Genomic DNA, 421,833 nt, shown 5'->3' with positions numbered 1-421,833 from the left:
AGATTCGACTCTCTGTCTTGTTTGAGTGTAAATCACTCAAAACTGAATATCGTTTCAATGAATGTGTAGGTTTCCGATTTTCCTTAGAAAGGAGGTGATCCAGCCGCAGGTTCTCCTACGGCTACCTTGTTACGACTTCACCCTAATCATCTGTCCCACCTTAGACGGCTGGCTCCCGAAGGTTACCCCACCGGCTTTGGGTGTTACAAACTCTCATGGTGTGACGGGCGGTGTGTACAAGACCCGGGAACGTATTCACCGCGGCGTGCTGATCCGCGATTACTAGCGATTCCGACTTCATGTAGGCGAGTTGCAGCCTACAATCCGAAGAGACGTACTTTAAGAGATTAGCTCACCCTCGCGGGTTGGCAACTCGTTGTATACGCCATTGTAGCACGTGTGTAGCCCAGGTCATAAGGGGCATGATGATTTGACGTCATCCCCACCTTCCTCCGGTTTGTCACCGGCAGTCTCACTAGAGTGCCCAACTGAATGCTGGCAACTAGTAATAAGGGTTGCGCTCGTTGCGGGACTTAACCCAACATCTCACGACACGAGCTGACGACAACCATGCACCACCTGTCACCTTGTCCCCGAAGGGAACGCTCCATCTCTGGAGTTGTCAAGGGATGTCAAGACCTGGTAAGGTTCTTCGCGTTGCTTCGAATTAAACCACATGCTCCACCGCTTGTGCGGGTCCCCGTCAATTCCTTTGAGTTTCAACCTTGCGGTCGTACTCCCCAGGCGGAGTGCTTAATGCGTTAGCTGCGGCACTTAAGGGCGGAAACCCTCAAACACCTAGCACTCATCGTTTACGGTGTGGACTACCAGGGTATCTAATCCTGTTTGCTACCCACACTTTCGAGCCTCAACGTCAGTTACAGTCCAGAAAGCCGCCTTCGCCACTGGTGTTCTTCCATATATCTACGCATTTCACCGCTACACATGGAGTTCCACTTTCCTCTACTGCACTCAAGTCATCCAGTTTCCAAAGCAATTCCTCAGTTGAGCTGAGGGCTTTCACTTCAGACTTAAATAACCGTCTGCGCTCGCTTTACGCCCAATAAATCCGGATAACGCTTGGAACATACGTATTACCGCGGCTGCTGGCACGTATTTAGCCATTCCTTTCTGGTAAGATACCGTCACACATTGAACAGTTACTCTCAATGTCATTCTTCTCTTACAACAGTGTTTTACGAGCCGAAACCCTTCATCACACACGCGGCGTTGCTCCATCAGGCTTTCGCCCATTGTGGAAGATTCCCTACTGCTGCCTCCCGTAGGAGTATGGGCCGTGTCTCAGTCCCATTGTGGCCGATCAGTCTCTCAACTCGGCTATGCATCATCGCCTTGGTAAGCCATTACCTTACCAACTAGCTAATGCACCGCGGGACCATCTCTTAGTGATAGCAGAACCATCTTTCAAATAACAACCATGCGGTTGTCATTGTTATACGGTATTAGCATCTGTTTCCAAATGTTATCCCCTGCTAAGAGGTAGGTTTCCCACGTGTTACTCACCCGTTCGCCACTCTTTGCAATGTCCATCGTCATATCTGAGCAAGCTCTTCAAATCAGTTGAACCACAAAGCGTTCGACTTGCATGTATTAGGCACGCCGCCAGCGTTCATCCTGAGCCAGGATCAAACTCTCAATTTGAAGTTTGAGTATAACTCAATTTTGTTGTTTAACAGAAGTTAAACGAATTTACTAGCGAATTGACTTCGCAAATGTTTTTGCATCAAGAACTAGCTTGATGACCCTACACATTTGTTTCATCGAAACGATATTCAGTTTTCAATGACCTACGTCGTTGCCTCATCAGACAACTTATACATCTTAACAGTTGATGAAACGAATGTCAACAACTTATTTAAAGATAATTTTTTTGAAGCGTGTCACACGGATAACTCGTACCCCGTAACAACTTAATCTATATTACAGATACGGTTACCAATTGTCAACACTTTCTTCAAACTTTGTTGCATTTAATTTGTACAAAAAAGAGCAATGCCCAAATCTAGGCATCGCTCCTTAATTTTAATCGTTATTAACGCATCGTTGGGAACAACAAAACGTCACGAATCGTATCCGTATCAGTCAACAACATAACCAAACGATCGATTCCGATTCCCAATCCACCAGTAGGTGGCATACCGTATTCCAAAGCCTCGATAAAGTCTTCGTCAATACCTTCCGCCTCATCGTTACCAGCGGCACGTTCTGCAGCTTGGGCTTCAAAACGCTCGCGTTGGTCAATTGGGTCGTTCAATTCAGTAAAGGCATTACCATATTCAGCACCGACGATGAACAATTCGAAGCGATCCGTAAAGCGGTCGTCTTCTTCGTTCTTCTTGGCCAATGGTGATACATCCACTGGGTGTCCGTAAACAAATGTAGGTTGGATCAACGTATCCTCAACAAACGTCTCGAAGAACTCGTTGATGATGTGACCAACACCCCAGTATTGTTCATACTTAACACCCTTTTCGTCAGCGATAGCACGTGCTTCTTCCAACGTCATTGGTTGCCAGAAGTCAACGCCAGTCTCTTCCTTAATCAAATCAACCATGTGCTTACGAGCAAATGGCTTTGACAAGTCGATATCGTGACCTTGGTACGTAATCTTCAAGTCATCAGTAACAGCAGCTGCAGCAGCCTTGATGATGTTCTCAGTCTCTACCATGACATCTTCAAAGTTCCAGTAAGCAGCATACGTTTCGATAACTGTGAATTCTGGGTTGTGCTTAGGGTCCATTCCTTCATTACGGAAGACACGACCAATTTCGTAAACACGCTCCATGCCACCAACGATCAAACGCTTCAAGTGCAACTCCAATGCGATACGCATGTACAAGTCAATATCCAAAGCGTTGTGGTGCGTAATGAACGGACGAGCTGATGCACCACCAGCTTCGTTTTGAAGCATTGGCGTTTCAACTTCAATAAAGCCTTCGCCATCCAAGTAGCGACGAACGGCCGTAATGATCTTTGAACGCTTAACAAAGCGATCGAATAAATCGTCGTTAGCAATCAAGTCCAAGTAACGTTGACGGTACTTCGTCTCCACGTCAGTCAAACCGTGGTACTTGTCTGGCAATGGACGCAAAGCCTTTGACAAGTGTGTAATTGACGTCACGTTGATTGACAATTCTCCAGCACGCGTCTTCATAACCGTACCAGTGAACCCTAGGATGTCTCCCAAGTCGGCCTTCTTCAACAACTCGTATTGCTCTTCACCAACAACTGGCTTTTGCACAAAGACTTGGACACGTCCTGAACGGTCCTTAATATCCGCAAAGCTAATCTTTCCTGAACGACGCTTCGTCATCATACGACCAGCGATTGTTACTTCGATTGCTTGCTCTTCCAAATCTTCTGCAGTTGCGTTGTCATACAACTCGTGCAATTCTGCAGCCGTGTGTGAACGCTCAAAGCGGTGTCCGAATGGATCCATACCAGCTTCGCGCATTTCAGCCATCTTGTCACGGCGTGCGATCATTTGGTCATTCAATGACACTTCTTGGTCAGCCATTATGTTGCCTCTTTTTCTTTCAATAATTTGTGTTGGTATTTCTACCACAGATACTTATTAGTTTGCCAATATTGGCCACTTTTTGCAAGTGCCTCGCCCAAAATTACAATCCTTCAGCATCCTTAGCTGCAATAATACCTGCCAACTCTGCCTCATCGAATTGAATCTTCTTACCTGTAAAGCGATCAACCACTTCGACACCGTGATCTTCATCCAACATTTCTTGCAAATCCTTCATGGGCAAAGTAGCCAACATGCGCTCATATTCGCGCTTTGAAATTTCAGGGTAAAGAGAAACTTCCGTCGTTGTCAATTGCTTAACGTTATCCTTACCAAACAAGTTAGCCAACAAATCCATTGGCGCGTGACCTTCAAGCAATTGTGATGAGATAGCTGGCACATGGGCCAACTTCTCTTCCAAAGCCGTAATATCCTCATCAGCTGCATCTGGCAATGCTGAAATCATGAACCCACCAGCGGCTGCAACTGTACCATCAGGATCAACCAAAACTGAAACCGCAACGGCAGAAGGAATTTGTTCTGACTTAGCCATGTAGTAAGTCAAATCATCCCCAATTTCACCAGTTACCAATTGCACTTGACCCGTAAATGGCTCACCTTCACCGAAGTCCTTGGTCACTGACAAGAATCCGTTGTTACCAACAGCACCGGCAACATCTTGTTGGCCCATTGCCGTCAATGGCAATTCAACAGTTGGGTTGGTCACGTAACCGCGCACCTCACCTTGTGCTGACGCTTCAACAACAATCTTACCCACTGGGCCGTTACCGTCCATGACAACTGCCAAGCGTTCTTCACCCTTCAAGACAGCGTTTGAAACCATCAAAGAACCCAACAATGCACGACCAAGAACCGTCGTACCCAATTGCGATGCTTCGTGGAACGTTGCAACTTCACGCATCATTTCCGTTGCGTCGATGGCAATCGCACGGAAGTTTCCGTCAGTCGTCACCGCACGTACAAGTGTATCTGTCATCTTTTCATGCCTCTTATTTTTCGTATATTTCTGTCTACCAGTTTAACACATTCACCATATAGAAAAGAGACGTGAACGATTACTCATTCACGTCTCTAACGTTCATTATTCTTGATCAAGCTTGCGTGGTTGCAAAACTTCAACCTTAACGGCTGGTTGTGCATCCTCGTCGGCCGTCAACTTACTGTTGGCAGCTTCCTTAGCTTCATCATATGACATTGGCGTTTCAACATTCTTTTCAACCTTGGTCGTCTCTGGCATCTTACCAGTTTCGAACAAGCTCAAGATTTGCTTCTCATCCAACGTCTCGTACTCCAACAAAGCCTTCGCAATTGCTTCGTGCTTGTCCTTGTACTCTTCGATGATTTCGTGTGCCTTGTTGTAACCTTCGGTCGTAATACGACGAACTTCTTCGTCGATCAAACGAGCTGTCTCATCAGAGTAGGCAGCCGACTCACCGTATGAACGACCCAAGAATGGTTGACCACCGTTCTCAAGTTGTACCATACCAAGCTTGTCTGACATACCATATTCCGTAACCATTGAGCGGGCAATGTTAGTTGCTTGCTCAAAGTCGTTTGAGGCACCTGATGATTGTTGGTCGAAGATAATTTCTTCGGCCGCACGTCCACCCATCAAACCAGCGATTTGGTCCATGGCGTCCGTCTTGTTCATCAACATTTGGTCTTCACGTGGCAACATGATTGCATATCCGCCGGCGCGTCCACGTGGCACAATCGTTACCTTGTGGACAACACGCGCTTCATTCAATACCAAACCAACGATAGCGTGACCAGCTTCGTGGTAAGCAACCGTTTCGCGTTCCTTAGCAGAAACAACACGGTCCTTCTTGGCTGGTCCCGCGATAACACGGTCCTCAGCTTCATCCACGTCCTTAGCGTAAATCGTATCGTGGTTTTGACGAGCAGCCAACAATGCCGCTTCGTTCAACAAGTTTTCCAAGTCGGCTCCGACGAAACCAGGTGTTTGCTTGGCAATTTCCTTCAAGTCCACGTCATCAGCCAATGGCTTGTTCTTAGCGTGGACTTGCAAGATTGCCTCACGACCCTTAACGTCAGGACGACCAACCAAAATCTTACGGTCGAAACGACCTGGACGAAGCAAAGCTGGGTCCAAGACATCTGAACGGTTAGTAGCGGCCATCACAATGACACCTTCACTACCTGAGAAACCGTCCATTTCAACCAACATTTGGTTCAACGTTTGCTCACGCTCATCGTGACCACCGCCCATGCCGGCACCACGTTGGCGACCAACCGCATCAATTTCATCGATAAAGATGATTGATGGGGCAGCCTTCTTTGCGTTATCAAACAAATCACGGACACGGCTGGCACCGACACCGACAAACATCTCCACAAAGTCAGAACCTGAGATTGAGAAGAATGGTACGCCAGCTTCACCGGCAACGGCACGGGCCAACAATGTCTTACCTGTTCCTGGAGGTCCCTCAAGAAGAACACCAGATGGGATACGTGCACCCAACTTCAAGAACTTCTTAGGATCCTTCAAGAACTCAACAACTTCGACCAATTCTTGCTTTTCTTCTTCAGCACCAGCAACGTCCGCAAAGCGAACCTTGTTCTCTGAAGGATCAGCTGGCTTAGCCTTTGACTTGCCAAAGCCCATCATGTTACCACGACCGCCTTGTCCGCCTTGGCTCATGCCACCCATCATCAAGTAGAACACACCGACCAACAACAAGATTGGCAAGAATGAAATGGCCATGTTACCCCAGAAGTTTGAAGCTTCTGGCTTTGTTGTGATTTCAGTCTTCGTCTTATCCGCAGCCTTTTGCAAACTCTCCATAATTGGATCGTTGCTAATGACTTGGGTTTCGAATCCTGTCACCTTATTTGAAGCACCACCAACAAGTGAGACAAGAGAATCATCCTTTGAACTCTTATCCGTTTGTGCCTTACGATACTCACCCTTAACGTCGTAAACACCCGCGCCAGGTTGAATCGTGATGGTTTTAATCTTCTTGTCGCGCAATTCCGTCATGAATGTCGACGTAGAGATAGTCTTCGTACTAGTCGTTTGAGAAGGACCGGCTACCCAGTAAATCAAACCCATAATACCGAGGACTACGATTACGTAGAACAAACTATTCCGGACAAAATTGCCGTTTCGTTGATTCTTCATCTATTCCTCCTACAGATAGTTACTACTACCTTCGTTGCATCATTATTATGTTTCCGAGACAGAAATTAGTGCTCAGGCGTGATGTTGATCGTATCAACCTTGTCCGCGTGGGCAGGATCATAAACTTCACGCTTCAAGACACCAACATATGGCAAGTTACGGTACAGTTGCTTGTAATCCAAGCCGTACCCAACTACGAACGCCTTTGGAACATCAAAGCCGATGTAATCAACCGTCGCTTCAACAACGCGACCTTCCTTCTTATCAAGTAAGCTGGCAACCTTAACTGACTTTGCACCACGTTCCATCAACAAGTCGATCATAAACTTCAATGAGCGACCAGTGTCCACGATGTCTTCCATAATGATGATATCGCGGCCTGAAATATCAGTTTGCAAATCAGTGACCATTTGCACTTCACCTGATGAAGCAACGCCACCGTTATAACTAGAAACGTCGATAAATTCAACTTCAGCGTATTGCATGTGACGCATAACATCGACCGTCCAAAGTACGGCACCCTTCAAAACTGACAAAATGATTGGTGTACGTCCTTCGTAATCGGCAGCTAGTTGCTTACCAACACGCTCTGCTGCTTCGGCAATATCGGCTTCGCTATAAAGCACGCGCTCGATATCGTTATTCATGTCCCAATGGTTCATGTCTTTTCAATCTCCTAAATCTTAATTCCCCTATCGTTACATAGCATTAAGAATACCATGTTTAACAGTAAATGTTTAGTGCTACACATAAAAGAAATGTGAACGCTTTAATCTTTTCGTGAAAGCAATAAGTAGTTTTCGAAACGTTCCAACTGCAAGCCATTCCCAAGGTCAATGAAACCTCGGTTAACATTCGGATTGCGCATCAACTGAATCGCCTGTGTTAACTGACTATCTTTTACAGCGAAGACGTGTTTTTTAGTTAACCACGTCTGCAAAACCAGCAACAAAACGGCGTCATCAACGCGCCAATCTAACCGGCCGTCTTCCAAAGCCTTCACGTGCACATTAATCGACCCACTCGCCAGTTTCTGTAATGCCGCAAGTTGATCAGCGAACGCAATCACGTGGTCCTTGGTTTGTTCATTGATATCTTCCAACGCTGGCACAACAGTATGTCGCATGCGATTGCGCGCGAACGTTTCATCCACGTTCGTGTAATCTTCAACCCACTCAGTTAACGGTTCGTTGACTAGTTGCCCGAGCATTTCCTTATCCAGTTGCAGTACCGGACGAATCAAGTTGATGTCGCCTTGCAGCTGTTGCTTTTTAGCCATCCCCACCAACTGTGTCAAACGACTACCACGCGCCAGCTTATACAAAATCGTTTCAACCTGATCACCCTTATGGTGGGCCGTAACAATCGCATTCGCACCAACTTCACGCGCGATGGCAATCAACGCCTCGTAACGCTTTTCACGTGCTAACTCTTCAACCCCTGTCGTTGGTACCACGTCCCACGCAAGCTGGCGAATTGTCGCACTGGCCAAATTAGGTGTTTGCGCAAATACCCGTTCGACTAGCCCTTGTTCCGCGTCCGCGTCCGTACGCAATTGATGATTGATGTACGCCGCGCTCACCGTCGGTTGGATATCCGCCGGTAGCGAGCCATCCGTTAACCAACGCAAGACATGCAGTGAATCCTGACCACCTGAAACAGCTACCAACACATGGTCGCGGTTATCAAATAAGCCTTCTTCCCGAATCATTCGCGTTAAATTAGCACGTACAACTTTATCTTGCATGATTCTCTCCCGTTATTTAATACTTGCCATTATTATATCGCTAATCGAAAAATAAAAAGACAATCAGTTGCCCGATTGTCTTTATTCGTTGATTATTATTCACCCGGCAAGTTGAAGACAACTTCACCGTCTTTGCTGTACATGTACTTTTCACGAATCAGCTTTTCCAAATATGAATTATCGCCCAAGTCTTTTACTTCTTGTTTGAGGTTCGCATTGGTCTTGTTGGCCTTATCAAGGTTTGACTTTGCTGTCTCAAGGCTCTTAGCAGCCGTCTCATACTTTACGTACTGCGTATGGTAGTTGACCATTGCAAAAATCGTGACAACTACCATCACTGCAACTAGTACAACGCGTCGGCGCAAGTGCACAACTTGACTGTAACGCATCTTGCGCTCTTCAAGATTTAATTGGTTGGCGCTCTTGGCGTTCAGCGGCGTGATATTTGATTGTTTGTTAACTGCCATCATTCCGCTGACCTCCCCGAGATAATTTGAGCGGACACTCTAATATAGACCTACACCATTAACCAATTCTCCCATGCTCTTACTGTACAGTAGACACCGGATAATCTTAAGCAGGATTACCTTTCCTTAACTTTTTCGTATCAAAACCTAACGGATAGTTATCCACAAGCGCCTTTCACCACATTTTTACAACATTTCCTAAAAAAAGACGCCCTATTTAGGGCGTCTTTTCGTCTTACTTAATTTTCGTCGTTACTGAAATCTTGTTCGTATGATTCTGACACGATGCTGTACATGTGTTCTGCTTGTTCCTTACGAACAACTTCAGCCGTGCTCTCAACCTTAAGGACCGATGTCTTGTTTCCGAAGCGAATCGTCAACTCATCACCTGTCTTAACATCATTAGAAGACTTCGCTGTCTTGCCGTTGATATCGATACGACCTTGATCCGCGATTTCCTTAGCAACCGTACGGCGCTTAATGATACGTGAAACCTTCAAATACTTATCCAAACGCATTATTTTCTTCCTCGATTTATAAACTGATAAATTTGGCGTCCCTTAGGCAAGGCGTCCCACTCTGCTTCTTCTAGTAGCGCTGTCCACCACAACATTAAAACAAAGGCGATGGCGCCAACGCCTACACCGACAACTGTCGTTAAAACACTGGCCAGGCGTGTTGCACCAAATAAGCTATGCCCTAGTATATACGCAAGACGGGCCAAAATGCCAACTGCGAGCAAAATTGCAACCAATTTCCCCCACCATTTCTTTGGCACCCAACTTATCCACAGACTTTTAGGCAAGCGAGTGAGCGTAAATATTAAGAATGGCAGCAATGCACCAACCGTTGCCAACGACGCACCGGCGATACCTAAAATTGGTACCAACCAGATGTTAAGACCCGCTTTCACTAGCATGGTTAATAAGACAAACCATCCTAAGCCTCGCGTCTTATCAAAGCTCTGCAAAACGCTGGTTGAGACAACAATCAATGTCGCTGGCACGATGCTAATCGTGAACAGCGCCAGTGCGTCACTACCTGCCGGTGAACCAAACAACAATTGATTAACTGATGGCATAATGGCTACCAAACCGACCGTTGCCACACCCGAAAGCAAAATAGAAAGGCGCATCGTCAATTGGAAATCATTCCGCAATGCTTGTTCATCATGTCGAATCACGTGCTGACGTAGCGCAGGCAACAACGATGTCCCGAGTCCAGTCGCCAAGACCATCCCCAACTGAACTAACGGTTGGCCACGATCATAGACTCCTTTGGTGAATTCAGCTTGGTGCGCCGTTAACCCGGCGTCTTGCAACAATAACTTCGTTGAGAACGAATCGACCAACTGTAGCAAAACCAGCAAAGCCGCTAGCATCGCTATCAACCCGCCTTCACGCCACAAACGGCCGAACAAGTGACGCCAGCTTAATGCTTTCGACTGCTTAACCGTCTCATCAATTGGTAACGACCAAATGCGACGAAGTGACGTCGCTAGAAATAATGTTGCGGCCAATCCAGCAATCGTCGCCCCAAAAGTTGCCCATTCACCAATCCGATACACGGACCAGCTAGTATGTACACCCCACCAAGCAACACCAATAATAATCGCCACGCGTACAATTTGTTCAATGACTTGCGACATCGCAGTAGGCACCATATTCAATTGGCCTTGCGCATAGCCACGACCAATCGCCAAAAATGGCATAAACCAAAACATCCAAGCGACCGCGCACACAACTGGGTACAATTTCAAATCGCCACCCATCAACAATGACAACGGTGCCGCGCCACCGTACACAACCGTGAATAGTACGGCGCTAATACCCACTAACGACCAGAACAAACGGCGTGCCACCAGTTGTTGATGCATTTCATCCGGTTGTTCCGTGATGATTTTTGAAATAAACAACGGCCAGCCACTCAAGGCAAGCACCATGCCAATACCGTAGATTGGATAGACTTGCTGATAAACGTAGAAACCAGTATTACCAACTAGGTTTTGGAACGGCACGCGATACACTGCACTCAGCACCTTAGCAATTAAGCCTGACACCGCCAAAACACCGGCGCCAGCCATCAAATTCTGACTTGTTTTAGGCATCAGCAACTCCTTCTTCAGGAGCTAGCGTGTTAAATACCGTCAACAAACCAGTTAGCCATTCTTCAGCCGTTTGGTTTGGTTGAATTGGCACTTCAGCCTTAACTGGATCCGGCACAACCACCTGACCGCGTACCTTGGCCAGTGCCAACGCTTGGGTAAATTGTTGCGCCGTAAACTTTGAACGGGCATCGAACGTCACAACCAAAATGTTTTGACGCTTGAAGTCACGACGAATTGTTGCAATACCAACGCGGTCAGCTGCCGCCTTAAGACGTCCAACCAACAACAAACGCTGCGCAGCTTCTGGCAATTCACCAAAGCGATCCAACAAATCATCTTCAATTTCTTCGAACTCAGCTGATGTCTTAGCCTTACGAATACGTTGATACAAATCTATCTTTTGTGGGCCATCCGCCACATAGTCAGCCGGCAAGTACGCTTCAACTTGAACATCAAGTTCGGCATCGAACGTTTGCTTACGCTTACCTTGCTTTTCGGCAACTGCTTCATTCAACATTTGCGTGTACAAATCATATCCAACTGCGTTAATGAAGCCGTGTTGTGATTGACCCAGCAGGTCACCTGCACCACGAATCGACAAATCCCGCATTGCAATCTTAAAGCCCGAACCCAACTCTGTGAAATCACGAATGGCCGTCAAACGCTTTTCACTTTCTTCGTTCAACGAACGGGTTCCTGGATAGGTGAAGTAGGCATAGGCAATATTGTTTGAACGACCGACACGGCCACGCAACTGATAAAGTTGTGCCAAGCCCATGTGATCGGCGTTTTCAACAAATAGCGTATTAGCATTTGGAATATCCACACCTGTTTCGATAATGGTCGTCGTCACCAGTACGTCGTATTCACGGTTAATAAAATCAACCAGAATCCCTTCCATTTGCGCCTCAGTCATTTGACCGTGGATATAGCCAACCCGTGCATCCGGTACCAACGACTCAATCATCGCCGTGACTTGTTCGATATCTTCCACACGGTTGTGGAGATAATATGTTTGACCGCCACGTGCCATTTCTCGTTCAATCGCACTCGCCGTCACACGACCATTTTGCTCCATCACATACGTTTGAATTGGATAACGATTTGCAGGTGGCGTCTCAATGACAGACAAATCACGGACACCAACCATCGCCATGTTCAAAGTACGTGGGATTGGCGTGGCCGTTAGCGTCAAAACATCGACGTTCGTTTGCAACGCCTTCAAACGTTCCTTGTGCTTCACACCGAAGCGCTGTTCCTCATCGATAATCAAGAGTCCTAAATCACCAAACTCGATATCCTTAGACAAAATTCGGTGGGTGCCGACGACCACATCAATGGTGTGATTCTTCAACCCTTCCTTCGTTTCGTCCATTTGTTTCTTTGTTTGGAAACGTGACATGATGGCCACGTTAACACCAAATCCATCAAAACGACTCAACATTGATTCGTAGTGTTGTTGGGCCAAAATCGTCGTTGGCACCAACATCGCAACTTGCTTACCATCGTGCACCGCCTTAAAGGCTGCACGCAAAGCGACTTCTGTTTTACCAAAGCCAACATCCCCGACCAACAAACGGTCCATTGGCCGTGACTTTTCCATATCAGCCTTGATTTCCTTCGTTGAGCGAATTTGATCAGGCGTTTCAGGGTATGGGAAAGCATCTTCAAAGGCCCGAATGACATCATCATCGGGTGCGAAGGCATAACCTTGCTTCAATTCACGCTCGGCATATAGTTGGAGCAATTCATCCGCAATGTCTTCAACCTTCTTGGCTACCTTGGCCTTCGCCTTCTGCCATTCCGTGCCACCCAACTTATTAATCTTAGGGGCCTTCTCAGCCGCGCCAACATACTTTTGCACCAAATCCAATTGCGTGACTGGAATGAAAATCTTCGCATCCTTTTGGTACGCAATCGTGATGTAGTCTTGCTTAACGCCACGGTTTTCAATTGTCTGCATGCCTTCATAGACACCGACACCGTGGTTCACGTGAACCACATAGTCACCGGGCTTTAGTTCGTTATAGCTCTTAATACGTTCCGCGTTTGATAGCGTTTGGCGCTTCGGAGCCTTCTTGCGAACTTGCTGGAACAATTCACGTTCCGTCAACACAATCAACTTTTGCGCCGGCAATTCAAAACCAGCACTCAGTGGCATGGTCGTCACTTGGGTTCGGCCGGGCGCCAAAGCATCCGGCGCCACCTCATTGATTTTGATCCCAAAATCAGCCAACGTTTGCACCAACTTAGCTTGTCGCTCGGTTGTATTCGTCAAAAAGATAATCGTCTCGCCTGACTTCTGCCGCGCGCCACTTCACTCTTCAACATTGGCATTTGACCAAAGAACTGTTGTGCTGGACGGACCGTCAAATTCGTCAAACTTGTCTGACGCAATTGCCCAATTCCACGTTGCAATGGTGAGAACACCAAACTAGCTTGTTGCACATCACGCGCCAAATCAGCCAGTTGCCAGCCCAAATCAGGATCTGGCAAAACACGTTGCTCAGCCATCTCATCGGTCCACCAATTGTGGTTGTCCAACGTGATTTGATCCGCATTTTCCAATGCACGTGGGTAATCATCGAACACTGCAATACCATCAGCTGGCAAATAATCTAACAAACTCACCGCATCTGGATAAAGAATATGCAAATATTGACGAATTTCTGGTAGCAAACCACCTTGGCTCATCATCGACAACAACGGACTCATCGCTTCAGTCAAATGACGCTTATCAGCGCCGTCCAACTTGTCACGGGCTTCGGTCATTGCAACTTCCAAATTCGTCGTGGCTGTTGCCAAATCATCTGCGTCAATTACCAAATCTGTTGCGGGCAAAATTGTGATGCTGTCCAAATTTTCCAAACTACGTTGCGTTTCCGCGTCAAAGCTACGCAGTGAATCCAATGCCGTATCAAAGAAGTCCAAACGCACCGGATTGTCAGCATCCAACGGATAAATATCAACAATTGAACCACGCACAGCAAATTCACCTGGTTGTTCAACTGAACCGTTGCGCTGATAGCCCATCTGAACCAACTTCGCCTGTAGCTCAGCCAATTCATAATCATGGTCGAAATCAAGCGTAATCGCAGCATCCGCAAACGCCTTAACTGGTGGCAAGTATCGCATGACACCCGCAACGCCGGTTACAACGACTGCCTGCGGATCTGTTAGCAATAGGTGCAACGCTTGCACACGCGCCAATCGCGTATCCAATGATGTCACGGCCACTTCTGCAGATAACGTTTCCTCAGCTGGGAAAACCGCGACGTGTTCATCACCCAACATGGCGGCCAAATCTTCAGCTAATTGATCTGCGTGAAACTGACTGTCGCCAACCACGACCATTGGCCGTTGGGTTTCTTGTTGTAATGCCGCCAAATACACCGTGCGCGCGGTGCCGGAAATCCCGGTCATCAAATGACGGCCACCTTTTTTCAGCCCTGATGCGAGTTGTTGAAACTCAGCATCTTGCTGAAGTAGACCTGTAATTTCCATGCTGTACCTCTTAGTTAAACTTGTTCATCAATGTTGGCATGTCAGCCCCAGATGCGAACGCCTCAAAGATGTCGAGTGACTTATCAATACCACCAAGCATCTCAGGCTCTTCATCCTTACCAAACTTGCCCAAGACAAAGTCCACAACGGCCTTTTGTACGTGAGCAGGGTGTCCGATACCAAACTTCAAACGATTGAAAGCTTGCGTATCCAAGTGTTGCGCAATGCTCTTAATTCCATTGTGACCACCGGCTGAACCCTTTTGACGCAAGCGCAAACGACCAAGCTCCATGTCCATATCATCTTGTACAACCAACAAGTCGGCGATGTCCAAATCGTAGTAATCCATCAACGGACGAACCGCACGACCTAATCATTCATGTAAGTCGTTGGCTTCACCAACAAAACCTTCTCGCCATCAATACGCACATCAGCTACAAATGCATTGTGTGCGCCATCTTGCTTGAATGATGCACTGTACTTATCTGCCAACGCATCAACTGTCATAAAGCCAATGTTGTGACGCGTACGGTCGTATTCCTTACCAATATTTCCCAAACCAACAATCATCTTCATCAGTATCATCTCCTATTTGAAACGCGCGTTAAACGCACGAAAGGGGCAGAGCCGCGATGACCCTACCCTGTTAATGCCTTATTAATACTAATATTTTACCCTATTTCCCGGATTAGTGGGCAAAAAATACTGTTGAGATAATGTACAAAACAGCAATGTGCGTTGGGTAAAAGATGTAGAAGAACCACTTGTCTTTACGACCTTGCTTACCGTTGTACAACGCAAGCAAAGGTGTGGCAAAAATCATCATCCATTGGTAATCGCTAAAGCCGTGCATGGCTGATTGCCACAACAAGAACAAGCTAAAGATGACGAAAATCGTCAAGCCAATCCAACGCTTATCGCGGAAAATATGGAACACTAGTCCAAGTAAAATCCAACCAATACCACCTTCAACTGTCAACGCAGTTGGGATAACACTTGAACTCAAGATAATCAAAAACATGTTTTGGCTTGCTGATGCGACGTTCAATAATGATAACGCCAAAACTGGTCCAAACACCAAGAAAGCCAAGCCCAACAATCCCCATGCAAAGCGCTTAGGTTCTTGCTTAGGGTGCTTCAAACTATCCCAAGTCCACATAGCGATAATCGTCAAGAACAGCGTTCCGAAAATTGAATTAATCATCACCACGTGATCATTTGGCAAAACTTGTTGCAAGACCATAATCATCACATTGGTAATCCAGAAGCCAATCAACAGATTACGCAAATACCCAACACGACTGTGCGTGTAGTGGAACCCTTCCGCTGCCAAGAACAAGAAGATTGGCGCTACAATACGTCCCAACATATTCAACCAATCTGGTGCACCAACATAACTAAACATCTCGTGCGTGTGGTCAGCGACCATCAACACCATTCCAATCATTTTAAGTGTAAAACTCGTCAACCCATACTTCTCTTGTAACTTATCAAGCATCACAATCTCTCCGTATACCTTTATTTGAACAATACTATACATTATATAGTACGTGGTGACTAGGTTTTAGGCTTGTTTATTTTTTACGTTAAATAGAAATTTTCCAAAATATGTTTAGTTGTTTGTGTCGCCACTGGCGTGACGAGGCATGGTGGGCGGTCGGCCTGGCGGTGCTCCGTCCTGCAATATAAGCTGGTGGCAACGGGGTCCCGTTCTCACTAAGCCTCAGCGTGTTCCATCGCCTGTCGGCTCGAAATCCACTGCTGCTAAGTGATAACTGGTGCCCCTTTCCTTGCTTGGTCACCGGCTAATATCGCAGGATCTCCGCACCACCAGTCCAACCACCCACCATGCCAGCAACCAAGATATTCTCTATTAGTTTTGTTAGTCATCCCAGGTTCATTCAATGAAAGATAGCTGACCCTATCAATTTAACCGTGGATGTAACTCTCAGACAGACAAGTAATTCTCGGCTGCTGCAAATGCCTGGGGTAACTCTCGGAGCGATTTGAGCTGGGACAGAGAAGCCCTGCCCGACCGCCGCGTGTCTATCGGCCAAAAATCCAAGTTTCCAGTTTGGCCGATGCGACCGGCAAGGGAGCAACACGCGGTGCTCGTGGCAGGGCGTGTCCCAGCTCAAATCTTTGTCGGAGAGAGTTACTCCAGGCATTTGCTCGTGCGCTAGCACGACACTACGCACAAACACCAAAAAAGAGATGCAACGCTCAAAACGTCGCACCTCTTCTAATTATTGTTGCTTAATAATAGCTAACCCAGTCTTGCGACTAAATTGCATCATTTCGTGTTGCCCGTCCTTGTGGAAGGCGTAAATGAGTGTATCTGAATCAATGGCGTGGCATTCAAACCAATCCGCTGATTGCCACCACGTTGGTCGTGATTGTAGCAAACGTTGGAACTTATTGAAAATTTCACCGCGTGGCTCATCCCAAGGGAAGTAACCACGGTTTTCCGGATCCTTACCACCCGTCATCCCCATCTCGTCACCGTAGTAAACACACGGCACACCAGGCATCGTTAACCACAATTCCAAAGCACGCTTCAACTTTTCTTCGTCCTCACCCATTTCAGTGAACAAACGCTTTGTGTCGTGCGTTCCCATGTTCGTGAACGCCCCAAAAAAGGCATTCTTTGGGTAGTTAGACTCCAAAGTCATCAAAACGGTCGTAAAGACACGCGCGTCGATTTCTTCGAGCATGAAGTCAAGAATCAGGTTTCGCAAAGGATAGTGCATGGTTGCTTGCAAACCACCGCCAAGCAAGTATTGACGGCGTTGGTCGTACGCAACTTTGTTCGATGCGTCTTCCCAAACTTCTCCAATCAGTACTTGTTCTTTATTCATCTGATCACGAATGCCGGCAATGAAATCATCTGGTAGCTCATCGGCCACGTCTAAACGCCAACCATCGACACCAAATTTATTCCAGTGGTTAATGACCAATCCTCGTCACCATAAATAAACTTACGGTAACTGGCTTCACTTTTATTAATCACTGGTAAATCCTTCACACCCCACCATGAGTTATACTCATCCGGGAAATCCGTGAAATCAAACCAGTGATAATACTTTGATGATGGCCCTTGATAAGCACCCGGCTCCTTGAAGTGACCGTCTTTGTTGAAGTAACGCGAGTATTGTCCAACGTGGTTAAACACACCATCTAAAATAATGTGCATGCCACGCTTGTGTGCTTCATCTAACAAAAACTTGAAATCATCTTCGTCACCTAAGATAGGATCTAGCGCCAGATAGTCTGACGTATCATAACGGTGATTTGAATTAGCTTCAAAAATCGGGCTCAGATAAATAGCGTTACATCCCAATTCCAGGATGTAATCTAGCTTTTCTGCAATCCCTTGGAAATTACCGCCAAAGAATTCCCATCGGGCAATCTCACCTTGCTTGTCACGCACATAAAATGGCGTATCACGCTTATTTGCGTAAATAAACGAGTTCGGCTTCGGATTGTTGACGTGCATATCCTTGTTGCCGTTATTAAAACGATCAACGAAGATGTGATAGAAGCGCGCCTCCTGATACCATTCAGGCAACTCTTCCAGTTCGGCCATCACCGTAATTTGGAAGTCAGGAATTGATGCGTGATGCATACCGTAAACTTCAGCCGCGCCGCCCAAGTTATTTCCTTGCGCCGCTAACCAGTACTGGTTATAGCCATCAATTACTTCGAAACGATAGTAGAGCAAACCGGCATGAGCTGCTGAAATTTCAACAACCCAATTGTCCTCATCTTCTTCATGCAAATCGTACCAAGTGACCTTGCCAGTTTCATCATCATAGACACGCAGACGCACTTCTTCAGCATGACCTTGCGCATGCAACGTAATGGTTTCGCCAACAATAACTGCGCCAAACGGATCGCGGTTTGCGACCAAAAATGAATCAAACTCCATCGTGGTCACACCTTACTTGCTTTCTTGTTGTGCGAGCGCCTTGTGTGGAATATTCCAAATTTCATCAGCATACTCAGCAACTGTGTAGTCAGCTGAGAACTCACCACTTGCTGCAATATTTGCCAACGCCTTACGCGTCCAAGCCGTCTTGTTTTGGTAATCTTGACCCAAACGTGTTTGCGTCGCAACGTATGAGGCGTAGTCACCCAATACAAAGTACTCGTCGTTATCACGAATCAATAAATCAAACACCGCACGGCCTTCTTCTTCGATATTTGGAATCGTACCATCAATCAATGCATCCAAGACACGGTGCAAAACTGGGTTGTTGTCATAAATACCTTGGGCAGAATAATCGTGCTTCTCATAGTGTGAGTAAACCGTATCTGTATCCATACCGAAAGCGTAGGCATTTTCTTCACCAGCTGCGCGAATAATTTCAATGTTAGCCCCGTCCATCGTTGCCAATTGCAAGGCACCATTGGCCATCAACTTCATGTTTGATGTTCCAGATGCTTCCTTACCAGCTGTTGAAATCTGTTCAGACACATCAGCTGCCGGAATAATCAATTCAGCAAGTGATACCCCATAATTTGGAATAAAGACAACTTGCATCTTTTGATTAACCGCTGCATCGTTGTTGACCATGTTAGCAACCTCATTAATCACCTTAATGATTTGCTTTGCATAGTAATATGACGGCGCTGCCTTTGCGGCAAAGATGTGGACACGTGGCGCTACATAAGCATTCTTGTCATGCTTCAACGCCAAGTAATCCGTCAGAATACCAAGCAAGTGGAGCAATTGACGCTTGTAGGCGTGCAAACGCTTGATTTGCACATCAAATATGGCATCCGTGTTCAACTCCAAGCCCATGTTGCGCTTAACCCACTCGGCCAAACGCACCTTGTTCTCGTGCTTCACATCTTGCAACGCTGACAAGAATTCTTCATCCTTGGCAAACTTATTCAACTTAGTAATGTCCTTTGGTAACGAACGCCAACTCTCGCCAATCTTTGTATCAATCAAGGCTGACAAAGATTCGTTGGCTGCATGCATGTAACGACGGTGCGTAATACCATTCGTCTTGTTTGAGAACTTTTCAGGCCACAACGTGTAGAAATCATGCAACACCTTGTCCTTCAACAACTCACTGTGCAATGGTGCCACACCGTTAATGGCATGTGACCCAATCGCTGCCAAGCGGGCCATGTGAACTTGACCGTCTTGCAATGGTGACGTGCGCCAAGCGAAATCTTCCCCGTGTTCGCTAGCAACTGCCAAGCGGTGACGACGATCAATTTCTTGAATCAATTGAAACAAGCGTGGCAATTCAGCTTGGAAGAGGCCTTGTGACCAACGCTCCAATGCTTCAGCCAACAACGTGTGGTTCGTGTAACTAACCGTACGTGTCGTGATGCCCCATGCTTCTTCCCAACTCAAGCCATGTTCATCCAACAAGATACGCATCATCTCTGGAATCACAACCGTTGGGTGGGTGTCGTTAATGTGGATGGCTACTTGGAATGGCAATGAGTGTAGTGAATACCCGTCTGCCAAATGGTGCTTAATGATGTTTTGCACACCGGCTGAACTAAAGAAGTACTCTTGGCGCAAACGCAAGCGACGACCTTCTTCATTTGAGTCATCAGGATACAATTCGCCTGAAATACTTTCCAGAACGCTGCGTTCAGAAACCGAAACTTGCACACCTTCTGGCACCTCAGCAGACCATAGACGAAGTGTGTTAACGACATCATTGTTGGCCCCACTCATCCCCGTATCATAAGGCACCGCCAAAACATCAACACCGCCTTGGTATACCGGACGCAATCCATCTGGCGTTTCAGCCATGTAAACGCTACCGCCGTAGTGCACGACTTGTGCTTCACTGTCTTGGCGAACTTCCCAAATGTTGTCGTTCTTCAACCAATCATCTGGATATTCCACTTGGTAGCCATTCACAAAGGCTTGGCGGAACAAACCGTAACGGTAACGAATACCATTTCCATTTCCAGCAAGCTCGATACTTGGCATGGCATCCATAAAGTCTGACGCCAAACGGCCCAAACCACCATTACCCAAACCTTGATCAACTTCCGCTTCCAACAAGGCGTTGAAATCAACACCCAAGTCTTGCATCACTTCTTCTGCTTCCGTCAACAAACCTAGGTTCAGCAGGTTCGCACGCAAATAGCGACCTGGCAAAAATTCAATCGAGAAGTAGTACACCTGCTTTGCGCCGGTGTCACGGTAGTTTTCCTTCGTAAGACGCCACTTGCTAGCAATCAACTTCTTGGCCACCGTGGCCAAAGATTGATAGCGTTGCAAGTCCGTGGCATCTGCCAAACTGACTGCGAAAGTCCCCTCCAATTCGGCTAGAAAACTGTCTTTCAGCATAGTTACCTTATCGCTTTGTTGCATACACTCACCTCAATAATCTTTATAGTTGTTCATAGAGTTCGCGATAGGCGTTGGCTGATTGTGTCCAAGACACATCAACTGCCATCGCTTGTTCTTGCAAACTACGCCATGCTTCTGGCTTGTTCAAGAACGTTTGTTGCGCGTAATCCATCATCCAACCAAGGGTGCTAGCATCAAATTGCTTGAACCCGAATCCGGTTCCCTCTCCTGAAACCTCGTTATACGGCACCACTGTGTCACACAAGCCACCAACCTCGTGTACCAATGGCAACGTGCCATACAATTGCGCCATCATTTGTGAAATACCACATGGCTCAAATGCACTTGGCATTAGGAACATATCCGCTGCCGCATACATGCGTTGAGCCAAATGCACATCAAAATCAATGATGACACGTAATTGATCTGGGTAGTGCGCTGCCAAGTTCGTCAACTGGCCTTCCAGTTCGAATCCCTGTTCCTAAAATAACAACTTGCGCGTCGTGCGTTGCCAAGAAATATGGCAATGCTTCAGCTAGCAAATGCACACCCTTTTGTGGCGTCAAACGTGACACCATCACCATCAAAGGACCAGCTGCGTGTGGCAAACCAAATTCGTCTTGCAACGCGTGCTTGTCTTTTTCCTTACCACTCATATCAGTTGCATCATAATTAAATGGCAAATCTGGATCAGTGGCTGGGTTGTAACGTTCTGTATCAACCCCGTTTACGATCCCTGATAGCTTGCCTTCGTACATGCGCAAAATTGGATCAAGGTGCTCACCAAATTCAGGTGTCTTAATCTCTTCGGCATACGTTGGACTAACTGTGTTGATACGGTCAGCAAAGACCATCGCCGTCTTCAACCAATTGCTACCATCCCCAAAACGAGCCTCACCACTCGCGTACAAATTCCAATCCAAATCGAAGAACGTTTGCAACGTTTCTGGCGCATAAGCACCTTGGAATTGCATGTTGTGAAATCGTCAACAATGTCTTGATTTGTTGTAGCGGTTGTTGCCAGGCATAACGCGTCTTCAACAAGGCTGGAATCATTGCTGTGTGCCAGTCATTGGCGTGCAAGACATCCGGAATAAAATCGATTTCTTGCATCATTTCAATAACGGCAAGTTGGAAAAAGGCAAAACGTTCACCGTCATTCCAGTGTTCATAAAGCTTTTTGCCTGAGAAATATGATTTGTTATCGATGAAGTAATAGATAACACCGTTCAAGCGCATCGTCTTCACGCCAGCATATTCCTCGTGGTTGTTAATCCAGACCGTGAACCAACGCAAATCCATCAACTGGTCGCGGTACTTTTCTGGAAAAATTTCATGGTAGTAAGGCGCAACCACACGCACATCTTCACCTTGCGCATTTAGCGCATTAGGCAAAGCCCGGCCACATCCCCGAGGCCTCCCGTTTTGTAAAACGGCACTACTTCACTTGCAGCAAACAGTACTTTCATTAGACAGTCACCTGCTTCTTGGCTGCACGCACAACCGCTTCCTTACCAACAATAATTGGCATTTCCGGCGTACCATGCAACACAACACCAGGCTCAATTACGGCATCCTTGTCCATGATGACATATGACAAATCAGCTCCGGCACCAATCTTGCCACCTTGCAAAACAACTGAGTGGCGTACCTTTGCATCTTCTGCCACTTCAACCGTTCGGAAGACAACTGAATCTGAAACAGATCCAGCGAACGTCCCACCTGTTCCAAACAATGAACGGTGCACTTCCGCTGATGGCATGAAGTGTGCTGGTGCTTCGTTCTTTGACTTCGTGTGCACTGGACGTTCCATCAACAAACTACGGTAGTTGTCAAAATCCAACAATGCTTTGTTTGCTTCGAAGTAACTCTTCACATCATGCACTGGCAAATGTACACCTTCGTGCACAACCACGTTAGCACCAAAGTCGCTCATCAATTGACGCGTCAAACCTTGGACATTCTTACCCGTCGCATGTTCAATTTCACGATCAGCAGCAACTTGCAAAATGTTTAAATCAACAATGCTTGCTTGCAAATAGACCAACACTTGCTCTGCAGATGAACGACGCACATTTTCGGCTGGTTCAAGGTTGCGAGCCAATCCCTCATCAGTCAACGTCAACACTTGCATACCAGGCACCAAATCAGCGACGTCCATCCAACGCGCAACAACCGTAACTGGTTGTGCTTGCTCTTCGTGGTTCGCCACAATCGCCTTCAAGTCCAAGTTCGCCACTTCTGACGTTCCCAAGATGGCCGTGTATGGTGTCTTAGCATGATTAATAAAGCGACGGATGTCCTTTAATAAACCACGATCTGACTGAAATGTCATAAATAAACCACCGCCCAAGCGATCCATTTGCCATTCACGACCCGTACGAACGTGGTCCAAAATTGATTGGCAACGGTCTGGCATAGCCATCATTGTCTTTGTGACCCCAGCGTTACTTGCAGCTGATAGCGGAAAATCAACCAATCGGAACTTGCCACCGAATGGCACGCTTCCCAATGGACGATCAACCGTCAATTGCCCCAAAGTGTGGCAGTGCGCTTCATTCAAATCGAGAATGACACTTAATTGATTACGCATTCGACAATACCCCCTCATTTACTTGCGTCTCTGCATAATATTCATCGCAACCAACAACTGCGATATCGTCCGGCGTACCAACAATCACGGCGCCCGGCGCCACCACAGCACCTTCACCAACGATTGCGTATGACACAGCTGCGCCTGCGCCAATCTTCGCTCCTGGCATAATCACACTGTGATCAACCACGGCATGGTCTTCCACCGTCACACCAGTTGAAATCAAGCTGTGTGAGACACGCCCCGCAACGTACACGGCATCCACCATTAAACTATCGTGAATTTGAGCTTCTTGGGCTACGTACATTGGGTTTTGGTTCGTGCTGTGCGAGTAGATACGCCAAGCGCGGTCTGACAAATTCAACTCATTGTCGCGTTCCAACAACTCCATGTTTGCTTGCCACAATGATTGAATCGTCCCAACGTCGCGCCAGTAGTTACGGAAAGCAAAGGCGTAAACCTTCTCATCGTTTGCCAAGTAGGCCGGAATAACGTTCTTACCAAAGTCGACCATATCCTCGCCTTGCTCATACCCCTCTACCAAGTACTCGCGTAGCTTCTTCCAGTTGAAGACGTAAATTCCCATTGAAGCCAAGTTAGACTTTGGGTTAGCTGGCTTTTCTTCAAATTCCACAATCTTGTTGTCGTTATCCGTGTTCATGATACCGAAACGTGATGCTTCGTCCATTGGCACTGGCATAACTGACACCGTCAAATCAGCTCCCGTCTCCTTGTGTGCGTCAATCATGTCCGTGTAATCCATCTTGTAGATGTGGTCACCTGACAAAATCATCACGTATTCAGGGTCTTGGCGATCAATGTAACCAATGTTTTGGTAAATCGCGTGGGCCGTTCCCTCGAAGAACTTGTTTCCTTCACCGTCTGAGTATGGTTGCAAAATCGATACGCCACCATCCATCACATTTAGCCCCCAGTCTGAGCCGTTCCCAATGTGTTGGTTCAATTCGTATGGTTCGTATTGTGTGATTACACCAACTGATGTCACGTTTGAGTTCGCCAAGTTACTCAACGTAAAGTCAATAATGCGGTAGCGTCCGCCGAATGGCACTGCTGGCTTAGCCAAGTTCTTCGTCAACTTGCCTAGTCGTGTTCCTTGTCCCCCTGCGAGGATCAAAGCCGTTACTTTATCCTTCATTTTTCTTTCCCCGTGTTTGCTTCTTTTGCTTAATAATCAATGCCCCAGTCGCTGGCAAGATGACCGAAATTTCATAATGGTCACCAGCCAAGTAGGCTTCATGCTCTGTTGGAATGTGTTTCCAAGTACCACCGAAGTCACTATTTTCCGTATTCAAGAGCACCTCGTACTTACCGGCCTTAGGCACGATAACGCGGTAGTCTTTTTTTTGCACTGGCAATGTATTCATCGCCATGATAAGTGTGTCACTGGCCTTCTTCCCGCGACGCATAAACGCCATGGTGCCACGATACCCTTCGTCAGTTTGTGAGAAATCAACCCCTTCAGGTACAAAATCTTGCTCCCACAAAGCGTGTTGGTCACGATACAACTTATTCAGTTCCGCCGTTAAGTGTTGCATGCTACGGTTTAACCCGTCTTCTAGGTCGCGCCACTCCAACGGTTCTTCATCACGCCATTCCAAGAATTGGCCCCATTCACTACCCATGAAGCGCAACTTCTTGCCTGGATGCATCATCATCCAAACCATCATTGTGCGGAGGTTCGCGAATTGGTTGTAACGGTCACCGAACATCTTGTGCATCAAACTCTTCTTACCGTGAACAACTTCATCGTGTGATAGCGGCAACGTAAATTGCTCATCAAACGTATACATGAAGCTAAACGTTAAGTTGTTAAATGCACCTGGTCGATAAAGGTAATCCAGTTCAAAGAAATCAAGTGTGTCATGCATCCAGCCCATGTTCCACTTGAAGTCAAAGCCCAACCCGTCAGGTGACGTCACCCCAGGGTAGGCCGTGGCTTCTTCAGCGAACATCAATGCAGCTGGTACGCGATTATGAATAATCGCATTTAGCTTTTGCAAGAATGCAATGCCAGCATAGTCATAAGCTGTACCATCTTCGTTGCGCCAGTCTTCCTTACCAGCGTCCTGGTTGATGTAAATGATGTTTGAGACACCGTCCACGCGAAGACCATCAAAGTGGACATCCTCCAACCAGAACAAAGCGGCTGAAATCAAGAAGCTTTGCACTTGCGATTTACCCAAGTCAAAGTTCCAAGTTCCCCAACGCACATTTTCAGCAATCGTGCGGTCACCAGACTCAAACGTTGGCGTACCATCAAAGCGATATAGCGCGTCATAGTTCTTTATAAAATGCCCAGGCACAAAGTCCAAAATCACACCGATATTGGCTTTGTGCGCTTCATCAACGAAATATTGCAAATCCTGCAAGCGACCCATTCGTGACGTCGCCGCGAAGAAGCCGTAAGTTTGATAACCCCATGACATATCCAACAAGTGTTCCGTAATCGGCAACATCTCAATGTGGGTGTAGCCCATCTCCTTGACGTATGGAATCACTTGATCCGCAAGTTCGCGGTATGACATATATGATCCATCCATGTGCCGACGCCATGATTTCATGTGCATTTCGTAGATATTGACCGGTTGGTTCAACTTGTCGCGTCGACCTTGACGACCACGATATAAGCCATCGTGCCACTTGTATGAATCCGTGTTTACAATCGCTGCAACTCCTGGCTTCTTTTCGTATTCATGAGCGAATGGATCTGTGCGTAGCAACACTTCACCATCACGCGTCTTAATGGCGTATTTGTAATAGTCACCTTCATCCAATACGTCAGTCGTAACTTCCCAAACACCCGTCTCCTCTAACGGGGTCATAGCAAAGTCGTCGTGAATCGCCCAATCACAGTGTCCCGACACTAAGTGAATTTCTTCGGCGTGTGGCGCCCAAACACGGAATGTTAATTCCTGTCCGTTGCGCGTCACCCCCAAAAATTTATCTGCGCGATATGACTGACCAGTATTGAACAAGTATGCAGCTTGTAAACTTTCGTTCAGTACATGTGGTTTCAGCATAATCATGGTCCCTCTTTCTTTTCTCTGAAAAACTGTTCGTTTCAGAGATTGTCTTTTAATCATATGCTAGAGATATGAAATCCATATCTGAGAAAATATGTTGTTTTTTCACACTTCCGCTCGGACAATCGTCGAATTTGTTATTTTTTGAGCAAAGTTTTTGAAAATATTTTGAACACGCAAAAACGCCCGCTCAGCAAATTGGCCAAGCGGGCGTTTCTCAAAGTATTTAATTCGTAAGATTTTTTATATCTCGGTTTATGCTTCAGCAATATCTTGCATCATGCTGTAGTGACGACGGTGACTGACATAGTAAATCACCATAGCGATAATCGAAACAACAAAGATGCTAAATAGCACTTCAACTTGCGGCATTGCCGAGCCACCAATCATGATTGTCTCACGCAAACCATCAACTGTATAAGTCATTGGCAAGTATGGGTGCAACCACTCAAAGAAGGCATTAGACAATTGGATTGGGTACGTTCCAGCTGAACCACTCAATTGGAAGACCAATAGAACCATAGCAGCAAATGCACCAGCCTTATCGAACCACATGTAGATAGCCGTCACCAATGCGGCATCCATCAATGAAATCAATATCATAAAGCCATACGTTTGTAGTGGGTGAACTGGATCTAGTCCCAAAATACTAATACTCAAACCATACAAAACAGTTGCTGCCATTACGGCGATACCGAACAACATAACCATTTTTGATCCCATCCAGGCAGCCAAAGAACTAATCTTAGTACGTGGTGAAATCATATCCAGCATCAGGTTCAACGCCATCATACCAACGAACATCGCAACTGAGAACATGTATGGCACCATACCAGTTCCGTTGTTAGCAACGTGATCCTTTTCAGTTTGCTTTGCCGTTGCAGGTGCTGCAATTTGCTTAAACGTCTTGTTGGTTGCCTTGGTGTCGTTAACTTGCTTAGCTGCAGACCCCATTTTGTCAGCCAACGTTTGGTTACCAGCTTGTACCTTCGCCAATGCTGGGCTCAATTGCTCAGCGCCGGACGTCAATTGGTTAGCACCGCCATTAAGTTGACGAGCACCATCCGCCAATTGACCAGCCCCGCTGTTCAACTCGCTACGCTTGCTGTTTAGTGTATCAAGACCTGTCGTCAATTGACTTGACCCAGCCAACAATTGGCTAGCACCACTTGATAGGTCACCAGTTTTACTGTTCAACGTATTTAGACCATCACTCACTTGCGTTGATCCGTTCGTCAAAGCGCTGACACTGCTTGATAGCGTGCTCGTCTTACCCTTTAGCGTGTCCAAACCATCGCTTACCTGGGTTGAGCCGTTCGCTAACGCACTAACACCATCTGATAGGGCGCCAGTCTTACCGTTCAACGTGTTCAACCCGTCTGACAACTTATGCATGTTTTCATCTACAGTATTAATTGCCGTTGGTAGGGCCTTCATTTGCTCAAGTTGTGTGTTAACCTCATTCAAATCCGTGTTGTTGGCAGCCTCACCCAATTGCATGATTTGATTTCCGTGCGCATTATTAAACGTATTGATTTGCGCTGATAGGGTTGCAATATCCTTAACAATCGGTTGAATTTGCTTAGAAGTTTCGCTGTTAGCAACATCTGTCGTCAAAGATGCTGCAATCTTTGCCTTTTGTTCCGGTGTTACCTGTACACCAGCATCTGCAAATGCTTTATCAACATTCGCTGGCATTGCCGCTGCATCCTTTTCGCTTGCCTTGTTCAAATTATCCAAGTGCGTTTGGACCGTCTGCAACTGTGTTTGGAGTTGCTCTTGTGACGGCATATCCTTAGCGATATCTTGTAGCATCGCTACTTGATTTTGCAATGTCGTAATCTTGCCAGCAAAATCTTGATCCTTCAGTTGTTGATTCAATTGATCGACACCGTTTGTGAGTTGTTCACTACCAGTGGCTAATTGATTAACACCACTAGCTAGTGCTGGCACTTGGCTATTCAATTGTCCAAGACCGGCAGTTACTTGATTACTTCCGTTCGCTAATTGGTTAACGCCACCAGTCAAGGCTGGTACTTGACCATTCAATTGACCTAGACCGGCAGTTACTTGATTACTTCCGTTTGATAATTGTCCAACACCATTAACCAATGCTGGTACTTGACCGTTCAATTGACCTAGACCGGCCGTCAATCGCTGGCTACCTGCATCAGCTTGCGCCACACCGTCAACGTATTGTGACAAACCTTGCGTCAACGTTTGGGCACCATCATTGAACTGCAACGTACTTGCAGATAACGTCTGCAAGCCACTCGTCAATTGATCAGAACCTGACTTGATTTGGGTCGTACCATCGGCCAATTGCTTATTGGCGTCAGCGGCTGTACCCATCCCCTTGCCAACTTTCTTCATCTCAGCAAAAATCGTCTTGGCATAAGTCTTTGTGACTTGCTTTGAAATTTGTTGACTAATTTCTTTAGCACCCGATTTCTGACAACTTACCGGCGATGAAACTGTGACCTGAACTCGTTTCATAATCAAGCTTCATTTGCTTTGGATTCTTATCCAAGAGCGTCGTAGCGTCCTTAGAAAAGTCGCTTGGAATCGTGATGACTGTGTAGTACTTGCCATCCTTCAAGCCAGTCTTAGCTTCTTTTTCTGAAGGGAAATGGAAATCCATGTCCTTCGACTTGCGTAGCTCCTTTTCAAGGTCATCGCCGACTGCAAGCTTCTGTCCTTCATAATCGACTGACTTATCCTTATTAATAATGGCTACTGGCAAGTTCTTCACCTGGCCATATGGATCCCACAATGAGCTCAAAAAGGTTACCGCGTATATTGATGGTACGAAGAACAATACGACGATAACCAACATGAAGAACTTATGCGTCTTCAAATATTCCCATTCTGCTTTAAACACAGCGGCTACCTCCCTCTTTTGGGTTTCAACCCTTTTATTGAACAACCTGTTGAATAATTAATTTACTTGTATTATATTAAGTCTTATAAAAGGTGAGTACAATACACAGTTTTGAACAGTGTGTTCAATAAGTTGGAGGGGAACATGAAACAGGCAGAACGAAATGCGCAAACGCAGCAACTCATTAAAGAAGCTTTTATTCATCTAATTAATGAAAAAGGCTTTAACAGTTTAACTGTTTCAGACATCACGCGCGAAGCTGGCGTGAGCCGTGGTACCTTCTATGTCCACTACACCGATAAATTTGAACTGCTAACAAAAATTGAAGATGAGCTGATTGATAATATCGCCGCTGCTTTGACCGCTAACTTGGCCGAGCCACTTTCTAACCACACCCCCGAAGATTTCTCAGGTGCGCCTTATAAAGTCTTTAACCAAGCACTTGGGTACGTTAATCAAGAGCGCGAAACGATGCGCGCGTTACTTTCATCAAATGGTCATCCCCAATTCTTCAACCGCATCAAAGAATTGGTTGATCACCTATTTACTCGTCAACTAACGCAAAATCACGGTCGCTTTTCAAGTGAACTGCCCATCGATTACACCAAAGAAATTGCTCTCAACAGCATTCTAAATATCGTGCGCCACTGGCTTGATAAGGACGAACCTGAGTCACCCGAAGAATTGGCCGAAATCTTAATGAAGAGTCGTTTCATGGCCCCTCATGAATTAATTACATTCAACTGATTAATCAGTGTAAAACAAAAAACCAGCCACAATTGGCTGGTTTTTTGTTTTACAGATAATTTGATTTTGATAGGTCTTCCAACGACTCCAAGTGGAACCCCTTGCGTGATAGCACCTTGATAATCTTTGATAACATCCCTTCATTAACTGAGTCCGGCAACGTAAATAAAATACGCACCGTACGTGGGTTGTTATCAGGATTTAACGTCATTGATGATGAAATTTGCGTGTAACGCGTAATAATCTTAGCAGCCTTTTCTAGGCTACCACGTTCACCATCCGTCACAAGCGTCAACGTGTATCGTCCATCATCCGTTTGCCATGAGTCAGACATCAATTTCATCATACGACTGTGCGTCATAATTCCCATGAAATGATTATCCTTATCCAAAACAGAGATGAATGGCAAATCACGAAGCGTAAAGAACATCTCGAAGAACGTCGCTTCAACGCCAACGAACTTCGTCATGTTACGCATGTAAGTTGTTACGGGCAAATTCATATCTCCGCCATCAACTTGGTGTCGGTAGATGTGCATCTTATAGATCGCACCGCGGAACAATTGACCACTCTCATCCAAGATTGGAATTGCACGGAAATTTGAGTTATTAAAGATGTCCAAGGCATCTTGCAACGTCGCATTTTCGCTGACCGTCGTCAATACGTCACGGGACTTAATTAAAGTTGCTAGCATTTGTGCCGACTCCCACTTTCTAGTTTCTAATCTAATTATAATAACACGATTACAGTACCACCGCACCTTTTTGTGGAAAGTATCACGAATTCTTCTAAAATAATGAGAATCACCTTTGAACTGGAAGTTAGTAAGGTATGAGTGGTGTGTGTCCTCCCTCGCGGTCGGAGTGCCTGGCCCCTTCTAGGGCACGCTAACACGTCCAGACCATGACCTGCAGGGAGCGGAGTCCACGCCGTTGGCGCGTACGCCTTTACCTCCCGTGGCTCTAAGCGGGAAACCCGCTAAGAACCCACACCTGCGGGTCAAGGTCTGCACGTGTCTATACGCGTGGCGGGGCCAAGCACAGCAGCCAAGCAATACTCTGATTGTGTAATTTGCATCCACCGTAATACAACAAGGTGAACCGTTCACCCATTTAGTTTGCGGTCGATGATCATCTTAGACAGACTAGAATATCTTGGTTGCTGGCATGGGGGCACGGGACTATCGGAGCGTTCAAATTGGGGCAACATGCCGCATGGCCGGCGCTATTCAGAGAAGCCCCTCAGGACCAGAAGGATTAGGGGAAATTATTTGCCCCGCTGAATGGCGTCCGCGCCATTCGGTTGCCCCAATTTGAACTTTGTCGGAGATAGTCCCGTGCCCCCATGCCTCGACGCAAAGCGTCGACACACACCACCAACTAAAAAAGACAGCACCAAATCGGTACTGTCTTCCAATCTATTACAACTTTTCAGCTGGCTCCAATGTGAACCCATGCCATGGTTGAATCAACGATAACAATGCCATGTCCTCGGGGTGGATGTGACCAACCACGTTGATGCGGCCGTCGTTTGGCAAATCGCGTAGCGCAATCTGCAACTCACCCTTGTATTGTCCATAGTCATTGTTGTCGATAATGACATCCCCACGCGTTACATCAACGGTGTTGAACGCTGGGAAATCCTCAGCCTTGTACTTCACACGCGTTTGCGTTGAACGTAGCACGTAGTCTGAACGATCACCACGATACATTTGTGGTTGATCATACAACACTTGCTTTGAAACCCTAGATACCAACGGCTCCTCCACAACACGTAGCCCAACCATTGTGCGGTTGAACGCCTCTGCCGCAGCTTGTAAGTCAGCATCATCCGCAAACGCGTCAGCAATCAATACATCATCCACCAATCCATTAAAGCGCAACTCTTGCACTTGCGTTGCGATTGGCAAGTTACGATGATCTTCCATTGAAACCAAGCCATCGCTCACTGGCCATGGACCAAATGAGCCGCTTGGTGCGTTAACAAACGCCGCTGTGCGTAGGCCGTAGCGACGGTATTGCATTGACGTTTCTGCAAAGTAGTCACGTCCCAATCCCGTAAAGCGTTGTGGATAGAAATTATGTGAACCAATCAAGTTATCACGGTTAACACCAAAATCCATAATCAAATCGATGTAATGTTGGCCACGTGACATATTCAACTCAATCTTCAACCCGTATGGATTATGCGTCATTTGCGCTTCTTCAGCACCCGTGAAACCCAAATCCAAACGAAGTCCCCAGGCACCCATTTCAGAAAATAGGCGCAAATCCGTGTAGCTTGTTCCTAGCTGTTCAAACAATTCCGGATTGATGTCCAAAATCGTCTTCATCCCCAATTCGTTTCCGCGCATAATGACTTGCTTGTATTGATCCAACAAATCCGTCATGTCTGGCGTCAACTCTAACAGTGATGTGAAAATGCGGGTATAACCGTAGCTTGCCGCCTTTTCGATGTACGCAATGTTATCCGTCACGCTCGCACGTGATGGATACACTGAAATACCTAATTCCCCCATTGATTAGGCCTCCGTTACCTTCTCTTGAAATGCCACTTCTTCTGGCGTTTCATCTGCAACTTGTTGCCCTTCAAGCACTTGACGTTGACGGTCAACCAACTTGAAGAATGGGATGTATAGCAACGTATCAAGTACGAACAAAACAATTTGCAAAACCGCACCTGAGATGTGTGAACCAGTAGCCAAGATCCAGAAATGATTGGTGGCATCGTCCAAGGAATCACGACACCAACTGTTGCGTGAACAATCCCCGTTGCCATCGTAACATATGCGATGATGGCATTGATAACTGGTACGAAAATAAATGGAATCAACAAGTAGACATTCAAAACAACGGGCGTTCCGAACATCGTTGTCTCGTTAATGTTGAACAAACCAGGTGGCGTGATCAACTTAGCCAACGTCTTAAATTCCTTACTCTTAGCCGTCAAAATCATGGCTGCAACCAAACCAATCGTTGCCCCACCACCACCAAGGTAAACGAACAAATCCATAAATGGTTGCGTTACGATGTGTGGCATCGTTGCGTCCGCGTTTTGTGAGTAAACCTTAGCATTTTCGGCCATCAATCCTAGCCAGATTGGTGACATGATAGCACCGGTAACGTTACCACCGTGCACACCGATGAACCAGAACAATGACGTCACGATTGAAACAACAATCGCACCGGCCAACGAACCACCAAAGGCTGACAATGGACCACCCAATACCAATTGCAAGATACCGTGGATTGATTCCATCGGCGTCGCAGCCAAACCGGCGTAGATACCACCCCAGAGCAATACAATAACCGCTCCTGGAATCAAGGCTGCAAATGAATTTGCAACAGCCGGTGGCACACCATCAGGCATCTTAATACGAATATCCTTCTTCATGAACCAAGCGAAGATGACCGTTGAAACCAAGGCAATCAAGATTGAGGCAAACAATCCTGCGGCTCCCATGTAAGTCAACGGGAAGCCTTCCCCGGCCTTAGCCATAATCGTTGGCGTTGAGATGACGTAACCAGACAAGGCAATAATACCTGCTGATACACCATCAACCTTCAATTCTTGTGCGTAACGGTAAGCAATACCAAATACCGCTACCAACCCCATCAAACCAAACGTTCCGTTGGTAATCTTAACCAACCAGTCAAACGTTCCGTTATCAATTAACCAAGTCTTGAACGAATCAATTGAGAACCCGTTGGCAATCAACATCGTCAAAGACCCTACAATAACCAATGGCATCGCATACGCAATTCCATCACGAACGGCATTCAATGCCTTGTTGGCAGCCAATTTCGAGCCAACGGGCATCAAATAACGTTCTAGCAACTCTGTCACTTTTTTCATGGTGACTTCCCCCTTTTCCTTTATGCGCCCATTTTATCGAATGAAAACGGATACAAAAGGAATAAATTGTGAATATGCCTAGACATACAAAAGGCTCTGATGTCAAGACTCCGGACCTCTTTTTAGAGCCCGCTAGGGCTCGTACCACGAAAATTTTTCAAAATGACCTGATTTCGTACAGATTTTGGGTCATTTTTTAATGGGGTCCAGGGGTTTTGCCCCTGTGCCTGCCGGAGGCTATGGAGTTACGGTGGTCTAGTTTGGATTTTGTTGAATTTCACAAGTCTGAGGGTATAGCAAATAAGCACTTGTCAGAGTGATTTTTGGACTTCACAAAGTCAGTGCTTGTAAACGCCGGTGTATAGGCAAATTTGTATAATCGCGTTTATGTCATCTAGAAATTGGTCTAGGCGGCATCACGGAGTGATATACGATTGTTGTTATACCAGTTGACGTACCATCCAACAGCGGCTTGCACATCAGCGATACTCTCGAAATCCTGTTGGTAGATCAGCTCCCTCTTGAGTAACGAGTGAAAACTTTCGATGCGGGCATTATCGTAAGGGTGCCCTTTACGGGAGTAAGAGTGCCTAATACCTATGGACTCCAGTGTATTTTCAAACAATTCGCTGGTATACTGGCTTCCCATATCGCTATGCACATACAGTGGTTTTTCACCTCGTCTTAGCGCCTTAACGATTACTGAGGTTGCTAGTTGAGCTGTCATCGTATCTGCGATTCGATACGACAGCACCTTACGGTCTTCCGGATCATATGCACTAGCCATGTAAACCCATGTCTTATCGGTCAACTGGATATACGTAATGTCAGTTGTAATTACGCCACTTAGGTCATCCAGATTGATAATGAGATTTGGCATCTGATCTTTGTCATTGACTGTTGTAGGCTTGTTATATCGCTTTTGCATACGCGATTTCAAGCCAGCTTCACTCATCAATTGCCATACAAAGCGGTCGCTGATTGCTAGTTTGAATAAGTCGCGCATGGTTTTAGCAATTCGTCGATAACCATAAATGCCTTTATTGGCTGTGTAAATTGATTCGACGGCAATTCTCAATTTGTTGTGTTGTATTTCTTGTGCGCTCGGCTCCCAATGGATCCAGTCAGAGTAAGTGGACATTGGAATTTTCAAAGCACTCAGAACGCGTGTGATGCGGTGCCCCTGTACCAAATTTTTGTGGATAATTGGTAAAACAACACTTCTACCGCGCAAAACTAATGTTTTGCCAGCAACACCGCCGCACGTTTTAAAATTTCGAGCTCTTCTTTCAAAATTGCGTTTTCCTTACGCAACTTCTTCAATTCATCAGCTGATATTGATTCGCCATTCACTTCTACAGGCGCATATTTTTTGACCCAATTCCGAATTGAATTGGCTGAAGGACCGTATTCCTTGGATAATTCATCGGGCCGACGGCCCGCTTTAACCATCTCCACGATGGACTTTTTAAAGTCCTCTTCATAACGTGTAACCATAAATAAAAATACTCCTATGATGATATTTTACCAAACTAGAAAAACTAGTCCGGAATCTCATCATAAGAGCAAAAACAGCTAGCCAAATGGCTAGCTGTCTTGAAAAATTATTTTCCTGTCTTCGTCTTTGTGAAACCAAAGAGCCATACCAAACTCAAGCCAGCAAATACCGTGCTGAACCAGAACAAATGTCCCAACCCAACAGCTGTCTGATGGGCAATCGCTGCTGGCGTTGCACTAGTCGTCTTAATAAACAAAGCTGCAATCGCAGTTCCAACCGCACCCGCAAATTGCTGAATCGTGTTGAAAATGGCATTAACGTCACCTGACACCTCGCGTGGCACTTCGGCAACACCGGCCGTCATTGACGTATTGAATGCCAAGTTACGCCCTAACGTGAACAAGGCGTACATCACTGTCAAACCAATTGACGTAATTGATGGTGCCATGATTGAAAAGATAACCATGACCACGAAGAAACTAATTGAACCAATCGTCAACGGCTTGGTTGCACCAGCGCGGTCATAAAATGCGCCGTACATTGGTGATGAGATTGATCCCAACAATGATCCTGGCATCAACACTGCACCAGCGATCATCGTCGTTGCACCCAACGTCAATTGGGCATATTGCGGAATCGCGAAGTTCACAGCCAGGTTAATCGCTTGTGACGTTGCGTAAATTAGCAACGCAAAGACCATTCCCTTGCTCTTGAACACCGAAAGATTCAACAACTTCTTCGTTGACTTGCCGGCAATGCGAACGAAAATCACCATCGCTACAACGGCAATTACTGCCAATACAATAATCGTAGCTGAGATTTTTCCAGACTCCAACTCACCAAGCGCCAACAAAGCCGTCGTCAATGACACACCCAAAACAATAAATTGCCACCAATCAAAGCTAGCGTCTTCAGCCTGGTGTTCACTTGGCAACGTACGCCATCCCAACACCAAACTAATCAACATAATTGGCAATACAATGACGAAAATCGCACGCCAACCGAGCCAATAGGTCACCAAACCACCATAAACCGGTCCAAGAGCGGGCGCTAGTGACAAAATCAAACCACCAAAGCCCATGTACTTGCCGAGTTGCATCGGTGGGATGCTCATCAAAATAACGTTAAATACCAGCGGCAAAGCAATTCCGGTTCCAACCGCCATGACAAGTCGTCCAACCAACAAAGGCCAGAAGCTTGGGGCAAAAATGGAAATAATATCACCGATAACAAATGAAATCATACCCCAAATAAAAATCTTGCGTGGACTCATCACAGCCTTTAGATAAGCTGAGGTCGTCATCATCAACGCCACAATCAATAAATACGCCGTTGTTAGCCATTGCACCGTTCCCATTGGCACATTAAATTGCTTAATCAAATCCGGGAACGTCACGTTCATCGACGTTTCCGTCAAAATACCGACAAACCCTAGAATCGCGGTCGCAACAATTGACCAAACGACTCGTGGTGAAACTTTTTCTGTCATTTTCTCACTCCTTTTTTGAACACTTGTACTATTGAAGCACAAAAATAAATTCTTCGTAAGTAAAATTTTTCTAAAGGCACTTGGCTAACAAAAAAGCCCGGAACACTGGGCTCCGAGCAATAACCTCTTAGCGGCTTACGACAATTGTTTCGCCAGCTTGTAGGGCATTCATATTAATCGATGGGTTCATTTGTTGCAACTCAGCCACCGTTAAGCCATGCTGCTTAGCGATTGAATAAGCTGTTGTCCCTTGAGGCACTGTCAATTGCGTCGCAGCACTCGTCGATGAACTCTCAGCTTCACTTGCTGCTTCTGCCTCGCTTGATGCAGCTGGTTCACTTGCCACTTCGGCTGAATCAGCGACAACTGTTGATTCAGCTGAAGACGCCACCTCCTCATCTGTCGTATCAACAGAGTCGTTTGGTGTTGTACCTGCTTCATCAATAGAACTTTCTGAACTCGTTGTGGCTGTCTTCGTTGTTTCGTTATGTGAACCACCACTCACACGATCCAAAACAATTGGTGAATAGAAGCCGATAACAAACAAAACAATATATCCCAAAATAACGAGTAGCCAAAACTTGTATTGTTGCGGTTGCTTTGTTTCCATGGTGTTCATTTCCTAACTTAAGTTGATTATTTATTTTAGATTATCACTTAACCTCTGCAAAAAACATAAGTGACTGTTTGCAACAATATTTTTTTAAACACTGTGGCGATTCTGTGAACGTACAAAAAGGGACGACACATCACCGTATCGTCCCTTCTGATTTGAATTACTTAGCTGAACGGCGGAATGCCAACAACTCGTGTGAGATTTCAGCAGTTGCACCGTAAACTTGCTTGTAGATAGCGTGGATTTCTGCGTAACGTGCAGCGCGATCTGCATCTGGCAAGTATTCCTTGTCAAATGAGTTCCATGCAGCAGCTGCATCTTGCACAGAGTCGAACCAACCCAAACCAGTAGCGGCCAAGATTGCGGCACCCATTCCAGGTCCTTGCTCGTTCTTCAATGAAACAACCTTCTTGTTGAAGATGTCAGCTTGAATTTGCAACCACAATGGTGACTTAGCACCACCACCGATGGCAACAACAGTATCGAAGTCAGTACCAGCTTCTTCGTAGATATCAAAGATGTCCTTGAATGAGAAGATAATTCCTTCCAAAACTGAACGAACGAAGTCAGACTTCTTGTGCGTTCCGTCAATACCCGTCCATGAAGCACGGATGTCACCGTCAGCGTATGGTGTACGCTCACCTACCAAGTATGGCGTGAACAACAAACCGTTAGCCCCGACCGTTGACTTACCAGCTGATTCAACCATTGCCGTGAAGTCTTCATCAGCAGCAAACGTCTTCTTGAACCATGACAAAGCGTATCCAGCAGCCAAAGTAACACCCATTGAGTAGAACTTGCCAGGGATAGCGTGGTTGAAGAAGTGAACCTTACCCTTGTAGTCAGCATCTGCGTTGTCTTCGTACTTCAAAACAACACCTGACGTACCGATTGATGACATCACCATGTTAGGTTGCAAGATTGCAGATCCGATGGCACCAGCAGCGTTGTCGGCTGCACCACCAAATACCTTAGTCTCCGTCGTCAAACCTGAGAAGGCAGCGTACTTTGGTGAGATAGTTCCAGCAAATTCTGGTCCTTCGATAATCTCAGGGAAGAATTCTGGCTTCAAACCAAAGGCTTCTTGAACTTCCTTTGACCAAGTGCGGTTAGCAACGTCCATTGCAACCGTACCAGCGGCGTCAGAAATTTCCATAGCCAACTTACCAGTCATACGGTAACGCACGTAATCCTTAGGCGTTACGAATGAAGAAGCTTGTGAGAAGATTTCTGGCTCGTTTTCCTTAACCCACAAGATCTTTGGCAAAGTAAATCCTTCCAAAGCCTTGTTACGCGTGATATCGATGAATTCTTGACCCATCTTCTCAGCGATTTCCTTAGTTTGTGGCGTAGTACGCGTGTCGTTCCACAAGATTGCTGGACGCAAAACTTGGTTGTTGTCATCCAACAAAACCAAACCGTGCATTTGACCTGAGTATGAAATACCAGCAATGTCTTCAGGCTTGATGCCGTCATCCAAAATCAAACGTACGATGGCTACAGTCGTACCGTTAACCCAATCTTCTGGGTTTTGCTCGCTGTATCCTGGCTTTGGTTGTGATAGTGGGTAATCATATGATTGTTGTGCAACGATGTTTCCTTGACGATCAACAGCTGAGATCTTAACTGATGACGTTCCTAGGTCAACACCCAATACGACTTCGCTCATGTTTATGTCCTCTTTCTTTGTTATGTATACAACGAGGGCTGGGCTAATTTAATGGCCCAGCCCTCGTCGCCGTAGGGATTGGCCCTACTGTTATGTTTGTTGCAATGTGAGCGTGAGATAGGCACTCACATCGCTTTTGTTGAGATTATTTTTGAGATTTTTTGAGATTGAGAGATGCTATATCGACCATTATTTCAAAAGGAGTCGACATGGCGGCGCTAATTCTGCATTAGCGTAAGCCTTTTCTTACCAGGAACCTATTCGGTTGGGATTACTTTGAGAAAGTTGAACCCAAAACTGAGTAGATGTAGTTGTTCAACGTAGCCTTGATAGCTTCCAAACGTCCTGATTGGATCGTTGAGAAGATCTCGTCGTTCGTCTTGTTCAAGATGTAAGCTTCGAAGTCAGCGAATGAAGCCTTGTCGTTTTCGAAGTCAGCACCGATACCTGAATCGAATGATGAGTAACGCTCCTTGTAGATGTTCTCCAAGAAGTTGTCTTCGATCATCTTCATAGCAACACGGAACCCAGCAGCGTAAACGTCCATACCGGCCATGTGTGCGTAGAACAAGTCATCCATCTTGAATGAAGCACGGCGAACCTTTGAGTCAAAGTTCAAACCACCAGTTGGCAATCCACCGTTCTTGATGAACTCGTACATAACCAAAGTAGCTTCGTAGATGTCGTTAGGGAATTCGTCGATATCCCAACCAGTTTGCTTGTCACCCATGTTGGCGTCCAATGAACCCAACATACCAGCTTCACGTGCAAAACGTGCTTCGTGCTCGTAAGTGTGACCAGCCAAGTAAGCGTGGTTACCTTCCAAGTTCAACTTGAAGTCGTTTTCCAAACCGTACGTCTTCAAGAAGGCGATAGTAGTTTGTACGTCAGTGTCGTATTGGTGAGCAGTTGGCTCCTTTGGCTTAGGCTCCAACAAGAATTGACCAGTGTAGCCAATTTCGTTAGCGTACAACTTAGCCAACTTGAAGAACTTAGCGATGTGGTCCAACTCACGCTTCGTGTCAGTGTTCAACAATGACTCGTAACCTTCACGACCACCCCAGAATACGTATGATTTCTGAGTTCAAACGCTTAGCGATTTCCAATGAGTGCTTAACTTGTGCTGCTGCGTAAGCAAATACGTCAGCAAATGGCGTAGTAGCTCCACCAGCCATGAAACGCTTGTTAGTGAACAATGATGACGTGTTCCACAACAACTTCTTGCCAGTTTCCTTCATCTTTTCTTCGATGCGGTCAACAACGGCGTCCAAGTTAGCGTTCGTCTCTGCCAAAGTGTTACCTTCAGGAGCCAAGTCACGATCGTGGAATGCGAAGTATTCAACACCCAACTTGTCCATGAACTCGAACATGTAGTCAACCTTAGCGATTGCGTGGTCCAAGTCAGTCATGTCGTCAACACCGTTAACGTCCCATGGACGCTCGGCAGTACCTTCACCAAATGGGTCAACCATGCGTTGGTCCATCGTGTGCCAGTAAGCAACTGAGAACTTCATCCAGTCCTTCATCGTCTTAGTCTCACCGTTGATAGTGAAAACCTCTTCTGGGTTGTAGAAGTTGTATCCCTTTGATGCTTCAAAGTTCAATCCCTTTGCTCCGCCGATAAATTCTACCTTAGGAAAGTCGAACAATTCTGACATTATGTCATCCTCCAAAATTCTTAAATCATCTGTTTTAATCATCAAAGCCGGTTGGCTTTGGTTAGTTGGTTTAAGCAATCAACTAACTTACGAGATTTATTATAGGGTACCCATTAACATAATGCAAGCGTTTGTATGTGATTTCTTTCGCAAATTGTTCAAAAACATAACAAAAACGCCTAAACAAAGGCGTTTAGGCGTTTAAAATTATAAAAACTCTAATTTTTGAATACGCTTTCATATGCGTATTTGTGCACTTATTACAACCAATTAGACTCGGCCGCATCTTCTTCTTCAAGTGCAAAGTTCAACTCGTATCCCATCATATCGAGCAAAGAACGCGTTACCATGGCAACACCACCAGAAAGCGTCGCACGATTAACCGACTTCTTAGCAAAGTACAACGGCGTGGCCGACTCAGGTTCAATCTTGTGGTATGTCTCCAATAGATAATCGAGCAGCTCTGGCGTCCCCGCAATGAAACGTGAGTGGACAAACACCGCTTCCGGCGCTGCGTACTGTGCTAAGTTATAGATTGTTCGACAGATTGCATGAACCCATTCATCAATCAATGATTTCGCATCTGCATCGCCACCCATGTATAGGGAAAGAAAATCTTCTCGTGTGATTTCCTCTTGTCCTTTTAACACTCCCAAGCGACTAAGCATCGCATCTTCTGAATACAAATCTTCGATATGAATTGTGCTATCAAACTCACCCTTGGCAAGTTGATCATTGTTTAAGACAACTTGGCGTCCAATTTCTCCTGCTTCACCATGTAGTCCACGGAATAAGCGGCCGTTTTGAATAACTCCGGCTCCAATACCGTTATGAATGTTCACGACCGTAAAGTTTTGGAATGTTTCCGCCGCATCGTAGTCATGATAATCACGCAAGTAAACGGCAGCCAAGTTGGCTTCGTTTTCTAATATAACTGGTACATGAAGCGCCTCTTCCAAATCCTTGGCCATGTCTTCATTTACCAATTCAGTATGGAACGGTGTATAGCGCACCTTGTTATCCTCGACAACACCATGGATGGCAACCCCAATTCCGATTAAGCCATGATCCGTTTGCATATCACCTAACTGCGCAACGTATGAAAGCATCGCACGCTTGTAATCGGCATAACGCATGCCAAAAACCGTCATTTGTCCACGTGAGATAACTTCACCCGTAATACGGGCCACCAAGTAACGCAGGTGATTACGCCCTAGGTCAAATGAAACAATGTAACCATAATGGCGATTGAAACGAATCAACTTTGGCTTACGTCCACCAGCTTTTGAAACGGTTCCTTCACCTAATTCTTCTATATAACCATCTGCTTCGACATCGCGATAAATTGTCGTGACTGTCGATTTATGTAAAGCAATCTGTTCTGCAATTTCGCTACGTGATGTTTGTTGCGCATTAAATAGCGCTTGCAACATCAGTTTACGGTTCGTGTCGCGCATCGCATCTTGGTCTACTTTCGAAACCATTCTTTCTCCTTCTGCAACTTAAAACCCACTTCGAGTTATTCAAGATAAAACCTATTTATACCATATAGATACGTTTTAATCGTCGTTATTTTTTTATTTTGTCTAAATTATTATACAGGTTTTTACAACCCCTCAATGAAACACCCTTTATTTTAATTGAAAAAAGTGGCTAATCTGGCAATACTTTTTGACAAATCTAAACACCCAGCCAAATTTATCGGACAACTAAACGAAAAACAGGTATAAGCCGTTGAAGACCTATACCTGTTTTGATCATCCAGTTACGTTTTACCGCAGCTGCTTAAATTGTCATGAATTACAACTCTGAATCAATGATGTTTGCGCGACGTGCGTCAAGCTTCTCGTTGTTTTCCTTAACTGCCATTTCAGTCAATGGGTAACGAGCCATAACGAACATTGCAACCAAAGCAAGCACGATAGGAATCCATACCATGGCAACGTTGATACCTTGTTGTGCGGCAGCAGTTTGCACCGTTGCACCTGACTTGTAACCGAAGACACCGATAACAGTCATAGCGAATGAAGCAATCGTAATACCAAACTTGAAGGCCAATCCCATGATGGCGTTGATTTGTCCAGCTTCACGCTTTCCAGTTACCAACTCACCGTGGTTAACAACTTCAGGAACCAAAGCCCACATGAATCCAGTAGCTGACGTGATACCGAATTGGTGGATGAAACGAGCAACGTAGGCCAATGCCAAGTTGTCGTGCATACCCTTCCAAGTCCATACCCACAACAACAACGTTCCAACGATGAACATTCCGAAGAAGAAGTAGAAGAATCCCTTCTTTCCGAATACGTTACGGAACTTTGGCCATAGAGCTGGGAAGAAGATACCAGGGATTGAAGCGATCAAACCGATAGCACCCATCCACTCTGAGTGACCCGTGTTAAATTGAACAAACAATGAGAACACAGTGTTTTGGAAGAACATCAACAAGAATGACAAGAAGAAGAACAATGCCAAGATTTGCAATGGCTTGTTTGCCTTAAATGACAACCACAAGTCAGCAACCTTAACGTCGTCTGAAGCTTCCTTAGTCGTCTTGATACGTTCCTTCGTTACGAAGTACGTGATAACCAAGGCTACGGCACCAATTGCACCGTAGATAGCCCAAGTGCGGAACCAAGCAGGTCCAGCTGAACGAGCCAAGTAGTCACCCATTTCCAACTTCAAACCGAACAATCCAGTGTCCTTCATTTCGCGGGCAGCAGGTGCAGCCATTTGAAGCAACATTGGGAACAACGTGTAAACCAACAAGTTGGCAATGTTAGCCAACATCATACGAGTTGACGTCAACTTGTCAATTTCGTCTGGGTCACGCGTCATTGAAGCGTTCAATGATCCGTAAGGAATGTTAACGAATGAGTAAATCACAGCCGTCAAAGCATATGAGATACCTGCCCACCAAGCGTTTTGGTAAGCCCATGACGCTGGGAAGAATTGCAAGGCAGCCATAATCATCAATGGCACACCGGCAATCATCAACCAAGGACGGTACTTGTCGCCACCCTTAAACATGTGCTTGTCAACGAACGTACCAATCAATGGATCAGTAACGGCGTTAAGCGCACGAACCAAAAGGAACAATGTCGTTCCCATAAATGCAGGAAGTGCGTTGATTTGTAGCATGTAAACAGCTAGGAAACCACCAACAGTTCCGAAAACCAAGTTTTGAGCAAAGTCACCAAGTCCGTATCCGACACGTTCTGCGGTCGTTAACTTGGCGTACTCGTTGTTTTTGACATCAGCAGCCATAAACTCTAACCCCTTCTTAATAAAAGACAAAATACCTTCAAAATGAAATCGCATTCATTTTTCAACAAGCTAACAATAACACAGTTAGTTTTCGTGCGCAACCAACTTAGGTAAAAATAGTTTTTCCGTTCACATATAACGTGTACCAAATAGGCACATCGCAACATAACGGGTTTTGAAAACGCTAACACATTAGTGATGTTTTTAACAATCTCTCTACTGGGATTCGGTAAGTAATCGGCTCCTGAAAACAAAACTTACCATTAAACTCGTGTCTATATCGTGGATAAAATGTTTTAATCCGTTTTCTAAGACTAATCGCCGTTTATAAGGCAATGGCATTATAATAGTTCTCATTATATAGGAAGAAAACCGAGAATCACTATTATTTTACTGTGGACAACCACCTGTAATGCACCCAGATCCAGAACTTGTGAAGTCCCGTGCAAATAGTTGGTTGTCTTAGAAAACTAACTGTGTTATATTATGACTACAAAGTAAATGGTAACGTTTTCACGGAGTTGTTCAGACCTTAACATTATGGTTAAAGTCCGCTGTCTAAAAGCCTTAATCAGTGATTGAAACTTTTAGACAGCGCATCTCACGAACTGCGTTGCTGCCCGACTCTCACACGTATCGGGACACATACACACTATATCTCACAAGGAGCATCTCACAATGCAAATTCAAAATCCTGTATTGCCTGGATTCAACTCAGATCCATCAATCATCCGTGTTGAAGACACGTACTACATTGCAACGTCAACTTTCGAATGGTTCCCTGGTGTCCGCATTCACGCATCAAAGGACATGGTTCACTGGAACTTGGTAACGAACGTTCTTGATACTGTTGAACTTTTGGACATGAAGGGTAACCCTTCATCAGGTGGTATCTGGGCCCCTGACTTGTCATACGCAGACGGCAAGTTCTGGTTGATCTACACTGACGTTAAGATCACTGACGGTGCCTTCAAGGATATGACGAACTACTTGACGACTGCCGAGAACATCGAAGGTCCTTGGTCAGCACCTATCCGTGTTAACGGAGTTGGTTTCGACGCTTCATTGTTCCACGATGAAGATGGTCGCAAGTACTTGGTACAACAAACTTGGGATCACCGTGAATACCACCACCCATTTGATGGTATTACGTTGACTGAATTTGATACTGATACGATGAAGTTGAAGCCAGAAACGGCTCGCACGATCTTCGAAGGAACTGACGTTAAGTTGGTTGAAGGTCCTCACTTGTACAAGATCAACGGTGAATACTACCTATTCGCTGCTGAAGGTGGAACTGTCTTCACTCACCAAGAAGTTGTTGCTCGTTCAAAGAGCTTGGATGAGAAGTCATTCGTTGTTGAGCCTGATGGTCCATTCTTGACGAACTTCGACACACCATACACTTACTTACAAAAGCAAGGTCACGGTGCTTTGGTCGACACACCAGGTGGTGAGTGGTACTACGCATCATTGACTGCTCGTCCATGGAACCACGAGACTGAGTCATCAACTGACCCACGTGGATGGTCAACTTTGGGACGTGAGACGTCAATCCAAAAGGTTGAATGGGACGAAGCTGGTTGGCCACGCGTTGTTGGTGGACACGGTGGACAAACGTTCGTTGAAGCTCCTAAGGACGCTATCTTGACTGAAGCCCCTGCTGACCACTCACAACACGATGAGTTTACTGACGCTAAGTTGGACATGAATTGGAACACGTTGCGTGTGCCATTCTCAGAAGAGTTCGGTTCAACTGGTGACGGTTCATTGAAGTTGATCGGTCGCGGATCATTGGTTAACTACCACGACTTGTCATTGATTGCTCGTCGTTGGCAAGCATTCTACTTCGATGCTGAAACTAAGGTTAAGTTCAACCCATTCTCATACCAATCAATGGCTGGTTTGACGAACTACTACAACCACTCACACTGGTCATGGATCTTCATTACGAAGAACGACGAAGGTCAAAGCGTAATCGAAGTTGCCGAGAACAAGGGTGGACAACGTAACGGAACTTACACGTCATACTTGAAGGACGATGCTATCGTAATCCCTGAAGGTACTGAATACGTATGGTTCAAGACGAAGGTTCGTAAGGAATCATACACGTACGAGTACTCATTCAACGGTACTGACTGGACTGAAGTACCAGTTGTATTGGACGCCGCAGTCTTGTCAGATGACTACGTTGTACAATCATACGGTGGATTCTTCACGGGTGCTTACGTTGGTTTGGCAGCTGTCGACTACTCAGGTTACGACACTACTGCTGAATTCGACTACTTCGACTACAAGGAACTTGGCGACAAGCAACTTGAAGACGGATCATACTCATGGGAAGCTTCAGAGTCACGCTTCGGCTAATATCTGAATAACCAAAACGCCTAACAGATTTTCTGTTAGGCGTTTTTTGCGTGCTTTTGGCCTTCATCAGACATATTTTGTGGCGCAATTCGCACACTTTTTGTGAAAAAAATAACAATCACTATTAACAATTCCTTTTAGTAAGCGTATAGTTGTTAATGTTGATTGAGTTGTTACCGTTTTCATAAATAGTGAAAAAAGTAACGTTAATCTAGAAATTATCTTTGGGAAAGCGAGTATGCAAATCATGCGTAAAATCTCACCTCGTTTAATTTATTTTTTTGGAGCCCTAGGTGGTCTCTTATTTGGTTATGACACTGGGGTTATCTCAGGTGCCATTCTCTACGTTCAACGCACCCTTGGCCTAAACGCCTTGGAAGAAGGAATCGTCGTCTCATCAGTTTTGCTTGGCGCTATGATTGGTGCCATGTCAATCGGCCCTCTGTCAGATCGCTTCGGTCGTAAGAAGATGGTCATGGTTGCAGCTTTGATTTTCTTCATTGGATCGCTAGGTTCAGCCTTTTCACCTGACTTTGGTGTTTTGGTTGCTAGCCGTGTCGTTCTTGGTGTTGCCGTTGGTGGTGCCTCAGCCCTTGTACCAACCTACTTAGCCGAAGTTGCGCCTGCTAAAATGCGCGGTTCACTAACCTCACTTAACCAGTTGATGGTTATGACGGGAATTTTGATGGCGTACTTGGTTAACCTTGGATTCTCTGGCCTAGCACATACCGTTTCATGGCGCTGGATGCTTGGGTTCGCTGCCCTACCATCAGCTATCCTATTCATCGGTGGTATTTTCTTGCCTGAGTCTCCTCGTTACCTAGGTCGTATTAAGAAATTCGATGAAGCGTTGCAAGTTTTGAACATGCTTCGCACGCCTGAAGAGGCTAAGGCTGAATTGGCTGAAATGGAAAACGCTAAAGACGTCAAGCTTGGCGGCTTCAAGGAATTGTTCTCAAAGTTCGTTCGTCCTGCCTTAATTATCGGTGTCGGTATGGCTATCTTCCAACAATTCATGGGTATCAATAGGGTTTTGTACTATGCCCCAACTATTTTTAAGACCATTGGCATGGGTGATAGCGCCTCACTAATGGGAACTGTTGGTCTTGGAACTGTCAACGTCTTGATCACTGCCTGGGCCGTTCGTGTGATGGAAACTCGTGGTCGCAAGGAGTGGCTATTAATCGGGGGCTTCGGTATGGCCGTTTCATTGATTGCGTTGTCTATCTTAACTAGCCTATCTGTTACAGGTATCATGTCATACGTCACAATTGTTGCGATGGCCTTCTACCTTATCTTCTTCTGTGCAACTTGGGGCCCAATTATGTGGACCATGATTGGTGAAGTCTTCCCATTGTCTGTCCGTGGTGTCGGAGTTGGTTTCTCATCATTGATTAACTGGGGGGCGAACCTGCTTGTATCGTTGATGTTCCCCGTTTTGTTGGAACACTTCTCAATGCCAATAATCTTCGGTGCTTTTGCCATTATGTGTGTGCTTGGGTCATTGTTCGTAAAGCACTTCGTTTTCGAAACACGTGGTCGTTCACTTGAAGAAATTGAGAGCATGCTTCACCAACGCGCTAAGGACTCTGCCACTGGTGCTGTCCCACACGGTGCGATGATTCAACACTAATTACTATCAATAAAACCGGTATCAGTACTAACTGATACCGGTTTATTTTGTTAAAATAAATACTATCAGTGTCGAAAGGAGTAACCGAGTTTGAAAAAAGCACTACATGCCATCTTCAATAACCGCTATGTCAAAACCATCATTGACGTTTCGATGCGTGTCGATATCGTAACGGCTAGTTCTTCGGTTGCTTACTTTGGACTATTGTCGATTTTCCCAGCGATTATCATCATTGCGACCCTGTTGCCTTACTTTGGGCTAACGATTACCACAGCCCTCAGTTACGTACAGTGGGCCGTGCCAAAATCCGTTTACGGGTTTGTACGACCAATCATTGAGTCGATTCTCGGACATAATGGTGTTGGCGTTTTGTCTGCATCAATTGTGATTACACTTTGGTCGCTCTCGCGTGTGGTCGCTTCAATCCGTACCGCTCAAAACGGCATCTACGGTGTGCAACCAAAGAATATCGCCATCATCGACCGCTTCATTTCAATGGCGTGGATGATTTTAGTGCTTGGCATTATGGGCGTCCTCATTTTGATTGCCTCGGTTGGCTCGAACGTTCTCGAAGCGTTGCCAATCAGCAGTCATATCGTGCGTCAAATTGAATCAGCCAAGTTGCCGGTTGTCGCGACTGGATTGTTTATCGGCGCTGCGCTCTTCAACTGGGTATTACCGGTCAAAAAGCCTCGTTTACAATGGGCCTTAACTGGTACCATCATTCAAGTTGCGCTCGTTTTGTGGTTAACGAAAATCTTTGGATGGTACGTGAACCTAGCTTCACAAGCCTACACATTTTACCAAGCACTTAGTTCGGCCATCATCGTGTTACTCTGGATTAATTTCATTGCCATGGCTGCCCTGATTGGTACAATTGTCACAGCAAGTTTAGAGGAACTTTTCCCTTCAAAACGTGATAAGAAAGCCATTTTGAAGCACTTGCACCGGAAAATTATCCGAAATAATGGAAAAAGTTAAGAGTTATTTATTGTATAATTCATTTTTGCGCGTTATTATAATATTTGTTAAAGAGGAAAACGTTTCCATTTAACATTTGAGACAGCAACTTACTCATATCGCCGAGTCTAATCAGCTCGGCACGTAGGTCTAACCAACCTACAACCTACTCCTTAAGAATACCTATTTACCATGGATTAACCACCTATGGTAACGATGCGCCTAACCAACGTATCGTTAGGAAAAAGAGTCGTCTTCGGACTAGACTCCGAAACCGCCTATGCCTAACCAACATAGGCGGTTTTGTTTTGCGCTTTTTTCCAGTAAAATCAAGACAAGACTAAAACACTTTGGGGACGTGCAAAACCATGAACACATACGAGCAACGCGTTCTACAGACCTGTGCGCAGGCTGGACGCATCCTATTAGAAAGCGGCGCGGAGACTCCTCGCATCGAAGAGACTGTTGAAATCATCGGTAAGACGGCCGGCGTCAACGTGTCTTGCTACGTCACGCTAACGGCAGTCTTTGTGTCACTTGCTGATCAACCAACTACTCAGCTCACCAAGACAAAACTCGGCAGTTTTAACCTGCAAAAGGTTGATGAAATTAACCAACTTTCACGTCAATTCGTTGCCGGCGACGTCGATTTTGACGATGTCACACAACAGGTTAACGCAATCGATGAATATGCAATTGATTTTAACTGGCCTACCAAGATTATCGGTGCTGGTTTAGTATCAGTTGCCCCCATGTTAGTTTTCAAGGCAACCTGGCCAGATTTAGCGCTTGCTTTCTTCGTCGGAATTGCCGGTTATCTAGTCGCCCAATACGTTGGCCGCAAAGCAACCGCGACGCCTTATGCCAAAGAAGTCGCCGGTGGCTTTACAATTTCGTTGTTGGCTTGGCTGTTAATCGCCGCTCACCTTGGCACAAACGCCGAGAACATCATCGTCAGTTCGGTTATGCCATTAGTGCCCGGTGTCGCGCTCACAAATTCACTGCGTGAGATTATGGCTGGCCATATGATTTCTGGTACAGTTCGCGCTTTGGATGCCTTATTAATCGCTGCTGCTATCGGTGGCGGTGTCGTCTTAGCCGCGACCCTCGTCCATTTTGGCACGTCATTATAGGAGGTAATCAATATGCAATTAATCATTCATTTTCTGATTAGCTTCGTTTCGACAGTCGGGTTCGGCATCATTACGAACATCCCCCGCCGTGCATTACCCGTCGCTGGTTTAACCGGTGCCCTTGCCTGGAGCGGGTACATCGCGTACGGCTATGCACAAGACAATGTCTTTATTGCCAATATGGTTGCGGCGATTATTATCGGTTTACTCGGAAACATCTTCGCCGTTAAATACCGCGTACCAGTCAACATGATTTACATCCCCAGCCTAGTGTCACTAGTTCCCGGCGGCACCATCTATTTGGCGATGAAGAACTTCTCACTTGGCCATTACGCCTTGGCACAAGAAGGCGTCATCACAACCCTGACAATCGCGGTCGCTTTGGCAGTTGGCTTCGTTCTATCTGAGGTCGTCGTCCGCCAAGTAAAACGTTATCGACAACACTAAAAAACGGCTTGGATTCAAAAATCCAAGCCGTTTTAATTTACCAGTTTAGTGCATCGTAAGCATGCCAGCTGTTCCCAAAGCCAAGACAACAATACCGACAACAATTCGGTAGTATCCAAAGACCTTGAAGTCATTGTTCTTGATGTAGTTCATCATCACCTTAATGGCAAAGTAAGCCACAATCCATGAAACGATGAATCCAACTGCCATAACACCAGCTTGTGCGCCCGTGAAGCTACCACCATCAAGAAGGTACTTACCAACCTTCAAGATTGTCACACCAAACATAACTGGAATACTCATAAAGAATGAGAACTCAGCAGCCACGAAACGTGACGCACCCAAGATCAAGGCACCCAAGATGGTCGCCCCTGAACGTGATGTTCCAGGCACGATTGAAAGCACTTGGAACAAACCAATGAACAAGGCCATCTTGAACGTCATTGTGTTCAAATCCGTCAACCAAGCATCCTTGTTAGCCAAGTAACGCTCAACGACAATGAACAAAATACCGTAGATGATCAACATTGATGCCACAACCCAAGCGTTCAACCAGTGTGCATCCATGTAATCGTTAAGCGCCAAACCAGCCACAACGGCAGGCAACACACCGACGATAACCTTGAACCACAAAGTCCACGTTTGCTTCTTTTCAATCGTAGACTTTGATGGCGCGAATGGGTTCAACTTGTGGAAGTACAATTGGATAACCGCGAAAATCGCCCCCAATTGAATTGCGTAGTCAAACATCGCTGTAAAACTCTTCGTCCAAACTGAACCACCTGGGATGTTCATCAATGATTTAGCAATAATAATGTGTCCTGTTGATGATACTGGCAAGAATTCAGTCAATCCTTCGACAATACCAATCACTAGAGACTTCAACAAATCAAGCATATGCTGCTCCTTATTTTTAAATATCAACAGTACTACTTTACCAAACCAACCTCAAATCGCCTAATTCCTTAGGGACTTCTTTAATGATTAATTGAAAATAGTATCACCATCGGTCGTCACAACGTTAAGACGATCGGTTGCTGATTCATCACGGCTGTAGCTACCAACAAAGCGGTTACCTTGAATCTTAATGTCACCATTATTAGATTGAATCTGCAAACCAGGCACTGGCATGTTCGTCACATCCAAATTACCTTCACGTAACGTCCAAGCATTTACGCCAGTCAATTGCGCGTTTTGGACGGTTAAATTACCAGAATTCAACTGCACAACTCCGTCATTCATCACAACATCCTTCAGTTGCATATCGGTATCAGATGCTGAAACAAACGCCTTACCAAGTGTTGCTTGCTTAGCTGAGAATTGTGAATCAGCGAGATTCATCGTCGTCTCAGGTGACTTCACACCACTAAGTGTTACCAATCCGTACGTGTTATTCAACGTCAAATTCTTCGTTTCAATATCATGTAACGATGCAGAACCGGAATAGTTACGAATGTGAATATACTTCATTGCCGTCTTCTTTGGCACATAAACCGTTAAAACGTGTTCAACGCGCTTGTTAAAGCCAACCCGATACTTATCTTTTTGTGTCCCAGTATAACGGATGTGCAACGCCCCGTCCTTGTTCGTAAGGCTAAGCTGCGTGGCATCCCCAACCGTTCCCTTCACACGATACTCATCCTTATCAGTCGCAACAACATGAACATCTAGTTCAACCGCTGTGGCGTCAATTGTCTTGATTGTATCGAATTTTTGATTGATTGCTTTCTCCTGCGGTAAGACAAAATGTCCGTCGCGCCAAACCAAGCTATTTTGGCCGCCATTGACGTAACCAATCACCGACAACATGATACCAAGAGCAGCGACGGCAAAACCGAGAATGATAATGCGTAACATCTTAGGCATGCTTCACACCTCCTTGTGGCTTACGCGTAAAGCGACGGCCGATATACTTGACGAAGTTCATCAAGGCACGGAATACCGTACGGACAACCACAAAGCCAATTGGCCAGGCAATGAATTGCAAGCCAATCCAAATCAAACCTAGGCCACCTTGGAATAAGGCTGTTTGCCAGCTTTGCCCAGCAATCGCAAGCGCACCAACAACTTGGAAAAGCCCCGTAAAGAGCAACCAAAGCAAAATAATAATCACTGCCACAGCTACCAAGACAACGCCGAACAAGCCCAACAAAATGGCAATAATGGCCGGAATCCAAACAACTGATGTCACCAGGCCAACAATAACCACCCACAACAGGTTTAGTTGACGCTGAATGCGTGACTTGAATTGCTTCGTGGCCGAACTACCTTCATCTGGCGCCTCTTGATCAGCCACATCATCATAGCGGATTGAATAATCCACCAAGACACGGCGGGCCAGTTGCTTAGGTGTCCCGAACTCAGCAATTAGCTTTTCACCACTAAGTCCCGCATCCGCCGCGTACTCACGATAAAACGCCAAAACATCATCTCGTTCATCTTCTGTCAGACCAAATAAATGTCCGCGCAGTTGTGTGAAGTAAATGTTATTCTCCATTGTCTCCCCTCTCCGCCATCATAATTTCATTAACATTGCCGCTGAATGTCCGCCACTCGTCCTGGATTCGCACCACTTCAGAGCGTCCTTCATCGGAAATTTTATAATATCGGCGATTACGCCCTTCAAAAGGTTCATCGTACGTCGTCACCCAGCCCTTAGACTTTAGACGGCGCAAGACTGGATACATCGTTGATTCAGAAACCGCAAAACGCTCTTGGACCTGTTTCGTCAACGCATAGCCATACAAATCTTCGTCAGAAAGCAACGCCAATACTAACCCATCCATTAAATCACTGGATAATTGCATCGCCATAATTCATTTTCCTTTACAATACTATAACTCATATAATATACTCTCAGTATAAGAAAGAATGCTAGCGTTGTAAAGGCAAACGCCGTACAACCAGTTCTAATAGCATTTAAGAGGGGTATCTATTATGGCAAAAAAGCAATTAACGAAGTCTCGTGATAAGGTCATCAGCGGTGTCATCGGTGGTTTCGCCGAGTTTTTCGGAATCGACGCGACATTGCTTCGCATTATTTTTGCAACCGTCGCTTTCTTCTTCTTCCCACTAGTTATTTTGTACATTGTTGCAGCTGTTGTGATGCCTGAACCATCAAGCCACAATCGCTACGAGTACCGTGACAACGATGATCGCAAGGACGTGACACCACACCGTTACGATGACGATATCTAATACAAAACAAAGCGCCGGCTAGGACGAAAATCCTAACCGGCGCTTTTTATATCTATCTTACCAACTAAACAAACCAACCATTGCAGCTGACATCAATGATACCAAGATACCTGAAACCAAGATCAATGGCACATTAGCCGCAATCAAATCAGCCTTTTCACGGTTAACCAAACTCTTGTATGATCCGATAATCATACCCAACGTACCAAAGTTTGCGAAACTCGTTACGAAGACCGTCAACACAGCACGAGCGTGAGCCGAAGCAAACATTCCCGTGTGGTGTAGCACGTCCTTTGACACTTCTCCCATGACAACGAATTCGTTCGTTACAAGCTTCGTTCCCATGTATTGCGCGATTTGGAAGGCATCGTTCACATTGAATCCTAACAACCAAGCAAATGGGAACATGATAACACCGAAGATATTCTCCAATGACAACCATGGCAACGTCGTCAATGACAACAAGTTATCAATCAATGCTGCCAATCCAACGAAGGCAATAACCGTTGCGACGATAATAACTGCGACCAAACCAGCACCTTGGATAGAATCACCCAAGAAAGCAAAGAACGGTTGGCGTTGCGTCTTACCGTTATCCAATGTTTCTTCGTGGTTCAACACCGCAATAACATCTTCCTCTTCCGGTACTTCAACCGGATTCAAAATCGTCGTCATCATAATTGCACTCAAAATGTTCAACGGAATTGCCGTCAAAACGTATTGACCAGGCATCATACCGACGTATGAACCAACAATCGCTGCCGTAACCGTACTCATTGACATCATGGCAACCGTCAAATTACGCTTCGCATTCATTTGTTGCAATTGTAGCTTAGAAACGGCCAACACTTCTGTCGTTCCCAAGAACATCATTTCAACTGAGAAAAATGATTCGAACTTTGGTTGACCTGTCAAAAATGACAAGCCACGTCCAACCCACTTAACCAACCATGGCAAAACACCAAGGTATGTCAAAATGTCAAACATCGGAATGATAACAATGATTGGCAACACAGCTGACGTGACAAAGTTCATTGAACCTGATGCTGGCTTTACCCAATCAGGTAACGCAAATGAAATTCCGTCAAAGGCTGCACTGGTCAACCATTGGAAACCGTTTGCTGCAGCCAAGACAGCGTCTCGACCAATCGTGAAACTCGTGAAGAACCAAGCCAACAATAATTGGATGATCAAGATTACACCAACTGAACGCCAGTGGATGTGCTTGCGATCACGAGAAAATAAATATGCCACCCCTAGGAATACAAAAATTCCAAGGATGTTCATTAACAATAGCATCGCTACTCTCCTTGAGGGGTATTTATGTAAAACAACTTAACAAGCTTAAGTGTATCAAAAGTAAGCGACTTGTTAAACGATTTACCCTTAATGTAAATTCAGTTAAACGTTTAACCTGCAATATCCACAAAAAAACACACCTACTTTTACAAGTAGATGCGTTCTGATAAACATTATTGCGCGTATGAATAGTAGTCGGCTCCGTAAGTTCCGGTACCATCATCTGTCGTGCTGCCATATTCTGAAGTCGTGTCAGATGTTTCAGAAGAACTGTTGTAAACATATGATGTCAACCCGTTAGCTGCAATCGTTGCTGAGCTAACTTCACCACCAAACATCGTACCAGTATCAGCTTCCTTCAAACCAAGTGACTTACGCAACACGTTTGTGACACGTTGCTTTTCGTCTGGTGTGATCAACTCAGAAGAACCTGAAGTCAAATCAACACTAACACCTTGTGCGTGATCAGTCTTAATTGTCTTAGCAGCACTGTTGTACTTTGAAGCAACCGTTAACATATCATCAAAGGTCAAATCAGTGTTCGTTGAATCAGAAATCGTGTTCAAGAACTTCGCGTTAATCAACTTAGTTGGGTTGCTCTTAGCTTTTTCAACAATAGCTTCAAGTACCAAACGTTGACGTTCTTGACGACCGTAGTCTCCACGTGGGTCATCGTAACGCATACGAGAGAAGGCCAACGCTGCTGCACCATTCATCTTGTGGTACGTGTGCGTCACACCATCTTCACCAGTGTGCGTGTATGTAGATGAGCCTTCTGTAAAGCTATATAGGTTACCTGGATCTTGGTGCGCCGTATCTGGGTTGTAATCAAACGTCAATGGTGACTCAACCTTGATACCGCCTAATTCATTAACAACCTTCTCTAGAGCACCCATGTTAACAAGGGCATAGAAGTCAATTGGCACATTCAACCAATCTTGAATCGTCTTAATCGTCGTCTTGGCTGATCCAAACTCATAAGCTGAATTCAACTTTTGAGGGAATTGGCTTTCAAATCCAACCGGGGCGATAACAGAGTCACGTGGCAATGACATGACCGTTACCTTTTCCTTCGTTGGGTTAACCGTTACCAACATCAATGAATCAGTACGACCCTTATCTGTTCGTCCCAACTCACCAGTATCAGTTCCCAATAGCAAAATTGAGAATGGCTTTCCATCTGCTAGAACTGCAGACACGTCACGTGACTTCTTAACACCCGCACTCTGAAAGGCGTTGTTAACCGCATTTTTCGTGTTGTTAAAAACCGTTCCAGCAACCGCTCCAACCCCAAGTACTAGGACTGCAATAACCGCTAAGATAATATTGCGAGCAACTTTAAATTTATGACCATCTTTCGGACGCTTAGGACCGCGGGGACCGCGAACTTTTTTTTGGTGACTATTCGCCAACCGTTCGGCCTCACGACGCGCTGTGCGTGATTGCGGCTCATTTTCCATGAGCGACTCCTCTCTTCAATCCAGTAGTGTTTAATACTGATTAATACCAATTTTTATAATTCTCAAGATATCGCAAAAACGGTATCTTTGACATTATACAAGCCTCCACCTTTAAAAAAGCTTATAGTAACTTATTTATTCTATACCAAAAAACAAGCATAGTCAGCACTTCTTACTAACTACGCTTGTTTCATAATCAAACATTAAACTGCAACTGGTGCCTTAATCGACTTGGCTGGCTTATAGTTTTCAACCTTAATATCATCCATCGTGTAATCAAAAATTGAAGTTACATCCGGATTCAACACAAGCGTTGGCAACTCAGCCATTTCACGCGAAAGTTGTTCAGTCACTTGGTCAACGTGGTTTGAGTAGATGTGCGCATCCCCAAACGTGTGCACGAACTCGCCCGCTTCAAGACCAGTTTGCGCGGCCACCATGTGCAACAACAATGAATACGACGCAATATTGAATGGCACACCCAAGAAGATGTCAGCTGAACGTTGGTAAAGCTGCAAACTCAGCTTGCCATCTGCCACGTAGAATTGGAACAACGTGTGGCACGGTGGCAACGCTTGTGATGGGACGTCTTCTGGGTTCCAGGCACTAACAATCAAGCGACGTGAATTTGGGTTCGTCTTAATTTGGTTCACCACATCATCGATTTGATCAATGAAGCCACCTTGTACCTTACGCCAGTGACGCCATTGCGCCCCGTAAACATCACCCAACTCGCCATACTTATCAGCAAAGGCGTCATCTGACAAAATGCGGTCAACAAATAGTTGGTGTTGCTCATCGTAAGCAGCCTTGAACTCATCATCTACTAGAGCACGGCGACCAAAATCAGTCATATCAGGCCCTGTGTACTCATCAGATTCAATCCAATTTTTAAATGCCCATTCATCCCAAATGTGATTGTTGTGCTCTAATAGGAAACGAATATTAGTATTACCTTGCAAGAACCAAAGCAATTCACTCTTAATCAAACCAAACGGCACGCGTTTCGTTGTTAGCAACGGAAAGCCTTCTGCCATATCAAAGTGTAATTGACGGCCAAATACCGAGCGTGTACCAGTCCCCGTGCGATCACCCTTCACATTACCCGTTTCCAACACTTCACGTGCCATATCCAAATATGCTTGTTCATTACGACTCATATCATTATCCCCTTAGTTGTTTTCAGTTACGTACTTATCAAAATTAATCATTGCAACATCCGCAGCAGTCAATGGCACTTGTTGCAGTGCAACACCCTTGGCTTGGATTAACGACGTCGCAAACTCATCGTTATTGTAGTTACGGATGTAGTTAATCTTCTTAATGCCCGCTTGTAACAAAAACTTCGTGCAGTGCACGCAAGGAAAATCTGTGACGTAAATCTCAGCACCTTCTGCCGCAATCCCCATTTTTGCTAGTTGCATCAAGGCGTTTTGCTCCGCGTGAACCGCGCGAATGCAGTGCCCATCAACAATCAAATCCCCAACTTCTGTACAGTGTGGTGTTCCCGTGACCGATCCATTATATCCACTCGCAATAATACGGCCATCTTTAACAACCACAGCGCCGACATGTAGTCGCGTACAAGTACTACGCGATGCCAACATGGCCGCTTGCATCATAAAGTACGCCGGCCAACCAATTCGTTCGTCTTTCATTACTCTTCCCCGTAGATTTATTTTTGTTATCACTATAATAACCGACAAAATCGAACGTTTCAAATCTTGATTTTTAAGTTCGTACGTGATTTTATTCTATTTTTACACGTTAGCCGAACACGGCATCATAAACAGATACCAAAAATCGGCAAGTTACGAATATTAATAAATGAAACCACCTCAAATGACCTTAAGCCCGAAAGTTAAAGTCAGAAACAAATCAATGTCATTTAGAAAATGGAATTTTTCACGCATCTAAACTCTCTCATTAAAAAGAGGTGCACAATATTATTTTCCGTTGTGAATTTACATTTTTTATGATAAAATTATAAATGATCTTAGCGCGTTTTAAAACGCGCTCGTTTACGCAGCGGTTTCATTTGTCGCTGGATGTGAGGATAGCCTCACGAAAGGAGTTCTTATGCCTGCAGCATTAGCAGAAATTAAGCAACAATTAGACGATCACCTTGGTGAGCCAATTACTTTGATTACTCACGAGAGCCGTCACCGTAACATCGAGCACGAAGCCGTTGTACGCGAGACGTTCCGTTCAGTATTCGTCCTAGACTTGAAGCAAGAAGGTAACGAGTTCGACCGTGCCTCATTCAGCTACACGGATATCTTGACGGATAACATCGAGATTACTTTCGCCTAACAAACAAGCCCCGATTCGCATCAGCGGATCGGGGCTTTTCTCTTACTCTTCGATTGTCATGTCATCATCCGTCGTTGGCGCAACACGAACAACTTCAAATTCATTAATATAAGCATCCTTGAAATCAAGGGCCGTAATTTCAAAATCAAGTACCTTGATAGTATCGCCTGCTGACGTATCTGAATGTTCATCCAAGAAGTATCCAGTCAGCGTCACCATGTCAGAATCATCAAATGGACGAATATCGACATGGAAGTAACGTTCAAAGTCATACAACGTCATCTTACCAGAGACCTTGTAGTGCATGTTACCAGCTTCATCAGTACCTAGCTTTTCAACCAGATCATCAGCAACCGCATCCATCTCATCACGAACTGAACCAAACAACTCTTCGTAGATGTCCTTATCAGTCACGATACCTGACGTTCCACCGTATTCATCCTTCACGATAACGATTGGCGTACGACGCGCAATCATCTTTTGCAAAACATCTTGAATTGGCATATTTTCAGGCACTGTTGGCATGTGACGGATAATCTTACGAACAGATAACGTGTCATCAATTTGGGCTTGGCGCATCAAATCATAATTGAAGACGTATCCCAAAATCTTATCCTTATCATTGTCAGCCACGACTGGGAAACGAGAGTGCTTCGTTTCAAAGTAGCGTTGCAAGGTATCGTGCACTGAATTGTGATATCAACGACATCCAATTGTGTACGGTCAATCATAATATCAACCGCTACCTTGTCATTCATTTCAAAGGCACGTTGCATAAAGACATAATCAGCATCATCAAGTTCACCACTGCGCGCGGCTGTACGTGACAAGCTTAGGATTTCGGCTTCTGAATAAACCTCATCCCCTTCATTAGCTGGTTTCATCCCCATCAAGTGCGTCACACCAGTCGCTGAAACGTTCAACAACCACACAAATGGATAGAAGATAACGTGGAAGAGACGCAATGGCGTTGCGACAAACAAAGCCACCTTCACTGGGAAGTCGATGGCCACGTTCTTTGGCACCAACTCCGTGAAGACCACTTCAACATACGTCAAGAAGACCAAGGCAATCACTGATGCAATGACACCAGCACTCGCCCCCGTCATTTCCTTCAAAAAGCCACCTTCAAGTAACAAGTGGGCAATTGTCTCTTCACCCATCCAACCAAGAATCAACCCAGCCAACGTAATACCAACTTGGGTCGTTGATAGATACTCGTTTAGGTTTTCAACCATGTGGATAGCTGTTGCAATTTGACGTGATGGCTTTTCACGTTCTTCTTGCAACTCAATCAAGGCACTTTTACGCACCTTAACCAAGGCAAATTCAGCTGCAACTAACGTCGCAAACAATAGGACTAGGATGATGACAATAATCGAAATTAATAACTCACCTTCACTCAATGTTTTTCCCTACTTTCTTTTAGTACAAATTCAATGACACCATTATAGCAAAAAACACCTGATATTTATCAGGTGTTCACTTGCGTATGATTAATGTTCGTCTTCTGAGTCTGATTCAGAATCTTCTTCAGGCAACGCCACAACTTCGAAATCATTGATGTAAGCATCCTTGAAATCCAATGCTGTAATTTCAAAGTTATTAATCTTGATAGCTTCACCAACCTCAAAGTTAGGGTGCTCATCAAGAACATAACCTGTCAACGTCGCCATTTCTGAATCCTCAAATGAACGGATTTCAGTCTTAAAGAATCGTTCGAAATCGTACAACGTCATCTTTCCAGAGACCTTGTAGTGCATGTTTCCTTCCTCATCTGATCCAAGCTTTTGAACCAAATCATCAGAAACATCATCGATTTCGTCACGCACCGTACCGAACAACTCTTCATAAACGTCCTTATCAGTAACAATACCTGACGTTCCACCATACTCGTCCTTAACAACAACGATTGGTGCACGGTGCTCAATCATTTCTTGCAAAACTTCCGTAATTGGCTGGTTTTCAGAAACGACTGGCAAATTACGCAAAACAGTTCGAACTGATGCATCCATACTCAAACGACCTTGGCGAACCAAATCATATGAGAAGACGTATCCCAAAATTTTGTCCTTGTCGTTGTCAGCAACCACTGGCATACGTGAGAACTTTTCTTCTAGGTACAAGTTCAATGCATCTCCGATTGTATCCGTCACATCCACAACTGTTAGTTGGGTACGGTCAATCATAATATCAACTGCAACCTTATCATTCATTGAGAAGGCACGCTTCATAAACGTTAAGTCTTCTTCGTCCAACTCACCAGCTTGAGCAGCATCCTCAGACAACGAAATAATTTCATTTTGTGAGTAGATGTCTTCATCTGGGTGAGCATTAAATCCAAGCACCTTCGTTACACCAGCAGCCGTACGGTCAAACAACCAAATCAATGGATAAAGTACGATGTGGAAGAACATAACTGGACGCACGATGAACAACAAGACCTTAACCGGTTGGTCGATGGCGATGTTCTTTGGCACCAAGTCAGTAAAGACAGCGTGGATAAATGTAAAGATCAAAATTGCGGCTACTGACGCAACACTGTGAGCAATTGCTGCTGGCAATAGATGTGATGAAATAATCAAGTCAGCAATAAACGCTTCACCCAACCAACCCAAAATCAATGATGTCAGCGTAATACCAACTTGCGCAGTTGATAGGTACTCTGTCATGTGGTTAGTCATGTTAATTGCGTGCGTTAGGTTTGATGATGGCTTGTTACGCGCTTCTTGTAGCGCACGCAACGCTGATGGACGCACCTTAACTAGTGAGTACTCAGTCAACGTGAACAAAACAGCCAAAAGCAAAATAACAACAATAACAACAATATTGATCATAATAGACGGACCGGAATCCATAATCGGTTTACCTCTTCTTTAATAAAAATATTTTAGTAATAAACATTATAACAGAATTAACCGTTATAAACACCCGCATCATATAATGCGTTATGCAATTCAATGAAATCGCTCCAATGACAACTTTTCAGCCCGCGTACGTGGATCCAAATCGATAGCTTCAAGTGCAGCGGTCAACTTAGCTTGCATGGCCTCACCCTTACCAAAGGCCGTCGTCAAATTGTTCCACAACGTCTTGCGACGCATCACAAAACCAATCTTGAACAACTCAAACAATTGCTTTTCATCACGCGGTTGAACCGCCAATGGCTCACGTGGCGTCAATGAAATAATCGCTGAATCAACATTAGGGTTTGGCACAAATGCTGTACGTGATACCGTAAAGGCCAACTTAGCGTTCATGCGGTATTGCACTGCCAACGTCAAAGAACCATAGTCCTTTGTACCTGTCTCAGCTGACAATCGATCAGCAACTTCCTTTTGCATCATCACGACAATGTTGTCGAAGTGAATGCCTGATTGCAACACTTGCATCAAAATTGGCGTCGTAATGTAGTAAGGCAAGTTGGCCACCAACTTCAATGATGCCGTTGTATCAGCAAATTGCTTGGCGAATTCTTTCTCCAAATCAACCTTCAAGATGTCGTTGTGCACAATTGTGACGTTATCGTATGGCGCCATCGTGTGGTCCAAAACTGGAATCAAACGATCATCGATTTCGAAGGCGACGACTTGCTTGGCTGCACGGGCTAGTTGCTCCGTCAACGCACCAATACCAGGTCCAATTTCAACAACGTTATCCGTATCCTTTACGTCACCGGCTGCGACGATATTCTTCAAAATATTGATATCCGTCAAGAAGTTTTGACCAAGTGACTTCTTGGTGTTGATACCAAATTGATTCATGATAGCTTGCGTGCGCACCGGCGTCGCAATATCAGGTACATCAGACATTTAATTCTCCTCATCCATCTCTTGTAAGATGGTCTTTAATTCTTCGTTTGTCACGCCAAACATGTTTAGTCGCTTCAGCAATTGCTTACCATTAACGTAGCCCAATCCAAGGCGTTCTGAGACATGTTCACGTCGTTGGGCAGCGTTTGCCCCAGCCATCAACCCATAGCGCACCAAATCACTACGGGTGATGTCTGACGTCATATCAACATCACTAGCCGTGTAAACCTTGCTAAGCGCCTGACGAATATCATCCGCCGTGGCGTATTCAATTCCTAAACTGTGATGCTTAATCTGGCGACCAGCTTCATCCTTCGTTAGAAATGCGTGCTTCGCATCAGGTACGACTGCCGTAATAAGCTTACGCAACCGCTCACCATTGAAATCCGGATCCGTAAACACAATTATGCCACGTGATTTCGCTGCGCGCTGAATCGCTTGTAGCGTCGCATCTGACAACGCTGAACCATTAGTCTCGATTGTATCCGCCTCGACAGCGTGACGCAAAACTTCGGTATCAGCCTTGCCTTCAACGACAATCACTTCTTGAATCTTCATTACTTATCCAAGTGCCACAAACGGTGTGCATTCGCCGTTGTGATGTCAGCCAACTCGTTATATGTCATGCCAAGTTGGTCGGCAATGTTTTGAATCGTGTAGCGGACGAACATTGGCTCGTTTTGCTTACCACGCATTGGTGTTGGTGCCAAATAAGGCGCATCCGTCTCAACTAGCAAACGGTCCAATGGTACTGACTTCAACGTCTCGTGCACATCCTTGGCATTCTTGAAGGTTGCAATTCCTGAGAATGAAATGTACATACCCAAATCTAAGAATTGCTTAGCCTCTTCTGCCGTTCCTGTAAATGAGTGCATCACGCCACCAAACTCAGCAACGTTAGCATCCTTTAGCACTTCATACGTGTCAGCCGTTGCCTCTCGCGTGTGAATCGTGACTGGCTTGTGGAATTCACGAGCCAAGTCCAATTGCGCCTTAAACACCGCTTTTTGGACGTCTGGCGTTGGGTTCTCTTCCCAGTAGTAATCCAAGCCCATTTCACCGATACCAACAACTGCTGGGTCGGCCAATTGTTCACGTAACGTTGCCATATCTTCTGGCTTAAAGTCACCACTCTCACCCGGTTGCCAACCAACGATGGCGTGAACACCTTCAAATTCGTGGGCGATTTCAATGGCACGTTGATTACCAACTGTGTCATATCCAACCACATTCATTTCAACGACACGATATTCACGTGCGCGGGCCCAGTAAGCTGCGACGTCATGCCAAAAAGCTTCGTCGTTCAAGTGCGTGTGTGTATCAAAGCTATCCGCTGGACGCTTTGTTGGATCATAAATTGCCATGATATCTCCTATTTCTAAACGTTTGTAATACTTACTATTTTATCAAAGAAAACCAGAGAATACGAATTAAGGCCTACAAAAAGAGGCCAGGATTTATTCCTGACCTCTCATTAATTAATCTTCTGCATCAGTTGCTAGTACAAGTGCCTGTGCTGACGTGACTTCGTTATACAATTCATTAATCAATGCTGAACTGAAACGGTCATTACGACGGCCCTCTTGCACGTAGGTCAACTCGGCACCTAACGCACCAAGCAACACTGCTTGCTCCTCAGCCGTTGAAACTTGCTGGTCACGAATACGATCACGTTCTTGCGCCGCAACATCACGCAAGGCGACCACGTAACGTGGATCTTCACCCTTTGCTTCAGCTTGCGCAATGAAATCAGTAACGGCCGGTTCACTAATCTCAGCAATTTCTGTAAACACCAAATCACGACTTGAGTGGTACTTTTGCACCGCTTCATCAGGGTTGAGGTAATTCATCTTCTTCACCGCATCAAACTTCTTTTGCATTAACAAAGTTTGTTCCAAATCATGTTGTTCATGCTCTGTTAAGCCGTGCCGTGCTGCCTTCCGTTGCAATCGATCAACACGATGTTGCATCTTCTGAGCAATTCGCTGCATCCGTTCTTCCGGCTTAACTCGACGAGAACGCACCAAACGTATGACAATGCGTTCTAAAATTTTGAACCACATACGCATGTTACTTGTACCGCGGGCCCAACGCGCATCCGCATTAGCTTTAACACGACGGTAGTAGACCATTGTTTCTCTTGATACCAATTCAGCATCAATCGCTGCATCGACAGCCTCATCGATAACACGTTGGATATCTGTTTGGGCACGTTGCCACATCTCGCGGTCCAATTGATCCGCACCATATCCCAGTTGATCCTGAAGTTGGCCAATCACATTTCGCTTAACTGAATTTGAAACATTAAGCGTCTCAACATACGACATACCAGCGTTAATCATCGCGATATGGGCTTCTGAATACTCGCTCATATCATAATCTGGCTTAATCTTTGGTAATACGCGTGGCAAAATCAATAACGGTGCCACCAAACTGACGATAATAACTGTCGCCGCAATCAGCAACAACATATCACGGTGCGGAAAGGCCTGACCATTATCAAGCGTCAACGGCAATGAGAATGCCATCGCCATCGTAACCGTTCCGTGGACCCCGCCCAAAGCAAAAATCCAAGCATCGCGGTTTTTATGATCTTGATCGACCATTGACGCCATCGGTGATTCCTGATGAACACGTTCAATCATAATGTGACGGAAAGCCGCCATGACGCCGTAGATAGCCAGACCAATACCGATATACCCTAACCATGTTGTTAACGGTGAGTGAATATAAGTCTTAAAGACGCGAACCAATGAAATACCAAGTAACACGAACACTAATCCATTTAGGAGTTGTGACACAATCGTCGTCAGCTGATTATTTAAGTTGTTTAATTGTGATGACATAAACTGCGTGTGGTGCTTTTCTTCATTAGAGATAATTCCCATCACCACCACAGCAATAATCCCTGATACGCCCGCATGTTCAGCTAGTCCGTAAACCAGAATAGGTGACAAGAAATAAATCATCACATGGGCAACCGTATCATCAAACTGCGCTCGCAATAAATGCTGACGGATATATAGCAACACCACGCCAGCAATCCCTCCGACAACAGCGCCACCAAGTGCAACGATTAGAAACTCCTCAAAACCATGGACGAATGAGAACGTTCCAGTGTTCATCCACAGCAATGCCAATTCCAACACAACTAGGCCAGTTGCATCGTTAAACAATGACTCTAAGTTCAACGCGCGTCCGATACCCTTTGGTACTTCAAGGCCATCTGTAACAGATTCTAGTGCCGTTGCATCCGTTGGCGTTACGATGGCAGCCAGCGCTAAGGCCATCGGCAATGCCCAGCCGATTGCCCAGTGACCAAACAACATCAGAACAACAACCGTCATAACGGCGATGATGCCAGCTAAGTTGATAATCGCTCGGAAATTCTTTGACACCAAACGTACATCAGTTCGTTGACCTTCATAGAATAGCAAAGGTGCAATAATTAGCATCATAAACCATTCCGGATCAAGTTCAACGACTGATTTACTAAGCATCGGAATCGTCGCCAAGATAATACCACCTAGAATCTGCCAGAATGCTTTGGGAATCCGCGGCATCGCTTGTGACAGTAAATTGGCGACAACAATTGTCAAAATCATCGGCACCAATGTATAAAAGATTGTCATACTATCTTTCCTATCTTTTTTTAATAGGTCTATTCTAACAAAAAGAGAGCAGTGTGACGTACACACTGCTCTCTTAATTTTTACTGATTAGCCCAGTTCTGAACCAGCTTCGATTTCATCTGGCAAAATCGTCAAGATAACGTTACCGTCCTTTTCAGCAGACAACAACATACCTTCTGACATTTCACCCATCATCTTACGTGGCTTCAAGTTAGCAACGAAGGCAACCTTCTTACCAACCAAACCAGCGTATTCTGGGTACCACTTCTTGATACCTGACAAAATCGTACGACCATCCTTAGTACCGTCGTTCAACTTGAAGCGCAACAACTTGTTTGACTTCTCAACTTCAGTTACTTCAACGATTTCAGCAACACGCATCTCAACCTTGTCAAAGTCATCAAATTCAATCAAGTCCTTTGTAGGGACTTCAATGTATGACTTCTCAGCTTCTTCAGCAGGCTTTGCGGCACCACCCGTCATTTCATCGCGGATGTAAGCCACTTCGGCGTCAACATCAACACGTGGGAAGATTGGCTCACCCTTTTCAACAACCTTACCACCCGTTGGTAGGTCTTCAAACTTCAAATCAGCAATTTGCAAGTTTGATTCTGCCAAACCAAGTTGGTGGAAGATTTGCTTAGGTGCACGCGTCAAAGCAGGTTGCAACAAGATAGCAGCAACACGCAATGCAGCAGCCAAGTGAGCCATTACAGAAGCCAACTTATCTGCTTGTGCTTCATCCTTAGCTAACGTCCATGGCGTCGTCTCATCAATGTACTTGTTAGCACGTGAGATCAACTTCCAAACTTCAGCCAACGCATCTGCCGTTCGCAAACCAGCCATGTTTTCGTTGTAAGCCTTGATAACATCGTTAGCCGTTTGAACCAAGTCAGCGTCGAATTCAGTCGCACCTGTGTTAAGGGCAGGAATGACACCACCTTCGTACTTGTTGATCATTGCAACAGTACGGTTCAACAAGTTACCCAAATCGTTAGCCAAGTCATAGTTCAACTTTGAAACGAAATCTTCAGGCGTAAAGATACCATCATTACCGTATGGCATTGCACGCAACAAGTAGTAACGAACAGCATCGATACCGTAACGATCAGCCAATGTGTCAGGGTACACAACGTTACCCTTAGACTTTGACATCTTACCATCACGCATCGTCAACCAACCGTGTCCCAACACTTGCTTAGGCAATGGCAAGCCCAAGGCGTGCAACATGATTGGCCAGTAAATCGTGTGGAAACGAACAATTTCCTTACCTACCAATTGCACGTTTGCTGGCCAGAACTTATCGAACAAAGTCGTATCGTCTGAACCGTATCCAAGTGCCGTAATGTAGTTTGACAAAGCGTCAATCCACACGTAAACAACGTGCTTAGGGTCAGATAGAACTGGTACACCCCACTTGAACGCCGTACGCGTTACGGCCAAGTCTTCAAGACCAGGCTTGATAAAGTTGTTAATCATCTCGTTCATACGAGACTCAGGTTGGATAAATTCTGGGTGTGACTTGTAGTAATCCAACAACCAGTCAGCATACTTTCCCATACGGAAGAAGTATGACTCTTCCTTAACCAACTCAACTTCGTGGCCAGATGGTGCCTTACCACCGATGACGTTGCCGTCTTCGTCGCGGTAAACTTCAGCCAATTGTGACTCAGTAAAGTACTCTTCGTCATCAACTGAGTACCAACCTTCGTATTCACCCTTGTAGATGTCATCTTGATCCAAGAATTGTTGGAAGATCTTTTGGATAGCCTTCTCGTGATACTCGTCCGTCGTACGGATGAACCCGTCGTTGGTAATATCCAAGTCTGCCCACAACTTCTTGATATCTGCAGCCATGCCGTCAACGTATTGTTGTGGCGTCATGTTTAGCTTTTCAGCCTTTTGCTCAATCTTCAAACCGTGTTCGTCAGTTCCCGTCAAGAAGTAAACATCTTCATTCAACAAACGGTGGTAACGCGCAGCCGCATCAGCCAACACTGTTGTGTACGTGTTACCGATGTGCAACTTACCAGATGGATAGTAAATTGGCGTCGTAATGTAGAATGTGTTCTTATCTGCCATTTTTCTTATACCTCCCGCCACTACGAATGGGTAGGGCGTCATTTTTTGATTGCGAGACCATCCCGCAATGTCTGTTGTTTATTATAACAAAGTTTAGGAAGCCCCGCTTAAGTTATATTGCGGACTTTAACCGCAACGTGCACAAAAAAAACCGTACCACTTCTGGTACGGTTTACGTTGCATCGCGACGTCCTATCCTCGCAGGAAGCGATCCTCCAACTACTTTCGGCGCTATTGAGCTTAACTTCTGTGTTCGGTATGGGAACAGGTGTGACCTCAATGCCATCATCACGACACGTTATTTAATTGAGAAAATATTAGCTCTCTCAAAACTGAATCATAATTTGTAAATCAAACTTCGTTTGAGCCTTACACCACGTTTTCAACTTGGTTAAGTCCTCGAACCATTAGTACTAGTCCGCTCCATGCGTCGCCGCACTTCCACTTCTAGCCTATCTACCTCATCATCTCTGAGGGGTCTTACTTCATAAAGAATGGGAAATCTCATCTCGAGGCGAGTTTCACACTTAGATGCTTTCAGCGTTTATCTCATCCGTACATAGCTACTCAGCGATGCTCCTGGCGGAACAACTGATACACCAGAGGTACGTCCACCCCGGTCCTCTCGTACTAAGGGCAGCTCCTCTCAAATTTCCTACGCCCGCGACGGATAGGGACCGAACTGTCTCACGACGTTCTGAACCCAGCTCGCGTACCGCTTTAATGGGCGAACAGCCCAACCCTTGGGACCGACTACAGCCCCAGGATGCGATGAGCCGACATCGAGGTGCCAAACCTCCCCGTCGATGTGGACTCTTGGGGGAGATAAGCCTGTTATCCCCAGGGTAGCTTTTGTCCGTTGAGCGATGGCCCTTCCATGCGGAACCACCGGATCACTAAGCCCTACTTTCGTACCTGCTCGACTGGTAAGTCTCACAGTCAAGCTCCCTTGTGCCTTTACACTCTGCGAATGATTTCCAACCATTCTGAGGGAACCTTTGGGCGCCTCCGTTACCTTTTAGGAGGCGACCGCCCCAGTCAAACTGCCTGCCAGACACTGTCTTCCACCACGCTTAGTGGTGCGAGTTAGAGTGGTCATACAACGAGGGTAGTATCCCAATGACGCCTCCACCGAAACTAGCGTCCCGGTATCTACGGCTCCTACCTATGCTGTACAAGCTGCACAAACACTCAATATCAAGCTACAGTAAAGCTCCATGGGGTCTTTCCGTCCTGTCGCGGGTAACCCGCATCTTCACGGGTATTTAAATTTCACCGAGTCTCTCGTTGAGACAGTGCCCAGATCGTTACGCCTTTCGTGCGGGTCGGAACTTACCCGACAAGGAATTTCGCTACCTTAGGACCGTTATAGTTACGGCCGCCGTTTACTGGGGCTTCAATTCGTACCTTCGCCGAAGCTAAGCACTCCTTTTAACCTTCCAGCACCGGGCAGGCGTCAGCCCCTATACGTCATCTTACGATTTTGCAGAAACCTGTGTTTTTGATAAACAGTCGCCTGGGCCTATTCACTGCGGCTCAGCTTTCGCTGAGCACCCCTTCTCCCGAAGTTACGGGGTCATTTTGCCGAGTTCCTTAACGAGAGTTCACTCGCTCACCTTAGGATGCTCTCCTCGACTACCTGTGTCGGTTTGCGGTACGGGCAGGTAAACACTAACTAGAAGCTTTTCTCGGCAGCGTGACATCACGGACTTCCCTACTTTATTTCGGTCCTCATCATAACTTGTCCTTAAAAGATAAAGCATTTAACTCGATCTAAGACTTATTATTTAACCCAGCATATCCAGCAGCTGGGATCCGTTAGCCTTCTGCGTCCCTCCATCGTTCAAACATGTTCACCTGGTACAGGAATCTCAACCTGTTATCCATCGACTACGCCTCTCGGCCTCGCCTTAGGTCCCGACTAACCCTGGGAGGACGAGCCTTCCCCAGGAAACCTTAGTCATACGGTGGACAGGATTCTCACCTGTCTTTCGCTACTCATACCGGCATTCTCACTTCTAAGCGCTCCACCAGTCCTCACGGTCTGACTTCATCGCCCTTAGAACGCTCTCCTATCGCGCCACTTACGTGGCACCCGTAGTTTCGGTGGTGTGTTTAGCCCCGGTACATTTTCGGCGCAGAATCACTCGACTAGTGAGCTATTACGCACTCTTTAAATGGTGGCTGCTTCTAAGCCAACATCCTAGTTGTCTATGCAACTCCACATCCTTTTCCACTTAACACACACTTAGGGACCTTAACTGACGATCTGGGCTGTTCCCCTTTCGACAATGGATCTTATCACTCACTGTCTGACTCCCGGACATACGTGATTGGCATTCGGAGTTTATCTTAATTTGGTAACCCGAGATGGGCCCCGCACCAAAACAGTGCTCTACCTCCAACACGCTACATTCCGAGGCTAGCCCTAAAGCTATTTCGGAGAGAACCAGCTATCTCCAAGTTCGATTGGAATTTCACCGCTACCCACACCTCATCCCAGCATTTTTCAACATGCACGGGTTCGGGCCTCCAGTGCGTTTTACCGCACCTTCACCCTGGACATGGGTAGGTCACCTGGTTTCGGGTCTACAACAACATACTAATTCGCCCATTTCAGACTCGCTTTCGCTACGGCTCCGGTCTTTCCACCTTAACCTTGCATGGTATCGTAACTCGCCGGTTCATTCTACAAAAGGCACGCTATCACCCATTAACGGGCTCTAACTTCTTGTAGGCACATGGTTTCAGGAACTTTTTCACTCCCCTTCCGGGGTGCTTTTCACCTTTCCCTCACGGTACTGGTTCACTATCGGTCACTAGGGAGTATTTAGCCTTGCGAGATGGTCCTCGCGGATTCCGACCGGATTTCACGTGTCCGGCCGTACTCAGGATCCTGCACGGGAGATTGCTTACTTTCGCATACGGGGCTATCACCCTGTCTCGCTCAGCTTCCCAGCTGATTCTGCTAATAAACAATTTTGTAACTCCACAATGGCAGTCCTACAACCCCAAAGTGCAAGCACTTTGGTTTGGGCTCTTCCGTTTTCGCTCGCCGCTACTGGCGGAATCGATTTTTCTTTCTATTCCTGTTGCTAATGAGATGTTTCAGTTCACAACGTCTACCTTCAACCTAACTATATATTCATTAGGTGATAACTTGCATAACAAGTTGGGTTCCCCCATTCGGAAATCTCCGGATCAAAGCTTACTTACAGCTCCCCGAAGCATATCGGTGTTAGTCCCGTCCTTCATCGGCTCCTAGTGCCAAGGCATCCACCATGCGCCCTTAATAACTTAACCTATCAACTGACGTTGATGATATAAGTTTGAGTATGTGGCTCAAAGGCCACAAGCGATTTTAAACTAATTTAAAAAACTCAAAAAATTACGCGGTGTATTTTTTCGGCTCAATTTATATTGAATTAACAATATTAAATGAATTTAAAAATTTACAATTATGATTCAGTTTTCAAAGATCTAATATTGAAACCCGTAGGTTTCAATGGAGAATATCGGGATCGAACCGATGACCCCCTGCTTGCAAAGCAGGTGCTCTCCCAGCTGAGCTAATTCCCCATTATATGGGACTGAGAGGACTCGAACCTCCGACCTCACCCTTATCAGGGGTGCGCTCTAACCAGCTGAGCTACAGTCCCATGAGATTCGACTCTCTGTCTTGTTTGAGTGTAAATCACTCAAAACTGAATATCGTTTCAATGAATGTGTAGGTTTCCGATTTTCCTTAGAAAGGAGGTGATCCAGCCGCAGGTTCTCCTACGGCTACCTTGTTACGACTTCACCCTAATCATCTGTCCCACCTTAGACGGCTGGCTCCCGAAGGTTACCCCACCGGCTTTGGGTGTTACAAACTCTCATGGTGTGACGGGCGGTGTGTACAAGACCCGGGAACGTATTCACCGCGGCGTGCTGATCCGCGATTACTAGCGATTCCGACTTCATGTAGGCGAGTTGCAGCCTACAATCCGAACTGAGACGTACTTTAAGAGATTAGCTCACCCTCGCGGGTTGGCAACTCGTTGTATACGCCATTGTAGCACGTGTGTAGCCCAGGTCATAAGGGGCATGATGATTTGACGTCATCCCCACCTTCCTCCGGTTTGTCACCGGCAGTCTCACTAGAGTGCCCAACTAAATGCTGGCAACTAGTAATAAGGGTTGCGCTCGTTGCGGGACTTAACCCAACATCTCACGACACGAGCTGACGACAACCATGCACCACCTGTCACCTTGTCCCCGAAGGGAACGCTCCATCTCTGGAGTTGTCAAGGGATGTCAAGACCTGGTAAGGTTCTTCGCGTTGCTTCGAATTAAACCACATGCTCCACCGCTTGTGCGGGTCCCCGTCAATTCCTTTGAGTTTCAACCTTGCGGTCGTACTCCCCAGGCGGAGTGCTTAATGCGTTAGCTGCGGCACTTAAGGGCGGAAACCCTCAAACACCTAGCACTCATCGTTTACGGTGTGGACTACCAGGGTATCTAATCCTGTTTGCTACCCACACTTTCGAGCCTCAACGTCAGTTACAGTCCAGAAAGCCGCCTTCGCCACTGGTGTTCTTCCATATATCTACGCATTTCACCGCTACACATGGAGTTCCACTTTCCTCTACTGCACTCAAGTCATCCAGTTTCCAAAGCAATTCCTCAGTTGAGCTGAGGGCTTTCACTTCAGACTTAAATAACCGTCTGCGCTCGCTTTACGCCCAATAAATCCGGATAACGCTTGGAACATACGTATTACCGCGGCTGCTGGCACGTATTTAGCCGTTCCTTTCTGGTAAGATACCGTCACACATTGAACAGTTACTCTCAATGTCATTCTTCTCTTACAACAGTGTTTTACGAGCCGAAACCCTTCATCACACACGCGGCGTTGCTCCATCAGGCTTTCGCCCATTGTGGAAGATTCCCTACTGCTGCCTCCCGTAGGAGTATGGGCCGTGTCTCAGTCCCATTGTGGCCGATCAGTCTCTCAACTCGGCTATGCATCATCGCCTTGGTAAGCCATTACCTTACCAACTAGCTAATGCACCGCGGGACCATCTCTTAGTGATAGCAGAACCATCTTTTAAATAACAACCATGCGGTTGTCATTGTTATACGGTATTAGCATCTGTTTCCAAATGTTATCCCCTGCTAAGAGGTAGGTTTCCCACGTGTTACTCACCCGTTCGCCACTCTTTGCAATGTCCATCGTCATATCTGAGCAAGCTCTTCAAATCAGTTGAACCACAAAGCGTTCGACTTGCATGTATTAGGCACGCCGCCAGCGTTCATCCTGAGCCAGGATCAAACTCTCAATTTGAAGTTTGAGTATAACTCAATTTTTGTTGTTTAACAGAAGTTAAACGAATTTACTAGCGAATTGACTTCGCAAATATTTTTGCATCAAGAACTAGCTTGATGACCCTACACATTTGTTTCATCGAAACGATATTCAGTTTTCAATGACCTACGTCGTTGCCTCATCAGACAACTTATATATCATAACAACCTTTCAAGCGAATGTCAATAACTTCTTTCAAAGAAGTTTGAATATCAATTAGCTATTCAAGTTAAATATGTTTTGCTGTTTCCCTGAAACAACTTAATCTATATTACATATGTTTATGCGATTCGTCAACACTTTCTTCAAACTTTGTTCATATAAAATAAAAACCGCAGTCAGAAACCCATTCTGACTGCGGTTTTACGTGATTTTAAATATGCAATTCATCAAAGAATGACGTAGCATCCCCAATAATCTGTTGCACTCGATCCGGGGCTGGAATGCGTTCCAAGTTAATTGCCAACACTGGAACGCCCGCCTTTGCGTACTGTAACAACCCAGCGAATGGGTAAACCACAAAGCTAGTGCCAACAATGACAATTAAGTCTGCCTGGTTAACCCACATGGCTGCTTCTTCCACATTAAATGGAATTTCGCCATACAACGTAATACCAGGTCGCAACAATGCCCCATCGGCTCGGCGCATATTCGCCATGTACTCAGCCAACGTTGCTTTCTTGCCATCAGTTACCGCATAAATATCATAAAGCGATCCATGAAATTCAATTGTCGCTTCACTTCCTGCCTTCTTATGAAGACCATCAACATTTTGCGTAATAATCTTGGCACGCCCCTGTTTAGTTAGCGCCGCCATTTTCTCGTGAATCACATTTGGCTTGGCCTCTGGAAAATACATATTGTCCATCATGAACTGATACATCTTCTCAGGTTCGTTAGCCAATGCATCCGTACTTAATAGGTATTCTGGACGCTCAACTACACCACTATCGTCATAGATGCCACCTTTTGAGCGATAATCTGGGATACCCGACGCGGTTGAAACACCGGCACCCGTTAGAAATACAATTTGCTTTGCATTATCAAATAAGTTTTGAATTTCTGGATTAACACTCATTTTATGGCACTCCTATCTATATTAATTACTGACGTACAACGAAAGGTTGACCGATTTGTTCTAGCACTTCACGGACCGGTGTTTGATACAACGCCTTAAAGAACTCAGGTTGGTTCTCATCTGGTGCAGAAATAACAAAACTGTTCTGTCCTTCTGACTTGCTCAAACCAACATAGGCTGACTTTTCCGTGTTACGGTCTGTCATCTCTGTGTGCTTAATATCGAATACTTGAGCCAATGGCAAACGCAATTGGCGTTCTGATAGCACTGGCGTCAACGTTGCGAATTCAAGCGCCTTCAATTCAGGCAAGTTCCAAGCAATCATTTGCGCATCAAAGCCCTTAAAGGCTGCGATTACTGCACGGTGCACCGTGAATGGATCCTTGATATCATCAACCTTCATCGTTGCAAAAATGTGGCCTGCAGCTTCCCATGCTTCTGGGAATGCATCTGCAAAGCTATCAGTGTAAATAGCCGTATCGATGTCAGTTGGCACAGCGTTCATGAAGACGCGCGCATCCAGCAACGTTAACAAACGTAGCGCTGCTTCTGAACGATCGTTGTTTGCTTCAGGCGTCAACGTTGACATAACCCCGTTTGCAAATGCCTTTACAACTGCCGCTGTCACCAAACCATGCTTGGCTTGTTCCTTATAGGTAATGGCACGCAAGGCTGGTTGGTAAAGATACGTTGACATAACCATCAATTGATCCGTCATATTAATGTCTTCTGACTTCAATTGGAAATAAACTTGTGGGTAACCACTCAACGTCAACATCATGTTCAACAATTCTTGCGTTGCTGAGAAGTCAGGTGCAGTTGCATCCGTTACTTCAACCATCAAACGCGTCCCCAACATATCCGTTGAAACTTGGTCGTGGGTCAACTTCCCCGTTGCTTCACCTGAACCGCGAAGGACCACTGAACCTGGGTAAACTTGATTCACTTGGTTTAGGAGCTTAACTGTATCTTCTGAAAATTGCATAATAATCTCTTTCTTATTCTTTATTTACTTTGACGTAATGTCGCCAACGCTTCACGGGCAACCGTTTCGTTAAATCGGCCGAGTTGTTGTAAACGCGCTGTTAGTGCTGGCACTTCTTCGGTCGTGGCACCAACCTGCAACGCTAATGACTTAGCCTGCAAGGCCATGTGCCCAGCTTGAATACCGGTTGTGACAAGGGCGCGTAATGCTGACAAGTTTTGTGCCAGTCCAACTGCAGCAACAATGCTTGTAAGTTCATTAACCGTTGGATTATCCATCAACGCATGATTTAGCTTAACCGCTGGCACAATCCCAATTGACCCACCAACCACGCCAAGCATCAATGGTAATGTTGTTTCACCTAACAACATATCGTCTTGTACCGTCCAGCTGGTTAGGCCATGATATTGCCCATTGTTGGCCGCATAGGCATGCAGGGCAGCGTTAACTGCTCTTGTATCATTACCACTTGCCAATACAGCTGCTTCTATCCCGTTAAGCAAGCCTTTATTTGATGTCACTGCGCGGTAAGGTGACAATTGTTCAACATGACTTGCAGCTGCGATTCTGCGGGCCACTTCCGTACCAGCCATCCCCTGCTTCGTTGCCAATGCCTCCACCGGCACAGCCACACGCGCCTTAACTAGGGCCTCAGTCGCGTAATTTGACAAAATCGCCATCAAAACCTGATAACCAGCAACCGTCAATTCCTTAGCAACGGCCTCAGACATCGTATTAACAACATTCGCTCCCATAGCTGCCTTAGGATCAACCAACACATTCACAATAGCTGTTTGCTCATCTAAAACTTCTACGGTTAGTGCCTTAGCACCACCGCCACGCTTTGCCATTGAAGGATGCGCATCATTTGCAGCTTGTAACAATGCTTGGTTATGACTTGCCACGTATTCTTGCAACGCATCCACGCTTGCCACATCCGTCAAAATGACCTGACCACGTAGCAAGCGACTTTGAATCGTCGTTTTAACACCTTCACCAGCGCGCATCATTCGCGCACCATTACTTGCAGCCGCAATGACACTTGGTTCCTCAGTACTCATTGGCACTGTTACTAATCGTCCATCAACTGGCAAATCTGGTAACAAGCCAGTCGGCACCCCAAAGTTATAAAGATAATTTTCAACCTGTTGTTCACCAACTGCATCGTACTGCGCTTCAATTAATGCTACTTGCTCAGCAGTCAATTGCTTATTTTCAATCGTTTTGTCTAGTCGTTCTCGCCAAGACAACTTATAAAAGCCGTGCCAATCCGCCATTATCTAAACGTTCCTTTTCTAATATCTCTTATAGTTTAACAGTTATTTTCCTTGTTTAAAGTAAAAAACGGTTTTGGCGTCGTCACCAAAACCGTTTCCATTATTCTTCAATCGTTTGTACGCGGTACTTCACCACGTTTTGATCATCTACCGTCGCAAATAAGCGTTGGGTTTGTTCTGCATCGAAGAATCCCAAATCAACTGCTGGAATACCATCAATTTCAGCTGTCCCTTGCACAGCTCGACTCATAACATCATGCAAAACCTTCCATGATTGCTCAAGCTCTTCCTTCTTCTTCACGGCAGCCTTCAACGTGTAACCTTCATCCAAGAAATTCTTGATTGTGGCTACCGCGACATATGTTTTGTAGTTATAAACACGCGCATCTTGCTCTCCATCACGACTAAGCGATGAGATAATGCCCTTGCTCTCCCAGTAGCGAAGTTGACGAGTCGAAACACCTGTCATCGTTGCCAACTCACCAATGCGAAACTGGAATACTTCAGACTTCAAAAAGTTCTTATGAAATTGTTGCTTTGATACAAACGTCATCGTCTCGTCCTCCTCTCATTTTGCCGTCTATTATTGTCAGGTTATTTAACATAAATGTCAAGGCACGCCGGCTGTTTGCTCTCAAAAAAAGACACCCAGAAATTTCTGGATGTCTTTGATACTTCGACTATTCAATTATGGGTTTGGCGTGTCATCCCCACCATCAGTCGAATCGCCACCGTCCGGGTTAACCTGCTTAATACGTGATGTATCTGACTTAGGTTCATCCTTTTCGGGCGCATCCGTCGTATAGAGTGACTGCGTCGTCTTATTATCGTTTTCCGTCCAAAGACTAGTTGAACCAACACCCTTTTGGTTTTCGAGGTTTTCTAGCTTGCCCAAACCATTGGCATAGTTGTACTTAGAAGCATCTACCTTAGAGAAGCCCTTTGGCGTGTAGAAACGCAACAAGTCTTTCTGGTTAATGTCATCAGAAATCGACAACTGCTTATTAACTTGCTTGCGCGCCGCTGCAACTTCCTTTTGAACTTGCTTTGATGGATCACTAATGACCTGTCCTGTCGTGTTGTCATAGATTGTATCGCCGATTACCGTGTACTTTGGTGTAATAAAGTCCTTATCACGGAAAGCTACGACCTGATCGCGCTTCGTACTCAACAAATCTTGTCCAAGTTGGACATAATTTTTCGTATCAACACCCAACAAGTGTAGCAGCGTTGGCATAACATCAATTTCACCACCGTATGTGTGGTTAATGCCACCACCTGTGTAGCCAGGAATGTTCACCATGAATGGTACACGTTGCATTTGCGCGTTATCGAAATCAGTCCAATTATCAGCGCTCTTGCCTAGTACAGAGGCCAAGGACTTGTTTTCAGAATTTGAGATACCGTAGTGGTCACCATACAACACAATAATTGACTTGTCATATAGTCCTGACTTCTTCAAGTAGTCATAGAACTCACCAATCGATTGGTCAAGATAGTGGTTCGTTTCAAAGTAACCATTCACCACATCAGAATCAGTCGTCGTTGTCACAAAGTTAGGATCCTTATCTTGTTCATCAAGACTGTATGGGAAGTGGTTTGTTACCGTAATGTACTTGGCGTAGAACGGTTGTTGCATGTGCTCCAAGTATGGAATTGAATCATAGAACAACAACTTGTCCTTCAACCCATAACCCATCGCCTTATCGCCAGACGTGTCATAGTAACTTGCATCGAAGAAGTATTGGTAACCCATGTTCTTATAAACATTACTACGGTTCCAGAAACTAGCATTGTTACCGTGGAATACCGCTGATGAGTAACCCTGCGTTTGACGTAGGATAGCTGGCATAGCTTGGAACGTTTGGTCATTACCTTGCGTTGCAAACAATGAGCCCTGTGGCAAACCAAATGTTGATGTCTCCAGCATATTTTCCGCATCTGATGTCTTTCCTTGACCAACTTGGTTAAAGAAATTATCAAACGCAATCGTTGAGTTTGAATTGTAAATCGCATTCAAGTTTGGCGTTACTTCCTGCCCATTGATTTTTAGATTCAATGAGAATTGTTGGAATGACTCCAAGTGAATGACAAACACATTCTTACCCTTTGCGATACCGGCATACTGTGGATTTGAATCCGCAAAGTGTCCCTTTACATAACTCAGCACATTATCAATATCAGACTTCTTAGCCGACTTACGCATTTCAGAAACACCATGTGTCTTAATCGCATCAACTGCGGTGTAAGCATCAATACCAAGATACTTAACCATCATGCTGCTATCGAATTGACGCGTAATTAGTTGTGGACGATCAGCTTCACCAAGCGTTAACGTCACCATGAAGGCGAAAATCGAAAATGTCGTCATCGCAAAACTCATGAACTTCGTCGTGCCCTCTTTTTGAATGCGCATCTTTTTAAAGATGAACAGCCCAATAATAATCGGCACATCAATCCAGAAGAAAATATCATGGATATTCGTTAGCGCAAATCCTGACGCACCCAGCCCTTGGTTAACCTTGTTGTAACCCAACATCGTGGCCACCGACATAAAGTCCGTAAACTCACGATAGTAAATGACGTTTAACTGAATCATCAGCACGTTGACTACATATAAAATCGTCGCAACTGGATAAAATAGTTTTGCTGATCGGAAGTAAAACGCTAACCCAATCAACAACGTTGATACGGTTAACGGATTAAGTAGCATCGTCACATACTGAACCGGCGACGCACCCGAATACAAGTGGAAATCCATGATATTGGCTAACTGTGTTTTAGCCCAAATCAATGCCACCAGCAGCAATACAAACCCCAAGCGGGTATTTAACCAGCTGAAACGGCCATAATGCCTCATATATTTCACTCTTTTCTTTTTATCGTTAGATTTTAAGTTTCAATCAGCCAAATTTAGACTGTATCTGCCCTATTATAGCGTAATTTTTAAGTTCATACCTTATAGTCTTCTGTTTAACATAATTTGCGCTAAAATAGTTTGAGTATTGTTGCACGAATTTACCCAGAGGTGATCAGTCCATGTCAAATGAACTCATTGTAAGTAAAGAATACGGTGCTGGTGCACTTAGCCGTGAAGCGCTTGCTATCCGTCAAACCGTTTTCGTCGGCGAGCAAGGTGTACCGCTCGAACTAGAGATTGACGACTTAGATGATTCTACAACCCACTACGTTGGATTTACCGAAAGTCGCGCAGTAACCACAGCGCGTGTCCTAGTAAATCAAGATGGTTCTAACTGGCACATTCAACGTGTCGCGACCCTATCTGATGCCCGCGGTCACGGTTACGCTGCGAAAATTATGCAAGAAATTATTGCGGATGCCAAAGAAGCTGGTGTTCACACCCTAGATTTGGGTGCCCAAGTTTCAGCGCTTGGCTTCTATGAAAAGCTCGGTTTCAAGGCTGAAGGCGATATTTTCCTAGATGCTGGCATTGAACACCGCAACATGGTTCTAAAACTTTCATAAAGCAGACAAAAGCACCGCAACGAGATTAATCGTTACGGTGCTTTTTTCATATTTAATTATTTACCTTCATTGATGTGTTGACGGTATGACAACACAGGAATTGAAAATTCACTGTATGAGCGACGGGCAATAAATGAATAGATTGGCCAGAAACGTTCATCAACCAAGAACTTTGCTGATTCAGTTGCTTGATTCCACAACGCCTCAGCAGCGTCATCGTCATCAGCCAATGACAATTCAACAACTTGTGCCATCTTCTTAACGAAGCCAAAGTATGTGCTCAAAGCTGGCAAACGATACTCACGCAAGAACATCAACGTGTTGCGAACTGTTTCATCATCCTTGTTTTCCAATGCCATAATCAACAATTGGAAGTGTAGCAACGCCACATTACGCACTTCAGCTGAAGAGAAGTTATCCAACTCCATCAAACCATATCCTTCAAGGCTAGCCATACGGCGTGCTTGATCAGACATTTGCTTTACGACAAGCTTTGCTGCGTTGTATGGCTCGTGGCGAATGATGTTTGCAAACATCAACATATCATTTGCCGTATAGAATTCACGTGATGAGAGCAACTTAACGATCGTTGGACGAACCATTTCAATCAAGCGATACTTCTCAACTTCATCAACCACTTGAGAGTTAATTGCACGTACCAAGTTAACTAGCAAACGGACATCGCGCGTCTCATCATACATTGAAAGCGTACGATAAACTGTGTCTTCCGTTGGCGTCATCGTAACAGAGTGCGCGTCCAAACCAAGTTCCTTAATTGCTGGATCCAACAATTCAGGATTATTCATATAGATGTGGAGCATCAATTCATCAAATGACACACCAATCGTCATCAACAAATTCACCAACGTCGTTGCACTGACTTTTCCATTACCTTGCAAGTAATCGTACAAGCGTGATCGTGAAATATCAACTGTCTTCAAAACAACCGGCACTGAAATGTTTCGTTCCTTAATGAAATAAATCATCGCGTCACGAATTGCATCTACCGGCACTCATTCTTACCCATATAAACCTCTTACTTATCGTTAACTTTTCTCATATAACCACCCATAAGTATACTCCTATACATAATGTAAGTGTGATATTATGCAAACTTCTTTGTCCCACAGATGATACATTCGGATTATAACTACGCGTCAACACCATACTATTTTAGTATTAATAACTACTATTTTATTATATTAATATGGTTAATAATAGCCTATAACTATAAATCAAAAATAAGAATTCCTAAATAGTAGACAGGTGTATATATACAAAAAGAGGCATCATACATAACGCTGTATGATACCTCTTACTTTTTACTCTTGTGAATCTAAATCGTCTTCAGCACGCGCAAGTAGCTCGGCTACTTCGGCTGGTTGTTCACCAGCAGCTGGTGCATCAGGTAAATCAGCGCCTGCTTGGTCAGCAACTGGTGCAGTTGCTACCCCATCTTGCGTCGCATCTTCTGATTCATCTTCGTGTTCAACCTTAGCGAAGGTTGCCACCACAGCATCATCATCCAAACGAATTACGCGCACACCTTGGGTTGCACGACCAGTTTCAGAAACTGAATCAACTGTGAATCGAATCATAACACCCTTGTTAGTCGTCAACATGATATCTTCTGATCCGTCAACAACTGCCAAACCTGCCAAAGGTCCGTTCTTTTCAGTGATTTGGGCTGTCTTAATACCCTTACCACCACGACCCTTGATTGGGTATTCAGAGACCGGTGTTTGCTTTCCGTATCCCTTTTCAGTGATAACCAAAACGTGGCCTTCGTCCTTCAAAACTTCAGCGCCGATAACAAAGTCATCGTCACGTAGCGTGATACCACGGACACCGGCAGCTGAACGGCCCATTGAACGAACGGCTTCAGCATTGAATGAAACAGCATAACCACCGTGCGTACCAATCAACAAGTTCTCAGTACCATCAGTAATCATAACGTTGATCAATTCATCATCGTCATTCAACGTAATCGCCTTCAAACCGTGAGTACGAATGTTACCAAAGTCAGATACTGGCGTCTTCTTAACACGTCCAAGGCGCGTCGTGAAGAACAAGTAATCCTTACTTTCAGCGGCATCCCCACGCACGTTGATAACTGTTTGAACACTCTCGCCAGCTTCAATTCCAAGCAAGTTAACCACTGGAATACCCTTAGCTGAACGGCCGTACTCAGGGATTTCGTATCCCTTCATCTTGTAGACCTTACCGGCGTTCGTGAAGAACAACAACGTATCGTGTGTTGATGTACCAATCAATTGATCGATAAAGTCATCATCGTTAACACCCATTCCTTGGACACCACGACCACCACGGTTTTGGGCACGGAATTCAGTTTGTGCCATACGCTTGATGTAACCACCACTCGTCAATGACACGATAATGTCTTCTTCTTCAATCAAATCTTCATCTTCAATGCTAGTCACGTCACCGATTTGCAATTCCGTACGACGCTCATCACCGTACTTTTCTTGAATCTCAAGCAGCTCAGTGTAAATGATTTCGTCGATTCGCTCAGGCTTAGCCAAGATATCCTTGTAGTCAGCAATCGCTGTCATCAAGCCTTGATACTCTTCTTCAATCTTGCCACGTTCCAAACCTGTCAAACGAACCAAACGCATGTCCAGATGGCTTGCGCTTGCTTATCTGACAATGCGTAATCAGACATCAAACGATTCTTCGCAATTTCTGATGTCTCTGAACCACGAATAATGCTGATAATCGCATCAATGTGATCCAACGCAATACGCAAACCTTCCAAGATGTGCGCACGTGCTTCAGCCTTACGCAATTCGAACTCCGTACGACGACGAACCACGATTTGTTGGTGCTCAAGATAAGCAACCAACATCGCCTTCAAGCCCAACAACTTTGGACGACCATCTTGAACGGCCAGCATGTTAAAGCTGAAACCAGTTTGCATCAACGTATTCTTGTACAAGTTGTTCAAAACAACTGAAGCTGAAACGTCACGACGGATATCGATTGCAATACGGTAACCTGTTTGGTCAGATTCATCGTTAACAGCGGTGATACCTTCGATACGCTTCTCACGTCCAAGTTCAGCAATTCGCTCAATCAACTTCGCCTTGTTAACCATGTATGGCAACTCAGTTACGATGATGCGTTCCTTACCAGACTTTTCCGTTTCAATTTCGACCTTCGCACGAACCGTTACGACACCTTTACCAGTCTCGTATGCCTTACGGATACCAGACTTTCCCATCACAATCGCACCAGTTGGGAAGTCAGGCCCTGGGACGGCTTCCATCAACTCAGCTGTTGTCACATCGGGATTCTTCATCAACATGTGGATGGCAGAAATCACTTCACCTAAATTGTGAGGTGGGATGTTCGTTGCCATACCAACGGCGATTCCGTTGGCTCCGTTAACTAGCAAGTTAGGGAAACGAGCTGGCAATACAACCGGCTCACGATCCGTACCATCATAGTTATCAGCAAAATCAATCGTATCCTTGTTGATATCACGAAGCATTTCTGTTGCAATCTTGCTCAAACGCGCTTCGGTATAACGCATGGCGGCAGCTGGGTCACCATCGACAGAACCAAAGTTTCCGTGACCATCAACTAGCATGTAGCGGTAACTAAAATCTTGCGCCATACGAACCATTGATTCGTAAATAGCAGAGTCACCGTGGGGGTGATACTTACCCATAACGTCACCGACGATACGAGCAGACTTCTTGTGTTGCTTATCAGGCGTCACACCCAATTCGTTCATTCCGTACAAGATACGGCGGTGAACCGGCTTCAATCCATCACGGACGTCAGGCAAAGCACGAGCCACGATAACTGACATCGCGTAGTCCAAGAATGACGTTCGCATTTGCTCGCCAAGCTTAGCGGGCTTAATGCGGCTGTTATTTTGTTCTTCTTCAGCCATTTTTGTTCCTTTCTAGTTGTTCAATGCTGTGGCTAACACAACATTAAACGTCCAATTCAGCGTACTGTGCGTTCTCTTCAATAAACTCACGTCGTGGCTCAACCTTGTCTCCCATCAACATTGAGAATACTTGGTCAGCATCAACGGCATCATCCATTTCAACACGCAACAAACGACGAACTGATGGGTCCATCGTTGTTTCCCACAATTGCTCCGCGTCCATTTCGCCAAGTCCCTTGTATCGTTGGATAACAGGCTTAGGTGACGCAGGCAACGTTGGCAACAATGCTTCCAACTCTTCATCAGAATCCAAGTATTGAACAAACTTACCTTGGCGTACTTGATATAGAGGTGGTTGCGCAATGTAGATGTATCCAGCATCCAACAATGGACGCATGTAACGATAGATCAACGTCAATAGCAACGTACGAATGTGCGCACCGTCGACATCGGCGTCGGTCATGATAATCAACTTGTGGTACTTAGCCTTCGTGACATCAAATTCGTTACCAAAACCAGTTCCCATGGCAGTAAATAGTGAACGGATTTCTTCGTTGGCCAAAATCTTGTCCAATGAAGCCTTTTCAACGTTCAAAATCTTTCCACGGATTGGCAAAATAGCTTGCGTCAAACGCTCACGACCTTGCTTTGCTGAACCACCGGCTGAGTCTCCCTCAACGATGAACAATTCAGAAATCTCAGGATCCTTTGATGTGTTATCCGCCAACTTACCTGGCAAATTAGCGATTTCCAAACCTGACTTCTTACGCGTTGCTTCACGCGCACGCTTGGCAGCCATACGAGCCTTACCAGCCAAGATACCCTTTTCAACAATTTGCTTAGCAACTGCTGGGTTTTCCATCATGAAGCGGTTGAATGTCTCTGAGAACATACGATCAACGGCCGTACGCGCATCTGAGTTACCCAATTTCGTCTTCGTTTGTCCCTCAAATTGTGGGTTAGGGTGCTTAACTGACACAATCGCTGTCAAACCCTCACGAACGTCATCCCCAGAAAGGGCATCATCATTTTCCTTCAATTGACCGTTCTTACGTGCATAATCATTGATTACACGCGTCAAAGCAGCCTTAAATCCAGTTTCGTGAGTTCCACCTTCGTACGTGTGGATGTTGTTCGTAAATGACAACATGTTGCTGTGGTAATCGTCCGTGTATTGGAGTGATACTTCAACTTCAATGCCATTTTCCATTCCCTCAACATAGATTGGATCATCAAAAATGACGTCCTTGTTCACGTTCAAGAAGCGAACATATTCCTTAATACCACCTTCGTAGTGGAATGACTCTGTTTCAGGTTCATCCGAACGGTTATCAGTGATTGAAATACGTAGTCCCTTGTTCAAAAAGGCCAATTCGCGGACACGATTCATCAAAATCTTGTAATCGTATGTCGTCGTCTCGCGGAAGATATCTGGATCTGGCAAGAAGTGCACAATTGTTCCACGTGAAACAGGTGCGTTATCAACTGGTGCACTGTGCATCGTCGTCTTAACGTGTCCACGTTCGAAGTCCATTGCGTAACCTTGACCATCACGGACAACCATAACGTCCAATTCAGTAGACAAAGCGTTAACAACAGACGCACCAACACCGTGCAATCCACCAGAAACCTTGTATCCGCCACCGCCGAACTTTCCGCCGGCGTGCAAGACAGTGAAGACAGTTTCCAAAGCAGGCTTCCCTGTCTTCTCTTGGATACGGGGATTCCACGACCGTTGTCAGTAACCGTAATTGAGTTGTCCTTTTCAATTGTCACCGTAATGTGATCAGCAAAACCTGCTAGTGCTTCATCAATTCCGTTGTCGACAATTTCCCACACCAAGTGGTGCAATCCTTGACTCGTCGTCGTTCCAATATACATACCTGGACGCTTACGAACGGCTTCCAATCCTTCCAAAACCTGGATTTGACTGGCATCGTAATCATCTGCGTCAGTATGCATTTGTGTTACATCTTCTTCAGCCATGAGTTCCTCCTTAAATACCACTAGTCTGCACTAGCTTCTTCCCCTAAACCATTTGTTTCAACCAGTTGCCCGGCTCGCACATTAAAGACCTTTGGTTCATTAATTAATTGACGGGCCACATCGCTTAGTGACGGCGTCGTAATAAAGGTTTGCACCTTATTTTGCATCGCCGTCAACAAATGCGTTTGGCGATTTGTGTCTAATTCTGATAGCACATCATCAAGCAACAAAATCGGGTATTCACCGGTTTCTTGCTTCATCAAATCAATTTCAGCCAATTTAACTGCCAACGCGGTTGTGCGTTGCTGTCCTTGTGAACCAAACGTCGCCACGTCATGACCATTTACGTCGAAACGTAAATCATCACGGTGTGGTCCTAGCATTGTGGTTCCCATCATGATTTCGCGTGATTGTAACCGCTCAAAACGCTTCATCATAGCTGACTTAACTGTTTGTTCGTCAACCAACTCTTCTTCAGATAGTTGTGACACATAAGCAATTGAAAGTGTTTCGCCACCCTGTGTAATATCTGCGTGAATTGGCGCAGCAGCTTTACCAAGCTCTTTAATGAGTGCTTGGCGACGCATGATTAGTTCACTAGCAAAATTAGTTAATTGCTCTGTTAAAACTTCCAGATACAAGACATCTTTGGCTTGCTTGGATTGCAATTGCTTCAAATACTGATTGCGTTGTTTCAACACAACTTTGTATTGATTGGCAATATATAGGTACTTTGGACTCATTTGACTGAATTCTCGGTCAATAAAATTGCGTCGCACGGTGGGTGCCCCTTTTACCAACGCCAAATCTTCTGGCGCGAATAAAATAACATTTAATTGACCAATATAAGTACCTAGCTTGGCTTGATCCAAGTGATTCATGCGCGCTTTCTTACCTTTACTAGTGAAAGCTAATGAAAGCGGCACTTTTCCGTACTGACGTTGTACAACTCCGGAAACCATTGCTTCTTTGCCTTCCCAACCGATCAACTCTTTATCAGAAGTTGTTCGGTGTGAACGTGCCAAAGCTAAAACATAAATTGCTTCAAGTAAGTTTGTCTTACCTTGTGCATTTGGTCCCAGGAATACATTTACACCAGGCGAAAATGTCACCTCTAAATCTTGATAATTCCGGAAATTATTCAGTTTTAGCTCAAGCAGTTCCATTAGTCTGCTTCAGCACCCATCCCGTTAATCACAAAGCGCTCACCAGATGGCACAGCCACGATATCGCCAGGGTACAACTTGCGACCGCGACGATCATCAGGCTCTTGATTAACAAGCACCGTGTTCTCACGTAGGTACCACTTAGCTTGTCCACCCGTTGAGATAATGCTTTCTTCCTTCAATAGTTGCCCTAGTGTAATAAAGGGCGTTTGAATATGCACTTCAGTAGCCAATTGCATTGTCCTTTCTGCTGAAAAAATTCAGCTGAGAAATGTCTCCATAAGTAAATTTATTATACGCTATTTTCTAGCATTATTCAATGTAATTCCGGCTTCAGAGGGCGTCTGAGCGGTTGAAGATAAAATCAAACAAAAAAGCCGAAAATCGCTGTTTTTTCGTTAAACGGCGATTTTCGGCTTTTTAAATCATTTTAGTAAGTACGCACTGGCGTAATTAGTTGAATGAAGTTTGTTTCATTGTTAGTTGGAACCAAAGTAAATGGATCCAAGGCTGTCTTAAAGCCAATTTGAATTTGTTCATCACCAAATGACTTCAACGCTTCGCGCATGTAGTCAGGGTTGAATGAAATCGTCAATTCATCACCGGCAGTTTCAGCAGCGAAAATTTGCTCTTCAACGCGACCAACTTCAGGTGAGTTAGAAGAAATCAATGACTTCTCATCACTAACCGTAAATTGGATAACGTTTGAGCGACCTTCGTGACTCAACAAAGCGGCACGTTCGATTGTTTGCAACAAGTCACGTGCGTTAATCGTCAAAGTCGTACGCTTCTCAGTTGGAATCAAACGTGAGGCATCTGGGTAATTCCCTTCCAACAAACGTGAGTAGAACGTTGTGTTTGCTCCCAATTGGAAAATAACTTGGTTTTCAGCCACGCGGACATCAACCGTTTCTACTTCATCAAGCATTGCTTGCAATTGGTTCAATGAAGGACCTGGCACGATGATATCAGCATCAACATCTGATTCGTTCAAAGCGACAGTACGTTGTGCCAAACGGTGACGATCAGTTGCAACAGCCGTCAAATTTCCGCCTGCCAAAATAAAGTGCACACCAGTCAAGATTGGTTGGCTAAGTTGCTTTGATACAGCAATAACCGTTTGACCAATAACTTCGTTCAACGTTTCTGATGGCAAAGTCAAATTGTTGCGAACTTCAATTTCTGGCAAATGTGGGTAGTTATTAGCATCTTGCCCATTAATATCAAATTCTGAATTTTCTGACGTAATCTTTGCTTGGAATCCAGTTGTGTTTGACAACGTGAATGTCTCACCTGGCAAACGCTTAACGATATTTGAGAAGAAGGCAGCTGGCAAAACCAATGCACCTGGTTCTTGGATTGTTAGTGATGCTTGATCATCTGTAACTGGAATCAAAGTTTCAATTGAGATATCCGTATCTGATCCAGTCAAGGTTAAACCGTTGTTATCGAGAACCAACTTAACACCCGTTAGGATTGGCATTGATGTACGAGATGAAATAGCACGGCTAACGTTATTCATAGCCTTGATGAAAACAGCTCGATTAATTGTAAATTGCATGATAATCTCCTCAAGCTTTTTTGCTCGGCATGCTGCGCATGCGTCGCCTTAATGACTGATTTATTTATAAACAAAAAGATAATAATAATAATAAGGGGTGTGTATACTGTGGAAAAGGTCAAACTAGACCATTACACCAAGGATTGGTCTATGTATACAAACCTGTGGAAAACTTTTAGACACTTCGTGAATTATTCACAATGGGTATGGATGCTAATTGCTCAATTCTTCACGAATTTGTTGAACTTGGCCAGCCAACACGGCATCATTTTCAATTGCATTCTCAATTTTTTCAGTTGAGTGCATAACTGTCGTGTGATCTTTACCACCAAAAGCACGGCCAATTTGTGGCAATGAGTCTTGGGTCAATTCACGTGCAATGTACATCGCAATTTGACGTGGCACCACAATTTCTTTATTACGCTTCTTACCATTCAAGTCTTGAACCGTGACATTAAAGAACTTAGCCACCGTTTCTTGAATGATTGGAATCGTAATCGCGCGTTGACGCTTGAAGTTCATGGTCTCCAAAATATCACGCGCTGTTTCAACCGTGACAGGCGCTGTTGCGAAACGCAACTTACCAGCAACTTGATTGAAAACACCTTCCAAATCACGGACGTTCGTATCAACAGCCGCTGCGATTTCATCAATCACATCATTAGGAATGTTGAGGTTTTCTTGTTCGGCCTTATTACGAAGGATTGCAACACGGGTTGGTAAATCAGGCTTCGTAATGTTTGCTGAATAACCTTGAGCAAAGCGTGTAACCAAACGCATCTCAAGACCAGGAATTTCCTTAGGCAACTTATCAGATGTTAGAACAATTTGGTGATTCTCACGCGTAATCGCATTAAACGTGTGGAAGAATTCTTCCTGAATCTTGTCCTTATCAGCTAAGAATTGAATATCGTCTACTAATAGAAGATCAGCTGAACGGTATTCTTGTTTGAATGCTTCAGTTGCATTCGCACCACGACGCAACGCATCCGTGAAGTCGTTGATAAAGTCCTCAGTCGTGATGAACTTTACCTTGGCACTTGGATTGCGCTCCAAAACTTTATTACCAATGGCTTGCATCAAGTGGGTCTTCCCCAAACCTACTCCTCCATATATAAGAAGTGGATTCCATTGTGTACCAGGATTGTCGGCCACGGCTTGCGCAACAGCGTAGGCTTCACCGTTTTCATCTGAAGACACAAACGTTTCGAATCGGAATTCTGGGTTCAAAATTGATTGTGTAACAAAGTCAGATGCTGAGATCTCAACATTTGATTGCGGTGCAGCAGCTGGCGCAGTTGGTGTTTCCTCAAACAATGAGGTTGGTTGTGGCTTTAGGAACGTAACAGATGGAATGACAAATGTTGGTGTGCCATTCAATTTGTTTGTCGCAATCATTGCTGCCTGAATGAATGCTTGATTATAAGAACTACTGGTATCTTGCCATTCTTCAGCAACCTGCTCGTGATTTGTAGCAAGTTGTAAAGTCAGCGTGTTGTTCTCATTTTCCATTACTGCAACGGGCGTTAAGGTTTCAACGTAGTTAGCATAGGAAAAAGTTTGTGCGATTGTGGCACGCAGTTCTTCTTTAATGGCGTTCCAAAGTTGGACAGGATCCATTTGGACGACCTCCTTAAATAACAAATAACGGTATCGGAATCTTTGGGTGGAAAGTTTTCCACAATACGTTCGTCAAAATTAATGAAATAATTAAGACGCAATTCGACAAATTCCATTTTAGCAGGTTGTGGATAAGTTTTCCACAAGTAATATTGCCTATGTATCAAGGGTTACCGCAATTTGCAATAACATTTTGTGATATTCACACCCTGTGGAAATCTAAATTTAGGTTATCAACTTGGTGTGAATTTTGAAAATGATGTTTCTGTGGAAATCTGTGGATAAACTAGCTAAAATTGAGTTATTCACAAGGATTTGTGTAAAAGCCAGTGCATACGAGGCAAGGTTTTCAGGAGTTTTCCACATATTCACAAGGGGGTGTTGGGTAAATTATACAACCATGTGGAGATTGTGGAAAAAATGTGGATATTGGGGAAAACTAAACTAACAGGCTGTTACATTGACGATTTTTATCAACATAACGCTCCGTTAGGTTTTGGAAAACTCGTACACGGTTTAAATTTAAATTTTTTAAAGAAATTGTTAAGCGCTTTAGAATTTGACGGCGGATCTGTGAATTTTAGATAAACTATTTGTAAGCTGCTTTTCTTAATAGTTATTAAAAATAAATAAAGTGCTTTAGAAAGCTTGCTAAGTAGATAGTTACGTGATAAACTGAAATACGAATTGTGGTTTGGCCTTGCCAACCGCAGGCCAAATCTAACTACGAATGGGAGGTGTATTCACATGAAGCGTACATACCAACCTAAGAAGCGTCACCGCGAGCGTGTACACGGCTTCCGTAAGCGCATGAGCACTAGCAACGGACGTAAGGTGCTAGCACGTCGCCGCCAAAAGGGCCGCAAGGTATTGTCAGCCTAATTAGGTCAGGCCTTCTATTAGGATTACTGATAACGATCGCGCGTGGTTCGGCCATTTTGGCTGAATCACGCGTTTTCTATTGTCTTCAAAAAAGTCTGGAGCAAACATATGCGTAAGAGTTACCGTGTTAAAAAGGAAGCTGATTTCCAATTAGTCTTCGATCAACATCACTCGGTCGCAAACAAAATGTTTATTGTTTACACGATGGAGCGTGAACAACCAACCCACTTCCGCCTAGGAATTTCTATTTCTAAGAAGGTTGGGTTGCGTGGTCATGAGCGTGTATGGGTTAAGCGTCGTATTCGTCAAAGCGTTTTGGAATTTAAGCCAAACTTGCGCCAAGACGTCGATATCCTAGTGATTGCCCGTCCATCAGCTCATGACCAAGACATGGCGATCATCAAGAAGAATTTGGAACACGTCTTCAAGTTGGCAAATCTGTTTGTCGATCAAGACGAAAACTAAAAACCACATATTATATGGAGAAAATCGATGCAGTCTGCTAAGAAAGTATTTTCAACGCGTTCTACAGTTACCGCAGCTATTGCTTTAATCATTATGATTATTGCTGGTGTGATGTTTAAGGGTTCGGTTTCAGGAACTGGTTTCTGGCATGGTGTTATCATCGCCAACTTCTCACGCTCAATTTTGGGTGTGTCAGCTTGGTTTGGTAATAATTATGGTTTGGGAATTATCGCCTTTACGATTTTGATTCGTCTTTTGATTTTGCCTTTGATGGTTTATCAAACGAAATCAATGCGTAAGATGCAAGAAGTTGCTCCTGCCTTGAAGGCTATTCAAGCCAAGTATCCAAATCGTGATACTGAGTCAATGGCTGCCATGCAAGCTGAGCAAAGCGCCCTATATAAGGAAGCTGGTGTAAATCCATTTGCTAGCTTCTTGCCTTTGATTGTTCAAATGCCAATTTTGATTGCCTTGTATACGGCTATTCGTACAACGAAGCAATTGGAAACGGGAACTTTCTTGTGGGCTCAACTTGGTCAACACGACCACTTGTTCATTTTGCCAATTTTAGCTGCCCTATTCACGTTTGCTTCATCATACCTTGTGATGATGGGACAACCTGAAAAGAACAGCATGACAACGTCAATGACGTACATTATGCCAATTATGATCTTCATTTTTGCCATTAATGTACCATCAGCCTTGTCATTGTACTGGGTGGTTTCAAATGCCTTCCAAGTTGCACAAACATGGACGATTCAAAACCCATTTGAAATTCGTCGTGAGCGTGAAGCTAAGAAGCGTGCCGAAAAGGATCGCGAACGTGCAATCCGTAAGGCAAAGCGTGGCCACAAGCGTTAACCATTAAAGACACCGCAATTATGCGGTGTCTTTTTTATTACCAGTGAATGAAACTTGAAAAAATCTGAACGTTTTGTAAAGGCGCTTGTTATTGGGACATTTTTTCCTGGTAGGTGTGCTAAACTTAGGGATAAGAAACATATATGATAGGAGAACACCCATGAAAGCATTTCGCGAGATTATGTCTTGGGTTATTCCGATTGCTATCGGATTAATTATTGCGCTCTTGATTAAGTCTTACTGGTTTACGTTGGTCCGTGTTGATGGAACTTCAATGGAGCCCAATTTGACTAACAACGAACGCGTATTTGTCTTGAAGCCAGACAAAGTTCACCGAGGGAGTGTCGTGGTATTTGATGCTTATGGTGAAGATCCAGAAGTTGATGGTCACAAGGATTACGTTAAGCGTGTAATTGGTATGCCTGGTGACACAGTTAGTGCTGTGAATGGTGTTATCAAGGTTAACGGCAAGGTTGTTGATCAAGATTTCATTCCTGAATCTGAGCAAACAGCAACGAATACGGTTAATAATGTTGGTAACTGGTCAAGTTTGACTGAACTTGGTGACCACATGGGGTGGCAACGTCAAAAGACGGTTAAGGTGCCAAAGGGACAATACTTCGTCCTTGGTGATCACCGTACAGTCTCAAATGACTCACGTTATTGGGGATTTGTCAGCGAAGACAAGGTTTTGGGTGTTGTGAAGGTGCCATTCTGGGGTAACGCAGAAAAGAAGGCCAACATTAACACACAATGGAAGACATTCTTTGAGAAGTAATGAAAAATGCGACTAGCAAAGTGCTAGTCGCATTTTTTTATGACGGTAAGATTAATGTTTGTTCATCCACGGACACGATTTTAAGTGGTGTTTGGAAAGCCACGGATAATTTTTCTGCATCAAGTAATGTAGGTGTCTCAGCAGTTGCTAATTCACCTGATTTATTAAGTAACCAGATATTATCGCTATATGCAAATGCCTGGTTCAAATCATGTAGCACCATAATCACCGTTAAGTGGCGTTCTTTTTGGACACGCTGCAACGTTTTTAGAAAGATTTGCTGGTATTGCAAATCTAAATAAGTGGTTGGCTCATCAAGAATCAGTAAATCAGGTGCTTGATGAAGTACAAAGGCCAGCCAAGCGAGTTGCTGTTGCCCGCCAGATAGCGTCAGCATGTTTTGATCAAGCAATTCTTCGAGTTTTAAATCCTTGATGATGTGTTCATCCAAGGATGGCTGTTTAATCGTTAATAAATCGCGTACAGTTAGCGGTTCAAACAACTCGTTTTTTTGTGCGAGCAACGCAATTTTCTTTGGCCGTTCCGTGATAGAACCGGCTGACGGCTTTAGGTCATCTGTTATTAATTGCAATAAAGTTGTTTTACCAGCACCGTTTGGACCAATTAATGTCGTAATTCGGTTGGCTGCAAGAGATGCCGAAACATCATTCAGAATATGTTTGTTATTACGATTGAATGAAACATGATTAAGTTTAAGCATGGCGACCACCTCGGACGAGCATTAGAACGAATAATGGACCACTAATTGCGAGCAAAACAGCGCTGGTCGACAATTCTTTCGGCGCTAAAACAGTTCGGGCGATGGTATCAGCATTTAATAATAGTAAGCTGCCCCACAAAGCGGTCGAACCGATTAGCTGTTGTGATTTCGCTTTTGGTGACATTAACCGGGCGATTTGTGGCAGGATTGCACCTAAGAAAAAGACGACGCCAATCAAGCTAGTCAGAGCACCAATCCAAATACCAATGGCGATTAAGACAAACCACATTGTGCGTGATTCATTGATTCCCAGCAGACGAACTTGCTGCGATGATAATGCAAAATATTTTAAATGATGCCAAACCAAGATTAATAAGATACTGCCGACTACCCCACTGATGACTAGTTGGATAACTTGAAACCAAGTTACAGTGCTGAGTGTAGGTAATGGTAGACCAAATCCTTCGCTGGCGATGCTTGTGCCGGCCTGAAAAGTCATCGCGGTTGCGATACCAATTAAAATGAGTTGTAAATTACCACGATTAGTCGGCATCACTAGACGCCAGCCAATCATGATTACGATACCAGCAAATGCCCCGACAATAACATTGTTGGCTAGCATGCTTGGAATTAAAACCAATGCGCCCGTTATGAAAAACTGACTACCGTTCATCATACCTAAAATCGAGGCATCGACAAACCGATTGCGTAAGACGAGTTGTAGTAGCAACCCGCTGGCGCCAATGATGGCACCACCAATAATGCTCACGATAATACGTGGTAGTCGGTAAGTCACGATGAGGTGCCATGCATCATTATTTGAAAAGACTGGTAGGCCAGTGCTACCAACCAGTAAGGCGATGATAACGCTGATGACTAGCAAACCAACTAGCACCCAATTATAAAGATGTTTCATAGTCGGCACCTCTAATTTCCTAACCAAGTTTTGATCTGATTGAATGCTTTTATTGCATTTAGATTAGCCGTCATACCAAAAATGGGTTCTTTGGCTTGATAGACATGCCCGTTTTTCACAGCATTAATGGTCTGCCAATTGTTTTGGGCAAACAAAGCATCAAAACTTTTGAAAACATTGTCAGGCATTGCATGCGCCATGGTAACAATGACATCGGGGTTTTCGGCCGCGATTTGTTCAGCATTCAAGTTTGTATACGCTGAGTCACCTGCACCAATAACATCCCCACCTGCTTTAGTAATTAAATCACCAACATAGCTGTGTTGGGTCCCAACCAAGAAAGACCCACCGGGCATGCCCATTAGGAGGGCGACTTTTGGTCGTGACGCCGGTTTAAATGGCGTAATCGTCAATTGTTTAACTAACTTGTTTGCTTCAGATTGCTTATTATATTGCTTCCCGACAGTTGTGATGCTGCTTTTTAACGTATCAAGTGTTGAAAAATCTAATGTCTGCGACGCGATGTGATCGCTGTCTAATTTTTGTTGGTAGTCATCAACTAATGCGCTATCTAAGTAGACCACGTCGGGTTTTAGTGACGACATTTTTTCGAGGTTGGGTGCAACGTGATTACCAACTTGAGGTAACTTGGCATAACGTTTTGGCAATGTTTGTTGCTCACCGGGCGTGGGCACCCCGACTAAGGGGATGGCTAATTGATCAAATACCTGCGCTTGCGCATTGGTGGTGACAATTATCCGTTTTGTTGGGGATGACGCTGTGTTAGTGTTTTTTTGCGTCGCTAACCAGATCCATCCACCGGTTATAATAACCAAAATAACAAATAGGATTCCTAACCCCGTTAATTGTTTTTTCGACATGATTTACTTCTTCTTTAGTAGATTTAGCGCAACTGCACCGGCAATTCCAATTACCAATCCGCCACCGATAATCGCTGCAATTGGCAAAGGTGTTTCACTAGCTACTGGCTTAGGTGTCGCAGATTTTTTAGCCGGTGTGGCTTTTTTATTTTCGCGTGAGCTAGTTGATGATGAGTTGCTACTTATTGTTGCTGATGATTTAGACTGGCTTGAAGCATCAGTTGAGCTTGTTGAAGCGACTGATGCAGCCGTTGTACTTGTTTCAGTCGCTGCGTTGGCCTCGCTTGGTGCAGTGGTGCTGCTTTGAGCGACAGATGACGCAGTAACAGTTGCTTTTTGTGGCGCAGGAACGGATGCGCTATCAATAACTAACCCAACTGTGTAGTTATGGTGATAGTTGATACTATCAACGTCAACTCGAATATTAGCATTATGACGTGCATCAAGATTGTTTGTCTGGAAGGTATACGTAATCGTTTGATTATTACCTGATTGGCTTTTTGAAACCGAAACACCTGAACCATCAACGCTAAGCATCTGAACAGGATAGTTACCTAAACTTGTATCAGTTGTAATCGTTGAGGTGACCGTATATCCGCTATCACTCGGTGTCACGGTTGCGGATCCCGCAAAATACGCAGCCGCATATGAAGTGTTTGATGATCCATTTTCCAGTATTTGCATAGGAACTGTGTAACTATTGGCCTGAGCAACTTGACTTGGTACAAAAATAGCAGTTAAACCAAAGGCTAGTGCTAACAATATATATTTAATCTTCATCATTAGTGCTTTCTCCAAACGTTCAAAGCAAGAGAGGCACCAACAAATCCAACCGCCGCAGTAATCGCAACGCCAGCTCCAATCATTGTTGCGCGTACAATTTTAGACTGCTTAGGTGCTGCGGCTGATTGACTAGGTTTTGAGGCAGAATTGGTCGTTTTGTTTTTAGCCACAGTTTGCTCTTTTGCCGGTGCTAATTTGATTTTTTTATCAGATGTCGGTGCTTGAGGCGTGGTAACTGTTTGTGGCGACGCAATTAGATGAGTCGTTGCCAAAGTAGTTGGTGCCATTGGTACTGATGAAGCAACAGTAGTGAATGCAACTGGTGCAGGATCAAAAGTCGTTGCTGTTGTTTCTGTTTCACGTGGAACAATCGCCGTATCTGAAATTTCATGTTGCGTTTGATCATTATTTTGGTTGTTGGCTGATGTTTCGCCAGACAATTGATCACCGATAACCAGACGAATGTCGTAGTTTTCGCTATAAACGAGTGGCGATGTAAATTGCACGTGAATGTTAGTCAAAATTGGTGACGTAATTTCAGATTCGCTTAGTGTTAGACGGAAAACGGATTGATAATACCCGTTTACCAGATTAGTGCTCATTAACTTAGCCGCATGCTTGGTATCGTTAAAACGAATTGGATTTTGTCCCATCATGGCTGGCGTGTGTGTCGTTAGATAAGCGTAGTACGTGCCATCAGCATTTTTGCTTAACTTAATCGTTGGTAGCATATATGTTGCGGCCATTGATTTTTCGTTTTTATCAGCTTGTAAAATGTTCAAGGCGTATGTTGAATCTTGTGCAACAACGTTTGAATTGTCAGGCGTTGAAGATGGCTTATCCCCTGCTGGCTTGTCAGGAGTTGTTGGTGTCGTTGGTTGTGAATCCGTCGGTGCATCGCTTAGGCGAACCGCATTTTCAACATCAAATACCATATCAGCCTTTGGTTGCTCAATGATGTTACCGTTCATTGAAATTGTCATGCTAGTTGCAACGGTTTTATTCAAGTCAGCCACTGGTAATGTCACCAACCAGTGAGTACCAGTGGCGGTTGCCTTAACACCGTTGAAGCGGTAATTAGACATCATTCCCATAATGGCAGCATTACTAGTTTCAATATCGATGGTCGCTTGGCCGTTTTTAACCGTGACGGTGGCTGGCGTCTTCAAGTAATTGTTCATACTTGAAGCGGTTGTTGTACCAGTCTTGTAGTTGGTTAATGGAACCGTGTAAACACCGTCCGTTAGTACTGATTGACTTGGTGTTTCTGGCTCTGGTTCCGGTTCGCTTGGGATTTCCGGTTGTGTAGGCGTGGTTGGCACTTCCGGTACGACTGGATCTGTCGGAGCTGACTCACCAGGTGCGTTGGTCATATCAAATGACAAAGTTGACTTATATCCCTTTGAAGGACTCATAGGCACGCCCGTGAATGAGTCGATTTTGGCAATGCCATCAGCATCTGGATTTAAATCTTTGGTTGGAATATCGAAAGTAATCGTTCGTTGTCCGTTAACTGGTTTGGTAATGTTGTCGAAAGTCAAATCAGAAATCATGCCAAGCATTGGCTGCTTAGATGCCTGGTAGCTGACTGTGACCTTAGATGTTAACCAACCAATTTCAGTTGAGAAAGTCTTATCAAACCATGACCCCATCCCGCCATCAGCCGATACCGGCAAATCAAAAGAACCGGTTGTGACAGCTGCACTAGGCAAAAGTGACGACATATCAAATGTTAGATTTGACTTGTAGCCTTTACTAGGACTCATAGGCACACTAGTGAAAGAGGCTAACGTCACTTTTGACCCTGATTCTGGCTTCAAATCATCAGTTGGGATGGTGAATGTAATAGCTTGTTGTCCGTTTACTTGTTGTGTAATGCCATCAAACGTCAGTTCTGGAATCATGGCCAACATGCCAGATACTGAATCCTTGAAAGAAATTGTGACGTCAGTTGTCGCTCCCTTAACTGCTAACTTAGCCGTTGCGTTAAAGAATTGATCCATACCGTCGCTAGCTTCCATGGGAACTTCCGCCGTGATAATTGCGTCGGCGGTTGTCTTGTTAGATGTGCTAGTAACTGCTGTTGTTTCGGCAGCGAATGTGACAGTTGCAACGCTGGTAATTGATGTTTTCAACAGCATGCCGCCCAAAACGGCTGTTGAAAACAATGAAGCAGTACGTGATAAGTTACTCATACTTGATATCGTTCTCCTAAAAAATAAAATAAATCCCCGAAATAATAGCGATTGAGAAAATTCACAGAAAGTTCACAATTTAACTTTTACCATTCTATGCAGATAGTAAGATTTAATGCAAGTTTAATTCCGAAGTTTAGGAATTGTGTGTGCAAGTGTTAAAATTAAAACATAAAATTATATTTGGGGAATGGTTATTAGGTATGAAACAAACATTTGCAGTCATTGGGTTGGGAAGATTTGGTGGTTCATTGCTTGAATCTTTAATTGCGGCCGATCAAGAAGTACTTGCGATTGATAACAATCCAGCTTTGGTTGAAAATTACATGGACGTCGCAACCCACGCCGTGATTGCTGATGCCCAAGACGAAGATGCCTTGCGTGACTTGGACTTACCTAGTTTTGATCACGTGATTGTTGCGATTGGACACAATCAACAAGCTTCAATTTTAACAACGATTTTGTTGAAGGACATGGGTGTGCGTCACGTGGTTGCAAAAGCCGAAAACAACTTACACGCGCGCGTGCTAGACAAGGTTGGTGCTGACCAAGTGGTACGACCTGAACACGAAATGGCGCAACGTTTGGCTGAACAAATCATGACACCGAACTTGATTAACTACATTGATTTGGGCGATAAGCATTCATTGGGTGAAATCAAGATTGCGAATTTAAAGTTTGCGAATAAAACAATTTCAGAATTGAATATTCGCAAGAACTACGGTTTGAATGTGATTGCGATTAAGTCGCAAGGGCGCGTTGTTGTGGCGCCAGAATCATCAGAGATGATTCAAATTGGTGACGTACTCACAGTGGTTGGTGAGAGCGTTGACGTGAAGCACTTTGAATCACTCGTTGAAAAGGTGAAGTAAGCCGGAATACTTGACTAATAAATAAGAAGTTATTATAGTTGAGATTATTAATTGTCGTCTTGATGAAGAAAGAGGTTCTCAGCTAAAGTTAACGACTTAAGAGAGCTCGCGGTTGGTGGAAGCGAGTGTGTTAACGTTGGGGATGGCGCTTTTGGAGAGATTTTCAATTGACCGTAATTAAGTTGCTCAGTCATAATCGATTGAGAATTAGGGTGGAACCGCGTTAATGAACGTCCCTATGTCAAATTTAATTTGGCATGGGGACTTTTTTTATACCCCATGCAGTGAGGGTTTATTATGGAAAATCAAAATGAGCAACGTGAATTGTCACGTGGTTTGAAGTCCCGGCACATTCAGATGATCGCCATTGGTGGTGCCATCGGAACGGGATTGTTCTTGGGATCAGGAACGGCAATCAAGGCCGCTGGTCCATCACTTATCTTGGCGTACATTATCACGGGTATCTTTGCTTACTTGATGATGCGAGCGGTTGGTGAACTATTGTTGTCAGATACTAAGATGCGATCATTTATTGATTTTGTTCGTGAATATCTTGGTGATAAATGGGAATTTGCCATCGGTTGGGCCTATTGGTTAAGTTGGGCAAGTTTGGCAATGGCGGACTTAACAGCAACTGGAATTTATCTACGTTACTGGTTCCCCTTCCTACCGCAATGGTTAACGCCACTAATTGTGGTCGTGGTCTTGGTAGCGTTGAACTTGGTGAATGTTCGTTGGTTCGGTGAATTGGAATCAGGGTTTGCATCGATTAAGGTCATTGCAATTATCGCGTTGATTGTTGCAGGTCTTGGCTTGATTGCAACTGGTTTCCACACTGGTGGTCACACAGCAAGCTTTGCTAACTTGGTTGACCATGGTGGCTTCTTCGCCACAGGTTTCTCAGGATTCTTGATGGCATTCCCAATGGTCATCTTTGCCTTTACAGGAATTGAAATGGTTGGTTTGACGGCTGGTGAAACGGAAAATCCAGAGCGTGATTTGCCAAAGGCAATCAACGCCGTTCCAGTTCGTGTTGGTTTGTTCTACGTTGGTGCGGTTGCAATTATTATGGCAATCTATCCTTGGAATGACATCAATACATCACAATCACCTTTCGTGCAAGTGTTTGCGGGTATGGGAATTAAGTTTGCCGCTGATTTGGTTAACTTTGTTGTGCTAACATCAGCCTTGTCAGCCGCAAACTCAGCAATCTTCTCAACATCACGTACGTTGTATGTGTTGGCAAAGAACAAGCAAGCACCACACTCATTGGCAAAGATTTCTAAGAACATGGTGCCGGTAACGGGTATGTTGGCATCATCAATCATCTTCTTGGCGGTTGTGTTGTTGAACTACTTCTTCCCATCACAAATCTTCGTTTTGATTACTGGTGTGGCAACAATTAGCTTTATCTTCGTTTGGATTTTGATTATGTTGGCGCACATCAAGTACAAGAAGACGACAGCATCAGAAACTAATCCATACAAGATGCCATTGTTCCCGGCAACGAGCTATTTGACGATTGCTTTCTTCTTGGCAGTTTTGGTTATCTTGGTTTTGAGTCCTGCAACGCAAGTGTCAGTTATCGCTACGATCATCTTCTTCATTTTGATGATTGGTGGATATACACTTTGGTCAAAGCATAAGCAACAAACATTGTAATAACAAAAATTGGCAGTTCGCAATTTGCGAGCTGCCAATTTTTTTGCTTATTTACGATCACCAACGGTAATCATTTGATTGTGCCACTTATCTTGTAGCAAGGCTTCCAAGTAGACAAGGGCAACTGTTTCACGTGAAACAGTTTGTGCAGGCGTCTTTTCGTGACTATCTGTGATAATCGCCTTTCCCGCCGCACCACCATGGAACATAACAGGACTAATGACTGTTGTGTCAAATGGTGAATTCATCAACATCTCACCTGCTTGGCGTTGCTGGCTGAAGTAACCGGGCATTGCTTTCCAAAGCTCACCTTCACGACCGGTGGTTTCTTGGTTCATGCCACCGGCACCCAACCACAAAATACGTTGAACGTCCGTGCCAGACTGGTCAATGGCATCCAAAAGTGCTTGGGCGTACGTTGGCATTGGTGATGATCCAACGAAGCTGACAATAATGTCAGCATCACGGACGGCCTCGACCAAACTTTCTGACTCATACATGTCACCAGGAAAGACTTGGTAACTGTTTTGTTGGTCACGCGTTAGGCCACGTGGGCGACGCGCTAACAATGTCAATTGCATATCGTTTGGCGCGACGTTTTCAAAGTTATCGATAAAATACTGTGCGACGTTTCCCGTTGCACCAAGTACTAGTACATTTGTCATTGTTACCACCTCATTTTCTTGTGCAAATAATAGCACAGAAAATTAAAATAGTGGTTGCAAAAGGGCTAGTCCAGAATGAGTTGGTAAGCCATGCGCTCACCGTGAGGAACGGGCATTTCAACCATGCCGCGATAATCGAAGCCAAGGTTAGTCATCACTTTTTGCATAATGACATTCTTAGGGTATGTATCCATGCGAATATCATTAAAGCCGTGTTCCAAAGAAATAACTAACAAATCTTGGAGGAATTGTTGAGCAAGTCCTTTACCGCGAATGGTACCGTCCATCCCCACGCGGTGAATAGTCATGTATTGCGAGGCATCCCCTAACCATGAACCGTCGATTTCTTCATAAGGTCCTTCTGGTCCAGGAATCAACTTGGCGATGCCAGATACCTTGCCCTCGTAAACTTGCACATAAGCAATACCTTCATTGATTGCTGTTTCAAATTCTGTTCGAGAAGGCCCATCTGCATGTTGCCATTGTGGTGAATCTTGCTCGGCCAAAAAGGCGATGGCATGGTCAATAATTGTGCTAATGGCGTCTAAGTCTGACAAACGCGCACGACGTGTATAAGTCGTCATAAGTCTTCTCCTCGGAATAAAAGGTTTGTTTCTTACATAATAGGCTATTCTAGCCGAAATATGATGTCGATTTGTTATCAAGATGACAACAGATTGGACAGCCAACTTGTTGTTGGTGTGGGGCTCAGTTAGAATTGATACTATCAAATGAAATTCATGAGGTTTCGACATGCAAAAACAACCAGGAGATTGGATCTTCCGTGCTGTTAAAGGTGCACTGATTGGATCTGGGTTTATTCTACCCGGTATTAGTGGTGGCGCATTAGCTGCTGTATTTGGATTATATGAGCGAATTATCAACTTCTTGGCGCACCCATTTAAGCGTCTGAAGGAAAATATTTTCTTTTTCTTGCCAGTTGGTATCGGTGCGATTTTAGGTATTTTCGCGCTATCATTTGCGATTAGTTTTGTTCTTGGTAAGCACGAAAGCGTTGCCCTTTGGTTCTTCGTGGGTGCAATCGTTGGGACGTTGCCGTCGTTGTGGCGTGACGCTGCCAAGGAAGGACGTACCAAAGTCGATGTGGCGATTATGATTGTGGCGTTTGTTGCGATGCTGGCCTTTTTGTTGTTTGGTGCCCCACTCTTTTCAGAAATTGAACCAAGTTTTGGGGCTTGGATTTTAGCGGGTGCCTTAATTGGTCTTGGGTTAATTGTGCCCGGTCTTAGCCCATCTAATTTCTTGATTTACTTGGGCCTATATAAAGGTATGAGTGATGGCATTAAGCATGGTGACTTAAGTGTTTTAGTGCCAATCTTAGTTGGATTGGTCGCCATCATTGCTTTGCTTTCAAAGTTCATGGCCTACATTTTCAAGGTTGCGTATGCAAAACTATTCCATGGTATTTTTGGAATCGTTTTAGCGTCAACAGTTATGATTGTGCCGAATGATTTTAACGACTTTACAATCGTTCACGTTATCATTTCAGTGTTATTGTTGGCACTTGGAACGTGGCTTGGTTGGTGGATGAGTCGTTTGGAAGATAAGATGAATACAAAATAAAGATAAAGCGGTCGCACGAGAATATGCGACCGCTTTTTTCAAAAAAGGTTAAGGAATTCGGACTTCAAGTTGGCACAACGGTAACTAGTTGCTAACGGTGCTACAATCACGTCACTTAATACTGATAGTGAATGAGGTAAGCAGTATGAATGTGACCATGCATTTAAATTTAGATACATTTGAATTTGAGCTGGCGGATAGTCAGGTAATCGACGAATTAGTGAGTAAAAAGAAACTGAAAGTCACGATGTTGGATCATTATGGTCGCTTGTACGAAGGTGACTTGGCAGAAGCTTTTTCATCTGATGATTTGACGACACGTGATTTAGTACCGGGCAACTTATACTACGACATCGAAGATAAGCGCCTCGTATTGCCATATGAATTGCTGAAGAAGATGGATAAACACTATGTACATTTGGCGGCTGCAGTTGATACAGAAGTATTTGTGACTTTTTTGAAGCAAGCAGATCAGGAAATAACGTTAAGCTGCAAACTTTAAAAGCAGGCGGACATCAAATCCGCCTGCTTTTTAAATAGCACGCAAAATAGCCATGCTGATAATACCGACTAAGACTGTCCACATTATCGATTTCGTGCGCCAAATTGTGAGTAATGTTGGAATCGTTGCGAAAACGGCTAGCCAATTAATGCCAGGGAGTTGCCCGGCTTTAATCACGACTAGATTTTCAAAAAATAAAGCTGTCATCAGGCTTAGTGGAATGAATGCTAAAAATGATTGTAGCCAATTTGGTAATTTACCAAAACGGACTAAAACAAATGGTGAGATACGAGGCAACCAGGTAACTAATCCGGCAGTAATCAGCACAATGACGTAATAACTTGTCATAAAAAACCTCCTGGGCGTTTGGCGTTCAAGTATGCGCTTAGTCCAGCAGCGACAATAGTAGCAATTAGAACGGCACTGGCACTGCCGAAAAATGGCGCCATGATTAGATAAATCAAAATTGTGCTACCAACAGTCGTGATGATTAAACGGCGAGTTGTGATGACTTTGGCGGTGTCGACTTGAAAATACCAAAGAGCTGCAAACATAGCAACTAGGGCAAAATCCAAACCGAATTGTTGCGGATTGGGAATAAATTGACCGAAAAAGGCCCCGACAAAGGTTGCAATAATCCATGCTAGATATGATGCGATATTTACACCGTGTTGCCAGCCAACTGTGATATTAGCGTTAGTGTGATTGCTAGCAAACACACCATAAGATTCGTCAGTTAGCAGGGAACCCATACCAATCGCAGAGGGTAAAGATTGGTGGCTAAATTTTTGAGCCACTGATAGTGACATCAATAAGTGACGTGCATTAACTAGAAATACTAAGGAAGTAATTGCAGATACCGGTGCCATGGAAGCAGTTAAACTGGTCATCAAAAATTGCGCGCTACCAGCATAAACAAAAATCGACATACCAACAATGAACCAAATCGGCAAATGTGCACTAACGCCCAGAATCCCAACTGTTAACCCAATGCTCAAATAACCCAGCATGGTTGGCGCAGCATCTAGTACGCCCCGTTTGAATGTGTAAGTTTCGTCCATAACCCCCACCCTACTTTCCAGATTGTAAAGATATGTGTCATTACAACATACTTATTAGCAAATCACTAGCGATAAATTTGTCGCAGCCGTTAAAAAACGGATTTAATAAGGCCCTTATTTAAGCTTGAACAAGTTTCGTCAAAAATTTCTTTAAGGCTTTCAAACTACGATTAAGTTATTGAATAGCAGAAAAGCATTTTTGAACTAGATGGAGGACCGCGTTATGTTTAGTTATAGTACATTGGATTATGCAAATTTTGTTTACGACCCAGCCATTGGCGATTTTGTTGCGACAACCAATGATGGCCAAGGTATGGATTTACGCCAGGTTGCATCAGCAGAAGAAACGGTGGCGTATCAGTTACCGGCGCCTGTTTATCACCAAGTTTCAATGTAGTTAATGACGGAATATTAAAAAAATAGACGAATCGCATTTTTACGATTCGTCTATTTTTATGGTCTAAGCACGAGAAAGCTCGTCTAAAGTTCTGCCCTGATCATCTATTAGCTGAAGCCAAGTGTTTGTACCGGCAAAATACAAAAAATGGCCAACTTCATTAGCGCTCTTCAAAACCACGTCTTTGGTAGTATGACCATTCGAAATGGCATCAGCGTGTTCTTCACGTAATGTTAAAGCGAATCGTTGCGCAAACCCAACCGATCCATCTTTATTTATTGGCATATCACTTTGCAGTGTGGCGCCAGCAGCGATAACCATTTCATCACGCTTGCGCCAAGTAACAGTGGCCTTTGCGCCGTTGTAGTCAATGAAGAATGGCACATCGGCAAAGGCTTGCTGAAAACGATGCTGCGCTTTTGCCGATTTTTTTGGACCGCCAGCGTTTGTAACCAAGCACGCCAGATGCTTTGCGATTCCGTCAGCTAAGTCGGTTGTACCAAGCAAATCAGGCAATGCGTTGGCTGTTTCTTCGGTTATTGTAATCGTGATTTTCTCAGGCATGAACGATTCCTCTAAATTACTTGTGATAAGGACTGTGGGCGTTAATCATAAATGCACGGTAAATTTGTTCAGTCAAAACCAGGCGCATCAATTGGTGTGGCAAAGTAAAACGACCAAAACTAATTTGCGTGTTGGCGCGTTGCAAAACTTCAGGGGCCAAACCAAGTGATCCACCGATGACGAAAGTGATGTCTGAATCACCACGAAGCGCCAACTTATCGATTTCAGCAGCAAGTTCTTCACTACTACGTTCGTTTCCCTTGATGGCCAAGGCGAAAACATATTCCTTATCCTTAATCTTTGATAGGATTCGTTCACCTTCTTTGCCCATAACTTGGTCCATTTGGGCCTGTGACAATTGTTCGGGTGCTTTTTCGTCAGGAACCTCGATTATTTCGAACTTTGCAAACTTTTGCAAACGTTTTGCGTATTCTGCAATACCATCTTTCAGGTATTTTTCTTTCAATTTTCCGACACCAATGATTTTAATATTCATCCGTCTTAAACCTTTCTTAAGAAATTTATTGATTTCATCATAGTTTTTAACAGTTGTGGATAACTGTTTAAACAAATTGCAATTACTACCTTTTCCACATGTTACTAACAGGTTGTGAATTGGCTACAAACGTTATTATATCAAAGATTTATAGGGTTTACGTGGATAGTTATCCACATTTATCCACAGATGGGCAAAAATCGTGTGGATAACTCTGGAAACGTTAGAAACTCGGCATTTGATCATAATTTTTCACAATTTAAGCCACAAAAAATTCTGGAGTAAAAACAGTTTTGCACACCCTATTTTTTCCTGAAAGAGTCGAATACAAAGTATGAAAAGGATGTAAGTTTGTAATATTCGGAAAACAGGATGATTTAACATTATTTACATTGAAATTGTGATATTTGCCGATAAAAGGCGTACATTTCGCCATGTGAATTCAGAAATCAGCTAAAATCACCGAATTTAATTAAGGTTAAACTTAACAACGGTTTAGAAATGCCTAGATTTGGGGGTATTGCATGTGACAATTAGTTTCGCACAGGTTTTCCACACTGACTTTTCCCCCGTAGGTAGTGGGTTTCATTGCACAAATGGTCATTTTATCCACAAGTTATCCACAGGTTGTGGGGAAAAGAGTGCGGTTATCCCCTATTTATCCACAAAATTCTGTGTAAAACCTTCATCCCGCATCCTGTATAATAAATCAAGTTGGGGGATACTTAATATTATGAAAAAACGATTCAGTGGTTTAACACCGCCACAAGTCTTAACGTTAGGTTTTTTGGCAATTATCTTTGCTGGCGCCTTGATTTTGACACTACCAATTTCACATCAAGAGGGTGTTCACATTAGTTTTATGGATGCGTTATTCACAGCTGTATCAGCAACTGCGATTACGGGACTGACAGTTGTGAATACGGCAACCACTTGGTCGTTGTTCGGTCAAATCATCCTATTGATTATGATTGAAATCGGGGCCCTTGGTTTTATGACGTTTGCGGTTTTGCTATTTGCAATTACCGGGCAACGCATGGATTTGAAAGCCCGTTTGATGGCGCAACAAGCGTTGAATCTGCGCAATTTAGCGGATGTTAAAAGCGTGTTGCGATATGTCTTCTCGCTATCTGCCATCATCCAAGTAATTGGTGCTGCATTGATGATGCCGGATTTTATTCCCCGTTTCGGTTGGACACACGGAATTTATTTGAGTATTGCATCATCAATTTCGGCCTTTGGTAATGCCGGATTTACATTTTTCGATGAACCGGTATTCTTCTTGCGCAATGATCCATACATCTTATTGGTTTGGATGTTGTTGATTTCAGCTGGATCGCTCGGATTCCTGGTTTGGCGCGATTTGCTCCTGTTCTACAAGCAGCGTCGGTTGAGTTTGCACACCCGTGTCGCATTACACGTCTCGGCATGGCTAACTGGACTTGGCTTCTTGTTCTTCCTGTTTACTGAGAAAGTATTGGCGCCATTAGCTAACACAACTTCAATTGGGCATCGTGTGATGGATACACTGTTCTTGGCGGTTGTCCCCAGAACGGCGGGGCTTGAAGTTGTGCCACTTAGTTCAATCTCGGCGGCCGGTTTGATGATTATCATGCTGCTAATGTTCGTCGGTGGAACGCCAGGATCAACCTCTGGTGGTATTAAAACGACCACGCTTGGTATTTTATGGTTGCAGTCAATGGCAGCTCTCAGAGGCCAAGAAACGGTTAATTTCGGTGGTCGTCGCTTTAGCCAAAAGATTGTGATTAAAGCAATGATGTTGGCCGTTATTTCCAGCGTATTCGTGGTTGGTGTGTCACTGTTGCTAACCATCACGGAAGCGATTCCTAAGGGCGAGGGTCTTGAATACATCGTCTTTGAAGTTATCTCAGCCTTTTCAACCACTGGTTTCTCGATGGGACTCACTCCTCACCTAACCGATTTTGGTAAGGTTGTCATCATGATTGTGATGTTCATCGGCCGTGTTGGTTTGTATACGGTTATGTTCTCGGTAATGAACATTCGTGAAAAGCCAACGAGTTTCCAATACCCAACTGAAGAAATCATTATTGGTTAAACATCAAGCACCGACAATATTTTGTCGGTGCTTTTTCTGTGCATTCTGGATACAATAGTCTTAAACATAGGAATTACTAACGGGGGAAATCATGACGAAGGTTGATTTGGTAGCAACGGACTTAGATGGGACGTTTTTGAGTGATACAAAAAGAATTAACGAGGACTTTTTTGACCAAATATTAAAGCGTCTCGAAGCGACTGGTGGGCACTTTGTGATTGCGAGTGGTCGTGATGAAGAGCAAATTCATAAGCAATTTAAGCGATTTGTTGGGCGTTATGATGTTGTGGCCGATAATGGTGCAGTCGTGCGAACAGCCAATGGTGAATTGTTAAACGTATCCGGTCTATCCGTAGCAGAGGTCGAAACGATGATGCAAGTTGTTGCTGATTTGCCGTTCGACCCACGCCAAGGTGCCCTATTCACTGGGCATGAGGCAGTTTACATGCTGCGTGATCAGGGTCGCTTGAACTTGGCCCATCAATCACTGGTTTTGATGATGTTTTCAAATGTTAAGATGATTGATTCGTTAGATGAGATTCATGAACCGATTTTGAAGGTGACGATTACGTATGCTGAGCATCAAATGATGGATTTTATCGCTGCTGCGCGTGAAGCGTTGGGCAATCGCGCCCACGTGACGACATCAGGTTATGGCTCGGTTGATATTGTGGCGCCGGATGTTAATAAAGCGAATGGATTGGCGTATGTTGCGAAGCATTATGGCCTTGATTTGGAGCAAAATTTAGTTGCCTTTGGTGATGGGTTGAATGATGCTGAAATGTTGGCAAAAGCGAAGCGTCCATTTGCGATGCCAAATGGTGATAAAACGTTAATTGCGACCTACCCTGTTGCGGATGCGGATAATAACCATGACGGAGTTTTAACGACTTTGGAAAATTTATTAAATAAACAATAAGACGACAATACGTTTCGATATGCAAAATTATGCATATCGAAACGTATTTTTGTATACAGGAATCGTTGTTTAGCTTGGCGTTCAAAAAGCGACTTTGTGAAGTTCACAAACCGGCAACATTGTTGATTTAAAATTTAAAGATGAAGTTAAATGTTTGTTCGCATCGGAATTCAAGGAGGAATAATCATGGCATATATGATATTTAAAGTTGGCGCACAACGGGTATCATGCACTGTATATGATGGTGAACAACCAAAAGAACGATCTGGATTCGATGTTTTAGGGGCTGATGAACAGATTGTTGCCAAGATGAAGCGATTAATTAAGTTGTATGGCGCCTTTTATACGTTGAAAAGTGTTGGTGTACTAACCGAAACCGGTGATTTTAAAGAAAAAACGCTGCAAAAGTTGCCGGTAACGGCAGGCAAATTGGCAGCTGAAGACACTGTAAAAAAACATCTGCGAAATGTATGATACAAACAACTAAACGTTATTTGTGAATAGCATCACAACAAAAGGTTTAGATTTTATAAAGGCGGTAGTGAATTGTTTCACAAAACAGTCGTATCAAGGGATAAGAGCGACAGAAAACAAAAAATCACCGTCAAAAATGACGGCGATTTAGCAATTATTTGAGATTATCCATTGCTTCGTTAAGCAATTTGTCTACCAGAATGTTACCTGCGCTGGTTGCGTGACCCTTCACCCAGATGAATGACAAACGATCCTTTACTTGTTGCACCAAATCATAGACTTGTTGCCAAGCAGTCAAGTTAGCGATTTCGCCGGAAGCTTTACGCCACCCCTTTGATTGCCAGTTGTACATCCAATCTGTAACAGTATCTAGGACGTACTTTGAGTCACTGACAATCGTGACTGGTTCGGAGACCTTGGCCATTTGCAAAAGCGCGTTAATTAGACCAAGGATTTCCATTTCGTTGTTCGTGCGCCCGTAAAATGCACCGCTATCTGAGAAGACGGGTGTCTGCATATCTGATCCACGGTAAATAGCAATCGCCCAGGCAGCTTTGTCAGTTGGGCGTACGTGTCCACCAGATACGTTACCAGTGTTACGACTACCACCATCTGTGAAGATGTAATAATATTCACTTTTTGCATCAAATTTACCATCGTAAGCAGTTTCGTATTTACGTGATAAATCACCCGAAGCGCCGGTTTGATCGTCAAACCATGCTTGTGCTTCAGCGCGCGTTGCAAAGCCCTTGTACTTTGGTGCTGGCTTTGTGTGGGTGTATTTTTGAACCTCAGACCATGGCTTGGTGTAGAGGCCCTCGAACTGGTTTCCGACAATTGCGTAGGTCTTCATTATTTCTCCCTAATTTTCGATTAATCTTATGTAATATCATAGCCTAAATTGCTATGTAACGGAATTATTAAACTATTTTTTATTCGAAGGGTAACCGGATGTTTAAGTATTATTTCACTTATGAACCATCGATCCCAACGGGCATTGGGTTTGGACAATTTTCATTGACCCATGGCACAATGCTTTTGCTAATGGCGGGCTTGATTTATTATCTTGTGCGTTATTATAGTGCATCAACTGATAATCGTCGTCGCCACGTACGCTGGGGGATTGCGATTGCCATTTGGACGATGGAATTATTTAAGGATTTCTATTTGGCTGTGACTGGCCAATGGGAACCGAGCTTGTTGCCGCTACATTTATGTGGCTTTGGGTTGATGATGATTGCGGTGGATGCTATCCATCCCAACAAAACGACCCGCGAAATTTTGTATAGTTTAACGATTTGGGGTGCCTTTGCGGCTGAAATTTTCCCAGATTGGGCGTACTATCCAATTATGAATCAATGGGCGTTGCAAAGTTTCTTGATTCACGCATTGTTGATTGCCTATCCAATGATGTTGATGGTGAGTGGCGAAATGGTGCCAAACTGGCGTGAATTATGGCGTCCGGTATTATTCTTGGTTGTTGTCGTACCGTTTGTCATTTGGGTGAATGGTCAATTGGGAACCAACTTTTTCTTCCTAAACGTCGCAGCGCCAGGATCGCCGTTGGAGCCTTTGCAACAAGCCTTTGGACATGGTGGTTTGTATATCACTGTGGTGCTCTCACTTTTGGCATTGCTGTGGGTCATCATGTACACGCCATGGGAAATTGCCAAGCGTCGTAAGTCGGCGGTGGCTGTCACAATTTAAGATAAAAGGAAAACAGGTGTGTGTTTCGCGAAAAATATTTTGCAAACAGATGCCTGTTTTTAATTAAAAATGAAAGTGGGCAAATATGACGTATACAGTCAAAGTGAGGGCAATTTTGGGAGATATCTCAAAGTTAAATCAGCATTACGATGTGATCGTCAATGCAGCGAATAAATATCTAATACCTGGCGGTGGAGTGGATGGTGCTTTAAATCGAGTGGCGGGTCCAGAACTTAAGCGAGCAATGGCGGATGCAAAAGAAAACAAGGATATTGAGACGGGGTCAGCAGTGGCAACGTTGGCATACAATTTGGATGCGGATTACGTTATTCATGCGGTGGGACCAAGATTTAACGATAACAGGCCTGAAGAATCAGAATATTTTTTAAAAAAAGCATATGAAGGCATAGCTCGGGAAGTTGAGCAAATCAGAAAGCAAAATTATCACGAGAATAAAATCCAGGTAGCTGTGCCGGTTTTAAGTGCGGGAATTTACCGATACCCACTTACATTGGCATTAAAACATGGCGTTGAAGCACTGATTAACAGTTCCAATTATGATATGGGTGGTTCTGATTTGGCGGTTTTGTATGATTTTGTCATTTTTGATGATGGTCGAAATCCAGAACAAGCAAGTTTGAATTTGGATATAGCCAATGACATTATCAGGAAAGTAATTGCTGAACATGGCGCTAAAAAATAAAAAACGGTAGAACACGAGGTTCTACCGTTTTTTGTGTCTACAATGGAATTTTTAAATCATACTCAGGGTTTACGAGCTTCGTTTTCTCAACGAAAATCATGTTCATCAACCAAGCTGAGATAACCGGGGCGATGATATACGCGCCAAGTAGTCTGACCCAAATATACGCGCTGTCAGAGGCTTGCAAGGCGGTTAGGGGACCAATTAGGCCAGATGCGCCAAAACCAGCTGAAAACGGCGTGCCTTTGATTGATAAGAGTGTTGCGACACCGCCAGCGATTCCGGCGGCAATCATGACCGGAACGAATAACAAGGGTTTACGCAACATATTGGCCATTTGAATTTTTGGCGAGCCAATAACGTGTGCAATTGTGCCACCGATTGGGTTAACTGAAGCACTCATCCAGGCTAATGTCAGCGCGCCAGCAACAATACCAGCATTCGCTGCACCAGATCCTACGCCAGCAATGCCAAGTGCAGTCGCGATACCGACTGATGAAATAGGTGAGACAATCAAGGCTGCAAACGCCAGCCCGAGGAATATCCCCATCGGTAAAGGCGAAAGATGGGTTGCCACCGCAACGACATTACCAATCGCATTTTGGATTCGAATCATCCAAGGCAGGGTCGCCAAGCCGATACCACCGCCAATCAACAAGGTGATGGTTGGTAAGAAGATAATTTTTAATTGACCAAGGCGAGGCTCCAATACCAACACCAATAATGCCGAAATAAAAGTAACCAGCATAATATTTAGGATTGCACCAGTTCCGGCGAGAGTATAGGTGTTGTTCGGGTTGATTGTCACAACCCCGGCCGAAACAACACTCGCTAGACCGATTGCCGCGGAAGCCAACGTACTAAGTCGAAGGAAATAACCGACGGCAAACGCGGCAATAATGGGCAACATGCTTTGTGAAACATTCGTCATCATAGTAATGAGGCGAACCCAAGGATGTTGGCCGAAAAGGAGTAAGACCTGGCTCGTTAAAGCAGGTGGCAACAGAGCGATGATAATGCCGAGGCTATTACCATTTAAGACGTTCAATGTGAAATCTTGCCAATTACGGCGCGGTGATACAAGCGTTTCAGGGTGCATCGTGGGCTTCTCCTATATAAGTATGATGAGCGCGAAAAAATTAAAACGCCGATTTGAAAGAACAAATCGGCGTTGATTTGTTGATACTAATCATACGGACAAACCGGTTAGTGTCAACTGTTGTTTAACTTTAATTTATGGTCTAAGTGGCAAAAAACAATTTTATCGGCATAACCAATGACGACTCCTTGGAAAAAGAATGAGACCAAGGTTCCGATGTTAACTGCTACAAGGTTACCAGTGAAGGCCCAAACAGCCATTGAGATGACCATTGGAATGGCGAAATTAACAATTTGCGCGACACCAGCATTCCCCTTGAAGAACATGAAACGGGTTAGGTTTGTTAAGTCGTCTAGGGGATGCAAAATAAATTGCAACCGTTGAGTAATTGAAACCCCACAACCGACTGAAACGATGGCGATCAAATCAATCAACAAGCGGGTTGGCATTGGTAAATCACCAATACCTTGCGCAGTGAAGAATGATGAGACAAAGCCAATGATGACGCTAAACGTCAAGACGAATAGCAAATTACCGATTACGCGTGGCCAATCAATACTCTTCAACAGAATGCAGCTGAGAATCGCGGCGATAAGTCCGTATGCAAACAAAAACACACTGATTGATAGGCCAGTTGCATTGGCCAAATTGTCTGCAGATGCCGTCCAGGGCGCGGATCCCATATTGGTGGCAACTGTTAAGCCGTTACCGACAGCGTTAAAGAGCAATCCGGCAATAAAATAAAGTCCTGTTTCACGACTGCTTAAATTGCGCAGCTGTCCGTTTTCGTTATACATCGTCATTTACCTCTGTTTTCATTCTAACAGTATGCTTTAACGAATAAAATAACTGTCAGGCCTTTTTGAATGGTTTATTAATGATGATATGTTACAATATTATTACAAATAAAGGGGTTATTATTAGGAGGACTTAATTATGGGTGCTTATGGGGCTTTTTGGCGTAACTATTTTAATTTTTCAGGACGCTCAACACGACTAGAGTTTTGGGTGCCATATATTCTAAATGTCATTATTTTATTTGTCCTAGCTTTGCTAGCTGGACCACAAAGCAGTCATTGGTGGACGGCACCGTTTGGAATCGCAACTTTTGTATTTGGACTGTTGATTATCATTCCGATGTACACCTTAATTGTGCGACGCGTGCGCGACACAGGTGTTAAGCATGTGGTTGTCTGGGGGGTGCTAGGTATCATTTTCAATATCGTTGCGTTCGTTTTTGGTTTCATTCCAACAAATCAATTTAAGTAACGTGAATGTTCGGAAAAATCAATGTAATGTTCGTGTTTAGAGGCCGTTTCCGGCCTCTTTTTATTTATTGTTTGCAAAACCTTTGTGTTAATCGTTTTAATGTGCGACAATAGTTAAGTTGTTTTTAGAAAAGTGAATACATTTTATAAGGAGTTTTGCTTCATGTTTGAACGCTACTTCAAGTTGTCTGAACTTGGGACGACGATGCGCACGGAATTTTTGGCCGGTGCGACAACGTTCGTTTCAATGGCCTACATTCTCTTCGTTAACCCATCTGTTTTGGGCGCTGCGGGGATGGATAAAGGGGCCGTGTTCACGGCAACTGGATTAATCGCAGCGATTGCAACCATCTTTATGGGTGCCGTTGCACGTTATCCTTTCGCCATTGCACCGGGACTTGGTGTGAACGCCTTCTTTGCTTACAGTGTGGTAATCGGAATGGGCGTTAAATGGCAAACGGCATTGGCAGGCGTATTCGTCGCCGGTGTCATCTTCTGGATTTTGACAGTTCTCCGCATTCGCGAAACGATTATCAACGCCATTCCAGCTGATTTGAAGGCTGCCATTGCGGGTGGTATCGGTTTGTTTATTGCCATGATCGGATTGGTCGACGGTGGGATTGTCGCGGCCAACAAGTCAACGATTATTGGTTGGGGTGATTGGAGCAATCCACAAGTAATGCTAACGATTTTTGGTGTCTTGGTTAGCTTTGCATTGTTCGCACGTAAGATTCCAGGCGCTATCTTCATTGGTATCGTGATTACGTCAATTGTTGGTTTGGTGACTGGTTTGATTCCTGCGCCATCTGGCATTGTAGCTGGTGTGCCAAGTTTGGCACCGACGTTTGGACAAGCTATCTTCGGATTGCACGATGTCTTTACGATGCAGATGATTCCAGTTATCCTAACGTTCTTGCTCGTGGCATTCTTTGACACGGCTGGTTCATTGGTCGGAATCGCTCGCTCTGGTGGGTTCTTGGTTAACAACGAATTGCCACGTGCGGGTAAGGCGTTGATGGCTGACTCAATTGGAATGTTAGGTGGTGCTTTGTTGGGAACGTCACCTACAACGGCTTTCGTTGAATCATCAACTGGAATTGCCGTTGGTGGTCGTTCAGGAATGACATCAGTGTTTACAGGATTCTTCTTCTTGTTGGCATTGTTCTTCTCACCATTATTGGTTGTTGTAACGTCTCACGTGACGGCGCCAGCTTTGATTGTAGTTGGTGTGTTGATGGCTGGAAATCTTGCTGCTGTTAACTGGGAAGATTTCCCAATTGCTGCTGCGTCATTCTTGACGGTTATTGGTATGCCATTGGCTTACTCAATTTCAGATGGAATTGCCATTGGGTTTATCGTGTACCCATTCTTGATGATCGTAACTGGTCGCGGGAAGAAGGTGCATCCAATTATGTATGCACTAGCAGTTGTCTTTATCGGCTTCGTTTACGTGCTACAAACTAATCACTAATAACACTGTTTCATGTGAAACAAAAATGGGCAGGGCTACCAATTTTGGTAACCTTGCCCATTTTTTTAGTGAGATTCTACGAATGCCTTAAAGTTTGGCATGACCGTATCCAACCAGTCGATTGTGCTTTCATCAGTGACGTCATCTGAGCCGCTCAACTTTTGGTGGCCGGCACCAACTAGCGTATCATTACCCATCAAAACGGGTGATTGTAAGGCGAACAAAATATCGCGTAAGTGCATTTGCGCATAAACCGTTCCCAAAAATCCAGGTGTGGTACCCATGATTAATGATGGCTTGTTGATCATAACCTTGTCGACACGTGACAACCAGTCGATGGCGTTTTTTAGGACACCTGGAATTGAGTGGTTGTATTCTGGTGTCAGCCAGATAACACCGTCAGCTTCTTTGACAGCTTGCTTGAATGCAACAACTTCTTGAGAAGGTGTTAGTTCATCATCCACACTGTAAAATGGCAAGTTATTGATAGAAAGAACGTCAATAGATAGGTCGTCAGAACCATAACGCTTGGCCAAAAAGTTAGCCAAGACACGGTTTAATGAGTTCTTGCTGTTACTACCAACGATTGCAACGTATTTCATAAATCTGTTCTCCTACGTTAAATTGAAAAATACTGTCTTCAAGTTTACAGCAGGAATGATGAAAACCAAAATGATAGCCATTATTCTGTGGGCGTTTGTTGATATGGAAACAAAACCCGCATATAATGAATTTGGTATAGGAGGGTTTTGCTATGGACCAACAACGCGTTTTCATTCAGAGTTATATGTCATTAATGAGTAAGTTAGTCGGCTTAAATCAATCGCAAATGAGCGAAAAGCTTGCTGATTATCGTCACCCGGAAGTGGAGACGGTCGAGTTCATTGCGAATCATCGGACGATGCGAACGTCACAAAGTTGGCGGAATATTCTGATATGACACGTGGTGCAATCACGAAGATTACGAACAAAATGATTGAAAAAGGGCTAGTCACTGATTATAAGAAGCCTGAAAACAAAAAGGAACGTTATTTTACACTGACCGACAAGGGGCACAAAGTGAATGAGATTCACGAATCACTGAATAACGAGTTTTTTAATCGGGACAAGCCGGTGTTCGATTCAGTGAGTTCAGCAGACCTTGAACGGATGATTGCGTTCGCCCAAACTTACAGCCAATATTTGGATGCTGAAATTGCAAAAACAAAAGAATAAACATGAAACTGCAACTGGTTTTAAACTGGTTGCAGTTTTTTAATCTCTTTGTTTTGTTGACAAGGAAACAAAAAGAAAATCCGAATAAATCGGTGCTTCTTATTCATAACAATTAAACGAGGTTTATTTACATGTTTCATTCAAAGACGATGCAAGCCGAACCGCTACCTGCTAATTTAGTTAGCATTGCATGGTTGCTAGTTCTTGGTGCGATGGCACCTATGCTGGATTCAACGATGGTGAATATCGCTGTTAATCAATTACAAATCGATTTAGGTACCAGCTTGGCGTTGATTCAATGGGCCGTTACTGGCTTTATTTTGGCGATGGGAGCTGCCGTACCATTTTCAAGTTGGCTGGTCGATCGCTTTTCCGGCAAGATGGTCTATTTCTGGTCAGAAATCGCATTTGGCGTTGCGTCACTGCTAGCTGGGCTATCGGGGAATGTTGAAATGCTAATTGTCCTACGCATTGTGCAAGGCTTTGCTGCTGGTATGATTATGCCAGTTATGTTCACGCTGTTAGTTGATTTATTTGGCGGTGACAAAATGGGTCGTGTGATGTCAATTATCGGTGTACCTATGACATTAGGTCCGATGGCTGGACCAATTATTGGTGGATTGATTATCCAATTGATTTCATGGCGCTGGATTTTCTTCATTAACGTACCGGTTGTGTTACTATCAGCCTTGATGCTATATAAGAAGGTGCCAGCGATTGCACCTAAAAATCCAACCGCCACGTTCGATGGTGTTGGTGTTGGGCTGTTGGTCACACTGTCAGTAACGTTTGTTTATGGTACGGTGCAAGCCAGTACGAAGGGATCGTTTAACAATCATCTAACGGTTGGCTTCGGTGCGATTACAGTCGTTATTTTAATCGGGTACCTGTTGTACGCTTGGCGTTATCCAAATAAGGCAGTGTTGCCACTTCGTCTTTTCAAGCACCGCAATTTTTCAGGTGCCATGCTAGGTAACCTACTAGCCGGCTTTATCACTAGTGGACCAATGATTTTGTTGCCACTCTTTTTCCAGGATGTTCGTGGCGAAAGCGTCATTATGGCCGCGGTATCACTCATTCCACAGAGTGTCGGCATGCTAGTTTCACGTGGAACAATTGGTAAGTTGATTGATACGTTTGGTGCTCGCTGGGTTGTCATTATGGGTACAGTACTTACTATTATTAGTACGTTGCCGTTTGTATTTTTTGATGCCCAGACGGCCTACTGGTTAATCGCTGTTGTGATGTTTGTTCGCGGTGTCGGTGGTGCAGCGGTAAAATCAGCCATTCAAGCCGATGCATATGTTGGCATCGAACGTTCTGATTCCGGTAAGGCATCATTGGGGTCTAATTTGTTTCAACAAGTTGGCTCAGCTTTCGGTTCAGCCGTCCTAGCCACGTTGGTTGCCGGTTTTGTAAGCACACATCATATTGTTCAAACAGCTCAATTGTTGGGTGCATACCAATATGCATTTGTTTGGGGCACGGTCTTTGTTATTTTGATGTTTGTCCCAGCGTTTATGCTAACTAATAAAATTAAGTAATTTTACTCCACAAAACTGTTCGCGTTCGCGTGAGCAGTTTTTAATTTAGGAGTATTAAATGACATTCAATGTAAGAGGTTGTATATTTAGTAAATAACGATTTTTTAGGGTGAAAAAATTATGGAGTGGATGATTGAGAAAAAGGATCGCCAAAAAGTAGAGTTATTACGCTACTTGGTTTCGCGTCCCGAGATTAAATTGCCACTAAAGATGGTCCAAGAATATTTTGGCTGGTCAAAGTATATGGTGCTGTCGACAATTCGTGGCTTGTTTGATGACATGCAGGAATTTTATGGTGAGGAACCATCGTTTTTTAAATTGTCAGCGGATGAAAAAATGATTGAATTGACGCAGAATCGCAATGTTGATTCGAATGTTTTCGCGTTGCAATACATGCGTCAGTCAATTCCGTGGCAGCTGATGCGTGAGACGTTTAATGAAACCATGCATTCATATGAAGATTTTGCGGTGCGTAATTTGACGACAGTGTCTTCAGCCCGTAACGGAAAGCTACAACTCGATGAATTCTTCGAGCAACATGGTATTAAAATTACGCAGGATTATACCTTGGCCGGGAATGAAGCTGAAATACGAGCAGTATACTTCCGCCTATTTGTAAAGTACTTTGCGGACCGTATTTTTCCATTTTCAGATGAAGAGTTGGCCCTATCAAATCAAGCGATTAAGGCAATCATCAAAATTATTTCACCTGACGAAACAAACATTCGTCAGAGTAAGCGAATTGCGTTGCGATTTTCGACCGCCATTTGGCTTGAGCGTTTGCAATTAGGTCATTTCGTGGAAGATGATGCAATTGATGATTTGTTGTTACCGAATGAACAACTAAACGAAAAGTCACAACGTCTCATTGCGTATTTTGAACAGCAAGTGAAGCTTCGTGTGCCGGACATTACTAATGAACAATTACATCGAGAAGCACGTTATGCGCTGATTGCGTTGTTTTCAATTGATGTCGGCTACGAAGTGGGACGGTATGAGAATTTGACGCCATCAGCAGCAGGGATGATTGAAGGATTTATTCGTTTGGTCGACCGTCATTATGACAGTTTCTTTGGCTATCAATTAACGGTGCGCGAACGGGATCTTCTTCGAGAAGTGTTCTTCGGCACGTTGATTGGGGCGGTAGTTAGTCCGACGAGTGACGATCGTCAAATGGTGGTGCGCTTTGATGCCGCATATGAGCAATTCCCATTGATGGCTGATTTTACGTTGAACCTGATTGATGATATCGCAGAGCGTCGTCACCTTGACGTGACGGCTGCACGAAATGCGTATTTTGAAATTTTGTATGTTGGTTTTGCGTCAGTGTTTGACATGCACCGTGTTTTCCCAAAGATTAAGGTCGCGATTGATATTAACTATCAATTTGGGCTTGAGGCTATTCTGACGGATATGTTGTTAGGATTACGTGCTATGAACGTCGAAGTGTCGGAATTCATTGATGATGATACCGATATTTTGATATCTGATATTAATCATGCGCAGATTCCGGAAGAGAATACGTTTATTTGGCCGACGATGCCAACATCACTAGACTTCGAGCAACTGCGTCGTCGTTTGAGTGAGATGAAGGTTGAAAAATTTGAAAAAGAGCGTGGTATCAAGTTGCGTTTCCCAGTAAATTAACGTTTTTTTTATTGTTAAAAAAAACAAAAAAATAACAAGCAAATCTCACGAGGAGCCTTTATCATAAACAGTGTAATAGAAATGATGTGCAAGAGAAAAGGGACGCTATATTATCTTTGCCAGTCATTCGAGCGTGCTCTTCTGCGGGAGCCAAACTTGTAACCGAACAATTAAAGTCAGTGACTTTTTGGGGTTTGTTCAATTTCAAGTGAATGATAATGGTGCCTATCTGCGAAGGCGATAATTGTGTGATCACAAGTGAATCTTCACAGATGATTTTGTTACGGGAAATATTTTGATATATTTCTACTCACTCAATACTCTCTCTAAAAAATAAAAACCAGGATGTCTGCGCATCCTGGTTTTTATTTTTATTACAGCAACTATCGGCTGAGATTATTTAGCACATCCAACACTGGTTGGAACGCTTCAAGAGTGTGGTAACGGTCACCGATTAACACACCGTCATAGCCAATGGCGCTGGCGATTGGTGAACCCACTTCATCCATGTGACCACCTAGAATCAATTGATAATCAATGGCTGGGTAATTACTCTTCATGAAAGCACGAATCGTATTGTGAACATCGCGAATTTCATCGATTGAATAAAGTGCTCGCCCCATTTCTGTAGAAGCTAATGATTTATACGCGATAATGATTGGCTTCGTGATTTTTTGATCCAAAAGCAGAATGTCGAGCTCTTCAGTGACCATTTCCAGGTTACTGTATTGACCGACTGAGATGATTGGCTTGATATCATTTTCCAAGGCATTTTCGAGACGCTTACGCACGATTAATAGGCCTTCATTAAGTGACTTTCGACGTTCCAAGTGACCGATGAAACTCGTTGTAATGCCAAGTGAACGCAACACGCTAGGCGAAATTTCGCCTACTGTACGCTCCTTAATTGTCAAATTCTGACTAATCACCTCGAAGTTGTTGTGATTATTTTCAACGGGTAGTGTTGGCGCGATTTTTAAGTCAACTTGAACTTCGGCATTATCTAAATCAGTTAGAAATTGCTTTTGAAGTTCAAAATCGACCAAGTTTTTAAAATTTAGAACAGCTAACATGTATTATTTATCCTCCCCCAAAGGTAACGTTGTTATACTTTTCGATTGATTACTTGCAGTATACCCCATATTTCTGATGAAAGAATGGCTGATAATCGAATAATGGAAACTGAGTCATGAAAAAGCCACGAAAACATGGTTTAATTTAATTCTGGGGGGAAGGCAATGAAGGTATATCACGTAAAATGGATTTTAAAGGGCCTATCAGTCATTGGTATCTTACTAACGATTTGGGCGGTTTTTAAACTTTATCAGATGGGCGCTTTTAGCAATTCAAAAGTCTTAATCGAATTGCTAAAAGGATATGGAATTTTGGCGCCAATTGTTTTTATTTTGATTCAGATTATCCAAGTGGTCATTCCAGTGTTACCTGGTGGTGTATCGTTAGCTGCCGGTGTGTTGATGTTCGGCCCTTGGTGGGGATTTTTGTACAATTATATTGGTATTGTATTGGGGTCCCTTGCGCTATTTGCGTTGGGACGACGATTCGGACACCGCATAATTGATATTTTTGTCAGCGAGGCGACTTTGGAAAAATACATGCATCGATTGGATTCAAAAGGCTGGCACATTACGTTTGCGCTACTTATTTTTGCGCCAGTCGCACCGGACGATGCATTGGTTCTCTTGACTAGTTTGACGAAAATGACTTGGCGTGAATTTACATTGATTATTTTGCTCGGAAAGCCACTTTCAATACTTGCGTATAGTTTGGGGATGCTTTACGGTGCTGATTGGCTAATGAATTTTGTTGGGAAGTAGCGTATTTGAGACATAATAATTGTAAAGATTGTTACGACGTTATTCCTAACTTTTTATGCGTTAATTACAAGTGAAGTTCGGCATTGCCCGCATAATAATAAACAGACGTTTGTCCTTGTACGACTTTAACTGATTGACCCCGCGGAACCTATGTTTCGCGGGGTTTTATGTTACATTTCAATGTTTGCTAAATCATTAAGATTTCTTGATAATAGATAAGTTGAGTTTTTCTATTTGGAGGAGATGACATCATGTCACATCACACACAAGCTGACCGTCAATTAACGACGGGGGGCTTGGCAGTTGCTATGGTTCCTGCGATGGTAATTTCCGCAGGCCTAACAGCACTTATGGCAGCGAAAGCATATGAAATGATTCGGCTAGCAAATGCGAACGGAAAAGTATTAGAAGAGAAAGCGAAGCAAGTAAATGATTAAGCGTGTATTAACGTATCTAAAAGATGACGTCATGTTCACGGTTAGTATGATACTTGCTGTTGGGACGTCTTTCTTTGTAACACCTGATTTTGGGGCTGTTAACTGGCATACTATTTTCAGTTTGATGTCGATGATGATTTGGGTTGGCTTTTTGGAACGAGCAGGCGTGTTGCACGCTGTGTCAGTTTGGCTGGTCAGCCGTAGTCACCATGCGCGAACGCTGATGACTTCTGTCACATTCCTATCGTTCTTCGGAGCGATGTTCCTATCAAACGATATTGCCATCTTGACGTTGATGCCAATTTATCTACGATTGGCTAAGGATCTTTCAATTCGATTGAAGGTTATCGGGTCAACGTTGGTTATCATGGCAGCTAACTCTGGGGCTATTTTATTCCCATTTGGTAAGTCACAAAACTTGTACATGTATGGGTTCTATCACGTCAGCGTTGGTCAATTCTTTAAGTGGTCAGTATCATTGACGTTGGCATCATTGGTTTTGATGTTCATCATTACGCGATTTGTGCGTGCGACGCCATTGGAAATCAAGTTGAAGCCGGCTGATAAGCTAAACCATGGCTCACTTGTATTCTTGGCCATTACTGGTCTTATCTTGGTTGCCACAATCTTTGGTTGGACGCCATTTAACGTTGTTGTGCCATTGATTCTGGTTGCGTTTTTCATTTACAACCGCTCAATGTTCAAGATGGTTGACTTTGGTTTGCTAGTTACGTTCTTTTTCTTCTTCATTGCGACAAATAATTTGGCGCACATCGAAGTTATCCGCGAACTAGTTAGCTCATTGTTTGACACCAAGTCACACGTTCTATTCGGCACGTTCTTCTTGAGCCAATTCATCTCAAACGTACCATCAACGATTTTGATTTCAACATTCACCGATCATGCGCGTGAATTGTTTATTGGATCAAACATTGGTGGATTGGGAACGGTTGTTGCTTCAATGGCCAATTTGATTGGATTCCGTGTGTTCCGTCAAATTGAACCAGACTCATCTAAGTCATTCATGAAGTTGTTCATGGTTGTGAACTTCGTCATGGCCGCAATTTTGCTGGTAATTTTTGGCATTTAATAATCAAAACGGCTGTTGCTCATTTTTTCGAGCAACAGCCGTTTTTTAATTATTCACTTCGAGCGGGCAATTCAATGCTGGCTTCTGACAATACGTGGCCGACGAGGTCTTTGCGGAGTTCGTTAAAGAAGTAGCCGGGGGCTAAATCGAGTGTTGTATCAACGGCGTAAACCGTTAACGTGTAATCGTGCGTTTGATCAGGTGGCATTGGTCCAATGTATGATTGTGTAATTTCAGGCTTACTGTGCTTGAAAATGCTGTACATTGAGTTCGTACCAGGGACAAATGACACGTCAGAGGTCGCTAGATTTTCTGGCACATCATCAACAGGAAGGTTTGCCACTGTCCAGTGAATCCATGGAAAGCCCCCAACTGGGATGGCGTCATAATCAATGAATGCAACCGCAAGTGTTTCAGTGCCAGCTGGCACGTCGCTAACGGCGATTGGAAAATTAACAACGGGATTATCTTCTAAACGATATTCCGCTGGTGCAAACTTGGCGTACTTATCAGGCAACAAGCCTTGATTATCAAGCGTTACGGATACTTTCATAAGGTGTTCCTCCAGATGCTTTTGCTGTCAGTTTACCACATTGAGCAATTTAAAGTGTTGACGACAAAATGGGATTCGTGTAATCTAAAGCCACATACAAATACGATAACTTATCAAGAGTTCGGTGAGTGATACCACACGATGACCCGACAGCAACCTACAGCGATGCAAGGTGCTCCACTGGTAACGGATAGGTGCTAATGATAACGGCACCTACTGGTTTTGTAGGTGTCGTTTTTGCTATGCAAAATATTTTTAGGACGGTAATCGTAATGCCAACGATTAAGACAGATACAATGCAAGAAGCTTCAACGGTAAGCTTGATGATGGATATGGAAGTAATTACGGGTAAGGGAATGTTCGGTTCGATGGCGCGTAGGCAACGAATCACGCAACTATGGAACCGTGCGAAGAATAACGATCCATTGGCACAAAAGTTTGTTGCCGATAATCCAACGATTTTTGACGTGATGAAGCCGAAGCAACCGATGATGACGCCAATTGAGAAAGCGGCTGTGTCGTTGGTGAATTTGGAGGAACGTATTCATGAGTTGGAGGCGACTATTAGCGAACAACGTGCATTTCTGCTGGGAATGTTTTCAGAAGAGGAATTGGATGCAGCCGTAAAACAATTACGTCTAAACGCTGTTTCACGTGGAACTAATTTTCCAAAGTTGCAGGACTAAATCAAACTGGTGTAAGCTTAGTCCACTAATACGAAAGCATGAGATGAGGTTTTGAGATGGACTTGACGTTTGATTTGGCACGCACAGCTTTGGTTGTGATTGATGTGCAAGATGGGATTGCGTTTTCGGGCGCAGCGACACCTAATACGCCGGAACAATTGGTGGCACGCAACAATGAGTTGGCGGCAGTTTTGAAGAATACGGCAGCTCAAATTGTGTTGGTGCGCGTTAAGAATGATGGTGCAGAAGGGTTTAATCCTATAACTGACGCACCATCCACACCGGCGCAACCAATGTCAGCTGAGGCAACGCGTTTATCATTGGACATTGCGACTGACGAAACAGCTGAAAATGTGATTGTTGTGAACAAGCACAATTGGGGTGCGTTTTACGGTACTGACTTGGATGTGCAATTGCGTCGTCGTGGCATCGACACCATCATTTTGACGGGAATTGCCACGTCAATTGGTGTTGATACAACGGCCCGTGAAGCAGCCCAACGTGGCTACAACCTCGTGTTTATCCCAGAAGCAATGACGGATCGCACGGAGCAAGGTCACAACGCTTCTGTCGATGTTATTTTCCCACGCCTAGGGAAAATTCGTACGGTAGCCGAAGTTAAGACGGCAATTGCCGAAGCAAAGTAAAGGGAGAGTCTGGACTTCACGTTCAGGCTTTTCTGTTTTTCGGACTAGTGTCTGGCTAATATGGGCAAATGGCGTTAATATGGCAACAATAATAAAAAGTAAGGAATGGTGAGAGACGTGATTGAATTTCGCAATATCTCGAAAATTTATCAAGGTAAGCCAGCGGTCTCGAACCTAACGTTGGATATTGCTGACGGTGAATTATTTGTCTTGGTTGGCCCAAGTGGTAGTGGGAAGACCACGTCAATGAAGATGATTAATCGTTTAGTTGAGCCAACTGATGGGGATACGTATGTGCGTGGTAAGCGCGCGATTGAGTATGACTTGGTTGAACTACGTCGAGGAATTGGGTATGTGCTCCAAAATTCAGCCTTGTTCCCTAATATGACGATTTTTCAAAATGCTGGTATTCAGTTAGAAGCGGCTGGGGTGTCGCTAGATCAGCGTAAGCAACGCGTCTACGAACTGCTAGATCGCGTTGGCTTGCCAGCGACGCAATATGCAGACCGTATGCCAAATGAGCTCTCGGGCGGAGAACAACAGCGGGTTGGGATTGTGCGTGCCTTGGCGACAAAGCCAGATATTATTTTGATGGATGAGCCGTTTAGCGCGTTGGATCCATTGTCACGTCGTTCGCTACAAGATTTGGTCTTGGAATTGCACGCAGATTTGCACACGACCATTCTCTTTGTGACGCACGATATGAGTGAAGCAACGCGCCTGGGTAACCGCATCGGTGTGATGTATGATGGCGTTTTGCAACAAGTTGGTACACCAACGGAGGTCACGACACACCCAGCAAATGAGCTGGTCGAAGCAATGTTTAGCGAGCGCCCAGCAACGATGATTTAAGCGATTTTGGATGCTGGATTTGGTGAACAAATCACTGAATTAAGTGACGAACCACAGCTGCAAGCAACCGATTATTTGGCTGAATTATCGAAGCAATTGGTCGATCATCCAGCCGTGGTGGTCAACGGGACAACCAAGTTGACGGTGCAAGATTTGTTGCAGTATTTGGCTGCGTTTTAAAGAAAGTAGAGTGTGGGGATGTTAGCAGATATGTTACACATGCTGACAACACAATCTGGCGATATATTGACGGCGTTGCGTGAACACGTACTGCTTTCTTTGTTAGCGATTGTGATTGCAGCAATCATTGCCCTGCCATTGGCTATCGGCTTGATGAATCATCGCCGTGCCGGTGAGTGGGTGCTTCAAATTGCCGGGGTCATTCAAACGATTCCGAGTTTGGCGATTCTAGGAGCGTTAATTCCGTTTGTGGGTATCGGAACGGTGCCGTCAGTCATTGCGTTGGTTTTGTATGCTATTATGCCAATTTTTCAAAACGCCTATGCTGGTTTGACTGGAATTGATCCAACGTTGTTAGAAGCAGCCGATGCGTTTGGATTATCGAAGCGTTTCAAGCTGTTCCGCGTGCAGTTACCATTGGCGATGCCGATGATTATGTCAGGTTTGCGTATTGCGATGGTGATGATTATCGGAACCGCAACCTTGGCAGCCTTGATTGGTGGCGGTGGCTTGGGAACCTTCATCATGTTGGGAATTCAAACTAATAACAATGCTGAATTGTTGTTGGGTGCCATCTTATCAGCCTTGCTGGCGTTGGTATTTTCTTGGGGTATTAAGTTGCTAAGTAAGTTGTCACTAAAGCGTATTGGCATTGTGATAGCAAGCTTGATTGTGATTTTTGGTGGGGTTGCCGGTTATCGTGCAATTGCTCAACCAGCCGGTACGATTACGATTGCTGGAAAATTGGGTGGTGAGCCTGAAATTTTGATTAACATGTACAAGGATTTGATCCAGCAGGATAATCCACGTTTGAAGGTGCAACTAAAGCCTAATTTTGGTGGGACAACCTTCTTGTATAAGGCGTTGAAGAGTGGTCAGGTTGATATTTATCCCGAGTTTACCGGAACGGTATTGCAATCATTGGTTAAGACAGATGGTCATATTCCACATGACCCTGTCACGGCTTATGAGCGTGGTAAGAAGTTGTTGAAGCAACAAGACAATCTGGACTACTTGCAACCAATGAAGTATCAAAACACGTATGCTTTGGCGGTTCGTAAGGCTGACGCTAAGAAGTATGGTTTGAAAACGACATCTGATTTGAAGAAGGTCGATGCCCAATTTGCAGCCGGCTTCGACCCAGATTTCGCTAAGTTGTCCGATGGTTATCCTGGTTTGCAAAAGGCATACGACTTGAACTTCAGTAAGGTCGTGACGATGGAATCAAGTTTACGTTACGAGGCGGTTGCCAATAAGCAGGTTGATGTGACGGATGCTTATACAACGGATCCGCAATTGAAGCAGGATGATTTGGTGTCATTGAAGGATGATAAGCAATTCTTCCCACCTTACCAAGGTGCACCGTTGGTTAACGATGCGACATTGCAGAAGTATCCAAGCATTAAAAAGAGCTTGAATAAGTTGGCGGGCAAGATTTCAGAAGATGATATGATTCAAATGAATTATGAAGTAACGGTTCAGCATAAAAAGGCTGGGGATGTTGCGCGTGATTATTTGAAGCAGCATGGCTTGATAGATTAAATGAAATAAGGTGCTCAAAATTTTGAGCACCTTATTTTTAGTTTACGTAGGGTAACAACGTGGCCAAATCTGTCGTCCTGTTGTCTGGTAATAAGAATTCAGTTGCCAAGTTATCTGGATTAATATTATAAAAGAATTGTCGGCAACGCCCGCATGGCGCATAAATTTTCCCGCTTTGATGGACTGCGACGCAACGAACAACGCGAGATTCATTATGCTGAATCATATCGGCGATTGCACCATGTTCCGCACAAAATCCCAAACTACTTGAGGAATCAATTGAAATACCAGTGTACACGTGACCGTCCTCTGTTTCTAATGCACATGCGACGGAGGCAACATAACAATTTGGCGTTAGTTCACGAGGATTCACTTTTTCTTTTGCTAAATTAGTTAGTTCTTCAAATGTCATTTTTGGTTCCAACTTTCTTTCTGTAAATCGTACCATAACTAAAATTAGAAAACGATGACAAAAGTTGTTGACAAATTAAAAGTATGAGCATATCATAATCAACATCGACAAAGACGAGATGTAGTAACGATTGAAAATTCCGCAGAGAGCTAGTGTTTGGTGAAAGCTAGTGATTGGCAAATCGTGAAAATGGTCTCTGAGTTAGTGCGTGACTGCGAGCAGGTTCTGTAAGTGGTTACCGGGTGCGCCCGTTATAGCGCCAACGTATTTCCGGCGGCTGTCGACTAGTCCAGCTTGAAGGCGTACGTGTAAGCTTATTTGGGTAACTAGATAAGAAAACTGGGTGGTAACACGAGTCATTTCGTCCCGGGGATTGTGTCATGAGACACGGTCCCCGGGTTTTTGTTTATTCGGCCAAATAAACAGCCATCAAAGATAGGTTAATAAATTGGGTTTAAACGGAGAGTAGAAATTATGAGCAAGAAGATTATTACAAGTGCAGTACTAGCATTGGCAGTGGCCGGCGCGGTTATCCCAGCGACATCAGTTGTGGCATCAGCAAAGGAATTGAAGACGGTGAAGGTGGGCATCAATTCACCATCTAAAACAGATCAGGCCGTTTGGAACATCGTTAAGAAGAATGGTGAGAAGCGCGGTATCAAGATTAAGTTGATTACCTTTACGGACTTCAACCAACCAAACGCGGCTTTGAAGCAAGGCAATATTGATGCGAATGCTTTCCAACACTATGCCTTCTTGTCAGATTGGAATAAAGCGCACAAGGCAGATTTGCAACCAGTTGGTGAGACGGTCTTGGGACCTGGTCGCTTGTACTCAGATAAGTACAAGTCAGTGAAGGATATTCCAGATGGTGGTACGATTGCCGTGGCCAACGACCCAACTAACGAGGCACGTGCCTTGTTCTTGTTGCAAGCAGCTGGCTTGATTAAGATTAAGGCAGGCGTTACAAGTCCAACGGTTCGTGATATCGTTTCAAGTTCTAAGAATTTGCACGTGAAGGAATTGGCAGCCGATCAAACGTTGGCTAGCTTGAATTCAGTTGATGCTGCCGTTATCTCAGCCACATTCGTTGAAGCCGCTGGTCGCAACCCGAACTCAGCCATCTACGTTTGGAACGCCAACAACAAGCAATCATACCAATGGGTGAACATCATCGCAGCGCGCCACGACGATGCTAAGAAGTGGTACATCAAGGCTTTGGTAAAGTCATACCAAACGAAGGAAGTTGGGCAATACATCAACGACCACAACAACGGTACGGAAATCGCAGCTTGGAAGGGTGCACCTAAGGCTACGGTTGTGACGGCCGATACGGCTAGCGATGCGTCATCTGCATCATCAAACTAATCAAAAAATCGAGGGGATTTGAATGGCAACAGCACTAGGAAACATCAGGGGAATCGCACGGCCAACAATTGTTGGTCAAGCGCTATATGCGACAGAAAGCGTTGCGGACGAAATTGGGAATCGCTATCAAACGAATTTGGTGGTTGTGAACGAGACGGATACGACCACGTTGGTAAATGACGCGACCGATTTGCAAGGCACGACACAGGCGATTTTCTATCAGCATGATGGTCAAATTTATCGTCGCACTAGTGATGGTGAAACGTTGCAATTAACGCATCAAAGTGATCACATCACGAGTTTTGCGCCAACACCTGATGGGGCGGGTGTTGTGTTTGCTGTTCAGGTTGAAACACAAGCATCGTTTAATGCCGTCAGCGAGCGACCAACGGTGCGTTATTATACGAAGCGTCATTATAAGGATGATGGGGTCGGATTTATCGATGAGCAACGTCGTTTTGAGATTTATCAAGCCACAGCTTCAGGGGTGACTCGTTTATTGGGCACGTTCTCATTGCCGGTTAAAGTTGCGGATGCGACTGATACGCAGGCGTTGGTTATTGTGCAAACGAATGATGAAGACGCCCATGAATATCGCTCTGAGTTGCGTACGATTGATTTTGAAGCGCAGACACAAGTAATCGTGCCAACGAACTTAGCGCAAGTTTATGAAGCAACAATTGCACCAGATGCAACGCAAATTTTGATTCTCGGTAATGATGATCAATATCCTAATCGACGCGCAGTGAGCCTGCATTATTATGATGGCCATCAAACACGATTGGTTTTTGATGACGAAGAATTGTTAGCAGAACCTAATTCCGATGTTATTGTACAGGGACAAGGACGCCATGTGCGTTGGTTGGATTCAGAAATGTACATCTTTGAAACTGGCTATCACGGACATACGCGTCTTTATCATGGAACGGTAGCTGGTGAGATTACGCGACTACTTGATGAGCCACAACTGCTAACTGATTTCGCGATTACTGATCGACGGTTAGTCATTGCGCAACAAGATACGAGCCACCCAAGCCGTTTGATTACAGTCGATTTAGACACGTATGCACAAACGGTGCGTTATGATGCCAATCCGACGTTGTCGTTTACGGCAGCCGACAAATTCACTTTTGCTAGTGAAGACGGTTCGAATGTGGATGGTTGGTTCTTGCCAGCTCATTCAGAGGAGCCAGCACCAGTTGTGCTATATGTTCACGGCGGTCCTCATGGTGCTTATGGGGAGGCATTCTTCTGGGAATTCCAACGCTTTGCGGAAGCGGGCTACAACGTTGTCTTTACGAATCCACATGGTTCAACGACGTACGGCCAAGCGTTTATCAATGCAGTAGTAAACCACTATGGTGAACAAGATTATCGTGATGTATTAGCGGGCTTAGACAGGGCTATTGAACGCTATGCTGATAAGATTGATGCTACCCGACAAATCATTATTGGTGGGTCATATGGTGGCTTTATGACGACTTGGGCAATCGGTCATACTGATCGATTCCAAGCGGCTGTTTCACAACGACCAGTAACAGAGTGGCTACATCTAACCGGTGCCAGTGACATTGGATATAACTTCGTCTTTGATGAAATGGGGGCAACGCCATATACGGAACCTGGCCGAGCAGAATTGATTAAGCGCTCGCCAATTACGTATGCCGGGTCAGTTAAAACGCCGTTGCTGATGATGCACGGTGAGTATGATTTGCGAACACCAATTGCACAAACAGAAATGTATTTCACAGCGGTGAAGACGTTGACGGACACACCAGTTGAAATGGTACGTTTCCCACAATCATGGCACGGTGTATCTCGTAACGGCTTACCGAACTTACGCGATGCGCGACTGACTGTCATGTTTGAATGGTTGGCCACGATTACTAAAGTAAGTGGATAAAATAAGCACAAAACAACGAGTTGGAAGTGAGGTGGCTCGTTGTTTTTTTGTGTTAGAAAGCGGTTTCATATATAGTAACCATAGAGGGAAGTACTATGACAATGCATGAAATGGTTAATAGGGAGTTCGTAGATTTGCCAATATCAACATTACACTATACACCGGATATGCCAATTAAGGTCGCTAATCACTGGCATGCTTCTGTAGAGGTTAATTATGTGGTTTCAGGCGAAATTAGTCATTTTGTGATGAACGGACAAACCTTTACAGTGCAAGCGGGCGATTTTATTGTGGTTAATCCAAATGTGAGCCATGAAATTTGGAGCCAAACTAATCGAATAGAAAGTATAACAATTTTTCTATTGCCTGAATTTTTCTCACAAAATAACATAACACTGGAAAATAGACATTTTTTTAGAACGCCATCCCGACATAATGACGAAGATGAAGGTGTCCTAAAAATGTTTTTAGGCGCCTTGGATAAGGTTTTCAAACTCGTAACTGGTGGTGATGAAGTTAGTTTAGTTGCATTGAAACGGGCCATTTTTACGCTCGCTGATATATTGATGACAGAGTGGAGTTACCCAGTACAGGGTAAGTTGCCTAATATGATTGATGTTAGTCAGCAAGTGCTAGATATTATGACGTACTTTGATAGTCGATTAACGGAAGCAGTGACACCTCATGATGCTGCTAAACAATTTCATATATCTGATAGTTACCTAGCTCGTTGCTTTAGAGAGACAGTTGGAGTTACACCAAATGAGTACATCCAATATCAAAGAATTCAATTAGCAGAGGTTTATTTAGCGGATACAAGTCAGTCGATTGCGCAGATTTCAATTAAGGCCGGTTTTTCCAGTGAGAAAAGTTTGCAACGAACGTTTAGAAAATATAATAATATGTCCCCGAGTGAGTACCGAAAGCTAGTTCAAAAATCGTCTTATAAATAACCAGTAAATGACTGGGAAGTTTGGTTTTAGTTTTTTAAAATGGGTTTATAAGTTTGAAGGGGGAAGCTATGAGGTCAGAAAAAGAACGTATGATTTCCGGTGAATTGTATTTGCCGGGAGATTTAGAATTAAGAGCACGGGCAAAATTTGCGCATGAGAAAACTTATAAATTTAATGAAACGCTTGATAAGCAAAAAGGGGAAAAAATATTAAGAGAGCTATTTTCGGAGTTTGGTGAGGGGAGTCATATTAGGCCACGATTGTCAGTGGATTATGGAGAAAATATCGTAATCGGGAAACGCTTTTTTGCGAATTATGACTTGATTATGTTAGATGTTGCCCCAATCACAATTGGAAATGATGTGATGTTTAGCCCACGTGTTAGTTTGTTAACGCCAACACATCCGATTGATGCGGTTGTTAGAAATACGGGATTGGAGTATGCATTGCCCATAATAATTGGCGATAATGTTTGGCTGGGTGGTGGTGTGACTGTTAATCCAGGAATCTCGATTGGTGATAATACTATAGTAGGATCGGGATCAGTTGTAACCCATGATTTACCTGGAAATGTCATTGCAGTTGGAAATCCAGCACGCGTTCTGCGAGAAATAACAGACCATGATCGGCAGATTTGGGAGGAGGAGCGTAGTAAGCATGGTATTTAAAGGGTTTGAGATATTCATGATTTGGGCATTTATTAGTTCGTTTATTTTATTTTTGGGTGTAACTGAGACATATGGATTACAGCTGTTATGGTTTGTCGAAGTGATGATAACGTTGGTGATGATTGGTGCATTTATTAAATTAGTAGTCAAAAAATAGACGATATTGGGGACGATTTATTATGATTAACAAACTAATTGCAACTGATTTGGATGGTACGTTTTGGACTGACGATAAAAGGTTTAATGAAGTCAAATTTGAAAATTTACTTGATCATTTAGAAGCAGTTGGCGGTCATTTTGTGGTTTCGACGGGTAATGATCGAGCTACGGTTGATCGCGTGATGAATAAGTTTATCGGACGATTTGATTATGTCGTTAATAATGGGGCGCAGATTATTACAAAGGAAAACCATACAGTCGGGCTACATAAAATTGGCCATGATTTAAGTGCTGAGATTTATCGAACGATTTTATCAATGGACGTGCAGCTGGAACACGGGATAGTTTTTGTAACTGATCGTGTAGGATATATGTTTTCGTCAGATAGAGGCCAAGGAAATTTAGCGTATATTATGGAGGACGAGTTTCCAGAATTGCAGTCAATTGATTCGGTAAAGGACATTAACGAAGAAATATTAAAAATTATTATTCGGGTGTCAGAGGGGGTTGCGGAGTCAGTGATGGACAACATTCAGGCATCGGTCAGGAATGCGGCCCATGTTACAACCTCGGGGTATGGGGCAATTGACATAGTGCCTGCCAACACGAATAAAGCGGTAGGCCTTGCTGAATTAGCAAAATATTATAATCTGTCATTGTCACAAGAACTAGTAGCGTTCGGTGATGGACGTAATGATTTGGAAATGCTCCAGGTTGCGGATACCGGATACGCCATGCCTAATGGTGATCAGGAATTAGTAAAGGTGTTTCCAACTGCCCATTCAGACAATAACCATGATGGCGTATTAGATACGTTGTTACTTAGATAGTTCCACGTGAAACAAAAAAAGACCGCATATGTGGTCTTTTTTTTGTTGGGATTCAGATTACAGGAAACATCCTACATGTCGTTGTACTCGGAGTACAAAAAGGAGCCAGTGTATTAACGTATGCTATCCGGTTCCGAGAAGTGAGGTAATCATGAAACACGACAGGTGAAGGGAATTGTTTTTTCAACTAAATCTGTATATAACGTATCAATCCACTTTGAGTTTGTTTGCGGTAAATCCATGAAATGAGGAGAATCACGCCCATTAATATGGTTACTGATTATTATGTTCAGTCGTTGTTTTACGATTCAACTGGCTCAACATGATGCGGGTACCAAGATTTTGAATACCGTCCAACTTCAAGTGATCACGGATACCATCGTTCATCTTATCTAGCATGGCTGCGAGTTGCGTCCATTCTTCTGGGCTTAGATAATCGAGGTATTCGGGGATGTAAAACAAACTCTTTTCAGCTTCGTGGCGACCCTTTTCGGTGAGCTGAATTAATTGAATACGACCATCAGTTGGGGACTTTGTCTTAGTGACAAAGTCCTTTTTAACTAGCTTAGCGACGAATTCAGCCGTAGATTGCACACTCATGTCCAAGCGCTCAGCGAGGTCCTTTTGAGAAATATTATCGCCTTCACTTAATGCAACCAGTACTTTATTTTGCCCACGGAAAACGGGCGAGTGACGTTCAACTTGTTCATCAGCCAAGTGCTGAAGTGATGTAAATTCAAATAGTTTTGCTGCTAATTGGTGTTTTTCGATCAAATCAGCCATGTGTCTTGCCATCCTTTAATTTTTCTACTAATGCCAGTATAACAGGGTTCGTGACGAATATGAACTAAAATACACAGGGTACCTGAACAAAATCGTTGACATATTAATCAGGGTACCTTATTATTATTTTCATCAGGTACCCTGATAATCAATTTTGAAAACAAGAAGGCAATATCATGAGTGAAGAGTATGCAGTTGAAATTGAAGGATTGACTAAGACGTTTGGCACGCAAACGGCGGTTGATAACGTGTCATTTAACATCAAGCGTGGTGAGGTGTTCGGTTTGCTTGGACCAAACGGAGCGGGTAAGACAACTACGCTGCGCATGATGACGACGTTGCTAAAGCCGACGTCAGGAACGATTCAAATTTTCGGTCACGATGTTAAGAAGGAACCGAAGGTGGTTCGTTCGTTGTTTGGTTTGACTGGTCAATACGCATCGGTTGATGAGGATATTTCTGCTCGCGAAAACTTGATGATTTTCTCACGCCTAAATGGCTTGTCACGACGCGAAGCCAAGGAACGTACGGAAGAATTATTGACCGAGTTTTCATTGGTAGCGTCAGCTGATAAGGCAATTTCGAATTTCTCAGGTGGTATGCGTCGCCGTTTGGATTTGGCAGTTAGCTTGATTTCACGCCCAGCGTTGATTTTCTTGGATGAACCAACAACCGGTCTTGATCCACGCACCCGTACGCAAATGTGGGATACCATTCGCGAGTTGGTCGCAGAAGGCTCAACAATCGTCCTAACGACACAATACTTGGAAGAGGCTGATGAATTAGCTGATCGCATCGCGTTGATTGACCACGGAAAGTTGGTCAGTCTCGGCACGCCAGCCGAGTTAAAGGCCCAAGTTGGGGGCGCAAAGCTACGTTTGGAAATGGCAGATGCACAACAAGCTGACCAGGCCAAGCAAATCGTAACTGATGCGTTGCACGAAGAAGTAAAGGTGGCCAATAACATTGTTACAGCGCCACTACGCGATACGAATCAGGTTGCGGGTATCTTGAGCCAACTAACTGTAGCGGGGCTCACAATGACGAATATGGCCGTTGAACAACCATCGATGGATGATGTGTTCTTTGCTTTGACGGTTGGAAAGAATTAAGGGAAATAAGAAGGTTAGAATCATGATGGATGTACAAGCACACAAGACAAATATTATTGCGAACACGGCTACGATGGCATACCGCAATTTGCTAAAGACGTTACACAACCCAGACAAGTTTTTGGATGTGATTGTGCAACCTGTGATGTTCATGTTGATGTTTGGTTACCTATTTGGTGGGGCGATTGCTGGTAACGTGCATGCTTATTTGCCAACGATTGTGCCAGGAATTCTTATGCAAGCGTTGATTTCAGCTGCATCAGGTTCTGGTACCCAAATTAGTGACGACATGAATTCAGGTATTTATGATCGTTTGAAGTCATTGCCAATCGCCCACATTGCACCATTGGCCGGACAACTATTCGCAGATATTTTGCGTTTGTTTATCGCTGCAATCGCGTCATTGACGACGGGATTCCTAATGGGATGGCGTCCAGCAGCCGGATTTGGTTGGGTAGTTGTCGTTGTGTTGTTAGATGTGTTCTTGGGCTGGGCTTTGAGCTGGGTGTTCGCTTTGTACGGTATGGTTGCCAAGAGCTCAACGATGGTCGAAAGCGTCTCATTGATTACGATGCTTTTGCTAACGTTCCTATCAAGCGCCTTCGTACCTGTTAAGACGTTGCCACATGCCATGCAAATTTTAGTAAACCTAAACCCAGTAACATATGTCATTAAGGCATCACGTGTCATGCTAAACCAAGGTATATGGTCAAACCAAGCTTGGATTGTGCTAGGCGCTGGTGTGTTGGTGGTTGCGATTTTCGCACCGCTAACTGTGTTGGTTTATAACCGCAAGAATTAATAATTAAAAGCCCTGCATCAAGGTTGTTTTTGAACCTTGATGCAGGGCTTTGCTGTTTATTTAAGGGTTACTCCCACTCTACAGTTGCAGGTGGCTTAGCCGTGATGTCGTAGACGACGCGGTTGATGTGGTCGACTTCATTTACGATGCGACGAGAAATTTCTTCCAAGATGTCCCATGGCAACTTTGCGAAGTCAGCCGTCATACCGTCGACTGACGTGATGGCACGGATGGCAATGGTGTAGTCGTACGTACGACCGTCTCCCATGACACCGACTGAACGAACGCCAGTCAATACCGTGAAGTATTGCCAAACTTCGCCGTCTAGGCCGTGCTTGGCGATTTCTTCACGCAAAATAGCGTCAGATTCGCGCACAATTTCAAGCTTGTCTTCAGTGACTTCGCCCAAAATACGGATTCCAAGACCAGGACCAGGGAATGGTTGGCGCCATACAAGTTCGTGTGGCATACCCAACTTTTCACCCAAAGCACGTACTTCATCCTTGAAGAGCGTGTTCAAAGGCTCAATCAATTGGAATTGCATGTCTTCAGGCAATCCGCCAACGTTGTGGTGTGACTTAATTGTTTGGGCAGTATCAGTTCCTGACTCGATAACGTCCGTGTACAACGTTCCTTGGGCCAAGAAGTCGATACCATCAAGCTTTGCAGCTTCTTCGTCAAAGACACGAATGAATTCGTTTCCGATAATCTTACGCTTTTGCTCAGGGTCAGTAACACCGGCAAGCTTAGATAGGAAACGTTCTTGGGCGTCGACCTTGATGATGTTCAAACCGAACTTACCGCCAAGTGATGCCATCACTTCATCAGCTTCATTCTTACGCAGCAAACCGTGATCAACGAAGATTGATGTCAATTGGTCACCGATGGCGCGTTGCAACAACACACCAACGACTGATGAATCAACACCACCAGAAAGTCCCAACAAGACCTTCTTGTCGCCAACTGTTTCGCGGATTTGCTTGATTTGTTCGTCGATGAAGTCATCCATTGACCAATTACGCTCAGCGCGAACGGCCTTGTCGACGAAGTTTTCCAAGATTTGCATCCCGTATTCAGTGTGTTGCACTTCAGCGTGGAATTGTACACCGTAGAAGTTGTGGTATGTGTCTTCCATTGCAGCGATAGGCGTGCTTTCTGACGTTGCAACCGCCTTGAAGCCATCAGGAACTTGTTCGACATAGTCTCCGTGTGACATCAAAACTGTTTGCGTCTCAGGCGTGTTGCCGAACAATAGCGCGCTATCATCCGTCACATCCATTTCAGTTTCGCCGTATTCAGCTAAATCGTTAGCTGGTGCAACCTTTCCCCCTGGCAAAACGTGTGCCATGAGTTGCATACCGTAGCAGACACCCAAAATAGGAATGTTCAAGTTGAACACCTCTGGGTCAATTGTGAAGGCGCCGTCTTCGTAAACCGAGTTTGGTCCGCCAGAGAAAATAAGTCCCTTAGGATTTAGTTCCTTAATCTCGGCTGCCGTCAAAGTGTGTGGCTTTAGTTCTGAGTACACACCCAATTCGCGAATACGTCGTGAAATGAGTTGGTTGTACTGTGATCCAAAGTCCAAAACAAGAATACTGTCGTGTGCTTGTGTGTTTCCCATGATGTCCCCCATTAATAAGTTGTTTCTAATTATACGTACTTGTCGATATTTATCAATGATAACTTTTGGGAATGTTCGTAATTTGTTCACATATTACAATGTTCTCATAATCATAGTTACTAAAAATAAGTTATTGACGAAAAATACTTATTTTAAAGGGTTCATACGTTGACAATCAGGTTAATCGTTTTTAATAATTCAAAACTGATGATTTTTGTAATGACTTAGCCCTTGCATTATCTTAAATAGACCTTTATAGTGGTAAAAATTAAATTTTTATATGGACTCTGAGTTGGCCAGTTTTGGCCGGCAAAACGAGTGGTCGGGTCGAGGGATTTTATACTTGGAGGTATTAGGAAAATGGTTTCACGTCGTAACTTAATTATTGGTGGAGTGGCACTTGTCGCGGTTGCAGGAATTGCATACGCAGCAACGTCAGGAAGCAACGGTGGTTCAAGCGATAAGTTCACTGCAGCAGTTGTTTCAGACACGAACGGTGTTAACGATAAGGGCTTCAACCAAAGCGCTTGGGAAGGTTTGGAGAAGTGGGGTAAGGAAAATGGCTTGGAAAAGGGCCAAAACGGATACAACTACTTCCAACCTAAGACAGTTGCGGATTACAACACGCAATTGACGCAAGCCGCAACGGCTAAGTACAACGTTGTCGCAGCAATTGGAAACACGTTTAAGGATTTAGTTCAAACGGTTTCAAAGAAGTACCCAGACACGAAGTTTGTCTTGGTTGACGAAATTGCTGGATCAAAGTACAAGAACGTTGCGTCAGTAATGTTCCGTTCAGAGCAATCATCATACTTGGTTGGTGTGGCTGCAGCTACGAAGGCTAAGACGATGGGCGACAACACGGTTGGGTTCGTTGGTGGTATGAAGAACCCGGTTATCGAGGCGTTCTTGGCTGGTTACCAAGCCGGCGTGAAGTCAGTTGACCCTAATATCAAGGTAGATGCAACGTATGCTGGTACGTTCTCAGACCCTGCCAAGGGACAAACGATTGCGAAGGCTAAGATTGCACAAGGTGAGCACATCATCTTCCAAGCCGCTGGTGGTGTTGGAAACGGTGTCTTCCAAGCTGCGAAGGATCAAGACGCAACGTTGGCTGCCGACTCTAAGGATAAGGTATGGGTTATCGGTGTCGACATGGATCAAACTGACATGGGTGCCTACAAGACAAAGGATGGTAAGGCTGATAACTTGACGTTGACATCATCATTGACTGGAATCGGTCGTGGTGTGCAATTGGTTACTGAAGCTGCCCAAAAGGATAAGTTCCCTGGTGGCAAGACGGTCTACTACGGTTTGAAGGAAAAGGGTGTTGGTGTTACGACTAACAACTTGAACGCAGACGAAAAGAAGGCTGTTGAAGATGCAAAGGCAAAGATTATTGCTGGCGACATCAAGGTTCCAGACACACCTGAAAACTAATGATAGCGAAAAGCTGTGATGAAATATTCATCACAGCTTTTTTTGTGCAATTATTCAATATGCAAAAATGAAACAACTTTAAAAAAATAGATATAGGGCCACTATCAATCTGACAAAACATTCAATAAAAATATTTTAAACCTCTATTTTGTATACAAATGTAATTTAAAAAACTAAAACACTAAAACACATGTGTTAAATAACATCCTTAATTCGCGTTTTTGGAATAAAAATACAAACAATGTTGCTTATTTTGAATAAATAGTTACAATTGATGAATAATCAAATATGCAAAAAGGGGAATATTTATGCAAGAAAAATTGGTTTTGGCTTACTCAGGTGGATTAGATACGTCGGTTGCTATTCCGTGGCTGAAGGAAAAGGGTTACGACGTAACAGCTGTCGTTTTGGATGTTGGACAACACGGTAAGGATTTGGACTTCATTAAGGAAAAAGCGCTTCTAGTAGGGGCTGAGAAGTCAATCTTGTTAGATACGAAGGCAGAGTTTGCCCAAGACTACGTTGTGCCGGTTATTCAAGGTAATTTGCAATATGAAGGTGAATATCCATTGGTATCGGCGTTGTCTCGTCCGTTGATTATTAAGAAGTTAGTTGAGATTGCACATGAAATTGGTGCTACTACGATTGCGCATGGATCGACGGGACACGGTAACGACCAAGTGCGTTTTGAAGCAGCGATTCATGCATTTGATCCGGAATTGAAAATCGAAGCGCCGATTCGAGATTTTCAATGGTCTCGTGAAGAAGAAATTGCTTACGCTGAGGCGCACAATGTGCCGATTCCTGTAGGTGAAGAATCACCATATTCCATTGATGAAAATATTTGGGGGCGTGCGATTGAAGCGGGGATTCTTTGAGAATCCTTGGCATGAGGCGCCGGAAGAAGCCTATACCTTGACTCAGTCGATTGAAAATGCTCCCGATGAACCAGAGTTTACGACACTTACCTTTGAAGCGGGTGTTCCTGTGGCTGTGGATGGTGAAATGATGCCACTACCGGCAATTATTAATCATGTGAATGACATTGCCGGTAAGCATGGGATTGGACGAATTGATCATATTGAGAACCGACTAGTTGGTATTAAGTCACGTGAAATTTATGAAGCGCCAGCCGCTAAAGTTATGATGACCGCACATAAGGATTTGGAAGACTTAACTTTGGAGAAAGATGTGGCCCACTTCAAACCCTTTGTTGAACAACAACTAGCTAATCTGGTTTACGACGCAAAATGGGTTTCACCACTCTTCGATGCGTTGCAGTCATTTGTTAAGCAAACACAACAGGTTGTTAATGGTGACGTGAAGATGAAGTTGTTCAAGGGAAATGCGATTGCGGTTGCCCGTCAGTCAGCAACTAATTCGCTGTATGACGAAGATTTGGCAACATATACAGCTAGCTCATCGTTCGATCAGGCATCTGCAGTTGGGTTTATCAAGCTGTGGACATTGGGAAATACTGTTTTCGAACAAGTAAATCACGTTCATTCAGAAACGGGGATGTCAAATGGTTGAAAAATTATGGGGTGGCCGTTTTACTGAATCGGGATCTAAACGGGCACAGAAATATGGTGCATCAATCAACGTCGATCAACAAATGATTCAAGAAGACATTCAGGCCTCGATTGCTCACGCATTGATGCTAGGCCGACAAGGCATTATTGATGATGCAGATGCACGACAAATTGTAGCTGGGTTGCATGAAATTTGGGCTGATTTTTCTGCTAATAAGGTCACACTAAAAGTTGCACATGAGGATGTGCATATGAACGTTGAAGTATTGTTAACCGAAAAGATTGGCGCAACGGCTGGCAAGCTACACACTGCCAGGTCACGTAATGATCAAGTAGCGACAGACTTTCATCTTTGGGTTGCTAAGCGTTTACCCGATGTTATTGGCGCAATCAAAAGGTTTCAAAAAACGTTGCTAAATCTAGCTGAAGTCCATGAAGCGACTTTGATGCCTGGATATACACATTTACAACATGCGCAGCCCGTTACATTTGGATATCATCTGCTGGCGTATGTTGGGATGTTACAGCGAGATGTTGAACGGTTTGAATTTAATATCAAGCATGCCAATCTATCACCGCTTGGAGCAGCTGCTTTGGCGGGGACAACATTCCCAATTGACCGTGAATCCGTTGCTGCTGCACTAGGATTTGATGCAATTTATCATAACGCGATGGATGCAGTTAGTGATCGTGACTTTGCCGTTGAATTTCTGCAATCAACGTCATTGCTAATGATGCATCTTTCACGTATGAGTGAGGAGATTATTTTATGGTCAAGTCATGAATTTAATTTTGTGACACTTAGTGATGCGTACGCAACGGGATCATCTATCATGCCACAAAAGAAGAATGCGGACTTTGCCGAATTAACTCGAGGCAAGACGGGGCGTGTTTACGGTGATTTGATTGGCTTGCTGACAGTTATGAAAGGGTTACCGTTAGCATACAACAAAGATATGCAAGAAGATAAGCGTGGTGTCTTTGAGGCGTATGACACATTGATGGATGCGCTATATATATTCAATGGAATGTTTGCGACGTTGACAGTTAATCAACAAACCATGACTGAGAGTACGCACGATGATTTTTCAAATGCGACTGAATTAGCAGATTATCTTGTTACGAAAGGGTTGCCGTTCCGAGATGCCCATGCCATCGTGGGACAGCTGGTTCTTTTGGGCATTCAAACTGGCGTAAACCTGCAGGAGATGTCATTGGCCGATTTACAACAAGCAAGTCATTTAATCGATTCAGATGTGTTTGATGTCTTGCGCCCTATGACGGCCGTTAATCGTCGAACATCGTTTGGTGGTACAGCCGTTAGTGAGGTGCACAACCAAATTAAGTATTATCAAGAGAAAGTAGAGGAAGGGTCATGAACGTAGCAATTGTCGGGGTAACCGGATACAGTGGCACCGTTTTATGGCGACTACTAAACCAGCACCCGAATATTCAGCGAGTAAACATATACACACAGCAGTCAGATTTGACAGCTGTATCTAAGCAATTTAATTGGGTGAGTGATCAATCGATAAATGTTTTTAAATTTGATATTGCTGATATTATGACCAACAATGATGCAGTATTTTTTGCGACACCCGCTGGTGTCACAGGTGGATACGCTGCGGAACTAATGAATAATGATTTCCCGGTAATTGACCTGTCTGGTGACTTGCGACTGAAAGACCCTGCTCAATACAAAAAGTGGTACCACCAAGAGCCAAATGTTTCACATGAAACATTGTCAAAGGTGACTTATGGGTTAACCGAATTTACGGCGGCGACAGCAACTTATATTGCAAATCCAGGTTGCTATGCAACCGCAACTCTGATGGGACTTGCGCCGTTGGTACAGGAACGATTGATTGATTTGAACTCGGTGATTGTTGATGCCAAGTCAGGCGTGACGGGATCTGGTAAGAAATTAAGTCGTGCCACGCATTTTGTTGACGTTGATGAAAACTTTGCAATGTATAAGGTTAATCAACATCAACATATTCCCGAAATCATGCAACAACTTAGGGAATGGGCACCCGATATGGGACCGATTCAATTTGCGACAGGATTATTACCCATTAAGCGTGGGCTGATGGCAACGATATACGCCAAAATTTCGGATGAGGTTAGTGATGTTGATGACGTTATAGCTTCGGCCTTTCGAGCGACTTACATGGATAAACCTTTTGTAAAGATTATGGATAATCAAATACCTGACTTACGTTTAATTGCCGGTAGTAATTTCACTGCAATTGGTTGGTCATACAATCCGGTAACTCGGGTGGTCACCGTCGTTAGCGTAATTGATAATTTGATGAAAGGAGCAGCTGGACAGGCTGTTCAAAACTTCAATAAATATTTTGGATTGTCTGAGACTGCGGGCTTAACGCAGTTGCCAGATTTTGTGTAGGAGGGAACGATGACATTTACTTGGCCGAAAAATTTTTATAGTGATGGTATTCACGGCCATTTGCGTCGTAACCCGAACAAGCCGGATATCGGATGGTTGGTATCAACAAAACCGGCTAACGTGGCTGGTGTTTTTACTCGTAATACATTCCCAGCCGCACCGGTGCAATTAGATCGAACGATTATTCGTTTGAATAAGCCAGTCCATGCGATTTTTGTAAATTCTGCGAATGCTAATGCGTTTACGGGAGATGTTGGTATGGACAACGCGCTGAAAACGCAAAAATTAGTCGCGGAACGGTTGCACTGCGACGAATCTGAAGTCTTAGTTGCATCAACGGGTATTATTGGTGAACAATTGCCGATGGATAAAATACAGGCAGGTATTAGTCGGTTAATAGAGAGTGACCCTATGAACCTAGCTAAGGCAATGCTAACGACTGATACCACAACTAAAACGGCCCAAGTAACGACCGAAAATTATCAAATTAGCGGTGTCGCAAAGGGGTCGGGGATGATTCATCCTAATATGGGAACGATGCTAGGTTTCGTTGCGACCGATGCCACCATCAATCAGCAATTATTACAACAGCTATTACGTGAGCTAGTAGATGTGACCTTTAATCAAATCACGGTAGATGGGGATACTTCTACAAATGACACGGTTTTGGTTTTGGCCAATGGGGATGATTGGTCAAAAGCAATCAAGGCTGGTACGGACGCCTATAAGTCTTTCAAAGCTAATTTGCAACAGGTGCTTAAGACATTAGCGATTGCAATTGCTAGTGACGGAGAAGGTGCCACCCGGCTAATTGACGTTCGAGTTACGGAAGCACGTAGTAAAGCTAGCGCGATGAAGGTTGCAAAAAGCGTCGTTGGATCAAACTTAGTTAAAACAGCCGTTTTTGGCGCCGATCCAAATTGGGGGCGTATTGTCGATGCGATTGGAAATGTTGGTGAAGTGTTTGATGCAAATACATTATCGATCAGCATTAACCAAGCGCCAATTATTTTGAATGGACAGGCGGTTGTGGATGACGGAACAGCTGCGCAAGTAATGCAGGAAAAAATAATCGTTGTAGCAATCTCATTAGGAATCGGACATGAACAAGGTCAGGCGTGGGGAAGTGATTTGACCTATGAGTACGTGCATATTAACGCGGCTTATCACACATAAAACATGAAAGTAATTAAAATTGGCGGCAACGCATTAAAAAATTTGAATATTCAAATCCTAAACCAGATGCAAGCCTGGTTAGCGATTGGGGAACCCGTCATATTGGTGCACGGTGCTGGTCCAATGGTAAATGAAGCGCTAACGCGGGCCAAGCTGCCCGTCAAAAAAATAGATGGGCTACGTTATACGGACCAACGGACGCTAGCGATAATGCAGGACGTTGTGCAGGTACAAGTATGGCCGATGCTACAGCACGTTTTAGGTCAGGCCCACATGGCGGCGAATCTGTTAACTGAGGGAGTTCAGGCTACCTTGAAAGCCGAGGGGGAGTACGGTCGCGTTGGGGAAATAAAAAGCGTTGCAATGGAGAGGGTTACGGGACAGTTATACGTCATTGGACCATTAGTTCCTGATGAACGAGGGGAGTTACTGAATGTCAACGCGGATGAGATTGCGTTAGCTATCGCCCGTCATTTTATGGCTGATAGTTTGTACTTTCTGACAGATGTAGATGGCGTTCTTAATAAACAACAGGAAGTGGTTTCTAATTTAACACCGATTGACGCTAGCAATTTAGTGCAACAACAAATTGTGACAGATGGAATGTTTGTCAAAATTCAAGCTGCGTTCGCGGCAATTAGAGCGGGTGTAACAGATATTCGATTGGGGAAAGATTTTGAAACGGGCACAAAACTAATTTTGGGAGAATAAGAATGAGTCATTTATTTAATACCTATGCACGCGCTGATTTGGTTTTGGTTGATGGCCACGATGCTTACGTTACCGATGATGCAGGCGATGACTATTTGGATTTTGGGGCTGGCATTGGCGTAATGAATCTTGGTTACCATCATCCGGTGATACAAGAAGCTGTGGAACAGCAACTCAAAGGTATTTGGCATACATCAAATCTATATGAAAGCCCGCTACAAGAAAAAGTAGCCCACTTACTAACTCAGGAAAATGATCAATTAGTTTTTTTCGCTAATTCAGGTGCTGAAGCAAATGAAGCTGCATTAAAACTAGCGCGTCGCTATACAGGAAAGCACAAAATCATGAACTTTTCGCAGGCGTTTCACGGGCGGACGTATGGGGCCTTGTCGTTGACCCCCGTAACGGCATATCAAGAAGGGTATGGTGTTGATCAAGATGTCGTGACACTGCCCTTTAATCAAGCGTTAGCCATTGAAGCGTTAGATGGTACTTTTGCCGCTGTGATTCTTGAGGTAGTACAGGGTGAAGGCGGAATTCATGTTGCCCAGAAGGAATGGCTTCATGAGCTTGTGGCAAAAGCAAATGAACTTGGTGTGCTGGTAATCATTGATGAAGTACAGTCAGGTATGGGCCGGACTGGATCGCTTTACGCCTATCAGCAATTTGGAATTACACCAGACATCGTGACGGTTGCTAAGGCGCTAGCAAACGGGCTGCCAGTGGGAGCAATGATTGGTCGGGCTGATTTAGGCCGTGCTTTTCAACCAGGGGCCCATGGGACAACTTTTGGCGGTAACCCAATTGTCATGGCGAGTGCTATTGCTGTGTTAGAAACGTTAACTCCCGAATTTTTAGCAACCGTTGCGCACAAAGGTGAGCTGATTCGTCATGAAATTGAGGAGCTTAGCGCAAATTTACCACAGGTGAAGATGGTTCGTGGCGCAGGGCTAATGATTGGGATTGAATTAAACGTGGATGTTAACGCAGTGCTGGTTAAGTTACGAGAAAAAAGGATTTTAGCACTGTCGGCGCAGGGAAACACGCTACGTTTACTACCAGTATTAACAATGGACCAGGCAACCTTACATGCGGGGATCATCACGATTTTAGAAACGATTGGAGAGTTCTAAATGCAGAACATATTTTACGGTCGCTCCTTCCTGGCTGAAAAGGATTTTACCGGGGCTGAACTATACACCTTAATTAAGTTGGCGGAGCATCTTAAGGAATTGAAAGCGCAACGAGTTCCGCATGAATATTTGAAGGGACGCAATATTGCGTTGCTATTTGAAAAAACTTCAACGCGAACGCGATCATCGTTTACGATTGCAGCCAATGATTTGGGCGCACATGCCGAGTTTTTAGGCAGTCATGATATTCAATTTGGAAAAAAGGAATCGTTGTCCGATACGGCTCGTGTATTAGGGTCAATGTTTGATGCAATTGAATATCGTGGGTATGAGCAACAGATGGTTGAAGCTTTGGCCGAAGAAAGTCAGGTTCCGGTATGGAACGGTCTAACTGATAGTTGGCATCCAACCCAAATGCTGGCAGATTTTATGACGATTGATGAAATTTTTGGACATTTAAAGGGTATCAAGTTGGCTTATTTGGGAGATGCCCGTAATAACGTTGCTAACTCATTGTTGGTAACCGGTGCTATGCTGGGCGTCGACATCACTTTGGTTGCCCCAAGTGCATTGCAACCGACTCAGGCGGTGCAAGCGTTAGCCCAGTCATTTGCTACTGAAACCGGGGCAGAACTGGTGATAACCGATGATGTTGATCAAGGCGTGAAAGGAGCACAGGTCTTATACACCGATGTTTGGGCGTCAATGGGAGAGGAAGCGGCATGGGCTGAACGCATTGCCTTGTTGCAACCATATCAAATTAATATGACGACTGTTATGAAAACCGGGCAAGCAGACACGATTGTTCTGCATGATTTACCAGCCTTTCATGACTTAGAAACGACCATGGCTCAGGCGGTGCATCAGCAGTTTGGTTTGACAGAGATGGAAATCACGCAAGATGTTTTCCAGGCGCCGTATGCGAAACAATTCCAGCAAGCTGAGAATCGCTTGCATACGATTAAAGCTGTAATGGCAGCGACTTTGGGGGAGCTCTTTTTACCGCAAACCATGGTGATTCAATAGCCCGTACAATTGAATGATTTAACTGAGTTCTGTGAGATTCAAATGGTTCAAGGGTGGAAAATGCCGTGATGTAATAGATGATAATGCCTCCCGTGCCTCAGCATTTGGGAGGCTATTTTATTAGGGGAAATGAAATGAAAAAAAGATATTTAATTTTGGAAAATGGCTCAGTTTATGAAGGAGAGGCTTTTGGTGCAGCTGGTGATGTTAGCGGTGATTTAGTGTTTACGACGGGGATGACTGGCTATCAGGAAACAATTACGGACCAATCCTATCTGGGACAGATGATTGTATTCACATACCCATTAATTGGTAATTATGGTGTTAATGACCTGGATTATGAGTCGCATCGACCAGCGGCAACGGCGATTATAACAGCGGACTTGGCTGAGCGACCAAGTAATTGGCGGTCGAAATGGTCTTTGCCGGAATGGGCTGAAATGATGGATCTGCCAGGTATTACCGGGGTTGATACACGGGCGCTAACGAAAGAATTACGACAGTTTGGTACGATGAAGGCTAATTTGGTTGATCAATTACCTGCTGATACAGGAGAGGCTTCAACGGTAATCACAACGGCGCCAAGACGGTATGAGCCAGGTGAAACACCGCGCACATACGATGCACCGGATAGCCATTTACATGTGGCACTAATTGATTTTGGTTTGAAAAATGCAATTATTCAATCGTTGAATCATCGTGGGGTGACGGTGTCTGTATTTTCACCGGCAACGACCGTGGCTGAAATATTAGCGTACCATCCCGATGGTGTTCTGTTATCAAATGGGCCGGGCAATCCAGTCGATTTTATGGACTTTATTCCAAAAGTTAAGCAGCTACAGGAAATGAAGCCTCTTTTTGGAATTTGTTTGGGTCACCAATTATTTGCGATTGCCAATGGCGCGAAAACCTATCAAATGAAATATGGACACCGTAGATTTAACCATGCAGTTCGTGAACTTGGCAGTAAACGGACTTATTTTACGTCGCAAAACCATGGCTATGCAGTGGATAAAAATAGTGTGGCAACTACTGATTTGGTGGTCACTTATGAAGATATTAATGACGGTAGCGTTGAAGGCGTGAAGTTGCCGGGGCGTGCTGCATTTTCTGTGCAATTTCACCCTGATGCGACACCAGGACCGCACGATGCGGCGTATTTGTTTGATGAGTTTGTGACAATGATGACTGAAGAAAAGATAGGGGTAGCACAATGACAAAGCGACATGATATTCATAAGATTCTGGTGATTGGATCTGGGCCGATTGTCATTGGTCAAGCCGCCGAATTTGATTATTCTGGTTCGCAAGCATCCCTAGCGCTGAAAGAAGAAGGATATGAAGTTATCCTGGTAAATTCAAATCCGGCGACGATTATGACTGATCAGGAAATGGCCGATCGTGTTTACATTGAACCGTTAACAGTGGCTTCACTGACTCAAATCATTCGACAAGAAACGCCAGATGCTATTTTACCTACTTTGGGAGGGCAGACGGGTTTGAACCTTGCCAAAGAACTATCAGAAAGTGGGGTGCTAACCGAGTCACAAATCGAGTTGTTGGGCACGAAATTAGCGGCGATTGAATCCGCAGAAGACCGTGAACTATTTCGTGATTTGATGGCTGATTTGGGCGAGCCAGTACCTGATTCTGTGATTGCTGAAGATATTAATGACGCGGTAAGTTTTGCTGAGCAACATGGGTATCCAGTAATTGTGCGGCCTGCGTATACGCTAGGTGGGTCAGGTGGTGGTATGGCCCAAACTCAGACTGAGTTGGTTGATATTACGACCCGGGGGCTTGAACTTTCGCCAGTTACACAGGTGTTGATTGAAGAGTCAATTGCGGGATATAAAGAAATTGAATTCGAGGTAATGCGTGATTTAGCTGATAACGCCTTGATTGTTGCATCGATGGAAAACTTTGACCCCGTTGGTATTCATACCGGCGACTCAATTGTGGTAGCACCTGTGCAAACACTATCGGACTATGATTATCAATTATTACGAGATGCTGCATTGAAGATTATTCGAGCGTTAGACATTGAAGGTGGGGTTAACATTCAAATGGCTTTGGCGCCCGATAGCGCCCATTATGACATTATTGAAGTTAATCCACGTGTTAGTCGGTCGTCGGCACTGGCGTCGAAGGCAACGGGATATCCAATTGCCAAAATGGCTGCCAAAATTGCCGTTGGATTAACCCTTGATGAAATTATTAATCCCGTAACAGGGACGACTTTGGCTGATGTTGAACCAGCTTTGGATTATGTAGTGGTAAAAATTCCGCGCTGGCCATTTGATAAATTTGGTCAGGCCGATCGGACATTGGGCACACAAATGAAAGCAACCGGGGAAGTGATGGCAATTGGACGAAACCTGGAGGAAGCCATACTAAAAGCGGTTAGGTCGTTAGAAATCGATGCGGTGGGGTTAGATGATATCACATTTGAAACATGGTCAACGCAATCGTTGTTGGATAATCTGTGGCCAGCGCGTGATGATCGGTTGTTTATGTTAGCAGCATTAATCCGGCGCGGCGTTGCCATGACAGAGCTACATGCCATCACGAAAATTGATTACTATTTCTTAGATAAATTGGCATCAATCATTAAAATTGAGCAGCAACTACACCAATCTCCGCAAGATATTGAGTTGTTGAGTTTCGCAAAGCGCCGTGGTTTTGCGGATGCAACCATTGCCAACATTTGGCAGATGACGCCTGATGATATCTGGACACTAAGAGCGGAACACAATATCAAGCCAGTTTATAAAATGGTAGATACCGTGGCTGGTGAATTTGATTCTTCAACCCCGTATTATTACGCAACTTATGGGAAGGAAAATGAGTCAACCGTCACGCAACGTCCATCCGTATTGGTAATTGGTTCTGGGCCAATTAGAATCGGACAAGGGGTGGAGTTTGATTACGCTACCGTGCATGCAGTTAAAGCGATTCAAGCCGCCGGGTACGAAGCGATTGTCATGAACTCTAATCCAGAAACTGTTTCGACGGACTTTTCGATTTCGGATAAGTTGTATTTCGAACCATTAACCTTCGAAGACGTGCGAGAAGTGGTGGCGTTAGAAAAACCGATTGGGATCGTTGTTCAGTTTGGGGGACAAACGGCTATTAATTTGGCAGATGACTTAAATCAACATGATATGCCAATCTTGGGTACGTCGGTGTTTGATTTGAATCGGGCCGAGGATCGCGAATTATTTAATCAATTGATTGCAAAGCTACAATTGCCACAACCGGCAGGTAAAACTGCTTCAACAGTTGTAGAAGCCTTGGAAGCCGCTGAGAAGGTTGGCTATCCAGTGTTGGTGCGCCCTAGTTATGTACTAGGGGGTCGTGCTATGGAAATTGTCACGAATGGGGATGAATTAGCGGATTATATGGCACGGGCAGTTGCCGTGTCCCATGATCATCCGGTGTTGATTGACCAGTATTTGGCTGGTTCAGAGGCCGAATTGGATGTTTTGAGTGATGGCGAAACTGTAGTTGTTCCCGGCATTATGGCGCATATTGAGCCGGCTGGTATTCATTCAGGTGATTCTATGAGTGTTTACCCGCCACAAAACTTGTCTGAGGAAATTCAACAACAGATGGTAAATGCAGCAATAGCCTTGGCGCGTGAGTTGCATGTTGTTGGTTTGCTTAATGTGCAGTTTGTGATTCAAGCGGGTATTGCCTATGTGATTGAGGTGAACCCTCGCGCTTCACGTACAGTACCGTTTATTTCTAAAGTGACTGGCGTTGCACTGGCGCAGTTAGCAACGCAGGTCATGTTAGGCGTTAAGTTGGCTGATTTGGGGTTTGAAACCGGAGTTCAGCCAGTACCAGAATTGGTGGCAGTGAAAGCGCCAGTCTTTTCTTTCGATAAATTGCCTGGAGTGTCAACGGATTTGGGTCCGGAAATGAAATCTACCGGCGAGGTGCTCGGAATTGCATCGACCTATGAACAGGCTATGGCCAAAGCTGCCATAGGGTCTGGGGCGGAGTCAATAGCTAAACCAGGATCAATTTTTCTACTGAATGACAAACGCGAACAAACGCTGATTGGTTAATAAAAAAGACTGGGACAGCAATTGCTGTCCCAGTCTTTTAGTGAAGACGAATTACCGTGGCATTAAACCGGCTGTCACGCTGGTTGCTTTCGCATCTTCGTATTCATGGTGATTAATTTTATCATTATCTAGCATCGCGGCCAGCACGATGTTGCGGCGCTTTTCAACCAGTTCTGGATTGCTGTACAGGTCGAAGTTTGATGGACTCTGACCCAAACCGGCGATGATGGCCGTTTGTGACAACGTCAATTGAGATAGTGGCTTACCGAAATAGTAGTAGGCAATTGTTTGCGCACCGTATTGGTAGTGGCCTTCGTAAATTTTATTGACATAGTATTCCAAAATTTGTGCTTTAGAATGCGTTTTGTTCAACTGAAGCGCCAGATAAATCTCTTGAATTTTGCGGGTTGGTGTTTGATCCGCCTTGCTAGTTGAGAAAACGGTCAACTTAACAAGTTGTTGGGTGATTGACGAACCGCCACGGGCAACGCCATCGCCAAAGCGGGTCTTGATGTTTGAAACAACCAAGTTGAATACCCCGCCTAGGCTGACACCGTTGTTCGTTTCGAACGTGCGATCTTCGGTTGAAATCAAAGCATTACGATAGTCGTCCGGAATGTTGTCATAGGTGACATAAACCTGATTGTCACCGGGGCTAGGATTCGCCTTGAGGGCTGATTCTGTAATCGTAGGCGCTTGATGAATGGCGTAACCAACATAAGCGCCAACCGCTAATAGCATGATGATAACGATGGTTCCCAGCCATTTCAGTATGTTTTTAACTGGATTGTGTCGTTGTCGACGTGTTTTGCGACTCGCCATCGGCAAATCCTCCGTAAGCATTATTTCTGATAGCATACGGGGAATTTTCTTTAAAAGCAATGGTCAGTTATTAGTGACTGGGTGTAAGTGTGACGGTTAGGTGGTTATCAGAATCCACGAAAGCGTCATAAGCTGCTGTGCCGTTATCACCCAAGAAGTGTTGGTTGTGATTATCCTTGGCTTCCAAAAAAGCGCCGATAAATGAAGGGTGCATCCAGTGCATACCGAACTCGAATCCTTGGAATGTGCCAGGGTAGCGACGATCATTCGCGTCAGCATCAAAACGAATTTCAGTAACGCCGTCTGCGTTATTCGTGATGTTCATTTGAAGTCCATCTTCATTGATAACTTCGGTAGTTCCAACTGGTAATGATGCGGGAATGGGGTACGTGATGGTACTCGTGTTGTTATATGCGGCTGCAAGTGTTTCATATTGTCCTAAAGTCATCATGATGGTGGCCTCCTTTGTTTTGTTGCCATCATTATCGTTCGTCCTTAACAACTTGTAAAAGAAAAAGGCACGAAATTTAGGTAGACTGGGCCTTAGGGGGGATTGAACAATGAAAAAATTCAAAAAAGGTATTGGATTCCCGAGTGTTGTACTGCTAGGTATTAATGGCGTCATCGGTGGTGGGCTGTTTTTGCTACCAAGTACGATGTACAAGCAGGGTGGCCAATACGTTTTATTGGCAATTGCTTTGGCCAGTATTTCAGCGACGTTAATCGCGATGCATTATGCCGTCATGTCATCACGAATTGATGAAGACGGCGGTGCGTGGGTGTACACCAAGCGCGCCTTTGGACATTACCCAGGATTTTTGGTGGGTTGGTTTGGCTGGCTGTTTGGGGTAATTACCATCAGTGCTGAAACGGCGGCCTTTTTAAAAACGTTAACAGGACTGGTACCGGCGGTTGGGACGCCGTTAGTCTACAATAGTTTGGCTATCGGCATTATGTTGCTGCTGGGAATTATGAATTACTTCGGTACAGGTATTGCGAGTCGCATAGATGATGCGTCCAGTTTGATAAAAATCGGGGTCATTTTGGCTGTGTTCATTGCAACGGTTGTGTGGTTGCTGCTGGGTAGCACATCGCAATTCTCAATCGCACAAGCGAAACCGGTGCATGATTTCTCAGGTGCCTTTGGAAATGCCTTCTATATGTTCACTGGTTTTTCACTGATTCCGATTGCGGCTAAAGAGATGAAGAATCCTGGCAAAATGTTGCCACGTGCGATTTTGACGGTGATGCTAGCCACGACGGCGATTTTTGTTTTGATGCAAGTCGTCGCAATGACAGTTTTGGGTGATCATCTGGCAGGCTCATCTTTGCCGGTTGCGGACATTTTTAATGTTATTTTGGGCCGTGTCGGCCGTACGATTATCATCACGGGGATGATGTTGTCGATTATCGGTGTTGCGATTGCAACATCATTTAATTCACCAATTGAGTTAGCCTCGATGGCCCGTGAACGTGGGTTCCTGCCACGTGAATTCTCACGTTTAAATCGCTACGGTGCACCAGTTGGCGCCATCTTGCTAACAATCGCTATCTCAGGTAGCTTGATTTTGAGCGGTAGTTATCTATTTTTGATTAAGCTGATTGTGCTGAGTGACTTTGTGCAATACTTGGGAACGATTTTCTCATCGATTAAGCTACGTGGTGATGCGACACTGCCAACTGGCTACAAGCTACCAGGCGGTAAATGGATGACTTATCTGACCATTGTGGTGGTCGCATATTTGTTTACAACCTTTGCGTTTACGACCGTTCTGGTCGGTATTGGCTTTGCGATATTAGGAACGATTATTTACAGTGTGGAACAACGACGCCACTAAAACGACGATCACTTATGACCAAAAAAATTTGGTCATAAGTGATTTTTTTAATGCCTACAAAATAACTTTCTTAAGTTTCCTAGTCAATTCTTATGGTAGTTAAAAATGGGTTAAGGGCGAGGTTTTGTAACGTGTTGTGAATAATGCACCGGTATCATAGAGAGTGGATATTTTGTAGGATTGTAGGCCTCTACGAATATAGGAGACATTAAATGATTAATAAACAAATTTTGACAGCAATGACAACTGCAGGAGTTGCAACGGTTGCCGTTGGTGTGAACGCATCAGCTGATACATACACGGTTAAGGCTGGTGATACGTTGACGAGCATTGCCAATGCAATGGGAACGACGGTTGAAAAGATTGCTAGTGATAACAACATTGAAGATGCAAACTTCATTTTGACGGGTGTGTCATTGACGGTTAATGGAGACGGAACGGTTACACCGGTACAAGCTGACGCAGATGCGACGGCAACGACGACCGCTGCTCCAGTTGGCGTAAATGGTTCATACACGGTGAAGAATGGTGATACGCTTTTCGCCATTGCACAAGCAAATAACATGACGTTGGCTGATTTGTTGGCAATTAACGGTTTGACGGCGACTGACACGATTTTTATCGGCCAAACGATTAATTTAGTTGCCCAAGCAGCGCCGGTTGCACCAGTTGTTGAAAGTGCTGCGCCAGTTGTGACGTCAGAGGCACCAGTGGTATCTGAAGCGCCTGTTGTGTCAGAAGCTCCAGCAGCCTCAGAGGCACCGGTAACATCAGATGTATCAGAAGTTGCGCCGGTTGCTGAAGAAGCGTCAGAGGCACCTGTCGTGGCAGCCCCAGCGTCAAACTACGTCGGTGCACCAACGCAAGCTGATTCATTTACGCAAACGACGGACTCAGGTGTCACAACGGCTTACCAAACGGCCGAAGTTGCGGCTGAAACGCCAGCGCCAGCAGCAACTGGTTCAGTTTATGATCAATTTATTGCAGCCGGCGGAACGGATGCCTTGTGGTCAAACATCGTTATGCCTGAATCAGGTGGAAACCCAGATATCGTTTCACCAAACGGTTACCGTGGTTTGGGTCAAACCAAGCAATCATGGGGAACTGGTTCAGTTTCAGAACAAACAGCCGGTATGGTTAACTACGCTGTGACACGTTACGGATCAATCGATAACGCTGTGTCATTCCGTGTTGCTAACGGTTGGTGGTAATATAAAATCTCATTTAGGGACTCGCATTTTGCGGGTCCCTTTTCAGTTGTCGCAAGGCCTTAACCGTTATGCGCGAGATTTATTTTAAAAAATATAAAAAATTCATCGTGGTGAAAAATTGAACAACCCCCTATATTGAAAGACATACCAAGAAAGATATGGAGGTAACAACATGTTGCGCAAAATATTAGTGGACAAGGAATATGCCGGAATATGAAGAAGGTGTTTGGATTTACTTTTGCAGTATTTGTCATGGGGAGTGTAGTTGTACTGTTCTTGTTTCACCGCACTGATAAGCAAGGCGCGTTGATGCGAGCGGAGGTTGAACATTGGACTAACATCACCACGCCTAATGTTCAGATGAATTATTTAGTTGCTTCTGGTATTGGGCGATTGATGGGTCGAGTTGATTATCGCGCCAGTAAGGAAATCTCGGGCCGGGTTATTCATTGGAAAAATCAGACCTATTTGTACAACGCTATGGGTCGAAATCAATTTAGGCAAAATAGTCAAAGCTACGTTGATGGTAGTTGGCGAGATAGTGAGAATGGCCAGCGGTTATTGCAGTTTAACGGGAAATCACAGGAGCGTTTTGTTAGAGCTGATTTTTCAAAATTTCATGATAACGATGTTGCGGAGCTTGCGGTGACATTTAAATATAAGTTGACCTATGACGAAATTAAACGGGGGATGCCTGGAAATGTGGCTGTTACTTGGCTGTGGTCAGGGATTGCCACTGGTGACGCAGAGTATGTAGGTGTTCCAATCGGAAAAGAAGATCCAACGGGTGACTATCGATATTATTTGAAGTCCTATAATCGTTTCGAATCGCAAATGTCGTGGCCAAATCCTGCGCCAAATTTGGCTTCAGCGAAATTCCCTGGCGTTGTTATTACGGGAAACATTGCAGATTTAAAGGCGCTAGAGACATCTGATAAGGTCGATAAGGTTTCATTAGGGGTAGTGATGTCCTCATCGGAGGGGTAAATTATCTAACTATTTCACAAGCTGGAACTCAGCAATTTACTTTCTAGAAGCGTATTATATCTATGACTTTTAGAGAGGTAAGTTGAATATGGAATCTTATGAATTGCAGCAACACACTAATGCAGTGCAGGATGCGGCTAATGCAACGCGTGAGCAAAATTGGCTTTTGCAGCAACAAGCGCAAGAGTTTGCAACGCAAAATGAGTTGAGCCAAAAAGACTTCGAACTCCGTCGCCAAGTGATGATGATTGAGCATCCAGAATTGCGCCCGATTATTGAGCAACAAATGCGTGAAGAAGCAGAAGCAATTGCTCGTCATAAGCGACATGATTTTATTGGCAGTTTAGTTGGTGTTGTTATCTTAGGGTTAATGATTGGATATGGGCTGCCTTGGTTGTTGAACAGTGGCTTAATTTAAAAACGAATGACCGATTAGTCGCGAAGGACTGACCGGTCATTTTCACTTCCTACATGTTAGAATAGAACTATCTTATAGAAAGAGTAGACGATAAGTCTTTGTAGAACGAAATGGCTGAAGAAAAGAAGCGTCGTCCTTACCAAGGTAAGGGTGGCAACAATCAAAATCGCGGCAAGTTTGTTCCACGTGGAACACGTGGACCTCGTCGTGATAATCGCAACCAACAAAACGTCGAAGTTAATGTTGGTGATAAGCTGTTGATTACCATCAAGCGATTGGGAATCAACGGTGAAGGAATTGGTTACTATAAGCGTAAGATTACGTTTATTCCAGGAGCTCTTCCTGATGAAGTCGTTGACGTTGTTGTAACGAACGTCACAGACAAGTTCATCGAAGCGCGTGTTCGTAAGATTAAGCAACGCTCACCAAAGCGTGTTGATCCAGTTGATAACCAAGAAGTTGGTGGCTTTGAATTGGATCACTTGTCTTACGATGGCCAACTAGAATTTAAGCAAGATGTGATTCGTCAGGCTTTGGAAAAGTACAAACCTGAAGGATATGAAAAGTTTGATTTGCGCCCAACGATTGGTATGGAAAACCCAGACGGTTACCGTAACAAGGCGCAATTCCCGGTTCGTGAAGTTGATGGTAAGTTGGCCGTGGGAATGTACAAGCGTAATTCTCACGACTTGGTTGATTTGCCAAAGGTTTCAACGCAACACCCAGCAACGTTGAAGGTTGTGCGTAAGGTGCGTGATATTTTGGCTGATATGGACATGCCAATTTATAACGAGCGCAAGAACTCAGGCATCGTTAAGACGTTGATCGCCCGTGTGTCAGAAACGACAGGTGATGTGCAATTGACGATTGTCACGAACGGCAAGTACTTGCCTAGTGCTGATGAATTGATTGCACGCATCAACAAGGAATTGCCTGAAGTCGTTTCTGTTCACCAGAACATCAACTCAGACAAGACGTCACTTGTTTGGGGTGAAGATACCAAGTTGTTGTGGGGTAGCGAATACATTACGGAGACAATTAACGGTAAGACGTTCAAGTTGTCACCACGTGCATTCTTGCAATTGAACCCACGTCAGACACAACGTTTGTACAACGAGGCTATCTCAGCCCTTGATTTGACGCAAGCCGATAAGTTGATTGACGCCTACTCAGGAGTTGGAACCATCGGTATTTCATTGGCTGATCATGCTGGTGAGGTGCGTGGTATGGATACGGTTCCTGACGCCATTGATGACGCTAATGAAAATGCGGCTGATAACGGTGTTAAGAATGCTGCCTACTATACAGGTGCAGCTGAAGATTTGATTCCACGCTGGGCAAACGAAGGCTGGGTGGCCGACGCTTTGGTTGTTGATCCGCCACGTACTGGTTTGGATGAAGAATTGCGTTGGACGATTTTGGAAACACAACCAGATAAGTTTGTGTATGTGTCATGTAATGCTTCAACGTTGGCCCGTGATTTGGTCGACTTGACGCGTGTTTATGATGTTGAATACATCCAATCAATTGATATGTTCCCACAAACTGCTCGTTGGGAAGGTATTGTTAAGTTTACGAAGAAGAGCAAGTAAGATAGAGGACGCGCAATTTATTTGTGCGTCCTTTTTTCAGTTGGGGAGAACTGTTTTTCATGGGTTGAAGCGATACAATGAAAGGTAACAGGGGAAACAAGCACGACAACTAGGGGGATGAAAATGACATTTTCGATTGAAGTCCGGGGTGCAAAAACTAATAATCTGAAAAATATTGATGTGGATATTCCACTGGGGCAAATAACCGGGATTACCGGGCGCAGTGGGTCTGGAAAGAGTTCACTGGCGATGGGGACGCTATACGGTGAGGGGATGCGTCGTTATTTGAATGCCTTGTCGACCTATACGCGACGCCGCATTACACAGGCGAATCGCGCTGATGTGACAAGTATTCATCATTTGCCATCAGCTTTGGCACTGCGCCAACGTCCACAGGTGCCAGACGTACGTTCAACAGTTGGGACGATGACGGAGAGCTTGAACGTGTTACGTTTGATGTTTTCACGTTTAGGGTCGATGGTGTGTCCGAATGGGCATCGCATTGGGCCAACATTGGCTGTTGCAATGGATGTTGATATGACGGGGATGGATTGCCCGGTTTGTGGCGTGCATTTCATGCCATATGGCGCCGAAGATTTCGCTTTTAACTCGGCTGGTGCATGCCCAACTTGCCAAGGAACGGGTGAGGTGCAAACCATTAATCCAGCTTTGCTAATCAATGAAGAGCTGACGATTCGCGATGGTGCGGTGAATTCATGGCGTACACCTGGACGAACGTTTATGCCATTGGTAGCTGAAGCAGCAGGCATCAACATTGATATCCCGTATAAAGATTTGTCAGATGATCAAAAGGATTTGGTTTTGCATGGTGACCGTGACGAATATGAAATTAATATTCCAAGCAAAAGCGGCAAGGTGTTCCACATGGATCATGCGGTGTTTGAAAATGCGACGAACGCTATTGAGGACAGCGTGAAGAGCAGTAAAAACGAGCGCACCATCAAACGCTTGAATCAGTTTTATACTTTCCAAACTTGCCCAACATGTCATGGGTCGCGTTTTAACCCGGCGTTGCTGACGCAGTTACTACGAGACAAGAACATCGCGGAGCTATCAGAGTACACTATCGAAGAACTGGCAGTATTTATTGCCGAATTGCCGGCGACATTGCCAGCCGAGATGCAAAAGATGGGACAAAAGCTTGTTGATGAGTTTTTGGAACTATTAGACGCACCAATTAAGCTCGGTTTGGACTATCTCACGTTGGCCCGTGCCGTAAGTACACTTTCAACGGGTGAACTACAACGTATTCAACTTGGACGTACGATTCGAAATGAAACGACGGGTGTGTTGTATGTGCTAGACGAGCCAACGGTTGGATTGCACCCAGCCAACGTCGCAGGCCTATTAACGATTTTCAAAACTCTTTTGGAGCAAGGTAATACGTTGGTCGTGGTTGATCACGATATGAGTGTCATTGGAGCGAGCGACCATATTATTGAAATTGGCCCAGGTTCGGGCGATTACGGTGGGACGGTGACGTTTACCGGAAGTGCGCGTGATGCAATGGCATCTAACGCATTGGTGGCCCCTTATCTAAACGGGACGGCTGACATTCAGACCAGAACATTGGCACCGCGTGAAACGTTGTTTGATGACGGCAGTATCGATATCGCGGTGACTGCCAAGAATAATTTGCATGACGTTAGGACACAGATTCCTAAGAACCGTTTAACGAGTGTTACGGGGATGAGTGGTGCCGGTAAGACAACGTTGATTCTCGATTTGTTGGTGCCGGGTATTCTAGCGCAAAACGACCAACAGCCACTACCTGATGGTGTGGCGTCACTTGATGCGGCAGGTGTTGCAAACGTGGTGATGGTTGATTCAGTGCCGGTTGGTAAGAATGCGCGTTCAACGGTTGCGACGTACACTAACATTTTGGATAATTTGCGCAAATTGTTCGCTAGCTTGCCGGATGCTAAGGAACATGGTTTCACCGCGAGTGATTTTTCATACAATGCAGCTGGTGCGTGTCCAACTTGTGGTGGCGTCGGGCACATCACGCTTGATGTGCAATATCTACCGGACGTGACGCAAGTCTGCCCAACCTGCCAAGGCTCACGTTATCGTTCTGATGTACTGGATGTAAAATGGCACGATCGATCAATCGCAGATTTGTTGGCCTTGTCTGTCACGGATGCACTTGAAGTGTTCAAGGATGAAAAGAAGATTCTAAAGACGCTCGAAACGTTGCAAGAGTTGGGCTTGGATTATCTGATTTTGGGTGAAAGTACGCCTGAATTATCAGGTGGTGAGGCACAACGACTAAAGTTGGTGTCACAAATTCACCAAAAGCAGGGTGCCAGCTTGTTTATCTTTGACGAACCGTCAGTTGGATTGCACCCGTTGGACATCGAGAACCTACTTCATGTGTTCGATTTGTTGCTGAAGCAAGGGGCGACAATCATTACCATCGAACACGATTTGGAAGTGATGGCTAACTCAGATTGGTTGATTGATTTGGGACCCGGTGGTGGTACGCACGGTGGTCAAATTGTTGGTACTGGGACACCAAGTGAACTAGCTGCGATACCAGAAAGCGTTACAGGTCAGTATTTGAAGGATTATTTGGCGCAATATCAACACGCATAATACTGTGGTCGTTAGTTTTGGACTGACGACCTTTTTGTTTTAATCATCAAAATAAATTAACAAGTTATTGATAAACTATAATCTGATATATTACTCGTAAATAGGAGGTGCAAGATGCGTTCATGGCGATCGCTTGTGTTGCCTGGTGGCGTGCTGTTGTTAGCATCAGTTGTGCTGGTGTTACCGCAGCTGATATCGAATATGCCGATTATTGGCATCGATGCGCTTTTCCACTTTAATCGGTTCTATGATATTGCGGAACAAATTAAACACGGGCAGTTTAACTACTTCATGTCAGAATATGGCTATCAACATTCCGGACGAATTGTCACACCGTTATATGGACCGTGGCTATCGTATTTGATGGGGTTTGCCCTCATGCTAATACCAAACTGGTTTTGGTTTGAAATTGTAACTGACATTGCTATCTTGCTTGTCGCTGGTGTGGGGATTTATCGACTAGGCCGTTATTTGAAATCTAGTCGCTATGCCAGTTTAGTGAGTGCAGTTATCTATATGGCGTTACCGCTAACGACAACTTGGCAAACGAGTCAATCGTTTACCGGCATCGGTGCCGCGCTACTGCCATATGTAGTGTATTACGGCATTGCAATGGCTAAACAGCCGACAACCTTTTCTTGGGTTGGCCTGGCGATATCGTTGGCGGTACTGACGCAAGCCCATTTATTCACGGCATTATTAGGTGTCTTGGTATTAGGTATTTTATTTGTGGTGACGGTGATTGGTAAAAATAAGGCGACGATTATTGCGCTGATGAAAAGGCTGATAAAAGCAGTTGTCCTGTATGGGTTACTAGTCGCTAATGTTTTAGTTGGTATGGCCGACGTGATGGGCAGTAACCAAATATTAACCCCGTATACACCACTGAATATTAGTCGGGAAGGGATGCGCATTACGTTATCACAGGCACCAACGCTTCGAAACTACAGTTGGATTGGGGTTATTGCGGTGATTGTCTTAATCATTGCGGTGATGGTTTATCGGAAGCTGGCCCGTGAATACCGCTTCTTATTTTGGCTGGCGGCTGTCTTTTTCAGTTTGTCATTGGCGGTGTTCCCGTGGAATGCGGTGCAACAGATTGCCCCAGCCCTGGTTGATACGATGCAATTCCCGTCGCGTTTGTCAGTTGTTAGCAACATTGCTTTGGTGCTACTGTTGCCGCGAATCCTGATGGTGCCGGATGTGAAAAGGCAACTAAATCGCCGGTTGCGGCTGGTAATTGTGATGGTTGCCGTTGTGGTGCCGGTGGCGATTTCCTCAAGTATTTTGGCGAAGAGCGCGCATCGTTTGCATACAGATGAGCTGGTCCACGTCACGAAGCACATGGTCTATAACGATAAAAAATCTAAAGCTGAAATTGCACGGGATTGGCGCTACGGTGATGTGCAGGTTGCGTTAGCAGATGTACAAAAAGCGACCCCTGATTATTTGGTGAATAATGGCTTGCAACCAGGTGATAACAGTTATGACATGTATATGCGTGAGGTTATTCAAAACCCACTAAAAGCGCAGGTGACACAAGGTAATAATGCACTCACGTATCGTTGGCATAGTGGAAATGAAAAGCAGACAACGGTGCCAGTCGCTGTCTATGCGCATTCAAAGGTCGTTTTGAATGGCCAGCAGGTGACGAACCCGAAAACGACACGTATTGGGACGTTACAGGTTCGACCACGGGTTGGTCAGAATAACGTGACGATTTCGTATGACGTGTCACCAGTTATTAAAATAATCGTTTTAGGCAACGCTGTACTTTGGGCGGGCCTCGTCATTTTCATGGCTGGTAAAACAATTTGGCGTAACGGCTATCAGATTAAGGTCTGATGGCCGTTTTTTGCGTGGTATACTTAGCGATAAGTTTCTATTTTTAGAGTAAGGGAAGTGTTTGTGTGAGTAAGCAGTGGTATGTGGGGATGGCTGCTGGTGGGGCCTTGTTCTGGGGTATCAATGGTATCTTGTCGAATATGTTATTCAATCGGATTGCGATTTCACCAGATTGGTTAACGACCGCTCGTTTGTTAATCTCAGGTGTTGCGTTGCTGTTGTATTCGTTGATTCGCCGGCAAAATGTTTTTACGATTTGGCGTCAACCGAAGAATGCAGTCTTGTTAGTATCGTTTGGGTTAGTTGGGGTGTATTTTGCCCAGTCAAATTTTGTACGAACGTTGTACTACGGTAACGCAGCGGTTGCGACGGTGTTGCAGTATATGGCACCGGCATTGATTGTTATTTTTCTAGCGCTATTTCGACACAGATGGCCACAACGACAAGAATTAATCGCAGTGATTCTGTCGTTGGTGGGAATCGTATTGTTGGTGACCAATGGTAATCTGGCCCAATTGCAGATTTCAGAGAAAACACTATTCTTTGGGATTTTGTCAGCGCTGGGATTGGTTGCGTACACGTTAATTCCAGGGTCTTTGTTGGCTGAGAATGATGCTATCGTCGTTGTTGGTTGGGGGATGTTTATGGGTGGTTTGGCCGCTAATTTCGTGGCGCCCCTTTATCACACAGCCTATCATTTTGATGCGATTGATCTGATATTGCTGTTCTTCATTGTGGTATTTGGGTCAATCGTTGCGTTTGTCTGGTATATTGCGAGTCTGCGTAAGGTGGCACCGGAAACAGTGGGGATGCTTGGCATGCTCGAGCCGTTAAGTGCAACTGTCTTATCAGCGATTGTGTTGGGTGTTTCGTTTCATGCGCTCCAAGTAGTGGGGATTGTCATGACACTTGGTGCAATTTTGATTATGAATGTCGTTAAGAAATGATGAAATGCTTGTGGGGCTAATACTCTGCAAGCATTTTTTTAACTGTGTAGCAATGTTTCTTCATGTTTTTAGAATACAAATCAAGTAGACTGGAGGGTAACAAGTAACGTTTTTAATCATGACAGTGACGTAATTAGTGGTGGGGGTAATGAAATGACTGTTTTAACATTTACAACAAGTAATAATCAGGGACGCTTACCGGAAGCACGTGAGATGGATGTGCCATATAGCGATGCGCTTTTTGATAAGAATCCAGCTGAGTATCAACATGATTTGGCGCGAGTTAGCGCTGTGATGGCTGGCTCGACGTACACGCGTGATAGCCAAGTTGCAGGACCGGGTTACGCGACTGAAAATTTGCGTGCATTGGGATTTAAGACAGAGTCACATGGCTATCATGTAGTTGATGATCCAAATAACGTGGCCTTCACGCTTGGCTATAAGCGTGTTGGGGCCAATAATCTGTTTGCGGTGATTATCCGTGGGACGCCGCAAAGCGCGGAATGGGCGGGTGACTTCATGATTGGTGATGAAGATGCACCAGGTATGGATAATATGATCTATATCGGCCAAAAGATTGCGGCGCAGCTACACGATTTCGTGATGCAATTCGACAATGTCGGTCAGAACAATATTTTTTGGGTAACCGGTCATTCCCGTGGTGGTAGTGCGACAGAAGTGGTTGGTAAGCTGCTAGTTGATGCTGGCGAAGAACGTGTTTTTGCTTATGCGTTCGCGCCAACGACGACATATAAGACAGTAGCTAATGTTGATTATGCAGTGAAGTATGAAGCGGTACATGCCATCATTAACCCGTTAGATACGGCGCCAACATTCCCACTAGTCCAGTGGGGCTTCACACACATTGGTCAGCAACATATGCTGCCAGTGTCAGCATTGCCTGAAGTTGCCAAGGAATATGAGCGCATTAATGGGGTGCCATTTAAGGGCGATGCCCAGCAAGATGCGGACATGTTGGAACGTGGTTTGCAACTATATTATGCGTTGGCATCAAGTGTGCATGACTTTTACCATGCGACGACACCTTGGTGGGACGGACAAACGATGACGCCATATCAATGGGTGCAGGATATGATGATGGCACCACAAGGGCTGGAAATCCCTGAGCGAACGGCTAATGTGATGGCATATGCAAAGACACATCCGGTGTATGCAAAGTTGTTCGAGCATATGGCGAATGGTGGCATGGCCTCATATGAGCACACGATCACCACATATATCAGTTTCATGGCCGTCTTACCAGATGATTGGGTTAAGTCATGATTGAATTAGCAGATATTATTTCAGTTATCCAAAATCCGATTGTCTTCATCCGACCAATCATGGACAATCCGTGGCTGGTGTATCCGGTGCTTTGGGCGATTGTGGCACTAGAAAGTTATTTCGTTCTCTTTGCGTGGATGCCAGCAGAGACGACCATGTTTCTGGCCGGTAGTTTGGCGGCCCATCCAGATATTCCAATCGAGCTGTGGTTGCTGTGGATTGGTTATCTGCCAATGGTGTATCTTGGTTGGCAGGCGAAGTATAAGCGTGGTCGCAAGCACAAAATTAAGAATGCCCGCATGGACGATACAGTCGCGTTCTTTAACAGTCATGCATCCCTAGCGATGCTATTTGGCCGGTATATTCCAGTGTTGGGTATTTTTATTCCAATTATCGCCGGCGAAAGTCAGTATGCAGCTAACCGCTTTAAAAACCAGAATATGTTGGGAACTTTAATTTGGGTGCTCGGATCAACTGTAATTGGCTTCTTTTTGGGCTCAGTGCCGTTTTTCCAACAACATTTTTCAATCTTGATTGTTGGCATCATTATTGTGCCGGCCGGTATTTATTACCTCGTCAACTTTGTGAATAGCTTTTTCCAGCATATGCGTGGATAACATGTTGCATTATCACGTTAACGTGGAATAATGGGTGGTGAAAAGAGGGCGAATCATATGGCAGAGAAAAATTACATCGCACGTATGCGCGAAAAAGTTGGTCATGAAGGCATGATTTTTAACACGGTATTCGGTGTGTTATGGCAGGCGGATCGTTCAGCAATCTTATTAGAGAAACGTTCTGATATTCAAAAAGGCTGGGGCTTTCCAGGTGGCTATATCGAATACGGTGAAACGCCACAGGAAGCGATTGTACGCGAATTCAAAGAAGAAACGGGACTTGATGTGCGCGTGAAGCGTTTGCTCGGTGTATCGTCTGAAATCGTCACTGAGAACCGTTGGGGTGATGCGCAAGAAACGATTGCAATGGGTTTTGAAGTTGAAGCGGTTGGTGGCACGCTGCGTGAAGATGGTGAGGAAACACTGGTTGTTTCATACGTACCGGTGATCCCTGAACCTAAGATGTTTGTGCCACAGGCGCAGAAGACCGTTCATCAAGTGATTAACGATAATGAGGCTTCCGAGGCTGTTTGGCTACGTGAAGACTAGACGAAAGTCGCACTCAGATGGGTGCGACTTTTTAATTACCAAATTAATTAGTTAGTTTGTGTTGACTTAACCTAACTAACGGTTTATACTTCTTTTTCGTTAGGTTTGATGTTATAAAACTAACTAATTAACTAATGACTATTTGAGGTAAAAATAAAATGACAGATGAAACACAAGACTTGATGGAATCGTTCAGCCGTTTGATGCACTCGCGCTTCTTTATGGCAGCGATGTCAATGAACATGCGTACTAAGCGCGGTAGTGATAAGGAATTGGGTCGTGGTCGTTTACGCTTGTTGGCTTTGTTGAACAAGGAAGATGGCTTAACGAATGCGGAAATCGCAGAAAAGTTGGATATTCGTCCTAGCTCAGTGAGCGCACAGGTGACGAGCTTGGTGGAGTCGGGGATGATTGAACGTCGTGCTTCTGAGAATGATGGCCGCGTTTCACTTATTTTCATTACAGATGCTGGTAAGGAGACACTGGCTGGTTTGCATAACGGTAATGACGAAATGAGTGAACGTGCTTTCTCAGTGCTAACTGAAGCCGAGCAGACGCAGTTGAAGGACATGTTGCGTCGCATCGCAGCCAATACTGAGGACATTGAAATGGATCCTGAGATGCTCCGCGATGCGTTTGGACCATTCGCCGAACGTTTCCAAAACATGGACTTCACTGACCGCCGTGAAATGCGCAAGGAGATGCACAAGATGCACCACGACTTGCACAAGGGCTTCAAGGGTTGGTTCTAACCGTCAAAAGATAAAAGATAAGAGATAAGAGGCAGAGAGATGGATCGTGGACAAAACGTTGAAACAGAAGCGTTTCAACGACCAGCAAAGTTTGATATGAAGGCATTTATGCGCTTGATTCGTCAAACAAAACCAGCCTACTGGCAACTAGGGCTGGGCCTAGGTTTGGGCGTTATTGCGACGGGCATTCAGTTGGCCGTGCCACATTTTGCGGGTGATTTGATTAACGGATTTGGTAAGTCGATTGATAAAACATTGCTCGTCAGTGTGATTGGCATGTTTATCTTGAGCGCGGTAATTAGCGCCTTATCAGGAACTGTTTTGGGAATCTTTGGCGAAAACGTGGTTAGTCGTTTGCGTAATACCTTGTGGGACAAACTAATTCGTTTGCGCGTCGCATATTTTGATGAAACCAAAGCGGGCGAAATGACGTCGCGTTTGATTAATGATTCAACGCAAATTAAAGACTTGCTGGCAAACTCATTTCCTCGTATGATTACGTCTTTGCTAACAGTGGTGGGTGCGTTGACGCTGATGGTCTTGAAGGACTGGCGCATGACGGCGATTATGGCATTGGCAATTCCATTGGTTATGTTGGTGATGTTGCCAGTGATGCGCCAATCACACAAGGTTGGTCGTGATCGTCAGAATTCATTGGCTGACTTTAATGGGGCAGCCGGTGAAACGCTAAGCGAAATTCGTTTGGTGAAGTCATCTAACGCGGAGCCATTTGAAACGGAAAAGGGCCACACAACGATCCAATCTTTGTACAAGATTGGCTTGCGTGAAGCTGTGTATGATTCTGTGGCCGGTCCATTGATGACGGCGGTTATGATGGGATTATTTGTTGGTGTATTGGCCTATGGTGCGCACCGTGTGTCACAAGGCACGATGACGATGGGAACGATGTTTTCATTCTTGATGTACCTATTCCAATTGCTGGGCCCATCAGCAACGTTGGGTCAATTCTTCTCAGATTTAGCTAAGGCTAGTGGTTCAACAGAACGTGTTCAAGCCTTGTTGGCAGAGCCTGAAGAAGATTTGACGTCTGGTGTCGAGGTTGATGTTGAAGGACAAACGTTGGCGATGAACCATGTTGATTTTGCCTATGATGACAGCAAGAACATCTTGAGCGACGTATCGTTTGAGGCCCAGCCAAATACAGTTGTGGCGTTCGCTGGACCGTCGGGTGGTGGTAAGTCAACCATCTTTAGTTTGCTTGAGCGTTACTACATGCCAACGGCCGGTGAAATCATGATTGGTAATCATGATGTGGCAGATGTGAATTTGGCTAATTGGCGTGAACAAATTGGGTTTGTTAGCCAGGATTTAGCGATTATGGCTGGGACCATCCGCCATAATTTGACGTATGGTCTAACGGGTGATTATTCAGATGATGATTTGTGGCGTGTGTTGGGACTAGCATTTGCTGAAAAGTTCGTGCGCGACATGCCAGCTGGCCTGGACACTGAAGTTGGCGAACGCGGTGTTAAGGTGTCTGGCGGACAACGTCAACGTTTGGCAATCGCGCGTGCGTTCTTGCGTGATCCAAAGATTTTGATGTTGGATGAAGCGACGGCAAGTTTGGATTCAGAATCTGAAGCAATGGTGCAAAAGGCTTTGGAATCTTTGATGAAGGGGCGTACGACGTTGGTGATTGCACACCGTTTGAGTACAATTGTAGACGCCGACAAGATTTACTTTATCGAACATGGGACGGTAAGTGGCGCTGGTACGCATAAGGAATTGGTTGCTAATCACGAGTTGTATCGTGAATACGTTGATACTCAATTCAATCAAGATTAATATGTTTTGGCAGGCGGGTGTAGATGATTACACCCGCTTTTTGTTTCATGTGGAACAAAATTAGTTAACTTAGGTATCTTTTATTGTGGACGACTTTTTCCTTTCACTCTTGAATAAAAGTAAGTAACGGTTATAATAAATACTCGTGTGAGATTTATATTTGTGAGAGGTTTGAATAATGCAAGAGATGAAGTATGTGATGTCAGCAAAGGCGTCAGCTATTGCCGCTATTGCAACGATTGTTGTGTTCGCAGCATTGATGTTGCTATTTAGCGCTGAGGGCAACGCCTCAACTTGGGAAGTTGAGTTAGACGTTGTTCTAGCCGTTGTTGCTTTGTTGGCCGTAGGCGTCGTTACTGTCGCTTTTGGTTTTAAGAAGTAATCATATATCAATATCGTTGGGTGGTTGGTGAGAGAGCCTCCTGATGAGCAAGAAATCATTCAATTGAATCATTCCTTACAGACAAAAACGCCTCTAACTTTTCAGTTAGGGGCGTTTTGTTATGCATAATTAGAAGTTTGTCTTGTCAGCGTCGTTGTGCGTACCAGCAACACCTTCAAGCTTGTCCAACGTTGCCATGTCTTCAGCAGACAACTCAAAGTCAAAGAGTTGACCGTTTTCAACGATACGCTCCTTGTGCATTGACTTTGGCAATGGCAAGAAGCCGTGTTGCAATGACCAGCGCAATGCAACTTGGGCAACTGACTTGTTGTACTTGTCGGCAACTTCTTGAATTGCAGCGACCGTCAACATCTTACCCGTTCCCAATGGTGAGTAAGCTTCAGTCAAAACGTTGTGCTCGTTGTTGAAGGCAACAATTTCGGCTTCCACGTCAGAAGGGTTAACGAACAATTGGTTAACCATAGGCGTAACCTTAGCCGTCTTCAACAATTCTTCGAAGTGGTGTACTTGGAAGTTTGAGATACCGATTGCACGGACCTTACCAGCCTCGTAGGCTTCTTCCATCGCACGCCAAGTCTCAGCGTTAGCTTCGGCCCAGTTTTCGCGGTTAGCCTTTGGGTTTGGCCAGTGGATCAAGTACAAGTCCAAGTACTCCAAGTCCAAACGCTTCAACGTGTCTTCCAAGGCTTGCTTAGCTGACTCGTATCCGTGCATGTCGTTCCACAACTTTGACGTTACGAAGATATCTTCGCGGGCAATGCCTAAATCCTTCAAAGCACGTCCAATTGATTCTTCGTTACCGTAAGCAGCGGCCGTATCGATGTGACGGTAGCCGGCAGCCAAAGCATCCAACGTGCTTTGGTAGGCCACATCACCATCAGGCGTTTGCCAAGTTCCGAATCCCACAACGGGAATCTTAACACCGTTTGAAAGCGTGTAAGTATCAGTCAATGATGAAATAGTCATTAAATTTCACACTCCTATTAAATTGATTAGGTGCATCGACGTGTAACGTTACTAAATAAAAATAAGTTACACAACTACTCCTTAATGATAACAAAAATATTGAGAAGTTTAAAAAATTAGGCACTTTTTTAAGGTTCGGCTATAATAAAGCAGACTAGGAATGTCGGAGGTTTTGACCTCCGACGTGACCAAGTCGCCCTTATCAGGTGCGTTGTTGGTCTTACGCCTGACTAAAGTCAGGGGTTTTAGACTAACAGCTACTGTGATAAACAACAGAACGGAGGTGAACGCCATGGCGAAAGTGACGACAGAGTCCATTTTTGATGCCGCACGAGCAGTTCTCGACGAAAAGGGTTTTGAAAAGTCACGATTAGCTGACGTTGCCCGAAAGTTGGATATTACGCCGGCGGCTTTGTACAAGCATTTTGCGAATAAAGAGGCGCTTTTTGAAGCGATGAATACGGCTTGGCTAGAGCAAGTTGATGGCCCGGTTTGGGAAGCGAATGTTCGCGCACCCGAAGAAGAGCGTGTCACAGCCTTGCACGATTGGTTGTGGTTGTTGGCATCACGTCGACGCGAAGGATTTAGCCGTGAGCCTGAAATGATGGCTTTTTACGAAGAACAATTGGCTAACCGAGATGTGTTGCTTGATCCACGTTTGCAGGATTTTGCGCTGGCCGTGGAAAACATCATGGCCTGGGATACATTCCGTAATCAGCGTGGCATGACCATCATGCAGACATTTACATATTTCTATCACCCATTTTTTGCTGACAAGTGGGATGACAATTTGTTTAAAACGCTTTTCGAAACAACGTGGCAAGAAATGTTGCCAGTTGTGGAGCAAGGAATTGTCTTAAATGAAGAAAATTGATTAATCAGCGTTGGTGCCGGGTGCATCAGCGCTTTTTGGTTTAAAATGTTCATTAGGTTTATTGTGGGGAGGATATGTATGACATCTTTAGAATTAAAAAAGGTTAATTATCTGGTAGATGGCCGGACGATTTTGAAAGACTTAAATTTGAAGCTTTCATCTGGCGACTGGGTGACGGTAGTGGGGCCGTCGGGAACGGGTAAAAGTACTCTATTAAAGATTATTGCCGGACTGCAAGATGCCACTGATGGTGATGTGTTGTTGGATGATATCGATACAGCGACTATGCCAATTGGGGTGGTGCGCCAACAAATCTCTTATGCGACGCAGTCAGCTCAACTCTTTGGTGAAACGGTACGTGACAACCTAGATTTTCCGTTTTTAGTGCGCCAAGAAACGGTGAATGAAGCCGCCCAACGTGACGGTTTGGTAAAGATGGGATTGCCCGAGACGTATCTTGATAAGGCGGTTTCTGAATTGTCAGGTGGTGAACGCCAACGCATTGGTGTGTTGCGTAATTTGCTATTTCCACCAAAGGTTTTGTTGCTAGATGAAATTTCAACCGGTTTGGACAGCGAAACGAAGCAAGCAATTTGGCGAGCCATTCACGCCTTGCATGACCGCGAAAAAAACATTGTCTTGTCAGTCACACACGATGAGCAAGAAATCGCTGAAGCGCAAACTGTGTTAACGTTGCACGAGGGTGAGGGGGTGTTGACGCATGAATAGTCAAATTAATGTTAGCAACTGGTCACTCGCCCTTGCGTTTGTGTTGGTCGTTATCTCATTGGGGATTAGTTATCGTCAGAAATTAGGGCTCGAAAAGGATACGATTATTTCGGTTGCTCGCGCGATTATCCAACTGATTATTGTTGGGTACCTATTGAAGTTTATCTTCAACTTGGATAACTGGTTGGTCACGATTGTGATGCAACTATTCATTGTTTATAACGCTGCTCGTAATGGAAAAAAGCGTAGTCAGGGAATTCCGGGCGCCTTCTATATCTCTTGGTGGGGATTGCTCCTATCAACGACAGTGACGATGAGTATCCTGGTTTTGACGGGTGTTCTGAAGTTTGAGCCTTACCAAATGATTCCAGTCACGGGTATGGTAGCCGGAAACTCAATGACAGCAGTTGGCTTGGTTTACCGTAGTTTGAATCAACAGTTCCGTGATCAACAAGGCCAAGTGTTTGAGCGTTTGGCCTTGGGTGGCTCGCCTAAGCTAGCTGCTAATAGCATTGTGCATGAGGCTATCCGTACTGGTATGCAACCAACAATTGATACGGTGCGTACGTATGGTTTGGTGTCATTGCCAGGTATGATGTCTGGTTTGATTATGGCGGGTGTTGATCCAATTCACGCCATTAAGTATCAAATCATGGTTGTGTTCATGTTGCTTTCAGCGACCGGTATTTCATCCGTATTTGCTAGTTTCATGGCCTACCGCAAGTTCTTTAATGAACGTTGGCAACTACAATTGCCAGTTAAAAAGTAAGAAAAAGACCTTCGAGAAAAAATCTCGAAGGTCTTTTGTTTCACGTGAAACACGTGGTTAATCTTCAAATTTGAATGCGTTTAGGAAGTGCTTGATACGGTCAGTTGGCTCGCTGAAGAACTCAGCTGGTGTACCATCAAACACAATTTCACCGTCTTCCAAGAACAACATGCGATCAGCGGCTTCACGTGCGAATTCCATGTTGTGTGTCACGATAATCATTGATTGGTCGTCCTTTGCCAAACCATTCAAGACACGCAAAACTTGTGCTTCCAATTCAGGGTCCAAGGCAGAAGTTGGCTCATCAAGCAAAAGATAGTCAGGTGACATCGCCAAAGCACGTGCGATAGCAACACGTTGCGTTTGACCACCAGATAGTTGGTAAGGGTAACGATCAGCCGTGTTATCCAAATTAACAGCTTGTAGCAATTCGTGCGCCTTTGCGATTGCTTCGGCTTTGTTTTGCTTCAAAACATGTACAGGAGCCTCAATAATGTTGCCTAAGATTGTTAGGTGATCGAACATACGTGGTTGTTGGAAAACCATGCCAGTCTTACGACGAACCCAAAGCAATGTTTCAGTTGTGATTGGTTGGCTCAAATCAATCGTACGATCGTCCAACGTGTACAAACCTGAATCAGGGTGCTCTAACAAGTTAAGTGAGCGAAGCAACGTTGACTTACCTGAACCAGAAGGTCCGACAATAACCGTCGTTTCATGTGGATTGAACGTCACGTTGATATCTTTTAGCGCGTGGTGTTCAGCGTATTGCTTATCAATGTGTTCTAACTTCAACATAATTAATTACCCTTGTACCTTTACGAAACGATCAGCCCATCGTTGGATGTAGCGTTGTGGAATAGACAAAATTGAGACGAATAGTGCGTAAATTGCAGCGACTAGCAAGTACATTTGCAATGGTTCGAAGTTGGCAGCGGCCAATTGTTGTGAGAGGTAGAACATCTCAACAATCGTGACAACAGATGCCAATGACGTATCCTTAACCAAAGAAATGAATGAGTTTGCCAACGTTGGAATTGAAATACGAGCAGCTTGTGGCAAGATGATACGCAAGAAAATTTGTGAATCAGTCATACCAAGGGCCGCACCAGCTTCGCGTTGTGTATCGGGAATTGATGAGATAGCCGCGCGGATTGCTTCTGAAGCATAGGCAGCCGTGTTCAATGACAATACCCAAATAGCAGCGGCCCAACCAGAAGGAGATAGCCAGCTAATGCCCAGCTTAGGCAATCCGTAGAAGACCACGAACAATTGGACCAACATTGGGGTTGAACGGAACAACCAAACGTAGAACCAAAGGACGAACTTCAAAATGCGCCAACCAATTGACTTGATACCCGTTGCGTGCGGTACGTATGAACGGAGCATCGCAACAATTGCCGCAATAATAACGGCGATGACAAATGAGATAAGTGCTAGAGGCACTGTGTACTTGATACCCGCCATAATCAATTGTGGGGCATACTTGGCAATAAATTCAAACATGAAGATTCCCTTTCTGAGGATGAGCGCAAAAAAGAGCGCGCCGACAGTTTCTGTGTGACACAGGAAAGGCCTAGCGCGCTCTTCTTAACGGTTCATCGGAATGATAAGTTCACCAAAACGACCTACCGCGAATAGCGCGCTAGGCTGATGCAAGCAACAGTAATTTGTGTGTTGATCGTCATCATGGTTAACTTTCCTTCCGTCTTTTTTAATTAGTCTTTGTTGTGTTTCATTTTAGAGACATCGCTAACTAAATGCAAGCGTTTTAGGATAAGAAATTCTCGGTGCTGAATTAAATAAAGATTAAAAAGGTATTTGACAACCATGGCAAAGTGGGTTTATGCTATGCAACATACTTTTTGAAAGGGCGTAAGATAATTATGCAAAAGCACAGCTTTAACGGGATTAAGCTAGTCGCAGCGGTATTTGCCGCAGGAACATTGTTGAGCGCCGGGGTGTGTAACCGCTAATGCGGATTCTACTAAGAACCTCGGCCTCCTTCACAAGGATCAACTAACTGTTGGTTTGGAAGGTACGTATGCACCATATTCATACCGTACTGATTTAGGTAAGCTAACAGGAATTGATGTGGATATGGCCAAGGAAATTGGTAAGAAGATGGGTGTTAAGGTCGTTTTCGTACCAACGAAGTGGGATTCACTGGTTGCGGGTTTGCAAGACCACAAATACGATATTATTTTGAATGATATGGCTGTGTCGCCAGCGCGTATGAAGGTATTCCGCTATGGAGCGAAGTACATTTATACTGGGGGAGTTGTCGTCACTAAGAAAGATTTAGGGATTAAGCAAGTTACTGATATTAAGGGCAAGAAGACTGCTCAATCAGCAATTGGTAACTATGTGAAGTACGCCGAGAAGCTAGGATCTACGAATGTTGCTGTGCCAGGATTTGCTGAAGCGGTTGCCACGGTTGAAAACGGGCATGCAGACGCAACTTTGAATGATGCAGCGGCCTGGGGAGTTTACAAGAAGGCGCACCCTGATACTGATTTGATTGCTATCCCTTCACCATCAAAGTACATGCCTGTAACTGGGGCAGCACCTATGATGAATAAGAAGTCCGTTGCCCTTGATAAGGCCGTTACAAAGGCTGAACATGAGCTTCGTAAGGATGGCGTGATGAAGAAAATTTCAGAAAAGTACTTGGATGCTGATTACAGCAATCCAGCCAAGTAAGATTTAGCATTTGCAATTTAGGGATCGTTTTGGTTATTATTTGAAAGTGACCAGAACGATTCCTTTTTCGTTTGCGCAAATAAAAAGACGCGCATATACTCACTCAACGGAATAAAAGTTGAGGAAGTTAACGATATGATTGTTTCGTCAGTTAATTATCGAAAGCGCTACTGGGTAATGCGTCTAAACGTTGCATTGACTGTAATGTTTGTGACGTTCAACTTGGGATCAACACTAATGATAAATACAGCTATGTAGGCGAGGGTATAGAAATGAACAAGATTATGAAGACGTCTGTTGCGTTGGTTGCAGCAGGTATGATTGGTGGCGTTGTTGCATCAGCAACGACTGTTTCAGCGGCATCATACAAGAGTGAATTGAAGACGAAGGGCAAGTTGACCGTTGGTTTGGAAGGGACATATGCACCATTCTCATACCGCAGCGACTCAGGTAAGTTGACGGGATTCGAAGTTGAATTGGTTAAGGCCGTTGCTAAGAAGATGAAGTTGAAGCCAGTGTTTGTTCAAACTAAGTTCGACTCATTGGTCGCTGGTTTGGATGCCAAGAAGTACGACGTTGTGTTTAACAACATGTCAATCACGCCAGAACGTAAGAAGGCTTACGCATTTGCGCAAGAATACTTGTTCACTGAGTCAGTGATGATCACGAAGAAGGGTTCAAAGATTAAGACATACAGCGACTTGAAGGGTAAGAAGGCGGCGCAAACGTCATCATCTGACTTCGGTCAAGCGGCTACTAAGGCTGGGGCAAAGATTGTATCAGCACCTGGTTTTGCAGAAGCTTTGGACTTGGTTGATTCAGGTAAGGCTGATGTCACGTTGAACTCACAAGACTCATGGGGCGTTTACAAGAAGGCCCACCCAAAGACGGACTTGCAAGCTAAGGTAACGAAGGCTTTGGGTGAGACGACCGCAGCGCCTATGCTCGACAAGAAGGATAAGAAGTTGGCCGCCGCAATCACAAAGGCAGAAAAGTCTTTGAAGAAGGATGGCACAATGAAGAAGTTGTCAGTGAAGTACTTCGGTTCTGATTTGACCACTGAGAAGAAGTAAAACGCTATAATAGTCCCATGGATAACCGTTATCCATGGGACTTTTTTGATAGGGGAAAGGCTATGGTAGAACCAAAAAGCATCGTTGTGACAGGTCGTGTTCAAGGGGTTGGTTTTCGCTATTTCACGAAAATTTTGGCCGATCGTTTGGGTGTTACAGGTGTGGTCTGGAATGCATCAGATGGCTCTGTTCGAATCGAAGCGCAGGGTGACGAGGTGGCGATGAAAGACTTCGTGAATGGTGTTAGTGTGTCACCGTCACCGTATGGTCGGGTTGATTCGGTTACGTCTGAGTCGATTGATGTATCGCCAGAACGACGAATGTTTAAGGCAGTTTAGAGACGTATACCAATCTGTATTTTGGGGTCGTGAATTGGCCGGTGCGTTACTTAAAATTTAGTGTTTCAGCTTGACGTTGATCCGCCACTTTTGTGGTTCGGATTGACGTCTTTTTTGTCGGTTTTTGGTGTGTGTTTGAGGTGCAATTTTTGATGTTTGTTGGGGCGGGTTTTTGGGATGCAGATTGCTTTTTTTGATGGGGATGAGGTGTGCTTTTTGAGACGAAGTGTTTCAAATGTTGGTGATTTTTGATGTTGGTTATTATCAAAATCCACCATCGTTATGATGGCCAATATGCAACCCAATGCATAAACAACATACACGATTTTGCATATAAATGCATACGGAATATACGTGTAAAAACGATGGCTTGGCGGTGTAAAAATATGAAAATCCTTTACATTTTTAACTGAACGCCTCGTTCAACAGCTGTAACATGTAACACGTGTAAACCCTGCCTTTAACGCCTTGGTTTGGCGAAATTGTATGATACAACATAAATGTTAAAGAGCGATTTCCCCTACCCTACCCCTGTGGATAACTCGGTATTTCTTGCTTACAGCGGGTACTTCGGGTAAGCTGAATTGTCGGAAAAACTTTTTGGAGGTTTTTGAGAATGACTTTGAAAACATGGTTGAAATTCGTTGAAATTCAATCTTTGGTAGCGAGTGTATTGCCATTGGTATTGGGTAACTTGTACGCGGCGATTACTTATCAACATATGAATGCGGTGCTAGCGATTGTGTTTGTAATCGTGGCATTTGCCTTGCAGATGGCAGTGAATGTTTGGAACAATTTGCAGGACTTTAAGTCAGCCACAAGTGAGGAATGGAAGAACGGTGTGAACAACATTGTTGGCTCGGGTGGCATCACACCTCGCCAAGGATGGACAACACTGATTGGGTTGGTGTTGATCGTTGCGGTTGGTGGCCTTTGGTTGGTGTCACAAACGGGTATACCATTGTTAGTGATGGGGCTGATTGGTTTCGTCGTTGCCTATTGGTATGCAGGGACACCATTGCCATTGTCACGTACGCCTTTTGGTGAACTGGCGTCTGGTTTGACGATGGGATATTTGATTTTCCTAAGTGCGACCTACGTAAACGTTGCGCCAACATTTACGACTGAATTGGTGTTACACGCAATTGTTGCATCAGCTATTTCTTGGTTCGCAATCGGCGATATTATGTTGGCGAATAACATCGGTGATTACGAAGAAGACCTGGCTGAGAATCGTCACACGTTGGTTTGGTACCTTGGTAAGGAACGTGCCGTTAAGGTGTTTGGTTGGATTTATTTGGCTGGGTACATCGTGTTGATTTTGGCGGTTATTTTGCGTATTTTGCCATGGCCAGCATTGATTGCGCTGGTCTCATTCCCAATCGTTATGAAGAACACGAAAGCCTTTCAAGCGAACCCGATTAAGCCAAACTTTCCGCAAGCAATTAAGAATGCGGTGGTCATTTCATTGACCTTGGCAATTGGCTTGGTTGTTGCGCTATTCATTTAATGTTTTGAACAATGCTAAAAAGCTGCCCGCTCAAATTTGAGAGCGGGCAGCTTTTTTGTTAATCCAATTCAACACCAGGGTTATCAATCAGCAACAAAGCAATCATGACAAAGATGATGTTTGAGTGGTTTGAATAAGCGATGTAGTAAGGCTGCCAATCACTGGCGAACTTACGCTTGTAGTGACGCAAACCTTCGAACGAATAAATCGCAGAACCAAATTGGAAAATGAGGTTGGCGATACGTTCGCGGATGAAACTGTGTTGGTATAAACCAACGTTAGCTAGCGGTGACATACCAAGGTTGAATGTTTGATAACCGGCATCGCGAGCATATTCGAAAGTCTTAACGAACAGCACGTCCATCGTACCATTTGGTGATTCCTTCGTGAAACGCATGAGATCAACGGTCATTTGATTTTCCGTGTGTGACGTAACCAAGGTTGCAAAGGCGACGATATGGCCGTCAGGAGCCTTTAAAACGCCAATGCCGTCACGTTGGAGGTAATGATCATCGAAGAACCCCAATGAATAACCTTTTTCCTCACGACCATTCAACCATTCGTTTGAAATAGCGCGTAACTCGTTCATTAGCACAGGGCTGAATGGTGGTTGCAGAACTTCGTATTCGAAGCCTGCCGCAGCAGCTTGATTAATTTCACTACGGATATTAGCGAACTTCTTACCAGCGGTCTTAAAGTTTACGGTATCAACGCGGGCTTCTTCGCCAAGCTTCATGAAGTTGTACCCGAACTCGTGGGCAATCATGGCGATTTGTTCTGATACCTCATAGAAAATTGGCATGTAACCAAGGCGGTCAGCTTCGGAAATGAAGGCGCTCATAGCGGCTTTGAAATCATCGGCGTTACCAAATGGATCGCTCATAACGGCGGCTTTGTTGTTGATGAGACGGAACTGAATGGCCACGGAATCTTCAGCACCTTCCTTAGGTTGGTAGTAGAAGAGACGCTTATCACCCAAGAAAATCAAATTCGTGTAGTGGTTATCGCCGATTGCGAGAACTTTTTCAACACGTTCTTCATCAAGCGCTTCACCGAGTAATTCGCGCTTACCTTGCAAGTAAGCGATGAAGCCCAATGAACCAAGGCTCACAGCCACGATTGTCAGGAAGCCAATAATCCACCAATGGAATGATGGCAACAACAAGAGGCATGTAGAACGTATGTGGAAGTGTGCTGACACAACTGGCAAGTTGGCTAGCCCGATTAATAGATAAGCGATAAACAAAATACTGTAAATGGCACCGTCAATTAGACGAGATTCCCAGCTGTACACCAATTGTTCACGCGTTAAACGTGGCTTGATGAATAATGTAGCTAGGAATAATGCGCCAACCAGAATAACTGGTGTGATGTAACTGCGTGAAATGAAGACGTAGATAAATGTGACGGCTAGCAAAATTAATGTTGGCACGTAGGCACGTTTTACTTTGCTAGCGATACCACGTCCAGCCATGATTAACATGAACCCTAAGAAGATGTTAGGCACCTGTGTTAGAAAGTTGCTCGTCCAAGGGCTAAAACGTTGTAAGAATGTAATTGATTCCAGTGTGCCAGGGAGTGCACCAACCAAAATCATCGTGATACCCATCAAGTAGAGCAATACGGCATCAACTTTTTGGATGATTGATCCGGCAATGGCTCTTGGCACACCACGGAATGATGCATTCAAATTAACTAAGGCGCTGCTGATGGCTGCAATTACAGCGATGATGCCGGGAATTGCGGTGTATGCCAAACGGTAGAACATAATCCATAGGAATGCGACCGCTGAGTCGATGCCAAGGTGTTGTAGTCCGAAGAAAATGAAGATATCGAATGTGCCGTAGCCGCCAGGCACTAATGTGATTAGGCCGATTACACGGGCGGCAATAAATAGTGGCACAAGTTCAAGTAGCGGCGTTGGTAGTTGCATAACCGCGCCGAATGCCAGGAATGCAACGGTGCTACCAAACCATTCAACCAACGAAGCGCCAACTGTCTGGACGAATTTGTGGGTTGTGACTGGGAATGCAAGTGATTTCCAATTGCGAATTGTGACGGCGACACCTATGAAAGGTAGCAAAATGCCAATCAACAAAATAAATGAGTAATCGGCAACAGGCGCTTTCGGCCAGAAAATAAGGGTCGCTACAAAGCTCAACAAGCTGGCGATGCCTAAACCGAATGTACCTTGCCACCAGTGTTGGCGGATTGTCGCTGATTCTTGAATGGAACGGCTGTTAAACACGCGACCGCGCAACCAGCTCATGACCACATCGCCAATGCCGAATGCATTGTTTAAGTTGGCGATGGTCCAACTTTCAAACCAAAACTTGCGGCCCTGAGGTGCGTTATCCGCATCGTTATCCCGGAAAATCTTTCGTAGCACCCAGTCTGATAAAACGCCGGTGCTTGCGCCGACTAAACCAATCAAAAAAATGCTGATAGTCAGGCTGATAGGTAACTCTGCCAGGATAGCGACAATACTCTCTGGCGGAATGTGTTTGATTAACGCCCCGAGTTCAAATAGCGCGACGAATGCGACGCCGATAATAAAAATTCGTCTGAAATTTAGAAAACTAGATTTCATGATTAATGCTCCTTAAGAAATTGACGCACGATGTTTGAAAAAACCAACGGCGAAAATTGAATGAATAAATGTGTTTTAAACGGTGCAATGTAAAGGGTGCCGTTTCCCAAAGCGTGCGCAATGTTTAGCGAGTGACGTCGCTTAATAAAGTCGAATTGGCCGACTAAAACAAGGGTGGGCGCCGTGACTGCCTGCAAATCTCGCTTGGAAATGCCTGGCGTTTTGAACATAAGACTGGTTTGCTGCCAACGTGCTTCGAAGAAGGGGTGGAGATGTCGCAACTTGCCCAATAACCATTCAATCCAGCTTGCAATTAGAATAATCGGCTTGGCTAAGCCATTAATGGTCAGATTAGGGGCGTTCAAAACTAATGCGTGAACGTGTGTCGGGTTATCCAGGGTGTAACGTAAAGCTAAGTTGGCCCCATCGCTATACCCCAAAATGCTCCACGTCGGGATGTTAACCGCGACCCGCAGCTCATCCAAATCTGATGCTAGCAGCTGGTAATTAAGTTGCGGTTGTGTATTGGTTGATAGGCCGTGACCGCGCGCATCTTGCGTAATGACATAGAAGTCATGCGCGAAGAGGGGGAGGTAGGCGTTGAAGTCTTGTTGCGATCCGTTGTTACCATGTAATAACAGCAAGGCTGGTTTTGTAGGCGAGCCGTATGTTTGATAATCGATTTGGCTACCATCTTTAGTATGCAATTTCATATAAAATGCCTCGATATGTTAATACTTATTATTTTACACAAAAAGCCTGTGGATAACTTGTGGAAAGTTTGTTCGCATGACAAATGTCACGCGCAACCAATCGTTAGGTTAAACTTAATTAACAAGTGAAGAAAATCACAACGCCCATAAACGGGCATTTGTCGCGTGTTTTGGTATAATAAAATGCATTAGGTTGCCAACTTTCAAGGTGGCAATCGCGGGGAATGTATCAAAAAACGAAAAGAGGTAGACGTGTGTTACAGCAATTGAAACAATCACGACTCTTGTATTGGACAGTGGAATTATTAGCCGTTGCCCTCCTGATTCTGGTTGTAACGCAGTTGAGTTTTATACTCGAACCGATTGGTAAATTTATCGGAGCGGTGTTTGTGCCGCTGATTGTATCAGGATTTTTCTATTACTTATTAAACCCGATTGTTGGGTTGCTTGAAAAAGTTCACGTTGGTAAGTTCCATTTGAAGCGTGGGCTTTCAATTGCGATTGTGATGGTGCTATTGATTGCATTGATCGTCGCAGCCGTGATGGCGTTGGTACCAGCGTTGGCGACGCAACTTGGCAAGCTGGTTGATAATGCACCAGGGCTGATTAAGACGGCGCAAAGTTGGATTTCTCAGCTAAGCGAAACGGACTGGGTGAAAGACATTGGCGTGAACGCTAATTTACAGGATTTACAAGCCCAAGTTCAAAAGTACGGTGAAACATTTATCTCGGGGACTGCAAGTAGTTTGAGTACGTTGATTGGGACGATTACCAGTGTAACAATCACGGCCGTTACCGTCCCGGTTATGACCATTTATATGTTGAATGACGGACAAAAATTGGTGCCGTTCCTACAGAAAATCTTTCCAGGCCGAAATGAGGGCCGTGTTGCTGAGATTTTGGGTCGTTTAAACAAGACGATTGCACAATACATTAGCGGACAAGCAATCGAGATGATTTTCGTTGGTGTAGCGACGACGATTGGCTACTTTATTATTGGTCAGAATTACGCACTACTACTTGGTATCTTTGCCGGTTTAACCAACCTGATTCCCTACGTCGGACCGTACATCGGTCTGGTACCCGCAATCTTTGTGGCGTTTACCCAAGACATTTGGCAAGTTGTTTGGGTTGTTGTAGTGGTGTTGATTGTGCAACAAATTGATAGTAACTTAATCTATCCACGTATCATGGGTGCATCGCTAAACATTCACCCATTGACGATTATTATCTTATTGTTGGCGGCTGGAAACATTGCTGGTATTGCCGGTATGATTTTAGCCGTGCCGTTCTATGCGGTTGTGCGAACGGTTATTGTTTACGCTTGGCAACTATGGCAAATTGAAAAACAACAACGGACAGAAGCCTAAAAAATGGCGCTACTTCTTATGAGGTAGCGCCATTTTTCTAGTTAACGTGGGTCACGTAGTAGTCAGCCCAGATACGCATCGCTTCATGGACGTCTTGCAATTGTTGCCCAACGTCAGTCAATGAATATTCAACGCGGGGTGGAACTTCCGGATAAACCTTGCGAGTCACAATTTTGTTTTCTTCCAGCCATTTTAAATTGCTAGTCAGCACTTTTTGCGTGATGCCCAGCTTCTTTTGCAATTCTCCGAAGCGGAGCGTCCCTTCCTCTAATAAGAGGTTAACGATGTCTGGACGCCAGCGATTACGGTGTAGTTCATTAAGAGTCACGAGCTTCTCGGCAATTTCTGGTGTCATGTCGATACTGAACGTCATCGGGTTGTCTCCTTATTTTTTCTGTGAAGTTAATGTATCACACAATAGTTTCTTTCGGGAAACTATGCCACTTTAAAGTGCCTACTTATGCAATTTATGCGTGTGCGATATATTATAGGCATAGACAAGAACGATTATGAAAAAGTACTTGGAGGTACAAAACTATGACCCATACAGATATTGCAAAAGCATTGGTTGGTACATTTGTTTCAGGTGATATTGCGGTTGCTGAGGCAAGTGCATTGCCTACCTACAAGCAACACAATTTGAACTTTGGGGATGGCCGCGATGCGTTTATTGGCGCGGTTAAGGGCTTGCAAGAAGCGCCTGTGAAGACTACGTTGGAGACCGTTCGTTCATTTGAAGATGGTGACTTTGTTGTTTTGCAAAACGTGGTGAACTTCGCCGGTTCAGGTGATCAAGTTGCCTTTGATGTTTTCCGCTTTGAAGGTGACAAGATTGCGGAACACTGGGATAACGTGACCAACGTTGTGGCACCAAACCCATCAGGTCACACGCAATTCGACGGTGAAACGGCTGTGACGGATTTGGACAAGACTGACGAAAACAAGCAATTGGTGTCAGATTTCGTCCGCGATGTTTTGCGTGGTGAAAATCCAGAAAAGCTACCAGAATACATTGCTGGTGAAGACTACATTCAACACAATACAGACATTGCTGATGGTTTGACGGGACTTACGACGGCCTTTGCCGCGATGGCTGAACAAGGCGTTGCTATGGTTTATGACAAGGTATTCAAGGTTTTGGGCCAAGGCAACTTTGTATTGGTGATGGGGGATGGTGAATTTGCCGGTAAGGCAGTGACATTCTACGACCTATTCCGTGTGGCTGATGGCAAGATTGCGGAACACTGGGACATCATTGAAGAAATCCCAGCTCGAGACAAGTGGGCTAACGACGACGGTAAGTTTTAAATAGTACAAAAAAGCTGGCAGTCATGAAGATTGCCAGCTTTTTAATTACCGTATTTTTGGATTGGATTGTATATGTTTTAAATAGACACGGTAATGTTTTTTTAGAACTTGTCAGCTGCCGTGAAACGACCGTGAATGTGAGTAGGTGCTTCCAACTCATCATACAAAGCCTTGGCCAACGTACCAGTCGTAACACGTGATTCTTCACGAGCGTTGAAAATCAAAGCATCATCTGACTTCAAGTAGGTTGGTGTTGCGGGACCTGGCATAAAGGCTTGTTGTGGTGAGATTGCCATCCAGGCAAAATCATCAACCGTTTGCAAGTACTTGTATTCGTTAGCTTGCTCGATTGCTGCTTCGATCCAAGGTGCTTGTCCACGCATCAAACCTAGACGATCAGCCATCACTGAACCATCAGGCATTTGCAAAGTTGAAGAACCAACAATGAAGACGACGATAGGGGCGTCAGTGCCAGCCAATTGGTCGTGTAGATATTCGGCGAAACGAACGTGGTCGCTAGCGCGAGTGAAGTTCGAAGCGACGATGATAACATCAAATTGTGTTAGGTCTTCGCGCGTCAATTCAAAGTTTTGACGTTCGAAAGAAGGGATTTCATTACCAAACATGCGCGTCACCTTGCCGGCTGAACGTGTGATTGCAGTAACTTGGTGCCTACGTTGGTAACCTTCGATAACAAAGGCAGAACCGGCCATTCCGGTTGCCCCGATAATTCCAATATTCATGTGCATACTCCAGTCTGTTTTTTCAAGCCTTATCATAGTCGCTTTTGTAAAAGCGGACAAATAAAAAGGGTCAAAAAAGATTTAGCTGTTAAAGTCGTCTCATTGATTTATAATGTTTTTTAAATACTGCAGAAGGATAGATGAGAAATATGGCAGAAAACCAGTTGGAAATCGGCAAGTTAGTTGCTGAAAATGATTTATATCACGAATTGCTGGGTGGTCGTTTCGGCATCGAAATCGAAGAGCATCGCGTCACGGAAGAAGGACGCTTGAGCCGTCGTGTTTATCCGGATACGTTAGGGCCACGTGCCACGCACCCATATTTGCAAACGGATTATAGTGAAACGCAATCAGAAATTGTTACTGAGCCAGCAACGTCATTTGAGATGGCGCGCGACTTGTTGTTGCAACTACAATGGGTTTTGCGCGATCACATGGCCGAAAACGAAACGATTTGGCCATTGAGTATGCCACCACGTTTAACACCTGACGATTTGCAGTGGGTTGATGAAACGTTTGATCGACCATGGATTAGTGAATATCGTGATTGGTTAACGGATAAATATGGATCAACCCACGAAATCATCACTGGACTTCATTTGAATTATTCATTGCCGGAAATGCTACTTGAAAAGTTGTTTGCGCTTAGTGATGAAACTGACTATGTGACGTATAAGAATTGCGTGTATTTTAAGTTGGCACAAGCAATTTCAGCTAATCGTTGGTTGTTTGTCTATTTGTTTGGCGCAACGCCGTTTAGTTTGAATTCGACTGATTTACGCCTGCCAGAACTTGATCATCCAGTACGTTCATTACGCACGAGTCAATTTGGTTTTGCGAACGATGCTAATATCCAAGTTGATTACGCGACAAACTTGGCGGACCATTTGGACCAAATCGATCAGCATATCCAGGCGGGTGATTTATATTCAAACCATGAATTCTATGGCACGGTTCGCTTTAAGGGACCGGAGACAAAAGAAGCGATGGCTACAGAAGGCGTGCATTACTTAGAATTGCGTATTTTGGATGCTGACCCATTTGATCCAGCGGGTATTTCTGAAAATGCGCTGAATATCATTCACTTGGTGATTATTTACTTGTTACTCCAAGATGAGGTGTATTCGGCGGATGATTTGGTGCACGCTAATGAGCTGGCGAATGAAATCGCAATGCAGTCACCGACAGATAAATTGCCTAATCAAAAAGAGGCAATGGCCTTAATGGGTGAAGTGTCAAAGCTTGCCGATCATTTTGGTATGCGCTTTAATGATGGTTTGTCACTGATTGCAGAACGTATCCTAACACCAAGCAAGACGCCAGCCGCTAAAATTGTGGCACTTGCTAAAACGCCAGATGAGCTACAGACATGGGCGACGAAGTTGGGAAATGAACGTGGTAATTTGTTCCACGTGAAACATGACGAACAGTTTGAGGACTTGTTTGGGCGTGGTGAATTGGCTGGCGTTGTAAGGCAGGCTTATGAATTAGGCGTTCGTGTTAAGGAACGCACCCGATATGCTGTGACATTATCTGTTGGCGACCACGTTGAAGTATTGAACGAGATTAAGGACCTGAAGGAATTGTTCCCAGAAATCTTACCGGCCTAATTTACTGACTAAAAGGAAGTAAAGTGTTACAATAGCTTTCGTGATATCGAGAGGACGGTCGAAACATTGGGCACTCTCGTCAAAATGAAGGAGGCAACTAATGGCAAAAGAACACCCTTTTGATTTTAAGAAGTGGGACGCCTTTTTGGCAGAAATTGAAGGCAAGGCAATTCCTTGGGTAATGGGGGCTGTCGCTGATGGACACCCACAATACGACGAACGCATGATTGAGCTTGCTAAGGCTTTTGAGTGGTCAGATTACTTTGATCGCAACTTCGATCGTACGTTGAAGCAAAAGGGCCACCAAGAGTTGCCCGAAGAAGAAGTGGACGAAATTTCACGCACTAGCTCAGACTTCCGTGACTTGCGCGCTGTGACATCTGTTGTCATCTACGGCGAGCGTCGCTTGGAAGGTATGTGGGCAGCTATGACTGAAAAGGGTATCTTGCGTCGCTTGTTGAAGCGTTTGAACGACATGACGCCAGACGACTTCCCAGGTCCAAACTACTAAAATCAATTAACGGCTAGGTTTGATGTGAATTTAAAGGCAGAAGATGCTGATAATCTGAAAATTTAATATTTAAACCTAATGTAGGCAGCTGAATTCACATTGTTGATGTCAGCTGCCTTTTAAGTATAGTTCATTGCGTAGAAAAATTATTTTAAATAAGATGAGCGCAAGTAGCATGGCTGAAGTTTGACTAATGGGTTTAGGGTATTGGTTGGACATTTAAGTGCGTATTTAAAGACCTTATCGCGTAAAATTACAATAATTGACCCTTTGTGAAAAAATGTATTTGTTACAAGATTGTATTGTTTGTTATATTTTTCTTGTTGGTAAAGTATTTATTGGAGGGGTTAATGATGTCTATAAACAATATACGTAGGTATGGTAGTGTTTTGGTTGCAACGCTTGGAGCTGGATTGCTTTTCATGAGTAATACTGCTGTTCACGCGGATAGTGCCGTAACTAACGTTGTTACTAAATCAGTAGAAAAAAATTACTGTTCACGATAATAGCTCTTATGGGTCGATTGATGATGAAATCGTCTTTAGTGGTAGGGCCTTAGAACAATATTTTGTGATTGAAGGTCATCAAATTAGGTTACACGTTGATGCAGATACGCTTGCTAAAGCTATGAATGTATCGACAAAAACAGCGCAATTAATGATTGATAATACAAATGAAATAAATAACAGCGTATCCATTACAAACGGTTTTGTAGGGGTATATATTAATTTAGGGCCAAAGGTTAGAGGAATGGGTAGCTGGGCGGCAGCTGCTTTTGCTACTGGATATGTCGGGTTTTATCTCAAGAATTTTGCGGTCAATCCATTAACGGCTGGAGTTGCTAGTGTAGTTAGTGCAGGAGCAGGAGCTGCTGTTAAGTATGCTGTGGAGCACGGAATCAAAAGAGTTCCTGTTGGAAAGAATATTCCAGGTATTAGCATGTCGTATGTTGTGCAAGTGCCTTAATAAAGGGAGATACAAATAACGGTGGATTATTTAATAACAACTATTTTATGGATGCTGACCGCCTTTGGTGGCTACTTTGTAGTTTGGAAAGACTGGCAAAAATTAAAAGATTTATATAAGTTCTTTATAATAGTTAATCTTGGACTATCTATGCTTAGCGTCGTGAATTATCTATTTTTGAGATAGAAAACTTCTGAAAAACGAAATGCCGTTCTTATGAAGGTATCAAGTCAGATAATAAATTAAATACCTTGGACCCTACTTAGGCAGCAGAATTCATGTTATTGAAATCTGCTGCCTTTTGCGTTTGGTAATAAGTGACAGTATATCGATATTCAGGACCGTGTTGATTGAAGTGTGTACGTAGTTGTTCAGTGGCAGAATCCTTCATGAACATATAAAATGCGACAGACAATGGAATAAATTATGCTTATTTGCATGCCACTAGCGCTTATCAGAACCACAATGGCAACCTAGCTGTTTTTGTTTGCGAAAAAAGAAATATTAGTTACCGCAAGTCGGCGAAATCTTGAAAAATGAGTGAATTCTTATATACTAGAAAGAGTGTTGCAACTTTGCGACTACGTTATTGAAAAAGAAAATTAAATAAAAAGTCAGAAAGAGAGTGTTAACTATGGCACAGCAAGAAGCTTCTAATCAGAAGCTAGAGCGTGGACTTTCAAGTCGCCACGTTGAGATGATTGCGCTTGGTGGAACAATCGGAACTGGACTGTTTTTGGGTGCCGGTCATTCAATTAGTACGGCAGGGCCAGCTATTCTGCTAATCTACATCATCACTGGATTGTTCATGTTCTGGATGATGCGCGCATTGGGAGAATTGTTGCTTACTGATCCTGATAAGCCAACTTTTGTCGGATTCGTTGAGAAGTACCTAGGCAAAAAGGCAGGCTTCGTCATCGGTTGGACGTACTGGATTGGCTGGATTACGATTGCGATGGCTGAATTAACGGCCGTTGGAACATATATGAAATTCTGGTTCCCATCAGTTCCAGTTTGGATTTGGGAAATCATTTTCTTGGCAGCCCTTTACGGTATTAACATCATTGCCGTTTCAGCCTTTGGTGAAACGGAATTCTGGTTCTCAATGATTAAAATCGTCGCTATCCTGGCGATGATTGTGACTGGAATCATTATGATTGTGATGCATACGAAGACGTCAGCCGGGGTCACGAGCCTATCAAACCTATGGCAACATGGCGTGGTGGCGCACCAAGGACATCAAATGTTGGCCGCGTTCCAAATGGTCTTCTTCGCCTTTTTGGGAATTGAGTTCGTTGGTATGACGGCTGCTGAAACCAAGGATCCGTTGAAGACGATTCCCAAGTCAATTAATTCAATTATTATCCGAATCTTGATTTTCTATGTTGGTGCATTGATTGCCATCATGAGTATTCAACCATGGACGAATTACAACGCAAACGAGTCACCATTCGTACAAGTGTTTGCCGGAATTGGTATTTCAGCCGCGGCTGGAATCATTAACTTTGTTGTATTGACGGCTGCTGCATCATCATTGAATAGTTCATTATTTACAACTGGGCGTATGCTTTTCTCATTGTCTAACGGAAAGGGCTACGCTGGTAAGTTGAACCGTCGTTACATTCCACGTAACGCCATTAATATTTCAACAATTTTGATTGCCTTGGCAGCCGTGGTGAACGTTTTGTTCCCATCAAACGCCTTTGATTTGGTGACATCAGTTGCCTCAGCTGCCTTTGTGGTTATCTACGGCGTGCTTGTGTTTGCGCACTTGCGTTACCGTCAATCAGATGACTTCAAAAACGGTGAACAACACTTCAAGATGCCAGGAGCGCCATTTACGGATTACCTAACGATGGCTTTCCTAGCCGGTATCTTCTTGATTTTGCTATTTACGAAGTCAACGATGCCAACAACGGTCTTGGCAATTATCTGGTTTATCATCATGATTGCCCTTAGTCGCCGAGTTAAAGAATAAAATAGTGTATGATAAAGGTGGATGCAGATATGCATTCACCTTTTTATTTTGTCTAGGAAAGTGAGCGAAACACATGGCAGAAAAGTTTATTGAGCGAGATTATCAAAAGGTCCCAGCTGAAACCGACTACATTAAGCAACAATGGCACGATGTTGCCTACATGGATGGCGACCGGCACAGCATGGATATTTACTTGCCAAACGATGGCCAAGGACCATTCCCTGTCATTGTTGATATTTACGGTGGTGGGCTAATTTTCGGTGATAAGAGTTCACACAAGCTAGAACCGGCTTTGCGTATGCTGGATAAGGGCTACGCTGTCGTGAGCGTGGATTACTCATTGATTTACCAAAAGGATTTCCCATTCCAAATTTACGAAATTAAGGCGGCACTACGATTTTTGCGTGCCCACGCTGATGAGTATCAATTGGATATGAATCGTGTGGCATTGATGGGTGAGTCTTCAGGGGCACACTTGGCTGTGATGACTGGTGTTTCAGCATCAGTTGATGCATTGCAAAACCCATTTATGGGTGATAACAACAATCAACCAGAGACGGTAAATGCCATTATCGCGATGTACGGACCATACGCTTTTGATCAATTTGTGCCACAATTTGAAGAGAGTGGTGTGACACCAAAGTACGCTGAAACAGGTACGGCGGAATCATTCGAGGGACAAATGTTTAACAAGCAAGCACCTAAGGATGTGCCACAACGCGTTAAGAACTACAACCCAGAAATGTACTTTAATGACCAAATGCCACCTATTTTGGCATTTGCAGGAACGGCCGATGCTGTGGTACCTTATCAACAGACAGTTAATATGATTGACGCGGCTCGTCAATTCGTTCCTGAAGAAAAGGCAGTGTTGCATTTGGTTGAAGGAACTGGACACGGACCTGCGTCATACATGACGCCAGAGTTCACCGATGAGAAGATTGCTTTCTTGGAGAAGTGGCTCTGATTTAGGGGGCAACCATGTTTGGTGCGTTTGGTAAGTCGTTTTTTAGGGCGACACCACAACAATTATTTGTACAACTAATTATTGATACGGTCTGGTTTTTGATTTTCCGACCAACTGACCCAACGATGAAATGGATTTTTATTGCCATTTTGCCAGCGGTTGATTTGCTATCAGCGGTGGTTAGTTTTTGGAATTACGTTAAAGAGAATCGACCACAAAATTAAAACGAGCGAATGTTTCATGTGGAACATTCGCTCGTTTTTTTGTTTGCCATTTAAGCAAATGTTTTGACCCAGCGACGCGATAACTGCGATACTGTAAGAAAAGCGAAGGAGATAAGGGGGATGCGTGGGTTAAAAGTCGATATCGAAAAATTCCGTAAGCAATTTCGGTTTGCGGATCTACAAACATTTATTAGCCGTGCTAACTTAAACATGGTTGGTCCGACTATCACGTACTACACATTACTGTCGCTGGTGCCAGTGCTGATGAGTGTAGGTGCGATTGCTGGACTTGTTGGCATCTCGTCGACTGAGTTGATTGCAACTTTAAAAACAAATCTACCTGCCAACATCATGTCGATTTTGGCACCAATTATTAAGTCGGTTCTAAGCGGTGGTGTTGGAATTTTGTCATTCTCAATTGTGACAACCGTTTGGGGAGCTAGTGCGGTATTGGCAGTCATTAGAAAAGCGTTCAATGGGGTGCACGATGTACCAGAACGTGTCAGTGGCATGCTGACGCGTGTATTTAGTTTTCTGTGGTTGATGGTTATCTTGATCACGGCTGGTGTTGTCATGGCTGCGACAGCGATTATGCCGGCGATTATCCAAGCAATTCCTGGCGACCTGCCTTGGTTGGATGAGTTGGCTAAGCAAAGTCGATTGTTTGCCTTGATCGGGTTGTGGTTGTTGATGTGTGTATTTAACGTTGCTTTGCCAGCTAAGCGTTTGCCATGGAAGGCAACGCTACTTGGTTCCGGCATCGAAGTCGTCATCTTGGTATTGCTGAACGCTGGGTTTAGCTGGTATGCGCAATTCGCAGTTAAGAGCGTGGGCTTCTACCAGTCATTAGGATCGCTATTGGTTTTGATGGTCTATCTAAATTTGGTTGGGACCATTATGGTTGTTGGTCAGATTTTAATAGCCTGGTTTAGCATCCTATTTGATCCCGAAGAAAAACAGCCAGCGACTGTACCGCTGGCTGCAAAAGGGGTGCCTGCAAAACGTCGTCCGGCTTTGGCTAAGCGACAAGTTGCTAAGCACTATCGTAAGCGTACAACCCGTTCAAGTTGATTGCTAATTAATGCGTTGGGATTTGTGCCCGGCTCGCCATTTGGCACCGGCAATCCCAACTTTGCATAATAAGTTTGCCATTCGGGCAAGATTGAATCGTCAGGCCCAAAGGTCATGGCGATTTTTTTGAATGGATTTTCGATAGCTGAGAAAGCTGTTTCAATAAATTCAGAGCAATAAAAACCAGGTTCACTGGCAATGAAAGACCAATTATAAGGTTGCCCTAAAAGCGTTTTGGCCTTGACGATTACTGAGTCGGAATCAAATGGTGCTTTCAAACGATACAAATCGACGCTTCCGGTTTGCGCCATCAGGAATGAATTGAGAGGTTGGCGAACGGAACCGAGGTCAGGGGAGGCGTGTAACACAAATACGGCATCAGCTGTTATTTCAACGATGCCGACGTGGGTGTAATTGAATGTTTCAGTATCAGGTTGGGTACTTTGGGCAATCATTTGTGAAAATTGCTCGGTCGTCGACCCAACAAAGAGCAAATCACCGTTTTGTAGTTCTGACATGGCAGCACCTCTAGTTTTCTAACTTTACAATAAAAGCCCGCACGCATGCGGGCTTTTATTATTATTTACTTTGCTTCGATTGCGACAGCATCTTCAGCCTTCTTGGCTTCCCATTGCTTGTCGAACTCGTCCAAAAGGGCACGAACTTCGTCAGTTGTGTTTGTGTCCATCAAAGCCACACGCAAATCTGAGGCGTAGGCAAAGCCACGAACATAAATCTTGAAGAAGCGCTTCAACTTTTGGAAGTGCATAGGACCGAACTCCGCCGTGAACTCATCGTAAAGGTCAAGTTGCAAACGCAACAAAGCCAACGTTTCGTCCAACGTGTGTTCAGTAGGCATGATTTCAAAGGCAAATGGGTTTTCGAAAACACCACGGCCAATCATGACACCGTCAACACCAGGGTGTTGACGAACAAGTTCCAAACCTTCTTCACGAGTCTTGATGTCACCGTTGATTTGCAACAACGTATCAGGTGCGATTTCATCACGCATCTTAACGATTTCATCAATGTACTCGTAGTGGGCTGGAACCTTTGACATTTCCTTACGCGTACGCAAGTGAACCGTCAAAACTTGAATGTCTTGTTGCAACAAGAATGGAATCCAAGTACGGAAAGTTTCAATGTCGTTAAAGCCCAAACGAGTTTTAACAGACACTGGCAAACCAGCTGTCTTAGCTGCGCCAATAACTTCCTTTGCTGAATCGTAGTGACGAATCAAATCTGATCCGCCTCCATTCTTGATAACCGTTGAATCCGGACAACCCATGTTCAAATCGATGGCGTTGTAGCCGCGGTCGCGCAATTCTAGTGATGACTTTTCGAAGTCTTCACCACGGTTTCCCCAAATTTGTACGACGGGCATCTTTTCGCTCTTATCAACGTGTAGACGACCTTGGACCGTAAACTTTGCCTTGGGGTGTGAAATACTGCGGGCGTTCGTAAACTCTGTGTAGTAAACGTCAGGCGCAGCTGCCTTCTCGACAACGCGACGGAAAACCGTATCCGTAACGGCTTCCATTGGTGCTAGTGAGAAGAATGGGGTCTTCTCAACACCAGGAACCTTGGGGTGATTTTGTGCTTCATCGACAACGCCTTGCCAGTAAGCTGACTTTGCTTTAACCATGTCTAAATCCTTTCTCTAAACATTTTTATTTTCATTTATGCGGCTCGATCTTCCGCAATCCAAACTGGGACATTTACAATATTAAAGGGTTTTACGGGTCCTTTCAAGGCGTTTACATATCCAAAGTAGATAATTCCGAAAAAATTAGTAGGCAGACCTGAATAAAGTCGGTAGACTAGAGTGATGGGGGAAAGATATTATGATTAAAATTCGACCAGCTACAATTGCTGATACAGGAGCAATTGTCCATTTAGAAATGACAATTATTGACCAGATGCAAATTCCGATGGTGGAAAAGCTTGGTCGTGACAATATTGAACAATTACTGCATGATAGTGCACTAGCTGATGACACGGCGCGTTATTCACACACGCATGCCACGGTTGCGGAAATGGGCGGCGCTATCGTTGGGGTGGCTTTTGGTTATCCAGCTAAGCAAGAACCTTATTTGGATGTATCTTTACAACGCCTTTTGGCTGACCGCTTTGGTGAGTTAGCGGAACTATTCCCCGATAAGGAAACGGTGGGACAAGAGTGGTATCTTGACTCAATTTCAGTGTCAGAGACGGCCCGCGGTAAGGGTGTGGGGACACAGTTATTGGCTGCTTTACCTGCTGTTGCGCAAGCGCAAGGTGAACAAGTCATCGGACTTAATGTGGATGATGGCAATCCGAAGGCACGTGCGTTGTATGAACGTGAAGGATTTCAACCGGTTAGCGAGCTCATGATTGGTGAGCATCATTACACACATATGCAACGTTCAGTGGAATAAACAGTTATCTTCTGTCGAATAGTAGTACACTAGGAAAAGTAGTTTATTCGAGGAGAGACGTATTATGGCAATTAAACGTAATATGGTGGCGGGAATTTTGCTGACTTTGGCAGTGTCTATTGTGGCAAAATTGCTATCACCATATTTGCCTTCGCTGGGTGGCGAAGCATTGGCGATGTTGATGGGAATCGTTCTGGGAAACACATTATTTGCACATGAACGCTGGAATGCTGGTGTGAAGTGGGCGGAGAAGTACCCAATCGAGATTGGAATTGCGGTGCTTGGACTAAACGTGACACTTAATAATATGGCAACATTGGGGTGGTCAGGTGTAATCTTCATCTTGCTCCAAATGACGGCCACGATTTTATTTGTCATGTGGATTGGTGGACGCGTCTTCAAGGTTGCGCCACAATCAGCGATGTTGATGGGGGCTGGAAACGCGGTCTGCGGATCAAGTGCCATCGCGTCAGTTGCGCCAGCGATTGGCGCAACTGACGATCAACGTCGTACGACAGTAGCAACTGTTTCGCTAGCCGGAGTTGTGTTGTTGTTTGTTTTGCCAGTTATCGGGCCAGAGTTATTGCACCATAACGACATGTTTGTTAGTGCATTGATTGGTGGAACGGTGCAATCAGTTGGACAAGTTTCAGGTACGGCTTCTTTGGTCGGTGGCGATGTAGTGACGTATGCGCCAATCTTCAAGATGCTGCGTGTGGTCTTGTTGTCAGCGGTTGTTATCTTGATGTCGCGCTATGCCACGAAAGCAACGCCGGTTGAAGGCGTTGCACCGACTTCAAAAGTTAAGGTACCTTGGTTTGTTTTGACATTTATTGTCCTAGTGGTTATCAACTCATTTGTGAGTTTGCCACACGTACTAACTGGCACAGCACATGAAGTTACAAGCTTCTTTGGTATTGTAAACTTGGCCGGAATTGGTCTTAATTTGAAATGGGCCACAATCAAGTCTTCAGGAGCAACGTTCCTAGGATATGGCCTGGTGACAATCATCTTCCAAGTTGTCCTAGCGCTTGGTTTGATTATGTTATTAATGCACTAAAAATAAGCGCCAACCCGCGTGGTTGGCGCTTTTTGCGTAAAAATGACTCTAATTTGTTTCATTCTGTGAACTTTTTGAATTTTCTATGTCTTGCGTCATAAACTTAGACTTGTAATAACAGAGAACACGTTAACAAGGGGGCAAGTTAATTATGGCAGGGACAGTTCACACACAAGCATTTATGATGTCATTCGGAAACATTTTGGTGAAGACAGGTGTTCGACCTGAAGTCGCCGGACAAGTTATCGCGAAGTTGCATGCATTGGAAGCACAAGCTGTGGCTTACCCTAGCAATCGTGCTTATCCAACGCCAACAATGTACAAGGTGAATGGCCAAACGCGTGGGACTGCTGCTCAAGGTTTGGTAATGTTGGCCAACATCGAAAACCGTTCATTTAACTTGTACAACATTTACGATGCAAACGCACATGAATTGCGTCAATTCGAGGCGATTGTTGGTTTGCTACACAACCACTTGCTTGAAGTTGGTGTAAAGCAAGTTTGGCACATGAACTCACCTGAATTCACGAAGCTAACAGCATTCGCCTATGAAAACGAAGTGCCCTATAAGGTGGCGGTTGAACACTATCTAATGGATAATGTGGCTGCGGTTGATACACAATATAACGGCGTGCCACTGTCATAATGAAAAAAATTCCGTCTCAACGTGAGACGGAATTTTTTCTTTATGGGGCTGGCACAATCTTGATGTGCAAGCCGTTAGCGTCGATTTTGTGGGTCACTTGAATGCCGTTGGCCGTGGCGACGGCTGGCTCATCTGGATTCTCGTGAACGGCCATGTAGGCATTGTAGAATTCTTGTGATGACCAGCTCATACCGTGTTCGAAGGCAACAAAGGCGCGACCTGCCTCGTCGTTATCAGCATCTTCAGAGTCGATAAAAATCATTGTTGCTTGATCGTCCTTAACGAGAACGGTCACTTGAACACCATCATAAACGTCAGTGACGCCGTGCTCGTCAAGTTGCAACTTGCGGTGGCTTTCCATGTTGAAATTGCGGCGTAGCTTATTGAATTTTGCTAAAGAGCGCATGAAAATAGTTCCTTTTCTTTACGTATTGTTAGTGATAACTTTACGCCTCCCCCTAATAAATGCAAGCATTCGGTTTCTTGACGGGGTATACTGTTAACATAGTGAACGATTGGGAGTAGGTTATGCTTTTTACAGAATTAAAAAATTACGTCGTTTTTGACTTGGAAATGAACGGCAGTAATCAGATTATCGAGATTGGTGCGTTGAAGGTAACGACTGGTCAAGATATCGAAAAATTTTCCGTGATTGTCAACAATCCGCCAATGGGGAGCGGGATGGCATCATTTAAGTTCATCTCACAATCAATGGGTGGTGATGATGGCTGGATTACATTGGAAATGATTCAAAACGGTTTGGCCGAAGAGCGCGCATTAACGCGCTTTATGAAGTTCGTTGGTGATTATCCAGTAGTTGGTCACGCAATTGTTGATGGGGATGTCCAATTAATCAAAGAAGGTCTTCGCTATAACGATTTGGGCAAGTGGAAGACGAACGGTAAGGTGTTTGATACGCAACAAATCCACCGTGCTTTGAACGGTAATCCAAATGACATTTCATTAGCTGGCTTGGCTGACGAATATGAAGTTGAAATTGGCACGCAAAAGCATCGTGCGCTGGCGGATTCACGCGCAACACTAGCGGTCTTTGCAGCCATGCAAAAAGTCTGGGCAAAGAAAAAAGACGAGATGAACATCGATGTGTTCATGGCTCTGATGTCATGGTGATATACGATTGTTGTTATACCAGTTGACGTACCATCCAACAGCGGCTTGCACATCAGCGATACTCTCGAAATCCTGTTGGTAGATCAGCTCCCTCTTGAGTAACGAGTGAAAACTTTCGATGCGGGCATTATCGTAAGGGTGCCCTTTACGGGAGTAAGAGTGCCTAATACCTATGGACTCCAGTGTATTTTCAAACAATTCGCTGGTATACTGGCTTCCCATATCGCTATGCACATACAGTGGTTTTTCACCTCGTCTTAGCGCCTTAACGATTACTGAGGTTGCTAGTTGAGCTGTCATCGTATCTGCGATTCGATACGACAGCACCTTACGGTCTTCCGGATCATATGCACTAGCCATGTAAACCCATGTCTTATCGGTCAACTGGATATACGTAATGTCAGTTGTAATTACGCCACTTAGGTCATCCAGATTGATAATGAGATTTGGCATCTGATCTTTGTCATTGACTGTTGTAGGCTTGTTATATCGCTTTTGCATACGCGATTTCAAGCCAGCTTCACTCATCAATTGCCATACAAAGCGGTCGCTGATTGCTAGTTTGAATAAGTCGCGCATGGTTTTAGCAATTCGTCGATAACCATAAATGCCTTTATTGGCTGTGTAAATTGATTCGACGGCAATTCTCAATTTGTTGTGTTGTATTTCTTGTGCGCTCGGCTCCCAATGGATCCAGTCAGAGTAAGTGGACATTGGAATTTTCAAAGCACTCAGAACGCGTGTGATGCGGTGCCCCTGTACCAAATTTTTGTGGATAATTGGTAAAACAACACTTCTACCGCGCAAAACTAATGTTTTGCCAGCAACACCGCCGCACGTTTTAAAATTTCGAGCTCTTCTTTCAAAATTGCGTTTTCCTTACGCAACTTCTTCAATTCATCAGCTGATATTGATTCGCCATTCACTTCTACAGGCGCATATTTTTTGACCCAATTCCGAATTGAATCGGCTGAAGGACCGTATTCCTTGGATAATTCATCGGGCCGACGGCCCGCTTTAACCATCTCCACGATGGACTTTTTAAAGTCCTCTTCATAACGTGTAACCATAAATAAAAATACTCCTATGATGATATTTTACCAAACTAGAAAAACTAGTCCGGAATCTCATCATAAGAGCACATCTCGTCTTTATTTTTTAGTAGGCTAGGTGCCCCTTATCAAGTGGCAAGATAAATGGGTTTTGGAATCCAGTTGTATCAACGAATCCGCCAAACTTAGCAACGCGCTTTGGATCTTGCAAAACCTTAATATCAGCAAGTGGGCTGGCATCGAACATAACGAAGTCGGCCATCTTACCAGGTACTAGCTCACCGTAATCGTCGCTGATTTGTAGCAAGTCGGCGGCATTGGTGAACAGGGCACGCAAAATTTGTTGGTTAGTTGCACCAGCAATTGACCACAATTCAGCTTCCAAAGCCGTATCGGCATAACCGTTCAATGGTGAACCGGCATCTGTTCCAAGCGCCAAATTAACGCCGTTCTTAGCTGCCTTACCGAAAGCTTCGAAGTGAGAATCAACCCACTTGTAGGCCTTATCGACCATCCATTGTGGCAACAATCCATCACCACGCTTGATGATAACGTATGGTGCAACCAATGTTGGTGTCAAATAAGTGCCGGTTGAAAGGAACAAGTCCAACGCTTCATCATCAATAACGAAGGCGTGCTCAACAGAATCAACACCGGCGCGCAAAGCTTCCTTAACGGTTTGCAACGCTTCGGCGTGAGCGGCGACCTTGATGCCACGACGGTGGGCAACATCGACACCAGCCGCCATTTCGGCTTCGGTCATTTGTGGCATATCAGGTTGTTCAAATTGATCAAAGGCGATACCACCAGAAGCCATGTACTTAATCGCATGGGCACCTTGTTCGATACGGCGTCGCACACCGGCGCGGAATTCTTCCGGACCGGTCAACGCTTCACCAATCTTTGAAGCGTGACCACCAATGGTTGAAAAGGCACGACCAGAAGCAACCACTCCGGTACCACGCCATTGACCGTTCAACGTCATCTTTTGGATACCAATATCAAAACTATTTGCTGTCGCAAGGACACGCGTGTAAGTGACACCAGAAGCCAACATTTCGTTCAAGTTGGCTTGGGCTTGCATAGCGATCTCAAATGGCTCACGAGATGTCTTAGGACCGTATGGGAACACCTTGTTGATGATATGAACGTGGGTATTGATCATACCGGGTGTCACGAACTTGTTTTCAAGATCGACAAGTTCTTGGCCTTCTGCAGGCGCAGTGCCAACTCCGGTAGATGTGATACGACCACTGGTCAAATCAACAGTGAACCATGAATTAGGAATAAATTTTTCTTGCGCAACATCATAGACTTGCGCATTATGATACGTGCGAATCGACATGAAACCACCTCATTTTTAGACTCAGTTTGGTTTAGTGCCAAACTACTTGATTTCTATTATAAACTTATTTTTTGTCGAAAAACGAGTATCCGGCTTGCAAAGTGTTTCGTTATAGTTACAAAAAGTCAGTGTGAATAAGTTGTTGACGAATTGTCAGGGATATCATATGCTTAGGGGGTCATTTAAAGGGGCCGTTGATTCAAATTGAATCGGCGTTAATCAAAGTCAAAGGAAATGAAATTCATGCAATTACTTATGTCATCAACGCAAGCGTTTTTCTACTTTACGTTTTTCGGTTAGTCATCCGAATCAATCGTAAAGTTATTTTGCGTTGAACACTCGGATGACGGTAAAGTATCCGAGTGTGTGAGACATCAGGCAACGAAACAGTTGATTTGTATGAAACTCATTTAGCACGCATCGGATACTGAATTAGTATCCGATGCGTGCTTTTTTAATTTACTGGGGCTTTTCGTCATTTGGGAAGAGGTGTTTATATGTCGTTATTAAAGCGGATGTTCCGCAAAGAATTATTGGAAACATATTTGAAGAGTGATGCACACTTTTCAAAGTCACTGACCGCTAAAGATTTAATTGGGTTAGGGATTGGGGCAGTTATTGGAACTGGTATTTTTATTTTGCCGGGTACGGTTGCTGCAACGACTGCTGGACCAGGCGTGATTTTTAGTTTCATTATCGCGGCTGTTGTCTCTGGTTTGGTTGCGATGGCGTATTCTGAAACCGCATCAGCAATGCCGGTAGCTGGATCAGCGTATTCATATGGAAATGTCATTTTTGGTGAAGTGATTGGTTGGATTCTTGGCTGGGCATTGATTTTGGAATATGCACTTGGTGTGGCTGCTGTTTCTACTGGCTGGTCAGCCTACTTTGCGAATTTGATGTCGCCATTCTTCAAGCTCCCAACCGCATTATCAGGAGCTTACAATCCGGCTGAAGGTACGGTCGTGAATATTGTGGCAGTGGTCATTGTATTGTTAATCGGGCTGCTTTTGCGTGGGGGAATGACTGAATCTAAGCGCGTTCAAAATGCGATGGTACTCCTTAAGATTGGTATTATTGTGCTGTTCATTGTCGTTGGCTTTTTCTTTATTAAAGCTGACAATTTGACGCCGCTGATTCCAAAGCGCATGGATGGGGCGTTTGGTATTCAAGGGGTCTTCGCAGGAACATCAATGGTGTTCTTCGCCTTTCTGGGGTTTGATGCTTTGTCAGCGACGGCAGCTGAGGTAAAAAATCCAAAGCGTGATATGCCGATTGGTATTATTGGGACGTTGATTGTTGCAGCGGTTTTGTATGGCTTGGTTGCGTTGGTTTTGACGGGAATGGTGCACTATTCAAAGTTGAACGTTGCAGATCCAGCTGCTTTTGCAATGCAACAAGTCGGCCAACATTGGGCAGCACTTATCATCACAATCGGGGCATTGATTGGGATGTTTACGATGATGGTGACGATGCTCTATGCTTCTTCACGTTTGATTTATGCCGTTGGCCGTGACGGATTGCTACCGGGTGGGCTAGGTAAGTTGAGTAAGCAGGGTGAACCAGAAAGGGCGCTTGGTATCGCAACAATTGTTGTAGCGTTCTTTGGTGGATTCGTACCGCTAGAAAAGCTCGTTGATTTGGTGAATATGGGCACATTATTGGCATTTATGGTCGTGTCATTGGGGATTTTGCCATTGCGTAAGCGAGCTGATGTGCGCCAAGACGGTTATAAGATGCCTGGTTATCCGGTGCTACCAATTTTATCGGCGTTATTTACGTTCTTCTTAATCACACAGTTGCACCTTGAAACGCTGGTTGCTGCACTGGTTTGGTTTGTGCTGGGGATTGTTTTGTATCTAACGTACGGTATGAAACATTCACGAATGAATTAAACAATTTGTTCCACGTGGAACACAACTATCATCATTGAAATGACTTCGGCCTAAATGCCGAGGTCATTTTTTGAATTGTGCACTTTTTCTCAAACTTATGATATAATAAACATATGAAATAAATAACATGTATCAAACGGGGAGAAAATGAAATGGAAGTACGACAGAAATTATTAGCGCGGGGTATTCAATTAGAAGTGATTTCGATGGCCTGGATGGCGATTGAATTTGTACTCGGGGTGTCTGCGGGGATTCACGCTGGGTCAATTTTACTAATTGCGTTTGGTCTTGATGCCTTTTTGGAAACAATCGCCGGTGGTATTTTAATTTGGCGTTTGCGCGCGGAATATAACGGTGCAGATGCGAAAACGGTGGCTCGTGTTGAACGCACGGCTAGTCGCTTGGTAAAGGGCATCTTGTTGTTGCTTTCAGGATATGTGTTGATTACTTCGGTTATGAATTTGATTAACCATGAAATGCCAGCGGAAAGCGGAATTGGGTTGGTCATTGCGATTATGTCAGTTATTTTGATGCCGATTATGACGACGATGAAGCGTCGTATCGGTGATCGTATTCAATCTGAAGCGTTGCGTGATGACGCGATGTGTAATGTCACGTGTGCTGTATTAGCTGCGCTTGTATTAGGTGGCATGGTGCTAACGGCCTTGTTTGGTCTATGGTGGGCAGATGCGGTTGCAGCAATCTTGTTTGCGATTTATGTGGGCCGTGAAGGTTTGGAATTGTTTGAAAAGTAAACAGTTAATATGTAATTAATAAGCTGGATGATATTGATTTGATGGTCAATGTCATCCGGCTTTTTTGTGCATCTATCTGAAAAATAACGACTCGTTAAAAAACGAAACTTGTGAAAGCGTTTTCAAACGAGTAGCGTAATAAATGTTGATAGGAAATTTTTGATTTGGAGGAATTATTGATATGTCGATATTGATTGCGTTGGTACCAGCGTTAGCGTGGGGGTCGGTAGGGATTGTGACCACCAAGGCTGGTGGGACGGCCGCCCAAGGAATCATGGGCATGACGATTGGGGCCATCTTACTTGGCTTCGGCACGTTGGCATTTTTCGTTATTCCGAATGCCGGCATGGATTATGCATTTAATTCACGTATTTGGTTGGTAGGATTTATCTCAGGATTAATCTGGGCAGTTGGTCAGGTTGGCCAATTGATTGGTTTTAAGAAGTTAGGGGTGTCGATCGGAAATCCGTTGTCGACATCTGGTCAAATTGTTGGAAATGCCTTGATGGCAGCTGCGGTGCTAGGTGAATGGCACACAGGGCGCATGTGGTTCTTTGGTTTGCTATCAATTGCGTTAGTAACTGGTGGGGCGCTTTTGACGACGGTGCGCGATAAAAATGCGCCGGTCGAAACCAATCCGGAACGTGATTTCAAAGGTGGTGTGACGGCAGTTATTGTTTCAACGCTAGCCTTTATGATGTACTTTGTTTTGCCAAACTTGTTGAATAAGTGGGGCTACATTTCAGATGCTATTCACAATCAAAATAATGGGTTGGATTACATGACGGCAATCGTTGCACCACAGTCAATTGGACAAATCCTGGGTGCATGGCTGATTGTGGCCTTCTACTTTAAGGAGACGCGTAACATCTTCAAGATTGGCACGGCGCGTCAAATTATCACGGGGTTAGTTTGGGCGCTTGGAAATGTCTTTATGTTTATCTCAACTGGAAATCCAGAGGTTGGGCAAGCCACAGCGACAACCCTTTCGCAAACGGGAATTATTGTCGGAACGTTCGGGGCGATTTTCATCCTTGGTGAACGCAAAACGCCCCGTCAAATGGGTTATATTTTCTTAGGAACGGTATTGGTAATTGTGGGGGCAATTTTGATTTCGAAGTTGTCAGTATTGTAAGTGTTTTAAATTAGGGGGATTAAAAATATGGCACTTTTGGGAGCTATTGAAGCAGGTGGTACAAAGTTTGTGGTTGCAGTGGCAGAACTGGAGAATTCTGATGTTGTCGTTGCACGTGAAAGTTTTCCAACCCTGGATGGCGCGGGGACGATTGCACAGGTGATTGATTTTTTTGATCGCTATGATGATATCGCAGCCATCGGGATTGCTGCGTTTGGACCAATTGATATCAATCCGGACAGTCGTACGTATGGATATGTCCTAGATACACCGAAGCGAGGTTGGTCGGGCTATGATTTTCTAGGTGCGATGAAGGCATGGCGTGATATTCCGTACTACTGGACGACAGATGTGAATGGCGCCGGCTGGGCTGAGTATGTGTCAGGTGCAGCGAAGGACGTTGAAAATGTCGTGTATCTGACGGTTGGAACGGGCGTTGGTGCCGGTATTATTCAACATGGGCACTTGTTAAGCGGTAATTCACACCCTGAAGCTGGGCACATTATGATGCGTAAGCACCCACAAGATAGTTATGTTGGTCACTGCCCATTCCACGGTGACAACTGCTTGGAAGGGCTAGCAGCTGGTCCGGCCATCGAAGACCGTTGGCAAGAATCAGCTAAGTCGTTGCCGGATGATCACTTGGCGTGGGAAATCGAAGCGTACTACTTGGCGCAAGCAGCCGTTACGTACACGGTTATTTTGCGCCCAGATCGCATTGTATTTGGTGGTGGAGTGCCTCACCGTGAAGTATTGTTACCAATGGTGCGTAAGTCATTCGCAGAACAGTTAGCAGATTACCTACCAGTTGATGACCTGGATAAGTACTTGGTGACGGTCGGAAACGGTGATAACGCCGGTATCCTAGGTTGCTTCTACTTGGCAAAGCAATTGGTTGAAGCTTAATTAATGAAAAACGCAGTGATTCGCGATTGAATCACTGCGTTTTTTTCACCCACCATAAATTTGCTAACGGTATACCGGTGCCACCGATAATGATGTCTGATTCAGTATAACCGGTGACTAAACCGGTTATAATCGGTGGCACCGCACCATCTGTATCTGAATAATTTTCTTGCACGGCTACTTCTTCGTGTCGGCCGAAAGCATCGAATATGATGGCAGTCATGTCAGCTAAGCTCATTTCTGGCATGCGTTTGCGATTTTGACGGGCAAATTCTAAGGCTTCCTTCTTTTTGACGTCCTCAGTGTGGTCAGACAGGTAGTAGCCTTGCCATTTCACCATGCCGCGATCTTGATAATCGTGGCTGAAAAAGTAGGCTGCCCGTTCGAACATGTCCTGTTCATCATCCATAGGCGTTTCCTCCGTTGTGACCACCAACCAAACCGATGCGGTTAAGCATTGTACCACCGGCAACGCTAGAGCTTTTAAAGACAGCGCCAACGCCGAATTTTTTGCGAATATCATCAATGACGGTATCGATGGTTCGTTGGCGTGTATTAATCACGACCGGGGTAAACAGGTCGATTTGCTCAACGCCTTCAGGAGCCAGTCGGCCGGCGCTGACGTAAACGTTGCGCACGACTTGTCCCTCATAATGTTGCCTAAAAATATCGCGGAGTGCATTAGTGATTGGCAAACTAAGATTAGTCGCATCAATTGTTAGTTGACCCCCAAAACCGTGCGTTTGATTCGTTTCTCGATATCCAAAGCCGATGCCAAGGCTAATCTGACTCGCGACCATGTGTTTGGCGCGCAGACGACTCGCGACTTGCTCGCCGATTTCACGAATCACAACTTCAATTTCGGTTGGATTGTCGTAGTCGCGAGGGAGAACTTGCCCGTTGCTAAATGAACTTTCCTTTGGTCGATATTTTTGTTTAATCAAACTACGATCGATTCCCCAAGCCAGTGCGTATAGTTCAACGCCTTTAACGCCGAATTTTTCTTTAAGACGGTAAGGGTTAGTTGCAGCCAAATCGCGCATTGAAAAAATCCCCAAGCGACGCAATTTTTTAGCGGTACGTGACCCTATACTCCAAACGTCATCAAGTTTTTCGATAGGCCATAAAACGTCGGGAATAGTTTCATAATGCCATTCACCAATTAAATCATCTGCATGCTTAGCGGTTAAATCAAGTGCCATCTTAGCCATTGCAGGGTTGTCACCAATGCCGACGGTTAGGTAGATGCCAGTTGCATCACGAACCTCTTGTTGAATGATGCGTGCGACTTCGTAATCGGTCAGGGTGCGATGATATTTGGACTCTAAATAACGCCAACTATCGGTCAAATCAAGCAACGATTCGTCGATTGAATAGATGTGTAAATCTTCTTCGGCGACAAACTTCCGATAAATGTCATTAATTTGTTTGTTTTTTTGAATATAGTAGTTCATACGAGGTTGCACAATGGCCAGGCGCGGATCGCGGGGCACATCACGCTGTCGCATAACGTTAGACACCCCGAGAACCTTTTTGGCCTGGGGCGAGGCAGCTAAGACAAGACCGCCATTTGTGTTTTCTTGTTGACTCATCACGACCAGGAGTGACTTGAGGGGATTGAGTCCTAAATCGACACTTTCAACGCTCGCGTAAAAGCTTTTTGAGTCGATAACCATCACGTGCCGGGCGGTTTCTTTTTGGTAGACATCGACCATCAGAATGACCTCTATTTATGTATATTAGGTTTATCCTAATGTTAGGATAAACCTAATATACACCCTTTAGAAAATCTTTGCAAATACGAAAACGCTTGATACAACTGTGTTTTTAACAAAAAATAGCACCAACCCGCATGGTTATGCGAGTTGGTGCTATTACTTTTAATGTCTAATTATTAACCAAAGATGTGGTAGGCGATGTTTTCGGCATCACGCAAGTTCTTGTCGTTAACACCTGAACGAGGTGCGAACGTCGTAAACCATGACCAACCTTCAGTGGGAACACCCCATACGTACAAGCCGTCGACTTCGTTATCGTTTTCATCGATAACAACCAACGTTTCCTTGTTCATGCGCGTACCACCGACAACATAAGTTGAGCCATCGGCCTTCGTGTATTCTGCAGCGCTCAAAACGCCACGATCACGCAAGTTAGCAACCAATGGGTTAACTGAGTTTGCCAATGAAACAGCGAACAAGCGGGCCTCAACTAGGTTGTTAACAGCCCATGAGTTACCACGGTTATCCGTTGCTAGGTAGTGATCGTCTTGGACAGAAACAGCCAAACCAGGGCCGGCAATCGTCAACACGCCGGCTTCGATCAAAGCACGCATTTGCTCAACACGTAGGACAGGAGGTCCAACGGAAATCAATGAGTTGAATGGGTTGAACTTTGAAAGGAACTTAGCATACTCATCAGCTGACAAGTAACCAGCATCCAAGTAGTGACGGATGATACCACGAACGTCACGCAACATATCGAAGGCACCAGCATATGGTGCATCGTTGTTACCTTGGTAAGCATCGTTGATGTCCCAAGTTAGGTAGTTCATCATGAAGTCGCTGTATTCAACTTCAGCAGGTACGTCGTTAACTGGGTTCAAAATACGTTCCCAATCCATGATGTACTCTTCGGAAACACCAAACTTACGGGCAGTTTCGTTCAAGTTGTCACTCTCGGCCAAAGCGTTCATAAACGTTTCAGCGTTAAATGGCCATGTCACACCCAAATCGTTAATCGTGTTTTGGTAGTGCTTGTACTCCAATTCCTTACGCAACAACGTAAAGAATTCATCGTAAGACACTTGACCGTTTGACTTTGCAGCCAAGGCGTCCAAGTTTTCGCTCGTAAAGAACTTTGGTTGGTAACCTTCAGCTTCAACCTTTTGGTTAACACCACGGGCGTGCATAGGCAATCCCTTGCGAGAACCGGCGATCATGTGTGGCTCCTTACCTGATGGCAAGTAGTACAAGACTCCGTTGTTATCACGAGAAAAACGGCCGCCACGGCTAATCGTCAACTTAGCGATGTAGTCGAAGAAGCTCAATCCCAAACCACGCAAAACAACCTTTTCGCGTGCTGGCACGGCATCCAAGTCGGCTTCAGATGGGTGTGTTGGCGCGACGTACAACAAGTCAGCGTTTTCATCTGCTGCGGCAGCGAAAACCTTTTGCTCGTCGTCCAAGTCGTTATCAACGTGACCCAAAGCCATAACAACATGATCAGCCTTAACTGATGAATTGTCTTCCAAAGTTACCGTGTAGTCATCACCATTCTTCACAACATCTGAAACAGACTTGCGCTCGTATGACAATGTCACGTTAGCTGGTACGTGGGCACCCAAGTGTTCAAAGAACCATTGTGAGTACACACCAAACAAGGCACGTGAAGTGAAACGGTTAGGGTTAATGCGCGTCAACTCGTCCAAGAAGTAGGCTTCGTTTTCGAAGTTGTGCATCTTAACGTATTCCTTACCGTAAGTTACAGCCCACTCGTAGAAGTTAGGTCCGTATAGGGCAGTAGATGCATGGTTAGGAACTGATGGATCTGTGAACAACGTCAATTGTTGTGTCACAGTGTTCATCAAAAATGTTGGATCTTGATCTGGATTCCAAACACGACCTCCAATGGGGAATGGGTCGTATAACGTAATGTCTACGGGGTCAGTCGTCTTCTTGGCGTGCGCCATCAAGCGCTCAACCAACGTCAAGTTTCGAGGACCAGCTCCGACCAATGCAATATTCATTAGTTCTCACTCTCTTCCTGCTTAAATGCTGCTAATTCTTCGGGTGAATAGATACCGATATCCTTCACATAGATGTTACCGGCACGCTTCAAGCCTTCGTTTTGTAGCAACCCTTGCTTTGGGTAGGCAAAAGTTACCGTTGCGGTGGCACGAATGGCAGAGCCAAGGATTTCTCCCGTTGTCGCGTGCAAACCAGAAGGCACATCAACTGAGATAACTGGAATGTTTGCGGCATTTACTCGTTTAATAATATCACCAAGTTTGCTTGGAACGGGCTTAGAAAGGCCAATTCCAAACAAAGCGTCGACGATAACCGTGTAATTACGGAAATCACGGACACGATTTTGCGTTTCAATGCCGTATCCGCGGGCAATCTTCAATTGGGTAGCCGTGTTAGCCGTTGCGCGATGCTCGTCGCCTAGAATAAGTAGGTCAACGTTGACGCCCTTTTGGGTCAACATACGAGCGATAGCCACGCCGTCACCACCGTTGTTACCCAAACCGGCGATGACGAGGACGTTAGCCAAGTCGAATGATCCGGCTGCAAGAACTTCAATCACAGACATTGCGGCGCGCTCCATCAAAACTAATGAGGGCACACCAATTTCTTCGATCGTGTAACGATCGAAGCGTTGCATGTCTTGTGCGGTTACTGCTTCAACCATGAAAAGTAACCTCCTTAATTTAATAGGTATAATAGCAAAAACGTCGTTTAGGACGTTCACAGTTTATTATATCGCAACTCACTGCTAAAATGTCTTTAGGAGCGTGTTTAGATTGACACAAAGTAAGTGAAGGAAAGAAGGACTATTCATAATGAATGAAGGATCAATCCCAGAAGATATGACGCAGGTGGCTGACCGTGTGGCCTTGATGGCAGCACGTGGCTTCCCAGTTAGTGAAGATGATGTTATCAAGGAGGCTCTAAAGCTAGGCTTCCAAGATATTATCGACGAGCGCATGGAAGGTAATTACTTTACGGTTCGTTGGGATGAGGATTTCCGCGCACTACAAGTATTCGGTATTGGTAACGCCTATGAAGGTGAAGCAAAGCCGGAAGATGACCAACCTAGCTATATCGACCAATTTAAGGCAAACGCAATGAATGTTTGGCTTGCACTAGACCGTGCGGCAAGTAAAATTATTGGTCGTTAAACTTAAAATTCTTTTAATGACAAACCTTAAAGCTGAATTTAAGACTAGTTGTGTTATATAGTAGGGACAGAAATTATTAACACTGTACGCTTGTCGTACAAATGTATATTAAGGGAGTTTTTTTATCATGGAAAACATGCGCAAGTATCTTGCTGAGTTCTTCGGAACGTTGATGTTGGTTGCCATGGGAACTGGCGTTGTTGTCTTCGTTGGAACTCAAACTGGTCCATTGCCAGTTGCTTTGGCCTTTGGTTTGGCTGTTGTAGCCGGAGCATACGCCTTTGGTTCAATCTCAGGTGGTCACTTTAACCCAGCCGTTTCATTTGCTGCAGCCATTAACGGTCGCATCTCATGGATGGACTTCTTGGGTTACGTTGTTTCACAAATCATCGGTGCCTTTGCAGGTTCAGCTGTTGTTTTGGGATTCATGAAGGCTTTCGGTGCTCCAGCAGCAACGATTAAGCAAGTTGGATTTGGTCAAACAAACTTTACGTCACCAATTTCATTCTTGTCAGCTTCATTGATTGAAGCATTCTTGACGTTCGTCTTTGTCTTGGTAATCTTGATGGTTACGGCTAAGAAGAACGCAGCTATCTCATCAGTTGCCCCATTGGTAATTGGTTTGACGTTGGCTGCTTTGATTATGCTTGGTTTGCAAGCAACTGGTGGTTCATTGAACCCTGCTCGTTCATTGGCACCTGCTGCCTTCCTTGCAATCTTCGGGTCATCAGCTGCGATTACTAACATTGGTGCTTACATCGTAGGTCCATTGGTTGGTGCCGCTTTGGCAGCCGTAGTTGCTAAGTTTGGTTTGGGTTCTGAAGAAGACTAATAATCAATCATTAAAATACGCATCGTCCAAGTGACGATGCGTATTTTTGTTTTCAGGACAAAAATAATGCCTTTATTTTGTACACTCGGTAGGAAAGAGGCTAAAATAAAATCAACAAATCAAGATTGGTCAAACCAAGGAGGGATTTCATCATGAAGGCAGTACAAATTAAGGAATTTGGGGACGTTGATGTACTTGAGGAAGTTGAAGTCGACACACCTAAGATTTTGAAGAAGCAAGTATTGGTTAAGAATCATGCAACTGCAATTGATCCTTATGACGTGAAGTTTGTGCAAGGGTTGATGGGTGAGGCTGACAAGCTACCATTGATTCCTGGCTCAAGTGTCGTAGGTGAAGTAATCGCAGTTGGTGAAGAAGTAACTGACTTCAAGGTTGGTGATCGCGTTGCTGCAACGCGTCACCACCAAACGTACGCTGAAGAAGTTCCGGTTGGCCAATCTGCAGTTGCTAAGGTGCCAGATGGCGTTGACGACGTTCACGCAGTTGCGGCCGTTGTCGGTGCAGCGACTGGGTACCAAATGATTACGGATGACTTGGATGTGCAACCTGGTCAAAAGGTTTTGATTCAAGGTGGTGCCGGTAGTGTTGGTTCTGTCGCCATCCAAGCCGCTTTGAACCGTGGTGCAATTGTTTACGCAACGGCTAAGCCAGCCGACTTTGACTATCTAAAGTCATTAGGTGATGTGACGCCAGTTGACTATCACACCGCTTATGAGAATGAGTTGTCAGACTTTGATGCTGTGTTGGATACAATCGGTGGGGATGTTGCTATTCAATCAGCTAAGGTGTTGAAGCAAGGTGGTAAGTTGCGTAACTTGACTGGTTTCGATGAAGAAGCCATCAGCAAGTTTGATATTGATGCAGCTCACACTTATCAAAACGGCAAGCGCCCCAACTTGGCAGCGTTGTTGGATGATATGGCTGCCGGTAAGATTGTTGTTAAGGTTGGCGATGTTAAGCCATTCTCAGTTGAAGCATTGCGCGAAGCACACGCAGCAGCTCGCCAAGCTTCATTGGCAGGTAAGACGGTATTTACCTTTTAATTAAAGATTAAAATCAGGCGATTGTTTCACGTGGAACAACCGCCTGCTGTTATTTATTGATAGAATAACTATCGGGGGATTTTCAACATGCTATTTACAGAACGCGATTATTATGAAGATGTTGTTGCGATGCTTAACGCACGCGGTGTTGAGTTGAAGGATATTGCAGAGTTGGTCTTGTTTGGTCAACGCGCCATTATTCCTGATTTGACGATGGATGATGCGATTGATTCAGTGCAACACGTTTTGCACAAGACCGAAGTGCAAGATGCGGTTATGACCGGTCTTGCTATCGATGATTTGGCAGAAGCAAAGCAATTGCCACAACCATTGCAAAGTCGTATCGACCGCGACCACGGAACATACGGCATTGATGAGCAACTAGTGATGTCAATTTTGGGTGTGTACGGCACGATTTCATGGACTAACTTTGGTTACCTTGATCGTATGAAGCCAGGTATCGTTGGGCGCTTGAATGACGAACAACACCGTGGTGGGCGCGTGAACACGTTTATTGATGATATTGTGTCAGCCATTGCAGCTGCAGCACAAGCGCGTATCGCGCACGATTAAAAAATAGGACGCACAGCCAAATGGTTGTGCGTCCTATTTTGCATAGTCAGAATTACATAATGCCGTTTGCCTTGGCTGCTTCGATCAAATCAAGCTCCTTGGCACTTTGAACAGGTGTTGGTGTACCGTCAACGTTAATTGACTCAATCCCCTTCTTTTCCAACAACTTCTTCAACTTATTCTTTTGTGACATAATTCCATTACCTCCTGCACATTAATTGCGCGTCAGGTGTTTGGCCCGGCGTGTATGTCTACGTTTATTAGTGTAGCGCTTTATCGTTGATTTGTTAAATCATGTGTTTAAACGCTTTGGGAAAGTTTACATGTTAATTTTTCTTGCATGGTGTATTCAAAAGGCGTAGCATGGTTTCTCGTAGTTTTGTCTCTCATATAGGGGAGAGATACATAAAGCAGACTGGGAATGTCGGAGTTTTTAGACCAACAGCTGCTGTGATAAAGATATCCGACCGATTGTTTCACATGAAACAATCAGATTGAGAAAAAATAGGATCAAAGGTGGGAAAATGAGTAGAGAGATAAAAGTCGCTTTATTGATGGCGGCTAGTTTGTTCATGGATGTCATGGACGGTACGATTGTCACGACCGCATTGCCGAAGATGGCACAGAACTTTAACGTGTCAGCTGCCACAATTAGTCTGCTGGTAAGTACATATATGATTGCAGTCGCTGTGTTTATTCCGTTGAGTGGTTGGATTGCGCAACGTTTGGGCAATAAGCGTATTTGGCTATTGGCGGTCGCTTTGTTTACGGTTAGTTCATTGGGTAGTGCCTTAGCGCCAAACTTCGCTGTGCTGTTAACGATGCGTGTGATTCAAGGGCTCGCTGGTGCTATGATGACGCCAACAGCGCGCTTGATTGTGTTGGAAAAGACGCCGGCTAATCAGTTGCTACGCATGATTAGTTATCTAGTGTGGCCATCGTTGGTTGCGCCAGCCTTGGCACCGGTAATCGGTGGTATGTTCGTCACATACTTCACGTGGCACTGGATTTTCTTGATTAATTTGCCAATTGGCATTGTCGCCTTTTTGATTGGGATGCATTTGTTGCCAAAGGATGAGGTTAAGCAAGCGCGTGCCTTTGATGTGCGTGGCTTCGTTGAGTTGGCCTTAGCATCAGTTGCTTTGCTAGCAGGGGCAGAAATGGTCGCTCGTACCGGTGCGGTTGTTTGGTACGGCTTGATTCTGGTAGTCATTGGTATCTTGTTGGGTGTGAATGTCTTCTTCCATTTGCGTAAGGCTGAGAATCCATTATTCTCAGTTGATGCCATGAAGGTACCGACGTTCCGTGTCTTCCAAACTGGTGGGACAATCTTCCAAGTTACGATTGCTAGTTTGCCATATGTTTTGACGGTATTGCTCCAAACGGTATTTGGCTGGACGGCTGCGCGTGCCGGATGGTATGTGCTGTTTATCTTCGTCGGTAATATTGGTATCAAGCCATTCACGAATCCGATCATTCGCAAGTTGGGATTCCGCGGTGCGCTGGTTGCCTCATTCTCAATGCTAGCTTTAAGTTCATTTGCCTTGGCATTGGTACGTCCAACATCACCAGCAGTTTGGATTATGTTGTTGGCATTGATTTCTGGTGTCGGCCGTTCATTGGCGTTTACGTCATATAACGGTTTGCAATTCACTGAGATTGCGCCGGAAGACCGTAACGGAGCCAATACGTTGACGGCTGTTACGCAAAGTATGGGACAAGGATTGGGTATTTCATTGATTACTGTGATTATCCACTTGTTCCAAACGCATTTCTCATTGCAGGGTGCGTACTCATGGGGCTTTGTTATCTTGGGTATATTCGCCATTATCCCGATGTTGGAGATTTTGACGTTGCCTAAGGATGCGGGTTCAGAAGCAATTCAATAGCAAAAAACTAGACCAATTGTCAGAAATGGTATACGCCAATTTGACGATTGGTCTATTTTGTTCCCTTTTTAATTCGTGCTGTTAATTAGCGGTGCTATAGTAATTTACATTGATTACTAGAACGAAAGAGAGAATTGGTACATGTCAATTATGTTTGCTTTGATTCCTGCAGTTTTGTGGGGTGCAATGGGGATTGTGAACGGCTGGGCTGGTGGTCGTGTCGCAAATCAAATTTTGGGTGGTGCACTTGGATCACTTGTATTTTCAATTGTAGTTGGCGTGTACGCATATATCGAAGCACCAACCACATCGGTTGTGTTCAGCATGGCGGGATTGACGTACGTTCTTTCAGGAATCGCCTGGGCAGCGGGAACGAGTTTCCAACTAGCGGCCTTTAAGAAGATGGGTGTTTCCCAAGCTTCAGGGTTGAACACCGCAGGACAAATTGCTGTGAATGCCTTGGTCGGTGCAGCTGTGTTTGGTGAATGGACTGGCGCACACCAATGGACAATCGGATTGTTGGCTATCGCTTCAGTTATCGTCGGTGTGTTCTTGATTTCAGGTAAGCCGTCTAACTTGAACAAAGATGGTGTTCGTCTGACAGCTATTTCAGTTTTCGCCTACATGATTTACTTTATGATTCCTAAGACGGTTGCCATTCTTGATTTGGTTCACGTCAACACAGGTACGTTGCACAACACAATGGCCTTGTCATTGCCAATTGCCATCGGACAAACAATCGGTGCGTTGGTCTTCGGTATCATCATCTTCAACGGTGGTAACTTGAGCTTGCCATTGTTGACGAAGGAAACGGCTAAGAATGGAATCGCCGGTGTGATGTGGGGAACTGGTGAAGTGATGATTCGTTTGGCAGTGTTAAATCCAGCGGTTGGACAAGCCAAGGCATCAACGTTGTCACAAATGGGAATCATTGTTTCAACGATGGGTGCCATCATCATCTTGAAGGAGCGCAAGACGAAGCGCCAAATCATCGGAATTGGAATCGGTGCAATCTTCGTTATGCTAGGTGGTATCTTGGTTACAATGGCCGGTTAATATGTGGGTTTTAATCCATCATTCGTGTGGTTGCGGGTGATGGATTTTTTGTGGTTTGTGTCCAGCACAAGATAATAGGTTGAGCTGTTCATTCATGCGTTTTACGAAGGATGACAATCCAAAACAGATTAGAATATCTCGATTGCTGGCATGGTGGGTGGTTGGGCTGGTGGTGCGGAGATCCTGCGATATTAGCCGGTGACCAAGCGAAGGAAGGAGCACCAGGAATCACTTAGCAGCAGTGGATTTAAAGCCGACAGGCGCCGGAACACACTGAGGCTTAGTGAGACCGGGACTCCGTCGCCACCAGCTTATATTGTAGGACGGAGCACCGCCAGCCCAACCGCCCACCATGCCTCGTCACGCCAGTGGCGACACACAACATTATTTAAATTCCAAAAACCGCAAAAATTAAAAATGTAAACAAAATGAGAAAAAGCTAGACAAACCCTATACCTAGATGATAAAGTTCTAACCATACTAAAAACGCCAAAAGGAGGGCAGACCTATGAATAACCGAATTAGCACAGCTATGATCATGACGACGTCCTCTGACTCAACCACCCGTTTGTGGTTGAGTAACTTTGACGTGCAATAATAATTGTATTTCACAAAGCCACTCAACCATGTTGGTACCCTTATACATAGACTGTATAGGTATACCAGGGGTTGGGTGGCTTTTTTGTATACTTAGGGGCTTAAGGAAAGATGAGGTAGGCATTATGGCAGGCAATGAACGACATTTGAAACGCTCAATGGGTGTTTGGACGGGTATTTCAATCGTTATCGGAACGGTTATTGGATCAGGCATTTTCTTCAAGCAAGGGCAAGTTTTGGAGACTGCTGGTAGCACAACGGGTGCTTTGTGGGCCTGGATTGCTGGTGGTGTGGTAACGTTGGCAGCCGGTTTGACGATTTCTGAAATCGGCGCACACATCCCACAAACGGGTGGTATCTACATATATATGGAAAAGCTTTATGGTAAGTTTTGGGGCTTCTTGACGGGTTGGACACAAGTTGTTGTCTATGCACCGGCCATCGTTGCCTCGATCTCAGCTTACTTTGCTTACTTGTTTGCGAACTTCTTCGGCTTGCCCGAGAGTAGTGTCGTATGGATTGGTTTGGCGGCGCTGATTTTGGTGACAGCGATGAACTCATTGGATAATCGCATTGCATCGATGTTCCAAGTTGCGACGACGAGTATTAAGTTGATTCCAATTGCCGTGTTGATGGTGTTTGGTTTGTTCTTCGGGAAGGCTGATGCGTTGGGTCAAACGGTTTCACAGTTGTCATCAACGGCAACGGGAAACTTTGGAATGGCTGTGTTGGCGACGCTGTTTGCGTACGACGGTTGGGCAACATTGACGAATTTGGGTGGTGAATTGAAGGACCCTCGACGTAACATTCCGCGTTCAATTATCTGGGGTGTCTTGATTGTCATGATTGCCTACGTTGGTGTGTCATACGGTGTTTACCGTGCGATGCCAGCTGATCAAATCGTGAAGTTGGGTAACAATGTTACGTTTGAAGTTGCTAAGTCGGCATTCGGCGAATTAGGTGGTCGTTTGTTGTCAGTTGGTATCTTGGTATCAATGGCTGGAACGTTAAATGGTAAGATGCTAGCATTTCCTCGAATGGTTTATGCAATGTCACATGATGGTGTCTTGCCTAAGTTCTTGGGAACGTTGAACAAGGCACAAGCGCCAGTTGGGGCGCTTTGGACGACGGCTGTATTGGCTGGCGCATTGATGTTCACGTCAAAGGCTGACTGGTTGTCAGATATGGCCGTGTTTGTTATCTGGTTGTTCTACACGGCAACGTTCTTTGGTATTTTCATCTTGCGTGCTCGTAATAAGAAGGCTGGTTTGGAGAAGGATCCGGAAGTATTTAGTGTACCGCTGTTCCCGTTCATCCCGTTGGTTGCCATCTTGGGTGCGTTGTTTATCTTGGTAAATACGTTGATTTCAAGTTTCACGATGGTTTTGATTTCATTTATCTTCGTGGGTGTTGGCGTACCGGTTTACCTCTACTATAAGAATAAGCAGTAATTTGAAAGGCAATTGTGATTTGTTCACGATTGCCTTTTTTCTATATGTATTGATTAGTGGGATGAAGTGGTTAATTAAAAATTTCATTTTTGACAAAAAACAGTGCCGACTAATTGTAAGTAATTTAGGTAATATCATCTTGTACTTAAGTTACAAATAAGATTTTTGAGGTGAGGAACTATGTCATACAAGTCAATTTTGGCTAGTGCTGCCGCTTTGGCAGCTGTAGTGGGAACTACTGGAATTGTTGCAAATGCTGATTCAACTTTGCCAGCAGCTACGAGCACAACTAAGAACGATGCAAAGGGATCTGTATCAGGTAACTCAGATGCCACGGTAAAGGTTCAAGAAGGATTCTTGACTTTGGATGCTGTGCCTGACATGAACTTCGGTTTGACGGCGCAATCAAAGACGGCAAACAAGAACTTGCCATTGATTAACAACCAAGGTTTGATTTCTGATGATGGAAATGATTTAGGACTTTTGAAGGTTACGGATTCACGTACATCAACATCAACTTCAGGGGCGGATGGTTCAACGACAACAACGACAATGCCTTGGCAATTGACGGCAACGTTGGGTGACTTTGCTAACGTTGACGGTACTGCCGTTGCAAACCTTTCTGACTGGGCAATCAACTTGAAGCAAACTTCAGGTGAGAACACGTCAGGTAAGATGCCAAGCTTGTACCAACCAAAGCTTGTTTCAGGTGACAAGACGCAACACCGTGTCATGCAATCAGCACAAGGTACGGGTTACGGAAGCACGAGTGTTTACTACAACAAGGCTAACACGGCATCATTGGACATGGGTGCTAACGTACCAGCCGGTCAATACGATGCGCCTATTACATGGACACTAAACGCAACGCCTAATGCTTCGGTAAACTAAAACTTCGCATCTTTTTAGGGACCCTGAATAAGGGTCCTTTTGTTTATTTAGGGGTGAAACTGATACAGAGGGAGAAAAATAACCATCATGACAATGACGTTTAAGCGTTTATTGAAGCCGCTATTTATGGTGTTAGCGATGTTGCTTGTGTTCCCGTTTAGTGCGGTAACCGCTCATGCAACCGGGACATCAGAAATAGCGATTGCGCCGGTATATCCAGAAAATCAAATTGCGCAGAACGGTATTTTTAATTTAAAGGTAACACCTGGTCAAAAAGAAACCATCAAACTTAAGATCGCTAATTTATCTAAGGAAGATCAAAAAGTAACGATTCAGCCAACGACATCATACACGGCTGATTTGGGCGTTTTGTCGATTGATCGTGTAAAAGCACCTAAAACGACTACGGCACCGGTGAAGTTCCGCAATATTGTTCGCAAGGCGGATCACAAAAAGACCGTCACGATTCCCGCTAACGAAATTGTGGAAGTGCCGTTTACGTTTACGACACCAAAGAAGCCGTTTGAAGGTGTTGTGGTAGGTGGTTTATTAGTAAAGTCAGCGACTGAAGAAAATCCGTTAACCCACAAAGGTGTGAGCGTAAAGAATAAGTTTGCTTACACGATGTCGGTTGTTTTGAAAGAAGAAGACAAAACAGCTGAGTCTGATTTGAAGTTGGGTGAAATTAAAGCCGGTCGTGTTGGCACAGATATTAAGGTGAAGTCGGTTTACAAGAATATCAAGCCAGCCATTATCAGTGATATGACGGTGAACGCCACGATTACGACTAAAGATGATGGCAAAGTGATGGGTAAGACGACGGAAACTGGGTTGAGCATGGCGCCAAATTCTAGTTTCAAGTTCACCAATAATTGGGGCAAGAAGACGATTAAGCCTGGAGACTATCACTACAAAGCCGAAGTACAAACAGCTGATGGACACCATTGGACGTTAGAGAAGGACTTTACGGTTGATATTGCAGATGCAGTTGTGATTAATGATCACTACAACCCATGGATTAAGTGGATTATCTTGGCCGTTATTTTGATTATTTTGATTTTGGCAATTTGGTACTACATCCACCGTAAAAAGAAGGCGGAACAGAATCAAGCAAGTTAAGTTTTAAAGGAGGAGGAATGATGCGTAAAAAAGTGGGGATGCTATTGTCAGGGATCCTATCACTAGCGCTGTTGGCGGCACCAGTTAATACGATGCATGCAGAAACGTATGGTCATTCAGATGCCGGTGTTGGTGTAAAAAATAAAACAGCTGATCAGAGTCAAACACAAAGCTCTGAAGATGATTTAAGCAACAGTAATCGACCAACTGTCATCGTTGAACAAACACAATTGCCAGAGACGAGCGCCATGATGAAGGGCGGCGTTTCGACGCTGGTTGTGATTTTAATTGGGTCAATGGGTTATGCCTGGTATTTGACTCGCGATAAAAAGCAAGAAAAATGACAGTAGCGATGAAGAAATGGGGGATTTTGAGCCTTAGCTGTTTATTGGGATTGTTACTGGGGGCTAATGTGTCGGCGACAACGCTGAAAGGTCAGGATTTAACCGTCACGCCTGTCATTAGCGAATCAGTGTCGCAGGCAAAGCCGAATATTTATAGTTTTCACTATGAAGCGGACCATGACTATACTGTTGAAGCTGATATCACGAATACGGGGACTGAAAAGCGCCGCTATCAAGCAGAGATAGAAGATGCCTATACAAATCAGAATGGGCAACTAGTATATCGTGATACCGACAAGCGTCAAGGTATTCGTAAGTTGACTGATAAACCAAAACAAACGGGGACCATCGCACCAAATGAAACGAAACATATCACGTTTCATTTAAAAACGGATCAAGAACCATTTGACGGGGTGAAGATTGGCGGTTTACGTGTGACAGAGTTAGCCCAGTCATCAAAGAATGATATTAAAAATAATATCTCACTCATTACTAGTATCGTGATGGCGACAAGTGAAACTGAAACGACGGCTGTAAGCGGTCTTGATGTCACCAATGTGGCTGATGTTTTCACGACAACTAAGCGAGGTTACGAATTTAAATTCGACAATGATACAGCGCAGTTGTTGACTGGGGTTCAGGCAACGTTGACGTTATATAACCACAACAAGAAAGTTGCTGAAAAGACGTTGCAGCCAATTACAATCGCGCCGAAGTCGCCATTTAAGCTGTTTTTGCCAGTAGATGGCCGTCCAGATGCGTTTACCAAAGCAACTGTGACGTTTAAAAAGGATGATCAAGAAAAAACGGTAGCGTTTAATAATATAAAACCATCGCCGGGTACGACGGATAAACCCGAAAAGCATAATTGGACGCCTTATTATTGGGGTGGCGGGCTGCTCGTGACTGGTATTGCTGGTGGTGAATATTACTTAGTGAAAAGGAGGAGCCGTGATGGAGCATAAACATGGCCGGCTGCGAACGATGGTGATGTTGGCTGCTGTGTTGCTGGGATTCATTGGTGTGCCGGTAGGACTAGCGCCGGGGCTAACGGATACGCAGTCTAACGATGTTAAGGCAGCAGGTGTTGTGCCGGCACCACCGTCATCAGGTCCGAACGTGGCTGGAAATTTTTATATCAATGGTTACACGCCGAAACAGGATGATCAGTATCGCAACATGCAAATCATTTCTGACGGGACAAAAAGTACCTATGAAACCATGTGGTATAAAAATCCCGTCAATATTAATAAGCCCTTTCAGACCAAGTTCTATATCTATATGGCAGGAGGTGCCGACGGACTAACGTTCACCTTGCAAGGTCAGGGGCCAACTGCGCTTGGTCAGAACGGTGAAAGTCTGGGTGTCTATGGAACGATTCGTAATAGCACTTACAGTGGTTATATTCGCAATGCCCTAAGTGTGGAATTTGACCCCTATCCCAACGCGGACTATAGTGATTCGCAAGTTGTTAATCAACTTGGGCGATCAGGTCACGTCGCATACGTCCATCCTGATGAGTATGGTAGTACTGGCTTCTTTGGTGGCGGTAAGAAGTATATGAAGCACTATTCGCCTTTTAAGGCTAATATGAATGATGCGAAATGGCACTCTGTTGTTATTACATGGACGCCGAACACATCGACTGGTCAAGGGACGATGAATACGACATTTGATGGCGCAAATGTGGGAGACCACACAGTCAAACTATCGCAATTTGGTAATGGTAATGTCTACTGGGGATTTAGTGGTTCAACTGGAGCTGAATCAATGATTGGAGCCGTTGCTTATACAGAAGTTATTCAGCAACCTAATTTAACGAAGCTGGTTCGCAATGTAACGGCTGGTGAGACTGAGTTTAAAGATAGTACAACGGCAAAAGTTGGTGATACGTTAGAGTATCAATTTGTGGTTAAAAATTCAAAGTTGAATGGACTTGGAAATACCTGGGAAGATGTTGAAATCAACGATGATTTACCAGATGGCATTACGACGTTGGATGGACAAAAACACATTCAACTATCGGTTGGTGATGTTCCGGTGGATGGTCGGGTAACGAAGACGGTTCAAACCAAGGTGACGGTGAATGAGGATGTTGCCTTGCGTAATACCGCTTTGGCAACCGGCTCAAATTACTACGTGTCACCGACGACTTTGTTATCAAATGATGCGATTGTGAATGTTCAGAAGCAGGAAAATGCAAATCCAGTTACGCTGACTATTCAAAATCAGTTGTTTAATACGACGTATCCGGATGATCACAATACGGCCAACACAACTATTAACAGTGTCTTGCCGGGTGATCAAGTTCGGTATGTGACGGATATTAAAAATACTGCTGAGGCATCATCAATGACGAATGGTGTTTATCGCTTCGAAGTGCCGGCGGGTACAGTGTTCAATCAGGTACAGCTAGGTGATAAGACGCTCACAGCTGGCACTGATTATACGGTGACGCACCAAGGTACCACTGATGTTGTGTTCGTAAATAATGTTAACTTTGTTGGTCCAGGAAGTCTTAAGTTTACCGCTGACGTGACAATTGGGGATGCTGGTGGTAAGCAACCTTCCTTTGACACGTTGCCGTTTGTATCGGGAAACAATCCGGACGGGACGAAATTTACGACTAACGGAACTAACATGACAATTAATTACACTGATAATATGCTCAAATTCACGCCGAAAAACATTGATTATGGTGCGCATCCGTTTGTGAATACAGACCAAGTATTCGATCGCACGGATGCGACGAATGCGCCAAATACAGTTGTTGATGTGAAAGACACCCGTCGTGACAAATCAGCGCTCAAGGTATTTGTTAGCCAAGATGCACCGTTCAAGATGATGGATAATATCAATGCCGTCTTACCATCGAAGTTACGTTACTATGAGAATGGTAACTTCACAACGTTGGAGAGTGATGGGGTACAGATTGGCCAAACAAACGCGGGGCAAGCATTGTCAGCAATTAGTTGGCAGAAAAATGACGGCCTGAGACTGTATGCTAACGGTAATAATTTCATGCCTGGTAGTTACCAGACCACGTTAACTTGGACAGTGGTTAACGGGTACTAAAAAAACAACGCCTTACATACGTAAGGCGTTGTTTTTTAGTTATTCAGCAACTCGCTGGTGCTTATTCGTAGCGAAGAAGAAAATTGATAGCAAAATCAAGAATCCGGCACCAATCATAACTGAGATACGCGTCTCAGGATTGATGAACATGAAGACAACGATTAGCAACAAGGCGAAGATGGCAAAGTAATTTGATAGTGGATAAAGTGGCATTTTGAATGGGTGATCCTTCAGCAGTTCTTTGTTTGAACGGCGGAATGACAATTCTGACCACAAAATAACGAACCAAGGCACCATACCAGGCAAAACACTTGAGCTATAAACAAGCACAAAGATGTTCGCCGTAGACTTACTGTAGATTGATAGCACTGTGTTCAAAATCAAACCAAGCAAGATACCACCTGAAATTCCCAAGATTGAAACGTAAGGTACTTGATGTGAAGACAACTTTTGGAAGATGCCTGATGTTTCGTTGTCACGAGACAACTTGTACAACATACGGCTTGAACTGTAGATACCAGAGTTAGCACCTGACATGGCAGCCGTCAAAACAACGAAGTTAATGATTCCTGCGGCACCAGCGATACCAACCTTTGAGAACGTCTCAACGAATGGTGAACCAACAGCGGCCAATTGGTTCCAAGGGTAAATCGTCACGATAACGAAAATGGCCCCGATGTAAAAAATCAAGATACGCCAAACAACCGACTTAACTGACTTAACGATGGCGTTACGTGGATCAGCCGCTTCACCAGCAGTGATACCAAGCACTTCGATTCCTTGATATGAACCCACGATAATTGAAAGTGAGAAGATGAATCCCTTTACACCGCCGGTGAAGAAACCACCGTGTGACCAGAGGTTTGAAAGACCGATAGCGTGCCAGTGGTTACCTAGACCTAGGAAGATAACCATCACACCGATGACAATCATCAAAATAATCGTCACCACCTTAATCATTGCGAAGTAGAACTCCATCGTACCGTATGCTTTAGCGGAAGCAAGGTTCGCCAGTGTCAACGTGGCGATGACCACGATGCCGGAAACCCAGCCGGGGAGGTTTGGCCACCAGTAATTCAAATACGTACTAACGGCAATGACTTCACTAATACCAACCACGATATATTGGAAGACGTTACTCCACTTGGTTAGGTAACCAGCCAACGGGTGAATATAATTAGTTGCATAATCGGCAAATGAACCGGTCGTTGGGTTAATGAAAATCATCTCACCCAAGGCGCGCATCACGAGGTAAAGAAGCAACCCGACGAATGCGTATGCTAGCAAAACTGAAGGTCCAGTCCACTTAATGGTAGAAGTCGATCCCATAAAGAGTCCGACTCCGATTGTGCCACCAAGGGCAATCATCTGCATTTGATTTGACGTCAGGGAGCGCTTAAGCTGCACTTCCTCTGGTTTTTTATCTGCCATATTCCTGTTCTCCTCTGTGTATACAAAAAGACCGTCCAACCGAACGCGCACCGCAATGGGGTGTCGAACTGGTTGGACGGTCTGTTAATATCGTTTGTTAACAGCACATTAAATATCCCAACCAGCAAAAATGGTGGTTGAGGTGGTGGTTGTCATACCAACAAGTTGATTTGCGTTAATGAAATCGTTCATCATGATGACGACCACCCTTTCTGTACTTAATAATTAGAAGTTTATCATTATTACTTTTAGTGTGCAAGCTAAAAAGGCGCGTAAAATTTCTCAGACGGTTAAACGTTTTTATGAAAAATATTTAATAAAAAGTCGGAAATATCCGAGAATTAGGCGTTTCTGGTGCCTAATTATGTTGACAGTAAACGGTTTTAAATGTAGAATAATCACATCATTTTTTAATTATTTAGAGTGCAATAATAGTGTTTTAGGTTATTAGTTTTAGTAGTGAAACGAGGAGTTTTTATGGAACAAAAGAGTTTGTTCTCGCGCATGGCGCGAAAGGAAGACCCGCAAAATTACGCTGACAAGGATGGTCATTTGAAGCCAGTCCTTGGCATGCGTGAGATGATTGCCATGGGTGTTGGAACTGTTGTTGGGGCTGGTATCTTTACAATGCCTGGAATCGTGGCTGCTGATTATGCAGGTCCTGCGGTTGTCTTGTCATTCGTAATCGCCGCTGTTATCGCTGGTTTGTCAGCGTTGGCATATTCAGAATTTGCTTCTGCAATGCCATTTGCCGGATCAATCTACTCATGGGCAAATGTTATTTACGGTGAGTTCGTTGGTTGGTTGTCAGGATGGGCTGTTTTGGCGGAGTACTTGATTGCCTTGGCGTTGATTTCAGCATCATGGTCATCTTATTTCCAAGGATTCTTATCAGGATTTGGGATTGCTCTTCCTAAGGCGCTAACGGCATCATTTAACGCTGGTAACGGTACTTGGTTCGACTTATTCGGTGCTTTGTCATTGTTGGTTGTTGGTCACTTGGTATCACGTGGTGTTAAGGGGGCAGCCAAGATCGAAAACTGGTTGGTTATCGGTAAGATTGCGGTTATCGTCTTGTTCATCGTTGTTGGTGCCACGGCAATTCAATTGCAAAACTGGTTGCCATTCGTACCAAAGCACGTACCTGGTACGAACTTTGGTGGTGTCCACGGTATCTTCATGGGTGCAGCACAAGTCTTCTTCGCTTACATCGGATTTGACACAATTGCAGCTAACTCAGCCGAAGTTAAGGATGCGCAACGCACGATGCCACGTGCCATTATTGGTACGTTGTTGATCGCAACGGCCTTGTTCGTTGGTGTTGCGGGTGTCTTGACTGGTATGTACAAGTACACGAAGTACGCAAACAACGCTGAGCCTGCTGCTTGGGCATTGCGTGAGTCAGGTCACTTGTTCACAGCTAACTTGCTTTCAGTGGTGGCCTTGGTCGGAATGTTCTCAGGTTTGATTGCCTTGATGATCGGTGGATCACGTTTGGTTTACTCATTCGGTCGTGATGGTTTGATGCCACAAGCATTCGCAAAGTTGGATTCACGTGGTTTGCCATTTAACGCGACGGTGGTTTTGACGGTCTTGGGTGTTATCTTGGGTGCTGTCTTCCCAGTTGGTATGTTGGCTAACTTGGTCTCAGCTGGTACGTTGATTGCCTTTATCGTTGCTTCAGTTGGTATTTTGAAGTTGCGTAAGCGTGAAGATATTGATCACTCAGGCTATAAGATGCCTTGGTACCCAGTATTGCCAATCATTTCAGCGCTTGCTTCATTAGGATTGTTCTTCTCATTGAACAAGGATGCGTTGATTTTGGCGCTTGGATGGGTTGTCATCGGAGCGATTGTTTATGTCTTGTACGGTGCTAAGCACAGTAACAAGGGTTAATGTAAGTTAAATAGAAGGGCGAGTCGCATAGTTGCGACTCGCCCTTTTTGCATGGCACTGATGTGAAAATAAATTGGGCGGACAGGATAACCTGTGCGATAATGAGTGAATAAATAAGTGAAGTAGGGGAGGGTAGGTCAATGAAAGACGTCCTTGTATTAACAACGGGTGGCACAATTGCGTCGACCAAAACAGAGAACGGATTGGCGCCAGGTCTCGATGCTGAAACGTTGATTGGTTATTTTGAACGACGCCCAGGTGTTAATCTATCGGTTGAAAGTGTCATGAGTAAGGACTCGACCAATATGCAACCGGAAGATTGGCTGGATTTAGCGACACGCATTCAACAACATCATGATAACTATGATGCCTTTATTATTACCCATGGTACAGATACGATGGGATATACGGCAGCAGGCCTCTCATACCTCCTCTATGGGTTTGATAAGCCTGTTGTGTTAACTGGGTCGCAAGTACCACTGGGAATGGTTGAGACGGACGCTGTGCGCAATTTGCACGATGCGTTAACTTTTGCCAGTCAAACAGACTTGCAGGGTGTTTATCTGGTCTTTAATGGCCTGGTAATGGCTGGGACGCGTGCAGTAAAGACGAAGTCAAAGAGCTATGATGCTTTTGAGAGTATCAACTACCCATATATTGCCAGTGTGTCCGAGGGTAACATGGTACCGTTGTATCAACCAGAGCCAGAAGAACCGGTGTTAACGCCAAGTATTTCATTGGATCCAAATGTGTTTGTGTTGAAAGCTTTTCCTGGATTGACGGCTGATATCTTCGATTATTTGGCTGCCCATGTTCATGGTGTTATCATTGAGAGTTTTGGAAATGGTGGGTTGCCGTTTGAGCGACGTAACCTAATTCCGGGTATCGAGAAGTTGATCGCAGCGGATATTCCGGTTATTATTACGACCCAAATTTTGGAAGAGGGTCAGGATATTTACCTCTATGAAGTGGGAAAGAAAGTGGCAGACGCTGGTGGGATTACGGCCGGTGATATGAACACAGAAGCAATTGTGGCGAAGTTAATGTGGGTGCTGGCTCAGACACGTGAGCTCGAGACAGTTAAAACGCTCATGCAAACGCCGATTGCGCATGACCTGGATTTTGTATAATACAATTAACGTTACAAAAACTGCCTGTTACAGGCGTTACAAGCAAAAGTGAGGGTGAAAATGGCTGATTTGAAGTATGATGTCCTTGAAAAATTTGGCGTTCTCTCAACGAGCAAAAGCGGTTGGGAAATGCAATTAAACTTTGTACAGTGGGGCGACAATACGCCGAAGTTTGACTTGCGTACATGGTCGCCTGACGGTAGCAAAATGGGTAAGGGTTTGACGTTGACCCACGATGAAATCGTGAAGTTGTATGAGGTGCTTGGTGAAGTGCTTGCAGTTGAAAACGGTGCCCAAGCACCAGTTAAACCTGAGGCGCCGGCTGATGATTATTTAGCCGAAATGTACTACGCTGATCAAGCTGAAGAGGCTGCGGAGGAAGCTGCCGAAGATGCAGAACGTCCAAAGTGGGGTCGCCTAAGCGATTTATAAAGTAGACTGGGAATGTCGGAGGTTTTTAGACCTACGACGTGACCAAGTCGCCCTTATCAGGTGCGTCTTTGGTCTTGCGCCTGACTGAAGTCAGGTGTTTTAGACCAACAGCTGCTGTGATAAAGCAGACTGGGTTTAGATCAACAGCTGCTGTGTTAATTGATTAACGGTATTAATGGTTAGGTATACGACTAATCGCACGTGGAATGAGTTTCCGCGTGCGTTTTTTGTTAGGGCTATTAATTAAGACGTTTTCGATGACAAAATTGCATAAAAGACGTGTCTTAAATGCCTTGATACCGGCGTTTGTCTCCTCTAAACTGAGCTTAACAGATCAAGGGGGATTTGAGATGCGATTATTGGTTGTGGACTTAGGGGAGTTACGTCAAGGGTATGTGGATTGGCAGATGTTTGTTGAGAATCTGCTAGATGCTGGTGTTGAGACACTTGTTTTATTGAATGCGACGCAGCATGCGTCGGCTGGTGCGCCGACTTTATTTGGCAACGGCGTGTTGCCGCGTGATGGTGTCACGCGTGTTTGGGCGGATAATCCAGTTTTGTTGGTTGATGAAGCGTTGCGTGAACAAGGTGAGTATTGGCATTGGGCATGGTCGAGGAGTGATCATCGAAATGCGACGGATTATGGTGTGGCAGTTATCCAGATGGGGTGGATTCGTCGTGTGTGGTGTCGTCCGTTTTCAAGTGGGAATGGGATTCATGTCTTTGATGTTGGCCGCCATGTTGTTGTGGTGCCGACCTTGAGTGGGCGAGGGGAGGTACCATCGGTTGAATTAATCGAAAACACGCATGATTATTTGCATGGTCAACTGAAACCGATGTTTATGCTACCGCCAGAACAGTGGTTGTATCGATTACGTGATTATGATTGGGTGCGTTGTGATGATTTAGCCCAACAGCGGGTGCAATCGATGGGTGATGAAATACCGGTTGTGGTGGATTACGATGCAGCGATTGTGTCGATTGAGCCGTGGCGGACGTTGCTTGATACACCGCTTAAAACGAGTTTGATAAATTCACTTGATTGAGGCTTTTTGCATAATGCAAATGATGTGTCAGCTGACTTTGTATAACGTTGGTATTGGATTGGGCTGTGGTCTGCCTCTGAATAGTTGTATAATGTAAGGAACAACTACGATTGAGGGTAATGACATGAATAAAGCGCCACAACGCGTGCAAGGAATCTTTGATGGCCTTGCACACGATTACGACAAGATGAACGACATTATTAGTTTGGGAACGCACCGTAGCTGGCGTACAAAGACGATGGCTGCAATTAATGTGCCAAAAAACGGCCAAATTCTCGATGTGGCAGCTGGGACGGGTGACTGGACAATCGCTTTGGCTAAGGAGCTCGGTGAAAAAGGTCATGTGACTGGTTTTGACTTGAGTTCAGAAATGTTGGCAGTCGCACGTGAAAAAGTTGTGGCAGCTGGTGTTAGTTACTGGGTGACGTTGACACAAGGTAATGCAATGGAGTTGCCGTATGAAGATGACACGTTTGATTTGGTGACGATCGGATTTGGTTTGCGTAACTTGCCTGATACAGCCAAGGGTTTGCAAGAATTGTACCGTGTCTTGAAGCCAGGTGGTGAGTTGGTTGTTTTGGAAACGTCTCAACCAGATAATCCTGTAATTAAGCCTTTCTGGAAGATGTACTTCAAGGGTGTGATGCCAATGATGGGTAAGGTGTTTGCTCACGATAAGGATTTATAATTATCTCGAAAAGACGACAGAAGAATTTATGTCGTTTAAGGCGTTGGCTGATTTGATGACCGATACTGGTTTCAAAACGGTTACCTACCAACGATTTAATTTTGGTGCAGCTGCGGCGCACTATGGTATTAAGTAAAAAACTCTTTTCTTCTATATAGAAGGGGAGGGGAGAGAAAAAAGACACGTTCCAAACGGAACGTTGAACTGAACCCCGTAAGTTGGAGTAAATCTAACTTACGGGGTTTTGTTATGTTTTCAAAGGAAGTACAACTTGAAGCAGTTAGTATGTATCTGAAAGGCGTGCCACCTAAGCAGATACGGAAGAAGTTTGGAATCAAAGGTGACGCCACCATTCTTAATTGGCTAACCAACATTAAGATGCTTGGGATCGAAGGTCTTAATAATCCAAGTCGAAGCAAGACAAACTATTCATACTCCTTTAAAATCAAGGTTATAAGATGGCGATTAGAACATCACGCTTCTCTACCTGTAGCAGCGAAGAAGTTCCGTATACGGACTCCTGCTCAAATTTGGCAGTGGGAACGCGCGTTGGAATCCGGTCGTCTAAAACCTGATAAACGAAGGCGGAACCAAACCATGAATAAGCAAGAACACGACAAGATTAAGAAGCTTGAAGAAGAGAACGAACTACTTCGCATCAAGGTGGCCTATCTGGAAAAACTAGAGGCCTTAGCACAGGAAAAGAAAAAATTACAAACCAAGACAAAGCGGTAGTAATCACTGTGCTAAGGCAAGAATTGAAGTGCAAATTAAAGTTGCTTCTTCAAGTAGCTGAGATGTCTAGCAGTAGTTATCACGATTCGTGCAAGCGTGCGTACAAGGAGTATCCACGTGAGTTGATCGATGCGATTACATCAATTCGTGACGATAACCCCGACTACGGTTATCGTCGTGTCACACAAGAACTTAGTAATCGTGACTTCAATACCAACCATAAGGTTGTGCTGAAAATCATGAAGATCAATGGGCTTCTCTGTACTGCTTTCAAACGTTTAACACGGAAGTACAATTCTTACGCTGGCACTGTTGGTCACATATCACCAAATCGTGTTAACCGTCGGTTCACAACGGACCGTCCATATCAGAAGGTTCTCACTGACGTCACGGAAGTTCGCTGGGGATCAGGCACAATGGCAGAACGTGCTTATTTCACTGCATATATCGACGTTTATAGTGGTGAAATTCTCACTTGGAATATCGATTTAAATCCAACCGTCGAGTTTGTCACACAGCCGTTAGATGAGCTGCTAGAAAACAGACCAGAGTTGAATTATCGAATGACAATTCACTCTGACCAAGGTTTCCAGTATCAAAATTATGAGTATGTATCACGGTTAAAGACTAACCGTGTGTTCCAAAGCATGAGTCGCAAAGCGACATGCCTAGATAACGCAATGGCTGAGAGTATCTTCCACATCTTGAAGGTAGGAACGGTACATAACAACCACTATCAAAGCTATGACGAATTAAAGTCCGCCATAACTAACTATGTCTATTACTACAACAACAAGCGGATAAAAACAAAACTGGCCGGAAAAACTCCGGTTCAATACCGAAATCTTTCCGACCAGTTATCTGCTTAAACTTCACTCCAATTTTTGGGGTTCAGTTCACGTGTCTTTTTTTGTTGTTAGTCCAAATTGTAATCGATGTCCGGTGTAACCGTAGCGCCTAATACATTTTTGAAATGCCAAAGTGCCCAGCGGTGCCCAGTTGGTGTGAAGCTTGCAACGCCATCTGCGTGAACGGTGATGTTGTAGTTCAAGTTGTACGCGTCGACTGCCGTGTGCAAAATGCAGATGTCGGTGTCGACACCTGTTAGATGAATGTCCTTGATGTCGCGTGAACGAAGGTAGTTATCCAAATCGGTATTAGCAAAACTGCTGTAACGATTTTTTGGATAAATCCAAACGTGATCATCGTCCTTGTGTTCAGCAACCCAATCCGCTAAGACGCCGTAGTATTCACGACCGGGTGTGTCGGCGACGTTGTGAGCTGGATAAAGTTTTGTTTCTGGGTGATAAGGATCGTTTGGTACGTGTAAATCGGTTGGCAAAATAACGGCATCGCCATTAGCCAAAAATTCATCAGCGAGCTCTACTAAACGTGGCGCGAGTGCTTGTGCTGACTCGCCGGCAGTTAGGGGTCCTTCTGGTGCAACGAAATCGTTTGTGTAATCAATAATCAACAAAGCCTTCATGGGAAATCTCCTTGGGTTTGACCTATAGCTACTGTGACAACGCAATCTCTTTCTTTGTTGGTTATTATACGTCTTTTGCTGCGAAATGCCTACTTGCGAACTGGAATGATCATCGCAGTGAATGTTGATGATGAGGTTAGCTTATTCGTTTCCATGACGTAGGTGTCGATACGCCAAGTTTGGATTTGGCGACCGGCGTGGATTGGTGTTGCGATGGCGCGCAACGTACCTTCGGTTGCTTGGGCGACGTGGTGCGTGTGGATGTCTAATCCAACGGGTACTTGCTTTGTGTTATCGAGTCCGATATTAGCGCCGAAGCTGCCGGCTGTTTCAGCGAGCAAGGCGTTCATGCCGCCGTGAACAATGCCGTATGGTTGCTTGATTTCATCGCGAATTGGCATGGTTAGAATAACTTCTTCGGCCGACATTTTTTCAACAGAAATGTTTAAATATTCAATTGCATTCATTTTGATTCGAAACCCCTATATATGGATGTATTTATTTTGTATATAATTATAACTTCAACTAGGGCGAACAAGAAATCGCACAAATGGTTAAAGTGTTAAATATAAGTTTAACGGGTCTTTGGCCAAATTAGTAGAAAAAAGCTATAATTTATTAAGCACATATTTGAGATAGAGAATATCGAAACCAGAAAGTGAGACTTAACATGACTGTAGAATGGACAGCGATTAAGGAATACTCAGAAATTTTGTTTGAGCGTTCAGATGCTGTAGCGAAGGTTACAATGAACAACCCTGCTCGTCACAACGCGTTTACGCCAGTGATGGTACAAGAGATGATTGATGCTTTCTCAATCGCCCGTGATGATGCGTCAATCGGCGTAATTATTTTGACAGGGGCTGGTGACAAGGCCTTTTCATCAGGTGGTGATCAATCAGTTCGAGGTAACGGTGGTTACGTTGGACCTGACCACATTGCTCGTTTGAACGTGTTGGACTTGCAACACTTGATTCGTATTATTCCAAAGCCAGTTATCGCGATGGTTAAGGGATGGGCCGTTGGTGGTGGAAACATCTTGCAATTGGTCGCTGATTTGACGATTGCTGCTGATAACGCCATGTTTGGTCAAACTGGTCCTAAGGTTGGTTCATTTGATGCAGGTTATGGTTCAGGGTACTTGGCCCGTGTTATCGGACACAAGCGTGCTAAGGAAGTGTGGTTCTTGACGAAGTTCTACACGGCTGACGAAGCTTACAGTATGAACTGGATTAACCGCGTTGTACCTTTGGCTGAAGTCGAAGATGCCACAATGGAGTGGGCTAACGAAATCTTGAAGAAGTCACCAACTGCTATTCGATTTATCAAGGCAGCGATGAACGCTGACACCGATGGTTTGGCTGGCTTGCAACAATTCGCTGGTGACGCCACGATGTTGTACTACACGACGGATGAAGGTAAGGAAGGAAAGAACGCGTTCCTAGAAAAGCGCGAACCAGACTTCTCACAATTCCCTAAGTTCCCTTAGAATGAAAAAACGAGCCCCACATCGCTGAAAGACTGATGTGGGGCTTTGTGTTGAAAGGACATGGCAATGGAAAATTGGCTAACGAAGCGTGCCATGCTGACGCCGGATCGGATGGCGGTGCGCTTTGAAAATACAACGCTAACTTTTGCTGAAATGCGTCAACGCGTTTTGACAATTGCTGGCCAAATCACGCAACACATTGATAATAATGAACGTATCGCTTTGATTACACCTAATAATCTAACAGGCTATTTGATGATTTTGGCGGTGCAACAACTTGATAAGACAGTTGTCTTACTAAATCGTCGACTTTCACCGCGTGAGATGACATTCCAATTGGATGACGCAGCAATTACGACTGTTATCCAAGATGATCGTTTCGAGGGCGAATTACCGGTCAAACAAGTTACTTTTGCTGAGGTTTTGGCAACGAACGCTGACGCCGTCGATCCAGTGGCGGATTTCGACCTGGATAAGGTGACGTCAATTATGTATACGTCAGGTACTACGGGTAACCCAAAGGGCGTTATGCAAACCTTTGGTAACCACTTCTATTCAGCGGTTGGTTCTGCTTTGAACCTGGGTTTAACGCCGGATGATGTCTGGCTAGCGGCAGTGCCGATTTTCCACATCAGCGGACTTTCAATCATGATGCGTTCATTGATTTATGGTATGGGTGTTAGCTTGTATGAACGATTTGATGTCGAAAAGATTAACGCCGAATTGATGACTGGCCAAGTAACGACGATTTCAGTGGTGCCGGTTATGCTTAAACAATTGTTGGCGCAACTATCTGAGGGTGCAAAGTATCATGAGCGTTTCCGCACGATGCTACTTGGTGGTGGTCCAACGGATTTAACAACCCTTGAAAAGGCAACCGCGGCCGGCATTGAAATTGTCCAATCATACGGTATGACGGAGACGGCTTCACAAGTGATTGCATTGGATGCTGCTAGTGCAACGAAGAAGTTGGGTTCAGCTGGTAAGCCGCTGTTCCCGGTAGAAGTTCGCATTCAAAAGGCGAAAGAGACGGATCAAGTTGGTCGCATTCAAATTAAGTCACCGACTTTGGCGGTTGGGTATTTGAATCGTCCTGATAAATATGCTGAATCATTTGTTGATGGCTGGTTCGATACTGGTGATATGGGCTGGTTGGATGACGATGGCTTTTTGTATGTTGAGGGTCGTGAGGGTGATATGATTTCGTCTGGTGGCGAAAATGTCTTCCCGGATGAAATTGAATCGGTTTATGGTGAAGCGACGGCGATTGACCAAATTTCAGTAGTTGGTATCCCAGATGAACGCTGGGGTGCTGTACCGGTAGCTTTTTTGTCATTCAAGCCAGGTGAGGCCATGGACTTTGCCAGTCTACGAACGTTTGGTCGTGATCGTTTAGCGCACTATAAGGTGCCAGCGCGATTCTTTGTGACGGATAAATTCCCTCGCACAGCGAGTGGTAAGATTTAGCGTCATAAATTGCGCAACCAATTGGACGAGGCGCAAGAAGTTAAATAGGAAAGAAACGAGTTGGTGTGATATTGGTATACACCAACTCGTTTTTTAGTATATGGCTTTTCCTTCTCCACTTACGTATAATAAGTGGAATAGTTTTAATCCGTTATACAGGAAAGAAGAGAAGGGGGTTTATGTATGTTTGGGGATAATGTTGGGCCGTATAAGCGCCCAGTTTTTGGTGTGAAGAAGCGCGTATTAGTGTCGGGCGCGACTTTGATGATGTTGGGGATGTCAGTTGATGTGAAGGCAGATGGTGTCGAAACTGAGTCAGCGATGGTTGTGGGAACTGCTGGCGAAACGACTGATGAAAATGGTAGTCGCGAGCCTAAAAACTGGGATTGGTCTACCGATGCGAGCGTTGCACAAACCGTTATGACGACGGTGGATGGCGCCGTGAACGCTGATGGTAAAGTGCTGCTAGCAGGAAGCAGTTTTGTGCAGCTGGTTGATGCGCGAATTGTTAATGGGTATGCGATTGGGCTGAAGATTGATAATACAAATGGGCAATATCAAACGGGTGATACGTTGTCGATACCGCTGTATGGCGAAATGGTCTCGGCAAGTGATCAGCATAAGCAAACATTTAATTTGGTGCAGGCTACCGGTGTTTTGCAAAATGACGGCGCAACGTTTGCGCGTTATGAGGTAACGGGGGGCGCGTTGAAGATTACCTTCACCACAACGCCGATTGGTGAGGTATCTTCACACCTAGCAATTACTGGATCAACTTCATCGCCGTTGCCGGAAGCCAAGATTTGGGCTGAAAAAACGGGTATGGCAAAAATTACGTTTGGGGATGCGACGGTTCAAGGGACGTTTGAATTTAAATCACGTTTCCAAGTGGATGCACCTGGTGTTGCAACCCAGCAACTGTTTACGAAGAGTGATCAAGTGAGTGTGGGAAGTTACTATCAAGATGATGGCTACATGAACGCTTTGTTGCGCGGGGATGCGGATATAACCGCTAAAATTCGTGAAACGGGCGCCTTTGCAACGGAAGATTTGATTCAATTGCAACACGTTCAAATTGAACAAGGAACTGTGTTGTCTGCCTCGTCATCGGCTGGCTACTCAACCTATTATGTTGTTGATAAAAATGCGGCCGGCAAATATCAAGCAACCGTTATTTCGGCAACTGTTTCCCAGATGAATACTGAATCCATTGATGCGCAAAACTTTATTGAATACGCTGAGGGTACATCTGATGAGGAAATTGTCCGTGACTTAGCGTCGGTTGGGCGTGGTGCGTATACGATTTATTTGAATGCCGATGGGACATATACAATGGCCTATAACATGGGAAACCCTTATGCAGATTGGGGTGTCGATAATTTCGGTGATCAAACATTTGGCGAATTCTTGTTAAGCCGTGACGCCGATGGCACGTTGACGGCGACTGATTTGAAGGCGCTGGATGACAATATTGCTCGGGCTGGCGGGTCAAATCCATCCGAAGGAACTGGGTCGCACGGCCATCAATTCTACATTCATTTTGCTGATAACACAGCGGTTAATGCAGTGACGAGTGTGTTGAAAACCTATAATGCAACTGGTGAATTGTTGAATACGACCAAAATTGCCCGCGCGGCCACAACACCGGATGTCGTTGATATTAAGGGGCAAGCGCGTTTGCGTGTGTTCCACATTGACGAAGCTGGCCATGAACTGGCTACAACTGAAGTGAAGATTGCAAATCCAGGCACGCCGTATGAAACGTCGGCCAAAGAAATAGAAGATTATCATCTATTGCGTGTGACAGATAATGCAACCGGTGTTTACGGCAAGGCGAACGAGACAACGTCGGTCGTGTATGTGTACGTAGCATCGCCGGTTGATGATCCAGATTATATTTTCGAAGAAGATGTTGAAGATCCAGACGATCCTGACGTGCCTTTGGAAGATGAACCTGAAGTGCCAACAGAGCCGACAGTAGATGAACCAAATGTGCCAGGACAACCAGGAGTTACGACGCCAGAAGACCCAATGGTTGATGTGCCAACGCCAGAAGTGGATACGCCACCAACGGAAACACCGGAGGAAGATGTCATCACGCCAAATGATAACCCAACGCCACCAGCGGTTGAACCACAAATTGACACACCAACACAAAATCCAGAACCGGAATTACCTGTGAAGGACCGTGTGTTAGTTCCGACAGAGACGCCTAAGTCGGTCGTAAATCGCAAGGTGGCGCCGATTATTACAGCGCAAACACCCGTTGTTGAACCGGTGACCTTGGAGAAGGTGGCTGAAATTGCATCGCCAAGGTTGGCTGAAAAGGGTGCGGTTGAATTGCCGAAAACAGCGGCTGAACGTTCTGGTAATACTTGGCTAAAGTGGGCCGGATTAAGTGGTATGGCCTTCTTGGGGATGCTAATTATTCGTCGCAAAAAGTAATCGCCTTTTGTGCTTGAATTTCTAAAATGAGGGTCTATAATAATAGTCAATCTAGGAAAGGGGGTGATACGTTTTGTCAGATTATAGCAATCAAACGATTCGTATCGCCCTTGTATAGGAAACAAGGGCGATACGTAATTGTATTTAGCCCGGTAGGCAACTACCGGACGGCCATGCAGATTGCAATTTGAGATGTATGGTCGGAAGACACCAGGCGGCGAACTTGGTGTCTTTTTTTATGAGGTTTTTTAGTTGGTGGTGTGTGTGTCGACGCGTTGCGTCGAGGCATGGGATTTGGTTGGGGAGGCGGTGCTCCGTCCTACAATATAAGCTGGTGGCGACGGAGTCCCGTTCTCCCTAAGTCTCAGCGTATTTCCGCGCCTGTCGGCTTGAAATTCACTGCTACTAAGTGATAACTGGTGCTCCTGTCCTCGCTTTGTCACCGGCTAATATCGCAGGAGCTCCGCACCACCACCCCAACCAAATCCCATGCCAGCAGCCAAGATATCCTAGTCCGTCTAAGATAATCATCCACCCCGAAATAAGTGGGTGAACAGTTTGACCTAAAGTATTGCGGTGGATGAAAATCGAACAACCATAGTATTGCTTGGTTGCTGTGACCTGCCCCGCCGAGCGTATAGACCCAAGTGGACCTTGACCCGTGGGTGTGGGTTCTTAGCGGAGAGCCACGAGGAGGTAAAGGTGTACGCTGCAACGCAGTGGACTCCGCTCCCCACAGGTCATGGTCCACTTGGGTTAGCGAAAAGGCTTGACCGGAGCGTGTCTCGACACGCGTAGGAAATCAGGCGGCTTCCTGTGAAGGAATAAGAGCCGCGTGAAAAGAAGGGCAGGTCACTCGGCGCGATAGCGACGACACAAACCACAAACCCAATTAGTCAAACAAAGCGCACAAAATAGGAGTAAGATATAGAATATCTCGTAACAAGAAAGAAGATTCACCTATGGAAGTTAGTTTATGGATCTGGGTGGCGTTTTTTGCATTTGTCATTGTGATGCTAGCGCTTGATCTGGGTATTTTTAATAAAGAAAATACGGTACCAACATTCGAAAAGTCATTGATGATGACAGGTATGTGGGTAGCCTTGGCATTTATTTTTGCGGGTGGCATCTGGTATTTTGCCGGAAGTGACCACGCGTTGGATTTTGTAACGGGCTACTTGCTTGAAGAATCATTAAGTGTAGATAATCTCTTTATCTTTATCCTGGTCTTTAGCTTCTTTGGTATTGAGGCGAAGTACCAACACCGCGTTTTGTTCTGGGGTGTGTTTGGAGCGTTAGTCATGCGTGTGCTCTTCATCTTAGGTGGGGCTGCGCTGCTACAACGTTTCGACTGGTTGATGTACATTTTCGGGGCCTTCCTGGTGTATACCGGATTGAAAATGCTCTTTGAAAAAGAAGCTAACCAGAACTTGGATGATAGTCGTTTGATTAAGACGCTACGAAAAATTTTGCCGATTAAGGATGATTACACAGAGCCACACTTCATTATTAAAGAAGATGGTCGTCATTATGTGACAAAGTTCTTGGTTGCCCTAATTTTCATCGAAGCATCTGATTTGCTATTTGCGGTGGATTCTATTCCGGCCGTGTTGGCGGTGACGCAAGATACGTTCATCGTCGTTACATCAAATATCTTTGCGATTTTGGGATTGCGTTCATTGTATTTTGCCTTATCAAAGCTATTGCCGATGTTCCGTTATATCAAATACGCATTGGCCATTATCTTGGCGTTCATTGGTGCCAAGATGTTGATTAATGAAGGTGGTAAGATGTTCGATTGGGATTTTGAAATCTCAAATGCTTTCTCATTGATTGTAATTGTTGGATTGCTTGCGGTGGCAATCGTGTCATCAATTATTGTCGCTCGCGTGCAAGCACGTCGCGAATTTAAATAATAATTAGCGCCATATTTTTCATATGGCGCTTTTTTGCGCGGCAAAAGATGAGTCCAGAGTCCGTGAAACGGTTATAATGGACTTGAACCTTAAATATTTAAGGTTCAGACAAGGCTACGCTATGTCGATTTTAAGGTTCACTAACTATTATTTAAGACAACAGAGCGGCCGACGCTCACGATTATCACAGTGGCTGGGCACGTCGGAGGTCAAAAACCTCCGACATTCTCAGTCTGCTTTATAAGAGATATGAATGAAACCCATTTGGGGATATGTGAGGTTAATGAGATGGCAGGGAATACAATTAAGTTGTTAGTAGTGGAAGATGATTTTGCGTTGAATGATACCGTTCGTGAAACGATTTCTGAATTGGGTGAAGTGACGCAAGTGCATGATGGTGATGAAGGCTGGTTTGAAATTGAATCAGGTGTTTATGACGCTGTTGTGTTGGATGTGATGTTGCCAGGGCAAGATGGCTTTACAATTTTGAAGAAGGCGAAGGACATGTTCCCGAACTTGCCAATTCTAATGTTGACTGCCAAGGGTGAACTATCAGATAAGATGCAAGGCTTTAACTTGGGTGCGGATGAATATATTACTAAGCCGTTCTACAAGGAAGAATTACTGGCACGCTTGAAGACGTTGTTGCGTCACACGGGTGTGCTTGGTCAAGATGGCGCACTTGAAGTCGGAAACGTACAGGTGTTTATTGATCAACACCGTGTTTTGGTTAACGACCAAGAAGTGAACTTGCAAGGTCGTGAGTTTGGTTTGCTGGTCTACTTGATGCAACACGTGGGGCAAATTGTCACGAAGGATCAAATTTTTGACCGCCTTTGGGGCTTTGACTCTGATACGTCTTTGACGGTTGTCGAAGTATATATGTCAAACCTTCGTAAGAACTTGCGTAATGCGGATGCGCAAGTCACGATTAAAACGTTGCGTAATGTGGGCTATACGCTAAACGCAACACTACCGGAAGACTGATTTTATGGTAGAAAATAACAAACTACGCTGGGATGAACGATTAGAAATACGTGTCCGGGCGTTTTTTGCCAAAATTAAATTGCCGAAGTGGCTTCAGAGAATCCGCGCCTCGTTGTCACAACAAGTTAAGATGACTATTTTGATGGTCGTCGGTTTTACGATGGTCTTTTCATTGATTGGGACGTTTACAATCGGCCAATTTAGGAATGTGATGTATGGCACAGCGGAAAGGCGTGTCGCTCAGGCTTTTGATTCGCGTTCAAATCAGTATGATCAGCCAACGATGCAAAACTCGCAGATTACGGATTATGTCGATACCTTTAAAGATTCACTGAATATCAAACATGAGAATAAGGTCTACCTTAAGTCATACCGTGGTAGCTGGTATTTCTTTAATCGTCAGGGGGACCAACTAGCATTCGTTGATGTCACGACAGAACACGAGATTGTTGAGCAGTTCCAAAACCGTTTGGTCTGGATTTTCGCGTTATCTGAAATTGCGCTGTTGTTGATGGCGGTTGCGTTGACGCGCGCCAATATGCGTCCGATTATGCGTGCGTGGTCGCAACAACGAACGTTCGTGGCCGATGCAGCGCACGAATTTAAGACGCCGATGACGGTTATTCAAAATAACTTGGAACGTATGTTGGAACGTCCGAATGATACGGTGATGGACCAAGTCGAAAACGTCGCTAATGCGTTGACTGAAGTGCGTCACTTGAATAATTTGACGGGTGATTTGCTGACACTATCACAGGCCGATGCTGATGTGCCGCTGTTTGCGTTTGCTGACATGGATTTGGCAAAGGTGGCCCGTGAAGTTGGTGATATTTTCGAATTCACGGCTGAAGAAAAGGGGCAAACACTACGAGTTGATGTGCCTGAGACATTGCCGATTGTTGGAGATGCCCAACGTTTGCGTCAATTGTTGGTTATTTTGACGGATAATGCCCAGAAGTACGCCGGTGAAGGGGCTGACGTGACGATTTCTGCGACTCAAACTAACAACAATATAAAGTTGCAGGTTTCTGACACTGGTAAGGGTGTGCCGGACGCTGATAAACAGCGTTTGTTTGATCGCTTTTATCGTGTTGATAAGGCGCGTTCGCGTTCAACAGGCGGTCACGGTTTGGGGCTTGCGATTGCCAAGTGGGTGGTCCAAGGTCACCGTGGTACTATTGAAGTGTTGGATAATCAGCCACACGGTACCATCTTCAGTATGACGTTGCCGAAGAATCAAAAAATTAAATAGTCAATTGCGATGCTGCTGAAGTTAAAGTGGCATCGCTTTTTTTAATGAGCCTTTGAAAGCGCTTTCTTTTCTTGTTTAAGCCACATTTCGGTCATACTCGGACCGTATATTCATCTGTGGTAATAAAGAAAACGGAGAAACAAAATGAGTAAGTTTATTGACTTTGGTTATACACAAGCGCAAATTGACGAAAAGTTCCAACAAGTGTTGGATACGATTTTTACAAATGAAGAAACTAAGTTCTACTATGACAACGGTGATGGTACAGCGTACTTTACTGATACTGGTAATGATGATGTGCGTACTGAGGGAATGTCATACGGCATGATGATTGCCTTGCAACTTGATGACCAACCAATGTTCAACAAGTTTTGGGCATGGGTGAACAAGTACATGTTGATTACGGATGGCCCAATGCACGGCTTCTTCAAGTGGTCAGCCCAACGTTCAGGTGTTTCTAACGCTGAAGGTTCTGCCCCAGACGGTGAAGAATTCTTTGCGGCTGCTTTGTTGATGGCTGCTAACCGTTGGGGTGACGGCGAAGGCATCTTTAACTACACGGCCGAGGCGAAGTCTTTGTTGCACGAGATGGTGCACAAGGATGAAGAAGAAGGTGGTCGTGGTATGTTCGATCCTGAGACGACTTACATTCGTTTCGTCGCAGAAATGGATATTTCAGATCCGTCATATCACTTGCCGCACTTCTACGAGGTGTACGCGCAATACGGTAATGAAGAAGACCGTGCGTTCTTTGAGCGCGCAGCTGATGCATCACGCGAATACTTGAAGAAGGCGATGAACCCAGAAACGGGGATGTCAGCGGAATATGCGAACTACGATGGTACGCCAAATGACTTCCGTGGCCACGGATCATTCTTCTCAGATGCATACCGTACGGCTGCGAACGTTGGTTTGGATGCTGCGTGGACTGGCAAGGTTGATGCCGAATTGACTGACCGTGTCGTTAAGTTGCAAGAATTCTACAAGGGTCAAATTGAACAAGAAAACATCCCGGTTTATTGGATTGATGGCACGATTGTTGGCGACAAGGAGACCGAAGATGGTCAAAGCTTGTTGTATGTGAAGCACCCGGTTGCCTTGAAGGCGGGGATGGCGCAATCAACACTAGCAACGCCAAACAACGAGTTGTCAAAGTATTACGTGGATCTATTCTGGAACATGCCAATGCGTGACGGTGTCTACCGTTACTACGACAACTTGCTATACCTATTTGCTTTCATGTCTTTGGCGGGTATGTATAACAAGTATGACAAGCAAGTGTCTGCTGACCGTGTGTTAGTAACAAATTAATAGTGGTGATAGTCAACCTGCAAAGGGTTGGCTATTTTTTTGTAAATGTCAAACAATTGCACTTGCAAATTAGGTGGCGATTTTGACTTTTTGACCGGATAAATACGACCTCCGGCAAAAGACACCTTGTAGATTAAAATCATTCCCTGTATTCTCAAACACGTGGTAATGAAACCGTTTACAGAAAACGTTTGCATTACAAGAATTCTTAAGGTAGTCACCATGAACAACGGAGGGTAATCGTCATGGAACAAAAGATGCCGAATCAAGTGGGGTGGGGCGAACGTGTCTCATACGCCATGTCGGACTTTGGGTGTAACACAATTTTTCAAATCGTAGGAACGTACTTCTTGGTTTTCTGTACTGACACTTTGGGTGTTGCTGCAGCAGCCGTTACAGGACTTTTCGCGATTACAGCAATTATTGATTCAATCGATGGGGTGATTTGGGGACAATTCATCGACCGTACACATACCAAGTGGGGAAAGTCACGTCCTTACTGGTTGTGGTTCGCAATTCCATTTGCCATCTTCTGTGTGATGGCCTTTACGGCGCCACCACTATCAGAAACTGGTAAGGTCGTTTGGATTTACATCGCCTACATCGGCGCTAAGATTTTGTACTCAGGAATTAACATTCCAGTTACATCAATCTTGCCAGCGCTGACTTCAAATCCACAAGAGCGTGTGACGTTGTCAACGATTCGTCAATTTTTCGGAAACATGGGCGCAGCCATTTTCTTGCCATTGACGTTGCCAGCTGTTGGTATTATCGCCGGTATTTTTGATAAGGGTGCTAAGGATCCATCAACATCAGCAACAGGTTGGTTTATCTGGGCTGTTATCTTGGGTATTATCACAGCGGCCTGCTTGTTGGTTGCTTTCGCCGGAACTCGTGAGCGAGTGGTCACAAAGGACTCTAACCGTTCAATTCCAATGCGCGAATCAGTGAAGGCCTTGAAGGGTAACTACCCATGGGTCATCATCATCTTCATCAACTTTATCTACTGGGGTGGATTTGCTGTTCGTTCAAGTTCATTGCCTTACTACTTCAAGTACGTTTTGCACAACGAAGCGTTGGGAAGTTTGGTCTTGGCCGGAACGGTTATCACGTTGGCTTCAACAGCAATGGTGCCATTCGTTGCCCGTCGTTTGGGTAAGCGAAACACAATGTTGCTAGGAATGGTCGGAACGGCTTTGTCACAGTTGGTACTTTACCTTGCTGACATCATGAACGGAAACGTTGCCATTATCTTGACTGGTATTGTCTTGTACTTCATCAGCTACGGTTTGACGGGTGCTTTGATCGCCGTTATGTTGTCAGACGCCGTTGATTTCGGTGAGTGGAAGAACGGTGTGCGTGCCGAAGGGTTCGTAACATCATTTAGTTCATTCTCAGCCAAGTTGGGTATGGGAATCGGTGGTATGGTCTTGGCCGCCGTTTTGGCAGCTGGTGGTTATGCTGCTTCAGCTGACGGTACGCAGACCGCATCAGCATTGGACGCTATTCGTATGGGATTCATCTGGATTCCATTTATCGGTTACGCTGCCTCAGCAATCGCCTTGTTGTTCAACAACATCGACAAGCTTGAGCCACAAATGGTCGCAGATTTGACGGCTAAGCACGAACGTGAAGCTGCTGCAGTTGCAGAAGCTGAAGCCTAAGCAGATAGGCATTTCAAACATAATTAAACGGGGAATAAAAACATGAAGTTTACTAATGGATACTGGCTAAACCGTGATGAGTACATTGTTAACTCACCATTGGAAGCCTTTGACGCAATGGTCGTAGATAAGGATGATGACAACTACGCAAGTGATGCCTTGCGCGTTTACTCAGCCTACCACCGTATCAACTCTCGCAGTGACATGTTGGATGTCGGTGCAACGACGATGACGGTGTTCTCACCAGCTGAAGATGTTATCGGTGTCGAGTTGAAGCACTTCGATCGTGATGACAAGAATCCGCTATACGAGTTGCAAAACAACAACGTAACGCCAACGATTGAAATCGCAGATTCTGTTGCAACGTTGACGAGTGGTGATTTGCAATTGGCTGTCTCAATGCACGACAAGTTCAACATCGATTTCAACTACAAGGGTAAGCGCATTACGGGTTCTGAATACAAGGCCCAAGCGTCAATTGATGATTTGTCAGGCAAGCAATTGGGTCAAGTGATGCACGCCAACACGGTTACTGGTGCGCAAAACTTGGGACCACAAGGATCTGTTACAGCAACGGACCACTTTATGCGTGAGCAATTGAGCCTGTTGCCAGGTACGAATGTTTACGGATTCGGTGAGCGTTTCGGGGCCTTCGTGAAGAATGGTCAAAGCATCGACACTATCAACATGGATGGTGGTACTGGTTCAGAACAAAGCTACAAGTCAATTCCGTTCTACATGACGGGTAAGGCTGGCGTTTACTACGGTGTATTCGTTAACGAAAGCCAACCAACAAGTTTTGAAGTCGGCAGCGAAGTGGTTGATCGTGTCAGCTTCTCAACGCGTGGTGAGTCATTGGAGTACTACGTGATTGCAGGTGACTCACCAAAGTCAGTGATTTCAAAGTACAACAAGTTGACGGGTGGTTCTGTTTTGCCACCAGAATGGACGTTTGGATTGTGGCTATCAACGTCATTTACGACGGACTACTCAGAAGAAACGGTTATGAGTTTCATCGACGGTATGTTCGAACGTGATATTCCAGTTTCAGTATTCCACTTCGATTGCTTCTGGATGAAGGGCTTCGAGTGGACAAGCTTGGAATGGGATAAGGAACAATTCCCAGATCCAGTTGGTTTGTTGAAGCGCTTGCACGACAAGGGCTTGAAGGTCTGCGTTTGGATTAACCCATACATCTCACAAAAGTCACCACTCTTTAAGATTGGTAAGGAAAAGGGTTACTTCATCAAGCACACTGACGGCAGTGTTTGGCAATGGGACTTGTGGCAACCAGGTCTCGCCGTGGTTGACTTCACTAACCCAGAAGCCCGTGCTTGGTACCAAGGTTTGTTGAAGAACTTGTTGGACATGGGTGTTGACTGCTTCAAGACGGACTTCGGTGAGCGAATCCCAATGCACGACGCCGTATTCTTTAACGGTGGCAACCCTGAAGGTGAGCACAACTACTACACGCACCGTTACAACGACGCTGTGTTTGAGTTGTTGCAACAAGAAAAGGGTGAAGACGAAGCGGTTGTCTTTGCTCGCTCTGGTACGGTCGGTGGTCAACAATACCCAGTTCACTGGGGTGGTGACAACTTGAGCCAATTCCACTCAATGGCTGACAGTCTTCGTGGTGGTTTGAGCTTGATGTCATCAGGTTACACATTCTGGAGTCACGATATTGGTGGTTTCGAAGAGAATGCGAGCCCATCAATCTACAAGCGTTGGACGCAATTCGGTTTGCTTTCAAGTCACTCACGTTACCACGGTAACATCGAGTACCGTGTGCCTTGGTTGTTTGACGAAGAAGCTGTTGACGTAACGCGTAAGTTCACGCAATTGAAGTTGGAGATGATGCCATACATCTACGGACAAGCCAAGGAATCAGTTGAAGCTGGTATCCCATTGATGCGTCCAATGTACTTGGAGTTCCCTGAAGATCAAAATACGGCAACGTTGGATCGTCAATACATGCTTGGTGGCGACGTTTTGGTGGCACCTGTTATGACTGAAGAAGGGGATGTTGATTACTACTTGCCAGCTGGTAAGTGGGAGCACATCTTGGATGGTCGCGTCGTTGAAGTGACTGAAAACGGTCGCTGGATGACTGAAAACTACGACTTCATGAGCTTGCCATTGTGGAAGAAGATCGGCTAAACCTGACAGAAAGTCAGCGCCCCGAGCTAATTGAGAATGTGATAAACTGAACTTATAGATTTTGCAGAGCCGATGGGGGTCGGTGCGTAAACTTTAAGGGGTTCAGTGATGGAAAAGGCAGCGCAACAGCACGAAATAGTTGCAGATAATTCAGATGTTGGGGTTCGCGTCTTTTTATCCGATGAACCACTTGGATTTAAGCCACTGCATTGGCATACGCATATTGAAATTGTGCTCGTCCTAACCGGCGAAGTGACGTTTCGATATGAGCAACATGATGTCACGTTACATGAAAATGAGTTCATTGTGATTGGATCGGGGATTCTCCACTCGACCACCAATTTGGCAAATCAAGCCCTCGTGTTGCAAATTCCTGTGTATTATCTCAACCAGTATTGGTCGAATAGTGAATTGCTACGATTTGATTTGTGGACGAACCATAGTTTGCATGATGAAACGTATGACAAGATTGTCAGCATGCTTCAGCAAATGACCCAAATCTATTTGCGAAAAGAAGCTGGCTATCGGTTGCGATTTAGCAGCATCTTGATGCAAGTCTTATATGACTTGATTACCAATTATGCTGTGACGTTAACGCCGGATGACTTAACGGAAGATGATCGTTTGAAGGACGTGATTATGTATATTCACGAGCAGTATCGAACGAAAATCTCGTTGAGTGAGGTCGCAGAAAAGTTCCATTACAATCCTGATTACCTCAGTCGTATTTTTAAACGACGGGTTGGGGTGACGTTTGTGAACTATGTTTATCAGGTTCGTTTAGATGCCATTTATCAAGATGTGCTTGCGACGAACCAGGTCATTAAAACAATCTTTATCCGCCACGGCGCTAGCAACACTAAGTTAGCGATGAAAATGTTTAAAGAATCATATGGTCAGACTCCTAATCAGTTACGACAACTGAACAAGGGCGAATGACGGAAAACGGTATCGCAGTGATGTGATACCGTTTTTTGGTGTTTGTGTCGTGCTAGCGCACGAGCAAATGCCTGGGGTAACTCTCTCCGACAAAGAATTTGAGCTGAGACACGCCCTGCCGCGAGCACCGCGTGTTGCTCCCTTATCGGTCGCATCGGCCAAACTGGAAACTTGGGGCTTTGGCCGATAGACACGCGGCGGTCGGGCAGGGCTTCTCTGTCCCACCTCAAATCGCTCCGAGAGTTACCCCAGGCATTTGCAGCAGACAAGATATCCTAGTCTGTTATGGATTTACATCCACGGTTTAATAAATAGGGTGATAGCTCTCTTTTTCCTTGTTATCCGTGGATGAAAAACTAAAATATGTTATTAATATCTCGGCTACTGGCATGGTGGGTATGGGGGCGGAGAGCCCCGCGTCCATGCCCACCATGCTTCGTCACGACAGTGGCGACACAAACCACCAACTAAAAAAACAAATGTACTTTCCACTTGTGTTATTCAGTTACTGATATTATACTTTAAATAGTATAAGAGGTTATGTACTATACGGATAATGATTGAGATATTTTAAGAGGTGGAAATCATGAAGAAGATTATTGGTTTGATTGCAGCAGTGTTGGTCGTATTCGGCCTATACAAGGGATATGAATACTACAACGTTACGTACAAGGCAACGCCAGCTTACGCAAAGGTGCCTGCTCAAGTGCCAGAGTTGAAGGATACGGTTGATGATTCTGGTAAGAAGATTGCCGGCTCAAAGTCATACTCATACAAGTTGACATTCATCACGACTGACGGGGAACGTCGTGTCTTGGATTACAACATTGAAGACGCTGATCCATTGACACCAAACGCATATGTGAAGGCTGAAATCAGCCAAAAGCGTGTTGTAAAGGGTCCTGAAGGGGTACAAAAGTCAGACGTGCCAACGTCAGTGCTAGAAAAGTTGAAGTAATTTAAAAAAGGTGTAGCAACCCACGTGGTTGCTACACCTTTTTGATTACAATTCATCATCTGATGAATCGTTAATCTCTTCTTTAAAGACAAACTTTTCTTCGGGCTTGCGGCCGATAAAGCCAGTGCCAGTTAGGGTATCGCTTGGCAAAACGGAAAGAATGCATCCGATTAGCACAAAAATACCACCAATCATAAACGTAATTTGCATTGAACCGTTGCTGTAAATGCGATCACTGCGTGAGAACAACGAAAGTACCCAAACAACCCAGGCGGCCCAGGTTACTGTGCCGGCATCGCGGTAACGACGAATTGTTAGCGCGATATTTGGTAAGAACATTGCTAAAGCCAATAGGATACCGAGCATCACAACGATAATTGTGAACGGTGCTGATAGAAGTTCAGTCAGTAGCTTCCAATTTTCAATACCCTGCACGTTAGGCTGACTATACTTGTCAACCTTGCTGATTAGGCTGGCATCGCTTGCCAAGGCGATGATGAATAAAATTAACCAAATGATGAAGATGATAGATGACCAAAGTCGCATCCACCAGAATTCGGCACGAGTTGAACGGCCCGTGAATTTCACGTAGCCTTTCCAAAAATTAATAAATGCTTGCCACATAGTTACCATAACAAATACCTCCCAAGGTCATTGTGTCATAGTTGATATGCAAAACAAATAAAAAAGCCTCGCGCCGGCGAGACTTTTGCATTTTCTTTAAATCAAAGGTTGTGGGTGAGCGTCGAAAATTTCAACGCCGTTGTCGCGACCGACAACAACCTTATCAACGATGTTCAAAAATAGTCCGTGTTCCACAACGCCGACCATGCTAGTCAATTCACGGCCAAGCGTAAATGGATCCGTGATGTCGGTTGGGTGCAAATCAATCAAGAAGTTTGCTGAGTCGGTACGAACGGGGTTGCCGTTTTGGTCAAGACGCCATGAAGGCTTGTAGCCCTTGGCTTCCAAACGCTTGAAAAGTTGGTCAGATCCGTAAGGGATAACTTCAACTGGCAAGTAGTGCGTTAGCTTTGGCGCAAGCTTACCTTCATCAACAACCCAGACATTGCGTGATGAGTTAATGGCAACGATCTTTTCCCAAAGCAAAGCGGCCCCGCCACCCTTAATAGCAGCAAATTCAGGGTCGATTTCGTCGGCTCCGTCAATCGTTAGGTCAATGTGGTCAACGTCATCAACGTTGTACATTGGAATGCCAAGCTTAGCCGCCGTACGACGCGTCTTGTCTGACGTTGGGACACCAACAATGTTAAGTCCTTCTTCCGCCACGCGCTTACCGAGAGCTTCGATAACGTACGCGATGGTAGAACCAGAACCGATACCGACAACCATGCCGTCTTCGACAAATTCAGCTGCGCGATAACCGGCAATTTTCTTGAGTTCGTTTGTATCAGTCATGTGGCCAACTTCCATTTCATAGATTTAATACTTCTATTATCGCTTATAAACATTGATTTAAGCAAATGCAAAAAACGCGGGTGCTAAATTGTTAGTAAAATCTGCTAAACTGGACTCATTATGAAAAAAGAAATTGAGGACGAGTCATGATTGACATGTGGGACGAAGAAAAGATTCGTGCGTTCCGTGCGACACTGCTTGATTGGTATGACGAAGCGGGTCGAGCTGACTTGCCATGGCGTGAAAACCAAGACCCATATCGCGTCTGGGTGTCAGAAATTATGTTGCAACAAACGCAGGTGCAAACGGTCATTCCGTATTTCAATCGGTTCATGACCATGTTTCCAACGCTGAATGATTTGGCAGCAGCACCCGAACAAGATTTGCTAAAAGCTTGGGAAGGTCTTGGTTATTATTCACGTGTTCGGAATATGCAAAAAGCGGCCATTCAAGTGCGTGATGATTACAGTGGTGTTTGGCCGGATACAATGGCCGAACTTGAAAATCTAACGGGTATCGGGCCGTATACGGCGGCCGCCATCGCTAGCATTTCCTTCAAGGAACCAGTTCCAGCTATCGATGGAAATGCCTTCCGTGTGTTCGCCCGTCTTTTCAAGATTGACGCCGATATTGCACAGCCGAAGACACGCAAGGTGTTTTTTGACTTAGGTCTGCAATTGATTGACCCAGATCGCCCAGGCGATTTTAATCAAGCGATTATGGATTTGGGTTCATCTTATATGAGTGCCAAGAATTATGATTCTGAACACTCACCAGTTAAGCAATTTAATGCTGCGTATGCAGATGGCACCGAAGATTTCTACCCTGTGAAATCCAAGGCACCTAAGCCTAAGCCAATCACCTACTTTGCGGTCGCAGCACATTCGCCAGCTGGATATCTATGGGAGCAACGTCCAACAACCGGGTTGCTGGCTAATTTTTGGACGATGCCACTGTACGCATTGACGGATTTCGTCACGGATCCAGATGCTGAGTGGTCGGAAGATGAAATGATTGCGGCTACTGAGAAGCGTTTGTTGGCTGACTATGGCATCACGGCTAAGTTGGTCAAAATGGGTGGCCGACCAGTAACGCACGTATACACGCATCAAAAATGGACGGTAACCGTACTGACGGCTGAAGTTGAAGCGACGACACCACATCGTGGGACATGGCGTGAATTTGACGCATTAACACGTGATCCACAACCAAAAATTCAAGAGAAAATTTGGAAACGATTGAATTAATATGCAATATTATGCAGTCGTGATGTATGGTATTATCTAATACACAGACTCACAAATGGAACACGGGGAATATAGACATGACACACAAAATCTTGCTGGATATGGATCCAGGAATTGATGATGCAGCAGCGATTTCAATTGCTTTGACCGATGACCAATTCGATGTAAAACTTTTGACGACCGTTGCTGGTAACGTCAGCGCTGATAAGACGAGGCTTAACGCTTTGAAGTTGGTCGAGTTTTTCGGTGTGCAAGATAAGGTGCCAGTTGCAACGGGGGCGCAAATGCCGTTGTTGAAGCACTATCAGGACGCGTCTCACGTGCACGGTGCGTCAGGAATGCCTGGCTGGGATTTTGCGCCGGTAACAACTAAGCCGTTGACGCAACACGCGGTTGAAGCGATGCGCAACGTATTGATGACTAGTGAAGAAAAACTAACCGTTGTTGCAACGGGGGCGTTCACTAATTTGGCGCTTATGTTCCGTATGTATCCTGAAACGAAGACCAAGATTGACCGTTTGGTTGTCATGGGTGGTTCGTTGTCAGGCGGTAACATGTCTAGTGTGGCAGAATTTAATATTTATACAGACCCGCATGCTGCTAAAATCGTCTTTGAGGCTGGTTTGCCACTCGTAATGATTGGTCTTGATGTGACGATGAAGGCATTGCTTTCACACGAAAATATCCAAAAGCTAAGTACGCTCAACGAATCTGGTGCGATGCTGCAAGCCTTGTTGGGTAATTATGCAGATGATGAAACTGAAGGGAAGCCGATGCATGATGTGAACACATTGTTCTATTTGGCGCACCCAGAGTACTTTGAATTGACTGACTATTGGGTTGATGTTGTAACTGAAGGTCCCGCAATGGGTGGGACAATTGCTGACATTTTGCGTACGTCACACGACGGCCAAGCAAATGTTTCAGTGGCTACAGATATTGATGTAGCAGCATTTAACGAATGGTTCATGTCAGAAATCGCGCGAATTAAGTAATGAAACAAGGTGTTGTGTTCCACGTGAAACATAACACCTTGTTTTGTTTTCTTGAACGCCGTGTAACTATTGATTAGACGGGCATTTTGCGGTATTCTTTTATTATTGGAATCAGTTTGGAGAATGGTGATGAATCCTGAAGAATTTGCGGCGGCATTACGCGAGCATAATGTTGAATTGAATGCACAACAACTAGCGCAATATCAGCAATACTACGAGCGTTTAGTTGCGGTGAATGAACACATGAACCTAACGGCAATTACTGAACGCGATGAGGTGTACTTGAAGCACTTCTACGACTCTTTGACGTTGGCCTGGGCATATCCAGAATTACAGACAGAAGAGTTGCACATGATTGACGTTGGCGCGGGGGCAGGGTTCCCATCATTGCCATTGAAGATCGCATTTCCACAATTGCAAATCACGATTATTGATGCGTTGAACAAGCGCATCAACTTCTTGCGTGATTTGGTTAAGGAATTGGGCTTGGAAGGTGTGACTGTTGAACACGCCCGTGCTGAAGAGTTTGGGAACAAGACGGCACCAGCTCGTGAGCAATATGATGTTGCCACAGCTCGTGCCTTGGCTCGTTTGAATGTCTTGGGGGAGTTGACGTTGCCATTCGTTAAGGTTGGCGGTGTGTTGTTGGCCATGAAGGGTAGCGCTGCCGATGAAGAGTTGGCAGAGGCTAAGAAGGCCATCACGACTTTGGGGGCTGAAATCGGCGAGCAAATCGACGTGAGCCTACCAAACGGTGACCCACGTTCAGTTATCGTCATCAAGAAAGTAAAGACCACACCAAAAAAGTATCCGCGCAAGCCTGGTGATCCAGTGCGCAAGCCGTTGTAGAAAGGGGAAAACAATGGGACACATTATTGCATTAGCTAACCAAAAGGGTGGTGTCGGTAAAACGACCACGACGGTTAACTTGGGCGCATCCCTAGCATCCCTAGGTAAGAAAGTGTTGTTGATCGACACTGATGCACAAGGAAACGCCACATCAGGTTCAGGCGTGCAAAAGTCAAGCATCGAACGTGACGTGTATGACGTATTGGTTCACGATGTGCCATTGGCCGACGTGATTCTACCAACGTCACACGAAGGGATGGACATTGTGCCAGCTACGATTCGCTTGGCTGGTGCTGAACTTGAATTAGCTCCAGCAATGGCGCGTGAGTTGCGCTTGAAGAATGCCTTGGAAGGTGTTCGCGAAAAGTACGACTACATCCTAATCGACAATCCACCTTCACTTGGATTGGTCACGATTAACACGTTCTCAGCAGCGGACTCAATTTTGATTCCGGTACAAGCTGAATACTACGCCCTTGAAGGCTTGGGGCAGTTGATGAACAACATGAAGTTGGTTAAGCAACACTTTAACCCTGACTTGGAAGTTGAGGGTGTGTTGATGACGATGGTTGATCCACGTACCAACTTGTCATCAGATGTTATTCAAAACGTGCGTGAGTACTTCGGCAGCGATGTTTACGACACGGTCATTCCACGTAACGTGCGTTTGTCAGAAGCGCCATCACGTGGCTTGGCAATCATTGACTATGATTCAAAGTCAAAGGGAGCCGAAGTTTATATGGACTTGGCAAAGGAGGTCTTGGCAGCTCATGGCGAACACTAAGAAGTCAGGTTTGGGTGGCCTTGGTGGCAACGGCGGCGGTCTAGGCGCTTTGTTTGCTGAGCAAGGTCTTGATACAGAAATTGCAACAAACGATACGGTTCGTGACATTGCCATCGACAAGATTGTGGCGAACCCATTCCAACCACGTCATGTCTTTGATCAAGATGCTTTGCAAGATTTGGCAGCATCAATCAAGGAAAACGGCGTGTTGCAACCAGTGATTGTGCGTCACAACCCTAAGGACAACACCCAATACGAGTTGTTGGCCGGTGAGCGTCGTTGGCGTGCCTCACAATTAGCTGGTAAGAAGGACGTGCCGGCAATTGTTCGTAAGTTAGACGACGAGCAAATGATGCAAGCCGCTATCTTGGAAAACTTGCAACGTGAAGACTTGACGCCGCTTGAAGAGGCGCAAGCTTACCGCGACATGATGGATGCGTTGAAGTTGACGCAAGAACAAGTGGCTAAGCGTCTAGGTAAGGCCCGTTCTGCTGTGGCTAACTTCCTTCGTCTGCTTAACTTGCCTGACGAAGTAAAGGACATGTTGCAAGCGGGTCAACTTTCAATGGGACAAGCGCGTACGTTGCTCGGTTTGCGCAACAAGCGTCGCATTGTGCCAGTTGCCAAGCGGGCAATTGCTGAAAGCATGACGGTTCGTCAACTTGAACAATTGGTTAACAAGTTGAACGAACAAGCTGACACCACTGGTAAGGGTAACGATGAACCATCCGCTTATTTGAAGGCGACGACAGCTGCTTTGGAGGATAAGTTTGGCACGAAGGTCAACGTGACCCGTAATCGTAAGGGTGCTGGTAAAATTGAAATTGCATACTTGTCTGATGATGATTTGAACCGCATCTTTGATGTATTGGGCATTTCATTTGACGAGGAATAATCTGGAGGTTGGTTATGTACAACTTGCATGATGTAGTTGAGATGAAGAAGCCACACGCGTGTGGTGCGAATGAATGGGAAATCAACCGTATTGGTGCGGACATTAAGTTGACGTGCCAAGGTTGTGGTCACCAAGTAATGATGACGCGTCATGATTTCGATAAGCGTTTGAAGCGCATTTTGCGTTCAGCGTCAGAACAAGATTAATAGAGAGATAGGTATTTAAAAATGGCTCTTACAGCAGGAATCGTTGGTTTGCCAAACGTTGGTAAGTCAACTTTGTTTAACGCAATTACTAAGGCGGGTGCCGAAATGGCTAACTACCCATTTGCCACGATTGAACCAAACGTGGGAATGGTTGAAGTGCCAGATGATCGTTTGGCCCGTATTCAAGAATTGGTGCCAGCTGACAAGATCGTGCCAACGACCTTCGAATTTACTGACATTGCCGGTATCGTTAAGGGTGCCTCAAAGGGTGAAGGATTGGGAAACAAGTTCCTTGAAAACATCCGTCAAGTAAACGCCATCGTGCACGTGGTTCGTGCCTTTGACGATGATGACATCACACACGTTAACGGTAAGGTTGACCCAATCGATGACATCAACACAATCAACTTGGAGTTGGTTTTGGCCGACTTGGAAGCCGTTGAAAAGCGTTACGCAACTACGGAAAAGAAGGCCAAGCAAGCTAAGGATAAGGATGCAGCTGCAGAATTTGAAGTGCTTGCTAAGTTGAAGCCAGTTTTGGAAGAAGGAAAGCCTGCTCGTTCAATTGATTGGAACGAAGATGAGCAAAAGATCGTTCGTGGCTTCTTCTTGTTGACGTCAAAGCCAGTTTTGTACGTGGCTAACGTTGCTGAAGACGACATGGCTGATCCAGAAGCATCAAAGTACTTCCAACAAATCAAGGAATACGCTGCAGCCGAAAATGCTGACGTTATCGGAATTTCAGCTCGTGCCGAAGAAGAATTGGCCGGTATGGATGACGAAGACAAGGCTGAATTGATGGAATTGCAAGGTATTACGGAACCAGGTTTGAACCGTTTGATTCGTTCAGCCTACCACTTGTTGGACTTGCGCACGTTCTTTACCGCTGGTGGTAAGGAAACGCGTGCTTGGACGTTCCGTGCAGGTATGAAGGCACCACAAGTTGCCGGTGTTATCCACTCAGACTTTGAGCGTGGATTTATCCGTGCTGAAACGGTCGCCTTTGCTGATTTGGACGAATACGGTTCAATGAAGGCAGTTAAGGAAGCTGGACGTCGTCGTTCAGAAGGTAAGGAGTATGTTGTCCAAGACGGTGATATCATCGAATTCTTGTTCAACGTTTAATCGGGGGAACTCATGACAGAATCACAAGAGCAAACGGTAACGCCAACGCTACCATCACGTGCCGACTTGGCCACGTCTGGTTTGACGAAGCGTAATCAAGATTTTATTTGGCAAATGGTACAACTTGTTGAAGGTGACGAAAGCAAGGCGGCCTTGATTGCCGAAGTTGGCGCAAAGTTGTTGGACGGTCAAAAGACTGGTACAACAGCACGTCAATTGTTTAACACACCTGCTGAAGCGTTGGGACGCAAGGCAAACGCAACCGAAGCAACGCCAGCACCTGGCTACGCGACATACGGCTTCTGGCCATTGTTGGTTGATAACGCAATTGCCTTCTTCATGATGTTCAGCTTTATGTTTGGATTGACGTTGCTATTTAGCAAGGCGTCACAAACTGGTAGCGCCGGTGCAGCCGGAATTACGTCATTGATTTTGACATCATTGTTGGGTGGATTCTTCTTCGCTGTTGTCACGATGACGTTGGCACCAAAGAAGGACGGCTCAAAGACGCCAGTGCTATTGAAGATTTTGATTTCAGTCGGTGCCTTCGTCTTGTGGTTCTTGGCATACTTGGGCTTCAGCTACTTGCCAGCTGTTATCAACCCATTGTTGCCAGGTTGGTTGTACCTAGTATTCGCCGTACTTGCCTTTATCGGCTTCCGCTTCTGGCGTGTTAAGACTGGTATCCAAGGTGGATTCCTTGGTGGTAGCACGCGCCGTCCACAAGCCAAGTAAGCAACTAGAATTAGTGAGGATGAATCGATGAAAATTTTGATTGTTGATGATGATCACGAAATTGCTGAATTGCTTGAAATCTACGTGAAGAACGAAGGTTACGAGCCAGTTATTGCCAGCGATGGTAAGGAAGCAATGACGAAGATCCGTACGAACCCAGACATCGGTTTGGTTATTTTGGACATCATGATGCCTGAAATGAATGGTACGGAAGTGTTGAAGGAAGTTCGTAAGGACAATCCTGTGCCAATTTTGTTGTTGTCAGCCAAGTCTGGTGCAATGGACAAGATTCAAGGGTTGATTACGGGTGCTGACGACTACGTAACGAAGCCATTTAACCCATTGGAAGTGATGGCGCGTGTACGTGCTTTGCTACGTCGTGCCCAAAACGGTATGGCCCAAGCAACGCCTGAAGTGCTCGATATCGGTCCTTTGACGATTAACAAGGACAGCCACGAAGTTAAGACGGCCGACGGTGTTGAAGTTAATTTGACGGCGTTGGAGTTTGGAATCTTGTATTTGTTGGCTTCACACCCAAACCGTGTGTTTAGCGCTGACGATATCTTCGAACGTGTTTGGCAACAAGAATCAGTTGTGTCTGCTAAGACAGTTATGGTGCACGTTTCACACTTGCGCGATAAGTTGGAAGCGGCAACTGGTGGTAACCAAGTTGTGCAAACCGTTTGGGGTGTTGGTTACAAGATTGAAGTGCTATAAGCACCGCGTTCTATAGAAAGAGGAAGTAGGGATGAAACTTAGTGTACTGGATTGGCTGTTGTTAGTGGTCAAGGCAGTCGTTTCGGCCCTGCTTTTTGTGTTTACTGGCATTGGTATCCTATTAGCAATGCGTTCAAACTGGCACACAGAAAATTGGTTGCTTGAAATTCAAGACATCTGGCGTCAAGATACGATGTTGGCAGTCGTAGTCGCCATTGTGGTGATTGCGCTGTGGGGTGTGGTGGTTCATTTCTTTTATGAACAGATTGTTTTGACGCACCTAATTGATAGCGTGAGTGAGTTGGCACCACGTGTGCGTGATGCTAACGCAACTGGATTGCCAGAGACGCGCATGAGTCGTCGCTTGCGTCCGCTTGCAACGAATGTGAATGGCGTGTTTGATGCCGCACAAAAAGCAATGGCTGAGGAACGTGAAATTGAGCGTTCTAAGGATGAAATGATTACGAATGTGTCGCACGATTTACGTACGCCGTTGACGTCAATCTTGGGTTATTTGGGGTTGATTGTGAATGACGAACAAGATAATTTGTCACGTGCTGATATGACGAAATATGCTAAGACGGCATTTGATAAAGCTGGGCAAATGAAGTCATTGGTTGAAGATTTGTTTGATTACACGCAAGTCCGCCAAGTTGATTTCAAGTTACGTTGGGCGCCGCTTGATTTGGCCGCCATGTTGCAACAATTGGCGGTTAACTATGAGTTGGAAGCTAAGAATAAAGACGTGGTTGTATCAGCGGTAACGAACCCAAACAGTATTGAAATGGTTGGGGATCCGGATCGTTTGGCGCGTGTCTTTATGAATTTGATTAGCAACGCCTTGAAGTATGGGGATGGGGCGACGTTTGTTCGCTTGTCAGCTAAAACATTCCCAGCTGAGAATGTTGCTGAAATTCGCGTGACAAACAATGGTGAAAAGATTCCAGAAGAATCAATTAAGCGTTTGTTTGATCGCTTTTACCGCGTTGAAAGTTCACGTAACACCAAGACTGGTGGCACTGGTCTTGGATTGGCAATCGTGAACGGCGTAATTGAAGCACACGGTGGTACGGTGCGGGTTGAATCGAATGACGATTTGACAAGTTTTATTATTCGACTACCATTACAACCAGAGGGACTTGAAGGCGAAGGAGCGTAATGTGATGATGAGAAAATGGTTAACGGGTTTGTTAATGACGGTGGTGTTGGCATTTGGTGTGGCAACACCAAGCTATGCCGCGATCGTAACGCCAACAGTTGATGCGCAAGCGGCGGCTGTGGTGGATGTGCAAACCGGCCAGGTTCTCGCGGATAAAAACGGCGATAAGCGCATTCCGATTGCATCCATTTCTAAGTTATTGACGGCTTACTTGGTCGAACGTTCGATTGAAGCAGGTAAGTTGACGATGGATACACCAATTTCCGTCCCAGCGTCGATTGTGGCGATTAGTACAGAACCAGGGTTGGCCAATGTGCCGTTGAGTACAGAACGCACGTATACAGTGCGCGAGTTGATGGAAATGGCCTTGATTAAGTCAGCCAATGCAGCAGCGTTGGCGCTTGGCTATGCCGTTTCAGGTACACCAACTGGAATCAATCAGGAAATTCAAGACCTGTTGACGGATTGGAGAATCACTGACACAACGATTGTTAGTGGTGCTGGTTTGACCAACGGTGATATGGGGTCATTGAAGAACAAAAACCTGGGTGACGACGTTGAAAATGAACTGTCAGCGCGTGAGTTGGCAATTGTCGGTCGTCATTTAGTTGAAGATTATCCAAGTATCACGGAAATTACGAGTATGACGTCAGCAGTTGTGCCTAGTGGCGCAGCTGGGACCGAGACTATCAAAAATTCCAATGCGTTGCTGACGGATGGTCATGGTTATGAGTTCAAAGGTTTGAAGACGGGTTATGCGTTGTCAGTACACAGCACCTTTATTGGTTTAACGAAGCTGGATAACCGCGAAGTGATTACGGTTGTGCTTGGTAGCGACCACACATTTACGCAAACAGCTGCGATGTTGGACCAAGTGAAGGCTGCAACACAAGTGGTGACCCTTAAGAAGGGGACGCAAATGCAACGTGTGCCTGTTGAGGAAGCCAAAGATGGACACCGTCGTTATCCATTGGTAACGAATAAGACGGTGTCGCTCTTTGCGCCGAAGTCTTGGGACGACGCCAAGGTGAATATGACGATTCGTTCAAATCACGACATGATTGCCCCAATTTCAAAGGGCCACATTGTCGACCACAACGAAAATTTGTTCGTTGATGGTGGTTCAAAGACGGAAGTTCGCGCGGCCAATGACTTTGTCGACGGTTTTCCACAGGTTAACTTGATCATGAATGAGGATGTTGCACAAGCTTCACAACTTGTGCAGTGGTACCGCGACGCTAAGCGCGTTATCGCAAATTTATTTGATTAAACAAAAATGACCTGATGCCGTTTAGCATCAGGTCATTTTTTGTTACTCAGCGTCCTTGTTTGCTTCTTCTTCAGCAACGGCAGCTTCGTATTGCAACAAACGTTCTGAGACGTCCATTACAACGTTATCTTCATCTCGGATCTCAACAATCAATCCCTTACCCAACCATGAGTGGTCACCAGAATATGGCATTTCCATTTCTTGTTGGAAATCACCGTCGTGTTGACGGAACAACACACCAACCGCTTCATCCGTGTAGTCATCCGCAAACCAAATCTCAACAACTGGTGCAACGATGGCCTTGTAGGTCATCATCGTATCAAAGATACCCCAGACTGCAGTTTGCGCTTCCTCAGGCATACGCTTGGCAAGTTCTTCAGTAACAACGCGTGACTTAGTAGATTCAAACATTATATTTAGTTCCTCACTCTAGATGTGGTAAAATTAATTCATCTAATAGTATACCACGGAAGGACAATGAGCTAACATGAACGAATATATGACATGGCGTGAAGGCCTAAAGGATGTTGAATTCCCACACTGGGAGGATCTGCCGGCATTTGATCTATACATGGATCAAGTCGTTGAATACGTGAATAACGTTTTGGCACCACTTAACATGCCAATGGTGACGTCAACGATGATTAACAACTATGTTAAGCAAAAGGTCATCATGTCACCAATCAAGAAGAAGTACCAAGCAATGCAAATTGCGGATATCTTGATTATTTCTTTGATGAAGCCAGTCTTTTCACTAGATGAAATCCGTGCGGCTATCGATCAAGTAACGGTTGGTGATTATCCAAAGAAGGCTTACAATGCCTTCGTGGATGCGTTGGCGGCCCGTTTGCAAGGCCCTGTGCCAGTTGAATTCGACCCCGACCACTTGGACTTGCAACTCATGCGCGACGCAGCGAACGTTGTCTTCCACAAGATGGAAGCTGAAAAGCTCCTTGAGTTGATGCGCAAGCGCAACCCAATCAAGGAAGTTCCTACAACTAAGTAGTAAAATGAAACACGCTTAACGGCGTGTTTTTTATTTTGAAACTATTTTCCCAGTTCGTGCGTCTAATTAGTGTAAGCAGATAGGAGGACGCGACATGCGTGAAGAATTAATTGCAACGCTACAAGAGAATAAAGTCGCGTTGTACCGTGTGGCGCTGAGTTACGTGCACACCGAGGCTGAGGCGCTAGATATTGTGCAAACGACCGCTGAAAAAGCTTTACGTCAGGTGAATCAAGTGCAGGAGTCGCGCTATTTGAAGACGTGGCTATTCCGCATCCTGATTAACACGGCGATTGATGCGCAACGCAAGCAAGCGCGAAGAAACGAAATCGGCGATGAGTCGCTTGAATTTATGCCAGCGTTAACAACGATTGCACCTGAAATGCGCTTAGCACTTAATGAAGCCGTTGCGGATTTATCTGATAAAGAACAGGCGATTATTCGGCTACATTTCTTTGAAAATCAAACGTTTGCCGACATTGCATTGACGCTTGAATTATCAGAAAACACGGTGAAAACGACCTATTATCGTAGCTTGAAAAAGTTAGAAGTAGCCTTGAACGGGGGAATGTAAGATGACACTAGAAGATGTAAAAACGGCATATGATACGCAAGATGTCCCAATGGATAAGCTAACGGCCGTGATTGATCAAGCTGTTGCGAAGACGACGCCTAAGCGTAAGCACTTGAATTGGTGGCAAACGACGTTGATTGGTGTTGGGGCAGTAGCTGCAGCGTTCACGCTTGTGCTGAACACCTCATATTCCTTCGCTAGCGCAGCTGAACGCATGCCAGTTGTCCGTGATGCGGTGAAGGTGTTGCTGTTCCGTGAATACAAGCATGTTGATAAGACGTCATACGCGGATATTAAAGTGCCACTGCTAACGAACTTGGGCAGTACTGAATTGGCAGATAAACTTAATGCGTCATACGCCAGTGAAGGGCGTGCTTTGTACGATGCCTTTATGAATAAGACGGCAGAGACGCCAAAGTCACTAACGCAGACGTATCAAGAAAAGGTGAATAACGACCAGTTGCTAGTGCTTGAACGCCGTCAAGAAATGTCGATGGCTGACACAGCAACCAAGTTGAGCTATACAACCATTGATAAGCAACGTGGATTGGTATTGACGTTGCCAATGTTGTTCAAGTCAAATGATTATCAAACAATTTTGCGCGACTATGTGAACAAGCAAATTGCGGCGTCAGATAAGTATGACACGCCAGTTGAAGCAATTTCGAAGACGCAAACCTTCTACATTAATAGCCGTGGTCAGTTGGTTTTGGTTTTCCAACGTGGTGACATTGCGGCGATGTATGTAGGTCCAGTTGAAATGACGATTCCAACCAATCTAATTGATAGTCAATTGGTATCGCATGAATATGTAAAGTAATGTATTCTAATTGAAATCTAATAAAACCGCTGTTTTGGGTATAAACAGCGGTTTCTTTGTGTTATGCTAGTGAGATTAGTTTAGATAGTAAAGGGGGTCAACGAGATGCAAGATTTCATGGCATTGGATCGCAATCTTAAGTTGCGATCATTAACGGTTTTCTTGACTGTGCTTTTGGGAAGTTCAATTGGGCCGAATGTGACCGTGTATTATGTGGAATATTTTGGTGCGTTTATCACCGGTTTCTTGCTGATTGCAGTATCGGTCGCTGGGTTTATCGCCGGTTTGTACGGTGGTCACTTGGCCGACGTACTTGGCCGTAAGAAGACAATGTTAATTGGATCAGCGATGATTATCGGTGGGTACGCGTTGGCGATGCTGATGAATTCACCGTGGTATACCAATCCGTACGTGACGTTCGTGGGATTTTTGACGGCGTCGGTCGGGGCATCGTTTGCTGACCCCGCTGAACAGGCAATGATGATTGATTCGTCGACGCTGAAGAATCGTAAATTTGTCTTTGCATTGATTTATTGGATTATCAATATCGGCGTGATGATTGGCGCGGCTATCGGTGGTTGGTTCTTCCGTGATTATTTGTTTGAGTTGTTGATGGGATCGATGGTTGTTGGAATTATCAATGCTTCGATTATTAATTGGGGGATGGCGGAAACGCTTGATATGGGTAACGTTAAGGCGAACTCATCCGTTTGGAGCGCCGTTAAGTCATACGCGCATGTGTTAACTGACAAGCGCTACTTGTTGTTCATGTTCGGAACGATTTTTGCCGTCGTGATTTACTCACAACCTGATTTTTACTTGGCAGCCCACTTGGCTAAATCATTCCGTGATTACACATTGTTCGGGGTGCATTTCTATGGCCAACGTATGCTGTCATTCATGTTGGTGATTAACACGGTCGTAATCGTGTTGACGATGTCGGCCTTTAACCACATGACAAACCGCTGGCCACTGATTCGTGGCTATGCGATTGGAACATTTATGCAGGGACTCGGTTTCGCGATGGCATTCTTGCTGCGTGATTTCTGGCCATTGGCTTTCGCAGCCGTCGTATTCACGGTTGGTGAAATAATTAATGTGCCATCAAGTCAGACGCTACGTGCCGATATGATGAACCCAGAAAAGTTGGGTGCTTACTCAGGTGCCTTTGCAGCCACGCGCCCTTTGGGAAACATTCTTGCCGGCGTGATGGTGTCAGCCTCACACTTCGTTGGTAATGTAGGGGCGGCGGTCATGCTGATGATTGGCGTGTTTATCGCGATTTACTCAGTTGCCACAGCAGCAAAAATGAAAGCGTCATTTTAAAACGAAAAATCCGAAGGTTAATCGCCTTCGGATTTTTTTGAGCTTTCATGCTTATCGTCTTTGTTTTTATCGTCAACCTTGGAAGTCTTGGTGTCAGACTTTTCCGATTGGCTAGAAGCAGCCTTAGCGGCATTGCTATTAGCGACAGAAATCGCATCGTTAGCGGAATCTTGCGCTGCTTTCACAGAATTGCTGGCGGCTGATCGTACTTGCGCCAACTCCGAAGTCTTCTTAGCGATGGTATTGTTTAATTCTGATACTTTATCAGAATTTTCATCAGTTGACTTTAGTGCTCTGACATACGTTTCGCCACTCTTTGCAGCCTTGTTTAGTAGCTCAACCCCGTCGTTAGTTTCTAAAACGCGACTGTAGAGGTTAAGGGCAGAAGGCCAGTTGTTTTCTTTGATTTCTTTGTCCGCGTGTCTAAGGTAATGCAATTGCTCAAGCGCGGTGCGGTTTTCAATTGAAACACGTACCTTTCGAGCGGCGGTGTAGTAGATTGCAGCATCTGACCACTCGTGGGCCGCAACCGCTTCGCGAGCCGATTGCATGTTGCGTTGATAAGTTTTGTTGTCGTTGAATGCATCGACGCCCCAGTAACTAGCTACCACAGTGGCCGTTAGCGATAGTAGGGTTATGATGGTCCATTTGATTTTCATGAGGCCTCCTTTTTTTACAGAACGCCTATCATTGTACAAGAGTATGAAAAACAGGACTAATATGAATTTTAAATCATTCGTTAGATTTTGTAGACAACAAAAAAGCCGACAAGCGTAATCGCTCATCGACTTCGTTTAGCTGGGATAGCTGGATTCGAACCAGCGATACACGGTACCAAAAACCGATGCCTTACCACTTGGCCATATCCCAATAATAAATGGGGGCTATAGGATTCGAACCTATGAACCCGAAGGAATGGATTTACAGTCCACCGCGTTTGACCAGACTTCGCTAAACCCCCATCATATAAACGCCTTAGCGATTTATCACCGCCTCAACGAATATATACTATACAGAACATTTATATAGATGTCAACACTATTTGTTGAACTTTGTTTTTCCATGCGTCCAAGAAGTTGTCCGCGGTCCATTCTTTCAGGCGCCGACGGTTATAACCAACGCTGGTGTTGTAGTATGTCACGCCATTTCGCTCACGTGGTGGCACGGTTACGTGGATGTGACCGTAGAAAACGTGCTTCACATTATCATACGATTCCAATAATTCGCCAGTTCGTGGTGAACCAAGGACGCCATTGACCATGCGCCAACGTCGATCGCCAACTGGATAAATCAGCTCGTCGCCAATTGGGGCGAAGTGCGTCATGAAGATGACTTGTTTATTGGCTGCTTTTGCATCGTCTAATAGAACCTTCATTTGTTGTAACCCTAAGTCCATGCGTTCTGGATCGGACATGGGTTGTTCAATGATGCGGTCATAATAGAAGCCACGACGGAACGTGGCAACTTCTTCAGGGTCGATGCCTTCAGCAAATAAATAATCGTACCAGCCGTTGTGACCAATGATGCGCCAGTCCGTACCGGGAATATCAATGTACTTATTATTAGATAATGTTCATTAACGGGTGATTCAAGTTCTTCAAATGACGTGCCACGGCCCATGTCGTGGTTACCGGCGATGAACAAAACCTTGGTTGGCCCGACGTTTTGTTGTAAATCGCTCACATATGCCATTGATTTCTTAAAATCGTTGAATAAGTCACCGGTAATTAAATAGAAATCAGGGTTAATTTCATTAATATAGTGTGATTGTTGTGCAAGAATTTCTTGATAATCCTGCTTATTGATGTCGAAGTGATTATCACTTGTGACTGCTATCTTGACCATGATAATGCCTTTCTGACGCCGTTATGACAGTAATTGTACCAAATTCGCAACGCTTATTGTTGGAAAAAGTAAATTGTAATTCTTTGAACTTCTTGTGATAATGAAGAAATTCCGGTAAACTTAATAAGTATTTTCTAATGAATAAGTTATTTTTAGTACTCTAAAAACCAAATATATAATTTGTAAGGAGCTTTTCTCAATGGAATCAGAAAAGAAATTCCTGGGACAACCACGCGGTCTACAAACTTTGTTTATGACCGAAATGTGGGAGCGTTTCAGTTACTATGGTATGAAGGCCATCTTGCTTTACTACATGTGGCACTTGATTGCCACTGGCGACCTTAATGTTACCAAGGCAACTGCCGCATCAATCATGGCCATCTACGCCTCAATGGTTTACTTGTCAGGTGTTGTTGGTGGATTTATCGCTGACCGTTTGATGGGTCAACGTCGCACTGTCTTCTGGGGTGGTGTGTTGATCATGTTCGGACACATCGCGTTGGCTTTGCCATTCGGTGCGCCTGCGATGTTCGCCTCAATGGTCTTGATCGTGATGGGAACTGGTTTGTTGAAGCCAAACGTTTCATCATTGGTTGGATCACTTTATAAGGATGGCGACTCAGCTCGAGACGCTGGTTTCTCAATCTTCGTCTTCGGTATCAACCTGGGTTCATTTATCGCCCCATTGTTGGTTGGTTGGACGCAAGAGCAAGCCGGCTTCCACTTGGCATTCTCATTGGCTGCCATCGGAATGTTTTTCGGTTTGATTCAATTCCACTTTGGCGGTAAGCACTTGTCAAAGGATTCATTGTACGCGCCAGATCCATTGCAACCAGAGGAAGTTAAGCCTTTGGTAACGAAGATCATCTTGGGTGTTGTTGCCTTTGCTTTGGTTATCGTGTTGATGGTCTTGATGGGCTGGACGCAATTGCAAAACTTCGTTAACTTGTTGACGATTGTCGCAATCTTGTTGCCAATCGGATACTTCACGTTGATGATTACGTCAGCTAAGGTTAACAAGGAAGAACGTTCACGCGTTATCTCATACATTCCATTGTTCTTGGCTGCTGTATTGTTCTGGGCTATTGAAGAGCAAGGATCAATCGTTTTGGCAACGTTCGCCGCAGAACGTGTTGATACGTCTTGGTTCCCAGCTTCATGGTTCCAATCATTGAACCCGTTGTTCATCATGCTTTACACACCATTCTTCGCTTGGTTGTGGGTTAAGTGGACAAAGAACCAACCTTCATCACCAATGAAGTTTGCAATTGGTTTGATGTTTGCTGGAGCATCATTCTTGTTGATGGCTTTGCCTGGTACGTTGTTTGGAACGGCCGGTAAGGTTTCACCACTTTGGTTGGTTGGCTCATGGGCCTTGGTTATCGTTGGTGAAATGTTGATTTCTCCAGTTGGATTGTCAGTTACGACTAAGTTGGCACCTAAGGCATTTATGTCACAAATGATGTCAATGTGGTTCTTGGCTTCATCAGCTGGTTCAGCATTGAACGCCCAATTGGTAACGTTGTACAACCCTAAGAACGAAGTGGCTTACTTCGCTTGGTTCGGAATTGCTTCAGTTGTTCTTGGTATTTTGTTGGTATTCTTAGTACCACGTATCAAGAAGCTGATGGCGGGTGTTAAATAGTTAATTAGAGGACGTCTAACTCGTTTGAGTTAGGCGTCTTTTTGCATTGGAAAAGTAAGCGAAAGAGTCTATAATCAGTTCTTGTCGAAAAAAATAGGAACGGTGAATAAAATGACGGAAGAAAAGTCATACAAGAAGTGGCTCGCACTGGCAGCCATGTCTTTGGGTGTCTTCATGGCGCTTTTGGACGTGACGGTTGTTAACGTGGCGTTGCCAACGATGGCGATTGATTTCAAAACGACATTCAACAACTTACAATGGGTCTTGAACGCTTACACGATTGTGTTTGCGGTTATGTTGTTGATTGTTTCAAAGTTGGGTGACATGTTTGGCCGCAAGAAGATTTTCATTGCCAGCATGTTCGTTTTCGTGATTGCCTCAGCAATTAACGGAATGGCCTCATCATTGTTGGTATTGGACATCGGTCGTGGTGTCCAAGCCATCGGAGGATCTGGTTTGATGTCATTGGCCATGGCGCTAGTTGCGTCAAATTTTGAAGGTCGCGAACGTGGTACGGCGTTGGGAATTCTAGGGTCTGTTATCGGGCTTTCAACGGCATCTGGACCACTTGTTGGTGGTTGGCTAGTCGAAGCCTTTGGTTGGCCTTCAATCTTCTATATCAACGTCCCAGTGGGAATTGTGGCGGTTATTATGACTTGGATCAATGTTAAGGAGACACCAAGTTATGGTAAGGGGCAATCAATCGACTTCTTGGGAATGTTGTTGTCTGCAGCGGCTTTGTTCTCAGCAGTTTATGGATTGATTTAAAAGGAAACGAATGTCCACTGGGCTTGGACTGACATGCGCATCGCCGGCTGGTTGATTGCTGGATTCGTCTTGGCAGTTATCTTCGTCTTGGTTGAGTTGAAGGTTAAGACGCCGATGATGAATTTGAAGATGTTCAAGAGCATCAACTTCGTGGGTGCCGTTATCGTGGCCTTCACGTTGGGTGCAGGTGTTTATGCCATCAATGCTTACTTAACGGGCTTGATGCAAAACTACATGGGCTACACGGCCTTCCAAACCGGTTTGCGTCAATTGGTCATTTCAATTTGGTCACTTGTTTTGGGACCAGTGACGGGTATCTTGGGTAACAAGTACTCAAAGAAGTGGATGATGTCAGGTGCGCTATTGCTTGGTGGAATTGGGTTCTTGTTGTTGGCAAATGCCATGACAACGAAGCTCGAATTCATCGACTTGGTACCGGCCATGATTTTGATGGGTATTACGAACGCTATTGTTAACCCAATGTTGAATACGGCTGGTCTTGAAGGTGTTGCGCCACAAGAAATGGGAATGGCAGCTGGTTTGTTGAATGTCTTCCGTCAATTCGGTGTCTCATTTGGTGTCGTTATGCTTGGTTTGACGCAAACGAACCACTACGAAAAGTACTTGAACGCACACTTGGATTTAGTAAAGATGCCTGAAGCGGCTGCAACTGGTTTGCACAAGGCATTGGTTGAAGCTGGTCCATTCTCTGGCCACGCGGTGGCGTTTAGCGATCGCCTAGCTAACGCGCCATTTGCGCACGCGTTCCAACAAGTTGTGTTGAACGCATACGATAAGGGGATGGCAGCTGTCGGTGTAACGGCTGCGATTACGGTCTTCATCGGTGCAGTTGGTGCAGCAGTGTTCATGCGCGAACGTAAGAATTAAACAATATGAAGGCTGTCACGACACACGTGACAGCCTTTTTGTTATTCTACTTGATGTTGTGAGACATCAAGCCCAAAATTTGGGACATTGGGATTAGTGCTCCGATTAAGTTGGGTTGAAGTGAGGAGACTAAAACTAACGTGAATCGTGCGATGAAAACGATGTAGGAGATAAGACGCCCCAAAGTACCTGGTGTGGTTATATTGTATGTGTGGCGAAAATCGCGAACAACACTGATAATTTCTGACATTAAACTGATAAGATTCATAGTCTCATCCTCCGTTTCGTAATACCTACTGGTTTCGGATGATGGAGATGAATCTTGTTGTATGTGTTGAATGAGTTTTTTAATGTTAGATAAATTAATTTTGAAAAAGGGGTTGCCAAGGTTCGAAATACTTGGTATTATATAAAAGTTGTTGCGGGGGTTTAGCGAAGTCTGGTCAAACGCGGTGGACTGTAAATCCATTCCTTCGGGTTCATAGGTTCGAATCCTATAGCCCCCATCGCATCATTGGGATATGGCCAAGTGGTAAGGCATCGGTTTTTGGTACCGTGTATCGCTGGTTCGAATCCAGCTATCCCAGCTGATGGAAGTCGGTGAGCGAATACGCTTGCCGGCTTTTTTTGTGCCGATTTTGGCTGTGCTCTTGGGTAAACGCCTGGCGAAACTTTGGTCGCCGCTACGATAAGCCTAAAAAATTCCGCACGCCTTTGGCGCACAGAGATTTTCCCGTCTTATCTCCGGGCAACCAATTTTCTTGCTGCGCAAGAAAACCGTTTCTTTATGCTCTAAGGTAAACGCCTGACGAAATTTCGGCCACCACTGCAATAAGTCAAAATAATTCCGCACGCTTGCAGCGCACAGAGATTATTTCGTCTTATTTCCGGGTAGTCGATTTTCTCGCTTTGCGAAAACATTTCTTTATGCTCTGGTGCTTGACACTTTTTGTAAGCAGTTGTATTATATTTTCTGTTGAAAAATCATTGGGATATGGCCAAGTGGTAAGGCATCGGTTTTTGGTACCGTGTATCGCTGGTTCGAATCCAGCTATCCCAGCTACTGAAGGCGGTGAGCGTGTGCTTGCTGCCTTTTTTGTTGCGCCGAGAAGCGGTGTGCCGGAATATGGTACACTATTAGGTATTAAAACGATTATTTATAAGGAAAAGGGTTATGCTAACTAATTATGATCTGAAGGCACGTGCTCGTAATCGGGTAAAAGGGCCAGCCTTCAATGTTTCAATTAAATTGTCAATCTTCTTAATCATTTGGCAGATTCTATCATCAGTATGGGACGGGAACCAAGCACCGGTGGTGTCATTTGCACAAACGACGATGACGTTTGGTGAATCACTACAATTCTTGTTCCGCCTATTCACAACGAACATGGTTGGTGAAATCATCTTTGGTGTCTTCGGGTTGGGGGCTATGTGGGCCTTTGTTGAGTGGGGACGTAACAAAGAAATGCCTGAGAACCCAGTTGCAGATGGTTTCAAGTTTTGGGGTCGCAGCACAATCGTGGATGTCGTCGTATTGCTTGGATTGCGTTTCCTATTTACATTCCTATGGACGTTGGTCTTGATTATTCCAGGAATTGTTAAGTCATTTGGTTATTCTCAAGCGCCATTGATTTACGCAGAAGACCACAAGCAAGGCGTAGAAATTACGAACTTGTCTGAATACTTGCTCCGCTCACAAGAATTGATGGCTGGGTACAAGTTACGCTGGTTCTGGCTCCAATTGAGCTTTATCGGTTGGTGGATCTTGGTAGCGCTGACGTTTGGCTTGGCTGCCATTTACGTTGTGCCATACTACAACGCGACGATGGCGGAATTCTACATTGAATTGACGCGTGAACGTCGTTACGGTGCCCGTGCAACGTACACCGCATCAACATCAGATGAAGATGATGAACTATAATAGATAGTAAGTAAAAAGGTTAGAGTTTAAACTCTAGCCTTTTATTATTGGAAAAGTGAGATTTGAGAGATGAAGACGCTGGATATTCGTGGGTTGTATCAACAACTTTATAATCAAATGGGACCACAACGCTGGTGGCCGGCTGAACGTTGGATGGAAACGATTGTTGGGAGTATTTTGATTCAAAATGCTTCTGCTAAGACGGTTGATCCAGTCATTGAAAAAGTTGGACGCGAAACGAATTTTGATCCGGCGACTTTGATGGCGATGTCTCAGGAAGAATTGGAACAGCTGATTTTTGAGGCTGGGTTGTACCGCAGCAAGGCCAAGTACTTGCGTGCGTCGTTGCAATTCTTTGCCGAATACGACTTTGATTTGAGTGAACTACAAAAACTCGACACGCCAACGCTACGCAAGCGGATTCGCGCTGTGTCGGGAATTGGTAATGAAACGGCTGATGTGTGGCTAGTCTACATCTTCGGGCGTGCGCAATTTATCGCAGATTCCTATTCACGACGTTTGATGAACTTCTTGGGTGGCCCTGAAAAGCTGACCTATGAAAAGGTACAAAAGGTTGTGATGATGAATTCTGATTTCACGCCGGATGAAGCGCGTGAATTCCACGCTTTAATCGATGAGTTCGGTAAGTTGTATTTGCGTAATCGCGAGCAATTTTTGACGAGTTGGCTCAAGGATGCCAATCTATCTGATAAGCTATTAGAACAATTTTAGGAGGGTGCTATGGCGAGAAAAGTCGCAAGTTATAAGAAAATACGGCCGCCACGCGTGAAGCTTGGACGTAACCAAGATGCAGGGTTTGCGATTCGTGTCGCGGTGACGGATACGCGTGCGGATATCTATCAGCTATATCAGCACCCGAAGGCAGACCAAAAGGTGACGATTGGCTTCTTGGATCACGAAGAGGTTGCGAGCCGTCGCATCTGGCAACAATTTATTCAGCAAAATGCTGCCCGCGTCACTGAACCGGATGTTGATTTGGTGAGCGTGCAATCAGCGCGTCATTCAGCTAGCGTGTATGTGAGCTTTGTGGCGCACGAAAAGCCGGCCTTCCAAGTCCTACGCGTCGCACAACGTTTAGGCGGTAACTGGCAAAAGATGCCGGTGCTCCAAACGCAATTTTTGGCACAAGCTTCTGAAGTTGGTGATTGGGTGCGTAAAATTGTCGCCGGTGAAGCTTTCCAGCCTTTTACGTTCCAAATGTATATATGGCTACGTTGGTGGTCGCAACCGGGGCTAAAGCAACAACTCGAAAAGCGTGGCAAGCACTGGCTAGTTAGCGAAGGCGAGCATCATGATGGCCTCTCAGACGAACATGTGGCTGTCGCACAAGCATTGTTGAAGAGTGGCTTGCTAGCTGTTCGTCAAACACAAGTCGTGGTCAGTGACACGGGGATTGCCTTAATGAACTACTTTGCTCGTTACTACGAGGCACAGTTTGCCCAAAGTTACGGTGAGGCAAGTGTTTGGCAATCCGATGAATTGTTGACGGAAGCGACTGCGGATACGTTGGGCCAATTTACAACGAAGAATACAAAACGTCGACAAGCCTTGAAGCTACCGACAAAAGTACCTAAAAATTATCGAGGAGACCGCTGGCGATGACCGATACTGAACTACAAGCATTGGTTGAACAAATCTCATTAGCTGATTTCGGCCGACCATTTGTCCACCAAGCGACGTTTAACCGTCGCTTGCGTACGACTGGCGGTCGCTATGTGCTGCAAACGCATAATTTGGAAATCAATCCCTTGATGATTGAAGAGTTTGATGAACAAACCTTGGTTGGTGTGATTAAGCATGAACTGGTGCATTACCACAATCATATTCAAGGCTTGCCATACCAGCATAAGGACCGTTATTTTCAGACAGAATTGCAACGCATTGCCGGTTTGCGTTATGCGCCAGCGACCTCTAAGGCGAAAGTCCGCAAACAACCCAAGCATTATTGGATTTATACCTGTAAGAATGGCCATGAAATTTATCGCCAACGCCGACTCAATGAATTACGCTATGCCTGCGGAAAGTGTGGTGCACCAATCCGTCTCACCGGTGAATTAAAAATTGGTGACTAAGGTTGGTTGCTTTGTTATACTAATCACATATTCTAAATTAGAGGTGAGTATTCATGGAGAACTTCCGTTTCTTCGTGCCAACTGACATTCGTTTCGGTCGTGACCGTTTGAGCGAATTGCCAGAGGCACTTGCAAAGTTTGGTAAGCGCGTTTTGGTTGTCTACGGGGGTGGATCAATCAAGCGTTCAGGTTTGTACGAGCGTGTTATGAACCAATTGAGTGACTTTGAAGTGACTGAATTGGCTGGCGTTGAGCCAAACCCACGTATTGATTTAGTACGTGAAGGTGTTAAGTTGGCCCGTGACAACAAGATTGATGTTATCTTGGCTGTTGGTGGTGGATCAGTTGTGGATGCTTCTAAGGTTATCGCAGCAAGTGTTCCTTATGATGGGGATGCTTGGGATCTTGTTAAGAACCCATCATTGATTGACATGGCTTTGCCTTTGGTCGATATTTTGACGTTGTCAGCAACGGGAACAGAAATGAACCGTAACGCTGTTATCTCAAACATGGAGACGAACGAAAAGTTGGGAACGACGGGTATGAACTTGATTCCACAAGTATCATTCTTGGATCCAGCAGAGACGCAAACTGTGTCAAAGTGGCAAACGGCCGCTGGTTCATCAGACATCTTGAGCCACTTGTTTGAGCAATACTTTGCCCGTACGGCAAACGTTGACTTGCAAGACTTCTTGGCTGAAGCTTTGATGAAGGTTGTTATTAAGCACGGACCTATTGCGTTCAACGAGCCTGATAACTACGAGTCACGTGCCGAATTGATGTGGGCCTCATCATTGGCTTTGAACGGTTTGGAAAACGCCGGAAAGCCAGTTGGTTGGACTGTGCACCCAATCGAGCACGAATTGTCAGCCTTCTATGACATCACTCACGGTGTTGGCTTGGCTATCTTGACGCCACGTTGGATGGAATACGCATTGGACGAGAAGACGGCGCCTAAGTTTGCCCAATACGGTCGTAACGTTTGGGGCTTGCAAGGGGATGATGACATGGCTGTTGCCAAGGATGCCATCCGCAAGACGATTGCTTGGTACCAATCAATGGATATTCCAATGACGTTGCCTGAAGTTGGCATCGACGAGTCAAAGCTAGACGTGATGGCTGCAGCTGCAGTTGAGCACGGTGGCTTGACGCAAGGTGTTTATGCACCAATGCAACCAGCTGATGTTGAAGCCGTTTTGCGTGCTTCAATGACTGCGCCAGTGGTTGATTAATCAAAATATGAAATTATGACGTACATGGTAATTAACTGTGTACGTTTTTCTTTATACATGGGCATCTTCACTTGAAACACACTGGCATATAACGGTATGATAGAAATTAGTTTTGTAATGTTAGTTGTACTTTAGGAAGAGAATGAAAATGGGGCAAAATAGTAGTAAGAAGCCACGGTATATCACTGGCTTTGACGGTCTGCGCGCAATTGCGGTTATCGGCGTCATTGTCTTTCACCTGTGGCCGGAACATCTAGTTGGTGGTTGGCTAGGTGTGCCATTGTTTTTTGTGTTGTCAGGTTATTTAATTACAGATTTATTAATCCAAGAATTTGATCGCAACGGGCGCATTGATCTGATTGGGTTTTATCGCCGACGTATTAAGCGTTTGTATCCGGCGTTAGTTGTGATGCTGTTTGCGACAGCGACGATGATTGGCTTGTTCGCACGTGATTTGTTGTATAACTTACGCGCAATTATCATGACGAATATGACCTATGTCTACAATATTTGGGCGACCAAGCACGGCGACTCGTATTTTGATTCATGGGGTGGTGCTTCGCCATTTACGCACTTGTGGTCATTGTCGATTGAAGGTCAGTTTTATCTGATTTGGCCAATCGTGGTCTTTGCGGTGTTGGCATTGAAGATTAAGCGCAGTTCAATCGCTGCGTCACTATTAGGATTAGCAGTTGTCTCAGCTATCCTGATGGGGATTTTCTATGATCCAGCCAACATCAACCGGACTTATTATGGTACGGATACACGTATGTTTGCGGTGCTTTTGGGAACGGCATTGGCCTTTGCTTGGCCATCAAACCACATGAAATTAACGTTGAAGCCCAAAGCGAAGCGTAATTTGAATGTGCTGGGTGTCGTTGCATTAGCCTTTACGTTGGTTGGCTTGTTTTGGTTAAACGGTCAGTGGGAAGCCACGTATATGGGCTTGATGTTTGTGTTCACATTGATGGTAACAGGCTTGATTGCCATCACGGCACATCCCGCTTCGTTTTTGAGTAAGGTATTGGATAACAAGCCGTTGAACTATCTTGGCACGCGTTCGTACAGTATCTACTTGTACCAATTGCCGGTATTCGTGTTCTTCGATAAGTTCACCAGCCACAACGATTCTTTCTTGATGAATGTCATTAAGATTGTGGTTGTGTTGGGAGTTGCTGAAGTAAGCTACCGTTACGTGGAAAATGTTTTCCGTCGTTTCAAAAAGCCAGACTTGCAACCTGGTGAACCAAAGATGGCCCGTTTCTTCCAAAGCAGAGCAGCTAAGATTATGGCTAGCATTGCGGCGGTATTCATGTTGGGGACTGTGAATGCAGTTTCAGCGAAGGAAGCAGGGCATGCTCGCCCCAAGACAGACCTGCAAAAGCGCTTGAATACCAACAAGAATAAGATTGCGGATGCCAACAAGAAGGCCCTCGAAGCTGCTAAGAAGGACAACAAGGACGACAAGAAGACGGCTGAGCATAGTCCATCAAACAGTGAATCAACAACTGGTTCGGATCCAGTCGCTCAAAAGTATGGTTTGACTGACAAGGAATATGCAGCGATTAAGGACAAGTCAGTCACCGCCATTGGTGATTCGGTCATGGTTGATGTGGCCCCTGACTTGCAAGAGTTGATGCCAAACACCGTGGCTGACGCAGCGGTTGGTCGCCAACCTTACGTTGTACCAACTGTGTTGCAGTCATACGTCAATAAGGGTGTTTTGGCGCCAACGGTTGTGATTTCGATTGGGACGAACGGTGCCATTGGACCAAACGTTTTTGATCAAATAATGCAAATCATTGGTAACCGCACCGTTTACTGGGTGAATGGTTATGCTGACCGTTCATGGCTCCAAACGAATAACCAATTCCTAGAACAACAAAAGGCAAAGTATCCAAATTTGCACATCGTTGATTGGGCGAACTTGGTCAAGGACCACGGCGATTGGCTTGGTGGTGACCACGTTCACCCTAATCCAACTGGTTCTGTTCAATACGCAGCTTTGATTGCGAAGGATATGGCAAAGAATCAATAATAACGCGAAGCGCTGACATAAAAGTCAGCGCTTTTTTTATATTTCAGGTTGCTAATTTTTTGTCATGTGTGGTATCCTTAACTGGTTAATTAACCGGTAAAGGATAAAGGTGACGGTATGGCGACTGAAGAGTATGCAGAACAATTGGATCATTTTTTAAATGACGTGCGCTTGTTGGCTGAAAATCAACGTGAGATTTTGTTGGGGGATGCGAATTCACCCATTACGACGACCCAAGGCCACGTGTTGATGTTGTTGGCGCAAAACGGGCCACAAACGAATACGGAATTGGCGCACGCCCTGCATGTGTCAGCCGCCGCGATTACCAAGGCGATGAAGGGTCTCAACACGGTTGATGATCCAATGGTCAATGTGGTGCCAGACCCTGATGATGGCCGTGTGTCACGTTGGTCATTGACGACGTTGGGTATTTCAATGGCGACGGCTCACGCGCAGCGTCACCGAGAAACGTTATCTGAATACCAAAGTGTTTTTGCTGTTTTTACGGAACAAGATCAAACAACTATTAGTCACTTTTTGACGTTGGTTGCCGATCGACTCAATGGAGGAAATCATGAGTAATAAGAAACACCCATGGCTATTGGCCATTCCCGCAGTTGCAGTAGTTGGTATGATTGGCGCAGTTGTTTGGACTAGCGTTAACCGAACTGAGAAGGCAGACCAAACTGGTAAGATTAAGGTTGTTGCAAGTTTAGATAGTTACGGTGAGATGGCAAAGGCGGTGTTGGGAAACCAAGGGTCAGTCACGAGCATTATGGACAAGCCTGATATGGACCCGCACGAATTCGAGCCAACTTCAGCAGATGCAAAAATCTACCAAAAGGCAAATGTCATCATTTCAAATGGTGGCGGTTTTGATAACTGGAGCGTGAATTTCGCTAAGCAAAATACTGACGCTAAGGCGATTAACTTGGCTAAGCTATATGATTTTGAAGGCGAGCATGACCACGATGAGGCTGAAGAACATGACCATGATCATGACGAAGACTCAGCCGGTAATGAGCACTTCTGGTATAAGACAGACGTCGCGACGCGCTTGTCAAAGCAACTTGTTAAGACTTATAGTAAGTTAGAACCAAGTAAGCAGGCTTATTTCCAAAAGAATGCAGACAAGTATTTGGCGACCTTGGATGATGTGAAGCAAATGCAACAACAGGTGAAGCAAGACTTGCAGGGAAAGAACGTTATGGCAACGGAACCGGTCTTTGACAATACATTGATTGATTTAGGCGCTAACGTCTTGAACCAATCATTCTCAAAGGCGGTCAACGAGCACCAAGACCCAACCCCTGAAGATATTCGTAATTGGAATGCAGCAATCGATGCTGGTGAAGTATCTGTCGTTATCTACAATCCACAGTCAACGGGTAAGTTGGCTAAGCAGGCCATGACTTATGCTAAGGAACATGGTGTGCCGGTTGTCCAAGCGACAGAAACGAAGCCAGCCGGTAAGACGTACGCCGAATGGCAATACGATCAATTGAAGGCATTAGACGAGGCATTGAAGAAATGACATTATTAACTGGCTCAAACATCGGGATGCAGTTTGGCGACCGATGGCTGTACAAAAACGTTGATTTTAAACTTGAAAATGGGCACGTATTAGCGCTGATTGGTGATAATGGTGTTGGAAAAACAACGTTACTTCGTGCGCTGTTAGGCCAGTTACCACTATCTGCCGGACAATTTGACTGGGAAACCAGCGAAGCGGACCGTGCGATTAGTTACGTGCCTCAATATCGCCCAGATATGCAGGCGTTTCCGCTCCGTATCTCAGATTTCGTGGCGTTGAGTTTCGACCGAGGCATGCGTCCGTGGCTAACGGCAACTGAAAAAGAAAAGTTAAGCCATGTTTTGGCCGACACGCATTTAACGAAGTTGGCGAAAAGTCGCATTGATACTGCCTCTGGCGGTGAACGCCAACGCGCTTATTTGGCCCAAGCATTGGTTCAAAACCCCAATGTCTTAATTCTTGACGAAGCGACGGCTAATTTGGACAACGTGGCGAAGTTTGAATTAATGGATGTGATTCGTGATTATCAAGCGCATCATGAAATCACAGTGATTATGGTTAGTCACGATTTGGAAATTATCCAACGTTATGCGGATGATTATTTGCTGCTAACGCCACAAGGTAGTGAGTTTGGTGAAATTGCTAATCTCGACATTTCAAAGTTGAAGGTAGGTAATCAAAATCATGCTTAGTTATCCATTTATGCAAAATGCCTTAGTGGCTGGGACGTTGATTGCCATCGTGAGTGCGGTGGTTGGTACATTCGTTGTGGCGCGTCGCATGTCGTTTTTGACCCACACGCTGAGTGAAATAGGCTTTGCCGGTGCGTCATTTGCGCTCTTTATGAGCTGGTCACCGTTGGTGGGGATGCTACTGTTCTCAGTGGTTGCCTCAATGACCGTCGGTGAGTTAGGCATTAAAGAAAAGCGTTCTGAATCATTGATTTCGGCCGTCAGTGCGGTAGCGATTGGTTTGGGAATTGCGTTCTTGTCACTCTCAAATAAAAATGCGACAGCCGCAACGGGTATTTTATTCGGTTCGATTTTTAGTATTAGTCGCACCGACGTAATTGAAGTGGTGATTTTGGCATTGCTAGTATTACTAGCTAGCCTATTGATGTTCCGTCAATTACGTCACTATGCATTCGATTATGACACGGCGGTCTTCAGTTTGAAGAACATCCAACTAATCGAAGTAGCGTTCTTAGGCTTGATGGCAACAACGGTGGCGGTTTCCGCTCAAATCGTTGGATCATTGTTGATTTTCATCTTGATGATTCTGCCAGCCAGTGCCGCGATGCGCTGGGGACGCACGGTTTGGCAAATTATTGGCCTGGCAGTTCTGTTCTCAGTAGCAGGGGTCTGGTCAGCGTTGGTACTATCTTATGTCCTAAACCTACCTGTTTCATTTTTCATCGCTATTATTGAGGCAGCAATTTATTTTGCTTCACTATACAAACGCAATTAAATATCAGACGGCAACGGGGCAACTTGTTGCCGTTTTTTAAAACCAATTCCCAAAAATGTTCACAATTTCGGTATAATAAGAAATGACATTAAAAACGAGAAAAGGAAACGTAAACAAATATGCTAACTGTTTCAAACGTATCAGTATCATTTACTGGTAAGAAGCTATACGATGACGTTAACTTGAAGTTCACGCCTGGTAACACATATGGTGTTATCGGTGCCAACGGAGCTGGAAAGTCAACGTTCTTGAAGGTCTTGGAAGGCAAGCTCCAACCAACGACTGGAACGGTCTCAATGGAGGCTAACGAGCGTATGTCATCATTGGTACAAGACCACTTTGCCTTCGACGAGTTCACGGTCTTGGACACTGTTATGCAAGGACACAAGGAATTGTATGACGTTAAGAACCAAATGGATGAAATTTACACGCACGACCCATTTACTGACGAAGATGGTATCAAGGTTGGTGAGTTGTCAGCACGTTTCGAAGAATTGAACGGTTGGTCAGCTGAAACTGAAGCTGCACAATTGTTGCAAAGCTTGGGAATTTCTGAAGACCAACACTACACGATGATGGCTGATCTTCCCGAAGTAACGAAGGTTAAGGTTTTGTTGGCCCAAGCATTGTTTGGTAACCCAGACATCTTGATCCTCGACGAGCCTACCAACGGTTTGGACACGAAGACAATTGCTTGGTTGGAAGACTTCTTGGCTGACTACCAAAACATCGTTATCGTTGTTTCCCACGACCGTCACTTCTTGAACGCCGTTTCAACGATGATCTTGGACGTTGACTTCGGTAAGATTAAGTTGTTCGTTGGTAACTACGACTTCTGGAAGGAATCTTCAGAATTGGCACAACGTTTGCAATCACAAGCAAATGCCAAGAAGGAAGAGCAAATTAAGGAATTGCAAGACTTTATCGCCCGTTTCTCAGCAAACGCTTCAAAGTCAAAGCAAGCAACTTCACGTAAGAAGCAATTGGAAAAGATCACGCTTGATGATATCCAACCTTCAACGCGTAAGTACCCATACATCAACTTTGAAATCCAACGTGAAATCGGAAACGACATGTTGCGCGTTGAAAACCTTTCAAAGACAGTTGATGGTGTTAAGTTGCTGGACAACATCTCATTCACGGTTCGCCCTAATGAGAAGGCCCTAGTTATGGCTGAAAACGACGTTGCCGCTACGGCATTGTTGGACATCATTGCTGGAAACGACACGCCAGATACTGGTGAAGTAACTTGGGGTGTTACGACGTCTCACGATTACTTGGCTAAGGACATGAACGTGAACTTCCCTAAGCCTGAGATGCCAATCTTGGACTACTTGCGTGACTTTGCTTCTAAGGAAGAAAGCGACAACACGTTCTTGCGTGGTTTGTTGGGACGTATGTTGTTCAAGGGTGAAGATGCGGAAAAGACGTTGGACGTTTTGTCTGGAGGAGAAAAGGTCCGCGTTATGTTGTCTAAGTTGATGTTGACGAAGCCAAACGTTTTGGTTTTGGACGACCCAACTAACCACTTGGACTTGGAGTCAATCACGTCATTGAACGATGGTTTGATTAACTTCAAGGGTGGTATCATCTTCACGTCTCACGACCACACGTTTGCTCAAACGATTGCGGACCACATTATCGTGGTTTCAGATCAAGGTGCAATCGACCGTGCCGAGACGACTTACGACGAGTTCATGGCACACCCAGAAGTGCAAAAGCAACTTGCCGAGAAGAACATCACATTGTAATAACATTTAACGAAAAGTCATCGCATTTTGCGGTGGCTTTTTCTTGTTTAACGCACTATTTCGGACGCCTACACCCGTTGAATGTTCAAATTCAAAAACTAAACTTGTCAAAGACTTAAAAAAGTTGAGGAGATGAGTGATGTATAGAACGTTAGCATTAGAGGAATTTCAAAAAGTATTAATCGTCATACTGATAGCAATAGTTGTTAGCTTAGTGGTTATGGTTGTGACACACCATGTGAGTACCATTCGACCTAATAGGCTGAGTCAACCGGATTGGTCAGCGAAGAGAGCAAATGCGGAAACAGTGACGCACGTGTACCAGGATAGATTTTTCAAGGATGGGCATGTGCCGACGATTGTAAAACAGGTGGCGTTGGTGATAATTGCTTGGTTGTGTGTCGTAACGCCAATTATGATTGTTGTTTCGAATTATACTGCGCATGTGGTGATGACAGTTGAAGTGCAGTATCTAAGTAGCTTGTTGGGCTTCGTCTTCGCAGTGGTCGCGAGTTTCTCTGTGGCCATGACGATAGTCCAACGTCGTCGTCGTGCTAAAATTTTGAGTCAGCATCAAACGTTCGATAATGCTTTACAGAATAAGAAGCGCGAGACGTTGGAACGTTATATGACGGCTAATTTTGGCGATGTCACAACAAGACAGAATGTGCGCTACTACGAGGTGGCGCCACATCAGAATATGACACCACAAACGACGCAGGATTTGTTTAAGGAGAATGATTGCTTATGATGAACATGCTTACGCAATTACCCGTTATTTGGCAAGTTATTCTGACAATCTTATGCCTGTATCCGATTATCGGTGCACTGTTCTGGTTCTGTGGGACGGTTTCGTACCAACTCTTGCACCCACGTCATGTAGATGAGAAGTGGGACCAACTGCCAGTTACGGAACAACCGTTTATTACGATTATGATTCCGGCGCATAACGAAGAAGTGATGATTGCGGATACGATTAAGTATTTGATGACCAGGATGAATTACACGCGTTATGAAGTTTTGGTAATGGATGACGGATCGACGGATGAGACACCGGAAATTTTGAATACGCTACAAAGCCAATATCAGAATCTTCGTGTTATTCGGGTGGTTGATAATCAAGGCAAAGCCCATGCGTTTAATATTGGTCTTCATTTTGCGAAGGGGGAGTACATTTTAAGTAATGATGCGGACACATTGCCTGAACCGGATGCATTGATGAAGTATATGAACTACTTCATTCACGAGACGGATATGAATACGGCTGCCGTGACCGCAAACATGGATGTGCAAAATCGATCAACACTGCTAGGAAAGTCACAAACTGTCGAATTTTCAAGCATCGTTGGTGTGATTAAGCGAAGTCAAGCGGCTATTAATGAGTCGATGTATGCCTACTCCGGTGCTAATACGATGTACCGTAAGTCGTTTTTAATTTCGGTAGGTGGGTTCCGTCAAGACCGCGCAACGGAAGATATTAGTATTGCGTGGGATCATCAAATGGCGGGAATGGTGCCGCGATTTGCGCCGAATATCGTGTTTCATATGAATGTACCTGAAACCATTGGTGATCTTTACAAGCAGCGCAAGCGTTGGGCCCAAGGCGGCACGGAAGTTTGGTTAACCAATCTGCCACAATTCCTAAAGCACCCGTGGAAACATCGCTATGTGGCAACGATGTTTGTAGATTCAACGTTGTCAATTGTATGGTCGTTATTCTGGGTGATTTCAACTATTTTGTTAGCAGGAAAATTGGTAATTGCAGCGATGACGCAAAATTGGCAATCGATGCAACAAGTCTTTTTAATGGCAATGGTATTTATTACATTTGAGTTGTTGGCGGGGTTCTTGCAAATTGGAGCTGCCTTGGTTGTGGATCAGAGCGCTGCTAAATTGAAGTATCTATTGTTTGCGCCGTTTTATATGCTGTTCTTTTGGATGATTAATCCGATTACGGTGGTTGTCACGCTGGTACCAGCAATTAAAACGATTATGGGATTCGGTACAGGAACGTGGGTGAGCCCCAAACGACAAAATCTAAATACAAACTAATGATATAGTAGGGATGTTTGCAGGTAGCAAACGTCTCTTTTTTATTACAAGATGGCGCCATTTTCATGAAAGTTCACACTTTGAACAAAACTACTCTATACTATGAATTAATAAGCTTTAAAGTTAGCGGGGGAGTAGCATAAAAATGAATGATTTGACGAAGGGCAGTCCACTTAAGTTGATTGTCATGTTCACCATTCCATTGGTTATCGGATACCTTGTGCAACAAATGTACAATATTTCCGACACTTTGGTTGTTGGGCAAACTTTGGGTGTGACGTCATTGGCGGCCGTGGGGGCAACTGGTGCGATTCAATTCTTGGTTATGGGATTTGTACAAGGGTTTAGCTCTGGGATGTCGATTATCACGGCCCAACGCTTTGGGGCCGGTGATATGAAGGGCGTGCGTCAGTCGTACGCCACGAGTATTATTGCTGGCATTATTATGTCGATTATTTTGACGATTATTAGTTTAGTTTTCATTGATCCATTGCTACGATTGATGCAAACACCTGCCGATATTTTCGCAGAAGCGCGGGTATTTATTGTCATCATCTTGGCTGGAACGATCGCCACGATGGGTTATAACATCATTTCTAATGCCATGCGTGCGGTTGGTGATAGTAAGGCACCGCTGTACTACTTGGTCGTGGGTATGATTTTCAACATCTCATTGGAATTGATTTTGATTTTGAAGTTCGGTTGGGGTGTTGAAGGTGCTGCTTTTGCGACGGTTTTGGCACAGTTCGTGTCAATCGCAGCCTCACACTGGCACATCAGTCGTTACACGGATACGTTGCACCTAACGGGGTCTGACTTCAAGTTGCCAAAGGGTGAGTTGCGTCAGCACATGCTGGCCGGTGTGCCAATGGGCTTCCAACAATCAATCATTGCGATTGGATCAGTAACGTTGGCTGCCGCGGTTAATACGCTAGGTACGGACGCGGTTGCTGCGAATACAGCCGCCTCAAAGGTCGACCAAATCATCATTATGGTTGTTATGTCTTTCGGTGTCACAATGGCAACTTATACGGCCCAAAACTTTGGTGCTCGTAAGTACCACCGTATCATGGTTGGTGTGAAGATTGCTTTGATTTTGGGCATGTCTGTCGGTACGCTGTTGGGAATTCTTGAAATTGCCTTTGGTCGTAGCCTAGTAACGCTGTTCGTTGGTGCGGGTCAACACGAAGTTATGGATTTGGCCCAATTGTACTTCTGGGCAAACGGCCCATTGTACGCCATCCTGGCAACGTTGTTCGTACTTCGTTACACATTGCAAGGATTGGGTGACGTGAAGACACCAACGCTTGCCGGCGTCGGTGAAATGGTGGTTCGTTCTGTCGCTGCGTTCTCTTTGGTTGTTTGGTTCGGCTTCTTTGGTGCCAGCTTGGCCAACCCATTGGCATGGATTGGTTCACTGGTATTCTTGGTGCCGGCTTGGATCAAGGTTGTCCGTGGTTTGAAAGCGAAAATCGCAGCCGGCGAAGAAGGGTTAGCCCCAACTTTGTCACTTAAAACTGAATAAAATGTTAACGGTCGGGATGGAATTGTCTATCTCGACCGTTTTTGTCAAATCATCCGCTCAAAGGCAGATTATTTGAAACGAAATCGTAACAATAGCATAATGGGTGTACGAACTGCTTCGGAATTTTAGGAGGAGGCCATTATGTATTACGTCGTTAATCAACAAAAAGATACGTTAACTTTTTATTTTCCAGACGGCACGTCAGATTTTCTTATTGAGAAATTACATCGTATGTCTCGGCCTAATCTGACGAAGCTAATCGAACCGTTTAGTCTCGGTGAGCATATCGAGGATGCGATGGCGTTTAAACAAGAATTTTCTGTCTATGAAGCCGATGATTTACAAATTGTGTCGAAACCAGAGTTAATTGAGTTGCTCCAAATCGGTGCCAAAGAGGTGAATCAGGAACGCGACCGACGCGAGGATACTTTAACGATGACCATGGGGTTAGTCTTGGCTGGCCCGTTGCTATTCTTCTTGGATATGGTCATTTTTGAGAGCTTCGGCTTGAATGTACTTCTTTCGGAAATTGGGGCCGGTGCTGTAGTTGTTTTCCTATTTGTGGCCTGGATTGTGGTTGCTTGGACCACCTGGGGAACGAAATTGGAAGCCAAATTCGAGGACGTGATTTCCCGTCGAAAATTTTAATTTGCTGGACACTGCAAGAAATTGTGGTGTCTTTTTTGATTTGTGCGACATTTTACGCCGGTTATTTCGTTAGTATAAGTGTCAGCAAATAACAGCTGATAAGCAGAGCAGGTGGCCACGCGCTCAACGACGAATTTGGAGGAAAGAATGATGGCAGTAGATAAGGTAGGCGAAAAGGCAGTTGATGACCGTATTACGGTACGGATCATGGGGATGGATCGTAACGAGAATAAGATTACGCGTCGCTTTAAGGTCGCAAAGGGAACACCAGCAACGGAATTGCGTCGACTAGCAATGGTCATGATGATGTTGGGGGCAGAAACTAATATCGAAAGTATTGTGACATCTGAAGTCAAAGCAGTGTCAGCAGCGTAGGAGGAAGAAGATGACCAAGGTATTGAAGATGGTATTTGAATCAACGAATGCAGAAAAGCCGAATCAAACGTCAATTTTGAAGATGGCCGATATTGATGAATCACTCACAAGCGAACGTGTCGCTGCTGAAATGGCAAAGTTAGCAAGCTTTAACTTTATTGTTGACGGTAAGGGGCAGGTCCGCTTAGGTAAGCCAAAGTCTGCGAGTTTGGTGACAACTGAGAAGCGTCCGGTATTTTAGTATAAATGTGCAAGAGTGTCCAATAACGGACACTCTTTTTTGCCTGTTTTGTGAATTTTGTAACTTTTAAATGTTTATACTTGTAAACGCTTCCAAAAAGAGTATTATACTTTGTGTAGCGAGTTAGTTTTTTGGGCAAACTAACTAATTGTTATTTATGTTTAGTACAGGAGAGTAAACATGCAAACGCAGACAGGAAAGAAGTCACTTTCGACTAATTTGATTTATTTCTTTGGTGCTTTGGGGGGATTGCTTTTCGGATATGACACTGGTGTTATTTCTGGAGCTATTTTATTTATTGAAAAGCAATTGAACTTGGGCGAATGGCAACAAGGTTGGGTTGTTTCAGCCGTGTTGCTTGGAGCCATTATTGGTGCCGCAATTATTGGACCATCTTCAGATAAGTATGGTCGTCGTAAGTTGTTGATGGTTTCATCAATCATCTTCATCATCGGAGCTTTGGGATCATCAGTTGCTCATAACTTTGAGCTATTGGTTGCTTCACGTATTGTGTTGGGTATCGCCGTTGGTGGTGCTTCAGCCTTGATCCCAACTTACTTGTCAGAATTGGCACCCGCCGATAAGCGTGGTGGAATCGGAACCATGTTCCAATTGATGATTATGACAGGTATCTTGTTGGCCTACATCTCAAACTACGCTTTGTCTGGCTTTGATCTAGGATGGCGTTGGATGTTGGGGTTGGCGGCTGTGCCTTCAATCATCATGTTCTTCGGTGGAATCGCCTTGCCAGAATCACCTCGTTACTTGGTTCGTAAGGGTCAAGACGACGAAGCTTTGGCAGTTTTGACGCAATTGCAAGATAACTCAGAATCTGCACAAGCTGAATTGGCTGACATTAAGTTGCAAGCTTCAATGGCTAACGGTGGATTCAAGGAATTGTTTGGTATCATGGCACGCCCAGTGTTGATTATGGCAATGGGATTGGCTATCTTCCAACAAGTCATGGGATGTAACACAGTTTTGTACTACGCCCCAACAATCTTTACTGATGTTGGTTTCGGTGTTAGTGCTGCCTTGATTGCCCACATCGGAATCGGTGTCTTCAACGTTATCGTTACTTGGGTAGCCATGAAGATGATGGACAAGGTTGACCGTAAGAAGATGTTGATTTGGGGTGCCTGGGGAATGGGTATTTCATTGTTCATCATGTCATTCTCAATGCACTTCTCAGGTCAATCACAAGCTGCCTCATACATCTGTGCGGTTGCGTTGACGATTTACATCGCCTTCTTCTCAGCAACTTGGGGACCAGTTATGTGGGTTATGATCGGTGAGTCATTCCCATTGAACATCCGTGGTTTGGGTAACTCATTTGGAGCCGTTGTTAACTGGGCTGCAAACGCCATCGTTTCATTGACGTTCCCACCATTGTTGAACTTCTTCGGAACTGGTTCATTGTTCATCGGATACGCCGTTTTGTGTATCGCAGCTATCGCGTTCGTTAAGTACTTTACAATCGAAACGCGTAACCAATCACTTGAGCAAATCGAAGCTGACCTTCGTTCACGTGCCCACGCTAAGGGTTGGCGCGAAGATGAAGCCACGATTTCAGAACACGTTGCCCAATAATAAAACAAACTCTCTCACAGGGGTTAAAACGCCATTGCATACGTTGCAATGGCGTTTTTGTATTTAATCCAGTGATATTTATGCAAAAATAAACAAAGTTATTGCATAAATTTTCGTTACCTGTTAATATTTATCCATTGAATACGAAATGGGGAAACGGTTATGGCGATTTTAACGATTAAAAACTTCCACAAAGAATATGGCGACAAGGTCATTTTAAAAGATATCAACGCTTCTGTTGAAGAGGGTGACGTGATTGCATTGCTTGGTCCTTCAGGTACTGGAAAGTCAACGTTGCTACGCGGTTTAAATATGTTAGATCGTCCGACTTCTGGTGAAGTTATCTTTGATGGACAGGATATCTCAAAGGCAACGGAAGCTGAATTGGATAAGATTCGTCAAGACATGGGGATGGTGTTCCAAAGCTTCAACTTGTTCCCAAACATGTCAGTTATCGACAACGTTAAGATTGCGTTGTTGAAGGTTAAGGGTATGGCTGATGATGAAGCCACACAAATTGCCGAAAAGTTCCTAGCAAAGGTTGGGTTGGCTGAAAAAGCGCAAGCATATCCGGCTTCATTGTCAGGTGGACAACAACAACGTGTAGCGATTGCGCGTGCCTTGGCAATGAATCCTAAGATTATGTTGTTCGACGAACCAACGTCAGCGCTTGACCCTGAAATGGTCGGTGAAGTGTTGAAGACGATGCGTGAGTTGGCCCAAGAAGGCATGACGATGCTGGTTGTCACGCACGAAATGGGATTTGCGCGTGAAGTGGCGTCAAAGATTTGGTTCATGGCTGATGGTGATATGACGCAATATGATAATCCAGAAGCATTTTTCGAAAACCCAGATTCAGAGCGTGCGCAAAGTTTCTTGGCAAAGATGTTGTAAGACAGTAGGAGAATGAGTATATGCATAAGTGGGTATTAAAAGTTGTGACAGCTGTCATGGCGACATTATTAATGATTGGTTCCTTTGCTGGTTTGACTTCCGTTCAAGCTGCGGAAACGGATCCGGTACTTTCTAAAATTGAAAAAAGTGGTAAGTTGATTGTCGGAACATCAGCGGATTACGCACCATACGAGTTCCACACAACGGTGAATGGTAAGGACAAGATTGTTGGGTTTGACATCTCAGTTGCCAACGAAATTGCCAAGCGTTTGGGCGTAAAGTTGGTTGTTCAAGAAATGAGCTTTGACGCATTGCTCGGTGCTGTTAAGACGGGTAAGGTCGACATGGTTGTGGCCGGTATGACGGCGACACCTGAGCGTGAACAAGAAGTTGCCTTTTCAGAACCATACTTTGTTGATAAGAACGTGGTGATGACACTGAAGAAGAACGCGAATAAGTTGGCCAACTTGAATGATTTGAAGAAGGCAACATTGGCTGCTCAAATTTCATCAATTCAAGAGGACGCTGCTAAGCAAGTTGGTGCTAAGAAGGTTGTGTCATTGAAGAAGGTGAACGATGCCGTGACGCAATTGACACAAAGCAAGGTCGATGGTGTCGTTGTGCCGGACACGACGGCCGACAGCTATATGGACCAAAGTAACCAATTTGCAGTTGCGAAGGCCACGTTGCCAGGTGAAACGAACGGTTCTTCAGTTGTGATGGCTAAGAACGCAACGGTTTTGCAAAGCAAGGTCGATAACATTTTGGAAAAGCACGTTATCGGTGACCCACTAGACAAGTGGAAGGACGAAGCAATCGCCTTGATGAACCACAAGGAGTCATTCTTTGAGAAGTACGCGCCCTACTTTGTTAAGGGAACACTTTACACGGTTGGTTTGGCGGTTATCGGTGTGTTCTTCGGAATCATTCTTGGTGTCCTATTGGCCTTGATGAAGCTTTCAAGTATCAAGCCATTGAAGTGGTTGGCCGTTGCGTATATCGAAGCCGTTCGTGGTGTGCCACTTTTGATCCAAGTGTTCATTGTGTACTTTGGAACGCAAGTAATCGGCTTGGATGTTTCAAGTTTCATGGCTGGTGCGATTGCTATGTTCTTGAACTCAGCCGCATATGTTGCTGAAATTATTCGTTCAGGAATTCAAGCTGTGCCAGCTGGTCAAACTGAAGCTGCGCGTTCACTTGGTTTCACGAAGATGCAAACGATGCGCTTTATGGTGTTGCCACAAGCCATCAAGAACATCTTGCCAGCCTTGGGTAACGAGTTTGTGACGGTTATCAAGGAAGGTTCAGTTGTATCAGTCATCGGTGTTGGTGAATTGACGTTCCAAACGTCAGTGGTGCAAGGCGCCTCATTTAAGCCATTTATTCCATTGATGATTACAGCAGCTATCTACTTCATTTTGACGTTCGGTATCAGCCGTGTGTTGGGCCGTTTCGAGAAGAAGTTGCAACAATCAGATCGTAAGATGATTTAAGTTAAAGCCCCAGTTCCCTTTTCGCGGGAATTGGGGCATTTTTGTGCTCTTGAATTTACAATTCAAGTGCAACACTAAGCTAAATAAAAACTGACTCATAATGAACCAGCGTAAAATGTAGTTTGTCTAGAACATACAGAACGCGAGGAAACATTATGAGTCATTATCATCAGCTTACCGCATTTGATCGCGGACGTATAGAAGTTTTACTCAGAGAAGGGTTGTCAATGCGTAGCATTGCAAAAGAAATTGGTAGAAGCGCTTCGACAATCTCTCGTGAGATTGCCCGCTGTGTTGGCTCAACTTATGAAGCTGAGGATGCCGATCAAAAGCACATGCTTGCTCGAACGAAGTCGCATAAACACCGAAAGTTAGATAACACTGAACTGCGAGAACTAGTTATATATGGAATTAATCAAAAACATTGGTCGCCTGAACAGATAGCTGGTCGACTAAAGATATCAAAAGGTCATACGATTATTAGCGCAAATACAATCTACCGAGCGATTTATAGAGATAACTTGGGCCAGCCGGTGAAAAGTCACAAAGCTCGGGGCATTGCTCGTGCGCTTCGGCATAGAGGAAAAACTCGACATACTAAAGGTCATGTCGAGCGTCGAGGTAAGATTAGAATTCCAAATACGATTGACGAGCGACCTGCAGAAGCAGGTTGTCGCTCTCGAATTGGAGATTGGGAACTGGACACTGTTATTGGCCGTAAAGGCGGTCAAGTATTGGTCACAATGGTTGATAGGAAGACCAGAATATTACTTTCAAAACGAGCGGCATCAAAGAAAACCGTCGATGTTATGAGAATCATAGGTTCAATGCTAGATTCCCTTCCAACTAGTCAGATACAGACTTTAACTCCAGACCGCGGAAATGAATTCAGTGCGCAAGATGAGATAACAAAGAAATTCGATGTCCAGTTTTACTTTCCTGATCCCCACGCTCCATGGCAACGTGGGACCAACGAAAATACAAATGGGCTAATCCGTGAGTACGTCCCTAAAGGGACTGCAATCGAAGATTATTCAGACGAATACATTGAACAAATGGTTGAGCAAATTAATAGCCGACCTCGAAAGCTTTTCGGCTGGAGATCGGCTAAAGAATATTATTTATCTCAAGTGTTCCGGTTGAATTGACAATTCACCCTTACAATAACAGTAACGAAATGGAGGCGTGTGACATGACAAAGGTGGCGGTATTATCTGACGTGCACGGTAACGTAACCGCATTGGCGGCGACGATTGCGGATGCCAAGGAACAAGGTGCTGATGAATTCTGGTTCTTGGGCGATTTATTTATGCCGGGACCAGGTGCACATGATGTGGTTGAAAGGTTGCGTGAGCTAAACGTGACGGTTTGGCTTCGCGGTAACTGGGATGACTTCATGTTCGCAGCGTTGGAGCGAACGGTGGACTACAACAAGCCAACGCGTGTTTATACGGCACGTCTATCGGCCTATGTCATGCAACACATGCCAAAAGCAGATTATGACTTTATCATGGCCTTGCCAGTGTCTGATACACGTAACGTTGAAGACCTAACTTTTACGTTGTCGCACAATATGCCAAATAAGAATGCGGGTCATGAGTTGTTGCCAATGAGTGATCAGTATTATTTTGATGCGCTATTCTTGGGGCGTGATGCGGATGTTGCCATCTATGGTCACACCCACCAAATGATTTACCGCACGGCTTCGGATGGTCGGGCAATTTTGAACCCCGGTTCAGTCGGTAGTCCATTTTCATTGAAGCGCAAGATGCGTCAAAACCGCGAAGCCCGTTACTTGATGTTGGATGTTGAAGGGACGCGTTTCGCAACGGATTTCCGCACGGTCGCATATGACCAAGCAGATGAGATGGCGCTTGCTGAAGAGCGCGGCTTGCCATATTTGGACTTGTACCGCAATTTGGTCTACGAAGGTTTGGGTTACGTGCATGATGCGCCAACGGTTGCCAAGGAAAACGACCGTTATGGTTATGGCGCGGAGACGAAAGAGGTGCTCCGTGAGTTAAGGCAAGCTTACAAGTAGCCTTGTGGGGTATAATAAAAGTACTGAACTTTGAGATAGGAGGGCGCACCGAAATGGATGTGAAGCGCTATACACAATTTGAACAATTGGTGCGTTCGTTGAATGAAGCCAATGTCACACCAATCGTTTCAGGCGGATTCGCATTGGAAATCTTGTCCGGATATGACTTGGATAGTAAGTTGGCACCGTTGATTTTGGATGATGATGTCATCGACAATGAATTGATGATTGAATCTGTCATGCGCACGGTTGGTTTTGAACGTTTAGACATGCCAGAATTGGTGTTCTCAAACGCTGATGACACGTTGTCAGTTGCCTTTATGCCACAAAGTGCGGTCGAACCGCTAATCGGGCATAAGTTGCCCGGTCAATTCATCTTCACGCACACCGAACCTGAGTTCCACGTGCTAACGACGTACGATTTGTACAATTTGTTTGGCCACTTGATTGGTGACCCAGACCGTAGCGAGAAGTTGCGTCATGGGGATGCACAAAAGTTGCGTTTCATGAAGCAATTGGGCTACATCTTTGACCGCTTCCCAATGCGCCAAATGAATGAGACACATCCATTATTGGATGTGACATTTGAATTCTTGGGCGACAAGGATTTCGACCAAGTCGACAAGCTTATCCGTAGTGCGTTTGACGATGCCAACTACAGCACTGGTGAAGAAGAACAATTGGTACGTCGTTTGCGCGCGGGTAACCCATTTGGTCGCAAGCCAATTGAAATCGTGGCTAAGCGTGGTGACGAAATTTTGGGTTACGTCATCGTGTCAGCTGCGACGGTCGCAGATAACCGCACCGGTACAGCAGTCGGTGTTGTTGGACCAGTCGTTGTTGACCCACTTCACCGCGGCCGTGGCTTAGGATGGCGCTTAGTTGAAGAAGCCGAAATCGCAGCTCGTTTTGCTGGTTACGGTGTCTTGGCAGCGATTGGTTGGCCAGGGTACTGGAACCAATTTGGCTATATTCGTTCAACGGAGTTTGGTGTTAAACCTGCCTTTGAAATCACTCCCGAATTCTTCATGGTGAAGGAGCTGTACCCATCAGCGCTATTGCGTACGAATGGCACATTCCGCTTCCCAGATGAATGGCAATACGATCAAGAATAATGATGACGCTGGTCTTTTACGAAAAAGGCCAGCGTTTTTCGTATTTTCATATCAATTGTGCAACATTTATTAGGTAAGATAGTCTTAATAGAAGTAGTGGGTAGAGATACCAAATAATTGAGGTGAAAATTATGCAAGGACTTGGAGAACTAACAGATTTAGAGCTTGAAAAGAAGATTAACTCAGAGCCCAAGGAAACAGTCAGCAAGAAGTTTGGCTGGGACTGTGACGTTATGCACCCCGAAGCAATCGTTGAAGCAACGGAGTCCGTTTTGTCACGTATGGATAAGCTAGCGGACGTCATTGATGTTCGTGATAACGAATTGTATATTCATGACCGTGACCGTATTTTGGCAGCTGCTAAGGAGCTTAAAGTGGGTGACACGGTAGCGGACTTGGCGTCAATTGTGACTGAATTCCGTATTCGCTTGATGTTTGCGCCATTGCGTTTCTTCGAAGGTGATCGCGACATGCTTAAGAAGGTTGCTGAAAACATCGTTGATTCATATGCAATTGCCAGCGAAGATCCCGTTATTGAAATGGCGCTACGTGGTATGCGTGAGCGTACTGAAGAAGAATTGACGGCTGACGATTATGAGACGGTCATTAAGTCATTCATTCGCTTTGTGCCAGCGTTCCGTGACTCAAACATTCGTATGTTGGGCCAATTGATTCAATCAATGCACCGTGAAGCTGAAGTGTTTGGATTCGCAAACGATCCTGAAATCATCACGTTCTTCCAACAATTGGATATCGTGGTGGCAGGCGCTATCCGTCCGGATGAGTTTATGGCCATTACGGACATGTTGAATGACTTCGAGCCAACCATCACGAACCGCGTTGTTGAATTGGCACCAATCGAAGTGCTTCACCAATTTACGATGAACGTGATTAGCGGTGTGAACACGGCCCGTGAGCAAGGTTTGTCATTCGGTGCCGATGCAGATAAGCGTCTTGAACATGCGGTAACTGAGCTAAATCGTGGTATGCTAGAACGTGAGGATTACGGTAATATTCTACGAGGCATTCGTTCATTACACGTTGAATCATAATTACGACAAAGCAGGTCTTTACCATGATCAGAAATATCTTAAGTTTGGTGGGGCTATTTATCGCCACCTCTTTGATTGTTGTGGGTAAGGACATTCGACGACCAATTATCACGATCGCCGGTGTCCTGCTGGCAATCGCGACAGTGCTATATTGGTTGCAATAAATGAATTTTAAAAATGACTCGTATCCATTGGGATGCGGGTCATTTTTTTGCATTTCCCGTATAAAGCACAAAATAAATCCGGAATTTACATGAAAGCGCTTGCAAGCGTCCGAAAAGTAAGTTATATTAAGCCGGTGAGATATTTTAATTACTATTTGTGAGGGAACGCGTAATGAAGATTAACGTTTGGTTTATTTTCTTCTTTGGGGCACTGGGAGGCTTGCTCTTTGGATTTGATACAGGAATTATTTCAGGAGCCTCTCCATTGATTGAAAGCAATTTTAAGTTGACGGTTGCTGAAACCGGCTTCGTAACGTCAGCTGTATTGATTGGATCAGCGGCTGGTGCGCTAGGGGTTGGACCTTTGGCTGACCGCTTTGGTCGTAAGAAGTTGTTGATTTTGGCTTCTTTGTTCTTTATCGCCGGTTCATTGATGACGGCGTTTGCAACTGGCTTTGGTACGATGGCCATCGCCCGTATCGTGTTGGGATTGGCCGTTGGGTCAGCGTCAGCATTGACGCCGGCTTACTTGGCTGAATTGGCCCCTGCCAAGCACCGTGGTTCATTGGGGTCAATGTTCCAATTGATGATTACGGCCGGAATTTTGTTGGCCTACGTGTCTAACCTTGGTTTCTTGGGTCACGACTTTATGGGAATCCGTGACTGGCGCTGGATGCTTGGATCAGCTTTGATTCCAGCTGTCTTGTTGTTCGTGGGTGGCTTGTTGCTACCAGAGTCACCACGCTTCTTGTTTGCGAAGGGTGATAAGGAAAATGCAGAACGCGTTTTGACGCACTTGCGCGCTAAGTCCGGTGAATCAGTCGAAGCCGAATTGGCTGCGATGGCCGAAGTTGATAAGCAACCAAAGGGTGGTTTGAAGGATTTGTTCACGATTGCCCGTCCAGCGGTGATTGTTGCCATTGGAATCATGTTCTTGCAACAATTGGTTGGTATTAACTCAGTAATCTACTTCTTGCCACAAGTGTTCATCAAGGGATTCGGCTTTAACGAAGCCAACGCCATTTGGATTTCAGTTGGAATCGGTGTGGTTAATTTCGTGGTAACGATTTTGGCAACCATGATTATGGATAACTTCAACCGTAAGACGTTGTTGACGTTTGGTTCAATTGTTATGACGGTCGCTTTGGCTATCTTGACAGTCTTGAACTACACGGTATCAGTTGAAACGGCCGCTATTCCAACTATGTTGTTGATTGCAACGTACATTTTCGGATTCGCCATTTCATGGGGACCGATTGCTTGGTTGTTGATTGGTGAAATCTTCCCAATGTCAGTGCGTGGAATCGGTTCATCGATCGGTTCAGCTGCCAACTGGATTGGAAACTTCTTGGTATCACAATTCTTCTTGGTATTGTTGGCTGTCTTCCACAACAATGTGGGTGGACCATTCGGGGTCTTCGCAGTCTTTGCCTTCATCTCAATTTTCTTCGTTCGTTACCTCGTGCCAGAGACGCGCGGTAAGTCACTTGAAGAAATCGAAATGGAATTGCGCAAGTAGTCAATAGAAAACAAAAAGGCTCGTACGTCGCAAAACGTACGAGCCTTTCTTCATGTACCTGGCTCAAAGCCGAGAAATACGTCTCAAAAGTACATGAAGGGTTAGTCGGACTTTTAGTGTACACCATTTAAGCGTATATTAATAGGTACTAGATTTAGTGAGAAGTGTTCTGAAGAATGGAGAGATAATCATGGCTAAGAAAGAGCGTATTAAGAAGATCCTTGTCGAGCAAATTCTTGATAAGGCTAAGATTCCATATGAAAGCATTGTGTTTGCTGGCGGTATGAACCGCGACCAGGCCGAATTGGATAATTATGGCCTAACTGACCATGATATCTACAAGACATTGGCTTTGATTGGAAATGTCACTGGCCCAGTTATCGGTATTGTGCCAATGGATGCCCACTTGGACGAAAAGAAGTTGGCTGCCGTGTCAGGTAACAAGAAGGTCAACATGATTCCGACGAAGGATTTGCAAAAGACGACTGGTTACATTCACGGTGCGAATAACCCAGTTGGTATCTGGCAAACGAAAAAGTTCCCAATTTACTTTGATAATAGTGCCAAGGAAGCCGGTACGATTACGTTGTCGGCGGGTGAAGTGGGCCGTTCAATTCGTTTGGATGCCGAGCAATTGGCTGAGTTTGTGCACGCAAAGTTTGCGGACATTCGCACGGCTGACTAACCATGAGTTGGACAATTATCTGGCAAACTTGGGTGTTCATAATTGGCATTTTCTTTGTGTTACCTTTAATTGGTAGTGCGCTGATTTCAGTGGTCACAACCCGCACCAATCAACATTTGATGCGCGCATTTGGACTCAATGCACCGCTCATTTTTGGCTGGTTTGGCGTGATGATTCATGAAATTTCGCATGCAGTGATGTCAATCATCTTCGGTCACCATGTTGACAAAATTAAGTTACTGCAAAATCCGTTCAAGGAAGGTAACGAGAACCGCATGGGGTATGTGTCACATGCCTGGAATCCGAAGAATAAGTACCAACAACTCGGTAACTTTTTCATCGGAATGGCACCCATCTTCGGGATTGCCTTAATCAGTTGGGGGTTAACGAAGCTATTGTGGCCACAACTACTAATTGCCTTTCACGACGGTAGTAGCGTCTGGTTGAATACGGCGTGGTGGCAAGTTGCACTGTGGATTTATGCTATTTTGAATTTGAGTTTGGCTTTGAATCTAAGTGATGCTGATTGGCAAAACACAAAGAGCGGGGCGTTGTATTACTTTATCTTTTTGACCATCGTTGCCTTAGGCGTTGGCCTTTGGATTAACGATGCGTTTATTATTTGGGAAACCGTTGGCCGACCAATCGCCTACTTCTTTGGCGGTGTGTTGGCAGCGACATTTATCATGTACATGTTGACTGCGATTATCGGTCGACGTTAATAAAAATTGGGGAATAATGATGACAAAAACAGAAGAACAACAATTGGTTGCTATTACTGCTTTTATGCAAAAGGTACTTGGTGGGGATGAATCAGGGCATGATACGACACACATTGATCGTGTTGTGGCGCTGACTAAGCACATTTTGACGACGGAACCAACGGCGGATGAGTTTATCGCGGTGGCTGCGGCGACGTTGCATGACACGTATGACGATAAGTTATTTAAAAATGTCACAAGCGCCAAACAAGCAGTTGTGGATATGTTGACGGATAATGGTATTGATGAGGCTAAACAGGCTGAAATTTTCCAAATTATCGATAACATGTCATGGAGCAAGCAACGTTTCGGTAACCCAGAGCCACTCACATTGGCTGGTCAAATCGTGCAAGATGCTGATCGTCTTGAAGCGATTGGTGCGATTGCTGTGGCCCGTGTCATTCAATATGGTGTCCAAAAACATCATATTTTGTATGACCCGACGATGCCGCCGCGTGATTTGAAGACGAAGGCCGATTATCGTGATGCAACGGGCGAAACGATGATTAACCATTTCTATGAAAAGCTATTTTTGCTCAAGGATTACCTCAATACTGACGAAGGAAAGCGAATTGGTGCGAAGCGCGATGCGATTATGCATGAATTCGTGGCGCAGTTTGAAGCGGAATGGGCAGGAACTGATTATCTAAATTAAAAATATAAGGAGGTAGCAAAACATAGAAAATCAGCACAGTAACTAAGTGGAGAATGCTGATTGATTAAACAAACTGAAGATTACTTTTCACACTAACTAAAATCGGGTATAATTAAGTTATTCCTAACAAAGGTGGTGAGAAAAATGATTAAAACGCATAAAGTTAAAATTTATCCTAACGTCACAATGAGTAAGGAGTTAGAAAAGCTTTTTGATTATCGACGCTTTATTTGGAATAAGGGCTTGGAAGTTTGGCAAGAGATGTATGAGGAATCGCAATTGATGGCCGATAAACATCTCTTGCCAAATGAGCGTAAGGTGCGTGATGAGCTAGTTCGCGATAAAGCAGACTGGCAATATCGGTTGTCTGCACGTGTCTTGCAGCTGGCAGTTAAAGACTTGGCGGAAGCATGGAACTATTTCTTTAACCCGAATATGCCAAACCATCAGCGACCGCGGTTTAAATCCAAGAAAAGATCAGCTAAATCTTTCACGACGGATCGGGCTAAGATTATCGCTGGTAAGTTACGCTTGGATAAGTCTCGAGAAGGTATTTCGAAGTGGTTTGACATCCGCCTGGCTGAGATTCCACGATGGAATGGTGAGTTGAAGCTGGTGAGTGTCAAGTTAGAAGCGGACGGCTATTACGCATCGTTGGTCATTGAAATGCCAGAGGTTGTGGTAGAACACAAGCAATTAAAAGCAACAGGAGTCGATGCCAATATCGGGTGCTTCGTTTATCAAGACGATGATGGATATCAAACGCAGGCAACATTGCCGGACAGCTTACTAAAACTTTATGAGCGTGTGATATTGTATCAACGCCAACTTGCCCGTAAACGGGTTGAGAATCCTAAGAAGTACAATTCGAAGCAGTACCAGACAACGAGAGCCAAGTTGAAGCGGTGCTACCAACGAATTGCGAGCATTCAAGGGGACATTCTGAACAAGTTTACGAGCAAGTTGGTGGTGAACTATGGGGTGATTGGCATCGAGAACTTGGATTGTCACCGCATGAAGATGAACAAGCGCTTGGCGAAAAATCTGCATCGGTCAATGTTTGGTAAATTCCAACTGATGATGCGGTACAAAGCGGAATGGCAGGGTGTGACGCTAGTATGTGCGGATCAATTTTTTCCAAGTACGCAACGTTGTTCAAACTGCGGGCATATTAAGTCCGGTGTCGATAAAATTACGCTGAACGGCAATCGCAAACACGGGACAAAGCATCATGAGTACGTTTGTTATGAATGCGGTTTTGAAGCGGATCGTGATGAGAATGCCGTTGAAAATTTGAAGCAATATGCAATTAATTCAGTTTGGGGGCAGGTTATTGTCCCGACTATTGGGTAACTGATAGTTTAGGTGCGTCCAGAGATGGTCAATGCGGCTGAGAGATTTATCAAAGTCGGAATACTATTGTTTGATGGACGTAAATAAAACAAGAAATGATATGACAGAAAGGAAATACATTAATCCTTACTGGTGTTTCTACGTTTCTCCACGTTTTATGTAGCAGGCTATATGGACGGAATTAGCAAGAAAGAGCGAGGTGTCTTGATCATCTTGATTGCGGGAGTCTTTTTGGGATTCTTGAATCAAACGTTGATGAACACGGCCTTGCCACAAGTCATGGCAGACTTTCACATCTCAACCGCCCTTGGTCAATGGATGACGAACGGGTACATGTTGGTAAATGGTGTGATGGTGCCACTAACAGCCTTCTTAATTCAACGCCTTAAGACGCGAACGCTGTACTTAAGCGCGGTATTTATTTTTGCGGTGGGAACGATTGTTGCAGGGTTCGCACCTTCATACCCTATCTTGATTATGGGACGTATGATTCAAGCGGCTGGAGCGGGCGTTTTCGGGCCCTTGATGAACGTGGTTGTGATGAACCTGTTCGCCGCTGACCGTCGTGGTCAAGCGATGGGAATTATCGGGTTGGCGTTGAACTTCGCACCAACCATCGGACCAACGCTATCTGGGTTTGTGGTCTCTAACCACTCATGGCGCTGGTTGTTCTTGGGAATTGCCCCACTAATCATTATTGATTTGATTTTGGCATCTATCTTCTTGAAGAATATTGGTGAACAAAAGTTCTTGAAGTTCAACTTCTTGGGGATGGTCCTTTCAAGTATCGGTTTGGGAAGTTTGTTGTATGGATTCTCCAACGCTGGTACTGGTAACTGGCTAAGTCCAGATGTATGGGCATTTTTGTTAATCGGTATTGTTGTAACGGCCTTGTTTGTCTACCAACAAACACACTCAAGCAAGCCATTGTTGAACTTTGATGTTTTCAAGTATCACAACTTCACGATGGCAACGTTGATTAACGTTGTCTTGATGGCTGCACTGTACGGTGGTGCTTTGATGCTACCGCTTTACATGCAAACGGTTCGTGGTCAATCAGCCTTTATTTCTGGGCTGGTCTTGTTGCCAGGCGCCTTGATTACGGCGTTCTTATCGCCGACGTCAGGTAAATGGTACGACCAGTTTGGGGTGAAGCGTTTGGCCCCAATCGGGCTGGTGTTTGTGGTTATCGGAACGATTGTTTTGGCAACATTGCAACTAGATCACCAATCTGGTTGCCAGCCGTTGGTCAATTCATCCGTCAACTTGGTTTGGTCATGGTCACGATGCCAATTCAAACCGAAGCCTTTAACTCATTGCCACTTGAGATGGTGCCAGATGGATCAGCGATGTACACGACGATTCGTCAGGTCGCCGCTTCGTTTGGAACAGCCGCTTTGATTACGGTATACAGCTTAGTCTCATTGGGCGCACCAGCTAAGATGGCTCAAGTGCATGCTGATTTAATTGGTATTCATGCAGCGTTTTGGATTGCGACTGGATTGGTTGTGCTGGCGTTGGGGTTGACTCAATTATTCAGACAACGAAATAATTAATAGCGGAAAAGCGGATTACAGTAAAGTGTAGTCCGCTTTTAAAATATACGTGTAATTTATTAGACTAATTTTGTTCAACAACTGTCCCTATACTGTTTCCATTTATAACAGCTTAAATGCCACGCTTTCCGAGGATAATTTCTGATTGAAAACAGAAGAAATATCCACGGGAGAGTGAAAAAGGATGTATGAAAGGATTTGGAAACGCACTTTTGATGTTGTTGGGGCTGCTATCTTGTTAATCATAGGCTGTATTCCGATGTTGGTTGTATCGGTATTGATTAAACTAGAATCACCTGGGCCAGTGTTGTTTAAGCAACTACGAGTTGGTCGCCATTCGAAGCCGTTCAATCTATATAAATTTAGATCAATGCGTATTGATACGCCTGAAGTAGCATCGAACGATTTACACGGGCATAGTTACGTGACGAAAATCGGCCGGATTATGCGTAAGACCTCGATTGATGAATTACCACAATTGTTCAATATTCTAAAAGGCGAAATGAGTTTCATTGGACCACGACCAGTGATCGTTTCGGAAGAAGAGTTGGTATTAGAACGTAAGAACCGAAAAGCTGAGCGCTGCCTACCTGGTATTTCTGGGTGGGCGCAAGTCAATGGGCGTGACCGAGTGACGGTTTTGCAAAAAGCTACTTATGATGCTGAATATGCCTTAGATATCAATGTCCTACGTGACGCTAAAATTCTATTTTTGACAATTTACAACATCTTGTTTGCGCGTGGTGTTGTTGAAGAAAAAATTCAATAGCGTAAAAAGTGGTCCAACCAAACTTTTGGTTGGACCACTTTTGTGTTAAGATAGATTCCGAATTACAGTAGGAGGGCAGTATGATGCCGGAAGAAGTCCTTTACATGAAAGTTTTGGGAGATTTGAAGAGCCGCATCTATAGTGGCGAATTCCCCAATTTAAAACTACCAGACGAACGTTCTCTGGCGATGTCATACGATGTATCACGCAGTTCAATCAAACGTGCGTTGAACGTATTGGCCCAGCAAGGCATTATTTTTAAAAAACGTGGTTCGGGGACCTTTGTTAACCCGTTGTACTTAAAAAACCAATCGATGTTCCACGCCATCGGTAACAATTTGGGCGTTTCTGACTCATTCCGTTTTAACGGTGAGGCACCAGCGATTGAGCTGCTATCATTTGAAACTGAAGAAGCAAACGAAGAGACACGATTGGCGCTCTTTTTAGAGCCAGGAGAGCAAGTTTACCGCATTAAGCGTTTACGTAAATTGCAGGATCAAGCTTTTATGATTGAGAATGCGTTAGTTCCGACGAAATTGCTGCCTAACCTGACCAGTGAAGATTTGGGCCATTCTATGTTTCACTACGCTGAAGCAACGACCAAAAAGGCGGTTACGAAGTCGTTTATGACAGTTACTGTGGAACCTTCAGATGAAGATGACCGCACGCACTTACAGCTGAGTGAGGTTGAACCAGTCGGTGTTATGGCAGGTATCTATTTCCTAGATGACGGTACACCATTTGAAGTTGGAACGATGCGTGTGCATTATAAGTACATGCGTTATAACAGTTTTGTCAGTTTGGATGGCGAATAAATGTGAATTCACAAATAATTCACATTTACGTAATTCGTTGATATAACAGCGTTTTGAGACTATGAAACAAAAAAGCACAAAATTGGACCGCTCCAATTTTGTGCTTTTTATTGTACCAATTTTTGAAATCTGTTATTATAGTACTTGTAATCCAGAAGATAACTTCTGCGATTGAACCTTTTCTCAAAATTATAAGGAGATTTAATCAAAATGGCAGTAGATTTTGATTTAAAGGAATACCTTGCTAAGGTTGATGCTTGGTGGCGTGCTACCAACTACCTTTCAGCAGGTATGATCTTTTTGAAGAGCAACCCATTGTTCTCAGTTACGAACACACCAATTACGGTGGAAGACGTTAAGGTTAAGCCTATCGGTCACTGGGGTACTATCTCAGGACAAACTTTCCTTTACGCACACGCAAACCGTTTGATCAACAAGTACGATCTAGACATGTTCTACATCGGTGGACCTGGTCACGGTGGACAAGTTATGGTTACGAACTCATACTTGGACGGTTCATACACTGAAAACTACCCTGAAATCACTCAAGATGTTGAGGGTATGTCACGTTTGTTCAAGCGTTTCTCATTCCCTGGTGGAATCGGATCACACATGACTGCACAAACGCCAGGTTCATTGCACGAAGGTGGAGAACTTGGATACTCATTGTCACACGCAACTGGTGCCGTTTTGGATAACCCAAACCAAATCGCATTTACTGTTATCGGTGACGGTGAAGTTGAAACTGGTCCTTCAATGACTGCTTGGCACTCAATCAAGTTCTTGAACCCTAAGAACGACGGTGCAGTTTTGCCAATCTTGGACTTGAACGGATTTAAGATTTCAAACCCAACGATCTTCTCACGTATGAGCGATGAAGAGATCACTAAGTTCTTCGAAGGTTTGGGATGGTCACCACGTTTCATCGAAAACGATGACATCCACGACTACATGGCATACCACGAGCTTACGGCTAAGGTTATGGACCAAGCTATCGAAGACATCCAAGCAATCCAAAAGGACGCCCGTGAGAACGGTCGTTACGAAGACGGTGAAATTGCAGCATGGCCTGTAATCATCGCTCGTTTGCCAAAGGGTTGGGGTGGTCCTACTCACGACCAATCAGGAATGCCAATCGAAGATTTATTCCGTGCCCACCAAGTTCCACTTCCTTTGTCATCAAAGAAGATGGAAACGTTGCCACAATTCGAAGAGTGGATGAACTCATACAAGCCAGCTGAATTGTTCAACGAAGATGGTTCATTGAAGTCAGAATTGGCTGAAATGGCACCTAAGGGTGACAAGCGTATGGCTTCAAACCCAATCGCTAACGGTGGACGTCGTCGCGGTGAAGAAGCTCAAGATTTGGCTTTGCCAGATTGGAAGCAATTCGCTAACGACATCAACGAGTCAAACCGTGGAACTGAATTGGCTGACTCAAAGCGCAACATGGACATGAACGTGTTGTCAGGATTCTTCGCTGAAATCTCAAAGATGAACCCAACGTCATTCCGTATCTTCGGACCTGACGAGACGATGTCAAACCGTCTATGGGACATGTTCGAAGTAACGAACCGTCAATGGATGGAAGAAGTTAAGGAGCCAAACGATCAATACGAAGCCCACGAGGGACGTATCTTGGACGCTCAATTGTCAGAGCACCAAGCTGAAGGTTGGCTGGAAGCTTACACGTTGACTGGTCGTGTTGGTGTATTTGCATCATACGAATCATTCCTACGTGTAGTTGACTCAATGATTACTCAACACTTCAAGTGGTTGCGTCACGCCTCAGAGCAATCATGGCGTAACGATTACCCATCATTGAACTTGATCTCAACTTCAACTGTATTCCAACAAGACCACAACGGTTACACTCACCAAGATCCAGGTATCTTGACGCACTTGGCTGAAAAGAAGTCAGACTTTGTTCGTCAATACTTGCCAGCTGATGGTAACACTTTGTTGGCTGTCTTTGGTCGCGCATTTACTGAGCGTCACAAGGTTAACCACATCGTTGCTTCAAAGCAACCACGTCAACAATGGTTCTCAGTTGAAGAAGCTCAAGAATTGGCAACTGAAGGTTTGAAGGCTATTGACTGGGCTTCAACTGTTGCTGAAGGTGAGCAAGCTGACATCGTCTTCGCATCTGCTGGTGTTGAGCCAACGATCGAAACTTTGGCTGCTTTGAACTTGGTTAACGCTGCATTCCCAGCCGTTAAGATGCGTTATGTAAACGTTGTTGAATTGCACCGTTTGCAAAACAAGAACGGTGAGATGAACCACGAGCGCGCTTTGTCAGATGACAAGTTCAACGCTTTGTTCGGTGAGTCAGGAACGCCTGTTGTCTTCGGATTCCACGGATACGAAGACTTGATCGAGTCAATCTTCTACGAGCGTCAACACTTGGGATTGCACGTACACGGATACCGTGAAGATGGTGACATCACTACGACTTACGACATGCGTGTATACTCAAAGTTGGACCGCTTCAACCAAGCTAAGGACGCTGTTGCTGTCTTGGCTGCTAACGGAGTTGTTTCAGCTGACGAGGCTGCTGCATTCGACAAGAAGATGGATGACATCTTGGCAAAGCACTTCGAAGTTACTCGTAACGAAGGTCGCGACATCGAAGAGTTCACTGACTGGAAGTGGACTGCTTTGAAGAAGTAATCTACTGCCGTACGATTAATTCAAAGTAAATAAACACTAAAGCTGATTTCGATCGGCTGAGGTACATTAAAGACCACTACTAACTCTGTATGAGCTAGTAGTGGTCTTTTTTGACTTTATGCCCAATAGCGTTGCTTGACACCTTTGGTTGAAATTCCCGCTTCCCAAAATGGTCACATATACTTCGTGAAGCGGGAATAATGATTCAATAAAATTGGATGAGCATGAAAAAAATACGTATAAGAAATGAATCAGATGAAGCAAAAGAATCATCAGAATTTTTGTCGTAGAAAAGTAATTGAATTATTAGGAAGTGCAGATAATCTAAAGCTTCAAGTATCTATGTATTTTGTGGAATACTCATTTTTCACGAATTTACATGGACAAGGAGCGATGGAGCGATGATTTTGCTATGTATAAACGAATTAAAGATATTTGAAAAGACAAAGAAATCTTACTTGTTGAGGGAATAAATACGAAATTAGGTATAGAAAATGATTTGCATTGAAAATGGTGAATTTGTGATTCGTATTTTAATTCCTGCTGTAAATGCTATTAGTCAATATAAAGTAGTCTTCAATTATGCTAAAGGTTACATACAACAGAATAAGCCCAGGAAAGGGGAATTCCAGTAGTACCAATTCTATGACACTTGCAGCAGACTGAGCGAAGCTTGAAGCGAATATGAAGGAGACCATGTCTTTAGCAAAAATTTTTGTGATGCAATTGTAAGGAGGAAATAATTATGATGAACAGGCAGTCTAGAAAGAAAAATTCTATTTTAAATTCTTCATTGGGACTTCTGACGCAAGGTGTAATGATGGTTTGCCAATTTATCATGCAAACGGTCTTTATTAAAACATTGGGCGCGGAATACTTGGGGCTGAATGGTTTATTCACTAATGTTCTCCAATTTCTCGCACTTGCGGAATTAGGAATAGGGGGGGCCATAACTTTTTCACTATACAATCCAATAGCTAATAATGACACACCATTAATTAGGTCCATTATGAAATTGTATAAAAAAGTTTATACGTATATTGGCCTATTCATCTTGGGTGGTGGAATAATTATTTCATTTTTCTTGAATGCATTTATTTCGGGAAGCACAATCCAAAACATGCAGATGCTGTTTTTGCTGTTTTTGCTGAATTCAGCAGTTAGTTATTTTTTTGCATACAGAAGGACTCTACTGATTGCTGATCAGAGAGCGTATGTTGATTCAATGAATCAGGCGATATTTAAAGTGATACAAGTGATGTTACAAACTGTATTTTTGGTTGCTACGCATAATTATGTCTTCTACTTGATAATTCAAATTGTGGTGACTGTTAGCAGCAATTTTTCTATTTATGCAAAAACTCAGAAACTATATCCTTTTCTAAAGATTCGGATGTGAAATTAAAAAAATTGACAACGAGATTTTAATAAACTTGAAGAAGAATGTGGTGGGAGCGTTAACAGCAAAAATTGGCAGCTTTGTAATGTATGGAACAGATAATTTACTTGTTTCCAAATTCATAGGACTAACAATGGTTGGGGTCTACTCTAACTATATCTTGATTTTTAATAGTGCGGGGAGTTTGCTGTCGCAAATGCTAAATCCATTTGCGGCTAGTATAGCTAATTACGTAAATGATGATAGTACTTCAGATACGAATGGTATATTTTTCAAATACATGTATTTAGTTGTATCCATGACGTTATTAGTTGGAACTGTTTTATCATTAGTTACTAATATCTTTATTTCAATTTGGTTAGGTGATGAATATATTTTAAATGCCCCAATTTTTGCTGCTATGATTTTTAATTGGATGATTAATGCGATGCGAGCGTCATCACTATCATTTATGACTGCTTTAGGGACATATTGGGAGGTAAGATGGAAGTCACTTATTGAGTCCGCGGTTAATCTAGTGGTCGGGCTGTTGCTGATTACGCAAACAAACCTTGGAATTGTATCGGTGGTTATTGGGACTTTAAGCGCAAATATTTTCATCAATGTATGGTTTGAACCAATGGTGGTATTTAGAAAAGAACCTAGTTTGAATGTGAAAAAATATATTGTGCGCTATCTGTTTTACGCCATGATTGCGGCTGTGGTCTCGGTTATTCCCTTGTTGGGGTTATACAGTGTTGATTCACCAACATTTTTAAATCTAATGATTGTTGGTGTCATCGCTGTGATAGGTTTTGTTGTTGTATATGGGATTCTTACGTTTGGATTTGATGAAAGTAAATACGCTCGTTCATTAATCAGAAAAGTCATCCTGAATAAGAAGTGAGGTATAAGATGTAAGTTCGAAAACATCTGATTTACTTGCAAAAAAATAAATAAATTTAGATTGAAAAGCAGCGATTTTGCTGCTTTTTATTTGTGCTGAATACATTGTTTGTAACCACCAAGGAATGCGAGGTGAGTACTACTACAGAGAATCTTCACATTTCCGGAACATAATTTATCTTTTTTAAAGTTATGATGAAGAAGGACGGAAAAATCAGACCGTTATTTTATCGAAATAATATACAGATGCTATTTTCAAAAAAATTCAAATGGTGATAAATGGCGAATAACTAATTTGTTTTTAATCAAAAAGTATAGAAAATGATGAAAGGAGAAATATAAATGGAGATGATTTCGGTAATTGTACCCACGTTTAATGACAGTGAATATCTACGGGAATGTCTGTTTTCGATACAAAAACAGACATTAAGAAACATTGAAGTGATTGTGGTTGATGATGGAAGTGTGGATCAAACAAAGGAAATAGTTACGTCATTTTGTGCATCTGATAATCGATTCAGGTACATATACCAGAAAAATTCCGGTGTGTCTGTTGCGCGGAACACCGGAATTGAAAATGCACAAGGTGATTTAATTACTTTTGTAGATGGCGACGATTTTATACATATTGATTATTTACAAAATTTGGTGAATTGTTTCAAAACAAATAATCATGTGGATGTGGCAGTTACTAGCTTTAGAATAATTGGTGGTGACTGGCGTGCTGAAAGGCATAAAAGCACTCCAATTTGGATGACTGGTAGGGCAGCGACTACTAAAATGTTGCAACAGGATGGGTTTGACGTATCTTGCTGGGGTAAGATGTATCGCCGGAATTTGTTTTGTAATAAAAAGTTTTTGAGTGACGTGATATACGAAGACATGTTATTAACAACAGAATTGTTGATGGAGGCTCGTTATGTAGTGTTTATCGATGAGGGGTTGTATTCATATAGAAAGACGGCCAATAGTCTAATCAATTCACCATTTTCCGGTCGAGAATTTTCAATATTTAAAGTATCTGAAAATCTGAAGTTGATCATTGACGAGAAAGATATTGACTTGAGACAAGCGCTTGCAGAGAAGATATTTAGCACTGTCAGTTCCGTCCTTAGGAAGATGAGAAATGAACCACATTCAAGTTTTTATGCAGAACGCAGGAAATTAATTGATCTAGCAAAGTCAGAAGTTAAATATATAAAGGTTACGCGAGTTAAACGATTTAAGACAAAAATCATGGTGTGTGTGTTTAGGGCTAACCAAGGTGTCTACCAAGCGTTATTGAATAATGTATAACTAGAAAAAAGAGAGAAACAATATGAAAGAGAAGGTATTGTTGCTGGCCGCTAAGGCTAACATGATTCAACAATTTAATATGCGAAATATCAAGTTATTACAGAAACTTGGTAAAGAAGTGCATGTAGCCACGAACTTTAAAGATGGTGGTTCGATAGATCAAGCGGGAGTCAACGAACTGGTTAAAGAATTAGAGAACATGTCCGTTATTTGCCACCAAATTGATTTTGGGCGAGGTTTTGGCTCAGTAGCTGGAAATTACATAGCCGTAAAACAGCTTTTGAGCATTTTAAACAAAAAAGAAGAGTGGGCATTTATTCATGCTCATTCTCCGTTAGGTGGTGTTTTAGGAAGGATAGCGGGTAAACTGACCGGAGTTAAATCTATATACACAGCGCATGGTTTTCATTTTTTTGTGAAAGGACCACTAAAAAATTGGCTAATCTTCCCAGTAGAGTGGGTGTTTGCAAAGATGACCAGTCGGTTAGTAGTTGTGAATCAAAACGATTATAAAATTAGTAAATGGCTACCAGTTTCTAAGGTTACATATTTACCCAGCATTGGATCAGATGTAACTAGCAAGCTGAATCAAGATGAACATGAAAAAGCGAATAAGCGAGAGATCTTTAGGCGTGAAATGAAATTCAATGATGATGATTTTGTGTTTTTATCAGTTGGTGAGTTAAATGATAATAAAAATCATGCAATCGTAGTCGAGGCTCTGAAGCGTTTACCAGCTCAAGTGAAATATATAATTGCGGGTATAGGAGAAAACAAAAGCAAGCTTGAAGAACAAATCATTAAAAACGGTTTAACGAATTGAGTTAAGTTGCTGGGATATCGATCGGATTTATCTACTGTATATGCTGGTGCGGACGCGTTTGTATTTCCGTCAAAAAGAGAAGGATTTGGTATTGGTGGATTTGACGCCTTATTATCAGGCCTTTACGTGATAGGGACAAAAAATACGAATATGAAAGACTACATTGTTTCAGACGACCTAGGCGTTTTAGTGAATACATCCAGTGAACCGGCAATTGTAGGCGCGATGGCGAAAGTCTACAATAATCGCCAAAGTCCTAATCTGTCTCAATGGTCGGGATACCTGAATCAATTTGATGAAACAAACGTTGATAAAATTATGAATGAAGTGTATATCCAGGAATTGAAATAACGGGAGGTACGGCATGAAAAAATTATCGCTGATAATGCCTGTCTATAACGTGAAAAGCGAATTGATGGAATTGTTATTTCAATTGAAGGGGCTTGACCTTAAAGATATTGAAATTATTTTTATTGATGATGGATCAACGGATGGTAGTGCTGAATTGTTGGAGTCGTTCAACGAAAGTGTGATGCATGGGAACATGACAATAATTTCGCAATGCAACAAAGGGGTGAGCGCTGCAAGAAATGCAGGGTTAATAGAGTCGACGGCAGAGTTTATTTGGTTTATAGATCCTGATGACTTAATTAATATTGATTTATTAGGAGTTGTTTTTGATTCTTTAGATAAATACGATTTAATACAGTTTTCTTATGACAGATTTTCCCAACTTGGGGACATTGAGTGGGAAAAGCATATTCCCTCAAAAAACATCACATCATTGACAAAAAACAACTTATTTAAAAAGTTAGCGACAGAGGAAGTAGAAGATTATCCATGGGCGCATATTGCCAAAAAATCTCTATACGTTGATAATAATCTGATATTTCCCGTTGGACGAAAGTATGAAGATATGGCAACCACTTATAAGCTATTTCAATCTGCTGAGAAAATCGGTTATTTTAATGTGCCGCTTGTTTACTATAGGCAACGAGAAGGATCTACTGTTCACACGCCGACAAATCAATATTTAGATGATTGCTCTTATGATGAGATTCCGGACTAGTTTTTCTAGTTTGGTAAAATATCATCATAGGAGTATTTTTATTTATGGTTACACGTTATGAAGAGGACTTTAAAAAGTCCATCGTGGAGATGGTTAAAGCGGGCCGTCGGCCCGATGAATTATCCAAGGAATACGGTCCTTCAGCCAATTCAATTCGGAATTGGGTCAAAAAATATGCGCCTGTAGAAGTGAATGGCGAATCAATATCAGCTGATGAATTGAAGAAGTTGCGTAAGGAAAACGCAATTTTGAAAGAAGAGCTCGAAATTTTAAAACGTGCGGCGGTGTTGCTGGCAAAACATTAGTTTTGCGCGGTAGAAGTGTTGTTTTACCAATTATCCACAAAAATTTGGTACAGGGGCACCGCATCACACGCGTTCTGAGTGCTTTGAAAATTCCAATGTCCACTTACTCTGACTGGATCCATTGGGAGCCGAGCGCACAGAAATACAACACAACAAATTGAGAATTGCCGTCGAATCAATTTACACAGCCAATAAAGGCATTTATGGTTATCGACGAATTGCTAAAACCATGCGCGACTTATTCAAACTAGCAATCAGCGACCGCTTTGTATGGCAATTGATGAGTGAAGCTGGCTTGAAATCGCGTATGCAAAAGCGATATAACAAGCCTACAACAGTCAATGACAAAGATCAGATGCCAAATCTCATTATCAATCTGGATGACCTAAGTGGCGTAATTACAACTGACATTACGTATATCCAGTTGACCGATAAGACATGGGTTTACATGGCTAGTGCATATGATCCGGAAGACCGTAAGGTGCTGTCGTATCGAATCGCAGATACGATGACAGCTCAACTAGCAACCTCAGTAATCGTTAAGGCGCTAAGACGAGGTGAAAAACCACTGTATGTGCATAGCGATATGGGAAGCCAGTATACCAGCGAATTGTTTGAAAATACACTGGAGTCCATAGGTATTAGGCACTCTTACTCCCGTAAAGGGCACCCTTACGATAATGCCCGCATCGAAAGTTTTCACTCGTTACTCAAGAGGGAGCTGATCTACCAACAGGATTTCGAGAGTATCGCTGATGTGCAAGCCGCTGTTGGATGGTACGTCAACTGGTATAACAACAATCGTATATCACTCCGTGATGCCGCCTAGACCAATTTCTAGATGACATAAACGCGATTATACAAATTTGCCTATACACCGGCGTTTACAAGCACTGACTTTGTGAAGTCCAAAAATCACTCTGACAAGTGCTTATTTGCTATACCCTCAGACTTGTGAAATTCAACAAAATCCAAACTAGACCACCGTAACTCCATAGCCTCCGGCAGGCACAGGGGCAAAACCCCTGGACCCCATTAAAAAATGACCCAAAATCTGTACGAAATCAGGTCATTTTGAAAAATTTTCGTGGTACGAGCCCTAGCGGGCTCTAAAAAGAGGTCCGGAGTCTTGACATCAGAGCCGCGTTTCTCATTGGGGAAAAGTTTATTAGCGGAGATTCAGTGGCGTTAGTACTGGGGGACAATATTTTTTATGGGGCTGGGCTTTCTGAGATGCTTCAAAAAGCCGCTAGTAAAGATGTAGGAGCTACTGTGTTTGGGTATCAAGTTAAGGATCCTGAACGATTTGGCGTTGTTGAATTTGATGAGAATATGAAGGCTGTGTCAATTGTGGAAAAGCCTGAAAATCCAAAAAGTAATTACGCTGTTACCGGATTATATTTTTATGACAATTCAGTTGTAGAAATTGCCAAATCAATTAAGCCATCACCGCGTGGGGAACTTGAAATTTCCGATATCAACGAAACGTACTTAGAGCAAGGTAAAATCAACGTTCAAGTTATGGGACGTGGTTACGCATGGTTAGATACTGGTACGCATGATTCGCTAATTGAAGCATCTAGTTTTATTGCAACTATCCAAAAGCAACAGAATCTAAAAGTGGCGTCTCTAGAAGAGATTGCCTACCGCATGGGTTATATCGATTTAAAGCAATTGGAAGCAGTGGCTGATGAATGCAAGAAAAATGATTACGGACAATATTTGTTACGAATTGTAAAGGAAGAAACAAAAAATGCCAATTAAGATTATTCCTACAAAATTAAAAGATGTTAAGTTGGTCGAAACTGAAGTATTTGGCGATCACCGCGGCTTTTTCACTGAAACTTTTACACGTAATAAGTTTGAAGAAGCTGGAATTGATTTTGATTTTAATCAAGATAACCAATCTCTATCCACGCAACCAGGTGTGCTACGCGGTATGCACTACCAATTGGCACCGTACACTCAAACTAAGCTCGTGCGTGTAGTAACCGGAGCAGTTTATGATGTGCTTGTTGATATGCGAAAAGGATCACCAACATATGGTGAATGGGAAGGTTATCTTTTGAGCGAATATAACCATCGTCAACTTCTAGTTCCTCGCGGATTTGCGCATGGTTTTATGACGTTGACGCCAAATGTTAATTTTGCATATAAGGTGGACGGTTATTACGAACCAAAGGCTGATCGCGGAATTGCGTTTGATGACCCTGAAATCGGAATTGAATGGCCAATGTCACTTGATCATCTGGTTATGTCAGAGAAAGATCAACATCATCCTACGTTGGCTGAAGCAGAGAATAACTTTATTTACGGAGAAATCTAATGTCACAATACAAGCATATTTTGGTTACCGGGGGTGCTGGTTTTATCGGTGCTAACTTTGTTCGTTACGTTGTCGATGAGCACCCTGATGTTTTTGTTACGGTGCTTGATAAGCTAACTTATGCCGGAAACGAAGCAAACTTGGCGGGGCTACCGGAAAATCGCGTTAAGTTGGTCGTCGGCGACATTGCGGATGCAGCAATTGTTGATACCTTGGCTAAGGAAGCTGATGCAATTATTCATTATGCGGCTGAGTCACACAACGATAATTCACTTAAGGATCCGTCACCCTTTGTGATGACGAACATTATGGGGACGTATACGCTGATTGAAGCTGCCCGTAAGTATGATATTCGCTTCCACCACGTATCAACTGATGAAGTGTATGGAGACTTGCCTTTGCGTGAAGATTTACCAGGTCATGGCGAAGGTGAAGGTGAAAAGTTCACGCCAATGACGCGATACAATCCATCATCGCCATATTCTTCAACGAAAGCAGGGTCAGACTTGCTTGTGCGTGCATGGGTTCGTTCTTTTGGTTTGAAAGCGACGATTTCAAACACATCTAATAATTATGGCCCATACCAGCACATTGAAAAGTTTATTCCTCGTCAGGTCACAAATATCTTGAGTGATATCAAGCCTAAGTTGTATGGTAGCGGGAAAAACGTTCGCGATTGGATTTACACATATGACCATGCAACGGGTGTGTGGGCCATCCTTGAAAAGGGCTGCATTGGTGAAACATACTTGTTAGGTGCGGATGGCGAGCTTGATAACTTAACTGTATTGAAGATGATTTTGCGCGATATGGGCAAGTCAGAAGATGACTTTGATTTTGTGCAGGATCGCGCTGGACACGATTTGCGTTACGCTATTGATGCAACTAAGACGCGTGAAGAATTGGGATGGAAGCCCAAGTACACTGATTTCGAGACTGGTTTAAAAGATACTATCAAGTGGTATGAGGATAACCGCGAATGGTGGCAACAGGAAAAGGCTGAAGTTGAGGCAAAGTATGCCCAAAACAATCAATAGGCATACTTAGTTACAAGAATTAATGATGCCTCGGGGAGACCGAGGCATTTTTTATGAGAGGGAATGAAATGAAGTATTTAATTGTAGGTGCAAAGGGGCAACTTGGACAAGAGTTGCAACATTTACTAAGTAATCAACATGTTGAATTTGTTGCATTTGATGCGGATGAATTGGATATAACAAATCGAGAACAAGTTTTTGAGACTTTGCAATCGATTAATCCAGATGTTGTCTTGGATGCCGCAGCTTACACCGCGGTTGATGCTGCGGAAGACGAGGGCAAGGAACTTAACTGGCTAGTAAATGCGGAGGGGACTAAGAACTTAGCGGATGCAGTGGCAAAAATCGACTCAATCCTTGTGTACGTGTCTACTGATTATGTATTCGATGGTACGAAAGATGGAGAATATTTGGAATCAGATGTTACTCATCCGATGAACGAATACGGGAAAGCGAAGCTAGCGGGTGAGGATGCCGTACTTAATTCAGGAGCTAAAGCTTATATCGTACGAACTTCTTGGGTATTTGGAGAGTATGGTAATAATTTTGTATTTACGATGCAAAAGCTGGCTCAAAAGATGGATAAGCTAACGGTTGTTGATGATCAATTGGGTCGTCCAACGTGGACGAAGACATTAGCTCAATTTATGATGCACTTGATTAGCGTAGACGCTGATTATGGCATCTATCACTTAAGCAACGATGGTGAAGCTACTTGGTATGAATTTGCCAAGGAAATACTTAAAGATGAGGACGTAGTAGTTGAACCTGTAAAATCTGACGCTTTTCCGCAGAAAGCTTACCGACCTAAGAAGTCGGTGATGTCATTGGAAAAGGCTAAGAAAACGGGATTTCTCATTTCTACATGGCAAGATTCGTTAAATATGTTCTTGCAAAAATAATCACAAAACCCTCCCCAACCCTCCCTATTTACACGACAAACCCACCACTATTTTGCTAGACAATAAACTCCGTAACAACTGTACCCCTAAGGAGTAGGTGGTACGAGATAATTTGGAGGAAATTTCTATGGCGAAATGGAAGAACACAGCGCTGATTACAACACTTGTGTTGCCATTGGCGGTTACAGCTGGTGGACAAGGCGTGGCGATGGCTTCTCAAGCAAAGCCTGATCAAACGACGATTAAGATTTACAAGCAAATCCGTTATGATGACACGATTAGCGGACTTGTCGATGATGAAAAGTACTTTACTTGGAATCACGGTGCTGATGAAGATGGACAACACTACTTCTGGGGTGACGGTACTGAAGCGAACAAGGATACTGTAACTTCTGAAGGTAAGGTCGTATCATCAAATAACCCATTTGATTGGGAAAACTATAGTAAGACAACCGGTAAGTACACAATTGAATACACACCTTCAGATGATTTTGCTGGACAAAGCAAGATTCGTTGGAACGACTTGTGGTCTAACCTACCTGGTGTACACTTCATCGGTATTCAACTGCCAGATGACGTGATGACGGTTAAGGATGGTGTACCAACCATCATCGCTAAGGATGCTGCGGACAACGCTGGTGTTGCCTTCACGTTCAATGGTGAAAAGATCTACTGGCAAGATATCTTGCTATCACAAAAGGGTGTCCAACACTCAGACGCGGCTGATCCTTCACACGAGACGCCAAAGCACAACTTCAACTCAAAGAACGGTACTGACAAGTACGGTATGGAGCACACGGTTAACACTAGTGCCTCAGAGTACGAAGTTGAGTTCCAACGCGTTGGTAATGCCGCTGATTTGACGGAAGCACAAATCCGCCAACAATTGGTTGCTAACTACACAGACACGGATGAAGATTTACCTGTATTCGGTGGCATGGCCGGCGCTCAAACTGATGAAAACGGTGTTTTGTCATTTGAGAACGTGACAAACGGTAACTGGTTGTTCATGGAAGACTTGCAAGAGTCAACGCCTGAATTGGCTAAGATGGTCACGCAACACGCTGCGCCAATGTTCTTGGCAACGCCATACTTGCAACCAAGTGCGGAAGTTGATTCAAAGGGTAACGGTACTAACAAGGGTGATAAGACTTGGTTTGATAACACAGATGCCAATGCTATGCACATCTACGCAAAGAACTATGCCGCCCACGCTGATTTGACGATTGAAAAGTTGGATGATGACACAAGCGCACCTTTGGCTGGCGTTCAATTTGCAATGGTTGAATTGACGGCAGAACAATTGGCTGCCTTGCAAGGTCAAATCCAAGGTGGTTTGTTGAACGGCTCAGTTGACAGCATCAAGGCTTACTTGGCAACGTTGGGAACTGAAAACGAGACGTTGTTCTACGGCACAACTGGTAAGGATGGAAAGGCCAAGTTCTCAAACTTGACGCCTGGTAAGACTTACTACGCTTTGGAAATCTCAACACCAACTGGTTACATGGTTAACCCAACGGTTCAACAAGTGTCAATCAACGGTGTTGACGACACAGCTGTTGACCCAACTGTAGGCGGTGATGATACGACTGTTCAAGCACAAGGTGGTTTGTACGTTGTCCGTAATGATGACCAAATCTCATTGGACAAGGACATCAGTGTGCTTGGACCGGTTGAAGTAACTGATCTTGCAGTTAACGGTTACGACGCCAACGGCAACCCAATCTACGTTGATAAGAGCACGGCTCAAACATCAGCAACTGGTGAGACGACTTACGCTAACACATACCAAGACAACGACACGTTGTACGGTACATCACGTGGACAAGCCTTCTCATACACGGTTGACATGGAATTGAACAAGAACATTGCGTCATACAGCAAGTTCAACTTGCAAGACTCAATTCCTTTCCAAGTGAACATCAACTCATGGACGATGTACGCGCAAGTTAACGGTACGTTGACGCCATTGATTCAAGCCGTCGACCCTGACGGTGACGCAAGCGAGCACAGTTCAGATGACGGTATTTCAAACGAATCATTGCCATATGACTCAGCTACTGAAGTTGGTGGTGTGAACTTCAAGTTCTACAACGACGCAGCTGCTAAGGTATTCGGCTACGACGGTTCAACTGGTAAGACACCAGCTGAAATTGCTGCGCAAACAGCTTGGATTGCTGAACACCTATTGCACATGCACGGTGCGTCATCTGAATACACATTTGACACTGACTTCCACGAGTTGCTAGAAGGTCAAAATGGTACGATGAACATCGACTTTAAGTCAGCAATGTTGCAAGGCTTGGGTGACTTCATCTTGAAGACAAGACTGGTAAGACATCTCTTGTCTTCAAGATGAACGCGCAAACAAACTCAGCTGCGCAAGCAAACGCTAAGATCGATAACAAGGCAACGTTGAACTTCAACCCATACGCTGCAACGCCAACGCGTGCGTACGGCGATCAATCATTGAGCGACTCAGCCGCTACTTCAGCAGTTGGTTGGGATATCGTGAAGACTGACGAAAAGGGTAACCGCTTGTCAGGTGCCGGATTCGATTTGGTATTGCGTGTGACGCGCGACAACATCGACCGTGTTAAGGACCAATTGTTGTCAATGAACAACAATGGAAACGCAGTTAACGAAACATCATTGTTGGAGTTGGCTGAAAAGATGAAGTACACAGGTGATAACGCGTCTAAGATTGCCCAAGCAACGGCTTACCTAAATAGCCAAGCAACGCAATTGGAAGCACGTGTGAACTCAGGTATGGAAACGTACGTCTGGTTTGTCCACTTGGATGCGCCAACTGACACAGATGGTCACGGTAAGTTGCAACCAATCTTCGGTACGATGGCATCAAACATGCAAATGGGTGACATCTACTGGGTATTGGATCAAGACTTATCAACAACTCACATGACGAAGGACGACGGATACCTACAATACTGTGGTGTGGCCGATGGTCAATATGTCTTGAGTGAGTCAATCGTACCTGGTGGTTACAACAAGGAAGCTGATGCTAAGTTTACTTTGGCTTCTGATGAAGGTTCATACTACGTTTCAGGTGCCGGTGCAAACTTGACGGAGTTCCCATTGTTGACGAACCAAAACGGTGAGGCAATGTACACTGACGACAAGATCGAAGGTGCTGACTCAACGAACTACCACCAAGTAGAGAACCAAAAGAAGACGGAATCAATCTTCCCAATTACGGGTGGTATTGGTATCTTGGGTGCTTTGGCAGCCGGATTGACTGCGATGGGATCAGCTATCGTTAACCACCGTCGCCAATAATAAGATTAATACATTAACCATACCGGTCATGGAACTGGTATAAACATATCCAAAAATTCATAATCTTATTGATTAAGAGGAACGCGAGCAATCGGGTTCCTCTCTTTTTGTTCATAATTCGACCACACTTTAGGTGCTGATAGTTGTCAAACTAAAGTAAGTGACTTTTAGTAGGAGAGAAGCATGATTGAGAATACAAAACAATGGTTGAAAGGACATTGGCTATGGCGGCTGGCAATTCGCCCCGATATCCATGAAAAATTGAAAAAAATTGACGTGACCAAGCCGGTTGTTTTTTATCTCGGGTTACCAGAGCACGGTAACTTGGGTGATCAGGCAATCGCGCAAGCAACTGAAGCATACCTCGCAAAGCAATTGCCGAATCACCAATTAGTTTGTGTGCCCAACGATGCGGTGGTGCCATGCATGCCGTTGATTAAGCGCTTTTCAGGTGGCAATAATCTAGTGGCATTGCACGGTGGCGGTAACTTAGGTGATTTATGGCCCGGCGCTGAAAGCGTGCGACGCGAAATTATTAGTCGTCTGAAAGGCTTCCCAATTATCCAATTACCACAATCGATGTGGTTTAACGATGCGGTGGAGAAGGAACTATCACAGCGGGTTTATGAAGGAGCCGATGACTTAACGCTGGTGGCCCGCGAAAAGATGTCACATGGCGATATGAAAGAATCCTTCAATGCACAAACGATGTTGGTGCCAGACATGGTGTTTACGCTGAATAAGCAACTACCTGATTCAGCGCAAGCACGTCATGGTGTGATGACACTATTTCGGGCTGATATCGAGAAGTTTTACGATGAAGCGGTTAACACGCAAGTTATGCAAGCGTTAGCGACGAAGTTTGACCGATTGACGGCGATGGATACGGTCTTGCCTGATGGTGTTTCAGAAACTGAACGTGCGACTATTCTGACTGAATTTTGGGATGAGATGGCAAGTCACGAACTAATTGTGACGGATCGTTTACACGGTATGATTTTCGGTCTCATCACTCGGACACCAACCGTTGTTTTGCAAAATAACAACGGTAAAATCACGGCAACAATGGCGACGTGGTTGCAAAATGTGCCTTGGATTAAACTATGGCAACCGGAAGATGGGTCAATTGAGTCAACTATTGACGACGTTTTATCGACACCCGTTACGTCACCTGATTTTACGAAGCACTTCCAACCATTGGATGATTATTTCGCATCGTTCCGCGTAGGTGAATAGTATGGCAGAACGAGTACGCGAGTTAATTAAAAATACCGGGATTTTTGCGATTGGTTCACTTTCAACTAAAGTGTTGAGCTTGTTGATGGTGCCGTTGTACACGACGGTTTTATCAACTGCTGATTACGGGACAGTCGATGTCATTGGGACATTCACTGGTCTATTAGCGCCGGTGATTACGTTGAGTGTCTATGATGCGGTTTTTCGGTGGGCATTGGACGATCAGGCGGATGCTAGTCGGTCGTTTTCAAATGCGTTGGTTATTTGGCTAACGAGTACGCTATTATTTTCAGCCGTTTGCTTGTTTTTGCACACGCTGAACACGCCACATATCGGCTATTTTTGGGTGATGGTGGTTACGGGTAGTTTAGGAGCAATTTGCAGCAACTTAGTGCGTGGAATTGGCTACGTCAAACTATTCACGATTGCCGGTATCGTAAGTAGTGTTAGCTTTATGAGCCTCAATCTGGTATTTCTGTTGCAACTTCACCTGGGGCTAACGGGGTATCTGCTTGCGAGCGCTATTTCAGCGCTCGTTAGTCTAGTTATCGTTACCACAGGTGCTAAAATTTCGCGTTATTGGGATGCGGGGTTAGTTCACCCAAAGCACATGCGTCAGTTATTGCTTTACACCATGCCATTAATTCCAAATGCGCTGTCTTGGTGGGGTGTAGCGAGCGCCAACCGGTTGGTGTTGCTATCGTTTGCTGGGGTCGCGGCGAATGGGCTTTATGCGGTAGCGAATAAACTCCCCTCATTAATCAACTTGATTTATGGTGCATTTTTGCAATCTTGGCAGATGTCAGCCGTAAAGACGTTTGATGACCAGGATTCTGGCGCGTATTACACGCGGACGTTTGATGTTGTCATGCGGCTGCAGTTGGTAGCCGTTATGGCATTGATGGCGCTAACCCAACCAGTATTGGCAAACTGGGTTGCACCGGATTATTTCACGTCATGGCAAGCGGTGCCTGGACTGTTGCTGACGGTTGTTTATACCAATATGTCAGCGATGGTTGGTGCGACCTATCTGGCAGCCAAGCGCACCAAAGGGCTTTTTTTGACAACGATGTATGGCGCGGTGATTAGCATTGGTCTCAGTCTGGTAACTGTGCCACATCTTGGGATTATTGGCGCTAGTTTGGCGAGCTGCCTGGGGTTTGCCGCCGTTCTAGGCATTCGTTTGCATGAAACACGGCAGTTTGTAACGATTAATGTTGCCTGGGGAGTTGTCATCAAGTATCACGTGGTTATTTTGCTACAGTTGGCAATCATGTGCATGATTCCAGTATGTGCCATTCAAACCATCTGTCTGTTATTACTAACAGTCGGCATCGTCGACAGATTGGCCGTTTTATCAAGGTTTAATCGCGACCCTAACCAACAAAAGGTAGGGGTGGTTTGTTATACTAAAACTAATGATTTAATTTTGAAGGAGAAACCGTATGATTGTCTTGTTAGTTTTAGGACTTGTGATGCTAACTTATGCCTTGATTAAAGGGGCCACGCGTCGTGAAATTCGTTGGTTCCCAATCATTGTGGGACTCATCTTGGTCGTTTCAATGGGGCTTGGTTTGCACCGAGCACAAACGAGTCATTTCCTAATGACGAAGACGCCGGTGGATAAGACACAAAAAATTGCGCCGGCAACAACAATTAACGGTTTGAAGTTGATTACGACCCAAACGGGAAGTGACGGTGAACTGCGCTATACGTATTCAATTGGTAAGAAAACTTACCAAACAATGACGCAAAATGCGACGACGACGGTCAAGTCAACCGACAAGCAAGCTAGTTTGAACATTGAAGTCATGACTTACCAAGTCAATTCAGCATGGCGTCGCTTCTTGTTGCTAGGTCAACCTAAGTTTGAGAAGGGGACAACCAGCTACACATTGTCAGTGCCAAAGGATTGGTACATCATTCCAGCAAACAAGGTTGCAACGCTTCAGAAGATGGTCAAGGACTCAAAGGCAAGTATTGCGGATGAAGTTGCAAAGCAAGTGAAGCAACAATTTGCGGATAAGGCCAAGGATGACAAGGATTTCTTGTCAAACACTGATGCGCAAAACAAGTTGAAAGATCAAATCGTTACGGACGTGACGAATAAGGCAAATGATGATCTCCACAAGGCGTTGATTCAAAAGATTGAGTCTTGGCATAAATAAGACATAAAATACTAGAAGTTTCTAAACTGTCGTTTTGCAGTTTGGGAACTTTTTTTTGCGAAACTGTATAGTGAATAAAACTATAGGGGGACGCACGATATGGCGAAATGGCGCAACATGGCATTGATTTGCACAATTGCGATGCCGCTTGTACTAGGGACAGGCACTGGTTATGCTGCTCAAAGTGCGGCTGAAGTTACTGAAACTGATGTCACACTACACAAATATATGACAAAAAACACAACGTTCTCTGGTAATAACTATTACTGGGGAAATGGAACGACAGGAACAAACAACCCATTTACGGCTCAAAATTCTGAATGGGAAAAGGTTGGTGAAGGATACACATTTACGGCTTATAAGCTTAATCCAGACGTGATTACGATTACTAATAGCGACGATGTGAAAATTTCAAATACTGAAGTGCCGGAGTTGGGGTTGAAGTGGTCTGATTTGCTGACAGTTCGCTCAGGTAGCACGGCAAGCTACAAGGAATCAACAAATCCGTCTGAGCACGTCAGTGATAACGTTATTGAGTTGAAGAGCGGTGTGACTGAAGAACAAGTTCAAAACTTGCAAGCTTACTTGGCTAAGTCAGCAAGTGCGCAACAAACGGTCAGCACCAATGACAATGGTGATGCGACTTTTGATGACTTAGCAAATGGTCAATGGATTGTCTTTGAAACTGAGGCGCCTACAACGATTGAATCTCGTTCACAACCAATGGTGCTGAACTTGCCAATGGCTAATCCGGTTGAGACAGAAGGTTCACAAGGGGCATGGTTTGATGGTAGTGGCAATTACAATGTGAACTTGTACCCAAAGGACTTCCAAGGATACGGGGTTGAGCCAACTATCGATAAGATGATCAATACGTTGCAACACGTGACGGTTGATGAGTTGAACGCTACTTGGGATGCCGACAAGGGACACCCAATTTACGGCGGAACAGCCGTTTCAGATGATGCGGCCCACGTTAAGAGCGACGTGACGTTCCTTGAAAACGATAATAAGTTTGGTGTGTCACGTGGTAAGAGCTACAACTATACGTTGGATATGCAATTGCCAAAGACGATTAACACATTTAACGAATATGGATTCGTTGATACGATTCCATATGAAGTGACGGTTAATTCATGGACGATGTACGCGCAAGTTAATGGCAAGTTGACGCCAATGATTCAAGCCGTCGATCCGGACGGTAACGATAGTAAGAGTTCGACCGATGGTTTGTCACAGCCGAAGAGTGATTATGATTCAGAGCGTGTTGTGACGCCGGATGGTAAGGCAGCCGACGTTAACTTTAAGTTCGCCGAAGTAAACGGCGATAACGGACGTACGGCGGCTAGAATTTTTGGTTACGGTGGCACGCTGGGTAAGACACCAGAAGCGCTTGCCGAACAAACTAAGTTCATTGCCGAAAACCTATTGCGTATGCAAGGGTACACAGCCACTTACCAATTTAATGGTGACGTTGTGACGGAGGCCGGTGAATATGGAGCTAACCGTGCCATCATCGACGCTGACACAGGTCAGATGAAAATCACGACCAAGGAAACATTCCGTTCTCGGTTGGCTGAATGGGACGGCTTGAAGAATGACACGACAGGACGTACCTCAATCGTCTTCAAGATGAATACCCAAACGAACTCAGCTGCACAAGCGAACACGGGTGACAACAAGATTGATAACAAGGTTCAAATGTTGTTTGATAATGGGGTAACGAACCAAGATACAGCAACCGATAAGACGGGCTTGAAGGATTTAGCATACACGACTGCGGTTGGTTGGGAATTCCACAAGACAGACAAGTACGGTAACCCGTTGCGTGGGGCTGGCTTCGACATGGGTCGTTTGGTAACGGCACAAAACCTTGAAAACGTTATTTCACAATTGTTGAGTGAGGACAACAACGGTAACCCAATTAACGATGCCAGCTACTTGGAGATGTTTGATCACTTAAAGGGCAGTGCTGAATACGTCGATGAATTCAACAAGTCGGATTACACAACTGATTCGGCTAAGATTGCCGCTGTTAAGACGTACTTGGATGGTCAAGCGGCTGACTTGCGTAAGCGGGTTGCCGAATATGATGCCCAACCAGATAGCGAAAAGTCAAAGTATGAAGTCTACGTTTGGTTTATTCACTTGGATAACCAAGGACACGGTAAAATCAACCAATCGTAACTGACATGACATCAAGTATGGAAATGGGTGACATCTACTGGGTAACGAATAACTCATTGGCGACGACTCACAAGTCTGGTCGTGATGGCTACTTGCAGTACTGTGGTGTGGCCGACGGACGTTACTTGTTCCGTGAGTCAATTGCACCAGATGGGTACAAGCAAATGGCGGACGTGAAGTTCACCCTTTCTAGTGGACCGGATTCAGTTTACCAACCAACGGATGAGTTCCCAGCGTTGGAAGATGCTAAGGGTGTTTCACTTGGAACGGACTCACAAATTACTGGCTTGGTTGAAAACTTGGATGGTGAATACGTCCACATCAAGAACTATGCCAAGGGTATGTGGCCAGTTACAGGTGGCATTGGTGCTTTGGTTGTCTTTGCAATCGGTGGTGTATTGATGACGAGTGCGTTGGTAAAGCGTCGTCACGATAACAAAAACTAATAGCAAGTTAACAAAATAGGCAAAAAAAGACGGCGGAAACGCCGTTTTTTTTTGCGAAAATTTGAGAATAGAGTCCACGTCGTGACGCGTGGTCGGGGAAAACAAATAAGGAGCCATATGAAAATGAAAAAATCACACTCATTGTTGCTGGTGGGGACGTTGATTGCACCAATGATGTTATCAACGGGGAATGCCTACGCTAAGTCAGCTGAAGATAATCCACCGGCAGAAACATTGGTCCGCATTCATGCGGTTACAGATATGAATGCAACACCAGTTGATCGTCGGGATCAGCACGATTATTGGGGAAATGGTGGCATTCAAGATTTGAACAAAATCGTTGAGGATAACTCAAGCTGGGAGCCTACGGTTGGGGCGACCTATGAAGCTTTTGCTTTGCCAGCTGGTACGGTGACGTATGAAGGTGAAGATATGAAGCCAGTTATCAATGACTCGTTTAAGGTAGAAATTGACGGTAAGACATGGCGTTGGAGTGATATTTTGGTGCCTAAGCGTGCGGACAAAATGAATGCGGCCACGACAAACATCATCACGAAGGACGGTAATATCTCACCTTGGACAATTGACATCAAGGGTGGCATGGATGTCCGCAAGGCTGTGTATGCGTTGACGGATTTGGATCCACGTACACCACACCCAAAGGCTTTTGCGAACACGGACCAAGACGGTTTGACGCAAATGTCATTGAAGAAGGGACAATGGGTCATTGCTGAAACTTTGGAAGCCAACATGAAGTCAACGGCCTCAGTGCCGATGTTTATCGACATTCCAATGATTAAGCCAGATGCTAAGCAAGGTAGCGATGATTTCTGGTATGACAATACGGAAACTGATGCGTTGAACTTGTACGCCAAGCAATATGACCCAACAACTTTGAAGGTTAAGAAGACGGACACTGAAACAGGTAAGGGACTAGCTGGTGCACAAATTTTGGTAACAGATAGTACCCACGAAGCCAAGCTTAAGGAAGTGTTGCCTGAATTGTTGGCTGCTATCAAGAAGAATCCAGATGATGCGAAGAAGTTGGTTGAACAATACGTCCCTGACTTGAAGGATGGCAACTATGCTATTCGTAAGACGAATAAGCAAGGTGAAACAACGTTCTCAAGTGATAACTCTGGTGAACGTTTCATGACACCGGGTCATACGTATTCTGTGATTGAAATTGCCGCACCAAAGGGCTACATTGTCGAACCACAAATTCAAGATGTTGAACTTTCAATGGAAAAAATCCAGATGACCCAAGCTTGATTCAAGGGCAAGGTAAGGCGGATTTCGGTGACTACGACGAATTGCAAGTTGATAAGTCAATCACAGTTGGCGACAAGACATACGGTGTTGATGCTAAGGACGGTGGTGACACAGAACAAGGTGTAACCAAGGATCAAAACTTCCAATGGCATATCGACAGTGAGGTGAACAAGAACGTTGATTCATACAACAAGTATGAATTGGTCGATACGCTACCGTTCCAAAATGATTGGCGCACGATGTCATTGAGCTTGAAGTATCAAGATCCATCAGGGGCACTTCAAAGTACACCATTGCTTGAAATGAGTGCGAATGGCATGACGACTGGTGCTGGTACCCAATTTACAACTAACGCTAATGGGGTTAACGGCATTGCGTACAACGCAGCAACGGCACCGAGTGTGGCTGCATTGGGGGATGGCCTATCACCCGATGGTATCGAACTATCTGGAACTGGTAGCTCATACGTCATGAAGGACGGGCAATTGGATGCCTCGCAAGCCGTTTCTGATGGCACGATTATGTTGTCACTGACGGAAAGTGGTCGTAAGCAACTTGCCGAAAAGATGGCTGCGTTGCTAGCTGATGGTAAGGCCAAGGATGGCACATGGGAGTTGTCATGGAACTTGAACGTGGTGGCGAACCAAAGCACACAACCAGGAGACATGGTCAATAACGTTGATTTGAATTACGAAACGGCCTTTGATAAGGATACTGATCAAGATTTAGCCAAGACATTCGTTAAGGGTGCTGGGGTCAACCCACCATCAATTCACGACACGCCAACACATAGCGGTGGCCTTTTGCCATACACGGCGAGCGTACTTGGCATTGGCTTGACGATTCTAGGATTGCTAGGTTTGGCAAACCTAATCAAGAAGCGTCGTAACGAAAAGTAATAAACTAGAGGGAAGAGAAATGGCGAAGAAACCACGAAAGAAAATTAGTCCAGTAACGGCGATTTTATTTATCACGGGGCTAGCGATTTTTTCATATCCAATTGTCGCGCAGGCCTATGAAGCAATGCACCAAACGAGTATTGTGAAGGGTTATGAGCAGACGGCGGCAGTGATGCCTAAGAAGGAAAAGAATGCGGTACAACAGGCGATTGAAAAAGAAAACTCTGAAATCAGGGAAAAGTCTAAGCAAAACGGGACTGACGCTGATGTCATTACCGCGATGACTGAATTGAACCAAAAGCAGAGTTTTGAAAAGGGTGACGACAGTACGATTAAGAATGTCGTTGGTAAGCCGATTGGTGTGATTTCAATTCCAAAGATGGGTGGCTTGCGTTTGCCAATTTATAACAGTATCAAGGATAAGGTTATTAGTAATGGGGCGGGATTGATTCCAGGAACATCAATTCCACAAGCGAAAAAGAAGGGAATCCACTCAGTCATTACGAGTCACTCTGGCTTGCCAAACGCCAAGTTGTTTACGGATTTGAAGAAGCTGGAGCTGAAGGATAAGTTCTACATTGAAATCGCTGGTGGTAAGACACTGACTTATCAAGTTGATAAGATTGACGTGATTGAACCTAAGCAACTTGAGACGTATTTCAAGTTGGATCAAACGAAGAATTATGTCACGTTATTGACGTGCACGCCAACTGGTATTAATTCACACCGTTTGTTGGTTCGTGGTCACCAAATCCCGACTGAAAGTGTTCCAACCAATGTTGTCCGAGCTGAATTCATGTGGCTTGGTGCATTGATTGTTGCGATTTCATCATTGGGTGGTTACTTGATTCGTCGTCGCGTGCTAATTAAGAATGCGATGATGGCAGCGGTAACGAAGTAACAAAATATACTTAGGGCATCGACGCTATGTCGGTGCTTTTTTTGATATATTCAGGATTTCGTCATGCTAATTCCTCTGATTTCGGGTTTAATTCACAGGAAAGTGATAGAATAATGAGAAATAATAAGGACGAGGTGACCGGCATGGCAACACGAGTACAAGATGATTTCTACGACGCAATTAACGAAGAGTGGGAAGCGCAAGCAGTCATTCCAGCTGATAAGCCACGTACCGGTGGGTTTAGTGATTTGGCCGATGAAATTGAAGATATGATGTTGGCCGCAACTGACGACTGGATGGCAGGTAAGGATGCGCCAACTGATGATATTTTGGTGAACTTTATCAAGTTCCACCGTTTGACGTCAGACTGGGAGACACGTGAGGCATTGGGAACTGACCCAGTGAAGCCTTTGATTGCGCGTTACCAAGCGTTTGAATCATTTGCTGATTTTGCCAAGCACATTATTGAATTGGAAAAGGAAGGTTTGCCAAACGCTTTCCCAGTTGGCATTGCACCGGACTTTAAGGATGCGCGTACGAACGTGTTGTGGGCGGATGCGTTGGGAACAATTTTGCCAGATACGACTTACTACGCTGAAGATCACGAGCAAGGTAAGGAATTGTTGGCCAAGTGGCGTGCAGCACAAGAAGACTTGTTGCCAAAGTTTGGTTTCTCAGCTGACGAAATCAAGGACTTGTTGGACAAGTATATTGCGTATGACGCGCGTATCGCCAAGGTGGTCTTGAGCCAAGAAGAATCTGCGGAATATGCTAAGTTGTACCACCCATACAAGTGGGCGGACTTTACGGCGTTGACGCAATTGCCAATGGATGAGGTGGTGCAAGCCATGACGGGTGCGACACCAGATATGATTGTGGTGCCAGAGGAACGTTTCTGGGCTGCTTCAGATCAATTCTTCTCTGAAGAAGCATGGCCATTGTTGCAAGCAACGTTGATTGTTGGCATCGCAAACGCCTTTACAAGCTACCTGTCAGACGAGATTCGTGTCTTGGGTGGTGCGTACGGCCGTGCTTTGTCAGGAACGCCAGAAGCTTTGAACAAGCAAAAGGCTGCCTACTACTTGGCAGCTGGTCCATACACGCAAGCGCTTGGCTTGTGGTATGCCGGCGAGAAGTTCTCTGAAGCAGCTAAGCAAGACGTCGAGCAAAAGGTTGCGACGATGATTGATGTCTACAAGCAACGTTTGCAATCAGCTGACTGGCTACAACAAGCAACACGCGATAAGGCGGTTGTGAAGTTGGATGCGATTGTGCCACACATTGGTTACCCAGAAAAGTTGCCTGACCGCTACAAGGATAAGATTGTAGATGATGGTGCTGGTTTGTTTGAAACGGCCGAGAAGTTCCGCGCCCAAGCGGTGGCCTACCAATGGTCAAAGTGGAACCAACCGGTTGACCGTGAGGAGTGGCACATGCCAGCCCACATGGTTAACGCTTACTGATCCACAACAAAACCAAATTGTGTTCCCGGCTGCGATTTTGCAAGCGCCATTCTACAGCTTGGACCAATCTTCATCAGCGAACTACGGTGGAATCGGTGCGGTTATCGCGCACGAAATTTCACACGCTTTTGACACAAACGGTGCGTCATTTGATGAAAACGGTAGCTTGAACGACTGGTGGACGGAAGAAGACTATGAAGCCTTCCGTGACCGTACACAGAAGGTTGTTGATGAATTCGACGGCTTGGATTCATACGGTGCCAAGGTGAATGGTAAGTTGACGGTGTCTGAGAACGTCGCTGACTTGGGCGGTGTGGCTGCTGCTTTGGCTGCCGCAAAGCGCGATGATGATTTCTCAGCGAAGGACTTCTTTGAGAGCTGGGCAACAATCTGGCGTCAAAAGGCCCGTCCAGAAATCATGCAATTGTTGGCTGCCTCAGACGTTCACGGACCAGCTAAGTTCCGTGTTAACGTGACGGTTTCTAACTTTGATGACTTCTACACGACGTTTGATGTGCAACCATCTGACAAGATGTACCGCGCGCCAGAAGACCGCGTGATGATCTGGTAATGATATGAAAAAAACCGAATTCGACTTTGCCCAAGTGGCAGGTCGAATTCGGTTTTTAATTTGTGTTAGTTCGGTATAATAACGGTATGGAGGTGGACTTATGACACCAAATGAAAAAGCAAAAAACATTATTCACTCAGCATCAGGCGCTGCTGGTGCGGTGGCCTTGTCACCAATTCCGTTTACGGACGCCACGTTGCTAGTGCCAATTCAAGTCACGATGATTACGTCATTGTTTAAGGCGTATGATCAAAAGGTGATGGAAGGTGCCGTGCGTGGTGCCGTCTGGGCAGTTGCCGCAACATCATTCGGCCGTGGTGTCGTGGGGAATGCGTTAAAGTTTATCCCTGGCATCGGTACAGCTAGTGGGGCAGCGATTTCAATGGCGACAGCAGTTGGTTTAACTGAAGCCATTGGTTGGGCCATTGTGAACGAGCTGGAATCTGGCGAGAAAGTTACGCCAGGTGATATCACGGGTATTATCATGAAGGCAGCCAAGTCGTTTAAGTTACCAAAGAAACAATAATTTTCGGGGGCGTTACTGGTATAAGCTAGTAGCGCCTTTTGTATTGCATCTGGGCCCCCTGAAATAAACCAGACTGAGAATGGCGGGACCAACAGCTGCTGTGATAAAACTTCATAAAACACCCATATTTTTGCGTGATACTAGAAGATAGACTAAACGGGGAGTGGGACAATGAGAAACAATTTCGGACAATGGCTGCGTCGACGTGTTTTGTGGCGGTGGACCATGCGCCCACAACTGAAAAAGCAGCTTGAACAACTAAATACTGACTTACCAACGGTTTTTTATCTGGGGATGCCGGAACACGGTGATTTGGGTGATCATGCGGTTGCGTATGCAACTGAAATTTTTCTCCAAAAAAATTTGCCTGAGCATCAGATTGTTAAGGTACCTAGTGAAGCGCTGTCTGATGCACTGCCATTGATTCAACGAATCATTCAACCCGAGCATTTAGTGTTAATGCACGGTGGTGGGATTGTTGGTGATCGCCATTTGCCAGAAGAAAACCTACGACGAGAAATTGTGTCGTACTTGAAGGACCAACCAATTATTCAATTGCCACAATCAATGTTTTTTACTAATCCGGCCGAACAGGAAGCGTCAAAGCGCACGTACAATGTGGCTGAACGAATGGTAATGTTGGCACGTGAAGAAAAGGCGTTACAAGATTTAACACAGTTGTTATTGTGCCCAGCGATGCTAATTCCGGATATGGTGTTGTATTTGAGTGGGCGCCTAGCAGCTTCGCGTAAGCCGCGTCATGGCGCAATGATTATGATGCATGCAACCGGGAATGATTATCGCCGAACGGTGCAAAATGATATTCGTGAATTGTTAAATGAACTATTCAGTCACGTTGTGGAAGCGGACTTTTTAAATGCAAAGCAACGTCATTTGAGTGGGCAGAAGCGTGATGTCGCACTACGCGAATGCTGGCGTAAAATTTCTGGATATGAAGTGCTAGTAACTGATGAAATTCATGGATTGCTATTTGGTTTAATAACAAAGACACCAACGGTCGCGGTTGCTGAGCCGTCCGGCATGTTAGCGGCGATATTTGAAGCGTGGTGTACGGCTGTGCCGTGGATTTCACTTTGGTCGCCGGCTGATGGGCCACTGGATGTTGCCGTAGTTGACGTGATGAAGGTTGAGGCTTCGGCTGTCGATTACAGTCGCCAATTTGCACCGTTGGAATACTATTTGGCTAATTTCCGAGCGGAAACTGATTAATCCACTATTTTGTAAATAATATTCACAATTCGTCCTGAATTAAGTATCAATCGCGCACATTCTAAACATGAACCGCTGGTAATGTAGTACCTTGGAAAGTGTTTATGAAGGGGAGAATATGATGTTGAAACGGATACTGCTAGTTATGCTAGCTGTCATCAGTTTAGCCTCGGTGTCGACTGTAGTGAGTGCGGATGATTTTGGAAGCACAGGTCACTCTAGACTATACGAGACACCTGATTTAGTGATTGAGGAAAGTTTCATTGACACACCGGGACTAGAGGAACGCGTACGCGCGCGTGATATCGTGAACGGTGAGGACATGACATTGGTTAAGAAAAACGCGTTGCCGTTTCTTCTAGGGTTAATGTGTGTCTGGGCGCTAGTTGTGTATGCTCATTTGATCAAAAATCATAAAGCTGAAAGTAAGTGAATATAAGCAAATAGCCCTCGCAATGGAATTTCCATGCGAGGGCTATTTCTGTCTCAAAAGAAATCGAAGCGTGGCTCGCCACGCGTAGTGAATTAGTCGCCTTCCTTTGAAGGAAAATGGCGAGTAAAAAACCACGGTAACCGTCCAAAGTAATCCGTGGTCAATTCTTTAATTTAAAAGTTAAAGTGTGACTTTGCGGTGCTCCGCCACAAATTTAGTATATAACAAACCGAATTCATTTGCCAGATGGCGGGTCGAATTCGGTTTTTAATTTGCCAAAAATCCTAACCTAGGCGGGTTTGATTAAGGAGCTTTTAAAAACGGCAAAAAGTCCGTCGAAATACTTAGGAAATTTGTAAGCGGTTTCAATATAATGAAATTAGTCAAGCGATGACTAACTATAAGTACGGGGGATTAAATGATGTTTGGATTTGGAAAGAAGAAAAAAGTTGTGCAGGATGAGCGTTTGTACAATCCGGTAGCAGGGAGTGTTGTGGAACTGGCACAAGTATCTGATCCAGTTTTTGCTGGTGGCATGATGGGCGAGGGCTTTGCGGTTGAACCAACTGGAAGTGAAGTTGTTGCACCGGTCAGTGGGGAAGTGACGATGGTGCAAGGACACGCGGTTGGGTTTAAGCGTGCCGATGGGTTAGAGATTTTGTTGCACATGGGAATTGATACAGTGTCACTAGACGGCGCGCCATTCAAAATTACGGTGTCGGTTGGTGATGTTGTGCAAGGCGGCGATGTCATTGCGGTGGCTGATTGGGCGCAAGTTGATGCAGCTGGGTTGCCAAAGACAACGATGGTCTTGATTACGAACACAGCGGATAAGTTGGCGTCAATGACACGCAACTGGCAAGAAGATGTTGAAACGGTGGCTGGCGCAGAAGTTGGCACAGCAATGGCTAAGTAGGGGACGAGGTTATGGCGAAAGATTATCAACCGTTAGCGCGGGATATTGTGACGGCAGTTGGTGGACCGGAGAACGTCGACAAGGTGATTCATTGTATTACGCGATTGCGTTTTTACTTGAAGGATGAAACCAAGGCGGATTCGGAAACGATTCGCGAGATGCCGGGCGTTGCTGGGGCGGTTTACAACGAACAACTGGGTCAGTATCAAGTGGTTATTGGGCAGGAGGTTGCTGATGTCTACGATGAAGTGACCAAGGTTTTGGGTCAAACGGATGCAGATGAGCCGACTACAACACAAGCGCCGAAGCCAACGACAACGCTGGGCTGGGTGTCACATGGCTTTAAGTTACTGATTGCGACTATTACTGGGTCAATGATGCCGGTAATTGGGTTGTTGGCGGCGTCGGGAATTCTGAAAGGGTTCCTAACGTTGTTCACGTTTAACTTCCATTTGATTGATACGAATTCAACGACTTATACCATCATCAATGCGATGGGGGATGCGGCGTTCTACTTCTTGCCAATCTTGGTCGGTTTTTCAGCTGCCAAGCAATTGAAGTCTGATCCAATTACGGTAGCTGCAATTGCTGGTGTGTTGGTTCACCCAACGATTGCTGAATTGTGGAGCGCACCAACGAAGGGAATGAACGAATTGTTTGGCGTACCGTTGAATGCCGATTTCTTCGGATTGCCCATTCACATTCCACAATACACATATTCAATTTTTCCAATTATCTTCGGCGCGTGGCTCGCACGACCAGTCGGAAATTGGTTTAAGAAAGTTTTGCCCGTATCATTGCGTTCGATTTTCCAGCCATTATTCACGGTCTTCATCGTCACCGCGGTTATCTTGTGTGTGATGGGACCAGTGATTTCATTGATTTCAGCCGGGATGGCGTGGTTGATTCACTTGTTGGTGACGGCGAACGAAGCGATTGCGGGGTTGATTATCGGTGGTTTGTACCAGTGCTTGGTAATCTTCGGTTTGCATTGGATGGTTATTCCATTGCTTTCAAACGATTTGGCAACCACAGGACACTCAGTATTGAATGGGTTGATTAATTTCTCAATGATTGCGCAAGCAGCCGGTGCATTAGCGGTATTTGTTAAGTCAAAGCAAGCCAACATTAAGGGCCTTGGCTTGGCCGGTGCCTTGTCAGGGTTCGCTGGTGTTACCGAACCCGCGGTGTACGGAATCAATTTGAAGTACGGTCGCGTCTTTTGGATGGCCAACATCGGTGGTGCCGTGGGTGGTTTCATTGCTGGCTTGATGAAGATTGATATGTGGGGCTTCACTGGTTCTCTGATTGGTTTCCCTTCATTTATCAATCCAAAGACTGGTATTGATATGAGTTTCTGGGCCTTTTGGGCAGGTAGTGCAGCGACGATTGCAGTATCATTCTTGTGCGTTTACTTGTGGGGATTCAAGGATAGTGACACTGAAGTTGCTAAGACTGCTGAAAAGAAGAATGTGTTTAAGACAGCACAGGGGGCGTAGTGATGAGTTTTCACGATAAAGTGGTGTATCAAATTTATCCCAAATCATTCAACGATTCGAATGGGGATGGAATTGGTGATTTGCCCGGCATTATTGAAAAGGTACCTTATCTAGCTGATTTAGGGGTGGACGTTCTTTGGCTAAATCCATTCTATCCATCGCCACAGCGTGATAATGGTTATGACATTTCTGACTACACGGCAGTTGATCCACGTTTTGGGACCATGGCTGATTTTGAGCAACTGGTTGCAGTCGCCCGAGAGTATGACATGGGTCTGATGTTGGATATGGTGCTCAATCACGTTTCGACTGAGCACGAATGGTTCCAAAAGGCGTTGGCTGGTGACGTAACATATCAGGATTATTTTATTCTGCGCGATGAACCCAATAATTGGCCATCTAAGTTTGGCGGCAATGCTTGGGCGCCATTTGGAAATACCGGTAAGTACTATCTGCATTTATATGATGAAACGCAGGCAGATTTGAATTGGCGCAACCCAGCCGTGCGTCGTGAGTTGCAAGACGTGGTGAATTTTTGGCTAGATAAGGGTGCAGTTGGACTGCGTTTTGATGTCATCAATGTAATCGGCAAAGATGAGTTGTTGCGCGATAACGCGGTGAATGAAGGTAAAGCCGAGTACACTGATACGCCGGTTGTGCACGATTACTTGCAAGAACTGCATGCTGCAACCTTTGGAAAACGTGACGGTGTGATGACGGTTGGCGAGATGAGTTCAACCACTGTCGAAAACTGCATCATGTACACGCGTCCTGACCGTCAAGAACTATCAATGACTTTCAACTTCCATCATCTGAAGGTGGATTACGAAGCAGGCCAAAAGTGGACCGATGCGCCGGCTGACTTTAAGCAGTTGCGTGATTTATTACATGAATGGAATGTGGGGATGTCGCAGGGTGGTGGTTGGAATGCATGGTTCTGGAATAATCACGACCAACCACGAGCGTTGAATCGCTTCATCGATGGGGAGAACTATCGCGAAGTTGGTGCCAAGATGCTGGCAGCTAGCATTCATTTAAATCGTGGCACACCTTATATCTATATGGGTGAAGAAATCGGCATGGTGGATCCAGACTTCGATAACATTGCAGATTATGTCGACGTTGAAAGTTGGCATGCTTATGAAATGCTACAAGCGCAAGGCAAGTCCGCGGAAGAAGCGTTTGCGATTGTTGCTAAGAAGTCACGTGATAACTCACGAACACCAATGCAATGGGATGCCACTAAAAATGCCGGCTTTACGACAGGGACGCCGTGGCTGAAAGTTGGCACGCATTATAAGGATATTAATGTTGCTGACGAAATGTTGAACGGTAGCATTCGCTCTTTCTATCAACAGATTATCACGTTGCGTAAGACGGAACCGGTTATTGCGGAAGGTGATTATGAACCTTGGATGCCCGCTCATAATCAGGTGTATGCCTACATTCGTGGGTTGAATGACACACAACTGCTGGTGTTGAATAACTTTAGCAGTGCAGCAACGAAGATTTCGATACCGGACTGTTTTGTGACGGGGGATGTCCTAATTTCAAATTACGATGATGTCACCGTTACTGGTGTACAGCGTTTAGAGCCTTATCAAACACTGGCAATAATTAGTCGAAAAGTATAATCGTTAAGTTCATAAACGCTTGGTAATCTACTTCTAGCGTTGGGTGAAAACAAATAATCGAGAAAGAGAAATTTACTCCGGTGAATTTCTCTTTATTAGTATATAAAGACGCAAACCCACTAGTTACGCGGTTCACAAGTGATTTATTAACTTACTTAAAAATATGAAAACGCATACATTTTCGGTTATAAATCACTTATTTTCATGAAAATAAAACAAACAGTTGCGCTATATTGACCTTATGTGATATTATTCACTTGTAGAAAAAAGAGACGCGAAAGGTTGGTATGACGCATATGTTTGGTAAAAATAATCGATTTTGGCAAATGGTGTTGACAACATTTTGTGAAATGATATACTAAGTATGTTAATAAATGAGCAAACGAATTTTTTGAAAGATATTTGAGAGGTTATAATCATGGCTGATGCACCTAAGAAGAAGGTACTAACGGAAGAAGAAAAGGCAGCACGTTTCGAAGCTGCTAAGAAGATGACTTCAGAATTGGTTGACAAGTCTGAAGTTGCGTTGAAGGAATTCTCAACGTTCACACAAGAACAAGTTGATAAGATCGTTGCTGCAATGGCATTGGCTGGATCAGAAAACTCATTGTTGTTGGCCCACGAAGCTCACGATGAAACTGGTCGTGGTGTTGTTGAAGATAAGGATACGAAGAACCGCTTCGCATCAGAATCTGTTTACAACGCTATCAAGAACGACAAGACGGTTGGCGTTATCTCAGAAGATCGCGTAACTGGTAAGGTTGAATTGGCAGCCCCACTTGGAATCTTGGCTGGTATCGTGCCTACGACTAACCCAACTTCAACGACTATTTTCAAGTCAATGTTGGCTGCTAAGACGCGTAACACGATTGTCTTCGCCTTCCACCCACAAGCTCAAAAGTCATCAGCACACGCTGCTAAGATCGTTTACGATGCAGCCGTTGCCGCTGGTGCTCCTAAGAACTTCATCCAATGGATTGAGAAGCCATCACTAGATGGAACGACGACTTTGATTCAAAACCCAAAGATTGCTTCAATCTTGGCTACTGGTGGACCTTCAATGGTTAACGCCGCTTTGAAGTCAGGAAACCCATCAATGGGTGTTGGAGCTGGTAACGGTGCCGTATTCGTTGACGCAACTGCTAACATCGACCGCGCTGTTGAAGACTTGCTATTGTCAAAGCGTTTTGACAACGGTATGATCTGTGCCACTGAAAACTCATTGGTTATCGAAGCTCCTGTATACGATGAAGTTATGCGCAAGTTGCAAGAACAAGGTGCATATTTGACACCAAAGAAGGACTACGAGAAGGTTGCTAACTTCGTCTTCAAGCCAAACGCTGAAGGATTCGGAGTTAACGGACCAGTTGCCGGAATGTCAGGTAAGTGGATTGCCGAGCAATCAGGTTTGAAGTTGCCAGAAGACAAGGATGTTTTGTTGTTCGAATTGGACAAGAAGAACATCGGTGAAGCTTTGTCATCAGAAAAGTTGAGCCCATTGTTGTCAGTTTACAAGGCTGCTGACCGCGAAGACGCTATCGAAATCGTACGCGCTTTGTTGAACTACCAAGGTGCAGGACACAACGCTGCTATCCAAATCGGTGCTCAAGACGATCCATTCGTTAAGGAATACGCCGACAAGATTGAAGCATCACGTATCTTGGTTAACCAACCAGACTCAATCGGTGGTGTTGGAGATATCTACACTGACGCAATGCGCCCATCATTGACGCTTGGAACTGGATCATGGGGGAAGAATTCATTGTCACACAACTTGTCAACTTACGATTTGCTTAACATCAAGACGGTTGCCCGTCGTCGTAACCGCCCACAATGGGTACGTTTGCCAAAGGACATCTACTACGAGTCAAACGCAATCACGTACTTGCAAGAATTGCCAAACATTGATCGCGCCTTCATCGTTGCCGACCCAGGAATGGTTAAGTTCGGCTTCGTAGACAAGATTTTGGACCAATTTGCTTTGCGCCAAGACCAAGTGAAGACGTCAATCTACGGTTCAGTACAACCTGACCCAACTATCGGTCAAGCTATCGAAATTGCCCGTCAAATGTCAGAATTCCAACCAGACACTGTTGTCTTGATTGGTGGAGGTTCAGCTCTTGACGCTGGTAAGATTGCTCGCTTCTTGTACGAGTACTCTGCAGAAGAGGGTCACGAAGGAATCTTGAACGACGATGCTGCCTTGAAGGAATTGTTCGGCGAATTGGCACAAAAGTTCATGGATATCCGTAAGCGTATCGTGAAGTTCGATCACCAACACTTGACGCAAATGGTTGCTATCCCAACGACGTCAGGAACTGGTTCAGAAGTAACGCCATTTGCAGTTATTACTGACGACGAAACGCACGTTAAGTACCCATTGGCTGACTATGAGTTGACGCCACAAGTTGCCATCGTGGACCCAGAGTTCGTTATGACGGTGCCAAAGCGCACGGTTGCCTTCTCAGGTTTGGACGCTTTGTCACACGCCTTGGAGTCATACGTTTCAGTTATGGCCTCAGAATTCACACGTCCATGGGCTTTGCAAGCTATCAAGTTGATCTTCGATAACTTGGAGACGTCATACAAGTACGACCCAGCTAACCCAACTAAGGAAGGTCAAGAAGCACGTTCAAAGATGCACTACGCTTCAACTTTGGCAGGTATGTCATTTGCCAACGCCTTCTTGGGAATTAACCACGCCTTGGCTCACAAGACTGGTGGTGCCTTCGGTTTGCCTCACGGATTGGCTATCTCAATCGCCATGAAGCACGTTATCAAGTTCAACGCGGTTACTGGAAACGTAAAGCGTACGCCATTCCCACGTTACGAGACTTACACGGCACAAAAGGATTACGCTGATATCGCTCGCTACCTTGGTTTGCAAGGAAAGAACGATGCTGAATTGGTTGAAGCATTGTTGGCTAAGATTGACCAATTGTTCGCTGGTGTAGAAGTTGTTCCAACTTTGTCAGCAAACGGTGTATCAAAGGCTGACTTTGACAAGGCTTTGGAGACTTTGCCTGACTTGGTATACAACGACCAAACGACGCCAGGTAACCCACGTCAACCACGTTTGGAAGAGATCCGCACTTTGTTGTCAGACCAATTCTAATCTAGGTTAACGCCTCACAACTCAATATCTATAGCACCCACAAACTACAGCCATGGTTTGTGGGTGCTTTTGTATAGTTGGTGGTGTGTGTCGACGCGTTGCGTCGAGGCATGGAAGTACGGGGCTATCTCCGGCAAAGTTCAAACTGGGGCAACCGAATGGCGCGGACGCCATTCAGCGGGGCAAATAATTCCCCCTAATCCTTCTAGTCCTGAATGGGCTTGTCTGAATAGCGTCGGCCATGCGGCATGTTGCCCCACTTTGAACGCTCCGATAGCCCCGCACTTCCATGCCAGCAGCCAAGATATACTAGTCTGTTTGAGCTTTACATTCTCCGGAAAACAAAAGGTGAACAGTTAAACCTATTATATTTCGGTGGTTGAAAATCAAACCAATAGAGTATTGCTTGGCTGCTGTGACCTGCCCCGCCGAGCGTATAGACCCAAGTGGACCTTGACCCGTGGGTGTGGGTTCTTAGCGGTTTTACCGCTTAGAGCCACGAGGAGGTAAAGGAGTACGCTGCAGCGCAGTGGACTCCGCTCCCCACAGGTCATGGTCCACTTGGGTTAGCGAGCCAAAAGAAGGGGCAGGTCACTCGGCGCGATAGCGACGACACACAACACAAAAAAGGTTCCAACAAACAATCAACCACGTATTTTGATAAAATAGAGGTGTCGAAAAGGAGGGGCTTGGCGATGCAACATGAAGAAAGAATTGCGGTCACGCAAACAAAGAAGTCTTTGGGGAAAGATGTGCCAGAGAAGCCTTTTAAGGGCTATGAAGAAACTTGCTTTGGACCATATTCTGATTTAATTACCGACTTCGGTAGTTACGGTTGGCGATAGTGAACAATGCCTCGGACGAAAAATTCCGGGGCATTTTTGTTGCAGGGGCTTAGCGCGAATCTGTATACTTTGCGTTAACGAAAAACAGTAGCAAACCCAAACCAAAGAGAGTATAGGTGACGGATTTGAAAAAGTGGCAAGTGGCCGGATTGGTCGGACTATCATTGGCGTTGGGGGGACTCGCTGTTGATGGTGGCGACGGAATCGTTAGTGGCTTTACCAGCGGCATCAGTCAAAGTGGTGTCGTAATCAAGTATGTCGATGTGCGTACTGGGAAAGAAATTGCACCGCAGGGTAATGCAAGTATTCGTCCTGGTGAGCAACAAACCTTGGTGCCGATTGATATTCCGGGTTATCAAACACCCGCATCAGTTACGCAGACCATCAAAAGTCATACATTAATTACGTTTAAATATGTCCCTGAAACATATGCGGTCACATTACGTTATGTCGACGCAGATAATAACGATGTCGTGGCAACGAAAACGTATGATGCAACCTATGGAGCAAAGTTGATTATTCCGTCATTTTCGCAAGATGGTTATCGCATGACGCGTGGTGACACATTGACGGTTAAGAAGTCACAGACAATCACGTACAAGTTGGACCGTGCGCCAGGGTCGTCTTCGGTTCATGAAGAGCCTGATAATTTGTCGGATAACCAACCAGGACAAGTGTTGTCTGACCGTACGTTGGATTCGCTACAAGATTATGCGCTGGACGCGTTGAACAGCTATCGTGCGCATTATGATGTAAGCCAGGTATCGGCGTCTTCAGTGGCATTGAATTTGGCGAAGCAAGAAAGTCGTTGGGCGTTGGAGAATCCGAGCGATTTTGCAACGAATCCTCACGGCAATTTCAATAATTTGTTTCAGACGTTGCCAACGTTTAAGATGGCCGACGGTAAGTTGAAGTACTACAACCAAGGGTCAGAGGAAACGAATGGTGATGGGTCAACGATTCAGCACATTACGGACGTTAATTACGGTGCGGACATTGATCAGAAAGATACGTTGACCTTTGGGAATGTACCAGGTTCATCAAGTGATGTTTGGACGCTCGCTGATTTAACAAGTGAAGAGCAGTTGCAGCTGCTGGCGGCCGATTTGGTGAAGCAATTTGGTGATGATGGTCAGCCGGCGGGGTACGATAATACGACGGCTGCGCAACAGGGTGCCTCACACAAGATTGGCCTGATGACGGAGCAAACACATGATTCGGCTGGACCAATTGAAGTTGGGTTCTCAGTTTATGCTAATCCGGATGGTACGTTGCGTGGATATGTAGAAGTGCTAACGCCAACATTGATTGATAACGATTAAAAAATACCGCACCTGAAATTTATTTTTCAGGTGCGGTATTTGCTTAAAGTTCAAAATCGTCGGTCATTTCCAATTTGATTGGGGCGTGATCTTGGCGAGCACCAGTGTCGATGACGCTGAAGTTAGCCAATTGCTCGTTCAAACGAGTTGAAGTGAGGTAGTAATCGATACGCCAACCAGAATTGTTAATCTTTGACGTCTTAGAAATTTGGGCCCACCAGGTATAAACACCAGCTAGGTCAGGATTCAAGTGACGGAAGACGTCAGTGAAACCAGCGTCCAACAAGGCGCTGAACTTCGTGCGTTCTTCATCGGTGAAGCCGGCACTCTTGTGATTGGTCTTTGGATTCTTCAAATCGATTTCTTGGTGAGCGACGTTGAAGTCACCAGAGAAGATAACCGGCTTCTTGGCATCCAATCCTGAAACGTAGGCGCGGTAGGCGTCATCCCAAGCTTGGCGTTCGTCTAGGCGGGCCAACTCACTGCCTGAGTTTGGCGTATACACCGTTGATACATACACATTAGGGAATTCGAGGGTGATAATACGTCCCTCGATATCCATGTCGCCAGGAGCGCCGATTTCAGGCATTTCAACGGCAATTGGCTCAGTCTTTGAGAGCATCATCGTCCCAGAATAACCTGAGCGACCAGTGCTCATACGTAGGTAGCGGTGGTAGCCTGGGAAAAGTTCATCCAGCGCAGCCGCCTGCTTCTTTGTTAAACCAGTTGGCTTCAATTTTGTTTCTTGGATTGCAAGTACGTCCGGTTGCTCAGCAGCGATATCTTGTAAAACTTGCCAAGTCATTTCGCCACGCGCTGATTTGTGTTCAACGGCCGCGTTAACGCTATCAATATTCCATGAGATGAACTTCATTTCAGGCACCTATCCTTCTTTTCTGTTTAATTCCATTGTATCGAAAAACGAGGTGCCTGTCAGATTACAATCTTGACCGTAATGTGACAATTTCTTTGCAAGAGGTCTGGATGAGTTGTATGATTAGTAGTTGCGGATAGGAGGAGATGCACTATGGAAACGCCGATTTTGCAGGTTTCGAATATAAATAAATCATTCGGTCGTGTACGCGCGTTACGTGATGTGTCTTTTGCTGTCACGCGTGGCACAATCATTGGATTGGTTGGCCCGAATGGCGCTGGCAAGTCAACGACAATGAAAGTCATTACGGGCGTGACGGCGCCGGATGTTGGTGAGGTTCAGGTGGCTGGTGAAACGGTGACGATGCAACAACGGCATACGCTGGTTAGGGTTGGTGCATTGATTGAAAATCCTGGTCTTTATTCGTACATGACAGGTTGGGATAACTTGAAGTTGTATGCGGATGTCGCTGGCACATCTGATGACAAAATCAATGAGATTGTGACTCAGCTTGATTTGGCTGAATTTATTAATAAAAAAGTGAAAACCTATTCGTGGGGGATGAAGCAACGCGTTGGGGTGGCGTTAGCGATGGTTAACGACCCGGACCTCTTGTTGCTTGATGAACCGTTGAATGGGATGGATCCGGTTAGTGTTGCCGAAGTGAAGGCTGTGTTGCGTGAGTGGCGTGATGCTGGCAAAACGATTTTGATTTCATCGCACACCGTCCGTGATTTGGAAGGCTTGGTTGACGATTATATCTTTATTGATCGTGGTGAAAACATTTCGCGTGATGAAATTTTGACGGCCGCTGACGGTAAGGTAGATCCAGACTTAGAAGAGATGTTTGCGGATGTGATTGCACGCCGTAAGCAACAAGGAGTTGGTGATGTTGATTAAGTTGGAATTGCAGAAGTTTTTCAAAAAGACATCGACCTGGGTGATGCCATTAGTAATCCTTGCACTTGGCTTGTTGTTGGCGCTGGCGAATGCGTTGGATCAATCTGAAACAATCAAAACGCTGGTTAATCAGGAATTCACGGGAACGTTGGCGTTAGTGACTGATTTGATGTTACTTGGGGTCGCAGGACGCGTGATTACATCTGAGTTTACGTTTGGCACGATGAAAATGTTGTTTGCCCAACGTTTTACCCGCCGGCAAATCTTCATGGCGAAGTTAGTGACGGTAGCGGTCGCGTTTGTGCTATTGCAAGCAGCGCTGTTTATCACGATGGTGCTGATATCGTTGTTGTTCGGACACGCCTGGTTGGTTGACCTAGGTAGCTTTGCTGGCTACTTATTCGGTAGTGTCATCAGTTCAATTCTGTTTGTCAGCGTGATGTTTGTGGTCGCCAACCTTATTCGCAATGATTTGTTAGTGGTAGTGATTGGCATCTTACTGATTTTGATGCTCGAAGTGATTGGGGCAGTGGTTGTTGGACATGGCATTTTGCCGCTTGATTATTCACCGCTAGGTGCTTTTTACGTGAGTGCGATGGCAGGGTTGCCGAGTGTGATGGCTGAGTATCAGATGAACGGTTTCTTAGTTGGTCTGGCAACAATTATTTATAGTGGTATCCTGTATGGCGTCGCGTTGATGCTGTTTAAGCGTCGCGAAGTTTAAGATAGATAACGAAAAAGCATCGATCAGAAATTTCTGGTCGATGCTTTATTTGTTGTATGGAAATAAAAAACACGGAAGTCAAACGACTTCCGTGTCTTAAGTGATAGCCCAACAGGGAATCGAACCCTGGATTCCGCGCTGAGAACGCGACGTCTTAACCACTTGACCATTGGGCCAAAATTATCATCTGTTGTCTTAACAACAATACATAACTATACAGATATCCCACACTAAAGTCAACACTTTTTCGTAAATTAATTTCAAATAATTAGCATTTCCTTGATGCCTGCGGTCAGTGTAACAAAAATGGTACAATAGTAACAATTAGAAGGCTGTTGATGCCTGAATATCGGGGACAAACACAACCAGAAAGAGGTTAACAATGTCATTTAATTTGTATCTAGTACGTCACGGGGAAACTTACTTCAATAAATATCAACGTATGCAAGGGTGGGGAAACGCACCTTTGACGGATAAAGGTATTTCAGACGGGTTTGCGGCCGGTGAGCGTTTGAGCAATGTGCGTTTTGATGCGGCTTACTCATCTGACTTGCAACGTGCTATTCATACAGCTGAATTTATTTTGGGGCGTAATACGCAAAGTGGTGATTTGAAGACACCAGAGCAATTGCAACAATTCCGTGAGCAATTCTTCGGTTTCTTCGAAGGACTCCCTAGTGCGTCAAGTGCCGAGCAGATTGCTGGTATCATTGGCTTGGAAAACATTACGTCATACGGCGACTTGATGTCACAATTGACACAAGATGAAGTGATGGATGCGTTCAAGGAAGCTGATCCAACCCACGACGCTGAAGATGCGGCCACATTCTGGGCGCGTGCTGAGAATGGTTTGGACATCTTGCGTCAAAACACACGCGATGGGCAAAACGTTTTGGTGGTGGCCCACGGTACAATGATTCGAAACTTGGTTTATAAGTACGACTCACATGAGACGGCTAAGGAAAAGCCATTGAATGGTTCAATTTCAGTTTGGGAAGTCTCAGATGACGACATGAAGTTGAAGGCGTACAACGATACGACAACTAATTGGTAGGAAAGATAATTTATGATAGAAAATGATTTGCATCCAATCCGCAAGGTTGTGCTTGCGGGACTAGATAAGCAAAATGCTGAATTCGATTACGAGATGATCGAATTGGCCAACTTGGCTGAAGCAAATTACATGGAAGTGGTTGGGACGGTGACCCAAAAGTTGGAACGTCCCAACGCTGCCACGTATTTTGGCAAGGGTAAGGTTGAAGAACTTAAGGAAGCCGTTGAATACTACGAAGCTGACATGGTTGTGACGAACGATGAGTTGTCACCATCACAAATCCGTAACCTGGAATCAGGTACGGGTGCCGGAATCATGGACCGCACGGCGTTGATTTTGGACATTTTCGCATCACGGCTGCTAAGACGCGTGTGGCGAAGCTGCAAGTTGCCATCGCGCAATTGCAATACCAACTACCACGTTTGCGTACGTCAATGAACGTGCGTCTTGACCAGCAAACCGGTGGTGGCGGTGGTAGCTTTACTAGCCGTGGTGCTGGTGAAACAAAGCTGGAAATGAACCGTCGTCACATCGAGCACCAAATTTCATTGTTGCGTGCTGAATTGAAGGACGTTGAAGCTGACGATCAAACGCGTCGTGCCCGTCGTGATAAGCAAAGCATCAAGAATGTGGCCTTGGTCGGTTATACCAACGCCGGTAAGTCAACGTTCATGAACGGTTTGGTCCGTCAATTTGGTGAGAACCAAGAGAAGACAGTCTTCCAAGCCGACATGTTGTTTGCGACTTTGGAGACGTCAGTGCGCAAGTTGAACTTGCCTGATAAGCAAAGCTTCTTGTTGTCTGATACGGTTGGATTCGTCTCAAAGTTGCCGCACGGTTTGGTGGCAGCCTTCCGTGCAACGCTGGCCGAAGCTGCGCAAGCGGACTTGTTGCTACAAGTGGTCGACTATGCGGATGAGAACTACAAGGAAATGATGTCAACGACGGCCCGTACGTTGAAGGAAATCGGTGTTGGTGATATTCCAATGATTACGATTTACAACAAGGCCGACAAGATTGAAGGACTATCATTCCCTGACCGTGAAGGTGATACGTTGACGTTGTCAGCGCAAGACGATGCGTCATTGGAGTTGTTGGTGAACGTTATTCGCGAACACATCTTTGCGGATCACCAAGAAGTAAAGGTGTTGATTCCATTTGACCAAGGACAATTGGTAAATGAGTTAAACGAAGAAGCGTCTGTTCACAGCATCGATTATGTGGAAGCAGGGACGATGATGGATGTGACGTTGACGCCAGTGCAAGCTGCGCGTTTTGCAAAATATATTGTTGATTAAGGAGACCGGGAATGGTTCCACTTACATTACTTTCAGTTTTAATTACCGTACTCGCCGGCTACATGATTTGGCGTAACGTTAAGAACGAGCCGCGTTCAATGTGGCTTGGAACTTGGACGCTTGTGTTCTTGTTCTTCTTGTTGATTTCAATTATGTTGGTGGCCAGCTTCGTTGGTGGCCCAGGACTACTTGTGATGGCCGGGGTTGTCTTGATGATTATCGCCATCTTCGTAATTGCCTCAATTGTCATTGACCTAGGGGTTGTCTACTACTCATGGCAAATCTGGCGTAAGGAGTCACACACATTGGCCAACTTGTTGTTGCCATTGTTGTTCTTGGCGTTGGCTGTCTTTAACATCGTTGACGGCATCATGGACAATGCGCCAGCTTGGTTGGACACGTTATTCACGGCGGCTCGTGTTATGACGCTTTACTTCATGGTCGTCTTCACAATTTTCTTGGTATCATCAATCATTTATGGTTGGGTCATGAAGAAGCGTGAGAGTGACTACTATGTTGTCTTGGGTGCCGGCTTGATTGATGGCCACAAGGTTGGGAAGTTGTTGGCTAACCGTATTCAAGCCGCAACTGATGCTGGTAAGCGTCGTTTTGAAAAGGACGGCAAGTACCCCGTTATCGTGTTCTCAGGTGGGCAAGGTGGTGACGAAAAGATTTCCGAAGCGCAAGCCATGCGTGATTACGCGGTTGAAACGTTTGGTTATCCAGCTGAACAAACCCGTTTGGAAGATCAAAGTCGCACGACGCGTGAAAACATGCGTTTCTCACGTGACTTGATTAGTAAGGAAACGGGCGTTGTTGAACCATCCTTTGAGTTCTTCACGAGTGAGTACCACGTCTTCCGTGCTGGTTTGCAAGCACGTGAGTTTGGGATTGAAGCGCAAGGCCGTGGTGGGAAGACGCCGTTCTACTACCGCATTCCAGCTTTTATTCGTGAGTACATTGCCGTGTTGAATATGCACTGTCGTTTGCACATTGCGATTTCAGCACTTGTGCTTGGTGTGTCAATCATTTTGTCAATTGCCACGTTATTCGTTAAATAATTTGTGAACCACATCCGCATTTTCGGGTGTGGTTCTTTTGTTAATTCTTTGTAAACTTAATTTACAAAAGGGGTCGTAAGTCTGCTAAAATAGCATATTGACGAATAGAAATAAATAAGAAATTTGGAGGGGAAATTATGCGATTGTTGAAGCCCTACTTTAAGGGTTACAAACTCGATTTGACGATTGCCGTTTTGACGGTGACCATCATGGCGATTTCAATGTTGCTACAGCCAACGTTGCTAACCAACATCGTTCAAGCTATCTCAGACGATAACATGGACAAGGTTAACCAAATTGGATTGAAGCTATTGGTGATTGCTGGTATCGGGTTGATTGCTGGAATTATTAATACGATTTTTGCGGCCCGTGCCTCACAAGGGATTGCCTCAGATGTTCGTGAAGCGGCTTATCGCAAGATTTAAACGTTCTCATTTGGAAACATCGAGCAATACTCAGTTGGTAACTTGGTGGTTCGTTTGACGAACGATATTACGCAAATTCAAAGTATTTTGATGATGGGTCTACAACCATTGTTGCGTATGCCAATTTTGTTTGTCGGTGGGTTCATTTTGGCCGTGCACTCAATTCCCGCTTTGTGGTGGATCATCGTCGTGATGGTTATCTTGGTCGGTGCTGTGTCAGCGGTTGTCATGGGAAACATGGGTAAGCGCTTCGGTATGATTCAAGGCTTGATCGACCGCGTTAATGCCAAGGCTAAGGAAAACTTGCAAGGTGTGCGTGTGGTTAAGTCATTTAACCAAGAAGACAACGAACAAAAGCGCTTCAATGAAGTTTCTGACGAATTGAATGGCGTTAACTTGCAAATTGGTTACTTGTTCTCAATTATCGTGCCTGCCTTCATGTTTATCGGCCAAGGGTTGATGGTTGTAGCCATCTACTTCGTTGGAAACATGGTTGGTTCTGAGCCAAAGATGTTGGCCCAAATCACTGGATTTACGAACTACTTGATGATTATCATGCAATCTATCATTATTGGTGGAATGATGATGACCTTTGCAGCCCGTGGATTTGTTTCTATGGGTCGTATTCAAGAAATTATGAATACGGAACCTGATTTGCAATACAAGGATGTACCAGAACAAGACTTGTCTGGTGCGGTCGAGTTTGACGATGTGTCATTCACGTACCCTGGGGATGATAAGCCAACGTTGAAGCACATCTCATTTGCGGTTCAACCTGGGGAAATGATTGGAATTGTCGGGGCAACCGGTTCAGGTAAGTCAACGATGGCACAATTGATTCCACGTTTGTTTGACCCAACCGAAGGAACGGTTAAGGTCGGCGGTGTTGATTTGAAGGATACCAACGAATCATCATTGCGCAAGACAGTGTCATTCGTTTTGCAACGCGCAACGTTGTTCTCAGGAAAGATTTCTGACAACTTGCGTCAAGGTAAGGCGGATGCCGAAGAAGCTGATATGAAGCGTGCGGCGCAAATTGCGCAAGCCGCTGAATTCGTTGAGCGTTATGAAGACACGTACGAACACGTGGTTGAAGAGCGTTCATCAAACTTCTCTGGTGGTCAAAAGCAACGTTTGTCAATTGCCCGTGGTGTCATTGGCGACCCTAAGATTTTGATTTTGGATGATTCAACGTCTGCATTGGACGCGAAGTCAGAAAAGTTGGTTAAGGAAGCCCTTGATCATGATTTGCAAGATACGACGACATTTATCATTGCGGAAAAGATTTCTTCAGTGATTAACGCGGACCGTATTTTGGTTTTGGAAGATGGTGAATTGGTTGCAGAAGGTGCCCACAAGGACCTTGTTGAGACATCACCTATCTACCAAGAAATTTACAAGACACAAAAGGCGCAGGAGGCATAAAAGATGAAGAATATTACTGAATCAATTCGTTTCTTTGCGCACTACTTCAAGCGTTACTGGATGGGGATGATTGCCATCCTCGTGTTCACGATTTTCGCAACGTGGGCACAAGTTAAGGCGCCGGTTTACATGGGACGTTCAATTACGGAATTGTCAAAGTACTTGATGGTGAAGTTGAACCCAATGACGGCTAGCCAAGCAAGTTTGCATGATTTCCACCATGCCTTGCTACTGTTCTTCGGCTTTGTGTTGTTGATGCTAACTGGTTTGTTCATCAACGCTTTCATTCAAGCTATCGTGTCATCTAACTCAGTTAATGACATGCGTAAGGGCTTGTTTGGCAAGATGCAACGTATGACGGTACGTTACTTTGATTCTCACCAAGACGGTGAAATCTTGTCACGTTTCACGTCTGACTTGGATAACATCTTCAACGCCATGAACCAAGCCATTTTCCAATTGTTCTCACAAATTGCGATGTTGATTGGTGTGGTTTGGATGATGTTTAACGAAAGTCCTAAGATGGCTTGGGTGACGATTGCCTCAACACCCGTTGCGGTTATCTTGGCTGCGTTGATCATTGTGCAGGCAAAGAAGTACGTGGATGCCCAACAAGCTGAAGTAGGGCACTTGAACGGATACATCAACGAGCAAATCAACGGTGAAAAGGTGATTATCACCAACGGTTTGCAAGAAGAGTCAATCCGTGGCTTTATCGAGCACAACAACAAGGTACGTAAGGCAACGACGCTTGGTCAAGCCTGGTCAGGTGTGTTGTTCCCATTGATGCAAGGAATGGGCTTGTTCAACTTGGCTATCGTGATTTTCTACGGTGCCACGCAAGCCTTGAACGGTGATTTGGCCTCACGTGCGGCTGGTTTGGGACTGATTGTGACGTTCGTTTCGTTCTCACAACAATACTACCAACCAATCACGCAAATCACGTCAACGTACAACATGTTGCAATTGGCCATGACTGGTGCCCACCGTTTGAACGAAGTGTTTGCGCAAGATGACGAAATCAACCCTAAGGACGGCGTGAAGTTTACGGGCGTTAAGGACAAGATTTTGTTGGACGACGTACACTTTGGTTATAACCCTGACCGTGAGATTTTGCACGGTATCAACATTGAAGTAGACAAGGGACAAATGGTGGCCTTGGTTGGACCGACTGGTTCAGGTAAGACGACGGTTATGAACTTGTTGAACCGCTTCTATGACGTGACGGACGGTGCGGTTAAGTTTGACGGTGTTGACGTACGCGACATGGACTTGAAGTCCTTGCGTGATAACGTTGGTATTGTGTTGCAAGACTCTGTTTTGTTCACGGGTACAATTCGTGACAACATCACGTTCGGTAAGCCTGATGCCACGGATGAAGAAATGATTGATGCGGCTAAGCAAGCCAACATTCACGACTTCATTATGACGTTGGAAGATGGCTATGATACCCAAGTGTCTGATGAAAATTCAGTCTTCTCAACGGGTCAAAAGCAATTGTTGTCAATCGCGCGTACGATTTTGACGGCGCCTGATTTGTTGATCTTGGACGAGGCAACGTCAAACGTTGATACGGTGACGGAAGCTAAGATTCAAAAGGCGATGGATAATGTGATTGCGGGACGTACGAGTTTCGTGATTGCCCACCGTTTGAAGACGATTTTGAATGCCGACAAGATTGTCGTGTTGCGTGACGGAAACGTTATCGAACACGGTAGCCACGCGGAATTGTTGGCACAAGGCGGCTTCTATGCTGAGTTGTACAACAACCAAATGGTATTTGAATAAGCTATAAAACAAAAGACGTCGACTAGCAGTTATGCCGGTCGACGTCTTTTGTGTATTCTCTAGGTGAGAAGTTGCGTTAGCCCCTCTTACATTTATTCATTATAAAAAGTAAATCACGGGTAAATGGTGTTTTACTTATGAAGAATTTGTGAATAGTCAAAAAGTCATGTACCACCGGTGTTTGAGAAAGATATTTCTTCAAAAACTTCGCAGTTTTGTTAATCTCACCGCAAAAGTTAATCATATAGATTCGCTATTCTATTAAAGTACAGCAGTGGACTAACTCGAGCCACTGTAATAAAAAAACAGAATAGTTTGAAAAGGAGTGATGTGTATGGAAACACACCAGGGTTTATTGCCTAAAAAGCGGTTGCGTTTCTGGTGGGCAGTTGTTGGTCTGATTGCATTGGTTGTGCCTTACATTGCCAATGTCGGTATGCTGACAAAGACAGTCTATGCAGCGGAAAAGACGTTGTATAAGTCTGATCGGCTGACTGTTACCACTGGTGAGGGTAACGAGTGGCAATGGCAAAGTGGCCATGACATTTCTTGGAAGCTTAACTTTATCGATAAAGAAACGTCTAGTCCTAATTGGGATAAGGTGACGTTTAAAATCGATCCAGCAGCGGCCAAGAAGGCAGGGTTAACTAATTTCACAGTTAACGGGCAGTCATGGAATGCCAAGACGGGTGAGTTGGGATCATTTGATATTTATAACAATGCTAATGGTTACTCATTGAACTTGTCAGCGACATCTACGGATGACAAGAAGCGTGCCGTTTCATTGCCAATTGGTTTGATTTTGACACAAGAAACAGCTAACACAAAGGCTGTGAAGGCGGAAAAGGAAACCAAGGCAACGACAACGAGTTTGTTGCCAGACGATGCCAAGATGACCATCCAAGCTAACTTGTATGGTTATGAAGGGGATGACGAAGGGTCAACGACGCCAGAAACACCAGGAGAAACAAATCCTGAAGTACCTGGTGAGACGGTGCCAGCGCCGAACGATGAAGAAGATCCAAACGCCTACTACAACCGTACGATTACGGATGTTGTTAAGGGTGAGGCTATCTCTGGAATCTTGATTGAGCGTAAGGTTCGTACGACAGCCGGTTCAAACAGTAAGACTAATTTTGATAACTTCCGTATCTGGAGTAACACAGTTACGTAAGACAAGATTAAGAACTCTGCGGACACTGGCTACGACGCACCGATTTCGATTTATCGTAAGGCGGACATTTCTAACGTTGTCGCAATTGATGGAACTGAGAATGATAACGCAACCGATCAAACCAAGGTTCGTACTGGTTATCACTCACAATACGAGCAAGGATCTAGTGCGAACAATCGTTCAGCCTACACGATTGCTTTCCGTGACGATGCAGCGATGAGCGGTGCGGAGTTTACGGTTGTGTATGACCACGTTGGTGATTACACGGATGGTGATGGTGAACTGCAACCATTGGGTGCGACGATGAAGATTTCAAACATTAATCCTTCATCAGGAATTGCGGGCCACAACTTGATGGGTAACATGCGTTTCATCGATGTGCCAAACAATCTGTACTCAGGTTTGATTTACCACGGAATTGATTCGTTGAATATCGAATTGCAATTCTTTACGCTTGAGAACGGCCAATTCACAAAGAAGATTCAAGTTGATCAAAATGACGATGCACAAATTACATTTTCATCATTGAATAACTTTGGCCGTACGGCAATGTCTAATCAAGATTTGTCTGGTAATCAAAAGCAAGCGCCAGCAGACTTTACATGGGATGCCTACACGACGGGTATCAATGGTCAAGCAGCAACGGCAGCCAATGGCGAAAGCTGGGCTAATTACTCACCCGACAAGTATGCTGAAACAGCGGTTGCCCTTTCAGGTGTAATCAATCCAGACCAGCCTGAAACATCAAAGAACACGTTGATGAAGAAGTCAGGTTGGGGTGCAGGTCACTGGTATTCAACAGCCCACGGTGTATACGGTCTTGGACAAGATGCACAAGCTTGGAATGGCGACCCAAACAACTTCCAAGATATCTTGGATGGTCAATATTTCGAAAACGCAGCTTTGACTTATCCGCTAACGGGGCAGAAATATTCATTCCAACTATTTACGGGTGATGGTAATACATGGCAGACAATTTCATCTGCCTTGACTCATCCAATCGCTTTGACTGAGCCTCGAAAGCTCGTCACGACGGATGATCAAACATATGCAAATATTACGGCGGACAAGACTGGTGGTAACTTGGATACGAAGAACTTGGCAATTACGTCAACGACTTCAGGTGACAAGTTCAACTTCACTTATTGGGTTGCCCAAAAGACTTATGACATTGGAACATCATCATTGATGGTACCAACGAGCTTGGTCTTTGAAGATACATTGCCAACGGACGTTTCATTGCGTAACGGTGCTAACTCTGTCACGTTGTACAAGACGGACGGTACTGCCTATGCAAAGGGCGATTACACGGTGAATGTTTCTGGTCAAAAGGTTACGGTAACGCTAAACCCTTCAGCAATTAAGAAGGCCGACTTCAATGGTCAAGATATGGCTTTGAAGATGGATGTTCAAGTTGATGCTAAGGTTGCAACTGGTTTCTATGGTGATTCATGGGACAACACGGCTAAGGTGACGACTGGTCTTGGTAAGGATGATGCGAACAAGGACGTTGTATCAACCAAGGAAACAAACAAGGTCAACGTTCAGTTGAAGAAGTTGCCAACGGCTGATGTAACCATCAACAAGATTGATGAAGACGGTAACAAGTTGGAAGGTGCTTCGTTCGCCTTGAAGAAGGTCGGTGAAGCATCTGCATGGACGGCGGCCAACTTTGCCTCTGCTGAAATTTCAGCATACAAGGATTTGGCAACACCAGTAACTGTTGATCCGACATCATCTGATGCGACAAGCTGGACTTGGAACAACTTGCCGGTTGGTGAGTATCAACTAGTTGAGACAGCGCCAAACGGTTACGTTGGGGCGACTGATGTTACCTTTACTGTTGGCGCAACTTTGACGGCTAACGCAGATGGTACAAATGATGTTTATGCAGCTACGTTTGAGGAGACGACTGACCCAGCCGTGTTGAAGAATGTGGTAAACACGCCTGATACAGAAACTGGCAAGGTAGCTGTTTCGGCTGATGTGCCAAACCAATTGGACATCAAGGCTCTCTTCCAAGTGAAGAAGGTTGATCAAGACAACAAGATTTTGCCTGGGGCAGCCTTCCAATATGCAGAAGGTAGCCAAACTGCAGTTTCGATGGTGGCTGATGACAAGACTGGTATGCACACGATGAAGGATGGCGAGAGCCTAAACTTCAACGTCCTATACAAGTTGCACGAGTCAACGGTACCAGCGGGCTATGATGGTGCGGAGGATGTTTACTTCAAGGTTTTGAAGAATGCAGACTTTGCAACGCAAACTGGCGTTAAGGTACCAGATGCCTTGAAGTCAGAAAAGGTTTTGTTTGTTAAGACTGACAAGGATGGTAAGGTAACGGAATGGGTAAAGCCAGACCGTGACAACAACATCTTTACAACGACATTTACGGTTCAGAACACGAAGCAAGCACCATTGGCCTCAATCTTCCCAGTTACGGGTGGAACAGGAATCATGATGCTTGGATTGGCATTTGTTGGTGTAGCGGGCGCCTTCACTTTGAAGCGCAAGTTCAGCAACTAATAGATAGTCTCGATTAGAGCGATAGCAGCGATGTTATCGCTCTTTTCTTTTGGTTCGATCCTAGCCAGAACAGGCCAAAAAGGACAAACAAATAGCGCCGGCTCCAATTGGAACCGGCGCTATTTGCGAAATTACTGACTGCTCTGGCTGGGATCGAACCAGCGACCTCTTCATTAACAGTGAATTATTCTACCTCTGAACTACAGAGCAATGATGTTCAAATGTTTGCCAATTAGTAATCGGCAACTGCTCTGGCTGGGATCGAACCAGCGACCTCCTCATTAACAGTGAGTTATTCTACCGCTGAACTACAGAGCATTTATTTCCTTTGGCTAAGGTATGTTTATAATATACTGGATGGTTTATGAGAAGTCAACAAGTTAAATGAGAATAATTTAATATTCGTTTATGAACAATTTTGACACCTAAACAAAACGTTAAGCAAAGACAGTCATGTAGGCGGTTACATGGTTTCCCTGTTAAAATAGACATAAGAAACTACAACTAGGAGGCAGCAAAGATGGCTGACTTTGAATTACAAGGCATGCCCGTTTGGGTATATAGCAAGGATGCTGATTCAAAAGCATCTATTGCGCCATCTCGCTTGATTGAGGGAACGGTTGGGGAGCATTTCTCACTTGATCCAGCGGATGTTGCAGGATATCGCTTTGTTTCATCAGAAGGAACTCTAACGGGAACGTTTGATGAGAAGACGATGCACACGGTGACGTTCTATTACCGCCGTGATGCCATTGCAGAAACTGAAAAAATCCATGATAAGTACTTGCACATGCTAGATAGCGTGCAACCAGTTGATGAAATTGAGTCAACAACGCCACTTGGCCAAAAGCTTTGGGCGGATGCTTACATGAAGGTCGTGGAACGCGTTGCGACGCGTGACGGTAAATTCTGGTATCAATTAGCGGATTCACGTTGGGTGGCATACGACATGCAAACGATGAAGCTAACCGATAACGACGGTCGCGTCGCTAAGCCGGTATCTGAATGGAACCGACCAACGACGTGGGCGCCGAAGCCATTTGTGGCCCGTGCGACGATTGATTACTTGCCAGGCGGGGATGTGGCAGTGTATGCACAACCATACGGCCGCGAAATTGGTCGTGTCATTCACGGTGCTGTGGTGGACGTCACAGAACGCGTGGATGATCCATCTGGTGTCGTTTGGTACCACGTGGCGCAACACGGTTGGCTGTCAGGCATTTACCTACACTTCAACAATTAAATAGATAGTTTCATGTACATTTCGGGGGAGATTTATTATGACTGAACCATTGATTTTGCAACCAGCATTGCACGAAAAGATGTGGGGTGGCACTGCGCTACGCGATGTTTTTGGCTTTGATATTCCATCAGAGACCACGGGTGAAGCTTGGTTAATTTCGGGACACAAAAATGGGAATGTGTTCTGTGAAAATGGTCGATTTGCTGGGAAGACGGTGGCTGAATTGTGGCGTGAGGAACCACAATTATTTGGCAACACGAATCCTGACAAGCCGTTTCCACTGCTAGTAAAGTTGTTGGATGCGCACCAGGATTTGTCAGTGCAAGTTCACCCAGATGATAGCTACGCTGGGGAGCATGCTGGCGAATTGGGGAAAACTGAATCTTGGTACATCGTGGCTGCTGAGCCGGGTGCTGAGATTTACTACGGGCACAACGCACAGACGAAGGCAGAATTCGATGCCGCTGTTGATGCGGGTGACTGGGATAACTTGTTGCGTAAGGTGCCGGTAAAGGCTGGCGACTTCTTTTACGTGCCAGCTGGCACACTCCATGCTTTGGGTGCTGGTGTGCTGGCGCTTGAAACGCAACAATCATCTGACGTGACGTATCGTGTTTACGACTTTGACCGTGTGGATGCCAAGACGGGCGAATTGCGCGAGTTGCATTTGGAAGATGCGAAGAACGTGACGACGGTACCATTTGTTCCTGAGCAACCAGAACGCAAGTCAGCGCAATATGCTGGTTTGAACGTCACGACACTGGTTGAAGCGCCATACTTCAATGTTTATAAGTGGACATTGGACGGACGCGCAACGCTGGATGCACGTGATCCATACATGTTGGGTACGGTTATTGAAGGTGAACTCGACATGACTGTTTTCGGGGTGACCTATCACCTTGAAAAGGGTAAGAGTTTCATCTTGCCGAACGATATTGAAGCCTGGACATTGCAGGGGGATGCGACACTGATTGTATCTACACCTGGACCACTATCTAAATAAGAATAGCAATAAAGCGGAGTGCATTTTGTGCGCTCCGCTTTTGTTGGGGAGCGAGGTATGAATCGAATGGAAGTAGAAGTGATACGGCAGAAATTGTTGGACCTTGATCGCATTCTTGATGAAAATACGCCGGATTCAGAGGCGTACATGGAGGCGGATGAAGCACGGGATGCGTTGTTGTTTCATGATATGACGCTCAGAGAGTTCTATTTTATCGGCCAGCATATGCAACGGCCTATTACGGTAGATGATGAAGCGAAACTAATTGTTGCTGCTCATGACAATCGGCTCGCTGACGAAGCGGATATTCCCGCGAGCGCAAAAGCGGCACTTTTGATTAAGCGAGCGCGACACGAAAAGGGGATGTCACAAACGGAATTGGCAGGACAAGTCGGACTTACCCAGAGTCAGGTTGCTAAAATCGAAAACGTAAACATTGGCATTGATGTTGATGTATTGCAAAAAATATTAACGGTGCTTGGTCAGTCGTTTGTCATTAATGCAGGGCGTCCGGCTGTATAAACTATTGAAACTAAGTCCAAAATTGCGTACTATTAAGTTTCGTTTGTTTACCTATTACCCTAACTTTTTATGCGGGAGAATGGTAAACTGTAAGTTAGTTAATTTGACAGATAAACATCGTTTAACGATGCAGTAGGAGGACGACATGAGCTTTAAGAGTGCATTGGCAACTTTTGTTGGTAAAAGTTCATACGTGGTATTGCACGACATTTTGCGTCGTGGCGGTACATCATTGCCAGGAAAGTTGGCAACGAAGATTGATCCTGAAGTTATGACGACGTTGGCAGAACACTACGACGTTATTTTGATTACCGGGACTAACGGAAAGACGTTGACGACAACTTTGACGACCCGCGTTTTGCGTGAGAAGTACCCTGACGTCATCACGAACCCATCAGGTTCAAACATGATGCAAGGTATCACGGGAACGATGTTGACGGCCAAGGTGACCGACAAGTCACAACGCCCAATCGCACTTTTGGAAGTTGATGAAGCCAACGTGGAAGCCGTTGCACGTCAATTGAAGCCTAAGGCGTTTGTTTTGACAAACATCTTCCGTGACCAATTGGATCGAATTCGGTGAAATTTACACGACCTACGACAAGATTTTGAAGGGAATCCGTTTGTTCCCTGAGGCAACGGTTATCGCCAACGCAGATTCACCAATCTTTATGCGTGGTAACTTGCCAAATCCAAAGGTTTACTTTGGTTTCAACCACTTGCCAGCTGATGGTGACATGAAGGCGCCGCACAATACTGACGGTATTTTGTCACCAACTGACGATACGGTGCTACACTATCACTTTATGACGTTCGGAAACCAAGGTGACTACTTCTCAGTCACCGACGATTTCAAGCGTCCAGAGTTGGATTATGCCGTAACAAAGGTTAATGAGATGACGCCGCGTTTCTCAAACTTTGATATCGATGGTGAGACGTACCAAATCGAAATTGGTGGGATGTACAACATCTACAACGCCTTGGCTGCTTATGCCGTTGGTCGTTACCTAGGTGTTTCTACGGAACAAATTCACCACGCATTCGAATCAAATGCCCAAATCTTTGGTCGCCAAGAAGCGGTTAAGGTGAACGGCAAGGAAGTGACGATTGTCTTGATTAAGAACCCAGTGGGTGCGAACCAAGTTATCGACATGATGAAGACAGATGATCAACCATTCTCATTGATTGCTTTGTTGAACGCCAACTATGCTGACGGTATCGACACAAGTTGGATTTGGGATACTGATTTCGAGTCTTTGCAAGATTCTGGTATGCAAAAGATTGTCACTGGTGGTGAGCGTTATAAGGACTTGTACGTCCGTTTGAAGATGGCTGGTTACGGTGATCTTCCGGTCTACCAAGACCTCAAGCAAATTGTTAAAGCAATCGACAGCATGCCTACTGAGCGTGTTTACATTGCGGCAACCTACACGGCGATGTTGCAATTGCGTGCTCAATTGGCACAAGAAGGCTTCATCAAGACTGGTATGGGAGAATAAGGAACATGGCAGCAGAATACGTTTTGCACACCGCACACTTGTACGGTGATTTGATGAACACTTACGGTGACTACGGAAACATCGTGGCGATGCGTTATTACGCTTCACAAATCGGTGTCGACGTAGATGTTCAATTGATTTCATTGGGCGACGAGTTTGATGATAAGAAGTACGACTTCGTTTTGTTCGGTGGTGGTCAAGACTACGAAGAGCAAATCGTTGCGGAAGATTTGAAGTTTAAGGCAGATGCTATCAAGCGTTACATCGAATCTGATGGACCTTTGTTGGGTGTTTGCGGTGGCTTCCAATTGTTGGGTCACTACTTCTTGATGGCTGACGGTACGCGTGTTGAGGGTATCTCAGTTATGGATCACTACACGTTGAACCAACAACACAGCCGTTTCATCGGTAACGTGTTGATCAAGGACGAAGTTAACGGTAACGAATACCGCGGTTTCGAAAACCACCAAGGACGTACGTTCCTTGGTGAAGGAGAGCGTCCTTTGGGTATGGTTCTTCAAGGTAAGGGAAATAACGGTGAAGACGGCGGTGAAGGTTTGGTTTACCGAAATGTTTACGGTACGTACTTCCACGGACCTATCTTCACGCGTAACGGAAACTTGGCTTTGCACGTTTTGCAAACGGCATTGGAGCGCAAGTACCCTGAAGTGAACTGGGCAGAAAAGATGGCCAACATCGAGCCAGAATCATTCTAAACAAGAAATTGAAGCACTCACTGTCATGGTGGGTGCTTTTTATTCGGCATTAAGCAGACTTATTAAAAGACAATTCTGCAAACTTTTTGTAAACTGTTTGTATTAATCAAAAACAAAAAGTTGAAGGTGGGACTGTACGATGGAGTTCAAGAAATCAGCAATCGTTTTGGGAGCGATTGCAGCGGTTGCTGGATTGGGGCTAATGGCCTCACATGCGCATGCAGCTGGCACTGAGTTTGGGATTACGAATGCGCGTGCCGATAAGGACGTCGACACATATGTGCACAAGACGTTTGCTAATCAAGTGAAGGCATACCACAAGGTTGCACCATCACTTTGGCCAAAGAACAAGAATGTTAATCAATACGCCATTGTTAATGGTGTGGACGATAAGAAGTTCTGGATGGTCACGCCGACTGGTAAGGTGTCAGACATGACTAAGAAGGAAGCACTTAGCTATGACATTGACCCACAACCAATATCAGGTTGGTTCATGTCATTTAATGCGCACGGTAAGTCAGGTGCATTCATGGCCGTAACGAATGAGGAGTTGCACGACACAAAGCGTTTGGTACGTTATCCACATTTGGGAACGTACGATTTGTTTATCACATACGCACACGAAATGTTCCACGCAACGGAACAAGAAGGCTGGGCGTCACCAAAGAAGCACTACAATGCAGAGCAAAATGAGTACATGAAGCACACTGATGCGCGTCGTATTCGTTTGCAATTGCAAGAACAATTGATGGCGGCTTATACGAATAAGTCTGAAAAGTCATTGGCGCAAGCGTTGGCAACGTACCGTTACTACAAGCAAAACTACGAGAAGGACTACAAGGCAACCTTTGAGGACGATCGTATGGAAGGAACGGCGTACTACTACGAGATTCGTTCATCACTATTTGCGGGTTATCCAGATAAGGTGAAGACGATGAAGCAAAACGATGCCGCTGTGCGCACGCTGTTTAAGCAAAATCGTTTGGCTTACCTAGATAGTGGTGCATATGCCGAGACATACAATGTCGGAGCATTGGCATCATTTGTGCTCGACTGGCAAGCCGACAAGCAAGGCGTGTCACGTGATACGTGGAAGAAGGCCATGGATTCTGCTAAGACGAACCCAATGGACTACCTTGACAAGCACGCCAAGATTTTCTACATCCCACCATACAAGGCCACGATGACGAACGCTGAGTATAAGACGATGTACAAGAAGATTTTGAACTATAAGAATCTAGCTGACTAAAATTTCAAGAAGGGAACTGTTGTGAGTTCTCTTCTTTTTTTATAGGCGAAATTTCGTTATACTGTTAAATGAGTGTCAAACTAACTAATTTTAATTTTGGCAGAAGGAAGGTGGCAACACATGGCGCAACTGTTTTTTAGATATGGTGCAATGGCGAGCGGAAAAAGTATTGAGATTTTGAAGGTCGCTCACAACTATGAAACGCAACAACGTCACGTGTTGCTACTAACAAGTGCCTTAGACAACCGTTCAGGGGTTGGTGAAATTGCATCACGTATTGGGATGCAACGTTCAGCGTTGGCAATCAGTGATGCGGATGACTTGTTCAAGTTGATTCAAGAACAACAAGATGATGTCGCGGCGGTCTTGATTGACGAGGCGCAATTTATGACCAAGGAGCAAGTGCTTGAGTTGACGCAAGTTGTGGATGACTTGAACATTCCGGTGTTGGCGTTTGGGTTGAAGAACGATGCCTTCAATAACTTGTTCCCAGGTTCAGAAGCGCTATTGATTTATGCTGACAAGATTGAGGAAATGAAGACGCTTTGTTCATTCTGCGGTCGCAAGGCAACGATGAATTTGCGTATTTCTGATGGGCAACCAGTTTATGAAGGTGCTCAAGTCCAAATTGGTGGAGATGAAGCTTACATGCCTGTATGCCGTTACCACTACAACCACCCTGATATGGCTGCTATTGCACGTCGTATGGCAAAGAACTAATACATATTTAAGAAAAGGAATTTGAATCAACATGGATGAGATTTTTGAGAAGGTCCAAGCGGTTGTTGACCGTTATGATGAAATCAGCGAATTGATTTCTGACCCTGATGTCATTTCAGATACACAACGTTTCATGGCGCTTTCTAAGGAAGAAGGTAGCTTGCGTGAAACGGTTGAAACTTTCAAGCGTTACAAGGAAGTCGTAGAAGGCATCGAAGGTAACGAAGAGATGTTGAACGAAGGTCTTGGCGACGCTGAATTGGAAGAAATGGCCAAGGAAGAATTGAAGGAGTTGAAGGGCGAGAAGGAGGAGATCGAAGAGAAGTTGAAGATCTTGCTTTTGCCTAAGGATCCTAACGACGACAAGAACATCATCATGGAAATCCACGGTGCTGCTGGTGGTGACGAAGCTGCTTTGTTCGCTGGTGACTTGTACGACATGTACTCACGTTACGCTGAAAAGCAAGGCTGGAACGTTGAAGTTATCGACGAGAACAAGACTGAAATCGGTGGTTACAAGGAAATCGTTTTGATGATTACTGGTGACAACGTTTACTCAAAGTTGAAGTTCGAAAACGGTGCGCACCGTGTGCAACGTGTGCCTGATACCGAATCAGCCGGTCGTGTTCACACGTCAACGGCGACGGTCGGTGTCATGCCTGAATACGAAGATGTCGACATTGAAATCGAAGACAAGGATTTGCGTGTCGATGTTTATCGTTCATCAGGTGCCGGTGGACAGCACGTTAACAAGACGTCATCAGCCGTTCGTATGACCCACTTGCCTACGGGTATCGTGGTTGCCATGCAAGACCAACGTTCACAGCAACAAAACCGTGCGAAGGCCATGGAAATTTTGAAGGCTCGTGTCTACGACTACTACGCTTCACAAAACGAAGCTGAGTATGCTGAGCAACGTAAGACGGCCGTTGGTACTGGTGATCGTTCAGAGCGTATCCGTACGTACAACTACCCACAAAACCGTGTGACGGACCACCGTATTGGTTTGTCATTGAACAAGTTGGACCGTATCATGAACGGTGAATTGGGCGACATTATCGACGCCTTGATTATCGCTGACCAAACGGCCAAGTTGGAAGAATTGAAGCAAGGATAAGACACAATGTTTGATGAACAATGGACAATTCAAGCAGTTCGCGATTGGGGTGATTGGCAACTTGAGCCATACATTCACGATGAAGAAGAGCGACTAGCACAAATCGATTATCTACTAACAGGGATGATGGATTGGAATTATGCGCAATTGGCGAATAACTTGAATACCGTCTTGGAAGATGAGAAGCGCTTGCGTTTCATGGTGGCTGTGCGTGCCATCAAGGGTGGTCAACCGGTGCAATACGCATTGGGCCACGCTGCTTTCTACGGGCGCGAGTTCAACGTTGATCGACGTGTATTGATTCCCCGTCAAGAAACTGAAGAGTTGGTGGAATGGGTCCTTAATGATTACAAAGCCAGTGGTGAACCTAAGCGCGTCCTTGATATTGGGACGGGTTCAGGTGCCATTGCGGTAACCATCGGGGCCGAACGCCCAACTTGGGATGTGACGGGTGCTGATATTTCAGTTGACGCCCTTGAAGTTGCCAAGTCAAACGCTGAACAATTTGCCAAGCAGGTGCAATTGATTGAGAGTGACTTGTTTAGTGCGGCTTCAGGCCAATACGACATCATCATTTCAAACCCGCCTTACATTAGTGAGCAAGAGCGCGACGTGATGGATGAATCAGTCATTATGTACGAACCGGATTTGGCGTTGTTTGCGGACGACGAAGGCTTGGCTTTGTACAAGAAGATGGCTGCTGAGCTATTAGATTATCTAAGTCCACAAGGGGCAGCATACTTTGAAATCGGGTATCAACAAGGACCAGCTTTGCTAGCAGTCTTTGGTGAGTTGCCAGGTGTCTCAGTATCATTGCGCCAAGACATGAGTGGACATGATCGCATGATTAAAGTGTCACGGGAGGCATAACATGGCAGAGACAAAAATTTGGTCAGCTGATGAATTGCCCGCAGCGGTTCGCGCAATTAAGCGTGGGTCACTCGTTGCATTCCCAACTGAAACAGTCTATGGATTGGGCGCGGATGCGTTTAACGATACGGCTGTTGGTAAGGTGTACGCTGCAAAGGGCCGTCCATCTGACAACCCGTTGATTGTGCACGTTTCTGACCCAGAACAAGTTGACCGCTTTGCTGAGGTGAACGACTGGGCGAAGAAGTTGATGGACGCTTTTTGGCCTGGCCCATTGACGATGATTTTGCCAGTTAAGCCCGGTACGGTTTCAACAACGGTGACAGGTGGTTTGGATACAGTGGCGGCCCGTATGCCAGATAATGATTTGACGCGTGCGTTGATTCGTGAGGCTGATGCGCCATTGGTTGGGCCATCTGCTAACACATCAGGTAAGCCATCACCAACCACGGCGCAACACGTTTACCATGATTTGCATGGTAAGATTGCCGGCATCTTGGATGATGGGGCAACGAAGATTGGGGTTGAATCAACAGTTATTGACCTATCAACTGATCAACCAGCCGTTTTGCGTCCAGGTAAGATTACGCCTGGCCAAATTGAAGATGTGCTAGGTGTGGCGGTTGATTCTGAGATTTCGTCACGTGGATGCTGATGAAGCGCCCAAGGCACCAGGTATGAAGTACCGCCACTACGCACCTGACAAAGATGTGTATATGGTGGCACCAGAAGACTGGACGCAAGCTATCATTTGGGCCCAAGGACAATTGGAACCAGTTGGTTTGATGTTGACGAATGATTTAATTATTCAACACCAGTTGGCTGGCATGGACTTTGTGTGGTCTCTCGGGGATAATGGAGATACCGCAGCAGCTAAATTGTTCGCCGGTTTGCGTTACTTTGATGATCGCAAGGATGTGCGGACGGTTTTGGTCGCTGCCATGCCATCGACACCAGAAAACAGTGCCTACAATAACCGTCTTGGAAAGTCTTCCGGCGGACATTGGGTAACGGAACTGTTAGCTGATTAATTTTGGGGATATCGTTTATATTTGGGGATTTAATAGGAGGTCATGTGAATGACAAATTATCGTGAGTTTGATCCAGAGTTGTGGGCTGCCGTTGACCGCGAGGCTGACCGTCAAGAGCACAACATCGAGTTGATTGCATCTGAAAACATTGCATCAGCAGGGGTGCGTGCTGCGCAAGGTAGCATTTTGACGAACAAGTACGCTGAAGGTTATCCTGGCAAGCGTTACTACGGTGGAACTGAGTTTATCGACCAAATCGAACAATTGGCTATCGATCGTGCCAAGGAATTGTTCGGTGCGGACTACGCCAACGTGCAACCACACTCAGGTTCGCAAGCCAACGCGGCTGTTTATGCAGCTTTGCTTGAACATGGTGACCACGTGTTGGGGATGGACCTCGACGCTGGTGGTCACTTGACGCACGGTTCTCCTGTTAACTTCTCAGGTAAGACGTACCAATTCCACGCCTATGGTTTGGATGAGAACGAGTTGATTGATTACGACCAAGTTCAAGCTTTGGCTGAAGAATTTAAGCCTAAGTTGATTGTGACGGGTGCATCAGCCTACTCACGTTTCATTGACTTTGACCGTTTCCGTCAAATCGCTGATTCTGTTGGCGCATACTTGATGGTTGATATGGCACACATCGCTGGTTTGATTGCTGCTGGGGTTCACCCATCACCAGTTGGTATCGCTGATGTGGTCACGACGACGACGCACAAGACATTGCGTGGACCTCGTGGTGGTATGATTTTGGCCAAGGAAGAGTTGGGTAAGAAGTTGAACTCAGCCATCTTCCCTGGTACGCAAGGCGGACCTTTGGAACACGTGATTGCTGGTAAGGCTGTTGCGTTCTACGAAGCGATGCAACCAAGCTTCAAGGAATACGGTAAGCAAATCGTGGCGAACGCTAAGGCCATGGCTGAAGTATTTAGCCAATCAGATTTGGTTCGCGTCATTTCTGGTGGTACGGACAACCACTTGTTCAACCTTGATTTGACGGCCACTGGTTTGACGGGTAAGGAAGCCCAAAACTTGTTGGACAGCATTCACATTACGACCAACAAGGAAGCCATTCCAAATGAGCCGCGTAGCCCATTCATCACATCAGGTATCCGTATTGGAACGCCAGCAATTACGACGCGTGGATTCAAGGAGCATGAAGCTCGCGAAGTGGCACACATGATTTTGCGTGCCTTTGAGAACCACGATAACCAAGAAGTTCTTGATATGATTGCCAAGGAAGTTATTACGTTGACGGATAAGTTCCCATTGAGTGGAATTGAACACGCTGAATAACAATTACCTGTATAATAGTAGAAAATGAATTGGAGTACATGACATGAGCAAGCTAACTGTTTTTGATCACCCACTAATCCAACACAAGTTGACGATTATTCGTGATAAGAATGTTGGAACGAAGGAATTCCGTGAGATCGTTGATGAAATTGCTTCATTGATGGCCTATGAAGTCACACGTGATTTGCCAGTTGAAGATGTTGTCATCGAGACACCAGTTGCCAAGACGACGCAAAAGCAATTGGCTGGTAAGAAGTTGGCCATCGTGCCAATCTTGCGTGCTGGTTTGGGGATGGTCGACGGAATCATGAAGTTGATCCCAGCTGCACGTATCGGTCACATCGGTATGTACCGTGATGAAGAGTCATTGGAGCCAGTTGAATACTTCGTTAAGTTGCCAGAAGACATCGACCAACGTGAAGTTTTGGTTGTTGATCCAATGTTGGCTACTGGTGGTTCAGCTGTTATGGCCATTGACGCTTTGAAGAAGCGCGGTGCAACTAAGATTAAGTTGATTACGTTGGTTTCTGCACCAATCGGTGTTGAGACTGTACAAAAGGCCCACCCTGATGTTGATATCTACACGGCTGGTTTGGACGAAGGTTTGAACGAGCACGGATACATCATCCCAGGTTTGGGTGACGCGGGTGACCGTTTGTTCGGTACTCACTAATTAGTTAAAGAAAATTTGGAGACTGCAAGAATTAATTCATGCGGTCTCCATTTTTGTCTTTGATAATAGTAGTGAAGAAAAAAGAAATTGAGGAGATGTGTGATGAAAGTATTAGTAGTAGGCGCTAGTGGGCGCGTCGGCGAAGAGTTGGTTAAGAATCTTGTGGCGGATGGTCGCCAAGTGATTGCGGGAACGCGTCACACGGACCAAGACTTTGGTGAAGGTGTTGAAGTAAAGAATATTGATTTGTTGGCAGACGAAGCAACGCTGGTTGGTGAGTTGCGTCCATTGGAATTGGATGCCATTTACTTCGTGGCCGGATCACGTGGTAAGAACTTGTTGCAAATCGATGCTTTCGGTGCCGTAAAGCTTGAAAACGCTGCGGACAAGTTGGGCATCAAGCGCTTTATCATGCTGTCTTCATGGCACTCACTATCACCTGCTGAGTGGCAAGACGAGAGTATGATGAACTACAACATCGCGAAGTTCTTTGGTGATCACTGGTTGATGCACCACACGGAATTGAACTACACGATTTTGCAACCGGTTGGATTGACGGAAGAACCTGCTACAGGTAAGGTTGACTTGAATCCAAAGAACGCCGGTACGGGCAAGAATGCGATTGCCGATGTGGCTAAGGTGTTGTCAGAAATGTTGAAGTGCGAGAACACATTCCACCGCGTCATTTCAATGCGCCAAGGTGAAACTGACATCAAATTGGCACTAGATACGCTTAAGTCAATTTAATCGGATGGTAAAACGTTTAACGCGAAGCGGGCTTGTTTACTAACTTTGTTAACTGGTTTATACTTAATAAAGTTATTAAAAGACGTCTTTAAGTCAGCCCAGCGAGACTGACAAGTTCGGATCAACGTACAACCGTACGTTAGAAGATTTTTTACAGCTGGGATGACATGGTCGTCCTGGCTGTTTTTTGTATGAAGACGGGAATTATAGAGGAGTTTGCTCATGGATATGAAGCGTGACGTCGTACTTGACGTTAATGAGAAGCCTGGGTTCTTGCAATGGATTGGATTGTCATTGCAACACATGTTCTCAATGTTTGGGTCAACGGTTTTGGTACCGTTGTTGGTTGGTTTGAATCCTGGAATTGCCTTGTTCAGTTCTGGTGTGGGAACTTTGCTCCACATCTTGATTACGAAGAAGCAAATTCCAGCGTACATGGGTTCTAGTTTTGCCTTCATCATTCCGATGGTGGCCTTGATGAAGACCACAGGATACCCTGGTGTTGCCACTGGTGTTATCTCAGTTGGTATTGTCTACTTGATTGTGGCGGCCATCGTTGCCGTAATCGGTACGAACTGGATTGAAAAGTTGTTGCCACCAATCGTGGTCGGTCCAATCATCATGGTTATCGGTTTGTCATTGTCATCATCAGCTGCGCAATCAGCAACGTTGTTGGATGGTAAGTACGATATTCGTGTCTTCGCGGTTGCGATGATCACGTTGGGATTGACGATTGTCTTCAACATGTTCTTGAAGGGGTTCCTTGGTTTGATTCCAATCTTGTTGGGAATCGTTGGTGGATACATCTTCGCTATCTTGTTCGGGTTGGTTGATTTGGCACCAGTTGCACACGCTGCTTGGTTCGCTTTGCCAGACTTCGACATTCCATTCGTTGATTACAAGCCAGTCATGCACTGGGGCGCAATCATCGTTATGGCGCCATTGGCTTTGGTGACGATCACGGAGCACTTGGGTCACTTGATGGTCTTGGATGACTTGACGGGACGTGACTTCATGCGTAACCCAGGTTTGCACCGTACGTTGGCTGGTGATGGTACTGCCTCAATCTTTGCCGGATTGGTTGGTGGACCTTCAGTTACGTCATACGGTGAGAATATCGGTGTTATGGCCATTACGAAGGTACACTCAGTTTACGTTTTGATTGGTGCCGCCGTATTCGCCATCTTGTTCTCATTCGTTGGGAAGTTGTCAGCGTTGATTCAATCAATTCCTGGCGCCGTTACGGGTGGTGTGTCATTCTTGCTATTCGGTGTTATCGCAGCTTCAGGTTTGCGTATCATCGTTGAAAACAAGATTGACTTCAACTTGAAGCGTAACTTGATGATTGCCTCATCAGTTTTGGTTATCGGTATCGGTAACGCTTACCTACAAGTGGGTGAGGGTAACGACATCATCCAATTCTCTGGTGTTGCCATCGCCACTGTTTTGGGGATTTTCTTGAATTTGGTCTTGCCAGAAAAGGCTGCTTCAGAGAAATAGTTAATAATTATACAAACTCGAACCGCGGTTTCCGATATGGAATACCGCGGTTTTTTCTTGTAAAAAGTGGGAATAGGCGTTGGTATGACTAGGATTATGCTATTTTTTAGAATATTTAAAATATCAAATTATGGATATAAATATAAAACTATTCCGAAGTGGAATGTTTAAAACCGCGGTTTTACGGCATTTGTAAAACGGATTGCACATTTGGGACAAAAGTGTTGAAGCTTAAAACGTTGAATTCGCAATTAAAAGGCGTAATATTAGGGGGTAAAAGTTTTAAACGGTCTGTGTTCTGCGCATCACCGCGATTATTTAGAAAGGAAAGAGGTGGATTTCTGTGGGTGAGAAGACCGCAACCTTTAGCATTGCGGGGCTAACGTTCGACTGGAGCATCATTATTTCAACGACTGTTACATTCGCTATTGTTTTCTTCTTGGCGTTTTGGATGTCTCGCAAGCTGGTTATGAAGCCAGCTGGTACGTCAAAGCAAAACTTCCTTGAGTGGATTATCGATTTTACCAACGGTATCGTTGATGGATCGCTTCCAAATCGAACTGGAACTAATTTGAAGTTCTTCGCATTCTCAATGTTCATGTTCATCTTTGTTGCCAACCAATTAGGTGTTGCCTTCGTGGTTGACTTCAATGACGTAACGTTCTTGCGTTCTCCAACGGCTAATCCGTTGGTCACGATGACCTTGGCATTGATTGCAATCGGAATGTCCCACTACTTGGGTGTTCAAAAGCTCGGATTCAAAAACTACTTCAAGTCAGTTTACTTGAGTCCATTCAGCGCATTGCTGCCAATTAACATTATTGAACAATTCACGAGTTTCTTGACATTGGGACTTCGTTTGTTCGGTAATATTTTTGCCGGTGAAATGGTCTTGTCTCTTCTTTGGGAATTGGCAAAATCAGCCGGTGTCGTATCATTCGTTCCAGCATTCTTGCTAACGATGATTTGGCAAGCATTCTCTTTGTTTGTCGGAAGTATTCAAGCTTATGTCTTTGTTACGTTGACGACTGTTTACGTTTCAGAAAAGACTGAGATTGAAGAGTAATTTTTTCTTAATTAATCGGAGGATTAAAAAAATGGACGTTGCAACCATTGGTGTTGGTGTTGCCGCAGCGGGTGCCGCAATTGGTGCCGGAATTGGTAACGGTATTGTTATTTCAAGCATGATCTCAGGTATGGCTCGCCAACCTGAATTGGAAGGTAAGTTGCGTTCTAACATGTTCATCGGTGTTGGATTGGTCGAGGCCGTGCCTATCATTGCCATCGCCATTGCCTTCATGTTGTTGAGCAAGTAATAGTAACGCGGAGGCCAACTAATTATGATTAATCAAATTGTTCTAGCAGGTGCTAGCGAAGGGTTGGCTTTGGGTAACATGTTGTTTGTACTAGTGGCATTCCTTGTGTTGATGCTTCTTTTGAAGCATTTCGCTTGGGGTCCAGTAGTAAAGATGATGGAAAAGCGTGCGGAAAAGGTTTCTAACGATTTGGACTCTGCTGAAGAGGCCCGTAAGCAAGCCGAAGCTGATGCAGCTGAGCGTTCAGCTCAATTGCAATCAGCTCGCACTGAAGCAAACGGCATCATCGCTGACGCTAAGACTGCTGCAGGAAACCAACGTGATCAAATCGTTGCGGACGCGCACGCAGCTGCCCAAGCTACTAAGGATCAAGCTTCAGCTCAAATCGAGCAAGAGCGTGCCGAAGCAATGGCTGGCGTTAAGAACGATGTTGCTGAATTGTCAGTGACGATCGCACAAAAGATTATCCAAAAGGAACTAAAGTTAGATGATCAAAAGGCGTTGATTGACGCCTACATCGAAGGGTTAGGTAACAAGTAATGGCATTGGATCAAGCAACGATTGCTAAGCGATATGCCGTTGCTTTGTTCGAATTAACCCATGACCAAAACACGGATGCTGCTACTTTGGCCGAATTGGTTGAAGTACGTACAGTATTGGTGGAAAACCCAGAATTGACGAAGGCTATCGAATCAATGCGTGTGCCTGAGTCAGCTAAGCAACAAATGGTAGCAACGCTATCTGATGGAGCTAGCCAAGTGGTTAAGAACTTGTTGCAAATGGCGTATGATTATCGCCGTTTCAGCGACCTACCTGCAATTATCACGGCTTATGAGGACTTGGTTAACAAGTCTGAAGGTGTGGTATATGCCGAGGTTAAGACTGCTGTTGCTTTGAGCGACGAACAAGCTGCCCGTATGACGGAACAACTTGCAAAGCGCTTTGAAGCTAAGGAGATTAAGTTGACACAAGTTGTCGACGAAGCCTTGCTTGGTGGTGTTGTTGTACAAGCGAACAACCAGATTTTGGATGGGTCATTAGCAACTAAGTTAGCTGCTATTCGTCAGAGTATCATCCGCTAGTAATCTGAAAATCTAGTAGAAATTGATGTTGTGTGTGATGAATAGACACACTTTAAAGAAAGAGGAACTGCTGAAATGAGCATCAAAGCTGAAGAAATCAGTTCACTCATCAAGAGCCAATTGGCCAACTATCAAGACGAATTGACTGTTCAAGAAACGGGAACTGTTACCTACGTTGGTGACGGTATTGCCCGTGTAACCGGTTTGGAGAACGCTCTTGCCGGTGAATTGGTCGAGTTTGAGAACGGCGTATTTGGTATGGCACAAAACCTTGAGTCTAATGATGTTGGTATCATTATCTTGGGTAAGTACGACGAGATTCGCGAAGGCGATACTGTTAAGCGCACTGGTCGTATCATGGAAGTGCCTGTTGGTGAGGGATTGATCGGACGTGTTGTTAACGCATTGGGTCAACCAATCGACGGAATGGGACCAATTAACACGACGAGCACTCGTCCTGTTGAAGTAAAGGCCCCAGGTGTTATGGAGCGTAAGTCTGTTTTCGAGCCACTACAAACTGGTTTGAAGGCCGTCGACGCTTTGGTTCCAATTGGACGTGGACAACGTGAATTGATCATCGGTGACCGTAAGACTGGTAAGACGTCTGTAGCCATCGATACAATCTTGAACCAAAAGGATCAAGACATGATCGTTATCTACGTGGCTATTGGTCAAAAGGATTCAACTGTGCGTACGCAAGTTGAAACTTTGCGTCAAATGGGCGCTTTGGATTACACGATTGTTGTGTCAGCCGGTCCTTCAGAACCAGCTCCTATGTTGTACCTGGCTCCTTATGCCGGTGCAGCTATGGGTGAAGAGTTCATGTACAACGGCAAGCACGTCTTGATTGTGTACGATGATTTGTCAAAGCAAGCTACGGCTTACCGTGAGCTGTCATTGATTCTTCGTCGTCCTCCTGGACGTGAAGCCTACCCTGGTGACGTCTTCTACTTGCACTCACGTTTGCTAGAACGTGCTGCTAAGTTGTCAGACGAATTGGGTGGCGGTTCAATGACTGCTTTGCCAGTTATCGAAACGCAAGCGGGTGACGTTTCTGCGTACATCCCAACTAACGTTATCTCAATCACTGACGGACAAATCTTCTTGGATGCCGACCAATTCTACGCCGGTGTTCGTCCTGCCATCGATGCCGGAACTTCTGTTTCACGTGTTGGTGGTGACGCCCAAATTAAGGCGATGAAGAAGGTTGCCGGAACGTTGCGTTTGGACTTGGCTTCATTTAAGGAGTTGGAGTCATTCGCACAATTCGGTTCTGACTTGGATGCGGCAACGCAAGCTAAGTTGGCCCGTGGTCGTCGTACGGTTGAGTTGTTGAAGCAACCATTGCACCAACCATTGCCAGTTGAAGAGCAAGTTTTGTCATTGTACGCCTTGACTCGTGGCTTTATGGATGATGTCGCTGTTGAAGATATCCAACGCTTCGAATCAGAAATGATTGCTGCTGTTCGTGCTTCACACAACGACTTGTTGCAAACGATTGTTGACACAAAGGACTTGCCTGATGCAGATGCTATGAACGCCGCTATTACGGAGTTCAAGGCAACCTTTGCGCCAAGTGCCCAATAATTAGGGAGGGGCGATAAATGGCAGCTTCTTTGCAAGATATTCAACGCCGAATTGCCTCAACAAAAAAGACGCGACAAATCACGAGTGCCATGCAAATGGTCTCAACGGCTAAGTTGAGCCAAATTCAACGTCACGGTGGATCATACACAACGTATGCTAACGCCTTGCATGACGTTGTGGCTCACTTGTCTAATGCGCACATCAACAATGTTTCTGGTACTTTGCTAGAACAACGTGATGTGAAGAAGGTTGGCTTCTTGGTCATCTCTTCTGATCGTGGTTTGGTTGGTGGTTATAACTCAACGCTATTGAAGGGTATGATGGCGATTATCGAAGAGCGTCAATTGACGCCTGACCAAGTGGTTATTTTGGCCGTTGGTGGTAATGCCTCAGACTTCTTCAAGAAGCGTGGCTACAACGTTGCGTACGAGTACCGTGGTGTGTCTGACGTGCCTACCTTTAACGAGGTTCGCGAAATCGTTAAGACCGTTACGACGATGTACGATAACGAAGTCTTTGATGAGTTGACTGTTGCATACCAACACTTCGTATCACGTATTCAAAATGAATTGCGTTTGGAGAAGATGTTGCCAGTTTCTACTGACGACATGGAACCAACGTCTGAAGATTCAGTGAAGGCGGATTACGAAATGGATCCTTCTCCAGAACAAATTCTTGGTGTGGTTTTGCCACAATATGCTGAGAGTTTGGTCTACGGTGCTATCTTGGATGCCAAGACGGCTGAGCACGCGGCTTCTGCCAACGCGATGTCATCTGCAACTGATAACGCTAAGGAAATCATCCGTACGTTGGAATTGCAATTTAACCGTGCGCGTCAAAGTGCGATTACGACGGAAATTACAGAAATTACAGGTGGTATGGCTGCTTTGGATTAATCCAAGCGTCATAGCAACCTTTTGAAATGAAGGAAGGAAACGACAATGAGTACCGGACGTGTTGTTCAAGTCATTGGTCCAGTCGTCGACGTTGCCTTTCCATCAGGAACTCAAGTACCTGACATCAACAACGCTTTGATCATCGATAAGGGTGAGCAAGGTACGTTGACGGTCGAAGTATCTTTGGCTTTGGGTGATGGTGTCGTACGTACGATCGCCATGGACTCAACTGATGGTTTGCAACGTGGAATGGCCGTAGAAGACACTAATGCACCAATTAGTGTGCCTGTCGGTGAAGCTACGTTGGGACGTGTGTTCAACGTTTTGGGTAACCCCGTTGATGGTGGTGAAGAGTTGGGTGAGGATGTTCCTCGTGACCCTATCCACCGTGAGGCCCCAGCTTACGACCAATTGGCCACATCTACTGAAATCCTTGAAACTGGTATCAAGGTTATCGATTTGTTGGCACCTTACATCCGTGGTGGAAAGATCGGATTGTTTGGTGGTGCCGGAGTTGGTAAGACAGTTTTGATTCAAGAGTTGATTCACAATATCGCTCAAGGTCACAACGGAATCTCTGTATTTACTGGTGTTGGTGAGCGTACCCGTGAAGGTAACGACATGTACCACGAAATGCAAGATTTAGGAGTTTTGAAGCAAACGGCCATGGTTTATGGTCAAATGAACGAGCCTCCTGGAGCACGTATGCGTGTTGCGTTGACTGGTTTGACAATCGCTGAGCACTTCCGTGATGTTAACGGACAAGACGTGTTGTTGTTTATCGACAACATCTTCCGTTTCACGCAAGCTGGTTCAGAGGTTTCAGCCTTGTTGGGACGTATCCCATCAGCCGTTGGTTACCAACCTACGTTGGCAACTGAAATGGGTCAATTGCAAGAGCGTATTACGTCAACGCAAAAGGGTTCAGTTACGTCAATCCAAGCCGTTTACGTGCCTGCCGATGACTATACTGACCCTGCTCCTGCGACGACATTTGCCCACTTGGATGCCACGACTAACTTGGAGCGTGCTTTGACGCAACAAGGTATCTACCCAGCCGTGGATCCATTGGCATCAACGTCAACTGCTTTGACGCCTGAGATTGTTGGTCAAGAGCACTACGAAGTGGCTACGGAAGTACAACGTACTTTGCAACGCTACCGTGAGTTGCAAGACATCATCTCAATCTTGGGTATGGATGAGTTGTCAGATGAAGAGAAGACGATCGTTAACCGCGCTCGTCGTATTCAATTCTTCTTGTCACAACCATTCTCAGTCGCTGAGACGTTTACTGGTTTGAAGGGTGAGTACGTACCAGTTGCTGAAACTGTACGTAGCTTCAAGGAAATCTTGGAAGGTAAGTACGACCAATACCCTGAAGATGCCTTCCGTAACGTTGGTGTCATCGAACAAGTAGCTGAAAAGGCTGCTACGATGGCTCAATAGTGAGGGCGCGCCATGAATGAACACAGCCTACATGTTAAGGTGGTAACGCCGAACGGTGTCGTGTTCGATTATGAGACTGCTACGTTGGTTGTGCTTAGCACGACTGGCGGTGAAGTAGGTGTCATGGCGAACCACGCACCAATTATCGCTGCTTTGAAGGTTAGCGAAGTTAAGATTGTCGATGACGTCAACGGTGTTGAAGAACGCCTTGCCGTTAGTGGCGGTTTTGCCGAGTTTTCTTCAAACGAGTTGACGGTTGTCGCTGACGCTGCAGAGCGTGCTGCTGACATCGACATTACTCGTGCGGAGTCAGCCAAGGAACGCGCTGAGCGCCGTTTGGCTGATGATAACTCAACTCGTGATGTGGAACGTGCACAGGTCGCTTTGTTGCGTGCCGTAAACCGTATCCACGTTGCTTCTGGAAAGAAGTAATAGATTGCGAATTTAAGGGTCTTGAACATTTTGTTCAAGGCCCTTTTTGTGTACAAAATGGTACACTAGAAGCAATGATATTGTGAGGGGAATGCGAGAATGAAATTTGGAAAACTTGTTGGTGCCGGTCTGGTCGTCGTTGCGTTGGCTGGTGGTGGTTATTGGTTATTGCACCAAGACCAACCAGCCGAGAAGACACAAACAACAACCAAGCAACCAGCAAAGCAACAATCAAGCAGTGAAAAGAAGGCTTATCCGGTGACGATTAAGCCAGGCAGCGAAGAAGCAACGCTATTAATGGTTGTAAATAAGAAGCACCCATTGCCTGCTGATTATAACCCATACAATGGTGGCTTGAGTCCACGCACCGAAACGGCTAAGAACCAACTGATTGCGGCGATGAAGCAAGCCGGCTTTGACGTTGGTGATACAGTGTCTGGCTACCGTGGCTACGATTATCAAAAGACGTTGTACGATGGTTATGTTGCGTCTGAAGGTCAAGCTGAAGCCGATGCAGTGTCAGCGCGTCCTGGCTACTCAGAACACCAATCAGGGTTGGCGTTCGATTTGCGTAACGGTAGCGGTGGCTTGTTTGCGGAAGGTGGTTCTGATCCAGCTGCCGCAAAGTGGTTACGTGACAATGCCTACAAGTATGGCTTGATTGTCCGTTACCCAGCTGACTTAACGAGTTCAACCGGCTATTCTCACGAGGAATGGCACATGCGCTATGTTGGCATGACCGCTGCCAAGGTGATCAAGGAACAAAATATTTCTCTTGAGCAATACACTGGTAATGCCGGTGGCGATTACAACAAGACCAAGAGCGAGGATATTCCAGCGCTTGAAGAGTACACGGCAAAATACAGCGACCGCTTAACTAAATAAGGGAGTTTTAAGCACGCGCAAAATTTGCTAAAATAGAATTAATTATGATTTGAGAAAGCAGGACGACACGATGATTGTATTATCGGGAACTATTGGAGCTGGGAAGACCAGTTTGACGACGATGCTCGCTGAGCACTTGGGAAGTGAAGCATTTTATGAGTCCGTAGATGACAACCCAATTTTGCCTTTGTTCTACGAGAATCCAAAGAAGTACGCGTTCTTGCTACAAAATTATTTCTTGAACAAGCGTATGGATAACATCAAGGACGCACAAGGAAGCAAGTTGAACGTTATCGACCGTTCAATCTTTGAGGACTTGTTGTTGTTCCAATTGAACGCTGACTTGGAACGTGCAACGCAAACTGAAGTTGCTATCTACGGTGATTTGTTGAACAACATGATGGAGCAAGTTGATTTTTCTGACGATGCCATCGTGAAGACGCCAGATTTGTTGATTTACATCCACGTTAGCTTCGATACGATGTTGGCCCGCATTCAAAAGCGTGGTCGTGACTTTGAGCAAATCGACCACGATCCATCATTGTACGATTACTACAAGAAGTTGAACGAACGCTACATTGCTTGGTTCGAAAGTTATGATCGTTCACCAAAGCTAAGTATCGATGGTGACAAGCACGACTTTGTGAATGACCCAGAAGCCGCTAAGGCGGTTTTGGCATTGATCGACGAAAAGATTGATGAATTGGGTTTGCGTGATTAATTAGGAGAATAAGAATATGTTAGATATGAAGTTGATCCGTAACGAAACGGAAAGCGTCAAGGAACGTTTGGCAACGCGTGGTGTTGATCCATCAGAAATTGATGCATTGATTGCTGACGATGCTAAGCGTCGCGAATTGTTGGTACAAACTGAAGAGTTGAAGGCTCGCCGTAACACGGTTTCAGACGAAATTGGTTTGAAGAAGCGCAACAAGGAAGATGCTTCAGAGACGATTGCCGAGATGCAAGCAGTATCTGCAAAGATCAAGGAATTGGACGAAGAAGTTGCCAAGGTTGACGAGGCTATCCAAGACCGCATGTTGCACTTCCCTAACTTGCCAAACCCAACGATTCCAGTTGGTGCTGACGAAGAAGCTAACCGCGAAGAGCGTACTTGGGGAGAAATTCCTTCATTCGACTTCAAGCCAAAGGCCCACTACGAAATTGGTGAAGACCTTGGTATCTTGGATTGGGAGCGCGGTGCTAAGGTTGCCGGTGCTCGCTTTGTCTACTACGTTGGTCAAGGTGCCCGCCTAGAGCGTGCCGTTTACAACTTCATGTTGGACGAGCACCAAAAGGAAGGTTACAAGGAAATGATCACGCCATACATGGTTAAGGATGCTGCTATGTTTGGTACGGGACAATACCCTAAGTTCATGGAAGACGCTTACCGTGTTGGAACTAACGACGATATGACGTTGATTCCGACGGCCGAAGTGCCTTTGACGAACTACTTCCGCGAAGAAGTAATCGATGCTGACAAGTTGCCATACTCAGTAACGGCTGTTTCACCATCATTCCGTCAAGAAGCTGGTTCAGCTGGACGCGACACACGTGGTTTGATTCGTATGCACCAATTCAACAAGGTTGAAATGGTTAAGTTTACGAAGCCTGAGCAATCATACCAAGCATTGGAAGACATGACGGCTAACGCTGAAAACATCTTGCAAAAGTTGAACTTGCCATACCACGTTATCACGTTGTCAACGGGAGACATGGGATTCTCAGCTGCCAAGACTTATGACTTGGAAGTTTGGATGCCTGAGCAAGACATCTACCGTGAGATTTCATCAGTTTCAAACACGGAAGCCTTCCAAGCACGTCGCGCACGTATCCAATACCGTGACGAAGAAGGTAAGTTGCAATTTGTACACACGTTGAACGGTTCAGGTTTGGCTGTTGGACGTACGGTTGCTGCTATTTTGGAGAACTACCAAAACGAAGACGGAACGGTTACGATTCCTGAAGTTTTGCGTCCATACTTCGGTGCCGACAAGATCGTGCCAGAAGACACGTTGTAAAATTAAACATTATTTAGCTCAACAATCGTTTTTGGTTGTTGGGCTTTTTTGTTTTTGGGTTTTTATGTAGTGATTAGTGTCGACGCGTTGCGTCGAGTGGCTGGGGGCTTCTTTAGGCCCGCTAAACGAGGAGTGTCAAAATAGTGGCGGGCGGAGTCCCGAGCAAGCTCGGTGCACCTTTACCCCTTATAGCACTAAGCGGTAAAACCGCTAAGTGCTACTGCCACATATTTAGCCACTCCTCGTTCTATACGCGGGGCGCCCCCAGCCACAGCAGTCGAGATGTTCTTGTCTGTTTGAGATTTACATCTACCGGAAAATAAAAGAGTGAACAGTTCACTTTGCAGTAAGATGGTGGATGAAAATCAAACAAATAGAGTATCGATTGGCTGCTGTGCTTGGCCCTGCCGCGCGTATAGACACGTACTGGCCTTGACCCGCAGGTGTGGGTTCTTAGCGGGTTTCCCGCTTAGAGCCACGGGAGGTAAAGGGAAACGCAGCTTGCTGTGGTTCGCGCTCCCTGCAGGTCATGGTCAGTTCGTGTTAGCGTGCCTTAGAAGGGGCCAAGCACTCCGACCGACAGGTCGGACACAAACCACCAAACCTCTTTTCCACACGACCACATTTTCTTCATATTTCAGGCAAATAATGCATAAGTTATTTGTAAATAATAAGTATATTAAGTAATGCGTTACGGAACGATGACTGTGGCGCGATAAGAGTGAGGAAAAGATATGCGTAAGGTTACGAAGCAAATGATGGTGGGGTTGATGGCAGCAGGTGTGTTGGCATCAGTTGGGACGAGCGCGAGTGCCGCTTTGGTTGACCCAGGCCTACAATCAACGAAGGCGGGTGTTGTGGTTGACGCCCAAACTGGTCAAGTTATCGCCGACCAAAACGGAACGGAGCGTTTGCCAATCGCTTCAACGACTAAGTTGATTACGATGTACATGGTTAAGGAAGCGGTTAAGTCAGGTAAGATTTCATTGTCACAAAAGGTGAAGGTGCCTGAGGATATCGCGGCCTTCAGTCAAGACTTGTCAGTGGCAAATACACCAATGACGGCTGAAAAGACGTACACAGTACAACAATTGATCGACGCGATGATGGTGCCATCTTCAAACGGTGCTGCTTTGTTGTTGGCAAACTTGTTGGGTGGTAGCCAAGCTAAGTTTGAAAAGATGATGGAAGCTAAATTGGAGAGCTGGGGCATTGCTGGTGTGAAGATTTACTCACCATCAGGTTTGACGAACGGCGACATGAAGAAGTTTAAGGACTCATCAGCTGACGACGATGTTGAAAACGAAATGTCAGCCCGTGAATTGGCTGTGGTGGCTCGTCGCTTGGTAGTGGATTACCCTGACGTTTTGAAGACGGCACAACAAAAGACGGTTGAGTTCCCTGCTGTTTCAGGTGGTACTGAAACGATGAACAACACGAACGAATTGTTGGGTAACGAAACGTTTGATTTGAACTGGCTTGGTTTGAAGACAGGAACGACACCTAACGCCGGTGGAAACTTTGTTGGTGTAACGAAGATTCAAGGCCGTCCGGTTGTCTCAGTTGTTTTGAATTCAGGTGACAATGCTGATGCCGCTGCTAAGTTCAATGCAACTTTGACAATGGTTAAGAAGGCTGACGATGCGGTTAAGGTGCAAAAGGTGGCCTTAGGTTTGAAGCCGGCTAAGAACACGGTCTCAGTTTTGACGGCCAAGGACGGTAAGGTTTCATACAAGACTAAGGGAACGGCTACGTTCTTCGTACCAGCTGGTGAGTCAGCAACGACGAAGGCAGTCAACGCAAAGTTGAGCAAGAAAATCACAGCACCATTGAAGCAAAACGAGAAGTTGGGAACGGCGCAATTGGAATCATCATTTGCAGCAGCCAACGACTGGTTGACGGGTGCCCCTGAAGTTGAGTTGGTCTCAGTTTCAGAAGAGCCACGTGCGAACTGGTTCGCAACAACTTGGCGTGGTATGTTCGGCAAGAGCAACTATGACATTACGGCAACTAAATAATTAGAGAGAAGGGTGATCACGACGGGTGGTCGCCTTTTTTGTATGAAATGCGTTTTTTATATGAAAAAAAGTATTGCCAAACGGCATCGAGGCGAGTATTATATATCAAGTGGTTAGGCGACATGCCTACCGGGGCCGCTGCCAAGCGTTCCAAAATAACAAAGTTTGAAAAAAGTGTTGACACTTGCTTCTGTACTTGTTATTATATAAAAGTTGTTTCAAGCGAATAACTTGAAAAGACGTCTGTTGCGGATGTGGCGGAACTGGCAGACGCGCTGGATTTAGGTTCCAGTGCCTTCGGGCGTGCAGGTTCGATTCCTGTCATCCGTATTATCGGTTATCCGATAGACATGCCGACTTAGCTCAGCTGGCAGAGCACTTCACTAGTAATGAAGGGGTCGCTGGTTCGAATCCAGTAGTCGGCATTTGATGCGAATATAGTTCAGTTGGTAGAACGCTACCTTGCCATGGTAGAGGTCGCGGGTTCGAATCCCGTTGTTCGCTTCTGATTCTTTATAGGATCAAATTAATTAAATAATGGGCTTATATGCTAATTGGATAAACACCCCGGCTACGAACCGGGTATTGCAGGTTCGAGTCCTGCTAGGCCCATCGATTGGGAAAACCATCAAGTAATAACTTGGTGGTTTTTCTGTCGTGTTTTACCACAAGATTTCGAACTGAATAGGCAAACTTGTTTGGTACGATTTACATAATCGATTAAGTGTGAAATTTTTTGTTTGGTTTTTGTGTTTAATGGTAAACTTACCATAAGTCAGAAACGACGTGACGAATTATTGGCATGAGTGAACAGCACGTTCTATAATAATGTCAACATTGGTCAAGGAGGCACGAAGATGGCTGAACAAAATATGTCAGACTATATCGAAGCATATCTCAAACAGATTTTGCAGCAATCAGAACAGATTGAAATTCGGCGCGCAGAGCTTGCGGAACGAATTCAACGTTGTGCCTTCGCAGATCAACTATGTCATTAAGACACGGTTTTCAATTCAACAAGGGTATCGCGTGATTTCAAAGCGTGGTGGCGGTGGCTTTATCCGCATTGAGCGGGTGCCGCTGAGGGCTGATCCTCATTATATTGAAGAATTGTTATCAAGTCTTTCTGATCAAGTGAGTGTTCGTGAGGTTCGCGATATTTTATCAAGCCTAGTACGCGATGAGATATTAACGGAACGGGAGCAGGAGCTGTTGCTGACAATGTTGTCGAAGGAAGCGTTGGACGTTGGGGATGTTCAAGTTGAAGGACGTCTACGCGGACGATTGCTACGTCAATTATTAAACCGAATGCGGTTTGAAAGTGAGCGTAATTAATATGGATAATCAATACACACCAAGCGCCAAGAACGTACTTGTTTTGGCGCAAGAACAAGCAAAGTATTTTAAGCACCAAGCAGTTGGTACTGAGCACCTTTTGTTGGCTTTGGCCATCGAGAAGGAAGGTATCGCCAGCAAGGTGATGCAACAATTTAATATCTCTGACGATGATATTCGTGAGGAGATTGAGCGATTCACGGGTTACGGTACGTTGTCACGTGCTGAAAAGGAAGCTTACTTGCCATACTCACCAAAGGCTGGTGAAGTTTTGCAAATGGCTGGTGAAGAAGCACGCAACATGCAACAAGGCCGCGTTGGTACAGAACACATCTTGTTGGCATTGTTGGCTGATGATTCAATTTTGTCATCACGTATCTTGATTTCATTGGATGCAAATCCTGGTGAGATGCGTCGTGTGATTTTGCGTAAGCTTGGTATCAATGATACGGCCCGCAAGAAGGATGCTCGTGGTGGCCGTCGTGGTAACCAACAAGCACAAGAAGGAACGCCAACCCTTGATTCATTGGCGCGTGATTTGACGCAACAAGCGCGTGAGCACCGCATGGATCCAGTTGTCGGCCGTTCTGCTGAAGTTAAGCGTGTCATCCAAATTTTGTCACGTCGTACGAAGAACAACCCAGTCTTGATTGGTGAGCCTGGTGTTGGTAAGACGGCGATTGCTGAAGGTTTGGCACAAAAGATTGTTGCTGGGGATGTACCAGCTGACATGGCGAAGAAGCGTTTGATGATGCTTGATATGGGTTCTTTGGTTGCCGGCACGAAGTATCGTGGTGAGTTCGAAGACCGTTTGAAGAAGGTTATCGACGAAATCCAACGCGACGGAAACGTTATCTTGTTCATTGATGAGTTGCACACGTTGATTGGTGCGGGTGGTGCAGAAGGTGCCATCGACGCCTCAAACATCTTGAAGCCAGCTTTGGCTCGTGGTGAGTTGCAAACGATTGGTGCGACAACGTTGGATGAGTACCAAAAGTACATTGAAGCCGATGCTGCGTTGGAGCGTCGTTTTGCCCAAGTGCAAGTTGATGAGCCAACGGAAGCCGATGCAATTGAAATCTTGAAGGGCTTGAAGTCACGTTATGAGCAACACCACCAAGTTGCCATTTCAGATGATGCAGTTGTTGACGCTGTTAAGTTGTCAGTTCGCTACATCACGGACCGCTTCTTGCCAGACAAGGCCATCGACATCATGGACGAAGCTGCGGCTAAGGTCCGTATCGATCGTTCAGGTCACAAGACGCCATTGGCTAAGTTGGAAGAGAAGTTGCAAGCGATCCGCGCTGAAAAGGATGCCGCTATCGAGTCTTTGGACTTTGAATTGGCAGCGCAACTTCGTAAGAAGGAAATGACGCAAAAGAAGAAGGTTGATAAGTACATCGCCGAACGTGATGCTGAGCAACCTGAAGGTACGTCAAACTACGACTTGGAAGTGACGACGCACGATGTTGCTGAAGTGGTTTCAGAGCAAACTGGTATTCCGCTAACGCAAATGGAAAAGTCAGAGCAAGAGCGTTTGTTGAACTTGGAGAGGGTTTTGCACGACCGTGTTATCGGTCAAGACGAAGCTGTTTCAGCAATCGCCCGTGCCATCCGTCGTGCTCGTTCAGGTTTGAAGGATCCACAACGTCCAATTGGAACGTTTATGTTCTTGGGACCTACCGGAACTGGTAAGACTGAATTGGCTAAGGCGTTGGCTGAAGCGATGTTCGGTTCAGAAGATAACATGATTCGTGTTGATATGTCTGAATACCGTGAAGCCTACTCAGCAAGCCGTTTGGTCGGTTCAGCGCCTGGTTACGTCGGTTATGACGAAGGTGGTCAATTGACTGAAAAGGTTCGTCGTAACCCATACTCAGTTGTGTTGTTGGATGAGGCTGAAAAGGCTCACCCAGACATCTACAACTTGATGTTGCAAGTATTCGACGACGGTTACCTAACGGATGCTAAGGGACGTAAGGTTGATTTCCGTAACACGATTATCATCATGACGTCTAACTTGGGTGCAACGCGTTTGCGTGATGAGAAGTCAGTTGGATTCGGTGCGGTCGACAAGTCTAAGGACTACGACGCAATGAATGCAACTGTTCGTCAAACATTGCGTGAGACGTTCCGTCCAGAATTTATTAACCGTATTGACGAAGTCGTGGTCTTCCACGCTTTGACGAAGCCAGAACTACACCAAATCGTGAAGTTGATGGCCAAGTCAGTGTTGAAGCGTATTTCAGAACAAGGTTTCGATGTTAAGATGACGCCAGCTGCTATTGATGCGGTGGCTGAAGCTGGCTTCGATCCTGAATACGGTGCCCGTCCAATTCGTCGTGCGCTACAAACGAAGGTTGAAGATAGTTTGTCAGAGGAATTGTTGAGCGGCAAGATTACAACGAATGATGTTGTGACAATCGGTGCGAAGGCCGGCGAAATCACGATTAACGTGAAGGCCAAGGCTGAGCCAAAAGAGACGGTCACAGAATAACCATAATTTATTTGAAAAAGCGAGTATTGACAAAGGACGCAAACCTTGATAATGCTTGCTTTTTCTTGTATACTATAAGGTAGTTTAATTGTGCATAGACAACGGCTGACAGGAAATATTGTCCCTGAAAGCCTTTATAGCAGGGGCAGTGGCGTTTTCGAAGTCGAAAATGTCGTTGTCTTTTTTGCACTCAAAAACCGGTAAAAAACAGATTTTGTAATCAAACTGTAAAGAAACTGGTGTGCGCAGTTGGCCAAATCAAAGCGAGGTGGAAAACTTGGTAGGAACGCTTGTAAAGTACGGTAAGCACCGTGTTCGTCGCAGTTACGCACGAATCAAGGAAGTCCTTGATTTGCCTAACTTGATTGAGATCCAAACGGACTCATACAACTGGTTCTTGGATGAAGGATTGCGTGAAATGTTCACTGACATTTTGCCAATCGAAGATTTCCAAGGAAAGTTGTCATTGGAATTTGTGGACTATAAGCTCATGGAGCCTAAGTACACAGTAGAAGAAGCTCGTAACCACGATGCAAATTACTCAGCACCATTGCACGTAACATTGCGCTTGACGAACCAAGAAACTGGTGAAATCAAGTCACAAGACGTGTTCTTCGGTGACTTCCCATTGATGACGCCATCAGGTACGTTCATAATTAACGGAGCTGAGCGTGTTATCGTTTCACAACTTGTTCGCTCTCCTGGTGTTTACTACAACGAGGAATTGGACAAGAACGGTCGTCCTAACTATGGTACGACGTTCATCCCAAGCCGTGGTGCTTGGTTGGAATTTGAAACAGACGCAAAGGGATTGAGCTACGTACGTATCGATCGTACGCGTAAGTTGCCTGTTACTGAATTGGTTCGTGCCTTGGGTTACGGATCAGATTCAGAGGTTTTGCAAATCTTGGGTGACCAATACGATTCAATCTCATTGACGTTGGATAAGGACGTTCACAAGGACATCAACGACTCACGTGTCGAAGAGGCCTTGAAGGACATCTACGAACGCCTACGTCCAGGTGAGCCAAAGACGGCCGATTCATCTCGTGCCTTGTTGACGGCTCGCTTCTTCGACCCAAAGCGTTACGATTTGGCACCTGTTGGTCGTTACAAGATCAACAAGAAGTTGTCATTGAAGACGCGTTTGATGGGCTTGACGTTGGGTGAGACGTTGGCCGACCCTGATACTGGTGAAGTTATCGCCGAAAAGGGAACGGTTGTCGACAAGAAGGTTATGGCTGCTTTGGCACCATTCCTTGACCGCGACGACTTTAAGACGACGACATTTACGCCTTCAGACGAAGGTGTTGTGACGACGCCTATGACGTTGCAAACTATCTTGGTTGAAAACCCAGAGGATCCTGAAAAGGTTTTGCCAGTGATCGGTAACGGTCAATTTGACGAATCTGTTCGTACGATCCAACCAGCTGATATTATCGCTGGTATGAACTACTTCTTGAACTTGCCATTGGGCATCGGCGCAACGGACGACATTGACCACTTGGGTAACCGTCGTATCCGTCGTGTGGGTGAATTGTTGCAAAACACATTCCGTATCGGTTTGAGCCGTATGGAGCGTGTGGTTCGTGAGCGTATGTCTATCCAAGACCCAGATACGGTTACACCACAACAATTGATTAACATCCGCCCTGTTGTGGCAGCTGTTAAGGAGTTCTTCGGTTCATCACAATTGTCACAATTCATGGACCAAACTAACCCTCTTGGAGAATTGACGAACAAGCGTCGTCTATCTGCCTTGGGACCTGGTGGTTTGACTCGTGACCGTGCCGGTTATGAAGTCCGAGACGTGCACTACACGCACTACGGACGTATGGACCCTATCGAAACGCCTGAAGGTCCTAACATCGGTTTGATTAACTCATTGGCTACGTACGGTCGTGTTAACCGTTACGGATTCATTGAGACGCCATACCGTCGTGTTGACTGGACGACTCACAAGGTTACGGACAAGATTGACTACTTGACGGCCGACGAAGAAGATAACTTCATCGTTGCCCAAGGTAACTCAGTTTTGAACGAAGATGGATCATTTGCTTCTGACGTTGTTTTGGCTCGTAAGAGTGAGGAAAACGTCGAAGTTTCTATCGACCAAGTTGACTACATGGACGTTTCTCCTAAGCAAATTGTTGCCGTTGCCACGGCCGCAATTCCTTTCTTGGAAAACGATGACTCTAACCGTGCCTTGATGGGTGCCAACATGCAACGTCAAGCGGTTCCTTTGATCGATCCACACGCACCATTGATTGGTACGGGTATCGAATACAAGGCTGCCCACGACGCCGGTGTTGCCATTATTGCTAAGTACCCTGGTACGGTTGAGTACGTTGACGGTCGCGAAATCCGCGTTCGTCGCGAAGATGGTTCACTTGATAAGTACGAATTGATGAAGTTCCGTCGTTCAAACGCTGGTAAGAACTACAACCAACGTCCAATCGTTAAGGTTGGGGATGCAGTTGATGCCGACGAAGTTTTGGCCGATGGTCCATCAATGGAGCAAGGTGAATTGGCTTTGGGACAAAACCCATTGATCGCCTTCATGACTTGGCAAGGATATAACTTTGAAGATGCCATCATCATCAACGAACGTTTGATCCGCGATGATGTTTACACGTCAATCCACATTGAAGAATACGAATTAGAGGCTCGTGATACGAAGCTTGGCCCTGAAGAGTTCACTCGCGAAATCCCTAACACTGGTGAAGAGCAATTGAAGAACTTGGATGAGCGCGGAATTATCCGTATCGGTGCTGAAGTTGAAGACGGTGATCTTTTGGTTGGTAAGGTTACGCCTAAGGGTGTTACTGAATTGTCAGCTGAAGAGCGTTTGCTACACGCCATCTTCGGTGAGAAGGCCCGTGAAGTTCGTGATACGTCATTGCGTGTTCCTCACGGTGGTGGCGGTGTCGTTCAAGACGTTCGTATCTTTACCCGTGAGAACGGTGACGAATTGGCACCAGGTGTTAACATGATGGTTCGTGTTTACATCGCACAACGTCGTAAGATTCAAGTTGGTGACAAGATGGCCGGTCGTCACGGTAACAAGGGAACTGTTTCAGTTATCGTGCCTTCAGAAGACATGCCATTCATGCCAGACGGAACGCCTATCGACATTATGTTGTCACCAATGGGTGTGCCATCTCGTATGAATATCGGACAAGTGCTTGAATTGCACTTGGGTATGGCTGCTCGCGAATTGGGTATCCACATCGCATCACCTGTCTTTGACGGTGCCCGTGACGCGGATATCTGGGACGCTTTGAAGGAAGCTGGTTTGCCATCAGATGGTAAGACTGTTTTGTATGATGGTCGTACTGGTGAAGCCTTCGACAAGCGTGTTTCTGTCGGAATCATGCACTACATGAAGTTGGCCCACATGGTCGACGACAAGATGCACGCCCGTTCAATCGGACCTTACTCACTTGTTACGCAACAACCACTTGGTGGTAAGGCGCAATTTGGTGGACAGCGTTTCGGTGAAATGGAAGTTTGGGCCCTTGAGGCCTACGGTGCTGCGCACACTTTGCAAGAAATCTTGACGTACAAGTCAGATGACGTTGTTGGTCGTGTTAAGACTTACGAGGCCATCGTTAAGGGTGACCAAATCCCTAAGCCAGGTGTTCCGGAGTCATTCCGTGTCTTGGTTAAGGAATTGCAAGCTCTTGGTTTGGACATGAAGGTCTTGGACGCAGATGATCGTGAGATCGAATTGCGTGACATGGATGATGACGATTTAATCGTTAACATCGAAGCCGCTAATGCAGAAGCACAACGTTTGGCACAAGAATTTGCTGCCGACGGTGCCGAAGCATCAGCTCCAAAGGCTGACGGTGTCGTTAACTTGAACGACGCTGAATAAGAGATTATTCTTAGCCCTGCGCTACTTTTAAGAGATTGTTAGCCAACCTAGCACATTGCTAGGTTCGTGCTTACTGCGTTTGATCATTCGAGCATGGTAAGCACGGACATAGTGAAGTGCTGGATTGGATTGTATATAGGAACCTACGAAAGGGGTCAAACCATTGATTGATGTCAATAAGTTTGAAAGCATGCAAATCGGACTGGCTAGCCCAGACAAGATTCGCAGCTGGTCTTATGGTGAAGTTAAGAAGCCTGAGACAATCAACTATCGTACGCTCAAGCCTGAAAAGGATGGACTTTTCGACGAGCGTATCTTTGGACCTACCAAGGATTACGAATGTGCGTGCGGAAAGTACAAGCGTATTCGTTACAAGGGAATCGTTTGTGATCGTTGCGGCGTTGAAGTAACGTCTTCAAAGGTCCGCCGTGAGCGCATGGGTCACATCGAGTTGGCCGCTCCTGTATCACACATCTGGTACTTCAAGGGAATCCCTTCACGTATGGGATTGGTCTTGGACATGTCACCACGTTCATTGGAAGAGATTATTTACTTCGCTTCTTACGTGGTTACAAAGGCCGGTGATACACCTTTGACTGAAAAGCAATTGTTGTCAGAACGCGAGTACCGCGAGTTGAAGGCAGAATATGGTAGCGCATTTGAAGCTGGCATGGGTGCTGAAGCTGTACAAACGTTGTTGTCAAACGTTGACTTGGAAGCCGAAGTTGAGACGTTGAAGGCAGAATTGCGTGAGGCCACTGGTCAAAAGCGTGTTCGCGCCGTTCGTCGTTTGGACATTATCGAAGCTTTCGTTAAGTCAGGTAACAAGCCAGAGTGGATGGTAATGGATGTTATTCCAGTTATCCCACCTGACTTGCGTCCAATGGTGCAATTGGAAGGTGGACGTTTTGCAACGTCTGACTTGAACGATTTGTACCGTCGTGTTATCAACCGTAACAACCGTTTGAAGCGTTTGTTGGAGTTGAACGCACCTGGAATCATCGTGCAAAACGAAAAGCGTATGTTGCAAGAAGCCGTCGACGCGTTGGTTGACAACGGTCGTCGTGGACGTCCTGTAACTGGTCCTGGTAACCGTCCATTGAAGTCATTGTCACACATGCTTAAGGGTAAGCAAGGACGTTTCCGTCAAAACTTGCTTGGTAAGCGTGTTGACTACTCAGGACGTTCAGTTATCGACGTTGGTCCTTTCTTGAAGATGAACCAAATGGGATTGCCACGTCCAATGGCTATGGAATTGTTCCGCCCATTCATCATGAAGGAATTGGTTGCGCGTGACTTGGTTGGAAACATCCGTGCCGCAAAGCGTATGATCGACCGTCGTGATGACGCTGTTATGGACGTCTTGGATGACGTTATCAAGGAGCACCCAGTTCTTTTGAACCGTGCACCAACGCTTCACCGTTTGGGTATTCAAGCGTTCGAACCTGTCCTAGTGCCAGGTAAGGCTATGCGTTTGCACCCATTGGTTACTGAAGCTTATAACGCCGACTTTGACGGTGACCAAATGGCCATCCACGTTCCTTTGTCAGATGAAGCTCAAGCAGAAGCTCGTTTGTTGATGCTTGCCGCTGGACACATCTTGGCACCTAAGGATGGTAAGCCTATCGTGGCCCCATCACAGGACATGGTTATCGGTAACTACTACTTGACGACTGAAGAAGAGGGTCGTGAAGGTGAAGGTATGGTCTTCAAGGATATCAACGAAGCTCGTACTGCATTCCAAAACAAGTATGTGCACTTGCACACTCGTATTGGAGTTCAAACGTCTTCATTCCCTGCAGAAAAGCCATTCACTGACGAGCAACGTTCACGTATCATGACGACGACTGTTGGTAAGTTGTTCTTTAACGACATCTTGCCAGTCGACTTCCCATACTTGAACGAGCCAACTGAGGCTAACTTGCACGCCATTGACGACCGCTTCTTCTTGGAGCCAGGAACTGACATCAAGGCACACTTTGCCGAGACGCCAATCTTGCCTCCATTCAAGAAGGGATTCTTGTCAGACATCGTTGCCGAAGTCTACAAGATTTACAAGGTTACTGAAACGTCATTGCTATTGGACCGCATGAAGGACTTGGGTTACGATGAGTCAACTAAGTCTGGTTTGACGGTTGGTGTGGCCGACGTTACTGACTTGAAGGAAAAGCCAGGAATCATCGAAGAAGCTCACAAGCAAGTCGCTACTGTTTCTAAGCAATTCCGTCGTGGATTGATTACTGACGATGAGCGTTATGAGCGTGTTATTGCTATCTGGAACCAAGCGAAGGATGACATTACTGCTAAGCTTATTGAGCACTTCGAGCCTGATAACAACATCTTCATGATGTCAGATTCAGGAGCTCGTGGTAACATTTCTAACTTTACGCAATTGGCCGGTATGCGTGGTTTGATGGCTGCGCCTAACGGACGTATCATGGAGTTGCCTATCATTGCCAACTTCCGTGAGGGATTGTCAGTTTTGGAAATGTTCTTCTCAACTCACGGTGCTCGTAAGGGTATGACTGATACGGCCTTGAAGACGGCCGACTCAGGTTACATGACTCGTCGTTTGGTTGACGTTGCGCAAGACGTTATCATTCGTGAGATCGACTGTGGTACTGATCGTGGTTTGGATGTTTCTGCAATCATGAACGGTAACGAAGTCATCGAGTCATTGTACGAGCGTATTTTGGGACGTTACGCACAAAAGGCTGTTATCGACCCTAAGACTGGTGAAGTCATCGTTGCTCACAACCAAATGATCGACGAAGACAAGGCTAAGGCCATTGTCAACGCCGGCGTAACGACTGTTAACATTCGTTCAGCCTTTACTTGCAACACGGAACACGGTGTCTGCGTATACGACTACGGTCGCAACATGGCTACTGGTGACGTTGTTGAAGTTGGTGAAGCTGTTGGTACTGTTGCCGCACAATCAATCGGTGAGCCTGGTACGCAATTGACTATGCGTACTTTCCACACTGGTGGTGTTGCCGGAAACGATATCACGCAAGGACTTCCTCGTGTGCAAGAAATCTTTGAAGCACGTAACCCTAAGGGTCGTGCTATGATTACTGAAGTTACTGGTGAGGTTACTTCTATTGAAGAAAACCCAGCAGAACGTACTAAGGAAGTTACTGTTCAAGGTGAGACGGATACGCGTACTTACACGTTGCCAATGACTGCACGTATGCGTGTGGCCGAAGGTGATCAAATCCACCGTGGTGAGACGTTGAACGAAGGTTCAGCTGACCCTAAGGAAATCATCCAAGTACGTGACACTTTGGCTACGGAAAACTACATTGTGCGTGAAGTGCAAAAGGTTTACCGTATGCAAGGTGTTGAGATCTCTGACAAGCACATCGAAGTTATGGCTCGCCAAATGCTTCGTAAGGTGCGTGTCATGGATCCGGGTGAGACGGACTTGTTGCCAGGTACGTTGATGGATATCGCGCAATTCCGTGATGCTAACGAAGAGACGTTGTTGAAGGGTGGCTTGCCAGCCACAGCACGTCCAGTTTTGCTTGGTATTACCAAGGCATCATTGGAGACGAACTCATTCTTGTCAGCCGCATCATTCCAAGAGACGACTCGTGTCTTGACTGACGCTGCTATCCGTGGAAAGAACGATCCATTGGTTGGTTTGAAGGAGAACGTTATCATCGGTAAGTTGATCCCAGCTGGTACTGGTATGAAGCAATACCAAGCTGTTGAAGACAAGGTCGTAGCAGATCCCGTTGTTGTATCAACTGAAGAGGGTACGAAGATTCCTTCAATCGCTGATATTGAAAACTCAATGAACTTGCACAACGACTAATCTCGGTTAATCGCTGTTAGTTCATAACAAAAAGCACTTCAACTTAGATGTGAATCTAGTTGAAGTGCTTTTTTGCGTAGCGAGAATTTGTTTAACATTTGCGAAAGGTGTATAGTGTATATTACGTTTAGTAAGTAAAGTAGTCTGCACAAGTCATTGGAGGACGATAAATTATGGAAGATTTTCGCTTTGTAAATAAGACGGATATTCGCTTTGGAAAGAATCACATCGATGCAGAATTGCACGATGCCGTGGCCCAATTTGGTCAAAACGTTTTGTTGACGTACGGTGGTGGTTCAATCAAGCGTTCTGGCTTGTATGAGCGTGTTATGAAGGCTTTGGAAGGTTTGAACGTCACTGAATTGGACGGTATCGAGCCTAACCCAAAGATTGATTCAGTTCGCGAGGGTCAACGTTTGGCTAAGGAGAACGACATCGACGTCATTTTGGCTGTTGGTGGTGGATCAGTTATCGATGCATCTAAGGTGATTGCATCAGCAAAGTTTTATGATGGAGATGCCTGGGATTTGGTTGCTGACCACGGTGTAAAGTACCGTTCAAAGCTAGACCAATTGCCAGTTGTCGACATTTTGACGTTGGCTGCCACGGGAACTGAAATGAACCCTGGATCAGTTATCTCAAACCCAGAATTGAACGCTAAGATTGGTACGTATGGACCAAACACACCAGCTGTTTCATTCTTGGATCCACAATTGACGTACTCAGTTTCAAAGTGGCAAACGGCTGCCGGTTCAATCGACATTTTCTCACACTTGACTGAGCAATACTTTGACCGTGCCGAGAACACAGATATTTCTGACGGTATGATTGAAGGTATGATGCGTGCCGTTATCAAGTGGGCACCAGTTGCCTTGGCAACGCCAGACAACTACGATGCTCGCGCCAACTTGATGTGGGCTTCAACGATGGCTTTGAATGGTTTGGTTCGTTCAGGAAACGTGAACGGCTGGACGGTTCACCCAATCGAGCACGAGTTGTCAGCCTTCTACGACATCACTCACGGTGTTGGTTTGGGAATTTTGACGCCACGTTGGATGAAGCGTGCTTTGTCAGCAGCCACGGTTGCTAAGTTTGCTCGCTTTGGACGTAACGTTTGGGATATCCAAGACGCTGACGACCAAGTCGTTGCTGAAAAGGCTATCCAAGCTACTTACGACTGGGTAAAGTCATTGGATGTCCCAACGACTTTGCAAGGTGTTGATATCAACGATGACACGAACTTCCGCGCAATGGCTGAATCAGCTGTTGAAATCGGTGGTTTGGATCACGAGGGTGGTTACGTGAACTTGACGGTTGATGATGTTGTGGCTTTGTACCAAGCATCAATGACGACTGAAGGTTTTGAAGACTAATTAACCTATTGAAGGACAAAGTACATGTTTGTGCTTTGTCCTTTTTTGTTTGGTGGTGTATGTCGACGCGTTGCGTCGAGACATGGGTGAACAGTTTTCTCTGATGTTCTGTGGTGGATGAAAATCAAACCACCAAAACCTAACACCAAAACAAAAAACCACCCGGCAAGGAGTACCGAGTGGTGAAAGAAGGTGCGGCGATGGGATTCACCGCAAATCATTTATTATGACTGATGTTATTATCGCAACCAGGTATGACGTTTTTGTTGACAATTATTGCCCGAAAACGGCGTATAATGTTGCTTATTAAAGCGAGGTAGACCAATGGCTAATATAACTTACCGACAGGCAACTATGGCTGATGCCGATTCGATTTGGCAAATTATATCAGATGCTAAGGCAGTCATGTCTATTGATCATAATCCACAGTGGGATAATGGCTATCCAGCCCCAGAAATCATCAAAGCCGACATCGCCAAAGGGTACGCGTACATTCTACAACTCGATGACGAAATCGTTGCCACGGCCACGCTTTGGCAAGAAAAAGACGTGAACTACCAGCGTCTCCAAGGTGGTCGTTGGCTGTATCCAACTAAGCGTAAGCCTTATGCAGTTATTCATCGCATGGCGGTGTCATTCCAACACCAAGGCTACCATTTGTCGACAGAGCTTTTTACGCATTTATTTGCGACAGCCCGTGCAAATGGGTATGATTATATTCGGATTGATACGCATGATAAAAATAAAAAAATGCAAGCAATCATCACCCGTCGTGGGTTTACTTACAGAGGCCAGTTAGCCGGTAACCGACGAGCGTACGATATTGACTTGAGTAATGAGGAATCACATGAAGAAGATTGAAAAAGGGATTAAGTTCGTTAGCGAACACTGGACATGTTCCGCTGTACTGTAGATGGCGAACCTTATGACCACGTTGAAGGTAATACGTTGGTATGTGCGCATAACCACCGTTTGGATATTAATAAGAAGGGTTCCCTTTATTTCTTGAACCACGCTGTTAATACGGAGTATGATGATGCTATGTTGGCGGCTCGTCGTCGTGTGTTGACGGCCGGTTTGTTCGATGGCATCGTGGACGCGGTTGCGGCTCAATTGCCTGCTGACCCACAACGTATCATGGATGTTGGTACCGGTGAAGGGACGCCATTTGCCCGTTTGCTAGCCAATCGTGGCAACATCGATACCGGTATTGGTTTCGATATTTCTAAGGCTGGGGTTAACTTAGCGACGCAATTGGACACGGATGCGTTCTTTGCAGTCGCTGACTTAGCAAATCTACCATTTAACGACAATAGCTTTGACAGTATCGTGGAGTTCTTCTCACCAAGTGCGTATGAAGAATTTAAGCGTGTCTTAGCACCTGAGGGAACGTTGGTGAAGGTGGTCCCATCATCTGGTTATCTGCACGAACTGCGTGAGATGTTATACCCAGTGGATTCACCAAATCACACATATAGTAACCAAAAAGTGGTCGATCGCTTTATGGAGAACTACCCAGATGCGACGCAAACAGAGATTTCATACCAATGGCAAATTCCAGCTGACTTGTATGTTGATCTGTTACACATGACGCCATTGCACTGGGGCGCACGTCCAGAAGCCCAAGCGGCAGCGGAAGCCACGCCATTACCTGCTGTGACAGTCAACGTGGTTGTGCTAACTGTTAAGCCTTAATTCACAGCGTGTGGATAAAATAAGTGGTTTTCCACAATTTGGGTGTGGAAAAATCGGTTAGTGTTCGTTAAAATAGAAATATATTAGGGCTTTTAGTGTGCCCAAGCTACTTTATGAAAACGGAGAACGACGCACATGTTTCCAGATCGTCTGCGTGAGTTGCGCAAAGGCCGTAACATCACATTGGAAACCTTGGCTGAAGAGATGAATAAGCACCTTGAACCAGGGCAAAAACCAAATACAGCTGCGCAAATCGGAAACTGGGAGCGTGGCGACCGTTCGCCTTCGTACATTGAAGTTCGAAAGCTAGCGGATTTTTTCAATGTTTCAATGGATTTCTTGGTTGGCCGTGCCATGTCAGAAAAGACTGACTTGTCATTGCTGTTCTTGTCGGGTAAGGAAATCGACTTTAATGGTAAGCCGCTAACCGACCAGCAACGTTTCGACATTTTCCAGTATGTTAATTCATACTTGAACCCGGTCTCATACACGCCGGAGGATGATGTGCGTAGCAACCACCAAGAAAGCCTGTTCTAAACAAAGGATATTACGATGACAACAAACCAAGCAATTCGGTTTGGGTCTGGTCAACAGCTCACTGAGATGGATTATCTTGGTGAGCTGTTGCCATATCTAGGCCGTTACCAAAACATCCCCACGATGGCTAACCTCATGCAACAAGCGATTGATACGCTTGAACAATTGAATGCGGGTTATTTGCCAGCTGCATTGCCAACAATGGAAGTGCCAGAGTCGGTGATTCCAGAACTGCAAAGTTATGTCTTGGCCCAATACCCAGACAACGCAGACGCCGGTAATGCCCTCTGGCTTGAGCTAACGGAACCATTAGAAGATATCGACTTCTTGCTCCGTCATCTACGTGATGCGTTAATCGAATACTTCAGCATGTACGGTTTTGTCTCAAGTGACTTTGTGCGTGACTTGTCAGCGTACACGGACGGCCAACCCGTATTGGAGTTGATGGCTGGACATGGGTATATCTCAGCCGGTTTGAAGGCGATTGCGCCGGAGCAAAAGATTATCGCAACGGACAATGAAGATTGGCGTACGCAACCGGATCCAACGTCAGCGAAGCCAGTGACGGATGTGGAAAATATGGACGCCATCGCAGCGCTGGATATGTACGGTGAGAATGTCTCAACGGTCATTATGAGTTGGGCGCCGGACACGACCGACGCGGACTGGCAGGTGTTGCAATACATCCGCGACAACCAATATCGCTTTGATTTTGATTTCATCGTGATTGGTGAAAAGGATGGGGCAACGGACTCGGATGTCTTCTGGCATGAAGCCGAGTTAGAAGAAGTGCCCGCATTGAACGCGCACCATCACTCATTCGACTTGATTGACGAGCGTGTCTATTTAGTGAAGTAACCGTTAGCCCAGTTTTTCGACTGGGCTTTTTAGGTGGTATAATAACTTTTTGTAAACGATTATTTGAGATGAGGTTACTGTTTTGGAAGAGAAAACTTACAGCGAGCGCCACAAGATGGGGGTCTTGGCGCTATCTACCGTTATTTTGGGGATTGTTGTAGGGTTAAGTTCAGTGTTGCTCAGCTTGTTCTTGGAACTCGTTGAGCACTTCTTCTTGGGATTTGAAGAAAACACGCTGATGCCAGTTTCAACGCACATTGCTGGCGGACAACGCTTTTTATCAGTATTGATTGGTGGAATTATTGCGGCGATTGTCTGGTTCATTGTGCAGACGAAGATGAAGCCAACGGTTGGTATCAACAAGGCGATGGATGGGGATGAGATGCCATTTTGGCCTTCAGTTGTCCATGCCGTGACGCAAGTCTTCTACGTGGCAACTGGTGGATCAGTTGGACGTGAATTGGCGCCTCGTGAACTTGGTGCCTTGCTTGCCCAACGTTGGGAGAAGTTGCTCCGTCGGTGGCACATGGATTCACTAACGGCTGACGACCGTCGCTTGTTGATTGCAGCAGCTGCGGGTGCTGGGTTCGCTGGTATTTATATCGCGCCAATCACCGGTATGTTGTTCGCCGTTGAAATCTTGCACAAGAACGTGTCAAAGCGTTCGGTAGCGGTCAGCTTGACGATGTCAACGATTGCCATGTGGGTTGGTATGTCAGTGCACGGGTTCCACCCATACTACTTTGTGCCTGATAAGCACTTCACGTTGGGGATGATTCCATTCGTGATTGTGGTTGGACCATTGATGGGTGTGGCTGGTGCGTACTTCCGCAAGGCCTTCCAATGGGCCGGCGGTAAGGCCAAGGCTAAGCAAGTGCAAGTCTTGTGGCAATTGCCATTGGCAGCAGCCGTAACGGGTGTGGTTGCCATCTTCTTCCCACAAATTATGGGAAACGGACGTGGTTTGGCTGAGTTCGCCATCAACAGCACGAGCACGAAGGTGATTGGTGTCTTGTTGATTGGGATGTTGCTTAAGGCAGCCATCACGGTCTTCACATTGAAGGCTGGTACCTATGGTGGTACGTTGGCACCATCAATTGGTATTGGTGGATCATTCGGTGCCATCCTTGGCTTCGGCTACATCATGATGGTGCCTGGTGCATCAGTTGCCCAAGCTGCCGTTATCGGTGCCACGGCATTGCTAGCAGCCTCACAACAAGCGCCATTGATGGCCTTGTTCATGATGTTCGAAGTAAGTCACTTGGACTACACCGCTTTGATGCCAATGGGCTTGGCAGTGTCACTTGCCATCCTAACGTCAAAGATGATTTTGGATAAGAAGTAAAAAATAACGTCGAATTCGGAAGTATAGTTCTGAATTCGACGTTATTTTGTTATTTTCAGAAGTATACTTCCGAACTTGGACGATTTTGCTGATTTTCAGAAGTATACTTCCGAAAATGATGGTGATGTGTTTTACCAGTTTGCTTTTCGTTGTTCAAAAAGCGTGTTAATTTGTTCGATTGATAGTCCTGGAACTGTATCTAGTTCTGCGACAATGTTATTCAACTCAGCCATAACAGCTGGGTCGATTTGTTGTTCGGTTAAAGGTTCAGACATTTGTAATTTCTCCGCTTGGTATACGTCAATCGTACCTGATTCTACCCAAAGAAAAAAGGTGCGCCACGATTTGCGACGCACCTTCAGTTTATTCAGTGTATGGGATGTCATTATCCTTCAGGAACGTAATGGCTTTTTGTTCCCATAGGGGGCCTACTTTACAAATTGCTCTGACAAAGCCAAAAATTCGTCGATGTCCTTCTTAACCAAATCAGCACCAGCTTGCCAGAAGTCTGGCTTAGTCAAATCAACACCAAGGTGCTTTTGGGCCAATTCTTCCGTTGACATGTTGGCCGTATCGCGAAGCAACGCGATGTAAGCCTCTTCGAAGTTATCTTGCGTGTGCGCCCAGGCGTAGATACCTTGACTGAACAAGTAACCGAACGTGTATGGGAAGTTGTAGAATGGCACGTCATCAATGAAGAAGTGCAACTTTGATGACCAGAAGTGTGGGTGGCGGTGATCCAAAAGACCATCGAAGGCCACCTTTTGTGCCTCATCCATCAACTCATTCAAACGCGCAGCAGGGACGAAACCTTGCTTACGCTCCGTGTAGAAGTTGTCTTCAAAGATGAAACGGGCGTGGATGTTCAAGAACATAGCGATTGGGTTCGTCATCTTCGCATCCAACAAGACAACCTTTTCCGCATCTGATTGGGCAGCTTGCACGTTGGCATCCGCAATCAACATTTCAGCAAACGTTGAGGCAGTCTCGGCAACGTTCATCGCATAACCGTCACGCCAAACTGGCAAGTCCGTCAAGACTGAAGAGTGGAACCCGTGGCCGATTTCGTGGGCAATTGTCGCTGCGTCGTTCACAGACCCCGTAAACGTCGTGATGATACGTGACTCGTGAATGTCAGGCACACTTTCCATCCAAGCACCTGGCGTCTTACCAGGACGGTCTTCCGCTTCAATCCATTGATTCTCAAATGCGTGTTGGGCGAATGCAGCCATCTTAGGTGAGTACTTGCCGAAGTTCTTAATAATGAAAGCAGCCGCTTCATCATATGACAACGTGCTTGGCTTGTAGTCACCCAAATCCGTGATAGGAGCGACTTGGTCTTGCCAACCAAGCTCGGTCAAACCAAGCAATTCCTTCTTGCGGTCGAAGTAGGCCTTGAACATGTGCTTGTTGTCATCGACCATTTGCCACATTGCGTCCAATGTCTCGCGTGACATACGGTTCAACTCAAGCGGTTGATCCAAGTGGTTTTCGTAACCGTGGGCCGCTTGTTCCGTCAAACGGGCACCAGCCAAGTGGTTGATTGTGTCAGCAGCCAAGTTCTCGGCGCTACCCCACATCTTTTCGTAGTTGGCCATGATGTTAGCACGAACCTTATTGTCAGGGTAACCATCCAATTGGTTCAACGCTTGTCCAGCAGACAACCCTTGTTCGTCGCCGTTTTCATCCGTGTACGTCATTGAAAGACCAGATGAAATCGTATCGTAGTGCTCTGACCAAGCTTGCAAGCTGTCCAAGCGCAACTTGTTGAGCAATTCTTCAGCGCGGTCATCCAACAAACGGGCGGCGTTATCACGCAACTCGTTCAAGTGGAAAGCGACTTCGGCGATGCCAGGCAACGTGCTGACTTTAGCGAACGTCTCATCATCAAATGACGTCAACAGCTTCGCGAAGGCGTCCAGCGGTGCTTGGTAAGCAACTTCCAAGTGTGACACCTTCGTTTGGTATGGACGGTAAACCGGGTTCGTGTAGTCGGCTGAATAAAGGGCGTTGACGAAAAGCGCCACCGTACCCAATCCTGAACGAATGACTTGCGCGTCGTTCACCAAAGCGACGAGCTTGCTGAAGTCCGTATCCGTGAAACGGTCGTAAGCAGTCACGTCAGACGCGAATTGCTTAATTTGTTGATCGAGTAAAGCTAGCTTGGCAGCGAATTCAGGTGATTCGATACCACCAGGGTAGATGGGATCCAAATCCCAGTTCAATGAATAGCTCATGTTGGTGCTCCGTGTTTCTCATAGTTTTCTAATAGTTTAGCACAGCGACAGACAATTTGAGAAAAAACTTGTTAAGGACGTTACGAATTTGGATACAAAACATTTACACAATTGTGACCGAAAACCTGCTAAAACCTGACAATTGGCGACTAGACTGAAAGACAACAAAAAGGAATGGGGGACTTGTGGCATGCGAAAGAAATTAGTGAGATTACTAGTGGTGTTCAGCTTGGGTGTTTGGATTGTTGGGGCAGTTGCGGCGATTACGACGCAAAATCAACCATTGCCGGCTGAAAGTGAGCAGTCGTTGCGTGACAAGTCACTTTGGGAGCGACAAAATCAGTATTTGGATCGAATGGGTGATAAGTTGATTGACTCATTGTTGCACATGAATTAGTCGGCCATTTGCTTAACGGGGTATACCTTTTATTTTCTAGTTTTCTTCTTTATAATGGACAGGTTGCAATTATCACAGCAGCTGTTGGTCGCGTCAGAGATGTGACCGGTCTGCTTTATAAGATTCATAGAAGAGTAAGAGGATAGCGAATATGGCTAAGCAAAAGAAGCGCTGGTCAACGCCACGTAAGATTATCACTTGGGTGGTTTCAATCGTGGTTGTCTTGGCAGTTATTCTTGGGGCTGCTGGTGGATATTTCTTCCACGTCGCCGAGGTGCGTGCGAAGAAGGACTTTATCGGTAGTGGTGTGTTGACGAAGAAGGATCCCTTGTATTCACGTCAACAAGAGTTCCTAGCGTTGGATTCACAAACGTGGCATTTGACGGCGAAGGACGGCACTAAGTTGGTTGGTAATTATGTACCAGCTGAAAAGAAGACCAACAAGACGGTTGTTGTGATTCACGGATTCGGTGTGGAGCACAAGGCCATGGCACCTTATGGTCAAATGTTCCATGACATGGGCTACAACGTGTTGATGCCCGATGATCGTGCGTCAGGTAAGTCAGGCGGTAAGTACATCGGGTTCGGTTACTTGGATGCCAAGGACTACAAGCAATGGATTAGCAAGGTCATTACAAAGAATGGTCAAGATAGCGAAATCGTGGTGATGGGTGCCTCAATGGGTGGTGCCACGACGATGATGTTGTCAGGAATGAATCCACCAGCGCAAGTTAAGGCGTACATTGAAGACGCTGGTTACACGTCAGTTTATGATGAGTTGGAATACCAAGCCGGTGATATGTACGGCTTGCCAACTTGGCTAGCAAAGATTATCGTGCCAGTTGTGTCATTGTACTCAAAGGTTTTGGCTGGTTACGACTACGCTGAAGCGGATGCAATTAAGTTGTTGCAAAAGAACACGCGCCCAATGATGTTTATTCACGGTGGGGATGACACATTTGTGCCAACGAAGTTCTTGAACCAAGTGTATGACGCCTCAAACGGACCAAAGGAAAAGTACTTGGTTCCAGGTGCATCACACGTGCAATCATACGCAACCAATCCAGCTAAGTATGAGCAAAAGGTTGCTGATTTCTTGGCAAAGTATTTTAAGTAAAAAGCATTAGTGAAGCGTTGCACGTTGTTGTGCAGCGCTTTTTATTAACTTACAATGGATAAGCTGTTTTAGAGAGATAGCGAAGCATCTATTGAGGAGAGTTCATTATGCAAAACAAGAAATCAGTCACCTTTTTTGGTGCCTGGCATTGTGATGATGGGAATGATATTACGCATTCCGTTTACATCAATTCCGCCAGTTATTAGCGAAGTTGCTAAAGGGTTGGGGGTGTCAGTTAGTTCATTGGGGATTTTGACAACCATTCCACTCTTGAGTTTCGCCATTATTTCTCCTTTGGCGCCGAAGTTTGGCCAAAAGTGGGGAATTGAAAAGTCTTTCGCTATTTTCGTATTGTTAATGGCAGTTGGGTCATTGTTACGCATTATTTCGATGCCATTTTTGTTTTTAGGAACAGTATTGATTGGTGTCGGTATTGCAACATTGAATGTGTTGCTACCTAGTGCCGTCGTTGCAAATTTCCCAACGCAAATTGGTCGTTATACGTCAACGTATTCACTGGCGATGACGATTGCAACTATCTTGGCATCATCTTTAGCCGTGCCGATTGTCAAAGCAACTAATTGGCAAACGTTAATTTTGATTTTGTCAGTATTGATTGTACTTGCTTTGGTGGTTTGGCTACCAAATACAAAGCAAAATCACGTGCTAGAACCACGACCAGCCGACGGAACACACACGTCGATTTGGCGTAATAAGCGGGCATGGTATTTGTTGGCCTACGGTGGGCTACAGTCATTGTATTACTACACGGCGATGGCATGGTTGCCAACAATGGCGCAACAAGCTGGGTTATCGGCTGAAGCAGCTGGTTACCTATCGGGTATCTTTACGCTAATCACTTTGCCATTGACGTTTGTGCTACCAACTGCCTTTACACGTTGGAATAATAAACAACGTCGCTGGATTATGGTAGCCTTCTCCGCCTTTGCATTTGTTGGTGTGGGGATGATTTTATTCAATGGTCACAGTTTTTTGTTTTGGTTGATTGTTAACTTATTGATGGGATTCTCAGGTGGCGCATTGTTCCCTTACTTGTTAACGATGTTCTCAGTTAAGACAACCACACCCACGCGAACGGCTGAACTATCGGGTATGGCGCAATCCGGTGGCTACCTATTGGCTGCATTTGGACCAACTTTGTTTGGTTACGGTTTTGGGTTGTGGCACAGCTGGACAATTCAATTGATTGTCTTGTTGGTACTCATTGTCCTCATGGCTGCGGCCGCTTGGATGGTTGAAAAGACCGATATTATTGCATAAAAAATGGTGATGATGCCCAATTTTGACATCATCACCATTTTTCTGTTATTCACCAAATTCGCCTTCGAGGTACTTGAATGTTTCATCAACGCTTGGCATCAAGGCCAAACGTGAAAGACCTTCGCGGGTGACGAACTCAGCTTCGATGGCTGTTTCGAACCAAGCCACCATGTCATCCCAGAAGCCATCGACATTCACCAATACGATTGGCTTTTCGTAGTAACCAAGCTTTGTCCATGACATCACTTGGCCGAGCTCTTCCAATGTTCCCATGCCACCTGGCAAAAAGACGAAGGCATCGGCGCGATCGAACATCATGCGCTTACGAGTATCCATGTCTGGTACGTCGATGTGTTCCATTTTCAAATCATGCCCAGCTTCTTCTGGCAGGAAGCTCGTTGGGCGGATGCCGGTCACCTCGGCACCAGCGTTGATGGCGTTAACTGCGACTTCGCCCATCAAACCACTCTTTGAACCACCGTAGACCAAGGCCCAGTTACGAGCTGCGATTCCTTTGCCCATCGCAGCGGCTGCTTCGTGGAATTCTTCTAAGTGACCATATTGGGCGCCCATAAAGACGCCGATTGTCTGCTTTTTCATGTCATACTCCCCCAAGTACTTTGCTTTTATAATTAGTCTCTATATCATACAATGGTTTATATAGAAAACTTTGAAGATTATCAGGATTCTGATATTGAGAATAGAAAGAGGTTCACATGGCTGAACATTATTACACGGCGAACCCAAGTGTTGCCCACGACGAGCATACTTGGACGTTCCCACTTTTTGACCACACCTTGACGTTCACAACGGACGCCGGTGTCTTCTCTAAGTCTACCGTAGATTTCGGAACGCGCACGATGTTGGATGCGTTTGATCAAGATATTCCCGCTGGTAAGATTTTGGATTTGGGTGCCGGCTACGGGCCAGTTTCAATTGCATTGGCAACGGTGATGCCTGACCGCGAGTTCGTGGCAGCTGAAATCAACGAGCGTGCAGCTGAATTGGTAAAACGTAACGCGCAAAAGAACGGGGTTGGCGACCGCATCGATGTCGTCTTGTCAGACCGTTATTCTGGCGTTGATGGGAAGTTTGCGGCTATTTTGACGAATCCACCGGTGCGTGCCGGTAAGGACATCGTGTCAGATATGATTGCTGGGGCGAAGGATTACTTGGTTGATGGCGGTACACTGACGGTTGTTTTGCAAAAGAAGCAAGGTGCGCCATCTGCTAAGGCATTGATGGCCGAAACGTTCGGTAACGCTGCAACGATTGCCAAGAACAAGGGTTACTACATTTTGGAGAGTGTCTACCATGACGACGCTAACGCCTGAACAAGTCGACTACTTCATGGGTGAAGCCATCAAGGAAGCCAAGAAAGCAGGCGCCTTGGGTGAAGTGCCGATTGGGGCGGTCGTTGTGCAAAACGGCCAAATCATCGGACGCGGCTTTAACCTACGTGAGCGTTTGGAAGATGCCAGCCAACACGCTGAGCTTCAAGCCATTACCGAGGCAAATCGTTTGGTGAAGTCATGGCGTTTGCCAGATGCCCAGTTGTTTGTGACGTTGGAACCATGCATTATGTGCGCAGGGATTATTCAACAGTCACGTATTAGTGATGTGTATTATGGCGCTGAAGATCCGAAGGCTGGGGCGGTGCATTCTTTGTACCACATCTTAGAGGATGAGCGTTTGAACCACCAAGTTAACGTGCACCAAGGTGTTCGCGAGCAAGAGAGTGGCGACTTATTGCGTAACTTCTTCCGTGAGATTCGTAAGCAGAAGAAGGCTGAAAAGAAAGCACGCCGCGCAGCCGAATTGGCAGCACAAGAATTATCGAATGAGATTGCAGAAAAGTAATCCACCTGCTATAATATTGTTTGTGGGGCAAGTGTGCACTTCGAACCGTGTCAGGGTCGGAAGGCAGCAGCACTAAGGAGACCGTGCATTGTGCTTCACTTCTTATGAACTTTAATCGCTAACCGATGAACTAATCGGTTGGCGTTTTTTTTACTATTTTCTGTTACTATAAGAGTAGGGAAAATTCAAACGTTACTGTCAAAATAGGCAGTGGTGAAAGGGGTCACACACAATGGCGTATCAAGCGTTGTACCGGACATGGCGTCCGCAAAAATTTAGCGACATGATTGGGCAAGAAGTTGTGACCAAGACGTTGAAAAACGCAATTATGACGGGGCAAACAACCCACGCCTATTTGTTCAACGGACCGCGTGGAACAGGTAAGACATCAGCAGCAAAAATCTTTGCTAAGGCCATCAACTGTTTAAATCCAATTAACGGGGAGCCTGATGGTGTATGTGCGATGTGTCAAGCTGCCGATAACGGAACACTTGGTGACATCATCGAATTGGACGCGGCTTCAAACAACGGTGTTGATGAAATCCGTGAGATTCGTGAGGACGTTAACTACGCCCCAACGCAAGCGAAGTACAAAGTCTACATCATCGATGAGGTCCACATGCTTTCAACCGGTGCCTTTAACGCTTTGTTGAAGACATTGGAAGAGCCACCAGCAAACGTTATCTTTATTTTGGCGACGACGGAACCACAAAAGATTCCGGCAACCATTATTTCACGTACACAACGTTTCGACTTCAAGCGTATTGATGCTAAGGCAGCTTATGACCGTATGACGTACATCTTGGATCAACGTGGTGACACGTATGATGAAGCGGCGATTCGCGTGATTGCGAACGCCGCTGATGGTGGAATGCGTGATGCGTTGAGTATCTTGGATCAAGCGTTGTCATTTGGGGATGGTCACGTGACGTTGGAAAACGCTTTGCTTGTGACTGGTTCAGTAACGCAAACGTTGCTTGGTGAATATGTGCAAGCGGTTGTTAAGCAAGACACGAAGCAAGCTTTGGCTAAGTTATCTGAGGTATTATCAGCAGGTAAGGATGCCAACCGCTTTGTGGAAGACTTGATTAGTTATGCCCGTGACTTGTTGCTTCACACTGAAGCGCCTGAGTTGATCAGCATTGTGCCTGATGAGACATTCACGGACTTGGCAGCCAACACGCAAGCCAATGTTTGGTATCGCATGATTGATATCTTGAATGACACGCAACAGCAATTGCGTTTCACGAATCGACCAAGCATTTACTTGGAAGTGTTGACGGTTAAGTTGAGCCAACCATTGGCCACGACGGCACCGGTGACGGTAGAGCGTGTGTCAGCACCACAAGTGGTCGCTGATCCAACGCCAACTGCACCGAAGTCAGCACCGGTTGTTGAGACACCAACGCAGCCAGCTGCGCAACCTGAGCCAGTCGCATCAGCAGCACCAGCTGAACAACCAGCTACGCCGGCACTAACGCGTGTCGCACCACGTGTTGCGGATGATCAATCAGCTGTGTTTGGCGTGCTTAGTGCGGCGACCCGTGGCGACCTAGATCGTGTGCAAACTGTATGGGCTGACATGGTTAACATGTTGCCGGTACCACAACAAGCAATGTTGAACGTCGCGAAGCCAATTGCAGCTTCACCAGACGGATTGGTTGTGGCCTTTGACTTTGAAGTCATCAAGGCCAACGCCATGCGTAATGCAGAGTTGTTGCACACGATGGTGACGCAAATTCGTTTGTTGACGCAAGCGCAAAACGAGCGTCAATTGGTCTTTGTCACGACTGATGACTGGCCAAAGATGCGCGCTGCGTTTGTGGCCCAACGCCAAGGAACGGCTGCGACGCCATCTGTTCAACAGCAAGTGCCGCAACAAGTGGCAGCTGCCGTTGATGACGACTTAGCAAGTCTAACGGCAATGGATGATCAAACCGAAGCAGCTGGTCCAGCACCAGTTGTGGCGGAAGCTGAACGTTTGTTTGGCGCTGATATCGTAGAAGAAATTGATGATTAATAAAAACTAGAAAACGAGGGTGATATTATGTTTGGTGGACAAAACATGCAATCAATGATGAAGCAAGTAAAGAAGATGCAAGAGCAAATGCAAAATGAGCAAGAAGCTATTGCAGCAACTGACTACACTGGTCACGCCCCTTCAGACGTTGTTTTGGCAACGTTTAACGGAAACCGTGAGTTGAAGGACTTGCAAATCAAGCCTGAAATCGTTGACGCTGATGACGTCGACGGTATGGCAGATATGATTTTGGTTGCAGTTAATGATGCATTGCAACAAATCGAAGCTGACCAACAAAAGCGTTTGGGTCAATACGCACCAAAGGGTATGTTCTAAGCCGGTTGGTTTTTTGGGAGAAAGAAGGTCTGTAACGTGCAATATCCAGAACCGATTGCTAAACTTATTGATAGTTACACGAAGTTGCCCGGTATCGGAATTAAGACAGCGACACGCCTAGCTTTCCACACGATTGACATGCAAGAAGAAGATGTGACGGGGTTTGCCCAATCATTGATTTCTGCAAAGCGCGATTTGCGTTTCTGCTCAATCTGTGGAAATCTGACGGAGACGGATCCTTGTGCAATTTGCTCTGACCCAACACGTGATCAAAGCCAAGTTTTGGTTGTTGAAGAAGTGAAGGATTTGATGGCAATTGAGAACACGGGTGAGTACCGTGGTTTGTACCACGTGCTTCACGGTGTGTTGTCACCACTATCTGGAAAGGGTCCCGATGACATCAACATTGAGTCATTGGTAACTCGTTTGCAAAAGGACGACGCCATTCAAGAAGTTATCGTTGCAACGAACGCTAACGCAGAGGGTGAAGCGACAGCTATGTACTTATCACGTCTATTGAAGCCAGCCGGTCTAACGGTTTCACGTTTGGCTACTGGATTGTCAGTCGGCAGTGATATTGACTATGCTGATGAAATCACGTTGATCAAAGCGGTTGAAGGAAGGACAAAGCTCTGATGTTTAACATGTTTAAGCGACCAAAAGTGGATACAGCAGCTTACGATGAACGTCTTAACCAGGCGATTGATCGCGCGAAGTTCGACTTTGAGAAAGCAAAAATGTCAGAAGAAGCTTTGTTTGAAAGCGACATCGACCCGCGCCTGATTAAAGCTGAAACAGCTAAGGCGCGTCAGAAGTATTTCTTTTTGCTCCGTGTGGCCCGTCAACGCGAGATGAAGGGTCACTGGTCAACTGCTTTTATCCACCCGGAGATTTAATTTTTAAACTCAGGATAGGAGGTGTGTTGTAATGAGTGACAAGACTTATACGAACGCCCAATTTGGTGCACTGATTGCGAAGAATACACAGTGGTCAGACGCCAATGCCAAGTGGGTGAAGGAACGTCTAATTGAGAACTCACGTTTGTTGCCAGACCATGGTAAGAAGTGGTCACAAACGCGCATTTCTAACTATTTGTTCGAATTGGCTTTCGTAAAGCCAGAGAACATTGACTGGAACGTTTAGAAAAATGCCGTGTCTAAGTTAGACAGGTGTTAGCTAAAGTCGGTTCAGGTGGTATACCTGGGCCGGCTTTTTGCTATAATAAGAATTAACAACACAATTAGAAAGTGGTGGGCGAGAATGCCAGGGACATTTATTTCGTTTGAAGGCCCAGATGGAGCTGGAAAGACATCAGTATTGCGTGCGATTGTCGCACGGTTGCAACCAGAACTAGGGGAGCGCTTATTGCTAACCCGTGAGCCGGGCGGAACCGACAATAAGATTGCGGAAGCGATTCGTGACCTCGTGCTTGATCCAGCTAACACAGACATGGATCAACGAACGGAAGCCTTGCTGTACGCGGCCTCACGTCGACAACACTTGGTGCAAACGATTTTGCCGGCCTTGGAAGCTGACAAGGTTGTGATTACTGATCGCTACGTTGATAGCTCAATTGCTTATCAAGGCGGGGGACGTGAATTGGGAACTGACGCGGTGGCGACAATCAACGATTTTGCCATCGAAGGGTTTATGCCTCAAGCGACGGTCTACCTTGATATTCGACCAGAGATTGGTTTGGAACGTATTCAAACGACGCGTCAAGACGAAGTGAACCGTCTTGATGTCGAAGCATTGTCGTTCCACCAACGTGTGTCAGATGCTTACCATGAGTTGGCTAAGCAATACCCAGACCGCTTTTTGATGATTAACGCAGAACAAAAATTGGATGCCGTGATTGCTGATACATGGGCAGCGTTGGCACCAATTTTGGGGATGAAGGACTAGGAGGTTCAGCTTTATGAAGATGGTAATCGCAATCGTTCAAGATAAAGATGCAAACAAGTTGGGAACTGAATTTGTGAAGGCGAATGTGCGTGCCACTCGTTTGGCGACGTCAGGTGGGTTCCTTCGTTCAGGAAACACAACCTTTATGATTGGTATTGAAGACGAGCGTGTCGAAGAAGTACTTGCCCTAATCAAGGAAACATCACACACCCGTAAGCAATTTATGACACCAGCGGTTAGCCTTGATGTTTCAATGGAATCAACGGCTTCAACACCAATGGAAGTGCAAGTTGGTGGTGCAACGGTCTTTGTTCAAGATATTGAGCAATTCCACCGCTTCTAAGGGGAAAGTATGGACGCGAAAGAATTAATTGCACAGGCAAATGCACAACAACCGCAGTTAATCGCGCAATTCAAACAGGCGGTGGCAAGTGAGCAACTTGCCCACGCCTTTTTGTTTACTGGGCCACGTGGTCGTGGACAAGACTTGGTAGCCGATTGGTTGGCAATGCGTTTGATGTGTCATAACGTCACGGATGACGGACAACCGGATGGCATGTGTGATCAATGCCAACGTATTGCGTCGCACGAACACCCAGATGTGATTCAATTGGCACCAGATGGTAACAGCATCAAGGTTGATCAGGTGCGCTACTTGCGTGATGAGTTTACGAAGACGGCCGTTGAAGGTAATCAAAAGGTGTTTATTGTTTCTGGTGCGGATACGATGACCAGCAGTGCCGCTAATGGTCTGTTGAAGTTTATCGAAGAGCCAGTTGGTCAACAAACGGCTATTTTGATTGCTGAAAACCGGGCTCAGATTTTGCCGACGGTTGTCTCACGTACGCAGGTTATTGATTTCCCAGCCTTGGGACCTGAACAGATGCGCACGTCATTGGAAGCAGTTGGCTTCACGGCGGCACAAGCTGAATTGGCGCGTACGTTGACGGATAGTGTGGACAGTGCGGCTGAGTGGCTAGTTGATGATTGGTTTAACTCAGCTGAGAAGGCGATTAGCGATATTGTGACTGGGACACTGAAGGGTGACGATACCACCTTTACCCACGTGCAAACAGCTTTGGTGCCGTTGGCCGGTGAGCCAGCCCGTGCCCGTGTGCTGTTGGCAATGCTGGCCCAAGCATGGCGTGATATCTTGCTTGGGCGTACTGGGGATGCGAGTGTGCGCTTCCCAGGTGCCGGTGAGTGGCAACGTTTGTCACAACGATATACGACGGCCAAGCTGTTGGAAGTGTTGGATATCGTGTTAGCAGCGCCACAACGTTTACAGAAAAATATTAGTTTTCAAACGACGGTCGAATCAACCGTCCTTGAAAGTCAGTTTAAGTTAGCAGGTTTATGATGAATCAACAGAAAAGTTTTGCAACACATACAACAGGAACGCTTTATCTTGTCCCAACACCAATTGGTAATTTGGGTGATATGACGGTTCGTTCAATTGATACATTGAAGGCTGTAGCCGTGATTGCGGCGGAAGACACACGTCACACGCAACAATTGCTCAACCAGTTTGATATTCAAACGAAGCAAGTATCATTCCATGAACACAATAAAGAGAGTCGCATTCCCGAGTTGGTTGCACGCTTAGCTGCTGGTGAAGATGTGGCCCAAGTGTCAGACGCGGGGATGCCATCAATTTCTGACCCTGGTCATGAGTTGGTTAAGGCGGCCATCGCGCAAAACATTCCAGTTGTGCCACTACCGGGGGCGAGTGCGGGTATTACGGCGTTGATTGCGTCTGGCTTGGCACCACAACCCTTTATGTTTTACGGTTTCTTGGCGCGTAAGCCAAAGGAGCAATTGGCAGAACTGCAAGGTTTGAATTCACACACGGAAACAATGATTTTCTACGAAGCACCACACCGTTTGGCTAAGACGTTGCAAAACTTGGTGAAGGCGTTTGGTCCTGATCGCCAAGTTGTATTGGCTCGTGAGTTGACGAAGCGTTATGAAGAGTTCTTGCGTGGGTCAGCGCAAGAATTGGTTGATTGGGCAAGTGAAAATGAAGTCCGTGGTGAGTTTGTTATGATGGTAGCGGGAAATGATAACCCAACTACTGATGGGGATGAAGACCCACTTGCTGAAATGACTGCTGTGGAAGCAGTACAAGCCCTTGTTGCATCAGGGCTAAAAGCAACGGCTGCGGTTAAGCAAGTCGCCAAAGCACGCGACTTGGACCGCCAAGCGTTGTATTTGGAATATCAAGGAGAGAATTAATGGCTGAAGTTTACAGTATGCAGCACGAGGTGTTGTACTACGAAGCTGACGTGACAGGCAAGTTGAGCCTGCCTATGATTTTTAATCTTGCTGTGTTGAGTTCAACGCAACAAAGTGTCGACCTTGGTGTCGGACCGGATTATGCGCACGCAAACGGTGTTGGTTGGATTATTTTGCAACACGTCGTTGATATTAAGCGCCGTCCTAAGATTGGTGAAAAGGTGGCCTTGGAGACCTTGGCTAAGGAGTTCAACCCATTCTTCGCCAAGCGTTTGTACCGCATTGTTGATGAAGCCGGGAATGAATTGGTAAGTATTGATGCCTTGTATGCCATGATTGATATGGAGAAGCGTAAGATGGCGCGTATTCCGCAAGACATGGTGGATGCCTACGCACCTGAACGTGTGAAGAAGATTCCACGTCAACCAGAGCCAGACCGCATGATTGCTGATATTCCAGTTGATTTTGATCAACAATATGCGGTACGTTACTTGGACATCGACTCAAACCGTCACGTGAACAATTCAAAGTACTTTGATTGGATGCAAGATGTTTTGGGGCCAGCGTTCCTTGAAACGCATGAGCCAACGCACTTGAACATCAAGTACGAACACGAAGTATTGTTGGGTGATATGATTCGTTCAGAAGCGCAAATTATGGAAGATAAGTCAGTACACCGTATCTGGTCTGGTGACACGTTGTCTGCCGAAGCGCATATTGATTGGACGAAGTCAGAAAACTAAAGTAAACTAATTAGTGAAGAAAGTCATTTAAGGAGAAAACACATGGCCATTTTGGTTCTAGGTGGAGCCGGATACATCGGTTCTCACATGGTTGACACATTGTTGTCAGACGGTCGCGATGTTGTCGTTGTCGACAACTTGTTGACGGGACACCGTGCTGCGGTGCCTGCAGGCGTACCTTTCTACGAAGTTGATATTCGTGATAAGGCTGCTTTGCGCGAAGTATTTGAGAAGGAAAACATTGAGCAAGTCGTTCACTTTGCGGCTTCATCAATCGTGCCAGAATCAATGGCTGATCCGCTAAAGTACTTCGACAACAACACGGCGGGAATGATTGCGTTGTTGGAAGTTATGTTGGAGTTTGATGTTAAGCAAATTGTCTTCTCATCAACGGCTGCAACGTACGGTGTTCCTGAGGAAAACCCTATCAAGGAAACGACGCCACAAAACCCAATCAACCCATACGGTGAGTCAAAGTTGCAAATGGAACACATCATGAAGTGGGCTGATGAAGCTTACGGTTTGAAGTGGGTTGCATTGCGTTACTTTAACGTTGCCGGTGCAAAGGCTGACGGTTCAATCGGTGAAGACCACCCAGTTGAGACGCACTTGGTGCCAATCATCTTGCAAACGGCCTTGGGTCAACGCGAGAAGATCATGATGTACGGTGATGACTACAACACGCCAGATGGATTCAACGTCCGCGATTACGTTCACGTAATGGACTTGGCTAACGCACACGTGTTGGCTTTGGACTACTTGGCTAAGGGTAACGACTCAAACCAATTTAACTTGGGTTCAGCTAACGGCTTCTCAGTTAAGCAAATGGTTGAGGCTGCGCGTGAAGCAACTGGTAAGGAAATTCCTGCCGAAGTTGGTCCACGTCGTGCCGGTGATCCTGACTCATTGGTTGCGTCATCAGACAAGGCTCGTGAGATTTTGGGCTGGGCACCTAAGTACGATGATGTTAAGGAAATCATCAAGACGGCTTGGACTTGGCACCAAAAGCACCCAAATGGTTATGAAGACCGCTAATATTTGATTATCAAAGACAGTTATCAGGTTTCTGGTAGCTGTTTTTTTTTGTGTTGAGGGGTAGTGGTCAGTGTCGACGCGTTGCGTCGAGGCATGAGGCTGGGGGATTTCTCCGACAAAGATTTTCCGTGGGACACGCCCAACCGCGAGCACTGCCCGTGGCTCCCTTGCCGGTCGCATGTGCCAAACTGGAAACTTGGTTTTTTGGCACATAGACGGGCAGCGGTCGGGTCGGGCTTCTCTGTCCCACGGAAAATCGCTCCGAAATCCCCCAGCCTCATGCCAGCATTCAAGATGTTCTAGTCTATTTTAGATTTACATATACCTGAAACCAAATGGGTGAACAGTTCGACCTATTATCTTGTGGTGGATGAAGAACAAACAAATAGAGTATTGCTCGGCTGCTGTGACCTGCCCTGCCGAGCGTATAGACCCAAGTGGACCTTGACCCGTGGGTGTGGGTTCTTAGCGGGTTTCCACGCTTAGAGCCACGAGGAGGTAAAGGTGTACGCTGCAACGCAGTGGACTCCGCTCCCCACAGGTCATGGTCCACTTGGGTTAGCGAGCCTACAGAAGGGGCAGGTCACTCGGTGCGATAGCGACGACACTAACCACTGACTAAATTTATAGTTAATGAAAAGTCCGGTAAAAAGTTGTATGATAAATACCATATGACTAAAGAGTAAAGGAAGTAGTGTGGCATGAAGGTTATTGCGTTTGATACGTCTAATCAACCATTGTCGGTGGCCTTGTTTGAAGACGACAAGCTAATCGGACAACGTGAAACAAACGTTGCTAAGAATCATTCGGTGCAATTGCTACCGTTTATCGATGAACTAGTGAAGTCAGCAGGGTGGGCGCCGGCTGATCTTGACCGGGTTGTGGTTAGCAAAGGACCTGGTTCTTATACAGGATTGCGTATTGCAGTGACAACTGCCAAGACGTTGGCCTTTACGCTAGGTATCGAACTGGTCGGTATTTCAAGCTTGGGATTGTTGGCTACGAACGTAACGACGTCCGACGTGACGATTGTGCCAGTGATGGATGCGCGTAATGCGAACTTGTATGCTGGGCAATATGAGTTGCGTGATGGCAAGTATGTTGCTACGGCATCTGACCGTCACACGAATGTTCCAGCTTTGATTAGTCAGTTGGCAGAGGAGAACCAGCAAGTGGTTTTTGTTGGTGAATGGGCTCGGTTTGAGGAAGAGTTGCGACAGGCGTTACCAGATGCACAATTTGCATCTGATAATTTGCCACATGCCGCAAATGTGTTGCCGCTGGTTACGGCTGCACAAGTACTAACAGACATGACGGATATTCACCAATTTGTGCCAAACTATTATCGTTTGTCGCAAGCTGAGGCTGATTGGGCCAAGGCTCACCCTGATGCAGGTGATGGTGTTTATGTGGAAAAGGTTTAAGAATTGGGTTCATTGGTTGATGCACCCATTGCCACAGAGTTTACGAGAATTTCGTCAGGTGATTGCGGTTAACGGCTTTGAGTTCCACTTAATGCCCGCACAGTACACCGACGTTGAAGAAATGGTTGTGCTAGAACGAGCAGCGTATGACGGTGAGGAACCTTGGTCGGAAGATATCTTCCACAATGAGTTGCACCGTTCACGCGAGCGTTTGTACGTTGTTGTTCGTGAGCCGGAGACAGGGACGATGGTTGCCTACATTGGAGCGGCATTCCGACCTGGTATTCATGAAGTGCATATCACCAATGTGACGGTGACACCGCACTGGCAAGGACGTGGCTTAGGGACGTTTTTGCTCATGTATATGATGACGGTTGCTAAGCAAATTCGATTCCACCGTGTTTCTTTAGAAGTGCGGGTATCGAACGTGAAGGCACAACGCTTATACGAACGACTTGGTTTTCAAACAGTTCGTCGTAAAACGAATTATTATGGAGATAACGGGGAAGATGCGTTTGATATGGCGCAGATTCTCGGGAGAAAGAGTGATGGATTTTACATTCAGGGATAGTACGGACGCCGAAGAGTTGTATGCGATTGCTAAGGCTGCTTATAAAGGATCACCTTGGTCAAAGAAAGTTTTTCAAAATGATTTGAAAGGTAAGTTTACGAAATACTTGCTGATTGAAGCGGATGGAGAGACAGTTGGCTTTGTTGGTGGCACACATTTGGGTGATGAACTTGAGATTACCAATGTGGCAGTTATGCCTGGTTTCCAAGGACAACATCTTGGCGAACGACTACTTCGTGAATGGTTCGGCCGTTTTGAGGATGGTACACGGGTACTGTTAGAAGTGCGTCATCGTAATAAGCGGGCCATTCGTTTATATGAACGCTTAGGATTTATCATCTATAACATACGAGAAGATTACTATCGTGACCCGGTGGAAGACGCTTACTTGATGGACGTCACATTGCCGTTGCGTGGAGAAGGAGCATAGCATGAGTGAAACACGTTATATCATGGCCTTTGAATCAAGTGCCGATGAAACAAGTGTGGCGATTGTCAAAAATGGTACTGAAATTGTGAGCTTGGAGACAGCAACGCAAATCAAGAGTCACCAACGATTTGGTGGTATCGTACCGGAAGTAGCGAGCCGTCACCACATTGAACAAGTAACAGTGTTAGCGGATGCTGCTTTGGAAGACGCGCAATTGACGTACGATGACTTGACGGCGATTGCGGTGACGCAAGGCCCTGGTTTGGTCGGGGCGTTGTTAATTGGTGTTACGGCGGCGAAAACGATTGCTTGGGCGCACAATTTGCCATTGGTACCGGTTATTCACTTGGCTGGTCATATCAGTGCAGCGAACTTCGTGCAACCAATCGAATATCCAGCATTAGCCTTGATGGTTTCTGGTGGTCACACGGAATTGGTTTTGATGCGTGAGGAATATGATTACCTCGTAATTGGGGATACACGTGATGATGCTGCTGGTGAGAGTTATGACAAGGTCGGTCGTACGATGGGGTTGCAATACCCATCTGGTAAAACCATTGATGAAATGGCGCATGAAGGTGAACCAACGTATGATTTGCCACGTGCGTTGATTAACGATGACCGTTATGACTTTTCGTTCTCTGGTTTGAAGAGCGCGGTGATTAACTTGATGCACAATGCTGACCAGCGTGGTGAGACAGTTGATCATATTAACCTCGCTGCCTCATTCCAAGAAGCGGTTGTTGATGTGCTGGTTACAAAGACGCGTCGTGCGTTAGAGAATTATCCGGTTAAGTCATTTATTGTCGCTGGTGGTGTTGCCGCTAACCGCGGTTTGCGTGATGGACTAACGGCAATGATGGCTGAATTCCCTGAGACGACGTTTATCCCAGTGCCAATTAAGTTGGCTGGTGACAATGCCGCTATGATTGGTGCAGCTGGTGATATCGCTTATCGTCACGGTAAGCGTGGTGGTTTGGACCTAAATGCCAACCCTGGTTTGGAATTTGATTACTTAGAAGACTAACAAAAAAGGTACCGACATTGATTTGTCGGTACCTTTTCTACTATATATATTAATCGTTACGTGAGAGTAGTGAACGACTAATGCTGAACAAGATATCTTTTGACTCGTGTTCTGGCATATCGTCTAGATAGTTTAATGCGGCTTCTGTATAACGCATCGCCATATCACCAGCTTCATCAAGTGCACCAGAGTCGCGAACAAGTTGAGCTAATTCTTCAGCCTCAGCAGTCGTGATTTCAGTTTGCTTTGCGAGCAAGTCTTGAATACGGTCATTGTTTTGCATGGCAATAATCAGTGGTGCAGAGTACACACCTTCTCGTACGTCGTTCAACGTTGGCTTGCCAAGTGTCGTACTATCGGATTGATAATCAAGCATGTCATCCAAAATTTGGAATGCCATGCCGACGTTGTAGGCGAAGTCACTGGCGAGTTCGGCGAAGTCATCTGGTGCATCACTAGCTGAGATACCTAGCTTAGCTGCTAGTACGAATAGGGCAGCCGTCTTGCCAGAAATTTGTTCTTCGTAATCCGCGATTGTCATATCAGTACGGTAGTGGTTAGTACGCTGTGTTAGTTCACCAGAGAGAATACGCTCTAGATAACGGGTGGCCATGCGAACCGTTTCGATATCAGTCGTGTTATCAGCCAAAGTTCGGAAAGTGACAGCAAATAGGTAATCACCGGCATATGCGGCAATGTCCTTACCAAAGCGTGATTGAATTGATTCAGCATGGCGACGGGTTGGTGAGTCATCGATAATGTCGTCGTGAACCAAAGAAGCTGTGTGGAGCATTTCGACTGTTGCAGCGAGATTTAGTAAAGGCTCGCGTTTAGCAGGGTAAAAACGACCGATCAACAACGTGAATGCTGGACGGAGTAACTTGCCACCAGCATTAAACATATCGAACAGAGCGGCTTCGACTTCTGGGTCATTAGCATCCATATTAGCTTCAATACGATTCAAGACTGCTTGGAGTTCCCTTTGGATAGCAGGAAAGTCTTGCCAAATCGGATGAAGTTGTGTGAGTGATTGCGTCATTACTAAGGAACTCCTTAATTGTTTATCTACTATAATATGTATGTGTTCATAACATGGTATGAATAAGCTATCTACTATTATATAGGAATAACTCTGAATAAACACATGCAATTCTGAGAGGGACTTACGAATATTTTTAAATAGAACCAAAACGGTGGAAATTAGTAAGTAAATCAGTTATTATAGTTTTCGGAATAAAATATGAACACAACATGAACGGGGTTAAGAAATTAATTCAAGAAAGTTGTTCAAAAGGCTTGCCAACGCGGTTAGCCTGCTGTATTATATTCTAGTACGTTAAATACAGGGTGCATTATGCACCCGGGTATTAGCGTGCCATCGACAAGCGATGATGTGGGAGGTTGCGACACACCCGGCAGCATTGCCACGGGGCCCATTGCCATGGAGCTCTTTGGGGTGCGTCGGTAGTTTCCACGGAGTTAGTTTCATATTCCAATATGGACGAAGGGAGAATTTATATCATGGCAAGTAAGAAGATTCGTATCCGTTTGAAGGCGTACGAGCACAAGATCTTGGATGCTTCAGCAGAAAAGATTGTTGAGACGGCAAAGCGTACAGGTGCTGAAATTTCAGGTCCTATTCCATTGCCTACTGAGCGTACGTTGTACACGGTTTTGCGTTCACCACACAAGCACAAGGATTCACGTGAGCAATTCGAAATGCGCACTCACAAGCGTTTGATCGACATCGTGAACCCAACTGCTAAGACGGTTGATGCTTTGTCAAAGCTTGAATTGCCAAGCGGTGTTGACATCGAAATCAAGTTGTAATTTTTACAACGCAACAACAGCAACAACAACTTGCCTGATTAAGCATTTAACTGATCAAAAATTTAGATTTACTATTCAAAGGAGATAGTCATGACTACTAAGGGTATCTTAGGCCGCAAGGTCGGCATGACTCAGGTATTCACTGAGAACGGTGAGCTTATCCCCGTAACAGTAATTGAAGCTACGCCAAACGTAGTTCTCCAAGTTAAGACTTTGGAAAACGACGGTTACAACGCAGTTCAATTGGGTTACCAAGACAAGCGTGCCGTTTTGAGCAACAAGCCTGAGCAAGGTCACGTTGCCAAGGCAAACACGGCCCCTAAGCGCTACATTCGTGAAATCCGCGACGCTGAGGGAGAATTCAATGTTGGGGATGAAGTTAAGGTTGATATCTTCGCTGCTGGCGAAGCTGTTGACGTAACTGGAATCACAAAGGGTCATGGTTACCAAGGTAACATCAAGAAGGATGGACAATCACGTGGTCCTATGGCGCACGGTTCTCGTTACCACCGTCGTCCTGGTTCATTGGGTGCCATCATCAACCGCGTCTTCAAGGGTAAGAAGTTGCCTGGACGCATGGGTAACCACAAGCGCACTGTACAAAACTTGCAAGTAGTTCGCGTTGACGTAGAAAACAACGTGATCTTGGTTAAGGGTAATGTTCCTGGTGCCAACAAGTCACTTGTTACTGTTAAGTACTCTGTTAAGGCTAAGTAATAAGGACGAAGGGAGGAAACTAACATGACTAAGGTTGCTTTGTTTAAGCAAGACGGCTCAAACGCCGGTGAGATCGAGTTGAACGACTCAATCTTCGGAATCGAGCCAAACAACAACGTTGTTACTGACGCTGTTTTGATGCAACGTGCATCAATGCGTCAAGGTACTCACGCCGTTAAGAACCGTTCAGCGGTTTCAGGTGGTGGTAAGAAGCCTTGGCGTCAAAAGGGAACTGGACGTGCCCGTCAAGGTTCAATCCGTTCACCACAATGGCGTGGTGGTGGTATCGTCTTCGGACCTACTCCACGTTCATACGCCTACAAGTTGCCAAAGAAGGTTTACCGTTTGGCATTGAAGTCAGTGTTGTCACAAAAGGTTTTGGACTCAGCTTTGGTTGTTGTCGATGCATTGTCATTCGACGCTCCTAAGACTAAGGAATTCAAGGCAGTTTTGAACAACTTGAACGTAAACGAAAAGACGTTGGTTGTCTTGGACGATGATAACGCTAACGCAGCATTGGCAGCACGTAACTTGGAAAACGTTACTGTTATGACTGCAAAGGGTGTTAACGTGCTTGACGTAATCAACAACGATAAGTTGGTTGTAGTTCAATCAGCTTTGGCACAAGTTGAGGAGGTTTTGGCATAATGGACGCACGCGATATCATTTTGCGCCCGGTCATCACTGAACAAACGATGAGCGTTTTGGATGAAAAGCGTTACACGTTTGAAGTTGATGTTCGCGCCACTAAGCCACAAATTAAGCGCGCTATTGAAGAGATTTTCGATGTTAAGATCGAAAAGATCAACACGGCGAACGTACGTGGTAAGTTGAAGCGTCAAGGACGCTTCGCTGGTTACACTAAGAAGCGTAAGAAGGCAACTGTTAAGTTGACTGCCGCTTCTAAGGACATTCAATTGTTCAACGAAAACTAATTAGGAGGAAATTAGCGTGGCTATCAAGAAGTACAAGCCAACCTCTAACGGTCGTCGTAACATGACGTCTTCAGATTTTGCTGAAATCACTAAGACGACGCCTGAAAAGAGCTTGTTGGAATCAAAGTCAAACACTGGTGCTCGTAACTCATACGGTCACATGACTGTGCGCCACCGTGGTGGTGGACACAAGCGCCAATACCGTATTATCGACTTCAAGCGTACAAAGGATGATGTTCCAGCCAAGGTTGTTGCGATCGAATACGATCCAAACCGTACTGCTAACATCGCTTTGTTGCAATACACTGACGGTACTAAGGCATATATCTTGGCGCCTAAGGGCTTGGAAGTTGGTATGACTGTTCAATCAGGTCCTGATGCCGACATCAAGGTCGGAAACGCTTTGCCATTGGCAAACATTCCTGACGGAACACAAATCCACAACATTGAGTTGAAGCCTGGTAAGGGTGGTCAATTGGCCCGTTCTGCCGGTGCATCAGCACAATTGTTGGGTAAGGAAGGAAAGTACGTACTTGTTCGCTTGCAATCAGGTGAAGTACGTATGATCTTGGCCGTTAACCGTGCCACGGTTGGAGTTGTTGGTAACGAACAACACTCATTGATCAACTGGGGTAAGGCTGGTCGTCGTCGTTGGAAGGGTCAACGCCCACACGTTCGTGGATCAGTTATGAACCCTAACGATCACCCACACGGTGGTGGAGAAGGAAAGGCCCCAGTTGGTCGTCCAAGTCCAATGTCACCATGGGGTAAGAAGACTGCCGGTAAGAAGACGCGTAACAAGAAGGCTCGTTCAACGAAGTTCATTGTTCGCGGTCGTAAGGGCAAGTAATCAATACTTACACTCCGTAATTAATAAGTTTTTAGCAAACGAGAGGAGGACCTTAAAATGGGTCGTAGCCTGAAGAAGGGACCATTTGCTGACGCTCACTTGTTGAAGAAGGTTGAAGAAGCCAACGCTTCAGAAAAGCAAGCTGTCATCAAGACATGGTCACGTCGTTCAACGATTTTCCCTAGCTTTATCGGATTGACTTTTGCTGTTTACGATGGACGTAAGCACGTGCCAGTTTTGGTACAAGAAGACATGGTCGGTCACAAGCTTGGAGAGTTCGTCCCTACGCGTACGTTCCGCGGACACGCAGCAGACGATAAGAAGACTAAGCGCAAGTAATATAGGAGGACAATACAATGGCTGAACAAATCACGTCAGCACGCGCCACGGCGAAGATCGTTCGTGTCGCTCCACGTAAGGTCCGCCTAGTGCTTGACCAAGTTCGTGGTAAGTCTGTGGCAGAGGCATTTGCAATTTTGCAATTCTTGCCAAACCACAGCTCAGAAGATGTATACAAGGTGTTGAACTCAGCTGTAGCTAACGCTGAGAACAACTTCTCACTAGATCGCGAAGATTTGGTAGTTGCAGAAGCCTTTGCT

At 45.1% G+C, this 421,833-nt stretch carries 366 protein-coding genes, 14 tRNA genes, 4 rRNA genes, 1 other RNA gene, 23 pseudogenes and 1 other annotated feature (1 of these 409 running past the window's edge); of the genes and pseudogenes, 285 read left to right on the top strand and 123 right to left on the bottom strand.

Features of this window, described 5'->3' with window-relative positions; genetic code table 11:
• Positions 1-87: 87 nt before the first annotated feature.
• The 21 genes and pseudogenes from OIT45_RS06040 to OIT45_RS05940 form a co-directional block, all read right to left on the bottom strand.
• Positions 88-1,662, bottom strand: a 16S ribosomal RNA gene (locus tag OIT45_RS06040).
• 391 nt (positions 1,663-2,053) lie between these two features.
• Positions 2,054-3,538 (bottom strand): lysine--tRNA ligase, encoded by a 1,485-nt coding sequence (gene lysS, locus OIT45_RS06035; RefSeq protein ID WP_413743288.1) that lies wholly within the window; start codon positions 3,536-3,538, stop codon positions 2,054-2,056.
• A 103-nt stretch (positions 3,539-3,641) separates the two neighbouring features.
• Positions 3,642-4,535, bottom strand: a complete 894-nt coding sequence (hslO, locus tag OIT45_RS06030) for an Hsp33 family molecular chaperone HslO (protein ID WP_056973759.1) — start codon at positions 4,533-4,535, stop codon at positions 3,642-3,644.
• Between the two features lie 105 nt (positions 4,536-4,640).
• Positions 4,641-6,701 carry an ATP-dependent zinc metalloprotease FtsH gene (gene ftsH, locus OIT45_RS06025; RefSeq protein ID WP_199404545.1) on the bottom strand — a complete coding sequence of 687 codons (2,061 nt, stop codon included), beginning with the start codon at positions 6,699-6,701 and terminating at the stop codon, positions 4,641-4,643.
• A 65-nt stretch (positions 6,702-6,766) separates the two neighbouring features.
• Entirely contained in the window at positions 6,767-7,363 is a 597-nt protein-coding gene (hpt, locus tag OIT45_RS06020) for a hypoxanthine phosphoribosyltransferase (RefSeq protein ID WP_242458283.1), read from the bottom strand.
• Between the two features lie 107 nt (positions 7,364-7,470).
• Positions 7,471-8,448, bottom strand: a complete 978-nt coding sequence (tilS, locus tag OIT45_RS06015) for a tRNA lysidine(34) synthetase TilS (RefSeq protein ID WP_199404546.1) — start codon at positions 8,446-8,448, stop codon at positions 7,471-7,473.
• A 95-nt stretch (positions 8,449-8,543) separates the two neighbouring features.
• Positions 8,544-8,918 carry an FtsB family cell division protein gene (locus tag OIT45_RS06010; RefSeq protein ID WP_135798573.1) on the bottom strand — a complete coding sequence of 125 codons (375 nt, stop codon included), beginning with the start codon at positions 8,916-8,918 and terminating at the stop codon, positions 8,544-8,546.
• A 236-nt stretch (positions 8,919-9,154) separates the two neighbouring features.
• Positions 9,155-9,433 carry an RNA-binding S4 domain-containing protein gene (locus OIT45_RS06005; protein WP_135520868.1) on the bottom strand — a complete coding sequence of 93 codons (279 nt, stop codon included), beginning with the start codon at positions 9,431-9,433 and terminating at the stop codon, positions 9,155-9,157.
• Entirely contained in the window at positions 9,433-11,022 is a 1,590-nt protein-coding gene (locus OIT45_RS06000; RefSeq protein ID WP_242458284.1) for a polysaccharide biosynthesis protein, read from the bottom strand. The genes OIT45_RS06005 and OIT45_RS06000 overlap by 1 nt, the downstream gene beginning before the upstream one ends.
• Positions 11,015-14,526, bottom strand: a pseudogene (mfd, locus tag OIT45_RS05995) (transcription-repair coupling factor). The gene OIT45_RS06000 and the pseudogene mfd overlap by 8 nt, the downstream one beginning before the upstream one ends.
• A 10-nt stretch (positions 14,527-14,536) precedes the next feature.
• A pseudogene (gene pth / locus OIT45_RS05990) lies at positions 14,537-15,102 on the bottom strand (aminoacyl-tRNA hydrolase).
• A 112-nt stretch (positions 15,103-15,214) separates the two neighbouring features.
• Positions 15,215-16,024 (bottom strand): TraX family protein, encoded by an 810-nt coding sequence (locus OIT45_RS05985; protein ID WP_199404548.1) that lies wholly within the window; start codon positions 16,022-16,024, stop codon positions 15,215-15,217.
• A 748-nt stretch (positions 16,025-16,772) separates the two neighbouring features.
• A complete protein-coding gene (locus OIT45_RS05980) occupies positions 16,773-17,483 on the bottom strand; it encodes an alpha-amylase family glycosyl hydrolase (protein ID WP_264339919.1) in 711 nt (236 codons plus the stop codon).
• Positions 17,435-18,454, bottom strand: a complete 1,020-nt coding sequence (locus tag OIT45_RS05975) for an alpha-amylase family glycosyl hydrolase (RefSeq protein WP_264339918.1) — start codon at positions 18,452-18,454, stop codon at positions 17,435-17,437. The genes OIT45_RS05980 and OIT45_RS05975 overlap by 49 nt, the downstream gene beginning before the upstream one ends.
• A gap of 12 nt (positions 18,455-18,466) precedes the next feature.
• On the bottom strand, positions 18,467-20,878 hold the full coding sequence (locus tag OIT45_RS05970) for a glycogen/starch/alpha-glucan phosphorylase (protein ID WP_264339917.1): 2,412 nt from the start codon (positions 20,876-20,878) through the stop codon (positions 18,467-18,469).
• A 19-nt stretch (positions 20,879-20,897) separates the two neighbouring features.
• Positions 20,898-22,326, bottom strand: a pseudogene (gene glgA / locus OIT45_RS05965) (glycogen synthase GlgA).
• Positions 22,326-23,450, bottom strand: a complete 1,125-nt coding sequence (gene glgD / locus OIT45_RS05960) for a glucose-1-phosphate adenylyltransferase subunit GlgD (RefSeq protein ID WP_264329993.1) — start codon at positions 23,448-23,450, stop codon at positions 22,326-22,328. The pseudogene glgA and the gene glgD overlap by 1 nt, the downstream one beginning before the upstream one ends.
• Positions 23,443-24,606, bottom strand: a complete 1,164-nt coding sequence (locus OIT45_RS05955) for a glucose-1-phosphate adenylyltransferase (protein ID WP_135798582.1) — start codon at positions 24,604-24,606, stop codon at positions 23,443-23,445. Before OIT45_RS05955 ends, glgD begins: the two co-directional genes overlap by 8 nt.
• Positions 24,596-26,491, bottom strand: a complete 1,896-nt coding sequence (gene glgB / locus OIT45_RS05950; protein ID WP_199404551.1) for a 1,4-alpha-glucan branching protein GlgB — start codon at positions 26,489-26,491, stop codon at positions 24,596-24,598. Before glgB ends, OIT45_RS05955 begins: the two co-directional genes overlap by 11 nt.
• A 258-nt stretch (positions 26,492-26,749) precedes the next feature.
• Entirely contained in the window at positions 26,750-28,990 is a 2,241-nt protein-coding gene (locus OIT45_RS05945; protein ID WP_264339916.1) for a YhgE/Pip domain-containing protein, read from the bottom strand.
• Entirely contained in the window at positions 28,932-29,375 is a 444-nt protein-coding gene (locus OIT45_RS05940) for a YhgE/Pip domain-containing protein (RefSeq protein WP_264339914.1), read from the bottom strand. Before OIT45_RS05940 ends, OIT45_RS05945 begins: the two co-directional genes overlap by 59 nt.
• Before the next feature lie 144 nt (positions 29,376-29,519).
• Here OIT45_RS05940 and OIT45_RS05935 point away from each other — a divergent pair, with 144 nt between their 5' ends.
• Positions 29,520-30,122 (top strand): TetR/AcrR family transcriptional regulator, encoded by a 603-nt coding sequence (locus tag OIT45_RS05935; RefSeq protein WP_135520892.1) that lies wholly within the window; start codon positions 29,520-29,522, stop codon positions 30,120-30,122.
• Between the two features lie 49 nt (positions 30,123-30,171).
• Here OIT45_RS05935 and cbpA read toward each other — a convergent pair whose 3' ends face one another.
• The 11 genes and pseudogenes from cbpA to OIT45_RS05880 form a co-directional block, all read right to left on the bottom strand.
• Positions 30,172-30,816: a cyclic di-AMP binding protein CbpA gene (gene cbpA, locus OIT45_RS05930; protein ID WP_161690971.1), complete on the bottom strand. Its 645-nt coding sequence runs from the start codon at positions 30,814-30,816 to the stop codon at positions 30,172-30,174.
• Between the two features lie 726 nt (positions 30,817-31,542).
• Positions 31,543-32,640, bottom strand: coding sequence for a DUF871 domain-containing protein (locus OIT45_RS05925; RefSeq protein WP_199404553.1), 1,098 nt, complete (start codon positions 32,638-32,640; stop codon positions 31,543-31,545).
• 14 nt (positions 32,641-32,654) lie between these two features.
• Positions 32,655-33,977, bottom strand: a complete 1,323-nt coding sequence (locus tag OIT45_RS05920; protein WP_264339913.1) for a PTS sugar transporter subunit IIC — start codon at positions 33,975-33,977, stop codon at positions 32,655-32,657.
• 406 nt (positions 33,978-34,383) lie between these two features.
• Positions 34,384-35,211, bottom strand: a complete 828-nt coding sequence (locus tag OIT45_RS05915) for an IS3 family transposase (protein ID WP_264329899.1) — start codon at positions 35,209-35,211, stop codon at positions 34,384-34,386.
• Positions 35,212-35,213: 2 nt separating this feature from the next.
• Positions 35,214-35,474 carry a transposase gene (locus OIT45_RS05910; RefSeq protein ID WP_264329967.1) on the bottom strand — a complete coding sequence of 87 codons (261 nt, stop codon included), beginning with the start codon at positions 35,472-35,474 and terminating at the stop codon, positions 35,214-35,216.
• A gap of 107 nt (positions 35,475-35,581) precedes the next feature.
• Positions 35,582-36,964 carry an MFS transporter gene (locus tag OIT45_RS05905; RefSeq protein WP_199404516.1) on the bottom strand — a complete coding sequence of 461 codons (1,383 nt, stop codon included), beginning with the start codon at positions 36,962-36,964 and terminating at the stop codon, positions 35,582-35,584.
• Between the two features lie 127 nt (positions 36,965-37,091).
• Positions 37,092-37,574 (bottom strand): LysM peptidoglycan-binding domain-containing protein, encoded by a 483-nt coding sequence (locus tag OIT45_RS05900; RefSeq protein ID WP_199404517.1) that lies wholly within the window; start codon positions 37,572-37,574, stop codon positions 37,092-37,094.
• 166 nt (positions 37,575-37,740) lie between these two features.
• Positions 37,741-39,249: a xylulokinase gene (gene xylB / locus OIT45_RS05895; RefSeq protein WP_135798590.1), complete on the bottom strand. Its 1,509-nt coding sequence runs from the start codon at positions 39,247-39,249 to the stop codon at positions 37,741-37,743.
• Between the two features lie 271 nt (positions 39,250-39,520).
• Positions 39,521-40,907 (bottom strand): annotated as a pseudogene (xylA, locus tag OIT45_RS05890) (xylose isomerase).
• Positions 40,908-41,167: 260 nt separating this feature from the next.
• On the bottom strand, positions 41,168-42,391 hold the full coding sequence (locus OIT45_RS05885) for an ROK family protein (RefSeq protein WP_135798591.1): 1,224 nt from the start codon (positions 42,389-42,391) through the stop codon (positions 41,168-41,170).
• Between the two features lie 316 nt (positions 42,392-42,707).
• Entirely contained in the window at positions 42,708-44,174 is a 1,467-nt protein-coding gene (locus tag OIT45_RS05880; protein WP_199404518.1) for an MFS transporter, read from the bottom strand.
• A 678-nt stretch (positions 44,175-44,852) separates the two neighbouring features.
• Here OIT45_RS05880 and OIT45_RS05875 point away from each other — a divergent pair.
• The 5 genes from OIT45_RS05875 (at position 44,853) to OIT45_RS05855 (ending at position 50,714) form a co-directional block, all read left to right on the top strand.
• Positions 44,853-46,541, top strand: a complete 1,689-nt coding sequence (locus OIT45_RS05875) for a glycoside hydrolase family 43 protein (protein ID WP_087044890.1) — start codon at positions 44,853-44,855, stop codon at positions 46,539-46,541.
• 247 nt (positions 46,542-46,788) lie between these two features.
• A complete protein-coding gene (locus tag OIT45_RS05870) occupies positions 46,789-48,174 on the top strand; it encodes a sugar porter family MFS transporter (RefSeq protein WP_199404519.1) in 1,386 nt (461 codons plus the stop codon).
• Positions 48,175-48,264: 90 nt separating this feature from the next.
• On the top strand, positions 48,265-49,155 hold the full coding sequence (locus OIT45_RS05865; protein ID WP_135798593.1) for a YihY/virulence factor BrkB family protein: 891 nt from the start codon (positions 48,265-48,267) through the stop codon (positions 49,153-49,155).
• A gap of 347 nt (positions 49,156-49,502) precedes the next feature.
• Positions 49,503-50,267: a threonine/serine exporter family protein gene (locus tag OIT45_RS05860; RefSeq protein ID WP_199404520.1), complete on the top strand. Its 765-nt coding sequence runs from the start codon at positions 49,503-49,505 to the stop codon at positions 50,265-50,267.
• A gap of 12 nt (positions 50,268-50,279) precedes the next feature.
• Entirely contained in the window at positions 50,280-50,714 is a 435-nt protein-coding gene (locus OIT45_RS05855) for a threonine/serine exporter family protein (protein ID WP_199404521.1), read from the top strand.
• A 45-nt stretch (positions 50,715-50,759) separates the two neighbouring features.
• On the opposite strand, the gene OIT45_RS05850 is transcribed toward OIT45_RS05855, so the two are convergent.
• From OIT45_RS05850 to OIT45_RS05835, 4 genes are all read right to left on the bottom strand, one after another.
• Complete coding sequence (locus OIT45_RS05850) at positions 50,760-51,611, bottom strand: undecaprenyl-diphosphate phosphatase (RefSeq protein ID WP_264339912.1); 852 nt, start codon at positions 51,609-51,611, stop codon at positions 50,760-50,762.
• 87 nt (positions 51,612-51,698) lie between these two features.
• Positions 51,699-52,580: a DUF4097 family beta strand repeat-containing protein gene (locus OIT45_RS05845; RefSeq protein WP_135798596.1), complete on the bottom strand. Its 882-nt coding sequence runs from the start codon at positions 52,578-52,580 to the stop codon at positions 51,699-51,701.
• Entirely contained in the window at positions 52,573-53,211 is a 639-nt protein-coding gene (locus OIT45_RS05840) for a DUF1700 domain-containing protein (protein WP_199404522.1), read from the bottom strand. The genes OIT45_RS05845 and OIT45_RS05840 overlap by 8 nt, the downstream gene beginning before the upstream one ends.
• Positions 53,201-53,527, bottom strand: a complete 327-nt coding sequence (locus tag OIT45_RS05835) for a PadR family transcriptional regulator (protein ID WP_003610101.1) — start codon at positions 53,525-53,527, stop codon at positions 53,201-53,203. The genes OIT45_RS05840 and OIT45_RS05835 overlap by 11 nt, the downstream gene beginning before the upstream one ends.
• A gap of 124 nt (positions 53,528-53,651) precedes the next feature.
• Between OIT45_RS05835 and OIT45_RS05830 the strand changes: the two genes are divergently transcribed.
• A complete protein-coding gene (locus tag OIT45_RS05830) occupies positions 53,652-53,912 on the top strand; it encodes a PspC domain-containing protein (protein ID WP_199404523.1) in 261 nt (86 codons plus the stop codon).
• A 57-nt stretch (positions 53,913-53,969) separates the two neighbouring features.
• On the opposite strand, the gene OIT45_RS05825 is transcribed toward OIT45_RS05830, so the two are convergent.
• The 4 genes from OIT45_RS05825 to OIT45_RS05810 form a co-directional block, all read right to left on the bottom strand.
• Positions 53,970-55,211: a NupC/NupG family nucleoside CNT transporter gene (locus OIT45_RS05825; protein WP_135798599.1), complete on the bottom strand. Its 1,242-nt coding sequence runs from the start codon at positions 55,209-55,211 to the stop codon at positions 53,970-53,972.
• Between the two features lie 173 nt (positions 55,212-55,384).
• A complete protein-coding gene (locus OIT45_RS05820) occupies positions 55,385-56,671 on the bottom strand; it encodes an LCP family protein (RefSeq protein WP_199404524.1) in 1,287 nt (428 codons plus the stop codon).
• Positions 56,672-56,874: 203 nt separating this feature from the next.
• Positions 56,875-57,831: a thymidylate synthase gene (locus OIT45_RS05815; RefSeq protein ID WP_161690985.1), complete on the bottom strand. Its 957-nt coding sequence runs from the start codon at positions 57,829-57,831 to the stop codon at positions 56,875-56,877.
• Positions 57,832-57,843: 12 nt separating this feature from the next.
• Complete coding sequence (locus OIT45_RS05810) at positions 57,844-58,329, bottom strand: deaminase (protein WP_135798602.1); 486 nt, start codon at positions 58,327-58,329, stop codon at positions 57,844-57,846.
• Positions 58,330-58,750: 421 nt separating this feature from the next.
• Here OIT45_RS05810 and OIT45_RS05805 point away from each other — a divergent pair, with 421 nt between their 5' ends.
• Positions 58,751-58,984, top strand: coding sequence for a Veg family protein (locus OIT45_RS05805; protein WP_003610109.1), 234 nt, complete (start codon positions 58,751-58,753; stop codon positions 58,982-58,984).
• Between the two features lie 42 nt (positions 58,985-59,026).
• On the opposite strand, the pseudogene OIT45_RS05800 reads toward OIT45_RS05805, so the two are convergent.
• From OIT45_RS05800 to OIT45_RS05720, 17 genes and pseudogenes are all read right to left on the bottom strand, one after another.
• A pseudogene (locus OIT45_RS05800) lies at positions 59,027-60,390 on the bottom strand (hemolysin family protein).
• A 90-nt stretch (positions 60,391-60,480) separates the two neighbouring features.
• Positions 60,481-61,842, bottom strand: a complete 1,362-nt coding sequence (locus tag OIT45_RS05795; RefSeq protein ID WP_199404526.1) for a hemolysin family protein — start codon at positions 61,840-61,842, stop codon at positions 60,481-60,483.
• Between the two features lie 56 nt (positions 61,843-61,898).
• Positions 61,899-62,796 (bottom strand): annotated as a pseudogene (gene rsmA, locus OIT45_RS05790) (16S rRNA (adenine(1518)-N(6)/adenine(1519)-N(6))-dimethyltransferase RsmA).
• Complete coding sequence (rnmV, locus tag OIT45_RS05785; protein WP_199401780.1) at positions 62,797-63,354, bottom strand: ribonuclease M5; 558 nt, start codon at positions 63,352-63,354, stop codon at positions 62,797-62,799. It abuts the pseudogene before it with no gap.
• A complete protein-coding gene (locus OIT45_RS05780) occupies positions 63,354-64,160 on the bottom strand; it encodes a TatD family hydrolase (protein WP_003610118.1) in 807 nt (268 codons plus the stop codon). The genes rnmV and OIT45_RS05780 overlap by 1 nt, the downstream gene beginning before the upstream one ends.
• Positions 64,161-64,274: 114 nt before the next feature.
• Positions 64,275-66,428, bottom strand: a complete 2,154-nt coding sequence (locus tag OIT45_RS05775) for a cation:proton antiporter (protein WP_199404528.1) — start codon at positions 66,426-66,428, stop codon at positions 64,275-64,277.
• A gap of 87 nt (positions 66,429-66,515) precedes the next feature.
• Positions 66,516-68,510, bottom strand: coding sequence for a methionine--tRNA ligase (gene metG / locus OIT45_RS05770; protein WP_161690989.1), 1,995 nt, complete (start codon positions 68,508-68,510; stop codon positions 66,516-66,518).
• A 179-nt stretch (positions 68,511-68,689) separates the two neighbouring features.
• A 5S ribosomal RNA gene (rrf, locus tag OIT45_RS05765) occupies positions 68,690-68,806 on the bottom strand.
• A 91-nt stretch (positions 68,807-68,897) separates the two neighbouring features.
• Positions 68,898-71,813: ribosomal RNA gene (locus OIT45_RS05760) — 23S ribosomal RNA — on the bottom strand.
• A gap of 203 nt (positions 71,814-72,016) precedes the next feature.
• Positions 72,017-72,089, bottom strand: a tRNA-Ala gene (locus tag OIT45_RS05755).
• Positions 72,090-72,095: 6 nt separating this feature from the next.
• Positions 72,096-72,169: transfer RNA gene (locus OIT45_RS05750), tRNA-Ile, on the bottom strand.
• A gap of 90 nt (positions 72,170-72,259) precedes the next feature.
• Positions 72,260-73,836: ribosomal RNA gene (locus OIT45_RS05745) — 16S ribosomal RNA — on the bottom strand.
• The 16S, 23S and 5S rRNA genes sit together here with 2 tRNA genes alongside, the layout of an rRNA operon.
• 394 nt (positions 73,837-74,230) lie before the next feature.
• Positions 74,231-74,935 carry an NAD-dependent protein deacylase gene (locus OIT45_RS05740; RefSeq protein WP_135798609.1) on the bottom strand — a complete coding sequence of 235 codons (705 nt, stop codon included), beginning with the start codon at positions 74,933-74,935 and terminating at the stop codon, positions 74,231-74,233.
• Positions 74,936-74,960: 25 nt separating this feature from the next.
• Positions 74,961-75,920: an IpaB/EvcA family protein gene (locus tag OIT45_RS05735; RefSeq protein ID WP_135798610.1), complete on the bottom strand. Its 960-nt coding sequence runs from the start codon at positions 75,918-75,920 to the stop codon at positions 74,961-74,963.
• Positions 75,921-75,940: 20 nt separating this feature from the next.
• Positions 75,941-77,197, bottom strand: a complete 1,257-nt coding sequence (locus OIT45_RS05730; RefSeq protein ID WP_135798611.1) for a hydroxymethylglutaryl-CoA reductase, degradative — start codon at positions 77,195-77,197, stop codon at positions 75,941-75,943.
• 100 nt (positions 77,198-77,297) lie between these two features.
• Positions 77,298-77,750 carry a MerR family transcriptional regulator gene (locus tag OIT45_RS05725; protein WP_003609909.1) on the bottom strand — a complete coding sequence of 151 codons (453 nt, stop codon included), beginning with the start codon at positions 77,748-77,750 and terminating at the stop codon, positions 77,298-77,300.
• 135 nt (positions 77,751-77,885) lie between these two features.
• Entirely contained in the window at positions 77,886-80,057 is a 2,172-nt protein-coding gene (locus OIT45_RS05720) for an LTA synthase family protein (RefSeq protein WP_199404029.1), read from the bottom strand.
• Positions 80,058-80,236: 179 nt separating this feature from the next.
• Here OIT45_RS05720 and OIT45_RS05715 point away from each other — a divergent pair, with 179 nt between their 5' ends.
• A complete protein-coding gene (locus OIT45_RS05715; RefSeq protein WP_135798614.1) occupies positions 80,237-80,683 on the top strand; it encodes a GNAT family N-acetyltransferase in 447 nt (148 codons plus the stop codon).
• A gap of 56 nt (positions 80,684-80,739) precedes the next feature.
• On the opposite strand, the gene OIT45_RS05710 is transcribed toward OIT45_RS05715, so the two are convergent.
• From OIT45_RS05710 to dnaA, 7 genes and pseudogenes are all read right to left on the bottom strand, one after another.
• Entirely contained in the window at positions 80,740-81,696 is a 957-nt protein-coding gene (locus OIT45_RS05710) for an XRE family transcriptional regulator (RefSeq protein WP_264339910.1), read from the bottom strand.
• A 309-nt stretch (positions 81,697-82,005) separates the two neighbouring features.
• A pseudogene (gene gyrA / locus OIT45_RS05705) lies at positions 82,006-84,602 on the bottom strand (DNA gyrase subunit A).
• A gap of 43 nt (positions 84,603-84,645) precedes the next feature.
• Positions 84,646-86,588, bottom strand: a pseudogene (gene gyrB, locus OIT45_RS05700) (DNA topoisomerase (ATP-hydrolyzing) subunit B).
• 20 nt (positions 86,589-86,608) lie between these two features.
• Complete coding sequence (recF, locus tag OIT45_RS05695) at positions 86,609-87,754, bottom strand: DNA replication/repair protein RecF (RefSeq protein ID WP_056972891.1); 1,146 nt, start codon at positions 87,752-87,754, stop codon at positions 86,609-86,611.
• Positions 87,754-87,987, bottom strand: a complete 234-nt coding sequence (gene yaaA / locus OIT45_RS05690; protein ID WP_087044874.1) for a S4 domain-containing protein YaaA — start codon at positions 87,985-87,987, stop codon at positions 87,754-87,756. Before yaaA ends, recF begins: the two co-directional genes overlap by 1 nt.
• Positions 87,988-88,184: 197 nt before the next feature.
• Positions 88,185-89,315 carry a DNA polymerase III subunit beta gene (gene dnaN / locus OIT45_RS05685; protein WP_135798618.1) on the bottom strand — a complete coding sequence of 377 codons (1,131 nt, stop codon included), beginning with the start codon at positions 89,313-89,315 and terminating at the stop codon, positions 88,185-88,187.
• Between the two features lie 213 nt (positions 89,316-89,528).
• On the bottom strand, positions 89,529-90,935 hold the full coding sequence (dnaA, locus tag OIT45_RS05680) for a chromosomal replication initiator protein DnaA (protein ID WP_135796928.1): 1,407 nt from the start codon (positions 90,933-90,935) through the stop codon (positions 89,529-89,531).
• Positions 90,936-91,682: 747 nt separating this feature from the next.
• On the opposite strand from dnaA, the gene rpmH reads away from it, so the two are divergent.
• The 4 genes from rpmH (at position 91,683) to lepB (ending at position 93,921) form a co-directional block, all read left to right on the top strand.
• A complete protein-coding gene (gene rpmH, locus OIT45_RS05675; RefSeq protein ID WP_002828338.1) occupies positions 91,683-91,817 on the top strand; it encodes a 50S ribosomal protein L34 in 135 nt (44 codons plus the stop codon).
• Between the two features lie 108 nt (positions 91,818-91,925).
• Positions 91,926-92,282, top strand: a complete 357-nt coding sequence (gene rnpA / locus OIT45_RS05670) for a ribonuclease P protein component (protein ID WP_135796930.1) — start codon at positions 91,926-91,928, stop codon at positions 92,280-92,282.
• A 27-nt stretch (positions 92,283-92,309) separates the two neighbouring features.
• Positions 92,310-93,143, top strand: a complete 834-nt coding sequence (locus tag OIT45_RS05665) for a YidC/Oxa1 family membrane protein insertase (RefSeq protein ID WP_135796931.1) — start codon at positions 92,310-92,312, stop codon at positions 93,141-93,143.
• A gap of 160 nt (positions 93,144-93,303) precedes the next feature.
• A complete protein-coding gene (lepB, locus tag OIT45_RS05660; RefSeq protein WP_003609873.1) occupies positions 93,304-93,921 on the top strand; it encodes a signal peptidase I in 618 nt (205 codons plus the stop codon).
• A gap of 37 nt (positions 93,922-93,958) precedes the next feature.
• Here the strand turns inward: lepB and OIT45_RS05655 are convergent, their stop codons facing one another.
• From OIT45_RS05655 to OIT45_RS05635, 5 genes are read right to left on the bottom strand one after another with little or no spacing between them, the layout of a single operon-like run.
• Positions 93,959-94,642, bottom strand: coding sequence for an ABC transporter ATP-binding protein (locus OIT45_RS05655; RefSeq protein ID WP_199404026.1), 684 nt, complete (start codon positions 94,640-94,642; stop codon positions 93,959-93,961).
• Positions 94,635-95,558 (bottom strand): FecCD family ABC transporter permease, encoded by a 924-nt coding sequence (locus OIT45_RS05650; RefSeq protein WP_199404025.1) that lies wholly within the window; start codon positions 95,556-95,558, stop codon positions 94,635-94,637. The genes OIT45_RS05655 and OIT45_RS05650 overlap by 8 nt, the downstream gene beginning before the upstream one ends.
• An 11-nt stretch (positions 95,559-95,569) precedes the next feature.
• Positions 95,570-96,439, bottom strand: coding sequence for an ABC transporter substrate-binding protein (locus OIT45_RS05645; RefSeq protein WP_199404024.1), 870 nt, complete (start codon positions 96,437-96,439; stop codon positions 95,570-95,572).
• A 3-nt stretch (positions 96,440-96,442) separates the two neighbouring features.
• The gene (locus OIT45_RS05640; RefSeq protein ID WP_264329985.1) at positions 96,443-97,222 is read right to left on the bottom strand and encodes an NEAT domain-containing protein; all 780 of its coding nucleotides are present in this window, start codon (positions 97,220-97,222) and stop codon (positions 96,443-96,445) included.
• Positions 97,222-99,417: an NEAT domain-containing protein gene (locus tag OIT45_RS05635; protein ID WP_264329984.1), complete on the bottom strand. Its 2,196-nt coding sequence runs from the start codon at positions 99,415-99,417 to the stop codon at positions 97,222-97,224. Before OIT45_RS05635 ends, OIT45_RS05640 begins: the two co-directional genes overlap by 1 nt.
• 203 nt (positions 99,418-99,620) lie before the next feature.
• Between OIT45_RS05635 and OIT45_RS05630 the strand changes: the two genes are divergently transcribed.
• Entirely contained in the window at positions 99,621-100,289 is a 669-nt protein-coding gene (locus OIT45_RS05630; protein WP_135796937.1) for a potassium channel family protein, read from the top strand.
• Between the two features lie 297 nt (positions 100,290-100,586).
• Positions 100,587-101,951 carry an amino acid permease gene (locus OIT45_RS05625; RefSeq protein ID WP_199404022.1) on the top strand — a complete coding sequence of 455 codons (1,365 nt, stop codon included), beginning with the start codon at positions 100,587-100,589 and terminating at the stop codon, positions 101,949-101,951.
• Between the two features lie 47 nt (positions 101,952-101,998).
• On the opposite strand, the gene OIT45_RS05620 is transcribed toward OIT45_RS05625, so the two are convergent.
• Together OIT45_RS05620 and OIT45_RS05615 are read right to left on the bottom strand one after the other, a co-directional pair.
• The gene (locus OIT45_RS05620; RefSeq protein WP_199404021.1) at positions 101,999-102,616 is read right to left on the bottom strand and encodes an NAD(P)-dependent oxidoreductase; all 618 of its coding nucleotides are present in this window, start codon (positions 102,614-102,616) and stop codon (positions 101,999-102,001) included.
• Between the two features lie 65 nt (positions 102,617-102,681).
• Positions 102,682-103,200: a GNAT family N-acetyltransferase gene (locus OIT45_RS05615; RefSeq protein WP_199404020.1), complete on the bottom strand. Its 519-nt coding sequence runs from the start codon at positions 103,198-103,200 to the stop codon at positions 102,682-102,684.
• 169 nt (positions 103,201-103,369) lie between these two features.
• Between OIT45_RS05615 and OIT45_RS05610 the strand changes: the two genes are divergently transcribed.
• On the top strand, positions 103,370-104,200 hold the full coding sequence (locus OIT45_RS05610) for a DUF368 domain-containing protein (RefSeq protein WP_199404019.1): 831 nt from the start codon (positions 103,370-103,372) through the stop codon (positions 104,198-104,200).
• A 145-nt stretch (positions 104,201-104,345) separates the two neighbouring features.
• The gene (locus OIT45_RS05605) at positions 104,346-104,702 is read left to right on the top strand and encodes a cyclophilin-like fold protein (protein WP_199404018.1); all 357 of its coding nucleotides are present in this window, start codon (positions 104,346-104,348) and stop codon (positions 104,700-104,702) included.
• Positions 104,703-104,732: 30 nt separating this feature from the next.
• On the opposite strand, the gene OIT45_RS05600 is transcribed toward OIT45_RS05605, so the two are convergent.
• Together OIT45_RS05600 and OIT45_RS05595 are read right to left on the bottom strand one after the other, a co-directional pair.
• Positions 104,733-105,050 carry an AzlD domain-containing protein gene (locus OIT45_RS05600; RefSeq protein ID WP_135796943.1) on the bottom strand — a complete coding sequence of 106 codons (318 nt, stop codon included), beginning with the start codon at positions 105,048-105,050 and terminating at the stop codon, positions 104,733-104,735.
• Positions 105,047-105,763 carry an AzlC family ABC transporter permease gene (locus OIT45_RS05595; RefSeq protein ID WP_135796944.1) on the bottom strand — a complete coding sequence of 239 codons (717 nt, stop codon included), beginning with the start codon at positions 105,761-105,763 and terminating at the stop codon, positions 105,047-105,049. The genes OIT45_RS05600 and OIT45_RS05595 overlap by 4 nt, the downstream gene beginning before the upstream one ends.
• A 223-nt stretch (positions 105,764-105,986) precedes the next feature.
• Here OIT45_RS05595 and OIT45_RS05590 point away from each other — a divergent pair, with 223 nt between their 5' ends.
• Positions 105,987-106,160: a hypothetical protein gene (locus OIT45_RS05590; RefSeq protein WP_199404017.1), complete on the top strand. Its 174-nt coding sequence runs from the start codon at positions 105,987-105,989 to the stop codon at positions 106,158-106,160.
• Between the two features lie 63 nt (positions 106,161-106,223).
• Here OIT45_RS05590 and OIT45_RS05585 read toward each other — a convergent pair whose 3' ends face one another.
• Both OIT45_RS05585 and rlmH read right to left on the bottom strand, forming a co-directional pair.
• Positions 106,224-106,724 carry a hypothetical protein gene (locus tag OIT45_RS05585; RefSeq protein ID WP_199404016.1) on the bottom strand — a complete coding sequence of 167 codons (501 nt, stop codon included), beginning with the start codon at positions 106,722-106,724 and terminating at the stop codon, positions 106,224-106,226.
• A gap of 16 nt (positions 106,725-106,740) precedes the next feature.
• Positions 106,741-107,220, bottom strand: a complete 480-nt coding sequence (rlmH, locus tag OIT45_RS05580) for a 23S rRNA (pseudouridine(1915)-N(3))-methyltransferase RlmH (protein ID WP_003609837.1) — start codon at positions 107,218-107,220, stop codon at positions 106,741-106,743.
• Positions 107,221-107,953: 733 nt separating this feature from the next.
• Between rlmH and OIT45_RS05575 the strand changes: the two genes are divergently transcribed.
• From OIT45_RS05575 to OIT45_RS05565, 3 genes are all read left to right on the top strand, one after another.
• Positions 107,954-109,297, top strand: coding sequence for a TrkH family potassium uptake protein (locus OIT45_RS05575; protein WP_135796946.1), 1,344 nt, complete (start codon positions 107,954-107,956; stop codon positions 109,295-109,297).
• Positions 109,298-109,388: 91 nt separating this feature from the next.
• The gene (locus tag OIT45_RS05570) at positions 109,389-110,216 is read left to right on the top strand and encodes a Cof-type HAD-IIB family hydrolase (protein ID WP_199404015.1); all 828 of its coding nucleotides are present in this window, start codon (positions 109,389-109,391) and stop codon (positions 110,214-110,216) included.
• 186 nt (positions 110,217-110,402) lie between these two features.
• Positions 110,403-110,690, top strand: coding sequence for a hypothetical protein (locus OIT45_RS05565; RefSeq protein ID WP_199404014.1), 288 nt, complete (start codon positions 110,403-110,405; stop codon positions 110,688-110,690).
• A gap of 154 nt (positions 110,691-110,844) precedes the next feature.
• Here the strand turns inward: OIT45_RS05565 and OIT45_RS05560 are convergent, their stop codons facing one another.
• Positions 110,845-111,543: a ribonuclease H family protein gene (locus tag OIT45_RS05560; protein WP_199404013.1), complete on the bottom strand. Its 699-nt coding sequence runs from the start codon at positions 111,541-111,543 to the stop codon at positions 110,845-110,847.
• A gap of 98 nt (positions 111,544-111,641) precedes the next feature.
• On the opposite strand from OIT45_RS05560, the gene OIT45_RS05555 reads away from it, so the two are divergent.
• Positions 111,642-112,397, top strand: coding sequence for a TIGR02206 family membrane protein (locus OIT45_RS05555; protein ID WP_199404012.1), 756 nt, complete (start codon positions 111,642-111,644; stop codon positions 112,395-112,397).
• A gap of 85 nt (positions 112,398-112,482) precedes the next feature.
• On the top strand, positions 112,483-113,100 hold the full coding sequence (locus tag OIT45_RS05550) for a macro domain-containing protein (RefSeq protein ID WP_199404011.1): 618 nt from the start codon (positions 112,483-112,485) through the stop codon (positions 113,098-113,100).
• 37 nt (positions 113,101-113,137) lie between these two features.
• On the opposite strand, the gene OIT45_RS05545 is transcribed toward OIT45_RS05550, so the two are convergent.
• Entirely contained in the window at positions 113,138-114,199 is a 1,062-nt protein-coding gene (locus tag OIT45_RS05545; protein ID WP_199404010.1) for a PTS sugar transporter subunit IIC, read from the bottom strand.
• A gap of 113 nt (positions 114,200-114,312) precedes the next feature.
• On the bottom strand, positions 114,313-114,996 hold the full coding sequence (locus OIT45_RS05540; RefSeq protein WP_264339909.1) for a hypothetical protein: 684 nt from the start codon (positions 114,994-114,996) through the stop codon (positions 114,313-114,315).
• Between the two features lie 139 nt (positions 114,997-115,135).
• On the opposite strand from OIT45_RS05540, the gene OIT45_RS05535 reads away from it, so the two are divergent.
• Together OIT45_RS05535 and OIT45_RS05530 are read left to right on the top strand one after the other, a co-directional pair.
• A complete protein-coding gene (locus tag OIT45_RS05535) occupies positions 115,136-115,468 on the top strand; it encodes a DUF805 domain-containing protein (protein ID WP_199404008.1) in 333 nt (110 codons plus the stop codon).
• Between the two features lie 162 nt (positions 115,469-115,630).
• Entirely contained in the window at positions 115,631-116,938 is a 1,308-nt protein-coding gene (locus OIT45_RS05530; protein ID WP_135796953.1) for an NCS2 family permease, read from the top strand.
• A gap of 65 nt (positions 116,939-117,003) precedes the next feature.
• Here OIT45_RS05530 and OIT45_RS05525 read toward each other — a convergent pair whose 3' ends face one another.
• Positions 117,004-117,540, bottom strand: a complete 537-nt coding sequence (locus OIT45_RS05525) for an NADPH-dependent FMN reductase (protein WP_199404007.1) — start codon at positions 117,538-117,540, stop codon at positions 117,004-117,006.
• Positions 117,541-117,692: 152 nt separating this feature from the next.
• Here OIT45_RS05525 and OIT45_RS05520 point away from each other — a divergent pair, with 152 nt between their 5' ends.
• The 4 genes from OIT45_RS05520 to OIT45_RS05505 all read left to right on the top strand — a co-directional run bounded on the left by OIT45_RS05520 (position 117,693) and on the right by OIT45_RS05505 (position 121,344).
• A complete protein-coding gene (locus tag OIT45_RS05520; protein ID WP_199404006.1) occupies positions 117,693-117,878 on the top strand; it encodes a hypothetical protein in 186 nt (61 codons plus the stop codon).
• On the top strand, positions 117,875-118,153 hold the full coding sequence (locus OIT45_RS05515; RefSeq protein WP_199404005.1) for a winged helix DNA-binding protein: 279 nt from the start codon (positions 117,875-117,877) through the stop codon (positions 118,151-118,153). Before OIT45_RS05520 ends, OIT45_RS05515 begins: the two co-directional genes overlap by 4 nt.
• A 131-nt stretch (positions 118,154-118,284) precedes the next feature.
• Positions 118,285-119,697 carry an MDR family MFS transporter gene (locus OIT45_RS05510; RefSeq protein WP_199404004.1) on the top strand — a complete coding sequence of 471 codons (1,413 nt, stop codon included), beginning with the start codon at positions 118,285-118,287 and terminating at the stop codon, positions 119,695-119,697.
• Between the two features lie 120 nt (positions 119,698-119,817).
• Positions 119,818-121,344: a helix-turn-helix domain-containing protein gene (locus tag OIT45_RS05505; protein ID WP_135796957.1), complete on the top strand. Its 1,527-nt coding sequence runs from the start codon at positions 119,818-119,820 to the stop codon at positions 121,342-121,344.
• Between the two features lie 383 nt (positions 121,345-121,727).
• Here OIT45_RS05505 and OIT45_RS05500 read toward each other — a convergent pair whose 3' ends face one another.
• The gene (locus OIT45_RS05500; RefSeq protein WP_264339908.1) at positions 121,728-122,417 is read right to left on the bottom strand and encodes a triose-phosphate isomerase; all 690 of its coding nucleotides are present in this window, start codon (positions 122,415-122,417) and stop codon (positions 121,728-121,730) included.
• 165 nt (positions 122,418-122,582) lie between these two features.
• On the opposite strand from OIT45_RS05500, the gene OIT45_RS05495 reads away from it, so the two are divergent.
• From OIT45_RS05495 to OIT45_RS05485, 3 genes are all read left to right on the top strand, one after another.
• Positions 122,583-123,179 carry a TVP38/TMEM64 family protein gene (locus OIT45_RS05495; RefSeq protein WP_199404003.1) on the top strand — a complete coding sequence of 199 codons (597 nt, stop codon included), beginning with the start codon at positions 122,583-122,585 and terminating at the stop codon, positions 123,177-123,179.
• 251 nt (positions 123,180-123,430) lie between these two features.
• Positions 123,431-123,616 carry a hypothetical protein gene (locus OIT45_RS05490; RefSeq protein WP_135796960.1) on the top strand — a complete coding sequence of 62 codons (186 nt, stop codon included), beginning with the start codon at positions 123,431-123,433 and terminating at the stop codon, positions 123,614-123,616.
• The gene (locus OIT45_RS05485; RefSeq protein ID WP_199404002.1) at positions 123,609-124,706 is read left to right on the top strand and encodes an SLC13 family permease; all 1,098 of its coding nucleotides are present in this window, start codon (positions 123,609-123,611) and stop codon (positions 124,704-124,706) included. Before OIT45_RS05490 ends, OIT45_RS05485 begins: the two co-directional genes overlap by 8 nt.
• A 49-nt stretch (positions 124,707-124,755) precedes the next feature.
• Here OIT45_RS05485 and OIT45_RS05480 read toward each other — a convergent pair whose 3' ends face one another.
• Complete coding sequence (locus tag OIT45_RS05480; protein ID WP_199404001.1) at positions 124,756-125,259, bottom strand: YbhB/YbcL family Raf kinase inhibitor-like protein; 504 nt, start codon at positions 125,257-125,259, stop codon at positions 124,756-124,758.
• 272 nt (positions 125,260-125,531) lie between these two features.
• Here OIT45_RS05480 and OIT45_RS05475 point away from each other — a divergent pair, with 272 nt between their 5' ends.
• The 5 genes from OIT45_RS05475 (at position 125,532) to OIT45_RS05455 (ending at position 129,166) form a co-directional block, all read left to right on the top strand.
• Positions 125,532-125,945: a hypothetical protein gene (locus OIT45_RS05475; RefSeq protein ID WP_199404000.1), complete on the top strand. Its 414-nt coding sequence runs from the start codon at positions 125,532-125,534 to the stop codon at positions 125,943-125,945.
• Positions 125,946-126,001: 56 nt separating this feature from the next.
• Positions 126,002-126,592 carry an isochorismatase family protein gene (locus tag OIT45_RS05470; protein ID WP_199403999.1) on the top strand — a complete coding sequence of 197 codons (591 nt, stop codon included), beginning with the start codon at positions 126,002-126,004 and terminating at the stop codon, positions 126,590-126,592.
• A 117-nt stretch (positions 126,593-126,709) separates the two neighbouring features.
• A complete protein-coding gene (locus OIT45_RS05465) occupies positions 126,710-127,444 on the top strand; it encodes an ABC transporter ATP-binding protein (RefSeq protein ID WP_264339907.1) in 735 nt (244 codons plus the stop codon).
• A gap of 6 nt (positions 127,445-127,450) precedes the next feature.
• Entirely contained in the window at positions 127,451-127,624 is a 174-nt protein-coding gene (locus OIT45_RS05460; protein WP_264339906.1) for a hypothetical protein, read from the top strand.
• A gap of 18 nt (positions 127,625-127,642) precedes the next feature.
• Complete coding sequence (locus tag OIT45_RS05455) at positions 127,643-129,166, top strand: ABC transporter permease/substrate-binding protein (protein ID WP_199403998.1); 1,524 nt, start codon at positions 127,643-127,645, stop codon at positions 129,164-129,166.
• 37 nt (positions 129,167-129,203) lie between these two features.
• On the opposite strand, the gene OIT45_RS05450 is transcribed toward OIT45_RS05455, so the two are convergent.
• The gene (locus OIT45_RS05450) at positions 129,204-129,578 is read right to left on the bottom strand and encodes a cytidine deaminase family protein (RefSeq protein WP_199403997.1); all 375 of its coding nucleotides are present in this window, start codon (positions 129,576-129,578) and stop codon (positions 129,204-129,206) included.
• 101 nt (positions 129,579-129,679) lie between these two features.
• Positions 129,680-129,950: a binding site (T-box leader), on the top strand.
• Positions 129,951-130,052: 102 nt separating this feature from the next.
• Here OIT45_RS05450 and OIT45_RS05445 point away from each other — a divergent pair.
• From OIT45_RS05445 to OIT45_RS05425, 5 genes are all read left to right on the top strand, one after another.
• Positions 130,053-130,946: a MetQ/NlpA family ABC transporter substrate-binding protein gene (locus tag OIT45_RS05445; RefSeq protein ID WP_199403996.1), complete on the top strand. Its 894-nt coding sequence runs from the start codon at positions 130,053-130,055 to the stop codon at positions 130,944-130,946.
• Positions 130,947-130,968: 22 nt separating this feature from the next.
• Positions 130,969-132,849: an alpha/beta hydrolase family protein gene (locus tag OIT45_RS05440; protein WP_199403995.1), complete on the top strand. Its 1,881-nt coding sequence runs from the start codon at positions 130,969-130,971 to the stop codon at positions 132,847-132,849.
• A 95-nt stretch (positions 132,850-132,944) separates the two neighbouring features.
• Positions 132,945-133,802 carry a helix-turn-helix domain-containing protein gene (locus OIT45_RS05435; protein ID WP_199403994.1) on the top strand — a complete coding sequence of 286 codons (858 nt, stop codon included), beginning with the start codon at positions 132,945-132,947 and terminating at the stop codon, positions 133,800-133,802.
• A gap of 68 nt (positions 133,803-133,870) precedes the next feature.
• Positions 133,871-134,470 carry a sugar O-acetyltransferase gene (locus OIT45_RS05430; protein WP_264329978.1) on the top strand — a complete coding sequence of 200 codons (600 nt, stop codon included), beginning with the start codon at positions 133,871-133,873 and terminating at the stop codon, positions 134,468-134,470.
• A gap of 179 nt (positions 134,471-134,649) precedes the next feature.
• Positions 134,650-135,459, top strand: coding sequence for an HAD-IIB family hydrolase (locus OIT45_RS05425; RefSeq protein ID WP_199403992.1), 810 nt, complete (start codon positions 134,650-134,652; stop codon positions 135,457-135,459).
• Between the two features lie 273 nt (positions 135,460-135,732).
• Here OIT45_RS05425 and OIT45_RS05420 read toward each other — a convergent pair whose 3' ends face one another.
• Positions 135,733-136,242, bottom strand: coding sequence for a MarR family winged helix-turn-helix transcriptional regulator (locus tag OIT45_RS05420; protein WP_199403991.1), 510 nt, complete (start codon positions 136,240-136,242; stop codon positions 135,733-135,735).
• Positions 136,243-136,418: 176 nt separating this feature from the next.
• On the opposite strand from OIT45_RS05420, the gene OIT45_RS05415 reads away from it, so the two are divergent.
• Both OIT45_RS05415 and OIT45_RS05410 read left to right on the top strand, forming a co-directional pair.
• Entirely contained in the window at positions 136,419-137,354 is a 936-nt protein-coding gene (locus OIT45_RS05415; protein ID WP_135796971.1) for an ATP-binding cassette domain-containing protein, read from the top strand.
• 22 nt (positions 137,355-137,376) lie between these two features.
• Complete coding sequence (locus tag OIT45_RS05410) at positions 137,377-138,156, top strand: ABC transporter permease (RefSeq protein WP_199403990.1); 780 nt, start codon at positions 137,377-137,379, stop codon at positions 138,154-138,156.
• Positions 138,157-138,223: 67 nt separating this feature from the next.
• Here the strand turns inward: OIT45_RS05410 and guaA are convergent, their stop codons facing one another.
• Positions 138,224-139,777, bottom strand: coding sequence for a glutamine-hydrolyzing GMP synthase (gene guaA / locus OIT45_RS05405; protein WP_264329977.1), 1,554 nt, complete (start codon positions 139,775-139,777; stop codon positions 138,224-138,226).
• Between the two features lie 360 nt (positions 139,778-140,137).
• Here guaA and OIT45_RS05400 point away from each other — a divergent pair, with 360 nt between their 5' ends.
• From OIT45_RS05400 to carB, 10 genes and pseudogenes are all read left to right on the top strand, one after another.
• Positions 140,138-141,217, top strand: a complete 1,080-nt coding sequence (locus OIT45_RS05400) for a BMP family lipoprotein (protein ID WP_264339905.1) — start codon at positions 140,138-140,140, stop codon at positions 141,215-141,217.
• A gap of 308 nt (positions 141,218-141,525) precedes the next feature.
• Positions 141,526-142,750 (top strand): annotated as a pseudogene (locus OIT45_RS05395) (argininosuccinate synthase).
• A complete protein-coding gene (gene argH, locus OIT45_RS05390; protein ID WP_199403986.1) occupies positions 142,743-144,128 on the top strand; it encodes an argininosuccinate lyase in 1,386 nt (461 codons plus the stop codon). The pseudogene OIT45_RS05395 and the gene argH overlap by 8 nt, the downstream one beginning before the upstream one ends.
• The gene (argC, locus tag OIT45_RS05385) at positions 144,125-145,156 is read left to right on the top strand and encodes an N-acetyl-gamma-glutamyl-phosphate reductase (RefSeq protein ID WP_199403985.1); all 1,032 of its coding nucleotides are present in this window, start codon (positions 144,125-144,127) and stop codon (positions 145,154-145,156) included. The genes argH and argC overlap by 4 nt, the downstream gene beginning before the upstream one ends.
• A gap of 9 nt (positions 145,157-145,165) precedes the next feature.
• Complete coding sequence (gene argJ / locus OIT45_RS05380; RefSeq protein WP_199403984.1) at positions 145,166-146,332, top strand: bifunctional glutamate N-acetyltransferase/amino-acid acetyltransferase ArgJ; 1,167 nt, start codon at positions 145,166-145,168, stop codon at positions 146,330-146,332.
• Between the two features lie 3 nt (positions 146,333-146,335).
• A complete protein-coding gene (gene argB / locus OIT45_RS05375; RefSeq protein ID WP_199403983.1) occupies positions 146,336-147,043 on the top strand; it encodes an acetylglutamate kinase in 708 nt (235 codons plus the stop codon).
• Positions 147,040-148,176: an acetylornithine transaminase gene (locus tag OIT45_RS05370; RefSeq protein WP_371829739.1), complete on the top strand. Its 1,137-nt coding sequence runs from the start codon at positions 147,040-147,042 to the stop codon at positions 148,174-148,176. Before argB ends, OIT45_RS05370 begins: the two co-directional genes overlap by 4 nt.
• Positions 148,177-149,202, top strand: coding sequence for an ornithine carbamoyltransferase (gene argF, locus OIT45_RS05365; RefSeq protein ID WP_199403981.1), 1,026 nt, complete (start codon positions 148,177-148,179; stop codon positions 149,200-149,202).
• Between the two features lie 134 nt (positions 149,203-149,336).
• On the top strand, positions 149,337-150,419 hold the full coding sequence (locus tag OIT45_RS05360) for a carbamoyl phosphate synthase small subunit (RefSeq protein WP_199403980.1): 1,083 nt from the start codon (positions 149,337-149,339) through the stop codon (positions 150,417-150,419).
• Positions 150,416-153,250, top strand: a pseudogene (gene carB / locus OIT45_RS05355) (carbamoyl-phosphate synthase large subunit); the annotation flags it as partial. The gene OIT45_RS05360 and the pseudogene carB, both read left to right, overlap by 4 nt.
• A 75-nt stretch (positions 153,251-153,325) precedes the next feature.
• On the opposite strand, the gene OIT45_RS05350 reads toward carB, so the two are convergent.
• Both OIT45_RS05350 and OIT45_RS05345 read right to left on the bottom strand, forming a co-directional pair.
• Entirely contained in the window at positions 153,326-154,096 is a 771-nt protein-coding gene (locus tag OIT45_RS05350) for a biosynthetic peptidoglycan transglycosylase (protein WP_199403979.1), read from the bottom strand.
• 70 nt (positions 154,097-154,166) lie between these two features.
• Positions 154,167-154,547: a hypothetical protein gene (locus OIT45_RS05345; RefSeq protein WP_199403978.1), complete on the bottom strand. Its 381-nt coding sequence runs from the start codon at positions 154,545-154,547 to the stop codon at positions 154,167-154,169.
• A gap of 109 nt (positions 154,548-154,656) precedes the next feature.
• Here OIT45_RS05345 and OIT45_RS05340 point away from each other — a divergent pair, with 109 nt between their 5' ends.
• The 14 genes from OIT45_RS05340 to OIT45_RS05275 all read left to right on the top strand — a co-directional run bounded on the left by OIT45_RS05340 (position 154,657) and on the right by OIT45_RS05275 (position 170,940).
• Positions 154,657-155,934 carry an APC family permease gene (locus OIT45_RS05340; protein ID WP_199403977.1) on the top strand — a complete coding sequence of 426 codons (1,278 nt, stop codon included), beginning with the start codon at positions 154,657-154,659 and terminating at the stop codon, positions 155,932-155,934.
• A 212-nt stretch (positions 155,935-156,146) separates the two neighbouring features.
• A complete protein-coding gene (locus tag OIT45_RS05335) occupies positions 156,147-157,145 on the top strand; it encodes a LysM peptidoglycan-binding domain-containing protein (protein ID WP_199403976.1) in 999 nt (332 codons plus the stop codon).
• Between the two features lie 213 nt (positions 157,146-157,358).
• The gene (locus OIT45_RS05330) at positions 157,359-158,132 is read left to right on the top strand and encodes a hypothetical protein (RefSeq protein ID WP_199403975.1); all 774 of its coding nucleotides are present in this window, start codon (positions 157,359-157,361) and stop codon (positions 158,130-158,132) included.
• 88 nt (positions 158,133-158,220) lie between these two features.
• Complete coding sequence (locus OIT45_RS05325; protein WP_199403974.1) at positions 158,221-158,550, top strand: hypothetical protein; 330 nt, start codon at positions 158,221-158,223, stop codon at positions 158,548-158,550.
• Positions 158,551-158,660: 110 nt separating this feature from the next.
• Positions 158,661-160,142, top strand: coding sequence for a 23S rRNA (uracil(1939)-C(5))-methyltransferase RlmD (gene rlmD, locus OIT45_RS05320; RefSeq protein WP_199403973.1), 1,482 nt, complete (start codon positions 158,661-158,663; stop codon positions 160,140-160,142).
• Positions 160,143-160,265: 123 nt separating this feature from the next.
• The gene (locus OIT45_RS05315) at positions 160,266-162,758 is read left to right on the top strand and encodes an excinuclease ABC subunit UvrA (protein ID WP_199403972.1); all 2,493 of its coding nucleotides are present in this window, start codon (positions 160,266-160,268) and stop codon (positions 162,756-162,758) included.
• A gap of 114 nt (positions 162,759-162,872) precedes the next feature.
• Positions 162,873-164,603 carry a hypothetical protein gene (locus OIT45_RS05310; RefSeq protein WP_199403971.1) on the top strand — a complete coding sequence of 577 codons (1,731 nt, stop codon included), beginning with the start codon at positions 162,873-162,875 and terminating at the stop codon, positions 164,601-164,603.
• A gap of 65 nt (positions 164,604-164,668) precedes the next feature.
• Positions 164,669-165,550: a DMT family transporter gene (locus OIT45_RS05305; protein WP_264329975.1), complete on the top strand. Its 882-nt coding sequence runs from the start codon at positions 164,669-164,671 to the stop codon at positions 165,548-165,550.
• Between the two features lie 153 nt (positions 165,551-165,703).
• Positions 165,704-166,834: a lipase family protein gene (locus OIT45_RS05300; protein ID WP_135796992.1), complete on the top strand. Its 1,131-nt coding sequence runs from the start codon at positions 165,704-165,706 to the stop codon at positions 166,832-166,834.
• Positions 166,831-167,451: a DedA family protein gene (locus OIT45_RS05295; protein ID WP_199403970.1), complete on the top strand. Its 621-nt coding sequence runs from the start codon at positions 166,831-166,833 to the stop codon at positions 167,449-167,451. The genes OIT45_RS05300 and OIT45_RS05295 overlap by 4 nt, the downstream gene beginning before the upstream one ends.
• A gap of 57 nt (positions 167,452-167,508) precedes the next feature.
• A complete protein-coding gene (locus tag OIT45_RS05290; protein WP_199403969.1) occupies positions 167,509-168,000 on the top strand; it encodes an NUDIX domain-containing protein in 492 nt (163 codons plus the stop codon).
• 158 nt (positions 168,001-168,158) lie between these two features.
• Positions 168,159-168,752 (top strand): MarR family winged helix-turn-helix transcriptional regulator, encoded by a 594-nt coding sequence (locus OIT45_RS05285; protein ID WP_199403968.1) that lies wholly within the window; start codon positions 168,159-168,161, stop codon positions 168,750-168,752.
• Positions 168,753-168,791: 39 nt separating this feature from the next.
• A complete protein-coding gene (locus OIT45_RS05280) occupies positions 168,792-170,558 on the top strand; it encodes an ABC transporter ATP-binding protein (protein ID WP_264339904.1) in 1,767 nt (588 codons plus the stop codon).
• A 178-nt stretch (positions 170,559-170,736) separates the two neighbouring features.
• Positions 170,737-170,940, top strand: coding sequence for a hypothetical protein (locus OIT45_RS05275; RefSeq protein WP_135796997.1), 204 nt, complete (start codon positions 170,737-170,739; stop codon positions 170,938-170,940).
• A gap of 129 nt (positions 170,941-171,069) precedes the next feature.
• On the opposite strand, the gene OIT45_RS05270 is transcribed toward OIT45_RS05275, so the two are convergent.
• Entirely contained in the window at positions 171,070-171,927 is an 858-nt protein-coding gene (locus OIT45_RS05270; RefSeq protein WP_264339903.1) for an aldo/keto reductase, read from the bottom strand.
• Between the two features lie 292 nt (positions 171,928-172,219).
• On the opposite strand from OIT45_RS05270, the gene OIT45_RS05265 reads away from it, so the two are divergent.
• From OIT45_RS05265 to OIT45_RS05255, 3 genes are all read left to right on the top strand, one after another.
• On the top strand, positions 172,220-172,801 hold the full coding sequence (locus OIT45_RS05265) for a TetR/AcrR family transcriptional regulator (RefSeq protein ID WP_199403965.1): 582 nt from the start codon (positions 172,220-172,222) through the stop codon (positions 172,799-172,801).
• Positions 172,802-172,879: 78 nt separating this feature from the next.
• Positions 172,880-173,530 (top strand): ATP-binding cassette domain-containing protein, encoded by a 651-nt coding sequence (locus tag OIT45_RS05260; RefSeq protein ID WP_199403964.1) that lies wholly within the window; start codon positions 172,880-172,882, stop codon positions 173,528-173,530.
• Positions 173,523-174,299: an ABC transporter permease gene (locus OIT45_RS05255; RefSeq protein WP_135797001.1), complete on the top strand. Its 777-nt coding sequence runs from the start codon at positions 173,523-173,525 to the stop codon at positions 174,297-174,299. Before OIT45_RS05260 ends, OIT45_RS05255 begins: the two co-directional genes overlap by 8 nt.
• Positions 174,300-174,356: 57 nt before the next feature.
• Here the strand turns inward: OIT45_RS05255 and OIT45_RS05250 are convergent, their stop codons facing one another.
• On the bottom strand, positions 174,357-175,097 hold the full coding sequence (locus OIT45_RS05250; protein ID WP_003608596.1) for an amino acid ABC transporter ATP-binding protein: 741 nt from the start codon (positions 175,095-175,097) through the stop codon (positions 174,357-174,359).
• A 6-nt stretch (positions 175,098-175,103) separates the two neighbouring features.
• Complete coding sequence (locus OIT45_RS05245; protein WP_199403963.1) at positions 175,104-175,805, bottom strand: amino acid ABC transporter permease; 702 nt, start codon at positions 175,803-175,805, stop codon at positions 175,104-175,106.
• Between the two features lie 525 nt (positions 175,806-176,330).
• Here OIT45_RS05245 and OIT45_RS05240 point away from each other — a divergent pair.
• The 5 genes from OIT45_RS05240 (at position 176,331) to OIT45_RS05220 (ending at position 179,923) form a co-directional block, all read left to right on the top strand.
• Positions 176,331-177,002 carry a transporter substrate-binding domain-containing protein gene (locus OIT45_RS05240; protein WP_264339902.1) on the top strand — a complete coding sequence of 224 codons (672 nt, stop codon included), beginning with the start codon at positions 176,331-176,333 and terminating at the stop codon, positions 177,000-177,002.
• 135 nt (positions 177,003-177,137) lie between these two features.
• Positions 177,138-177,260 carry a hypothetical protein gene (locus tag OIT45_RS05235; protein ID WP_264329972.1) on the top strand — a complete coding sequence of 41 codons (123 nt, stop codon included), beginning with the start codon at positions 177,138-177,140 and terminating at the stop codon, positions 177,258-177,260.
• A gap of 14 nt (positions 177,261-177,274) precedes the next feature.
• Entirely contained in the window at positions 177,275-178,075 is an 801-nt protein-coding gene (locus OIT45_RS05230) for a transporter substrate-binding domain-containing protein (protein WP_199403962.1), read from the top strand.
• A 62-nt stretch (positions 178,076-178,137) separates the two neighbouring features.
• On the top strand, positions 178,138-178,413 hold the full coding sequence (locus tag OIT45_RS05225; RefSeq protein ID WP_199403961.1) for an acylphosphatase: 276 nt from the start codon (positions 178,138-178,140) through the stop codon (positions 178,411-178,413).
• 616 nt (positions 178,414-179,029) lie between these two features.
• The gene (locus OIT45_RS05220; protein ID WP_135797006.1) at positions 179,030-179,923 is read left to right on the top strand and encodes a prenyltransferase; all 894 of its coding nucleotides are present in this window, start codon (positions 179,030-179,032) and stop codon (positions 179,921-179,923) included.
• Between the two features lie 58 nt (positions 179,924-179,981).
• On the opposite strand, the gene mprF is transcribed toward OIT45_RS05220, so the two are convergent.
• A complete protein-coding gene (mprF, locus tag OIT45_RS05215) occupies positions 179,982-182,513 on the bottom strand; it encodes a bifunctional lysylphosphatidylglycerol flippase/synthetase MprF (RefSeq protein ID WP_264339901.1) in 2,532 nt (843 codons plus the stop codon).
• A 2-nt stretch (positions 182,514-182,515) separates the two neighbouring features.
• Entirely contained in the window at positions 182,516-183,226 is a 711-nt protein-coding gene (locus OIT45_RS05210; protein ID WP_135797008.1) for an alpha/beta fold hydrolase, read from the bottom strand.
• A gap of 254 nt (positions 183,227-183,480) precedes the next feature.
• On the opposite strand from OIT45_RS05210, the gene OIT45_RS05205 reads away from it, so the two are divergent.
• On the top strand, positions 183,481-184,596 hold the full coding sequence (locus OIT45_RS05205; protein ID WP_135797009.1) for an AI-2E family transporter: 1,116 nt from the start codon (positions 183,481-183,483) through the stop codon (positions 184,594-184,596).
• Positions 184,597-184,633: 37 nt separating this feature from the next.
• On the opposite strand, the gene OIT45_RS05200 is transcribed toward OIT45_RS05205, so the two are convergent.
• Positions 184,634-184,969 (bottom strand): winged helix-turn-helix transcriptional regulator, encoded by a 336-nt coding sequence (locus tag OIT45_RS05200; protein WP_135797010.1) that lies wholly within the window; start codon positions 184,967-184,969, stop codon positions 184,634-184,636.
• Between the two features lie 164 nt (positions 184,970-185,133).
• On the opposite strand from OIT45_RS05200, the gene OIT45_RS05195 reads away from it, so the two are divergent.
• On the top strand, positions 185,134-185,904 hold the full coding sequence (locus OIT45_RS05195; RefSeq protein WP_199403959.1) for a nuclear transport factor 2 family protein: 771 nt from the start codon (positions 185,134-185,136) through the stop codon (positions 185,902-185,904).
• 101 nt (positions 185,905-186,005) lie between these two features.
• Here the strand turns inward: OIT45_RS05195 and OIT45_RS05190 are convergent, their stop codons facing one another.
• The gene (locus OIT45_RS05190; protein WP_199403958.1) at positions 186,006-186,647 is read right to left on the bottom strand and encodes an NADH-flavin reductase; all 642 of its coding nucleotides are present in this window, start codon (positions 186,645-186,647) and stop codon (positions 186,006-186,008) included.
• 149 nt (positions 186,648-186,796) lie between these two features.
• On the opposite strand from OIT45_RS05190, the gene OIT45_RS05185 reads away from it, so the two are divergent.
• The 7 genes from OIT45_RS05185 to OIT45_RS05155 all read left to right on the top strand — a co-directional run bounded on the left by OIT45_RS05185 (position 186,797) and on the right by OIT45_RS05155 (position 193,974).
• Entirely contained in the window at positions 186,797-188,257 is a 1,461-nt protein-coding gene (locus OIT45_RS05185) for a glutamate--cysteine ligase (protein WP_264339900.1), read from the top strand.
• Between the two features lie 100 nt (positions 188,258-188,357).
• Positions 188,358-188,768, top strand: coding sequence for a DUF6508 domain-containing protein (locus tag OIT45_RS05180; protein ID WP_199403956.1), 411 nt, complete (start codon positions 188,358-188,360; stop codon positions 188,766-188,768).
• Positions 188,769-189,338: 570 nt separating this feature from the next.
• Positions 189,339-189,734 carry a hypothetical protein gene (locus OIT45_RS05175; protein ID WP_199403955.1) on the top strand — a complete coding sequence of 132 codons (396 nt, stop codon included), beginning with the start codon at positions 189,339-189,341 and terminating at the stop codon, positions 189,732-189,734.
• Positions 189,735-190,368: 634 nt separating this feature from the next.
• Positions 190,369-191,712, top strand: a complete 1,344-nt coding sequence (locus tag OIT45_RS05170; RefSeq protein WP_135797013.1) for an amino acid permease — start codon at positions 190,369-190,371, stop codon at positions 191,710-191,712.
• A gap of 73 nt (positions 191,713-191,785) precedes the next feature.
• The gene (locus tag OIT45_RS05165; protein WP_264339899.1) at positions 191,786-192,679 is read left to right on the top strand and encodes an alpha/beta hydrolase; all 894 of its coding nucleotides are present in this window, start codon (positions 191,786-191,788) and stop codon (positions 192,677-192,679) included.
• A gap of 14 nt (positions 192,680-192,693) precedes the next feature.
• Positions 192,694-192,903, top strand: coding sequence for a hypothetical protein (locus OIT45_RS05160; RefSeq protein ID WP_135517942.1), 210 nt, complete (start codon positions 192,694-192,696; stop codon positions 192,901-192,903).
• 120 nt (positions 192,904-193,023) lie between these two features.
• Positions 193,024-193,974, top strand: a complete 951-nt coding sequence (locus OIT45_RS05155; protein WP_199403953.1) for a YihY/virulence factor BrkB family protein — start codon at positions 193,024-193,026, stop codon at positions 193,972-193,974.
• Here OIT45_RS05155 and OIT45_RS05150 read toward each other — a convergent pair.
• Positions 193,944-194,492 (bottom strand): YiiX/YebB-like N1pC/P60 family cysteine hydrolase, encoded by a 549-nt coding sequence (locus tag OIT45_RS05150; RefSeq protein ID WP_135797016.1) that lies wholly within the window; start codon positions 194,490-194,492, stop codon positions 193,944-193,946. The genes OIT45_RS05155 and OIT45_RS05150 overlap by 31 nt on opposite strands.
• 65 nt (positions 194,493-194,557) lie before the next feature.
• Positions 194,558-195,619, bottom strand: coding sequence for a tRNA dihydrouridine synthase (locus OIT45_RS05145; protein WP_003608639.1), 1,062 nt, complete (start codon positions 195,617-195,619; stop codon positions 194,558-194,560).
• A gap of 199 nt (positions 195,620-195,818) precedes the next feature.
• Between OIT45_RS05145 and OIT45_RS05140 the strand changes: the two genes are divergently transcribed.
• The 3 genes from OIT45_RS05140 to OIT45_RS05130 all read left to right on the top strand — a co-directional run bounded on the left by OIT45_RS05140 (position 195,819) and on the right by OIT45_RS05130 (position 198,097).
• Positions 195,819-196,391 (top strand): GNAT family N-acetyltransferase, encoded by a 573-nt coding sequence (locus OIT45_RS05140; RefSeq protein ID WP_135797017.1) that lies wholly within the window; start codon positions 195,819-195,821, stop codon positions 196,389-196,391.
• A gap of 64 nt (positions 196,392-196,455) precedes the next feature.
• Positions 196,456-197,451 carry a YeiH family protein gene (locus OIT45_RS05135; RefSeq protein ID WP_199403952.1) on the top strand — a complete coding sequence of 332 codons (996 nt, stop codon included), beginning with the start codon at positions 196,456-196,458 and terminating at the stop codon, positions 197,449-197,451.
• A gap of 151 nt (positions 197,452-197,602) precedes the next feature.
• Positions 197,603-198,097: a hypothetical protein gene (locus tag OIT45_RS05130; protein WP_056972835.1), complete on the top strand. Its 495-nt coding sequence runs from the start codon at positions 197,603-197,605 to the stop codon at positions 198,095-198,097.
• 40 nt (positions 198,098-198,137) lie between these two features.
• Here the strand turns inward: OIT45_RS05130 and OIT45_RS05125 are convergent, their stop codons facing one another.
• Entirely contained in the window at positions 198,138-198,503 is a 366-nt protein-coding gene (locus OIT45_RS05125; protein WP_056972834.1) for a hypothetical protein, read from the bottom strand.
• 122 nt (positions 198,504-198,625) lie between these two features.
• Between OIT45_RS05125 and OIT45_RS05120 the strand changes: the two genes are divergently transcribed.
• Complete coding sequence (locus OIT45_RS05120) at positions 198,626-199,228, top strand: PolC-type DNA polymerase III (RefSeq protein WP_264339898.1); 603 nt, start codon at positions 198,626-198,628, stop codon at positions 199,226-199,228.
• Here the strand turns inward: OIT45_RS05120 and OIT45_RS05115 are convergent.
• The 3 genes from OIT45_RS05115 to OIT45_RS05105 all read right to left on the bottom strand — a co-directional run bounded on the left by OIT45_RS05115 (position 199,220) and on the right by OIT45_RS05105 (position 201,625).
• A complete protein-coding gene (locus OIT45_RS05115; RefSeq protein ID WP_264339897.1) occupies positions 199,220-200,035 on the bottom strand; it encodes an IS3 family transposase in 816 nt (271 codons plus the stop codon). The genes OIT45_RS05120 and OIT45_RS05115 overlap by 9 nt on opposite strands.
• Before the next feature lie 2 nt (positions 200,036-200,037).
• On the bottom strand, positions 200,038-200,298 hold the full coding sequence (locus OIT45_RS05110) for a transposase (protein WP_199404344.1): 261 nt from the start codon (positions 200,296-200,298) through the stop codon (positions 200,038-200,040).
• An 88-nt stretch (positions 200,299-200,386) separates the two neighbouring features.
• Positions 200,387-201,625: a metal-dependent hydrolase family protein gene (locus OIT45_RS05105; protein WP_199404751.1), complete on the bottom strand. Its 1,239-nt coding sequence runs from the start codon at positions 201,623-201,625 to the stop codon at positions 200,387-200,389.
• Positions 201,626-202,122: 497 nt separating this feature from the next.
• Between OIT45_RS05105 and OIT45_RS05100 the strand changes: the two genes are divergently transcribed.
• The 4 genes from OIT45_RS05100 (at position 202,123) to OIT45_RS05085 (ending at position 206,316) form a co-directional block, all read left to right on the top strand.
• Positions 202,123-203,520, top strand: a complete 1,398-nt coding sequence (locus OIT45_RS05100) for an APC family permease (protein WP_264329966.1) — start codon at positions 202,123-202,125, stop codon at positions 203,518-203,520.
• A 152-nt stretch (positions 203,521-203,672) separates the two neighbouring features.
• Positions 203,673-204,275, top strand: a complete 603-nt coding sequence (locus OIT45_RS05095; RefSeq protein WP_199404752.1) for a cation transporter — start codon at positions 203,673-203,675, stop codon at positions 204,273-204,275.
• Between the two features lie 181 nt (positions 204,276-204,456).
• Entirely contained in the window at positions 204,457-205,410 is a 954-nt protein-coding gene (locus OIT45_RS05090; RefSeq protein ID WP_135797022.1) for a GRP family sugar transporter, read from the top strand.
• A gap of 27 nt (positions 205,411-205,437) precedes the next feature.
• Positions 205,438-206,316, top strand: coding sequence for an ROK family protein (locus tag OIT45_RS05085; RefSeq protein ID WP_199404753.1), 879 nt, complete (start codon positions 205,438-205,440; stop codon positions 206,314-206,316).
• Between the two features lie 31 nt (positions 206,317-206,347).
• Here OIT45_RS05085 and OIT45_RS05080 read toward each other — a convergent pair whose 3' ends face one another.
• The 4 genes from OIT45_RS05080 to OIT45_RS05065 all read right to left on the bottom strand — a co-directional run bounded on the left by OIT45_RS05080 (position 206,348) and on the right by OIT45_RS05065 (position 210,726).
• Positions 206,348-206,725, bottom strand: a complete 378-nt coding sequence (locus OIT45_RS05080; protein WP_206767465.1) for a hypothetical protein — start codon at positions 206,723-206,725, stop codon at positions 206,348-206,350.
• Positions 206,718-208,031, bottom strand: coding sequence for a Y-family DNA polymerase (locus tag OIT45_RS05075; protein WP_199404754.1), 1,314 nt, complete (start codon positions 208,029-208,031; stop codon positions 206,718-206,720). The genes OIT45_RS05080 and OIT45_RS05075 overlap by 8 nt, the downstream gene beginning before the upstream one ends.
• Positions 208,032-208,210: 179 nt before the next feature.
• Entirely contained in the window at positions 208,211-210,061 is a 1,851-nt protein-coding gene (locus OIT45_RS05070) for an FAD/NAD(P)-binding protein (RefSeq protein ID WP_135797025.1), read from the bottom strand.
• Positions 210,061-210,726 (bottom strand): NAD(P)H-hydrate epimerase, encoded by a 666-nt coding sequence (locus tag OIT45_RS05065; RefSeq protein WP_199404755.1) that lies wholly within the window; start codon positions 210,724-210,726, stop codon positions 210,061-210,063. Before OIT45_RS05065 ends, OIT45_RS05070 begins: the two co-directional genes overlap by 1 nt.
• A 151-nt stretch (positions 210,727-210,877) precedes the next feature.
• Here OIT45_RS05065 and OIT45_RS05060 point away from each other — a divergent pair, with 151 nt between their 5' ends.
• The 4 genes from OIT45_RS05060 to OIT45_RS05045 all read left to right on the top strand — a co-directional run bounded on the left by OIT45_RS05060 (position 210,878) and on the right by OIT45_RS05045 (position 213,685).
• Entirely contained in the window at positions 210,878-211,216 is a 339-nt protein-coding gene (locus OIT45_RS05060; RefSeq protein ID WP_135797027.1) for a hypothetical protein, read from the top strand.
• 127 nt (positions 211,217-211,343) lie between these two features.
• On the top strand, positions 211,344-212,048 hold the full coding sequence (locus tag OIT45_RS05055) for an MIP/aquaporin family protein (protein WP_199404756.1): 705 nt from the start codon (positions 211,344-211,346) through the stop codon (positions 212,046-212,048).
• 152 nt (positions 212,049-212,200) lie between these two features.
• Positions 212,201-213,112: an NADP-dependent oxidoreductase gene (locus OIT45_RS05050; protein WP_135797028.1), complete on the top strand. Its 912-nt coding sequence runs from the start codon at positions 212,201-212,203 to the stop codon at positions 213,110-213,112.
• A gap of 87 nt (positions 213,113-213,199) precedes the next feature.
• Entirely contained in the window at positions 213,200-213,685 is a 486-nt protein-coding gene (locus OIT45_RS05045) for a phosphatidylglycerophosphatase A (RefSeq protein WP_004560183.1), read from the top strand.
• 52 nt (positions 213,686-213,737) lie between these two features.
• On the opposite strand, the gene OIT45_RS05040 is transcribed toward OIT45_RS05045, so the two are convergent.
• A complete protein-coding gene (locus tag OIT45_RS05040) occupies positions 213,738-213,878 on the bottom strand; it encodes a hypothetical protein (RefSeq protein ID WP_004560182.1) in 141 nt (46 codons plus the stop codon).
• A 331-nt stretch (positions 213,879-214,209) separates the two neighbouring features.
• Between OIT45_RS05040 and OIT45_RS05035 the strand changes: the two genes are divergently transcribed.
• The 8 genes from OIT45_RS05035 to OIT45_RS05000 all read left to right on the top strand — a co-directional run bounded on the left by OIT45_RS05035 (position 214,210) and on the right by OIT45_RS05000 (position 224,107).
• Positions 214,210-215,574, top strand: coding sequence for an MFS transporter (locus OIT45_RS05035; RefSeq protein ID WP_199404757.1), 1,365 nt, complete (start codon positions 214,210-214,212; stop codon positions 215,572-215,574).
• Between the two features lie 141 nt (positions 215,575-215,715).
• A complete protein-coding gene (locus OIT45_RS05030) occupies positions 215,716-216,630 on the top strand; it encodes a GRP family sugar transporter (RefSeq protein WP_199404758.1) in 915 nt (304 codons plus the stop codon).
• A 722-nt stretch (positions 216,631-217,352) separates the two neighbouring features.
• Entirely contained in the window at positions 217,353-218,678 is a 1,326-nt protein-coding gene (locus OIT45_RS05025) for an APC family permease (protein ID WP_199404759.1), read from the top strand.
• Positions 218,679-218,858: 180 nt separating this feature from the next.
• Positions 218,859-219,569, top strand: coding sequence for a WxL domain-containing protein (locus OIT45_RS05020; protein WP_264330362.1), 711 nt, complete (start codon positions 218,859-218,861; stop codon positions 219,567-219,569).
• 87 nt (positions 219,570-219,656) lie between these two features.
• Entirely contained in the window at positions 219,657-220,688 is a 1,032-nt protein-coding gene (locus OIT45_RS05015; RefSeq protein WP_264330361.1) for a DUF916 and DUF3324 domain-containing protein, read from the top strand.
• A gap of 17 nt (positions 220,689-220,705) precedes the next feature.
• Positions 220,706-221,032 (top strand): hypothetical protein, encoded by a 327-nt coding sequence (locus tag OIT45_RS05010; protein ID WP_199405010.1) that lies wholly within the window; start codon positions 220,706-220,708, stop codon positions 221,030-221,032.
• The gene (locus OIT45_RS05005; protein WP_199405011.1) at positions 221,029-221,997 is read left to right on the top strand and encodes a WxL protein peptidoglycan domain-containing protein; all 969 of its coding nucleotides are present in this window, start codon (positions 221,029-221,031) and stop codon (positions 221,995-221,997) included. The genes OIT45_RS05010 and OIT45_RS05005 overlap by 4 nt, the downstream gene beginning before the upstream one ends.
• Positions 221,987-224,107, top strand: a complete 2,121-nt coding sequence (locus tag OIT45_RS05000; protein WP_264329965.1) for an L-type lectin-domain containing protein — start codon at positions 221,987-221,989, stop codon at positions 224,105-224,107. Before OIT45_RS05005 ends, OIT45_RS05000 begins: the two co-directional genes overlap by 11 nt.
• Before the next feature lie 39 nt (positions 224,108-224,146).
• Here the strand turns inward: OIT45_RS05000 and OIT45_RS04995 are convergent, their stop codons facing one another.
• Positions 224,147-225,538: an amino acid permease gene (locus tag OIT45_RS04995; protein WP_199404962.1), complete on the bottom strand. Its 1,392-nt coding sequence runs from the start codon at positions 225,536-225,538 to the stop codon at positions 224,147-224,149.
• A gap of 477 nt (positions 225,539-226,015) precedes the next feature.
• Between OIT45_RS04995 and OIT45_RS04990 the strand changes: the two genes are divergently transcribed.
• The 7 genes and pseudogenes from OIT45_RS04990 to OIT45_RS04960 all read left to right on the top strand — a co-directional run bounded on the left by OIT45_RS04990 (position 226,016) and on the right by OIT45_RS04960 (position 232,334).
• A complete protein-coding gene (locus OIT45_RS04990) occupies positions 226,016-227,434 on the top strand; it encodes an APC family permease (protein WP_135797038.1) in 1,419 nt (472 codons plus the stop codon).
• A gap of 140 nt (positions 227,435-227,574) precedes the next feature.
• Entirely contained in the window at positions 227,575-228,564 is a 990-nt protein-coding gene (locus OIT45_RS04985; protein WP_199404963.1) for an asparaginase, read from the top strand.
• A 60-nt stretch (positions 228,565-228,624) separates the two neighbouring features.
• The gene (locus tag OIT45_RS04980) at positions 228,625-228,996 is read left to right on the top strand and encodes a YdbC family protein (RefSeq protein WP_161690173.1); all 372 of its coding nucleotides are present in this window, start codon (positions 228,625-228,627) and stop codon (positions 228,994-228,996) included.
• Between the two features lie 350 nt (positions 228,997-229,346).
• Entirely contained in the window at positions 229,347-230,042 is a 696-nt protein-coding gene (locus tag OIT45_RS04975; protein ID WP_199404964.1) for a hypothetical protein, read from the top strand.
• Between the two features lie 124 nt (positions 230,043-230,166).
• Positions 230,167-230,866 (top strand): annotated as a pseudogene (locus OIT45_RS04970) (demethylmenaquinone methyltransferase).
• A gap of 113 nt (positions 230,867-230,979) precedes the next feature.
• Positions 230,980-231,465 (top strand): helix-turn-helix domain-containing protein, encoded by a 486-nt coding sequence (locus OIT45_RS04965; RefSeq protein WP_264329904.1) that lies wholly within the window; start codon positions 230,980-230,982, stop codon positions 231,463-231,465.
• Positions 231,466-231,473: 8 nt separating this feature from the next.
• The gene (locus OIT45_RS04960) at positions 231,474-232,334 is read left to right on the top strand and encodes an IS3 family transposase (RefSeq protein WP_264329962.1); all 861 of its coding nucleotides are present in this window, start codon (positions 231,474-231,476) and stop codon (positions 232,332-232,334) included.
• 47 nt (positions 232,335-232,381) lie between these two features.
• Here OIT45_RS04960 and OIT45_RS04955 read toward each other — a convergent pair whose 3' ends face one another.
• Together OIT45_RS04955 and OIT45_RS04950 are read right to left on the bottom strand one after the other, a co-directional pair.
• Complete coding sequence (locus tag OIT45_RS04955) at positions 232,382-232,951, bottom strand: cysteine hydrolase family protein (RefSeq protein ID WP_135797043.1); 570 nt, start codon at positions 232,949-232,951, stop codon at positions 232,382-232,384.
• 89 nt (positions 232,952-233,040) lie between these two features.
• Positions 233,041-233,418, bottom strand: a complete 378-nt coding sequence (locus OIT45_RS04950) for a PaaI family thioesterase (RefSeq protein WP_135797044.1) — start codon at positions 233,416-233,418, stop codon at positions 233,041-233,043.
• A 203-nt stretch (positions 233,419-233,621) separates the two neighbouring features.
• On the opposite strand from OIT45_RS04950, the gene menB reads away from it, so the two are divergent.
• From menB to OIT45_RS04895, 11 genes are all read left to right on the top strand, one after another.
• Complete coding sequence (gene menB, locus OIT45_RS04945; RefSeq protein WP_004560163.1) at positions 233,622-234,440, top strand: 1,4-dihydroxy-2-naphthoyl-CoA synthase; 819 nt, start codon at positions 233,622-233,624, stop codon at positions 234,438-234,440.
• A 66-nt stretch (positions 234,441-234,506) separates the two neighbouring features.
• Positions 234,507-235,907 carry an o-succinylbenzoate--CoA ligase gene (locus OIT45_RS04940; protein ID WP_264339896.1) on the top strand — a complete coding sequence of 467 codons (1,401 nt, stop codon included), beginning with the start codon at positions 234,507-234,509 and terminating at the stop codon, positions 235,905-235,907.
• 183 nt (positions 235,908-236,090) lie between these two features.
• Positions 236,091-238,352 carry a MucBP domain-containing protein gene (locus tag OIT45_RS04935; protein WP_264329961.1) on the top strand — a complete coding sequence of 754 codons (2,262 nt, stop codon included), beginning with the start codon at positions 236,091-236,093 and terminating at the stop codon, positions 238,350-238,352.
• A gap of 962 nt (positions 238,353-239,314) precedes the next feature.
• On the top strand, positions 239,315-240,268 hold the full coding sequence (locus tag OIT45_RS04930; protein ID WP_199404280.1) for a TerC family protein: 954 nt from the start codon (positions 239,315-239,317) through the stop codon (positions 240,266-240,268).
• Positions 240,269-240,556: 288 nt separating this feature from the next.
• Positions 240,557-241,255: a response regulator transcription factor gene (locus OIT45_RS04925; protein WP_199404281.1), complete on the top strand. Its 699-nt coding sequence runs from the start codon at positions 240,557-240,559 to the stop codon at positions 241,253-241,255.
• A 4-nt stretch (positions 241,256-241,259) separates the two neighbouring features.
• Positions 241,260-242,507, top strand: coding sequence for a sensor histidine kinase (locus OIT45_RS04920; RefSeq protein ID WP_199404282.1), 1,248 nt, complete (start codon positions 241,260-241,262; stop codon positions 242,505-242,507).
• A 144-nt stretch (positions 242,508-242,651) separates the two neighbouring features.
• Positions 242,652-243,818 carry a glycosyl hydrolase family 8 gene (locus OIT45_RS04915; protein WP_199404283.1) on the top strand — a complete coding sequence of 389 codons (1,167 nt, stop codon included), beginning with the start codon at positions 242,652-242,654 and terminating at the stop codon, positions 243,816-243,818.
• A 245-nt stretch (positions 243,819-244,063) separates the two neighbouring features.
• A complete protein-coding gene (locus OIT45_RS04910) occupies positions 244,064-245,482 on the top strand; it encodes a glycoside-pentoside-hexuronide (GPH):cation symporter (protein ID WP_135797051.1) in 1,419 nt (472 codons plus the stop codon).
• A gap of 42 nt (positions 245,483-245,524) precedes the next feature.
• Positions 245,525-247,642 (top strand): alpha-xylosidase, encoded by a 2,118-nt coding sequence (yicI, locus tag OIT45_RS04905; RefSeq protein WP_199404284.1) that lies wholly within the window; start codon positions 245,525-245,527, stop codon positions 247,640-247,642.
• Positions 247,643-247,750: 108 nt separating this feature from the next.
• Complete coding sequence (locus tag OIT45_RS04900; protein ID WP_199404285.1) at positions 247,751-248,581, top strand: helix-turn-helix transcriptional regulator; 831 nt, start codon at positions 247,751-247,753, stop codon at positions 248,579-248,581.
• 586 nt (positions 248,582-249,167) lie between these two features.
• Positions 249,168-249,539 carry a YxeA family protein gene (locus OIT45_RS04895; protein WP_135797054.1) on the top strand — a complete coding sequence of 124 codons (372 nt, stop codon included), beginning with the start codon at positions 249,168-249,170 and terminating at the stop codon, positions 249,537-249,539.
• Between the two features lie 45 nt (positions 249,540-249,584).
• On the opposite strand, the gene OIT45_RS04890 is transcribed toward OIT45_RS04895, so the two are convergent.
• Together OIT45_RS04890 and rpiA are read right to left on the bottom strand one after the other, a co-directional pair.
• On the bottom strand, positions 249,585-250,172 hold the full coding sequence (locus OIT45_RS04890; RefSeq protein ID WP_199404286.1) for a DUF805 domain-containing protein: 588 nt from the start codon (positions 250,170-250,172) through the stop codon (positions 249,585-249,587).
• Between the two features lie 87 nt (positions 250,173-250,259).
• Positions 250,260-250,958 carry a ribose-5-phosphate isomerase RpiA gene (rpiA, locus tag OIT45_RS04885; protein WP_135797056.1) on the bottom strand — a complete coding sequence of 233 codons (699 nt, stop codon included), beginning with the start codon at positions 250,956-250,958 and terminating at the stop codon, positions 250,260-250,262.
• A gap of 146 nt (positions 250,959-251,104) precedes the next feature.
• On the opposite strand from rpiA, the gene mutY reads away from it, so the two are divergent.
• From mutY to OIT45_RS04830, 11 genes are all read left to right on the top strand, one after another.
• Positions 251,105-252,205 (top strand): A/G-specific adenine glycosylase, encoded by a 1,101-nt coding sequence (mutY, locus tag OIT45_RS04880; protein WP_199404287.1) that lies wholly within the window; start codon positions 251,105-251,107, stop codon positions 252,203-252,205.
• Positions 252,206-252,282: 77 nt separating this feature from the next.
• Entirely contained in the window at positions 252,283-253,200 is a 918-nt protein-coding gene (gene rihC, locus OIT45_RS04875; protein ID WP_199404288.1) for a ribonucleoside hydrolase RihC, read from the top strand.
• Between the two features lie 129 nt (positions 253,201-253,329).
• Positions 253,330-254,049 (top strand): 16S rRNA (guanine(527)-N(7))-methyltransferase RsmG, encoded by a 720-nt coding sequence (gene rsmG / locus OIT45_RS04870; protein WP_199404289.1) that lies wholly within the window; start codon positions 253,330-253,332, stop codon positions 254,047-254,049.
• A 13-nt stretch (positions 254,050-254,062) separates the two neighbouring features.
• The gene (locus tag OIT45_RS04865) at positions 254,063-254,833 is read left to right on the top strand and encodes a ParA family protein (protein WP_135797060.1); all 771 of its coding nucleotides are present in this window, start codon (positions 254,063-254,065) and stop codon (positions 254,831-254,833) included.
• Positions 254,820-255,728, top strand: coding sequence for a ParB/RepB/Spo0J family partition protein (locus OIT45_RS04860; protein WP_135797061.1), 909 nt, complete (start codon positions 254,820-254,822; stop codon positions 255,726-255,728). Before OIT45_RS04865 ends, OIT45_RS04860 begins: the two co-directional genes overlap by 14 nt.
• Before the next feature lie 14 nt (positions 255,729-255,742).
• Positions 255,743-255,934 carry a DUF951 domain-containing protein gene (locus tag OIT45_RS04855; RefSeq protein ID WP_004560138.1) on the top strand — a complete coding sequence of 64 codons (192 nt, stop codon included), beginning with the start codon at positions 255,743-255,745 and terminating at the stop codon, positions 255,932-255,934.
• Between the two features lie 21 nt (positions 255,935-255,955).
• Complete coding sequence (gene ychF, locus OIT45_RS04850; protein WP_004560137.1) at positions 255,956-257,059, top strand: redox-regulated ATPase YchF; 1,104 nt, start codon at positions 255,956-255,958, stop codon at positions 257,057-257,059.
• Positions 257,060-257,071: 12 nt separating this feature from the next.
• On the top strand, positions 257,072-257,794 hold the full coding sequence (locus OIT45_RS04845; protein WP_135797062.1) for a DUF1129 family protein: 723 nt from the start codon (positions 257,072-257,074) through the stop codon (positions 257,792-257,794).
• Between the two features lie 27 nt (positions 257,795-257,821).
• Positions 257,822-258,511 (top strand): response regulator transcription factor, encoded by a 690-nt coding sequence (locus OIT45_RS04840; RefSeq protein WP_004560133.1) that lies wholly within the window; start codon positions 257,822-257,824, stop codon positions 258,509-258,511.
• A gap of 31 nt (positions 258,512-258,542) precedes the next feature.
• Positions 258,543-259,670 (top strand): sensor histidine kinase, encoded by a 1,128-nt coding sequence (locus OIT45_RS04835; RefSeq protein WP_199404290.1) that lies wholly within the window; start codon positions 258,543-258,545, stop codon positions 259,668-259,670.
• 4 nt (positions 259,671-259,674) lie between these two features.
• Positions 259,675-260,940 (top strand): D-alanyl-D-alanine carboxypeptidase family protein, encoded by a 1,266-nt coding sequence (locus tag OIT45_RS04830; protein ID WP_199404291.1) that lies wholly within the window; start codon positions 259,675-259,677, stop codon positions 260,938-260,940.
• 42 nt (positions 260,941-260,982) lie between these two features.
• Here the strand turns inward: OIT45_RS04830 and OIT45_RS04825 are convergent, their stop codons facing one another.
• The gene (locus tag OIT45_RS04825) at positions 260,983-261,351 is read right to left on the bottom strand and encodes a hypothetical protein (protein WP_135797065.1); all 369 of its coding nucleotides are present in this window, start codon (positions 261,349-261,351) and stop codon (positions 260,983-260,985) included.
• 76 nt (positions 261,352-261,427) lie between these two features.
• Here OIT45_RS04825 and OIT45_RS04820 point away from each other — a divergent pair, with 76 nt between their 5' ends.
• The 4 genes from OIT45_RS04820 to OIT45_RS04805 all read left to right on the top strand — a co-directional run bounded on the left by OIT45_RS04820 (position 261,428) and on the right by OIT45_RS04805 (position 264,666).
• Positions 261,428-261,946 (top strand): DUF1836 domain-containing protein, encoded by a 519-nt coding sequence (locus OIT45_RS04820; RefSeq protein ID WP_004560124.1) that lies wholly within the window; start codon positions 261,428-261,430, stop codon positions 261,944-261,946.
• A 94-nt stretch (positions 261,947-262,040) separates the two neighbouring features.
• The gene (locus OIT45_RS04815; protein WP_199404292.1) at positions 262,041-262,520 is read left to right on the top strand and encodes an RNA polymerase sigma factor; all 480 of its coding nucleotides are present in this window, start codon (positions 262,041-262,043) and stop codon (positions 262,518-262,520) included.
• Position 262,521: 1 nt separating this feature from the next.
• Complete coding sequence (locus tag OIT45_RS04810) at positions 262,522-263,340, top strand: RsiV family protein (RefSeq protein ID WP_199404293.1); 819 nt, start codon at positions 262,522-262,524, stop codon at positions 263,338-263,340.
• Positions 263,341-263,445: 105 nt separating this feature from the next.
• On the top strand, positions 263,446-264,666 hold the full coding sequence (locus tag OIT45_RS04805; RefSeq protein ID WP_264339895.1) for an MFS transporter: 1,221 nt from the start codon (positions 263,446-263,448) through the stop codon (positions 264,664-264,666).
• Between the two features lie 17 nt (positions 264,667-264,683).
• Here OIT45_RS04805 and OIT45_RS04800 read toward each other — a convergent pair whose 3' ends face one another.
• The 5 genes and pseudogenes from OIT45_RS04800 to OIT45_RS04780 form a co-directional block, all read right to left on the bottom strand.
• Positions 264,684-265,325: a hypothetical protein gene (locus OIT45_RS04800; protein WP_199404295.1), complete on the bottom strand. Its 642-nt coding sequence runs from the start codon at positions 265,323-265,325 to the stop codon at positions 264,684-264,686.
• Between the two features lie 139 nt (positions 265,326-265,464).
• A tRNA-Gln gene (locus tag OIT45_RS04795) sits at positions 265,465-265,536 on the bottom strand.
• Between the two features lie 8 nt (positions 265,537-265,544).
• A tRNA-Tyr gene (locus OIT45_RS04790) sits at positions 265,545-265,627 on the bottom strand.
• Positions 265,628-265,687: 60 nt separating this feature from the next.
• On the bottom strand, positions 265,688-266,188 hold the full coding sequence (locus tag OIT45_RS04785) for a metallophosphoesterase (RefSeq protein WP_264340022.1): 501 nt from the start codon (positions 266,186-266,188) through the stop codon (positions 265,688-265,690).
• A gap of 125 nt (positions 266,189-266,313) precedes the next feature.
• Positions 266,314-266,511: pseudogene (locus OIT45_RS04780) on the bottom strand (metallophosphoesterase); the annotation flags it as partial.
• A gap of 199 nt (positions 266,512-266,710) precedes the next feature.
• Here OIT45_RS04780 and OIT45_RS04775 point away from each other — a divergent pair.
• From OIT45_RS04775 to OIT45_RS04430, 70 genes and pseudogenes are all read left to right on the top strand, one after another.
• Positions 266,711-268,156, top strand: coding sequence for a peptide MFS transporter (locus OIT45_RS04775; RefSeq protein WP_199404297.1), 1,446 nt, complete (start codon positions 266,711-266,713; stop codon positions 268,154-268,156).
• Positions 268,157-268,267: 111 nt separating this feature from the next.
• Positions 268,268-269,812: pseudogene (locus OIT45_RS04770) on the top strand (DHA2 family efflux MFS transporter permease subunit).
• A 423-nt stretch (positions 269,813-270,235) separates the two neighbouring features.
• A tRNA-Tyr gene (locus OIT45_RS04765) sits at positions 270,236-270,318 on the top strand.
• Positions 270,319-270,327: 9 nt separating this feature from the next.
• Positions 270,328-270,399, top strand: a tRNA-Gln gene (locus tag OIT45_RS04760).
• A gap of 401 nt (positions 270,400-270,800) precedes the next feature.
• A tRNA-Gln gene (locus tag OIT45_RS04755) sits at positions 270,801-270,872 on the top strand.
• A gap of 114 nt (positions 270,873-270,986) precedes the next feature.
• On the top strand, positions 270,987-271,733 hold the full coding sequence (locus OIT45_RS04750; RefSeq protein WP_199404299.1) for a DUF975 family protein: 747 nt from the start codon (positions 270,987-270,989) through the stop codon (positions 271,731-271,733).
• Positions 271,734-271,802: 69 nt separating this feature from the next.
• Entirely contained in the window at positions 271,803-272,465 is a 663-nt protein-coding gene (locus tag OIT45_RS04745; RefSeq protein ID WP_199404300.1) for an endonuclease III domain-containing protein, read from the top strand.
• 9 nt (positions 272,466-272,474) lie between these two features.
• Positions 272,475-273,356 carry a hypothetical protein gene (locus tag OIT45_RS04740; protein WP_199404301.1) on the top strand — a complete coding sequence of 294 codons (882 nt, stop codon included), beginning with the start codon at positions 272,475-272,477 and terminating at the stop codon, positions 273,354-273,356.
• On the top strand, positions 273,353-273,826 hold the full coding sequence (locus tag OIT45_RS04735) for a SprT family protein (protein ID WP_135797077.1): 474 nt from the start codon (positions 273,353-273,355) through the stop codon (positions 273,824-273,826). Before OIT45_RS04740 ends, OIT45_RS04735 begins: the two co-directional genes overlap by 4 nt.
• Positions 273,827-273,879: 53 nt before the next feature.
• Positions 273,880-275,058, top strand: a complete 1,179-nt coding sequence (locus OIT45_RS04730; protein ID WP_264339894.1) for an iron-containing alcohol dehydrogenase — start codon at positions 273,880-273,882, stop codon at positions 275,056-275,058.
• A 148-nt stretch (positions 275,059-275,206) separates the two neighbouring features.
• The gene (locus tag OIT45_RS04725; RefSeq protein WP_199404302.1) at positions 275,207-277,096 is read left to right on the top strand and encodes an acyltransferase family protein; all 1,890 of its coding nucleotides are present in this window, start codon (positions 275,207-275,209) and stop codon (positions 277,094-277,096) included.
• A 117-nt stretch (positions 277,097-277,213) separates the two neighbouring features.
• Positions 277,214-277,678: a MarR family transcriptional regulator gene (locus OIT45_RS04720; RefSeq protein WP_056972764.1), complete on the top strand. Its 465-nt coding sequence runs from the start codon at positions 277,214-277,216 to the stop codon at positions 277,676-277,678.
• Entirely contained in the window at positions 277,671-278,630 is a 960-nt protein-coding gene (locus tag OIT45_RS04715) for a metal ABC transporter solute-binding protein, Zn/Mn family (RefSeq protein ID WP_242458267.1), read from the top strand. Before OIT45_RS04720 ends, OIT45_RS04715 begins: the two co-directional genes overlap by 8 nt.
• Positions 278,582-279,322: a metal ABC transporter ATP-binding protein gene (locus tag OIT45_RS04710; RefSeq protein WP_242458268.1), complete on the top strand. Its 741-nt coding sequence runs from the start codon at positions 278,582-278,584 to the stop codon at positions 279,320-279,322. The genes OIT45_RS04715 and OIT45_RS04710 overlap by 49 nt, the downstream gene beginning before the upstream one ends.
• Positions 279,315-280,097: a metal ABC transporter permease gene (locus OIT45_RS04705; protein WP_135518010.1), complete on the top strand. Its 783-nt coding sequence runs from the start codon at positions 279,315-279,317 to the stop codon at positions 280,095-280,097. Before OIT45_RS04710 ends, OIT45_RS04705 begins: the two co-directional genes overlap by 8 nt.
• Positions 280,098-280,216: 119 nt before the next feature.
• Entirely contained in the window at positions 280,217-281,848 is a 1,632-nt protein-coding gene (locus tag OIT45_RS04700) for an ABC-F family ATP-binding cassette domain-containing protein (protein WP_199404304.1), read from the top strand.
• Between the two features lie 349 nt (positions 281,849-282,197).
• Complete coding sequence (locus OIT45_RS04695; RefSeq protein WP_199404305.1) at positions 282,198-282,599, top strand: hypothetical protein; 402 nt, start codon at positions 282,198-282,200, stop codon at positions 282,597-282,599.
• Positions 282,596-283,900, top strand: coding sequence for a glycosyltransferase family 2 protein (locus OIT45_RS04690; RefSeq protein ID WP_242458269.1), 1,305 nt, complete (start codon positions 282,596-282,598; stop codon positions 283,898-283,900). Before OIT45_RS04695 ends, OIT45_RS04690 begins: the two co-directional genes overlap by 4 nt.
• 145 nt (positions 283,901-284,045) lie before the next feature.
• The gene (locus OIT45_RS04685) at positions 284,046-285,425 is read left to right on the top strand and encodes an MATE family efflux transporter (protein ID WP_199404306.1); all 1,380 of its coding nucleotides are present in this window, start codon (positions 284,046-284,048) and stop codon (positions 285,423-285,425) included.
• Positions 285,426-285,566: 141 nt separating this feature from the next.
• Positions 285,567-286,073 carry a hypothetical protein gene (locus tag OIT45_RS04680; protein ID WP_199404307.1) on the top strand — a complete coding sequence of 169 codons (507 nt, stop codon included), beginning with the start codon at positions 285,567-285,569 and terminating at the stop codon, positions 286,071-286,073.
• Between the two features lie 147 nt (positions 286,074-286,220).
• A complete protein-coding gene (locus tag OIT45_RS04675) occupies positions 286,221-286,448 on the top strand; it encodes a hypothetical protein (protein WP_135797087.1) in 228 nt (75 codons plus the stop codon).
• 10 nt (positions 286,449-286,458) lie between these two features.
• Positions 286,459-286,689 (top strand): DUF2922 family protein, encoded by a 231-nt coding sequence (locus tag OIT45_RS04670; protein WP_199404308.1) that lies wholly within the window; start codon positions 286,459-286,461, stop codon positions 286,687-286,689.
• A gap of 180 nt (positions 286,690-286,869) precedes the next feature.
• Positions 286,870-288,279, top strand: coding sequence for a sugar porter family MFS transporter (locus OIT45_RS04665; RefSeq protein WP_135797089.1), 1,410 nt, complete (start codon positions 286,870-286,872; stop codon positions 288,277-288,279).
• A 162-nt stretch (positions 288,280-288,441) separates the two neighbouring features.
• Positions 288,442-289,173: an amino acid ABC transporter ATP-binding protein gene (locus tag OIT45_RS04660; protein ID WP_135797090.1), complete on the top strand. Its 732-nt coding sequence runs from the start codon at positions 288,442-288,444 to the stop codon at positions 289,171-289,173.
• Positions 289,174-289,193: 20 nt separating this feature from the next.
• The gene (locus tag OIT45_RS04655; protein WP_199404309.1) at positions 289,194-290,666 is read left to right on the top strand and encodes an ABC transporter substrate-binding protein/permease; all 1,473 of its coding nucleotides are present in this window, start codon (positions 289,194-289,196) and stop codon (positions 290,664-290,666) included.
• Between the two features lie 155 nt (positions 290,667-290,821).
• Positions 290,822-291,814 carry an IS30 family transposase gene (locus OIT45_RS04650; RefSeq protein ID WP_264329956.1) on the top strand — a complete coding sequence of 331 codons (993 nt, stop codon included), beginning with the start codon at positions 290,822-290,824 and terminating at the stop codon, positions 291,812-291,814.
• A gap of 44 nt (positions 291,815-291,858) precedes the next feature.
• Entirely contained in the window at positions 291,859-292,707 is an 849-nt protein-coding gene (locus OIT45_RS04645) for a metallophosphoesterase family protein (protein WP_199404728.1), read from the top strand.
• 53 nt (positions 292,708-292,760) lie between these two features.
• Positions 292,761-293,822: a GNAT family N-acetyltransferase gene (locus OIT45_RS04640; protein ID WP_135797093.1), complete on the top strand. Its 1,062-nt coding sequence runs from the start codon at positions 292,761-292,763 to the stop codon at positions 293,820-293,822.
• Positions 293,823-293,953: 131 nt separating this feature from the next.
• Positions 293,954-294,874, top strand: a complete 921-nt coding sequence (locus OIT45_RS04635; RefSeq protein WP_199404729.1) for a hypothetical protein — start codon at positions 293,954-293,956, stop codon at positions 294,872-294,874.
• A gap of 23 nt (positions 294,875-294,897) precedes the next feature.
• Positions 294,898-295,038, top strand: a complete 141-nt coding sequence (locus OIT45_RS04630; RefSeq protein WP_167470978.1) for a hypothetical protein — start codon at positions 294,898-294,900, stop codon at positions 295,036-295,038.
• Between the two features lie 172 nt (positions 295,039-295,210).
• The gene (locus tag OIT45_RS04625; protein WP_135797095.1) at positions 295,211-296,557 is read left to right on the top strand and encodes a sugar porter family MFS transporter; all 1,347 of its coding nucleotides are present in this window, start codon (positions 295,211-295,213) and stop codon (positions 296,555-296,557) included.
• Positions 296,558-296,747: 190 nt separating this feature from the next.
• Positions 296,748-297,242 carry an aminoacyl-tRNA deacylase gene (locus tag OIT45_RS04620; RefSeq protein ID WP_004560088.1) on the top strand — a complete coding sequence of 165 codons (495 nt, stop codon included), beginning with the start codon at positions 296,748-296,750 and terminating at the stop codon, positions 297,240-297,242.
• A 2-nt stretch (positions 297,243-297,244) separates the two neighbouring features.
• Positions 297,245-297,964, top strand: a complete 720-nt coding sequence (locus OIT45_RS04615; RefSeq protein WP_199404730.1) for a hypothetical protein — start codon at positions 297,245-297,247, stop codon at positions 297,962-297,964.
• Positions 297,965-297,983: 19 nt separating this feature from the next.
• Complete coding sequence (locus OIT45_RS04610; RefSeq protein ID WP_371089198.1) at positions 297,984-298,658, top strand: HD domain-containing protein; 675 nt, start codon at positions 297,984-297,986, stop codon at positions 298,656-298,658.
• 144 nt (positions 298,659-298,802) lie between these two features.
• A complete protein-coding gene (locus tag OIT45_RS04605) occupies positions 298,803-300,011 on the top strand; it encodes an RNA-guided endonuclease InsQ/TnpB family protein (RefSeq protein ID WP_199404731.1) in 1,209 nt (402 codons plus the stop codon).
• Positions 300,012-300,182: 171 nt separating this feature from the next.
• Positions 300,183-301,567: pseudogene (locus OIT45_RS04600) on the top strand (DHA2 family efflux MFS transporter permease subunit).
• Between the two features lie 184 nt (positions 301,568-301,751).
• Positions 301,752-302,336 carry a sugar transferase gene (locus tag OIT45_RS04595; protein ID WP_199404733.1) on the top strand — a complete coding sequence of 195 codons (585 nt, stop codon included), beginning with the start codon at positions 301,752-301,754 and terminating at the stop codon, positions 302,334-302,336.
• Between the two features lie 83 nt (positions 302,337-302,419).
• Positions 302,420-303,151, top strand: coding sequence for a GntR family transcriptional regulator (locus OIT45_RS04590; RefSeq protein WP_199404740.1), 732 nt, complete (start codon positions 302,420-302,422; stop codon positions 303,149-303,151).
• Between the two features lie 210 nt (positions 303,152-303,361).
• Positions 303,362-305,821, top strand: coding sequence for a phosphoketolase (locus tag OIT45_RS04585; RefSeq protein WP_264339893.1), 2,460 nt, complete (start codon positions 303,362-303,364; stop codon positions 305,819-305,821).
• Between the two features lie 745 nt (positions 305,822-306,566).
• Complete coding sequence (locus OIT45_RS04580; RefSeq protein ID WP_264339892.1) at positions 306,567-307,220, top strand: hypothetical protein; 654 nt, start codon at positions 306,567-306,569, stop codon at positions 307,218-307,220.
• Positions 307,221-307,254: 34 nt separating this feature from the next.
• Entirely contained in the window at positions 307,255-308,106 is an 852-nt protein-coding gene (locus OIT45_RS04575) for a lipopolysaccharide biosynthesis protein (RefSeq protein ID WP_199404736.1), read from the top strand.
• Positions 308,107-308,447: 341 nt separating this feature from the next.
• Entirely contained in the window at positions 308,448-309,401 is a 954-nt protein-coding gene (locus tag OIT45_RS04570) for a glycosyltransferase family 2 protein (protein WP_199404737.1), read from the top strand.
• 22 nt (positions 309,402-309,423) lie between these two features.
• Positions 309,424-310,575 (top strand): annotated as a pseudogene (locus OIT45_RS04565) (glycosyltransferase).
• 13 nt (positions 310,576-310,588) lie between these two features.
• Positions 310,589-311,293, top strand: a complete 705-nt coding sequence (locus OIT45_RS04560; protein WP_199404739.1) for a glycosyltransferase family 2 protein — start codon at positions 310,589-310,591, stop codon at positions 311,291-311,293.
• Positions 311,294-311,337: 44 nt separating this feature from the next.
• Positions 311,338-311,598 carry a transposase gene (locus OIT45_RS04555; protein ID WP_264329967.1) on the top strand — a complete coding sequence of 87 codons (261 nt, stop codon included), beginning with the start codon at positions 311,338-311,340 and terminating at the stop codon, positions 311,596-311,598.
• 2 nt (positions 311,599-311,600) lie between these two features.
• Positions 311,601-311,759, top strand: coding sequence for a hypothetical protein (locus OIT45_RS04550; protein ID WP_264339891.1), 159 nt, complete (start codon positions 311,601-311,603; stop codon positions 311,757-311,759).
• The gene (locus tag OIT45_RS04545; RefSeq protein ID WP_264339890.1) at positions 311,720-312,427 is read left to right on the top strand and encodes an IS3 family transposase; all 708 of its coding nucleotides are present in this window, start codon (positions 311,720-311,722) and stop codon (positions 312,425-312,427) included. Before OIT45_RS04550 ends, OIT45_RS04545 begins: the two co-directional genes overlap by 40 nt.
• Positions 312,428-312,741: 314 nt before the next feature.
• Positions 312,742-313,362 (top strand): annotated as a pseudogene (locus OIT45_RS04540) (sugar nucleotidyltransferase); the annotation flags it as partial.
• Complete coding sequence (gene rfbC / locus OIT45_RS04535; protein WP_199403868.1) at positions 313,352-313,924, top strand: dTDP-4-dehydrorhamnose 3,5-epimerase; 573 nt, start codon at positions 313,352-313,354, stop codon at positions 313,922-313,924. The pseudogene OIT45_RS04540 and the gene rfbC, both read left to right, overlap by 11 nt.
• Positions 313,924-314,961, top strand: coding sequence for a dTDP-glucose 4,6-dehydratase (gene rfbB / locus OIT45_RS04530; protein ID WP_264329949.1), 1,038 nt, complete (start codon positions 313,924-313,926; stop codon positions 314,959-314,961). Before rfbC ends, rfbB begins: the two co-directional genes overlap by 1 nt.
• A 68-nt stretch (positions 314,962-315,029) precedes the next feature.
• Positions 315,030-315,863 carry a dTDP-4-dehydrorhamnose reductase gene (rfbD, locus tag OIT45_RS04525; protein WP_199403866.1) on the top strand — a complete coding sequence of 278 codons (834 nt, stop codon included), beginning with the start codon at positions 315,030-315,032 and terminating at the stop codon, positions 315,861-315,863.
• A gap of 127 nt (positions 315,864-315,990) precedes the next feature.
• Positions 315,991-318,222, top strand: coding sequence for a prealbumin-like fold domain-containing protein (locus OIT45_RS04520; protein ID WP_264339889.1), 2,232 nt, complete (start codon positions 315,991-315,993; stop codon positions 318,220-318,222).
• Complete coding sequence (locus OIT45_RS04515; protein ID WP_199403864.1) at positions 318,219-319,160, top strand: hypothetical protein; 942 nt, start codon at positions 318,219-318,221, stop codon at positions 319,158-319,160. Before OIT45_RS04520 ends, OIT45_RS04515 begins: the two co-directional genes overlap by 4 nt.
• Positions 319,161-319,343: 183 nt before the next feature.
• Positions 319,344-320,396 (top strand): polysaccharide pyruvyl transferase family protein, encoded by a 1,053-nt coding sequence (locus OIT45_RS04510; protein WP_199403863.1) that lies wholly within the window; start codon positions 319,344-319,346, stop codon positions 320,394-320,396.
• Between the two features lies 1 nt (position 320,397).
• Positions 320,398-321,894: a lipopolysaccharide biosynthesis protein gene (locus tag OIT45_RS04505; RefSeq protein WP_264339888.1), complete on the top strand. Its 1,497-nt coding sequence runs from the start codon at positions 320,398-320,400 to the stop codon at positions 321,892-321,894.
• Complete coding sequence (locus OIT45_RS04500; protein WP_199403861.1) at positions 321,842-322,564, top strand: DUF4811 domain-containing protein; 723 nt, start codon at positions 321,842-321,844, stop codon at positions 322,562-322,564. Before OIT45_RS04505 ends, OIT45_RS04500 begins: the two co-directional genes overlap by 53 nt.
• A 99-nt stretch (positions 322,565-322,663) precedes the next feature.
• The gene (locus OIT45_RS04495; RefSeq protein ID WP_264339887.1) at positions 322,664-324,751 is read left to right on the top strand and encodes a pilin N-terminal domain-containing protein; all 2,088 of its coding nucleotides are present in this window, start codon (positions 322,664-322,666) and stop codon (positions 324,749-324,751) included.
• 5 nt (positions 324,752-324,756) lie between these two features.
• The gene (locus tag OIT45_RS04490) at positions 324,757-325,197 is read left to right on the top strand and encodes a SpaA isopeptide-forming pilin-related protein (RefSeq protein ID WP_264339886.1); all 441 of its coding nucleotides are present in this window, start codon (positions 324,757-324,759) and stop codon (positions 325,195-325,197) included.
• A gap of 123 nt (positions 325,198-325,320) precedes the next feature.
• Complete coding sequence (locus OIT45_RS04485; protein ID WP_264339885.1) at positions 325,321-326,469, top strand: prealbumin-like fold domain-containing protein; 1,149 nt, start codon at positions 325,321-325,323, stop codon at positions 326,467-326,469.
• A complete protein-coding gene (locus OIT45_RS04480) occupies positions 326,466-327,368 on the top strand; it encodes a hypothetical protein (protein WP_264339884.1) in 903 nt (300 codons plus the stop codon). Before OIT45_RS04485 ends, OIT45_RS04480 begins: the two co-directional genes overlap by 4 nt.
• A 19-nt stretch (positions 327,369-327,387) precedes the next feature.
• Positions 327,388-328,269 (top strand): class C sortase, encoded by an 882-nt coding sequence (locus OIT45_RS04475; RefSeq protein ID WP_199403858.1) that lies wholly within the window; start codon positions 327,388-327,390, stop codon positions 328,267-328,269.
• Between the two features lie 143 nt (positions 328,270-328,412).
• Positions 328,413-330,303, top strand: a pseudogene (locus tag OIT45_RS04470) (M13-type metalloendopeptidase).
• A gap of 100 nt (positions 330,304-330,403) precedes the next feature.
• Positions 330,404-330,829: a DUF697 domain-containing protein gene (locus tag OIT45_RS04465; RefSeq protein WP_199403856.1), complete on the top strand. Its 426-nt coding sequence runs from the start codon at positions 330,404-330,406 to the stop codon at positions 330,827-330,829.
• Positions 330,830-331,000: 171 nt separating this feature from the next.
• Positions 331,001-332,059, top strand: a complete 1,059-nt coding sequence (locus OIT45_RS04460) for a polysaccharide pyruvyl transferase family protein (protein ID WP_199403855.1) — start codon at positions 331,001-331,003, stop codon at positions 332,057-332,059.
• 854 nt (positions 332,060-332,913) lie between these two features.
• Positions 332,914-333,408, top strand: a complete 495-nt coding sequence (locus tag OIT45_RS04455) for a PTS glucose transporter subunit IIA (RefSeq protein WP_199403876.1) — start codon at positions 332,914-332,916, stop codon at positions 333,406-333,408.
• A gap of 11 nt (positions 333,409-333,419) precedes the next feature.
• Positions 333,420-334,907 (top strand): PTS transporter subunit EIIC, encoded by a 1,488-nt coding sequence (locus OIT45_RS04450; protein ID WP_199403854.1) that lies wholly within the window; start codon positions 333,420-333,422, stop codon positions 334,905-334,907.
• Positions 334,908-334,909: 2 nt separating this feature from the next.
• The gene (gene treC, locus OIT45_RS04445; protein ID WP_199403853.1) at positions 334,910-336,541 is read left to right on the top strand and encodes an alpha,alpha-phosphotrehalase; all 1,632 of its coding nucleotides are present in this window, start codon (positions 334,910-334,912) and stop codon (positions 336,539-336,541) included.
• Positions 336,542-336,959: 418 nt separating this feature from the next.
• A complete protein-coding gene (gene adhE, locus OIT45_RS04440) occupies positions 336,960-339,656 on the top strand; it encodes a bifunctional acetaldehyde-CoA/alcohol dehydrogenase (RefSeq protein ID WP_199403852.1) in 2,697 nt (898 codons plus the stop codon).
• Positions 339,657-340,351: 695 nt separating this feature from the next.
• Positions 340,352-340,501, top strand: coding sequence for a hypothetical protein (locus OIT45_RS04435; protein ID WP_004560067.1), 150 nt, complete (start codon positions 340,352-340,354; stop codon positions 340,499-340,501).
• 116 nt (positions 340,502-340,617) lie between these two features.
• A complete protein-coding gene (locus OIT45_RS04430) occupies positions 340,618-341,823 on the top strand; it encodes a MucBP domain-containing protein (RefSeq protein WP_264339883.1) in 1,206 nt (401 codons plus the stop codon).
• 43 nt (positions 341,824-341,866) lie between these two features.
• Here OIT45_RS04430 and OIT45_RS04425 read toward each other — a convergent pair whose 3' ends face one another.
• On the bottom strand, positions 341,867-342,697 hold the full coding sequence (locus OIT45_RS04425; protein ID WP_199403874.1) for an exodeoxyribonuclease III: 831 nt from the start codon (positions 342,695-342,697) through the stop codon (positions 341,867-341,869).
• A 153-nt stretch (positions 342,698-342,850) separates the two neighbouring features.
• Between OIT45_RS04425 and OIT45_RS04420 the strand changes: the two genes are divergently transcribed.
• Together OIT45_RS04420 and OIT45_RS04415 are read left to right on the top strand one after the other, a co-directional pair.
• Positions 342,851-343,597, top strand: a complete 747-nt coding sequence (locus tag OIT45_RS04420; protein ID WP_199403851.1) for an ABC transporter ATP-binding protein — start codon at positions 342,851-342,853, stop codon at positions 343,595-343,597.
• The gene (locus OIT45_RS04415; protein ID WP_199403850.1) at positions 343,587-344,321 is read left to right on the top strand and encodes an ABC transporter permease; all 735 of its coding nucleotides are present in this window, start codon (positions 343,587-343,589) and stop codon (positions 344,319-344,321) included. The genes OIT45_RS04420 and OIT45_RS04415 overlap by 11 nt, the downstream gene beginning before the upstream one ends.
• Positions 344,322-344,425: 104 nt before the next feature.
• Here OIT45_RS04415 and OIT45_RS04410 read toward each other — a convergent pair.
• Positions 344,426-344,497 (bottom strand) — tRNA-Glu (locus OIT45_RS04410).
• 206 nt (positions 344,498-344,703) lie between these two features.
• Here OIT45_RS04410 and OIT45_RS04405 point away from each other — a divergent pair.
• From OIT45_RS04405 to OIT45_RS04375, 7 genes and pseudogenes are all read left to right on the top strand, one after another.
• On the top strand, positions 344,704-345,375 hold the full coding sequence (locus OIT45_RS04405; RefSeq protein ID WP_004560062.1) for a histidine phosphatase family protein: 672 nt from the start codon (positions 344,704-344,706) through the stop codon (positions 345,373-345,375).
• Between the two features lie 12 nt (positions 345,376-345,387).
• Positions 345,388-346,673: pseudogene (hflX, locus tag OIT45_RS04400) on the top strand (GTPase HflX).
• Positions 346,674-346,684: 11 nt separating this feature from the next.
• Positions 346,685-347,734, top strand: coding sequence for a YdcF family protein (locus tag OIT45_RS04395; RefSeq protein ID WP_199403848.1), 1,050 nt, complete (start codon positions 346,685-346,687; stop codon positions 347,732-347,734).
• Between the two features lie 137 nt (positions 347,735-347,871).
• Positions 347,872-349,584 (top strand): annotated as a pseudogene (locus OIT45_RS04390) (ABC transporter ATP-binding protein).
• Between the two features lie 3 nt (positions 349,585-349,587).
• Positions 349,588-351,372, top strand: a complete 1,785-nt coding sequence (locus tag OIT45_RS04385; protein WP_112464271.1) for an ABC transporter ATP-binding protein — start codon at positions 349,588-349,590, stop codon at positions 351,370-351,372.
• A gap of 334 nt (positions 351,373-351,706) precedes the next feature.
• Entirely contained in the window at positions 351,707-352,546 is an 840-nt protein-coding gene (locus OIT45_RS04380; RefSeq protein ID WP_199403846.1) for a hypothetical protein, read from the top strand.
• Between the two features lie 216 nt (positions 352,547-352,762).
• Positions 352,763-355,072, top strand: a complete 2,310-nt coding sequence (locus OIT45_RS04375) for a SpaA isopeptide-forming pilin-related protein (protein ID WP_199403845.1) — start codon at positions 352,763-352,765, stop codon at positions 355,070-355,072.
• A 138-nt stretch (positions 355,073-355,210) separates the two neighbouring features.
• On the opposite strand, the gene OIT45_RS04370 is transcribed toward OIT45_RS04375, so the two are convergent.
• Together OIT45_RS04370 and OIT45_RS04365 are read right to left on the bottom strand one after the other, a co-directional pair.
• Positions 355,211-355,282, bottom strand: a tRNA-Asn gene (locus OIT45_RS04370).
• Between the two features lie 36 nt (positions 355,283-355,318).
• Positions 355,319-355,390 (bottom strand) — tRNA-Asn (locus tag OIT45_RS04365).
• Positions 355,391-355,592: 202 nt separating this feature from the next.
• On the opposite strand from OIT45_RS04365, the gene OIT45_RS04360 reads away from it, so the two are divergent.
• The 40 genes and pseudogenes from OIT45_RS04360 to OIT45_RS04160 all read left to right on the top strand — a co-directional run bounded on the left by OIT45_RS04360 (position 355,593) and on the right by OIT45_RS04160 (position 398,284).
• A complete protein-coding gene (locus OIT45_RS04360) occupies positions 355,593-356,315 on the top strand; it encodes a MucBP domain-containing protein (protein WP_199403844.1) in 723 nt (240 codons plus the stop codon).
• Between the two features lie 37 nt (positions 356,316-356,352).
• Positions 356,353-357,318, top strand: coding sequence for a mannose-6-phosphate isomerase, class I (gene manA, locus OIT45_RS04355; protein ID WP_135797123.1), 966 nt, complete (start codon positions 356,353-356,355; stop codon positions 357,316-357,318).
• A 66-nt stretch (positions 357,319-357,384) separates the two neighbouring features.
• A complete protein-coding gene (locus OIT45_RS04350; RefSeq protein ID WP_264339882.1) occupies positions 357,385-357,840 on the top strand; it encodes a helix-turn-helix domain-containing protein in 456 nt (151 codons plus the stop codon).
• 145 nt (positions 357,841-357,985) lie between these two features.
• Positions 357,986-359,339, top strand: a pseudogene (locus OIT45_RS04345) (MurT ligase domain-containing protein).
• 5 nt (positions 359,340-359,344) lie between these two features.
• Positions 359,345-360,055 carry a type 1 glutamine amidotransferase gene (locus OIT45_RS04340; protein WP_004560343.1) on the top strand — a complete coding sequence of 237 codons (711 nt, stop codon included), beginning with the start codon at positions 359,345-359,347 and terminating at the stop codon, positions 360,053-360,055.
• A gap of 139 nt (positions 360,056-360,194) precedes the next feature.
• Positions 360,195-361,304, top strand: a complete 1,110-nt coding sequence (locus OIT45_RS04335) for a hypothetical protein (protein WP_199403842.1) — start codon at positions 360,195-360,197, stop codon at positions 361,302-361,304.
• Positions 361,305-361,424: 120 nt separating this feature from the next.
• Positions 361,425-362,024: a thymidine kinase gene (locus tag OIT45_RS04330; protein ID WP_199403841.1), complete on the top strand. Its 600-nt coding sequence runs from the start codon at positions 361,425-361,427 to the stop codon at positions 362,022-362,024.
• 31 nt (positions 362,025-362,055) lie between these two features.
• The gene (gene prfA, locus OIT45_RS04325) at positions 362,056-363,141 is read left to right on the top strand and encodes a peptide chain release factor 1 (protein ID WP_135518064.1); all 1,086 of its coding nucleotides are present in this window, start codon (positions 362,056-362,058) and stop codon (positions 363,139-363,141) included.
• Between the two features lie 6 nt (positions 363,142-363,147).
• A complete protein-coding gene (gene prmC, locus OIT45_RS04320) occupies positions 363,148-364,011 on the top strand; it encodes a peptide chain release factor N(5)-glutamine methyltransferase (protein ID WP_135797128.1) in 864 nt (287 codons plus the stop codon).
• 1 nt (position 364,012) lies between these two features.
• Positions 364,013-365,042, top strand: a pseudogene (locus OIT45_RS04315) (L-threonylcarbamoyladenylate synthase).
• A gap of 48 nt (positions 365,043-365,090) precedes the next feature.
• Positions 365,091-366,341: a serine hydroxymethyltransferase gene (glyA, locus tag OIT45_RS04310; protein ID WP_004560337.1), complete on the top strand. Its 1,251-nt coding sequence runs from the start codon at positions 365,091-365,093 to the stop codon at positions 366,339-366,341.
• Positions 366,342-366,384: 43 nt separating this feature from the next.
• On the top strand, positions 366,385-367,014 hold the full coding sequence (upp, locus tag OIT45_RS04305; RefSeq protein ID WP_135797131.1) for a uracil phosphoribosyltransferase: 630 nt from the start codon (positions 366,385-366,387) through the stop codon (positions 367,012-367,014).
• 102 nt (positions 367,015-367,116) lie between these two features.
• Positions 367,117-367,761 carry an NAD(P)H-binding protein gene (locus OIT45_RS04300; RefSeq protein ID WP_161690091.1) on the top strand — a complete coding sequence of 215 codons (645 nt, stop codon included), beginning with the start codon at positions 367,117-367,119 and terminating at the stop codon, positions 367,759-367,761.
• Positions 367,762-367,983: 222 nt separating this feature from the next.
• The gene (locus OIT45_RS04295) at positions 367,984-369,261 is read left to right on the top strand and encodes a solute carrier family 23 protein (protein ID WP_277426379.1); all 1,278 of its coding nucleotides are present in this window, start codon (positions 367,984-367,986) and stop codon (positions 369,259-369,261) included.
• Between the two features lie 343 nt (positions 369,262-369,604).
• A complete protein-coding gene (gene atpB, locus OIT45_RS04290) occupies positions 369,605-370,327 on the top strand; it encodes a F0F1 ATP synthase subunit A (protein WP_199403840.1) in 723 nt (240 codons plus the stop codon).
• A 31-nt stretch (positions 370,328-370,358) separates the two neighbouring features.
• Positions 370,359-370,577, top strand: a complete 219-nt coding sequence (gene atpE / locus OIT45_RS04285; protein WP_004560332.1) for a F0F1 ATP synthase subunit C — start codon at positions 370,359-370,361, stop codon at positions 370,575-370,577.
• A 24-nt stretch (positions 370,578-370,601) separates the two neighbouring features.
• On the top strand, positions 370,602-371,117 hold the full coding sequence (gene atpF / locus OIT45_RS04280; RefSeq protein WP_004560331.1) for a F0F1 ATP synthase subunit B: 516 nt from the start codon (positions 370,602-370,604) through the stop codon (positions 371,115-371,117).
• Positions 371,117-371,659 carry an ATP synthase F1 subunit delta gene (atpH, locus tag OIT45_RS04275; RefSeq protein WP_004560330.1) on the top strand — a complete coding sequence of 181 codons (543 nt, stop codon included), beginning with the start codon at positions 371,117-371,119 and terminating at the stop codon, positions 371,657-371,659. The genes atpF and atpH overlap by 1 nt, the downstream gene beginning before the upstream one ends.
• Positions 371,660-371,734: 75 nt before the next feature.
• Positions 371,735-373,246, top strand: coding sequence for a F0F1 ATP synthase subunit alpha (atpA, locus tag OIT45_RS04270; RefSeq protein ID WP_135518072.1), 1,512 nt, complete (start codon positions 371,735-371,737; stop codon positions 373,244-373,246).
• A 17-nt stretch (positions 373,247-373,263) separates the two neighbouring features.
• Positions 373,264-374,142, top strand: a complete 879-nt coding sequence (locus OIT45_RS04265) for a F0F1 ATP synthase subunit gamma (protein WP_004560325.1) — start codon at positions 373,264-373,266, stop codon at positions 374,140-374,142.
• 45 nt (positions 374,143-374,187) lie between these two features.
• The gene (gene atpD, locus OIT45_RS04260) at positions 374,188-375,588 is read left to right on the top strand and encodes a F0F1 ATP synthase subunit beta (RefSeq protein ID WP_264339881.1); all 1,401 of its coding nucleotides are present in this window, start codon (positions 374,188-374,190) and stop codon (positions 375,586-375,588) included.
• A gap of 12 nt (positions 375,589-375,600) precedes the next feature.
• Entirely contained in the window at positions 375,601-376,020 is a 420-nt protein-coding gene (locus OIT45_RS04255; RefSeq protein ID WP_004560322.1) for a F0F1 ATP synthase subunit epsilon, read from the top strand.
• Positions 376,021-376,119: 99 nt separating this feature from the next.
• Positions 376,120-376,905 (top strand): D-alanyl-D-alanine carboxypeptidase family protein, encoded by a 786-nt coding sequence (locus tag OIT45_RS04250; protein ID WP_135797135.1) that lies wholly within the window; start codon positions 376,120-376,122, stop codon positions 376,903-376,905.
• A gap of 70 nt (positions 376,906-376,975) precedes the next feature.
• Positions 376,976-377,626, top strand: coding sequence for a deoxynucleoside kinase (locus OIT45_RS04245; protein WP_004560319.1), 651 nt, complete (start codon positions 376,976-376,978; stop codon positions 377,624-377,626).
• Between the two features lie 16 nt (positions 377,627-377,642).
• Positions 377,643-378,926: a serine--tRNA ligase gene (gene serS / locus OIT45_RS04240; RefSeq protein ID WP_135392094.1), complete on the top strand. Its 1,284-nt coding sequence runs from the start codon at positions 377,643-377,645 to the stop codon at positions 378,924-378,926.
• Between the two features lie 734 nt (positions 378,927-379,660).
• Positions 379,661-380,944, top strand: a complete 1,284-nt coding sequence (locus tag OIT45_RS04235) for a serine hydrolase (RefSeq protein WP_199403839.1) — start codon at positions 379,661-379,663, stop codon at positions 380,942-380,944.
• Positions 380,945-381,192: 248 nt separating this feature from the next.
• Positions 381,193-381,274 (top strand) — tRNA-Leu (locus OIT45_RS04230).
• Positions 381,275-381,296: 22 nt separating this feature from the next.
• Positions 381,297-381,369, top strand: a tRNA-Thr gene (locus tag OIT45_RS04225).
• 6 nt (positions 381,370-381,375) lie between these two features.
• Positions 381,376-381,448, top strand: a tRNA-Gly gene (locus OIT45_RS04220).
• Between the two features lie 35 nt (positions 381,449-381,483).
• Positions 381,484-381,556, top strand: a tRNA-Arg gene (locus tag OIT45_RS04215).
• A gap of 245 nt (positions 381,557-381,801) precedes the next feature.
• A pseudogene (locus tag OIT45_RS04205) lies at positions 381,802-382,279 on the top strand (CtsR family transcriptional regulator).
• A 1-nt stretch (position 382,280) separates the two neighbouring features.
• Positions 382,281-384,776 (top strand): ATP-dependent Clp protease ATP-binding subunit, encoded by a 2,496-nt coding sequence (locus OIT45_RS04200; RefSeq protein WP_199403838.1) that lies wholly within the window; start codon positions 382,281-382,283, stop codon positions 384,774-384,776.
• 268 nt (positions 384,777-385,044) lie between these two features.
• Positions 385,045-388,656 carry a DNA-directed RNA polymerase subunit beta gene (rpoB, locus tag OIT45_RS04195; protein ID WP_264340021.1) on the top strand — a complete coding sequence of 1,204 codons (3,612 nt, stop codon included), beginning with the start codon at positions 385,045-385,047 and terminating at the stop codon, positions 388,654-388,656.
• 163 nt (positions 388,657-388,819) lie between these two features.
• On the top strand, positions 388,820-392,476 hold the full coding sequence (rpoC, locus tag OIT45_RS04190; RefSeq protein ID WP_161691521.1) for a DNA-directed RNA polymerase subunit beta': 3,657 nt from the start codon (positions 388,820-388,822) through the stop codon (positions 392,474-392,476).
• Positions 392,477-392,649: 173 nt separating this feature from the next.
• On the top strand, positions 392,650-393,849 hold the full coding sequence (locus tag OIT45_RS04185; protein ID WP_199403837.1) for an iron-containing alcohol dehydrogenase: 1,200 nt from the start codon (positions 392,650-392,652) through the stop codon (positions 393,847-393,849).
• Positions 393,850-394,173: 324 nt separating this feature from the next.
• Positions 394,174-394,710, top strand: a complete 537-nt coding sequence (locus OIT45_RS04180) for a GNAT family N-acetyltransferase (protein ID WP_199403836.1) — start codon at positions 394,174-394,176, stop codon at positions 394,708-394,710.
• Positions 394,697-395,544, top strand: a pseudogene (locus OIT45_RS04175) (methyltransferase domain-containing protein). The gene OIT45_RS04180 and the pseudogene OIT45_RS04175 overlap by 14 nt, the downstream one beginning before the upstream one ends.
• A 135-nt stretch (positions 395,545-395,679) precedes the next feature.
• Complete coding sequence (locus tag OIT45_RS04170) at positions 395,680-396,081, top strand: helix-turn-helix domain-containing protein (protein ID WP_056973494.1); 402 nt, start codon at positions 395,680-395,682, stop codon at positions 396,079-396,081.
• 15 nt (positions 396,082-396,096) lie between these two features.
• Positions 396,097-396,939, top strand: a complete 843-nt coding sequence (locus tag OIT45_RS04165; protein ID WP_199403834.1) for an SAM-dependent methyltransferase — start codon at positions 396,097-396,099, stop codon at positions 396,937-396,939.
• A gap of 115 nt (positions 396,940-397,054) precedes the next feature.
• Positions 397,055-398,284 carry a chloride channel protein gene (locus OIT45_RS04160; protein ID WP_199403872.1) on the top strand — a complete coding sequence of 410 codons (1,230 nt, stop codon included), beginning with the start codon at positions 397,055-397,057 and terminating at the stop codon, positions 398,282-398,284.
• A 131-nt stretch (positions 398,285-398,415) separates the two neighbouring features.
• Here the strand turns inward: OIT45_RS04160 and OIT45_RS04155 are convergent, their stop codons facing one another.
• Both OIT45_RS04155 and OIT45_RS04150 read right to left on the bottom strand, forming a co-directional pair.
• Positions 398,416-398,559 carry a hypothetical protein gene (locus OIT45_RS04155; protein ID WP_199403833.1) on the bottom strand — a complete coding sequence of 48 codons (144 nt, stop codon included), beginning with the start codon at positions 398,557-398,559 and terminating at the stop codon, positions 398,416-398,418.
• 153 nt (positions 398,560-398,712) lie between these two features.
• Positions 398,713-400,521, bottom strand: coding sequence for a M3 family oligoendopeptidase (locus OIT45_RS04150; protein WP_199403832.1), 1,809 nt, complete (start codon positions 400,519-400,521; stop codon positions 398,713-398,715).
• Between the two features lie 190 nt (positions 400,522-400,711).
• Between OIT45_RS04150 and OIT45_RS04145 the strand changes: the two genes are divergently transcribed.
• The 3 genes from OIT45_RS04145 to OIT45_RS04135 all read left to right on the top strand — a co-directional run bounded on the left by OIT45_RS04145 (position 400,712) and on the right by OIT45_RS04135 (position 403,316).
• Positions 400,712-400,918, top strand: coding sequence for a hypothetical protein (locus OIT45_RS04145; RefSeq protein ID WP_199403831.1), 207 nt, complete (start codon positions 400,712-400,714; stop codon positions 400,916-400,918).
• A 151-nt stretch (positions 400,919-401,069) separates the two neighbouring features.
• A complete protein-coding gene (locus tag OIT45_RS04140; protein ID WP_199403830.1) occupies positions 401,070-402,035 on the top strand; it encodes an alpha/beta hydrolase in 966 nt (321 codons plus the stop codon).
• A 156-nt stretch (positions 402,036-402,191) separates the two neighbouring features.
• Positions 402,192-403,316 carry a CynX/NimT family MFS transporter gene (locus OIT45_RS04135; RefSeq protein WP_264340020.1) on the top strand — a complete coding sequence of 375 codons (1,125 nt, stop codon included), beginning with the start codon at positions 402,192-402,194 and terminating at the stop codon, positions 403,314-403,316.
• Positions 403,317-403,361: 45 nt separating this feature from the next.
• Here OIT45_RS04135 and OIT45_RS04130 read toward each other — a convergent pair whose 3' ends face one another.
• Complete coding sequence (locus OIT45_RS04130) at positions 403,362-403,916, bottom strand: TIGR00730 family Rossman fold protein (protein WP_199403829.1); 555 nt, start codon at positions 403,914-403,916, stop codon at positions 403,362-403,364.
• A 116-nt stretch (positions 403,917-404,032) separates the two neighbouring features.
• On the opposite strand from OIT45_RS04130, the gene OIT45_RS04125 reads away from it, so the two are divergent.
• From OIT45_RS04125 to tsaD, 18 genes are all read left to right on the top strand, one after another.
• Positions 404,033-404,650: a class I SAM-dependent methyltransferase gene (locus OIT45_RS04125; RefSeq protein ID WP_199403828.1), complete on the top strand. Its 618-nt coding sequence runs from the start codon at positions 404,033-404,035 to the stop codon at positions 404,648-404,650.
• Positions 404,631-405,176, top strand: coding sequence for a tRNA adenosine(34) deaminase TadA (gene tadA / locus OIT45_RS04120; protein ID WP_056973502.1), 546 nt, complete (start codon positions 404,631-404,633; stop codon positions 405,174-405,176). Before OIT45_RS04125 ends, tadA begins: the two co-directional genes overlap by 20 nt.
• 14 nt (positions 405,177-405,190) lie before the next feature.
• An RNA gene (gene ffs / locus OIT45_RS04115) (signal recognition particle sRNA small type) lies at positions 405,191-405,289 on the top strand.
• Between the two features lie 119 nt (positions 405,290-405,408).
• The gene (gene dnaX, locus OIT45_RS04110; RefSeq protein ID WP_199403827.1) at positions 405,409-407,196 is read left to right on the top strand and encodes a DNA polymerase III subunit gamma/tau; all 1,788 of its coding nucleotides are present in this window, start codon (positions 405,409-405,411) and stop codon (positions 407,194-407,196) included.
• A gap of 27 nt (positions 407,197-407,223) precedes the next feature.
• The gene (locus tag OIT45_RS04105; RefSeq protein ID WP_004560290.1) at positions 407,224-407,532 is read left to right on the top strand and encodes a YbaB/EbfC family nucleoid-associated protein; all 309 of its coding nucleotides are present in this window, start codon (positions 407,224-407,226) and stop codon (positions 407,530-407,532) included.
• Positions 407,533-407,568: 36 nt separating this feature from the next.
• Entirely contained in the window at positions 407,569-408,168 is a 600-nt protein-coding gene (recR, locus tag OIT45_RS04100) for a recombination mediator RecR (RefSeq protein WP_004560289.1), read from the top strand.
• Positions 408,168-408,428 (top strand): YaaL family protein, encoded by a 261-nt coding sequence (locus OIT45_RS04095; RefSeq protein ID WP_199403826.1) that lies wholly within the window; start codon positions 408,168-408,170, stop codon positions 408,426-408,428. The genes recR and OIT45_RS04095 overlap by 1 nt, the downstream gene beginning before the upstream one ends.
• Before the next feature lie 31 nt (positions 408,429-408,459).
• Entirely contained in the window at positions 408,460-408,675 is a 216-nt protein-coding gene (locus tag OIT45_RS04090; RefSeq protein WP_135797155.1) for a hypothetical protein, read from the top strand.
• 117 nt (positions 408,676-408,792) lie between these two features.
• Positions 408,793-409,437: a dTMP kinase gene (gene tmk / locus OIT45_RS04085; RefSeq protein ID WP_199403825.1), complete on the top strand. Its 645-nt coding sequence runs from the start codon at positions 408,793-408,795 to the stop codon at positions 409,435-409,437.
• 13 nt (positions 409,438-409,450) lie between these two features.
• The gene (locus OIT45_RS04080) at positions 409,451-409,780 is read left to right on the top strand and encodes a cyclic-di-AMP receptor (protein WP_135797157.1); all 330 of its coding nucleotides are present in this window, start codon (positions 409,451-409,453) and stop codon (positions 409,778-409,780) included.
• 9 nt (positions 409,781-409,789) lie between these two features.
• Positions 409,790-410,797, top strand: a complete 1,008-nt coding sequence (gene holB, locus OIT45_RS04075; RefSeq protein ID WP_199403824.1) for a DNA polymerase III subunit delta' — start codon at positions 409,790-409,792, stop codon at positions 410,795-410,797.
• Complete coding sequence (gene rsmI, locus OIT45_RS04070; RefSeq protein WP_199403823.1) at positions 410,797-411,672, top strand: 16S rRNA (cytidine(1402)-2'-O)-methyltransferase; 876 nt, start codon at positions 410,797-410,799, stop codon at positions 411,670-411,672. The genes holB and rsmI overlap by 1 nt, the downstream gene beginning before the upstream one ends.
• Positions 411,672-412,415, top strand: coding sequence for an acyl-[acyl-carrier-protein] thioesterase (locus OIT45_RS04065; RefSeq protein WP_199403822.1), 744 nt, complete (start codon positions 411,672-411,674; stop codon positions 412,413-412,415). Before rsmI ends, OIT45_RS04065 begins: the two co-directional genes overlap by 1 nt.
• Positions 412,416-412,457: 42 nt before the next feature.
• A complete protein-coding gene (galE, locus tag OIT45_RS04060) occupies positions 412,458-413,450 on the top strand; it encodes a UDP-glucose 4-epimerase GalE (RefSeq protein WP_135797159.1) in 993 nt (330 codons plus the stop codon).
• 701 nt (positions 413,451-414,151) lie between these two features.
• The gene (gene tsaB, locus OIT45_RS04055; protein ID WP_199403821.1) at positions 414,152-414,874 is read left to right on the top strand and encodes a tRNA (adenosine(37)-N6)-threonylcarbamoyltransferase complex dimerization subunit type 1 TsaB; all 723 of its coding nucleotides are present in this window, start codon (positions 414,152-414,154) and stop codon (positions 414,872-414,874) included.
• Positions 414,858-415,445: a ribosomal protein S18-alanine N-acetyltransferase gene (gene rimI, locus OIT45_RS04050; protein ID WP_135797161.1), complete on the top strand. Its 588-nt coding sequence runs from the start codon at positions 414,858-414,860 to the stop codon at positions 415,443-415,445. The genes tsaB and rimI (OIT45_RS04050) overlap by 17 nt, the downstream gene beginning before the upstream one ends.
• Positions 415,423-415,875: a ribosomal protein S18-alanine N-acetyltransferase gene (gene rimI, locus OIT45_RS04045; protein WP_199403820.1), complete on the top strand. Its 453-nt coding sequence runs from the start codon at positions 415,423-415,425 to the stop codon at positions 415,873-415,875. The genes rimI (OIT45_RS04050) and rimI (OIT45_RS04045) overlap by 23 nt, the downstream gene beginning before the upstream one ends.
• Before the next feature lies 1 nt (position 415,876).
• Positions 415,877-416,902 carry a tRNA (adenosine(37)-N6)-threonylcarbamoyltransferase complex transferase subunit TsaD gene (tsaD, locus tag OIT45_RS04040; protein WP_199403819.1) on the top strand — a complete coding sequence of 342 codons (1,026 nt, stop codon included), beginning with the start codon at positions 415,877-415,879 and terminating at the stop codon, positions 416,900-416,902.
• Positions 416,903-416,951: 49 nt separating this feature from the next.
• On the opposite strand, the gene OIT45_RS04035 is transcribed toward tsaD, so the two are convergent.
• Entirely contained in the window at positions 416,952-417,941 is a 990-nt protein-coding gene (locus OIT45_RS04035; protein ID WP_199403818.1) for a polyprenyl synthetase family protein, read from the bottom strand.
• 482 nt (positions 417,942-418,423) lie between these two features.
• On the opposite strand from OIT45_RS04035, the gene rpsJ reads away from it, so the two are divergent.
• From rpsJ to rplV, 7 genes are all read left to right on the top strand, one after another.
• The gene (gene rpsJ, locus OIT45_RS04030; RefSeq protein WP_004560274.1) at positions 418,424-418,732 is read left to right on the top strand and encodes a 30S ribosomal protein S10; all 309 of its coding nucleotides are present in this window, start codon (positions 418,424-418,426) and stop codon (positions 418,730-418,732) included.
• Between the two features lie 90 nt (positions 418,733-418,822).
• On the top strand, positions 418,823-419,449 hold the full coding sequence (gene rplC / locus OIT45_RS04025) for a 50S ribosomal protein L3 (protein WP_004560273.1): 627 nt from the start codon (positions 418,823-418,825) through the stop codon (positions 419,447-419,449).
• A gap of 24 nt (positions 419,450-419,473) precedes the next feature.
• Positions 419,474-420,097 carry a 50S ribosomal protein L4 gene (gene rplD, locus OIT45_RS04020; RefSeq protein WP_004560272.1) on the top strand — a complete coding sequence of 208 codons (624 nt, stop codon included), beginning with the start codon at positions 419,474-419,476 and terminating at the stop codon, positions 420,095-420,097.
• Entirely contained in the window at positions 420,097-420,384 is a 288-nt protein-coding gene (gene rplW / locus OIT45_RS04015) for a 50S ribosomal protein L23 (RefSeq protein WP_004560271.1), read from the top strand. The genes rplD and rplW overlap by 1 nt, the downstream gene beginning before the upstream one ends.
• A gap of 16 nt (positions 420,385-420,400) precedes the next feature.
• Complete coding sequence (gene rplB, locus OIT45_RS04010) at positions 420,401-421,234, top strand: 50S ribosomal protein L2 (RefSeq protein WP_004560270.1); 834 nt, start codon at positions 420,401-420,403, stop codon at positions 421,232-421,234.
• Between the two features lie 57 nt (positions 421,235-421,291).
• On the top strand, positions 421,292-421,573 hold the full coding sequence (rpsS, locus tag OIT45_RS04005; protein WP_004560269.1) for a 30S ribosomal protein S19: 282 nt from the start codon (positions 421,292-421,294) through the stop codon (positions 421,571-421,573).
• Positions 421,574-421,590: 17 nt separating this feature from the next.
• A protein-coding gene (gene rplV / locus OIT45_RS04000; RefSeq protein ID WP_002827984.1) for a 50S ribosomal protein L22 crosses the window boundary here: on the top strand, positions 421,591-421,833 show its 5' portion. It continues 105 nt past the right edge of the window; the window shows 243 of its 348 coding nt (coding positions 1-243); the start codon lies at positions 421,591-421,593; its stop codon lies off the right edge, out of view.

The sequence above is a fragment of the Weissella sp. LMG 11983 genome, assembly GCF_025908495.1.
GTDB classification, from domain to species: domain Bacteria; phylum Bacillota; class Bacilli; order Lactobacillales; family Lactobacillaceae; genus Weissella; species Weissella fermenti.
Note: the sequence above shows the minus strand (reverse complement) of the source record. Positions and strands in the feature narration are given on the sequence as shown.

Excerpts from the sequence above, each read along its gene's own strand:
- OIT45_RS05055 (WP_199404756.1), top strand. The coding sequence starts at position 211,344 with ATGGAAAACATGCGCAAGTATCTTGCTGAGTTCTTCGGAACGTTGATG.
- OIT45_RS05280 (WP_264339904.1), top strand. The coding sequence starts at position 168,792 with ATGGATCGTGGACAAAACGTTGAAACAGAAGCGTTTCAACGACCAGCA.
- hslO (WP_056973759.1), bottom strand. The coding sequence starts at position 4,535 with ATGACAGATACACTTGTACGTGCGGTGACGACTGACGGAAACTTCCGT.
- OIT45_RS04585 (WP_264339893.1), top strand. The coding sequence starts at position 303,362 with ATGGCAGTAGATTTTGATTTAAAGGAATACCTTGCTAAGGTTGATGCT.
- OIT45_RS04910 (WP_135797051.1), top strand. The coding sequence starts at position 244,064 with ATGGAACAAAAGATGCCGAATCAAGTGGGGTGGGGCGAACGTGTCTCA.
- argH (WP_199403986.1), top strand. The coding sequence starts at position 142,743 with ATGGTTGAAAAATTATGGGGTGGCCGTTTTACTGAATCGGGATCTAAA.
- OIT45_RS05165 (WP_264339899.1), top strand. The coding sequence starts at position 191,786 with ATGGCAGAAAAGTTTATTGAGCGAGATTATCAAAAGGTCCCAGCTGAA.
- OIT45_RS05135 (WP_199403952.1), top strand. The coding sequence starts at position 196,456 with ATGGCAATTAAACGTAATATGGTGGCGGGAATTTTGCTGACTTTGGCA.
- OIT45_RS05085 (WP_199404753.1), top strand. The coding sequence starts at position 205,438 with ATGGCACTTTTGGGAGCTATTGAAGCAGGTGGTACAAAGTTTGTGGTT.
- OIT45_RS04680 (WP_199404307.1), top strand. The coding sequence starts at position 285,567 with ATGTATTACGTCGTTAATCAACAAAAAGATACGTTAACTTTTTATTTT.
- OIT45_RS05285 (WP_199403968.1), top strand. The coding sequence starts at position 168,159 with ATGACAGATGAAACACAAGACTTGATGGAATCGTTCAGCCGTTTGATG.
- OIT45_RS05740 (WP_135798609.1), bottom strand. The coding sequence starts at position 74,935 with ATGAGTGTTAATCCAGAAATTCAAAACTTATTTGATAATGCAAAGCAA.
- OIT45_RS05110 (WP_199404344.1), bottom strand. The coding sequence starts at position 200,298 with ATGGTTACACGTTATGAAGAGGACTTTAAAAAGTCCATCGTGGAGATG.
- OIT45_RS05010 (WP_199405010.1), top strand. The coding sequence starts at position 220,706 with ATGATGCGTAAAAAAGTGGGGATGCTATTGTCAGGGATCCTATCACTA.
- rfbB (WP_264329949.1), top strand. The coding sequence starts at position 313,924 with ATGTCACAATACAAGCATATTTTGGTTACCGGGGGTGCTGGTTTTATC.
- rplD (WP_004560272.1), top strand. The coding sequence starts at position 419,474 with ATGACTAAGGTTGCTTTGTTTAAGCAAGACGGCTCAAACGCCGGTGAG.
- OIT45_RS05455 (WP_199403998.1), top strand. The coding sequence starts at position 127,643 with ATGTTAGCAGATATGTTACACATGCTGACAACACAATCTGGCGATATA.
- OIT45_RS04510 (WP_199403863.1), top strand. The coding sequence starts at position 319,344 with ATGATTGAGAATACAAAACAATGGTTGAAAGGACATTGGCTATGGCGG.
- OIT45_RS05155 (WP_199403953.1), top strand. The coding sequence starts at position 193,024 with ATGCGTGGGTTAAAAGTCGATATCGAAAAATTCCGTAAGCAATTTCGG.
- ychF (WP_004560137.1), top strand. The coding sequence starts at position 255,956 with ATGGCTCTTACAGCAGGAATCGTTGGTTTGCCAAACGTTGGTAAGTCA.
- OIT45_RS05935 (WP_135520892.1), top strand. The coding sequence starts at position 29,520 with ATGAAACAGGCAGAACGAAATGCGCAAACGCAGCAACTCATTAAAGAA.
- OIT45_RS04725 (WP_199404302.1), top strand. The coding sequence starts at position 275,207 with ATGGGGCAAAATAGTAGTAAGAAGCCACGGTATATCACTGGCTTTGAC.
- OIT45_RS04570 (WP_199404737.1), top strand. The coding sequence starts at position 308,448 with ATGGAGATGATTTCGGTAATTGTACCCACGTTTAATGACAGTGAATAT.
- OIT45_RS04360 (WP_199403844.1), top strand. The coding sequence starts at position 355,593 with ATGGCTGACTTTGAATTACAAGGCATGCCCGTTTGGGTATATAGCAAG.
- OIT45_RS04815 (WP_199404292.1), top strand. The coding sequence starts at position 262,041 with ATGCGTGAAGAATTAATTGCAACGCTACAAGAGAATAAAGTCGCGTTG.
- OIT45_RS04080 (WP_135797157.1), top strand. The coding sequence starts at position 409,451 with ATGAAGATGGTAATCGCAATCGTTCAAGATAAAGATGCAAACAAGTTG.
- OIT45_RS05515 (WP_199404005.1), top strand. The coding sequence starts at position 117,875 with ATGACACGTGGTGCAATCACGAAGATTACGAACAAAATGATTGAAAAA.
- OIT45_RS05120 (WP_264339898.1), top strand. The coding sequence starts at position 198,626 with ATGCTTTTTACAGAATTAAAAAATTACGTCGTTTTTGACTTGGAAATG.
- OIT45_RS04630 (WP_167470978.1), top strand. The coding sequence starts at position 294,898 with ATGATCAGAAATATCTTAAGTTTGGTGGGGCTATTTATCGCCACCTCT.
- OIT45_RS05815 (WP_161690985.1), bottom strand. The coding sequence starts at position 57,831 with ATGAGTCGTAATGAACAAGCATATTTGGATATGGCACGTGAAGTGTTG.
- OIT45_RS05080 (WP_206767465.1), bottom strand. The coding sequence starts at position 206,725 with ATGGATGATGAACAGGACATGTTCGAACGGGCAGCCTACTTTTTCAGC.
- OIT45_RS04865 (WP_135797060.1), top strand. The coding sequence starts at position 254,063 with ATGGGACACATTATTGCATTAGCTAACCAAAAGGGTGGTGTCGGTAAA.
- OIT45_RS04890 (WP_199404286.1), bottom strand. The coding sequence starts at position 250,172 with ATGGTAACTATGTGGCAAGCATTTATTAATTTTTGGAAAGGCTACGTG.
- rnmV (WP_199401780.1), bottom strand. The coding sequence starts at position 63,354 with ATGAAGATTCAAGAAGTGATTGTCGTTGAAGGCAAGGCTGATACCGAA.
- OIT45_RS05315 (WP_199403972.1), top strand. The coding sequence starts at position 160,266 with ATGACATTTTCGATTGAAGTCCGGGGTGCAAAAACTAATAATCTGAAA.
- mprF (WP_264339901.1), bottom strand. The coding sequence starts at position 182,513 with ATGAAATCTAGTTTTCTAAATTTCAGACGAATTTTTATTATCGGCGTC.
- OIT45_RS05195 (WP_199403959.1), top strand. The coding sequence starts at position 185,134 with ATGACCCATACAGATATTGCAAAAGCATTGGTTGGTACATTTGTTTCA.
- OIT45_RS04730 (WP_264339894.1), top strand. The coding sequence starts at position 273,880 with ATGGAGAACTTCCGTTTCTTCGTGCCAACTGACATTCGTTTCGGTCGT.
- rpiA (WP_135797056.1), bottom strand. The coding sequence starts at position 250,958 with ATGACTGATACAAACGAACTCAAGAAAATTGCCGGTTATCGCGCAGCT.
- OIT45_RS04640 (WP_135797093.1), top strand. The coding sequence starts at position 292,761 with ATGGATGTGAAGCGCTATACACAATTTGAACAATTGGTGCGTTCGTTG.
- OIT45_RS05715 (WP_135798614.1), top strand. The coding sequence starts at position 80,237 with ATGTCAAATGAACTCATTGTAAGTAAAGAATACGGTGCTGGTGCACTT.
- recF (WP_056972891.1), bottom strand. The coding sequence starts at position 87,754 with ATGGAACTGCTTGAGCTAAAACTGAATAATTTCCGGAATTATCAAGAT.
- argF (WP_199403981.1), top strand. The coding sequence starts at position 148,177 with ATGCAGAACATATTTTACGGTCGCTCCTTCCTGGCTGAAAAGGATTTT.
- OIT45_RS04635 (WP_199404729.1), top strand. The coding sequence starts at position 293,954 with ATGCAAGGACTTGGAGAACTAACAGATTTAGAGCTTGAAAAGAAGATT.
- OIT45_RS04350 (WP_264339882.1), top strand. The coding sequence starts at position 357,385 with ATGGAAGTAGAAGTGATACGGCAGAAATTGTTGGACCTTGATCGCATT.
- OIT45_RS04130 (WP_199403829.1), bottom strand. The coding sequence starts at position 403,916 with ATGAAAAAGCAGACAATCGGCGTCTTTATGGGCGCCCAATATGGTCAC.
- prfA (WP_135518064.1), top strand. The coding sequence starts at position 362,056 with ATGGATGAGATTTTTGAGAAGGTCCAAGCGGTTGTTGACCGTTATGAT.
- OIT45_RS04150 (WP_199403832.1), bottom strand. The coding sequence starts at position 400,521 with ATGAGCTATTCATTGAACTGGGATTTGGATCCCATCTACCCTGGTGGT.
- lysS (WP_413743288.1), bottom strand. The coding sequence starts at position 3,538 with ATGGCTGACCAAGAAGTGTCATTGAATGACCAAATGATCGCACGCCGT.
- OIT45_RS05870 (WP_199404519.1), top strand. The coding sequence starts at position 46,789 with ATGCGTAAAATCTCACCTCGTTTAATTTATTTTTTTGGAGCCCTAGGT.
- OIT45_RS05630 (WP_135796937.1), top strand. The coding sequence starts at position 99,621 with ATGAAACAAACATTTGCAGTCATTGGGTTGGGAAGATTTGGTGGTTCA.
- rplC (WP_004560273.1), top strand. The coding sequence starts at position 418,823 with ATGACTACTAAGGGTATCTTAGGCCGCAAGGTCGGCATGACTCAGGTA.
- OIT45_RS05975 (WP_264339918.1), bottom strand. The coding sequence starts at position 18,454 with ATGGAGTTTGATTCATTTTTGGTCGCAAACCGCGATCCGTTTGGCGCA.
- OIT45_RS05410 (WP_199403990.1), top strand. The coding sequence starts at position 137,377 with ATGATGGATGTACAAGCACACAAGACAAATATTATTGCGAACACGGCT.
- OIT45_RS04715 (WP_242458267.1), top strand. The coding sequence starts at position 277,671 with ATGAGTAATAAGAAACACCCATGGCTATTGGCCATTCCCGCAGTTGCA.
- OIT45_RS05260 (WP_199403964.1), top strand. The coding sequence starts at position 172,880 with ATGACATCTTTAGAATTAAAAAAGGTTAATTATCTGGTAGATGGCCGG.
- OIT45_RS04925 (WP_199404281.1), top strand. The coding sequence starts at position 240,557 with ATGGCAGGGAATACAATTAAGTTGTTAGTAGTGGAAGATGATTTTGCG.
- OIT45_RS04490 (WP_264339886.1), top strand. The coding sequence starts at position 324,757 with ATGACATCAAGTATGGAAATGGGTGACATCTACTGGGTAACGAATAAC.
- galE (WP_135797159.1), top strand. The coding sequence starts at position 412,458 with ATGGCCATTTTGGTTCTAGGTGGAGCCGGATACATCGGTTCTCACATG.
- OIT45_RS05025 (WP_199404759.1), top strand. The coding sequence starts at position 217,353 with ATGGCAGGCAATGAACGACATTTGAAACGCTCAATGGGTGTTTGGACG.
- OIT45_RS05570 (WP_199404015.1), top strand. The coding sequence starts at position 109,389 with ATGACGAAGGTTGATTTGGTAGCAACGGACTTAGATGGGACGTTTTTG.
- OIT45_RS04145 (WP_199403831.1), top strand. The coding sequence starts at position 400,712 with ATGCGAAAGAAATTAGTGAGATTACTAGTGGTGTTCAGCTTGGGTGTT.
- OIT45_RS05575 (WP_135796946.1), top strand. The coding sequence starts at position 107,954 with ATGAAAAAACGATTCAGTGGTTTAACACCGCCACAAGTCTTAACGTTA.
- tmk (WP_199403825.1), top strand. The coding sequence starts at position 408,793 with ATGCCAGGGACATTTATTTCGTTTGAAGGCCCAGATGGAGCTGGAAAG.
- OIT45_RS05445 (WP_199403996.1), top strand. The coding sequence starts at position 130,053 with ATGAGCAAGAAGATTATTACAAGTGCAGTACTAGCATTGGCAGTGGCC.
- OIT45_RS04700 (WP_199404304.1), top strand. The coding sequence starts at position 280,217 with ATGCTAACTGTTTCAAACGTATCAGTATCATTTACTGGTAAGAAGCTA.
- OIT45_RS06000 (WP_242458284.1), bottom strand. The coding sequence starts at position 11,022 with ATGCCTAAAACAAGTCAGAATTTGATGGCTGGCGCCGGTGTTTTGGCG.
- OIT45_RS04990 (WP_135797038.1), top strand. The coding sequence starts at position 226,016 with ATGGAACAAAAGAGTTTGTTCTCGCGCATGGCGCGAAAGGAAGACCCG.
- tadA (WP_056973502.1), top strand. The coding sequence starts at position 404,631 with ATGACGACGCTAACGCCTGAACAAGTCGACTACTTCATGGGTGAAGCC.
- atpD (WP_264339881.1), top strand. The coding sequence starts at position 374,188 with ATGAGTACCGGACGTGTTGTTCAAGTCATTGGTCCAGTCGTCGACGTT.
- OIT45_RS05190 (WP_199403958.1), bottom strand. The coding sequence starts at position 186,647 with ATGAATATTGGAATTATCGGGGCAACCGGAATGGCCGGTTCTGCCTTT.
- OIT45_RS05350 (WP_199403979.1), bottom strand. The coding sequence starts at position 154,096 with ATGGCGAGTCGCAAAACACGTCGACAACGACACAATCCAGTTAAAAAC.
- OIT45_RS04590 (WP_199404740.1), top strand. The coding sequence starts at position 302,420 with ATGCCGGAAGAAGTCCTTTACATGAAAGTTTTGGGAGATTTGAAGAGC.
- tsaD (WP_199403819.1), top strand. The coding sequence starts at position 415,877 with ATGAGTGAAACACGTTATATCATGGCCTTTGAATCAAGTGCCGATGAA.
- OIT45_RS04335 (WP_199403842.1), top strand. The coding sequence starts at position 360,195 with ATGGAGTTCAAGAAATCAGCAATCGTTTTGGGAGCGATTGCAGCGGTT.
- argJ (WP_199403984.1), top strand. The coding sequence starts at position 145,166 with ATGACATTTACTTGGCCGAAAAATTTTTATAGTGATGGTATTCACGGC.
- OIT45_RS05300 (WP_135796992.1), top strand. The coding sequence starts at position 165,704 with ATGACTGTTTTAACATTTACAACAAGTAATAATCAGGGACGCTTACCG.
- OIT45_RS05275 (WP_135796997.1), top strand. The coding sequence starts at position 170,737 with ATGCAAGAGATGAAGTATGTGATGTCAGCAAAGGCGTCAGCTATTGCC.
- OIT45_RS04800 (WP_199404295.1), bottom strand. The coding sequence starts at position 265,325 with ATGAAAATCAAATGGACCATCATAACCCTACTATCGCTAACGGCCACT.
- OIT45_RS05795 (WP_199404526.1), bottom strand. The coding sequence starts at position 61,842 with ATGGATTCCGGTCCGTCTATTATGATCAATATTGTTGTTATTGTTGTT.
- OIT45_RS05855 (WP_199404521.1), top strand. The coding sequence starts at position 50,280 with ATGCAATTAATCATTCATTTTCTGATTAGCTTCGTTTCGACAGTCGGG.
- OIT45_RS04705 (WP_135518010.1), top strand. The coding sequence starts at position 279,315 with ATGCTTAGTTATCCATTTATGCAAAATGCCTTAGTGGCTGGGACGTTG.
- OIT45_RS05725 (WP_003609909.1), bottom strand. The coding sequence starts at position 77,750 with ATGACGTTTGTATCAAAGCAACAATTTCATAAGAACTTTTTGAAGTCT.
- OIT45_RS04140 (WP_199403830.1), top strand. The coding sequence starts at position 401,070 with ATGGCTAAGCAAAAGAAGCGCTGGTCAACGCCACGTAAGATTATCACT.
- OIT45_RS04855 (WP_004560138.1), top strand. The coding sequence starts at position 255,743 with ATGTACAACTTGCATGATGTAGTTGAGATGAAGAAGCCACACGCGTGT.
- OIT45_RS04065 (WP_199403822.1), top strand. The coding sequence starts at position 411,672 with ATGGCTGAAGTTTACAGTATGCAGCACGAGGTGTTGTACTACGAAGCT.
- OIT45_RS04895 (WP_135797054.1), top strand. The coding sequence starts at position 249,168 with ATGAAGAAGATTATTGGTTTGATTGCAGCAGTGTTGGTCGTATTCGGC.
- OIT45_RS04460 (WP_199403855.1), top strand. The coding sequence starts at position 331,001 with ATGAGAAACAATTTCGGACAATGGCTGCGTCGACGTGTTTTGTGGCGG.
- OIT45_RS04580 (WP_264339892.1), top strand. The coding sequence starts at position 306,567 with ATGATGAACAGGCAGTCTAGAAAGAAAAATTCTATTTTAAATTCTTCA.
- atpH (WP_004560330.1), top strand. The coding sequence starts at position 371,117 with ATGGCATTGGATCAAGCAACGATTGCTAAGCGATATGCCGTTGCTTTG.
- OIT45_RS04670 (WP_199404308.1), top strand. The coding sequence starts at position 286,459 with ATGACCAAGGTATTGAAGATGGTATTTGAATCAACGAATGCAGAAAAG.
- OIT45_RS05650 (WP_199404025.1), bottom strand. The coding sequence starts at position 95,558 with ATGAAACATCTTTATAATTGGGTGCTAGTTGGTTTGCTAGTCATCAGC.
- OIT45_RS05910 (WP_264329967.1), bottom strand. The coding sequence starts at position 35,474 with ATGGTTACACGTTATGAAGAGGACTTTAAAAAGTCCATCGTGGAGATG.
- OIT45_RS05050 (WP_135797028.1), top strand. The coding sequence starts at position 212,201 with ATGAAGGCAGTACAAATTAAGGAATTTGGGGACGTTGATGTACTTGAG.
- OIT45_RS04255 (WP_004560322.1), top strand. The coding sequence starts at position 375,601 with ATGAATGAACACAGCCTACATGTTAAGGTGGTAACGCCGAACGGTGTC.
- OIT45_RS05015 (WP_264330361.1), top strand. The coding sequence starts at position 219,657 with ATGACAATGACGTTTAAGCGTTTATTGAAGCCGCTATTTATGGTGTTA.
- OIT45_RS04295 (WP_277426379.1), top strand. The coding sequence starts at position 367,984 with ATGGATATGAAGCGTGACGTCGTACTTGACGTTAATGAGAAGCCTGGG.
- OIT45_RS05845 (WP_135798596.1), bottom strand. The coding sequence starts at position 52,580 with ATGCCTAAGATGTTACGCATTATCATTCTCGGTTTTGCCGTCGCTGCT.
- OIT45_RS04900 (WP_199404285.1), top strand. The coding sequence starts at position 247,751 with ATGGAAAAGGCAGCGCAACAGCACGAAATAGTTGCAGATAATTCAGAT.
- OIT45_RS04515 (WP_199403864.1), top strand. The coding sequence starts at position 318,219 with ATGAACGCGCAAACAAACTCAGCTGCGCAAGCAAACGCTAAGATCGAT.
- OIT45_RS04200 (WP_199403838.1), top strand. The coding sequence starts at position 382,281 with ATGGATAATCAATACACACCAAGCGCCAAGAACGTACTTGTTTTGGCG.
- OIT45_RS05605 (WP_199404018.1), top strand. The coding sequence starts at position 104,346 with ATGAATGTGACCATGCATTTAAATTTAGATACATTTGAATTTGAGCTG.
- OIT45_RS04840 (WP_004560133.1), top strand. The coding sequence starts at position 257,822 with ATGAAAATTTTGATTGTTGATGATGATCACGAAATTGCTGAATTGCTT.
- OIT45_RS04955 (WP_135797043.1), bottom strand. The coding sequence starts at position 232,951 with ATGAAGGCTTTGTTGATTATTGATTACACAAACGATTTCGTTGCACCA.
- OIT45_RS05200 (WP_135797010.1), bottom strand. The coding sequence starts at position 184,969 with ATGACGTTCAGTATCGACATGACACCAGAAATTGCCGAGAAGCTCGTG.
- OIT45_RS05360 (WP_199403980.1), top strand. The coding sequence starts at position 149,337 with ATGAAAAAAAGATATTTAATTTTGGAAAATGGCTCAGTTTATGAAGGA.
- OIT45_RS05230 (WP_199403962.1), top strand. The coding sequence starts at position 177,275 with ATGAACAAGATTATGAAGACGTCTGTTGCGTTGGTTGCAGCAGGTATG.
- OIT45_RS05420 (WP_199403991.1), bottom strand. The coding sequence starts at position 136,242 with ATGGCTGATTTGATCGAAAAACACCAATTAGCAGCAAAACTATTTGAA.
- OIT45_RS05140 (WP_135797017.1), top strand. The coding sequence starts at position 195,819 with ATGATTAAAATTCGACCAGCTACAATTGCTGATACAGGAGCAATTGTC.
- rihC (WP_199404288.1), top strand. The coding sequence starts at position 252,283 with ATGACACACAAAATCTTGCTGGATATGGATCCAGGAATTGATGATGCA.
- OIT45_RS05270 (WP_264339903.1), bottom strand. The coding sequence starts at position 171,927 with ATGACTATTTCATCATTGACTGATACTTACACGCTTTCAAACGGTGTT.
- OIT45_RS04620 (WP_004560088.1), top strand. The coding sequence starts at position 296,748 with ATGGCTAAGAAAGAGCGTATTAAGAAGATCCTTGTCGAGCAAATTCTT.
- OIT45_RS04125 (WP_199403828.1), top strand. The coding sequence starts at position 404,033 with ATGGCTGAACATTATTACACGGCGAACCCAAGTGTTGCCCACGACGAG.
- rimI (WP_135797161.1), top strand. The coding sequence starts at position 414,858 with ATGTGGAAAAGGTTTAAGAATTGGGTTCATTGGTTGATGCACCCATTG.
- OIT45_RS05590 (WP_199404017.1), top strand. The coding sequence starts at position 105,987 with ATGTTTAGTTATAGTACATTGGATTATGCAAATTTTGTTTACGACCCA.
- OIT45_RS05435 (WP_199403994.1), top strand. The coding sequence starts at position 132,945 with ATGACAATGCATGAAATGGTTAATAGGGAGTTCGTAGATTTGCCAATA.
- atpE (WP_004560332.1), top strand. The coding sequence starts at position 370,359 with ATGGACGTTGCAACCATTGGTGTTGGTGTTGCCGCAGCGGGTGCCGCA.
- OIT45_RS05885 (WP_135798591.1), bottom strand. The coding sequence starts at position 42,391 with ATGGTTTCGAAAGTAGACCAAGATGCGATGCGCGACACGAACCGTAAA.
- OIT45_RS05440 (WP_199403995.1), top strand. The coding sequence starts at position 130,969 with ATGGCAACAGCACTAGGAAACATCAGGGGAATCGCACGGCCAACAATT.
- OIT45_RS05005 (WP_199405011.1), top strand. The coding sequence starts at position 221,029 with ATGACAGTAGCGATGAAGAAATGGGGGATTTTGAGCCTTAGCTGTTTA.
- OIT45_RS04420 (WP_199403851.1), top strand. The coding sequence starts at position 342,851 with ATGGAAACGCCGATTTTGCAGGTTTCGAATATAAATAAATCATTCGGT.
- OIT45_RS04920 (WP_199404282.1), top strand. The coding sequence starts at position 241,260 with ATGGTAGAAAATAACAAACTACGCTGGGATGAACGATTAGAAATACGT.
- OIT45_RS05860 (WP_199404520.1), top strand. The coding sequence starts at position 49,503 with ATGAACACATACGAGCAACGCGTTCTACAGACCTGTGCGCAGGCTGGA.
- hpt (WP_242458283.1), bottom strand. The coding sequence starts at position 7,363 with ATGAACCATTGGGACATGAATAACGATATCGAGCGCGTGCTTTATAGC.
- OIT45_RS05265 (WP_199403965.1), top strand. The coding sequence starts at position 172,220 with ATGGCGAAAGTGACGACAGAGTCCATTTTTGATGCCGCACGAGCAGTT.
- OIT45_RS05620 (WP_199404021.1), bottom strand. The coding sequence starts at position 102,616 with ATGACAAATGTACTAGTACTTGGTGCAACGGGAAACGTCGCACAGTAT.
- OIT45_RS04985 (WP_199404963.1), top strand. The coding sequence starts at position 227,575 with ATGAAAGACGTCCTTGTATTAACAACGGGTGGCACAATTGCGTCGACC.
- OIT45_RS04595 (WP_199404733.1), top strand. The coding sequence starts at position 301,752 with ATGTATGAAAGGATTTGGAAACGCACTTTTGATGTTGTTGGGGCTGCT.
- OIT45_RS05170 (WP_135797013.1), top strand. The coding sequence starts at position 190,369 with ATGGCACAGCAAGAAGCTTCTAATCAGAAGCTAGAGCGTGGACTTTCA.
- OIT45_RS04035 (WP_199403818.1), bottom strand. The coding sequence starts at position 417,941 with ATGACGCAATCACTCACACAACTTCATCCGATTTGGCAAGACTTTCCT.
- OIT45_RS05775 (WP_199404528.1), bottom strand. The coding sequence starts at position 66,428 with ATGACAATCTTTTATACATTGGTGCCGATGATTTTGACAATTGTTGTC.
- OIT45_RS04160 (WP_199403872.1), top strand. The coding sequence starts at position 397,055 with ATGGGGGTCTTGGCGCTATCTACCGTTATTTTGGGGATTGTTGTAGGG.
- OIT45_RS04685 (WP_199404306.1), top strand. The coding sequence starts at position 284,046 with ATGAATGATTTGACGAAGGGCAGTCCACTTAAGTTGATTGTCATGTTC.
- OIT45_RS04250 (WP_135797135.1), top strand. The coding sequence starts at position 376,120 with ATGAAATTTGGAAAACTTGTTGGTGCCGGTCTGGTCGTCGTTGCGTTG.
- ftsH (WP_199404545.1), bottom strand. The coding sequence starts at position 6,701 with ATGAAGAATCAACGAAACGGCAATTTTGTCCGGAATAGTTTGTTCTAC.
- OIT45_RS04555 (WP_264329967.1), top strand. The coding sequence starts at position 311,338 with ATGGTTACACGTTATGAAGAGGACTTTAAAAAGTCCATCGTGGAGATG.
- OIT45_RS04835 (WP_199404290.1), top strand. The coding sequence starts at position 258,543 with ATGAAACTTAGTGTACTGGATTGGCTGTTGTTAGTGGTCAAGGCAGTC.
- OIT45_RS05805 (WP_003610109.1), top strand. The coding sequence starts at position 58,751 with ATGCCTGCAGCATTAGCAGAAATTAAGCAACAATTAGACGATCACCTT.
- OIT45_RS05825 (WP_135798599.1), bottom strand. The coding sequence starts at position 55,211 with ATGCTATTGTTAATGAACATCCTTGGAATTTTTGTATTCCTAGGGGTG.
- OIT45_RS05245 (WP_199403963.1), bottom strand. The coding sequence starts at position 175,805 with ATGTTTGAATTTATTGCCAAGTATGCCCCACAATTGATTATGGCGGGT.
- OIT45_RS04500 (WP_199403861.1), top strand. The coding sequence starts at position 321,842 with ATGATTGTCTTGTTAGTTTTAGGACTTGTGATGCTAACTTATGCCTTG.
- OIT45_RS04860 (WP_135797061.1), top strand. The coding sequence starts at position 254,820 with ATGGCGAACACTAAGAAGTCAGGTTTGGGTGGCCTTGGTGGCAACGGC.
- OIT45_RS05905 (WP_199404516.1), bottom strand. The coding sequence starts at position 36,964 with ATGACAGAAAAAGTTTCACCACGAGTCGTTTGGTCAATTGTTGCGACC.
- OIT45_RS05040 (WP_004560182.1), bottom strand. The coding sequence starts at position 213,878 with ATGTCACAAAAGAATAAGTTGAAGAAGTTGTTGGAAAAGAAGGGGATT.
- OIT45_RS05820 (WP_199404524.1), bottom strand. The coding sequence starts at position 56,671 with ATGGAAAATGAGCCGCAATCACGCACAGCGCGTCGTGAGGCCGAACGG.
- rlmH (WP_003609837.1), bottom strand. The coding sequence starts at position 107,220 with ATGAATATTAAAATCATTGGTGTCGGAAAATTGAAAGAAAAATACCTG.
- OIT45_RS05220 (WP_135797006.1), top strand. The coding sequence starts at position 179,030 with ATGACTTTGAAAACATGGTTGAAATTCGTTGAAATTCAATCTTTGGTA.
- OIT45_RS05875 (WP_087044890.1), top strand. The coding sequence starts at position 44,853 with ATGCAAATTCAAAATCCTGTATTGCCTGGATTCAACTCAGATCCATCA.
- OIT45_RS04810 (WP_199404293.1), top strand. The coding sequence starts at position 262,522 with ATGACACTAGAAGATGTAAAAACGGCATATGATACGCAAGATGTCCCA.
- rfbC (WP_199403868.1), top strand. The coding sequence starts at position 313,352 with ATGCCAATTAAGATTATTCCTACAAAATTAAAAGATGTTAAGTTGGTC.
- OIT45_RS05490 (WP_135796960.1), top strand. The coding sequence starts at position 123,431 with ATGTCACATCACACACAAGCTGACCGTCAATTAACGACGGGGGGCTTG.
- OIT45_RS05045 (WP_004560183.1), top strand. The coding sequence starts at position 213,200 with ATGCTATTTACAGAACGCGATTATTATGAAGATGTTGTTGCGATGCTT.
- glgB (WP_199404551.1), bottom strand. The coding sequence starts at position 26,491 with ATGCTGAAACCACATGTACTGAACGAAAGTTTACAAGCTGCATACTTG.
- OIT45_RS05520 (WP_199404006.1), top strand. The coding sequence starts at position 117,693 with ATGGACCAACAACGCGTTTTCATTCAGAGTTATATGTCATTAATGAGT.
- OIT45_RS04845 (WP_135797062.1), top strand. The coding sequence starts at position 257,072 with ATGACAGAATCACAAGAGCAAACGGTAACGCCAACGCTACCATCACGT.
- OIT45_RS04475 (WP_199403858.1), top strand. The coding sequence starts at position 327,388 with ATGGCGAAGAAACCACGAAAGAAAATTAGTCCAGTAACGGCGATTTTA.
- OIT45_RS04650 (WP_264329956.1), top strand. The coding sequence starts at position 290,822 with ATGAGTCATTATCATCAGCTTACCGCATTTGATCGCGGACGTATAGAA.
- OIT45_RS04690 (WP_242458269.1), top strand. The coding sequence starts at position 282,596 with ATGATGAACATGCTTACGCAATTACCCGTTATTTGGCAAGTTATTCTG.
- OIT45_RS04720 (WP_056972764.1), top strand. The coding sequence starts at position 277,214 with ATGGCGACTGAAGAGTATGCAGAACAATTGGATCATTTTTTAAATGAC.
- metG (WP_161690989.1), bottom strand. The coding sequence starts at position 68,510 with ATGGCAGATAAGAACACATTCTACATTACGACGCCAATTTACTATCCA.
- menB (WP_004560163.1), top strand. The coding sequence starts at position 233,622 with ATGACTGTAGAATGGACAGCGATTAAGGAATACTCAGAAATTTTGTTT.
- OIT45_RS04615 (WP_199404730.1), top strand. The coding sequence starts at position 297,245 with ATGAGTTGGACAATTATCTGGCAAACTTGGGTGTTCATAATTGGCATT.
- OIT45_RS04605 (WP_199404731.1), top strand. The coding sequence starts at position 298,803 with ATGATTAAAACGCATAAAGTTAAAATTTATCCTAACGTCACAATGAGT.
- OIT45_RS04830 (WP_199404291.1), top strand. The coding sequence starts at position 259,675 with ATGATGAGAAAATGGTTAACGGGTTTGTTAATGACGGTGGTGTTGGCA.
- OIT45_RS05835 (WP_003610101.1), bottom strand. The coding sequence starts at position 53,527 with ATGGCGATGCAATTATCCAGTGATTTAATGGATGGGTTAGTATTGGCG.
- OIT45_RS05450 (WP_199403997.1), bottom strand. The coding sequence starts at position 129,578 with ATGACATTTGAAGAACTAACTAATTTAGCAAAAGAAAAAGTGAATCCT.
- OIT45_RS04980 (WP_161690173.1), top strand. The coding sequence starts at position 228,625 with ATGGCTGATTTGAAGTATGATGTCCTTGAAAAATTTGGCGTTCTCTCA.
- OIT45_RS04710 (WP_242458268.1), top strand. The coding sequence starts at position 278,582 with ATGGCAATACGATCAATTGAAGGCATTAGACGAGGCATTGAAGAAATG.
- OIT45_RS05095 (WP_199404752.1), top strand. The coding sequence starts at position 203,673 with ATGGAAGTACGACAGAAATTATTAGCGCGGGGTATTCAATTAGAAGTG.
- OIT45_RS04300 (WP_161690091.1), top strand. The coding sequence starts at position 367,117 with ATGAAAGTATTAGTAGTAGGCGCTAGTGGGCGCGTCGGCGAAGAGTTG.
- OIT45_RS04950 (WP_135797044.1), bottom strand. The coding sequence starts at position 233,418 with ATGAATGCAATTGAATATTTAAACATTTCTGTTGAAAAAATGTCGGCC.
- OIT45_RS05510 (WP_199404004.1), top strand. The coding sequence starts at position 118,285 with ATGTTTCATTCAAAGACGATGCAAGCCGAACCGCTACCTGCTAATTTA.
- OIT45_RS05735 (WP_135798610.1), bottom strand. The coding sequence starts at position 75,920 with ATGCAATTTTCAGAAGATACAGTTAAGCTCCTAAACCAAGTGAATCAA.
- atpF (WP_004560331.1), top strand. The coding sequence starts at position 370,602 with ATGATTAATCAAATTGTTCTAGCAGGTGCTAGCGAAGGGTTGGCTTTG.
- OIT45_RS04155 (WP_199403833.1), bottom strand. The coding sequence starts at position 398,559 with ATGTCTGAACCTTTAACCGAACAACAAATCGACCCAGCTGTTATGGCT.
- OIT45_RS05525 (WP_199404007.1), bottom strand. The coding sequence starts at position 117,540 with ATGAAATACGTTGCAATCGTTGGTAGTAACAGCAAGAACTCATTAAAC.
- OIT45_RS05035 (WP_199404757.1), top strand. The coding sequence starts at position 214,210 with ATGAGTAGAGAGATAAAAGTCGCTTTATTGATGGCGGCTAGTTTGTTC.
- OIT45_RS06010 (WP_135798573.1), bottom strand. The coding sequence starts at position 8,918 with ATGATGGCAGTTAACAAACAATCAAATATCACGCCGCTGAACGCCAAG.
- OIT45_RS05840 (WP_199404522.1), bottom strand. The coding sequence starts at position 53,211 with ATGGAGAATAACATTTACTTCACACAACTGCGCGGACATTTATTTGGT.
- xylB (WP_135798590.1), bottom strand. The coding sequence starts at position 39,249 with ATGAGCGAAGTCGTATTGGGTGTTGACCTAGGAACGTCATCAGTTAAG.
- OIT45_RS05160 (WP_135517942.1), top strand. The coding sequence starts at position 192,694 with ATGTTTGGTGCGTTTGGTAAGTCGTTTTTTAGGGCGACACCACAACAA.
- lepB (WP_003609873.1), top strand. The coding sequence starts at position 93,304 with ATGAAAGCATTTCGCGAGATTATGTCTTGGGTTATTCCGATTGCTATC.
- OIT45_RS04505 (WP_264339888.1), top strand. The coding sequence starts at position 320,398 with ATGGCAGAACGAGTACGCGAGTTAATTAAAAATACCGGGATTTTTGCG.
- OIT45_RS05100 (WP_264329966.1), top strand. The coding sequence starts at position 202,123 with ATGTCGTTATTAAAGCGGATGTTCCGCAAAGAATTATTGGAAACATAT.
- OIT45_RS05585 (WP_199404016.1), bottom strand. The coding sequence starts at position 106,724 with ATGCCTGAGAAAATCACGATTACAATAACCGAAGAAACAGCCAACGCA.
- rpmH (WP_002828338.1), top strand. The coding sequence starts at position 91,683 with ATGAAGCGTACATACCAACCTAAGAAGCGTCACCGCGAGCGTGTACAC.
- OIT45_RS05070 (WP_135797025.1), bottom strand. The coding sequence starts at position 210,061 with ATGAATATTGCATTGGTCGGAGCTGGTCCTCGAAACTTGACGTTGGTT.
- argB (WP_199403983.1), top strand. The coding sequence starts at position 146,336 with ATGAAAGTAATTAAAATTGGCGGCAACGCATTAAAAAATTTGAATATT.
- OIT45_RS05105 (WP_199404751.1), bottom strand. The coding sequence starts at position 201,625 with ATGTCGATTCGCACGTATCATAATGCGCAAGTCTATGATGTTGCGCAA.
- OIT45_RS05345 (WP_199403978.1), bottom strand. The coding sequence starts at position 154,547 with ATGATGACTTTAGGACAATATGAAACACTTGCAGCCGCATATAACAAC.
- OIT45_RS05250 (WP_003608596.1), bottom strand. The coding sequence starts at position 175,097 with ATGTTGAAGTTAGAACACATTGATAAGCAATACGCTGAACACCACGCG.
- OIT45_RS05535 (WP_199404008.1), top strand. The coding sequence starts at position 115,136 with ATGGGTGCTTATGGGGCTTTTTGGCGTAACTATTTTAATTTTTCAGGA.
- OIT45_RS04665 (WP_135797089.1), top strand. The coding sequence starts at position 286,870 with ATGCAAACGCAGACAGGAAAGAAGTCACTTTCGACTAATTTGATTTAT.
- rimI (WP_199403820.1), top strand. The coding sequence starts at position 415,423 with ATGGATTTTACATTCAGGGATAGTACGGACGCCGAAGAGTTGTATGCG.
- OIT45_RS05625 (WP_199404022.1), top strand. The coding sequence starts at position 100,587 with ATGGAAAATCAAAATGAGCAACGTGAATTGTCACGTGGTTTGAAGTCC.
- OIT45_RS04750 (WP_199404299.1), top strand. The coding sequence starts at position 270,987 with ATGCTAACTAATTATGATCTGAAGGCACGTGCTCGTAATCGGGTAAAA.
- OIT45_RS05255 (WP_135797001.1), top strand. The coding sequence starts at position 173,523 with ATGAATAGTCAAATTAATGTTAGCAACTGGTCACTCGCCCTTGCGTTT.
- OIT45_RS05000 (WP_264329965.1), top strand. The coding sequence starts at position 221,987 with ATGGAGCATAAACATGGCCGGCTGCGAACGATGGTGATGTTGGCTGCT.
- OIT45_RS04090 (WP_135797155.1), top strand. The coding sequence starts at position 408,460 with ATGAGTGACAAGACTTATACGAACGCCCAATTTGGTGCACTGATTGCG.
- OIT45_RS05600 (WP_135796943.1), bottom strand. The coding sequence starts at position 105,050 with ATGACAAGTTATTACGTCATTGTGCTGATTACTGCCGGATTAGTTACC.
- OIT45_RS04965 (WP_264329904.1), top strand. The coding sequence starts at position 230,980 with ATGTTTTCAAAGGAAGTACAACTTGAAGCAGTTAGTATGTATCTGAAA.
- OIT45_RS04395 (WP_199403848.1), top strand. The coding sequence starts at position 346,685 with ATGGTTCCACTTACATTACTTTCAGTTTTAATTACCGTACTCGCCGGC.
- rplW (WP_004560271.1), top strand. The coding sequence starts at position 420,097 with ATGGACGCACGCGATATCATTTTGCGCCCGGTCATCACTGAACAAACG.
- OIT45_RS05925 (WP_199404553.1), bottom strand. The coding sequence starts at position 32,640 with ATGGGGGAATTAGGTATTTCAGTGTATCCATCACGTGCGAGCGTGACG.
- OIT45_RS05325 (WP_199403974.1), top strand. The coding sequence starts at position 158,221 with ATGGAATCTTATGAATTGCAGCAACACACTAATGCAGTGCAGGATGCG.
- OIT45_RS05430 (WP_264329978.1), top strand. The coding sequence starts at position 133,871 with ATGAGGTCAGAAAAAGAACGTATGATTTCCGGTGAATTGTATTTGCCG.
- rnpA (WP_135796930.1), top strand. The coding sequence starts at position 91,926 with ATGCGTAAGAGTTACCGTGTTAAAAAGGAAGCTGATTTCCAATTAGTC.
- OIT45_RS04185 (WP_199403837.1), top strand. The coding sequence starts at position 392,650 with ATGGAAGATTTTCGCTTTGTAAATAAGACGGATATTCGCTTTGGAAAG.
- OIT45_RS04095 (WP_199403826.1), top strand. The coding sequence starts at position 408,168 with ATGTTTAACATGTTTAAGCGACCAAAAGTGGATACAGCAGCTTACGAT.
- OIT45_RS05830 (WP_199404523.1), top strand. The coding sequence starts at position 53,652 with ATGGCAAAAAAGCAATTAACGAAGTCTCGTGATAAGGTCATCAGCGGT.
- OIT45_RS05340 (WP_199403977.1), top strand. The coding sequence starts at position 154,657 with ATGAAAAAATTCAAAAAAGGTATTGGATTCCCGAGTGTTGTACTGCTA.
- OIT45_RS05665 (WP_135796931.1), top strand. The coding sequence starts at position 92,310 with ATGCAGTCTGCTAAGAAAGTATTTTCAACGCGTTCTACAGTTACCGCA.
- OIT45_RS04165 (WP_199403834.1), top strand. The coding sequence starts at position 396,097 with ATGACAACAAACCAAGCAATTCGGTTTGGGTCTGGTCAACAGCTCACT.
- OIT45_RS05310 (WP_199403971.1), top strand. The coding sequence starts at position 162,873 with ATGCGTTCATGGCGATCGCTTGTGTTGCCTGGTGGCGTGCTGTTGTTA.
- OIT45_RS04610 (WP_371089198.1), top strand. The coding sequence starts at position 297,984 with ATGACAAAAACAGAAGAACAACAATTGGTTGCTATTACTGCTTTTATG.
- holB (WP_199403824.1), top strand. The coding sequence starts at position 409,790 with ATGGACGCGAAAGAATTAATTGCACAGGCAAATGCACAACAACCGCAG.
- OIT45_RS05985 (WP_199404548.1), bottom strand. The coding sequence starts at position 16,024 with ATGCTTGATAAGTTACAAGAGAAGTATGGGTTGACGAGTTTTACACTT.
- OIT45_RS04105 (WP_004560290.1), top strand. The coding sequence starts at position 407,224 with ATGTTTGGTGGACAAAACATGCAATCAATGATGAAGCAAGTAAAGAAG.
- OIT45_RS05610 (WP_199404019.1), top strand. The coding sequence starts at position 103,370 with ATGCAAAAACAACCAGGAGATTGGATCTTCCGTGCTGTTAAAGGTGCA.
- rpsJ (WP_004560274.1), top strand. The coding sequence starts at position 418,424 with ATGGCAAGTAAGAAGATTCGTATCCGTTTGAAGGCGTACGAGCACAAG.
- OIT45_RS05235 (WP_264329972.1), top strand. The coding sequence starts at position 177,138 with ATGATTGTTTCGTCAGTTAATTATCGAAAGCGCTACTGGGTAATGCGT.
- OIT45_RS04465 (WP_199403856.1), top strand. The coding sequence starts at position 330,404 with ATGACACCAAATGAAAAAGCAAAAAACATTATTCACTCAGCATCAGGC.
- OIT45_RS05945 (WP_264339916.1), bottom strand. The coding sequence starts at position 28,990 with ATGAAACGAGTTCAGGTCACAGTTTCATCGCCGGTAAGTTGTCAGAAA.
- OIT45_RS05090 (WP_135797022.1), top strand. The coding sequence starts at position 204,457 with ATGTCGATATTGATTGCGTTGGTACCAGCGTTAGCGTGGGGGTCGGTA.
- OIT45_RS04135 (WP_264340020.1), top strand. The coding sequence starts at position 402,192 with ATGGGAATGATATTACGCATTCCGTTTACATCAATTCCGCCAGTTATT.
- OIT45_RS05030 (WP_199404758.1), top strand. The coding sequence starts at position 215,716 with ATGTCAATTATGTTTGCTTTGATTCCTGCAGTTTTGTGGGGTGCAATG.
- OIT45_RS05530 (WP_135796953.1), top strand. The coding sequence starts at position 115,631 with ATGTTTGAACGCTACTTCAAGTTGTCTGAACTTGGGACGACGATGCGC.
- OIT45_RS04405 (WP_004560062.1), top strand. The coding sequence starts at position 344,704 with ATGTCATTTAATTTGTATCTAGTACGTCACGGGGAAACTTACTTCAAT.
- OIT45_RS04820 (WP_004560124.1), top strand. The coding sequence starts at position 261,428 with ATGAACGAATATATGACATGGCGTGAAGGCCTAAAGGATGTTGAATTC.
- OIT45_RS05415 (WP_135796971.1), top strand. The coding sequence starts at position 136,419 with ATGAGTGAAGAGTATGCAGTTGAAATTGAAGGATTGACTAAGACGTTT.
- OIT45_RS04520 (WP_264339889.1), top strand. The coding sequence starts at position 315,991 with ATGGCGAAATGGAAGAACACAGCGCTGATTACAACACTTGTGTTGCCA.
- OIT45_RS05645 (WP_199404024.1), bottom strand. The coding sequence starts at position 96,439 with ATGTCGAAAAAACAATTAACGGGGTTAGGAATCCTATTTGTTATTTTG.
- OIT45_RS04385 (WP_112464271.1), top strand. The coding sequence starts at position 349,588 with ATGAAGAATATTACTGAATCAATTCGTTTCTTTGCGCACTACTTCAAG.
- OIT45_RS05480 (WP_199404001.1), bottom strand. The coding sequence starts at position 125,259 with ATGAAAGTATCCGTAACGCTTGATAATCAAGGCTTGTTGCCTGATAAG.
- glyA (WP_004560337.1), top strand. The coding sequence starts at position 365,091 with ATGACAAATTATCGTGAGTTTGATCCAGAGTTGTGGGCTGCCGTTGAC.
- OIT45_RS04775 (WP_199404297.1), top strand. The coding sequence starts at position 266,711 with ATGGAATCAGAAAAGAAATTCCTGGGACAACCACGCGGTCTACAAACT.
- OIT45_RS05640 (WP_264329985.1), bottom strand. The coding sequence starts at position 97,222 with ATGATGAAGATTAAATATATATTGTTAGCACTAGCCTTTGGTTTAACT.
- atpA (WP_135518072.1), top strand. The coding sequence starts at position 371,735 with ATGAGCATCAAAGCTGAAGAAATCAGTTCACTCATCAAGAGCCAATTG.
- dnaA (WP_135796928.1), bottom strand. The coding sequence starts at position 90,935 with ATGGATCCTGTCCAACTTTGGAACGCCATTAAAGAAGAACTGCGTGCC.
- OIT45_RS04265 (WP_004560325.1), top strand. The coding sequence starts at position 373,264 with ATGGCAGCTTCTTTGCAAGATATTCAACGCCGAATTGCCTCAACAAAA.
- OIT45_RS04485 (WP_264339885.1), top strand. The coding sequence starts at position 325,321 with ATGAAAAAATCACACTCATTGTTGCTGGTGGGGACGTTGATTGCACCA.
- OIT45_RS05560 (WP_199404013.1), bottom strand. The coding sequence starts at position 111,543 with ATGAAGACCTACGCAATTGTCGGAAACCAGTTCGAGGGCCTCTACACC.
- OIT45_RS05470 (WP_199403999.1), top strand. The coding sequence starts at position 126,002 with ATGGACTTGACGTTTGATTTGGCACGCACAGCTTTGGTTGTGATTGAT.
- OIT45_RS04935 (WP_264329961.1), top strand. The coding sequence starts at position 236,091 with ATGTTTGGGGATAATGTTGGGCCGTATAAGCGCCCAGTTTTTGGTGTG.
- OIT45_RS04235 (WP_199403839.1), top strand. The coding sequence starts at position 379,661 with ATGCGTAAGGTTACGAAGCAAATGATGGTGGGGTTGATGGCAGCAGGT.
- OIT45_RS05150 (WP_135797016.1), bottom strand. The coding sequence starts at position 194,492 with ATGTCAGAACTACAAAACGGTGATTTGCTCTTTGTTGGGTCGACGACC.
- OIT45_RS05060 (WP_135797027.1), top strand. The coding sequence starts at position 210,878 with ATGAATGAAGGATCAATCCCAGAAGATATGACGCAGGTGGCTGACCGT.
- OIT45_RS04930 (WP_199404280.1), top strand. The coding sequence starts at position 239,315 with ATGGAAGTTAGTTTATGGATCTGGGTGGCGTTTTTTGCATTTGTCATT.
- OIT45_RS05210 (WP_135797008.1), bottom strand. The coding sequence starts at position 183,226 with ATGAAATTGCATACTAAAGATGGTAGCCAAATCGATTATCAAACATAC.
- mutY (WP_199404287.1), top strand. The coding sequence starts at position 251,105 with ATGATTGACATGTGGGACGAAGAAAAGATTCGTGCGTTCCGTGCGACA.
- OIT45_RS04805 (WP_264339895.1), top strand. The coding sequence starts at position 263,446 with ATGCAAGATTTCATGGCATTGGATCGCAATCTTAAGTTGCGATCATTA.
- OIT45_RS05720 (WP_199404029.1), bottom strand. The coding sequence starts at position 80,057 with ATGAGGCATTATGGCCGTTTCAGCTGGTTAAATACCCGCTTGGGGTTT.
- OIT45_RS04435 (WP_004560067.1), top strand. The coding sequence starts at position 340,352 with ATGCAACATGAAGAAAGAATTGCGGTCACGCAAACAAAGAAGTCTTTG.
- OIT45_RS04180 (WP_199403836.1), top strand. The coding sequence starts at position 394,174 with ATGGCTAATATAACTTACCGACAGGCAACTATGGCTGATGCCGATTCG.
- OIT45_RS05545 (WP_199404010.1), bottom strand. The coding sequence starts at position 114,199 with ATGCACCCTGAAACGCTTGTATCACCGCGCCGTAATTGGCAAGATTTC.
- OIT45_RS04455 (WP_199403876.1), top strand. The coding sequence starts at position 332,914 with ATGTTTGGATTTGGAAAGAAGAAAAAAGTTGTGCAGGATGAGCGTTTG.
- OIT45_RS04675 (WP_135797087.1), top strand. The coding sequence starts at position 286,221 with ATGATGGCAGTAGATAAGGTAGGCGAAAAGGCAGTTGATGACCGTATT.
- prmC (WP_135797128.1), top strand. The coding sequence starts at position 363,148 with ATGTTTGATGAACAATGGACAATTCAAGCAGTTCGCGATTGGGGTGAT.
- dnaX (WP_199403827.1), top strand. The coding sequence starts at position 405,409 with ATGGCGTATCAAGCGTTGTACCGGACATGGCGTCCGCAAAAATTTAGC.
- OIT45_RS05505 (WP_135796957.1), top strand. The coding sequence starts at position 119,818 with ATGGAGTGGATGATTGAGAAAAAGGATCGCCAAAAAGTAGAGTTATTA.
- argC (WP_199403985.1), top strand. The coding sequence starts at position 144,125 with ATGAACGTAGCAATTGTCGGGGTAACCGGATACAGTGGCACCGTTTTA.
- OIT45_RS05900 (WP_199404517.1), bottom strand. The coding sequence starts at position 37,574 with ATGGAAACAAAGCAACCGCAACAATACAAGTTTTGGCTACTCGTTATT.
- treC (WP_199403853.1), top strand. The coding sequence starts at position 334,910 with ATGAGTTTTCACGATAAAGTGGTGTATCAAATTTATCCCAAATCATTC.
- OIT45_RS05850 (WP_264339912.1), bottom strand. The coding sequence starts at position 51,611 with ATGCTTGATTTGTTGAAGTCTCTAGTGATTGGTATTGTCGAAGGATTG.
- OIT45_RS04825 (WP_135797065.1), bottom strand. The coding sequence starts at position 261,351 with ATGTTTGAATCTACTAAGTCACGCGTTGTTACTGAAGAACTTGCCAAG.
- OIT45_RS04415 (WP_199403850.1), top strand. The coding sequence starts at position 343,587 with ATGTTGATTAAGTTGGAATTGCAGAAGTTTTTCAAAAAGACATCGACC.
- OIT45_RS04330 (WP_199403841.1), top strand. The coding sequence starts at position 361,425 with ATGGCGCAACTGTTTTTTAGATATGGTGCAATGGCGAGCGGAAAAAGT.
- rsmI (WP_199403823.1), top strand. The coding sequence starts at position 410,797 with ATGAATCAACAGAAAAGTTTTGCAACACATACAACAGGAACGCTTTAT.
- OIT45_RS04170 (WP_056973494.1), top strand. The coding sequence starts at position 395,680 with ATGTTTCCAGATCGTCTGCGTGAGTTGCGCAAAGGCCGTAACATCACA.
- OIT45_RS05475 (WP_199404000.1), top strand. The coding sequence starts at position 125,532 with ATGCCAACGATTAAGACAGATACAATGCAAGAAGCTTCAACGGTAAGC.
- OIT45_RS04340 (WP_004560343.1), top strand. The coding sequence starts at position 359,345 with ATGGCAGCAGAATACGTTTTGCACACCGCACACTTGTACGGTGATTTG.
- tsaB (WP_199403821.1), top strand. The coding sequence starts at position 414,152 with ATGAAGGTTATTGCGTTTGATACGTCTAATCAACCATTGTCGGTGGCC.
- OIT45_RS05330 (WP_199403975.1), top strand. The coding sequence starts at position 157,359 with ATGAAGAAGGTGTTTGGATTTACTTTTGCAGTATTTGTCATGGGGAGT.
- OIT45_RS04560 (WP_199404739.1), top strand. The coding sequence starts at position 310,589 with ATGAAAAAATTATCGCTGATAATGCCTGTCTATAACGTGAAAAGCGAA.
- OIT45_RS05180 (WP_199403956.1), top strand. The coding sequence starts at position 188,358 with ATGGCAAAAGAACACCCTTTTGATTTTAAGAAGTGGGACGCCTTTTTG.
- OIT45_RS04660 (WP_135797090.1), top strand. The coding sequence starts at position 288,442 with ATGGCGATTTTAACGATTAAAAACTTCCACAAAGAATATGGCGACAAG.
- rlmD (WP_199403973.1), top strand. The coding sequence starts at position 158,661 with ATGGCTGAAGAAAAGAAGCGTCGTCCTTACCAAGGTAAGGGTGGCAAC.
- OIT45_RS04245 (WP_004560319.1), top strand. The coding sequence starts at position 376,976 with ATGATTGTATTATCGGGAACTATTGGAGCTGGGAAGACCAGTTTGACG.
- OIT45_RS05655 (WP_199404026.1), bottom strand. The coding sequence starts at position 94,642 with ATGCTTAAACTTAATCATGTTTCATTCAATCGTAATAACAAACATATT.
- OIT45_RS04645 (WP_199404728.1), top strand. The coding sequence starts at position 291,859 with ATGACAAAGGTGGCGGTATTATCTGACGTGCACGGTAACGTAACCGCA.
- rfbD (WP_199403866.1), top strand. The coding sequence starts at position 315,030 with ATGAAGTATTTAATTGTAGGTGCAAAGGGGCAACTTGGACAAGAGTTG.
- yicI (WP_199404284.1), top strand. The coding sequence starts at position 245,525 with ATGAAGTTTACTAATGGATACTGGCTAAACCGTGATGAGTACATTGTT.
- OIT45_RS05730 (WP_135798611.1), bottom strand. The coding sequence starts at position 77,197 with ATGGCGGATTGGCACGGCTTTTATAAGTTGTCTTGGCGAGAACGACTA.
- OIT45_RS05810 (WP_135798602.1), bottom strand. The coding sequence starts at position 58,329 with ATGAAAGACGAACGAATTGGTTGGCCGGCGTACTTTATGATGCAAGCG.
- OIT45_RS05065 (WP_199404755.1), bottom strand. The coding sequence starts at position 210,726 with ATGGTTGAAGCAGTAACCGCACAAGACATGCAACGCTTCGATCGTTAC.
- cbpA (WP_161690971.1), bottom strand. The coding sequence starts at position 30,816 with ATGCTAGCAACTTTAATTAAGTCCCGTGACGTATTGACGACGGTCAGC.
- OIT45_RS04380 (WP_199403846.1), top strand. The coding sequence starts at position 351,707 with ATGGAAACACACCAGGGTTTATTGCCTAAAAAGCGGTTGCGTTTCTGG.
- OIT45_RS05185 (WP_264339900.1), top strand. The coding sequence starts at position 186,797 with ATGGCAGAAAACCAGTTGGAAATCGGCAAGTTAGTTGCTGAAAATGAT.
- OIT45_RS05565 (WP_199404014.1), top strand. The coding sequence starts at position 110,403 with ATGGCATATATGATATTTAAAGTTGGCGCACAACGGGTATCATGCACT.
- OIT45_RS05955 (WP_135798582.1), bottom strand. The coding sequence starts at position 24,606 with ATGAAGGATAAAGTAACGGCTTTGATCCTCGCAGGGGGACAAGGAACA.
- OIT45_RS04735 (WP_135797077.1), top strand. The coding sequence starts at position 273,353 with ATGACCGATACTGAACTACAAGCATTGGTTGAACAAATCTCATTAGCT.
- serS (WP_135392094.1), top strand. The coding sequence starts at position 377,643 with ATGTTAGATATGAAGTTGATCCGTAACGAAACGGAAAGCGTCAAGGAA.
- OIT45_RS05540 (WP_264339909.1), bottom strand. The coding sequence starts at position 114,996 with ATGTATAACGAAAACGGACAGCTGCGCAATTTAAGCAGTCGTGAAACA.
- OIT45_RS05225 (WP_199403961.1), top strand. The coding sequence starts at position 178,138 with ATGGTAGAACCAAAAAGCATCGTTGTGACAGGTCGTGTTCAAGGGGTT.
- OIT45_RS04625 (WP_135797095.1), top strand. The coding sequence starts at position 295,211 with ATGAAGATTAACGTTTGGTTTATTTTCTTCTTTGGGGCACTGGGAGGC.
- OIT45_RS05970 (WP_264339917.1), bottom strand. The coding sequence starts at position 20,878 with ATGCAACAAAGCGATAAGGTAACTATGCTGAAAGACAGTTTTCTAGCC.
- OIT45_RS05920 (WP_264339913.1), bottom strand. The coding sequence starts at position 33,977 with ATGAAAAAAGTGACAGAGTTGCTAGAACGTTATTTGATGCCCGTTGGC.
- OIT45_RS04915 (WP_199404283.1), top strand. The coding sequence starts at position 242,652 with ATGAGTAAGTTTATTGACTTTGGTTATACACAAGCGCAAATTGACGAA.
- OIT45_RS04450 (WP_199403854.1), top strand. The coding sequence starts at position 333,420 with ATGGCGAAAGATTATCAACCGTTAGCGCGGGATATTGTGACGGCAGTT.
- OIT45_RS05295 (WP_199403970.1), top strand. The coding sequence starts at position 166,831 with ATGATTGAATTAGCAGATATTATTTCAGTTATCCAAAATCCGATTGTC.
- adhE (WP_199403852.1), top strand. The coding sequence starts at position 336,960 with ATGGCTGATGCACCTAAGAAGAAGGTACTAACGGAAGAAGAAAAGGCA.
- OIT45_RS04940 (WP_264339896.1), top strand. The coding sequence starts at position 234,507 with ATGGAAAATTGGCTAACGAAGCGTGCCATGCTGACGCCGGATCGGATG.
- OIT45_RS04740 (WP_199404301.1), top strand. The coding sequence starts at position 272,475 with ATGGCGAGAAAAGTCGCAAGTTATAAGAAAATACGGCCGCCACGCGTG.
- OIT45_RS05075 (WP_199404754.1), bottom strand. The coding sequence starts at position 208,031 with ATGGTCGATGTCTACCAAAAAGAAACCGCCCGGCACGTGATGGTTATC.
- OIT45_RS05615 (WP_199404020.1), bottom strand. The coding sequence starts at position 103,200 with ATGACGACTTATACACGTCGTGCGCGTTTGTCAGACTTAGACGCCATT.
- OIT45_RS05550 (WP_199404011.1), top strand. The coding sequence starts at position 112,483 with ATGACGTATACAGTCAAAGTGAGGGCAATTTTGGGAGATATCTCAAAG.
- OIT45_RS05500 (WP_264339908.1), bottom strand. The coding sequence starts at position 122,417 with ATGTTAGCTGTTCTAAATTTTAAAAACTTGGTCGATTTTGAACTTCAA.
- OIT45_RS05290 (WP_199403969.1), top strand. The coding sequence starts at position 167,509 with ATGGCAGAGAAAAATTACATCGCACGTATGCGCGAAAAAGTTGGTCAT.
- OIT45_RS06005 (WP_135520868.1), bottom strand. The coding sequence starts at position 9,433 with ATGCGTTTGGATAAGTATTTGAAGGTTTCACGTATCATTAAGCGCCGT.
- OIT45_RS04745 (WP_199404300.1), top strand. The coding sequence starts at position 271,803 with ATGAAGACGCTGGATATTCGTGGGTTGTATCAACAACTTTATAATCAA.
- OIT45_RS05125 (WP_056972834.1), bottom strand. The coding sequence starts at position 198,503 with ATGCGCTCTTTAGCAAAATTCAATAAGCTACGCCGCAATTTCAACATG.
- OIT45_RS05400 (WP_264339905.1), top strand. The coding sequence starts at position 140,138 with ATGGTTTCACGTCGTAACTTAATTATTGGTGGAGTGGCACTTGTCGCG.
- manA (WP_135797123.1), top strand. The coding sequence starts at position 356,353 with ATGACTGAACCATTGATTTTGCAACCAGCATTGCACGAAAAGATGTGG.
- OIT45_RS05880 (WP_199404518.1), bottom strand. The coding sequence starts at position 44,174 with ATGGCTGCTGATGTCAAAAACAACGAGTACGCCAAGTTAACGACCGCA.
- dnaN (WP_135798618.1), bottom strand. The coding sequence starts at position 89,315 with ATGCAATTTACAATTAATCGAGCTGTTTTCATCAAGGCTATGAATAAC.
- OIT45_RS05130 (WP_056972835.1), top strand. The coding sequence starts at position 197,603 with ATGGCAGGGACAGTTCACACACAAGCATTTATGATGTCATTCGGAAAC.
- tilS (WP_199404546.1), bottom strand. The coding sequence starts at position 8,448 with ATGCAAGATAAAGTTGTACGTGCTAATTTAACGCGAATGATTCGGGAA.
- OIT45_RS05425 (WP_199403992.1), top strand. The coding sequence starts at position 134,650 with ATGATTAACAAACTAATTGCAACTGATTTGGATGGTACGTTTTGGACT.
- rpsS (WP_004560269.1), top strand. The coding sequence starts at position 421,292 with ATGGGTCGTAGCCTGAAGAAGGGACCATTTGCTGACGCTCACTTGTTG.
- OIT45_RS05495 (WP_199404003.1), top strand. The coding sequence starts at position 122,583 with ATGAAGGTATATCACGTAAAATGGATTTTAAAGGGCCTATCAGTCATT.
- guaA (WP_264329977.1), bottom strand. The coding sequence starts at position 139,777 with ATGGGAAACACACAAGCACACGACAGTATTCTTGTTTTGGACTTTGGA.
- upp (WP_135797131.1), top strand. The coding sequence starts at position 366,385 with ATGAGCAAGCTAACTGTTTTTGATCACCCACTAATCCAACACAAGTTG.
- OIT45_RS05635 (WP_264329984.1), bottom strand. The coding sequence starts at position 99,417 with ATGAGTAACTTATCACGTACTGCTTCATTGTTTTCAACAGCCGTTTTG.
- OIT45_RS05555 (WP_199404012.1), top strand. The coding sequence starts at position 111,642 with ATGTTTAAGTATTATTTCACTTATGAACCATCGATCCCAACGGGCATT.
- OIT45_RS04375 (WP_199403845.1), top strand. The coding sequence starts at position 352,763 with ATGAGCGGTGCGGAGTTTACGGTTGTGTATGACCACGTTGGTGATTAC.
- OIT45_RS05335 (WP_199403976.1), top strand. The coding sequence starts at position 156,147 with ATGATTAATAAACAAATTTTGACAGCAATGACAACTGCAGGAGTTGCA.
- OIT45_RS04425 (WP_199403874.1), bottom strand. The coding sequence starts at position 342,697 with ATGAAGTTCATCTCATGGAATATTGATAGCGTTAACGCGGCCGTTGAA.
- rsmG (WP_199404289.1), top strand. The coding sequence starts at position 253,330 with ATGAATCCTGAAGAATTTGCGGCGGCATTACGCGAGCATAATGTTGAA.
- OIT45_RS04995 (WP_199404962.1), bottom strand. The coding sequence starts at position 225,538 with ATGGCAGATAAAAAACCAGAGGAAGTGCAGCTTAAGCGCTCCCTGACG.
- OIT45_RS04495 (WP_264339887.1), top strand. The coding sequence starts at position 322,664 with ATGGCGAAATGGCGCAACATGGCATTGATTTGCACAATTGCGATGCCG.
- glgD (WP_264329993.1), bottom strand. The coding sequence starts at position 23,450 with ATGCGTAATCAATTAAGTGTCATTCTCGATTTGAATGAAGCGCACTGC.
- OIT45_RS04975 (WP_199404964.1), top strand. The coding sequence starts at position 229,347 with ATGCGATTATTGGTTGTGGACTTAGGGGAGTTACGTCAAGGGTATGTG.
- OIT45_RS05020 (WP_264330362.1), top strand. The coding sequence starts at position 218,859 with ATGTCATACAAGTCAATTTTGGCTAGTGCTGCCGCTTTGGCAGCTGTA.
- OIT45_RS05145 (WP_003608639.1), bottom strand. The coding sequence starts at position 195,619 with ATGGTTAAAGCAAAGTCAGCTTACTGGCAAGGCGTTGTCGATGAAGCA.
- OIT45_RS05485 (WP_199404002.1), top strand. The coding sequence starts at position 123,609 with ATGATTAAGCGTGTATTAACGTATCTAAAAGATGACGTCATGTTCACG.
- OIT45_RS05780 (WP_003610118.1), bottom strand. The coding sequence starts at position 64,160 with ATGGCAATTTATGATCCAACAAAGCGTCCAGCGGATAGCTTTGATACA.
- OIT45_RS05595 (WP_135796944.1), bottom strand. The coding sequence starts at position 105,763 with ATGGACGAAACTTACACATTCAAACGGGGCGTACTAGATGCTGCGCCA.
- OIT45_RS04655 (WP_199404309.1), top strand. The coding sequence starts at position 289,194 with ATGCATAAGTGGGTATTAAAAGTTGTGACAGCTGTCATGGCGACATTA.